Annotated in this window: 390 protein-coding genes, 1 tRNA gene and 19 pseudogenes (1 of these 410 only partly in view); 222 read left to right on the forward strand and 188 right to left on the reverse strand. The window is 58.7% G+C overall.

What is annotated here, in order from left to right; all coding sequences use genetic code 11:
* Positions 1-109 carry the 5' end (the start) of a DUF1289 domain-containing protein gene (locus KZH41_RS14230; RefSeq protein WP_094953836.1) on the reverse strand. Its footprint begins 380 nt before the window's first position, so 109 of the gene's 489 nt are visible here — the first part of the coding sequence; the start codon lies at positions 107-109; its stop codon lies beyond the left edge, outside the window.
* A 152-nt stretch (positions 110-261) separates the two neighbouring features.
* Positions 262-1,512: a ribonucleotide-diphosphate reductase subunit beta gene (locus tag KZH41_RS14235; protein WP_005788524.1), complete on the reverse strand. Its 1,251-nt coding sequence runs from the start codon at positions 1,510-1,512 to the stop codon at positions 262-264.
* Positions 1,513-1,783: 271 nt separating this feature from the next.
* Between KZH41_RS14235 and KZH41_RS14240 the strand changes: the two genes are divergently transcribed.
* Together KZH41_RS14240 and KZH41_RS14245 are read left to right on the forward strand one after the other, a co-directional pair.
* A complete protein-coding gene (locus KZH41_RS14240) occupies positions 1,784-1,969 on the forward strand; it encodes a hypothetical protein (protein ID WP_242155918.1) in 186 nt (61 codons plus the stop codon).
* A gap of 106 nt (positions 1,970-2,075) precedes the next feature.
* The gene (locus KZH41_RS14245) at positions 2,076-2,702 is read left to right on the forward strand and encodes a transcriptional regulator (RefSeq protein WP_263275037.1); all 627 of its coding nucleotides are present in this window, start codon (positions 2,076-2,078) and stop codon (positions 2,700-2,702) included.
* Between the two features lie 28 nt (positions 2,703-2,730).
* Here KZH41_RS14245 and KZH41_RS14250 read toward each other — a convergent pair whose 3' ends face one another.
* A complete protein-coding gene (locus KZH41_RS14250) occupies positions 2,731-3,696 on the reverse strand; it encodes a threo-3-hydroxy-L-aspartate ammonia-lyase (RefSeq protein WP_094953598.1) in 966 nt (321 codons plus the stop codon).
* A 113-nt stretch (positions 3,697-3,809) separates the two neighbouring features.
* On the opposite strand from KZH41_RS14250, the gene KZH41_RS14255 reads away from it, so the two are divergent.
* From KZH41_RS14255 to KZH41_RS14265, 3 genes are all read left to right on the forward strand, one after another.
* Positions 3,810-4,427: an LpxA family transferase gene (locus KZH41_RS14255; protein WP_263275038.1), complete on the forward strand. Its 618-nt coding sequence runs from the start codon at positions 3,810-3,812 to the stop codon at positions 4,425-4,427.
* Between the two features lie 92 nt (positions 4,428-4,519).
* Positions 4,520-5,038 carry a sigma-70 family RNA polymerase sigma factor gene (locus KZH41_RS14260; protein ID WP_094953596.1) on the forward strand — a complete coding sequence of 173 codons (519 nt, stop codon included), beginning with the start codon at positions 4,520-4,522 and terminating at the stop codon, positions 5,036-5,038.
* Positions 5,035-5,955 carry a FecR domain-containing protein gene (locus tag KZH41_RS14265; RefSeq protein WP_094953595.1) on the forward strand — a complete coding sequence of 307 codons (921 nt, stop codon included), beginning with the start codon at positions 5,035-5,037 and terminating at the stop codon, positions 5,953-5,955. Before KZH41_RS14260 ends, KZH41_RS14265 begins: the two co-directional genes overlap by 4 nt.
* Before the next feature lie 21 nt (positions 5,956-5,976).
* Here KZH41_RS14265 and KZH41_RS14270 read toward each other — a convergent pair whose 3' ends face one another.
* Genes KZH41_RS14270 through KZH41_RS14280 form a run of 3 tightly spaced genes read right to left on the reverse strand, consistent with a single transcriptional unit; the run spans position 5,977 to position 8,499 of the window.
* A complete protein-coding gene (locus tag KZH41_RS14270) occupies positions 5,977-6,693 on the reverse strand; it encodes an ABC transporter ATP-binding protein (RefSeq protein WP_094953594.1) in 717 nt (238 codons plus the stop codon).
* Positions 6,690-7,517 carry an ABC transporter permease gene (locus KZH41_RS14275; RefSeq protein ID WP_094953593.1) on the reverse strand — a complete coding sequence of 276 codons (828 nt, stop codon included), beginning with the start codon at positions 7,515-7,517 and terminating at the stop codon, positions 6,690-6,692. Before KZH41_RS14275 ends, KZH41_RS14270 begins: the two co-directional genes overlap by 4 nt.
* Before the next feature lie 10 nt (positions 7,518-7,527).
* Positions 7,528-8,499: an aliphatic sulfonate ABC transporter substrate-binding protein gene (locus KZH41_RS14280; protein WP_094953592.1), complete on the reverse strand. Its 972-nt coding sequence runs from the start codon at positions 8,497-8,499 to the stop codon at positions 7,528-7,530.
* A gap of 335 nt (positions 8,500-8,834) precedes the next feature.
* Between KZH41_RS14280 and KZH41_RS14285 the strand changes: the two genes are divergently transcribed.
* Positions 8,835-9,050: a TOBE domain-containing protein gene (locus KZH41_RS14285; RefSeq protein WP_003173733.1), complete on the forward strand. Its 216-nt coding sequence runs from the start codon at positions 8,835-8,837 to the stop codon at positions 9,048-9,050.
* Positions 9,051-9,243: 193 nt separating this feature from the next.
* Here the strand turns inward: KZH41_RS14285 and KZH41_RS14290 are convergent, their stop codons facing one another.
* Complete coding sequence (locus KZH41_RS14290; RefSeq protein WP_094953591.1) at positions 9,244-10,389, reverse strand: MalY/PatB family protein; 1,146 nt, start codon at positions 10,387-10,389, stop codon at positions 9,244-9,246.
* 593 nt (positions 10,390-10,982) lie between these two features.
* Here KZH41_RS14290 and KZH41_RS14295 point away from each other — a divergent pair.
* Positions 10,983-15,194 (forward strand): hypothetical protein, encoded by a 4,212-nt coding sequence (locus KZH41_RS14295; RefSeq protein WP_263275039.1) that lies wholly within the window; start codon positions 10,983-10,985, stop codon positions 15,192-15,194.
* 45 nt (positions 15,195-15,239) lie between these two features.
* On the opposite strand, the gene KZH41_RS14300 is transcribed toward KZH41_RS14295, so the two are convergent.
* Genes KZH41_RS14300 through KZH41_RS14310 form a run of 3 tightly spaced genes read right to left on the reverse strand, consistent with a single transcriptional unit; the run spans position 15,240 to position 16,739 of the window.
* A complete protein-coding gene (locus KZH41_RS14300; protein ID WP_094952480.1) occupies positions 15,240-15,833 on the reverse strand; it encodes an FMN-dependent NADH-azoreductase in 594 nt (197 codons plus the stop codon).
* Positions 15,830-16,270 (reverse strand): GNAT family N-acetyltransferase, encoded by a 441-nt coding sequence (locus KZH41_RS14305; protein ID WP_094952479.1) that lies wholly within the window; start codon positions 16,268-16,270, stop codon positions 15,830-15,832. The genes KZH41_RS14300 and KZH41_RS14305 overlap by 4 nt, the downstream gene beginning before the upstream one ends.
* Complete coding sequence (locus tag KZH41_RS14310) at positions 16,263-16,739, reverse strand: carboxymuconolactone decarboxylase family protein (protein ID WP_263275040.1); 477 nt, start codon at positions 16,737-16,739, stop codon at positions 16,263-16,265. Before KZH41_RS14310 ends, KZH41_RS14305 begins: the two co-directional genes overlap by 8 nt.
* Before the next feature lie 147 nt (positions 16,740-16,886).
* Here KZH41_RS14310 and KZH41_RS14315 point away from each other — a divergent pair.
* Positions 16,887-18,289 (forward strand): annotated as a pseudogene (locus KZH41_RS14315) (PLP-dependent aminotransferase family protein).
* 137 nt (positions 18,290-18,426) lie between these two features.
* Here KZH41_RS14315 and KZH41_RS14320 read toward each other — a convergent pair.
* Positions 18,427-18,798 (reverse strand): annotated as a pseudogene (locus KZH41_RS14320) (TetR family transcriptional regulator); the annotation flags it as partial.
* 113 nt (positions 18,799-18,911) lie between these two features.
* Here KZH41_RS14320 and ggt point away from each other — a divergent pair.
* A complete protein-coding gene (ggt, locus tag KZH41_RS14325) occupies positions 18,912-20,636 on the forward strand; it encodes a gamma-glutamyltransferase (RefSeq protein WP_094952477.1) in 1,725 nt (574 codons plus the stop codon).
* A 178-nt stretch (positions 20,637-20,814) separates the two neighbouring features.
* On the opposite strand, the gene KZH41_RS14330 is transcribed toward ggt, so the two are convergent.
* The 3 genes from KZH41_RS14330 to KZH41_RS14340 form a co-directional block, all read right to left on the reverse strand.
* A complete protein-coding gene (locus KZH41_RS14330; RefSeq protein ID WP_263275107.1) occupies positions 20,815-21,339 on the reverse strand; it encodes an AAA family ATPase in 525 nt (174 codons plus the stop codon).
* Positions 21,336-21,899 carry a nicotinamide riboside transporter PnuC gene (pnuC, locus tag KZH41_RS14335; protein WP_094952475.1) on the reverse strand — a complete coding sequence of 188 codons (564 nt, stop codon included), beginning with the start codon at positions 21,897-21,899 and terminating at the stop codon, positions 21,336-21,338. Before pnuC ends, KZH41_RS14330 begins: the two co-directional genes overlap by 4 nt.
* Before the next feature lie 659 nt (positions 21,900-22,558).
* A complete protein-coding gene (locus KZH41_RS14340; RefSeq protein ID WP_094952474.1) occupies positions 22,559-24,193 on the reverse strand; it encodes a methyl-accepting chemotaxis protein in 1,635 nt (544 codons plus the stop codon).
* A 225-nt stretch (positions 24,194-24,418) separates the two neighbouring features.
* Between KZH41_RS14340 and KZH41_RS14345 the strand changes: the two genes are divergently transcribed.
* The 3 genes from KZH41_RS14345 to KZH41_RS14355 all read left to right on the forward strand — a co-directional run bounded on the left by KZH41_RS14345 (position 24,419) and on the right by KZH41_RS14355 (position 27,043).
* Positions 24,419-25,249 (forward strand): undecaprenyl-diphosphate phosphatase, encoded by an 831-nt coding sequence (locus tag KZH41_RS14345; protein ID WP_094952484.1) that lies wholly within the window; start codon positions 24,419-24,421, stop codon positions 25,247-25,249.
* Entirely contained in the window at positions 25,246-25,629 is a 384-nt protein-coding gene (locus KZH41_RS14350; RefSeq protein WP_263275041.1) for a DUF1294 domain-containing protein, read from the forward strand. The genes KZH41_RS14345 and KZH41_RS14350 overlap by 4 nt, the downstream gene beginning before the upstream one ends.
* 121 nt (positions 25,630-25,750) lie before the next feature.
* On the forward strand, positions 25,751-27,043 hold the full coding sequence (locus KZH41_RS14355; RefSeq protein WP_263275042.1) for an amidase: 1,293 nt from the start codon (positions 25,751-25,753) through the stop codon (positions 27,041-27,043).
* Here KZH41_RS14355 and KZH41_RS14360 read toward each other — a convergent pair.
* Together KZH41_RS14360 and KZH41_RS14365 are read right to left on the reverse strand one after the other, a co-directional pair.
* Complete coding sequence (locus tag KZH41_RS14360; protein WP_094952471.1) at positions 27,030-27,383, reverse strand: MmcQ/YjbR family DNA-binding protein; 354 nt, start codon at positions 27,381-27,383, stop codon at positions 27,030-27,032. The two genes, KZH41_RS14355 and KZH41_RS14360, sit on opposite strands and share 14 nt — an antisense overlap.
* The gene (locus KZH41_RS14365; protein WP_094952470.1) at positions 27,380-28,288 is read right to left on the reverse strand and encodes a LysR substrate-binding domain-containing protein; all 909 of its coding nucleotides are present in this window, start codon (positions 28,286-28,288) and stop codon (positions 27,380-27,382) included. Before KZH41_RS14365 ends, KZH41_RS14360 begins: the two co-directional genes overlap by 4 nt.
* A gap of 138 nt (positions 28,289-28,426) precedes the next feature.
* Between KZH41_RS14365 and KZH41_RS14370 the strand changes: the two are divergent.
* Positions 28,427-28,723 (forward strand): annotated as a pseudogene (locus KZH41_RS14370) (helix-turn-helix domain-containing protein); the annotation flags it as partial.
* A 75-nt stretch (positions 28,724-28,798) separates the two neighbouring features.
* Here KZH41_RS14370 and KZH41_RS14375 read toward each other — a convergent pair.
* Entirely contained in the window at positions 28,799-29,971 is a 1,173-nt protein-coding gene (locus tag KZH41_RS14375; protein ID WP_094952469.1) for an MFS transporter, read from the reverse strand.
* A gap of 232 nt (positions 29,972-30,203) precedes the next feature.
* On the opposite strand from KZH41_RS14375, the gene KZH41_RS14380 reads away from it, so the two are divergent.
* Complete coding sequence (locus KZH41_RS14380) at positions 30,204-30,815, forward strand: FMN-dependent NADH-azoreductase (RefSeq protein ID WP_242155932.1); 612 nt, start codon at positions 30,204-30,206, stop codon at positions 30,813-30,815.
* Between the two features lie 241 nt (positions 30,816-31,056).
* Positions 31,057-32,094 carry an alpha/beta hydrolase family protein gene (locus KZH41_RS14385; RefSeq protein WP_242155933.1) on the forward strand — a complete coding sequence of 346 codons (1,038 nt, stop codon included), beginning with the start codon at positions 31,057-31,059 and terminating at the stop codon, positions 32,092-32,094.
* Here the strand turns inward: KZH41_RS14385 and KZH41_RS14390 are convergent.
* The 3 genes from KZH41_RS14390 to KZH41_RS14400 form a co-directional block, all read right to left on the reverse strand.
* Positions 32,088-33,263 (reverse strand): MFS transporter, encoded by a 1,176-nt coding sequence (locus KZH41_RS14390; protein ID WP_094952466.1) that lies wholly within the window; start codon positions 33,261-33,263, stop codon positions 32,088-32,090. The genes KZH41_RS14385 and KZH41_RS14390 overlap by 7 nt on opposite strands.
* 218 nt (positions 33,264-33,481) lie before the next feature.
* A complete protein-coding gene (locus KZH41_RS14395; protein ID WP_026140064.1) occupies positions 33,482-35,068 on the reverse strand; it encodes an ABC-F family ATPase in 1,587 nt (528 codons plus the stop codon).
* A gap of 142 nt (positions 35,069-35,210) precedes the next feature.
* Entirely contained in the window at positions 35,211-36,449 is a 1,239-nt protein-coding gene (locus tag KZH41_RS14400; protein WP_263275043.1) for an MFS transporter, read from the reverse strand.
* A 152-nt stretch (positions 36,450-36,601) separates the two neighbouring features.
* On the opposite strand from KZH41_RS14400, the gene KZH41_RS14405 reads away from it, so the two are divergent.
* Complete coding sequence (locus KZH41_RS14405) at positions 36,602-37,414, forward strand: class I SAM-dependent methyltransferase (protein WP_094952464.1); 813 nt, start codon at positions 36,602-36,604, stop codon at positions 37,412-37,414.
* A gap of 138 nt (positions 37,415-37,552) precedes the next feature.
* Here KZH41_RS14405 and KZH41_RS14410 read toward each other — a convergent pair whose 3' ends face one another.
* Positions 37,553-37,939 carry a TIGR03067 domain-containing protein gene (locus tag KZH41_RS14410; RefSeq protein WP_242155937.1) on the reverse strand — a complete coding sequence of 129 codons (387 nt, stop codon included), beginning with the start codon at positions 37,937-37,939 and terminating at the stop codon, positions 37,553-37,555.
* A 290-nt stretch (positions 37,940-38,229) separates the two neighbouring features.
* Here KZH41_RS14410 and lpxO point away from each other — a divergent pair, with 290 nt between their 5' ends.
* The gene (gene lpxO, locus KZH41_RS14415; protein WP_094952483.1) at positions 38,230-39,129 is read left to right on the forward strand and encodes a lipid A hydroxylase LpxO; all 900 of its coding nucleotides are present in this window, start codon (positions 38,230-38,232) and stop codon (positions 39,127-39,129) included.
* A 25-nt stretch (positions 39,130-39,154) separates the two neighbouring features.
* Here the strand turns inward: lpxO and KZH41_RS14420 are convergent.
* Both KZH41_RS14420 and KZH41_RS14425 read right to left on the reverse strand, forming a co-directional pair.
* Positions 39,155-39,563 (reverse strand): annotated as a pseudogene (locus tag KZH41_RS14420) (DNA polymerase ligase N-terminal domain-containing protein); the annotation flags it as partial.
* A gap of 47 nt (positions 39,564-39,610) precedes the next feature.
* A pseudogene (locus tag KZH41_RS14425) lies at positions 39,611-39,688 on the reverse strand (hypothetical protein); the annotation flags it as partial.
* A gap of 184 nt (positions 39,689-39,872) precedes the next feature.
* Here KZH41_RS14425 and KZH41_RS14430 point away from each other — a divergent pair.
* The gene (locus KZH41_RS14430; protein WP_263275044.1) at positions 39,873-40,187 is read left to right on the forward strand and encodes a hypothetical protein; all 315 of its coding nucleotides are present in this window, start codon (positions 39,873-39,875) and stop codon (positions 40,185-40,187) included.
* A gap of 12 nt (positions 40,188-40,199) precedes the next feature.
* Complete coding sequence (locus tag KZH41_RS14435; protein WP_094952461.1) at positions 40,200-41,357, forward strand: PQQ-dependent sugar dehydrogenase; 1,158 nt, start codon at positions 40,200-40,202, stop codon at positions 41,355-41,357.
* 989 nt (positions 41,358-42,346) lie between these two features.
* Here the strand turns inward: KZH41_RS14435 and KZH41_RS14440 are convergent.
* Both KZH41_RS14440 and KZH41_RS14445 read right to left on the reverse strand, forming a co-directional pair.
* Positions 42,347-42,826 (reverse strand): DUF1348 family protein, encoded by a 480-nt coding sequence (locus KZH41_RS14440; RefSeq protein WP_094951126.1) that lies wholly within the window; start codon positions 42,824-42,826, stop codon positions 42,347-42,349.
* A 55-nt stretch (positions 42,827-42,881) separates the two neighbouring features.
* Positions 42,882-43,445 (reverse strand): TetR/AcrR family transcriptional regulator, encoded by a 564-nt coding sequence (locus KZH41_RS14445; protein ID WP_094951127.1) that lies wholly within the window; start codon positions 43,443-43,445, stop codon positions 42,882-42,884.
* A gap of 124 nt (positions 43,446-43,569) precedes the next feature.
* Between KZH41_RS14445 and pssA the strand changes: the two genes are divergently transcribed.
* Together pssA and KZH41_RS14455 are read left to right on the forward strand one after the other, a co-directional pair.
* Positions 43,570-44,913, forward strand: a complete 1,344-nt coding sequence (gene pssA, locus KZH41_RS14450; protein WP_263275045.1) for a CDP-diacylglycerol--serine O-phosphatidyltransferase — start codon at positions 43,570-43,572, stop codon at positions 44,911-44,913.
* Positions 44,914-45,038: 125 nt separating this feature from the next.
* A complete protein-coding gene (locus KZH41_RS14455) occupies positions 45,039-49,709 on the forward strand; it encodes a hypothetical protein (protein WP_263275046.1) in 4,671 nt (1,556 codons plus the stop codon).
* Positions 49,710-49,761: 52 nt separating this feature from the next.
* Here KZH41_RS14455 and efeO (KZH41_RS14460) read toward each other — a convergent pair whose 3' ends face one another.
* Genes efeO (KZH41_RS14460) through efeU form a run of 4 tightly spaced genes read right to left on the reverse strand, consistent with a single transcriptional unit; the run spans position 49,762 to position 53,983 of the window.
* Positions 49,762-50,580, reverse strand: a complete 819-nt coding sequence (gene efeO / locus KZH41_RS14460) for an iron uptake system protein EfeO (RefSeq protein WP_094951130.1) — start codon at positions 50,578-50,580, stop codon at positions 49,762-49,764.
* 25 nt (positions 50,581-50,605) lie between these two features.
* On the reverse strand, positions 50,606-51,910 hold the full coding sequence (gene efeB / locus KZH41_RS14465; protein WP_094951152.1) for an iron uptake transporter deferrochelatase/peroxidase subunit: 1,305 nt from the start codon (positions 51,908-51,910) through the stop codon (positions 50,606-50,608).
* 14 nt (positions 51,911-51,924) lie between these two features.
* Positions 51,925-53,127, reverse strand: coding sequence for an iron uptake system protein EfeO (efeO, locus tag KZH41_RS14470; protein WP_094951131.1), 1,203 nt, complete (start codon positions 53,125-53,127; stop codon positions 51,925-51,927).
* Positions 53,128-53,137: 10 nt separating this feature from the next.
* The gene (gene efeU / locus KZH41_RS14475) at positions 53,138-53,983 is read right to left on the reverse strand and encodes an iron uptake transporter permease EfeU (protein WP_094951132.1); all 846 of its coding nucleotides are present in this window, start codon (positions 53,981-53,983) and stop codon (positions 53,138-53,140) included.
* A 166-nt stretch (positions 53,984-54,149) separates the two neighbouring features.
* On the opposite strand from efeU, the gene KZH41_RS14480 reads away from it, so the two are divergent.
* The 3 genes from KZH41_RS14480 (at position 54,150) to KZH41_RS14490 (ending at position 62,502) form a co-directional block, all read left to right on the forward strand.
* A complete protein-coding gene (locus KZH41_RS14480) occupies positions 54,150-55,169 on the forward strand; it encodes an AraC family transcriptional regulator (RefSeq protein WP_094951133.1) in 1,020 nt (339 codons plus the stop codon).
* 120 nt (positions 55,170-55,289) lie between these two features.
* Complete coding sequence (locus tag KZH41_RS14485) at positions 55,290-58,766, forward strand: hypothetical protein (RefSeq protein ID WP_263275047.1); 3,477 nt, start codon at positions 55,290-55,292, stop codon at positions 58,764-58,766.
* A 226-nt stretch (positions 58,767-58,992) separates the two neighbouring features.
* Positions 58,993-62,502 carry a hypothetical protein gene (locus tag KZH41_RS14490; protein WP_263275048.1) on the forward strand — a complete coding sequence of 1,170 codons (3,510 nt, stop codon included), beginning with the start codon at positions 58,993-58,995 and terminating at the stop codon, positions 62,500-62,502.
* A 220-nt stretch (positions 62,503-62,722) separates the two neighbouring features.
* Here KZH41_RS14490 and KZH41_RS14495 read toward each other — a convergent pair whose 3' ends face one another.
* The 7 genes from KZH41_RS14495 to KZH41_RS14525 form a co-directional block, all read right to left on the reverse strand.
* Entirely contained in the window at positions 62,723-64,138 is a 1,416-nt protein-coding gene (locus KZH41_RS14495; RefSeq protein WP_263275049.1) for an efflux transporter outer membrane subunit, read from the reverse strand.
* Positions 64,135-67,314: an efflux RND transporter permease subunit gene (locus KZH41_RS14500; RefSeq protein ID WP_094951137.1), complete on the reverse strand. Its 3,180-nt coding sequence runs from the start codon at positions 67,312-67,314 to the stop codon at positions 64,135-64,137. Before KZH41_RS14500 ends, KZH41_RS14495 begins: the two co-directional genes overlap by 4 nt.
* A 15-nt stretch (positions 67,315-67,329) precedes the next feature.
* Positions 67,330-68,571 (reverse strand): multidrug efflux RND transporter periplasmic adaptor subunit MexE, encoded by a 1,242-nt coding sequence (gene mexE / locus KZH41_RS14505; protein WP_094951153.1) that lies wholly within the window; start codon positions 68,569-68,571, stop codon positions 67,330-67,332.
* Between the two features lie 711 nt (positions 68,572-69,282).
* Complete coding sequence (locus tag KZH41_RS14510; RefSeq protein WP_094951138.1) at positions 69,283-70,680, reverse strand: isochorismate synthase; 1,398 nt, start codon at positions 70,678-70,680, stop codon at positions 69,283-69,285.
* Positions 70,677-70,982, reverse strand: coding sequence for an isochorismate lyase (locus KZH41_RS14515; RefSeq protein ID WP_263275050.1), 306 nt, complete (start codon positions 70,980-70,982; stop codon positions 70,677-70,679). Before KZH41_RS14515 ends, KZH41_RS14510 begins: the two co-directional genes overlap by 4 nt.
* Entirely contained in the window at positions 70,982-71,737 is a 756-nt protein-coding gene (locus KZH41_RS14520) for a thioesterase II family protein (RefSeq protein WP_406980052.1), read from the reverse strand. The genes KZH41_RS14515 and KZH41_RS14520 overlap by 1 nt, the downstream gene beginning before the upstream one ends.
* Complete coding sequence (locus tag KZH41_RS14525) at positions 71,734-73,389, reverse strand: (2,3-dihydroxybenzoyl)adenylate synthase (RefSeq protein WP_094951141.1); 1,656 nt, start codon at positions 73,387-73,389, stop codon at positions 71,734-71,736. Before KZH41_RS14525 ends, KZH41_RS14520 begins: the two co-directional genes overlap by 4 nt.
* Positions 73,390-73,611: 222 nt before the next feature.
* Here KZH41_RS14525 and KZH41_RS14530 point away from each other — a divergent pair, with 222 nt between their 5' ends.
* The 10 genes from KZH41_RS14530 (at position 73,612) to KZH41_RS14575 (ending at position 93,940) form a co-directional block, all read left to right on the forward strand.
* Entirely contained in the window at positions 73,612-74,505 is an 894-nt protein-coding gene (locus KZH41_RS14530; protein ID WP_094951142.1) for a helix-turn-helix transcriptional regulator, read from the forward strand.
* Between the two features lie 155 nt (positions 74,506-74,660).
* Positions 74,661-78,929: an amino acid adenylation domain-containing protein gene (locus KZH41_RS14535; protein ID WP_263275051.1), complete on the forward strand. Its 4,269-nt coding sequence runs from the start codon at positions 74,661-74,663 to the stop codon at positions 78,927-78,929.
* Positions 78,926-84,247, forward strand: a complete 5,322-nt coding sequence (locus KZH41_RS14540) for a non-ribosomal peptide synthetase (protein ID WP_263275052.1) — start codon at positions 78,926-78,928, stop codon at positions 84,245-84,247. The genes KZH41_RS14535 and KZH41_RS14540 overlap by 4 nt, the downstream gene beginning before the upstream one ends.
* The gene (locus KZH41_RS14545) at positions 84,244-85,308 is read left to right on the forward strand and encodes a Gfo/Idh/MocA family oxidoreductase (protein WP_263275053.1); all 1,065 of its coding nucleotides are present in this window, start codon (positions 84,244-84,246) and stop codon (positions 85,306-85,308) included. The genes KZH41_RS14540 and KZH41_RS14545 overlap by 4 nt, the downstream gene beginning before the upstream one ends.
* The gene (locus KZH41_RS14550) at positions 85,305-87,032 is read left to right on the forward strand and encodes an ABC transporter ATP-binding protein (protein ID WP_263275054.1); all 1,728 of its coding nucleotides are present in this window, start codon (positions 85,305-85,307) and stop codon (positions 87,030-87,032) included. Before KZH41_RS14545 ends, KZH41_RS14550 begins: the two co-directional genes overlap by 4 nt.
* Entirely contained in the window at positions 87,029-88,714 is a 1,686-nt protein-coding gene (locus KZH41_RS14555) for an ABC transporter ATP-binding protein (RefSeq protein WP_263275055.1), read from the forward strand. The genes KZH41_RS14550 and KZH41_RS14555 overlap by 4 nt, the downstream gene beginning before the upstream one ends.
* A gap of 137 nt (positions 88,715-88,851) precedes the next feature.
* On the forward strand, positions 88,852-90,954 hold the full coding sequence (locus tag KZH41_RS14560; protein ID WP_412548780.1) for a TonB-dependent siderophore receptor: 2,103 nt from the start codon (positions 88,852-88,854) through the stop codon (positions 90,952-90,954).
* Positions 90,954-91,223 carry a hypothetical protein gene (locus KZH41_RS14565; RefSeq protein ID WP_094951148.1) on the forward strand — a complete coding sequence of 90 codons (270 nt, stop codon included), beginning with the start codon at positions 90,954-90,956 and terminating at the stop codon, positions 91,221-91,223. The genes KZH41_RS14560 and KZH41_RS14565 overlap by 1 nt, the downstream gene beginning before the upstream one ends.
* On the forward strand, positions 91,220-92,701 hold the full coding sequence (locus tag KZH41_RS14570; RefSeq protein WP_263275057.1) for a PepSY-associated TM helix domain-containing protein: 1,482 nt from the start codon (positions 91,220-91,222) through the stop codon (positions 92,699-92,701). The genes KZH41_RS14565 and KZH41_RS14570 overlap by 4 nt, the downstream gene beginning before the upstream one ends.
* Before the next feature lie 12 nt (positions 92,702-92,713).
* Entirely contained in the window at positions 92,714-93,940 is a 1,227-nt protein-coding gene (locus KZH41_RS14575) for a RhtX/FptX family siderophore transporter (RefSeq protein WP_263275058.1), read from the forward strand.
* Positions 93,941-94,017: 77 nt separating this feature from the next.
* Here the strand turns inward: KZH41_RS14575 and KZH41_RS14580 are convergent, their stop codons facing one another.
* Complete coding sequence (locus KZH41_RS14580) at positions 94,018-94,200, reverse strand: hypothetical protein (RefSeq protein WP_263275059.1); 183 nt, start codon at positions 94,198-94,200, stop codon at positions 94,018-94,020.
* Between the two features lie 4 nt (positions 94,201-94,204).
* On the opposite strand from KZH41_RS14580, the gene KZH41_RS14585 reads away from it, so the two are divergent.
* Together KZH41_RS14585 and KZH41_RS14590 are read left to right on the forward strand one after the other, a co-directional pair.
* A complete protein-coding gene (locus KZH41_RS14585; protein ID WP_263275060.1) occupies positions 94,205-94,789 on the forward strand; it encodes a DUF6687 family protein in 585 nt (194 codons plus the stop codon).
* A 346-nt stretch (positions 94,790-95,135) separates the two neighbouring features.
* Positions 95,136-96,854 carry a hydrogenase maturation protein gene (locus KZH41_RS14590; RefSeq protein ID WP_094951151.1) on the forward strand — a complete coding sequence of 573 codons (1,719 nt, stop codon included), beginning with the start codon at positions 95,136-95,138 and terminating at the stop codon, positions 96,852-96,854.
* Between the two features lie 564 nt (positions 96,855-97,418).
* On the opposite strand, the gene KZH41_RS14595 is transcribed toward KZH41_RS14590, so the two are convergent.
* The 3 genes from KZH41_RS14595 to KZH41_RS14605 form a co-directional block, all read right to left on the reverse strand.
* Positions 97,419-97,658 carry a hypothetical protein gene (locus tag KZH41_RS14595; RefSeq protein ID WP_094953130.1) on the reverse strand — a complete coding sequence of 80 codons (240 nt, stop codon included), beginning with the start codon at positions 97,656-97,658 and terminating at the stop codon, positions 97,419-97,421.
* On the reverse strand, positions 97,655-97,912 hold the full coding sequence (locus tag KZH41_RS14600; protein WP_094953131.1) for a DUF6555 family protein: 258 nt from the start codon (positions 97,910-97,912) through the stop codon (positions 97,655-97,657). Before KZH41_RS14600 ends, KZH41_RS14595 begins: the two co-directional genes overlap by 4 nt.
* Positions 97,913-98,013: 101 nt before the next feature.
* A complete protein-coding gene (locus KZH41_RS14605) occupies positions 98,014-98,295 on the reverse strand; it encodes a hypothetical protein (protein ID WP_263275061.1) in 282 nt (93 codons plus the stop codon).
* Between the two features lie 515 nt (positions 98,296-98,810).
* Between KZH41_RS14605 and KZH41_RS14610 the strand changes: the two genes are divergently transcribed.
* The 7 genes from KZH41_RS14610 (at position 98,811) to KZH41_RS14640 (ending at position 106,206) form a co-directional block, all read left to right on the forward strand.
* Positions 98,811-99,758 carry an AraC family transcriptional regulator gene (locus KZH41_RS14610; protein ID WP_263275062.1) on the forward strand — a complete coding sequence of 316 codons (948 nt, stop codon included), beginning with the start codon at positions 98,811-98,813 and terminating at the stop codon, positions 99,756-99,758.
* Between the two features lie 107 nt (positions 99,759-99,865).
* On the forward strand, positions 99,866-101,242 hold the full coding sequence (locus KZH41_RS14615; RefSeq protein WP_263275063.1) for a Rieske 2Fe-2S domain-containing protein: 1,377 nt from the start codon (positions 99,866-99,868) through the stop codon (positions 101,240-101,242).
* A complete protein-coding gene (gene benB / locus KZH41_RS14620; RefSeq protein ID WP_094953135.1) occupies positions 101,239-101,727 on the forward strand; it encodes a benzoate 1,2-dioxygenase small subunit in 489 nt (162 codons plus the stop codon). The genes KZH41_RS14615 and benB overlap by 4 nt, the downstream gene beginning before the upstream one ends.
* A gap of 10 nt (positions 101,728-101,737) precedes the next feature.
* Positions 101,738-102,760, forward strand: coding sequence for a benzoate 1,2-dioxygenase electron transfer component BenC (gene benC / locus KZH41_RS14625; RefSeq protein ID WP_094953136.1), 1,023 nt, complete (start codon positions 101,738-101,740; stop codon positions 102,758-102,760).
* Positions 102,761-102,770: 10 nt separating this feature from the next.
* A complete protein-coding gene (locus KZH41_RS14630; protein WP_094953137.1) occupies positions 102,771-103,532 on the forward strand; it encodes a 1,6-dihydroxycyclohexa-2,4-diene-1-carboxylate dehydrogenase in 762 nt (253 codons plus the stop codon).
* 52 nt (positions 103,533-103,584) lie between these two features.
* Positions 103,585-104,919 carry an MFS transporter gene (locus tag KZH41_RS14635; RefSeq protein ID WP_094953148.1) on the forward strand — a complete coding sequence of 445 codons (1,335 nt, stop codon included), beginning with the start codon at positions 103,585-103,587 and terminating at the stop codon, positions 104,917-104,919.
* Between the two features lie 39 nt (positions 104,920-104,958).
* Positions 104,959-106,206, forward strand: a complete 1,248-nt coding sequence (locus KZH41_RS14640; RefSeq protein ID WP_094953138.1) for an OprD family porin — start codon at positions 104,959-104,961, stop codon at positions 106,204-106,206.
* On the opposite strand, the gene KZH41_RS14645 is transcribed toward KZH41_RS14640, so the two are convergent.
* On the reverse strand, positions 106,203-106,427 hold the full coding sequence (locus tag KZH41_RS14645) for a DUF2790 domain-containing protein (protein ID WP_094953140.1): 225 nt from the start codon (positions 106,425-106,427) through the stop codon (positions 106,203-106,205). The genes KZH41_RS14640 and KZH41_RS14645 overlap by 4 nt on opposite strands.
* A 111-nt stretch (positions 106,428-106,538) precedes the next feature.
* Between KZH41_RS14645 and KZH41_RS14650 the strand changes: the two genes are divergently transcribed.
* A complete protein-coding gene (locus KZH41_RS14650; protein ID WP_263275064.1) occupies positions 106,539-107,447 on the forward strand; it encodes a LysR family transcriptional regulator in 909 nt (302 codons plus the stop codon).
* Here KZH41_RS14650 and KZH41_RS14655 read toward each other — a convergent pair.
* Entirely contained in the window at positions 107,444-108,358 is a 915-nt protein-coding gene (locus KZH41_RS14655; RefSeq protein ID WP_094953142.1) for a LysR substrate-binding domain-containing protein, read from the reverse strand. The two genes, KZH41_RS14650 and KZH41_RS14655, sit on opposite strands and share 4 nt — an antisense overlap.
* Before the next feature lie 268 nt (positions 108,359-108,626).
* Between KZH41_RS14655 and KZH41_RS14660 the strand changes: the two genes are divergently transcribed.
* From KZH41_RS14660 to pgm, 4 genes are all read left to right on the forward strand, one after another.
* A complete protein-coding gene (locus KZH41_RS14660) occupies positions 108,627-109,649 on the forward strand; it encodes a zinc-dependent alcohol dehydrogenase family protein (protein ID WP_094953143.1) in 1,023 nt (340 codons plus the stop codon).
* Positions 109,650-110,366: 717 nt separating this feature from the next.
* Entirely contained in the window at positions 110,367-111,800 is a 1,434-nt protein-coding gene (locus KZH41_RS14665; RefSeq protein WP_263275065.1) for a hypothetical protein, read from the forward strand.
* Positions 111,797-113,203, forward strand: a complete 1,407-nt coding sequence (locus tag KZH41_RS14670; protein WP_242149231.1) for a PLP-dependent aminotransferase family protein — start codon at positions 111,797-111,799, stop codon at positions 113,201-113,203. The genes KZH41_RS14665 and KZH41_RS14670 overlap by 4 nt, the downstream gene beginning before the upstream one ends.
* Before the next feature lie 105 nt (positions 113,204-113,308).
* Complete coding sequence (gene pgm, locus KZH41_RS14675; protein WP_263275066.1) at positions 113,309-114,952, forward strand: phosphoglucomutase (alpha-D-glucose-1,6-bisphosphate-dependent); 1,644 nt, start codon at positions 113,309-113,311, stop codon at positions 114,950-114,952.
* A 531-nt stretch (positions 114,953-115,483) separates the two neighbouring features.
* Here the strand turns inward: pgm and KZH41_RS14680 are convergent.
* A pseudogene (locus KZH41_RS14680) lies at positions 115,484-116,178 on the reverse strand (pirin family protein).
* A gap of 217 nt (positions 116,179-116,395) precedes the next feature.
* Here KZH41_RS14680 and KZH41_RS14685 point away from each other — a divergent pair.
* A pseudogene (locus tag KZH41_RS14685) lies at positions 116,396-118,836 on the forward strand (UvrD-helicase domain-containing protein).
* Positions 118,837-119,980: 1,144 nt separating this feature from the next.
* Here the strand turns inward: KZH41_RS14685 and KZH41_RS14690 are convergent.
* Complete coding sequence (locus tag KZH41_RS14690) at positions 119,981-120,253, reverse strand: DUF1652 domain-containing protein (protein WP_026013572.1); 273 nt, start codon at positions 120,251-120,253, stop codon at positions 119,981-119,983.
* A 259-nt stretch (positions 120,254-120,512) separates the two neighbouring features.
* On the opposite strand from KZH41_RS14690, the gene KZH41_RS14695 reads away from it, so the two are divergent.
* Genes KZH41_RS14695 through KZH41_RS14710 form a run of 4 tightly spaced genes read left to right on the forward strand, consistent with a single transcriptional unit; the run spans position 120,513 to position 124,286 of the window.
* Entirely contained in the window at positions 120,513-121,322 is an 810-nt protein-coding gene (locus KZH41_RS14695) for a helix-turn-helix transcriptional regulator (protein WP_094953731.1), read from the forward strand.
* A 49-nt stretch (positions 121,323-121,371) separates the two neighbouring features.
* Positions 121,372-122,778, forward strand: coding sequence for an NAD(P)/FAD-dependent oxidoreductase (locus KZH41_RS14700; RefSeq protein WP_094953732.1), 1,407 nt, complete (start codon positions 121,372-121,374; stop codon positions 122,776-122,778).
* Between the two features lie 26 nt (positions 122,779-122,804).
* Positions 122,805-123,146 (forward strand): cupin domain-containing protein, encoded by a 342-nt coding sequence (locus KZH41_RS14705; RefSeq protein ID WP_263275067.1) that lies wholly within the window; start codon positions 122,805-122,807, stop codon positions 123,144-123,146.
* 60 nt (positions 123,147-123,206) lie between these two features.
* Positions 123,207-124,286, forward strand: coding sequence for a polyamine ABC transporter substrate-binding protein (locus KZH41_RS14710; protein ID WP_242149247.1), 1,080 nt, complete (start codon positions 123,207-123,209; stop codon positions 124,284-124,286).
* Between the two features lie 1,611 nt (positions 124,287-125,897).
* Here the strand turns inward: KZH41_RS14710 and KZH41_RS14715 are convergent.
* Positions 125,898-126,029, reverse strand: coding sequence for a hypothetical protein (locus tag KZH41_RS14715; protein WP_263275068.1), 132 nt, complete (start codon positions 126,027-126,029; stop codon positions 125,898-125,900).
* Positions 126,030-126,371: 342 nt separating this feature from the next.
* Positions 126,372-127,157 carry a helix-turn-helix transcriptional regulator gene (locus KZH41_RS14720; RefSeq protein ID WP_263275069.1) on the reverse strand — a complete coding sequence of 262 codons (786 nt, stop codon included), beginning with the start codon at positions 127,155-127,157 and terminating at the stop codon, positions 126,372-126,374.
* 199 nt (positions 127,158-127,356) lie between these two features.
* On the opposite strand from KZH41_RS14720, the gene KZH41_RS14725 reads away from it, so the two are divergent.
* The 10 genes from KZH41_RS14725 (at position 127,357) to KZH41_RS14770 (ending at position 144,495) form a co-directional block, all read left to right on the forward strand.
* The gene (locus KZH41_RS14725; RefSeq protein ID WP_263275070.1) at positions 127,357-128,721 is read left to right on the forward strand and encodes an APC family permease; all 1,365 of its coding nucleotides are present in this window, start codon (positions 127,357-127,359) and stop codon (positions 128,719-128,721) included.
* A gap of 9 nt (positions 128,722-128,730) precedes the next feature.
* Positions 128,731-129,834: a P1 family peptidase gene (locus KZH41_RS14730; RefSeq protein ID WP_242149252.1), complete on the forward strand. Its 1,104-nt coding sequence runs from the start codon at positions 128,731-128,733 to the stop codon at positions 129,832-129,834.
* 367 nt (positions 129,835-130,201) lie between these two features.
* Entirely contained in the window at positions 130,202-131,635 is a 1,434-nt protein-coding gene (locus KZH41_RS14735) for a serralysin family metalloprotease (RefSeq protein WP_242149255.1), read from the forward strand.
* Positions 131,636-131,685: 50 nt separating this feature from the next.
* The gene (locus tag KZH41_RS14740) at positions 131,686-132,054 is read left to right on the forward strand and encodes a protease inhibitor Inh/omp19 family protein (RefSeq protein WP_094950581.1); all 369 of its coding nucleotides are present in this window, start codon (positions 131,686-131,688) and stop codon (positions 132,052-132,054) included.
* A gap of 102 nt (positions 132,055-132,156) precedes the next feature.
* Positions 132,157-133,911 (forward strand): type I secretion system permease/ATPase, encoded by a 1,755-nt coding sequence (locus KZH41_RS14745; RefSeq protein WP_094950580.1) that lies wholly within the window; start codon positions 132,157-132,159, stop codon positions 133,909-133,911.
* Entirely contained in the window at positions 133,908-135,221 is a 1,314-nt protein-coding gene (locus tag KZH41_RS14750; RefSeq protein WP_094950579.1) for an HlyD family type I secretion periplasmic adaptor subunit, read from the forward strand. Before KZH41_RS14745 ends, KZH41_RS14750 begins: the two co-directional genes overlap by 4 nt.
* 2 nt (positions 135,222-135,223) lie before the next feature.
* Entirely contained in the window at positions 135,224-136,558 is a 1,335-nt protein-coding gene (locus tag KZH41_RS14755; protein WP_094950578.1) for a TolC family outer membrane protein, read from the forward strand.
* 30 nt (positions 136,559-136,588) lie between these two features.
* Positions 136,589-139,546 (forward strand): autotransporter serine protease, encoded by a 2,958-nt coding sequence (locus tag KZH41_RS14760; protein WP_263275071.1) that lies wholly within the window; start codon positions 136,589-136,591, stop codon positions 139,544-139,546.
* A gap of 166 nt (positions 139,547-139,712) precedes the next feature.
* Positions 139,713-142,820 carry an autotransporter domain-containing protein gene (locus tag KZH41_RS14765; protein WP_263275072.1) on the forward strand — a complete coding sequence of 1,036 codons (3,108 nt, stop codon included), beginning with the start codon at positions 139,713-139,715 and terminating at the stop codon, positions 142,818-142,820.
* A 244-nt stretch (positions 142,821-143,064) separates the two neighbouring features.
* Entirely contained in the window at positions 143,065-144,495 is a 1,431-nt protein-coding gene (locus KZH41_RS14770) for a lipase (RefSeq protein WP_263275073.1), read from the forward strand.
* Positions 144,496-144,551: 56 nt separating this feature from the next.
* Here the strand turns inward: KZH41_RS14770 and KZH41_RS14775 are convergent, their stop codons facing one another.
* Positions 144,552-144,776: a YgdI/YgdR family lipoprotein gene (locus KZH41_RS14775; protein ID WP_094950574.1), complete on the reverse strand. Its 225-nt coding sequence runs from the start codon at positions 144,774-144,776 to the stop codon at positions 144,552-144,554.
* 203 nt (positions 144,777-144,979) lie between these two features.
* Here KZH41_RS14775 and KZH41_RS14780 point away from each other — a divergent pair, with 203 nt between their 5' ends.
* Together KZH41_RS14780 and KZH41_RS14785 are read left to right on the forward strand one after the other, a co-directional pair.
* Positions 144,980-146,626, forward strand: a complete 1,647-nt coding sequence (locus KZH41_RS14780) for a VRR-NUC domain-containing protein (protein WP_263275074.1) — start codon at positions 144,980-144,982, stop codon at positions 146,624-146,626.
* Positions 146,623-148,887, forward strand: a complete 2,265-nt coding sequence (locus tag KZH41_RS14785; RefSeq protein WP_094950572.1) for an ATP-dependent DNA helicase — start codon at positions 146,623-146,625, stop codon at positions 148,885-148,887. Before KZH41_RS14780 ends, KZH41_RS14785 begins: the two co-directional genes overlap by 4 nt.
* On the opposite strand, the gene KZH41_RS14790 is transcribed toward KZH41_RS14785, so the two are convergent.
* Entirely contained in the window at positions 148,874-149,062 is a 189-nt protein-coding gene (locus KZH41_RS14790; protein ID WP_263275075.1) for a hypothetical protein, read from the reverse strand. The two genes, KZH41_RS14785 and KZH41_RS14790, sit on opposite strands and share 14 nt — an antisense overlap.
* 308 nt (positions 149,063-149,370) lie before the next feature.
* Here KZH41_RS14790 and KZH41_RS14795 point away from each other — a divergent pair.
* Positions 149,371-150,365 (forward strand): annotated as a pseudogene (locus tag KZH41_RS14795) (cupin domain-containing protein).
* The gene (locus KZH41_RS14800) at positions 150,322-151,263 is read left to right on the forward strand and encodes an alpha/beta fold hydrolase (RefSeq protein ID WP_094950569.1); all 942 of its coding nucleotides are present in this window, start codon (positions 150,322-150,324) and stop codon (positions 151,261-151,263) included. Before KZH41_RS14795 ends, KZH41_RS14800 begins: the two are co-directional and overlap by 44 nt.
* Here the strand turns inward: KZH41_RS14800 and KZH41_RS14805 are convergent.
* Both KZH41_RS14805 and KZH41_RS14810 read right to left on the reverse strand, forming a co-directional pair.
* Positions 151,226-152,692 (reverse strand): sensor histidine kinase, encoded by a 1,467-nt coding sequence (locus KZH41_RS14805; protein WP_094950568.1) that lies wholly within the window; start codon positions 152,690-152,692, stop codon positions 151,226-151,228. The genes KZH41_RS14800 and KZH41_RS14805 overlap by 38 nt on opposite strands.
* A complete protein-coding gene (locus KZH41_RS14810; RefSeq protein WP_263272700.1) occupies positions 152,689-153,399 on the reverse strand; it encodes a response regulator transcription factor in 711 nt (236 codons plus the stop codon). Before KZH41_RS14810 ends, KZH41_RS14805 begins: the two co-directional genes overlap by 4 nt.
* Positions 153,400-153,775: 376 nt before the next feature.
* On the opposite strand from KZH41_RS14810, the gene msrB reads away from it, so the two are divergent.
* From msrB to msrA, 3 genes are all read left to right on the forward strand, one after another.
* On the forward strand, positions 153,776-154,276 hold the full coding sequence (gene msrB, locus KZH41_RS14815) for a peptide-methionine (R)-S-oxide reductase MsrB (protein ID WP_263272701.1): 501 nt from the start codon (positions 153,776-153,778) through the stop codon (positions 154,274-154,276).
* A gap of 35 nt (positions 154,277-154,311) precedes the next feature.
* Positions 154,312-156,072: a cytochrome c biogenesis protein DipZ gene (locus KZH41_RS14820; protein WP_242149285.1), complete on the forward strand. Its 1,761-nt coding sequence runs from the start codon at positions 154,312-154,314 to the stop codon at positions 156,070-156,072.
* Positions 156,073-156,218: 146 nt separating this feature from the next.
* The gene (msrA, locus tag KZH41_RS14825; protein ID WP_263272702.1) at positions 156,219-156,914 is read left to right on the forward strand and encodes a peptide-methionine (S)-S-oxide reductase MsrA; all 696 of its coding nucleotides are present in this window, start codon (positions 156,219-156,221) and stop codon (positions 156,912-156,914) included.
* A gap of 233 nt (positions 156,915-157,147) precedes the next feature.
* On the opposite strand, the gene KZH41_RS14830 is transcribed toward msrA, so the two are convergent.
* From KZH41_RS14830 to KZH41_RS14840, 3 genes are all read right to left on the reverse strand, one after another.
* Positions 157,148-157,576 (reverse strand): nuclear transport factor 2 family protein, encoded by a 429-nt coding sequence (locus KZH41_RS14830; protein ID WP_263272703.1) that lies wholly within the window; start codon positions 157,574-157,576, stop codon positions 157,148-157,150.
* 108 nt (positions 157,577-157,684) lie between these two features.
* The gene (locus KZH41_RS14835; RefSeq protein WP_263272705.1) at positions 157,685-158,635 is read right to left on the reverse strand and encodes an alpha-E domain-containing protein; all 951 of its coding nucleotides are present in this window, start codon (positions 158,633-158,635) and stop codon (positions 157,685-157,687) included.
* Between the two features lie 2 nt (positions 158,636-158,637).
* Positions 158,638-160,047: a circularly permuted type 2 ATP-grasp protein gene (locus tag KZH41_RS14840; RefSeq protein WP_094950560.1), complete on the reverse strand. Its 1,410-nt coding sequence runs from the start codon at positions 160,045-160,047 to the stop codon at positions 158,638-158,640.
* 463 nt (positions 160,048-160,510) lie between these two features.
* Between KZH41_RS14840 and KZH41_RS14845 the strand changes: the two genes are divergently transcribed.
* The 3 genes from KZH41_RS14845 (at position 160,511) to KZH41_RS14855 (ending at position 161,497) form a co-directional block, all read left to right on the forward strand.
* Positions 160,511-161,056: a hypothetical protein gene (locus KZH41_RS14845; RefSeq protein ID WP_094950559.1), complete on the forward strand. Its 546-nt coding sequence runs from the start codon at positions 160,511-160,513 to the stop codon at positions 161,054-161,056.
* Positions 161,057-161,135: 79 nt separating this feature from the next.
* Entirely contained in the window at positions 161,136-161,348 is a 213-nt protein-coding gene (locus tag KZH41_RS14850) for a hypothetical protein (RefSeq protein WP_242149297.1), read from the forward strand.
* Positions 161,349-161,359: 11 nt separating this feature from the next.
* Positions 161,360-161,497: a hypothetical protein gene (locus KZH41_RS14855; protein ID WP_176462925.1), complete on the forward strand. Its 138-nt coding sequence runs from the start codon at positions 161,360-161,362 to the stop codon at positions 161,495-161,497.
* On the opposite strand, the gene KZH41_RS14860 is transcribed toward KZH41_RS14855, so the two are convergent.
* Both KZH41_RS14860 and KZH41_RS14865 read right to left on the reverse strand, forming a co-directional pair.
* Positions 161,488-162,840: a cation:proton antiporter gene (locus KZH41_RS14860; RefSeq protein WP_242149300.1), complete on the reverse strand. Its 1,353-nt coding sequence runs from the start codon at positions 162,838-162,840 to the stop codon at positions 161,488-161,490. The two genes, KZH41_RS14855 and KZH41_RS14860, sit on opposite strands and share 10 nt — an antisense overlap.
* A gap of 71 nt (positions 162,841-162,911) precedes the next feature.
* Positions 162,912-167,906, reverse strand: coding sequence for a glycosyltransferase family 32 protein (locus tag KZH41_RS14865; protein WP_263272710.1), 4,995 nt, complete (start codon positions 167,904-167,906; stop codon positions 162,912-162,914).
* 502 nt (positions 167,907-168,408) lie between these two features.
* On the opposite strand from KZH41_RS14865, the gene KZH41_RS30300 reads away from it, so the two are divergent.
* The 5 genes from KZH41_RS30300 to KZH41_RS14900 are packed head-to-tail and all read left to right on the forward strand — an operon-like array spanning position 168,409 to position 173,686.
* A complete protein-coding gene (locus KZH41_RS30300; RefSeq protein WP_318654884.1) occupies positions 168,409-170,403 on the forward strand; it encodes an aminotransferase class I/II-fold pyridoxal phosphate-dependent enzyme in 1,995 nt (664 codons plus the stop codon).
* A 24-nt stretch (positions 170,404-170,427) separates the two neighbouring features.
* A complete protein-coding gene (locus KZH41_RS14885; protein WP_176462924.1) occupies positions 170,428-171,282 on the forward strand; it encodes a transporter substrate-binding domain-containing protein in 855 nt (284 codons plus the stop codon).
* A complete protein-coding gene (locus KZH41_RS14890; protein ID WP_263272712.1) occupies positions 171,282-171,986 on the forward strand; it encodes an ABC transporter permease in 705 nt (234 codons plus the stop codon). Before KZH41_RS14885 ends, KZH41_RS14890 begins: the two co-directional genes overlap by 1 nt.
* 6 nt (positions 171,987-171,992) lie before the next feature.
* Positions 171,993-172,691 (forward strand): ABC transporter permease, encoded by a 699-nt coding sequence (locus KZH41_RS14895; protein ID WP_094950552.1) that lies wholly within the window; start codon positions 171,993-171,995, stop codon positions 172,689-172,691.
* Entirely contained in the window at positions 172,688-173,686 is a 999-nt protein-coding gene (locus KZH41_RS14900; RefSeq protein WP_242149307.1) for a DMT family transporter, read from the forward strand. The genes KZH41_RS14895 and KZH41_RS14900 overlap by 4 nt, the downstream gene beginning before the upstream one ends.
* Here the strand turns inward: KZH41_RS14900 and KZH41_RS14905 are convergent.
* A pseudogene (locus tag KZH41_RS14905) lies at positions 173,642-174,181 on the reverse strand (TetR/AcrR family transcriptional regulator); the annotation flags it as partial. The gene KZH41_RS14900 and the pseudogene KZH41_RS14905 overlap by 45 nt on opposite strands.
* A gap of 103 nt (positions 174,182-174,284) precedes the next feature.
* Here KZH41_RS14905 and KZH41_RS14910 point away from each other — a divergent pair.
* Positions 174,285-175,283, forward strand: a complete 999-nt coding sequence (locus KZH41_RS14910; RefSeq protein WP_242149310.1) for a succinylglutamate desuccinylase/aspartoacylase family protein — start codon at positions 174,285-174,287, stop codon at positions 175,281-175,283.
* A gap of 65 nt (positions 175,284-175,348) precedes the next feature.
* Here KZH41_RS14910 and KZH41_RS14915 read toward each other — a convergent pair whose 3' ends face one another.
* Genes KZH41_RS14915 through KZH41_RS14925 form a run of 3 tightly spaced genes read right to left on the reverse strand, consistent with a single transcriptional unit; the run spans position 175,349 to position 178,329 of the window.
* Positions 175,349-176,602: an EAL domain-containing response regulator gene (locus KZH41_RS14915; RefSeq protein WP_263272717.1), complete on the reverse strand. Its 1,254-nt coding sequence runs from the start codon at positions 176,600-176,602 to the stop codon at positions 175,349-175,351.
* A 9-nt stretch (positions 176,603-176,611) separates the two neighbouring features.
* Positions 176,612-176,995, reverse strand: coding sequence for a response regulator (locus KZH41_RS14920; RefSeq protein ID WP_242149316.1), 384 nt, complete (start codon positions 176,993-176,995; stop codon positions 176,612-176,614).
* Positions 176,980-178,329 (reverse strand): sensor histidine kinase, encoded by a 1,350-nt coding sequence (locus KZH41_RS14925; RefSeq protein WP_242149318.1) that lies wholly within the window; start codon positions 178,327-178,329, stop codon positions 176,980-176,982. Before KZH41_RS14925 ends, KZH41_RS14920 begins: the two co-directional genes overlap by 16 nt.
* Before the next feature lie 363 nt (positions 178,330-178,692).
* Here KZH41_RS14925 and KZH41_RS14930 point away from each other — a divergent pair, with 363 nt between their 5' ends.
* A complete protein-coding gene (locus KZH41_RS14930; RefSeq protein WP_094950545.1) occupies positions 178,693-179,766 on the forward strand; it encodes an NAD(P)-dependent alcohol dehydrogenase in 1,074 nt (357 codons plus the stop codon).
* A gap of 54 nt (positions 179,767-179,820) precedes the next feature.
* Here KZH41_RS14930 and KZH41_RS14935 read toward each other — a convergent pair whose 3' ends face one another.
* From KZH41_RS14935 to KZH41_RS14965, 7 genes are read right to left on the reverse strand one after another with little or no spacing between them, the layout of a single operon-like run.
* Positions 179,821-181,197, reverse strand: coding sequence for an ATP-binding protein (locus KZH41_RS14935; protein WP_263272719.1), 1,377 nt, complete (start codon positions 181,195-181,197; stop codon positions 179,821-179,823).
* The gene (locus tag KZH41_RS14940) at positions 181,194-181,856 is read right to left on the reverse strand and encodes a response regulator (RefSeq protein WP_242149321.1); all 663 of its coding nucleotides are present in this window, start codon (positions 181,854-181,856) and stop codon (positions 181,194-181,196) included. Before KZH41_RS14940 ends, KZH41_RS14935 begins: the two co-directional genes overlap by 4 nt.
* Positions 181,857-181,867: 11 nt before the next feature.
* On the reverse strand, positions 181,868-182,512 hold the full coding sequence (locus tag KZH41_RS14945; RefSeq protein ID WP_242149324.1) for a tetratricopeptide repeat protein: 645 nt from the start codon (positions 182,510-182,512) through the stop codon (positions 181,868-181,870).
* Positions 182,509-183,318, reverse strand: coding sequence for an SDR family oxidoreductase (locus tag KZH41_RS14950; protein ID WP_242149327.1), 810 nt, complete (start codon positions 183,316-183,318; stop codon positions 182,509-182,511). The genes KZH41_RS14945 and KZH41_RS14950 overlap by 4 nt, the downstream gene beginning before the upstream one ends.
* Entirely contained in the window at positions 183,305-183,979 is a 675-nt protein-coding gene (locus KZH41_RS14955; protein ID WP_094950540.1) for a TenA family transcriptional regulator, read from the reverse strand. Before KZH41_RS14955 ends, KZH41_RS14950 begins: the two co-directional genes overlap by 14 nt.
* Positions 183,976-185,454, reverse strand: a complete 1,479-nt coding sequence (locus tag KZH41_RS14960; RefSeq protein WP_263272722.1) for an AMP-binding protein — start codon at positions 185,452-185,454, stop codon at positions 183,976-183,978. The genes KZH41_RS14955 and KZH41_RS14960 overlap by 4 nt, the downstream gene beginning before the upstream one ends.
* Positions 185,444-186,121, reverse strand: coding sequence for a thermostable hemolysin (locus KZH41_RS14965; protein ID WP_094950538.1), 678 nt, complete (start codon positions 186,119-186,121; stop codon positions 185,444-185,446). The genes KZH41_RS14960 and KZH41_RS14965 overlap by 11 nt, the downstream gene beginning before the upstream one ends.
* Before the next feature lie 157 nt (positions 186,122-186,278).
* Here KZH41_RS14965 and KZH41_RS14970 point away from each other — a divergent pair, with 157 nt between their 5' ends.
* The 6 genes from KZH41_RS14970 (at position 186,279) to xylB (ending at position 192,988) form a co-directional block, all read left to right on the forward strand.
* Entirely contained in the window at positions 186,279-186,830 is a 552-nt protein-coding gene (locus KZH41_RS14970; protein WP_263272724.1) for a cytochrome b, read from the forward strand.
* 182 nt (positions 186,831-187,012) lie between these two features.
* Positions 187,013-188,545: a sugar ABC transporter ATP-binding protein gene (locus KZH41_RS14975; protein WP_263272726.1), complete on the forward strand. Its 1,533-nt coding sequence runs from the start codon at positions 187,013-187,015 to the stop codon at positions 188,543-188,545.
* Positions 188,538-189,530 carry an ABC transporter permease subunit gene (locus tag KZH41_RS14980; RefSeq protein WP_094950535.1) on the forward strand — a complete coding sequence of 331 codons (993 nt, stop codon included), beginning with the start codon at positions 188,538-188,540 and terminating at the stop codon, positions 189,528-189,530. The genes KZH41_RS14975 and KZH41_RS14980 overlap by 8 nt, the downstream gene beginning before the upstream one ends.
* Positions 189,531-189,564: 34 nt before the next feature.
* Positions 189,565-190,497, forward strand: a complete 933-nt coding sequence (locus tag KZH41_RS14985) for an ABC transporter substrate-binding protein (protein WP_094950534.1) — start codon at positions 189,565-189,567, stop codon at positions 190,495-190,497.
* Between the two features lie 21 nt (positions 190,498-190,518).
* Positions 190,519-191,511, forward strand: a complete 993-nt coding sequence (locus tag KZH41_RS14990; RefSeq protein ID WP_242149331.1) for a LacI family DNA-binding transcriptional regulator — start codon at positions 190,519-190,521, stop codon at positions 191,509-191,511.
* Between the two features lie 16 nt (positions 191,512-191,527).
* Complete coding sequence (gene xylB, locus KZH41_RS14995) at positions 191,528-192,988, forward strand: xylulokinase (protein ID WP_263272728.1); 1,461 nt, start codon at positions 191,528-191,530, stop codon at positions 192,986-192,988.
* 157 nt (positions 192,989-193,145) lie between these two features.
* Here the strand turns inward: xylB and KZH41_RS15000 are convergent, their stop codons facing one another.
* Entirely contained in the window at positions 193,146-193,589 is a 444-nt protein-coding gene (locus tag KZH41_RS15000) for an Lrp/AsnC family transcriptional regulator (RefSeq protein WP_094950531.1), read from the reverse strand.
* A 109-nt stretch (positions 193,590-193,698) separates the two neighbouring features.
* Here KZH41_RS15000 and KZH41_RS15005 point away from each other — a divergent pair, with 109 nt between their 5' ends.
* Positions 193,699-194,604 (forward strand): DMT family transporter, encoded by a 906-nt coding sequence (locus KZH41_RS15005; protein WP_242149336.1) that lies wholly within the window; start codon positions 193,699-193,701, stop codon positions 194,602-194,604.
* Here the strand turns inward: KZH41_RS15005 and KZH41_RS15010 are convergent.
* The 6 genes and pseudogenes from KZH41_RS15010 to KZH41_RS15035 form a co-directional block, all read right to left on the reverse strand.
* On the reverse strand, positions 194,582-196,561 hold the full coding sequence (locus tag KZH41_RS15010) for a peptidase U32 family protein (RefSeq protein ID WP_242149339.1): 1,980 nt from the start codon (positions 196,559-196,561) through the stop codon (positions 194,582-194,584). The two genes, KZH41_RS15005 and KZH41_RS15010, sit on opposite strands and share 23 nt — an antisense overlap.
* A 1,367-nt stretch (positions 196,562-197,928) precedes the next feature.
* The gene (locus KZH41_RS15015) at positions 197,929-198,309 is read right to left on the reverse strand and encodes a RidA family protein (protein WP_094953846.1); all 381 of its coding nucleotides are present in this window, start codon (positions 198,307-198,309) and stop codon (positions 197,929-197,931) included.
* Between the two features lie 71 nt (positions 198,310-198,380).
* Positions 198,381-198,539, reverse strand: a pseudogene (locus tag KZH41_RS15020) (beta-ketoacyl-ACP synthase II); the annotation flags it as partial.
* A gap of 94 nt (positions 198,540-198,633) precedes the next feature.
* Positions 198,634-199,917 (reverse strand): amidase, encoded by a 1,284-nt coding sequence (locus KZH41_RS15025; protein ID WP_263272731.1) that lies wholly within the window; start codon positions 199,915-199,917, stop codon positions 198,634-198,636.
* Positions 199,918-200,053: 136 nt separating this feature from the next.
* Positions 200,054-200,272, reverse strand: a pseudogene (locus KZH41_RS15030) (amino acid ABC transporter substrate-binding protein); the annotation flags it as partial.
* Positions 200,273-200,432: 160 nt separating this feature from the next.
* Entirely contained in the window at positions 200,433-200,846 is a 414-nt protein-coding gene (locus KZH41_RS15035) for a VOC family protein (protein ID WP_263272733.1), read from the reverse strand.
* 113 nt (positions 200,847-200,959) lie between these two features.
* Here KZH41_RS15035 and KZH41_RS15040 point away from each other — a divergent pair, with 113 nt between their 5' ends.
* Positions 200,960-201,820 carry a LysR family transcriptional regulator gene (locus tag KZH41_RS15040; protein WP_242149346.1) on the forward strand — a complete coding sequence of 287 codons (861 nt, stop codon included), beginning with the start codon at positions 200,960-200,962 and terminating at the stop codon, positions 201,818-201,820.
* A gap of 237 nt (positions 201,821-202,057) precedes the next feature.
* Here the strand turns inward: KZH41_RS15040 and KZH41_RS15045 are convergent.
* From KZH41_RS15045 to KZH41_RS15060, 4 genes and pseudogenes are all read right to left on the reverse strand, one after another.
* A pseudogene (locus tag KZH41_RS15045) lies at positions 202,058-202,168 on the reverse strand (OprD family outer membrane porin); the annotation flags it as partial.
* Positions 202,169-202,330: 162 nt separating this feature from the next.
* The gene (locus tag KZH41_RS15050; RefSeq protein ID WP_318654904.1) at positions 202,331-203,149 is read right to left on the reverse strand and encodes a terpene synthase family protein; all 819 of its coding nucleotides are present in this window, start codon (positions 203,147-203,149) and stop codon (positions 202,331-202,333) included.
* A gap of 12 nt (positions 203,150-203,161) precedes the next feature.
* Complete coding sequence (locus KZH41_RS15055) at positions 203,162-203,611, reverse strand: hypothetical protein (RefSeq protein WP_263272734.1); 450 nt, start codon at positions 203,609-203,611, stop codon at positions 203,162-203,164.
* 551 nt (positions 203,612-204,162) lie between these two features.
* Complete coding sequence (locus tag KZH41_RS15060; protein ID WP_263272736.1) at positions 204,163-205,032, reverse strand: isocitrate lyase/PEP mutase family protein; 870 nt, start codon at positions 205,030-205,032, stop codon at positions 204,163-204,165.
* Positions 205,033-205,311: 279 nt separating this feature from the next.
* Between KZH41_RS15060 and KZH41_RS15065 the strand changes: the two genes are divergently transcribed.
* Entirely contained in the window at positions 205,312-206,253 is a 942-nt protein-coding gene (locus KZH41_RS15065) for a cupin (RefSeq protein WP_242149353.1), read from the forward strand.
* 529 nt (positions 206,254-206,782) lie between these two features.
* Here the strand turns inward: KZH41_RS15065 and KZH41_RS15070 are convergent.
* From KZH41_RS15070 to KZH41_RS15085, 4 genes are read right to left on the reverse strand one after another with little or no spacing between them, the layout of a single operon-like run.
* Complete coding sequence (locus tag KZH41_RS15070) at positions 206,783-207,682, reverse strand: LysR family transcriptional regulator (RefSeq protein ID WP_094953654.1); 900 nt, start codon at positions 207,680-207,682, stop codon at positions 206,783-206,785.
* A gap of 22 nt (positions 207,683-207,704) precedes the next feature.
* A complete protein-coding gene (locus tag KZH41_RS15075; protein WP_263272739.1) occupies positions 207,705-210,770 on the reverse strand; it encodes an efflux RND transporter permease subunit in 3,066 nt (1,021 codons plus the stop codon).
* A 9-nt stretch (positions 210,771-210,779) separates the two neighbouring features.
* A complete protein-coding gene (locus KZH41_RS15080) occupies positions 210,780-211,967 on the reverse strand; it encodes an efflux RND transporter periplasmic adaptor subunit (RefSeq protein WP_094953652.1) in 1,188 nt (395 codons plus the stop codon).
* A 16-nt stretch (positions 211,968-211,983) separates the two neighbouring features.
* Positions 211,984-213,591, reverse strand: coding sequence for an efflux transporter outer membrane subunit (locus tag KZH41_RS15085; RefSeq protein ID WP_263272743.1), 1,608 nt, complete (start codon positions 213,589-213,591; stop codon positions 211,984-211,986).
* Between the two features lie 318 nt (positions 213,592-213,909).
* On the opposite strand from KZH41_RS15085, the gene KZH41_RS15090 reads away from it, so the two are divergent.
* The 3 genes from KZH41_RS15090 to KZH41_RS15100 all read left to right on the forward strand — a co-directional run bounded on the left by KZH41_RS15090 (position 213,910) and on the right by KZH41_RS15100 (position 216,667).
* The gene (locus tag KZH41_RS15090) at positions 213,910-214,875 is read left to right on the forward strand and encodes an ABC transporter substrate-binding protein (RefSeq protein ID WP_263272745.1); all 966 of its coding nucleotides are present in this window, start codon (positions 213,910-213,912) and stop codon (positions 214,873-214,875) included.
* A gap of 23 nt (positions 214,876-214,898) precedes the next feature.
* On the forward strand, positions 214,899-216,218 hold the full coding sequence (locus KZH41_RS15095; protein WP_263272747.1) for an LLM class flavin-dependent oxidoreductase: 1,320 nt from the start codon (positions 214,899-214,901) through the stop codon (positions 216,216-216,218).
* A 203-nt stretch (positions 216,219-216,421) separates the two neighbouring features.
* Positions 216,422-216,667: an Arc family DNA-binding protein gene (locus KZH41_RS15100; protein ID WP_263272748.1), complete on the forward strand. Its 246-nt coding sequence runs from the start codon at positions 216,422-216,424 to the stop codon at positions 216,665-216,667.
* A gap of 239 nt (positions 216,668-216,906) precedes the next feature.
* On the opposite strand, the gene KZH41_RS15105 is transcribed toward KZH41_RS15100, so the two are convergent.
* Positions 216,907-217,449, reverse strand: a complete 543-nt coding sequence (locus tag KZH41_RS15105; protein ID WP_263272750.1) for a hypothetical protein — start codon at positions 217,447-217,449, stop codon at positions 216,907-216,909.
* Positions 217,450-217,729: 280 nt separating this feature from the next.
* On the opposite strand from KZH41_RS15105, the gene KZH41_RS15110 reads away from it, so the two are divergent.
* From KZH41_RS15110 to KZH41_RS15125, 5 genes and pseudogenes are all read left to right on the forward strand, one after another.
* Positions 217,730-218,128 carry a cytidine deaminase gene (locus KZH41_RS15110; RefSeq protein WP_094951049.1) on the forward strand — a complete coding sequence of 133 codons (399 nt, stop codon included), beginning with the start codon at positions 217,730-217,732 and terminating at the stop codon, positions 218,126-218,128.
* 54 nt (positions 218,129-218,182) lie between these two features.
* Positions 218,183-219,433 (forward strand): annotated as a pseudogene (locus KZH41_RS30305) (NupC/NupG family nucleoside CNT transporter); the annotation flags it as partial.
* 39 nt (positions 219,434-219,472) lie between these two features.
* A pseudogene (gene deoA, locus KZH41_RS30310) lies at positions 219,473-220,765 on the forward strand (thymidine phosphorylase); the annotation flags it as partial.
* Entirely contained in the window at positions 220,762-221,994 is a 1,233-nt protein-coding gene (locus KZH41_RS15120; RefSeq protein ID WP_263272755.1) for a phosphopentomutase, read from the forward strand. The pseudogene deoA and the gene KZH41_RS15120, both read left to right, overlap by 4 nt.
* A 174-nt stretch (positions 221,995-222,168) precedes the next feature.
* Positions 222,169-222,804, forward strand: a complete 636-nt coding sequence (locus tag KZH41_RS15125; RefSeq protein WP_083358426.1) for a dTMP kinase — start codon at positions 222,169-222,171, stop codon at positions 222,802-222,804.
* 23 nt (positions 222,805-222,827) lie between these two features.
* Here KZH41_RS15125 and KZH41_RS15130 read toward each other — a convergent pair whose 3' ends face one another.
* The 19 genes from KZH41_RS15130 to tssA all read right to left on the reverse strand — a co-directional run bounded on the left by KZH41_RS15130 (position 222,828) and on the right by tssA (position 249,683).
* Positions 222,828-223,316, reverse strand: coding sequence for an Hcp family type VI secretion system effector (locus KZH41_RS15130; protein ID WP_083358425.1), 489 nt, complete (start codon positions 223,314-223,316; stop codon positions 222,828-222,830).
* A gap of 116 nt (positions 223,317-223,432) precedes the next feature.
* A complete protein-coding gene (locus KZH41_RS15135; RefSeq protein ID WP_094951054.1) occupies positions 223,433-224,077 on the reverse strand; it encodes a two component system response regulator in 645 nt (214 codons plus the stop codon).
* Between the two features lie 3 nt (positions 224,078-224,080).
* Positions 224,081-226,786: an ATP-binding protein gene (locus tag KZH41_RS15140; RefSeq protein ID WP_263272760.1), complete on the reverse strand. Its 2,706-nt coding sequence runs from the start codon at positions 226,784-226,786 to the stop codon at positions 224,081-224,083.
* Positions 226,783-230,460, reverse strand: a complete 3,678-nt coding sequence (locus KZH41_RS15145) for a type VI secretion protein IcmF/TssM N-terminal domain-containing protein (protein ID WP_263272762.1) — start codon at positions 230,458-230,460, stop codon at positions 226,783-226,785. Before KZH41_RS15145 ends, KZH41_RS15140 begins: the two co-directional genes overlap by 4 nt.
* Position 230,461: 1 nt before the next feature.
* Positions 230,462-231,130 carry a DotU family type IV/VI secretion system protein gene (locus KZH41_RS15150; RefSeq protein ID WP_094951057.1) on the reverse strand — a complete coding sequence of 223 codons (669 nt, stop codon included), beginning with the start codon at positions 231,128-231,130 and terminating at the stop codon, positions 230,462-230,464.
* Positions 231,127-232,512, reverse strand: a complete 1,386-nt coding sequence (tssK, locus tag KZH41_RS15155) for a type VI secretion system baseplate subunit TssK (RefSeq protein WP_263272765.1) — start codon at positions 232,510-232,512, stop codon at positions 231,127-231,129. Before tssK ends, KZH41_RS15150 begins: the two co-directional genes overlap by 4 nt.
* 40 nt (positions 232,513-232,552) lie before the next feature.
* Complete coding sequence (gene tssJ / locus KZH41_RS15160) at positions 232,553-233,200, reverse strand: type VI secretion system lipoprotein TssJ (protein ID WP_094951059.1); 648 nt, start codon at positions 233,198-233,200, stop codon at positions 232,553-232,555.
* A complete protein-coding gene (locus tag KZH41_RS15165) occupies positions 233,197-233,604 on the reverse strand; it encodes a DUF4150 domain-containing protein (RefSeq protein ID WP_242149397.1) in 408 nt (135 codons plus the stop codon). Before KZH41_RS15165 ends, tssJ begins: the two co-directional genes overlap by 4 nt.
* A 9-nt stretch (positions 233,605-233,613) precedes the next feature.
* Entirely contained in the window at positions 233,614-234,264 is a 651-nt protein-coding gene (locus KZH41_RS15170; RefSeq protein WP_263272767.1) for a DUF3540 domain-containing protein, read from the reverse strand.
* Between the two features lie 10 nt (positions 234,265-234,274).
* Positions 234,275-235,222 (reverse strand): pentapeptide repeat-containing protein, encoded by a 948-nt coding sequence (locus KZH41_RS15175; protein WP_263272769.1) that lies wholly within the window; start codon positions 235,220-235,222, stop codon positions 234,275-234,277.
* Complete coding sequence (locus KZH41_RS15180) at positions 235,215-237,617, reverse strand: DUF2169 domain-containing protein (RefSeq protein ID WP_263272771.1); 2,403 nt, start codon at positions 237,615-237,617, stop codon at positions 235,215-235,217. The genes KZH41_RS15175 and KZH41_RS15180 overlap by 8 nt, the downstream gene beginning before the upstream one ends.
* Before the next feature lie 14 nt (positions 237,618-237,631).
* On the reverse strand, positions 237,632-240,199 hold the full coding sequence (locus KZH41_RS15185; RefSeq protein WP_263272772.1) for a type VI secretion system Vgr family protein: 2,568 nt from the start codon (positions 240,197-240,199) through the stop codon (positions 237,632-237,634).
* A 91-nt stretch (positions 240,200-240,290) separates the two neighbouring features.
* Positions 240,291-242,912 carry a type VI secretion system ATPase TssH gene (gene tssH, locus KZH41_RS15190; RefSeq protein ID WP_263272774.1) on the reverse strand — a complete coding sequence of 874 codons (2,622 nt, stop codon included), beginning with the start codon at positions 242,910-242,912 and terminating at the stop codon, positions 240,291-240,293.
* The gene (gene tssG, locus KZH41_RS15195; protein ID WP_263272776.1) at positions 242,909-243,889 is read right to left on the reverse strand and encodes a type VI secretion system baseplate subunit TssG; all 981 of its coding nucleotides are present in this window, start codon (positions 243,887-243,889) and stop codon (positions 242,909-242,911) included. Before tssG ends, tssH begins: the two co-directional genes overlap by 4 nt.
* The gene (tssF, locus tag KZH41_RS15200; protein WP_263272778.1) at positions 243,886-245,598 is read right to left on the reverse strand and encodes a type VI secretion system baseplate subunit TssF; all 1,713 of its coding nucleotides are present in this window, start codon (positions 245,596-245,598) and stop codon (positions 243,886-243,888) included. Before tssF ends, tssG begins: the two co-directional genes overlap by 4 nt.
* 7 nt (positions 245,599-245,605) lie before the next feature.
* Entirely contained in the window at positions 245,606-246,025 is a 420-nt protein-coding gene (tssE, locus tag KZH41_RS15205; RefSeq protein ID WP_176462936.1) for a type VI secretion system baseplate subunit TssE, read from the reverse strand.
* Positions 246,026-246,107: 82 nt separating this feature from the next.
* Positions 246,108-247,559, reverse strand: a complete 1,452-nt coding sequence (gene tssC / locus KZH41_RS15210) for a type VI secretion system contractile sheath large subunit (protein ID WP_371917680.1) — start codon at positions 247,557-247,559, stop codon at positions 246,108-246,110.
* Between the two features lie 40 nt (positions 247,560-247,599).
* Positions 247,600-248,097 carry a type VI secretion system contractile sheath small subunit gene (tssB, locus tag KZH41_RS15215; protein ID WP_083358409.1) on the reverse strand — a complete coding sequence of 166 codons (498 nt, stop codon included), beginning with the start codon at positions 248,095-248,097 and terminating at the stop codon, positions 247,600-247,602.
* A gap of 53 nt (positions 248,098-248,150) precedes the next feature.
* Complete coding sequence (tssA, locus tag KZH41_RS15220) at positions 248,151-249,683, reverse strand: type VI secretion system protein TssA (protein WP_263272782.1); 1,533 nt, start codon at positions 249,681-249,683, stop codon at positions 248,151-248,153.
* Between the two features lie 213 nt (positions 249,684-249,896).
* On the opposite strand from tssA, the gene KZH41_RS15225 reads away from it, so the two are divergent.
* On the forward strand, positions 249,897-250,205 hold the full coding sequence (locus KZH41_RS15225; RefSeq protein ID WP_218193669.1) for a hypothetical protein: 309 nt from the start codon (positions 249,897-249,899) through the stop codon (positions 250,203-250,205).
* A 50-nt stretch (positions 250,206-250,255) separates the two neighbouring features.
* Here KZH41_RS15225 and KZH41_RS15230 read toward each other — a convergent pair whose 3' ends face one another.
* The 6 genes from KZH41_RS15230 to KZH41_RS15255 all read right to left on the reverse strand — a co-directional run bounded on the left by KZH41_RS15230 (position 250,256) and on the right by KZH41_RS15255 (position 254,024).
* Positions 250,256-250,714 carry a PAS domain-containing protein gene (locus tag KZH41_RS15230; protein WP_263275110.1) on the reverse strand — a complete coding sequence of 153 codons (459 nt, stop codon included), beginning with the start codon at positions 250,712-250,714 and terminating at the stop codon, positions 250,256-250,258.
* Between the two features lie 69 nt (positions 250,715-250,783).
* Complete coding sequence (locus KZH41_RS15235; protein WP_263272785.1) at positions 250,784-251,494, reverse strand: SDR family NAD(P)-dependent oxidoreductase; 711 nt, start codon at positions 251,492-251,494, stop codon at positions 250,784-250,786.
* Positions 251,495-251,530: 36 nt separating this feature from the next.
* Entirely contained in the window at positions 251,531-252,091 is a 561-nt protein-coding gene (gene folE / locus KZH41_RS15240; RefSeq protein WP_094951071.1) for a GTP cyclohydrolase I FolE, read from the reverse strand.
* Positions 252,092-252,245: 154 nt separating this feature from the next.
* On the reverse strand, positions 252,246-252,710 hold the full coding sequence (locus tag KZH41_RS15245; RefSeq protein ID WP_263272788.1) for a thiol-disulfide oxidoreductase DCC family protein: 465 nt from the start codon (positions 252,708-252,710) through the stop codon (positions 252,246-252,248).
* 389 nt (positions 252,711-253,099) lie between these two features.
* The gene (gene uraH, locus KZH41_RS15250) at positions 253,100-253,510 is read right to left on the reverse strand and encodes a hydroxyisourate hydrolase (protein WP_094951073.1); all 411 of its coding nucleotides are present in this window, start codon (positions 253,508-253,510) and stop codon (positions 253,100-253,102) included.
* Positions 253,511-253,520: 10 nt separating this feature from the next.
* Entirely contained in the window at positions 253,521-254,024 is a 504-nt protein-coding gene (locus tag KZH41_RS15255) for a GlcG/HbpS family heme-binding protein (protein WP_263272792.1), read from the reverse strand.
* 146 nt (positions 254,025-254,170) lie between these two features.
* Here KZH41_RS15255 and KZH41_RS15260 point away from each other — a divergent pair, with 146 nt between their 5' ends.
* The 6 genes and pseudogenes from KZH41_RS15260 to KZH41_RS15285 all read left to right on the forward strand — a co-directional run.
* On the forward strand, positions 254,171-254,842 hold the full coding sequence (locus tag KZH41_RS15260; RefSeq protein ID WP_242149427.1) for a heavy metal response regulator transcription factor: 672 nt from the start codon (positions 254,171-254,173) through the stop codon (positions 254,840-254,842).
* Entirely contained in the window at positions 254,839-256,209 is a 1,371-nt protein-coding gene (locus KZH41_RS15265; RefSeq protein ID WP_263275111.1) for a heavy metal sensor histidine kinase, read from the forward strand. Before KZH41_RS15260 ends, KZH41_RS15265 begins: the two co-directional genes overlap by 4 nt.
* Before the next feature lie 420 nt (positions 256,210-256,629).
* Positions 256,630-257,982 carry a hypothetical protein gene (locus KZH41_RS15270; RefSeq protein ID WP_094951077.1) on the forward strand — a complete coding sequence of 451 codons (1,353 nt, stop codon included), beginning with the start codon at positions 256,630-256,632 and terminating at the stop codon, positions 257,980-257,982.
* Between the two features lie 405 nt (positions 257,983-258,387).
* Entirely contained in the window at positions 258,388-261,972 is a 3,585-nt protein-coding gene (locus KZH41_RS15275) for a patatin-like phospholipase family protein (protein WP_263272795.1), read from the forward strand.
* Between the two features lie 508 nt (positions 261,973-262,480).
* On the forward strand, positions 262,481-263,029 hold the full coding sequence (locus KZH41_RS15280) for an MlrC C-terminal domain-containing protein (RefSeq protein WP_094951079.1): 549 nt from the start codon (positions 262,481-262,483) through the stop codon (positions 263,027-263,029).
* Between the two features lie 84 nt (positions 263,030-263,113).
* Positions 263,114-263,668 (forward strand): annotated as a pseudogene (locus KZH41_RS15285) (OprD family outer membrane porin); the annotation flags it as partial.
* A gap of 89 nt (positions 263,669-263,757) precedes the next feature.
* Here KZH41_RS15285 and KZH41_RS15290 read toward each other — a convergent pair.
* The 3 genes from KZH41_RS15290 to KZH41_RS15300 all read right to left on the reverse strand — a co-directional run bounded on the left by KZH41_RS15290 (position 263,758) and on the right by KZH41_RS15300 (position 265,530).
* Positions 263,758-264,039: a pentapeptide MXKDX repeat protein gene (locus KZH41_RS15290; protein ID WP_263272797.1), complete on the reverse strand. Its 282-nt coding sequence runs from the start codon at positions 264,037-264,039 to the stop codon at positions 263,758-263,760.
* Positions 264,040-264,109: 70 nt separating this feature from the next.
* The gene (locus tag KZH41_RS15295; RefSeq protein ID WP_263272799.1) at positions 264,110-264,895 is read right to left on the reverse strand and encodes a molybdopterin-dependent oxidoreductase; all 786 of its coding nucleotides are present in this window, start codon (positions 264,893-264,895) and stop codon (positions 264,110-264,112) included.
* Positions 264,892-265,530, reverse strand: coding sequence for a cytochrome b/b6 domain-containing protein (locus KZH41_RS15300; RefSeq protein WP_263272801.1), 639 nt, complete (start codon positions 265,528-265,530; stop codon positions 264,892-264,894). The genes KZH41_RS15295 and KZH41_RS15300 overlap by 4 nt, the downstream gene beginning before the upstream one ends.
* A 322-nt stretch (positions 265,531-265,852) precedes the next feature.
* Between KZH41_RS15300 and KZH41_RS15305 the strand changes: the two genes are divergently transcribed.
* The 3 genes from KZH41_RS15305 (at position 265,853) to KZH41_RS15315 (ending at position 268,212) form a co-directional block, all read left to right on the forward strand.
* The gene (locus tag KZH41_RS15305; RefSeq protein WP_263272803.1) at positions 265,853-266,725 is read left to right on the forward strand and encodes a patatin-like phospholipase family protein; all 873 of its coding nucleotides are present in this window, start codon (positions 265,853-265,855) and stop codon (positions 266,723-266,725) included.
* Positions 266,726-266,902: 177 nt separating this feature from the next.
* Complete coding sequence (locus tag KZH41_RS15310; protein WP_263272805.1) at positions 266,903-267,538, forward strand: TetR/AcrR family transcriptional regulator; 636 nt, start codon at positions 266,903-266,905, stop codon at positions 267,536-267,538.
* Positions 267,535-268,212, forward strand: a complete 678-nt coding sequence (locus KZH41_RS15315; protein WP_263272806.1) for a glutathione S-transferase family protein — start codon at positions 267,535-267,537, stop codon at positions 268,210-268,212. The genes KZH41_RS15310 and KZH41_RS15315 overlap by 4 nt, the downstream gene beginning before the upstream one ends.
* A 144-nt stretch (positions 268,213-268,356) precedes the next feature.
* Here the strand turns inward: KZH41_RS15315 and KZH41_RS15320 are convergent, their stop codons facing one another.
* A complete protein-coding gene (locus tag KZH41_RS15320; protein ID WP_263272807.1) occupies positions 268,357-269,418 on the reverse strand; it encodes an SDR family oxidoreductase in 1,062 nt (353 codons plus the stop codon).
* Between the two features lie 300 nt (positions 269,419-269,718).
* Between KZH41_RS15320 and KZH41_RS15325 the strand changes: the two genes are divergently transcribed.
* On the forward strand, positions 269,719-270,183 hold the full coding sequence (locus tag KZH41_RS15325; RefSeq protein WP_263272809.1) for a DUF3429 domain-containing protein: 465 nt from the start codon (positions 269,719-269,721) through the stop codon (positions 270,181-270,183).
* 348 nt (positions 270,184-270,531) lie between these two features.
* Here KZH41_RS15325 and KZH41_RS15330 read toward each other — a convergent pair whose 3' ends face one another.
* Positions 270,532-271,242, reverse strand: coding sequence for a response regulator transcription factor (locus KZH41_RS15330; protein WP_263272811.1), 711 nt, complete (start codon positions 271,240-271,242; stop codon positions 270,532-270,534).
* Between the two features lie 312 nt (positions 271,243-271,554).
* Between KZH41_RS15330 and KZH41_RS15335 the strand changes: the two genes are divergently transcribed.
* A complete protein-coding gene (locus KZH41_RS15335; RefSeq protein ID WP_263272812.1) occupies positions 271,555-272,229 on the forward strand; it encodes a response regulator transcription factor in 675 nt (224 codons plus the stop codon).
* 369 nt (positions 272,230-272,598) lie between these two features.
* Positions 272,599-276,219, forward strand: coding sequence for a transporter substrate-binding domain-containing protein (locus KZH41_RS15340; RefSeq protein ID WP_263272814.1), 3,621 nt, complete (start codon positions 272,599-272,601; stop codon positions 276,217-276,219).
* Positions 276,220-276,259: 40 nt separating this feature from the next.
* Here KZH41_RS15340 and KZH41_RS15345 read toward each other — a convergent pair whose 3' ends face one another.
* Positions 276,260-276,937, reverse strand: coding sequence for a response regulator transcription factor (locus tag KZH41_RS15345; RefSeq protein WP_263272816.1), 678 nt, complete (start codon positions 276,935-276,937; stop codon positions 276,260-276,262).
* Between the two features lie 280 nt (positions 276,938-277,217).
* On the opposite strand from KZH41_RS15345, the gene KZH41_RS15350 reads away from it, so the two are divergent.
* From KZH41_RS15350 to KZH41_RS15385, 8 genes are all read left to right on the forward strand, one after another.
* Positions 277,218-277,727, forward strand: a complete 510-nt coding sequence (locus tag KZH41_RS15350) for a fimbrial protein (RefSeq protein ID WP_318654885.1) — start codon at positions 277,218-277,220, stop codon at positions 277,725-277,727.
* 153 nt (positions 277,728-277,880) lie between these two features.
* Positions 277,881-278,651 (forward strand): molecular chaperone, encoded by a 771-nt coding sequence (locus KZH41_RS15355; RefSeq protein ID WP_263272817.1) that lies wholly within the window; start codon positions 277,881-277,883, stop codon positions 278,649-278,651.
* Between the two features lie 139 nt (positions 278,652-278,790).
* Entirely contained in the window at positions 278,791-279,468 is a 678-nt protein-coding gene (locus tag KZH41_RS15360; RefSeq protein WP_263272819.1) for a fimbria/pilus periplasmic chaperone, read from the forward strand.
* Between the two features lie 156 nt (positions 279,469-279,624).
* Positions 279,625-282,177: a fimbria/pilus outer membrane usher protein gene (locus KZH41_RS15365; RefSeq protein WP_263272821.1), complete on the forward strand. Its 2,553-nt coding sequence runs from the start codon at positions 279,625-279,627 to the stop codon at positions 282,175-282,177.
* A 93-nt stretch (positions 282,178-282,270) separates the two neighbouring features.
* A complete protein-coding gene (locus tag KZH41_RS15370; protein WP_263272823.1) occupies positions 282,271-283,374 on the forward strand; it encodes a fimbrial protein in 1,104 nt (367 codons plus the stop codon).
* A gap of 45 nt (positions 283,375-283,419) precedes the next feature.
* Positions 283,420-283,932: a fimbrial protein gene (locus KZH41_RS15375; RefSeq protein WP_263272825.1), complete on the forward strand. Its 513-nt coding sequence runs from the start codon at positions 283,420-283,422 to the stop codon at positions 283,930-283,932.
* 110 nt (positions 283,933-284,042) lie between these two features.
* Entirely contained in the window at positions 284,043-284,558 is a 516-nt protein-coding gene (locus KZH41_RS15380; protein ID WP_263272826.1) for a fimbrial protein, read from the forward strand.
* Positions 284,559-284,745: 187 nt separating this feature from the next.
* Positions 284,746-285,123, forward strand: coding sequence for a type 1 fimbrial protein (locus KZH41_RS15385; protein WP_263272827.1), 378 nt, complete (start codon positions 284,746-284,748; stop codon positions 285,121-285,123).
* A 61-nt stretch (positions 285,124-285,184) separates the two neighbouring features.
* On the opposite strand, the gene KZH41_RS15390 is transcribed toward KZH41_RS15385, so the two are convergent.
* Positions 285,185-285,634, reverse strand: coding sequence for a response regulator transcription factor (locus KZH41_RS15390; RefSeq protein ID WP_263272829.1), 450 nt, complete (start codon positions 285,632-285,634; stop codon positions 285,185-285,187).
* Between the two features lie 272 nt (positions 285,635-285,906).
* Between KZH41_RS15390 and KZH41_RS15395 the strand changes: the two genes are divergently transcribed.
* The 19 genes from KZH41_RS15395 (at position 285,907) to KZH41_RS15480 (ending at position 305,570) form a co-directional block, all read left to right on the forward strand.
* The gene (locus KZH41_RS15395; RefSeq protein WP_263272831.1) at positions 285,907-286,131 is read left to right on the forward strand and encodes a hypothetical protein; all 225 of its coding nucleotides are present in this window, start codon (positions 285,907-285,909) and stop codon (positions 286,129-286,131) included.
* Between the two features lie 436 nt (positions 286,132-286,567).
* A complete protein-coding gene (locus tag KZH41_RS15400) occupies positions 286,568-286,732 on the forward strand; it encodes a hypothetical protein (RefSeq protein WP_263272833.1) in 165 nt (54 codons plus the stop codon).
* A gap of 70 nt (positions 286,733-286,802) precedes the next feature.
* The gene (locus KZH41_RS15405) at positions 286,803-287,216 is read left to right on the forward strand and encodes a DUF4398 domain-containing protein (protein ID WP_263272834.1); all 414 of its coding nucleotides are present in this window, start codon (positions 286,803-286,805) and stop codon (positions 287,214-287,216) included.
* A 10-nt stretch (positions 287,217-287,226) separates the two neighbouring features.
* Positions 287,227-288,000, forward strand: a complete 774-nt coding sequence (locus KZH41_RS15410; protein ID WP_263272836.1) for an OmpA family protein — start codon at positions 287,227-287,229, stop codon at positions 287,998-288,000.
* Between the two features lie 571 nt (positions 288,001-288,571).
* Positions 288,572-289,198, forward strand: coding sequence for a response regulator transcription factor (locus tag KZH41_RS15415; protein WP_263272838.1), 627 nt, complete (start codon positions 288,572-288,574; stop codon positions 289,196-289,198).
* 289 nt (positions 289,199-289,487) lie between these two features.
* Positions 289,488-292,634: an autotransporter outer membrane beta-barrel domain-containing protein gene (locus KZH41_RS15420; RefSeq protein WP_263272839.1), complete on the forward strand. Its 3,147-nt coding sequence runs from the start codon at positions 289,488-289,490 to the stop codon at positions 292,632-292,634.
* Positions 292,635-292,948: 314 nt separating this feature from the next.
* Positions 292,949-293,104, forward strand: coding sequence for a DUF1120 domain-containing protein (locus tag KZH41_RS30470; RefSeq protein WP_412548771.1), 156 nt, complete (start codon positions 292,949-292,951; stop codon positions 293,102-293,104).
* A gap of 66 nt (positions 293,105-293,170) precedes the next feature.
* Complete coding sequence (locus KZH41_RS15425; protein WP_263272841.1) at positions 293,171-293,650, forward strand: hypothetical protein; 480 nt, start codon at positions 293,171-293,173, stop codon at positions 293,648-293,650.
* A gap of 111 nt (positions 293,651-293,761) precedes the next feature.
* Positions 293,762-294,460, forward strand: coding sequence for a fimbria/pilus chaperone family protein (locus tag KZH41_RS15430; RefSeq protein ID WP_263272843.1), 699 nt, complete (start codon positions 293,762-293,764; stop codon positions 294,458-294,460).
* Between the two features lie 11 nt (positions 294,461-294,471).
* Complete coding sequence (locus tag KZH41_RS15435; protein WP_263272845.1) at positions 294,472-296,907, forward strand: fimbria/pilus outer membrane usher protein; 2,436 nt, start codon at positions 294,472-294,474, stop codon at positions 296,905-296,907.
* 12 nt (positions 296,908-296,919) lie between these two features.
* On the forward strand, positions 296,920-297,513 hold the full coding sequence (locus KZH41_RS15440; RefSeq protein WP_263272847.1) for a fimbrial protein: 594 nt from the start codon (positions 296,920-296,922) through the stop codon (positions 297,511-297,513).
* A 474-nt stretch (positions 297,514-297,987) separates the two neighbouring features.
* A complete protein-coding gene (locus KZH41_RS15445) occupies positions 297,988-298,482 on the forward strand; it encodes a hypothetical protein (RefSeq protein ID WP_263272849.1) in 495 nt (164 codons plus the stop codon).
* 82 nt (positions 298,483-298,564) lie between these two features.
* Positions 298,565-299,077, forward strand: a complete 513-nt coding sequence (locus KZH41_RS15450; RefSeq protein WP_263272851.1) for a cupin domain-containing protein — start codon at positions 298,565-298,567, stop codon at positions 299,075-299,077.
* 309 nt (positions 299,078-299,386) lie between these two features.
* Positions 299,387-299,854 (forward strand): DUF3592 domain-containing protein, encoded by a 468-nt coding sequence (locus KZH41_RS15455; RefSeq protein ID WP_263272853.1) that lies wholly within the window; start codon positions 299,387-299,389, stop codon positions 299,852-299,854.
* A gap of 185 nt (positions 299,855-300,039) precedes the next feature.
* Positions 300,040-301,077 carry a hypothetical protein gene (locus KZH41_RS15460; RefSeq protein WP_263272855.1) on the forward strand — a complete coding sequence of 346 codons (1,038 nt, stop codon included), beginning with the start codon at positions 300,040-300,042 and terminating at the stop codon, positions 301,075-301,077.
* 517 nt (positions 301,078-301,594) lie between these two features.
* Positions 301,595-303,004: a circularly permuted type 2 ATP-grasp protein gene (locus tag KZH41_RS15465; protein ID WP_263272857.1), complete on the forward strand. Its 1,410-nt coding sequence runs from the start codon at positions 301,595-301,597 to the stop codon at positions 303,002-303,004.
* 3 nt (positions 303,005-303,007) lie between these two features.
* Positions 303,008-303,958, forward strand: coding sequence for an alpha-E domain-containing protein (locus KZH41_RS15470; RefSeq protein WP_263272859.1), 951 nt, complete (start codon positions 303,008-303,010; stop codon positions 303,956-303,958).
* Positions 303,955-304,752 (forward strand): transglutaminase family protein, encoded by a 798-nt coding sequence (locus KZH41_RS15475; RefSeq protein WP_263272886.1) that lies wholly within the window; start codon positions 303,955-303,957, stop codon positions 304,750-304,752. Before KZH41_RS15470 ends, KZH41_RS15475 begins: the two co-directional genes overlap by 4 nt.
* A gap of 80 nt (positions 304,753-304,832) precedes the next feature.
* Complete coding sequence (locus tag KZH41_RS15480; protein ID WP_263272888.1) at positions 304,833-305,570, forward strand: peptidase; 738 nt, start codon at positions 304,833-304,835, stop codon at positions 305,568-305,570.
* Here KZH41_RS15480 and KZH41_RS15485 read toward each other — a convergent pair.
* Positions 305,552-306,487, reverse strand: a complete 936-nt coding sequence (locus KZH41_RS15485) for a LysR family transcriptional regulator (protein ID WP_263272890.1) — start codon at positions 306,485-306,487, stop codon at positions 305,552-305,554. The two genes, KZH41_RS15480 and KZH41_RS15485, sit on opposite strands and share 19 nt — an antisense overlap.
* Positions 306,488-306,683: 196 nt before the next feature.
* Between KZH41_RS15485 and KZH41_RS15490 the strand changes: the two genes are divergently transcribed.
* The 3 genes from KZH41_RS15490 (at position 306,684) to KZH41_RS15500 (ending at position 308,938) form a co-directional block, all read left to right on the forward strand.
* A complete protein-coding gene (locus KZH41_RS15490; RefSeq protein ID WP_263272892.1) occupies positions 306,684-307,433 on the forward strand; it encodes a 3-oxoacyl-ACP reductase family protein in 750 nt (249 codons plus the stop codon).
* A 26-nt stretch (positions 307,434-307,459) separates the two neighbouring features.
* Positions 307,460-308,416: an alpha/beta fold hydrolase gene (locus tag KZH41_RS15495; protein WP_263272894.1), complete on the forward strand. Its 957-nt coding sequence runs from the start codon at positions 307,460-307,462 to the stop codon at positions 308,414-308,416.
* Between the two features lie 150 nt (positions 308,417-308,566).
* Positions 308,567-308,938, forward strand: coding sequence for a DUF3757 domain-containing protein (locus KZH41_RS15500; protein WP_263272896.1), 372 nt, complete (start codon positions 308,567-308,569; stop codon positions 308,936-308,938).
* A 57-nt stretch (positions 308,939-308,995) separates the two neighbouring features.
* Here the strand turns inward: KZH41_RS15500 and KZH41_RS15505 are convergent, their stop codons facing one another.
* The 10 genes from KZH41_RS15505 to KZH41_RS15550 all read right to left on the reverse strand — a co-directional run bounded on the left by KZH41_RS15505 (position 308,996) and on the right by KZH41_RS15550 (position 316,220).
* The gene (locus tag KZH41_RS15505; protein WP_263272898.1) at positions 308,996-309,322 is read right to left on the reverse strand and encodes a hypothetical protein; all 327 of its coding nucleotides are present in this window, start codon (positions 309,320-309,322) and stop codon (positions 308,996-308,998) included.
* 442 nt (positions 309,323-309,764) lie between these two features.
* Positions 309,765-311,021, reverse strand: a complete 1,257-nt coding sequence (locus tag KZH41_RS15510) for a hypothetical protein (protein WP_263272900.1) — start codon at positions 311,019-311,021, stop codon at positions 309,765-309,767.
* 53 nt (positions 311,022-311,074) lie between these two features.
* Positions 311,075-312,109, reverse strand: a complete 1,035-nt coding sequence (locus tag KZH41_RS15515; RefSeq protein WP_263272902.1) for a zonular occludens toxin domain-containing protein — start codon at positions 312,107-312,109, stop codon at positions 311,075-311,077.
* A gap of 3 nt (positions 312,110-312,112) precedes the next feature.
* Positions 312,113-312,397 (reverse strand): DUF2523 family protein, encoded by a 285-nt coding sequence (locus KZH41_RS15520; protein ID WP_052721929.1) that lies wholly within the window; start codon positions 312,395-312,397, stop codon positions 312,113-312,115.
* A 28-nt stretch (positions 312,398-312,425) separates the two neighbouring features.
* Entirely contained in the window at positions 312,426-313,463 is a 1,038-nt protein-coding gene (locus KZH41_RS15525) for a hypothetical protein (protein WP_263272905.1), read from the reverse strand.
* 144 nt (positions 313,464-313,607) lie between these two features.
* Positions 313,608-313,835, reverse strand: a complete 228-nt coding sequence (locus tag KZH41_RS15530; protein ID WP_263272907.1) for a major capsid protein — start codon at positions 313,833-313,835, stop codon at positions 313,608-313,610.
* A gap of 10 nt (positions 313,836-313,845) precedes the next feature.
* A complete protein-coding gene (locus tag KZH41_RS15535; RefSeq protein WP_263272909.1) occupies positions 313,846-314,070 on the reverse strand; it encodes a hypothetical protein in 225 nt (74 codons plus the stop codon).
* Positions 314,070-314,366 carry a hypothetical protein gene (locus tag KZH41_RS15540; RefSeq protein WP_046068130.1) on the reverse strand — a complete coding sequence of 99 codons (297 nt, stop codon included), beginning with the start codon at positions 314,364-314,366 and terminating at the stop codon, positions 314,070-314,072. The genes KZH41_RS15535 and KZH41_RS15540 overlap by 1 nt, the downstream gene beginning before the upstream one ends.
* A 233-nt stretch (positions 314,367-314,599) precedes the next feature.
* The gene (locus KZH41_RS15545) at positions 314,600-314,860 is read right to left on the reverse strand and encodes a hypothetical protein (protein WP_263272912.1); all 261 of its coding nucleotides are present in this window, start codon (positions 314,858-314,860) and stop codon (positions 314,600-314,602) included.
* 229 nt (positions 314,861-315,089) lie between these two features.
* Positions 315,090-316,220, reverse strand: a complete 1,131-nt coding sequence (locus KZH41_RS15550; RefSeq protein WP_263272914.1) for a phage/plasmid replication protein — start codon at positions 316,218-316,220, stop codon at positions 315,090-315,092.
* A gap of 157 nt (positions 316,221-316,377) precedes the next feature.
* Between KZH41_RS15550 and KZH41_RS15555 the strand changes: the two genes are divergently transcribed.
* The gene (locus KZH41_RS15555; protein ID WP_052721928.1) at positions 316,378-316,800 is read left to right on the forward strand and encodes a helix-turn-helix domain-containing protein; all 423 of its coding nucleotides are present in this window, start codon (positions 316,378-316,380) and stop codon (positions 316,798-316,800) included.
* Between the two features lie 322 nt (positions 316,801-317,122).
* Here KZH41_RS15555 and KZH41_RS15560 read toward each other — a convergent pair whose 3' ends face one another.
* From KZH41_RS15560 to KZH41_RS15600, 9 genes are all read right to left on the reverse strand, one after another.
* The gene (locus tag KZH41_RS15560; RefSeq protein WP_263272900.1) at positions 317,123-318,379 is read right to left on the reverse strand and encodes a hypothetical protein; all 1,257 of its coding nucleotides are present in this window, start codon (positions 318,377-318,379) and stop codon (positions 317,123-317,125) included.
* 53 nt (positions 318,380-318,432) lie between these two features.
* On the reverse strand, positions 318,433-319,467 hold the full coding sequence (locus KZH41_RS15565; RefSeq protein WP_263272902.1) for a zonular occludens toxin domain-containing protein: 1,035 nt from the start codon (positions 319,465-319,467) through the stop codon (positions 318,433-318,435).
* Between the two features lie 3 nt (positions 319,468-319,470).
* On the reverse strand, positions 319,471-319,755 hold the full coding sequence (locus KZH41_RS15570) for a DUF2523 family protein (RefSeq protein ID WP_052721929.1): 285 nt from the start codon (positions 319,753-319,755) through the stop codon (positions 319,471-319,473).
* Between the two features lie 28 nt (positions 319,756-319,783).
* The gene (locus KZH41_RS15575) at positions 319,784-320,821 is read right to left on the reverse strand and encodes a hypothetical protein (protein WP_263272905.1); all 1,038 of its coding nucleotides are present in this window, start codon (positions 320,819-320,821) and stop codon (positions 319,784-319,786) included.
* A 144-nt stretch (positions 320,822-320,965) separates the two neighbouring features.
* A complete protein-coding gene (locus KZH41_RS15580) occupies positions 320,966-321,193 on the reverse strand; it encodes a major capsid protein (protein ID WP_263272907.1) in 228 nt (75 codons plus the stop codon).
* 10 nt (positions 321,194-321,203) lie between these two features.
* Complete coding sequence (locus KZH41_RS15585) at positions 321,204-321,428, reverse strand: hypothetical protein (protein WP_263272909.1); 225 nt, start codon at positions 321,426-321,428, stop codon at positions 321,204-321,206.
* A complete protein-coding gene (locus tag KZH41_RS15590; RefSeq protein WP_046068130.1) occupies positions 321,428-321,724 on the reverse strand; it encodes a hypothetical protein in 297 nt (98 codons plus the stop codon). Before KZH41_RS15590 ends, KZH41_RS15585 begins: the two co-directional genes overlap by 1 nt.
* Positions 321,725-321,957: 233 nt before the next feature.
* Positions 321,958-322,218 carry a hypothetical protein gene (locus KZH41_RS15595; RefSeq protein ID WP_263272912.1) on the reverse strand — a complete coding sequence of 87 codons (261 nt, stop codon included), beginning with the start codon at positions 322,216-322,218 and terminating at the stop codon, positions 321,958-321,960.
* Between the two features lie 229 nt (positions 322,219-322,447).
* The gene (locus KZH41_RS15600; protein ID WP_263272914.1) at positions 322,448-323,578 is read right to left on the reverse strand and encodes a phage/plasmid replication protein; all 1,131 of its coding nucleotides are present in this window, start codon (positions 323,576-323,578) and stop codon (positions 322,448-322,450) included.
* A 157-nt stretch (positions 323,579-323,735) separates the two neighbouring features.
* Between KZH41_RS15600 and KZH41_RS15605 the strand changes: the two genes are divergently transcribed.
* Together KZH41_RS15605 and KZH41_RS15610 are read left to right on the forward strand one after the other, a co-directional pair.
* Positions 323,736-324,158, forward strand: a complete 423-nt coding sequence (locus KZH41_RS15605) for a helix-turn-helix domain-containing protein (protein WP_052721928.1) — start codon at positions 323,736-323,738, stop codon at positions 324,156-324,158.
* Between the two features lie 78 nt (positions 324,159-324,236).
* Positions 324,237-324,416, forward strand: a complete 180-nt coding sequence (locus KZH41_RS15610) for a hypothetical protein (protein WP_263272917.1) — start codon at positions 324,237-324,239, stop codon at positions 324,414-324,416.
* A 325-nt stretch (positions 324,417-324,741) separates the two neighbouring features.
* On the opposite strand, the gene KZH41_RS15615 is transcribed toward KZH41_RS15610, so the two are convergent.
* The 3 genes from KZH41_RS15615 to deoC all read right to left on the reverse strand — a co-directional run bounded on the left by KZH41_RS15615 (position 324,742) and on the right by deoC (position 327,130).
* A complete protein-coding gene (locus KZH41_RS15615) occupies positions 324,742-325,152 on the reverse strand; it encodes a hypothetical protein (RefSeq protein ID WP_263272919.1) in 411 nt (136 codons plus the stop codon).
* A gap of 674 nt (positions 325,153-325,826) precedes the next feature.
* A complete protein-coding gene (locus KZH41_RS15620; protein ID WP_094952618.1) occupies positions 325,827-326,255 on the reverse strand; it encodes a hypothetical protein in 429 nt (142 codons plus the stop codon).
* A 191-nt stretch (positions 326,256-326,446) separates the two neighbouring features.
* Entirely contained in the window at positions 326,447-327,130 is a 684-nt protein-coding gene (gene deoC / locus KZH41_RS15625) for a deoxyribose-phosphate aldolase (RefSeq protein ID WP_094952595.1), read from the reverse strand.
* Positions 327,131-327,258: 128 nt separating this feature from the next.
* Between deoC and deoR the strand changes: the two genes are divergently transcribed.
* Entirely contained in the window at positions 327,259-328,017 is a 759-nt protein-coding gene (gene deoR / locus KZH41_RS15630) for a DNA-binding transcriptional repressor DeoR (protein ID WP_094952596.1), read from the forward strand.
* Here deoR and KZH41_RS15635 read toward each other — a convergent pair.
* The 3 genes from KZH41_RS15635 to rbsK are packed head-to-tail and all read right to left on the reverse strand — an operon-like array spanning position 328,014 to position 331,337.
* Positions 328,014-329,060: an aldose 1-epimerase family protein gene (locus KZH41_RS15635; protein ID WP_094952597.1), complete on the reverse strand. Its 1,047-nt coding sequence runs from the start codon at positions 329,058-329,060 to the stop codon at positions 328,014-328,016. The genes deoR and KZH41_RS15635 overlap by 4 nt on opposite strands.
* A complete protein-coding gene (gene fucP / locus KZH41_RS15640; protein WP_263272922.1) occupies positions 329,057-330,388 on the reverse strand; it encodes an L-fucose:H+ symporter permease in 1,332 nt (443 codons plus the stop codon). The genes KZH41_RS15635 and fucP overlap by 4 nt, the downstream gene beginning before the upstream one ends.
* 28 nt (positions 330,389-330,416) lie before the next feature.
* Complete coding sequence (rbsK, locus tag KZH41_RS15645; protein ID WP_263272924.1) at positions 330,417-331,337, reverse strand: ribokinase; 921 nt, start codon at positions 331,335-331,337, stop codon at positions 330,417-330,419.
* A 260-nt stretch (positions 331,338-331,597) separates the two neighbouring features.
* On the opposite strand from rbsK, the gene KZH41_RS15650 reads away from it, so the two are divergent.
* Complete coding sequence (locus KZH41_RS15650; RefSeq protein ID WP_094952600.1) at positions 331,598-332,803, forward strand: multidrug effflux MFS transporter; 1,206 nt, start codon at positions 331,598-331,600, stop codon at positions 332,801-332,803.
* A 9-nt stretch (positions 332,804-332,812) separates the two neighbouring features.
* Here the strand turns inward: KZH41_RS15650 and KZH41_RS15655 are convergent, their stop codons facing one another.
* Positions 332,813-333,421 (reverse strand): LysE family translocator, encoded by a 609-nt coding sequence (locus KZH41_RS15655; protein WP_263272925.1) that lies wholly within the window; start codon positions 333,419-333,421, stop codon positions 332,813-332,815.
* A 115-nt stretch (positions 333,422-333,536) separates the two neighbouring features.
* On the opposite strand from KZH41_RS15655, the gene KZH41_RS15660 reads away from it, so the two are divergent.
* The gene (locus KZH41_RS15660) at positions 333,537-334,448 is read left to right on the forward strand and encodes a LysR substrate-binding domain-containing protein (protein WP_263272927.1); all 912 of its coding nucleotides are present in this window, start codon (positions 333,537-333,539) and stop codon (positions 334,446-334,448) included.
* 95 nt (positions 334,449-334,543) lie between these two features.
* Positions 334,544-335,401, forward strand: coding sequence for an SDR family oxidoreductase (locus tag KZH41_RS15665; protein ID WP_263272929.1), 858 nt, complete (start codon positions 334,544-334,546; stop codon positions 335,399-335,401).
* A 521-nt stretch (positions 335,402-335,922) separates the two neighbouring features.
* Here KZH41_RS15665 and xerC read toward each other — a convergent pair.
* Together xerC and KZH41_RS15675 are read right to left on the reverse strand one after the other, a co-directional pair.
* Positions 335,923-336,837, reverse strand: a complete 915-nt coding sequence (gene xerC / locus KZH41_RS15670) for a tyrosine recombinase XerC (protein ID WP_242149519.1) — start codon at positions 336,835-336,837, stop codon at positions 335,923-335,925.
* 108 nt (positions 336,838-336,945) lie between these two features.
* Positions 336,946-337,764, reverse strand: a complete 819-nt coding sequence (locus KZH41_RS15675; RefSeq protein ID WP_263272933.1) for a M949_RS01915 family surface polysaccharide biosynthesis protein — start codon at positions 337,762-337,764, stop codon at positions 336,946-336,948.
* 471 nt (positions 337,765-338,235) lie between these two features.
* On the opposite strand from KZH41_RS15675, the gene arnC reads away from it, so the two are divergent.
* The 12 genes from arnC (at position 338,236) to KZH41_RS15735 (ending at position 351,304) form a co-directional block, all read left to right on the forward strand.
* Positions 338,236-339,270, forward strand: a complete 1,035-nt coding sequence (gene arnC, locus KZH41_RS15680) for an undecaprenyl-phosphate 4-deoxy-4-formamido-L-arabinose transferase (RefSeq protein WP_263272934.1) — start codon at positions 338,236-338,238, stop codon at positions 339,268-339,270.
* Entirely contained in the window at positions 339,267-341,258 is a 1,992-nt protein-coding gene (arnA, locus tag KZH41_RS15685; RefSeq protein WP_094952607.1) for a bifunctional UDP-4-amino-4-deoxy-L-arabinose formyltransferase/UDP-glucuronic acid oxidase ArnA, read from the forward strand. The genes arnC and arnA overlap by 4 nt, the downstream gene beginning before the upstream one ends.
* Complete coding sequence (gene arnD, locus KZH41_RS15690) at positions 341,258-342,142, forward strand: 4-deoxy-4-formamido-L-arabinose-phosphoundecaprenol deformylase (RefSeq protein ID WP_242149522.1); 885 nt, start codon at positions 341,258-341,260, stop codon at positions 342,140-342,142. Before arnA ends, arnD begins: the two co-directional genes overlap by 1 nt.
* Positions 342,139-343,794, forward strand: a complete 1,656-nt coding sequence (gene arnT / locus KZH41_RS15695; protein WP_094952609.1) for a lipid IV(A) 4-amino-4-deoxy-L-arabinosyltransferase — start codon at positions 342,139-342,141, stop codon at positions 343,792-343,794. The genes arnD and arnT overlap by 4 nt, the downstream gene beginning before the upstream one ends.
* Positions 343,791-344,138, forward strand: a complete 348-nt coding sequence (arnE, locus tag KZH41_RS15700) for a 4-amino-4-deoxy-L-arabinose-phosphoundecaprenol flippase subunit ArnE (protein WP_094952610.1) — start codon at positions 343,791-343,793, stop codon at positions 344,136-344,138. Before arnT ends, arnE begins: the two co-directional genes overlap by 4 nt.
* Positions 344,135-344,548, forward strand: coding sequence for a 4-amino-4-deoxy-L-arabinose-phosphoundecaprenol flippase subunit ArnF (gene arnF / locus KZH41_RS15705; protein ID WP_094952611.1), 414 nt, complete (start codon positions 344,135-344,137; stop codon positions 344,546-344,548). Before arnE ends, arnF begins: the two co-directional genes overlap by 4 nt.
* Entirely contained in the window at positions 344,545-345,924 is a 1,380-nt protein-coding gene (locus KZH41_RS15710; protein WP_094952612.1) for a UDP-glucose dehydrogenase family protein, read from the forward strand. Before arnF ends, KZH41_RS15710 begins: the two co-directional genes overlap by 4 nt.
* A 3-nt stretch (positions 345,925-345,927) precedes the next feature.
* Positions 345,928-347,550 carry an ArnT family glycosyltransferase gene (locus KZH41_RS15715; protein WP_242149525.1) on the forward strand — a complete coding sequence of 541 codons (1,623 nt, stop codon included), beginning with the start codon at positions 345,928-345,930 and terminating at the stop codon, positions 347,548-347,550.
* A 312-nt stretch (positions 347,551-347,862) separates the two neighbouring features.
* A complete protein-coding gene (locus KZH41_RS15720) occupies positions 347,863-348,051 on the forward strand; it encodes a type VI secretion system contractile sheath small subunit (RefSeq protein ID WP_256589293.1) in 189 nt (62 codons plus the stop codon).
* Positions 348,052-348,214: 163 nt separating this feature from the next.
* Positions 348,215-348,928, forward strand: a complete 714-nt coding sequence (locus tag KZH41_RS15725; RefSeq protein ID WP_094952614.1) for an HPP family protein — start codon at positions 348,215-348,217, stop codon at positions 348,926-348,928.
* Between the two features lie 117 nt (positions 348,929-349,045).
* Positions 349,046-350,149 carry an enoyl-CoA hydratase/isomerase family protein gene (locus KZH41_RS15730; protein ID WP_263272938.1) on the forward strand — a complete coding sequence of 368 codons (1,104 nt, stop codon included), beginning with the start codon at positions 349,046-349,048 and terminating at the stop codon, positions 350,147-350,149.
* Between the two features lie 3 nt (positions 350,150-350,152).
* On the forward strand, positions 350,153-351,304 hold the full coding sequence (locus KZH41_RS15735; protein WP_094952616.1) for an acyl-CoA dehydrogenase family protein: 1,152 nt from the start codon (positions 350,153-350,155) through the stop codon (positions 351,302-351,304).
* Between the two features lie 955 nt (positions 351,305-352,259).
* Here the strand turns inward: KZH41_RS15735 and KZH41_RS15740 are convergent.
* From KZH41_RS15740 to KZH41_RS15760, 5 genes are read right to left on the reverse strand one after another with little or no spacing between them, the layout of a single operon-like run.
* Positions 352,260-353,033: an enoyl-CoA hydratase gene (locus KZH41_RS15740; protein WP_094951832.1), complete on the reverse strand. Its 774-nt coding sequence runs from the start codon at positions 353,031-353,033 to the stop codon at positions 352,260-352,262.
* A gap of 11 nt (positions 353,034-353,044) precedes the next feature.
* Positions 353,045-354,172 (reverse strand): acyl-CoA dehydrogenase, encoded by a 1,128-nt coding sequence (locus KZH41_RS15745; RefSeq protein ID WP_242149533.1) that lies wholly within the window; start codon positions 354,170-354,172, stop codon positions 353,045-353,047.
* Between the two features lie 9 nt (positions 354,173-354,181).
* On the reverse strand, positions 354,182-355,366 hold the full coding sequence (locus tag KZH41_RS15750) for an acetyl-CoA C-acyltransferase (protein WP_094951830.1): 1,185 nt from the start codon (positions 355,364-355,366) through the stop codon (positions 354,182-354,184).
* An 11-nt stretch (positions 355,367-355,377) separates the two neighbouring features.
* Positions 355,378-356,145 (reverse strand): SDR family NAD(P)-dependent oxidoreductase, encoded by a 768-nt coding sequence (locus KZH41_RS15755; RefSeq protein WP_242149536.1) that lies wholly within the window; start codon positions 356,143-356,145, stop codon positions 355,378-355,380.
* A gap of 21 nt (positions 356,146-356,166) precedes the next feature.
* Positions 356,167-357,816, reverse strand: a complete 1,650-nt coding sequence (locus KZH41_RS15760; RefSeq protein ID WP_263272942.1) for an AMP-binding protein — start codon at positions 357,814-357,816, stop codon at positions 356,167-356,169.
* 225 nt (positions 357,817-358,041) lie between these two features.
* On the opposite strand from KZH41_RS15760, the gene KZH41_RS15765 reads away from it, so the two are divergent.
* From KZH41_RS15765 to KZH41_RS15780, 4 genes are all read left to right on the forward strand, one after another.
* Positions 358,042-358,935, forward strand: a complete 894-nt coding sequence (locus KZH41_RS15765; protein ID WP_263272943.1) for a bestrophin family protein — start codon at positions 358,042-358,044, stop codon at positions 358,933-358,935.
* Positions 358,936-359,012: 77 nt separating this feature from the next.
* Entirely contained in the window at positions 359,013-360,071 is a 1,059-nt protein-coding gene (locus KZH41_RS15770; RefSeq protein WP_094951826.1) for a tetratricopeptide repeat protein, read from the forward strand.
* 803 nt (positions 360,072-360,874) lie between these two features.
* Positions 360,875-362,374 (forward strand): ATPase domain-containing protein, encoded by a 1,500-nt coding sequence (locus KZH41_RS15775; protein ID WP_094951825.1) that lies wholly within the window; start codon positions 360,875-360,877, stop codon positions 362,372-362,374.
* Positions 362,374-364,044, forward strand: coding sequence for a response regulator (locus tag KZH41_RS15780; RefSeq protein WP_263272946.1), 1,671 nt, complete (start codon positions 362,374-362,376; stop codon positions 364,042-364,044). Before KZH41_RS15775 ends, KZH41_RS15780 begins: the two co-directional genes overlap by 1 nt.
* 39 nt (positions 364,045-364,083) lie before the next feature.
* On the opposite strand, the gene KZH41_RS15785 is transcribed toward KZH41_RS15780, so the two are convergent.
* The 5 genes from KZH41_RS15785 to KZH41_RS15805 form a co-directional block, all read right to left on the reverse strand.
* The gene (locus KZH41_RS15785; protein WP_094951823.1) at positions 364,084-364,461 is read right to left on the reverse strand and encodes a response regulator; all 378 of its coding nucleotides are present in this window, start codon (positions 364,459-364,461) and stop codon (positions 364,084-364,086) included.
* Positions 364,462-364,539: 78 nt separating this feature from the next.
* Positions 364,540-365,733, reverse strand: coding sequence for a hybrid sensor histidine kinase/response regulator (locus KZH41_RS15790; RefSeq protein WP_242149548.1), 1,194 nt, complete (start codon positions 365,731-365,733; stop codon positions 364,540-364,542).
* A complete protein-coding gene (locus KZH41_RS15795; RefSeq protein WP_094951821.1) occupies positions 365,727-366,326 on the reverse strand; it encodes a chemotaxis protein CheB in 600 nt (199 codons plus the stop codon). Before KZH41_RS15795 ends, KZH41_RS15790 begins: the two co-directional genes overlap by 7 nt.
* On the reverse strand, positions 366,323-367,153 hold the full coding sequence (locus tag KZH41_RS15800; protein ID WP_371917694.1) for a CheR family methyltransferase: 831 nt from the start codon (positions 367,151-367,153) through the stop codon (positions 366,323-366,325). The genes KZH41_RS15795 and KZH41_RS15800 overlap by 4 nt, the downstream gene beginning before the upstream one ends.
* Entirely contained in the window at positions 367,154-370,651 is a 3,498-nt protein-coding gene (locus KZH41_RS15805) for a response regulator (protein ID WP_094951820.1), read from the reverse strand.
* A gap of 280 nt (positions 370,652-370,931) precedes the next feature.
* On the opposite strand from KZH41_RS15805, the gene KZH41_RS15810 reads away from it, so the two are divergent.
* The 6 genes from KZH41_RS15810 (at position 370,932) to KZH41_RS15835 (ending at position 379,500) form a co-directional block, all read left to right on the forward strand.
* The gene (locus KZH41_RS15810; RefSeq protein ID WP_263272950.1) at positions 370,932-374,486 is read left to right on the forward strand and encodes a hypothetical protein; all 3,555 of its coding nucleotides are present in this window, start codon (positions 370,932-370,934) and stop codon (positions 374,484-374,486) included.
* Between the two features lie 337 nt (positions 374,487-374,823).
* Positions 374,824-375,189 (forward strand): response regulator, encoded by a 366-nt coding sequence (locus KZH41_RS15815; protein ID WP_242149556.1) that lies wholly within the window; start codon positions 374,824-374,826, stop codon positions 375,187-375,189.
* Positions 375,190-375,404: 215 nt separating this feature from the next.
* Positions 375,405-376,799: a DUF1254 domain-containing protein gene (locus KZH41_RS15820; RefSeq protein WP_242149559.1), complete on the forward strand. Its 1,395-nt coding sequence runs from the start codon at positions 375,405-375,407 to the stop codon at positions 376,797-376,799.
* Positions 376,800-376,917: 118 nt separating this feature from the next.
* Positions 376,918-377,886 (forward strand): J domain-containing protein, encoded by a 969-nt coding sequence (locus KZH41_RS15825; protein WP_263272952.1) that lies wholly within the window; start codon positions 376,918-376,920, stop codon positions 377,884-377,886.
* A complete protein-coding gene (locus KZH41_RS15830) occupies positions 377,828-378,505 on the forward strand; it encodes a hypothetical protein (protein ID WP_263272954.1) in 678 nt (225 codons plus the stop codon). The genes KZH41_RS15825 and KZH41_RS15830 overlap by 59 nt, the downstream gene beginning before the upstream one ends.
* On the forward strand, positions 378,502-379,500 hold the full coding sequence (locus KZH41_RS15835; protein ID WP_263272955.1) for a YiiG family protein: 999 nt from the start codon (positions 378,502-378,504) through the stop codon (positions 379,498-379,500). Before KZH41_RS15830 ends, KZH41_RS15835 begins: the two co-directional genes overlap by 4 nt.
* Positions 379,501-379,504: 4 nt before the next feature.
* Here the strand turns inward: KZH41_RS15835 and KZH41_RS15840 are convergent, their stop codons facing one another.
* Positions 379,505-380,176: a DUF3313 domain-containing protein gene (locus KZH41_RS15840; protein ID WP_242149564.1), complete on the reverse strand. Its 672-nt coding sequence runs from the start codon at positions 380,174-380,176 to the stop codon at positions 379,505-379,507.
* Between the two features lie 84 nt (positions 380,177-380,260).
* Positions 380,261-380,755, reverse strand: a complete 495-nt coding sequence (locus KZH41_RS15845) for a hypothetical protein (protein WP_094951814.1) — start codon at positions 380,753-380,755, stop codon at positions 380,261-380,263.
* A gap of 253 nt (positions 380,756-381,008) precedes the next feature.
* Between KZH41_RS15845 and ccoN the strand changes: the two genes are divergently transcribed.
* From ccoN to KZH41_RS15860, 3 genes are all read left to right on the forward strand, one after another.
* Entirely contained in the window at positions 381,009-382,436 is a 1,428-nt protein-coding gene (gene ccoN, locus KZH41_RS15850; RefSeq protein ID WP_263272957.1) for a cytochrome-c oxidase, cbb3-type subunit I, read from the forward strand.
* Position 382,437: 1 nt separating this feature from the next.
* Positions 382,438-382,647, forward strand: a complete 210-nt coding sequence (locus KZH41_RS15855) for a cbb3-type cytochrome c oxidase subunit 3 (protein ID WP_094951812.1) — start codon at positions 382,438-382,440, stop codon at positions 382,645-382,647.
* 90 nt (positions 382,648-382,737) lie between these two features.
* On the forward strand, positions 382,738-383,430 hold the full coding sequence (locus KZH41_RS15860; protein ID WP_094951811.1) for an aspartate/glutamate racemase family protein: 693 nt from the start codon (positions 382,738-382,740) through the stop codon (positions 383,428-383,430).
* Here KZH41_RS15860 and KZH41_RS15865 read toward each other — a convergent pair.
* Positions 383,427-383,939, reverse strand: coding sequence for a GNAT family N-acetyltransferase (locus tag KZH41_RS15865; protein ID WP_094951810.1), 513 nt, complete (start codon positions 383,937-383,939; stop codon positions 383,427-383,429). The two genes, KZH41_RS15860 and KZH41_RS15865, sit on opposite strands and share 4 nt — an antisense overlap.
* Positions 383,940-384,118: 179 nt before the next feature.
* Between KZH41_RS15865 and KZH41_RS15870 the strand changes: the two genes are divergently transcribed.
* The gene (locus tag KZH41_RS15870; protein WP_242149572.1) at positions 384,119-385,711 is read left to right on the forward strand and encodes an alpha/beta fold hydrolase; all 1,593 of its coding nucleotides are present in this window, start codon (positions 384,119-384,121) and stop codon (positions 385,709-385,711) included.
* 17 nt (positions 385,712-385,728) lie between these two features.
* Here the strand turns inward: KZH41_RS15870 and KZH41_RS15875 are convergent, their stop codons facing one another.
* Positions 385,729-386,868 (reverse strand): glycerate kinase, encoded by a 1,140-nt coding sequence (locus KZH41_RS15875; protein WP_263272961.1) that lies wholly within the window; start codon positions 386,866-386,868, stop codon positions 385,729-385,731.
* Positions 386,869-386,959: 91 nt separating this feature from the next.
* Complete coding sequence (locus KZH41_RS15880) at positions 386,960-388,066, reverse strand: sugar diacid recognition domain-containing protein (protein WP_094951807.1); 1,107 nt, start codon at positions 388,064-388,066, stop codon at positions 386,960-386,962.
* Between the two features lie 161 nt (positions 388,067-388,227).
* Here KZH41_RS15880 and KZH41_RS15885 point away from each other — a divergent pair, with 161 nt between their 5' ends.
* The 3 genes and pseudogenes from KZH41_RS15885 to KZH41_RS15895 all read left to right on the forward strand — a co-directional run bounded on the left by KZH41_RS15885 (position 388,228) and on the right by KZH41_RS15895 (position 391,922).
* Positions 388,228-389,538, forward strand: a complete 1,311-nt coding sequence (locus tag KZH41_RS15885) for an MFS transporter (RefSeq protein WP_263272963.1) — start codon at positions 388,228-388,230, stop codon at positions 389,536-389,538.
* Between the two features lie 1,136 nt (positions 389,539-390,674).
* Positions 390,675-390,833 (forward strand): annotated as a pseudogene (locus KZH41_RS15890) (LysR family transcriptional regulator); the annotation flags it as partial.
* Positions 390,834-390,914: 81 nt separating this feature from the next.
* Positions 390,915-391,922, forward strand: a complete 1,008-nt coding sequence (locus tag KZH41_RS15895) for an aldo/keto reductase (protein ID WP_263272964.1) — start codon at positions 390,915-390,917, stop codon at positions 391,920-391,922.
* A gap of 48 nt (positions 391,923-391,970) precedes the next feature.
* Here KZH41_RS15895 and KZH41_RS15900 read toward each other — a convergent pair whose 3' ends face one another.
* Complete coding sequence (locus KZH41_RS15900; protein ID WP_263272965.1) at positions 391,971-393,248, reverse strand: dermonecrotic toxin domain-containing protein; 1,278 nt, start codon at positions 393,246-393,248, stop codon at positions 391,971-391,973.
* Between the two features lie 314 nt (positions 393,249-393,562).
* Here KZH41_RS15900 and rarD point away from each other — a divergent pair, with 314 nt between their 5' ends.
* The gene (gene rarD / locus KZH41_RS15905) at positions 393,563-394,444 is read left to right on the forward strand and encodes an EamA family transporter RarD (RefSeq protein WP_263272967.1); all 882 of its coding nucleotides are present in this window, start codon (positions 393,563-393,565) and stop codon (positions 394,442-394,444) included.
* A gap of 55 nt (positions 394,445-394,499) precedes the next feature.
* On the opposite strand, the gene hppD is transcribed toward rarD, so the two are convergent.
* Both hppD and KZH41_RS15915 read right to left on the reverse strand, forming a co-directional pair.
* Positions 394,500-395,576, reverse strand: a complete 1,077-nt coding sequence (hppD, locus tag KZH41_RS15910) for a 4-hydroxyphenylpyruvate dioxygenase (protein ID WP_094952196.1) — start codon at positions 395,574-395,576, stop codon at positions 394,500-394,502.
* A 245-nt stretch (positions 395,577-395,821) separates the two neighbouring features.
* On the reverse strand, positions 395,822-396,739 hold the full coding sequence (locus tag KZH41_RS15915) for a DMT family transporter (RefSeq protein ID WP_263272970.1): 918 nt from the start codon (positions 396,737-396,739) through the stop codon (positions 395,822-395,824).
* A 76-nt stretch (positions 396,740-396,815) separates the two neighbouring features.
* Here KZH41_RS15915 and KZH41_RS15920 point away from each other — a divergent pair, with 76 nt between their 5' ends.
* The 3 genes from KZH41_RS15920 (at position 396,816) to KZH41_RS15930 (ending at position 399,913) form a co-directional block, all read left to right on the forward strand.
* Positions 396,816-397,688 carry a LysR family transcriptional regulator gene (locus tag KZH41_RS15920; protein ID WP_094952198.1) on the forward strand — a complete coding sequence of 291 codons (873 nt, stop codon included), beginning with the start codon at positions 396,816-396,818 and terminating at the stop codon, positions 397,686-397,688.
* A gap of 117 nt (positions 397,689-397,805) precedes the next feature.
* The gene (locus KZH41_RS15925; RefSeq protein WP_263272972.1) at positions 397,806-399,347 is read left to right on the forward strand and encodes an EAL domain-containing protein; all 1,542 of its coding nucleotides are present in this window, start codon (positions 397,806-397,808) and stop codon (positions 399,345-399,347) included.
* Positions 399,348-399,547: 200 nt separating this feature from the next.
* Positions 399,548-399,913 (forward strand): histone-like nucleoid-structuring protein, MvaT/MvaU family, encoded by a 366-nt coding sequence (locus tag KZH41_RS15930; protein ID WP_094952200.1) that lies wholly within the window; start codon positions 399,548-399,550, stop codon positions 399,911-399,913.
* Between the two features lie 109 nt (positions 399,914-400,022).
* Here KZH41_RS15930 and KZH41_RS15935 read toward each other — a convergent pair whose 3' ends face one another.
* On the reverse strand, positions 400,023-400,559 hold the full coding sequence (locus KZH41_RS15935) for a DUF4946 domain-containing protein (RefSeq protein ID WP_318654886.1): 537 nt from the start codon (positions 400,557-400,559) through the stop codon (positions 400,023-400,025).
* A gap of 198 nt (positions 400,560-400,757) precedes the next feature.
* On the opposite strand from KZH41_RS15935, the gene gloA reads away from it, so the two are divergent.
* Entirely contained in the window at positions 400,758-401,279 is a 522-nt protein-coding gene (gloA, locus tag KZH41_RS15940) for a lactoylglutathione lyase (RefSeq protein WP_094952201.1), read from the forward strand.
* A gap of 106 nt (positions 401,280-401,385) precedes the next feature.
* Here gloA and ahpF read toward each other — a convergent pair whose 3' ends face one another.
* The 3 genes from ahpF to KZH41_RS15955 all read right to left on the reverse strand — a co-directional run bounded on the left by ahpF (position 401,386) and on the right by KZH41_RS15955 (position 404,708).
* Positions 401,386-402,951 (reverse strand): alkyl hydroperoxide reductase subunit F, encoded by a 1,566-nt coding sequence (gene ahpF / locus KZH41_RS15945; protein WP_242149590.1) that lies wholly within the window; start codon positions 402,949-402,951, stop codon positions 401,386-401,388.
* A 127-nt stretch (positions 402,952-403,078) separates the two neighbouring features.
* Positions 403,079-403,642: an alkyl hydroperoxide reductase subunit C gene (gene ahpC / locus KZH41_RS15950; protein ID WP_010210361.1), complete on the reverse strand. Its 564-nt coding sequence runs from the start codon at positions 403,640-403,642 to the stop codon at positions 403,079-403,081.
* Between the two features lie 133 nt (positions 403,643-403,775).
* A complete protein-coding gene (locus KZH41_RS15955) occupies positions 403,776-404,708 on the reverse strand; it encodes a site-specific integrase (protein ID WP_242149594.1) in 933 nt (310 codons plus the stop codon).
* A gap of 170 nt (positions 404,709-404,878) precedes the next feature.
* Here KZH41_RS15955 and KZH41_RS15960 point away from each other — a divergent pair, with 170 nt between their 5' ends.
* Positions 404,879-405,871 carry a DNA-binding protein gene (locus tag KZH41_RS15960; RefSeq protein ID WP_263272994.1) on the forward strand — a complete coding sequence of 331 codons (993 nt, stop codon included), beginning with the start codon at positions 404,879-404,881 and terminating at the stop codon, positions 405,869-405,871.
* Here KZH41_RS15960 and gorA read toward each other — a convergent pair whose 3' ends face one another.
* Both gorA and galU read right to left on the reverse strand, forming a co-directional pair.
* Positions 405,872-407,230 carry a glutathione-disulfide reductase gene (gorA, locus tag KZH41_RS15965; RefSeq protein WP_263272996.1) on the reverse strand — a complete coding sequence of 453 codons (1,359 nt, stop codon included), beginning with the start codon at positions 407,228-407,230 and terminating at the stop codon, positions 405,872-405,874.
* A gap of 102 nt (positions 407,231-407,332) precedes the next feature.
* Positions 407,333-408,172, reverse strand: a complete 840-nt coding sequence (galU, locus tag KZH41_RS15970; protein ID WP_003212579.1) for a UTP--glucose-1-phosphate uridylyltransferase GalU — start codon at positions 408,170-408,172, stop codon at positions 407,333-407,335.
* Positions 408,173-408,483: 311 nt separating this feature from the next.
* Here galU and KZH41_RS15975 point away from each other — a divergent pair, with 311 nt between their 5' ends.
* Together KZH41_RS15975 and KZH41_RS15980 are read left to right on the forward strand one after the other, a co-directional pair.
* The gene (locus tag KZH41_RS15975) at positions 408,484-408,669 is read left to right on the forward strand and encodes a hypothetical protein (RefSeq protein WP_094952206.1); all 186 of its coding nucleotides are present in this window, start codon (positions 408,484-408,486) and stop codon (positions 408,667-408,669) included.
* Between the two features lie 144 nt (positions 408,670-408,813).
* A complete protein-coding gene (locus KZH41_RS15980) occupies positions 408,814-409,098 on the forward strand; it encodes a hypothetical protein (protein ID WP_094952207.1) in 285 nt (94 codons plus the stop codon).
* A 9-nt stretch (positions 409,099-409,107) separates the two neighbouring features.
* Here KZH41_RS15980 and KZH41_RS15985 read toward each other — a convergent pair whose 3' ends face one another.
* The 4 genes from KZH41_RS15985 to KZH41_RS16000 all read right to left on the reverse strand — a co-directional run bounded on the left by KZH41_RS15985 (position 409,108) and on the right by KZH41_RS16000 (position 411,509).
* A complete protein-coding gene (locus KZH41_RS15985) occupies positions 409,108-409,338 on the reverse strand; it encodes a hypothetical protein (RefSeq protein WP_263273010.1) in 231 nt (76 codons plus the stop codon).
* 78 nt (positions 409,339-409,416) lie between these two features.
* Positions 409,417-410,268 carry a c-type cytochrome gene (locus tag KZH41_RS15990; RefSeq protein WP_371917699.1) on the reverse strand — a complete coding sequence of 284 codons (852 nt, stop codon included), beginning with the start codon at positions 410,266-410,268 and terminating at the stop codon, positions 409,417-409,419.
* Between the two features lie 68 nt (positions 410,269-410,336).
* A complete protein-coding gene (locus KZH41_RS15995; RefSeq protein ID WP_263273011.1) occupies positions 410,337-410,984 on the reverse strand; it encodes a c-type cytochrome in 648 nt (215 codons plus the stop codon).
* A gap of 174 nt (positions 410,985-411,158) precedes the next feature.
* Positions 411,159-411,509 carry a hypothetical protein gene (locus KZH41_RS16000; RefSeq protein ID WP_242149603.1) on the reverse strand — a complete coding sequence of 117 codons (351 nt, stop codon included), beginning with the start codon at positions 411,507-411,509 and terminating at the stop codon, positions 411,159-411,161.
* A 211-nt stretch (positions 411,510-411,720) separates the two neighbouring features.
* Between KZH41_RS16000 and KZH41_RS16005 the strand changes: the two genes are divergently transcribed.
* The 4 genes from KZH41_RS16005 (at position 411,721) to ada (ending at position 414,000) form a co-directional block, all read left to right on the forward strand.
* Positions 411,721-412,023, forward strand: coding sequence for a DUF1883 domain-containing protein (locus KZH41_RS16005; protein ID WP_034119651.1), 303 nt, complete (start codon positions 411,721-411,723; stop codon positions 412,021-412,023).
* 21 nt (positions 412,024-412,044) lie between these two features.
* Complete coding sequence (locus KZH41_RS16010; RefSeq protein ID WP_094952211.1) at positions 412,045-412,212, forward strand: hypothetical protein; 168 nt, start codon at positions 412,045-412,047, stop codon at positions 412,210-412,212.
* A 3-nt stretch (positions 412,213-412,215) separates the two neighbouring features.
* The gene (gene alkB, locus KZH41_RS16015) at positions 412,216-412,881 is read left to right on the forward strand and encodes a DNA oxidative demethylase AlkB (RefSeq protein WP_242149606.1); all 666 of its coding nucleotides are present in this window, start codon (positions 412,216-412,218) and stop codon (positions 412,879-412,881) included.
* Positions 412,882-412,956: 75 nt separating this feature from the next.
* The gene (gene ada, locus KZH41_RS16020) at positions 412,957-414,000 is read left to right on the forward strand and encodes a bifunctional DNA-binding transcriptional regulator/O6-methylguanine-DNA methyltransferase Ada (RefSeq protein ID WP_242149609.1); all 1,044 of its coding nucleotides are present in this window, start codon (positions 412,957-412,959) and stop codon (positions 413,998-414,000) included.
* A gap of 3 nt (positions 414,001-414,003) precedes the next feature.
* On the opposite strand, the gene KZH41_RS16025 is transcribed toward ada, so the two are convergent.
* Both KZH41_RS16025 and KZH41_RS16030 read right to left on the reverse strand, forming a co-directional pair.
* Complete coding sequence (locus KZH41_RS16025) at positions 414,004-414,465, reverse strand: GyrI-like domain-containing protein (protein ID WP_242149612.1); 462 nt, start codon at positions 414,463-414,465, stop codon at positions 414,004-414,006.
* A gap of 31 nt (positions 414,466-414,496) precedes the next feature.
* Positions 414,497-414,619 (reverse strand): annotated as a pseudogene (locus tag KZH41_RS16030) (CGNR zinc finger domain-containing protein); the annotation flags it as partial.
* Positions 414,620-414,823: 204 nt separating this feature from the next.
* Here KZH41_RS16030 and KZH41_RS16035 point away from each other — a divergent pair.
* From KZH41_RS16035 to KZH41_RS16065, 7 genes are all read left to right on the forward strand, one after another.
* Positions 414,824-415,882: an NAD(P)H-dependent flavin oxidoreductase gene (locus tag KZH41_RS16035; RefSeq protein WP_094952215.1), complete on the forward strand. Its 1,059-nt coding sequence runs from the start codon at positions 414,824-414,826 to the stop codon at positions 415,880-415,882.
* Positions 415,883-416,000: 118 nt separating this feature from the next.
* Positions 416,001-416,774: a molybdate ABC transporter substrate-binding protein gene (modA, locus tag KZH41_RS16040; protein ID WP_094952216.1), complete on the forward strand. Its 774-nt coding sequence runs from the start codon at positions 416,001-416,003 to the stop codon at positions 416,772-416,774.
* Positions 416,775-417,455 (forward strand): molybdate ABC transporter permease subunit, encoded by a 681-nt coding sequence (gene modB, locus KZH41_RS16045; protein ID WP_263273015.1) that lies wholly within the window; start codon positions 416,775-416,777, stop codon positions 417,453-417,455. It abuts the gene before it with no gap.
* Positions 417,456-417,458: 3 nt separating this feature from the next.
* On the forward strand, positions 417,459-418,538 hold the full coding sequence (gene modC, locus KZH41_RS16050) for a molybdenum ABC transporter ATP-binding protein (protein ID WP_263273017.1): 1,080 nt from the start codon (positions 417,459-417,461) through the stop codon (positions 418,536-418,538).
* A gap of 73 nt (positions 418,539-418,611) precedes the next feature.
* A complete protein-coding gene (locus KZH41_RS16055; RefSeq protein ID WP_263273019.1) occupies positions 418,612-419,661 on the forward strand; it encodes a DNA topoisomerase IB in 1,050 nt (349 codons plus the stop codon).
* A 124-nt stretch (positions 419,662-419,785) separates the two neighbouring features.
* The gene (locus KZH41_RS16060) at positions 419,786-421,420 is read left to right on the forward strand and encodes an ATP-binding cassette domain-containing protein (RefSeq protein ID WP_263273021.1); all 1,635 of its coding nucleotides are present in this window, start codon (positions 419,786-419,788) and stop codon (positions 421,418-421,420) included.
* 69 nt (positions 421,421-421,489) lie between these two features.
* Complete coding sequence (locus tag KZH41_RS16065; RefSeq protein WP_094952222.1) at positions 421,490-422,194, forward strand: YoaK family protein; 705 nt, start codon at positions 421,490-421,492, stop codon at positions 422,192-422,194.
* Positions 422,195-422,339: 145 nt separating this feature from the next.
* Here KZH41_RS16065 and KZH41_RS16070 read toward each other — a convergent pair whose 3' ends face one another.
* On the reverse strand, positions 422,340-422,693 hold the full coding sequence (locus tag KZH41_RS16070) for a hypothetical protein (protein ID WP_263273022.1): 354 nt from the start codon (positions 422,691-422,693) through the stop codon (positions 422,340-422,342).
* A 109-nt stretch (positions 422,694-422,802) separates the two neighbouring features.
* On the opposite strand from KZH41_RS16070, the gene KZH41_RS16075 reads away from it, so the two are divergent.
* Positions 422,803-423,060, forward strand: coding sequence for a hypothetical protein (locus tag KZH41_RS16075; protein ID WP_094952224.1), 258 nt, complete (start codon positions 422,803-422,805; stop codon positions 423,058-423,060).
* Between the two features lie 1,016 nt (positions 423,061-424,076).
* Here KZH41_RS16075 and KZH41_RS16080 read toward each other — a convergent pair.
* The 3 genes from KZH41_RS16080 to KZH41_RS16090 form a co-directional block, all read right to left on the reverse strand.
* Entirely contained in the window at positions 424,077-424,388 is a 312-nt protein-coding gene (locus KZH41_RS16080) for an AzlD domain-containing protein (RefSeq protein ID WP_094953649.1), read from the reverse strand.
* Complete coding sequence (locus tag KZH41_RS16085) at positions 424,385-425,080, reverse strand: AzlC family ABC transporter permease (RefSeq protein ID WP_094953648.1); 696 nt, start codon at positions 425,078-425,080, stop codon at positions 424,385-424,387. The genes KZH41_RS16080 and KZH41_RS16085 overlap by 4 nt, the downstream gene beginning before the upstream one ends.
* A gap of 71 nt (positions 425,081-425,151) precedes the next feature.
* Positions 425,152-425,367 carry a hypothetical protein gene (locus tag KZH41_RS16090; protein ID WP_017138831.1) on the reverse strand — a complete coding sequence of 72 codons (216 nt, stop codon included), beginning with the start codon at positions 425,365-425,367 and terminating at the stop codon, positions 425,152-425,154.
* 177 nt (positions 425,368-425,544) lie between these two features.
* On the opposite strand from KZH41_RS16090, the gene KZH41_RS16095 reads away from it, so the two are divergent.
* The 9 genes from KZH41_RS16095 to KZH41_RS16135 all read left to right on the forward strand — a co-directional run bounded on the left by KZH41_RS16095 (position 425,545) and on the right by KZH41_RS16135 (position 434,038).
* The gene (locus tag KZH41_RS16095; RefSeq protein WP_263273025.1) at positions 425,545-425,901 is read left to right on the forward strand and encodes a metalloregulator ArsR/SmtB family transcription factor; all 357 of its coding nucleotides are present in this window, start codon (positions 425,545-425,547) and stop codon (positions 425,899-425,901) included.
* A gap of 19 nt (positions 425,902-425,920) precedes the next feature.
* Positions 425,921-427,204: an arsenic transporter gene (locus KZH41_RS16100; RefSeq protein ID WP_263273026.1), complete on the forward strand. Its 1,284-nt coding sequence runs from the start codon at positions 425,921-425,923 to the stop codon at positions 427,202-427,204.
* Positions 427,205-427,217: 13 nt separating this feature from the next.
* Positions 427,218-427,688, forward strand: a complete 471-nt coding sequence (locus KZH41_RS16105; protein WP_263273028.1) for an arsenate reductase ArsC — start codon at positions 427,218-427,220, stop codon at positions 427,686-427,688.
* Between the two features lie 62 nt (positions 427,689-427,750).
* Entirely contained in the window at positions 427,751-428,542 is a 792-nt protein-coding gene (locus KZH41_RS16110) for an AraC family transcriptional regulator (protein ID WP_263273030.1), read from the forward strand.
* A 72-nt stretch (positions 428,543-428,614) separates the two neighbouring features.
* On the forward strand, positions 428,615-429,226 hold the full coding sequence (locus KZH41_RS16115) for a LysE family translocator (protein WP_263273032.1): 612 nt from the start codon (positions 428,615-428,617) through the stop codon (positions 429,224-429,226).
* Between the two features lie 317 nt (positions 429,227-429,543).
* Positions 429,544-429,837, forward strand: a complete 294-nt coding sequence (locus tag KZH41_RS16120) for a hypothetical protein (RefSeq protein ID WP_094953642.1) — start codon at positions 429,544-429,546, stop codon at positions 429,835-429,837.
* Between the two features lie 235 nt (positions 429,838-430,072).
* A complete protein-coding gene (gene mgtA, locus KZH41_RS16125) occupies positions 430,073-432,787 on the forward strand; it encodes a magnesium-translocating P-type ATPase (RefSeq protein WP_094953641.1) in 2,715 nt (904 codons plus the stop codon).
* Between the two features lie 63 nt (positions 432,788-432,850).
* A complete protein-coding gene (locus tag KZH41_RS16130; RefSeq protein WP_094953640.1) occupies positions 432,851-433,198 on the forward strand; it encodes a DUF2493 domain-containing protein in 348 nt (115 codons plus the stop codon).
* 18 nt (positions 433,199-433,216) lie between these two features.
* A complete protein-coding gene (locus KZH41_RS16135; RefSeq protein WP_242149622.1) occupies positions 433,217-434,038 on the forward strand; it encodes a hypothetical protein in 822 nt (273 codons plus the stop codon).
* A 656-nt stretch (positions 434,039-434,694) separates the two neighbouring features.
* On the opposite strand, the gene KZH41_RS16140 is transcribed toward KZH41_RS16135, so the two are convergent.
* Complete coding sequence (locus tag KZH41_RS16140) at positions 434,695-435,384, reverse strand: tellurite resistance TerB family protein (RefSeq protein ID WP_094953886.1); 690 nt, start codon at positions 435,382-435,384, stop codon at positions 434,695-434,697.
* 125 nt (positions 435,385-435,509) lie between these two features.
* On the opposite strand from KZH41_RS16140, the gene KZH41_RS16145 reads away from it, so the two are divergent.
* Complete coding sequence (locus KZH41_RS16145) at positions 435,510-436,037, forward strand: DinB family protein (RefSeq protein ID WP_263273038.1); 528 nt, start codon at positions 435,510-435,512, stop codon at positions 436,035-436,037.
* Between the two features lie 2 nt (positions 436,038-436,039).
* On the opposite strand, the gene KZH41_RS16150 is transcribed toward KZH41_RS16145, so the two are convergent.
* Positions 436,040-436,489 carry a GFA family protein gene (locus tag KZH41_RS16150; protein WP_242149631.1) on the reverse strand — a complete coding sequence of 150 codons (450 nt, stop codon included), beginning with the start codon at positions 436,487-436,489 and terminating at the stop codon, positions 436,040-436,042.
* Between the two features lie 182 nt (positions 436,490-436,671).
* On the opposite strand from KZH41_RS16150, the gene KZH41_RS16155 reads away from it, so the two are divergent.
* The 7 genes from KZH41_RS16155 to KZH41_RS16185 all read left to right on the forward strand — a co-directional run bounded on the left by KZH41_RS16155 (position 436,672) and on the right by KZH41_RS16185 (position 442,704).
* Positions 436,672-436,953, forward strand: a complete 282-nt coding sequence (locus KZH41_RS16155) for a hypothetical protein (RefSeq protein ID WP_094953889.1) — start codon at positions 436,672-436,674, stop codon at positions 436,951-436,953.
* A 198-nt stretch (positions 436,954-437,151) separates the two neighbouring features.
* Positions 437,152-437,238 (forward strand) — tRNA-Leu (locus KZH41_RS16160).
* A 165-nt stretch (positions 437,239-437,403) separates the two neighbouring features.
* Positions 437,404-438,708: a tyrosine-type recombinase/integrase gene (locus KZH41_RS16165; RefSeq protein ID WP_263273040.1), complete on the forward strand. Its 1,305-nt coding sequence runs from the start codon at positions 437,404-437,406 to the stop codon at positions 438,706-438,708.
* A 280-nt stretch (positions 438,709-438,988) separates the two neighbouring features.
* Positions 438,989-439,204: a helix-turn-helix transcriptional regulator gene (locus KZH41_RS16170; RefSeq protein ID WP_263273042.1), complete on the forward strand. Its 216-nt coding sequence runs from the start codon at positions 438,989-438,991 to the stop codon at positions 439,202-439,204.
* A gap of 281 nt (positions 439,205-439,485) precedes the next feature.
* Positions 439,486-439,659 (forward strand): hypothetical protein, encoded by a 174-nt coding sequence (locus KZH41_RS16175; protein ID WP_263275144.1) that lies wholly within the window; start codon positions 439,486-439,488, stop codon positions 439,657-439,659.
* The gene (locus KZH41_RS16180) at positions 439,656-440,684 is read left to right on the forward strand and encodes a toprim domain-containing protein (protein ID WP_263273044.1); all 1,029 of its coding nucleotides are present in this window, start codon (positions 439,656-439,658) and stop codon (positions 440,682-440,684) included. The genes KZH41_RS16175 and KZH41_RS16180 overlap by 4 nt, the downstream gene beginning before the upstream one ends.
* Positions 440,674-442,704 (forward strand): DUF927 domain-containing protein, encoded by a 2,031-nt coding sequence (locus tag KZH41_RS16185; RefSeq protein WP_263273045.1) that lies wholly within the window; start codon positions 440,674-440,676, stop codon positions 442,702-442,704. Before KZH41_RS16180 ends, KZH41_RS16185 begins: the two co-directional genes overlap by 11 nt.
* A 1,284-nt stretch (positions 442,705-443,988) precedes the next feature.
* Here the strand turns inward: KZH41_RS16185 and KZH41_RS16190 are convergent.
* Entirely contained in the window at positions 443,989-444,456 is a 468-nt protein-coding gene (locus KZH41_RS16190; RefSeq protein WP_263273046.1) for an ogr/Delta-like zinc finger family protein, read from the reverse strand.
* Between the two features lie 146 nt (positions 444,457-444,602).
* On the opposite strand from KZH41_RS16190, the pseudogene KZH41_RS16195 reads away from it, so the two are divergent.
* The 7 genes and pseudogenes from KZH41_RS16195 to KZH41_RS16225 form a co-directional block, all read left to right on the forward strand.
* Positions 444,603-445,055: pseudogene (locus KZH41_RS16195) on the forward strand (GPO family capsid scaffolding protein); the annotation flags it as partial.
* A 239-nt stretch (positions 445,056-445,294) separates the two neighbouring features.
* Complete coding sequence (locus KZH41_RS16200) at positions 445,295-446,314, forward strand: phage major capsid protein, P2 family (RefSeq protein WP_263273048.1); 1,020 nt, start codon at positions 445,295-445,297, stop codon at positions 446,312-446,314.
* A gap of 49 nt (positions 446,315-446,363) precedes the next feature.
* Positions 446,364-447,086 carry a hypothetical protein gene (locus tag KZH41_RS16205; RefSeq protein ID WP_263273050.1) on the forward strand — a complete coding sequence of 241 codons (723 nt, stop codon included), beginning with the start codon at positions 446,364-446,366 and terminating at the stop codon, positions 447,084-447,086.
* A 1,264-nt stretch (positions 447,087-448,350) separates the two neighbouring features.
* The gene (locus tag KZH41_RS16210) at positions 448,351-449,784 is read left to right on the forward strand and encodes a P-loop ATPase, Sll1717 family (RefSeq protein ID WP_263273052.1); all 1,434 of its coding nucleotides are present in this window, start codon (positions 448,351-448,353) and stop codon (positions 449,782-449,784) included.
* Positions 449,785-449,939: 155 nt separating this feature from the next.
* The gene (locus tag KZH41_RS16215) at positions 449,940-450,212 is read left to right on the forward strand and encodes a hypothetical protein (RefSeq protein ID WP_263273054.1); all 273 of its coding nucleotides are present in this window, start codon (positions 449,940-449,942) and stop codon (positions 450,210-450,212) included.
* Between the two features lie 141 nt (positions 450,213-450,353).
* Positions 450,354-450,548: pseudogene (locus tag KZH41_RS16220) on the forward strand (hypothetical protein); the annotation flags it as partial.
* 464 nt (positions 450,549-451,012) lie between these two features.
* Positions 451,013-451,312, forward strand: coding sequence for a hypothetical protein (locus KZH41_RS16225; protein ID WP_242149633.1), 300 nt, complete (start codon positions 451,013-451,015; stop codon positions 451,310-451,312).
* Between the two features lie 424 nt (positions 451,313-451,736).
* Here KZH41_RS16225 and rz1 read toward each other — a convergent pair whose 3' ends face one another.
* The gene (gene rz1 / locus KZH41_RS30475) at positions 451,737-451,874 is read right to left on the reverse strand and encodes a lysis system o-spanin lipoprotein Rz1 (RefSeq protein ID WP_406980157.1); all 138 of its coding nucleotides are present in this window, start codon (positions 451,872-451,874) and stop codon (positions 451,737-451,739) included.
* 80 nt (positions 451,875-451,954) lie between these two features.
* The gene (locus KZH41_RS16230; RefSeq protein ID WP_263273056.1) at positions 451,955-452,815 is read right to left on the reverse strand and encodes an alpha/beta hydrolase family protein; all 861 of its coding nucleotides are present in this window, start codon (positions 452,813-452,815) and stop codon (positions 451,955-451,957) included.
* A 135-nt stretch (positions 452,816-452,950) separates the two neighbouring features.
* Between KZH41_RS16230 and KZH41_RS16235 the strand changes: the two genes are divergently transcribed.
* Positions 452,951-453,556, forward strand: coding sequence for a cysteine hydrolase (locus tag KZH41_RS16235; RefSeq protein ID WP_263273058.1), 606 nt, complete (start codon positions 452,951-452,953; stop codon positions 453,554-453,556).
* A 47-nt stretch (positions 453,557-453,603) separates the two neighbouring features.
* Here the strand turns inward: KZH41_RS16235 and KZH41_RS16240 are convergent, their stop codons facing one another.
* Both KZH41_RS16240 and KZH41_RS16245 read right to left on the reverse strand, forming a co-directional pair.
* Positions 453,604-453,996, reverse strand: a complete 393-nt coding sequence (locus KZH41_RS16240; RefSeq protein ID WP_242149642.1) for a tautomerase family protein — start codon at positions 453,994-453,996, stop codon at positions 453,604-453,606.
* 128 nt (positions 453,997-454,124) lie between these two features.
* A complete protein-coding gene (locus KZH41_RS16245) occupies positions 454,125-454,499 on the reverse strand; it encodes a nitroreductase family protein (RefSeq protein ID WP_242149645.1) in 375 nt (124 codons plus the stop codon).
* A 33-nt stretch (positions 454,500-454,532) separates the two neighbouring features.
* Here KZH41_RS16245 and KZH41_RS16250 point away from each other — a divergent pair, with 33 nt between their 5' ends.
* Positions 454,533-454,766 carry a LysR substrate-binding domain-containing protein gene (locus KZH41_RS16250; RefSeq protein ID WP_242149648.1) on the forward strand — a complete coding sequence of 78 codons (234 nt, stop codon included), beginning with the start codon at positions 454,533-454,535 and terminating at the stop codon, positions 454,764-454,766.
* A 117-nt stretch (positions 454,767-454,883) separates the two neighbouring features.
* On the opposite strand, the gene KZH41_RS16255 is transcribed toward KZH41_RS16250, so the two are convergent.
* The 4 genes from KZH41_RS16255 to KZH41_RS16270 form a co-directional block, all read right to left on the reverse strand.
* Complete coding sequence (locus KZH41_RS16255; protein WP_242149651.1) at positions 454,884-456,200, reverse strand: McrC family protein; 1,317 nt, start codon at positions 456,198-456,200, stop codon at positions 454,884-454,886.
* On the reverse strand, positions 456,197-457,759 hold the full coding sequence (locus tag KZH41_RS16260; protein ID WP_242156058.1) for an AAA family ATPase: 1,563 nt from the start codon (positions 457,757-457,759) through the stop codon (positions 456,197-456,199). Before KZH41_RS16260 ends, KZH41_RS16255 begins: the two co-directional genes overlap by 4 nt.
* A 540-nt stretch (positions 457,760-458,299) precedes the next feature.
* Complete coding sequence (gene treS / locus KZH41_RS16265; RefSeq protein ID WP_263273060.1) at positions 458,300-460,366, reverse strand: maltose alpha-D-glucosyltransferase; 2,067 nt, start codon at positions 460,364-460,366, stop codon at positions 458,300-458,302.
* An 86-nt stretch (positions 460,367-460,452) separates the two neighbouring features.
* Positions 460,453-461,211 carry an AraC family transcriptional regulator gene (locus KZH41_RS16270; RefSeq protein ID WP_263273061.1) on the reverse strand — a complete coding sequence of 253 codons (759 nt, stop codon included), beginning with the start codon at positions 461,209-461,211 and terminating at the stop codon, positions 460,453-460,455.
* Positions 461,212-461,373 lie beyond the last annotated feature (162 nt).

Raw genomic sequence — 461,373 nt, forward strand, 5'->3', positions numbered from 1 at the left:
TCCACTGAATGACTTCATGGTGATAACGCTTGCAGCCCCGACAGACCAGATCACCGTAAACGGTAGAGCAGAGGCCGACGCAGGGGGTCTTGATGGTTTGATTGGGCATAAAAAGTAATGTGCAAAGTCTATAGAACACCACGGACCCAATGTGGGCGCGGGCTTGCTCGCGAATGCGGTGGGTCAGTCACTGGATGCATCGACTGACACACTGTATTCGCGAGCAAGCCCGCGCCCACATTTTTAGATCTATGCCGTGGACTAATCCCAGCTCAACGCGCCGCCAGTTTGATACTCGATCACGCGGGTTTCGAAGAAGTTTTTCTCTTTCTTCAAGTCCATGATCTCGCTCATCCACGGGAACGGGTTGGTGGTGCCCGGGTATTCTTCTTTCAAGCCGATCTGCGACAGACGACGGTTGGCGATGAACTTGAGGTAGTCCTCCATCATTGCCGCGTTCATGCCGAGAACACCGCGCGGCATGGTATCGCGCGCATATTCAATCTCCAGCTGAGTCCCTTGCAGGATCATCTGGGTCGCTTCTTCCTTCATTTCAGCATCCCACAAATGTGGGTTTTCGATTTTGATCTGGTTGATCACATCGATACCGAAGTTCAGGTGCATCGACTCGTCGCGCAGGATGTACTGGAACTGCTCGGCCACGCCGGTCATTTTGTTGCGACGGCCCATGGACAGGATCTGGGTGAAGCCGCAGTAGAAGAAGATGCCTTCCAGGACGCAGTAGTAAGCGACCAGGTTGCGCAGCAGTTCTTTGTCGGTTTCGACGGTGCCGGTTTCGAACTTCGGATCGGAGATCGAACGGGTGTACTTCAGGCCCCAGGCGGCTTTTTTAGCCACCGATGGGATCTCGTGGTACATGTTGAAGATCTCGCCTTCATCCATGGCCAGCGATTCGATGCAGTACTGATAAGCGTGGGTGTGGATCGCTTCTTCGAAGGCCTGGCGCAGGATGTACTGGCGGCACTCCGGGTTGGTGATCAGGCGGTACACGGCCAGCACCAGGTTGTTGGCGACCAACGAATCCGCAGTGGAGAAGAAGCCGAGGTTGCGCATGACGATGCGGCGTTCGTCGTCGGTCAGGCCTTCGGGGTTTTTCCACAGGGCGATGTCGGCGGTCATGTTGACCTCTTGCGGCATCCAGTGGTTGGCGCAGCCGTCGAGGTACTTCTGCCAGGCCCAGTCGTACTTGAACGGCACGAGTTGGTTGAGGTCGGCGCGGCAGTTGATCATGCGCTTTTCGTCAACGGCGACGCGGGCGGCGGAGCCTTCCAGCTCAGCGAGGCCTTCGGCGACGTCGAGTTTGTCCAGGGCGGCCTTGGCACGGATGATCGCGGCGGAGTCGTTGGCAGTCACGTTGCGCGCTTCCAGCGCGGCAGCGGCGCCGGCACCGTCGAGACGGTCCATGTTGGCTTCACTGGCGTGGCCGGCGTTGGCGCCCTTGATCACCGCTGCACCGGTGTCTTCGTTGTCGACTTCATCCCAACTCAGCATTGAAATACTCCTTCCTGATCTGTTCTGACGGCGTGTGAACCCGTCCAAAAATATGCGGTTTGCAGGCTACTAGGCATTGAAATACTGCGCGTAGTGTGGTCGGTAAATACCGATACTGCACACTATGTAGTGGTCTGTTCTGTTTGTGGGCACACTATATGGTGTGTAACAAAGTAGGTCAACGCACAAGGTAGGCGCTCATCGGTCGCTGCCAGGCGGTCATTCGGCTATAAAGCCTGGGTTCACTGGCCACACACGGAAACTCAAGGGGATGAAAAAAAATCTGATCCGCCCAGCCACTCAAGAAGACGCCGAAAGCCTCTTCGCGGTGCATCAAAACGCCGTCGAAAACCTGTGCAATGCCGACTACGGCTTTCGCAAGATCGGCGAGGGTAGGTTCAGCCGTGGCAACCGCCCGGTTTCCATCGAGATCATCAGGATGGAGCGGGCTTTTTAGGAAAGGAAACGCGCGCGGGCTCACGCTGGGTGCTGGGCCAGCGGATCAACAATGAGGGATGACGGCCAAATTGACGACTTGTCCACGACTGGATATGTTGTCTTGCATGAAAAACACCTCGCCCGAAGAAACCACCCTGATCAGCCAGCTCGAACAGATTGCCGAAGGCTTGAGCAAAACCTTCAGCCCATTCTGCGAAGTGGTGCTGCACGACTTGCGCGACCCGCAGCACGCGATCCTGGCCATTCATAACAACCTTTCGGGGCGCCAACCGGGCGACCCGGCGACCGAGCTGGGCCTGGCGCGGATTGCCGACCCGGACTACCCGCAAGTCATCGCCAACTACCAGAATCAATTCGCCGATGGCCGCCAGGTCAAGAGCACGTCGATCGGCATCAAGGACGCCAGCGGCAAGTACGTCGCCGCGTTGTGCATGAACGTCGATCTCTCGTTGTTCCGAGGCTTGCAGGGCATGTTGGAACAGTTTGGTTCAGTCAGTGGCGACACGCCCGGCGAGTCCCTCGAGCCGTCCGGTGCCGACGTGATTCGCGCGCGTATCGACCAGTTCGCCGCGCGCCTGGCGACCACCCCGCGCGCGCTCAAGACGGCGGATCGGCGGCTGCTCCTGCAAGAGCTGAAAGACTCAGGCTGCATGGACATTCGCCGGGCCATGGAGACGGTGGCCTCGCACCTGGGCGTGTCACGCGCAGCGGTCTACACCTACGCCAAGTAGCGCCCCACGGCTTCAACCTCCACCCGATTCATGGCGCCTCGCTGAGCAGCGCGGCATAGCGCTGGATATCGACGTTGCCACCGGTGACGATAATCCCCACGCGTTGGCCCTTGAACTGCTTGCCCAGTTGGCGCAACGCCGCGAGGCCCAGGCAGCCGGTGGGTTCCACCACCATCTTCATGCGCTGCATGAAAAACCGCATGGCATCCACCAACTGCGCGTCGGAGACGGTGAGGATGTCGCTCACCAGGTCCCGAATGATCGGGAAAGTGAAGTTGCCCAGGTGCTGGGTTTGCGCACCGTCGGCGATGGTCGCCGGGGTGTCGATGTGCACGATGCTGCCGGTGCGCAATGAGCGCTGGCCGTCGTTGCCGGCTTCGGGTTCGACACCAAACAGCTGGCAATCCGGTGACAGCGCGTGGGTCGAAAGCGCAGTGCCTGAAAGCATGCCGCCACCGCCCAGGCCGACGAACAGAGCGTCCAAGGGCCCGGTGAACGCCAGCAACTCCTTGGCGGCCGTGCCTTGGCCGGCGAGGATGTGCGGGTGGTCGTAGGGCGGGATCAGGGTCATCCCTTGCTCGTTGGCAAGGCGACGACCGATCGCTTCGCGGTCTTCAGTGAAGCGGTCATACAGCACCACACTGGCGCCATATTCGCGGGTGGCGGCGACCTTGGCGGCCGGCGCATCGGAGGGCATCACAATCGTCGCCGGCATGCCCAGCAAACGCGCCGCCAGGGCAATACCCTGGGCGTGGTTGCCGGAGGAGAACGCCACCACGCCAGCCTTGCGCTGCGGCGCGTCAAACTGCGAAAGGGCATTGAACGCGCCACGAAACTTGAACGAGCCGGTGCGTTGCAGGTTTTCACATTTGATGAAGACTTCAGCGCCGGTTTCGGCGTTGAGGGTGCGCGAGGTGAACACTGGCGTGGGATGCGCGAAGCCCTCCAGGCGCTGGGCGGCGGCGATGACGTCTGGGTAGGTAGGCAATTGCATGCGACGGACCTCGTTTGCGTGTTTGGATAAAATATCCATATCAAGACAAATAGTAAAGTTCCGTTGGGTCATGCTAGCGTTTCGAGCTTCTTTGACTGCTGGAGGGTTCGCCGTTGATCCGACTCACCGACTACATCGCCAACGTTGCCCAGTCACCGTTGGCGCCGTGGGCTGAACTGGCACCTTGGGCGCTGGTGACACAGGCGTCCGCCATTGTTCGTACGTTGCTGGCCGAACTGCCTGCCGATGAGTACATCATTCACGATGAAATCGCCGTGCACCGAACCGCCACCTTAGAACCCGGCGCTTTGCTCAAAGGCCCGCTGATCATCGGTGCCGAGTGTTTCATCGCCAGCGGCGCGCTGCTGCGTGGTGGCTGCTGGGTGGATGCGCACTGCATCATCGGCCCCGGCGCCGAGCTGAAAACGTCGTTTGTGTTCAGTGGCAGCAAGCTGGCGCACTTCAATTTTGTCGGCGATTCGGTGCTCGGCCATGGGATCAATCTGGAGGCCGGCAGCATCGTCGCCAACTACCGCAACGAACGAGAGGACAAGGACGTGCAGGTGCGCATCGACGGGCAATTGCAGCGCACCGGTTGCGACAAATTCGGCGCTTTGCTCGGCGATCAAAGCCGAATCGGCGCCAATGCGGTGCTGGCGCCGGGCGCGGTGTTGGCGCCTGCCAGCGTCATCGGGCGTGGGCAGGTGTTCGACGCGGAGGTGTCTGCATAAACGCAATGTTGAAAAGAGCATGGTGTGTCGGCACGATATTAAATAGAATGAATCTCATTTGAGACTCACTCGCGCCGCGCAGGTCGCTTGCCATGAATGATGCTGTTGTCCCGACCCACGCCGCCGAACACACGCTGTCGAGTTTGTACCGCGACCACCGCAGTTGGCTCGAAAGCTGGCTGCGGCGGCGCCTGGGCAATGCCTGGGATGCGGCGGACCTGAGCCAGGATACCTTCCTGCGGGTGCTGGCCAGTGCCCAGCCGATTGCGCAGATGCAGGAGCCGCGCGCGTACCTGGTGACGGTTGGCAAGCGCCTGCTGGTCAACTTTCATCAGCGGCGTAGCCTTGAGCAGGCTTACTTGAATGCCCTGGCAAACCTGCCGGAAACCTGTGTGCCGTCGCCGGAGCAACGCTGGTTGGTGCTGGAAACCCTGCAAGCGTTGGATGAGATGCTCGACGGTTTGCCGGTACTGGTGCGCCGTGCGTTTCTGTGGAGCCAGCTGGAAGGCCTGGGGTATCGCGAGATCGCCGAACGGCTCGACGTATCCGAGCGCACGGTGAAGCGCTACATGGCGCAGGCCTACGAACACTGTTTACTGGTGGAGTTGTGAGCCGCGATGTCGCGCGTGCCGCCGCCCAGTGGCTGGCCTTGCTGGAGTCGGGCGCGGCCACCGAGCGTGACCACGCAGCGTTGCAGCAGTGGCGCGACAGCCATCCCCACCACGAACAGACCTGGCAGAAAGCCCAATCCCTGCGCCAGCGTTTCAGCGACTTGCCACACGCATTGGCGATGGCCAGCCTCGACCGCTCGCAACCGGGGCGACGCGCAATCCTCAAGCGTGCCTTGGGGGTTGCCGCGTTGGTGCCGACGGCCTGGCTGATCAGCCGCCAGTTGCCCATCGACGCGTGGCGGGCCGATTTGCATACCGCCACGGGCGAGCGCAAACGCCTGCCGTTGGCCGATGGCAGCAGCTTGCAACTCAACACCGCCACGGCGGTGGATGTCGATCTTGCACAGCGGCGCGTCACCTTGGTGGACGGTGAACTGGCGGTGAATGTGCCGGGCGCAGCGTTGATGAGCGTGCAAACCCGCTACGGCGACGTTGAAGTCAGCCAGGCCGAGGTGTGTGTGCGGCAGCTGGCGGCCGGTTGCCTGGTGTCGGTGCTCAAAGGGGCGGTGCAAGTGCGTGACCTGCAAGGGCAAGTGGCGACGCTAAGCCGTGGTCAGCAAGCCCCCTTGGAGGCCCACGGGCTTGGCGCCTGGGCGCCGTTTGATGTGCTGCAACTGGGCTGGCGGGACGGTGTGTTGACCGCTCAGAACCAGCCGCTGGGGGATTTTCTGCGCGAATTGGAGCGTTATCGCCCAGGTGTGTTGCGCTGGGACCCGAGCCTGGAAACGTTGCGGGTTACGGGAAGCTTTCGCTTGGATGACACCGACCGCATCCTGACGCTGCTGTCCCAGACGCTGGGGTTTGAGGTGCGCGCGCGGACGCGGTATTGGGTGACGCTGAGCCGCACACTGGCTTAACGAGTTGTTGTGGCGGGCGGCCTAGATCACATGCGCCCGCTGCAACTCGGTCAGGCACAGCGCCTTGAGCCGAGCCAGTAACGGGTCGCGCCGGTCCCGTGGGTGAGGCAGGTCCACCGCCAGCTCTTGGCGGATGCTGCTCGGCCGATTATCCATCACCAGCACTCGGTCACTCAGGTACAGCGCCTCGTCCACGTCATGGGTCACCAGCAATAACGCAATGGCATGGTGCTCGGCCAGTTGCAGCAGCAAGTCCTGCAGTTTCATGCGGGTGAAGGCATCCACCGCGCTGAACGGCTCGTCCAGCAGTAACACCTGCGGGCGCGAATACAGGCCGCGTGCGATCGCCACCCGTTGCGCCATGCCGCCGGACAACGCCTTGGGCAGTGCCTGGGCGAAGCCCTTCAGACCGACTTCCTCGATCAACTGGGTAACCCAGGCTGGGTCATAGTGGTCGTCATCACTGAAGCCGATGTTTTGCTCCACCGTCAGCCAGGGCATCAGCCGCGGTTCCTGGAACACAAAGGCCACTTCGCCTTCGGGGCTGCGCAGCTGGCCTTGAAAGTCCTTTTCCAGCCCGGCGACGATGCGCAGCAATGTGCTTTTGCCGCAGCCGCTTGGCCCCAGCAGGCTCACGGTTTCGCGCGGCTGTAAGGCCAGGTGCACGTTGGTCAGCACGGTGGTGCTGGCGAAGCTTTTACGCTCCACGCGAATATCCAATAAAGGCTGCATGCTCATTGCTGCGCACCTTGGCCGTTGAACGTGTCACGCCAAGCCAGGCAGCGTTTCTCCAAGGCGGCGAGTACGCCATCACTGACTTTACCGAGCAGCGCCAACACGATGATTGCTGCCAGCACGATGTCCGGCCGCGAGGTTTCGCGCCCATCACTGAGCAAATAGCCCAAGCCCTTGGTGGCCGCGATCAATTCGGCCGCCACCAGGAACATCCACGCCAGGCTCAGGCCGCTGCGCAAACCGGTAAACAGGCCGGGCAGGGCGGCGGGCAACAGAATCCGCCGCACCAGACGGCGCCGGTTGAAGCCGTACATTTGCCCGACTTCCACCAGCTTGCGGTCGATATCGCGAATCGCCGCGACGCCATTGAGGTACACCGGGAAAAACGCACCTATCGCAATCAGCACAATTTTCGAGGTTTCATCGATGCCCAGCCATAGCAGCAACAGCGGCACCCAGGCCAGGCTCGGGATTGAGCGCAGCCCGGCAAATGTCGGTTCCAGATAGGCCTCGGCTTCACGGCTCAAACCCACCCAGGCGGCGAACACCAGGGCCAGGCCGGCGCCGATGGCGAAGCCCGCCAGCACCCGCAACGGGCTGGCGCTGATGTGTTTCCATAACGCGCCTTCAGCCAGGTCAGTGAGGGTTACGGCGATCTCGCTGGGCGCCGGCATCTGGTACGACGGCAGCCAGCCGATACGCACCACCACCTCCAGCACCAGCAGGATCAGCACCGGCAACGTCAGGCCTTTGAGCCGCCGTGGCCAGGCACTGCGGTGAATGACCACCGGCGCCACAAGCGGCACGGTTTGGGTTTTGCTGGTCATCACGCGCCCCTTACTGCTTCGCCAAGGTCTGGCCGAACGAGGTATCGATCAACTGGTCGATCACCTGGTCCACATTCACCCCGCGGCGGACCAACTCCTCGGACACCAGGATCGGCGCGGCGGCCTTGGATGACACTGCATCTTTGTCGGTCAGCAACGGTGCGCTGAGGTCGGTGCGCGACAGTTGCAGCTTGGCCACTTCCAGCGGCAGGCCGGATTCGTCGGCGAGCAGTTTGGCGAATTCATCCGGGTGTTTCACCGCCCAGTCGCGGGCTTTTTCATAGGCGCCGAGCACTTTGCTGATGGTCTGTGAGTGCGCCTTGGCGTACTGCTCGGTGACGCTGATCACGCCGTAGCTGTTGAAGTCTTTGTTGCGGTACAACAGGCGCGAACCCGCCTGGATTTCGCTGGCGGCCATGTGCGGGTCGAGGCCGGCCCAGGCGTCCACGTCACCTTTCTCCAGCGCGGTGCGGCCGTCCGGGTGTTGCAGGTGCACCAACTCGACATCGTCTTTTTTCAGCCCAGCGTGCTGCAGGCTGCGCAGGGTGAACAGGTACGGGTCGGTGCCTTTGGTGGCGGCGATTTTCTTGCCTTTGAGGTCTGTCACGCTTTTGAAGGGTGAGTCTTTGCGAACAACCAAAGCCGTCCACTCGGCCCGGCTGTAGACATACACCGATTTGATTGGGCTGCCATTTGCGCGGCTCAAAACGGCTGACAAACTGGCGGAGGAGGCGAAGTCGACGCCGCCGCTGTTGAGGTATTCCAGGGAACGGTTGCTGCCCTGGCTTAGGACCCAGCCGACTTTGGTGTGCGGTAAGGCTTGTTCCAGCCAGCCGAAATGCTTGAGCACCAGGCTGACCGGTGAGTAGTAGGCATAATCCAAGTTGACGTGCGCGGGATCGGTATCGGCAGCGAAGGCCTGTGGTTGCAGGCACAGGGTGAGGGCGCAGGCGCCCAGTAAGCGTTGGGTGAAGGGTTTCATGGAACAGCTCCGGGCAAGGCGATGAGAGAAGGCTTTTTTTATATTCAGAAAATTGAAATGGCATGTTCCATCATGCTTTGTCGGCTTTCTTTGATCGGAGCAGATGCAGTCTCTGTGCCATTGAGTTCGCAGGCGTATTTGCTAGGGGTTGAGCAGCGATTGCTGTGATGGGAGCGGGCAGTTTGTTGATCAGCTGTTGCCAGGTGAACAGTTGTCATATACCTATATCGAATAAATAAAGAGTTATTTATTCCTTTTAATGGTCGTTTGGATAGCGCATTTTGAGGGCCTGCGCATTCGTGCGGATTGACCCAACAGCCAAAAGGAAAGCCGACATGACTATTAAAGCGATCAACGTGCGCAATCAGTTCAAGGGCGTGATCAAGGAGATCCTGCTGGGCGAAGTGGTGTCCGAGATCGACGTGCAAACCGCGTCCGGCATTGTCACCTCAGTGATTACCACCCGCTCGGTGCGTGACCTGGAATTGAAAGTGGGCAGCGAAGTGATTGCCTTTGTGAAGTCGACCGAAGTGTCGATTGCCAAGCTGTAAACCCTGAATTCGTCTGGCAGCACCGCAATGTTCTGCTTTTCTGTGGGAGCTGGCTTGCCTGCGATGGCATCCACGCGTTATGCCTGATACACCGAGGTGTCTGCATCGCAGGCAAGCCAGCTCCCACATTGATAGATGCCAGCCTAATGGGCCTCAGTTGAGGCCGAACATTTTCGACGTTGTGAATTGAAGCCTAGCGGTGACGCAGTGCACGTTCCATGCGCTGCACACCTTCTTCGAGCATCGCCCGTGGGCAGCCAAAGTTCAGGCGTACGAACTGCTGGCTGTCATCGCCGAATTCAATCCCCGCACTCAAGCCGACCTTGGCCTGTTCCAGGAAGAATTGCTGTGGGTCATCCAGGCCCAGCGCGCTGCAATCGAGCCACGCCAGGTAGGTGCCTTGCGGCGCATGCATCACCACGCCGGGCAGACGGGTTTGCACGGCATTGTGCAAGTAGTCGCGGTTGCCTTGCAGGTACTGCACCAGCGCGTCCAGCCATTCCCCGCACTGGCTGTAGGCGGCGCGAGTGGCTTCCAGGCCCAAGGGGCTTACGCTGTCGACCATGCCGCAGCGCGCGTTGTTAAACCGCTCGCGCACCTCGGCGTTTTGCACCACCGCGAAGCAAGTCTTTAAACCCGCCACGTTGTAGGCTTTGCTCGCCGACATCAGGGTGATGGTGCGTTGGGCAATTTCCTCGCTGAGGCTGGCGGTGGGAATGTGGCGGCGGCCGTCGAAGCACAGTTCGGCGTGGATTTCGTCGCTGATGATCAGCGTGCCGTTTTCCAGGCAGGCGTTGGCCACAGCCAGTAGTTCTTCGCGCGGGAAGACCTTGCCGATAGGGTTGTGCGGGTTGCTCAATAGCAGCGCACCGGCACCGTTCAGCGCTTGGCGCATGGCTGGCAACGGCGTCGCGTACTCACCGTTGGCCCACTCAAACGGCACCTCGATACGCGGCAGGTTCCAGTGGCCCGGCGCCAGCCGAATCGGCCGATAGTTGGGGGTTTGCAGCACCACCGGCTGGCCCGGCTGCACGAACGCGTGCAGGGCCATGTTGAAGCCCGGCTCCACGCCCGGCAGGAACAACAGCGCTTCGGGCTGTACGCGCCAGGCGTATTTGTTCCAGAGGTCGGCAACGATGGCTTCGCGTACGTCCGGCCCGGCGACGCTGTAGCCCAGGATTTGTTGGTCGAGGCGATCATGCAGGGCTTGCAGTACGGCAGGTGGCGCGGCGATATCCATGTCGGCGATCCACATCGGCAAGACGTCTTGCGGGTAACGGTTCCACTTGGTGCTGCCGGTGCCGAAGCGAGGGTGGATCGTGTCGAAATCAAAGCTCATGGGGGGCTCGTGTCAGGAAAGCAGGCGCAAGAATGGCGCTGATTCTAGCGCCATTATTTTTATAGGCCAGAGCTGATTGTTGCAGACAGCTGCCGGTGTGCCTGTTCCATGGTTCGGCTGACCGTTTCTTCACCGCGCACCCTCGCGCCGAAGTAGACGAAACCCAGGCGGCGGACCTTGGGCCTCGAACTTTTGTGGGCGCTGTTTTTGTTTTAAAGAGGTCACCAGAAGAAGGCGCAGATAAATCCGATAGTTACCCGTGGAGTGAGTTTGTATGTTCGCCTGATCAGGACTCACGCTGACAAGGATGACGGGCCTATAGATGTATACACGGAACTACACACGGAACTATCCATGCAACTATTGTCTTCGCTTGCTAATCCGTTTTTACCGGCCATCGCACCTGACCAGAGCGTCGCCTCGGTGCCTGACCAGCCCGCTGTAACTGCTCACACTCGGTCACGCAGGGATACGGCTAATGTGACGGATACCGGCCAAACACCGAAGCCTAAAAAGATCAAGGACGCTGAAGTACCCAAGCACTTTATAAAAAAATCAGTGATACCAAAGTGGGGCCTGCGCACAGCGAATTTATGCAGGGCTTTAACCGGCCCTCTGCTGTAGTGATCCCCGGTTACTCTGACAAGATGAGCGCCTTGGCGCTGATGAGGTTGGCGCTGAGTCCGTCGATAACGCCAGAACAAGTCGGGGCATTAACCCGTCTCAATGAGCAACGTTTTATCAACACGTCTCATGACCACTCGCGCGTGTTCTCGAAGGAGTTGTCGGGCAGCGGCGTGAAGGTCACACCCATGCCTCAAGGTTATTACCTCTCTGTGATCAACCAATTAAGCGAGGGCGAATGTGCAGGGATTTCACATCTGTTGTCGCTGGCCGTGAGAGAGGGCAAACAGCATATTTTTCTGGGTAATATTTATCAGGCCCTTGCCTACCCCGACAAGCCTGAGTCACAAGTTTTTTTTCGTAGGCTTGCCGAGGTGCAGTTGTCGTTTGAACCGAATGGTGCGCATGACCCTACAACCTCGAAGGATGTCCCCTATACGGCAATTGCACCCGAACTGACTGATTCGCCTACGACAAAAACGATGTTGATCAGCAGTTCCGGGCATCGCATAACTGCCGGTGTCATCGTGGGGCCTGATAAAGAGCGAACGTATTACTTCAGTGATCCGAACGGTGCTTTTATCGAGTTTTCTTCCAAGGAGGCTTTTGACGAAGGGTTAAAGAAGGTATTTACCAGTGCCAGGCTGAAGGGGTTTAACAAGCCGATTAATGACAATTCTTTTCGGCCTCAGTATCAAATGAGTGTATTCAATCCCCATTATATTCGTCAGGGTGCCCCCACCTTGAGCGACATTAGATTTATGTATGACGCTCCTTTGGCCGGTCTCGATGACGTAAAGGTGATTGATGCCTCTGTCGTGCCGACGCCGAGGGAATTTGGCATCAGGGCGCCGGCCCCCGCAGGTGCGCCTTTGGCGGATTATCAAAAGGTGTCAAAGGGCCTGGAAAAACTGCATGAGTCCAAGGGAATGTCGCAGTTTCATGACACGGTAAGTGTCTTGGAGGCCGCCCGACAATTTACAGCTCACCATCCAGACTCTTCCCTCGTAAAGGATATGAAGATACTTGAGCAAACGTTGCTCAACGTGATCAATGAGGCGGCTGCGCCTGTTGGGTATCCCTATGCCTTCGAGCGTATGGAGAAACAGCGGGCCGATCTGCCCCAGCGTGAGTTAGGTGCAGTAACCAAGTCTCAGGTTAAGGTCTTGCAGGGTGTAGAAGTTGATCTGCACAGTCATATCAAGGCTGACCCCGACATGTTCAAAGTCGTGATTGATGCGGTGGATGCTGCGCTATTGAAACTTAGCCAACACGACCCGCAAACCTTCCAGGCGGTGGGGCGGGAGATCAAAGTGATCATTGCCAGCCCCGGTGATCAGGCGCAAACGCAGCTGCGCATAACCGACACAAAGCCCACCTTGATTATCGGTGACGATTTTTTCACCTACGGCGAGCGTGGCGACTCCGTTGCCGATCGAGTAGGCATTTTTGCCGGACACATGGGCGATCCGCCCTTAGCGAATAAGCAAGCTGCATCGCTCGCGGGCCTGTTTGGCACGCTGGGCTATTACAAAGCGGACCCCAAAGGTTTTCTCGAGGTCATTAACAATAAACAAACGTTCCAACCCGCTGGGCCCACGCTCAGTGCACGTGCCGGCAGAAACCAGCTGGAGTTTGTGACGCAAGCCTTCACCGCGCGGCTCTACGATGGGTCGCTTGATAAGCGTACCACGGCCGAACTTGACAGGATTTTCGCGCCAACTGGCAGCGCCGTAGGGCCTGAGCCAGTATTAACGCCGCCACCCGCATCAGGTACTGGGTCCACGCCTGTGCGCAGAGACGGCTCTTTGCGTCCCGGCACCGCCCCTAAGCCGAGAACCCCCGTCGCACCTTCCATTTACGCACCACCGCCGCTGACGCTTGCGCACGTCAATGAGGCAGTACTGCTGCGCCTGCAAAAACTCGATGATGCCAGGCCATTGATCAACGTGGGTGAAAAACAATTCAGTCGCGTCGAACTGTACAAAATGGGGTACAGCATCAATGGCAAGCCGGTGGAAAATCCATTGGTCGGCGATCCGGAGGGTCGCAAGTTAGCGGGCGCAATGCACCTGGATTATCCGAGCTTCCAGGCGTATCTCAAGTGGGGTGGTGACGATGTCAGAGCCTCTGATGTGTTTACTGAGATCGCCTCCCAGCGCAGTGTGAACGCGCCACCCATGATCAACAGTGGCGACGCAAGTGCCATGTTTGAGACCCTGCAAACATCCGCCCGTGACATGTCGAGACAGGCTGCTGAAATCCGCGAGATGCAGCGCAACAACAAGCCGCTCCCCGCGGATTTCTTTTCCCCGGGATCTCCCGATAAACCAGGCGCGGCGAACACCGCGGGTCTCGGGTTTCAGGCTTTCAGTACCTTTCAAGGGGTACGCAGTGCCATCGACAGTTTCAATCGTGGTGATACCACGGCGGGCGCCATAAGCCTCGGTGCCGTGGCGGCTGACTATGCCGGCATGGGGCTAGAGGCTGGCCTGAACAACGTGGCGCAGAAGGCGGTCAGCAAGGCTGCGCCCACCATACTCAGCTTCCAGACCGCCACTATCGGCAAAATGATCGGCAAAGTCGCGGGTACCGCCGGTACGGTGTTCAGCGCGCCTTTTGATGTGGTCAATGCTGTTGATTCGTTCAAAAAAGCCGGTCAAAGCACGGGCAAGGAAGCTCAGGATCACTACGTTAATGGCGCCTTTTCAGTCGCCAATGCTGCCACCTCGATTGCCTTGACCGCCGCTTATCTGGCGGGCTTTAGTGCAGCCGGGCCGGCAGGGCTGATTGTGGCGGGGGTCTTGATGAGCGCCCAGGCGATTTACTCGGCAGTGCGTACCGTAGAGAACATAAATGAACATACTCCGCTGACGGGGCAGCAGAAGTTTTCGCTCGGTACGAAGGCGTTCCTGGGCTTTGAACCGGGGTTTGACGTTATGAAGCCCTTTTTGGAAGCGAAGATACCCAAGGAGCACGAAGCAGCGGAGCGGGAGCGCTTTAAAAAATTTCTGGAGGGGCCAGGCAAGGACCTTTTTGAGCGTGTTGTATTCGGCTCTGTGAAGGTTGAGGTCACGCAGATTCCGGGGAGTGTTGGGCTTACAGGGCAGCATTGGTGGGCCCCCATTACCTATCTGCTGAACCTGATCAAAGTGGATGGCACCGTCACGAACGTCAAAACCCAGGGAGGAAACGATCGTATTAACGCGCCTCCGGAGTCCTGGAACGGCAAGTTGGTGCCTCCTGTGGAAGGCGTTGGCGGGGAGAAAAAAGCCACGCTCTGGGACTTGGGCGACGGTGATGACACGGTGTCAGGCGTGCAGACCAAACCCAATTATTTTTCGTTGGGCGGTGGCAAAAAACTGATGAGCGGAGGGGAGGCCGACGATACGGTCATCTTCACCGCCGATGCGCGCCAGACATTGGAGCAAGCCAGGCAAGTTCGGGAGGCCGGAGCGAACGGCGTCAGGGAAAAGGGTTCCGAGTTCTGGGGGGGTGACGGCAGAAACACACTGATCTTTTCCGGCGAACTGAACACTAAATACACGGTCGTTCGCGAGCCTCAGACAGCCACCTATCTGGGGCATGTCATTGACTTCAAAACCGGTACGATTGCGGTCAATACCCCTGACTCGAACACTCACGGCGCGGCGCCCGTTGCGCGCTTTCATTCATTTTCCAATGCTGCCACGGTTGAAAATGGGGAAAGTTTTGTCCAGGGCGATGATCAGAGCAATATGCTGACGCTCAATGGCAAGAACGACACGGTTTTAACCGGTAAAGGCGCGAACGTCATTGTGATCAATGGTGGCGCCAGCGTCGTCGGGCAGGGTGATGCCAATACCTACATCATTAACAAGGCCCCGCGGCCCGTGACCATCAATGACCCGGCCGACAGCGTCGTCAGGCTGGATTACAGCGCCGCTCAAGTCCGCGATTGGGGCGTTACGCGCGAAGGGGATCTGGTCGCAACATTGAACGGCGATGTACCCGGAAAGACTCGACTGTTGACGATCAAGAATGCCTATCCCGATGGCTCGACAGCGGATAACGTCCGGCTGAAATTCATCACTGACGACGGCGTGATGATGATGATCAATGCCCCGCGCAAAGCGGGCTCATCCAACCGTGTTGTACAAGTGAGCAGTATGAAGGTTGGGGGTGGCAAGCCTGAAGCTTAAGGTCGGGCGGGCGCAATAATGGCGCTGACCCCAGCGCTATTATTGTTATAGGCCAGAGCTGATGGTTTCGTGCAGCTGCCGGCGTGCCTGTTCCACGGCGCGACTGACCGCTTCTGCACCGCGCACCATCGCGCCCAGGTAGACAAAACCCACCGTGCGGATGCCCACCGTCGACAGGATGGCGGTCATGTAGGGCGTGAGAAAATCCGGCTCATGCCCTTTGCGTGCATTGCCCGAGCTGACCAGCACAAACGTACGCCGGTCCTTGAGCAGGCCAACCTTTTCGAACTGTGCATTCACCGTGAAACTGCGTTCAATGCGCACCACATGATCGATCCAGCCCTTGAGCGCCGCGGGTACGGTGAAATTGTGCACCGGGGTGCAGAGGACGAGCAGGTCGCAGGCTTCCAGCTCAACGATCAACTGTTCCGACAGCGCCGTGGCGCTGCCGCTCAAACCGCCTGGGGTGGTAAGTGCATTGGCGTATTCGCGGGTCAGCGGCGGCAGCGCCCGGGCGCCGTAGTCGCGCTCGGTGACGTGGGCATCGGGCACCTGCTCGTTGAGCAGGGCGCGTGCCAGCTTGAAGGTCTGCGCGGCCTTGCCGTGGGGGCTGAAACTGAGCAGCAGGGCGCGGGTCATTGGCTCAAATCCTGGGAAAAGTGCATCCCCAGCGGCAGCAAGCCCTGGCGGAAATAGAAACGCTGGGCCAAGGCCTTGTGCATGCCGGTATCCAGCACCAGGTAGCGGTAGCCGCGTGCGCGGGTTTCTTCACGGACCCGGTCAAGCAGTTGCTCGCCCAGGCGCCGACGCTGCAAGGCGGCGTCCACGACCAGGTCATCGACGTAGATAAAACGCCCGTACAGGGTGTTTTCCGTCAGGCGATAGCCGACCAAACCGATCACCTTGCCCTGTTCACGGGCGGCCAGCAGGTGATAGCCGTTTTGCTGTTGGCGCTGGATTTGTTCGGCGAACGCTGCTGCGTCAGTCAAGTGCGGGCGCAGTTGCTGCATCACCGCAAAGCTTTCGATGCATTCAGCCTGGGTTTGCATGGGCACGAATTCGACGTGTTCATTCATAGCTGAGGTTCTCCAGATGAGCCTTGATCGCGGCGGGTACTTTGCGAAAGCTGATGGCGACGCGGTTCAAGGCGTTCATCAGTGAAATCGCCAGGGTCAGGTCGGCGATTTCTTTTTCGTTGAAAACCGCCGCTGCCTCGGCGTAATCGGCATCCGGCACCTGGGTTTGCGCCACTTGAGTGACGATCTCGGCCCAGGCCAGTGCTGCGCTTTCACGTGGCGTGAACAGCGGTAATGCCTCGCGCCAGGCGGCCAGTAGCATGATTTTTTCCAGGCTCACGCCTTGCTTGAGCAAGTCGCGGGAGTGGGAGTCCAGGCAATAGGCGCAGCCGTTGAGTTGTGAGACCCGCAGGTACACCAGGTCGATCAATTCTTTCTCCAGGCCGCAGCCGTGGATGTAACTGTGCACCGAGCCCAGTGCTTTGTAGCCGGCAGGCGCGGCGAAGGCGTAATCGAGGCGGTGGTTCATGGGCGATCCTTGTTTGTTGAATAAGGTTTACTGATAAGGGATGCGCCATTTTCGGCGGCGGCACGGCTGCCCAACAGGGGCATGATTGGACAAGTGGGTTGGGACATGATCAGACTCGGCGTTGTCTATCTGCCGAGCCTGCCTGCGATGTCACCACTGCCCAAATACCAGGAAATCTACCGACGCTTTCGCCTGGCCATCGACCAGGGCCAACTTGGCCCGGGTGATCGGGTGCCGTCGGTGCGCAGCCTCGCCCTGGAACTCAACGTGGCGCGGGGGACGGTGGAGGCGGCGTATCAGTTGCTGGTCAGCGAGGGCTTTTTCGAGGCGCGTGGGCAGGCCGGCACCGTGATTGCTGGGGCTTTGCCGCAGGTGCCCGTGAAGCCGCAGCCTGTGGTGCCGTCGACTGCACCGGGGCCGAGGCCACTGCAAATGGGCCTGCCGGCGCTGGATGCGTTCCCGCGCAAGCTGTGGGCGCGGCTGGTCACTCAACAAGTGCGTCGCACTGATGCCGATAGCCTGGCGATGGGCGACGTACGTGGCGCCCTGGCCTTGCGCGTGGCGATTGCCAACTACCTTGCGCTGTACCGGGGCGTGGAGTGCACGCCGCAGCAGGTGTTCGTGTGCGCGGGGTATGCGGGGTGTTTGACGCTGTTGTGCGATGCGCTGCAGATGACGGGGCCGCGTTGCTGGTTTGAAGACCCGGGGTATTTGCATGCGCGGCGGTTGTTGGTTCATCAAGGCGTGGAACTGGTGCCGGTGCCGGTGGATGGTGAGGGGTTGGAGGTTGAGCGTGGGATGCAAAGGGATCGGCAGGCGCGGTTGGCAATTGTGACGCCGGCGCATCAGAGCCCGCTGGGTGTGGCGTTGAGTCCGGCGCGGCGCCAGGCTTTGCTGGGGTGGGCGCGGGAGCAGGGGAGTTGGGTGGTTGAGGATGATTACGACAGTGAGTTTCGCTACCGGGGGCAGCCGTTGGCGGCGCTCAAGAGTCAGGATGTAGGGGATCGGGTGATCTATGCCGGGAGCTTCAGCAAGATGCTGTTTCCGGGGTTGCGGTTGGGGTATTGGGTGGTGCCCGCTTCTTTGGTGGAGGCGTTTGGGCGTAGTGCTGAGAGGTTGCAGCAGCGTAGTGCGCAGTTGTTGCAACTGACGGCGGCGGATTTTTTGGAGCAGGGGCATTTTACTCGGCATCTGAAGACGATGCGGCAGTTGTATGCGCAGCGCCGGGGGTTGTTGGTGGAGGCGCTGGAGGTGCATTGCTCGGGGTTTTTGCGGGTGGATGAGCAGGCTGGGGGGGTTAACCTGCTGGCGCGGTTGTTGGTCTCGGTGCCGGATCATGTTGTTGCCGAGGCGGCTGATCGTGCGGGTTTGGCTGTTCATGCATTGTCGGGCTGGATGCTGGATGCTGGATGCTGGAGCCGGGGCGGGAGCAGGGGGTGGTGATGGGGTTTACGAATGTGGTGACGGCTCGAGATGCGGCGGATCTGGCGATGGTTTTGCACAGGGTTATTGCGCAGTGTCTATCCGTTGCTTCGATAACGACGGCTTAGGGTTCCACTCTTACGGCGGGTCACTTTTGGCCAACGCCCGGATCGCCGCACCGCTGCGATGCAGGCACCTCGGTCTATCAGGCATAACCAGTTGATGCCATCGCAGGCAAGCCAGCGCCCACAATTCGACCCGGTTTCTACCGTGGGATCGGTGTTACGCCACGCAACACCAAATCACGGATAAACCCCAGCCAATCCTGCTGCTGCCCCTTATCTGCCAGGTCCTCACCCGGAAACGAGCTGAGCGTATGGCGGTTGGAGCTATAGAAGTAGCACAGCGAAGCAATCATCAAGTACACGTGCTTGACGCAGTCGTTCTAGATAAACGCCACCAGATCGCGCAACACCTGCAGCGGTGCATCCAGGTCCAGCTTGGGTTTGCTTTTGGCCTTGTTGAACTGCTCGTAGACGTATTCCAGCACGCAGATGAACAGGTGTTCCTTGCTGCAGAAATAGTAATAAAGCATGCGGTGGTTGGAGTCGGCTGTCTTGGAAATACAGTCGACACGCTTTTCGCGCCCGTTCTATGACCGACAAGTTCTGTAATAAAAACGCCATTGCGCTGGGGATTAAATCCGGGAAGGGCTATTTTGGTGCGTCTCAATAACTAGAGTAGCCATGGATGAAATACCAACCTTTGAGCCGCACCTTAATCGCCACCGCCCTGGTGTTGACGGTCAGCGGTGTGCAAGCCGCTTCCCAGGCCCCGGTGGCCGGTGAAAACGGCATGGTAGTAACCGCTCAGCATTTGGCCACTCATGTGGGTGTGGATGTGCTCAAGGCTGGCGGCAATGCGGTTGATGCGGCCGTGGCTGTGGGCTATGCGTTGGCGGTGGTGTACCCGGCGGCGGGTAACCTCGGTGGCGGCGGCTTCATGACCGTGCAGTTGGCGGACGGGCGCAAGACCTTCCTCGACTTCCGCGAAAAAGCCCCGCTGGCGGCCACCGCCGACATGTACCTGGACAAAGACGGCAACGTCATTGATGGCCTCAGCGCCAAGGGCCACCTGGCGGTCGGCGTGCCCGGCACGGTGTCCGGCATGGAAGCCGCGCTGAGCAAGTACGGCACCCTCAAGCGCGCCCAGGTGATTGCGCCGGCGATCAAGCTGGCGGAAAACGGCTTCGAACTGGAGCAGGGTGATATCGACCTGCTGCACACCGCCACCGGCGAGTTTGAAAAAGACAAAGACCTGCGCGGGATCTTCCTGCACAACGGCCAACCGATGCAGGTCGGCCAGAAGTTGGTGCAGAAAGACTTGGCCAAGACCCTCAAGGAAATCTCCGCCAAGGGCACCGACGGCTTCTATAAAGGTTGGGTCGCCAAGGCGCTGGTGGATTCCAGCCAGGCCGGCAAAGGCATCATCACCCAGGCCGACCTCGACACATACAAAACCCGTGAACTGGCGCCCATCGAGTGCGATTACCGTGGCTACCACGTGGTCTCGGCACCGCCACCCAGCTCGGGCGGCGTGGTGATCTGCCAGATCATGAACATCCTCGAAGGCTACCCAATGGCCGACCTGGGCTATCACTCGGCCCAAGGCCTGCACTACCAGATCGAAGCGATGCGCCACGCCTACGTGGACCGTAACAGCTACCTCGGCGACCCGGATTTTGTGAAAAACCCGATTGCCCACCTGCTGGACAAGGACTACGCCGCCAAGCTGCGCGCTGCCATCGAGCCGCAAAAGGCCGGGGATTCCCAGGCGATCAAGCCGGGTGTGTCGCCCCATGAAGGCAACAACACCACGCACTATTCCATCGTCGACAAGTGGGGCAACGCAGTTTCGGTGACCTACACCCTCAACGACTGGTTCGGTGCCGGCGTGATGGCGAGCAAGACCGGGGTGATCCTCAACGATGAAATGGACGACTTCACCGTCAAGGTCGGCGTGCCGAACATGTACGGGCTGGTTCAGGGCGAAGCCAACGCCATCGCACCGGGCAAGGCACCGTTGTCGTCGATGAGCCCGACCATTGTGACCAAGGACGGCAAGGCGGTGATGGTGGTGGGTACGCCCGGTGGTAGCCGGATTATCACCGCCACCTTGCTGACCATCCTGAATGTCATCGACTACAAGATGAACATCCAGGAAGCCGTGGATGCGCCGCGTTTCCACCAGCAGTGGATGCCTGAGACCACTAACCTCGAAACCTTCGCGGTGAGCCCGGACACTCAGAAAATCCTCGAGAGCTGGGGCCACAAGTTTGCCGGCCCTCAGGATGCCAACCACTTGGCGGCGATCCTGGTGGGGGCGCCGTCCTTGGGCGGCAAGCCGGTGGGCAACAATCGCTTCTACGGGGCTAACGACCCGCGTCGTAACACGGGGTTGTCGCTCGGTTACTAAGGACTGATTGAGCATCTGCACACCTTCCGGGCTCTACCCCAAGAGCCCTGGAAGGACCCCGCCCCATGAGCGCGCTGAAAATCGCCACCTTCAATGATGCGCATGTTTATAGGCCAATCTCCTTTAGAAGATTGACTGGCGCGAAGGGAAAGGGACTGCGTTGATCCGGTGGTCGGTATTACGCGTTGAGCAGTTGCGTTACCGCTTCAAATGCCTGGGCACGGCGCTCTTCCCAGTTGCCGCGAATCACCACGGCGGGCTTATGGTGCTGCTCGATCCACTCCAGGCTACCCTGGAAAAACGCGCGGCGATCCGCCAGTTCCGGTTGGCAACGCTGGCCGTCGGCGGTCCACTCCACATCCTCGGGAGAGAGCAGCAGGTGCAGGTCGTAATGGCGGGCCAGCAGCTCACTGTCCAGCCACGCCGGGTAGTCACTGAAGAGGGTTTGGCTCCACAGCTTGTTGGTCAGCAGGTGGGTGTCGAGGACGAGTAGGTTGGGCTGTTCGGCGCGGGCGGCGTCTTCCCAGGCCAGTTGGCCACGGGCGATAGCGGGGATGTCCGCCAGGGTGGTGTCGCGTTGGTGGTGGTCGATGAAATGGCGCACGTATTCGCCCACCATAAGGCCGCCAAAGTGCGCGTGCAGTTGCGCCGCCAGCCAGCTTTTGCCGCTGGACTCGGGGCCGGCCAGTACCACTACCTTCATGCGTGCAGCGCCGGGTCGGCGCGCCATTCACGCCAGCCTTGCACGGCGATCACGGTGAACAGGGCGTAGAGCACGGCGGTGAGGTACAGGCCTTTGTAGAGGAACAGCCCGACGAAAATTACATCCACGGCAATCCACAGCGGCCAGCACTGCACGCGTTTTTGCGCCATCCACATTTGCGCCACCAGGCTGAAGCCGGTGAGGGCGGCGTCGAGCCACGGCTGGGCGGCGTCGGTCCAGTGGGCCATGGCGGCGCCGAGCAACAGGCTGAAGACGGCGCCGATGGCCAGGCTGGTGATGATCGCGGGTACGCCGAGGCTGGTGACCTGACGGCCTTGCTTGACTTGGCCGGCGCGGGTCCATTGCCACCAGCCGTAAAGTTGCAGGGCGGCGTAGACCACTTGCAGGAGCATGTCGGAATAGAGTTTTACGTCGAAGAATACCCAGGTGTAGAGCAACACCATGACCAGGCCGATGGGCCAACACCAAGGGTTCTGCTTGACCGTCAGCCAGACGGCAATCACTCCCAGGGCGGCGGCGAACAGTTCAAGCCCGGACATGGTGGTTCCTTGGGAGAGTGGGAGAGGGCGGTGATTGTAACCAGAGGTGAGTTTTCTTCAAACGTTGGTGTGAGTACATATCCGTTATTTGGGTAACGGCGGCTTAGGGTTCCGCTCTTACAGCGGGTCACTTTTGTAAAGACACAAAAGTAACCAAAAAGTCTTCGCCCCACCACTTGGCACCTCGCTGTGGCTCGGTGTGCCCGCACGCAGGCTTGAATCCGTGGGCCGCCGCCATGGGCCATCCTTGGCCCATCGCGGCTAACCCGGCGTCCTGCCGGGTTACCCACGGATTCAAGCCTGCGTGCGGCCAGCGTGGTTAACGGGGCGCCTCAGATCAAGATCAAGATCAAGATCAAAAGCAAGAGCACGGCGGCCTAGTAGCCGACCTGAGTGGTAGAAGCAGAAGCAGGGCAGAAGCACAGCAACACAGCTTCTGCCTGATGTAATGAGATCTAAATGTGGGAGCGGGCTTGCTCGCTCCCACATTTGATTGAGTTCGGCTTCCAGGATCAGGTCGGCTGTAAGGCCGCCTCGGCTTTGCTTTTGATTCAACCACTCAGGTCGGCTACTAGGCCGCCGTGCTGTTGATTTTGATCTTAGGCGCCCCGATAACCCCCTAGCCCCCCCCAGCTCCCATAGCAGCCCAGCAATGCGATCTAAACCTTAAACTGGCGCAACAACCCATCCAACTGTTCACTCAACCCACGCAAATGCGCACTCGCCACGCTGGACTGCTGCGCCGCCAGCGCGGTGCTGTGAGACAACCCGGCCGCCTGGGTAACGTTCTGGTTGATGTCTTCCACCACATGCGCCTGTTGCAACGTCGCGCTGGCAATCGAGGCATTCAACCCGTTGAGGTTATGCAAGGCCTGCCCGATGGCAGTAAGGCTGGCACCCGCCTGGCCGGCCTGTTCAATGGTCAGTTGCGAAGCGCTGTGGCTGTCGCTGATCACCTTCACTGCCGCTTCCGAATGACCTTGCAGGCGCTCGATCATCACCTGGATTTCAGCCGTGGATTTTTGCGTGCGCTGAGCCAGCAGCCGCACCTCATCCGCCACCACGGCAAAACCACGGCCCTGTTCCCCCGCGCGTGCAGCTTCAATCGCAGCATTAAGCGCCAGCAGGTTGGTCTGGTCAGCGATGGAACGAATCACCTCAAGCACGCCGCCAATCTGTGTGCTTTCGCTGGACAGCGTGCGGATCACCTCCACGGCCTGGCTGATGGTGCTGGAGAGCTGATCGATCTGCAGCAAGCTGCCGTCGATATTCACCTGGCCTTGCTGCGCCTGGGCCTGGGCGTCACGCATTTCGCTGGCGGCATGCTCGGCGTTTTTCGCCACGTCCTGCACGCCATAGGTCACTTCATTGATTGCCGTCGCCACCAGCTCCATCTGCTGCGACTGCTGCTGGCTGCGGTCATGGGCCTGGCTGGCGTTGGTGCCCAGCTCCGTGGACGACTGGCCCAAGGCGTTGGCGCACACCTGCAGTTGGCCGACCACCTGGCGCAGCTTGGCGGTAAAGCTGTTGAAGTGTTTGGACAGTTGGGTGACTTCGTCGCGCCCATGGGTATCGAGGCTGCGCGTCAGGTCGCTTTCGCCGCTGGCAATATTGGCCATAGCGTTCACCGCCGCCTGCAAGGGTTGCACGATGCTGCGGGCGATCAGCACCACCAGCAACGTCATCACCAGCGCGATGCCCAGGACAATCAGCGAGGTTTTCCACACCTGGCCATTGAATTCGGCTTGCACATCGTCCACGTAAACGCCGGAGCCGATAATCCAGCCCCAGGGTTCGAACAGTTGGATATACGAGGTTTTTTCCACCGGCGCTTCGGCACCCGGCTTGGGCCAGCGGTAGTTGACGATGCCGGCACCTTTGGCCTTGGCCAGGATCACGAACTCGTTGAACACTGCAAAACCGTCCGGGTCGCGGATCGCCGAGAGGTTCTTGCCGTCAAGCTTGGGGTTGGCCGGGTGCATGATCATCACCGGCGTCAGGTCGTTGATCCAGAAGTAATCGTCGTGGTCGTAGCGCAGGCCACGCACCGCGCTCAAGGCTTGCTGCTGCGCGGCTTCACGGGTCAGTACCCCGGTTTTTTCAAGGTTCTGGTAATACGCCAGCACGCCGCTGGCGGTCTGCACCACATGCTGGGTCTGCTGGCTTTTGGCCTGGTAGAGGTCGCCGTGGATCTGCTTGAGCATCAACAGCCCCAAGGTCAGCAGCATCAACACGGCGACTATCAGGATCAGCCAGAGGCGGCGGCTGATCGACATGCTGCGCAAACTGTTCATCGTCCTGTCACTCCATGCTTTTATATTTTTGGGCGCTGCATCGACATTTCCGGCTTGTCTGATAGGCTTTCGGCCTGTAATCGAAAAACCTGAGTACTCCCTGATTTTTCACGAAATTTTTGCAGATCGATGTTGAAAATCAGCACCGGAATTTGAGTGCGCTCGTCAGTGAACTATTAAAAAGACAGTCAAGGCATGCCGCTGAGCATGACCTTCGGGGGAAGCATGGATTTTTGGACCGCCATACAGGCATTGATTCTTGGCGTGGTGGAGGGGCTGACCGAGTTCCTGCCCATTTCCAGCACCGGCCACCAGATCATCGTCGCTGACTTGATCGGCTTCGGCGGCGAACGCTTTGAGGCGTTCAACATCATCATTCAATTGGGCGCGATCCTGGCCGTGGTCTGGGAGTTTCGCCGCAAGATCCTCGATGTGGTCACAGGCTTGCCGACCCAGCGCAATGCCCAGCGTTTCACGGTTAACCTGATCATCGCCGTACTGCCGGCGATCGTGCTGGGGGTGATTTTTGCCGACTTGATCAAGCATTACTTGTTCAACCCGATCACCGTGGCCACAGCCCTAGTAGTGGGTGGCGTGATCATGTTGTGGGCGGAACGCCGGCAGCACGCGGTTCACGCCGAAACCGTGGATCAGATCACCTGGAAAGACGCGCTCAAGGTCGGCATGGCCCAGTGCCTGGCGATGATTCCGGGCACGTCGCGCTCCGGCGCCACCATCATCGGCGGCCTGTTGTTTGGCCTGTCGCGCAAGACCGCCACCGAGTTTTCGTTCTTCCTCGCCATGCCGACCATGGTCGGTGCGGCGGTGTATTCGGGCTACAAGTACCGTCACCTGTTCCAGCCCGATGACCTGCCGGTGTTCGCGATTGGTTTTGTCACCTCGTTCATCTTCGCGATGATCGCGGTCAAGGCCTTGCTCAAGTTCATCGCCAGCCACAGCTATGCGGCCTTTGCCTGGTATCGGATCGCGTTTGGCCTGGTCATTCTGGCGACCTGGCAGTTCGGCTGGATCGACTGGTCTGCGGTCAAGCCATGAACATTCAGCACCCGCGCCTGAAGGCGTTGATCTTTGTGGTGCTGTGCGCCGCGCCGCTGATTGGCGCGGCGTTGGTGTGGTCTCGCGGTGAGACGGTGATCCCGCTGGCGGCGTATGGTGTGGTCAGCGTGGTGGCATTTTTTCTGTACTGGGGCGACAAGCGCAAGGCACAGACAGAGGGCCCGCGCGTTCGCGAAAACATCCTGCACGCCGTGGAGCTGGCGGGCGGCTGGCCTGGAGCATTGATCGCCCAGCAGGTGTTCCGGCACAAGACGCGCAAAGTGTCATATCAGGTGCTGTTCTGGGTGATTGTGTTGCTGCACCAGGTGTTCTGGCTTGACCAACTGTTCCTGGGCGGTACCTTGCTGTCGGTGTTGTAGGGCAGAGGCGCTAGGAATATTCCCTACAAAGCTGTGGGAAGCACCTTACCCAATCATTGATAGGAGCCCGCACCACACTGGCGTTATGCTCCAGGCACTTGAATGCACTGGGCCAACACGAATGTCTTTCTCGGATTCATTGCTACGCCATTCAGCGACTGAGCTTGGCGCACTGATTCAACAGCGCAAGCTAACCTCCACCGCCATTGTTTCCACCTACCTTGCCCGTATCGAGGCGCAAAACCCCGCAATCAACGCGCTGGTGCAAGTGTGCGCCGAGACGGCGTTGGCCGGCGCATGGGCGGCGGATCGGGCCGTCGCTCAAGGTGAGTATGGCGGCGTGCTGCAGGGCGTTCCCTTTACCGTCAAAGACGTTATCGATACCTGTGGGGTGGTGTCGGCGGCGGGTTTGGCTGAGCGCGCTGACTACCGACCGGCGCAGGATGCCGTGGTAGTGGCGCGTATGAAAGCTGCCGGCGCCATCCTGCTGGGCAAAAGTAACTGCCCGCTGGGCGGTGGCGGTGGGGTGACCGACAACCCCGTCTATGGCGCCACCCTTAACCCGCATGCGCTGTCCCATAGCCCAGGCGGCAGCAGCGGCGGCGAAGCGGCGGCCATTGCTGCGGGGCTTTCACCGGTGGGGTTGGGTAGTGATTCCGGCGGCAGTTTGCGCGTACCGGCGCATTTTTGCGGTGTTAGCACCTTAAAACCCACCACTGGCCGCGTGCCTAACACCGGGGTTTTCGATCACCCGGGCGGGTTGAGTGACTGTCGCAGCCAGATTGGTCCGATGGCCCGGCATGTGGAAGACCTGGCCTTGGCGCTCCAGGTGATTGCCGGCGAAGATGGGCAGGATGCCGGCGTAATTCCGATGCCCATACGCGCTGTAGAGGCTCAAGCGCTGAGCGGTTTGCGCGTGGCTTGGTATTGCGACGGCGGTATAGCGCCCGCTGACGAGATAACTCAAGCCACGCTGCAGGTAGCCGCCAATCTGTTGGAGCGCGCGGGCGCCGTCATCTATCCCGCGTTCCCATCGGTACTGAGGCACTCACGCGAGATTACCGAGCGCTACTGGGCGATGAGCAAAGGCACCGGTGCGCAGTCGATAAAACTGCTTGCCGACTGGGATCAGTTTCGCAGTGGGATGTTAGGTTTCATGGCGGACTACGACCTTATCCTGTGCCCGGTTGACGCCGCGCCCGCGCCACGGCTGGGCGCCGAACGGCCGGGGCTGTTCAGTCACACCTTGCCGTACAGCCTGGCGGGTTGGCCCTGTGTGGTCGTGCGAGCAGGCACTGATGCTGCGGGATTGCCGGTAGGCGTGCAGATCGTCGCGCGCCCGTGGCACGAGCATTTGGCGCTGGCGGCGGCGATGGCTATTGAGCGCGCCGTGCCTTTTGTCAATCCAACCTGAGCCCCACCTGCGTGCGCTTGGGCAGTTTGCTCACCACCAATTGGTGAGAACGCTGCAACAGCCCACGCAGTTCCTCGGCGCCGATCGGGTAGGGCGTGTTCATGATGACCCACTGGGCCCGCGCCAGGTAAGGCGCCGGATGGATGCCGGGGCGGTCCACGTGGCCGAGGAACAGTTCTTTGTCGACCTTGAACGCCAGCGACTCGCCGCGCAGGTTTTGCAGGGCGAACATCTTGTTGCCGGCAATCGAGAACACGCGCACGCCGCCCCATTTGTAGTCTTCCCGCGCGCCGGGCAGGCTCAGGCAGAAAGCGGCGACCTGCGCTTCAGTCATTTTCATAGCAAGCGATCTCCGCAGCCCTTGAAGGCTTCTTCCAGGTAGTCGATCCAGGCACGAATGGCCGGCAGTACGCCGCGACGGTGCGGGTACACCGCCTGCAACCAGCCTCCCGGCGAGGACCATTGCGGCAGCAGTTGCACCAATTGGCCGCTGGCCAATTCCTCTTCGCAATACATCATCGGCAGTACGGTAAAGCCCAAGCCTTTCAGGGCGCAGGCTTTGCGCACGATGAAGTCGTCGATGCCCAGGCGTGCTTCCAGCGCCAGGTCTTCGCTTTTGCCTTGTGGGTCGATCAGGCGCAGGTGCACCAGGCGGTCGGCTTCCAGGGCGCCCAGTACCGGCAGTTGCTTGAGGTCTTCGAGGCTGTCGATTTGCCGGCCTTGTATGAATTCAGGGCTGGCCACCAGGATGGCCTGGGCCTGGCGCAGGCGTTTGGTCACCAGTAGCGGGTCTTCATCGCCTGACTCGCGCACGCGCAGGGCCACGTCGATACCTTCGGCCACCAGATCAACGCGGCGGTTCACCAGCATCATTTCAAGCTGCACCAGCGGGTGGGCGGCGAGAAAACCGGCGACCATGTCCGGCAGCAGGTGCTGGGCCATGCCCACCGGGCAGCTGACCCGCAGGCGCCCGCGCGGTTCGCTGGACATGCTGGCCACCGCCTCGTCGGCCATTTCTGCTTCCAGCAGCATGGCCTGGCAATGGCGCAGGTAGCGCTCGCCGACGGCGGTGAGGGTCAGTTGGCGGGTGGTGCGTTGCAACAGGCGTGCGCCGAGACGTTCTTCCAGCTCGGCAATGCGCCGTGAAAGCCGCGACTTAGGGATGCCCAGCAGCCGTCCGGCCGCCGCAAAGCCGCCGGCTTCGACGACTTTGGCAAAATAGTAGAGGTCGTTGAGGTCTTGCATGGTCAACCTATTGTCCTGTCAGTGGGACGAACTATCCGCGTCTGGCGAGGGCAAATCCACTACAAATATTGGAGGCTGCTGTGGCGAGGAAGCTTGCTGCCGCTGGGGTGCACAGCGTCCCCGCTTTGGCCCGACGCTGTCATCACGGGCGAGCAGGGCGGCTCCCTGCGCGCCGCGCTCAAACGTCAGGGCCAGTTCGGCAAGGTGGCGCGGGCGATTCGCAAGATTCATGGGGGCTGCCACCAGCATTTGGACGCGGGGGAACTGGCCAGGGGGGCGATGATGAGCGTGCCGAGTTTTCATGCGCACTTTCGCACGGTCACCGACACCTCGCCGATGCAATACCTCAAGTCCGCGCGCCTGCACCAGGCGCGCTTATTGATGCTGCGCAACGACATCACCGCCGCTACGGCCTGCGCCAAGATCGGCGTCGATTTATGTGTCGTCGCATTGATTGCGATGAGCAGGCCTGGTGTTGTGGCGAGCAGGCTTGCCCCGCTCGCCACAGGGTTACTTGTGTGCTCTGAACGTCGTGATCAACAGGGCCAACCCGGCAAATGCCGCGCCGGTCAGCGCCTGGCCCTGCCAACTGTAATGCTCGGAGGCAAAGGCTCCAGCCGCCGAACCCAAGGCGCCGCCGATAAAGTAGACCACCATGAACACCGTGTTGAGTCGGCTAGTCGCGGACGGCTCCAGTGCCAACACGCGGGTCTGGTTGGCCAACTGGTTGATCCGGTTACCCAGGTCCAGACAGGTCGCCGCGATCAAGATCGGCCACCACCAGCCGCTTGGCCCGAGGGTATAGATCAGGATAAACGCCACCAGCACGGTGGTGATGCCCGCGCGCTCGAGCAGACGCCCATGGCGTCGGGTTTGTTGGCCGATGGTCGATGCGCAAAGAATACCGACGATGGCCGAGAGGCCCAGCAGGCCTGCCTGGGCACTCGAGAATCCATACGGCGGCAAGGCCAGCAGGGCCGCCATCGAGCCCCAGAACACATTCAAGGCGCCAAACACCAGGGCGCCTTTGAATGCTGATTGGCGCAGGGTCGGGTATTGCCTGGCCAGGCCCCACAGGGATTTGAGCAAGGCGCCATACGCGAGCTTGCTGGTTGAAATCGACACCGGCATACGCGTCAGAATCGCCATGAACAGCAGCACATCCAGCGCCGCTGCCAGCGCAAACATGCCGCGCCAGCCCAGCCATCCGCTGACCACGCCGCTGACGGTCCTGGCAAGCAACCCGCCGGCAGACAAGCCGCTGACCATCAAGCCCAGTACGGCGCCTTTTTGCTCAACGGTACTCAGGTCCGAAGCGGCGGGAATGATCACCTGCGCGCTGATACCCGACAGCCCCAGCAGCACGCTCGCCACCAGCAGCCAGGCATAGGTCGGCGCTGCGGCCGAGGCCAGCAGGCTGATGAAGTTGAGGCACAGCACGGCCAGGATCAGCGTGCGCCGGCTGATCCGGTCGCCCAGCGGCACGAACAGCAGCAGGCCGCTGGCGTAGCCCAATTGCGTGAGCATCGCGATTTGCCCGACGTGCGCGGTGGACACCTCGAAGGTGTTAGCAATCAGCGGCAGCATGGCCTGGTTGTAGTAAATCGTGGCAACCGAAAATCCGCAGCAGATGGCGAGGATCAAGGTCAGGCCCTTGGTCAGGGCGGGAGAAGGTGGGTGCATGGGATGGCCGGTGGCTGTCGGGTCAGCCGGCGAGAATGAAGTGAAGCACGGGTGAAATCCAGTGCCGCAGAGGTGTGGGCATCAAGCCGACTGGAATGGTTTTTTGCAAAAAAGCATTGTCCTGCTGGCAGGACGAACAATCATATTTTGCCCCTCTAATCGATCATTGGGTTCGTGTGTAGGATCAACCTCACTCGATCGCCTAGCCGCGATCCTCACTTGGAGATCCCACATGAAACTGTTGCATATCGATTCCAGCATCCTCGGCGACAACTCGGCTTCGCGTCAGCTCAGCGCTGCTGTGGTCAAGGCCTGGCAAGCGGCTGAGCCGGGTGTGGAAGTGACTTACCGTGACTTGGCGAGCGAAGGCATCAGCCACTTTTCCGGCCTGACCCTGGGCGCCCTGGGCACCGCTGCCGAGTTGCGTGACGCAGTACAAAAGCACGAGGCTGACCTCAGCGCTTCGTCGCTGGCTGAGTTCATCGCCGCCGACGCTGTGGTGATGGGTGCGCCCATGTACAACTTCTCGGTACCTTCTCAGCTCAAGGCCTGGATCGACCGCATCGCCGTCGCCGGCCAGACCTTCCGTTACACCGAAGCCGGCCCTGAAGGCCTGTGCGGTGGCAAGAAGCTGATCATCGTTTCCACCGCCGGCGGTTTGCATGCCGGTCAGGCGAGCAACGTCGGCCACGAAGACTACTTGAAACTGGTGTTTGGCTTCCTCGGCATCACCGACATCGAGTTCGTCCGTGCCCAAGGCCTGGCCTACGGTGAGGAAGTGCGCAGCAAGGCGTTGAGCGACGCTAACGTAGTCATCAACGAACAATTGTTCGCCGCCGCGTAAGGCTTGTGTAAAGTTCGCCTTTGTCCGGTTCCAATCTGAAACCGGGCGCCTAAACTCTGTATTCTGGTCGTCTCAAAACGACCGGAGTACGGAGTTTTTTCGTTTGCCCGCTGTCACTACTTTGGCCCAGGTTATGCAGGCATGGGTTTATCACCCGGTGTGAGCACCTTGAACCATGGACTTTTCATACAGATATGCCGCGGGTGTTGAACGTGGTCACGCAGCAAAGGTGGACATCCCCATGATGCGTCTTTGTGCTGTTTTGGTACTCTCCCTGCTCGGTAGCCTGATTTCAGTGCACGCCGCCCCGGCGCCGCACCCGCATTGGAGTGTGGGTTTCCATCGCATGACCTTTCTCGACCCGCTGGACCAGCAGCCGATGAAAGCCATCGCGTTTTACCCGTCCACCGACGATGAGCACAGTACGCAATTGGGCGCCTATCACGTCGCCGCCGCTGAAGACTCCAAGGTCGCCATTGGCCGCTTCCCGATGCTGATGCTGTCCCACGGCAACACGGGCACACCGCTGGCCCTGCACGACCTGGCCACCTCACTGGCGCGCAAGGGTTTTGTGGTGGTGGCGGTGTTGCACCCCGGCGACAACTACAAGGACCACAGCCGCCTGGGCACCGTGAGCAACCTGTATGGTCGGCCGATCCAGATTTCCGAAGCGATCACCGCCACCCTCAGCGACCCAATGCTGTCGCCATTCGTCAATATCGACCAGGTGGGCGTGATCGGTTATTCCGCCGGCGGTGAAACCGCGTTGATTCTGGCCGGCGCCAAGCCGGATTTTGATCGCCTGCGCCGCTATTGCCAGGAGCGCCCGGAAGACCGCGACGCCTGCACCACCAAAGGTGAGCTGGTGGTCGACCGCGACGATTTGCAACCACAGGCCGACCCGCGCATCCACGCGTTGATGCTGATGGCGCCGTTGAGCCTGATGTTTGGCCGCCACACCTTGGCCGACGTGCATGTGCCGGTGCTGCTCTACAGCGGCGATGGCGACAAGCTGGTGGCCGTGGACAAAAACGCCGCCGCACTGGCGCGCAAGCTGCCGGAACCGCCGGATTTCAAACTGTTGGCCGGAGCAGGGCACTTTGTGTTCATGGCGCCGTGTGACAGCGATCAGTTGGTGGCCATGCCGGCCATCTGCACAGACGCCGATGGCGTCGACCGCGAAGGTATTCACCGCGACCTGATTTCAGAGGCAGGGCGGTTCTTCTCCCACACCCTCGGGCAAATGACCCGCGCCGGTTTGCAGACCGCCGATCAGTAAGCGCGGCGCTTGAGCAGTACGGTCAAGGCCAGCGCCGTGACCGACAACAGCGCGGCGCAAAAGAAGATCCAGCCGTAGCCGAGGTTCAGTGCCACGGCGCCCATCAACGGCCCGGCAATCGCCAAGGCTAGATCAAAAAACACCGCATACGCACTCAGCCCGGCGCCACGGCTGCTATTGGGCACTTGCTTGATGGCTTCTACGCCCAGCGCTGGGTACACCAACGACAAGCCAAAACCGGTCAGCCCGGCGCCGATCAACGCCACCCCGGTGGAGGGCGCCAGCCACAGCAGCGTCAGGCCCAGGGCTTCGATGGTCATGCAGGCAATCGCTGCGCTGAAACCGCCGAAGCGGCTGATGGCCGAGATAAACACCAGCCGTGACAGGATAAAACACGCGCCAAACACCGTGAGGCAGTACGCCGCCCCGGCCCAGCCGCGACTGAGGTAATACAGGGTGATAAAGGTGGTCAGCGTGCCGTAGCCAATTGAGGCCAAGCACAGGCTGGCGCCAAACGGCGCGATACGCCCGAACACCGCCCAGAACGGCAGCCGCTCGCCGCGTACCACCGGCACCGAAGGTTTATTACGGATCAGCACCAGGCCCAACGCTGCCAGCACCGTCAACGCGATGCCGAGGCTGGTGTAGCCATACTCGGCCACCATCACCACGCCCAGCGGCGCGCCAATGGCGATAGCACCATAGGAGGCGATGCCATTCCAGGAAATCGAGCGCGCCGTGTGTTCGGCGCCAACCGCCCCCATGCACCAACTGATGGTGCCCACGCCGATCAGGCCCTGGGCTACGCCGAGCAGCAGCCGGCCGACGATCAGGATGCCCAGGCTCAGGGCGGGCAGGCTTTCGACCAGCGTGGCGAAAAACGTCAGCACACCGCTGACCAAAATACCGGCCAGGCCCAGCACAATCGCGCGCTTGGTGCCGACGTTGTCGGACATGCGCCCGGCCATGGGCCGGCTGAGCAGGGTGGCCAGGTATTGCGAGCCGATGGTGATCCCGGCCACTACCGCGCTGAAGCCCAGTTGCTCGTGCACATAGCCCGGGATGACCGCGATCGGCAGGCCGATGCAGATAAAGGCGATGAAGGTATAGAAGACGATGGAGACGATCTGCAAAGTGATCGACATTGAGCTGGGGGCGACGGCAGGCATGGTCACTCGTTCGCGGGCGGGCGGTGACGGCATGATGGCAAGGGCGTGGGGGGAAAGGAAGCAGGCTAACTAGTTTGTTTGATAGGCCACGTTGGGCTGCGCAGCAGCCCCAATAAAAAACACCGCGTTCTGCCTGACAGAACGCGGTGTTTGATTTTAGGGCCGCTTCGCAGCCCAACGCAGGGCAAGCCCGCTCGCCACAACTGCAGTGGCGTTGCTTAGAACACCACGCCTTGGCTGCGCAGGTAGTCATCATAGGTGCCGCTGAAGTCGATCACACCGTTGGCGCTCAACTCGATGATGCGGGTGGCCAGGGACGATACGAACTCGCGGTCGTGGCTGACGAAGATCAGCGTGCCCGGGTAGTTTTCCAGCGCCAGGTTCAGCGCTTCGATGGATTCCATGTCCAAGTGGTTGGTCGGTTCGTCCATGATCAGCACGTTCGGCTTTTGCAGGATCAGCTTGCCGAACAGCATGCGGCCTTGCTCACCACCGGAGATGACCTTGACCGACTTGAGGATCTCGTCGTTGGAGAACAGCATGCGGCCCAAAGTACCGCGAATCACTTGCTCGCCTTGGGTCCACTGGCCCATCCAGTCGAACAGGCTCATGTCGTCTTCGAAGTCGTGGGCGTGGTCCTGGGCGTAGTAGCCCAGTTCTGCGGCGTCGGTCCACTTGATGCTACCGGCATCCGGCGTCAGTTCGTTGACCAGGGTGCGCAGCAGGGTGGTCTTGCCGATACCGTTCGGGCCGATGATCGCTACGCGCTCGCCGGCTTCAACCTGGAAGCTGAAGTCCTTGAACAGTGGCTTGCCGTCGAAGCCTTTGGCCATACGATCGACGATGACCGCCTGGCGGTGCAGCTTTTTGGTTTGTTCGAAACGGATGAACGGGCTCACACGGCTCGAAGGCTTGACCTCGGCCAGCTGGATCTTGTCGATCGCCTTGGCGCGGGACGTGGCCTGCTTGGCTTTCGAGGCGTTGGCCGAGAAGCGGCTGACGAACGATTGCAGCTCGGAGATCTGTGCTTTCTTCTTGGCGTTGTCCGACAGCAGTTGCTCGCGGGACTGGGTCGCCACGGTCATGTACTCGTCGTAGTTGCCCGGGAACAGGCGCAGCTCGCCGTAGTCCAGGTCAGCCATGTGGGTGCACACGCTGTTCAGGAAGTGACGGTCGTGAGAGATGATGATCATCAGGCTCGAACGCTGGGTCAGGATGTTTTCCAGCCAGCGGATGGTGTTGATGTCCAAGTGGTTGGTCGGTTCGTCGAGCAACAGCACTTCAGGGTCGGAGAACAACGCCTGGGCCAGCAATACCCGCAGTTTCCAGCCTGGGGACACTTCGCTCATCGGGCCGAAGTGTTGTTCCAGGGGAATACCCAGGCCCAGCAGCAGCTCACCGGCACGTGATTCGGCGGTGTAGCCGTCCATTTCGGCGAACTCGGTTTCCAGCTCGGCCACGGCCATGCCGTCGTCTTCGCTCATTTCCGGCAGCGAGTAGATACGGTCGCGCTCAGCCTTGACCTTCCACAGCTCTTCGTGGCCCATGATCACGGTGTCGAGCACGGTGAATTCTTCGTAGGCGAACTGGTCCTGGCGCAGTTTACCCAGGCGTACGTTCGGCTCGAGCATGACCTGGCCGCCGGACGGATCAAGGTCGCCGCCGAGGATTTTCATGAAGGTCGACTTGCCGCAACCGTTGGCACCGATCAAACCATAACGGTTGCCGGCGCCGAATTTGACCGAGACATTCTCGAAGAGCGGCTTGGCGCCGAACTGCATGGTGATGTTAGCTGTGGAGATCAATTACTTTACCTATCAATGGGTTGCGAGCGTGGCGGCAGGAGCCTTCAGGCATGCGTCAACAGCGACATCAAGGCGCGAAACCCGGTCGCTGAGCAGAAAATTTTGGATGTGTGTTGGAATTTGGCGCGCATTGTCGCATATGTCAGGCGACAGTTGTAATGCGCGCGAACGATGGTTTCGTCAATGTCTCCGGCATCGCCAGCCATAACAGCGCCAGGGCCGCCGCCGCGACGCCCGCCAGGGTCAGGAACGCCGCGTTGTAGCCCGCTTGCTGCACCACGAAACCAGCCAGGCTGCTGCTCAGTGCCGCGCCCAGGCCAAACACCGTGGACAGTGCGCCCAGGCTGACGTTGAAGCGGCCGGTGCCTTGGGTCAGGTCCTTGACGATCACTGGGAACAGCGCGCCGAAAATCCCCGCGCCGATGCCATCGAGCATCTGCACGGCGACCAGCCAATAAGGGTCGCTGGACAAGGTATACAACACGCCACGCAGCGGCAAAATCATGAACCCGGCCAGCAACAACGGCTTGCGCCCCCACACGTCAGCTTTGCTGCCCACCAGCCAGGCCATCGGCACCATCACCACTTGCGCGGCGACGATGCAGGCCGAGGTCAGCGGCGTGGCCATGTGCAGGTTGATCTGCGCCAGCTTCTGGCTGACCAGCGGCAGCATCGCGGCATTCGCCAGGTGGAACAGCGCGCAGCAGATCGCGAACAGTAGCAACGGGCGATTGGCCAGCAGCACCTTCACGCCGGAGGGCTGTTCGTGTTCGTGGGCGTGAGCGGGGTCAAAGCCCCGCGCGGCATCGTGGTCAATCGCCGACGCTGATACACAACTGACCGCCACGACACTGGCGATCGCCATAAATGCCATCAGGTAAAACACCACCACTGGGCCGAACAGATATGCCAGGCCGCCCGCCAGCAGCGCCGCTACGGCGTTGCCGGCGTGGTTGAAGGTTTCGTTGCGCCCGGTGCGGCGGGTGAAGGCGCGTGGCCCGGTAATTCCCAAGGAAATGGCCGAAATCGCCGGAGCAAACACTGAAGCGGCGATGGCACTGGCCGCCTGGGTCAACGCCACCCAACTGAATGAGCTGACAAACGGCAGTACCAGGCAACTGACGGTGACAAGAACGGCCGCCACCGCGATCACCGCGCGTTTGCTGCGCGTGCGGTCGATCAGCGCCCCCGCCGGGCCTTGGGTGAGCAAGGCGGCGATGCCCGCCAGAGTCATGACCACGCCGATGCTGGCCGGGTCCCATTGGTGCACGGCCAGCAGGTAAATCGCCAAGTAGGGGCCGAGGCCGTCGCGGACATCCGCCAGGAAGAAATTCAAGCTGTCCAAGGACAAGGTATTGCGCAGGTCGGAGTGATTGGCCATAGCGCTGCCTTCGACAAGGGTGCTCAGGGCGAACACTCAATGGGCTAGTGACCTACAGGCTTGGATAGAAGTTTCGCCGCCACAGAGGGTTTCTTCTGACAGGCAATTGGCTTATTTTCCGAAGCCCGCTGTACTGACTCTCTGGAGAAGCAATGGACATGCCCTCAGCCCAACAGGCCATCGCCAGCAACAAAGACGCCTGGGACGCCTCCGCCAAGCTGCACAAAGACACCGCCACCTGGAACGCGCTGCTCGAATCGGTCGCCCAGCCAGGCTTTTCATGCCTTGACCCGACCATCACCGCGTTGCTGCAAGACGTCGGCGTGGCCGGCAAAGACGTGATTCAGCTGTGCTGTAACAATGGGCGTGAAAGCCTATCGTTGTTCGGCCTGGGCGCACGCAGCGTGGTGGGTGTCGACCAATCCCGCGCTTTTCTGCAGCAAGCGCAGGAACTGGCCGAGGTGTCGCCGCATAACCCTGAATTTGTTGAAGCCGATGTCCATCATCTGCCTGAACACTTGCACGGTCGGTTTGATGTCGCGCTGGTGACCATTGGCGTACTGAACTGGATGCCGGATGTGGCGCTGTTTATGCGCCATGTGGCGAGTGTGCTCAAGCCCGGCGGCACGCTGGTGATCTACGAAACTCATCCGTTTTTGGAAGTGTTTGATCCCAAGGCGGCAAACCCATTGTTGCCCGTCAGCTCGTATTTCCAGCGCGACCCCTTCGTGCTGCAGCAGTCGATTGTTTACGAAGGGCAGGCAGATATTGCCGGGCCGACGTCCTATTGGTACGTGCATACCCTGGGCAGCGTGGTGAGCGGGGCGATTGCGGCGCACTTGCAGATTGAGCACTTGCAGGAGTACCCGCATTCCAATCGCGAGGAATTGTATGACCAGTACGAGCATCAGCCGGCGCAACTGCCACTGTGCTTTACCTTGACCGCCACCCAGCGCCGCACCTGAGCGGCTTTCCCGCGCGCAAAAAAAAGGCCCGCCAAGAGAGGCGGGCCAAGTGATTCACTGGAGTAGGTAGGCTTCACCCCATAGGCCAAGAAGTGAAGGCCATGTGAAAACCTTGTCGCACGTTCGGAGGGGCGCGGATCAGCCTTTGCGCACAAAGCTGCGCATGGTTTGCCCTGGCCCGGTACTGAACACGGTCGGCCGGGGCATGCCTTCATCGGCGGCAATAAACACGAAATCATCCCCTTCCAGGCGATAGCTGGCGGGCAATTGCTTGCCGGCGTCTTCGCCGATTGAATCCACCCAGGTAATGCTTTTTGGCGTGGTGCTGCTGTCCAGGGAAAAGCGACCGGCCAGCAATACCTCGCCGTTCGTCGTGCGCACTTCGAAACAGTCACCGGTGATGGTAGTCAGGGCGCCCGGCGCGCTGTGGGCGTCGATGGGGTTGAGCACGCCACTGTCTTCGAGTGCGGTTTGTTCCCAGGTGCCTTGCAGGGCTTGATGATCGGTGTGTAACAGAGCTGACATACAAATTCCATTTTGTTGAAGGTGGTTTCTTACAGTGCACCACGCAGGCGGCGGCGAGACAAGCGCGTGTGTTGATCCAGCACAATGACTGGACAGCTTTTCACAATTCTTAGTTAACCTTTGGTTACAAACTGTGGCTAAATAACTGCCAATAGTCATGAACCGGTGAGCGCTTTGCCGGTCGTGTCGCTTATCTGTGAATTGTGATTTCAGGTGCTGCTTATCCAATCCTCGGCCGTTGTGGGCACGCAGGAGCAGCCTGTTCTCTCTACTGACTTGTGACGAATCCCTTGAAACTCATCATTGTTGCTCTCTACGTCGCCTCCATTGCGTATGTTCACCTGCGTGGTCGGGTGCGACACAAACTGGGCCGCCAGCTTAGTGATCACTCGACGTTCCTGGCGCCGATCAATTGCTTCCTGTATTTGTTCTCCAAGCAGCCGAGCCGTCCATTCCTGTCGCCTGCCGACTTCCCGGACCTGAGCCCGCTGCAGGAACACTGGGAAGAAATCCGCCAGGAAGGCCAGAACCTGATGCGTATGGGCGAGATCAAGCGCTCGGACCAGTACAACGATGTGGGTTTCAATTCGTTCTTCAAGTCCGGCTGGAAGCGTTTCTACCTCAAGTGGTACGGCGACAGCCACCCGTCGGCGATGAAGCTGTGCCCGCGCACCACTGAACTGGTGCAGAGCGTCGGCTCGATCAAGGCGGCGATGTTCGCCGAATTGCCCCCGGGCTCCAAGCTGGTGCGCCACCGCGACCCTTACGCCGGTTCCTACCGCTATCACTTGGGGTTGGATACGCCTAACGGTCCTGGCTGCTACATCAACGTGGATGGCGAAAGCTATTACTGGCGCGACGGCGAACCGGTGATGTTTGATGAGACCTACATTCATTACGCGGAAAACACCACGCAGCAGAACCGCATCATCCTGTTCTGCGACATTGAGCGCCCGATGAAGTACCGCTGGGCGGCGGCGTTCAACCGCTGGTTCAGCCGCAACGTAATGGCGGCGGCTGGCTCGCCCAATAATGACGGTGACAAGACCGGCGGCCTGAACCGTGCGTTTACCCGCCTGTACAAGATTCGCCTGCGCGGCAAAGAGCTGAAGAAGCGCAATCGTGCACGCTACTACTTGGAAAAGTGGGCGATTTTTGCAGGCTTGGCACTGATCTTCATCCTCATCTGAAACGCTAGGGCGCGAATCACTGTGCTGGCTTGCCGACCCAAGCGTCGCTGAGCACGCTTTTGGGCTGCTCCTCAACGATGTCGTCGTCGCGCGGGCCGCGCTTGCGGGTCCTTTTCCTTGATCAGTAACCATTGCTCCTTGTCGCCGCTGCCTTTGCGGCGGGTGCGCACCAAGGCCCAATCGCCGGCGAGTTTTTCGCCGACCAAGGTGAATTTGAGTTTGCCGGCGGCATAGGCCAAGTGCGGGTCGTCATGCGGTTGCCACACGCCACGGTCCCACACAATCACATCGCCTGCGCCGTATTGGCCTGCTGGGATGCTGCCCTCGAAATTGCCAGAGCTCAGCGGGTGTTCTTCCACGTGCACCGCCAGGCGTTTCTGGGTCGGGTCCAGGCTTGGGCCTTTAGGCACCGCCCAGTTTTTAAGCACGCCATCGGGTCCATGCTGCGTTTGTCCAGCCAATCAAAATCAACGCCTTGCTAGGACGTGGCTGAGACCAGTGATACCGGGATATGGACCAAGCCGAAACGGATGGCGCCTTTCCAGATTGCCTTTGGCATGCCTGCGTTTCCTTGAGAAGAGACTGTGTTCGGGCGACTCGCGGGCGCCGAAAAAAGTTTCGGCGGGCAGATGCGCGGACAGATTGTGTTACACCTGATGAGAAACTATTTAGTGTCGAAAGCCGAACCCAAGGCGTAGCGTGTTATCGAAAGCACGTACCACTCGCCCTAGAGAGGCTTTGTCATGAACAGTTGTGTGCGTCATCTCGCAGTACTGGCGTTGGGCCTGGCGCTCACGCCATTGGCCCAGGCGCAAAGCCTGCCCGGCAGAAGCGATGCCAACAACAGCCCAATTCACCGGGCCAACCCCAACAGCATGCAGGGCACGCAGCCCAATGCGCCGGCGGTTCGCGGTATCCAGACCGGCCCGACCAGCCCCGCACCGACCGTGGAAAACGGCGGCATCGGCAACCGCTATCCAACGCGCAATGCCGCCCCCAGCCGTCCCACCACCGAAACCAAAGCCCCCACCTATGATGCCAACGGCAATCGCCGGTAAGGATTCCGTCTTATGTTTCTACGCAAAACCCTGCTAGCCGCTATTTGCGCAACCACGCTGCTGCCACTGGCGGCGGTTTACGCCGCCGACGCCCAGCAATTCCCCAGTGAGCAAGGCAGCATCACCGCGACCCCGATCGTCAAAGGCCTGGACCATCCCTGGGCGGTGGCGTTTCTGCCGGATAAACAAGGCTTTTTGGTGACTGAGCGCCCAGGCCATCTGCGCTTTGTGAGCGCGGACGGCAAGTTGTCCGCACCCTTGACCGGCGTGCCGCAGGTATGGGCCAAAGGGCAGGGCGGCTTGCTCGATGTGGTGCTGTCGCCGGGCTTCAAGGAAGACCGTATGGTCTACCTGTCGTACGCCGAAGGTGGCGGCGAGGGTGGCAAAGCCGGCACCGCCGTGGGGCGTGGGCGGTTGGCCGATGATTTGAGCGGCTTGAAGGATTTTAAGGTGATCCTGCGCCAGGAGCCCAAGCTGTCCACCGGTAACCACTTCGGCTCGCGCCTGGCGTTTGACCGTGATGGCTACCTGTTCGTGACCCTCGGCGAGAATAATGATCGGCCGACGGCCCAGGACCTGGACAAGCTGCAAGGCAAGGTGGTGCGCATCTTCCCGGATGGCCGCGTGCCGGATGACAACCCTTTTGTCGGCCAGCAGGGCGTACGCCCGGAAATCTGGTCGTATGGCCAGCGCAACCCGCAGGGGCTGGCACTGAACCCGTGGAGCGGTACGATCTGGGAAAACGAACATGGGCCACGCGGCGGCGATGAAATCAACATCATCGAACGCGGTAAGAACTACGGTTGGCCGCTGGCGACCCATGGCATCAATTATTCCCTGACACCGATTCCCGAAGCCAAAGGCAAGACGGTGGAAGGCACGGTGGCACCGCATCACGTCTGGGAGAAATCACCGGCCATCAGTGGTATGGCGTTTTATGACGCCGACCGGTTCAAGGCGTGGCAGCACAATTTGTTTATAGGTGCGCTGGCCAGTCAGGAGTTGATTCGTTTGCAGTTCGATGGCGATAAAGTGATCCATGAAGAACGCTTGCTCGGCGGTTTGAAAGCACGGATCCGCGATGTGCGGCAGGGGCCGGATGGGTTTTTGTATGTACTGACGGATGAGGATGACGGTGTGTTGTACCGGGTAGGTCTGAACCAGGATTGAATGTGGAAATGGGCTCGTGTGGGCGCTGGCTTGCCTGCGATATAGACAGACTCGGTCTGTCAAGTTCACCGAGGCGATGCTATCGCAGCATAGGTATCTACACATCTTTTTATGGGTTGAGTTCTTTGGTTGTCGCGGGGCGCTGGGTACATATCCGTTATTTGGGTGATGGCTGATATGGGTTCCGCTCTTACAGCGGGTCACTTTTGGAAAGGAGCCCCAAAAGTAACCAAAGGGCTCTTGCCCCACCACTCGGCACCTCGCTTAGGCTCGGTGTGCCCTCACTCCGGCTTTGGACCGTGGGCCGCCGCCATGGGCCATCCTTGGCCCATCGCGGCTAAACCGGCGTCCTGCCGGTTTACCCCCGCTCCAAAGCCTGCGTTCGGCCAGCGTGGTTTAACGGGGCGCCTAAGATCAAGATCAAAAGCAAGATCAAAAGCAAGAGCACGGCGGCCTGGTAGCCGACCTGATCTTGGAGGCTGAACTCAATCTAATGTGGGAGCTCATTACATCAGCTAGATAGGGTGGTGCTCTGCTTCTGCTCTGCTTCTGCCTTGCTTTTGCTTCAACCACTCAGGTCGGCTACTAGGCCGCCGTGCTCTTGCTTTTGATCTTGATCTGAGGCGCCCCGTTAACCACGATGGCCGAACGCAGGCTTGAATCCGTGGGTAACCCGGCAGGACGCCGGGTTAGCCGCGATGGGCCAAGGATGGCCCATGGCGGCGGCCCACGGATTCAAGCCTTCGTTCTGGCATGCCGAGCCTAGGCGAGGCACCGAGTGGTGGGGCAAGAGCCCTTTGGTTACTTTTGGGGCTCTTTTTCCAAAAGTGACCCGCCGTAAGGGCGGAACCAATAGTCGCCGTTACCGCAGCAACGGATATGTACTCAATCTACCTAAACCATCGCAGGCTAAAAGCAACACAAAAAGTTGCGTAGATACCTATGACTATCGCAGGCAAGCCAGCTCCCACAGGGTGACCGGGCAGCGCTTAAAGCCCCAGCTCAGACAACCCAGGATGATCATCCGGGCGCCGACCCAGCGGCCAATGAAACGTGCGCTCGCTTTCCTTGATCGGCAGGTCATTGATGCAGGCAAAACGGTTGGCCATCAGGCCGTTCTCGTCGAATTCCCAGTTCTCATTGCCATAGGAGCGGAACCAGTTGCCGGAATCATCGTGCCACTCGTACGCATAACGCACGGCGATACGGTTACCGGTAAAGGCCCACAACTCCTTGATCAAGCGATAGTCCAGTTCCTTGGCCCATTTGCGGGTGAGGAACCCTTTGGCTTCTTCACGGTTATGCGCGAATTCCGCACGGTTACGCCACTGGGTGTCGAGGGTGTAGGCCAGGGACACCCGTTGCGGGTCGCGGGAGTTCCAGCCGTCTTCGGCCAGGCGAACTTTCTCAATAGCCGACTCACGGGTAAACGGCGGCAGCGGCGGGCGTACTTCTGCGTTAGATGACATGGGAACTGCTCCAGAGAACAATAAGGTTTTGGCCAACGTTGTGTGGCCTGTGCGTTCAAAGTGCCAATAACGTGCGCGCCATGCCTTGCGCATTATCAGCGGCGGTTGAATCGCCCATGACCAGGGCAACGGTAATGGCGCCATCGATCAGGATCAGCAGCTGCGCGGCCTGCCGTTCGGGGTCGGGGGTGCCATGTGCTTTGCACAGTTGGAGTGTGTACTCGAACAGTTTCTGTTTATGCGCCTTGGCCAGCAGGCGTACCGGGTTTTGCGGGTCGCCGGTTTCACCACTGGTGTTGATAAAGGCGCAACCGCGAAAGTCCGCCGAGCCAAACCAAGCCTTCAGGGCGCTGAACAGTGCCAGCAAACGCTCGCCACTGCCTTCGCTGCGCTCCACTTCGCCGCGCAACCACTGCATCCAACGCTCGTCACGGCGTTGCAAGGCGGCAATCACCAACTCGTCTTTGTTGGCGAAGTAACGGTAAATACTTTTGCGCGAGACCCCGGCGGTTTTTACCAGCAGGTCCATGCCGGTGGCGGCGATGCCATGGCGATAGATCAACTTCTCGGTGACGTCGAGGATAATGTCGCGGGTTTCATTGAGGGGCATGTCATTCATGCTGCCTACAGTAGAATGATCGTTCTCCTTGGTCAATTAACTTTTCCGCTCTTCGCCGACAAGACCTGAGCTGCCCCATGGTGTAAGCTCTGGTCCTCTTCGGATTCGACCCATTGCGAGCCCTATGCCGTCGTTCTTCAAACGCTCCCTGTTGCCCAAACTGCGCGGTTTTCCACTGACTCCCGAGGCCATCGAGGTGCTGTCCGGCGCTGCTGCGTTTCGTCGTTGCCTGCTGGAAAAAATCCCCCAGGCCACCCGGCGCATCTACATTGTCGCGCTGCACCTGCAGCAGGACGAAGCCGGCCAGGAGATCTATGACGCCTTGCACGCCGCCAAGGCCGCACGGCCCGAACTCGACATTGTGGTGGTGGTTGACTCGCTGCGCGCACAGCGCGGGTTGATCGGCGCCGGTAAGCAGCCGGGTAACAGCGCCTGGTATCAGGCCATGACTCAATCCCATGCCAGTGAAGTGCCGGTGTACGGTGTGCCGGTGCAGACCCGCGAGCTGTTCGGCGTGTTGCACCTCAAGGGCTTTGTGATTGACGACAGCGTGCTGTACAGCGGCGCCAGCCTGAACAACGTGTATCTGCACAAGTTCGACAAGTACCGCTATGACCGTTATCACCTGATCCATAGCCAACCGCTGGCTGATTCCATGCAGCACCTGGTGGAGCACGGCCTGATCACCTCCAATGCGGTGCATCGCCTGGACCTGCCGAACCCGCCCACCACCCGCAGCCTGCGCAATGATATCGGCGACCTGCGCAGCCGCCTCAAGCATGCGGCCTACGACACCACTACCGGGCTGCTGCCCAACGGGCACATGTCGGTGAGCCCATTGCTGGGTGTCGGCAAGAACAACCCGCTGAACCGGGTGATCCTCGAACTGATCGCCAGTGCCCAGCACCAGTTGACCATCTGCACGCCGTACTTCAACTTGCCGCTGCCGGTGACCCGGGAAATCAACCGCGCCCTCGCGCGCGGCGTGAAGGTTGACATCGTCGTCGGCGACAAGACCGCCAACGACTTCTACATCCCGCCCAGCGAGCCGTTCAAGGTGATCGCGGCGCTGCCCTATTTGTATGAAATCAGCCTGCGCCGCTTCGCCAAACGCCACCAGCCGATGATCGAAAGCGGCCAGTTGAACCTGCACCTGTGGCGTGATGGCGACAACACTTATCACCTCAAGGGTCTGTGGGTCGACCAGCGCTACACCTTGCTCACTGGCAACAACCTCAACCCGCGGGCGTTCCGCCTCGACCTGGAAAACGCCTTGCTGATCGATGACCCGCAAGGCCAGTGGCTGGGGCCACGGCGTACTGAGCTGGCGCAGATTTTCCAGCACACCACGCGCATCGAGCGTTACCAGCAACTGCAGACGCTGGTGGATTATCCGCAAGCGGTCGGCAAGTTTCTGCGACGGGTCAGCCGGGTGCGGATCGAGCGGTTGCTTTACCGCATCTTGTAACTCCCTGGTTTCGCCGACCCTGTTCAGAATCCTCCTACGTCCTTGATTGGGGCGCCTTTGTAATCTGCCGGTGGACGGTTCTTAGGGACAAGAACTCTTGCGATCAATCGTGAAGAGAACTTGAAATGTCGACAAATATTACAAATCGCTTGACCACGGCTGATTACTTTTCGACTGGTCGCGATGGCGACACGGTAACCCTTAAACCCGTCATTGATCCAAGCCCTTCGGGTCGGGTCGGCGAAGCTGAAAATTCAACGGTTACAGGCTCACCACGGCAGTGGGCAGGGCAGTTGGCGCAAGTCAGGCTTGGCCAGCCCTTTACACGCGAAAGGCGCGCAATTGCTTCAGCCAGCTTTCACAGTCCGGCTGAAGCAGAGCTAAAAAGTCCGGGTTTTCCAGCGTCAGAAGCCGCGAAAAAAGCTGATGAGCGACTGCAAAAAAACCTCGTTCGATGGCTAATTACCAGCGTCCCCACTCAGCGCACAATTCCTAACAACTCCTCGATCAAACCCTTCATTGATGCCTTCAACGACGCAGTGCGCGCGCCACAGGTGATGGCCTGGTTCAGTTCCAAAGGTTTGGATTTATCGACAGTGCGTGTTTTCAGCGATGCGGTTGAAGGCACGGTGATTGAAAACGGTGAGAAAATCACGCGAAGGTTCACCTTTACCGACGGATTCGGTTGGGGGGCCGTCGGCGCAAAAGTAGCCGAAGCTGTGAGCAGGCTAAGCCCTGATAATTATGGGGTTCTGCTGCCGGATATGAACACGGGGGAGTTTCGCTCCATCGACGCGATTCTTGATTTTTACGCTGTGGCACCACCGAGCAACCCAGAAGAGCGCGCCGCGCTTGGCAAACAGCTTAGAAAGCAGGGCTGGCCGCCGATAAGCGAAGCCAAACGTAACCTATGGCGCGGGAAGTTCAACGAACTTGTGCGGGCCAACAGTGATATCAATGACCGCATTCACACGACGTCACAACTGCAGACGCTGGTTCAAGGCAAGGGAGAGGGTGAAACGCTCGACCTGGGTGGTCAGCTCGCAGTCGTTAGTACAGGGTCGACGCTGACGTCGCTCAGTCAGGATATACGTGAGTTCTTTGTCAATTGGCTGGCGAGGCCAGCGTTCAAGACGTTCATTGATAAGTCCGGGCTTGGCCGTGAAGACAGCGTTTACAGGGTATCCGATGGCAACCTTGAAATACGCGACAGCGCTAACAAATGGCGACCTCTGCAACGCGCTCTTGAGGATGAGATCAGTAAGGTTCAGGTAGGCGGTAGTGCCGCTGATCAAACGGCTATCACGACCCTTAGTAACGATTTTCAGCGGCTCGTGGCGTTGAGCAAATCCACCGGTAACGCCCTATATTCGCGTCCCATGTACGATGTGCGTCAGGTCCTGGCGTATTCCGGGCTTGGGGCACCCAGTACGGTTGCGCAAGTGAAGTCGGCCATCGCCTCGCTTTCCGATACTGTGCCGCCCTCGTCGAACGCTGCAGAGCCTGTCTTTTTCGAGTCCTCTAAGGCCTCTTCAAACGCCGATCGATTACTCCAGTTATCGCTGGGTGGCTCAGCCTTGATGAGTGTGGCAGACAAGAACGTCCAGCTCCTGCCCGGCACCACTATTTTTCCCCTCTACGATGCCTACCGCGCGGCGTTTAATACGCTGGAACTCAAAGCTTGGTTCCTGAGCAAGGGCATGGCGTTGTCGTCGGTGGTTATCAAGCCTGACTCGGTCAGTGGCATGGTCACTCGTAACGGTGTAACGAGTATGAAAACCTTCACCACCAGTGATGGATCGGGCTGGTGGCAAGCCAGTACAACGTTGCGTATTGCTGCGCAGGGCCTTGACCCTCGGGGGAGGGGCATACCGTATGCCAGCGATGATAACGACGGCTTTTCCCGTGATGTGATTCTGCGGTGGTATGGCGTGCAGCCTCCGGCCAGCGATGGCAAATTGACGCGGGCCAAGCATGATCTATTGAAGGCCGATTGGTTCGCGTTGCCACCGGCTAAAAAAGCTGAGCGTGAGCGTCGCGTGGAAACGAGTCTGAAGGCTATTGACTCGCTGGATCAGCGCGCCCAGATGACAACCATCCTTACAACGCTTATCGCAGACAAGCCCGATGGCGAAGCGGTTGCACTGCGAGGTATCAAGGTGCCAATCAACAGCGCCTCGGCGCAGGCTCGGATCGGCGCCACTGAGGTGCAAATCGAAGACCTCCTGCGAGCCCACGGGATGGCGCCGCCAAAGACCGTGGGGGCATTGCGTAATATCGTGCAATGGCTCACCGCGACATTAGCGCCGCCTCCGCCCCAGGGAAACTACTCCCAGCTACTATCGAGCGATTGGGCGCCAGGGTACTTGTCTGCCGCTGACAAAACGTATTTGGCCCATTTGAGCGATGAAGATTCGCCGCGTAGTCCGAACACGTCCAGCCTCCTGCGTGTGCTGGATGTGGGCGGGATTCTTGAGAAAAAACCACTCGATGTTTTGCGTAATCAGGCGGATCGCTTCTTGGATAAGCTACTCGGCAGTCGCGTGGCGAGGCAGTGGGGCGACGAGATCGCCGGCAAGCGGAATTTTCGCGGGGCCTCGGGAACAACCCAACTGACAGCCCAGGAAAGCGCGCAATGGGTCATTGCCGCGGTAAAGCTGCAGATAGATCCTGACAGCCCTGGGCGCCCAGGAACAGTCGCCGGGTTTGATATCTATCAGGCAGGCAACAGCGGAAAAAGCATGGCCCAGCTGCGGGCGGATATCGAAGCCCACCTCATGAAAAACAAGCGGCTCGACCCCAAGGCTGCGGCGCTGGTTGCCCATCTATTCCTGGCAAGCGCGGCGCCTGAGCTTCTCGTAAGGGACATCCCAGCCACCCTGCGCGTGGGCTCCATGGAATGGTCCGACCTGCGCCTGGGCGTTGCAATGGCAGAGCGCCTGGGTGGTGCAGGGAGTTCGCGGGCCATGAGTTATAAGGAAATCATGAGCTTCAGCCGCCTGTCGCCTCGAACGGAGCAGGAAGCGGCTGTGTTGGATAACTATGGGGTCGACATATTGATGGAGTGGGGCCTGATGCAGGGGCTTTACACCAAGGCGGCGGACGGTCGATACACACCGCAGCAGCATGAGCTGGCTGCTAAAGCCTTCGATGACCAACGCAAGCAACTTGTACACGCTCTGAAGATGTTTGTTGTACCGGTGCCGAATCGAAAAGACTTGGCGATGACGCATTTGCAAAAGGAGTTTGCGAACCTCAGCGTTGAACAGTTGTTAGCTCTGAGGGTAGGCGTTGCAAGCCAGAAAGAGCGTCGCAACATGAAGGGGTCTGAACCGACGACTCGCTCTTTGGTGGAAACGTACATGACCGGCGATCTTAAAAAGGGTTGCTGGATGCTGCTGGCTCCAGGCGAGGAGGTGCCTCAACCGCCCAAGCAAACAAGCCCGTTTGACTTTAACCGAGGCCTGAGCAAGGACGACCAAGCGGCTGTTGATAAAAATGTTGTGGTCTTGAACGCCAAGATTGCCAACTTACCCAATATAGAGGACCTATTGCCCGGCGAAGTTGACACCTACTTGAACAACCTGAAGGAAGGTTTGAGCACTGTCACGAAGCGTATGATTGCGGACCTGAGTTTGCCTGACCGCCAGGCCCTGGAGTTTGGTGAAGTCAAGCTGTTTACCTTGCGCGAGCAAGTCGATCTTGTGCCTACGTTGGATCAGACAGCTGAGCAACGCGAGGAACGGCGAGGGCGAAAAGGGACATTGATAAGCAGCAAGTACGAGGGAACGACCCGCTATTTTGAAGTGTTCCCGGATAAGATGCTGATCGTCAAACGCGGCGATCTTCCAGAACATTTGACCCTGGACGGTAGCCTGGAAAATGTTCCCAAGACTTATGGGCCGTGGGCGCCCACCATCACTCAATTGCAAAACGGGGCTGTGGAATCGTTTGATTTCAAAGCCTACAGTTCCAGCGCGTCTCCTCGGCCTGGTGCGACGTCGCCCGGCATTATCATCGAACAACTGGGTGGCACGTTGCAGGCCCCACCTGAACACGCCGGCGCGCCAACCGTTGTGCCCGACAGTTTTGCATCAGCTCGAACCCAGTCGATTGTCGAACGGATAATGCAGGGCAATTTTGTTCATCACCGCGACACCGTCTTGAAGGCTGCCAAGGGTGAGTTACCGCTGGAGGAACAGCGCACGCTGTTGAGCAACAACAAGAGCATTCTGTTGAGCATGATCCCCTTTGTAGGCGCGATGATGGATTTCTCTAATGGCAAATTTGTCGAAGGTACGAAAGGGCTGATTGTCGATACAGCAGGCGCCTTAATAGGTGGCGCAGCGTCCAGCTTGAAACCTTTAATAAAGTCCACAAAAGTCATTGCTCCCTTCGGAGCCAAGGCTTTTCAAGTACTGGAAAAGGGTGTGGTCACCGTCAGTGCTTTTTTAAACCCGCTGGATGGTTCGGCGGATCTGTTGGTAGCCGGTACAAAAGGCATCTTGGCGTTGCCTAAATTGTTGGCCAAGAGCCCGCAGTTGGATGCGTTGGCCGCGCTGGGTGCCGTGGAGGAAAAGTTGCGCACCTACCTTGCGGTGAGTAGCGGCGTTAAAAAGGCGGGGAAGGCCTCAAAAACTGGCCTGCAGTCTGTCTCTTCCGAAGGAGAAAAAAAGAAGGGCGATGGTACGACGACGCAGGTCGATGGATTTTTGTACGTCATTAACCCGAGAACAGGTTTACCGATGGGCACGCCGCTGGATGTCTCTAATCCGCTGAGCATGATAAAAGCCTAAGGCAACGCCCCAAGTTCCCGGCCGCCTTAATGGCGGCACGGGAGCGGTTGGATCAGTTCAAACCCAACTTACCGCGCAGTGTCGACAGGTCTTCAGCCAAGGTATTGACCGGGCCCACCAGCGCCTTGCGGTCGTTTTCCTTCACCTTGTCGTAGGTCTCAAAGCCACCCTCCTTGGTTTTGTACTTGGCCAGGATCTTATCCACGGCGGCAAAATTCTTGTCGACCTTGGCCAGGAAGGCCTTGTCTTGCTTCTCGATCTGGCCACGGAACAGGTCGACGATTTTCTTCGCGCCATCGATGTTGCCCTGGAAGTCATACAGGTCGGTGTGGCTGTAGCGGTCTTCTTCACCAGAGATCTTGGTGGCGGCGACTTCTTCCAGCAACGCTGCGGCACCGCCGACCACTTTTTCTGGCGGGAAGGTCAGGCCATCCACACGGGTTTTCAGGTCATTGACGTCGGTGTTGAGTTTGGCGGTCAGGGTTTCCAGACCTTTGGTGCTGTTCTGGGAGAACAGCGCGTATTCGATGCGGTGGAAACCGGTGAAGTCTTCGGCGGTCACGCCTTTTTCGTGATCGTCGACACGCGAGTCGATCGAGGCATCAAGGTCGCTGAACAGCTCGGCGATCGGCTCGATGGACTCATAATGCACGCGGGTTGGCGCGTAGAGCTTCTTGGCGGTGGCCAGGTCGCCTTTGTCGATGGCGTCGGTGAACGCTTTGGTCTGGGTGACCAGCTCACCGATTTCTTCGGTGACGTAGATCTTGTAATCCGATACCGGGCCTACCAGGTCCAGCGGGGCGGTAGCGGCGAGCGCTGCCAGCGGCGAAAGGGTCATTAACAACGACAACGCGATAGTCGACTTCTTCATGGGACGTTTTCCGCTCGGGTTTGTTTTAGGTGTTGGCAGTGGTTTGAGGGTGCGTTGCGGCGAGCAGCGTGCGCCCAATGAAATCCTTGGGGCCGGTGACCCCCGGCAAGGTGAAGAAGTACCCACCGCCGACCGGCTTGAGGTATTCCTCCAGGGGCTCGCCGTTGAGCCGGGTTTGCACACTGATAAAGCCTTTCTCCAGGTCAGCCTGGTAGCAGATAAACAACAGCCCCATGTCCAGCTGACCGTTTTTGTTGACGCCGTTGGAGTAGTTGAACGGCCGACGCAGGATCAGGTTGGCCTGAGTCTGCGGGGTGCGCGGGTTGGCCAGGCGGATGTGGGCATCGAGCTTGGTCAATTTGCCTTCGGGGTCCTTGCTGTAATCAGGCACCTGGGCTTCTGTGTGGCCATCCATCGGCGCGCCCGTTGGCTTGATACGGCCGATGATGCCTTCCTGTTCTTGCAGCGGGGTACGGTCCCAGCGCTCAACGAAGTTGCGGATGATGCGCACGGCCTGGTAGCTGCCATTGGCGGCCCAGGCGGGTTCGTCGCTGCTGGGTTGCACCCAGACAATCTGGTCCATGGCCTTGGCGTCGTTGGAGTCCGGGTTGGCCGAACCATCACGAAAGCCGAGGAAATTACGTGCGCTCTGGGCCGGCGTGCCAGGCTTGGCAGGCGCCTGGGGCGGCACGCTGCCTTCCTGCTTCCAGCGCACCAACAGCAGGTCCGGCAGGTTCTTCACGATGTCGCGCAAGGCGTGGATATTGGTGTCCGGCGTGTTCGAGCTGAATTGCAGGCTCAGGTCGCCGTGACACTGCGCAGGTTCGAGCGCGTCGTTAGGGAAACCGACCATGCGGCTCAGGCGCTTGGGTTTTGCCGCGGTAAGGCCGAAGCGCTCGTCGAACAGTGACTCGCCAACGGACACGGTAATGGTCAGGTTGTCGGGGCTGACCACCGGGCCGAGAATGCCGGAATCGGTGGGCGGCAGTTTCGGGTCGACTTGTGGCACGGTGCCGCCTGTCATCAGGAACGCGATGCGCTCGTTCAGGGTGCGGAACAAACGCTCCAAGTCTTCACGGTCGCTGGCCAGTACGTCGAACGCCACCAGCATGCCGCAGGCCGGGCGTGGGGTGACGATGCCGCTCTGGTGCTTGCCGAAAAAGTCGTGGTGGTCCTGGGTCTTGTCACTGCGCGGTGCGGTGGTGACTTGCTCGGCCGCAGCGGCCATGGCCGGGCAGCTCAGGGTGCTGCCGGCAATCGCGGCGCCGGTGGCCGCCATGCCCAGCAGGACTCGGCGGCGTTGCGCGCAAAACTGTTCTGAATCACTCATGTAGTAGGTCGTCTTCACTGCAGGCCGGAAAGGCCAAGGGCGGGGTCGATTCCATCGAGTGCAACGGCCAGAGCCTTGGCCTTGTCGGCGATCTGCTTGCGCTGATCGGCGGTGACGCTGTCGTAGCGGCTAAACTGGCCGTCGACTTTCAAACCATTAAGCTGTGCATCGAAGTCGGCGAGGGCGCTGTCGATCTTGGGCAGCACGTCAGCTGCAGACTTGGTCAACAACGGGCGCATCAACTCCACCACCTTGTGGGCGGCTTCCAGGTTGGCGGCAAAACCGTTCACGTCGATATGGCTGTAGCGTTCCTCTTCACCGCTGGCGGCGCGCACGTCCGCCAGGCTGTTGAGGTTGCGCACCACAATGCTCACCAGTTGCTCCGGTGGCAGCGATTGGGCCAGCAGTTGTTGCTTGAGCGTGGTGACGTCGGTGACCAAGCGCTGGGCAATCGGCGCCAAGCCATCGAGGCTGCGTTGCTGGAACAGGCTGTATTCCAGGCGGTGGAAGCCACTGAACGCCGGGTCTTGCTCGCGTTTTTCAAAGTAGTCGGCGCGTGCGTTGATCGCGTTGTCCAGTTCGGCCAGGCGTTGCGATGCCGGTGCCAGGCGCTGGTAGGCCTCACGGGCCGGCACATACAGAGCCTGCGCCTGGGCCAGGTCGCCGGCCGCAATAGCCTGCTGCAGGGCGGTCACGGCCTTGACCAGTGCACTGCCTTGGCCACTCAGGTACACGCGGAACTCCGACAGCGGGCCGATAAAGGCCACCATCGACGGCTTGGCCTTGGCCTGGGCGTCGGACTCAGCCGTCGCGGTGACGTGCAACGTGCCGCGCGGGTTGCTCAGCAGGCCGCACGTGATCGCGTAGTCACCGGGCAACAGGTTGGCGTTGATCACCTGGCTCAAGCCCGGGGCGATGTTTTCGCGTTCCTCAACCACCAGCACACCGTCGAGGATTTCCCATTCCACCGCCCGGTCGGAGCGGTTGATGATGCGGAAACTGGCGCGGCCGGCAGGCACGCTCAACTCGTTGGGTTCGCAGGCGTGGCCATGGATGGTCACGGCGATTTCATTGTGGTTGGTCTGGCGCTTGGCCGCGGCCAATTGCGAGGCGTAATAGAACAACGCACCGGCGGCGATCATGACGACCACCGAGCCGGCCACCGCCCAGCGCAGGGCGCGGGAGGGCGGAGCCGTTTGAGGGGTTGGGTTGGACAAGAGGCGGTCCTTACTGACTGGAAACGGAAGAGGTTTTGACGAGGGGCTTGGGTGGGGCCGAGGGCAAAAAGAACATCACCAGGGCCACCACCAGGTAGATCAGATAGGCGCCCAGGGTGCTGACGGTCGGTGCATCCTGATAGCCGAACATCCCTGCCAGCACCGAGCCCAACGGGCCATCCATCGGCAGCGTCGCGCTGAAATCGAACAGCACGGTTTGCAGGTGGTTCCACACACCAGCCTCGTGCAGGGCCTGCACCGAGTTGGCCAGAATGCCGGCCGCCACCACCAGGATGAACAAGCCGGTCCAGCGAAAGAACGCGCCGAGGTTCAGGCGCATGCTGCCGGTGTAGATCAGGAAACCAACGATGATCGCCAGGATCAGGCCGAGCAGGGCGCCTATCGGCGCGCCTGGGCCTTCGCTCTGCTGGAACACGGCGAGCAGAAAGAACACCGTTTCCAGGCCTTCGCGGGCGACGGCGAAAAACACCATGGCGATCAGTGCGATCACCTGGTGCTTGGAGCCGGCCAACGCGTGGTCGAGGGACTCATGCAGGGAATGCTTGATCGAGCGTGCTACTTTGCGCATCCAGAACACCATGGAACTGAGGATGCCCACGGCCACCAGGCCCACCACACCTTCGAACAGTTCCTGTTGTTTTTGCGGGAACTCAGCGCTGACCAGTTCCAGGCCACCGCCTACCAGCAGGGCGAGGGCGGCGGCGAGAAACACGCCGATCCACACGGCGGGCATCCACTGGCCGCGGCCGGTCTGTTGCAGGTAGCTGGCGATGATGCCAACGATCAATGCTGCTTCAATGCCTTCGCGCAACATGATTAGAAAGGGAACGAGCATTCGGCACCGCATCAAGACGTGAGAGGATGCTAATTTGTAACATAATGATACTCATTACTAAACAGCCAATATTGACCTTTGCTGAACTGCGGCTGAACGGTGGTGGCGAATCGCAACCGCCCTTATGATGCACCCCATCTTATGCATAGCCGAACAGCCTTCTCCCATGGCGGAAAAAGACACCATCTCCATCCATCTCGTCCGTGAGGCCTTGCTGCAAAGCTGCGCGCCCGGCGCGGCCACGGTCGAAGCCTTGAGTAAAGTCGGGATTGCCCCGGCCTTGCTCGAGCAGCCCGACGCCCGCGTACCCGCCACTGCGTACGCGCGGCTGTGGCGTTTGTTGGCGCGGCGCAGGGATGATGAATTTTTTGGCATGGACCCGCGTAAGCTCAAGTCCGGCAGCCTGGCGTTCCTGTGCCGCGCCGCGATGGCGCAACCCACTCTGGGCGCGAGCCTGGAAACCGGCCTGGGTTTTCTATCCTTGATGCTGGAGCAGATGCCCGCTCAACTGGTGCGCCAACAAAGCCTGGCGGAAATCGTATTGCTCGAACCCGAGCCTAAACGCGCGTTTACCTATTTCACCTACTGGATGATCGTGCACGGCGTCGCCTGTTGGCTGGCGGGCCGGCGTATCCCGATCCTGGCCATTGAGCTGCGTTGCTCGCAACCGGGCTTCTATGACGATTACCGGGTGATGTTCTCCGACAACCTGCGTTTCAACCGGCCACGTACCCGCATGATCTTCTCCGCTGATTGCCTGGACCTGCCGATCAAGCGCAGCCCCGAAGAGCTCAAGCGTTTCCTCGCGCATGCGCCGGCCAACATATTGGTCAAGTATCGCGACCCCGACAGCCTCGCCAACCGCATCAAGCACGACCTGCGCCAACTGCCGCCAGACACGTGGCCGGAAACTGACGGCCTGGCGGCCAGCCTCTGCATTTCTGCCTCAACCCTGCGTCGTCGTTTGGCGGACGAGGGCCAGACTTATCAGGGGCTTAAAGACAGTGTCCGTAAAGAGCTGGCAATTGTCTGGCTGGCCGAGGCCGACATCAGTTTTGTTGAAATCGCTGCGCGATTGGGGTTTGCCGATGTCAGCTCATTCTACAAAGCCTTTCGCAAATGGTCCGGTTCCAACCCGGGGCACTACCGCAGTTTGATCCTGAGTGACGCGTTGCCGTCTGTGTGACACAAGGCTCAGGCGTGGTAATTCGTACATATACTTTGCTAAAGCAGCTTCGGAAGAAGCTGATCCTGTTGCGGCGAGCGGTTCTCAGACTATTAGGCTCCTTTCTCTGGAGTACTTTTAATGAGCCTATCCCGCATTGATTCAGGCAGCCTTGCGCTCTTGCCTCAATCAAATCCGCCAACTAATGAGCTGAACCTGGCGACGTCGATCGCTCAGTCGGACCTGCCGGCTGATGAGGTTAAGACAAACGCTGACGCAGAACTGGCCACATTGCTGGCTGACAAGCACCAGGACGATTGGCGGGGGCAAAAACTGTCGCCACAGACGTCGGTCGGCAAATGGCTGGACCTTTTTATTCAGTCGTGGAACACGCCGCCCGTGCAGGCTTGGGTAAAGGCGCACAATTTCGTGATGCCTAGGTTTCACATCGTCGGCTCCACCCTGACGGTTACATCGCTCGTAGGCGACAAAGAAACAACCACCACGTTTACCCCTTCTGACGGAACCGGTTGGTGGCCGATAGGGCAGCAGGTCATTGCCAGTGCTGCCATGCTTGATCCGCAAGGGAAGGGCCTGAGCGGTAACCCTGGAGCCCAGCTTCAGCCCTCAGAGATCGCGGCGTTCTACGGCCTGAATTGGCCGATCAGCCAGGCCGATGCCGAACAACTCAACGCCAACGGTTTTCCAGTCAAGCGCGTGAGAGAAGATCCCATGCGCTCACCTGAAATACGCAAGCTGGCAGCGCGTGAGTTTATGGATGTAGAAAATGAAACCGCACTGATAAAGACGCTGCTCGGTAAAGTCCAAGACAAACCAGACGATGAGCAGATCGACCTGAGTACGATTTTGCAGGGCATAAAACCAGGGTCGTCACTCGCCATCGCCAATCGGGCGGGGCTCAAACTACTACAGCCCCTGATGCGTGACCCCATGATGGCGTCTATCTTGCGCGCTTACCGGACCGACTCGAATGCTCAAGTTCGGCTAGTGGATGGGCAGCTGTTTATAAACGCCTACGGCAAACTTGACGCGTGGCGTAACGTGACGGCAACCGTTCTGACCCATCCAAATCTGGCGGAAATACTCAACAGGGCCATCCAACACTCGGAAAAAAGCGCAAAAATCATCAGCTCTCAATCAAGCACTGACGTATGGCAGCTGCTTCGGTTTGCAACCGAGAACGAATTGCCGGCCACCCTTTCTGTCAGCGAGTTGCGCAATGTTTTGAACTGGAAGCTCAACCCACTGGCGCCGCAACCGTCACTGGGCAGCCATGCCCGAAGTTATCTTGGGGATAAGCAATCACCTGATTCCCTGAGTGCCGAGCAACGCATCAGAGTACGCCGCACAGCGCCCGAAACCAGCATACCGCCGAAGTTGACGCTGCTCGATTGTTCACCCCAACCATGGGTAGGCAAGAGCCCGGCATACATACGCGAGAATGCCGATGAGCTGATTACCCAAGCATTGACTCAAGGCGCTGGATTGGGCCGTTGCGAACCCATTCTTACTGCGTTGAAAGACGATCCGTTATCTGCAACCGGCGATGCTTCGCCAAGCTATCGCAAACAGATGATCATCACCCGTGATCTGCTGGTGATTGATCCAACGCTGGGTACGCAACGTAATCATATTGCCGACTACAACCTGTATTCAGCCTCGAACACAGGAAAAACGCTGGTGCAGGTGCGTACTGAGCTTGAACAGTACATCGCCAAAGAAAAGCAGTTGCCCCTCGAGCAAGCAATAGTCGTCACACATGCTTTATTGGCGACTGCTGCTCCCGAGTTTTTGGTAAAGGGGGCGGATACAGTACGGGTGGGGACGTTGTCACTGGTAAACCTGCGCGTTCAAACAGCGCTGGTGGAAATGGCATCCCAAGGCAGTTCACGCCTGATGAGCGCACAACAGCTTGGCTCACGCGCCTTGCTGACACCGCTATCGCCTGAGCACAAGCAATTGCAAGCAATGGAAAGTGCAGGGCCTATTTACGACTGGGCCTTGGCCCAAGGGGTGGTGACCGACAGGGATGACTACTCACCCTCGGCACTCAACACCGCGCTGACTGCTTACACTCAACGCTTGGCCGACAGCCGTTTAATGGCGACTGATTTTGACAGGGCCAAGTCAGCCCTTAAAACCCGTGTTGAAGCGGGCGAGCAGGAGTTGGCGAGGGTGTGCCCTGGCTTTAGTAAGTTTCTCAATAAGCCAACGGTTTTGTTTGACCCAGCGTCGTCAATTGTCAGCAGCCGGATAGTTGATTTTGTTGCCAGCACGGCCAGTAACGCGTTGGGTGGGCCTCAAGGGACGGCATTCGAGCTTGCCGCCGGGCCTTGCTCCATCAGAGACCTCTATTTATCAGGCCAGTTGACGGCTGGAAATTTAAACTCAAAAAAATGGACATTTATTGATCCACTGGATAAAGCGGTATTTGAGATATTAAAAATCAAGCTCGCGCAGTTGAAGCCGGTGCACGAAGTGTTTCATCACCCCTTCATGCTCGCAACGTTCAGCCTTGCGAGCGCGAGCGTCACCGCGACGAAAATGCTGATGAGCGATATGCCTGTCGAAGATAGACGGCGGTTGGAATTTGGTGAGGTCACCGTCTATGGGGCTTCAATGTCTCAGCGGCCCGAGAAGGGTGAGCTTACTCAAGAGCAGGCCCAGCAAAAAATAGGACCTATTCTATTTGTCAAAGATGCATCGGGCGCCAAGTGTTATGAGTTGTTCCCGTTGACTAATCAATACGTAGAACGCCCAGCGTTGTGCGCGTCGATGAGCAGCCTGAGCGAGTTGTATAATAAAAACGCCTTAAAGGATTGGCCCATCCTGCGCAAAAGTGACCATCCTTCACTGCCGGTTGATATTCAAACCAGCTGGCACTTCGAACCTGCGCCACAGAATCAGGGCCTACCCGGCGATTTGCCTAATACTTATTCATCGAGTCGGACAAACGAAATCTTGAAGGTGCTGGCGGACGAGCATTTGCTTGTCAACCCCAGGTTCCTGCTGACGCAGGCCGCAGGCTTGACGTACAACGAGGCGTTTCAGCAGCGCTTGGATGCCATGGATGCCTTTGTCATCAATACCCTGATTCCGTTCAAAGGCAATATTGAAGAGCTCGCGTCGGGCAACCGTCGGCGCATGATCATCGGTGGTTTCGGGCTGGGCGTGGAAATTATAGGCGCTCTGTTCGTGGTCTACGGTGCTTTCAATGGCATAGCAAAGGGCGCCTCGGTAGCGACCAAACTTGCAGCGCTTGGTAACGCAGCGCTATCGATTTTCAATCTTCCGGGGGCGGTTACGGGCACCGCGAAGTCTTTATTTCGACTCACTTCAGCCGGCGTCACTGGCGTGGGCGCGGTAGTGCCTAAAGCATTGGGCAAAGGGCTGGTTAATCTTAGAAAGTTGGCGGGTGGCGGTGGTAAAAATACCCAGAGTTTAATCAGGCTATCGCCAAACGGGGCAGTACCCAAAGAGGCCATTGATCTACTCGGGAACACCGGCTTGATCAACACGACTTATGGCACGAACGATATTATCCAGCAATCACCGCCGACGGTGTCGTCGGGCAGTACTATTTCCCTGGCAACATAGATAATCACGACGATTGCTTCGAGCAGGGAGGCTCATCACTGGCCGGTATATTCAGAGACTGCGCGCAACACATAAGGCAAAAAATCGCCTGGATGCGCCCCACCAGAGGGTTGGGCAGCGAACTGAAATGTGTACACATGAATGCTTAGAAGCGTTCGGACAATTCCGATTTTGAGGGCGGAGGGCGGTTTTCAGAATGCGCTCACCTTCAAACTGGAGAATGTTCATGGGTTTAATTAACGTCGATGCAGGACAACGTTCGCACAGTGAATCGTTTTTCGGCACCCACGCCAACGTTTACGGGGACGAGCTCCCCAATCCGCAGTTGACCGTTCTGCCGGATTCATCCGCTCATAACCTCAATTTGCCGACGCCACCCTTTGGGTTGGATTCGTCGGTGAGTGTGCAAAAAAAAGCTGACGATGAACTGGCCAAATTTATGGCCGATGTGCACGCCGACAGCGGATTGTGGCGGCCGCTGTCGGCAGACACATCGGTCGGCAAGTGGCTGGGCCGTTTCAACCAGTCGTGGGGAACGCCTGCAATGCGGGCCTGGATGAAGGCGCAACATTTCGTGCCTCGCTCGCTTCGTCTACACGGCAGCACGCTGACAGCACAATCGATCGTGGACGGTAAAGTCACCCATCGCACGTTTACGCCGTCAGACGGGTCTGGTTGGTGGCCGCTAGGGCGCCAGGCCATTGCCAGCGCTGCCGTACTTGACCCGCAACAGTCAGGCTTGGTCGGCGGCTCCCGGGCTGTTCTCTGGCCGGAAAACGTCATGGCGTTCTACGGCGCAACCTGGCCTCTCAACAATGCGCAGGCGGGCCAACTCAGGATCAGCGGTTTCCCCGCAGTGGGGGTGACGGATGACCCCCTGCGCTCCCCAGACGTTCGGGAACTGGCATCGCGCGAGTTCATGGGCACAGAGCAAGAAGCCGCGCTGATAAAGCAATTGCTCGGCGTCATCAAGGACAAGCCTGGCGATGAGCAAATCGATTTAGGCATGATTGTTCAGGCCATTACGCCAGGGTCCTCATTCGCCTTTGCCAATAAGTCAAAACCCCAACTGTTGAAGAACCTGAGGGACCATCCCTACCTGCTGCCTATCTTGCGAACGTGCGAAGCGGATTGGAACGCTCAAGTTCGGCTGGTAGATGGGCAGTTGTTTATCAAGAGCCGTGGTCGCCTCGGGCAATGGAACAACGTGACCGCGCACGTAAGAGCCAAGGCGGATCTGGTCCCCCTTCTTGATAACGCTATCGAACAGGCGAAAACGACCGGTAATATCATCAATTCAGGCGCAAAAGCTGACGCGCAGCAGCTGCTGCGCTTTGCCGGGATGGACGAGTTGCCTGCCAAGGTCAGTGCCTTGGAGCTGCACAACGTGCTGAACTGGAAACTCAACCCGCTGCCGCCAGGGTCGGAATTGGGCAGCTATGCCCGAGACTTTCTGACGGACCCGCAATCCCCAGCGTCCCTGAGCGATGGGCAACGTATCAGAGTACGCCGGACAGCGCCCGACGCCAGCATACCGCCGAAGTTGACGGTGCTCGATTGTTCGCCCAAACCATGGGCAGGCAAGCGCTCGGAGTACATACGCGAGAATGCCGACGAGCTCATTACCCAGGCGCTGACTCAAGGCGCAGGACTGAGGCGTTGTGAACCCATTCTTACGGCATTAAAAGACGATCCATCCGATGCGACCGGGGAGGCTTCGCCAAGCTATCGCAAACAGATGATCATGACCCGTGATTTGCTCGTCATAGACCCCACGCTGGGTGCGCAACGTAATCATATTGCTGGCTACAACCTGTATTCAGCGTCCAATACCGGAAAAACACTCTTCGAGGTGCGTACTGAGCTTGAACAGCACCTGGTCAAAGAGAAGAAGCTGCCCCTTGAGCAAGCGATATTGGTCACACATGCTTTTTTGGCGACCGCAGCTCCCGAGTTTCTGGTAAAGGGGGCAGATAAAGTACGTGTGGGGACGTTGCCACTTGTCAGCCTTCGCGTTCAAACCGCACTGGTGGAAATGGCTTCCCAAGGCAGTTCGCGCCTGATGAGCGCTGAACAGCTCGGCTCACGCGCCCTCCTGACGCCTCTCTCAACTGAACACGAACAACTGCAAGCAATGGAAAATGCAGGGCCTATTTACGATTGGGCCCTGGCACAAGGGGTGGTGACCGACAGGGATGATTACTCGCCTGCGGCACTCAAGGCCGCGCTGACTGCTTACAGTGACCGCCTGGAAGACAGCAGCATAATGGCGACTAATATTGATACCGCCAAACCACTCCTTAAAACCCGTTTTGAAGCGGGCGAAAAAGAGCTGGAGAGGGTGGCGCCCGGCTTTAGTACGTTTCTGAATAAACCAACGGTTATAGTTGAGACGAGTTCGTTACTTTCTTCCGGGGTGATCGATTTGTTTGCGGACACGCTCAGTCAATGGTTAGGCGGGGCCGGAGGGACTGCACTCGCGCAAGCCGCAGGACCGGCTTCCCTCAAGGACTTATATCTGTCAGGCGCGTTGACGGCTGAAAATATAAACACCAAGGCGTGGAAATTTGTTGATCCTCTGGATAAACAGCTATTTGAGACGTTAAAAACAAAACTCATGGGCCTGAAGCCGATCCACGATGTGTTTCATCATCCCTTCAGTCGTGGGATGGTCAACTTTGCAAGTGCAAACTTCATTGCAACCAAGATGCTGATTAGCGAAATGCCTGTAGAAGACAGAAGGCGGTTGGCGTTTGGTGAGGTCACCGTCTATGGCGCCTCGACTCAAGACGGTGATCTCACTCAAGAACAGGCCCAGGAAAAAATAGGGCCTATTTTATTCCTCAAGGACGCGGCGGGCGCCAACGTGTATGAGTTGCTCCTCAGGACGCAAGAGTACGTGGAGCGCCCGGATCTGATTGACGCCATGAAGCACATGAGCGATTCAGGTACCAACGCCTTTGGGTACATCATGCGCCAGCGCAGTAACCCGACGCTGCCGGTTGATATTGACGTCAAAGGGCACTTTCCAGCCGTAAAGAATCGGGCCCTCTCAGGGGACTTGCCGAATACCTATTCGTCGAAACGGACAACTGACCTTCTTAAGGTGTTGCGAGAGGAGGACGTGCTTGTCAACCAGCAGTTTATGCTGAATCAAGCATTAGGCGTGACGTATAACGAGGCCATTCAGCAGCGTTTGGATGCCATCGATAGCTTTATTATCAATACCCTAATCCCGTTCAAAGGCAATATTGAAGAGATTTCGTCAGGCGACCGCCGTCGCGTTGCCATGGGCGCTATCGGGCTAGGCGTGGAGACTGTGGGCGCTCTGTTCGTGGTGTCCGGTGCTGTCAGCGGCGTCGCCAAGGGCGCCTCAATAGCGTCCAAACTTTCAACTATTGGTAAGACAGTGCTATCGATGCTTAATCTTCCTGGGGCCGTTGTCGGCACAACGAAATCGATCATTCGCCTCAGTGCAATGGGCGTCAGAAGTGTGGGGGTGGGGACGCCTAAAATAGTGGCGAAAGGACTCGCCACGCTCAAAAACGTGATGGGTGGTAGCCGTAAAGGTACCCAGGGTTTAATCAGGACGTCACCAACGTTGAGCGCCCTTAAAGAGGGTAAAACGTTATTGGAGAACACCAGTTTACTCAATACCATTAATGGCACGGTTGATTTTTTCCAGCAGTCGCCGCCAACGGTGTCAGTCGCCAGTGTTGTTCCGCTGACAACTTAAACAGTAAGGTTTTTTTGTTCGAGCAGGGATGCTCACCCTTAACCCGTTTAAACGGGGTACGCTGCGCCACACCGACAATCGTCGAACGTCTGCAACACCGAGCCCAAAGGGTTCATCTCATGACCTTCCAAGAAATCATCAGCAAAAAAAAGCCCCGCGACCGAATGGACCGCAGGGCTAAAAATTGGCTGGATGCGACCAACCAAAGGAGCTCTTTACATCACTTGCTGCTGGCGACGACCGTGTCCGGCTGCCAGCCGCCACCGAGGGCCTTGTAGATCGCGACAATCCCGCGATACAAGTCCACCTCGGCCTGGGCCTGGCTGTCTTCCGCCGCCAGACGCTCACGTTGCGCGTCGAGCAGCACCAGGAAGTCCACCGTGCCTTCGCGATAACGGATCGCCGCAAGGTCGGCAGCCGCGCGACTGGACTCACTTTGGCGGATCAGCGAGACCAGGCGCTGCTGGCGTTTGCCGTAATCACTGAAGGCATTTTCCGATTCTTCCAACGCCAGCAACACCTGCTGCTCATAGGTCGCCAGGGCGCCATCGGCTTCAGCGTTCGCGCCGCGCAAACGTGCGCGCACGCTGCCCAGGTCAAACGCCGCCCAGGTAATGCTCGGGCCCAGGGACCAGGCATTCGCTGCGGCCGAGCCGATCTGCGAACCGCGCCCGGCGGTAAAGCCGAGGAAACCGCTGAGGCTGACCCGTGGGAACAGGTCAGCCTTGGCCACGCCGATACGCGCGGTGGCGGCGGCCAGTTTGCGTTCAGCGCTGAGAATGTCCGGGCGCCGTTGCAGCAGTTGCCCCGGGTCACCGATCGGCAACGCCTTGGCAATCGCCGGCAGGTCTTTGGGGCTCAGGTCCACGGTGAGCTTGTCGGGGCGCTGGCCGAGGAGGGTGGCGATGCGGTTCCGCTCGCGCACTTGCTCGGCCTGCAGTTGCGGCACGCTGGCTTCAACGGCGGCCAGACGCGCATCGGCGCGTTCCACATCGAGCTGATCACCGACGCCGGCATCACGCAGGCTGACGGTAATAGTGCGCGATTCTTGCTGGTTCTTCAGGTTGTCCAGGGCAATGCGTTCACGCAACTGCGCACCGCGCAGCTGGCCGTAGGCGTCCACCAGTTCGGCAATCATGGTGACTTGCAGTTGGTACAGGTCGGCTTCGGCCACCTGCTGGTCAGCATCGCTGGCTTCCAGGTTGCGGCGAATGCGGCCGAACAAATCCACTTCCCAGGCCATGTCCAGGCCCAGGTCGTAGCGCTCGCTGTTCACGCGTTTGGTGGTCTGGCCCGGGATCTGGCCTTTGCCCACGTCGCTGCTGGCACGGCTGGTGACCACCGGCATGATGTCGTTGGCTGCGTCATCGCGAATGGAACGGGCCGCGCGCAGACGGGCAAACGCCACACGCAAGTCACGGTTACCGTTCAACGACTGGGTCACCAGTTGGTCGAGGGTCGGGTCGTCGAACTGCTGCCACCAGATGCCTTCGTACTTGGCGTGGTCATAACTTTTGGTGTCGGCGGCGGCCGTGATGTTGGCCGCCTCCAATTGCTCGGTTTTGTAGTCCGGGCCGACGGCACAGGCGCTCAGCGCCAGGACCAGCAAGCTCGGCAGAAAGACTTTCACACTCATTGCTGTGTCTCCAGCTTCAAGGCCTTGGCCGCTTTGCGCGCTTCGCCGCGCTCCACATAGCGACGGATCAATACGTAGAACACTGGCGTCAGCAGCAGACCGAAGAAGGTCACGCCGATCATCCCGGAGAACACCGCTACGCCCATGGCATGGCGCATCTCGGCACCGGCACCGCTGGACAACACCAGTGGCACCACACCCATGATGAAGGCGAACGAGGTCATCAAGATCGGCCGCAGACGCAGACGGCAGGCTTCCAGTACCGCAGCGAGCGGGTCGAGGCCTTCTTGCTGTTTGTCCTTGGCGAACTCGACGATCAGAATCGCGTTCTTACACGCCAGGCCTACCAGTACGATCAAGCCGATCTGCGTGAAGATGTTGTTGTCGCCGCCCGAGATAATCACCCCGGTAATGGCCGACAGCAGCGTCATCGGTACGATCAGGATCACCGCCAGTGGCAGGCTCCAGCTTTCGTATTGGGCGGCCAGTACCAGGAACGCCAGCAGTACGCAGAGCGGGAACACGAACAGCGCCGTGTTGCCCGAGAGGATTTGCTGATAGGTCAGGTCAGTCCACTCGTAGGTCATGCCGTTGGGCAGTTCCTCTTTCAACAGTTTTTCAATCGCAGCCTGGGCCTGGCCGGAGCTGTAGCCCGGTGCGGCGTTGCCGTTGATTTCAGCGGTGATAAAGCCGTTGTAGTGCATCACGCGGTCCGGCCCCGAGGTGTCGCTGACCTTGATAAAGGTCGCCAGCGGGATCATCTCGCCTTTGTTGTTACGCACTTTCAGCTGGCCGATCTGGTCTTCATCCTGGCGGAACTGTTGCTCAGCCTGCACGTTGACTTGATAGGTACGGCCGAAGCGGTTGAAGTCGTTGGCATACAACGAACCCAGGTAGATCTGCAGGGTGTCGAAGATGTCGCTGACCGCCACGCCGTGGGTCTTGGCTTTTTCGCGGTCGATGGCAGCATCGACCTGGGGCACGTTGACCGTGTAGCTGGTGAACAGGCCGAACAGCTCAGGTACGCCACGGCTCTTGGTGATGATGTTCTGCACTTCTTTGTACAGCTCGTCGTACCCCAGGTTGCCACGGTCTTCGACCTGCAGGCGGAAGCCGCCAATCGTCCCTAGGCCCTGTACCGGCGGCGGAGGGAAGATCGCCATGTAGGCTTCCTCGATGCTGCTGTACTTGCCGTTCAGTGCACCGGCAATCGCGCCTGCTGACAGGCTCGGGTCTTTACGCTCATCGAACGGCTTTAAGGTCACGAACACGATGCCGTTGTTCGGGCTATTGGTAAAACCGTTGATCGACAAGCCGGGGAAGGCGATAGCGCTTTCCACGCCGGGCTGTTTCATGGCGATGTCGGACATGCGCTTGATCACATCTTCGGTACGGTCCAGGCTCGCGGCGTCCGGCAATTGCGCGAAGGCCACCAGGTACTGCTTGTCCTGGGCCGGTACGAAACCGGTCGGCGTGTGAGCAAAGCCCAGCCAGGTCAAAACCATCAGGCCAGCGTAAAGGAACAGTGCAATGCCACTGCCGCGAATCACCCGGCGCACAGTACCGACGTAACCATGGCTGGCTTTGTCGAAGAAGCGGTTGAACGGTTTGAACAACCAGCCACCCAGCATCTTGTCGAGGAACCTGGAGAAGCCGTCCTTCGGTGCGTTGTGACCTTTAAGCAGTACCGCAGCCAGTGCGGGCGACAAGGTCAGCGAGTTGAACGCCGAAATTACCGTCGAGATCGCAATCGTCAAGGCGAACTGCTTATAGAACTGCCCGGTCAAGCCACTGATAAAGGCCGCCGGAATGAACACCGCGCACAGTACCAACGCGGTCGCGATGATCGGGCCGGTCACTTCGCTCATGGCCTTTTCAGTGGCCGGGAACGGCTCCAGTCCCAATTCAATGTTGCGCTCGACGTTCTCCACCACCACGATGGCGTCGTCCACCACGATGCCGATGGCCAATACCAAGCCGAACAGCGACAGCGCATTGAGTGAGAAGCCGAACAGGTGCATCACCGCAAACGTACCGATCAACGATACCGGCACCGCCACCAATGGAATGATCGAGGCGCGCCAGGTTTGCAGGAACAGGATCACCACCAGCACTACCAGGATCAGCGCTTCGAACAGGGTGTGAACCACGGCCTCGATGGAGCCGCGCACGAAGACGGTCGGGTCATAGGCGATGCGGTAATCCATGCCTTGCGGGAAGCTCTGTTTGAGCTCCGCCATCTTGGCGCGCACTTCATTGGAGATGTCGATGGCGTTGGAGCCAGGGCGCTGAAAGATCGGGATCGCCACGGCCGGCTGGTTATCGATCAACGAACGCAGGGCGTATTGGCTGGAACCCAACTCCACCCGCGCAATGTCCTTCAGGCGCGTGATTTCGCCGTTAGCGCCGGCACGAACCACGATATTTTCGAACTCTTCCTCAGTGACCAGGCGGCCCTGGGTATTGACCGACAGTTGGAAGCTGGTGTCACTGGGGGCAGGCTGCGCGCCCAATGCCCCAGCCGCCACCTGGCGGTTCTGTTCGCGGATGGCCGTCACCACATCGGTGGCGGTCAGGTTGCGCGAGGCCGTCTTGTTCGGGTCCAGCCACACACGCAGGGAGTAGTCGCCCATGCCGAACAACTGCACATCGCCCACACCGCCCAGGCGTGCCAACTCATCCTTGATATTGAGGATGGCGTAGTTGGACAGGTAGAGCATGTTGTAGCGCTGGTCGGGGGAGGTGATGTGCACCACCATGGTCAGGTCAGGGGAGGCCTTGTCCACGGTGATACCGATGCGGGTCACTTCCTCCGGCAGTTTCGGCTGAGTGCGCGTCACACGGTTCTGTACTTGCACCTGCGCGTTATCCAGGTCAGTGCCCAGGGCGAAGGTGATGGTCAGGGTCAGCTTGCCGTCGGCGGTCGACTGCGAGGACATGTACAGCATGTTCTCGACGCCGGTGATGGCTTGCTCCAACGGAGCGGCCACGGTTTCACCGATGACTTTAGGGTTGGCGCCCGGGAAGTTGGCACGTACCACGACCGTTGGCGGCACCACTTCCGGGTATTCGCTGATCGGCAGTTGGAACAGCGAGATTGCACCCGCGATCAGGATCAACAGCGACAGCACCGCTGCGAAGATCGGCCGCGAAATGAAGAACTTGGAAAAATTCATCTTGAGTTGTATCCCTTAACCGCGTGGAGTCGCGACGCTGGCAACTTTTGGCGCGGCTTTATCCGGCGCCACTTGCTCTAGGTTGCTGGCTTCAAGCGCTTGTCGTTGTTGTGCCAAGGCGGCGAGGGTTTCCTTGCTGGCCATCGGGATGGTTTCCGGTGTAACCGGCGACCCCGGACGAATGCGCTGCAGGCCCTTCACGACGATGGTGTCGTCCTTGTTCAAACCGCTGCGCACGATGCGCAAGCCTTCGATCTTCGGCCCCAGTTCCACCGAGCGGTACGCCGGCTTGTCGCCGTCCATCACCAGCACGAACTTCTTGCCAAGGTCAGTGCCGACGGCTTCGTCGTTGATCAGCACGGCGGAGTAGGTGCCGCTGCCGACCAGCTTCAAGCGCGCATACAGGCCTGGGGTGTATTCGCCTTTGCTGTTATCGAACACGGCGCGACCACGGATGGTGCCGGTGGCCGGGTTGACCTGGTTGTCGATGAAGTTCATCTGGCCCAAGTGCGGGTTGCCGGTTTCATTCGACAGGCCCAGGTACACGGGCGTGGTCGCGCCACGGCGGCCTTCGCGCGCCAGTTGGGTGTACTTGAGGTACACGCGCTCGTCGGCGTCGAAGTAGGCGTAGACCTTGTCGGTGGAGACCACGCTGGTCAGCGCGGTGACGTCGGCGGTGACCAAGTTGCCGGCGGTGATTTCGGCACGGCTGACGCGGCCACTGATCGGCGAGGTCACGCGGGTAAAGCTCAGGTTCAACTTGGCCAGGTCCAACTGCGCCTGAATCCCGGCGACAGCGGCGCGAGCTTCCTGGGCGGCGGTGGTGCGCGAGTCGGCCAGTTCGGCGGAAATCGCATTGCTCTGACGCAGGCGGTCGCCCCGTTGCGCTTCGTTATCGCTACGGGTGGCGGCGGCTTTGGTTTGGGCAAGCTGGGCTTCGAGGCGGCGCACTTCAGCCTGGAACGGACGCGGGTCGATCTGGAACAACACATCGCCTTTCTTCACCAAGGCGCCTTCGGTGAAGGCCACCTGGTCGATCTGGCCGGACACGCGCGGACGAATCTGCACGGTCTCCGGCGCTTCCAGGCGACCGGTGAATTCATCCCACTCGTTGACCGGTTGTTCGAGCACCTTGGCCACACTGATCTTCGCAGGGGGCATGGCGGCCGCTTGTTCCGGGCTCTTGCCGCACGCGCTCATCACCACTACGGCCAAGATCGCCAAGGGGAAGCGCAAATGTTTGAGTGACTGTTCCATGAGGTGCATCCGCCGATGTATTTGAGATGGGCGGATCATGCGCGGCGGGGTGCTATGTCACGAATCGAATGAAACAAAGGTAACTATCATTCGGAATGATATAAGCGTGGGATTAGCCCTCTAGAATGCGGGTTTCGTTAGGGTGCTATCAATGGGATTGATGACAAAAGACTGTTGCGCAGGGTGCAAGAAGCTAGCCTTGATCTTGGGTAGGCGCTTTTAGTGCACAGAGAACGGCGGGGCGTGGTGGGTAAACGCTCCGTTAATTCGCTTAGGCCGTCCTGTCGCGCGACAGAGTTTTCGTGAGTGCTTCACTGCGCGTGCTGGCAGGGTATTGGTCAAGGGCATCAATCAGTAGCAGGTCTGGCCTGAATTCGCAGGGTTGCTATTCGAGTGCCTTCGCCTCGTGGACCGGTCTTTATTAAGTTGTTCAAGCAGCCTGCTCTTACCCATCCCAGCCTCGCCCAGCACCACGATCGGGCCATCTTTGGGTTCCAGACTTGAATACGGTCGTTCAGTCGCCTTGCCTGTGGTGGTCTGGAGCAGCATTCTCGGGATGAAGGGGCGTTTCATTGCCAACTTTGCGCCGAAAGAAGTGATGTGAATGATCGAGCGGTTTTGGACGAACGAAGTCTGCCTGACTCAAGAGGTGAGTTTTTCCGTGTGCAGGGTAGGCCTGCACAGGTCTTGCTTCAAGCACTGGGCGTGCAGTCACCCCAGCAACGCCGCACGCATCCCCGCCAGTTTGATACAGGTTTCCTCGTATTCGCAGGCCGGGTCGGAATGCTCGACAATGCCGCACCCGGCGAACAGGCGGGCCTGGTTGCCGTGCAACAGGGCGCTGCGCAGGCCGACGATAAATTCACCATTGCCTTGGGCATCCAGCCACCCCAGTGGCGCGGCATACCAGCCGCGGTCAAAGCCCTCGAACTCGCGGATATGTTCCAGCGCCTGCTGGCGTTCGTGGCCGCCGACGGCGGGTGTCGGGTGCAGGATCGACACCATTTTCAGCAAACTGCACTGCGGTCGCAGCGGGCCTTCGATCAGCGTGGCCAGGTGCTGCACGCGGCTGAGGCGCTTGATGTGCGGCGCGGCAGGCAGGTGCAGCGGCTGCACCCAGGGCGCCAGGTCGCGTTGAATGATCTGCACCACCACCGCGTGTTCGTGCTGGTTCTTCTCGCAGTCGAGCAGCGCTTGCGCCAGGTGCGCATCCTGCTCGGGGTTGGGGTCGCGACGGGCGGTGCCCGCCAACGCCAGGGTTTGCAAGTGGCCGTCGTGCAGTTTCACCAGGCGTTCGGGCGAGGCGCCGATAAAGCACGCTTGCTTTCGCCGGAAGGCAAACAGGTAGGCGCTGGGGTCGTTGCTCGCCAAGGCGGCCAAGGTGCGCCCGGCACTGATCGGCTGGGAAAACTCGCTGAGCACTTCGCGCGCCAGCACCACTTTTTTCAACGGCGTGTCGCGTAGCACGTCCAGGGCCTGGGCGATTTTGCTTTCCCAGCAGGCGCGCGGCAGGCTGTGGTCGCGGGTGTGATGCAGCGCCGCCGTGGCGCGAGGGCCGGACACGTAGCGGTCCATCAGCACGTTCCATTCGTGCAACACGTGCTCGCAGCAGCGCTGCGCATCATCGTCGGGCTCGATCCGCTGTTGGCACAGCAGCCAGCAGGCATCGCCGTCGCGCACCAGCAGCAGCGTCATTAATAGCAGTGAGGCATCGCCGAAGCCGTGCCAGGCACTGCTGGCCGAGACTTGATGATCAAAGCGAAAGCCGCCGCACACTGCCGGCGCACGTGGGCCATGGCTCACCGCATGTTCCAGCCAGTGCCGCCATTGCGCGTCCACCGAGGCAAAACGCTGCTCGCCGCTGGCGCTGAGTTGCGCCGCCACGCCCCAGCCAAACAGGCTTTTGTCGTCTTCCGGTGCGCGCCAGAACAAGCATTGCGCGTCTGGCTGGTCGACGCTGGCGAACAGTTCCAGCAGGTCCAACGTCGGCACGTTCATCGAGTAACTGGCCAGCACCGCTTCGCCGTGTTCGATAGCTCGCTGGCGGGCGCACTCAAACACTTCGGTCAGCCCGGCGGCATGGCCCTCCAGCTGCGCAACGGCCTTCATGCTGGTGCTCTCGTTGCGCGCCAGTGCAACACTTGCTGGCCGATGTACCAATGGATGATTTGGGCGAACAGGGTTTCCATGAAGTGCGGGTCCAACCCGGCCTGTTCGGCCCATTCGCGGCGTTTCGCCAGCATCTGGGCCACGCGTTCGGGCGCGGCGATGCTGCTTTCGGTCGGTTTGAAGCGTGCAGCGGCTTTGACGTAAGCCATGCGTTGACGCATGAGTTCGATGATCTGGTGGTCCAGTGAATCGATGGCGTAACGGATGTCCGGCAGGCCATCACAGGCGTCGGGTGTTTTCATCAACAGGTTTCCTTCAGGGCGGGCGATAGGGTCAGCAGCGTCGCGGCGATGGCGTCGATGAGCGCCTGGCGCTGCTCGATCAGGTAAAAGTGTTCGCCGTGCCAGCGCTGCAGGTGCAGTGGCTGGCGGCTGGCGGCTTGCCAGGCCGTGGCTTCATCCAGTTCGATTTCCGGGTCTTGTTCGGGGTAGAACACCTCGATGCGGCTGTTAAGTGGCCGTGGTTGCGGGCAGCGGTAGGTTTCAACGATGCGGTAGTCATTGCGCAGGCCTGGCAGGAACAGTTCGCACAGGGCCGGGTCGTCGAGTAAAGGGTTAGGCTGCTCGGACAGGCGCCGTACATCGTCGAGCAACCCCGCGTCTGGCCCCAGGTGCAACTGCCCGCCGCGCTGGCGATGTGGCGCCGGGTGGGCGGACACGAACAGGTGGTCGACGGCGATTGCGCGTTGCTCCAGGCGCGTGGCCACTTCATACGCCACCACGGCGCCCAGGCTATGGCCGAACAACGCCAGCGGCCGGTCGGCGTAATCCTGCAATGCATGGGCGGCGCCGTCGGCCAGGCGTTGCATGTCGGTCAGGCAGGGCTCGCTGAAACGGTCTTCGCGGCCCGGGTACTGGATGGCCAACAGGTCGATATCGGCGGGCAGGGCGCTGACCCAGTCGCGAAAGAAACTCGCACTGCCGCCGGCATGCGCGAAACACACCAGGCGCCAGCGCGGCATCGGTGTAAGCCGGTAAGCCCGAACCCAGCGGTTCACGACGCGGCACTCTCTAGCCAGGCATCGCGCAGGCGTTCGCGCAGGTCCTTGCGGCTGATTTTGCCGACGCCGGTGTGCGGGAACTGCGCGACGAATTCAATCCGGTCCGGCACCTTGAACGCCGCCAGCCCCTGGCCGCGTAAATGTTGCTTGAGCGCGAAGGCCGACGGCGCCGGGTCGCGGGCGACAATAAAGGCGCAGGTGGATTCGCCGAGCACCGCATCGGGCATCGCCACCAACGCGGCGTCATGCACCTGAGGGTGGTTGATCAGCAGGTTTTCCACTTCTTCGGCGGCGACTTTTTCACCGCCGCGGTTGATCTGGTCCTTGTCGCGACCTTCGACCACCAGGTACCCCTCGGCGGTGCGCCGTACCCGGTCACCGCTGCGATAGAAACCGTCGGCGGTGAACGCCTTGGCGTTGTGCTCGGGCAGGCGGTAGTAGCCGCGAATGGTGTACGGCCCGCGCACGTGCAACTCGCCGACTTCACCCTCAGGCACCGGTTGGCCCTGTTCATCAACAATGCGTATTTCATCGTCGGCACTCAGTGGGCGGCCTTGGGTATGCAGCAGCTGGTCGGGGTGGTCATCCAGGCGGGTAAAACACAGCAAGCCCTCAGCCATGCCCAGCACTTGTTGCAAGGTGCAGCCCAGCGTCGGTGTGACGCGTGCGGCGGCGGTGCTGAGCAGTTTCGCGCCGCCGACTTGCAGCAGGCGCAGGCTCGACAGGTCGGCCTGACGCTGGGCTTGGGCGTCGAGCCACAGCATCGCCAGCGGCGGCACCAGCGCGGTGACGGTGACGCGCTGTTCGCTGATCAGTGCGAAACAACTTTCAGGGTCACTACGACGCGTGCACACCACGCGCCCACCAGCCAGCAACGTACCGATCACGCCCGGGCAGCACAGGGTGAAATTGTGCGCCATGGGCAGGGTGGTGAGGTACACCGTGTGCGCATCCAGGCCGCAGACCGCGCTGCTGGCGCGCACGTTATAGAGGTATTCGGCGTGGCGGCGCGGGATCAACTTGGGCGTGCCGGTGGTGCCGCCTGACAGCTGAAAACACGCCACCGCGTCGGCGCGACCGGCGTCCAGTTCCAGCGGTTCACGGTTATACAACGCGCTCAACGCGGTAAATTCCTGCGCGTCGCCATCAATCACCACCTGGCGCAAATGTGGGTTGGCCGCGACTAATTGGCGCGCCATCTGGCGGCAATCAAAACCGTCGAGTTGAGCACAGCCGATGTAGGTCGAGGCCTGGGCAAAGCTGCAAAAGCCGCCGATTTCGTGCTGGCGGTGGGCGGGCAGGGCGAGGATCGGCCGGGCGCCGAGGCGGAACAACGCAAAGCACACCTCGATAAACGCGCAGCCGTTGGGTAAGTGCACCACCACGTTGTCGCCCGCTTCAATACCCAGCCCACGCAAACCAGCGGCCAGCCGTCGGCAGCGCTCTACCAGGCTGCGGTAGTTGAGGTGCAAGGGGCCGTCGGTGATCGCGATGGCCGATGGGCTGCGTGCAGCCACGGCATCCAAGGCTTGGGCGAAGGTCTGGTCTTGCCAATAACCGGCCTGGCGGTAGCGTTCGGCGAATGCGGCGGGCCACTCGGGCGCGTCGCCAAAAGTGTCTGAATCGCGTGCGCAGGTGTGCAATGACATGGAATCCCCTATTTGTAGAAATAAATGGCTACAAATGCCTAAATGAGATCTATTATCATTGTCTTTTGCCGACAGCTTCTCAACGCCAAGGCTTTCGGCCCCGTGACTTTTTCATTAGATGAAATACACAGTGGCTTTAAACAGGGCGGTTTACGCTTTAAAAGCCTCCTCCTCATTCAGGTCAGGCCCGCGTAATGGCCTTAAGGATCAAGGGAAAACCCAATGACTATTACGATCATCGCCCCCAGCCACCAAGAGACGCAGGCCGAGCCCAAGGGCAACCAACCCGGCACGGTCTACCTGGAACCGCACATGACCTTGGTTACCGGCACGCTGTGGTCACAGAGCGAAAACTGGGTTGAAGACCCGCTGGAACGCGGCCTCAAGCTGATCCTGGTGCAGAGTGGCGAGCTGTCGTGCCGCATCCCCGGGCACAGCGAGCAATCGATCAAGGGCCCCAGCTTGTGCACCATCGTCAATGACGGCGAGTTCACCTCGTCGCAGATCTACGGCACTTCCACGCCGTTGCGCTACACCATCGTGCAACTGGACCTGGAATCCCTCGACCGCCACCTGGGCATGGCCCCGCGCAAGCTATTGACCAGCAGCGGCGGCGACCCGTACATGATGGTGCGCCCTGCGCCGCGGGCGATGCAGGCACTGGCCACGCAGATTGCAACGTGCCCGATGCAGGGCCCGAGCCGCTCGTTGTACCTGGGCGGCAAGGCGTTGGAATTGACCGCGTTGAGCGCGCAATTCCTGCTCGGTGAGCGCGGGCAGCCGGAACAAAAACTGCGTATCACCTCCTCGGACGTGGAGCGCGTGCATGCCGCACGCGACCGCTTGGTGCGCTCGCTGCTGGAACCGCCGAGCCTCAACGCCCTGGCCAGCCACGTGGGTATGAGCCCGCGCAAACTTACGGCAGGCTTTCGCAAAGTGTTCGGTACCAGTGTGTTCGGCTACCTGCACGAACATCGCCTCAGTGAAGCCCACCGGATGCTCAGTGACGAGGAGAGCAACGTTTCCACCGTCGCTTATGGCGTGGGCTTCAGCCCGGCACATTTTTCCATCGCCTTCCGTAAACGCTACGGCGTGTCGCCCAGCGAGATCCGTTAAACGCCGGCCGGTGTCTCTGAATCGAATGAAAAGGCCCGTGTATCTAAAGCCCTGAGCGCTTTCTGAAAACCCGCTTGCGATAGAGTTCCAATTGAGAATGGCTTCCATCTTGGAGGGCCAGGGATTTTATCTAGACGGGTCACAGGAAGCTTTTCATGAGCGAGCTGACAACAGCAGACACAAACTCATTGCGCGCATGGCTGATCGAACACCTCGCCCAGTTGCTGGGCGCCACGGTGGCAGAGATCGATAGCCTGGGCGATGAGGAAAACCTCCTGGGTTGCGGGTTGGATTCCATCCGCCTGATGTATTTGCAGGAGCGCCTGCGCAGCCACGGCGTGCACATCGACTTTGCCCAACTCAGCGCCGAACCCTGCCTGTCGGCCTGGCTCGGCTTGCTGCAGGGCCAGGTCCCGCAGGCCAGGGTGGCCGCCGCGGCGCCGTTGGCAGCGCCGGATGACAGCTTTGAACTCAGCGCCGTGCAACAGGCTTACTGGCTGGGGCGCGGGTCGGCCGAAGTGCTGGGAAATATCAGCTGCCATGCGTGGCTGGAGTTCGACTGCCAGGGCATCGACCCGCAACGCCTGCACACGGCGGTGCAGTGTGTGCAGGCGCGCCACCCGATGTTGCGCGCCAGCTTCAACGACGGTCGCCAGCGGATTCTCGCCGCGACCGAACTGCCGGTGTTCGACCAACAGAATTGGCGCCAGCTGTCAGAAGCCGCCGCACAACAGGCCTGGGGCGCATTGCGTGACTGGCGCTCGCATGAATGCCTGGCGGTGGAAGCGGGGCAGGTGATGCTGGTCGGCCTGGTGCAGTTTCCCGGTGGCCGTGACCGCGTTTGGTTGAGTGTCGACCTGCTGGCCGTCGATGTGGAAAGCCTGCGCCTGTTGATGGCGCAACTGGGCCAGGCCTATCAGGCACCGGCCATGCTGGCGCCGCCGCCCACGCTGCATTTTGCCGACTACCTGAGCCGTCGCCGCCAGCGCCGTGCCGACGCCTATGCGCGTGACCGTGAGCACTGGTGCCAGCGCCTGGGACAGTTGCCCGACGGCCCAGCATTGCCGTTGGCGTGCGCGCCGGAATCGGTCCGCGCGCCACGCTTCAGCCGCCAGGCCTTCGTGCTCAGCACGGCCGAAACCGAGCGCCTGCAACGCCAGGCGACCGCCCATGGGCTGACCTTGCCCTGCGTGTTCGCCACCGCCTTCAACGCCGTATTGGCGCGCTGGAGCGAACACCCGAACTTTTTGCTCAACGTGCCGCTGTTCGACCGTCATGATGACCAACACGCGATTGATCAGGTCATCGCGGACTTCACCACCTTGCTGCTGGTGGCCTGCGAAGACGCGCCGCACCTGCCGTTTGCCGACGGCGCCCGGCGTTTCCAGCGCGACCTGCACGCCACCATCGACCACGCGGCGTTTCCCGCGCTGGAGGTGCTGCGTGAAGCCCGTCGTCAAGGCCACCCACGTTCCGCGCCGGTGGTGTTTTCCTGCAACCTGAGCGATTCGGGCTTTGTACCGGCGAGCTTTCGCGACGTGTTCGGCGACTTGCACGACATGCTCTCGCAAACCCCCCAGGTGTGGCTCGATCACCAGCTGTATCGGGTCGAAGACGGCGTGCTGCTGGCCTGGGACAGCATCGCCCAATTGTTCCCGCAAGGCGTGCTGGAAGCCATGTTCAACGCCTACATCGAACTGGTGCAGCGCCTTGCCGACAGTGACTGGAACCAGCCGCAACCGGTGCTGTTGCCACTGGCGCAGCAAGCACGGCGTGACCGCCAGAACAGCGTGCCGTCGCTACAGCAGGGGCGTGGTTTGCTCGAAGACTTTTTCCGCCAAAGCGCCCAACAACCCGACGCGGTGGCGCTGATCTGTGGCACGCAACAATGGACGTATAAAGAACTGGCGGACCAATCCCTGCGCGTGGCAGCCGGTCTGCTCGACGCTGGGATGCGCCAGGGCGAAGCCGTGGAAGTGTGCCTGCCGCGCGGGCCTGAGCAGATTGCTGCGGTGTTCGGCGTGCTGGCGGCCGGCGGCTGCTACGTACCGGTGGACACCGCACAACCCCCCGCGCGGCGCAGCCTGATCGAGTCGGCGGCGGGTATCACCCGTGTGATTGCCGAGCACCCGTCAACGGGCAGCGCGTTGCAGTGGCTCGACCCGGCTCAACTGGCGCAATGCGCGCCATTGGCGGCAGCGCAAAAAACTTCGCCGCAAGCCAGCGCCTACGTGATCTACACCTCCGGCTCCACCGGCATTCCCAAAGGTGTGGAAGTCAGCCACGCGGCGGCGATCAACACGATTGACGCACTGCAGGCCGAACTGCACGTCACGCCACAGGACTGCCTGCTGGCCGTTTCGGCGCTGGATTTCGACCTGTCGGTGTACGACCTGTTTGGCGTGCTGGGGCAGGGCGCACGCCTGGTGCTGCTGCAACCGGAGGAAACTCGCGATGCCATGCGCTGGTCGCAGTTGATCAGCCAGCACCGCGTAAGTCTGTGGAATTCGGCCCCGGCCTTGCTGGAAATGGCTCTCGGTATCGGCATTGAACACTGTCAGTACCAAAGCCTGCGGGCGGTGTTGCTGTCGGGTGACTGGATCGCCCTGGACCTCGCCGCCCGCCTGCGTCGCCAGGCCACGCCGCGCTGTCGGGTGTATGGCCTGGGCGGCGCTACCGAGGCCGGTATCTGGTCCAACCTGCAACCCATCGATGAAGTGCCCGAGCACTGGCCGTCGATACCTTACGGCAAGCCCTTGGCCGGCCAGGCGTATCGAGTGGTGGACGCCAACGGGCGGGATGTGCCGGACCAGGTGGTCGGGCAACTGCTGATTGGCGGCGTGAGCCTAGCCCGTGGGTATCGCAATGACCCGGTGCTCAGCGCCCAGCGATTTCGCAGTGATGATCGCGGGCGCTGGTACCACACCGGCGATCGCGGGCGCTTCTGGAATGACGGCACTATTGAATTTCTCGGGCGCATGGACCAGCAGGTCAAGGTGGGTGGGCAACGTATCGAATTAGGCGAAATTGAAGCCGCGCTCACGGCTCATCCGCTGATCGATAGCGCTTGCGCCGCCGTATTGAACACCAGCCTTGGCGCCGCTGTGGTGATCAACCCAGGCTGTGTGCCTGTTCAAGCGCTACCCGCGCATTCGATGCTCGATGACAACCTGGCGGCAGAAAAACGAGTCACCGCTGAGCTGCTGCAACGACTGCTGCAAGATCCGCCACCCACGCCGTTGCTCGACACCTGGCGCGAGTGGCTCGGCCACTACGTCGAGTCCATCAGCCTGAGCGATGCATTGGCACAATTGGGCTGGCGCGACGCCGACCTGCACAGCATGGTCGGCGCATTGCAGGTGCTGCTGCGCACTGAAGGCGGTGCGGCGCAGGTGCTGTTCGATCCGCTGCTGGCGCCCCAGGCCATGGCCTTGAACCTGCCGGCAGGCCGCCAAGTACTGGACGCCATGAGCCGCGCACTCCAACAACGCGGCACACCGTTGAAGGTGGCCGTGCTGGATGTACGTGGCGGGCAGTTGCTGGACCAATGGCTGAACCCTGCCAGTTCGCGCGACCTGCAATTGACCTTGTTCGAGACCAGCCCGGGGCTGCTGGCCGCCAGTGCCGGCAAGCGCCAGCGCGTGGCGAGCCAGCTGCTGGTAGACGGTGTGTTGCCTGCCGAGCACTGGTCGCAGTACGACGTGGTGATCAGCTTCGCGGCGTTGCACAGTTATGCCCAGCCGGCTGACGGCTTGAACCTGGCGCAGGCACTGCTCAAACCGCACGGCCAACTGTTGTTGGCCGACCTGCTGCGTGACTCGCCATTACGGCTGGTCAGTGCGGCATTGCTGGATGAGCGTGAGCCGCTATTGCCGGGCACCGAGGCACTGACGCGGCTGCTCGGCCAGAGCGGCTTCACCCACCTGCAGAGCCTGTGGCAAAACCCCGCGATGCTGCTGGTGAGCGCCCAGGCAGCCGAAGAATCCTTGACCTGCGAAAGCCTCAACCACTGGCTGCAACAACGCCTGCCCAAGGCGATGCGCCCCGAACACCTGTGGTGCGTGCCGCGTTTTGCCCTGAATGCCAACGGCAAAATAGACCGTACGCGCCTGCAAGCCAGCCTCGGCGACGCTTTGCAACGCAGGCAACCCATCAACAATGAAGGCGCCGCACTGAGCTGCGAATTGCTGCCGCTGGCGACCTGCTGGGAAGCCATCCTGGGGCGGCCGGTGCACAGCGCCCAAGCCAGTTTCTTCAGCCTCGGCGGCGACAGCCTGCTGGCCACGCGGTTGCTCGCCAGCGTGCGCGAACGGCTGGGCGTGAGCCTGCGCATGAGCGATTTCTATCTGCAACCGACGCTCGCGGGCATGGCCGCGCTGCTGGTGCGTAGCAATGACGTGGCCATCGAGGAGGGCGTGTTATGAGCCTGGATGATCTGCTGCACATCTGCCGCGAACGCCAGATCGAACTCTGGGCCACCGAAGGCAAACTGCATTTTCGCGCGCCTGAAGGTGCCTTGGATTCAGCCTTGGCCGAGCGTATTCGCGCCCAGCGTGAGGCGTTGATGGTGCACCTCTCGCCGCAAGACTGGCGAGCGCTGCCGGAACACGCGCTGCAACCCTTCGCCTTGAGCGCAGTGCAGGGCGCTTATGTGCTGGGGCGCAACCCGGCGTTCGACTACGGCGGCAACGCCTGCCACTTGTACGTCGAATACCCGTGGCCGGCGAATGTCGACACTGAACAACTGACGCAGGCCTGGAACGCTCTGGTGCAGCGCCACCCGATGCTGCGCGCGGTCGTGCAGGACAGCAGCCGCCAATGCGTGCAGGCCCAGGTGGCGTGGCAACAATTGCCGGTGCATGACCTGCGTCAGGCCAGCACTGAAGCCTTCGACGCCCACTTGCACGCGGTGCGTACACGCCTGGACCATGCCTGCCATGCCCTCGATCAATGGCCGATCCTGCTGCCCGAAGTGACCCTGGGGCGTGAGCAGGCCGTGCTGCATTGCTCGGTGGATTTCACCTTGCTCGACTATGCCAGCCTGCAACTGTTGCTGGTGGAACTGCACCAGCGCTATCTGGAACCAACGCGCCATTGGCCGGTGCTGGAGGCGACGTTTCGCGACTACCTCGAGCACGAACAGCAAGCCCGCAACAGCGCTGCCTGGCACGCCGATAAAGCCTGGTGGCTGGCACGCCTGGACAAGTTGCCCGGGCGCCCCGACCTGCCGCTGAGTGAGCACGCGGGCCTGAACTCCACGCGTTTCGATCATCACCATGGCGCACTGAGCATCGAGCATTGGAACGCACTGTGTTCCCTCGCCAGCGCCCAAGGCCTGAGTGCGGCGGGCGTGACCCTGGCCGCGTTCGCCGAGGTGATCGGGCGCTGGAGCCAAAGCGCGGACTTTTGCCTGAACCTCACCGTGCTTAATCGGCCCAATTTGCACCCACAACTGGGCCAGGTGATCGGCGACTTTACCGCCCTGAGCCTGCTCGCCGTGCACGGCGCCGATGGCGCAAGTTTTGTGCAGCGCGCGCGGCGTATCGGCGCGCAGCTGTTCGATGACCTTGATCACAGCCGCTTCACCGGCGTTGACGTGTTGCGCGAACTGGCCCGGGTACAAGGGCGTGGCGCCGACCTGATGCCAGTGGTGTTCACCAGTGGCATTGGCAGCGTCGAGCGCTTGCTCGGCGATGCCGGGCGCCTGTTGCAGCCGCCCACCTACATGATCAGCCAAACCCCGCAGGTGTGGATCGATTGCCAAGTCAGCGACCAATACGGCGGTTTGCAGATTGGCTGGGACGTGCGCGTCGGCGTGCTGCCGCAGGGCATGGCTGCGCAGATGTTCGACGCCTACGTCGACCTGCTGCGCCGCCTGGCCGTTGACCCGCACGTGTGGCAGGCTCGTGGTGACATTGTGCTGCCTGCGCAACGGGCCAATCCGCAGGTCCGGGCCAGTGCCCCGGCGCGCAACATCGCCACAGGCTTCGCCCAACAGGCACTGCGCACACCGGATGCCCCGGTGATCAGCGACCGCGACGGCCGCTACAGCTATCGCCAAGTCGCTCAACACGCCGCGGTTGTGCGCGGAGCGCTTGAACAGCTCGGCGTTGCACGCGGTGCGCGTGTGGCGGTGATGCTGCCTAAAAGCGCTTGGCAACTGATGGCGGTGTTGGGCATTACCCAGATGGGCGCCGCCTATGTGCCGGTGGACATTCGCCAGCCGGCCCTGCGCCGTGAAGCGATCTTGCGCGATGCTGGTATTGCAGCGGTGATCACCCTGCAAGCGCAGGGTCTGCCGGACACGCTGGCGCTGCCACGCATTGCCATCGACAGCCTCTACGCCGATCAGCACTGGCCAACCCGCGAACCGTTAGAGGTCGCTGCCGAGGAGCTGGCCTACATCATCTACACCTCCGGCTCCACCGGCACACCCAAGGGCGTGATGCTCAGCCACGGCGCGGTGGTCAACACCCTCGACGACATCAACCAGCGTTACGCGGTGACGGCCGACGATTGCGTGCTGGGCCTGGCGGAGTTGAGTTTCGACCTGTCGGTGTACGACTTCTTCGGTGCCACAGCCGTCGGCGCGCAGGTTGTACTGCCCGATCCTGCGCGCGGCGCCGACCCGTCGCATTGGGCGCAATTGATGCGCGAACACGCCATCACCTTGTGGAACTCGGTACCGGCCCAGGGGCAGATGCTGGTGGATTACCTGGAGACCGAGCCGGCGGCAATTCCCGGGCCGCGCTGTGTGATGTGGTCGGGCGACTGGATTCCTACCACGCTGCCCACGCGCTGGTGGCAACGCTGGCCCGACAGCCAACTGTTCAGCCTGGGCGGCGCCACCGAAGCAGCGATCTGGTCGGTGGAACATCCCATCCGCCCGGCGGACACGACCTTGCCGAGCATTCCCTACGGCCGCGCCCTCAAGCACCAGACCCTGGAGGTGCTCGACAGCCTCGGCCGCCAATGCCCGGTGGGCGTACGCGGCGAGATTCATATCGGTGGCCTCGGCCTGGCCTTAGGTTACGCCGAAGACCCGCAGCGCAGCGCCGAACGCTTTATCACCCACGCCAGCGGGCGCCGTCTGTACCGCACCGGCGACCAAGGGCGTTACCTGAGTGATGACGGCCTGATCGAGTTTCTAGGGCGCCAGGATGACCAGGTGAAGATTCGCGGCCACCGTATCGAACTGGCGGAAGTCGATGCGGCGTGGCTGGCCCACCCGCAGATTGGCGCGAGTACCACGGTATTGCTGGGCGAGCGTCATGAACGGTCGTTGTGCAGTTTCGTCACCTTGCAGACCACTGCGCCTGCGGCCCATCTGCGCGATGAACTCAACGAGGTCATGCGCCAGCCGTGTCACACACTTGAACACGCCGATTTCGGCCCGCGTGCTGACATCGAGGCCGCACTGGCTGCTTTGGACCGGGCCGCAGACGCCTCGCTGCTGCAATGGCTGGCGAGCAGTGGCGTGCTGGTGCCCGGGCAACACGTGGCCTTTGCGTCGCTGTGTCAGGCGTTGAACATTACAGCTGCCCAGCAGCGCTTGTTGCGACACTGGCTGACGTTGCTGGTCGACAGCGGCTATCTGCACATCGTTGGTGACGGCTGGCACTGCCAGTCAGCCGACCTGGATCAAGACGAGGCCTGGGCGCAGTTCGCCCGACTGGCGCCGCCCCACCTGTGGCCGGTGGAACTGGTGGACTATCTGCGCGGCAGCGCGACCCGCCTGGCCGAGCAACTCGACGGGCGCCTGAGCCCGGCGAGCCTGATGTTCCCGCAGGGCTCGGCGCACATTGCCCAGGCCATGTACAGCCGTGGCCAGCATGCCCAGGTGTTGCACCGCGCAATGGCTGAGGCGGTGAACGCGATTGTCGCGCGCCAGCAACAACGCCGCTGGCGCATCCTGGAGGTGGGCGCCGGTACTGGCGCGGCCAGCGCGCTGATTATCCCTGCGCTGGCGCCCTTGGTAGCGACCGGGGTGCAGATCGACTATGTGTTTTCCGACGTGTCGAGCTACTTCCTTAACGCGGCGCGCGAGCGTTTTGCTGCGTATCCATGGGTGCGCTTCATGCCGTTCGACATGAACAAGCCCACCTGCGAACAGGGCTTGCCCGCCGGTTCCGTGGACCTGCTGCTGAGCTCGGGCGCACTCAACAATGCCTTGGACACACCCCGCCTGCTGGCCGGGCTACGCCAACTGTTGCAGGCCGACGCGTGGCTGGTGATCCAGGAGCTGACGCGCGAACACCGAGAAATCAGCATCAGCCAAAGCCTGATGATGGAGACGCCCGAGGATATACGCGCGACCAATGGGCAGCTGTTCGTGCACACCGGCCAGTGGCTGGCATGGCTGAACAGCGAGCCGGGCGATCAGGCGCAAGCGCTGGCGCCGGCGGGCAGTGTGTTGAACCTGCTGGGTTACGACGTGCTGGTCGCACGGGTAAAAACCGACCGGCCGTTACTCAGCCCAGAGACCTTGCTGGCGTTCATCGCCGAGCGGGTGCCGCGTTATATGGTGCCGGCGCAAGTGCGCGTACTCGACCGGTTGCCGGTCACCGCCAATGGCAAGATCGACCGGCGTGCCTTGACCACCCAGGCCGAACAACGCCAGTTGCAACCGGTGCGCCGCGCGAAAGCTGAAGTGGCGGATGAGCTGGTGCAGCAGCTGATCCTGCATTGGGAGCGGGTGCTTGATTGCAGCGGGTTGCCTGCGGATCAGGATTTCTTTGCGGCCGGCGGCGACTCGTTGCTCATCGCGCAGTTGATCGCGGGCCTGCGCGAACAGGAGCCGTTGGCCCAGGCGCAACCCTTCGACCGTCTGTTGCGCTGGGCGCTGAGCCAGCCGACCCCGGAAGGCTTGGCCCAGCGTTTGCGCAGTGAATCGAGCAGTGAAACGCCGACCGCGCCCGCGACGCTTGATACGCGCCGCGCACCGCTAGGCGGGCGTAGGCGCGTGGATGCTTTAACCGAACTGATCGGCGGCGAAGGCACCGCGCGCGTGCTGGTGCACGAAGGGCTCGGCACGCTGTTGCCGTATCGCGGGTTGATCGCCGAACTGGCCGATAGCGGCCCGTTGCTGGGGCTGGCGGTGCACGACAGCGACGACTACCTGAGCCTGCCACCGGAGCATATCAACGCGACCTTGGGCAAACGCTACGCCCAGGCCCTGTGGGACAGCGGCCGACGCAGCTTCGATGTGCTCGGCTATTGCTCCGGTGGTCTGGTGGCCCTGGAGCTGGCCAAGGCCTTGCTGCAACTGGGCGCCGAGGTGCGTCAGTTGGACATTGTTTCCAGCTACCGCATTCCCTACCTCGTGGGCGATGAATTACTGATGCTCCACAGCTTCGCGGCCACCTTGGGGCTGGACGCCGCGGCACTCGGTTTGCCGTCTGCTGAGCAACTGCAACAGTCGGCGCCTCTTAACCTGGACGTGGGCTTGCTCAAAGCCCGCGTGCTCGCGGCCGCCCAAGGCATCGCCGATGAGCAGTTGTATCGGGTGTTTGTGCATTCCGTTCATGCCAGTCACTACAGCGATGGCGCGCCTTACGTGGGCGCCATTCGCTTGTTTGTGCCGAGTGTTGCCAACCCGATGATCCCCGATCACCAGGCCAGTTTGCAGGCCTGGTGGCAGGCGGCGTCGCTGGGCCCGCTGACGGTAGCAACCCTGCGCGGCAATCATTTCGAGTGCTTGAACGCCAGCCTGAGTGCTTATTTGCTGGAGGAATACCCATGACGCCCCGTTTGAAAACCTTGGTGGTCGGCTCGCGCTTCGGCCAGGTTTACGCAGCGGGTGTCGCCGCCGCTGAACACCTGGAACTGGTCGGTGTGCTGGGGCAGGGCAGTCGTCGCTCCCAGGCGCTGGCGCGTCATTTGCAAGTGCCGAGTTTCGATGCGTTGGACCAAGTGCCTGCGGATACGCGCCTGGCGTGCGTTGCGGTGGGCGGTGCAGCGCGCGGCGAGCAGGGGCCGGCCCTGGCGCAGGCGCTGATGGAGCGGGGCATCGATGTGCTGATCGAACACCCGTTGCTGCCCCAAGAACTGCACGACGTGCTGCGCACCGCGAACCGCCTGCAACGGCGTTGCCTGCTCAACAGTTTCTACCCGCAGTTGCCGTGCGTGGCGCGGTTTATCGAGCTGGCGCGGCAGCTGCATCGCCAGCAAGGCATTCGCCATATCGACGCCAGCTGCGCGGTGCAGGTCAGCTACGCGACGCTGGACGTGCTGGCGGCGGTGTTGGAGTCGGTGGGACCGTGGTCGCTCGATTGCGTGGCGCCGCCGCTGTCGGCCTGGCGCGATATCAGCCTGGTGATGGCGCAGGTGCCGGTGTCGCTGCGCGTGCTCAATGAGCTGGCGGCCAATGATGACGGGCGCATGCAGCTGCTGCAGCGCCTCAGCATCGCCACCGACAGCGGCACCTTGCTGTTGGCATCGCCCCATGGGCCGTTGCTGTGGATACCCGCCGTACGTGCGCCGACGGAAGACGCCGACGGTCTGTTTGACCTGTTCGGGCCCCTGGCCAGTGAGCCGTTGCCCAGTGAGCCCTTGCCGTGCGCCGAAGTGCTGGAAGCCGCCGCGCCGGATTGGGCGCAGGTGTACCGCAGGATTTGGCCCGCGGCGGCGGCTCGTGCAGTGCAGCCGCTGATTACCGGCGCCGGGCTCGCGCGCCTGCAACAGCGCAGCGTGGAAGTGCTCGGGCTGTGGCAACAGCTCACGGCGGCGCTCGGCTTTCCGCAGCAGCCGCCACTGACGTTGCCTGCCGCCAGCCTGGCCCAGGCCTTGGAGCACGCTCGATGAGCCACTTGAGTGAACTGTTGCGCCCGTTTCGCGGGCGCTTATGCCTGGCAATTGCCTTGCAGGCGGTCGCCGGTATTTGCTCACTGCTGCCGCTGATTGCCTTGGCGCAATTGGCCGACAGCCTGCGCCAGGCACCGCCGCAGGCACCTTCGACAATGGCCTGGGTGGTGCTGGCGGTGGTCGCGTCTGCGCTGTGGTTGTGCGGCCAGACCCTGGCCCTGCACCTGACGCATCAGGTCGATGCTGACCTGTGCGACCGCCTGCGCGTGCGCCTGGCCGAGCACCTGCAACGGCTGCCGTTGGGCTGGTTTGCACGGCTGGGGCCCGAAGGCGTGACCCGTTATGCCGAGCAGGATGTGCGGGCGCTGCATCAGTTGGTTGGGCATGCGCCGACTGACTTGGTCAACCTGCTGCTGATTCCCCTGGCAACCTTCGCGTATTTGTTGTGGAGCAACAGCGCACTGGCGCTGTGGTGCCTGGTGCCGCTGGTGTTGGGTGTGCTGGGCTATTGGCGTCTGGGTTCGGCGCATTACCGTGAAGATGTCGCACAGCGCAATGGCGCGATCCAGCGCTTGTTCAGCGACTACAGCCAGTTCGCCGGCAACTTGGGCCTGGTGCGGCAATTTCCGGATGCGGGCATTCATCGCAGCGTGCAGGAGGCGGTGCAGCAATTTGACCAGCGCTTCAGCCATTGGGTGAGCCGTGCCGGGCACGTGGCGGCGCTGATTCAAGTGCTGCTCAGCGCGCCGTGGCTGTTGGCGTGGGTGGTGCTTGGCGCATTGCTGGTGGGGGTGGCTGACGTGGGCGCGGCGCAGGTCTGCGGTTTCGTGCTGTTGGTGCGCGCCATGGCCGCGCCGGTGCTGGCGATGGGGCATGGGTTCGATGCGCTGAACAATGCGCGCGAAAGTGCCCGGCGTTTACAGGCGGTATTGAGTACGCCGCCGCTGAGCGAACCCGACGCGCCGCAATCACCTCGCGACGCCAGTGTGGAGATGCTTGATGTGAGTTTTTCCCAGGGTGACGTGCCGATACTCCAGTCGATCAATCTGCGTCTGGAGCCCGGCACCACCACCGCGTTGGTGGGCCCGTCCGGTGCGGGTAAAAGCACCTTGGCCGGGTTGATCGCACGCTTTATGGACGTGAGCAGCGGGCAAGTCCGCGTGGGCGGGGTGGATGTTCGGCAGATTGCCAGCCGCCAATTGCAGCAGCAGTTGGCGCTGGTGTTCCAGCACGCGGGTGCGTTGCGCTTGTCGCTGGCGCAGAACATCGCGCTGTACCAACCAAACGCCAGTGAGGCGCAGATTCGTGCCGCCGCCCAGGCCGCCTGCCTGGACAGCTGGATCATGGGTTTGCCCAAGGGCTACACCAGCGTGGTGGACGAAGACGTGCGCTTGTCCGGCGGCGAATTGCAGCGCCTGGCGATTGCGCGGGCGCTGCTGTCGAGCGCGCCGGTCATGTTGCTCGACGAACCCACATCCGCTACCGACCCACACACCGAGCGCGCTTTACGTGCCGCGCTGCAAGACGAGGCGGCCGGGCGTACGCGGCTGATCGTCGCCCATCGCCTGGAAACGATCCGCCATGCCGAGCAGATTCTGGTGCTGTGTGAAGGCCGCATTGTGCAGCGCGGGCGCCATGCGCAGCTTTTAGCCTTGGACGGGCTGTACCGCCAGCTCTGGAACGAGCAAACCTTGAACGCTGATCAACTGGAGCCTGTGTCATGAGTTTTTTTACGCCGTTGCATCATTTGCCCGAACTGGCTCGGCGCGCACTGCGCGGGGCCTTGGGCTGGATGCTGCTGGCCGCCGTACTGGATGGCTTGGCCGGCCTGGCGCTGGTGCCGCTGATATTGGCTTGGTTTGAGGGCGCGGCTGTACAGCAAAGCGTGCTGTTGTTGCTGGGGCTGACGCTGCTTCAGGCGCTTGTCAGCTATGTCGCGCAACGGCGCGGTTACCTGGCGGGTGCAGGGTTGGCGGCGAGCCTGGTCTCGCAGTTGGTGCAGCATCTGCCGCGTTTGCCGTTGACCCGCCGTGGCCAGCTGGAAGGGTTGGTGCGCGGGCCGGTGTTCAACAGCATGGGCATTCCCGCGCACTTGCTGACGCCATTGGTGAGCGCATTGGTGACGCCCACGGTGGTGGTGCTCGGGCTGTTCTTTATTGAGCCGCGCCTGGCGCTGGTGTTGGCGTTGGCCTATCTGCCGCTGTTTGCATTGTTGCGTTGGGCCGGGCGGCGCAGCCTGGAGCTAGAGCAGCAGCGTCAGGCCGTGGATCGCCACACGGCGCAGCTGTTGCAAACCTTCGCCCAGCAGCAGGCGTTGATCCGCAGCGCCGGCGACGCCAGCCAGGGCCAGTTGGCCTTGCGCGCGGCTTTGCACGAGCAGCACCAGGCCACACGGCGACTCAACCGCCGCGCGTTACCCGCAGGCCTGGGCTTTACGACGGCGGTGCAACTGGTGTTTTCGCTGGTGCTGGCCGGTGGCGTGCTGGCTGTCGCGGCAGGGCATTTATCTGGCGTATTGCTGGTGGCCGTGCTGGTGTTGCTGGTGCGTTTTATCGAGCCGTTGTCGCAACTGGCTTACCTGGATCAGGCCTTGCGCATGGCCTGGCAGGCATTGTCCCAAGCGCTGGCGGTACTCGCGGCACCGACGCTGCACAGCCCGCAACCCGGCGAGCAACCCCAGGATGCGAGCCTGGAGGGGCAGTGCTTGAACAGCTTCGGCGAAGGCGGCGAGCACCTGCTAAAAGACCTCGACGTGCATTGCGCAGCGGGTACGTTCACCGCGATCGTCGGCCCGTCGGGGGCGGGCAAAAGTACATTGCTGGCGCTGCTCGGTCGGGGCATGGACCCACAGACCGGCGAAGTGCGCCTCGGCCAGGTGGACATTCGCAGCTTAAGCGAACACACCTTGGCCGAGCACATGACCCAAGTCTTCCAGGACAGCGGCCTGTTTGCCGGCAGCGTGCTGTGGAATGTGAGTATGGCACGGCCGCACGCCACGCCTGCGCAACTGCAGCAAGCCGCCACGGACGCGGCACTGGATGAGGTGCTGACCAGCCTGCCGGAGGGTTGGCACAGTGAAGTGGGGCCGGGCGGTGCGTTGCTGTCGGGTGGGCAGCGGCAACGGGTTGGCCTGGCACGGGCGTTGTTGTCGCAGGCGCCGATCCTGTTGCTTGACGAACCGACTGCCAGCCTCGATGCGCGCAGTGAGGCGCGGGTCAATCGCAGCCTGCAGGCGTTGCATGGCAGGCGCACGTTGGTGTTGGTGTCGCATAACCCGGTGTTGGTGCGCAATGCCGATCAGATTCTGGTGCTGGAGGGCGGTTGTGTGAGCGGTTGCGGCAGTCATGAGCATCTGCTGGCCACCCATCCGTGGTATGCACGGTTTGTTGAACAACATCGCGTGTGATGAAGCGCCGGGCATCAATTGAAAAAGTCCCTAAATCGAAAAGTCGCTTACTTCGTTTAAACGATACTAATGCGAATTATTATCGATAATGGGGCGGGGCAATGTCACACCGGGGAGCAGCAAAGGTTGGGCGGGGTTTGAAGCGTAACGGGGCACACTTGGGGATTGTGCTGGTATTGGGGTTGAGCCCATTGGCGCAGGCGATTGCCGCCGTGCAGTTGGGCAATGTCGAAATTGCCGGTGAGGACATCTCCGGCGATGTGACGTCGCCGGGCGTGACCAGCATCGGCAAGCTGCCGCTCAAGCTGCGTGAAACCCCGCAGTCAGTGAGTGTGATCGACCACGAGCGCATCGAGCAGCAAAACCTGTTCAGCCTCGACGAAGTGATGCAGCAGGCCACCGGCGTGACGGTGCAGCCGTTCCAGTTGCTGACCACCGCGTACTACGTGCGCGGCTTCAAGATCAACTCCTTCGAACTCGATGGCGTACCGGCGATGCTTGGTGAAACCGCCAGCTCGCCGCAGGATATGGCGGTGTACGAGCGCGTCGAGATCCTGCGTGGCTCCAACGGTTTGCTGCACGGCAGCGGCAACCCGGCGGCCACGGTCAACTTGGTGCGCAAGCGCCCGCAAAAGGAATTCGCCGCCAGCACCTTGCTCAGCGGCGGCAGTTGGGACCGCTACCGTGGCGAAGTGGATGTGGGCGGGCCGGTGACGCAAACCGGCAACGTGCGCGGGCGTGTGGTGGCGGCTTATGAGGACCGCGACTATTTTTACGACGTCGGCAAGCAAGACACGCAGTTGCTCTACGGCATCACCGAGTTCGACCTCAGCCCCGACACGCTGCTGACCTTGGGGGCGCAATACCAGACCATCGATTCGGTGACCAACATGGCCGGCGTGCCGATGGCCAAGGACGGTTCGAGCCTGAACCTGCCGCGCTCCACCTACCTGGATGTGGACTGGGACCGCTTCAAGTGGACCACGCGCCGGGTGTTCGGCTCCCTCGAGCAGCAACTCGATCACGACTGGAAAGCCAAGGTCGCGGCCGAATACCAGGACGCCGACTCCAGCCTGCGGTATGCCGGTGCCAATGGTGCCATCGACCCGCAAACCGGCGACGGTGCGAGCTTGATGAGCGGCGCGTACAAATTCAACAGCACCCAGAAGAGCGTGGATGCCTCGGTCAACGGCCCGTATTCGTTGTTCGGGCGCAGCCATGAGTTGCTGCTGGGCACCCATTACAGTCAGGGTGAGACCGAGCAGCACACCGCACCGTTCACCACGGCCCTGAATGTGCCGGTGAACGTGTATCGCTGGGACCCGAGCAGCGTGCCCAACCCCGGGATTGGCGCCTACACCTCGCCGGGTTCGACCACCACCACCTCCAAGGGCGTCTACGCGCTGACCCGCTACAAATTGTTCGACCCGTTGACGTTGGTGATCGGTGGCCGCGCCAGCTGGTGGGACCAGGACGCGCCGAAAAGCCACTTCACCCCTGGCCGCGAAATCACGCCGTATGGTGGCCTGATCTGGGACTTCGCGCAGAACTGGTCGTGGTACGCCAGCTACGCCGAGGTGTACCAGCCGCAGACCGGGCAAACCTGGAGCGGCGACCTGCTCAAGCCGGTCGAGGGCAAGACCTACGAAACCGGGATCAAGGGCGAGTTGGCCGATGGCCGCTTGAATGTGTCGCTGGCAGTCTTCCGTATCGACTTGGAAAACAACCCACAGGTGGACCCCGAGCACCCCGGTGCGGGGCCAAACACTTATTACATCAGTGGCGGCAAAGTGCGCAGCCAGGGCTTCGAGCTGGAAAGTACCGGCTATATCACCCCGCAGTGGAACGTCTCCGCCGGCTACACCTACACCACCACCGAGTACCTCAAGGACACCACCAACGCCTCGGGCGAACGCTATGCCGAGTTCACCCCGCGCCATATGGCGCGGATCTGGACCCAGTACGAATTGCCGTGGCAGGACCAGCGCTGGAGCGTCGGCGCCGGTGTGCAGGCGCAAAGTGATTACAGCGCACAATCCGGCGCGGTGACGCTGGAGCAGGGCGGTTATGCCTTGCTGAATGCGCGGGTCGCCTACCGTATCGATGACCATTGGACGGCCTCGGTCAATGGCAACAACCTGGCGGATCGCAAGTACTACCAGAGCCTGTCCAACGTGAATTGGAACAACCGCTACGGCGAGCCGCGCAGCCTCAACATGACCTTGCGAGGCACGTTCTGATGCTTGGCCCCTGGCCGCTACGCATCAGCCTGGCATTGGCCGGCAGTGTGCTCAGCAGCTTGCAACTGGCGGTGTTGCTGGCGCGGCATTACCCGTGGGGCGGCGGGTTGGAGCGCCTGTATGCCGGGGTGTTCCTGGGTTTGGGCTTTTTGGTGACGGTGCTGTTGTGGTCGCTGCTAGCACCGGATCGCAAGCGGCTGGTGTTGCGCTCCAGTGCCTGGCTGCTGCTGTTTACGCCCTGGCTGCTGTGGGATGGAACTTGGTCATGATGGGCGCACCGAGGGCGCTTGTGCAGCGCGTGCACGCCGGGGTGGGTGGCGTGTTTGGCGTGGTGCTGTTTGTGATCCTGCTGAGCGGCGCGTGGAGCATGGCCCATGAAGACCTGCGCGCTTGGTTTCGCGGCCCGGCGGCGCTGGCGCAAGGCCCGGCGTTGCCGCTGGCGCAATGGCTGGATATCGCCGGTGAGCGTGGCCTGGGATTGGGTGAATTGCGCATTCGCCTGCCGGATCGCAGCCACTCGGTGGTCGAGCTGTGCGGGTCGCCCAAGGATTGCAGTGTCGCGTTGGACCCGGCCAATGGTCGTGAACTGGCGTCGGGCAACGCAGCTGACATCCTGTTCAACCTGCACAAAAGCCTGTTCATCGGCTTCCCCGGAAGGATTCTGGTCAGCCTGCTGGGCGTGGTGCTGTTGCTGATGATCTGGGCGGGCAGCGCATTGCACAGTGGGCGTTTGCAAGACCTCAAACGCCTGCGTCGTGACCGTGGTGCGCGGGTGTTCGCCCATGACTTGCACAGCCTGATCGGCCGCTGGTGCGGGCCGTGGCTGCTGTTGTTCGGCGTGACCGGCGCGCTGTCCGGCCTCGGCGCGCTGGGCACGCTGGGCTTGGCGGGGCAGGCGTTTCCAGGCGCGCCGCAGCAAGCCTTTATGCAGTTGCTGGGCGCACCGCCGCAGGTCAGCCCACAGGCGGGGGCGGCACCGGTTGATCTCGATCAGTTGCTGCGCCGGGACGCCGTCGCCCATCCGGGTTTCTTTGCGCAAAACCTCGCCTTGCACCACTGGGGCGAGCCGGGCGCGTGGGTGGAAGTCAGCGGCATCCAACAAGGCGTGCCCAGCACCGCCGTATTTGAACGCCACACCTATCGCGGCGATGACGGCCTCGCCTTGGGCACCAGCAGTGCCAGCGGTCGCGGCCTGTGGTTGCAGGCGTTCATTGCGGTACAGCCGCTGCACTTTGCCGACTACCGCTGGGTGCCGTATGCCGGGCCGCTGCTGCGTGCGGTGCATTTCGCCATGGCCTTGGCAGCGGCGGTGCTGGTGCTCAGCGGCGTGTACCTGTGGCTGGAACGCCGCCGCCTGAAGGCTGGCGCCGGTTGGCAGGTGCTGTTGCGCCTGGTGGTCGGTGGTGGCGGCGGCTTGCTGACGGCCACTGCCGTGTTGCTGTGCGCCGGGGCGCTGGGTATCGGCAACTGGGCGTGGTGGTTCTGGGGCGGTTGGCTTGCCAGCGTGTTGCTCGCGTGTGTCGTCCCGCCAAACCGTCAACCGCTGCACTTGTTGTTGGCCGTGGCGGGTTTGGCCTTTGTCGCGGCGAGTGTGCTGCACCTGGCGGGGAGCTTGAAGCACGGCAGCCTGCCGCTATGGCCGATTGATCTTGTGTTGTTGCTGTGTGGCGCCAGTGCCTTGTTGGCACTGCGCCGTTTGATTGCTTTTACGCGTGCGGCACGGGTTGCCGCCGCTAACGTTGCCTGAGGGGAGACTCGTATGTTGGATCTGTTGAAACATTGGCGCATGGTGTTGACCTTCGCCCTGTTGTACCTGTCCCAGGGCATTTGCTTCGGCATCGCGATGGACGCCTTGCCGACCCTGCTGCGCCATGATGGCGCCGCGCTGCATGCGCTGGCATTCCTGCCGTTGGTGGGCCTGCCGTGGGTGATCAAGTTCATCTGGGCGCCCCAGGTCGATAACCATTGGAGTCCGCGCCTGGGACGGCGGCGCAGCTGGATCATACCGATGCAGATTCTGGTTCTGCTGTGCATCGCCACCCTGGCGAGCATCGGCCTGAGTGTGGAAACCGCAGGCATCGCCGTGGGCTTGCTGATTGTCGCCTCGCTGGCCAGCGCCACCCAGGACATCGCCACCGACGGCATGGCCGCCGAGTACTTCACCGGCAACATGCTCGCGCGCATCAACGCCATTCAGGTCGGCGGCACCATGGTCGGCTTTTTTGTCGGCGGCGCTGGCACCTTGCTGCTCAGTGGCTACCTGGGGCAAACCACGGCATTCAGTGTGCTGGCGCTGGTGCCGTTGCTGAGTCTGGTGTGCGTCGGTTGGCTGCACGTTGCACCGGCCAAGGACAAACAGCCGGACGTGGCCCACGCCTCGTTGTGGCGGTTTATCAAACGGCCCAAGGCAGTCTCGCTGGTAGTGCTGGCCTTGCTGTCGGCAATGACCTCGGTCTCGGGGTTCGGCTTGTCCAAACTGTTCCTGAATGACGCCGGTTGGTCCCTACAGGCCATCGGCCAATTGGGCATGAGCGGCGGCATGGTCACTGTCGTGCTCGGCTGCGGCGGCGGCGCTTGGCTGATTCGTGTGCTGGGCCTGTGGCCGACCTTCATCCTGGCGGTGGGCATGGCTGGCGTGGCCGCACTGATCTGGCTGTTGCAAGCCACCGGCCTGCTTGCCACGCAGACTGGCTTGATCTGGCTGGCGGTGGGTTTGGGCTCGTTTGCCACCGGCGCCACGTCGGTGGTGATCATGACCGCGTCCATGGCCTTTGCCGCCCAAAGCGATCAGGCGGGCACGGACATGACGGCTGTGCAAAGCACGCGGGATTTGGGCGAGATGTTGTCTTCGACGTTGCTCGTTGGGTTGACGGCTCAGGCGGGGTATAGCGGTGGGTTTCTTGCGGGGATTGTGATGGCGGTGTTGGCGTTGGGGGTGGCGTTGAATGTGTCGCGCCGAGGCCCGCGGGTGCAGGTGGCTGGCTGAACCGAACGTCTGCGACCCCTGTGCAGGTGGCATGAGCTAATGCCTTTGGGGGCAATGGTCGCTGGAGCCACCGAGGTTCACTGGCGGGGCTGAATGGTATAGACGCCGCGCCGATCCCCGGAGATCAGGTGCTCGCAGCGCTCGACCCTGGCGCTGTCGCCCATGGCGGCGCGCAATAGCTGCAGTTCTTGCTGCACAGCTGCTGAACCTTGAAACCAGAGTGCTGGGCGGGCGATCGGGATCATCAACAACCACTTCATTGATTTGCCCAGCGCCATCGGTATCGACCGTGACAGCCCGTTCCGGTATTTACCGCTGGGGCAAACCGCCCAGGTGCCGAATATCTCACTGGATTCGATTGATAACGCAGCGACATTACTGACCCTTTCACATTGGCCATCGAACCACGCACCAGCGCGTTATAAAGCCAACCTGTCAACGCAAAGTGCTTTCCACTGTCTGCGCGAAGGCGCTGGCGTGGACGGGGCGAGCGTTGTCACCAGCGATCACTTTGACTTGGATGGGCTGGCCTCCATTTATGCGTTTCTGGCGCCTGCCAGCGCGCTGCGGCACCAGGAGTTGTTGATCGATGTAGCCAGGCTCGGCGACTTCTCCAGGGGCACGTCACCCCAGGCGCGGAGGACGGCTTTTACCTTTAACGCGCTGGCGGCACAGGCGAAGCCGCCCGGCACGCTCGATGCCGATACGGCCCTGTTGCAGATCTACAAAGCCGTTTTGCCGAACGTGGAGCACGTGCTGGAGCACACCGAACATTACGCGCATTGCTATCTTGAAGGCATGGATCACCTGGCGCGCAGTGAGCGCCTGTTGAGCCCTTCAGCAGGATGAGTGTGAAGGCTGTACTTGGCAGTATGGCGGCGTCGAAAACATCATGCCGGCCTTGAAATGCGACCGTCCGGGCACTACGCGTTACTCAAGCACAACGGTACTGATGGAGTTGAGGCAGTTTTTAGCCGTAGCGCCCGTCGCCTGGCGCGGGTCGCGCCCTATTTCGTAAGCGGCTCATGTGAGGCCTTTACTTCGCCTGCTGGGTGTTAATGCGCAATTGGCTGACACAAGATTGATCCTGATCAGGTGACCTTCCCGGCAGGCCCTCTAACCTTGCGCTTCCATCAAAGGCCAGGGACGGCTCAAGGAGCGCCTCTGGCCGCGCATTCTCAAGGAAGAGTCAGCCATGCGGTCATTGAAGATCCTATTGTTATCCTCGGCGTTCAACGGTTTGACCCAGCGCGCCTGGCTGGATTTGCGCCAGTCGGGTCACGACCCCAGCGTTGTAGTGTTCACGGATGCAGCCACGGTATGCCGGCAGGTCGAGGATTCAGGCGCCGACCTGGTGATCTGCCCCTTTCTGAAAGACCGCGTGCCAGAGCAGCTATGGCGCAACCCGCAGCGCCCGGTGGTGATCATTCATCCGGGCATCGTCGGCGACCGTGGCGCCAGCGCGCTGGACTGGGCCATCACCCAGCAGGTCAGGCGCTGGGGCGTTACGGCGCTGCAGGCGGTGGAGGAAATGGACGCCGGGCCGATCTGGTCGACGTGTGAATTCGACATGCCTGGCGAGGTGCGCAAATCTGAGTTGTACAACGGCCCAGTGAGTGACGCCGCGATCGTTTGCATCCGCGACGTGGTGGAAAAGTTCACCCAGGGTTTCGTCCCGGTGCCGCTCGACTACACGCAAGCCCATGTGATCGGGCGTTTGCAGCCAAACATGACCCAGGCTGACCGCATCTTCAGTTGGTTCGATTGTGCACGCTTCATCAAACGCAGCATCGACGCCGCCGATGGCCAGCCCGGCGTGTTGGCAAGCCTCCAGGGCGGGCAGTATTACCTGTACGACGCGCATCTGGATTCACGCCACGGCACGCCGGGCGACATCCTCGCAGTACAGGACGACGCGGTGCTGGTTGCCGCCGGCGATCACAGCCTGTGGATCGGCTCGCTCAAACGCAAAGCCCAGCCAGGGGAGGAGACCTTCAAGCGGCCGGCACGTCATGTGCTGGCTGAGGGGTTGGCAGACGTCCCGGTGTTGGACAGCTCGATCGCCCACCAGACGTTCAATGCGCTGGCCTATCAACCGATTCGTTACCAAGCATTCGGTCACGTCGGCGAACTGACGTTTGAGTGCTACAACGGTGCTATGAGCACCGAACACTGCCAGCGGCTGGTGGCTGCGTTGCGTTGGGCTAAGGCGCGAGACACTCAGGTGCTGTTGATCAAGGGCGGGCGTGGGAGCTTTTCCAATGGGGTGCACCTCAATGTTATCCAGGCTGCCAAGGTGCCGGGGCTGGAAGCCTGGGCCAACATTCAGGCCATCGACGATGTTTGCCAGGAGTTGCTCACGGCCAGGCAACTGGTGGTCTGCGGTCTGACCGGCAGTGCCGGCGCGGGCGGCGTAATGCTGGCGTTGGCCGCCGACATTGTGTTGGCCCGCGAGGGTGTCGTCCTCAACCCTCATTACAAAACCATGGGGCTGTATGGCTCTGAATACTGGACCTACAGCCTGCCGCGGGCTGTCGGCAGTCAAATCGCGCATAAGCTCACCGAAGAGTGCCTGCCGATCAGTGCCCTCCAGGCCCAGCAATACGGGATGGTCCAGGCCATCGGCCCACGTTGCCCGCAGGCCTTCAGTCAGTGGCTTTTGCAACAGGCCAGCAGCGCGCTGAGCGATGAGGCATACGTTCTAGCCCGCACACGCAAAGCTACGATGGATCTGGCACAGATTGAACGTTGCCGAGAGCTCGAACTGGTACAGATGCAGTTAGACATGGTGCACAACCGCCAACAGTTCGCTGAGAAGTGCCGCAACTTTGTGTACAAGCGTAAAGCCTGCCAGAGCCCGCAGCGGTTGATGGCGGCATGGGCATTGGCGCGCGAGACGGCGTTGGTGGGTTGATGGCGGGGGTTAGGTAGATTGAGTACATATCCGTTGCTGCGGTAACGGCCACCTAGGGTTTCGCTCTTACAGCGAGTCACTTTTTTACAAACGCCTAAAAAAGTAACCAAAAAACGCTTTGCCCCACCACTCGGTGCCTCGCTTAGGCTCGGCATGCCCGCACGCAGGCTTGAATCCGTGGGCCGCCGCGATGGGCCATCCTTGGCCCAGCGCGGCTAACCCGGCGTCCTGCCGGGTTACCCACGGATTCAAGCCTGCGTGCGGCCATCGTGGTTAACGGGGCCTGTCAGATCAAGATCAAAATCTACAGCACGGCGGCCTAGTAGCCGACCTGAGTGGTTGAAGCAAAAGCAGAGCAAAAGCAAAGCAGCACACATCTACCTGAATGTACTGAGATCTAAATGTGGGAGCGGGCTTGCTCGCGAAGGCGGTGGGTCAGTCAGCACATGTGTAACTGATGCACCGCCTCCGCGAGCACGTCGCACCGCCGCTCCCACAATTTGACCGAGTTTAGCTGCCAAGATCAGGTCGGCGGTAAGGCCGCCTTGGCTTTGCTTTTGATCTTCAGCCCCGCGCGGCGCGCTTTATACGCATCCACTCATGGTAAGCGGCGGTGCGCTGCGCGTCTGCTATGCGCTTGGCTTGGGTGAAGCGCGACCAGGTCACCGCGTCGCCGCTGTAGGCTTCGATGAGCTTGTAGGCGTGTGCATCAAGCCGGTCCGCTTCGAAAAACATCTTGGTGTTTTGCGCTATTTCGTCTTCCAGTGCCTGCTTGGCCGTGTACTCAAAGGTCTGGCTGATCACGGTGTAAGTCCCTCCATCCATTGGATTGCCGCTGCGCCGCTCCAGCGCACCTCAGTGATTCCATATTTTTCTGCGATCGGTTTAGTCAGACGTTTTATCGTGTGCTGACCAAATCTGGGTATCACTGCCACACCCGCATCGCAACTGGCCCAGTGCCAAGCTTCCGTATTGTTCATCTGCGGTGCGCGGACGATAAAAGACTTCGTCACGCCGTGGAGTTGATATTCGATAGTAAACAGTTCGCTCGCGTTCATGAGGACTCCTGATGCTCATGAAGTACAGATATTTGGCGTCAAAAAAGATTCAAAAAATTGTCTGACAATGCGACGGTCGTTGCGATGCCAGGGAATCGGTGTCAGTCATCCACTGTAAACGTCACCCAGCCAGGGCCATCAGTCGAACGTTCAATTTCGGCGATCACACCACCGACAGTTGAACCGTCCGGCAAGTTGACCGCGACAAAGTTGGGGTGGCCAGGCCATTGCAGTGGCCTGTCGAAACTCAAGCGTGCAAGGGTGGGTTTGCCGCTGCTGGTCAGTTGAATTCTGACCGACTCATTAAGGTGCTCATCCGAGTGGGTGCCTATGTGCCGAGAGGCGGTGATGACATTGGCGATACCTTGAAAATCGTACGACATGGTGGCTGTCCTTTTTTAGTGGCTGGCGGATTCAACCGCGTTGATCTTTTGCGAGCGCAACCTCTGCGCTCCGCGCGTTGGCTTACCTAGTGGGTAGAGGCGGCGAGGCGACGTATCGTTCCATCGGAGTGACCGAAAAGCCTTGGTGTGCCAGACAGTTGGAGCGAGTACGGTGAGTCGGTGCGTTCGCGCTACCTTGCCCTGTACCCGTTCACCGAGAACCACCGCCATATCCACGGCGCCAACCTGGCGTTAAGTGCCGGTGCCTACCGCAACGAAGGTGGGTTTCAGCACCTGGTTGCGCACGATCTTTGCGTGGGTGCTGACCCTGATTGTATTGTTTCAAAGTATGAAATCGCCATCTTCACCTCAAACCTACCCCCGACGCACCCCGGAAACACGGCCGCAGCCCATCTGACGATACCTCCAGGGTATTCATTCAGACCTTATCCATATTGGACGCCCCATACCCCAGGCGTCAGCCTAAGCCCAATAACTATAAAAGAGGCGCAACCATGACCGTGCTATTGAGTGAGCGCAGCCAGATATTCCAGGGGGCCGATGCCTATGCGGTGTCGGACTACGTCAACCAGCATGTCGGCAGCCACTGCATTCGCCTGCCCCCCAAGGGGCGGCCGCAGGCGAGTATCAGCCATCGCACGTTTTCCAGCCTGGACTTGTGCCGCATCAGCTACGGCGCGCCGGTGCGGGTCACGTCGGTGGCGCTGGAAACCATCTATCACTTGCAGATTTTGCTGAGTGGCCACTGCCGCTCCAACTCCCGTGGCGAGGAACAGGTGTTGGGCGCGGGCGAGATCCTGCTGATCAACCCGGATGATCCGGTGGACCTGACCTATTCTGCCGACTGCGAAAAATTCATCATCAAATTGCCGGTGCGGCTGCTGGAAAACGCCTGCCTTGAGCAGCACTGGACGCTGCCGCAGTCGGGCATCCGCTTCGCGACGGCACGCCACGCACTCACTGAAATGAACGGTTTCCTGCAGTTACTGGGGCTGATCTGCCATGAGGCGGAAAACGCCGCTGAGCCGCAGATGCAGAGTCTGTATGAGCGCATCGTGGCGAATAAGCTGTTGGCGCTGCTCGCCAACAATGTGCTGCGAGTGGTCCCTCAGACGGCGCAAGGCGGTGGCTTTGAGGCGGTGCGCGAGTTCATCGAGCAGCACCTGGCCGACGACATCAGCGTCGAGCAACTGATGGCGGTTGCGAAGGTCAGCGAACGGTCGCTGTACAGCCTGTTTGAGCGCCAGGTTGGCCTGTCGCCGCGTGACTATGTGCGGCGGCGCAAGCTCGAACGAGTGCACACGCGCCTGCAACTGAGCACCGCGCGCAGTGTGACGGAGGTGGCGCTGGACCATGGTTTCATGCACCTGGGGCGCTTCAGTGAGGCCTATCGCAAACGCTTTGGCGAGCTGCCGTCGCAGACCTGGAAACGTCATCGATAAGTGGTATGCGCCAAGTGGACAGTGATGTGCAGAAACCGGATATCGAGGCGTAGGGCAAACAACTACGGTGGGGACGCCTGATACAAGAAAAACGGAGGGCCTGCCCCATGATCAGTAAACTCGACCGCCTCGCCAGCCAACTGCGCGAGTCCGTTCAGGAAGATCCCGCTACCGGGGTGTTCCGCTGCCGCCGCGACATTTTCACCGACCCCGACGTGTTCGCCCTGGAAATGCAGCACATTTTCGAAGGGGGTTGGCTCTACCTGGCCCACGAAAGCCAGGTGCCCGAGATCAACGACTACTTCACCACGTGGATCGGCCGTCAGCCGGTGGTCATCACCCGCGACAAACAGGGCGTCCTGCATGGCCTGGTCAACGCCTGCGCACATCGCGGCGCCGTGCTCTGCCGGCGCAAACAAGGCAACAAAGGGTCGTTCACCTGTCCCTTTCACGGCTGGACGTTCAGCAACGCCGGCAAGCTGCTCAAAGTCAAAGATGCGAAGACTGGGGCTTATCCGGACAGCTTCGACTGCGATGGCTCCCACGACCTCAAGCGCCTGGCGCGCTTTGAAAACTACCGTGGCTTTCTGTTCGGCAGCCTCGGCGAAGACGTGCCGGAACTGAGCGATTACCTGGGCGAAACCCGCGTGATCATCGACCAGATGATCGACCAGGCCCCGCTGGGCCTGGAGGTGCTGCGCGGCAGTTCGTCGTATGTATACGACGGCAACTGGAAGCTGCAGATCGAGAACGGCGCCGACGGTTATCACGTCAGCTCCGTGCACTGGAACTACTCGGCGACCATGGGCCGGCGCAATTACGAGGCCGAAGGCACGCGCACTGTCGACGCCAATGGCTGGTCGAAAAGCCTGGGCGGCGTCTATGCCTTCGATCACGGGCATATCCTGCTGTGGACGCGCCTGCTCAACCCTGAAGTGCGCCCGGTGCACGCCCACCGTGCCGAGTTGGCCGAGCGTCTGGGCCAGGCGCGTGCCGACTTTATTGTCGACCAGACCCGTAACCTGTGCCTCTATCCCAATGTGTACCTGATGGACCAGTTTTCGACGCAGATCCGCGTGGTGCGGCCCATTGCGGTCGACAAAACCGAAGTGACGATTTATTGCATGGCGCCCATCGGCGAAAGCGCCCAGGAGCGGGCGACGCGTATCCGCCAGTACGAAGATTTTTTCAACGTCAGCGGCATGGGCACCCCGGATGACCTGGAAGAGTTTCGGGCCTGCCAGACCGGTTACCAGGGCGCGAGCAGCTTGTGGAATGACCTCAGCCGTGGCGCCAAGCAGTGGGTGGAAGGGGCCGACGAGAACGCCCTGGCCATGGGCATGCACCCGCAACTGAGCGGGGTTAAAACCGAAGACGAGGGCTTGTTCGTGCGCCAGCATGCGCACTGGGCCCAGAGCCTGCAGCGTGCGATCCAGCGCGAGAGGCAAGGGCTGATAGCCAGCGACCGTGAGGTGCAGCCATGAGCCTGCGCCGTGACTGCCTGCTGGACTTTCTCTACCGCGAGGCGCGCCTGCTGGACGACCGTCAGTGGGATCAATGGCTGGCGTGCTACTCGCCCACGGTGGAGTTCTGGATGCCCGCCTGGGACGACCACGACACCCTCACCGAAGACCCGCAACGTGAAATCTCGCTGATCTACTACCCCAGCCGTGACGGCCTGGAAGACCGCATCTTCCGGATCAAGACTGAACGCTCTAGCGCCAGCACGCCCGAGCCACGCACCGTGCACATGATCACCAACTTGGAGGTGCTGGCCGACGACGGGGCGCAGGTGGAGTTGCGCTTTAACTGGCAAACCCTGAGCCATCGCTACAAGACCACGGACAGCTATTTCGGCACCTCGTTTTATTGCCTCGACATCGGCGCCGAACAGCCGCTGATCACGCGTAAGAAGGTGGTGTTGAAAAACGACTACATCCACCAGGTCATTGACATCTACCACATCTGAGGACACCGCCATGACCTATGCCATTGCCCTGAACTTCGAGGATGGCGTGACCCGTTTCATCGACTGCAAGGTGGGTGAAAAGGTGCTCGATGCCGCCTTTCGCCAACGCATCAACCTGCCGATGGACTGCTCGGACGGCGTATGCGGTACCTGCAAGTGCCGCTGCGAAACCGGCGCCTATGACTTGGGCGACGACTACATCGAAGACGCCTTGAGCGAAGATGAAGCCCAGGAACGCCAAGTGCTGACCTGCCAGATGGTGCCTCAGTCCGACTGCGTGATCGCTGTGCCAGTGCCGTCCAGCGTCTGCAAGACCGGCACCGCGCAGTTTGTCGCGACGCTGGCGAGCATTACCCGGCATGCCGATGCCGCGCTGCAGGTGAGTTTCGAGCTGGATCAGGTGCCGGTCTTTCTGCCTGGCCAGTACGTGAATATCGGCGTCCCCGACAGCGGGCAGACGCGCTCGTATTCGTTCAGCAGCCGCCCCGGCGATACGCGTGCAAGTTTTCTGATCAAGCACGTGCCTGGCGGTTTGATGAGCGGCTGGCTGGAGCGCGCCTGCCCGGGTGACAGCGTGCCCATGACCGGGCCTTTGGGCAGTTTCTACCTGCGTGAGGTCGTGCGGCCGTTGTTGTTGCTGGCCGGCGGCACCGGCCTGGCGCCGTTCCTGTCGATGCTTGAAGCACTTGCGCAGCGTGAGGAAAGCCGCCCGATCACGCTGATCTATGGCGTGACGCGAGATCAGGACCTGGTATTGATCCAGACGCTGGAGGCCTTCACGGCGCGGCTGCCCAATTTAAGCGTGGTGACCTGCGTGGCCGACCCGAAAACCGCCCACCTGCGCCAGGGGTATGTCACCCAGCACATGGCCCCTGAGGCACTCAACGGCGGTGACGTCGACGTGTACCTGTGTGGCCCGCCGCCGATGGTCGATGCGGTGCGCCAGCACTTCAAGCAGCAAGGCGTGAGCCCGGCCAGTTTCCATTACGAGAAGTTCACCGCTAACGCCATCGCCAGCAGCGATGCCGCCTGAGGACATGCCCATGAATCCACGTTTCAACAACAAGGTTGCGCTGGTCACCGGCGCAGCCCAGGGCATCGGCCGGCGTGTCGCCGAACGTTTGCTGGAGGAGGGCGCCTGGCTGGTCGCGGTCGATCGCTCCGAGCTTGTGCATGAATTGCAGCAGGAGCGGGCGCTGATCCTCACCGCCGACCTGGAACAACACGCCGAGTGCGCACGGGTGATGGCCGCCGCCCAGGCGCGGTTCGGGCGTATCGACATTCTGGTCAACAACGTCGGCGGCACTATCTGGGCCAAACCCTTTGAACACTACGCCGTCGGTGAGATTGAAGCCGAAGTGCGCCGCTCGCTGTTCCCCACGCTGTGGTGCTGCCATTGCGTGTTGCCCTACATGCAGGAACAGGGCCGCGGCGCCATCGTCAATGTCTCGTCGGTGGCCACACGCGGGGTCAACCGCGTGCCCTATGGCGCGGCCAAGGGCGGGGTGAATGCCCTGACCGCCTGCCTGGCCCTGGAAACCGCCGGCAGTGGCATCCGCGTCAACGCCACCGCGCCCGGTGGCACCGAGGCACCGCCGCGCCGCATCCCGCGCAACAGCCAGCCGCAAAGCGAGCAGGAACGCGTGTGGTACCAACAGATTGTCGACCAGACCCTCAACAGCAGCCCGATGAAGCGCTACGGCAGCATCGACGAACAAGCCTGCGCGATTCTGTTTCTGGCCTCTGACGAAGCCTCCTATATCACCGGCGTGACGTTGCCGGTAGGCGGTGGCGACCTCGGCTGACCCGCTGTTCCTGCAGACACTGACTCACAAAAACAAAAAAGAGAGCACTGCCATGCGTACCCATGATGTTCATTCAATTATTGATAATGCGCCGTTCAACCGCTTCCACTGGCTGGTCGTGAGCCTGTGTGCCTTGCTGTTGATCTTTGACGGTTATGACTTGTTTATCTACGGCGTGGTGCTGCCGTCGATCATGCGCGAGTGGGGGCTGACCCCCTTGCAGGCCGGCGCGCTGGGCAGCTATGCGCTGTTCGGCATGATGTTTGGGGCGCTGATCTTCGGCACCCTGGCGGACCGCTTCGGGCGCAAGAAAGGCATCGTATTTTGCTTCGCGTTGTTCAGCATCGCCACGGTGATCAATGGCTTTGCCACAAGCCCCACCGAGTTCGGAATCTGGCGGTTTATCGCCGGGCTCGGCTGCGGCGGGTTGATGCCCAATGCGGCGGCGCTGATCAACGAATATGCGCCAAAAAAAGTGCGCAGCACCTTGATGGCCGTCATGTTCAGCGGTTATTCCCTGGGCGGGATGCTTGCAGCCAGCGTGGGGATTTTCATGCTGCCGAGCTATGGCTGGCAGTCGATGTTTTTTGTCGCGGTCATCCCGCTGCTGCTGTTGCCGCTGATTGTGTACTGGCTGCCCGAGTCCATCGGCTTTCTGATCCGCCAGGGCCGTGTGGATCAGGCACGGGCGCTGCTTAATCGGCTGTCGCCGGGCACTGTAATCAATGCCGAAGATGAACTGGTCGTCACCGACAGCAAAGGCAAAGGCGCCTCGGTGGTGGAGCTGTTCCGCCATGGTTTGGCCTTACGCACGGCGATGATATGGACTGCGTTTTTCTGCTGCCTGCTGATGGTCTACGCCCTGAGTTCGTGGCTGCCCAAGCTGATGGCAGGCGCCGGTTACAGCCTGGGGTCGAGCCTGTCGTTCCTGATTGCCCTGAACCTGGGCGGTATGGCCGGGGCGCTTGTCGGCGGTCGTTTGGGCGATCGGCTGAACCTAGTGAAAGTCGTGATCGGCTTCTTTATCGCCGCGGTGGTATCCATCAGCCTGCTGGGCATTAACAGCCCGATGCCGGTCCTGTACCTGCTGATCTTCGTCGCGGGCGCTACCACTATCGGCACGCAAATCCTGCTGTATGCCGGGGCGGCGCAGCTCTATGGCTTGTCGATTCGCGCCACCGGCTTGGGTTGGGCCTCCGGCATCGGGCGTAATGGCGCGATTGTCGGTCCGCTGCTGGGCGGCGCACTGATGGCGATCGAGTTGCCCCTGCAATTGAACTTCATGGTGTTTGCCATACCCGGTGCCATTGCCGCACTGGCGATGAGCGTATTCGCCCTGAACGAACGGCGCTCCATCGCGGCCTTGCCGGCCGCCCAGACGCTGTGACCTCCCAAACCGTCGATAACAATAACTAAGAGCAACGACATGAACACACAACGTATCTGGCACGCCCTGTTGGGCGTGCCCCTTGCGGCGACGGCTGACGAGGGCGATTTTTTCAAGGATTCCACAGCCACCTTGCAGGCCCGTAACTACTACTTCAGCCGTGACTTCTCGGACATCGTCGGCGCCAACAAGCAATCCAGGGCCGAAGAGTGGGGCCAGGGTTTTATTCTGACCTACAAATCCGGCTATACCCCTGGGCCCGTGGGTTTTGGCCTGGACGCGCTGGGCACCCTGGGCCTCAAGCTCGACAGCAGCCCGGATCGGGCCAATACCGGCTTGCTGCCGGTCAAGGACGATGGCCGTGCCGCCGATGACTACAGCCGCCTCGGGCTGACCTTCAAGGCCCGCTTTTCTAAAACCGAATTGAAGGCCGGTGAATTACAGCCCAACCTGCCGGTGCTGGCCTTCAGTGACATCCGCCTGCTGCCGCCGAGTTACCAGGGGGTGAGTCTGAGCTCCAGTGAGATCAGCGGCCTCACGCTGCAGGCCGGGCACTTGACCACTACCAGCCTGCGCAATGAGGCCGGTGACGAGAAGATGATCGCCATGCTCGGCCATGTGCCGCAGCGCGGGGCCAAGAGTGACGCGTTCAACTATGTCGGCGGCGACTATGCCTTCAACGGCAATCGCACCAGCGTCAGCCTCTGGCATGGTCAGCTCAACGACATCTATGCCCAGAACTTTATCGGCCTCAAGCACAGCCAACCGGTAGGGGCTTGGGTGCTGGGCGCCAACCTGGGTTACTACGATGCGCAAGAGGAGGGCGACAAACTGCTCGGCAAAATCGACAACCAGGCGTTCTTCTCGTTGCTGTCGGCCAAGCGTGGCGGCCACACCTTCTATGTGGGTTATCAGGCGATGTACGGCGACAGCGCCTTCCCACGCGTGTTTGCCAATATCACGCCGCTGGGCAACGAGGTGCCCACCTACGAGTTCGCCTATACCGACGAGCGCTCCTGGCAGGTGCGCTACGACTACGACTTTGCGGCGCTGGGTATTGCGGGGTTGACGACCACGGTGCGCTATATCACCGGCGACAACGTGACCACCGGCGCGGGCTATGAGGGCAAGGACCGCGAGCGTGACCTCGAGATCGGTTATGCCGTGCAAAGTGGCGTATTGAGTGGCCTGGGTATTCGCGTACGCAATGTGATGGCGCGTTCCAACTACCGCAGCGACATCGATGAGAACCGGCTGATCCTCAGTTACACCTGGAAGCTGCTTTAAACGCCGCCCTGGCAAGTGCCCATCACCGTGTAGGTGACGGTGTGGCGGGCGCCCTGGCTATCGAGGTACACCAGGGTCGCCGGCTCCACTTGGCAACTGCCGGGTACCGCGGTGGTGGACACCACGTGCTGGATATCCAACGCCGGGCTGTCATTGCCGCCGGCGGCAAAAGCACCGGTGGCAGTGAAGAGCAAGATAAGGCTTAGAAATCTGATGTTCATGCTGTGGCCCTCTGTTCAGTAGGGTCCAGTGTAGTGGCTCCGGCGCGGGGTTAAAGCCGCGAACCGGTAAATGACTCGTACGTATTACGTAGCAATCAAGGTGCAACGCTGATGGATCTGCTCAATGGTATGCGGGTGTTTGCCCAGGTTGTCGACAGCGGCAGTTTTGCGTCGGCAGCAGAGGTGTTGGCGCTGTCCGGCGCGCAAGTGTCCCGCTTGATCTGCGACCTGGAACAGCATCTGCAAGCGCGCCTGCTGCAGCGCACAACCCGGCGCTTGCGCCTTACCGAGTCAGGCGAGCGTTTCCTACTGCGCTGCCGAGGCATTCTCGACGACATCAACGCCGCCACCGCCGAAGCCAGCGGCGCCCACCTCAACCCGCGCGGATGCTTGCGGGTGCACTGCATGAGCGGGCTGGGCGTACTGATCACGCCGTTGATCGCCCGTTACAGTGAGCACTACCCCGACGTGTCCATCGCGCTGACCCTTTCACAGCACAACCCGGACCCCCTTGAAGAAGGGCACGACGTGGTCATCTGCATCGCCCATGCGTTGCCGGATTCGGCCCTGGTCAGCCAGACGATCGGCCAGTTATTCAGCGTGACTTGCGCAGCCCCCGGCTACCTGGCCAAACACGGCGTGCCCGAGCATCCGCTTGAGCTGCTGCAGCACCGGCGCCTGCATTTAAGAGACTTTCAGGAGGACGAATGGCTGTTCCCGGGCGAAGCGGGCGACATTGCCATTGCGCCCGGCACCACCTTCAAAACCAACGTCGCCGACGCCATGGTCAAGGCGACACAAGAGGGCATGGGCATCAGCCTGTTACCGTTTTTCAGCGCCCACGCAGTCTTGCAGGACGGTTCGCTGGTGCGGTTGCTGCCGGCTTACAAACTGCGCGAACGGCGTATTTTCGCAGTGTACCCGTCGCGGCGGTTTCTGGATGCCAAGGTACGCACCTGGGTGGAGTGGTTACGCGAGCAACTGCCGGTGCTGTTGGGCGATTACGCCGAGGATTTTTAGAGGCTGTCGGGGTCTCCAAAAAACATCTGAATCCGCGACCGCAGCCAGCGTTCGCCTGGGTCATTATCCTGCGACCCACGCCAGGCCATATGCAGTTCGAACGTACGCACTGGCAATGGCGGGTCCTCTGCGCGCAAACCGCCTGCTGAGGTCAGCGCCTCGGCCGCATAGTCCGGCACGGTCGCCAGAATATCGGTGCCGGCGAGCAAGGTGCCCAACCCGTTGAACTGCGGCACGGCGAGGACCACGTGGCGTTTGCGATCGAGCTTTTCCAGCTCTTCATCGATAAACCCGCTCAGGTCGCCGGAGAACGACACCAGCGCGTGGGGGCGGGCGCAGAAGTCGTCCAGGCTCAGCGAGCCGGGCACGCTGTCGGCGCGCAGCAGTTTCGGCAAGCTGCGGCGCAGTACTTTGCGTTTAGCGTTGGCTGGTAGGTCGGCGGTGTAGCTGACGCCGATGGAAATCTCGCCAGAAGCCAAGAGGCCCGGCATCAGGATGTAGTTAACGCGGCGTACCACCAGCACGATGCCGGGGGCTTCGGCGCGCAGGCGCTTGAGCAACTGGGGGAGCAGGGCGAATTCAACGTCGTCGGACAAACCGATACGGAACACGGCCGTACTGGTGGCCGGGTCGAATTCGGCGGCGCGGCTCACGGCGGTGGAAATCGAGTCCAGCGCGGGAGAGAGCAGGGCGAAGATTTCCACGGCGCGGGCCGAGGGTTCCATGCTGCGCCCGGTACGTACAAACAGCGGGTCATCGAACAGACCACGCAGGCGCGACAAGGCCGCGCTGATGGCCGGCTGACCGAGAAACAGTTTCTCGGCGGCACGGGTCACGCTGCGCTCATGCATCAAGGTTTCGAATACGATCAAGAGGTTAAGGTCGACACGACGCAGGTCGTTACGGTTCATCTTGTGTCCTGGAAGAGTCAGCTTACTTGACGAGAGCGGCCACCTACAGAGCCCTTGGGTTCCATGTAGACGCATGACCGGCATGAATCTTACGGGGAAAGGCTGGTACTCTGCACAAGATAATTGAGTTTTCCTACGATAGCTGAGGTCAATACCTCAGTTGCGGAATCAATGACAAGCATGTCGACTATTAACGGCGACCGGTGGCCTTACCTGGAAAGCCCAGATAGAGTTCATGGCATTAGAGGTTACTTTGACGAGGTTTGCGATGTCCCGCACGATTCGTTTTCACAAGTTTGGTCCGGCCGAGGTGCTCAAGTGCGAAGAGCATGTAGCCGCGCAGCCCGCACCGGGCGAAGTGCAGGTGCGTGTCGAGGCGATTGGCATCAGCTGGTATGACATTCTATGGCGCCAGAACCTGGCGTCTTCCCATGCACGTCTGCCGTCCGGCCTTGGCCACGAGATGGCCGGGGTGGTTGTAGCCCTCGGCGACGGCGTGGATGACTTGGCAGTGGGCGATAAAGTGGCCAGTTTTCCGGCCGAGAGCCCCAATGATTATCCGGTGTATGGCGAACAGATCGTCCTGCCCCGTTCAGCCTTGACCCGCTATCCGGACGTCTTGAGCCCGATTGAAGCCAGCGTGCACTACACGCCGCTGCTGATTGCCTACTTTGCCTACGTGGACTTGGCGCGGGTCAAACCCGGCCAATTCGCCTTGGTCACCGACGCGAGTCACTGCTCTGGCCCCTCGTTCGTGCAACTGGGCAAAGCCCTGGGCGTGCGGGTGATTGCCGCGACCAAAGACAGTGCCGAGCGTGAGTACCTGCTGTCCCTGGGCGCGGAAAAGGTGATCGTCACTGAAGAACAGGATTTGCTCATGCAGATCAACAAGTTCACCGATAATCGCGGCGTAGACGTGGTGTTCGATGGCTTGGGCGGCCCGCAAATGTCGCTGCTCGGTGATGTACTGGCACCGCGTGGCAGCCTGGTGCTTTATGGCCTGCAAGGTGGCAACCAGACGCCATTCCCGGCCTGCGCCGCCTTCCAGAAGAACATTCAGTTCTTTGTTCACTGCATCGGCAACTTCACCGGCAAGCCGGAGCTGGGCATCATTCAAGACCAGGTTGCGTTGCAGCGTGCCTTGCGTGATATCAACCAACTGACGGCTGATCGCGTGCTGGTGCCGCTTAAAACCACGGTGTTTGCGTTCAACCAGTTCGTGGAAGCGCACCGTTATATGGACGAATGCCCGTGCCGCGAGCGAGTTGCATTGCAGGTTGAAGCTGTTTGAGGTGTAGGAATATTCGCAAAGGAGTATTCCAAACCCCGTCTGTATGGGGCAAATGCGCCATTTGACAGGGCTTAACTCGCACACTGTTTGAAGCGTGCCAATGCCGTTTGGTCCTGTAAACGATACCTTTCCCCCTGACGCCGCCCTGAAATTCAGCGCGGCGTTGTTGTGTCTGCGTTATCGGTGTATCGCTTGATTATTATCTGAACTGGTTTTCTGCCAAGTTCTGTATCTGTTAATCATAATTTCAGTCCTGATAATTGAGTCTTCACTTTCAACTCAAGGACTGAGTAATGATTGATTTGCTGATACAGCTGCAGGTACTTCCTCTAACTAATAGTTCAGTGCCTGCGCGTGCACGCGCAGGCGGGTACTCTCAAGGCGGATTTCAAGCGGTACACAAACGAGGATTAAAGTTTGGCGAGTTATATTTGTCGGATGAGTCTTTTAATACAGGGTGAAGGTGGCGTAGGAGGCTGTCGGAAGATTCCTAGGATCTCTGCCGTAAACGGCCTAGATGCTTGACGATAAGGCCATCGGGAGCAATGGATGCCCCATGGGGAGTCGAGTAACCAGCCTATGTCGATTTGTTGCGGGGTGCTAGTGTTTATACATCGCGAGCATTCGCCGCGGGCGACATTCTCACAGACGCAATAAGTCGAACAACTACGTTCTGTCGTTATTCGAAACTGATATTTCAACTCAGGTAGTACAGCTATGAGCGCTATTCACGACCAGGCTATGAATTATGTTTATCAACAAGTTCAGCAGCGTTTGATTGGGTACTTTACCCGCGCAGAACGCACAGCACTTCAATTATTGATCCAGCGTATTGTCGTGGCCGCAGGGGGCATGGAGCAGATAGGGGATTATAAGGTGTTGGTAGCCCATGGCGGCGGGGAGGTCAGCAGCTACACCCTGGCCATGCTGCGCGCCGCACAATTGAGTATTGCCGGGCGCGCGCCGAGGACGTTCCAGCTGCGGGTTGCCACGTTGCGCCACACCGGCATGACCCAAGACACCCTCGATACGATCCATCGCGGTTACAGCCGTTTGTTTTTCCACGATGACGAACGGGTTGAGCTGCTGATGGTGGAAAACCAACAGGTGCTGCCCTTTAACTACCAGCGCCCGTTGTCCAGCGTCGGCTGTGAAACCAGCCAGCGCAATAGGTTGATGATAGGGCATCTGACCTCCGGCGATATCTGCGCAACACTGTGCAATGACACCTACTTGGCCCTGGGGGATTTCTATCAGCGTGTCACCGCGTGGAACGGCGGGGTGCATGCCGTGGCCAGCGGCGATTCCGCGCGCAAACAGAGCCAGCTCCTCGCCTGGCTGAAAAAGACTGCCCAGGCCGCAGGCGCTACGCTGCCGACCGACAAGCCGGCATCGCTCAACGGGCTGTTCGCGCGGATGGACGAATGGAGCGAAGGCTTCTACCGTGACCTGTTCGGCGAGCACTGTGTGCCCAAGGCTAACGCCAGCCCCGGTGGGCATCGCAACCTGGCCTCCATCGGCATTGCCGACCTGCTTGAGGGCGTTGACCGCACGTGCGCGCCTTTGCTTACCGAGTTCATGGCCTATAACCCGGACCCGCTGGGCTTTCATTTCAGCCACCCTACGGTTGCCAACCCGTTGCTGATGGCGCACCTGCGCGGCCTGCAAGCGGAATGCCTGCGGGAGCTGGATTACGAAGAGGGTGTCGAAGGGTTCTTTCTACAGGCCGCGCAGTACCTGCGTGATCGTCAGATTCCCGATACGCTGATAACCCAAGCCATGAGCCGCGAAGGACGCGTGCTGGCGACCCAATGTGCCGAACAGTTCTTCGGCCTGGAAGAGGGCCAACTGATCTGTCTGTTGTTTTCGCCCTTCATCCATCATGGCGAACGGCTGGAAGGCTATTTGCGCCAGTGCCATCCGGGCATGCTGGTGGCCTTGCCTGAACTGCACAAGGTGTTGCAGGGCAAGCCTGCCGCCGAGATGTTGCAGCAGTGGCTCGCCGACACCAGCGGGGTACCGCTGCCGTTGCTCCAGCACTTGTACCGTAAACGGCCGACGACGCTGGTTCCCGGCGCAACTGCACGCAGCCCACGTCATGAACGGCCTATGGCTGACGGCGAACTGGCCTTCCAGCTGTCCGGGCGATGACGCTGCGTGGTGAGCGGCAGGCGGACTTCGCCTATCAGGCGGTCTATCGCTACATGATCAACCTGATCAACGAGGTCAGTACCGACTCCCGCGTGAAACTGCCGTCGCTGCGCCAGTTGTCCCAGCGCCTGAATGTCTCGATTTCCACCATTCAGTATGCGTACTCACTGCTGGAGAAAGAGGGCCGGGTGTATTCGGTGGCCAAGTCAGGCTATTACGCCTGGCCCCTCGCCGGCAGCCCTTCGACGTTGCCAAGTGGGGATTTGCTCGAGCGCCTCTACGTGGCCGCGCGGCGCCCTGGGATGGTGGTGCTCAGTAGCGATGAGCCTACGTTGCTGGTCTCCCTGGACGCGACGTTGCTACGGCTGGAGCGCGAGCTTGTGCGCCAGTACCCGCGCCACTTGCAGGCCTGGTCCCAGCCTTGCGGGGTGTGGGAGCTGCGAGCGGCATTGGCGGCGCGCTACACCTCGTCGCCCACTCGCTGCTGGCATGCCGATGACGTATATATCGGCGCCGACCTGCGTGGCGTGTTGGAGATTCTCATCGAAGTGCTGGACCTGCCGGGCTCCACGGTGATTGTGGAGTCGCCCTGTGACTGGCTGATTCTGCGCCTGCTGCAAGATGCCGGTGTGCGCATCATTGAGTTGCCTTGGGCGGTGGATGGCAGCCTGGACCTGGCGGCGCTCGAAGGGATGTTACGCGGGGAGACAGTGCAACTGGTGTTGCTGTCATCAGCGGTCAGCCTGCCGTCGGGGGTTGCCATGCAGCCACGCGAGCGCCTGGACGTGGCGCAGCTGCTTGATCATTACGGTTGCTGGCTGCTGGAAAACGACACCTATGGTGAGCTGAGTTTCAAGCCACCGCCTGTTGCCCTGCGCGATTTGGTCAACCCTGAGCGGCTGGTGGTGTTTTCCTCCTTCGAAAAAATACTCGGGCCAGAGGCGCCTTACGGTTATGTGCTGACCCGGCAGATGAGCAGCGAATTACAACGTCAGTTCCTGTTGCGCTCGTTCCGGCTGTCCTCGATTCGCCAGCGCGCCATTGCACGCGTTTATCACAGCGGGCGAATCGACCTGCACCTGCGCAGCTTGCGCCAGCTGCTGCGTGAGCAGGCCTTGGACATGAGCCAGCAGTTGGACCAGCAGTTGGGTGAACACGTGACCTACCAGATGCCCGCCGGTGGTGCGACCTTCTGGCTAGGCTCCACCCGTGCGGTGGACATGCGCGAGGTATTCCAGCAAATGCTGGCACAGCAGGTGGTCGTGGCGCCTGGGGAACTGTTCAGCGTCGGCGGCCTGCACCACCAACATGTGCGCTTGAGCCATACCTTCCACGGGCAGCCCAGCCTGGAAGTTGTGCTGGCGGCACTGGGCGAGGCACTGCGGCAGGCTCAAATCGATTAGCGAATGAAATTTCTCTTGTGAGCGTAGGATCGATAGCGTCGCGCAGTAGTCCAACTCCCAGTAAACTGTCGTTTTTCTCAAAATCCTTCTTTTCGAGGTTTATGCATGACAATCAGTCCTTTTGCGGGCAAACCGGCGCCAGCTCAGTTGCTGGTGGATATCCCGCGACTGGTCACGGCCTATTACACCGGCCAGCCTGATGCAGCGATCTCCACCCAGCGCGTGGCCTTTGGTACGTCCGGGCACCGTGGCAGCTCGTTCGAACTGAGCTTCAACGAATGGCACGTGCTTGCCATCAGCCAGGCCATCTGCCTGTACCGTGAAGCCCAAGGCATCAATGGGCCTTTGTTTGTCGGCCTGGACACCCACGCGCTGTCGACACCGGCCGGGGCCAGTGCCCTGGAAGTGCTGGCCGCCAATGGCGTGCACGTGATGCTGGCCGAAGGCGATGAATACACCCCAACCCCGGCGATTTCCCACGCCATCATCTGCTACAACCGTGGCCGCACCAGTGGCTTGGCCGACGGCATCGTCATTACGCCGTCGCACAACCCGCCACAAAGCGGCGGCTACAAGTACAACCCACCTAACGGCGGCCCGGCTGATACCCACGTCACCAAGTGGATCGAGGCTAAGGCCAACGAACTGCTGGCTAACAAACTCGCCGGGGTCAAGCGCATCACCCATGCCCAGGCGCTCAAGGCCGATACTACCCATCGCCATGACTACCTCAACAGTTACGTGGCCGACCTGGTCAATGTGATCGACATGGACGCCATCCGCAGCGCCGACCTGCGCCTGGGCGTGGACCCGTTGGGCGGAGCAGGGGTGCGCTACTGGTCGGCGATTGCCGAGCACTACCGTTTGAACCTGGATGTGGTGAACACCGAAGTCGACTCCACCTTCCGCTTCATGAGCGTCGACTGGGATGGGCAGATCCGTATGGACCCGTCTTCCAGCTATGCGATGCAAGGCTTGATCGGCCTCAAGGAGCGTTTCGACGTGGCCTTTGCCTGCGACCCGGACCACGACCGCCACGGCATCGTCACCCCGTCCGGCGGCCTGTTGGCGCCGAACAACTACCTGGCGGTGTCCATCGACTACCTGTTTCAGAACCGTCCCGACTGGCGCACTGATGCGGCCGTGGGCAAGACCGTGGTCAGCAGTGGCTTGATTGACCGTGTTGCTGCGCGTATTGGCCGTCGTTTGTACGAAGTGCCGGTGGGCTTCAAGTGGTTTGCCGATGGTCTGTTCGACGGTTCGCTGGGGTTTGGCGGGGAAGAGAGCGCTGGGGCTTCGTTCCTGCGCAAGGACGGAACTGTGTGGAGCACCGATAAGGACGGCTTGATCCCGGCCTTGCTGGCAGCGGAAATGACTTCGCGTAAAGGTCAGGACCCAAGCCAGATCTACCGTGGGCTGACTGACGCTTTGGGCGAGCCGTTCGCAATTCGCGTTGACGCCAAGGCGACTCCGACGCAGAAAGCCTTGCTGGGCAAGCTGTCGCCTGAGCAGGTGACGTCGACGCAGTTGGCTGGGGAGAGCATCCAGCAGATCCTCAGCCATGCGCCGGGCAATAACCAGGCGATTGGCGGCTTGAAAGTGATGACCGAAAACGGGTGGTTCGCTGCGCGGCCATCGGGGACCGAGGACATCTACAAGATCTATGCCGAGAGCTTTATTGGTGAAGATCACCTTAAGCAGTTGGTGGAAGAGGCGCAGGTGTTGGTGGACGGGGCCATTTCCGAGTAACTGACACCCAGCTGTAAATGTGGGAGCGGGCAAGTCGCACCGCTGCGATGCAGGCACCTCGGTGTATCAGGTACACCGAGTTGATGCCATCGCAGGCAAGCCAGCTCCCACATTTGATTGAGTTTCAGCCTCTAAGATCAGGTCGGCTGTCAGGCCGCCTCGACTTGCTTTTGATCTAACCACTCAGGTCGGCTACTAGGCCGCCGTGCTCTTGCTTTTGATCTTGATCTTAGGCGCCCCGTTAAACCACGATGGCCGAATGCAGGCTTGAATCCGTGGGTAACCCGGCAGGACGCCGGGTTAGCCGCGATGGGCCAAGGATGGCCCATGGCGGCGGCCCACGGATTCAAGCCGGAGTGAGGGCACACCGAAGCGTGAGCGAGGTGCCGAGTGGTGGGGCAAGAGCCCTTTTGGTTACTTTTGGGGCTCTTTTCCAAAAGTGACCCGCTGTAAGAGCGGAACCCATATCAGCCATCACCCAAATAACGGATATGCCCCCAGCGCCCCAGCGCCCCAGCCCCAGACCGAAGATCAAGCCAAATCGACCAACACGATCTCACTGTCCTCAATCGCCGTCACCCGCAACACCTGCTCATCCTCAACCGCCACACCATCCCGAGCCTGTGCACGCAAAGCCATTAACTTCAATCACCCCGTCGCCGGCACCAGATACGCGCGGCGCCCACTGTCCAGGTGATATTCAGCACTTTCCCCGCTTTCAGGTTGGCCGCCACCAAGCGCGCATCGGCACGAATGCGCAGGCTTTCGCTGTCACCCGCTTTGCCGCTGGCCAAGGTCACAAAACCCTCGCGGTCACCTTTGGGAAAAGGTTTGGCACCCCAGGAAGGCGGCAAGCCGGCTTCATTCGGAATGATCCAGATCTGGAAGATCTTGGTCGGCGTGGCTTCAAGGTTGTATTCGCTGTGGGCAATCCCAGTGCCTGCACTCATCACCTGCACGTCGCCGGCCTCAGTGCGGCCTTTGTTGCCCAGGTTATCGGCATGGCTGATGGCACCTTCACGCACATAAGTGATGATCTCCATGTCGCGGTGCGGGTGCTGTGGGAAGCCAGTGCCGGGCGCAATGATGTCGTCGTTCCATACCCGCAGGTTGCCCCAGTGCATGCGCTTGGGGTCGTGGTATTCGGCGAATGAAAAGTGGTGATGGGCGTCAAGCCAGCCATGATGGGCGCCGCCGAGGGTGTTGAAAGGTCGAAGTTCGAGCATGAGGGTCTCCTGTTGATGGTGCCCATGATCCAGCAGAGCATGATCGATAAAAGCGTAAAAATGCCTGATTCCAATCCATTAATTCGATGGGTTGCTGGCGTTTTGACTTTCACTTCATCGCCTAACTGCATGACGTCAAAGCAATTGGCTGGAACTGAGCGCCGATTCCGGCGACCATGGCACCTTCGCCAAAACCAACCTCATCGCTGGAGTCCGCGTGCCGCAACAAACGCCTGATCTGCCCCCGAACTTCGTCCATTAGCCGAGATGCCTCTGCTGAAACGGCTCGCTGCGCGTCTTTTCGGGCATGGCCTGACGCGTTTACGTGCCCAGCATCGGTTTTCCTGGCTGCACGGCCAGGCCGACGGTTTTCGCAGCGGGCACGAGGCCGGTGTGGAATATGGCTATCGCGAGGGCAAGGCCGACGGTATCGAGGAAGGTCGGCAGGTGTTGCTGATCCGCGACTTTCGCCCCGATGAACACCGAGCGCCGGGCGTGGATGACAGCCTGTTCGACGACTGGCGGCTGCCGCTCACCACAGACGTGAAGAAGCGCATGAAGGCCGACGTGGCGCGCTTGCTGCCGGCGCATGCGCAGCCGAGTGCGGCGCAATGGAAGATGATCTTCAGTGACACGCCCTCGACCTCGGTGATTGCGGGGGCGGGTGCCGGTAAATCCACCTCGCTGGTCCTGCGTATCCTGCTGCTCACCCATTACCTAGGCTTTGAACTGAGCTCGATGACTGTGGTGACCTTCACCCGAGAGTCGCGTAAGGACTTCATCAACAAGCTCATGGAGATTCTCAGCCTGTGGGGCCAACCCTTGGCGTTAAAGAGGCTCAGGCCGTGGTGCGGACCTTTCACTCGCGCATTTTGCCGATGGTACGCAGCTTGCCGGGCTTTGAGCGCCTGCAAGCCTTTGAAAACCTCAGCAGTGGCTTCGAAGACGCCGACAGCAACCCTTCGACCTGCGCATCAGCGACGCCCAGCGCCAACAAATGAATGCCTGCTACCACCGGCTGCATGGCCAACACGCGCGCTTTCGCGAGCTGATTACGCCGTTGGCGCGCCAGGGCCTGCAGCTCAGGGAGCTCGAGCGTGACCACCCGGATGTGCAAAAGCGCGTAGCCGTGACCGAACTGGCGGCCAAGCGCGATGAAGAACTCTGCGATGTGATCGAAGACCTGTGGTTTCGCGCCGGTGCCTGGCCGATCAAGGGTATCGAACCAAGCCGGCAGACCTTTGAAATCAATGGCGCGCAGTTTCATTGTCACGGTTACATACCGGAGCTGGATGCCTGGGTGGTGCTGGGCTTCGATTCGCGAGAGAACCCCAGATAAGCCGACCCAATTCGAAGCTGTCGGTACGTGCAGAATGGGCGGTAAAGCGCACGTTGTTTCAAGCTTTCTGTCGTAAGCCATTGATATGGATAGATAGTTACGAATCTTCAAAGCGTCTTTTAAGCAGTCTGGCCGGCGACGCCAGCGCCGGGCCTGGCTTTGACTACAAGGTCAAAGGCGAGCTGGCCTCGGCGCCGCTGCTGGACAGTTTTGTCATGGCGGCCGGCTTTATCGAGAACCTCGGGCTGGACGTAACCACCGCCGTCGGCCAGATGAGCTTCGCCAAGGACGACCCGGACCGGTTCTTCTTTGAAGCCCTGAGCATTTTCTGGAAAGCCCTGGAAGACCATCTGCTCGATCAGGTGCCGCCGGTGATGACCTACAACCGCATGTTCTCGCTGTTCGGCGAGAACACCCCGAAAATCTCAAGCTGCTCAGCGATCCACTGCTGCGGCCGATGTCGCACCTGATGATCGACGAGTTCCAGGACGTATCGCCGCAGATCGTCTCGTGGATTCGCGCCAGCCTGCGCGAAATTCGCAGCCGTGGCCCGGCGATGCACGGGCCGGGGCGCAACGTTCATCACTGCTGTGTGGGGCGATGACTGGCAGTCGATTTATGGCTGGCGCGGCAGTTCGCCCAAGTACTTTATGGCGTTCAACCAGGAATTCCCGTCACCCAGCACCACCCGTGTGATGCTGAGCGAGAACTACCGCAGCCACCAGCACGTCATTGATGCCGCCGAGCATATCGTGCGCGCCGCACCGGCAATCCCCGGCAAAAGGCCAAGGCCAGTGGTGAACCCAAGGCGTTAGTGCCGGTAACGGTATTGAAAGGGACGATGCTGCGTTAGGCCGGCAGTTGCTGGAGCATTACCAAAAGGGCGAATCGGTCTTAATGCTGTATCGAAAAAGCAGCGATAAGTTATTGATTAAAGAGCATATTCAGTCTGTTATTAATGTTGATTCTAGCTTGCCGCCCGCGGTGCGCCGATTGAAACAACTGACCTATCACAGCGCCAAAGGCCTGCAAGCGGACGCAGTATTTTTGCTTGGGGATTGCCAGCATGTGACCAGTTCGCCTTACAAGAACCAGGTCTACCGCATGGCGGGCCTGGGCAAGGACGGTGACAGCGAGCCGTATGACACTGCGCAAAAGACGAAGTGCTGCGCCTGGCTTATGTCGGCATTACCCGGGCGGCGAGCCATTGCTATTGGTATGTGGAAAAGCCGGAAGGCCAGGGCGTGAATGTGCCCAGGGCTTCGGAGCGAGTAGATGGGAAGAAAGCGTTTTCAACGATCAGCGCGGTCAGTGAGTGAAAGCAATTTCAATGTGAGAGCTGGCTTCTGTGGGAGCCGGGCTTGCCCGCGGTGGCCATAGGTATCTACACATCTTTTATGGGTTGAATTCTTTGGTTGTCTCGGGGGCTGGGTACATATCCGTTGCTGCGGTAACGGCTGATATGGGTTCCGCCCTTACGGCGGGTCACTTTTGAAAGAGCCCAAAAGTAACCAAAAGGCTCTTGCCCCACCACTCGGCACCTCGCTTAGGCTCGGTGTGCCCTCACGCAGGCTTTGGAGCGGGGCCGCCGCCATGGGCCATCCTTGGCCCATCGCGGCTAACCCGGCGTCCTGCCGGTTTACCCCCGCTCCAAAGCCTGCGTTCGGCCAGCGTGGTTTAACGGGGCGCCTCAGATCAAGATCAAAAGCAGATCAAGATCAAAAGCAAGAGCACGGCGGCCTAGTAGCCGACCTGAGTGGTTAAATCAAAAGCAAAACCGAGGCGGCCTGACAGCCGACCTGATATTTGAAACTGAACTCAATCTAATGTGGGAGCTGGCTTGCCTGCGATGGCATCAACTGGTTGTCACTGATACACCGAGGTGCCTGCATCGCAGCGGTGCGGCGATCCGACAAGCCCGCCCCACATTGGGATCTCGGTATATCAGGCAAAAGGTGTGCTGCCATGCTTTTGCCCTGCTTTTGCTTCTACCACTCAGGTCGGCTACTAGGCCGCCGTGCTCTTGCTTTTGATCTTGATCTGATGCGCCCCGTTAACCACGCTGGCCGAACGCAGGCTTTGAGCGGGGGTAAACCGGCAGGACGCCGGTTTAGCCGCGATGGGCCAAGATGGCCCATGGCGGCGGCCCACGGTCCAAAGCCTGCGTGAGGGCACACCGAGCCTAGGCGAGGTGCCGAGTGGTGGGGGCAAGAGCCTTTTGGTTACTTTTGGGCTCTTTCAAAAAGTGACCCGCCGTAAGGGCGGAACCCATATCAGCCGTTACCGCAGCAACAGATATGTACTCATATCTACCTAAAAAACTCGTCATCGGCCTAGCACGACACAAAAAGTTGCGTAGATACCTATGCTGCGATGGCAGCACCTCGGTTTATCAGTGATGCCGAGATGACGCCATCGCAAGCCCACTCCCACATTAGATAGACATCACCTGACAAATCAGCCTCAGGCGCGCAACGACAGCGGCGGTACAAAACACTCCAGCTCATCCTCTACCGCCTCGATGATGCGCTCCACATCGGCGGCATTCATCACGGTGGCGCAAGGGATGCCAGCAATGGCGATCAATGTCTCGCCGCTGGCCCGGTCGAACAGGCGGGCGACCATGCTGCCGGGGGCGTCCATGCTCCCCTCAAAGCCCATCGGATGAAAATGCCAGCGCATCAGCTGGCAGGCGTTCGGGAACGTCACTTTATTCATGTTGCCCACCTTGTTCATTGAGCGCTTCCTTTAGCTCGCTGCAGGGGGCCACGACCTTCACGGGTCTTGGCGTCGAAGAACATCAAAAATAGCACTCGTTCGCACGCTCAAGGTGACTTTTTTGAGTCCGTTCGGCAGTTGTTTTCGATTAATTTGATGTGCGTCATCTCCTACTACAAACTAGGCGAAACGCCACTACTCAGATGTGCCTTTTGACGCCTGCACACACTGGTAAAATCCGGCACTCTCAGCTGTTTTATCCGTCGTAGAGCCCTACATGCCCAGCATCGCCCCCGCCGATGATTGCCAGAACACCCAAGCCACCGGCGAGTTGGTCTTGCGTCACCACTTGTGCTGGCGCCATCGCGACCTGGATGGCGTGATGGCCTACTACCACCCTGAAATCCAGTACCACGACTTTTTCCAGAACCGCGTCATCGGTTACGCTGAACTGCGCGAGTATCTGCAAGCCAGCATGCCGCGTGGCGCCGACGAGGCGATCGAGCACACTGACCGCATCCGCGCCGACGGCGACACCGCGTTCATCCAGTACCGCATTACCTTGCGCGGCGGCCAGGGCCTGGTGTCGTTTCGCACCAGCGAAGCCATCACCGTGCGCGATGGGCTGATTTGGCGGGTCAATGAATACGCGTCCCTGGTGCACGAGCAGCCGACCCAGGCCATGCGCCCCACGGTCAGCCGCCTGGGCCTGTCGCCCCAGCAGTTGGGGCATATGGCCAAAGACCTGCAGCAATACTTCGAACTCAAGCAACCCTACCTGGACCCCGAGTTGGACCTGCAGCGGGTTGCCAAGGAGTGTGGCTACAGCCGCAATCAGATTTCCTACCTGTTGAACCAGGTGCTCGGGCAGAGCTTCTACCGTTACGTCAACCAGGCCCGGCTCCAGCATTTGCTGGCCGCGCTGGATAAAGCCCAGCCACCGATCAAGGTCGATGACCTGGCATTCTCCGCCGGTTTCAATTCGCTGTCGGCGTTCTACAGCGCGTTTCGCCAGCACACCGGCCAATCGCCCAAGGCTTACGTCAAACAAATTTCTCTGCGTGCACGCGCGCAAGACAGCCCATAACCCCGCGCTCTAGGATCCAGCCTATCGAAACGAGGTAGGGGAGCTTGGCATGCCGGCATGGCGCAATATCAGTTTATGGATGGACCAGTTGGATGACCCGCTGGTGGCCAGGCCGTCACTTACGCATGACCTTGACGTCAACGTGGCCATTATCGGCGCCGGTTACACCGGCCTGTGGACCGCCTATTACCTGAAACGCCAGGCGCCTGAGCTGAACATCGCGATTATCGAAGCACAGACCGCAGGTTTCGGCGCCTCTGGCCGTAACGGCGGCTGGCTGATGGGTAATTTGCTCGGCGAAGACCGGCTGTTGGCCGGCCTCTCGCCGCAACAGCGCCGCGCCTCCTTTGACCTGCTGCACGGCATTCCCGATGAAGTTGCGCAGGTGTTGGCCCGCGAGGGCATCGACTGCGATTACCGCAAGGGCGGCGCGTTGTATTGCGCTGCGCGCTACCCCGAGCAGGAAGGCAGCCTGCGCCGCTACCTCGACAAACTCCATGCCCAAGGCCTGACCGAAGACGATTACCGCTGGCTGAGCCCGCAACAGCTGGCCGAACAGATCCGCATCGCCAAGCCTTATGGCGGTATCTATGCACCCCACGTCGCGACCATCAACCCGGCCAAGTTGGTGCGCGGCCTGGCGCGCGTGGTGGAGAGCATGGGGGTCACGATCTACGAAAACAGCCCGGTCACCCACTGGCAGTCTGGCAGCCTGCGCACAGCCAAAGCCTGTGTGCGCGCCGCTTGGGTGGTGCCGGCGGTCGAGGGTTATGCCACGACGTTGCCGCCTTTGGGGCGCTACCAGTTGCCGGTACAAAGCCTGATTGTGGCCACCGAGCCGCTGCCGGCCAGCACCTGGGACGAAATCGGCCTGAGCCACGGTCAGGCGTTCGGCGAAAGCAGTCGCCAGGTCACCTACGGCCAGCGTTCAGCCGACAATCGCCTGGTGTTCGGCGCGCGTGGCGGCTATCAGTTCGCCGGAAAGCTGCGCCACAACTTCGACCTGACTGACAGCGAAGTGCAGCTGCGTCGCTACCTGTTCGGCGAACTCTTCCCACAGCTGAAAAACGTGAAGATTACCCACTCCTGGGGCGGCAACCTCGGCATGTCGCGCAACTTCCGCCCACACATGCTCTGCGACCACAAGACCGGCATCGCGTTGTCCGGCGGTTACGGCGGGGAGGGCGTAGGCGCCACCAACCTGGGTGGCCGCACCCTGGCCGATCTGATTTTGGGTCTCGACACGCCACTGACCACCCAGCCCTGGGTGATCCGCGAGCGTGGCCTGGACGCGCTCAAGGCCTGGGAGCCTGAGCCCTGCCGCTGGCTGGGCTACAACGCGATCATTCGCAGCTTTGTCCATGAAGACCAGGTGTTGGCCAACCCCAACACCGCGCCTTGGCGCCGCACGTTGGCGACCGGCGTGGCTGGGTTCATGGAAGGTTTCATGCACTAAGCCGTTTCACTCACACGGGAAAACCCATGAGCATCACTCAATTCAAAGACGCGCTGAACGCCCACTTGCCGGATTCGTCACCGGTGGCCGTGCCCTTGGGCGAGCCCATCGCCGTGGCCTCGACCCTGAGCGTGGAGCGCAACGACGGCGTCGAAACCGGCATCTGGGCATGCACCCCAGGCCGCTGGCGTCGGCAGATCAAATCCCAGGAGTTTTGCCACTTTATCCAGGGCCGCTGCACCTTCACCCCTGACAACGGTGAAATCGTCCACCTACAAGCCGGTGATGCACTGATGTTGCCGGCCAACAGCACTGGCATCTGGGACATCCAGGAGACCGTGCGCAAGACCTACGTATTGATTCTGTAACGCTTTGATCCTTGATCGCCTGCCATAAAAACAGCCCTAAAACCGCCAGGAAATCGAACCATGAAAGCCATTGCCCTGTTGCCCTTGATGTTGGTGGCCTCTATCAGCCAGGCCGCCGAGACGGTGAAGATCTACAACTGGTCGGACTACATCGCGCCGGATACCACCAAGAACTTCCAGAAAGAAACCGGCATCGGTTTCACCTACGACGTGTACGACAGCAACGAAACCCTCGACGGTAAGTTGATGACCGGCAAATCCGGCTACGACGTGGTGTTCCCGTCCAACCATTTCATGGCTCGGCAGATCCAGGGCGGCGCCCTGAAAAAACTCGACAAGAGCCAGTTGCCGAACTGGAAAAACCTCAACCCGGTGCTGCTCAAGGCCCTGGAAAACAACGACCCAGGCAACACGCACGGTTTCCCGTACCTGTGGGGCAGCACCGGCATCGGCTACAACATCGACAAGGTCAAGGCGGTGCTGGGCGACAACGCGCCGGTGGATTCCTGGGACCTGATCTTCAAGCCGGAAAACATGGCCAAGCTGCAAAAGTGCGGGGTGGCGATCCTCGACAACGGCCCGGAATTGCTGCCGGCAGCGCTGAACTACCTGGGCTTGCCGCACCACAGCAAGAAGGCCGAGGACTACAAAAAGGCTGAAGATTTGCTGATGAAAGTACGGCCATACGTGGCGTACTTCCATTCCTCGAAATACACCGCCGACCTGGCTAACGGCGACATCTGCGTAGCCGTCGGCTTCTCCGGCGACATCCTGCAGGCCGAGAGCCGCGCCAAGGAAGCCAAGAACGGTGTGAACATCGGCTACAACATTCCCAAGGAAGGCGCCGCGATCTGGTTCGACATGGTCGCCATGCCCGCCGATGCGCCTAACGAAAAAGCCGGCTATGCGTTCATGAACTACCTGCTGCGCCCGGACGTGATGGCCAGCATCACCAACTACGTGCACTACGCCAACGGCAACGCCGCGGCCGACAGCCTGGTGGACCCGGCGATCAAGTCCGACACCAAGGTGTACCCAACGCCTGCAATGATGGGCAAATTGTTTGCGCTGGAGGCGATGCCGCTGAACATCGACCGGATTCGTACGCGGGTGTGGAACACCATTCGTACCGGGCGATAGGTTTACCTGTGGTGGCGAGCGGGCTTGCCCTAATGCCGTTCAGTTAAGCGAACGCAATGCCCAAAGCAGCGAAGATTAAATGTGGGAGCGGGCTTGCCCGCGATGACCATGGTATCTACGCAACTTTTGTGTTGCGCTAAGTTTTTGACCGGGTTTTAGGTAGATATGAGTACATATCCGTTGCTGCGGTAACGGCTACCTAGGGTTCCGCTCTTACAGCGGGTCACTTTGAAGGACCCAAAAGTAACCAAAAGGCTCTTGCCCCACCACTCGGCACCTCGCTTAGGCTCGGTGTACGCCAGTTGGACGTGGGAAACACCATGGCCATGACTCTGCGTTTGTCGGAATTGATGTTTCCGAACAAAAGCTCGACTCACGGCGTCAGCACCACTGGCCAAGTCGAACACCTGAAGATATCCAGCGTTTAGCTAAAGCACATCTCAAGCAGCAGGAGCCGGTTTTGGTGGTGTTTCTGGGGATATGAGCGGCTTTGCGGCGGGACCCGCTGCACCGCTGCCAGTCGTTGTCGTCAACCCCTGCCAGGTGCGTGATTTCGCCAGGCACCGGTCGGTTGGCTAAAACCGATCGCTGCCCAGGTGATTGCGGAAAGGGCCCAGGCGGTCAAATCCGAGATTCAGTTTCAGATGAACACACTCGTGAGCTGGCAGATCTACTCACTCGACGCCGCCAACTCATCGACATGATCGCGGCGGAGAGTCCGGCTGCGCCCGGAGGCGGTATTCAAGGCACTTCGAAGAGACATCAAGGCACATATCACCTGGCTTCAAAAGCGGCTTAAAAAGCACAGACGATGACTTGCACGAAGCCATCAAAGGCTTCCCCGGTCTGGAAGGCCAATTATGATTTGCTACGCGAGGTCGCTGGTGTTGGCAACGTGCTCGCACTTTCGCTGCTGGCGATGGTTCCGTACCGGGCGATAGGTTAATCGCAAACAAGTGGCTGCCTTGGTTGGTGTGGCGCCGTTCACTGCGATAGCGGCCTCTACAAAGGGCGTAGACGGATATGGGAGCGGTCGAGCTGAGGTTCGACCATGGTTGCTACGCAACCGTCTTTGTCCTCGAAGAGTTTTTTGGTGATTTTAGGTTCTACAACCATCTCCTTGCTGCGGTAACGGCTACCTAGCTGGTTGCATGCATGAGAAAGCTGGTGACGATCTTAATGCGATGGTTGCGCGATCAAAGGCTCTTGCCCCAATGGCTTGAATTTCGACACGGTTGCCTCACCCGGCTTGAATCCGTGGGCCGCCGCCATGGGCCATCCTTGGCCCATCGCGGCTAACCTGGCGTCCTGCCGGGTTACCCACGGATTCAAGCCTGCGTTCGGCCATCGTGGTTAACGGGCGCCTCAGATCAAGATCAAGATCAAAAGCAAGAGCACGGCGGCCTGGTAGCCGACCTGAGTGGTTGAAGCAAAAGCACAGCAGAAGCACAGCAGAAGCAGATCTGCTTTTCTGTGGGAGCTGGCTTGTCGGACCGCCGCACCGCTGCGATGCAGACACCTCGGTGTATCAGGCATAACCAGTTGATGCCATCGCAGGCAAAGCCAGCTCCCACATTAGATTGAGTTCAGTTTCAGAGATCAGGTCGGCTGTCAGGCCGCCTTGGCTTCGCTTTTGATCTTGATCTGAGGCGCCCCGTTAACCACGATGGCCGAACGCAGGCTTTGGGCGTGGGTAAACCGGCAGGACGCCGGTTTAGCCGCGATGGGCCAAGGATGGCCCATGGCGGCGGCCCCGCCCAAAGCCTGCGTGAGGGCACACCGAGCCTAAGCGAGGTGCCGAGTGGTGGGGCAAGAGCCTTTTGGTTACTTTTGGGCTCTTTCAAAGTGACCCGCCGTAAGGGCGGAACCCATATCAGCCGTTACCGCAGAAACGGATATGTACCCCGCGCCCCCGCGAAAACCAAAGAATTCAACCCATAAAAAGATGTGTAGATACCTATGCCGCGATGACGTCGGCCCAGCAAACATGGATGTTGACTGACCCACCGCTTTCGCGGGCAAGCCCGCTCGCCAAAAGAAGCTCGCCAGCCAAAATCGGCCTGCTCATCACAAACGCGCGCGCAATCAGGGATTTTCCAAATCATGCCCCAACGACTGGATAAACAACGAAAACAGCTCCGGCTGTGACGAAATATCCAGCTTCGCGTACAGATGCCGCCGGTGCACCTTCACCGTGTCCGGCGAGATCTTCAGGCGTTCAGCCATGGCCTTGGACGAGAACCCGCGCAGCACCAGCCGTGCGACTTCCAGTTCGCGGTCCGAGAGCACGCCGCTGCCGAAATGGCTCAGCGCATCGCGGATCTGGCTGTCCATGGCCGGCACGCGCTGGGTGCTTTGCTGCCAATGCTGCTGCATCAACGGCAGCACCCACGCCGCCAGCGTGGTCATCAGCCCGGTGTGTTCACAGCTGAAGCGGCGCTGCATGCCCAGCGACAATGACAAGGTCCCCGTACCCGGCAATTGCAGAATGAACTGCACCTCGTCTTCCAGCACGTTGTCGTGGAAGTAGTTGAGGAAGTACTCACTTTGGCGAAAGTGGTCCGGCGCCACTTCCTCCAGGCGGTACACGCCACTGGCATAGCCCTCGCGGCAAGCCTGGTAAAACGGGTCGAGCAAATACAAGCCATTGAGGTACACCAGCATCGACGCTGGTTTGCTGCTGGGCTGGGCGTCGTATTCTTCCAAGGCCTGGGGCGGGCCATCCAGCGGGTAGAAAATCGCCAGGGCGTTATCGAACGGCAGGCATTGGTGCAGTAACAGCACCAACTGCTTCCAGAACCGTTCGGTGCCGATGTGCGCGACGGTGCGGCCCAGGCCTGCGTGCATGCTGACCTCTCTGAACAGGCTCATGTAACAGGCTCCCGCCAGCAAAAGATCGGCCAAGGGTTCGGCTTTTAACGCGTACCGTCAAGGGGAGTACGCCAATAGGGGAATTGGCCTGCGTAAACGCAGCGTTTACTTTTGCCGTCATCCAGTGGGAAACATATCCCGCAAAAGCCCGACCTTTCGTTTCTGCCTCCTACCAAAAACAACGACAGAGGATAACGATATGAGTGCTTCCCACGCGCCAAATGGCGTGCTCAAACCCACCCTAAGCGTTTTCGATGTAGTGGCCATCACCGTTTCCGCGGTCACGCCGGCCAGTTCCGTGTTCGTGATTGCGCCGTTTGCCATCCAGCAAGCGGGCAGCGGTGTATTCCTCGCGTTTGTGATGGCCGCCTTGCTCGCGCTGATGTTCGCTTTCTGTTACGCCGAACTGGGCCGCGCGCATAACAGCGCCGGCGGTGAGTATGTGTACGCCAAGCGGGTGTTTGGCGGCATGGCCGGTTATGCGACCTTTTTGACCGTGCTGGTGATGTTGCTGTTTATCCCACCGGTCTTGGCCACGGGCGCCGCGACCTATCTGAACACTGCCCTGGGGACCCAATTCGACTCACAAACCGTCGCCCTGGTGATCGTGGTGTGCAGCTACGCCTTGGGCATCCTCAATATCAAGCTCAATGCCTGGATCACCGGCACGTGCTTGCTGCTGGAAGTCGCGGCGTTGCTGGTAATCGTGTTTATCGGCTTCGGTAATCCGGTACAGCCGGCCAGCGTGCTGTTTGAGCCGCAAATCGTCGAAAACGGCGTGTTGCACCTGGCGCCGTGGGCGTTGGTGGTCGGTGCCGTCGGCATCGGCCTGTTCTCGTACAACGGTTACGGCCCGGCCGTATTGCTGGCCGAAGACATGAAGTGCGGCGGCAAAGGCGTGCACAAGGCCGTGCTGTGGTCACTGGGGTTGGTGGTGGTGATCGAGCTGGTACCGATCGCCGCACTGTTGATCGGCGCGCCCTCGCTGAGCGCGATGATCAGCAGCCCGGACCCTATCGGTTACCTGCTGACCAGCCATGGCAATGAAACCTTGTCGCGCTTGGTCAGCGCGGGGATCTTCCTCTCCGTGTTCAACGCGATTGTGGCTATCGTTATCCAGATTGGCCGCGTGGTGTTCAGCAGTGGCCGCGACGCGCTGTGGACGCCGCGCATCAACACACTGTTTACGCGGATCCACCCGCGCTGGGACTCGCCGTGGCTGGCGACACTGTTCCTGGCGGTTCCCTCTGCGCTGCTGAGTTTCAGCTCCAACCTGGCGGACCTGACCTCGTTCAGTGTGTTGCTGATCATGCTGGTGTACCTGGTGGTGGCGCTGAGCGCGCTGATGAGCCGGGTGTTGCTGCGTGATCGCGAGCATCCCTATCGCATGCCGTTGTGGCCGTTGCCGGCTTTGCTGGCCGTGCTGGGCGCGGGCTACCTGTTGGTGACCCTGATCGCTGCGGCGTCCATGCGCGACATCATGATCATCATCGGCTTGCTGGCGTTGTCGGTGATTTTGTATTGCATCAGTGGCCGGTCGAGTCCGGCGTATCAGAAATTGTAAGGAGTGGGTATGCGCGCACGTCAAATGGGCATCACGTTGGGGCTGGGCACGCCCGGCGAATTGAATGCCATCACCGATGTTCCCGGTGTCCGGGTCGGCCACAGTACGCTCAAGACGCGTATCGACGGCAAACAGGTGCGCACCGGCGTCACGCTAGTGCAGCCGCGCGCGGGTGAGGCGCGCCAGCAGCCGTGTTTTGCCGGCTACCACGTACTCAATGGCAACGGCGATGCCACCGGCCTTGAGTGGATCAGCGAGGCGGGGCTGCTGACCACGCCGGTGGCGATCACCAACACCCACAGCATCGGTATTGTGCGTGACACCTTGATCGCCCTGGAGCGCGAGCGCCTGGCGGACCCGGCGGTGTATTGGTGCATGCCGGTGGTGATGGAAACCTATGACGGCCTGCTCAACGATATCTGGGGTCAGCACGTCAAGCCTGAGCATGTGCGCCAGGCACTGGACAATGCCGAAAGCGGGCCGGTGCAGGAGGGCGCGGTGGGCGGTGGCACCGGGATGATCTGCCATGAGTTCAAGGGCGGCATCGGCACCGCGTCGCGGCGCTTGCCAGCCGCGCAGGGCGGCTGGACCGTCGGCGTGCTGGTGCAGGCCAACCATGGCAAGCGCCAGGAGCTGCGGGTCGATGGCTACCCAGTGGGCCGCCATTTGATGGAGATTCCTTCACCGTTTGCCGAGCGCGGTACGCCGGGCATGGGCTCGATTGTGGTGATCATCGCCACCGACGCACCGTTATTGCCGCACCAGTGCCAGCGCCTGGCGCAGCGCGCCGCCATTGGCATTGCGCGCACGGGTGGCGGCACCGAGGATTCCAGCGGCGATCTGTTCCTGGCGTTCGCCACCGGCAACCAGAACCTGCCACCGGCGGATTACGGGCGCAAAGGCTTGCCGTTGAGCACCGCGTTGCAGATGGTCAATAACGACCATATTTCGCCGCTGTTCAGCGCGGCGGCGGAGGCGGTGGAGGAGGCGATCATCAACGCCATACTGGCCGGCGAGGCCATGAGCACCGACGAAGGCGTCAAGGTGCCGGGGCTTGCGAGCGAGACATTATTAGCGGCATTACACAAGAGCGGCTGGAGTGTGGCCCGGTAATAGGGGACAACATTAATTAATAGTCTAAGTAGTGGCTCTTTAATGTTGCCAATGACACCGTGACAATATAGTGGATCCACTATTTAAGTGGGCCGCTCAATTAGAGCGGCTTTACCTGTATTTAATATTTAAATAACACCCAGTGCGCCGCCGATGGGCAAAAGCAATTGCCCCCAATAAACACTGCCCGGGTCTTCCTTAAGTTGAATCTGTGTCACATTTTCGCTGCGGAAATATGTGTAGACGAAAGATTTCAAGTTGTGTCAGTTTCGATACGCCTTCAAAAGAGGTGAGTGATGGGACGATCTCGTCCGCGAGGTTCCTATCGACCAAAGACTGATGCACTTGCAAACAAGGAAGTACGTTTATGTCAAAAGTAAAAGACAAAGCTATCGTGTCTGCCGCGCAAGCCAGCACTGCTTACTCGCAAATCGATAGTTTTAGCCATCAGTATGACCGTGGCGGCAACCTCACGGTGAATGGCAAACCCTCCTTTACCGTGGACCAGGCAGCGGACCACCTGCTGCGCGATGGCGCCGCTTACAAGGACGTGAACCACAACGGCAAGATTGATCTGACCTACACCTTCCTCACCTCGGCCAGCTCGGCGACCATGAACAAACATGGCATCTCCGGGTTCAGCCAGTTCAACACCCAGCAGAAAGCACAGGCCGTATTGGCCATGCAATCCTGGGCGGATGTCGCCAACGTGAGCTTTACCGAAAGCGCCTCGGGCGGTGACACACACATGACCTTCGGCAACTACAGCGGCGGCCAGGCCGGCGCTGCAGCCTTCGCTTACCTGCCCGGCACCGGCGCAGGCTACGACGGCACGTCGTGGTACCTGACCAACAGCAGCTACACGCCGAACAAGGCCCCGGACCTGAACAACTATGGCCGGCAGACCCTGACCCACGAAATCGGCCATACCCTGGGCCTGGCGCACCCTGGCGACTACAACGCCGGGACCGGCAACCCGACCTACAAAAACGCGGACTATGGACAGGACACGCGCGGCTACAGCGTCATGAGTTACTGGAGCGAGAGCAATACCAACCAGAACTTCACCAAAGGCGGCGTCGAAGCTTACGCCTCAGGCCCGCTGATCGACGACATCGCCGCGATCCAGAAGCTCTACGGTGCCAACTACAACACCCGCGCCGGTGACACCACTTACGGGTTCAACTCCAACACCGGGCGTGATTTCTACAGCGCCACATCCAATGCCGACAAGCTGGTGTTCTCGGTATGGGACGGTGGCGGCAACGACACCCTGGACTTCTCCGGTTTTACCCAGAACCAGAAGATCAACCTCAATGAGGCCTCGTTCTCCGACGTTGGCGGCCTGGTGGGCAACGTGTCCATCGCCAAGGGCGTCACCGTCGAGAACGCGTTCGGTGGTTCGGGCAACGACCTGATCATTGGTAACAACGCAGCCAACCTCATCAAAGGCGGTGCCGGCAACGACATCATCTACGGCGGTGGCGGTGCGGACCAACTGTGGGGCGGCGCCGGCAATGACACCTTCGTGTTCGGTGCCAGCTCCGACTCCAAGCCTGGTGCTGCCGACAAGATCTTTGACTTCACCTCGGGTTCGGACAAGATCGACCTGTCCGGCATCACCAAAGGTGCAGGCTTGACCTTCGTCAACGCGTTCACCGGCCACGCCGGCGACGCTGTGCTGAGCTATGCCTCGGGTACTAACCTGGGCACCTTGGCCGTGGACTTCTCCGGGCACGGCGTGGCGGATTTCCTCGTCACCACCGTTGGCCAGGCAGTTGCCAGCGACATCGTAGCGTGATGTAAAAAGCGCGCGGCGCTCCGGCGCCGCGCTCTAGGATGGAGCAGAAAATGCCGCGTTTTTCTCATTTGATCGCCTGTGCTTCGCAGGTGTTGTTCGTGTCGGCAGGAGCCCATGCAATGGCTAGCAGTCTTGTTTTACCCACCACCGCCCAGTTGGCCGGCCACTGGCAGTTGCACCAGCAGGATCAGGTGTGCGCGCTGGACCTGTTGGACCAGCCGAACGCGCTGGCCGGTGATGTCGTCTGCGCTGAACAATGGCTGGGGGATAAACCCCTGACTTGGTTGCCGACCCCGGACGGCATCTGGCTGATGAATGCCCAAGGCACCGGCATTATCCATTTAAATCGTGAAAAAGACGGTGAATATAAAGGCCACACGGCGTCGATACCGGAAGTTGTGCTGCAACGAACACCTTAATTAAAAGTTATAAGCATATAACTCGATTTTAATAGTTGGCCGCCCTTGTCCAGGGTTCGGGCAACTGTTGTGCGTAATTTGCTTCAGGGAAGATCAGAAGATATGGCGAAGTCCCATGCGGTTGCGCCCTTATTCAGGGCGTTGGGTGAATACAAGAGTATTTTGATCAGTATCGGCTTTTTCACCGCATTGATTAACCTGTTGATGCTGGTGCCGTCGATTTACATGCTGCAAGTGTATGACCGTGTGTTGTCCTCCCAGAATGAAACCACCCTGGTGATGTTGACGCTGATGGTCGTGGGCTTCTTCGCGTTTATCGGCACGCTGGAAGTCATTCGCAGTTTTATCGTGATCCGCATCGGCAGCCAGCTGGAGCGGCGTTTCAACTTGCGCGTCTACAAAGCCGCGTTTGAACGCAACCTGCAACGTGGCCAGGGGCACGCCGGGCAATCGCTGGGCGACCTCACCGCGATCCGCCAATTCATCACGGGACCTGCGCTGTTCGCGTTTTTTGATGCGCCGTGGTTTCCCATCTACCTGTTTGTGATTTTTCTTTTCAACGTGTGGCTCGGCGTGCTGGCCACGGCGGGTGCGGTGCTGCTGATCGCGCTGGCCTGCCTGAATGAATACCTGACCAAAAAGCCGTTGGGCGAGGCGAGCGGGTTTTCCCAGCAGTCGACCCAGTTGGCCACCAGCCATCTGCACAACGCCGAGACGATCCAGGCCATGGGCATGCTCGGCGCGTTGCGCAAGCGCTGGTTCGTGGTGCACTCGCAATTTCTCGGCTATCAGAACAAGGCCAGCGACACCGGCTCGGTGATCACCTCGCTGAGCAAATCCTTGCGCCTGTGCCTGCAATCGTTGGTGCTGGGCCTGGGTGCCTTCCTGGTGATCAAGGGCGAAATGACCGCCGGGATGATGATCGCCGGCTCCATCCTCATGGGCCGCGTGCTCAGCCCCATCGACCAGTTGATTGCGGTGTGGAAGCAGTGGAGTTCGGCCAAGTTGGCGTACCAGCGGCTCGACGAATTGCTGCGTGAATTCCCGCCGGAAGTCGAACACATGGCGCTGCCTGCGCCCAAGGGCCAGGTCAGTTTCGAACAGGTCAGCGCGGGCCCACCCGGGCGGCGCATGGCGACCTTGCATCAGGTCAGCTTCAGCCTCGGCGCGGGCGAAGTGCTTGGCGTGCTCGGCGCGTCGGGCTCGGGTAAATCCACTCTGGCCCGCGTGCTGGTAGGCGTGTGGCCAACCCTGGCCGGCACCGTGCGCCTGGACGGTGCGGACATTCACCGCTGGGACCGTGATGACCTCGGCCCGCATATCGGCTACTTGCCCCAGGACATCGAACTGTTCAGCGGCAGCATCGCCGACAACATTGCGCGGTTTCGCGACGCCGACCCGCAGCTTGTGGTGCAAGCGGCGCAACAGGCCGGTGTGCATGAACTGATCCTGCGCCTGCCGCAAGGCTACGACACTGTGCTGGGCGACAACGGCGGCGGCCTGTCCGGTGGCCAGAAGCAACGCGTGGCCCTGGCTCGCGCGCTGTACGGCGGCCCGCGCTTGATTGTGCTGGATGAGCCCAACTCCAACCTCGACACCGTCGGCGAAGCCGCATTGGCCAGCGCCATCGTGCAGATGAAAGCCCAGGGCAGCAGCGTGGTGCTGGTGACCCACCGTTCCTCGGCACTGGCCCAGGCCGACAAGTTGCTGGTGCTCAGCGAAGGCCACTTGCAGGCCTTCGGCCCAAGCCAAGAAGTGCTGCGCGCGTTGTCGGGCCAGCAGCAGGAAGCACCACGAGAAAAGGCCGGTGTGAGCCTTAGCCGTCAGTACCAAGCCGGAAGGAATCCAGGCGCATGAGCAGCCTTACTGTTGAGCCTCGTTTTGAACAACGCGACGCCGGTTTTTTCGTAAAAATGGGTTGGCTGCTGACCATTGTCGGCGCCGGCGGCTTCTTTCTCTGGGCCAGCCTGGCCCCGTTGGACCAAGGCATCCCGGTGCAGGGCACGGTGGTGGTGTCGGGCAAGCGCAAGGCCGTGCAAACCTTCAGCCCCGGCGTGGTCAGCCGGATCCTGGTGAAGGAGGGCGAGTGGGTCAAACAGGGCCAGCCGCTGTTTCGCCTCGACCAGACCCAGAACCAGGCCGATGTGCAATCGTTGCAAGCCCAGTACCGCATGGCCTGGGCCAGCGTGGCGCGCTGGCAGAGCGAGCGCGACAACCATTCCAGCATCACCTTTCCGGCCGAACTGAGCGCCAACCCCGAGCCGGCCCTGGCCCTGGTACTTGAAGGCCAGCGCCAACTGTTCAGCAGCCGCCGCGAGGCGTTTTCCCGTGAACAAGCCGGGATTCGCGCGAATATCGACGGCGCCACGTCGCAACTCAATGGCATGCGCCGCGCCCGCAGTGACTTGGCCGCCCAGGCCCAATCCCTGCGCGATCAGCTGGCCAACCTGCAGCCCTTGGCCGACAACGGCTATATCCCGCGCAATCGCTTGCTCGATTACCAGCGCCAACTGTCCCAGGTGCAACAGGACCTGGCGCAGAACGCCGGTGAAAGCGGCCGCGTGGAGCAGGGCATCCTTGAATCACGCCTCAAGCTGCAGCAGCACAGCGAGGAGTATCAGAAGGAAGTGCGCAGCCAACTGGCCGACGCGCAACTGCGTAGTTTGACCCTGGAGCAGCAACTGACTTCGGCCGGTTTCGACCTGCAGCACAGTGAAATCAACGCGCCGGCCGATGGCATTGCGGTCAACCTCAGCGTGCACACCGAAGGCGCCGTGGTGCGTGCGGGTGAAACCCTGCTGGAAATCGTGCCCCAGGGCACGCGCCTGGAAGTCGAAGGGCATTTGCCCGTGCACCTGGTGGACAAGGTCGGCACGCACCTGCCGGTGGATATCCTCTTCACCGCCTTCAACCAGAGCCGCACGCCGCGTGTACCAGGCGAGGTCAGCCTGATTTCCGCTGACCAGATGCTCGATGAAAAAACCGGCCAGCCGTACTACGTGCTGCGCACCACGGTCAGCGAGGCCGCACTGGAAAAACTCCACGGCCTGGTGATCAAGCCGGGCATGCCCGCCGAGATGTTCGTGCGCACCGGCGAGCGCTCGTTGCTCAATTACCTGTTCAAGCCGCTGCTCGATCGCGCCGGCTCCGCGTTGACTGAGGAATGAGCATGAAACCTGTGTTCATTTCACTGATGTTGATTTGCGGCTCTGCCCAAGCCGCCATGGGCCCGTTTGATGTGTATGAGCAAGCCTTGCGCAACGATCCGGTGTTTCTCGGCGCGATCAAAGAGCGCGACGCCGGCCTCGAAAACCGCACCATCGGCCGCGCCGGGCTCTTGCCCAGGCTGTCGTACAACTACAACAAAGGCCGCAACAACTCCGAGGCGCATTTGCCGGACGGGCGCGGCGGTACGTACCGCGATGACCGCAACTACAACAGCTACGGCTCGACTTTCAGCCTGCAACAGCCGTTGTTCGACTACGAAGCCTATGCCAACTACCGCAAGGGCGTGGCCCAGTCGCTGTTTGCCGATGAAAGCTTTCGCGACAAGAGCCAGGCGTTGCTGGTGCGAGTGCTGAGCTATTACACCCAGGCGTTGTTCGCCCAGGACCAGATCGACATCGCCCGCGCGAAAAAGAAGGCCTTCGAGCAACAGTTCCAGCAAAACCAGCACCTGTTCCAGCAGGGCGAGGGCACGCGCACCGATATTCTCGAAGCCGAATCGCGGTATGAACTGGCCACCGCCGAAGAGATCCAGGCGCTGGATGAGCAGGATGCGTCCTTGCGCGAACTGGGCGCGTTGATCGGTGTGCAGAGCGTCAACATCCAAGACCTGGCGCCGCTGAACCAAAGCTTCTCGGCCTTCACCCTGACCCCGGCCAACTACGACACCTGGCATGAACTGGCGATCAGCAATAACCCCACGCTCGCCTCCCAGCGTCAGGCCGTGGAAGTGGCGCGTTATGAAGTGGAACGCAACCGCGCCGGCCACCTGCCGAAGATCACCGCGTATGCCAGCGCGCGTCAGCAGGAGTCCGACAGCGGCAACACCTACAACCAGCGCTATGACACCAACACCATTGGCATTGAAGTCAGCATGCCGTTGTATGCCGGTGGCGGCATCTCGGCGTCCACCCGCCAGGCCAGCCGCGGCATGGAACAGGCCGAGTACGAGCTGGAAGGCAAGACCCGCGAAACCCTGATCGAGCTGCGCCGCCAATTCAGTGCGTGCCTGTCGGGGGTGAGCAAGTTGCGTGCGTATCAAAAAGCCCTGACCTCGGCCGAGGCGCTGGTGGTGTCGACCAAGCAAAGCATCCTCGGTGGCGAGCGGGTCAACCTCGATGCGCTGAACGCCGAGCAGCAGCTTTACAGCACCCGCCGCGACCTGGCCCAGGCGCGGTACGACTATTTGATGGCCTGGACCAAATTGCACTACTACGCGGGCAACTTGCGCGACACCGACCTAGCGAAAGTCGATGAGGCCTTCGGCCCGGTGAAATGAGCACGTATAAAAACAATAAGGAGGGTTTAGATGATCACCGACTCATCCCGCTTCAAACCGTTTACCGCAGGCTCCTTGCTGCTGTTGTCCGTTGCGGCACAGGCGCAATACACCGAGACCGGTTTACCGGGTAACCCCGCCAGCTGGCGGTCCACTGAGTTTCAGAGCGACTGGGGCCTGGGTCGCATGAAGGCCGATGAGGCCTACGCCGCCGGGATCAGCGGCAGCGGGGTGAAAATCGGCGCGCTGGATTCCGGGTTCGATGCTGATCACCCGGAAGCCGCCAAAGACCGCTTCCACCCAGTCACGGCCACTGGCACTTACGTCAATGGCAGCCCGTTCAGCACCACGGGTGCGCTTAACCCCAACAACGATTCCCACGGCACCCACGTCACCGGCACCATGGGCGCGGCGCGCGACGGCGTGGGCATGCACGGCGTGGCCTACAACGCGCAACTCTACGTGGGCAACACCAACGCCAATGACAGCTTCTTGTTCGGCCCAACCCCGGACCCCAAATACTTCAAGGCGGTGTACACCGCGCTGGTGGATTCCGGCGTGCGCGCCATCAACAACAGCTGGGGCAGCCAGCCTTCGGATGTCAGCTACCAGACCCTCGGCGGCCTGCATGCCGCCTACGCCCAGCATTACAACCAGGGCACCTGGCTGGACGCAGCGGCGGACGTGGCCAAGGCCGGCGTGATCAATGTGTTCAGCGCCGGCAACAGCGGCTACGCGAATGCCAGCGTGCGTTCGGCGCTGCCGTATTTCCAGCCGGAACTGGAAGGCCACTGGCTGGCCGTGTCGGGCCTGGACAAGGCGAATAACCAGAAATACAACAAGTGCGGCATTGCCAAGTACTGGTGTATTTCCACGCCCGGCGCGCTGATCAACAGCACGGTTCCTGGTGGCGGCTATGGCGTGAAGTCCGGCACTTCGATGTCGGCACCCCACGCCACGGGCGCCTTGGCGCTGGTGATGGAACGCTACCCGTACATGAACAACGAGCAGGCGTTGCAGGTGCTGTTGACCACCGCCACGCAACTCGACGGTTCGATCACCCAGGCCCCCAACACCACTGTGGGCTGGGGCGTGCCGGACCTCGGCCGGGCGATGCACGGGCCGGGGCAATTACTCGGCCCGATGAACGTCAGCCTGGCGGCCGGGCAGGGCGATGTGTGGAGCAATGGCATCTCCGACCAGGCGTTGCTCCAGCGCCAGGCCGAAGACCGCGCCGAGCACACGGCCTGGCAGCAAACCCTGATCGACAAGGGCTGGCAAAACGGCGTGGGCGCGACTGCCAGCCAACAGGACCAGACCGACTACGCGGTCGGCAGCGCCCGTGACCAAGCCGCCGCGAACCGCGTGTATGAAGGCAGCCTGATCAAATCCGGCGCCGGCAGTTTGCTGCTCAGCGGCGACAGCACCTACCGCGGCGCGACCAGCGTAAATGGCGGCCTGCTGGCGGTGAACGGCTCGCTGACCTCGGCGGTGACCGTGAACGACAGCGGCACCCTCGGCGGTTCCGGGCGTATCGGCGCCTTGTCGGTGAACAGCGGCGGCACCGTGGCACCGGGCAATTCCGTGGGTACCTTGAACGTGGCAGGCGATGTGAACCTGGGCGCGGGTTCCACCTATGCCGTGGAACTGACGCCCACCAGCAGCGACCGTATTGTCGCCGGTGGCAAAGCCGTACTGGGCGGCGGCACCGTCACCCTGGCGTTGGAAAACAGCCCTACGTTGCTGAGCCAGAGCCAGGCGCAAAGCCTGATCGGCCGCCAGTACACCATCCTCCAAGCGGCGGGTGGTATCCAGGGCCAGTTTGGTCAGGTGTTGCCCAACTACCTGTTCCTCGGCGGCACCCTCGACTATGCGGCCAACGGCGTGCAACTGGACGTGGGGCGCAACGATGCGACCTTTGCCAGCGTCGCCGCCAACCGTAACCAGCGCGCTGTCGGCGCCGCTGCCGAGCAACTGGGCGCGGGCAACCCGGTGTATGAAAGCCTGTTGCAGTCCGATTCCGTTGCCACCGCTCGGCAAGGCTTGCAGCAGTTGTCCGGCGAAATTTACCCGGCGATTGGCGCGATGCTGATCAACGACAGCCTGCAACTGCGCGATGCAGTCGGCGAGCGCTTGCGCCATGTGCCAGCGAACGGCGAAAGCAACCTGTGGCTCAAGGCGCTTGGGGCCTGGGGCAAGAGCGACAGCCGTAGCGAAACGGCAGGCTCGACCACGTCTATCGGCGGCCTGTTGGCTGGCGTTGATGGCGCGCTGGACGAGCAGACCCGCGTGGGTGTGGTCGCCGGTTACAGCGACAGCTCGTTGAACCTGGGCAGCGGCACGCATTCCTCGGCGTCCATCGACAGCTACCACTTCGGCGCGTATGCCGGGCGCGAGCTGGGCGACTGGCGCGTGAGCGTCGGTGGTGCTTACAGCTGGCATCGCGGCGATGTGAAACGTGACCTGCAATACGGTGAAGTCAGCGGCAAGCAAAAGACCAAGCTGGACGCACGCACGGCCCAGCTGTTCACTGAGGCGGCGTACCGCATTCACCTGCAACCGCTGGCGCTGGAGCCGTTCGCCAACCTTTCGTATGTGCACCTGGACAGTGATTCATTCCACGAAAAAGGCGACGCCGCTGCGCTGGAGCGTGGCCGTGATCGGCGCGATGCGGTGCTCAGCACCCTCGGTGCGCGCGCATTGAAAACCCTGCCATTGAATGACCATCAGCAGCTGGAACTGTCCGGCTCGCTGGGCTGGCAGCACAGCCTTACCGCGGTTGAATCGGAAGAACATTTGGCGTTTGTCGCTGGCGGGCCTTCATTTGCCGTGCGCAGTTCGCCGTTACTGCGTGATGCGGCGTTGGTTGGGGTGCAGGCCAGCTTGGCGCTGAGCAAGGCCACGCGGGTCAACCTCGATTACCACGGGCAGTTGGGTGGGCGCGAGACAACCCAAGGCGTGGGGTTGAGCCTGAACTGGCAGTTCTGAGTTCAAGACGATGATCGCTCCCACGCTCCGCGTGGGAATGCCTTATGTGACGCTCTGCGTCACGCTTTGGACGCAGAGCGCCCTGGGCTGCATTCCCACGCGGAGCATGGGAACGATCGGGTTGGATTTCCAAAAAAGTGCAATAAGAAAACTAAGGAAGGTCACCGTGAAAAAACGTACGTCAGGGTTAATCACCGCCACTCACACCGGCCCGGGCTACCCGCTCAAGGCTTTGAGCTGCGTGCCATACGGTGCGTTGCTGTGCTGCCTGGCAAGCTTGGGTACCGCCCAGGCCGCACCCTATGTGGAAACCGGCAAGTTGGGCGACGCTGCCAGTTGGCGCAGCAATGAGTTCAAGGCCGACTGGGGCCTGGGCGCGGTGCATGCAGACGCGGCCTATGCCGCCGGCTACACCGGCAAGGGCGTCAAACTGGGGATCTTCGACCAACCGGTGTACGCCCAGCACCCGGAATTCAACAGCCCCGGCAAGGTGGTGACGGTTGTCACCGAGGGCATTCGCCAATACACCGACCCGTATATTCCGGTAAAGGCCGGCGATGCGTTCCGCTACGACGGCACGCCGTCCAAGGACTCCAACGGCAAGCTGGGTAACCACGGCACCCACGTCGGCGGGATTGCCGCCGGTAACCGCGATGGCGGGCCGATGCATGGCGTAGCGTTCAATGCGCAAATCATCACGGCGGAAAACGGCGACCCGGGCCCGGAAGACGGGATCATCCTGGGCAACGACGGCGCGGTGTACAAAGCCGGTTGGGACGGGCTGGTGGCCAGCGGCGCACGGATTATCAACAACAGTTGGGGCATCGGCATCGGTGACCAGTACGCCAAGGGCGGCCGCGATCCGGCGTTTCCCAACTTCACGGTCAATGAAGCGCAGGCGCAGTTCAATAATATCCGGCCGATCCTCGGCACGATTGCCGGTGGCGCTTACCAGGGCGCAATCGACGCGGCTCGCAGCGGCGTGCTGACCATCTTTGCCGCCGGTAACGACTACAACCGCAACAACCCGGATGCGATATCGGGCCTTGCGTACTTTGTGCCGGAGATCGCGCCGAACTGGCTGTCGGTCGCGGCCTTGCAGCAAAACCCGGACACCGCTAGCGCCGATCCGTATGTGATCAGCACCTTCTCGACGCGTTGCGGTTATGCGGCCAGTTTCTGCGTGTCGGCGCCCGGCACCAAGATCTACAGCTCGATCATCAACGGCACCGATCTTTCAAACCTCACCACCGACTGGGCCAACAAAAATGGCACCTCCATGGCCGCGCCGCATGTGGCAGGCGCTGCGGCGGTGCTGATGGAACGCTTCCCGTACATGAGCGGCGAGCAGGTCTCCACCGTGCTGAAAACCACCGCCACCGACCTCGGCGCGCCGGGCATCGACTCGCTGTACGGTTGGGGCATGATCAACCTGGGCAAGGCGGTCAACGGCCCGGGCATGTTCATCACCGCCGAGGATATTCCGGCCGAGTTCCGCATCGACGGCGCGTATGGCAGTGGGCAATTCGTTGCGGATTTGCCAGGGATTGGCGCTGTGGTGGATGCCGGCAAACCGACCCAGCGCCTGTGCACCGACGTGCACTGCGGGCTGGACGTGTGGAGCAATAACATCGCCGGCCATGGCGGCCTGACCAAGCAGGGCATCGGCGCGCTGGTGCTCACCGGCAACAACACCTACAGCGGCCCGACCCTGGTCAATCAAGGCTTGCTGGCGATCAATGGCTCGGTCACCTCCGACGTGACGGTCAGCCAGCGCGGCGTACTCGGTGGCTCGGGGCGTATCGGCTCGCTGACTGCCAAAAGCGGCGGCACCGTGGCGCCGGGTAATTCCATCGGCACGCTGAACGTGGCGGGCAATGTGACCTTCGACGCCGGCTCGACCTACGCGGTGCAATTGTCGCCGACCAGCAGCGACCGCATCGTTGCCGGTGGCACGGCCACGCTCAACGGCGGCACCGTGACCCTGGCCCTGGAAAACAGCCCGACGCTGCTGACCAACGCGCAGGCCCAGAGCCTGGTGGGTCGCCAGTACAACATCCTGCAAGCCGCTGGCGGCATTACCGGTAGTTTTGGTGCGGTACTGCCCAATTACCTGTTCATTGGTGGCACGTTGAACTACGCGGCCAACGGTGTGCAGTTGGACGTGGCGCGTACCAACAGCTTCGCCAGTGTGGCGGCTACGCCGAACCAGCGCGCGGTCGCGGCGGCTGCCGAGCAGTTGGGCGCGGGCAATGCGGTGTACGAAAGCCTGCTGCTGGCGCCGAATGCGGCCTCGGCACAAGGCGCGTTCAAGCAACTGTCGGGTGAAGTTTACCCGGCGTTGCAGAGCGCATTGGTCAACGACAGCCGTTACGTGCGTGAAGCAGTGGGCGAGCGCCTGCGCAATGATGAGATGGGCGCAAGCAGCCAGACTGTCGACAGCCGTGGCAACGTATGGGTCAAGGCGCTGGGCGCGTGGGGCAAGACCGACAGCCGCAGCGACACAGCGGGCTACACCACATCACTGGGCGGCATGCTCGCCGGGGTTGATGGCGCGTTGGACGAAGCGACCCGTATCGGTTTAGTCGCCGGTTACAGCGACACCTCGTTGAACATGGGCGACGGCAGCCATAGCCGTGCTTCGGTGGACAGTTACCACTTCGGCGCGTACGCCGGGCATGAGATCGGCGCCTGGCGCTTGAGCGGCGGCGCGACCTACAGCTGGCACCGTGCAGATGTGAAGCGCGACCTGCAATACGGTGAAGTGGCCGGCAAGCAAAAAGTCAAAGTGGATGCGAGCAGCACCCAGGTGTTCGGTGAGGCGGCGTACCGCGTCAACCTGCAACCGCTGGCCCTGGAGCCGTTTGCCAACTTGGCGTACGTGCATCTCAATACCGATGGTTTTACCGAGAAGGGTGATGCTGCAGCGTTGAAAGGTCATGACGACACGCGCGATGTGGTGTTGAGCACCCTGGGTGTGCGCGCGTTGAAGACCTTCAATGTGAATGATCACCAGCAGTTGGAAGTGTCTGGCACCTTGGGTTGGCAGCACAATTTGAGCAGCACCGATTCGCAGCAGCACCTGGCGTTTGCCTCGGGTGGGCCTTCGTTTGCGGTGGAAAGTGCACCGATGGTGCGTGATGCGGCGCTGGTAGGCGCGCGCGTGAGCCTGGCGTTGAGCAAGGATGCGCGGTTGAACTTTGATTACAACGGGCTGCTGGCCAGTAAGGAGAAAGTGCACGGGGTGGGGTTGAGCCTGGACTGGGCGTTCTAAACAAGCACGACCTGCTGAATGTGGGGCCGGGTTTTATGTGGGGCGGGCTTGCTCGCGAAAGCGGTGTGTTAGTTGATGGATTCATTGGCTGGTTCACCGCATTCGCGAGCAAGCCCGCTTCCACAATTGGATTGAGAGGTAACAGGGAGATTTTCGTTGGCCTGGAGGCCGTCATTGCAGGCAAGCCCGCAGTTAAAAGGTGTTTTCGCTTTCTCTACAAATCCAACAACAGAGAGGCAGTACCATGGGAATTTTTGACTATAAAAACCTCGGAACCGAGGGCTCCAAAGCGTTGTTCGCCGATGCCATGGCGATCACGTTGTATGCCTATCACAACCTCGATAACGGCTTTGCCGTGGGTTATCAGCACTACGGCCTGGGGCTCGGGCTGCCGGCCACGTTGGTCGGTGCGTTGCTCGGCAGCACGGACTCACAAGGTTTGATTCCGGGCATTGCGTGGAACCCCGACTCGGAAAAAGCTGCGCTTGGGGCCGTGCAGAAAGCCGGGTGGACGCCGATCAGCGCCAGCGCCCTCGGGTACGGTGGCAAGGTTGATGCGCGGGGCACGTTCTTTGGCGAAAAGGCCGGCTACACCAGCGCGCAGGTCGAAGTGCTCGGCAAGTACGATGACGCCGGCAAATTGTTGGAAATCGGTATCGGTTTTCGTGGCACTTCGGGGCCGCGGGAAACCTTGATCAGCGACTCCATCGGCGACTTGATCAGCGACCTGCTTGCAGCGCTGGGCCCCAAGGATTACGCGAAAAACTACGCCGGTGAAGCCTTTAGTGGTTTGCTCAAGAACGTCGCCGACTTTGCCGGCGCCCATGGCTTGACCGGCAAGGACGTGGTGGTCAGCGGCCACAGCCTGGGCGGCCTGGCGGTCAACAGCATGGCGGATTTGAGCAGCAATAAATGGTCGGGGTTCTACAAGGACTCCAACTACGTGGCCTACGCCTCGCCAACCCAGAGCGCCAGCGACAAGGTGCTTAATATCGGCTATGAAAACGACCCGGTGTTCCGCGCGTTGAACGGCTCGTCGTTCAACCTGTCGTCCCTGGGCGTGCACGACAAACCCCACGAGTCGACGACCGACAACATCGTCAACTTCAACGACCACTACGCCTCGACCTTGTGGAATGTGCTGCCGTTTTCCATCGTCAACCTGCCGACCTGGGTCTCGCACTTACCCACGGCGTACGGCGACGGCATGACCCGCATCCTCGAGTCCGGCTTTTACGACCAGATGACCCGCGACTCCACGGTGATCGTCGCCAACCTGTCCGACCCGGCGCGGGCCAACACCTGGGTGCAGGACCTGAACCGCAATGCCGAACCACACAAGGGCAATACGTTCATCATCGGCAGTAACGGCAACGACCTGATCCAGGGCGGCAAGGGCGCCGATTTTATCGAGGGCGGTAAAGGCAATGACACGATCCGCGACAGCAGTGGGCATAACACCTTTCTGTTCAGTGGCCACTTTGGCAACGACCGCGTGATTGGCTACCAGCCCACCGACAAGCTGGTGTTCAAGGACGTGGAAGGGAGCACCGACCTGCGCGACCACGCCAAGGTGGTCGGCGCGGACACGGTGCTCACGTTTGGCGCCGACTCGGTGACATTGGTCGGCGTCGGGCATGGCGGCCTGTGGACGGATGGCGTAGTGATCGGCTGATCAACCGTTACTGAAGCCTGCAACAAAAAGCCCCGCATTTGCGGGGCTGTTTGTTATCACTTTCCGTTGCGTACCGTCGCCACGTCATCGGCCTTGACGCGCACGTGCTTGCCGGCGATATCGGTGAATTCGTAGAAGCCATCGGCTGTTTTGGTGTTTGGGGTGTCCTTGGTCAAATACTGCGTACCATTTTGCAATGTCACCACGGTTTGCGTTGAGCAACCGGTCAATAGCAGAAAAGTGAGTGCAACCAGTGGCAGACCCAAATTCTTCATGTTCATAACCCTTACCTTTAACCTTGGAAAGCTTTTACTCTAGAAAGTCCCGCTGCGTATGGGGCGGGCCGCAAATGTTACGCCATCAACAGAGCTATCTGATCACTTTTATAAGAAAAGTTGCGTGCGCCATTTATCTATTACCGATTGCAACAAGTGGTTTACGACGGCAATCTGTATGCATAACCAGTATTTGAACGGCGCGCGACATGGCCAACCCCCTCGACGACCCCTTGTATTACCTGCATAACTTCCGCCAAGTGCTGCACTGGCTGGGGCAGCGCTATGCCGATTTGCTCGACGCGGACGAAGCGCATTTCATTCAGCAATTTGACAGGTTGCCGCAAGCGTCCCAGGCGTTATTGGTGCGCATGGTGATGCGCAAGGGCGTGCATTTTCGTGCGAGCAAACTCAATTACCTCGAGATCGGCTGCACCCGCGCCGCCGTGTTGGCGCTGGTGGAGCAGGGTTGGGTCAGTGACCAGGGCACGCTGTGCTTTGAGGCGCTGTTTGCGCTGCTGCAAAAAGGCGAAGTCCTCGCGGCCTTCAAGCCATGGATTGACCAGCCCAAGGCCAAGAAGGCCGACTGGCTGGAGCCGCTGGCTGCGCAGTTCCCGCAGCAACGCAGCTTTGCCCAGTGGTGCCCGGACCTCGGCGATGCGCTCTATAGCCTCACCGTGATGGACCTGTGCGACCGCCTGCGCCTGATGTTCTTCGGCAACCTGCATCAGGACTGGTCGGAATTCGTGCTGGCGGACCTGGGCATCTACACCTATGAAAAAGTCGAGTTTTGCGCCGAGTCCCGTGGCCTGCGCACGCGTGACGACGTTGTGGGTTTTCTGTTTCTGCATCAATGCCAGCAGGCGTTTGAAACCGGTGAGGCGCTGGACGCTGTGCTGGCGCAAATCGCCACGCTGTCTACCGACAACCCGTGGCTGGAAAAACGCCGCGCCAAGTTGTTGTTTCAAATCGGCCAGTATTGCGAGCGCAGCGCCGAACTGGACATGGCGCAGCAGATCTACCGCCATTGCGCTTATCCCGGCGCGCGCTCGCGTCTGATTCGTGTGCTCGAGCGCCAGGAGGATTACGCCCAGGCCATGGCCCTGGCGTGCGCCGCGCAACAGGCGCCGGAAAGCGCCGCCGAGCAGCAACATCTGTTGCGAGTGCTGCCACGCCTGCGCCGTAAACTGGGGGCGCCGGCACTGCCCAAGGTCAAGCCGCGCGCCGTCACGCGCCTGGATTTGGCACTGCAAATTCCGCAGCCGCTGATGTCGGTGGAGTACTGCGTGCAGGCGCATCTGAGCGAGCCCGATGCACCGGTACATTACGTCGAGAATGGGCTGATTAACTCGCTGTTCGGGTTGTTGTGCTGGGAGGCGATATTTGCGCCATTGCCAGGCTCGTTTTTTCACCCGTTCCAGCGTGGGCCGGTGGACCTGCACAGCGAGGACTTTCATCAGCGCCGCGCTGTGTTGTTCGCCGCCTGCTTCGAGCAGTTGGGGGACGAGCGCTACAAGACCACCATCCGCCAGCGCTACGTGGACAAATGGGGCATTCAGTCGCCCTTCGTATTCTGGAACCTGCTCAGTGAAGAACTGTTGGAACAGGCCTTGGACTGCTTGCCCGCCGAACACCTGCGCTACTGGTTTGAGCGGCTGCTATTGGACATTCGCGCCAACCGTGCCGGCATGCCCGACCTGATCCAGTTCTGGCCCGCGCAAAAGACCTACCGCATGATCGAGGTCAAAGGCCCCGGCGATCGCCTGCAAGACAACCAACTGCGCTGGCTGGAGTTCTGTGGCGAATACCAGATGCCGGTCACTGTCTGTTATGTACGCTGGGCGCAGCCCGCTTGAGCTACAGCGTTGCGGTGCGAGCGCTGTGTGAGTTCACCGCCAAGGTCGGCGACCTCGACCTGCGCTTCACGCCGTCGCCCAGCGCCCAGGAAGGCATTGTCGGCCACCGCACCGTGGCCTCGCGGCGCAGCGCGCACTATCAGAACGAAGTGGCCCTGGAGGGTGAATACCAGCAGCTCAAGGTGCGGGGCAGGGCGGACGGCTACGACCCCGACAGCAATCGCCTGGAAGAGGTAAAAACCTATCGCGGCGACCTCGACGCCCAGCCGGCCAACCATCGGCAACTGCATTGGGCCCAAGTCAAGGTGTACGGCTGGCTGATGTGCCAAAAGCTCGGCCTTAGCGAAATCGACCTGGCGCTGGTGTACTTCGACATCGTCGGCGAAGGCGAAACCCTGCTCAACCAGCACTTTCAGGCGGCCGACCTCGAACGGTTTTTCAACCAGCAATGCGCGCTGTTCCTGGGGTGGGCGCACCAGGAAATGCAGCACCGCGACGCACGCAACAGCGCCGCGCAAACCCTGGCGTTTCCCCATGCCGACTTTCGCCCGGGCCAGCGCGCGCTGGCCGAGTCGGTTTACAAGGCTGTCAGCACCGGCCGCTGCCTGATGGCCCAGGCGCCCACTGGCATCGGCAAGACCGTGGGCACGATCTTCCCGCTGCTCAAGGCCCTGGCGCCGCAGCAACTGGACAAAGTGTTGTTCCTCACCGCCAAGACCCCGGGGCGCAAGTTGGCACTGGATGCCGCCCAAGTGCTGTACGACAGCAGCCCCGACTTGCCGCTGCGCGTGCTCGAATTGGTGGCGCGGGACAAAGCCTGTGAACACCTGGACAAAGCCTGCCACGGCGACTCCTGCCCGTTGGCCAAGGGCTTTTACGATCGCCTGCCGGCCGCGCGCACGGCGGCTTCCCAGGTGCGCCTGCTCGACCAGCGCAATCTGCGCGAGGTGGCCCTGGCCCATGACGTTTGCCCGTATTACCTGAGCCAGGAAATGGCGCGCTGGGTCGACCTGGTGGTCGCTGACTACAACTACTATTTCGACTTTGGTGCCATGCTGTTCGGCTTGGCCCAGCTGAACCAATGGCGCGCCGCCGTGCTGGTGGACGAAGCCCACAACCTGGTGGAGCGTGCGCGTTCGATGTACAGCGCCAGCCTCGACCAATACAGCCTCAAGACCCTGCGCGATATCGCACCTGAACCATTGAAGAAACCCTTGCAACGCCTCAACCGCGAATGGAACGCCCTGCACAAGGACCAGCTCGCGCCGTACCAGGCTTATGCCAACAAGCCCGACAAACTCCTCCAGGCCCTGAGCCTGTGTGCCAGCGCCATGGGCGACTACTTCAACGACCACCCCGAAGCCCTCAGTGGCGACCTGCAAGCGTTCTATTTCGAGGCGCTGCAATTTGCCAAGGTCGCCGAGCTGTTCAACGAACACTTCATCTTTGATATCAGCAAGCGCCAGTTCAGTGGCAAGCGCAGTGCTTCGACCCTGTGTCTGCGCAACGTAGTGCCCGCCGAATTTATCCGCCCCAGGCTGACCGCCGCGCGCAGCAGCGTGCTGTTCTCCGCGACCTTGAGCCCTCGGCACTATTACGCCGACTTGCTCGGCCTGCCGGCGGACACCGCGTGGGTCGATGTGGAATCGCCGTTCAAGGCCGAGCAATTGCAGGTGCGCATCATCGATGCGATTTCGACGCGGTTTGTGCATCGCCAAGCCTCGCTGGCGCCAATCGTCGAACTGATCGCCGCGCAATTCGCGCAACGGCCCGGCAATTACCTGGCGTTTTTTTCAAGTTTCGATTACCTGCAACAAGTGGCGCAGTTGATGGCCGAGCGACACCCGCACATTGCACTGTGGTTGCAGTCACGCGGGATGGCCGAGGCCGAACGGCAAGCATTCCTGGATCAGTTCACCCAGCACAGTCAGGGCATCGGCTTTGCCGTACTGGGCGGCGCGTTCGGCGAAGGCATTGATCTGCCGGGCGCGCGCTTGATCGGGGCGTTTATCGCCACACTCGGGTTGCCGCAACTGAACCCGATCAACGAACAGATGAAAGCGCGCATGGCCTCGATCTTCGGCTCCGGTTACGACTACACCTACCTGTACCCCGGCATTCAGAAAGTGGTGCAGGCGGCGGGTAGGGTGATTCGTAGCCAGCAGGACGAGGGTGTGGTGATGTTGATTGATGACCGCTTTGGCGAGGCGCGGGTGCGGCAGTTGTTGCCGCGCTGGTGGGCGCCCGTCACTCAAGCGTGACGCCGCTCAGTTGTTCGCTCAGCGCCCAGAGCTGTTCGGCTTGCTCCGGGTCGATGGCCCAGGCGTGAATGCCGCTGCGCTGGGTGTGATCTTCAGTAGGCGCGGCAACCTCACAATCCTCGCAATACAGGCCACCCATGCCCTCAAGTTGCGGGCTGACGCCACACCACACCATCGTCGCTGCGCCTTTTGCGCGTCACGCGCAGGAACGATCACCTGCGTTCCGGCACTTGCAAGTACACGAGTGGCTTCCAGGCCAATTCCGGAGTAACCGCTGGTGACGATGGTTGTCATACCGCGCAAGTCTTTAGCGGCCAACGCTTGCAGCGCGGTGGTGCTGGCACTGAAACCACTGTTGATGGGGGCTTGTTTACGCGTCATAACGCTTCTCCGTTTGGGGGAGGGTTACGTTCTTCTTTGGAGGCCGGACGCGGAATGCCCTAAAGTCTGTGTTTCTATCGCGATCGTCCGGAGGTTTTTATTGTGGATACCCTGTCCGAAGTGTTGGCCCTCTTGAAAAGCCACCGCACGTTATTTGCGGGCTTGAAGGCTGGCGGCACGTGGGCGGTGAATTTCCCGGCGCCGGAGGGCATCAAGTTCAATGCGGTGGTGGAAGGCAAGTGTTGGCTGGAAGTGGAGGGCGAGCCGGTGCCAATTGCCTTGAGTGAGGGCGATTGTTTTTTACTGACACACACAATCGCCCGTGGAGATTGTCGAGCAACCTTGCACGGCAGGGCATTGACGCGCGCGACGTATACAGAGAGGCGGTGGGCGGCATCGCCAGCTTGGGCGACACCGTGGATTTGTTTCTGATTGGCGGGCTGTTCACCTACGGTGATGACGCGCGTTTGTTGCTCGATGGGTTGCCGCCGGTGGTGCGTATCAGCGCCAGGTCCGAACAGGCCGGCGTATTGCGCTGGTGCCTGGAGCGGCTTGCCCTGGAATATGCCAGCCCAAGACTCGGCGCGGCATTGATGACCGAGCATTTGGCGCAAATGATGCTGGTGCAAATCCTGCGGCTCTATCAATCTTCCTTGGGTGCCAGCACTCAAGGCTGGTTGGCGGCGTTGACCGACCCACGGCTGGCACCGGTACTTGCGCAAGTGCACGCCGAACCGGCGCGGCGTTGGACGTTGAGCGAAATGGCCAGTATCGCCAATCAGTCCCGTTCGACGTTTGCCTTGCACTTCAAGCAGCACGTCGGGATGCCGCCTCAGGAGTACCTGACCCACTGGCGCATGCACTTGGCGATAAAGGCTTTGAACACCTCGAGCAGCAGTGTGTCCAGTATCGGCCAGGCGTTGGGGTATCAGTCGGACAGCGCTTTCAGCAGCGCATTTAAGCGCCAGATGAATTGCTCGCCACGTGAATACCGTGAGCGCGCCCTACATAACACCCACAACACCCACAGCATCAGTCACAAGGAAGCCAGTGATGAGCGATATCCAGCACGAGAGGATCCAGGTCAACGGTATTGAGTTAAGCGTTCACATCGCCGGCCCCGAGCATGGCCAGCCTATCTGGCTGCTGCACGGGTTTCCTGAGTGTTGGCATTCCTGGCGCGAGCAGATTCCCGCGCTGGTCGCTGCCGGGTATCGGGTGTTCGTGCCTGAAATGCGTGGCTACGGCGAATCGAGTGCGCCTGCCGGGATCGCCGATTACGACTTACTGACGCTGTGCGCCGATATTCAACAGGCCATGAACCATTTCGGCCATCAACCGGTGGTGATGGTCGGCCATGACTGGGGCGCCGTGGTGGCGTGGCACCTCGCATTGCTCGAACCCGCGCGGGTCAGCCGCTTGATTACGATGTCGGTGCCGTTTGCCGGACGTGCCCGGCGCCCGGTAATCGAAATCATGCGTGAGCTGTATGCCGACCGCTTCAACTACATCCTGTATTTCCAGGAACCGGGCGTAGCCGAGCGGGAACTGGATGCCGACATCGAACGCACGCTGCGGCTGTTCATGCAGGATCAGGATGTGTTCCTGCAGAAGAAGCCAGCTAACGCCACCTTGCTCGAAGGCGTCTCGGCCCCCGGCACACTGCCGCCGTGGTGTGCTCAAGCGGACTTGGACGTTTACGTGCAAACCTTCAGCAAGCACGGTTTTCGCGGCGCGCTGAACTGGTATCGCAACTTCGAGCGCAACTGGCAGCGCACCGAGTGCCTGGCGGGCCAGCAAGTGCTGCAACCCACGTTGTTCCTGATTGGCGACCGCGACCCGGTCGGTGTGTTCGAAGCCCACACCCTCAAGCGCATGCCCGACGCAGTGCCCAACCTGCAACAGCAGGTGTTGGCCAACTGCGGTCACTGGGTCCAGAACGAGCAGGCCCAGCGGGTCAACGCGCTGATGCTCGCGTTTCTAGCGAGAACCTGAAGGTCGCGCCATGCCCGGGGCGGTCCACCAGTTGGATGCTGCGCCCGTGTAATTGCAGGATACGGTGCACGATGCGCAGGCCCAGGCCGCCATCGCGGCGCGCACCGCCGATGGTGAACGCGCGCAGGAACAAGCCATCGCGCAGCTCGGCATCAATGCCTGGGCCACTGTCACTGACGGTGACCGCCACACTGTTGGCCTCGGGTGACAGGATCACTTCGACTTCACCGTTTAGCGGTGTGTGACGCAAAGCGTTATCAAGCAGGTTGGTCAGCACGCGTTCGATCAAGCCCAGGTCGGCCAGTACTGTCGGCACCTGGCGCGGCAGGGTGGCGATAAGCTTGATGGACCGGGCTTCGGCGGTGAGTTCGAATTTCTGGAAGATGTCCTGCACCAGGTCCGGCAGTGAAAAGCCTTCGATCACCGGCTGCACGAAACCATGTTCCAGGCGCACCAGCTCCAGCAATGACTGGGCCAGCCCGCCGACCTTACGGCTTTGGTCCAGGGCGATGCCCAGGTAACGCCGGCGCTCTTCGGGGCTGAGGCTGGCGTCCTTGAGGCTCAGGGTTTCCAGGTAACCGTGCAGTGACGCCAGCGGCGTGCGCAGGTCGTGGGAAATATTCGCGACCATTTCCCTGCGTTCCTGATCCTGTTGGGTGATGGCGCGCCATTGCTCGCCCAGGCGGTTTTCCATTTGTACGAAGGCGTGGTCGAGCACAGCGATTTCATCGCCGCTGTCGAGTTTGGGGCGGTTGATTTGCGCGGGTTCGGGCGCGCCGTTGATGTCGAACTGGCCGACCTTGTCGGTCAACTGGCGCAGCGGTCGGGTGATCCAGGCGAAGGCAATCAGGCCGGCCAACAGGCAGAGCAGGGCGACCAGGCCGATGGACCACAGGGCGATTTTCAACGCCATGCCCGTGGCATCTTTGGCGTCATACACGTCGTGGGCTTCGCCCAGCAGCACCACGTACAAGAATCCGGTTTGCTGGCCGTTGGCTTTGAGCGGCGCGGCGCTGAACACCTTGCGCCCATCGACGCTGCGCGGGTCGTCGCCGAGGATCGGCAGCATCGCGCCGCTCAAGAAGCGCCGAATCGGCGCCAGATCGACCTTATCGCGCAGCAAATGCCCTGCGGGTGCGGCATTCCCGACCACGCGCCCGTCGATATCGAGCAAGTACACCTCGACACTGGGGTTGACCAGCATCAACTGGCTGAACAGGTTGCGTACTGCGTCGGGCTTGAGGCCGTCGGCGTCCATCAGTTGCGTGTCGCGGGCGATGTGCGCCGCCAGGTCGCGGGACAGGCCTTGCACCACTTCCAGTTCGTGCATGTGGTTGGAGCGCACCTGCAGCCATGCCGAGGTGCCGCTGCAGATCACCAGCAACACGGCGAACACCACCGACAGGCGCTGGGTCAGGGTCAGTTTCATGGCGAACTCTCGGCAAACTTGTAGCCCCGACCCCACACCGTGAGGATGAGCACCGGGTTGGCCGGGTCGGCCTCGACCTTGGCGCGCAGGCGGTTGATGTGGGTGTTCACGGTGTGTTCATAACCTTCGTGGCTGTAGCCCCACACGGCGTTGAGCAGGTCCATGCGCGAGAAGACTTTGCCCGGCTGGCGCGCGAAGAAATACAGCAGGTCGAATTCCGGTGGCGTGAGGTCCAGGCGCTGGCCTTGCAGGGTGGCGTCGCGGGTCAGCGGGTTGATGAACAGCTGGCCGAGGTCGAGGCTGCCCGCGTCCATCTTCAAGTTGCGCGCCATGGCATCAACCCGGCGCAGCAGCGCCTTGACCCGCGCCACCAGCTCCGGCATCGAAAACGGCTTGGCCAGGTAGTCATCGGCGCCCAGTTCCAGGCCAAGAATGCGGTGCAATTCACTGGAGCGTGCGCTGGTGATGATGATCGGTGTGTAGCGCGTCATGGCGCGGGCACGGCGGCAGATTTCCAGGCCGTCGACGCCGGGCAGCATCAGGTCGAGGATCAGCGCGTCCCAGCCGCCTTGCTCGAGCAGGCGCAGGCCTTCGTTGCCATCGGCGCTGTGCACCACCTCAAACTGCTCGTCGCGCAGGTGCAGGCAGATCAAGTCGGCAATATGGGCATCGTCCTCGACCACGAGGACACGTTTGGGCTGATCCATGCTGAAAACCTTTAAAAACCTTGGCTTGTAGTCCGCGCATTGTGCGGGTTTTGCAACAGTGTAGTTATCACGAATTGTTTAACTCTGCGTGAGGATTTCGCGACCACCCAAGGCCCAGGATGACCCCATTGCAAGAGCGAGCGAGCTTTTGTGGCGAGCGGGCTTGCCCTAATGCCGTTCAGTTAAGCGAACGCAATGCCCAAAGCAGCGAAGATTAAATGTGGGAGCGGCGGTGCGACGATTCGACTTGCCCGCGATAACGTCGGCCCAGCAAACATGGATGTTGACTGACCCACCGCTTTCGCGGGCAAGCCTGCTCTTCAAATGAAGCCCGCTCACCACAGGTTCCGCGCCAGCCATCAATGAGGAAACCCCCATGTACTCACGCCGACAAATACTGCTAGCCACTGGCGGCCTGGGTGTCGCCGTCCTGGCCGGCGGCCTGCTCAAACACCTCAACATGGTCACCGAAGCCGAAGCCGCCGAAACCTTCGAAGTCACCCACACTGAGGCCCAATGGCGCAGCCTGCTAAGCGCCGAGGAATTCGCCGTGCTGCGCGAGGAGGGCACCGAACACCCTTACACCAGCCCACTCAACGATGAACACCGCACCGGCACCTTTGCCTGTGCCGGCTGCGCCTTACCGCTGTTTTCCTCAAGCACCAAGTTCGACAGCCACACCGGCTGGCCAAGCTTCTGGCAGCCGCTGGACAACGCCGTCGCCAGCCACGTCGACACTTCCTACGGCGTGGTGCGCAAGGAAATTCACTGCCGCCGGTGCGGCGGTCACCAAGGGCATGTATTTGACGACGGCCCGGCACCTACCGGCCTACGTTATTGCATGAATGGCGTGGCCATGACGTTCACGGCGGTTTAAGCCGATGTTTTCTTACACCTATAAGGGTCGATCCCATGTGGCTTCTGGTTCTCGCGTATCTGGGCGGCGTGCTGACAATTGTCAGCCCGTGCATCCTGCCTGTTCTGCCTTTTGTCTTCGCTCGCACCGGGCAGCCGTTTATGCGCAGTGGCTTGCCGCTGTTAGCGGGGATGGCGGTGACGTTCGCCCTGGTGGCCTCACTGGCGGCAGTGGGCGGCGGTTGGGTGGTGCAAGTCAATCAATACGGGCGCTGGCTCGCGTTACTGTGCGTTGCCCTGTTCGGGCTCACGCTGCTGCTGCCGCAACTGTCGGAACGCCTGACGCGGCCATTGGTAGCCGCCGGCAGTCGCCTGTCCGAAGCCGCTGGGGCCGATGCCAAACCGCGTCCGGGCGCCTCGTTCCTGATCGGCGTGGCCACCGGTTTGCTCTGGGCACCGTGCGCCGGGCCTATCCTGGGGCTGGTGCTCACCGGCGCGGCGCTACAGGGCGCCAGCATCGGTACGACCTTACTCTTGCTGGCCTACGCCGCCGGAGCTGCCACGTCCCTGGCCTTGGCACTGTTGGTCGGCGGTAAAGTCTTTGGCTTTATGAAGCGCTCCCTCGGTGCCGGTGAATGGCTGCGCCGTGGCCTTGGCGCGCTGATGTTGGCCGGTGTGGCCGCCATCGCCCTGGGCCTGGACACCGGCGTGCTGGCGCGCGTGTCGACGGCCTCCACCGGTGGCCTGGAGCAAAGCCTGGTGGACACACTCAGCGCCAAGCCTGAGCAGAAGGGCGGAGCGATGATGGCCGGCGGCGCAATGATGGCGGCCGCCAACCACAACGACGCGCTGCCGATCGAAGGCACGCTGCCGTCGCTGGATGGCGCTGTGCAATGGCTCAACAGCCCGCCACTGACCGCCCAAGCGCTGAAAGGCAAAGTGGTGCTGGTGGATTTCTGGACCTACTCCTGCATCAACTGCCTGCGAAGCTTGCCCTACGTCAAAGCTTGGGCCGAGAAATACCGCGACCAAGGCTTGGTGGTGATCGGTGTACACGCCCCGGAATTCGCCTTTGAGCGCGACGTGGGCAACGTCACCCAAGCCATGAAGGATTTGGGCATCACCTACCCGGTGGCGATCGACAACAACTACAAAGTCTGGCGCGCGTTCAACAACCAGTACTGGCCGGCGCATTACTTTGCCGATGCCAAGGGCCAGATCCGCTATCACCACTTTGGCGAAGGCGATTACGCCGAGTCGGAGCGGGTTATTCAGCAGCTGCTGCGTGAAGCCGGTGCAACAAACGTTGCCGGCGGCCTGATCGAGGCCGACGCCAAGGGCGTGCAGCAAGCGCCGGACATGAACGAAGTGCAGTCGCCGGAAACCTACCTGGGCTTCCAGCGTGCGGAAAACTTCGTCACCACCGCCACTTTGGGCACCGACAAGGTGGTGGATTACCCGGCCGCCAGCAACCTGGCCCTGAACAACTGGACCCTGCAAGGCCAATGGAACGTCGGCGGCCAACAAGCCGCCCTCGACCAGGCCGGCGGGCGCATCGTCTACCGCTTCCACGCCCGTGACCTGCACCTGGTGCTGGGCCCGGGTGCCGATGGCAAGCCGGTGCGTTTCAACGTGACGATTGACGGCCAGGCCCCAGGCGCCGCACACGGCACCGATGTGGCGCCGGATGGCAGCGGTACGGTGACCGAACAACGCCTGTACCAGCTGGTACGCCAGCCCGCCGGGGTCAAGGACCGCACTTTCAGTATCGAATTTCTCGACCCGCACGTGTCGGCGTATGCCTTCACCTTCGGCTAACCCATCAATCTTGACGTGAAAACCCAATAAATGTGGGCGCTGGCTTGCCTGCGATGGCGGCAAGTCAGCCAACGCATCTGACACAGTTACACCGCTATCGCAGGCAAGCCAGCGCCCACATTCAACCGTGTTCTGGAGTGAGTTTAATGAAACTGCTTAAGTTCTTACCGGCCCTTGCCTTCGCCGCCTTTGTCGGCCAAAGCTCAGCCTTCTCCTTTGGCGCCTCTGACGACGCGGTCATGCTCGCGCCACCGGCCCTGGACGTGCCCGCCAACGCCGGCAACCTGCAAACCGCGGTCTTCGCCGGTGGCTGCTTTTGGGGTGTCCAAGGCGTGTTCCAACACGTGCAAGGCGTGAAAAACGCGGTCTCCGGCTACGACGGCGGCGCAGCTAACACCGCCCAATACGAATCGGTCAGCAACGGCGACACCGGCCACGCTGAGTCGGTCTCGGTGACCTACGACCCGAGCAAAGTCAGCTACGGCAAGTTGCTGCAGATCTACTTTTCAGTGGCCCACAACCCCACCGAACTGAACCGCCAGGGCCCGGACAGCGGCACCCAATACCGTTCGGAAATTTTCGCGCAGAATGCCGAGCAACAAAAAGTCGCCCAGGCCTACATCGCACAGCTGGACGCAGCCAAAGCGTTCGATAAACCCATCGTGACCAAAGTGGAGATGGGCAAGGCGTTTTACCCGGCCGAGTCCTATCACCAGGACTTCCTCACCGAAAACCCGTCGTACCCCTACATCGTGATCAACGACCTGCCAAAAGTGGCGCAACTCAAAAAGCTGTTCCCGGACCAATACCGCGCAGAACCGGTGCTGGTCAAAAACCAATAACCACCCCAAAACCCAATGAGCGCTCGTTCCCACGCTCCGCGTGGGAATGCCGCAATGGACGCTCTGCGTCCGCTTTTAAAGACCTGACGCGGAGCGTCACAGGACGCATTCCCACGCAGAGCGTGGGAACAATCATCAACACCGCAAAGCGGGCTTGCCCGCGATGGCGTCCGTTCAGCCACAACCCATGCAACTGAGCCACCGCTATCGCGGGCAAGCCCGCTCCCACATGTTTAACCTTTGGCTTTTGCCAGATAAGGCGCCAACCGCCGCCCCATCTCTTCCCCCAACGCCTGCAACCCACTCAACGGCCGCACCATCACTTCAAACTCAACGATCTGCCCCTGCTCATTAAAGCGAATCAGATCAATCCCCTTGAGCTGCTTGTCACCCACCCGCGCGCTGAACTCCAGCACCACACTGAGCCCATCGCCGGTGGCCAACTCACGGTGATAGGTAAAGTCCTCAAACACCTTGATCACCGTATTGAGGATCATCGACACCACCGGCGCGCCAGGGTAGGGCGTGTGCGCCATGGGCGAGCGGAACACCGCCTCAGGCGCCAGCAGTTCAGGCAGGGAGGTTAGGTCGCGCGTTGCCAACAGGGCGTGCCAGCGTTGCAGGGTCTGGGCGGCGGCGGGGGTCAGTGTCAGTTCGGACATGTTCGGTACCTGTTCTTATGATGGGAAGGCATTTCACCTGCCCAACATAAGAGCGGTAACAAAGCAGGGTCAATCACCCGAATTGACAGTTAAGTGACTGCAATGCACTCACACCACTTCAAGGTATGAGCTGTGAATCGCCCGGGCCAGTTCGCGCACGGTGTCGATAAAGTCCGTGAGCCGGCTGTGCAAGCCGTCTTCCAGGATTTCGTCGATGCCCGTATAACGCAGCCGCGCCTCGAACTCGGCGGCCAAACGCTGCGCCGTTCGGCCATAACTGCCGGGCAGGTCGGTCAGGATATGGCTCAGCTCCTCGATACACGCGTGCAACGATCGCGGCACATCACTGCGCAACAGCAGCAACTCCGACACCGAGCGTGCATTCAACGCATTCGGGTACAGCTCGGTGTACGCCTCGAACGACGACAACGCGCGGAGCAGGGCGCTCCACTGGTAATAGCCGCGTGCCGACAAGTCGCTGACTTCTTCTGACTCTTCACCAAACATCTCATAGCGCGCATCCAGCAGGCGCAAGGTGTTGTCCGCGCGCTCGACAAAGGTGCCCAGGCGAATAAACCGATACGCGTCATTGCGCATGATGGTGCCCGAGGTCGCGCCCCGGAACAGGTGCGAGCGCTGCTTGACCCAGTCGCAGAAGTGGCTGATGCCATGGCGCGCCAGGCCGCCGGCGGCGATGCTGCGCATTTCCAGCCAGGTGGCGTTGAGGTTTTCCCACATGTCGGCGGTGATCCGCCCGCGTACCGCGTGGGCATTGCCACGGGCGGAGCGCAGGCAGTTGTAGATGCTGGCGGGGTTTTCTTCGTCGAGGGCGAAGAAGTGCAGCATGCGCATCGCGTCCAGTTGTTTGTGACGCTCCAGGTAACTCTCCAGGGTGCCGCTGCTGAGCAACGACATCGCCAGTTCGTCCAGCCCATCGCTGCGCCCGGCCTGGGGCATCAACGACAGCGAGTAACTGACTTCGAGCATGCGCGCTAGGTTCTCGGCACGCTCCAGGTAACGCGACATCCAGTACAGATCTGCGGCGGTTCTACTCAACATACTCAGCCCTCCACCACCCAGGTGTCCTTGGTTCCGCCGCCTTGCGACGAGTTGACGATCAACGAGCCTTCCTTCAACGCCACGCGCGTCAGGCCGCCAGGCACCAGGCGGGTTTCCTTGCCTGAGAGCACGAATGGGCGCAGGTCGATGTGCCGTGGCGCGATGCCGTTTTCGACAAAGGTGGGGCAGGTGGACAGGCTCAAGGTTGGTTGGGCGATGTAGGCGTGGGGGCGTGCCTTGATGCGTTGGCGGAAGTCCTCGATCTCGGCGGCGGTGGAGGCTGGGCCGACGAGCATGCCGTAGCCGCCCGAGCCTTGGGTTTCCTTGACCACCAGCTCCGGCAGATGCGCGAGCACATGGGACAGTTCATCCGGCTTGCGGCACTGGAAGGTCGGCACGTTTTGCAGGATCGGTTCTTCATCCAGGTAGAAGCGGATCATTTCCGGCACATACGGGTAGATCGACTTGTCATCGGCCACGCCAGTGCCAATCGCATTGGCCAGCACCACGTTGCCCGCGCAGTAAGCCGCCACCAGGCCGGGCACGCCGAGCATCGAATCGGGGTTGAAGGCTTTGGGGTCGAGGAAGGCGTCGTCGATGCGCCGGTAAATCACGTCCACCGGTTTGGGCCCGTCGGTGGTGCGCATGAACACCTTGAGGTTGTGCACGAACAGGTCGGCGCCTTCCACCAGCTCCACGCCCATTTCACGTGCAAGGAAGGCGTGTTCGAAGAAGGCGCTGTTGAAGCGGCCCGGGGTCAGCACCACCACGTTGGGGTTGTCCAGGCGGCTGGAACTTTTCAGGGTCTTGAGCAGCAGGTTGGGGTAGTGGTCCACCGGCGCGATGCGCTGCTTGGCGAACACCTCAGGGAACAGGCGCATCATCATCTTGCGGTCTTCGAGCATGTAGCTCACGCCGCTGGGCGTGCGCAGGTTGTCTTCGAGCACGTAGTAGGTGCCGTCGCCGTCGCGCACCAGGTCCACACCGGAGATATGCGAGTAGATGTCGCGGTGCAGGTCCAACCCGACCATGGCCTTCTGATAACCCTCGTTGCCCAGCACTTGGTCCGCTGGAATGATCCCGGCCTTGATGATGCGTTGGTCGTGGTAGATGTCGGCGAGGAACATGTTCAGCGCATTGACCCGCTGGATACAGCCGCGTTCGATGACGCTCCATTCACTGGCGGGGATGCTGCGGGGGATGATGTCGAAGGGGATCAGGCGCTCGGTGTCCTGCTCGTCGCCGTAGAGGGTGAAGGTGATACCGGCGCGGTGGAACAGCAAATCGGCTTCGCGGCGCCGTTGGGCCAGCAGTTCCGGCGGCGTGTTGGCCAGCCAGCGGGAGAAATCCTGATAATGCGCACGGCACACGCCATCTGCGTCATTCATTTCATCAAAGAAAGATCGAGCCATTCCAGTACCTTGTCAGTGCCTGCATTGCTTGGTTGGCAAGTTGCTTGGTTGGCACTGCCGCAAAAAAACGCATTTTTTTATGAGCCCGTGGCTGATGGTGCCAACAGGCCTGGTCCTTACTTTCTTATGGGGTCGGCTCTGGGTCGGGGGGTAACGAATGCTCCTGTATCCGGGCAGATGAATGGATAAAGCAATGCGTGTGCCGGAATGGGGGGCTGGGTTGATTTAATCCTGTGGCGAGCGGGCTTGCCCCGCGTTGGAGTGCGCAGCGCTCCCGCTTTTTCTTGGGGCCGCTACGCAGCCCAGCGCGGGGCAAGCTCGCTCGCCACAATGAGCCTGCTCGTCAAAACACCGGGTTCACTACAAGGGTGCAAGGGATGTTCCACAATGGTGCATGAACAAACTTGAACTTCGCCCAGGCCCGATTCTTCTAACGAGACTCGAAACCTTGCGGAGCACCGTCGTGCCCAGAATCATCTCTCCCAACACCCCCGAAGCGGCCCTGACCGATCACAGCGAACACAACGCCAAGATCTTTGGTTCACCCAAGGACCGTCTCGACTTCTACCGCCGCGAGATCCAGTACGAAACCACCATCCTGGCCAACCGCACCGACGCCTACCTCACCGCGCAGTCGTTCCTGGTCATCGCCTTTGTCTCCGGCATGGGTAACCTGAACCCGGAGTGGGGCAAGTTCTTCACCTTGATCGTGCCGGTATTCCTGGCCTCCCTTGGCGTGCTCAGCTCCCTGAATGCCTGGCCAGGTATCCGCGCCGCGTACGAAATCATTGATCACTGGCACTACAAGCAGAGTGAACTGCTACGCAGCGAGCCGGTAATGGGCCTGGCCTATGACGATTCGCCGCTGTTCTGCGAGACCGAGTCATCCCACAAGGGCTATCGCAAGTCGCTGCTGTTCTCCATGCGCGCGCCGTGGCTATTCATGGTGTTTTGGGTATTGCTCGGCGCCTATGCGTTTTATATCCAGGTCGATAACCCGGTGTCTTAAGCAATTTGAACTTCACGACTCTGCGCACGACCTTACCTATACGCAGCCTGTGTTTTCCAAAACTGCGAAGAGGTGACCCATGAATACCAGCAACGATCCCCAAGTCAGCAACCGCAATGACCCGGCCATCGACGGTGGCGAACCGGCACCCGGCACCGCCGTCGACGCGCCGAAAGACCCAAAGCCTGCCAGCGACCCCAAAGCCAAGGAAAACGACTACAGTCCAGACTTCAAGCCTACGCCTGAGGCCAAGCCTGAAACCGACGCTGATATCGACACCCAAGGCGGTTAGAGGAGACGCTCATGTCCCACGAACTCGACGACGAAGAACTCAACGACCCGGGCAACGAAGACCCGGGTTCATTGATGGACGATGCACAAGTGCCGCTGAACGATCTGGACGACGCCGCGGATGTAGGCCATACCGAGAATCAAGACTGAGTGTTCACCTTGGCACGTCGTTCATACCACGCCAGCATCGGCTGGGTACTCAGGCCATGAACGACGATGCTCAAGGCGATCACTGACACCGTAAGGTTCACCGCCACCGCGCTGCTGGTGCCGATCAGCCCGTGGTTGAGCGCGTAGAACAGGTAGTAAATACTGCCGATGCCGCGAATGCCGAACCAGCCGATCAAGCCGCGTTGCCGGTAATCGATCAGGTTGCCCCAGGGCATTGCCAGCACACTGACCGGGCGAATCACGCAGAACAGCAATGCCGCCACCGGCAGTGCGCGCCAATCCCAATGGCTGGCCAGTACAATCCCCAGCACGGTCACCAGAAACACTTCCATCGAGCGCTCTACCAGGCTGCCGAATGACAGCATGTCGCCCATCATCACGCCGGCGGCGATCTGCGTATCGGCAAGTTCGCTGACATCACCTTTCAAGGCGCGCGCAGGTTCCACCTCCAAATGGCCCACCACCGGCAGCGCCAAATGCTCTGACGGCGTCTGTGAGTTGCCGGTGGATTTGAACTCGGCCTGGCGCAAGCCCAGCCCGGCGGCGAACACCGACAGAAAGCCGTAGCCACCCACCGCTTCAGCCGCCACGTAGGCCAGCGCAATCAGCGCCAGGGTCAGGTAATCGTTGGGCGACAACGTGCTGTCTGCATGGGCGATGCGCATCCACAGCGTCACACGTCCGATGCCACGGCCCATCCAGTAGCCCATCAACAGCCCGGCCGGCACCGCCCACAACAGGTTCTTCAACACCCAGCCACCGAACCAGTCACCGTCAAACCCGCCGTGCTGCATAAACAGCAGCGCGAAGATAACAAAGGGAAAGGCCGTGCCATCGTTGAGGCCGGCTTCACCGGACAAGCCAAAGCGCAGCGCGTCATAGTCCTGGGCATTATTGACCTGCACCAGCCCGGCCAGCACCGGGTCGGTCGGCGCAAGAATGGCGCCCACCAGCAACGACACGCCCCAAGGCAACGCGAACATGTAATGCAGCGCCAGGCACACGCCGAGAATCGTCAACAGCATCACCGGCCCGGCCATGCCGAATGCGACGCGCCACGTGCGGTGCCTGAGCGGCAGGCGCAGTTTCAGGCCGCTGACGAATAGGGAAAACAGCACCGCGACTTCGGTCAGGTGCTCCATCCAGCGTGCGGAGCCTTTGATATCGAGGTGCAACAGGTCGACACCGAGTGGGCCGATTGCCACGCCCAGCAGCAGGCACACCGCCGAGGTGGTCACCGGCATCCAGCGCAGGTAGGAGGAGGTGAGGGCGAGTGTGAGCAACACGGCGCCCAAGACGGCCAACCATAAAATAAACGTCATCGAGCGTGCACCAGGCCGGGGTCTATCCACGTTGGAGGACCACGGCCGGGTGCAGGTTCAATGTACTTCTATCAGGTATCGATCCACGAGTGGTCGGAGCCTATTTTGACGTTGAACCGATGGTGAAGCGGGAAGTAATGTTCCTTCACCTTCTTTATTTTGTTATCCAGAAGGATCGGAGGCTCAATGCCATTTCTTGCGTACGCGTCAAGAACCTCTTTTTTGATGTCGACCGTCGGGCCCTTCGTCACGAGCGTGGCATCGATAACCTCGGCTTGTTTCGTCAGCCCATCAATACCTAGATCGTACATATCCGGTCTTTTCGACTTGAGCACGTCGTTAAACATAGTCGGTCCTACGGTTTCGAATATTTTTTGCTCATAATTGCGGAACTCGGGGGTGAAGTTAACCCGGCCATCTGCCCCTCGGGCAGCACTCGGTCGATTGGCCGCGAAGTAGGCTTTATTCGCAGTGAACCGTTGGTTCATCTCAGTGATCATGTTTTCAATCACGGGGTTACCCGGTCGAGTTGCAAAATTGCTGGTGTTGTAGAAGGTCTTGTAGTCGGTGAGCGAATGCACGTTCGGCGCACCGAGCAGAACATCGTTCGCACCTGCCACCAGCGGGTCGGCACTGATTTTGGCACTAATGACATCATCGGTGTCGAGATACACGCCGCCATGTTTATTCATGATCGGATAGCGGGCCACATCCGAAGCGGCGGCCAGGTTTTTCCCTTGGCCTTGCCGAAAATAGGTGTAGAGCTCGCTGTTGATGACCTGTTTGAACGCCTCATCCTCACGCAGATTCACGACGGTCAGGCCGGGAACCTTGCTCTGCAGGTTGGTCTTTATCTGCTGAAAAATAGCCGGGCTGTCGGCATCAACATGAAGAATGGATTTGAACCCCGGTGCTTGGGCAGCGTTTTGGGCCAGGGTGTCGATCCTGAGTTGAGGCATCTCCTGACCGGCCCAAAAATAGTGCAGTTGCTTGGGCAGCGGTTTTAAGTCTTTCGGGATGCTCACCACCACCGGTGCTGAAACATCAGCCAGTTTGTAGGTTTTAGAATCCTGTTTCTTGGCCTTCGAAAGTTCATCAAGTGTTCCACCTTTCCACTCGCCTTTTCCAGCTCTCCAGTAATAGATAGGCTGTACTTGATCGCTACCGTCGATGAGACGTTTTTCCATCCATGTGCCGGTAACACTGTTGAAGGTTACGTTACGATCGACGCCCTGATAGTTAAGCGAGAACGGCGCAGCTGAATTTTTCGCGATTTTAATATCATCCATCGGCACCGCAAAAATGCCGTTGCCAACATTCCAACGTACAGGGTCGCTACCCGCGCCTCCCAGCAGCCGGGCAGACCTTGTGGCGGGCTCCCATCCGCTAGCACCCAGATCTCTAACGGGTATATCAGGCCCCGCGCCTGTCGGATGCCGGATGACGCGGCGCCCAGCCTTCAATCGAGACTCATAAAGCAGCCCATCGACCTTCACGTATTCTTTTTTGCTACGACCTACAAACACATTGCCTTGTAAGCCCGTGGTCGCTAACTCGCCCGGCGCTACGTATTTGGATTCATAACCCAGAAGGTCGGCGTCCAGTGACCTGACCTCACCGTTGGCCGCTATCCGGCGGGGGGTGAAATTTGTCACCGGGGGGGAAATGGGTTGTTTCTTCAAGGCGTCGTATCGATGCCAGTTGCCCTGCGACATGACCACAGTATCCTCGACAGTTTCTTGCCCAACCTTGACCGTACCGGTGGCCGCCAGTCCGTGCTGCTGGCTGGCGGCCTTTACGGCGTCATGGCTGCCGATTGCGTGCAAACTATTAACGTCGTTTGAAGTGGGCAGGTCGGGGATAAAATTCGGCAGCGGGTCGCTATACATCTCCTGTGTGCGTGGATTAAAGCGAAACCACTGCTGGCTTTCCTCGTCGAATTTGGCCAGGAATTTACCGCTGTGCACGCCATTGGCCGCCCTGAGTGTGCCTTCAGCGATATCGGCTTGTTTTGCCAACTCAAGCAGATTGACACCCGAAGAGGCGGCGCGCAGTTGTTTGACAGTCTTATGGGTATCACTGATCACAAAGCGCCCGGCCTTGTAAATACCCCGTGCCAGGTCATCAATACCGCCCACGGGGTTAAGTGCGCCAACGGCAGCCCGGCCGACAATCTTGAACACCTGACCGGCTTTGGAAAGCGCGGACGCACCGGCAAAGGCTACTTTCGCGCCCTTGGCGGCGGCGCCGAGGCCGACCGCGAAACCAAAGATATCGAAGGCCAGGTCGACAGCACCTTCGAGAACCTTGCCCTCTTTGAAATTTACAATGGCGGACCTGAACGGGATCAGGTTCAGCGCAATCTCTTGAACGATCTTGTAGGTCGGAACTTCCGTGTCAAAGGTTGTTGCACCCTTGGCGTATTGGCGTACCGCAGGCAGCTCCATGTCCCCGAGTATGGAATCAACGAGGTATTGGGTTCTGGCGCTGGTGAAGCTCATGGGCACACTGTGGTCACCTTGGCGTTCATCCGTTATCCCCGGCGGGTGCTGGCCTGTAGGCTTTATCGAGTCGAATCTTTTATGCTTTTCGCCCCAAACATAGGTTTCTTTCACACCAAACGTCTGGTCTGGCCGCCGGGTGACGGTACCCTTCAGCCGATCGATTGCATACATCGTGACGTTGGGAACGCCATTGATCATGCGTTGCGTGCGAACCAGCACAACGCCTTCTTCAGTCCTCAAAACGTGACTAGGGTTGTAGTATTCACGTTCTTTGCGCACGGTTATTTCGCCGAACTCCAGGTTTAGCCTGTCTTCCAGCGGCAGTTTTGAGATCAGATGTTTGATTTGTGCCGACGTGGTCTTTTTGACAGCGTCGGCGTATTTCTGAAAGTCCTCATCAAACTGTTTCAGCGGGCTGGGCAGCTCTTTGAGCTTTGGCAGCAACTCGTTGATCTTGACCTCATTGGAGGATGAGACCCATGCCGCAGGTGTGCCGTCAGGTGGAGTACTAAGACCGCCAAACGTCAGGACGTCCAACACACCACGAGCTGGGCCCCAGTCACTGTTCGAGTCGGGTGGTGCGCCCACCAGCGCCCTGCCATTGATAACCAGATCCAATAGTGAATAAGGCCCCGGAAAGTGCCGGTTGGAGGGTTTGGAGGTGATACATTTTTTTTCGAAGAGCGCTGGGGCCATGCCCGGGCATTTTTCTTTCAACAGTTTGGTCGCTATGGCGACGGTAGTCGGCATGTCGATAGCGGGCGTGGTGGCGGCCTCGCTCAGCTCACGCAGCTGCGTATTGAACGCCTTGTGCACGTCGGCCAGTGCAGTATCGGTTGTCGGATAGTCCATGCCATTGGGCGCCGCCCATTCCTTGATCGCCTGGTTCTGAGCGGCATACTCAACCTGGCGCTCTTCATCGGTGATCGGTGCGATGCTGGCGGCGAGCATGACGTGCGCATAGCTCATACCGGCGGTCGCACCGGGCGCTTTCGCTTCTATGCGCGCGACCGCCGTGGTGAAGCTGACCCAGCTGTGGGTGCCTACCCCCAGGTCTTTGGGGATGTCCTTGACCAAAAACGCGGGGGCTCGGCTGGCGAGCATGAAGTGGGCTTGTGCCCGTGCGGTTTGCGGGGAGCTGGCTATGCCGCGAGCCTCCAGATGATTCGCCAGCGCCTCGACCACCGCCGACGCGGATTTGTTGTGGTTGGCCACTGACACCAGCCGATAGCCCTCGATTTCCGTTGCGCCACCGGTGTCACCCTTGCTCCCCACGCTTAATGCCGCGAGCAGCCAGTCGCTGGCGCTGCCTTTAACCGAGCGTGCCGCGAATGAACCCTCAAGGGCGTTGCCCAGTGCAATGCCTCTGGGCGAGTTGATCAAGTGTTCGATCAACAGTCGCGGATTGTTCTGCTCCTGCGTAGAGATTGGCCTGCCGTTGAGCAGGTAATCCAGCACGTTTTTGAAGGGGCTCAACGCGATACCGCCGAGCTTACCTGTGCGTATAGCCGCTCTCAGTTGGTCCTGGCTTGCCTGATCAAGCGGTATCGGCCAGCTCAATGCGCCACCCAGGTCGCCCTGGCGGGCAGGCTTGGGGGGCGCAGCGGTCAGGGCGTTGGCCAGGTTCACCACCTGTTCATGGGTGGTAGGGATGTCCCAGCCATGATCCAACAGCAGTTGCTGCAGGCTGACTTCGTTGGGTGCGCCGGTGCCCGTTGGCCGATAGGTACCGTCGGCGGATAAATGCACGGTTTGCTGCAGTTCAGCCTGGATGTGCCCCGCCTGTTTGCTGCCATTTTCCAGGGCCGTCGCCAGGCTCTGCAAGGCTTCGCCAGCCAGGTGCCGGTTGCGAATGTCGCCCAGAAGCGCTTTCTGGTTTTGGAGGGCATCCTCACTGCGCGACTTGATCACGTCCGCAAAGCGGGTTGGGTCGAGGGGTCTAAAGTTCTGATCCTGGTGAATTTCGTCCGCACGCCTGAGCATGCCGGATAACGTCAATCTTTGTGGCTCTTGATAAAACTGCCCGATTATCTGCCACGGAACCGGTTCGCTTGGGGTATTGACCGGTGGTGCGAACGAGAGCTGCGCGCTGATGATACGAGCAGCCTGAAGGATCGGACCGCTGACGGCGGCCCACTGGCTATCGTCTTGACCGACCGTGCGCAAGGTCTCCAACGGGTCGAGAGGGCGCTCGAGGGTGAAGGAGATTTGACCTGATTTGGGATCGAGTTTTATCGATGTTGTGTCGATACCCACACTGCGAATCCACTGTTGAACGTCGGGGGATTGGAAGGCGTCATGCAAATGCTGCCACCATTGGCCGAAGGTGGAATGGGGCGGAATGTGTTCGAGGTCGTTGACTTCTTTACGCGTGCCGGCCAGGGCCAGGGCAATCTGATATTGCACTGATAACTCAGCGTCTCCTCGGGTGCGAGTGGTGACCTCGGGCTCTTGTGGTGAAGGTGCGTCACGCTTTTGCCTGGACAGCGGCGGCGAGAGGGCGGTGAGCGGAGCAAGTAAGTGGGGAGCGCGCTCGGTAATGCGATTGGACACACTGCTCATAAGGTCTGATACCTGGCGTTAGGGAATACGGTCTCGGCGTGGATAGCTACCGAAGCTTTTCCCTTACGTAGCGCCAGCGTCGGATTAATTCCCTTGCCCGACTGATTATATCGTTGCCCTGTGTTTCAGCCCTGCCAGGAGAGGCTCCGGCCTCAAGTTCAGTGTGTTTCGATTAACGGCGAACCGATGGTTTTTATCCGAATCATGTCCATTAATTGACGCGGCCCTGGCGGCGACTGGCGGCGGCTGGGGTAGTAGATGCATAGCGGCTGGCCGATGCAGGCCCAGTCCGCGAGCACTTCCACCAATGGCTTTGGCTTGCCACGAAAAGACCGCTGAGCAATAGGCTCAAAAGTCACCACAACGACCTATTTGGACGATAAACGACACCCACCCAAATCTATCCATTGAACGACTGTTCAGTTTGAACTATGTTGACCGCATCCACCCTTTTGCATGCAAACGGGTTCGCGCTTTTTCTTCTGGAACGAGAGGCTCTGGCATGCGGTTTTCCCCCTTCGTTGAACGAATTGCAGGGCAGGGCGTAGCCGCCTGGGACATCCACCACGCGGCGTACCAAGCAGCCAGCCAGGGCGAAGACATCATCATCCTCAGCGTCGGTGACCCGGATTTCGCCACGCCGTCGTTTATCACCGACGCCGCCGTCAGTGCGTTGCGCGGCGGCGACACCCACTACACCGAAATCCCCGGCCGCCCGACATTGCGCGATGCCGTCGCCACGCGCTACAGCAAGACCCTGTCGCGGCCAGTAGCCGCCGAAAACGTCATCATCGTGCCCGGTGCGCAGAACGCGTTGTTCATCAGTTCGCTGTGCCTGCTGCAAGCCGGTGATGAAGTGCTGGTGCTCGACCCGATGTACGTCACCTACGAAGCCACGCTCAAGGCCAGTGGTGCGACGCTTGTGCGCGTGCCGTGTTCGCCGGAGTCCGGGTTTCGCCTGGACGCCCAGTTGCTCGCCACCGCCATCACGCCGCGCACCCGGGCGATTTTTTTCTCCAACCCGAACAACCCCACTGGCGTAGTCCTCAACCCGCAAGAACTGCAAGCGATTGCCGACCTGGCCATCGCCTATGACCTGTGGGTGGTGGTGGACGAAGTTTACGAAAGCCTGGTGTTCGACGGCCACTACCACAGCCTCGCCGCATTGCCGGGCATGGCTGAGCGCTGCATCGTGATCGGCAGTTTGTCCAAATCCCACGCCATGACCGGCTGGCGAATCGGCTGGATCATTGCCGCGCCGCAGATGGTCGTGCACGCAGAAACCCTGGTGCTGAGCATGCTGTACGGCTTGCCCGGCTTCGTGATGGAAGCCGCCACAGCGGCGGTATTGGCCCATGACGAGGTGACGCTGAGCATGCGCGAAATCTACCGGCGCCGCCGTGACCTGGTCGTCGCGGGCCTTAGTGCGTGCCCGGGGATCAAGGTGCAGGCACCGCAAGCGGGCATGTTTGTGCTGGTGGACGTGCGCGGCACTGGCCTGGGCTCATTGGATTTTGCCTGGCGCTTGTTCCGCGAAGCGGGCGTGTCGGTGCTGGACGCGGCCGCCTTTGGTGAGCCGGCGCAAGGTTTTGTGCGCTTGTCCTTCACCCTCGGTGAAGAACGCCTGGCGCAAGCCTGCCAACGCATTGCCGCGTTCGTCGCCAAGCTGGCCAGTGAGCCGCGTATCGCGGCGGCGCCGAAGGTCGAGGTGGTGCAACCGGCCCAAGCCAAGAAGATGATTGAAGTCATCGACCTGCATAAACGCTTTGGCAATATCGACGTGCTCAAAGGCATTTCGTTGACCGCCCACGAAGGCGAGGTGATCTCGCTGATCGGCGCCAGTGGCTCGGGCAAAAGCACCTTGCTGCGCTGCATCAACATGCTCGAAGTGCCGGACCAGGGCAGCATTCACGTCGATGGCGAAAGCATCAAGCTGAACTACGGCGCTCCCGGCGCGCCACTGGTGGCCGACGCCAAGCAACTGGTGCGCATCCGCTCGACCCTGGGCATGGTGTTCCAGAACTTCAACCTGTGGCCCCATCGCACCGTGCTTGAAAACCTCATCGAAGCGCCGACCCAAGTGCTGCGCGAAAGCCGTGCCGAGGCGATCGAGCGGGCCGAAGCCTTGCTTGACCGCGTGGGCCTGGCCGCCAAGCGCAACGAGTTCCCGGCGTTTCTCTCCGGCGGCCAGCAACAACGGGTGGCGATTGCCCGCGCGTTGGCCATGCGTCCCAAAGTCATGCTGTTCGACGAACCCACGTCAGCCCTCGACCCGGAACTGGTCGGCGAAGTGCTGCGCGTTATCCGCTCGCTGGCCGAAGAAGGCCGCACCATGATCCTGGTCACCCATGAAATGGCCTTCGCCCGGGATGTGTCCTCCAAAGTGGCTTTTCTGCACCAAGGCATGATCGAGGAAACCGGCTCGCCGGACTCGGTGTTTATCAACCCACGCAGTGAGCGTTGCCGGCAGTTCGTCAACGCGCATCAAACTCGCTAACACCAAAAAAAGACGAGGCAAATCATGAAATCCAGACGCATGGCAACGTGGTTGAGCAGTGCAGTGTTGATGGTGGCCGCAGGGTTTACCCAGGCCGCAGAGAAACCCATCGTGTTCGCAGTGGCGGCGGAACCCTATCCACCGTTTACCGTAAAGGGCGGCAATGGTCAGTGGTCCGGCTTTGAAGTGGACCTGATCCACAAGCTGTGCGAAGGCATGAAAGCCGAGTGCCAGATCAAGGAAGTCGCGTGGGACGGCATCATCCCGTCGCTGCTGGCGAAGAAGATCGACGTGATTTTTTCCTCGATGTCGGTCACCGATGAGCGTGAAAAACAGATCGCGTTCAGCCGTGCCTATTACGACTCTCTGCTCGGTGTGGCAGGGCCGAAAGGCAGTGAAGTCGAGGTTTCCCCAGCGGGGCTCAAGGGCAAGTTGATCGGCGTGCAGATCTCCACCGTCAGTGCTAATTACCTGAAAAAGTACTATGAGAACATCGCCGACCTTAAGTACTACGACACCCAGGAATCGGCCAACGCCGACCTGATTGCCGGGCGCATTGACTACATGATGGCCGACGACACCGCCATCGCCATGATGGTCAAAACCCCAGAGGCCAGCGCCTTGGCGCATATCGCCAGCGTGCCGTATGACCCGATTATCGGCCGTGGGGTCGGCGCCGGCCTGCGCAAGGAAGACACCGCGCTCAAGGCCCGCCTCGACAAGGCTATCGGTGAGTTGCTGGTGAGCAAGGCCTATGACGATTTGTCCCAGCATTACTTCGGCCTGTCGGTCAGCCCGTGCAAACGCAGCGACACCCCGGCGTTTGTCAGCAAGACCTGTGACAGCCCATATCAGCAAATCGCCCAGAAGACCGAATAATGCTGGATCTCCTCAGCTTTGGTGACCAGGGATGGGGCAACGCGCTGTTGAAAGGGTTATGGATGACCCTGCAAATCTCAGCAGGCTCCTTTGTCGTAGGGTTGCTGATTGGCTTGGTGGTGGCCTGCGCCAAGCTCAGCGCGCCGCGCCCGATTGCGTTGTTGATGCGCGGCTACACCACGGTGTTTCGCGCGGTGCCGGAACTGCTGCTGATCCTGCTGCTGTACTACGCAGGCTCCATGGGCCTTAACGCGCTGATGCTGTGGCTGGGGTTCGAGCAGGTGAATATCAGCGGCCCGTTGGTGGCGGTCCTGGTATTGGGGCTGGTGCAGGGCGCCTATGCCTCGGAGATTTTCCGTGCAGCGATCCTGGCGATTCCCCACGGCCAGATCGAAGCCGCACGGGCGTTTGGCCTCAGCGGCTTTGGCCTGTTTCGCCGGGTCACCTTGCGGATGATGGCGCCGTACGCCTTGGCGGGCATGTCCAACTTGTGGATCAACCTGATCAAGGACAGCGCCTTGATCAGCGTGGTCGGCACCAACGAACTGCTGTACACCGCCAAGCAGGCGGCGGGTTCCACACGCCAATACTTGCTGTTCTACCTCACGGCCGCCGCCTTGTACTACCTGGTGACGCTGGCTTCCAACTACCTGTCCGGGCGCCTGGAGCGACGTATTCGTCGCTGGATGCCGGTTGTCGAGTGAGTCGCCATGCCTGAGTGGATAAGTTACTACGCGGGGCTGATCGCCAAGGGGCTGCAGACCACCTTGTCGCTGCTAGCGATCTCGGCAGTGCTCGGTTTTACCCTGGCGGTGCTGGTGGCACTGGCGCGCTTGTCGCGGCGCAAGTGGCTGGCGCGGGGTGCGCTGGCCTACACCAGCGTGTTGCGGGGCACGCCGCTGTTGATCCAGATCTACATTTTCTACTACGGGTTGGGCAGCGTGTTTGCGCAGTTTCCAATGATACGTGGCAGCTTCCTCTGGCCGTTTTTGCGCGACGGTTACTGGTACATCGTGTTCGCCCTGGTGCTGTCGGTGGGTGCCTATGTGGGTGAAGTGATTCGCGGCGGCCTGCTGGCAGTGCCCAAGGGCGAGATGGAGGCGGCGTCTGCGTTTGGCATGACGCCGCGCCAGGCGTTGCTGCGGGTGCGCCTGCCACGGGCAATGCGGTTGCTGTTGCCGACCCTGGCCGGGGAGACGGTGATGTTGCTCAAGTCCACGGCACTGGCCTCGACGATTGCCGTGGTCGATCTTTTGGGCGCGGCTAACGTGGTACGGGCGCAGACCTTGCAAATCTATCAGCCGTTGCTGCTGGTGGCCGGGGTTTACCTGTGCCTGACCTTTCTCATCGAAGGCGTCTACGCAATCGCCGAACGGCGCGGCACACCGTTGCGCAGGTCGGTGGGATGAACCAGAACCGCGCATTGCAAGGGATTGCCCTGTGCTCACTGGCCTACGCGTTCCTGGCGTTGCAGGACGCGGTGATCAAGTGGCTGGTGGCCGATTATTCGGTGTTCAGCATTCTGTTCTGGCGCAGCCTGGTGGTAGTGGGTGCGTGTGTGATGGCCGGGCGCATGGGCTTGTTGCGGCGTGCGTGGACCTCGGTCAGCCGCAAGCTGCTGATCATCCGTGGCGTGCTGTCGCTGCTGGCGTGGTTGCTGTATTACACCGCCGCCAAGGACCTGACCCTGGCGGAAATGACCACGCTGTATTTCTCCGCGCCGATCATGGTCACGCTGCTCGCGGCGCTGATCCTCAAGGAGCGCGCCAGCCGGGGCCAATGGATCTCGCTGATCATCGGTTTTGTGGGCGTGGTGATCGCCTGTCGCCCCAGCCATATGGTTGATCCGTTGCCCATCGCGCTGACCCTGGCCGCCGCATTGTGTTGGGCGTTCACCTATATCCAGCTGCGCCAGGTCGACCCGACCACCTCAGTGCTGGAACAGATGCTGATCACCAATGGGGTGTTCGTCATCTGCATGGCAGTGACCTTGCCCTGGACCCATACCCCGGCGCCCACACCGGCATGGCTGGGCATGTTGGCGGCAGGTCTGGTCGGCGGTATCGGTCAATTCCTGCTGTTCGCCAGTTTCCGCCGCGCCACGGCGACCTTGCTCGCGCCGTTCGAGTACACCGGGTTGATCTGGGCCTTTGTGTTATCGAGCCTGATCTGGGGCACGTCGATGGATGTGTCGCTGATCCTCGGCGCGGTGCTGATTGCCGTCAGCGGCACCTTGGCGATGCTCAGTGCGCGCCACCCCGAATCACAAGACGTGGTCGGCGCCGAATGCGCCGTAACGCAACCCCTGTACCCAACACCGGCAGATGTGCAGGCCGTTGGCGGGGCTGAAGGTGCCGGGGTTGAGGCACCCCTCGAGCCAGAGCCCGTCAAGCATCGCCGATAGACCGATGGCGGCCAGATGGCTGTCGTGGATCACCAGGTTTTCGCTGCGGGCGAGGTCGTCCAGCAATTGCTGGATCAGCGCCAGGTAGGCGCGGTAACTGTTTTCATGCGCCTGGTTTACGTGGGGCGAGTGGCGGATCAGGCTCCAGAACACCACCCACACGCCGAGCAGGTCGGGGTCCATGACCCGTGGTGAAAAGGACGCGCTGAGAAACGCATCCAAACGTGCGGCGGCGCCTTCGGCCAGCTCGACTTGCGCCCATAGCGCGCTGGTCAGTTCATTGGCGAGTTTGTGGTAGGTCTCGGCAATGAGTGCATCGATGGTGCCGAAATGGTGGTTGAGCAAGCCTACGGAAACACCGGCTTGGGCGGCGATCTTGCGCACGGAAATCCCGGCATGCCCGTCGCGGGAAAGGCTGGTGAGGGTCGCGGCGATCAGCAAGTCCCGGCGTTCATCGGGGTCGGCACGGCGCAGTTTGGGAGGGTCGATGGTCACGGGAATGCCTTTGGTTGAAGACCAGCTTTGAAAAACAGTCTGCTCAGGTTAGTTGAACGTGTGTTCAATCTCTAGCGATTAAATGATGAGAGGAGGGCAAGGCATGGCAAAAGACCTTTCGTGGCAGGTAGCAGGCGATGCCGGTAACGTGCTGCACATCGGCGCCTGGCGTTTTGAGGGCGACGGCAGTGGGCCCACGGTCCACCTGCAAGCGGGCGTGCACGCCGATGAAATCGCCGGGATGCTGGTGCTGCACCAGTTGCTGCCGCGTTTGCAGGCTTGCCAGGAGCAGGGCCGCCTCAAAGGCAGCGTCACGCTGGTGCCACAGGCCAACCCGTTGGGTATCGGCCAGTTTCGCCAGGGCAAGTTGCTGGGGCGCTTTCATGAGGCTACCGGGCAGAATTTTAACCGTGCCTTCGATCAATCCCTGGCCATGCAGCGTCCGGCGAGCAACGTGGCGCAGTGGCAAAAAAGCCTGGTAGAACTGGCCGCCGATGCTGATCTGGTGCTGGATTTGCACACTGACGATGAGGCGCTGCCTTATCTGTATATCCATCGCAGCTTTTGGCCGGAGCAAGGGTTGGCGCTGGCGGCGGCGTTGCGGGTGGATGTGGTGATTGTCTGGGAGGACGGCGGCGATGGCTCCTTTGAAGAAACCATCCTTAACCACAGTTCGCCGCGCTTGGCGGCCACTATCGAGTTGCGTGGGCAAGCGGATGTCAGCGATGCCCTGGCGCAACAGGATGCCGATGGTTTGTGGGCGTGGCTGTGCATCAACGGGGTGATTGATGAGGTCGCGGCTATCAGCGAATGGCAAGGTGATGTGGTGGACATGGGCTGCATGGAGACCATCTTCGCGCCCTGCGCCGGGGTGCTGGTGTTTGAAATAGGCCTGGGTGATCAGGTCGAAGAGGGTCAGCGGTTTGCCCGGATCATTGGCCGCCCTGGCGATGCGGCATCAGAAGTGATTTTGCATGCGGCGCAAACTGGGCGGATGGTGACCGGGCACCGTGAGCGGTTGGTGGCGCAGGGGTCGGTGGTGGCGAAGTTCACGGGGACGCGGTTATCGGATAGTTACAGTGGCGGTGTGTTGGACCCGTAGCGGGTCAAACCGATTGTGGCAACCAGACCCGCTCGCCACAGTTGCCGGGGGCTGATCAAGGGCTCTCACTCCCTCGGCAGGCGCTCCAGTAGCAGGCGCTCCAGGGTTGCTGCAGGTAACGGCCGGCTGAACAGATAACCTTGAATCTGATCGCAGCCAGCGGCCTTCAAAAACGCCAGTTGTTCCTGGGTTTCCACGCCCTCGGCCACTACGCGCAGGTCCAGGCTGTGGGCCAGTTCGATAATGGTGCGGGTGATGGCCGCGTCCTGCGGGTTGGTGGTGACTTCGCGGATAAACGCGATTTCGATCTTCAAAGTGTCGATGGGAAAGCGGCGCAAATAGGCCAGGCTTGAATAACCGGTGCCGAAATCATCAATAGCAATCTTCACCCCCATGGCCCGCAGGCGCTGCAAGCTGGTGATGGTGTGATGGGTGTTTTCCATCAGCGAGCTTTCGGTCAGTTCAACTTCCAGCCAATGCGCTTCAACCCCGGTTCCGGCGAGGATCTGCACAATATCGGCAATCAGGTCGCCCTCGATCAATTGATGCCCGGAGACGTTGACCGAGACCTCGACGGCGCCAACGAGGTTGCGTTGCCACACGGCGATCTGTTGGCAGACAGTCTCGATCACCCAGCGCCCAACCGGCACGATCAAGCCCAGGCTTTCCAGCACGGGCACGAAGACCGCAGGGGAGACCGCGCCGTAGCCTGGGCGCTCCCAGCGCAGCAGCGCTTCGAGGGCGCAGATCTGGCCGCCGAGCAGCTCGACCTTGGGTTGGTAATGCACAGTGAACTGATGAGTTTGAACCGCCTCACGCAGGGCGTTTTCAAGGTCCTGGCGCGCCAGGTCGTGCACGCTCATGCCTGCCGGTTCCGGCGTTTGCCGTTGCAGTTGTTGCTCAAGCATCAGGTTATGGATCTTCAACTGATCGCCACGCGCTTTGAGCCGCAGCAGGTTGCGCACCCGCAGCCACAATTCGACACGCTCCACCGGTTTGCTGAGGAACTCCTCGGCGCCGCTTTCCAGCCCGCTGACGCGTGCGCTCGACTCACTGAGCGCCGACAGCATGATGATCGGAATACTCGCCGTGGTTTCGTTGCCCTTCAAGTGACTGGCCACCTCGTAGCCGTCCATGCCCGGCATCATGATGTCCAGCAGGATCAGGTCAGGCGGCTGTTGCGCCACCAACTGCAAGGCTTCCTCACCGCTGGCGGCACTCAGGGTCTGGTAGCCCTCGTGTTGCAGCAGGGTTTCCAACAGCTTGCGAACCTGGGGTTCGTCATCAACGATCAATAGCGTTGCGGGTTGGCTGGCCATGGAGAGGACTCATGTAAGAGGGCTGATGTGTTGTTGCAGCAGGCTGTCGATGATCTGGTAAAGCTCTTTGTAGCGCAGCGGCTTGATGATGTAGGCGTCGCACCCGGCCAACCGGGTTTTTTCGCGGTCTCCCTTCATGGCCATGGCGGTCAGGGCGATCACCGGAATGTGCGCGGTGTCGGGGTCTTGCTTGAGCAATTGGGTGGCGGCGAGGCCGTCCATTCCGGGCAGCTGGATATCCATCAGGATCAGCGCCGGCTGTTTTTCCCGCGCCAGGGTCAGGCCGGTCTCGGCATCCGCCGCCCACAACACCGTGTGACCGACATTGACCAGCAATAACCGCGCCAGGCGCATATTCGCCTGGTTGTCTTCGACGATCAGGATTTCGGCCATGTGGCCTCCGGCGCACGATGCAAGGGCAGCCACACCACAAAGCGGGTGCCCACGCCTTCGCGGCTGGCGACGGCGACGCTGCCGCCATGCAGGTCGGTGAGTTGCTTGACCATCGCCAGCCCGAGGCCCGTGCCTTCGAATTTGCGCGCCAGGCTGCTGTCGATCTGGCTGAACGCCTTGAACAGCTTGCTCATGTCGTTTTCGGCGATACCGATGCCGGTGTCGCTGACGCTCAATTCCAGAAAGCGCTCGTGGCTGCTGGGTTGCAGGGCGAAGCCGTGGGTCGGCCAATCGCCGGGAATCTGCCCAACCTGAGCGTGGCTGACCTCGCGTACCGCCAGGGTCACCGAGGCGCCGTGTTCGCTGAACTTCACCGCATTGGCCAGCAGGTTGTAGATGATCTGCTTAGTCTTGCGCAGGTCCAGTTCCAGGGTGCCGAAATCGCCCTCACATTCGAGCTTCAACTGGATGCGTTGCAGCGCGGCTTTCTCGCGCACGATCAATAAGCTGTTGGCCAGCAAGCCGGCGAGTTCAACCGCCTCCAGCTCCAGGTCCATCATCCCGGCCTCGACCTTGGACAGGTCGAGAATGTCGTTGATCAGCGACAACAGATGCTGGCCGCTGGTGAAGATGTCGCCGATGTACTCGCGCTGCACCTCGCTCATGTCGCCGACCAAGCCGTCCTTCAAGGCCTCGGAAAAACCGATCACCGCATTCAGTGGCGTTCGCAGCTCGTGGGACATGGTGGCGAGGAACTCGGACTTCATGTGGTTGGCGTGTTCCAGCTCCAGGTTCTTTTCTTCCAGCGCACGTTCGAAGCCTTTGCGTTCGGCTTCTTCCTGTTTGCGCGCAGTGTTGTCGGTGCCGATCAACAGGTAGCCGATGATCGTGTCGTGGCGATTGCGCAAGGCCGTCACCGAGACCATCGCCGACAGGCGGCTGCCGTCCTTGCGGATGTAGGTCAGCTCGTAAATGTCTTCGATGCCGCGTGAGGCTTTGAATACCAGGGCTTCAAAGCCTGGGTTGATGGGCGTGTCCAGCTCCAGGCTGAGAGCGGCGGCGCGGGTGATCAGCTCGGCGGGGTCGGAAATGTCAGCAGGGGTGACGCGGTTCAGCACGTCTTCGGCGGCGTAGCCGAGCATGCGCTCGGCGCCGACATTGAAGATTTGGATCACGCCTTTTTCGTCGGTGGCGATACTCGAAAAATAGGCGCTGTTGAAGATTGCGTCCTGCAGGGCGCCGGTCTTGAGCAGGGTTTTCTGGCGTTTGAACTCGACGATCTTTTCGGCCCGCGATTGCGGTTCCAGCGGTCGGTCGGTGGGGCTTTTATCCATCGCGGTGGCGTTCCGGGAACTTCAGGCCCGCCATCATCGAATGGTGATGGCGCAGAGCATGCTCACAGAAGATCGCGCCAAGGCGACGAGCAGGAGATGAGGTCTTTGGACAATAGCAGATGCTGCGCTCAGCGCCGTACGAATGCACTCATACGTTCCGCTATCGTCATGCTCAGAGCGCCACGCTACGGATGATCCGGGTACTGTCATCGGGGTCGGTAACGCTGTGGAACCCCAAGGAATGGGCCAGGCACCCAATGCCCGGTCAATTGCACAGGGCAATCGCGGGATTGTTGATCATGATCAACGTGCACGGCCCCATCACGGCGCAGTCTGGTATTCCCTGGAGCAGGAGATCACCCCATGGCTACCATGAGAGCCGCTGTTTTCGTTGAAAAAAACCGCATCGTTCTAGACGACAAACCGATTCCCGAAGTTGGTCCGCTGGACGCATTGGTACGTATCACCACCACGACTATTTGCGGCACCGACGTGCATATCCTGCGCGGCGAGTACCCGGTGGCCAAAGGGCTGACTATCGGCCATGAGCCGGTGGGCGTGATTGAACGCCTGGGCTCCCAGGTACGCGGTTTTGTCGAGGGCCAGCGGGTGATCGCCGGCGCCATCACCCCCAGCGGGCAAAGCTATGCCTGCCTGTGCGGCTGCGGCTCCCAAGACGGCCCCGACACACGCCATGGCTTTCGCGCCGCCGGCGGCTGGAAATTCGGCAATACCCTCGACGGCTGCCAGGCCGAATACGTGCTGGTTCCTGATGCGCTGGCCAACCTGTGCCCGATTCCCGATGGCCTGAGCGACGAACAGGTGCTGATGTGCCCGGACATTATGTCCACCGGTTTTTCCGGCGCCGAGCGCGGCGAGGTGAGCATTGGCGATACGGTGGCAGTCTTCGCCCTGGGGCCTATCGGCCTGTGCGCGGTGGCGGGCGCGCGGCTCAAGGGCGCGTCGATGATCATTGGCGTCGACGGCGTCACTGAACGCATGGGCGTGGCCCGAGGCCTGGGGGCCACCCATATCATCGACTTCAAGAAAGGCGATGTGGTCGAGCAGATCATGGCCTTGACGGACGGCCGTGGGGTGGATGTGGCCATCGAGGCCCTGGGCACCCAAGGCACGTTCGAGTCGGCATTGCGGGTGCTGCGTCCGGGCGGGCGCGTGTCCAGCCTGGGGGTGTACTCCAGTGACTTGCGTATTCCCTATGATGCGTTTGGGGCGGGGCTGGGGGATTACAGCATCGTGTCGACCCTGTGCCCCGGCGGCAAGGAACGCATGCGCCGGTTGATGGCCGTGGTGGCCAGCGGCGGGGTGGATCTGTCGCCGCTGGTGACGCACCGTTTCAAACTTGACGATATTGAGGCCGCCTATGAGCTGTTCGCCCACCAGCGCGACGGCGTCATGAAAGTCGCGATTACCCCCTGAAGACCTGCGCATAGGCGGCTAACGCTCGGGCAAGCCTTCGCGAAGTGGCTGGGGTTATTCGTCAAGTGATCGCGGGATCTGCAGGGAGGCTCTCAACCCGCCGTCAGCCAAATTATCCAGGCTGATATGCCCCCCAAGACGTTGGGCGATGGTCTGTACGATGGTCAGCCCCAAGCCTGCCCCTTCGGCATTGCCCCTGCTGTAGAACAGCTCGAAGAGCCGATCGCGCTCGTTCTCGTCAATGCCGGGGCCTTGGTCATCCACGTTCAGTTCGAAACCGCTGGTGTTTTGGCGCAGGCCCACCGTGATCACCCCGTGTTCCGGTGAGAAGTTTGCCGCGTTGGTCACCAGATTGGTCAGGGCGATATTGATGGCGGACGCCTCGGACCTCACGCTGTAGTGCGCATCATCTACGTCAAACACCAATTCCAGGCCCTTGCTCAGCAGCCAGGGCGTCAACTGAATCAGCGTGTCACGCACGGTGGTCGCCAGGTCGATGGCCTGCACCGGTGGTTGCCCGGCGCTGGGCTCCAGACGGGCCATGGTCAGCAATTGGTTGACCAGGCGGCTGGTGCGGTCGACGCCCGTGATCAGAAATGCGAGGGACTCGCGCCGTTCGGTTTCAGTGCCGGCTTCCAACAGGTTTTGCGCGTGCACGCGCAAAACCGCCAGGGGCGTGCGCATTTCGTGGGCGGCGTCGGCGATAAAGCGCCGCTCGCGGCCGAGCACTTCCTGGATCTGTGCCAGCATGCGGTTCAGCGCGGCTTGCATCGGTTCCAGTTCCATGGGCAGCGGGGTCAGTTGCATCGGTTCCAGGGAGCCGGAATGCCGTGCGCGCAAGGTGGCGGCCATATTGGCCAGCGGCTTGAGCCCCCAACCGATGGCCAGCCAGACCATCGCAGCCAGGATCAGGCTACCCAATACATTGGGCCACAAGGTGTGGCGCACGATGCGGCCTACCAGGTCGGAGCGCACGTCGTCGCGTTCTCCTACCCAGATCCGCAGCCCGGTGTCTTTGTCCTTGAGCACAAAGCCGCGCCACTCACGGCCATTGAGGTCGTTGACATTGCTGTACCCGGGTTGGGCGGGCGGCGTGGCAAATGAGGGGGCGCTGGCGGTAAACACCATCAGTTCACCCTGGGGGCTCCACACTTGAAAAGCGATTTTGCTTTCGTAAGGGTGCCCGTCCACCTTGGGTATGGCTTCGCCCAAGGCTTTGTTGAACGCCCGATACAGGTCAGCCTGATCTTTACTGGCCAGCGGCATGCTCATGACGCCCTGGAGCAGGCGCGCGTTCTGCGCCAGTTGGGCGTCGTAGACTTCGGCTATTTCGTGGTTGCTGTCATGCAGGTTAAGCGCGCTGATCACCAATAACCCGGAGAGCAGCAGGCCGATGATCAACGTCAGGGTGCGCCGCCGAATCGACGTCATCGACGCTCCTCCACCAGGTAGCCAACGCCGCGAACGGTGCGGATCAGCTCACTGGAGAACTTTTTGCGCAGGTGATGGATGTGCACCTCCAGGGTGTTGCTTTCAGCTTCTTCGTTCCAACCGTAGAGCAACTGCATCAACTGGTCGCGGGTCATGACGCGCCCGGGCGGCGAGAGCAGTTCGTGCAGCAGTTGATATTCTTTGGGCGTCAGCAGCACGGTTGCGCCGTTGTAGCTGACCTGTTGCGTGCTGGGGTTCAGGCAAATGCCCGCATGTTCGATCAGTACCTGCGCACGCCCGGCGCTACGGCGCAGTAGCGCCCGCAGGCGTGCCTTGAGTTCGGCCAGGTCGAAGGGTTTGATCAGGTAGTCATCGGCACCGGCGTCGAGCCCGGCGATGCGGTCTTCGGTGGCATCCCGCGCCGTGAGGATCAGCACCGGCACGTTGGCGCCGCTGTCACGCAGGCGACGCAATACTTCCAGCCCATCCATGCGCGGCAGGCCCAGATCGAGCACGACCACATCAAAGGTTTCGCTGAGCAGCGCATGCAAGGCGCTGCTGCCATCTTGCAGCCAGTCAACGGTGTAGCCCTCACGCACCAGCGCCTGGTGAATACCTTCGCCCAGCGCTACATCATCCTCGATCAGTAATAGCCGCACATGGACTCCTGTCAGTTGAGTTTCTTGTCGACGTCGGCCAGTAAGCCTTCGATCTCTTTGCGGCGTCCGGTATCGGCAGTTTCCCGACCTGGCCGTGGCGCGGCCAGCAAGGCTTTGCGCAGGGCGTCCCGGGCTTCGCCATAGCGTTTTTGCCGGTACAGGTGGTCGCCCCAGAAATACAGACTATCAATGCCCGCCGGGTTCAGTTGCAAGGCCTGTTTGAGTAACTGTTGCGCCTTGTCGGCGTCGCCAAAGCCGATCGGCCAGCCGGGTACACGGTCGTACAGCGCCGCCAGGCTGGTATAGGCCGAGCCTTGCAGGGCCTTGGGGTCTAGCGCGAGTGCTGTTTCCAGGTCGACCTTGGCTGCCTTGACCTTGCTCAATGCGCCGAGCCCACCTTGGGCGCCGCCCCAACTGCTGGAGACAATCCCGGCCCAGATCCACGCTTCGGCAGCCTGGGGGCGGGCTTGGGTGAAAGCGTTCGCCTGGGTGGCGAGCTGTTCAAAGGCCTGGGTACGCTGCTCCTCGGGCAGGTTGTATTGAATATGCGCCCAGCGCGTCTGGATGTCAGCCAGGCGCTGCTGATCGCCCGCATCCAGGGCCCAGGTGAAGGGGCTCAGGGCGGTGAGCAGCAGCGCAACGAAAAGACGTTTCATGGATTTAGATCCTTATTCACGGGTTTGTCGCTCAAGCGACGTACCAATGGCAATTGCTTGCGCAAGCCACGGTCGACCAGGTTCGGCAACAGGCTGTTGAGGCGCACAAAGAAGCGCTCCGGCCAGCCCAAGTACAGATCGCGACGATCCTTGGCGATTGCCTGGGTCACGGCCGACGCGACGATGCGCGGGTCATCGACGTTGGACTTAAGGGCCGTGTTCAAGGCCTGCGCCGCCTGGCTGTTCATGCGCGTATGGGTGGCGCGCGGCGCCACGTACAACACACCCACCCGCGTATCGGCCAACTCCCGGCGCAACGCCTCGGAAAACCCGCGCAAGGCAAACTTAGTGGCGCAGTAAGTGGCATAGCCGGGGTAGCCGATGGAACCGTAGGTGGAGCCGACGTTCACCACCATGGCGCTCTCGGCTTGCTTGAGCAGGGGCAACAGCAGCTTGGTCAGGCAGATCGGCGCGGTGATGTTCAACGCCAGCATGCCGTTGATTTCGTTGTCGTCCAGCTGTTCAAGCATGGCGAAGTGATTGATGCCGGCGGCGTTGATCAGCAGGTTGACACCGCCGATGGCCTCGGCCGCGGCCAGCACTTTGCGGCGGTCGGCGAGGAAGGTCAGGTCGGCACTCACCCAACACAGCTGCTGCGGGTATTGGTCGAGCAAGGGCTCCAGCGGTGCGCGATGGCGTGCCACGGCCAGCACTTGCGCCCCGCTGGCACACAGGGCGTCGGCAATCGCCAGGCCGATACCGCCACTGGCGCCGGTCAGCACGACGCGGGCATCAGACAGGCGCATGAGCAGCCTCCCCGATACGCGGCAGGTTGCGGAACATGTCGGTATAAAGGGCGTACACCACTTTTGACGCATGGATCACGGCAGCCTGGTCGTCCGGGTCTTGCAGGCTGTTCATCAAGCGGCGGTAGGTTTCCATATGGCCGATGTCCAGGGAACCGTGGGAGCTGAGGTAACTGAACGCCGTGGCAGGCAGTTGCAGGCGTTCGCGAATGCTGCCGGCGGCGTGAGTGGCCAGGGCGATGCTGGTGCCTTCGAGCACATTGACCATGCCGAACAGACCCACCGGGTTGCCGCGGGCGATCAGGTCATAGAGGTAACTGACCATCAGTTCGATAGGCAAACCCGGGCGCCCGTCACGTACCGCATCCTTGTCGCCGCCACAGGCGTGGATGTCATTGAGCACCCATTGCTCATGCCCATATTCATCCTCGATGTATTCGCAGACGGCCTTGCGCAGCCATTCCAGGTGCGAGGGCAGGCGCGCGCCACAGGCCATCATCAACGGCACGGTATGACGAACGTGGTAGTAGGCCTGGGCAAGAAACGCGCGATAGCTCTCCAGGCTGACTTTACCTTCCAGCGCATCCCGAATGATCGGCAGGCTGAACAGTGCCTGGCGTTCCTGTTGGGTGGCCTCTTGCAGCGTGTCGAAAAAATTCACGATGGGGTTTCCTCTTTTTGTGCGGTAGACAGTTGGGTTTGATAACGCGCGACGATGGCGTCGCGCCGTGGCCGGCCGTTGGCAGTGAGCAAACCGTTGGCGGCGCTGAAGGGTTCATCCAGGCGCGTCCATTGATGCACTTGGGCGTAGTCGGGCAAGGTGCTATTGACTGTGGCCACGATGGCGGCCAGTTGGGCGTCGGTGCAGGCGTTGCTATGGGGCCAGAGCAACGCGTGATTCTCGGGCAGGGCTTCGCCATAGACGAACGCCTGGGCGATGACGCCGCCTTGGGTCAATTCGGCCTCGACCCAGTCTGGGTTGACGTTGCGGCCGTAACTGGTCACGAACTGATGTTTCTTGCGGCCCTTGAGGTAGAGAAAGCCGTCTTCATCGAAGGCGCCCAGATCGCCGCTGGGCCACCACTGCTCGGGTTGTTCGCTGTGACCCAGGTAGCCGAGCAAGGTCGAGCCTTTGATCAGCACTTCATCGTCTTCGGCCAAGCGGATTTCCACGTGGGGCAGGGGCCGGCCGACGCTGCCCGGGCGCTGCGCATCGGGGCGATTGAGGCATACCACCGAGGCACATTCGGACAGCCCGTAACCTTCAAACACCGGCAGGCCCAACTGTTGTGCCCGGTGCAGCAAGGCTTTGGAAACGCGCGCACCACCCACCGCAGCAAAGCGCAGCCCTCGCGGGCTGAACGCCTTCTGTTCGGCGGCGATGACTAACATCAGCAGTAATTGTGGGACCAGAATCAGGCTGTGGGGCTGACGCTCCGCCAGGCAACCGAGCAATTGCGCGGCGTCCACCGCACTGGCGCCCTGGATACCCAGGCTTCTCTGGCTGGGCACACTCAAGGTGGCGCCGGCATACAGCGCGGCGTAGCAACCGAGGTTTTCGAGCAAAATCGCGATGGGCAGCAGCGCCAAGTGGTGACGTGGGTCGGTGGCGTGGCTGGCCTGGTGCAACTCGCGAGCAACCCGCAGCACGCTATCGGCACTCAGGCATACGCCCTTGGGCGCCCCGGTGGTGCCGGAGGTGAATGTCACCTTGGCCGTGCCCGACGGCATCGAAGGGCGGTCTGCAAAGATTTTGCACCAGAAGTCGCCGCCTTGGTGGTAACCGGCGGCCAACAGCTCAGCCTCAAGATACGGCTCGGCGATCACCCGTTCGGCGTGGCTTTGCTCAAGGCAATGGGCACGCTGAGCAGGGCTGAAAAACGGCGGCAGGGTCAGGCAGGTCAAGCCCTCGAACAGTATTGCCAAGTCCCACAGCATGGCCTCGACGCCGTTGTCCAAGGCCAAGGCGACCACGTTCACGCCTTCATCACGCAGGCGTTGCTGGCGATAGGCAACCTCGGCAAACAGTGAGGTGTAATCCATTTTCAACGTATCGCCCCACAGGGCGATGGCGCCGTCGTTACGTTCGGCATAGCCGCGCAGCACAGCGTGGAAGCGTCGGGTTTCAGGCGACATGGCTGGTGTCCTCAAAGGTAGTGGGCAACCCAAGGCGTGAGAACAGGCCCATGTTGCGCAAGTGGATGAACCCGGCGCGGATATTGCCGACATGCACCCAGGGTTGGCTTTCGTAGTAACTGCCCCAGTGATGGCGGTCATCGCCCAGGCGTTGCGGGTCGGCCGCGCACAGGGTGACCGGCTTCAACCCCAGGCGGTGGAAGCTGTTGACCAGGCCGATATTGCCGGTGAACGCCACCCACTCCAGGCCGCCCATGGCCAGTAACCAGGTCACCGCGATGATGCTCAGGCGCGCACTGCCGGTGTCGCTGGCGGCCAGGTTGCCGACTTCGGCGATGGCGTGGCGCTCTACCGTTTGCTCGGCGGCGGCACTGATCAGCGGGTCGATCGGATGGTCCAGGTAACGCTCCAGAAACAGCGGCTCGTCACCTGCCAGCCGTACCCCGGCGACCGCACACAGGTCGCCGTTAGCCTGGCTGACGCCAAACAGCTGAGGCATGAAGTGTCGGATGTCGGCGCCATGGGCAATGCGAAAACGCTGTTGGATAAACGCCTCGAATGCCGGGCGCTGTGGGTCGTGGGGCAGGGCGCGGGCTAGGCGCAGTTGTGCACTGTCGGCCTGGCCGAACAGCAGGGGCAAAGAAGTCTTCCAATCGATATCGGGCATTGGCGGTACGCCTCCCACGTGATGTTGGGAGGAGTATTAAGGGCATTTCTTAACGAAGTCTGAAGGTGGTGAAAATGATCGGTTTGCCGATCTTCAGACTGCCTTAAGACTGGGGCGGCAGGGTAGCGCCACCATTCACGCAGAAGGCTTGTACCCCATGACTCAAAATCCGCTGACACCGCGCTACGCGAGACTCTCGATGACCCTGCACTGGCTGATGCTGGCGCTGTTTGTCGGCGTGTACACCTGCATTGAAATCAAAGGCCTGCTACCGCGAGGCAACGCGCTCAAAGGACTGTTCCTGGGGGGGCACTCGCTCTTCGGGATCGCGATTTTTGTGCTGGTGTGGCTGCGCTTACTGGGGCGTCTGGCGCCCCGTCCGGCGATCCTGCCCCGTCCGCCTCTGTGGCAGACGGCCGCGTCGCACCTGATGCACTGTGCGCTGTATGGCTTGATGATTGTGACGCCGTTGTTGGCCTGGCTGATGCTCAACGCTGCCGGCAAGCCGGTGCCGTATTTTGAGTTTGCGTTGCCGACGTTAGTAGCGCCGGACCCGGACCTGGCCAAGCAATTCAAACACTGGCATGAGTGGCTGGGCAGCACCGGGTATTGGTTGATCGGCCTGCATGCGGCCGCTGGGTTGTTCCACCATTACTGGGTGCATGACAACACCCTGGTGCGCATGCTGCCCAAGCGTTACGGGCGCTGAAAACGTTGATGGCTGAAAGCTTGTGCGCGAGCTTTCAGCCAACAGAGATTTATCACTTCTGCGCTTGATGAAACGTTTAACCAAACGATAAACAGCACACGCAAGCGCTTGCGTAAGCAAATGTATCTGGCATAGAGTCGGCGGCACTCGCCTACAAAAATAATAATGCCAGGAGCTCATCCATGAGCCTTGAACCCTTGCTTGAGATGCAGGGCATCAGCAAAACCTTCAACGGTTTGCGCGTGCTCAAGAATGTCGGTCTGAAGGTCTACCCCGGTGAAATTCACGCGTTGATGGGGGAGAACGGCGCCGGCAAATCGACCCTGATGAAAATCCTCTCCGGCGCTTACCAGGCCGACCCCGGCGGTGAAATCCGCATCGACGGCCAGCCCGTCGCCACCTTCGACCCCGCCACCGCCAAGACCCTCGGCATCGCCGTGATCTACCAGGAACTGAGCCTGTGCCCGAACCTCAGCGTGGCCGAGAACATCTACCTGGGCCGCGAACTGCGGCGCGGCTGGACCATCGACCGCAAGGGCATGCAAGCCGGCTGCGTCGAGGTGCTGCAACGCCTGGGCGCCGAGTTCAAACCCACCACGCCGGTGAGCAGCCTGTCGATTGCCGAGCGCCAGTTGGTCGAAATCGCCCGCGCGCTGCATGCCCACGCCAGGATCCTGGTAATGGACGAGCCGACCACGCCACTGTCATCGCGTGAGACCGACCGCCTGTTTGCGTTGATCAAGCACCTGCGCAGCCAGGGCCTGGCGATTATCTACATCAGCCACCGCATGGCTGAGATCTATGAGTTGTCGGACCGGGTCTCGGTGCTGCGCGACGGCCAGTACATCGGCGAGCTGACCCGCGACGCGTTGTCGGCCGAAGTGCTGGTGAAAATGATGGTGGGCCGCGACCTCTCCGGTTTCTACAAGAAGGAACACGCCGCCTATAACCCCGGCAACGTGGTGATGCGCGTGCGTGACATGGCCGATGGCAAGCGCGTGCGCAATTGCAGCTTCGACCTGCACGCCGGTGAAGTATTGGGCATTGCCGGGTTGGTCGGGGCAGGGCGCACGGAGCTGGCGCGGCTGATCTTCGCCGCCGACCCGCGCACCTCCGGCACCCTTGAAGTGGTCGGCAAAACCGTCACCCAACTGCGTAACCCGGCGGACGCGATTCGTGCGGGCGTGGTTTACCTCACTGAAGACCGCAAGGCCCAGGGCCTGTTCCTGGACATGAGCGTGGCCGATAACATCAACGTGTGCGCCTGTGTGCCGGACGCGCATGCCGGTGGCGTGCTGGATCGCGGCCATGCCGCGCAGCGTTCAAATGACGCGATCAAGTCGCTGTCGATTCGGGTGGCATCGGGCAAGGTCAATGTCGGCGCCTTGAGCGGCGGCAACCAGCAGAAAGTGCTGTTAGCACGGCTGCTGGAGGTCAAGCCGCATGTGCTGATCCTCGACGAACCGACGCGGGGCGTGGACATCGGCTCCAAGTCCGAGATCTACCGCATCATCAACCAACTGGCGCTGGCGGGCGTTGGCATTGTGGTGATCTCCAGCGAGCTGCCGGAAATCATCGGCACGTGCGACCGCGTGCTGATCATGCGCGAAGGCCAGTTGGTGGCCGAAGTCGGCGGGGCTTCGGGCCACGCCATCTCCCAAGAACGCATTATTGACCTCGCCACTGGTGGCGATCAGGTGGCTGCCCATGGCTGATTCAAACAACAACACACTGACCCTCGCGCCCGTCGGCAAAGCGGAGCGCGTTCGTGAGCTGATGCGCACCGTTGGCATGTTGCCGGTGCTGGTGTTGCTGCTGGTGGGGTTTGCCCTGGCCAGTGAGAACTTTCTCACCGTGCAGAACCTGTCGATCATCACCCAGCAAGCCTCGGTGAATGTGGTGCTGGCGGCGGGCATGACCTTTGTGATTCTGACGGCGGGCATTGACCTGTCCGTCGGCGCGATTCTCGCGGCGTCCGCTGTGGTCGCGTTGCAGGCCTCGATGTCGCCACAGTTCGGCATGTTCGGGATTGCTGCCGGCATCGGTTTCGGCCTGTTGCTGGGCCTGGTCAATGGCGGGTTGATCGCCTTCATGCGCTTGCCACCGTTTATCGTCACCCTCGGTGCACTGACCGCCATGCGTGGCCTGGCGCGCTTGTTGGCGGATGACAAGACCGTGTTCAACCCCGACCTGCCGTTTGCGTTTATCGGCAATGACTCGGTGCTCGGCGTGCCGTGGCTGGTGATCATCGCGGTGGCGGTGGTGGTGCTGTCGTGGTTCATCCTGCGCCGTACCGTCATGGGCGTGCAGATCTACTCAGTGGGCGGCAACCCCGAGGCGGCGCGGCTGTCGGGAATCAAGGTGTGGAAAGTCTTGCTGTTCGTCTACGCCATGTCCGGTGCATTGGCCGGGCTTGGCGCGGTGATGAGCGCTTCGCGCCTGTTCGCGGCCAACGGCCTGCAACTGGGGCAATCCTATGAGCTGGATGCGATTGCCGCGGTGATCCTGGGCGGCACCAGTTTTACCGGCGGTGTCGGCACCATCGGCGGCACGCTGATCGGCGCGCTGATTATCGCGGTACTCACCAACGGCCTGGTGCTGCTGGGCGTGTCGGACATCTGGCAGTACATCATCAAGGGCATCGTGATCATCGGCGCGGTGGCGCTGGATCGCTATCGCCAGTCCGGTGCGCGCACCTGAGTTCACTCCTACAACAATCACAAGAGAGACCCGCATGAACCTTAAACGCCTGTTTCCCGTTATTGCCTTGGCTGCCTTGATGTCAAACGCCGTGCAAGCCCGTGAACTCAAAGCCCTGGGCATTAGCATGGGCTCGCTCGGCAACCCGTATTTCGTGACCCTGGCCGACGGCGCCACTGCACGAGCCAAAGAGCTGAACCCCAACGTCAAGGTGACCTCGGTGTCGGCCGACTATGACTTGAGCAAGCAATTTTCGCAGATCGACAATTTCATTTCGTCCAAGGTTGACCTGATCCTGCTCAACGCCGTCGACCCATCGGCCATGGCCTCGGCGATCAAGAAAGCCCGCAGTGCCGGCATCGTCGTGGTGGCCGTGGATGTGGACGCCAAAGGCGTGAATGCCACGGTGCAAACCGACAACGTTGAAGCCGGCAAGCTGGCCTGCCAGTTCCTGGTGGACAAGCTGGCGGGCAAGGGCAATGTGATCATTCAGAATGGCCCGCAAGTCACCGCCGTGACGGACCGCGTCAAAGGTTGCAAGGCTGCATTGGCTTCGGCGCCAGACATCAAGGTGCTGTCCGATGACCAGGACGGCAAAGGCTCGCGCGAAGGCGGCCTGAACGTGATGCAGGGCTACCTCACGCGCTTCCCGAAAATCGACGGCCTGTTTGCGATCAACGACCCGCAAGCGATTGGCAGTGATTTGGCGGCCAAGCAGCTCAAACGCAGCGCCATCCTCATCACCTCGGTGGACGGTGCGCCGGATATCGAGAATGCACTGAAGACTGACACGCAAATCCAGGCCTCTGCCAGCCAGGACCCGTGGGCCATGGCGCAGACAGCGGTGAATGTGGGCAATGACTTGCTCAATGACAAAGCCCCGGCCGAAGCGGTTATCCTGCTTACGCCAAAACTGATCACCCGCGACAACGTGGCTACTTACAGCGGCTGGTCGAGTAAACATTGATTCACTGAAGAGGAAAGCGTCGTGGTCACCATGGATGACGTGGCAAGCAGGGCGGGTGTGTCGACGTCGACTGTGTCCCACGTGTTGAACGGCACGCGCAAGGTCAGCCCGGCCACGGTGCAGGCGGTACAGCGCGCGATCGCCGAGTTGGGTTACATCCCCAATACCCTGGCGCGCTCGCTCGCCCGTTCGAGCACCAGCACGATAGGCGTGGCGATCTCGGCGCTGTCCAACCATTACTTCAGTGAAACCGTGCACGCGATTGAAACTGAATGCGCCAAGCACGGTTACATGATGCTGTTTGTCGAGCCCCACGACGACCCGGAGCAGGAGCTGCGGGTGGTCACAGCGCTGCATCATCGGCGCGTCGATGGGATTCTGCTGGCACCGTCCACCGGCACGAAGGCTCTGGAATATTTGCAGGCCAATCAAGTGCCGACGGTACTGGTGGACCGCATGATGAGCGCGCAGTTTGACCAGATCGGGGTGGAGAATACCCAGTCGACCCAGGCCCTGATCGCGCACTTGATTGAGCACGGGCACCGGCGTATTGGCTTTATTGCCGGGCGTGCGGGGCTTGGCACGACCGATGAACGCGTGGCGGGTTATAGGGCTGCCTTACAGGCGGCTGGTTTGGTGTTTGATCCGCAGTTGCTGGTCAACGGCGGCTCCAGCAGTGAACCGGCACGGGCCGCGACTGCGCAGTTGCTGGCCTTGGCAGCACCGCCGACGGCGATCATGGCAGGCAATAACCTGATGACGCTGGGCGCCATGCACGCCCTGCGTGACGCGCAGATTGAGGTGCCGAGGCAGATCGCCCTGGTGGGCTTTGATGATTTTGACTGGGCGGATTTTTTCGTGCCGCGCCTGACCTTGATTGCTCAACCGGTCAAGGAGCTGGGCGCGCGCGCGGTACAAATGCTGCTGCAACGCATGGCCACGCCAGCCGCGCCGGTACACAGCGTGCGCCTGGCGCCGAGCCTGCAATACCGTAATTCATGTGGCTGTATTTGATCGGAATGAACCACGTATGAGCAGTCCTGTTTCCCTCGGTATTGATCTGGGCACGTCGGAACTCAAGGCGATCCTGATGGACGCCAGCGGCGCCGTGTTGGCCCATACCGGTGTGCGCCTGAGTGTTTCCCGGCGCCATAGCGGCTGGTCTGAACAGGCGCCGCAAGATTGGTGGCAGGCTTGCTTGCAGGCGCTCGACCAGTTGCGCACACATGAGGCTTTCAGTCGTGTGGCATGCATTGGATTGTCTGGGCAGATGCACGGGGCGGTGTTGCTCGGGGATGACAACCGCGTGTTGTACCCGGCCATCCTGTGGGACGACTCGCGCGCTGTCGCCCAAGCGCAACAACTCGGCCCAGGCTTTGCCGAGGTCACCGGTAGCTTGCCGATGGCCGGGCTGACCGCGCCGAAACTGCTGTGGCTGCAACAGCATGAGCCCGAGGTGTTCCAGGCGATTGATTGCATTCTGTCGCCCAAGGATTACCTGCGCTTGCGCTTGAGTGGTGAGCGCATCAGCGACATGTCCGATGCCGCCGGCACACTGTGGCTGGATGTGGCGCACCGTCAATGGTTTACCCCGATGGTACGCGCCACCGGGCTTGCACCTGCGCAGATGCCCCAGCTAGTGGAAGGTGGCGCGGTGGCAGGGCGCGTGACGGCAGCCGGGCTGGGCCTGTCGCCCGCCGTGGTGATTGCCGGTGGCGGCGGCGATAACCCGGTCGCCGCCGTCGGCATCGGCGCGATCAATGCCGGTGACGGCTTCATCACCCTGGGCACCAGCGCGGCCATTGTTGCGATCACCGATCACGCCGCCGGCAACCCGGCCAGTGCGGTGCACAGTTTCTGTCACGCATTGCCCAACCGCTGGTACACCATGGGCGCGATGCTCGCCGGCGCCAGTTGCTTGCGTTGGGTGACGCGGCTGACCGGCATGCCGGATGAGCAAACGTTACTGGACCAAGTGCAGGTACAGTTGCCGATCGGCCAACCGGTGCCATTGGATACGCCATTGTTTCTACCGTACCTCGCCGGTGAACGCACGCCGCATAACGACCCTTTGCTGCGCGGCGGTTTTATGAGCCTGGGCCATGACTGCACACCGGCAATGCTCGGTTATGCGGTAATGGAAGGCGTAGGGTTTGGCTTACTGGATGCCTTGCGCGCCGTGCAATCTGCGGGTGCCAGCGTGGGCGCGTGTGCATTGGTGGGCGGCGGGGCGCGTAGCGAGTACTGGGCGCAGTTACTGGCGAACATTCTGCAGCGGGAGATTTTCACCTTGCAGGGCAGTGAACTGAGTGCGTGTATTGGCGCGGCGAAACTTGGGTTTCTGGCGATTGGCGAGGGCGCGCATCTGCTGGAGGCAGGGATGCCGGTCAAGGCCAGGTATTGGCCTGACCTGGCTCAGCAGCCGGTGTTGCAAGCCCGGTATCGCAAGTTCCAAGGGTTGTTGACGGCGGCGAAGACGCTGCAGGCTTGAGAAACTGCCGCTTCTACTGTGGCGAACGGGCTTGTTGTGGCAAGCCCGTTCGCTACAGTAGATCAAGCCGTATGACTGGCCAACCGGCGCAGTACGCGGTCCAGCGAGGTCGTCCCTGACACAATAGCGATCCGGTCATTACGTTAGTGACACAAGATCACTCATCAACCAGCGGCGGCAATCGGCGTTTAACCGGGGTTTTCTTGACGATAGCGGTGTTGGTTTCGGCATAGGCGTTGATCCGGTCGAGCAACGTGTCCAGATGGTCCATGGTGCGCACGTGCAGCCGCGCGATAAAACAGTCCTCGCCGGTGACCTTGTCGCACTCGGTGAATTCGGGAATCGCCTGGATCTGGCGCTCCACTTCCTGCAACTTGCCCGGCAAGGGGCGGATGCGCACGATGGCCTGCAGCAGGTAGCCGAAGTGCTTGGGGTCGATATCGACCGTGTAGTGCGTCAGCACGCCGCGTTCTTCCAGGCGGCGCAGGCGTTCGCCGACGCTGGGCGAAGACAGCCCGGTGATACCCGCCAGGGCCTTGAGCGACAGACGCGAGTCATCCATCAAAGCTGCGATCAGTTTCTGGTCGATAGTGTCAATCATGCCGTGTGCCTAATAAGAAAAGGTGATTTCGAGGTTTTGCCTTTTTTAGTCGCTGGAGCCGCTGACCAGCAGATTGCCATAATTGAGCCTCACTTGAGGAGCTTCCATCGTGGACACATCTATTCGTCGCGGGTCGTGGGAAATGGTCGCCGCCATGCTGATCTCGGGCACCATTGGTTGGTTTGTGCTGGTGTCGGGTGTGTCGGTGATCGAAGTGGTGTTCTGGCGCTGTGTGATCGGCGCGCTGACGCTGTTGCTGGTGTGTGCGCTGCTGGGCTACCTGCGGCTGGACCTGCTCAGCTGGGCCAAGCTTGGGCTGGCGATGCTCAGTGGCGTGGCCATTGTGGGCAACTGGTTGCTGCTGTTCGAATCCTATTCCCGTGCTTCCATCGCGATCAGTACGGCGGTGTACAACGTGCAGCCGTTCATGTTGGTGGTGCTGGCGGCGGTGTTTCTCGGGGAAAAGATCACGCTGCAAAAACTGGCCTGGTTGAGCGTGGCGTTCCTAGGCATGTTGGCGATTGTCACCGCCCATGGCGAGCAGCAGAGCGGTGGCGGGGATTATCTGGCGGGTATCGCCCTGGCGCTGGGCGCGGCGTTTTTGTATGCGATTGCGGCGCTGATCATCAAGCGCCTGAAGGCAGTGCCGCCGCACTTGATGGCGTTGATTCAAGTGATTACGGGCGCATTGTTGCTGGCGCCGTTAGTGCCTTGGAACAGCTTGCCTGCAGCGCCCCATGCCTGGGCTGCGCTGGTCACGTTGGGCGTGGTGCACACCGGTTTGATGTATGTGTTGTTGTACGGGGCGATCCAGAAACTGCCGACGGCCATTACCGGCGCGCTGTCGTTCATCTACCCGATTGCGGCGATTTTTGTCGACTGGATTGCCTTTGGGCATCGCCTGGGTTGGCTGCAATGGCTGGGGGTTGCGGCGATTCTGCTGGCGGCAGCGGGGTTGCAGCGGGGCTGGTGGTGGCCCCGCTCCCCAAGGGCTAGTGCGTGCCCTGAAAGATGATATTTTCTGGGTCAAAATGGCCCACGCCGCTGCCTGGCTGTGGCAAGCCCAGGATATGCCCCTTGATCTTGCCCACCACGTGCATTTCGCACGGTTTGCAGTCGAACTTCAGGGTCAGTACTTCATCGCCGTGAATCAGCTGCATCGGCGCCACCTTGGTCTTCACGCCGGTCACACCCTTGGCCTGTTTAGGGCACAGGTTGAACGAGAACCGCAGGCAGTGCTTGGTGATCATCACCGGCACTTCGCCGGTTTCTTCGTGGGCTTCGAAGGCCGCGTCGATCAGCTTCACGCCGTGACGGTAATAGAAGTCACGGGCTTTCTGGTTGTAGACGTTGGCGAGGAACGACAAGTGCGCTTCCGGGTACACCGGCGGCGGCGAGGTCTCGGCCTTGCGCCCACCGCGCGGGTGAGCCGCGACCCGCGCAGTGGTCAGCGCTTCGATCACTTCACGGCGCAATGCCTTGAGCTGCGAGTTGGGGATGAAGAACGCTTGCGGCGCGTCCAGCTCGATGTTCGTGGCGTGATACTCGGTGGTGCCGAGTTGGCCAAGCAGATCGCGCAAGGTGTCCAGCGCCTGTTCCGGCTTGTTGGCCACACCGAACGGGCCGGGCAGGGTGACGCTGGCGCTGATCCCTTCTTCGCTGATCGCGGTTACCACCAACTGATCTTCACGCAGGCGTGCCACCCAGGCCAGGCCGATACGGCGTTCGGCCGAGGTCTTGAGCAGGGCCTGTTGCCAGTTATGGTCCAGGTTGCGATTCAGCGGATGGTTCGGGCGCAGTTGATGCAGGCCGGCCGGCATCTCGTTCGGTTCGACGCGGTAGCGGTAACGCTTCTCGCCGTCTTCTTCGAACTCGCCTTTGGGTTCTGCAATGTTGGCGCGGAAACCCACCACTTCGCGTTTGACCAGCACATTGAGGCCGTCGCCGTTGGACAGCGGCTCATGAGTGACGACCTGCAAGTCGCGCTTGCCAGCTTTTTCCACCACACCCACCGGCAGGCCGGTGAAGGTTGGCGTGTCGAACGCGCCGATGTCGATCTTGCGGTCGCTGACAAAGTAGTCGGTGCTACCACGGTGGAAGGTTTTTTCCGGGTCGGGCAGGAAGAAATGCGCGGTACGGCCGCTCGAAGCGCGGGCCAGGTCCGGGCGGTCTTCGAGCACGTCGTCGAGGCGCTGGCGGTAATAGGCGGTGATGTTCTTCACATAGCCCATGTCCTTGTAGCGGCCTTCGATCTTGAACGAGCGCACACCGGCTTCGACCAGCGCGCGAATGTTGGCGCTCTGGTTGTTGTCTTTCATCGACAGCAGGTGTTTTTCAAAGGCCACGACGCGGCCTTGATCATCTTTCAAGGTGTACGGCAGGCGGCAGGCCTGGGAGCAGTCGCCACGGTTGGCGCTGCGGCCATTCTGCGCGTGGGAGATATTGCACTGCCCGGAGAACGCCACGCACAGGGCACCGTGGATAAAGAACTCGATGGCGGCATCGGTTTCATCAGCGATGGCGCGGATTTCTTGCAGGTTCAGCTCACGGGCCAAGACCAACTGCGAGAAACCGGCCTGGTCGAGAAACTTGGCACGGCCCAGGGTACGGATATCGGTCTGGGTACTGGCGTGCAGCTCGATCGGCGGAATATCCAGCTCCATCACGCCCAGGTCTTGCACGATCAACGCATCGACACCGGCGTCGTACAGCTGATGAATCAGCTTGCGTGCAGGTTCCAGCTCGTTGTCATGCAGGATGGTGTTGATGGTGGTGAACACACGGGCGTGGTAACGATGGGCGAATTCGACCAGTTGAGCGATATCGCTCACCTCGTTACACGCATTGTGGCGGGCGCCGAAGCTCGGGCCGCCGATGTAGATGGCGTCGGCGCCATGCAAGATAGCCTCGCGCGCGATGGCGACATCGCGGGCAGGGCTGAGCAATTCCAGGTGATGCTTGGGCAAGGACATAGTTTTTTTAGTCAGGCTTGTCACGGTCGAGGCGTGCATTGTAGCTCTGAAATGCCTGACCGGCATCTACCACAGGGCTATCAGGCCGAATGCGCGAAGGCGACGCCGATACAGTGTGGGAGCTGGCTTGTCGAATCGCCGCACTGCTGCGATGCAGGCACCTCGGTACGTCAGGGATAGCCGGTTGATGCTATCGCAGCATAGGTATCTGCACATCTTTTTATGGGCTGAATTCTTTGGTTGTCGCGGGGGGCGCTGGGTACATATCCGTTATTTGGGTAACGGCTGCTATGGGTTCCGCCCTTACGGCGGGTCACTTTTGGAAAAGAGCCCCAAAAGTAACCAAAGGGCTCTTGCCCCACCACTCGGCACTCGCGCCTAGGCTCGGTGTGCCCTCACTCCGGCTTTGGACCGTGGGCCGCCGCCATGGGCCATCCTTGGCCCATCGCGGCTAAACCGGCGTCCTGCCGGTTTACCCCGCTCAAAGCCTGCGTTCGGCCAGCGTGGTTTAACGGGGCGCCTCAGATCAAAAAGCAGATCAAGATCAAAAGCAAGAGCACGGCGGCCTAGTAGCCGACCTGAGTGGTTAAATCAAAAGCAAAGCCAAGGCGGCCTGCTAGCCGACCTGATCTTGATGGCTGAACTCAATCTAATGTGGGAGCTGGCTTGCCTGCGATGGCATCAACTCGGTGTACTTGATGGACCGAGGTGCCTGCATCGCAGGCAAGCCAGCTCCCACAGAAAAGCAGAGCACTGCAGTGCTGGCAGCCAAACTCGGTCAAAATTGTGGGAGCGGGCTTGCTCGCGAAGGCGGTGGGTCAGCCAGCTCATGTGTAACTGACCCACCGCCGCGAGCAAGCCCGCTCCCACATTGGGATCTCAGTAAATCAGGCAGAGAGTGTACTGCCGTGCTTTTGCTTTTGATCTTGCTTTTGATCTTGATCTTAGGCACCCCGTTAAACCACGATGGCCGAACGCAGGCTTGAATCCGTGGGTAACCCGGCAGGACGCCGGGTTAGCCGCGATGGGCCAAGGATGGCCCATGGCGGCGGCCCACGGATTCAAGCCGGAGTGAGGGCATGCCGAGCCTAGGCGAGGCACCGAGTGGTGGGGCAAGAGCCCTTTGGTTACTTTTGGGGCTCTTTTCCAAAGTGACCCGCCGTAAGGGCGGAACCAATAGCCGCCGTTACCGCAGCAACGGATATGTACTCAATCCACCTAACCCCTCACAGGCTAAGCTCAACTTAAAGAGTTGCGTAAATACCTATGCTGCGATGACTGATACATCGGTCAAAGCAGTATCGACTGACAGCCCGCCATAGCAGGCAAGCCAGCTCCCACATTTGATCTGTATTGCTGGTGAACACTCAGGCCTTGGCCGCCATCGCAGTGACTTCTACACGCATGCCTTCCACGGCCAGTGCAGCCACACCCAAGGCCGCACGAACCGGCCACGGTTTGGCGAAAAAGCGCTTGTAGACCTCGTTGAACGCGGCACGGTCAGCCATGTCGGTGAGGTAGATGGTCAGATGCATAACCCGGTCCATGGAACTGCCGGCTTTCTCCAGCGCGACTTTCAGCGCTTGCAGGGTGCATTCGCTTTGCACGGTGATGTCGCCCAGTTCCAGGCTGCCATCGGCGCGGGTAGGGATCTGGGTGGAGACCAGGATGCCGTTGAAGCCGACGACGTCGGAAGAAATCGAGTCGGCATCCGGATCGGGGGTGTAAGACAGGTCGTGGTTGGCCATGGGCGCCTCTGGTTAGCTGTAACAGAAAGGCGCCATGGTCCCCGAAAACTAAGGCAGGGGCAAACCTTGGGTTACACCCAACGGCGCAACAGCACGCCGGCATTCACGCCACCAAAGCCGAAGCCATTGGACGGAGCGTATTCCATCGGCATGGGCCGCGCTTCGCCGCGCACCCTGTCCAGGCCGTCGGCGAGGGCATCCGGGTTTTCCAGGTTGAGCGTCACCGGGGCGCAAGTACGGTGAAGATCGCTTTTACATTCACCCATCTGCTGGGCATCACGCTAATGCCGCGCATCCGCAACTGGCGCAACCTGCCTCAACCTATTAGCGGGTCGACCTCAGCACTGCATCAACCTGCTCAGCCGCGTGTAGCAGAGTGCTGTCGTTTCTAAATCCTCCGATCATTTGAAGCCCTGCGGGAAGCGCCCCGGTTTTCCGAGCGAAAGGGATATTGACTTGCGGCAATCCAAATGCCATCCAAAACTTGATGAAGTCGGAAGGTCCCGTGGCTTCGAGGCCCAACGGAGCGACGATGCCACAGCTCGCACCTAAGACTGCGTCAAAAGGCTTGAATATCTCTTCCAAAACGGGGGCCAACTTGGCTAAACGCCTTTTTGCCGCTGACTCTTGCTCCCAGGTTGTCAGACTAGCGCGCTCGAACATGGCTAGCAGTTCAATGCTCAGTTTGTCCGGATGCATTTGCAGTTCCGGGGAGAGTGATCGGGCTCCCTCGCAATCGTTTATCAGCAGATGGTCATCAAATACAGCGGAAAATTCCTCGGGCAGCAGTACCTCGCTTACTTGATGCCCTGCCGATCGCAGATCTTCTACAGCGGCCTCCAGTGATTTGGCTACGTCCTTGTCCACCTGATCCCAACGGGCCGTACGACAAAAGCCGAACGACCGTAAATGGCTTTCATGAGTGCGCTCCGGAAAACCAGGAATCAAGACTTGAGCCATCAGATCCAGGTCACGAACGGAGCGGCCATACCAACCCACGGTGTCGAAACTTGGCGCTAATGGTTTGATCCCCTCAAGAGAAACCAACCCATACGAAGGCTTGAAGGCATAAAGCCCACAATAGGATGCGGGTTTTATCAATGATCCGGCCGTCTGCGTCCCCAAAGCGACCGGGAAAAAACCAGCCGCCATCCCCGCTGCCGATCCGGCACTGGAACTTCCAGGGGTCCTGTCAAGATCATGTGGATTGTGGGTAGGGCCGGTATGCATGTAAGCAAATTCGGTGGTGTGGGTCTTGCCCATAATGACTGCTCCGGCCTGGCGCAGAAGTGAGACGACATGCGCGTCACGCGATGGACAGTTGTCATCATAGATAGAAGAGTAAAAACGGGTGGGATGATCCACGGTGTCATAGTTATCCTTGATCCCCACTGGAACGCCTGCCAGGAGACCTTTCTCTCTAGTCGTTGTTAATTGACCCGCTTGAGTGCGCACCCCGTCGGGGTCGAAAGAAACGAAAGCGTTTATGCTCGGCTCGCGCGACTCGACACGTTCAAGAAAATGGTCAGCTACCGTCTCTGCGATCACGACATCGGAACGTACCCATTCCGCAATGGCAGTGGCATCAGAATTACTAAAATTGTGCATATCGTTCCTTTGGGGCACTGATAACCCGACGGCTGATTAAATGGCTGTCTTACAACCAACTGATTGAGTTTCGCGTTACATCTCCAATGGGTGTTCGCCGAGTAGCACCCAACAGAACCCGCCTATGTATTCAGCTAACTGCTGCGGCTACGGCACGACAGACGTCGGCGTCTATACCAACAATCTTGCCCGTAGAATCCGGAACGGAGAAACCTGGCAACCCATCGGAGACGCCGCATTGAATGAAACCTTTCTTCTGAATGGCGTCCAGCGTGGAACCTGCGAGAGCTGCACTGCTGACGCCAATCATGGACGCTGCAGTTAGTGCAACCCAAGTGAGTTTGAAAACATTCATTCCAATACCTCAAGTTTGTAGAGCGTTATTGTTTTTATCAGACGCTTGAGTGTTGTCGAATGCGCGCAAGCGCTCGACGAATTAATCGTGTGAATGCATCTGAACTTCAGCCACCTCTTTAAGGTTGACCGTTACGGGTATTGCGCTGTCAGGAACACGTTCAAGTTGCGTAAACTGATTCCAAATCAGCGAATCCTTTTATCTCGATAGGATTCCCGGCAGGGTCGAGGAAGAACATTGTTGCCTGTTCACCGGGCTCTCTTGGGAAACGGATGTTAGGTGAGAGAACAAAGTTCACGTCGCCCTCGATCAGGCGGTCTTTTAAAGCACTCCAATCTGACATTTTCAATATCACGCCAAAATGGGGCATCGGCACTCTATGGTCGCCTACCTTTCCTGTATTACTCACAGAGAATGGTTCGCCCAAGTGCAACGATAATTGATGCCCGAAAAAATTGATGTCTACCCATGTTTCGGTGCTACGACCTTCTTCACAACCCAGCAAATCGCAGTAGAACTGGCGGGAAAGCTCCAAGTCGCGGACGTGATACGCAAAATGAAAAATCGACTGCATCGGTTGCTCCTAAAAATCACCGAAAGGTGTAAATGACTGGACCGGCCGAAGCTTGTGCTGGTTTTATGAAAAGAGATAGCATGTAATTTTTACTTCCATCAAAAGAATTTCTTATGGATACGCGTTATCTGAAAAGCCTCGTCACTGTCGTGGAATGCGGTTCCATCGCTCATGCCGCGCGCGTCGAAGGGCTGACGGCAGCAGCGGTGAGTCAGCGAATTCTCGCACTCGAACGGCAACTCGGCTTTGAACTACTGTCTCGCGTCGGACACGCAGCCAAGCCGAGTGAAGCCTGTCTTGGTCTATTGGCCAGAGCTAAACGCATCGTTCGCGAGGTAGCGCTACTGGCGGGAGACGCCGACGTGGAGGGGCTTACGGGACAGTTGAGAATAGGCGCAATTTCGACCGTTCTGACCGGCTTGCTACCCGGAGCATTGCGGGCCCTGACTGAGTTAGCGCCAGGCCTCAAGCCGGTCATCGTGCCGGGAACATCGCGTTCGTTGTATCAAGCACTTCTCTCAGGCGAACTGGACGCTGCCATATTGGTAGCTCCGCCCTTTGAATTGCCAAAAGCTTTGCATAGGGTGCCACTACGAAAGGAACCGCTGGTTTTCCTATCGAAGGAAAAGTCCTCGGACAGTATCCTTACTCAACTGCAAACCCACTCATACATTCGGTACGATCCAGATTCGTGGGGCGGACGACATGCTGAGCGTTACTTGGCTGACAATGGCTTGATGCCGACGCCCCTGGTGGATCTGGACGCATTAGAGACAATTGCCATGCTGGTAACCGAAGGTCTTGGCGTCAGCCTTGTGCCGTACTGGTCCGGCTTTGAACAGTGGGGCCATAAGTGCGCTGTGGACCGGGTAGGCATTGATCGGTATGACAGAGAGATTGTGCTGATCAGCCATGTTCAGACTGATCGGCCAAACATGTTAAGTGTTTTGTACAAAGTACTTTCAACAGACTAAAACTCATTATTGATCATGTTTTTTATTGAATAGCTGTTTGCGCATCATCCAAAGATTCGACAGGGCTCAGCAAGGTCCGCGGCACAGTATTTTTCGCCAATTCCATGAGGTTTCTTGAGTTCTAGCGGTTGATCAGTGTTATCGCTGGTCGGCTCTTCCAGGTTTATGCTGTATCGGTTGCTTTATAAGTAGGTGCAGCACTTTCAGCTAGCGTGCTTTCGCGGCGATGGCACCGCCTCGGGTGTCATTGATGTCGGCGCCGTTGACGTAGCGGGTCATGAAGCTCAAGCCGGGCATGCCGAAGCTGGCCATGTTGAGGTCATAACGCACGCCCCTGAACTGTTCGCCGCAGGCTCTACGGCGGATTTTTTCAGCGCTGAGCATCGGCAGCTCAAGCGGCTGGAAGGCAATAGCGCTGATGTTCGCCTCGTTGCGCGGTAGGCTCAAGATGAGGTTGGTGGCGGTGAGACGCAAAAATGCTTTGCTACTCCACGGCTGATTAAACGCCGCTTATAAAATAATATGGCAGTCCAAGGGTGGGACGTTATACCTGTTAATCAGCGTCATCCATTGCCACTGGGCAATCATCCAGCATCTTCCATAGGCGATGTACGTTGGCAGGCTGTCATCGTCAGGCCAGATTAACAATAGCCTTTTCGCAATTTCATTATAATCAACGACAAAGTTGTTTAAGTGACGGATCGCCTCATTAACGTGCTGCTGGGGGGTGCCGTGATCTCGATACAATAAGGCGAAATTTTCTGTTTCTCCATTTATCAGCTCTTTCTTCAAGGACACGACATCATTGACAAATGACGTGTACAGGCTTAGATGATGGTTTAAGTATAAAAACAGAGGGTTTTCTCGAATGTCAGTTGGCAGTGAAAAGCCCCGCAGCAGGCATATCAATTCAAAGTTGGGTACTATTCCAATTGTCATGCTGCGTTTGAAGAAATAGGCCCTCGTAGCAAACCCTGAATCTGTGTTGCCAAGCTCGATGTCACCTGCAGTAGTGTCCGCAGTCCCCCACACGACGCTGCGCATGTACACGACCCAGGAGTCAATGAAATGGTTCGCATCGCCCAAGGGCGCTGTGGCGTTTATTATTTCTTGCCTGTAGTCCAATAATGCATGGCACAGCGGTATAAAATAGGGGTAGCACGTATGATCTATGGTGACGTCTTCAACAGTTAAAATACTGCCTTTCATAATATTGCAAAATACTTCCGTGCATTCATAATTTTTTTTGATGGTGATCAGCTGCCCGTCATTGAAGTGGGCGAAGTTATCCATGATGTCATCGAATAGAAAAATGACAAACCAAAAAATAAGCTGGACTCGTTAGCGTTCAAGCGGAATGTCCGGAGCGCAAATAATACTGATTAGAGCATAATCGATAGCCGTGGCTTTGCTGAATATTGAATCGCTGGTGTTGAACCCCCACGCCGTCATCCAGGCGTAACATTTTTCCTGATACGCTTGGATTGTTTCCGTGCTTGCCGGTTCACGTTGCTGTATCAGTGCCTTCAAAGAAAGTGGGGTGATAATGCGCCCTGCAATCGTTACATGTTCACCCGAGGGCGAGGTGCATTCGCCAAAATCGAAGCTTAGTTCAAATTTATTTGTGCTGTAGGCCTCCCAACGCTCATTTAAATGATGGCCATTGCTGTCATAAAAGCGAAAGTCATACATCGAAAAGTAGACGCCTTGCAGTAATTCTGATGGTTGTCCTGGTCTGTTTTCATAGACGTTTCCAAACGGGGCCATCTTCTTATTGAGGTTGACTGTCATGTCTGCCACTCGCCGTTGTTCTCATGTAGGTAATGTTTCAAGGCTTTGAATATTTATGTCGAGCAGGTCAATGCTTTTTTAATTTGACCAGATGCAGTAAGCCCTCGATGTAACCATACATGCCAGGGCGCAGTGCTGTGCCCATGCCGTACTTCACCCAGACAGCGGGGGCACCCACGTGGTTGCCAGCTACTACATTTGGCAGCTCGCTTAGTTGTGGTTAAGCGAGGGGGAGAGGGGACGTTATGGTTTCGGGAGTATTGGTCCGTTCAAGAGCGAGTGCCAGTATTTGGCGAAAATAAATAGCAATAACGCCTAGGCTTAAAGAGTATATCGAAGGCAGGGGCGAGCCCGTCGCCTGGACGTCCAGCTGTACGCGAGGACGGTGGCCGAATGCAGGAAGTTATTGATGATCAGCGGGCGTATGGAATTCAGCTCGACGCGGCAGATGCAATGGCATGTTGTCGCCAATCACCTGGATCGAGATCATCACCCTGAGGGGAAAAGGAGGTGGAGAGTCTGGCGACTCTCCTACAGTTTGGGGCAGGGTTTTATTCTTTCACATCCATGAACTCTTTCGCCCACGCTACATAGCTTTCCGGCAGCGTGTAGGTATGCGTCAGTTCAGTCGCGCTGAGGTTCGAGGTGCTGCTGGTCAACTTGCGTTGCGCACGCAGGCTGTCGTAAGTCGCCTTGATCGACGCAAAGTAGGCGCCATGCCCGGCTACCACAATGCGCACACCCAACGCGGCCAGGCGTTCGCTGTCATTGAGCTGCGGGTTGCCGTAGGTCACCAGCATCAACGGCACCTTGAGGTTTTCTGCGATCTTTTCAAGGTGGTCGAAGTCTTTGACGCCGACCATGCAAATGCCGTCGGCGCCGGCTTTTTCATAGGCTTTGGTGCGGGCGATGACGTCTTCGGTCGGCAGCACGCCGGCGTTGGTGCGCGCGACGATCGACAGTTGCGGGTCGACCCGCGCCTCGAGGGCGGCCTTGACCTTACCGATGCCTTCCTCGACCGAAATCAGGTCGGTGGATTTACGCCCGAATTGCGCGGGCAACAGCGTATCTTCAATCGTCAGTGCCGCCACGCCGGCGCGCTCAAGCTCTTCGACGGTACGCATCACGTTCAGGGCATTGCCGTAGCCGTGGTCGGCGTCGGCGATGACAGGCAGTTGGGCCACACGGCCGATGCGGGTGGCCTGTTCGACGAACTCACTCAGCGTGATCAACGCAAAATCGGGTGCCGCGAGGACCTGCAACGATGCGACCGAACCGCCGAGAATACCGACTTCAAAACCCAGGTCGGCGGCGATACGCGCGGACATGGGGTCGAAGACGGAAGCGGTTTCAACGCAGATTTGTTTGGCAAGCAGTTCACGGAAGTTGCGGCGCAGTGCTGAGTGAGAAATCTTTGGCATGTTCTTTCCTGGCTCTGGTCATCGTCAAGTGACGATCAATGTCTATTCATGGTGACGCCAGATTACCACGCACACGAACGGGGGATTATGACGTTTGAGTATGAGGCAGGCGCCGAGGACAGGGTTCATCGGTTCACGCTTAGGCGATGGACGCGCCTGCTGCACCGTCAAAGGGCATAGCTGCCCCATCCTGCACAACTGCTGTGCCACCTGAGTGCTTAATCCCTGTGGGCGCAATGCCTATAGTGGGTTCAAACCAGCCGAAGACTGAGGTGAACCATGAACAGCGAATTCAAGCCTGACCTGACCCCTGATGTGCCGAGCACACAAGTGGACGCCGAATACTTTGAATACAGCAAGGCCGCCAACCCGATCAGTGCCAATCTGATTACGCGTATTCCTTACCACAGCTTTCCGGCCTCGCTGTATGACAGCGGCCCGTCGCGAGTCGTGGCGCTTGACCTCAGCGATGCGCTGGGCTGCGAGGGCCCGGCGACCGGGCCAGGGCTGTGCGCCAACTTTATTCGGCTGAACGCCGGTGAGTCTCTGGAGCTGCACCCGAATGCGACTTCGCAAGTGTTTTATGTGATCGCGGGGGAGGGCAACGTTGTGCAGGGCGAGCATGAAATTGCCTGGTCTACCGGCTGCTTTATCGCGCTGCCTGGTTTGCTGCAAGCGCGCTTCAGCGCCTTGCAGGATGCGCGTCTGTACTACGTGCACGATGAGCCGTTGTTGCGCTACCTGGGCGTGACGGGCAGCACCGACCGCTTTGTGCCGACCTTGTATCCTGCCGCTCTGGCCAACTTGAAATTGCGTGAAGCGGCGGATGATCCGCGTGCTCAGGACCGCAGCCGTATCAGCATTCTGCTGGGGAATCGCAACTTTCCACAGACCCGAACCGTGACCCATGTGTTGTGGGCCATGTACGGCATTCTGCCGGCCGGCTCGATTCAGAAGCCACACCGGCACCAGTCGATTGCACTGGATTTCATTATCGACTGTCCCACGGGCTGCTACTCGCTGGTAGGCACTGAACTGGATGCCGACGGGCAGATTCGCAACCCGGTACGTGTTGATTGGTCGCCGGGGTTGGCGTTTGTGACGCCGCCGGGGTACTGGCACGCTCACTTCAATGAGTCTGATACTGAAGCATTTCTGATTCCTATCCAGGATGCTGGGTTGCAGACTTACTTGCGCGCGTTGGATATTCGCTTTGGTTGATGGGGGGGGCGTTTCTTTGGGGCGATATGGGTGCATATCCGTTGCTGCGGTAACGGCTTCGTAGGGTTCCGCCCTTACGGCGGGTCACTTTTGAAAGAGCCCAAAAGTAACCAAAAGGCTCTTGCCCCACCACTCGGCACCTCGCTTAGGCTCGGTGTGCCCTCACGCAGGCTTTGGAGCGTGGGCCGCCGCCATGGGCCATCCTTGGCCCATCGCGGCTAAACCGGCGTCCTGCCGGTTTACCCACGCTCCAAAGCCTGCGTTCGGCCAGCGTGGTTTAACGGGGCGCCTAAGATCAAGATCAAAAGCAAGAGCACGGCGGCCTAGTAGCCGACCTGAGTGGTAGAAGCAAAAGCAGGGCAAAAGTACGGCAGTACACTCTCGGCCTGATGTACTGAGATCCCAATGTGGGAGCTGGCTTGCCTGCGATGCAGACACCTCGGTCTAGCAGTGACGATCGTTCCCACGCTCTGCGTGGGAATGCCGCCCTGGACGCTCCGCGTCCCGCTAGACCCGCAGACGGACAGATCTACCGTTGCCAATAAGGTGTTTCGCCCAACTGCTCAACGATGAAGTCGATAAAGCACCTGACCTTAGACGACACGATTCGCTTGGGCGGATAGACAAACCACACAGAAAATTCCTGCTCAGCACCGAGGATGTTCCATTGTGGCAGCCACACCTGTAGGGCTCCCGCTTCAATACTGGTAGCCACCAACCAGTCAGGCAGTAGGGCAAAACCCAGACCTTGGCGCACCGCGATCAGTTGCGCATCGAGGTCGTTGATACGGATACAGTCGTTATGTACCAGCGGCACTACTTCATCGGAGGAGGCAAACGCAAAATCATGCTTACTCAGTATGGCGGGCAGGCGGGCCAGCTCTGCCGGCATTGACGGGGCAGGGTGCGCAGTGCAAAAGGTCGGACTTGCCACCAACAGGTACTTGCCAGCGCAGATCTTGCGCGCTTTGAGCGTGGAATCAGCCAGCGCGCCAATCCGGATGGCCAAATCCACGCCCGAATGAATCAGGTTGACCTGCGCCTCCTCCAACATCAGCTCTACCTTGATCTGCGGGTAGCGAGTCAGAAACGCCTTCAACACGGGAAGGATATGGTGACGGGCAAACGCTGGCGGCAAGTTGAGCTTGAGCACCCCGCGCGGTTGCTGGTTCAGCGCCGACGTCGCCGCCTTCGCCTGTTCGAGCTCATCCAGCACCCTGTGCGCGTGCATCAAAAACGTCTGGCCGCCTTCGGTCAGGTGCAGCGTGCGTGTCGAGCGGTTGAACAAGGCGATGCCCAGGTCCTGTTCAAGGTCCTTCACGTAGCGGGAAACGGTTGAAGCCTTGATGCCGAGCCGCTCGGCTGCACGCGAGAAGTTGTTGCCTTCGGCGGCTTCGACAAAGGCGGTTAGCGCGGTGAAATAATCCAAAAGTGACCTGCCGGGCTTAGGTTTATGTTGTCCTCAAGTCTGAGCCTGGGAGTGTCTGCTGAGCTTCCTGACGATGCGTTTCCCCAATAAACATATACATCGCCGGCACCATAAACAACGTCAGCAGCGTACCAATCGACAGCCCGGCAAAGATCACCAGCCCCATATCATGTCGCCCCGCAGCCCCGGCGCCGGAGGCCCACACCAGTGGCACTACGCCCAGCACCATCGCCGCCGTGGTCATCAGGATTGGGCGCAGACGCACGGCCGCTGCCTCTTCAATCGCCTCACGCTTGCTGTGGCCGGCGCGCTGCAATTCGTTGGCGAACTGCACGATCAGAATCCCGTGTTTGGTGATCAAACCGAGTAGCGTCACCAGGCCGACCTGGGTGTAGACGTTGATCGAGGCGTAACCCATGGTGATGAAGGCGAGGGCACCAAACAGGGCGGGCGGCACCGAGAACAGGATTACCACCGGGTCGCGGAAGCTCTCGAATTGGAAGGCCAGGGCCAGGTAAACGATCAGGATCGAGAACATCAGCAACCCGAAAAAGCCGCCTGACTCTTGGATGAACTGGCGTGACTCGCCGGCAAAGTCTGAGGTGTAGCCCGAGGGCGCCACGTTGGCGAGGATCGTGTTGAGTTTGGCCAGCAGTTCGCCTTGGGCCACGCCACTGACGCCTGACAGCGTTGCCGAGTTGAGCTGCTGGAAGTGGTTGATCGATTCGGGCTGCGTCGAGGTCTCGATATGCGCCACCGTACGGGCCTGGATCATGGCACCTGCCGGTGTGCGAATGTAGTAGTCGAGAATCTGCTCCGGGTTCAGGCGGTTGACCTGTAGCACTTGGGGTATGACTTTGTACGAGCGCCCGGCGGTCGAGAAGTAGTTCACGTAGTTGCCGCCCAACGCCGCAGACAGCGCGGCGCCGACGTCTGCCTGAGTCATGCCCAACGCTGCGATTTTTTCCCGGTCGACTACCAGCCGTGCCTGGGGTTTATCCAGTTTCAAATCCATGTCAGCGAACCAGAACAGCTGTTGTTTTTGCGCTTCGGCCATCACCGCTTGCGCGACTTCATTGAGGTTTTCCACCGAATCGGTGGTGGTGATCACAAACTGCACCGGTAAACCCTGGGCGCCCGGCAACGACGGCAGCGGGAAGGCCGCAATGGTCACGCCCGGCACCTGGTTCCATTTTTGCTGCAGGTCGAGTATCAGCTGGGCCTGGGAGCGCGTGCGATCATCCCAGGTTTTCAGCAGCACGCCGCCCAGGCCTTGGTTGAGGATGGGCAAGCCGGTGAGTTGGAACATCTGCGCGTATTCAGGCTCTTTGTTGGCGATCTGGAAGGCCTGGTCGGCAATGCGCTCCATCTGCTGCGGCGAAGCCGTCGGCGCGCCTTTGATCTGCATGAACACCAGCCCTTGGTCTTCGGTGGGCGACAGTTCACTTTTGGCGGTCATGCCACTGGCGGCGACCAGCAGGAACAGCACAAAGCCAAAGGTCACCAGCACCGGCCAGATATCCAGCCCGCCGGACAGGACGCGGTGATAACGCCCACGCAGCCAGTCAAAGTACTGGTCGAGCTTGCGCGCGAAACGGCCTTCTTCCTTCCCGGTTTTGAACAGCTTGGAGGTCATCATAGGCGACAGCGTCAATGCCACCACGGCCGACACGGTCACGGCACCCGCCAACGAGAAACAGAACTCCTTGAACAGTGCCCCGGTGAGCCCGCTGCGCAGGCCGATGGGCACGTACGCGGCAATCAACACCACGGTCATCGCGATGATCGGGCCGCCCAGTTCCCGCGCCGCGATCAGCGCGGCTTCCAGTACGCCTTTGCCTTCTTCCTTGATATGCCGGTCGACGTTTTCCACCACGATAATCGCGTCGTCCACCACCAAGCCGATCGCCAACACCAGCGCGAGCAGGGTCAGCAGGTTAATTGAGTAACCCAGCAGGTACATGATGAAGAAGGTCCCGACCAGCGACAGCGGAATCGCCACCAGCGGCACGATCACCGCGCGGAACGAACCGAGGAACAGGTAGATGACCACCGAGACAATGAGCATCGCCTCGACCAAGGTCTTCACCACCTCGTAAATCGAGGTATTGATGAACGCCGTGGAGTCATACACGATCTCGCCGCGCACGCCGGCGGGCAGTTGCGATTGCAGCTCGGGGAAGGCTTCGCGCACGCTGTCGGCGACGGTCAGGATGTTCGCGGTGGGCGCCGCCTTGATGCCGATGAACACCGAACGCTTGCCGGAAAACGCCACGCTGCTGTCGTAGCTTTCGGCGCCGAGGGTGACGGTGGCCACATCCGCCAGGTACACCAGCGCGTCGCCTTTCTGTTTGATCACCAGCCGTTTGAATTCATCCACCGTGTGCAAATCGGTGCCGGCGGTCAGGTCCACTGTCACGGTTTGCCCGCGCGTCGAGCCGACGGCAGACAGGTAGTTGTTGTTGGCCAAGGCGGTGGACACGTCCTGCGCCGTGACGTTATGCGCGGCCAGTTTGTCCGGGTCCATCCAGGCGCGCAGGGCGAACTGGCGCCCGCCGAGGATTTCTGCGGTTTGCACGCCCTGGATCGAATCCAGCTTGGGCTTGACCACCCGCACCAGGTAATCGGTGATGTTGTTGGTGGCCAGCGTGTCGCTGTAGAAGCCCAGGTACATGGCGTCGGTGGTCTGCCCCACGGCAATTGTCAGCACCGGTTCCTGGGACTGGGCCGGCAGCTGGTTCTTGACCGAGTTGACCTGGGTGTTGATCTCGGTGAGTGCCTTGCTGGCGTCGTAGTTCAGCCGCAGTGTGGCGGTAATGGTCGAGACGCCGGTGATGCTGGTCGAGGATAAATAGTCGATGCCCTGGGCTTGGGCGATGGCCGACTCAAGTGGCTGGGTGATAAAGCCGGCGACCGTGGATGCATCGGCGCCGTAGTAGGCGGTGGTGATAGTGACCACGGTATTTTCGGTGCGCGGCCATTGGTTCACCGGCAGTTCGAAGATCGAGCGCAGCCCCAGGATCAGGATGAACAGCGAGACCACCACGGCCCAGACCGGCCGCTGAATAAAGGTATCGGTAAGCTTCATGGGCCACCTTTAGTGTTCTTGAGGAGTCGGCGCGGAGTCATTCAGCGGCGCGGCGCTGTTATCGACCTTTACCGGCGAGCCATTTTTGAGCTTCATCTGGCCGCTGGTAATCAACAGATCGCCTTCCTTCACGCCCGACAAAATCGCGACCTGATCACCACGGGTCGGCCCGGTCTTGATGAAGGTTTGCTGTGCGGTGAGTACTTCCTCGCCCTTGTCATTTTTGCTCGACGTGGCGATGAACACCGTGGTGCCGTAAGGGTTGTAAGTCACCGAGGTTTGCGGAACAGTGAGGTAGCGCTGGGTGGTGCCCGAGTTGACCACCGCGCGGGCGAACATGCCCGGTACCAGGCTTTGCTTGGGGTTCTCTACGGTGGCTTCGACGGTGACGTTGCGCGTGGTTGAGTCAAACTGGGTGTCGATGGTGCTGATCCGGCCGCTGAAAGTTTGGTTGGACAGGCCGTCAGCCGTCACCGCCACACCTTGGCCGATGGCGATGGCCGCCAGCTGAGTCTGTGGCACGCTGAAGTCGATGTAGATCGGGTCAAAGGTCTGCAGCGTAGCGATTTTGTCGCCGGGGTTGAGGTATTGCCCGGGGTTGACGCTGGTAATGCCGATGCGCCCGGCAAACGGTGCGCGAATGGTTTTTTTCGCCACCAGCGCGCGCTGTTGTTCGGCAGCGGCGAGTTTGGCTTTCAGGTCGGCGGTGTCGGTGTCGACTTGGGCTTGGGAGATGGCGTTTACCGCCAGTTGCGCCTTGTCGCGCTTGAGCACGATGCCGGCCAGGTCGGCAGTCGCCTCCAAGGCGTGCAATTGCGCGATATCCGAGTCGGCATTCAATTGAACCAGCAACGCCTGGGCTGCCACCTCTTGCCCGGGTTTGAAGCCAATCGTGCGCACGATGCCACCGACTTCAGTGGTCACGTCCACGCCGCGCACCGCCTTCATCGAGCCCACGGCGGAAACGCTCGGCTGCCAATCGCTGAACGGCACCTGCATGGCCGTCACCACGGCGGCAGGCAGCGGCGCTTTGGATTGGGCGATCAGCGCTGAAATCTGCACGAATTTCACCCCGGCAATGATCGCGACGATCACCAGTACCACCGCGACCATGATCAGCATCGGCCGCCACAGGCGACGCTTGCGCGGTACGCCGGGCTCGGGGGGCAGGGCAGAGGCAGTCTGAACGTCAGCCATGGGGGTTCTCACTGTTTCAATGATTCAATTCAGGTGCAGCCTTATTGCTGGCTGGCATGATCTCTTGCCACGACGGCAGGCCGAAGCGGTCCGGCTTGCCCTTAGTGGCGGGGTCCACATCCGTGCGATTCCACCAGCCGCCACCCAATGCCTGGAACAGCGCTGTGGTGTCGCTGTAGCGGGCGGCCTGGGCTTTGACGCGCGCGAGCACGGTGTTTTGGTAGGTTTGCTGGGCCGTGAGCAAGTTGATATACGCCACCGCGCCGAGGCGGAACTGGGCTTGCACCAGGTCCAGGTTGGCTTGCGCGGAGCGTTCGGCCACGACCTGTTGATTGAGCGCATCGGCATCCGCCTCCAGCGCCCGCAACGCGTTGGCCACATCTTGGAACGCAGTAATCACCGTGCCGCGATAGCGCGCGGCGGACTCGTCATAAGCGGCCACGGCCGCACGTTTGCGGTGTTCGAGTGCGCCGGCATCAAAGATCGGTTGGGTGATAGAACCGGCCAGGCTCCAGACGCCGCTGCCCGATGAAAACAATTTGGTCCCGCTCGCCACTGTAGAGCCCAACGCCCCGGTAATGCTGAACTGCGGCAACTGATTGGCGACGGCCACACCAATATTGGCGCTGGCCTGATGCAGTTGCGCCTGCGCTGAACGCACATCCGGGCGCTGGCCAACGATGGCCGAGGGCAGGCTGACCGGCAATTCTTCCGGCAAGTGCAAGGAAGCCAGGTTGAATCGCTCGCCTTGATCCTGGTTCGGAAAGCGCCCGAGGTACGCCATCAACTGGTTGCGGGTCTGTGCCAATTGCTTTTGCAGCGGCGGCAAGGTCGCACGGGTTTGCGCCAGAGCGGTTTGCTGCGTGAGCACGTCGCTATCGCCGATGGCGCCCAGTCGGCGCTGAGCTTGCAGCAGGTCGAGCTGACCGCCCTGCAGTTTGATGATTTCTTCAGTGGCGGCGACCTGATCACGTAACGACGCTAGGCTCACGGCGGTGTTGACCACATTGGAGGTCAAGGTGAGGTAAGTCGCCTCGAGTTGGAAGCGCTCGTACTCGGCTTGCGCCGTGGTGGATTCGATTTGCCGGCGCGTGCCGCCGAACACATCCGGGGCGTACGACACGCTCAGCGACGCAGAACTCACGGTGAGAATGGGTGATTCGGAGATGCCTGACGTGACGCCCGAGACCTTCTCACGGGCTTTCTGTACGTTGCCGCTCACCGAGGGAAACAGCGACGCCTGGTCGGCATACACCCGCTCGTTGGCCTGGCGTAACGCTGCTTGGGCGGCGCTCACATCCGGGTTCGCGCGCAGGGCCTCTTCGACCAGGGCGTTGAGTGTTGGGGAACGGAACAGCGTCCACCATTGCCCGGGAATATCCATCCCGGCGATCAGCCGCTGCGCAGCGCCACCGGGGTCGATATCCGCCTGGGCCGTGCGGGTGAGTTTTTCGCGTGAATAGTCGGCATTCGCTGGCACATCGGGCCGTGAGAAATCAGGCCCGACGGTACAGCCGGCGAGGGCGAGGCACAGCAGGCTCAGCGGAGCCAGAAGGTATGAATGTCGAGATGGGGTGCGGGCTTTTGCTGCCGCTGATGCACGCCGCCGAAGCTGATCTTTCATATTTACTCTGATTAATCAGTTGGTTAACTGCTTTTATGGTTGAGCAAAAACGTGCTGGTACATCCGGCGGAGCCACTGAAAAACAACGCGGGCTGCGTGGGTTTAAACCAGTGTAGGCGGCGCCAGGCACCGTGCAATGTGCAGGCGCATCGCCCATGCGCTGAAAATGCGTGAGCCGCATTATTTATGAATTACGTTATGCGTTATCAGTATTTTACACGCGCTATTTATAACCGCCTCGTATGAACCCCTACGAACACTGCCGAGACCGCACGCGCGGATCGACTTGCATGCCTGACCAGGCATCTGGAGACGAACGTGCGTTACCTGACAAAACTGGCGGCCGGGTTGGCTGCCACTGCGCTGTGCCTGACCGCGAACGCGCAAACGCTAGTGGTGGGTGACCAAAGCTACAACGCCCAAGCCGTGATGGAGGCGGCGGGCGTGCTTGAAAACCTGCCGTACACACTTGAATGGAAGCAGTTCACCGCAGGCTCGCCGGTTGCCGAAGCACTCAACGCCAACAGCCTGGATATCGGCCTGCTCGGTGATGCGCCGGTGCTGTTCCTGGGCGCATTGGGCGCATTGGGCGCGCCGATCAAGGTGATTGCCGTCAGCCGGCAAAACCTCGACGGCGTGGCCATCCTGGTCAGAAAGGACTCGTCGATTCACAGCCTGGCCGATCTTGCCGGCAAGCGTGCGGCGGTGTGGAAGGGTTCATGGAGCCAGCAATTGTTGCTCACTGCGCTGGACAAAGCCGGCGTCCCGCGCGACTCACTCGAACTGCGCTACCTCAGCGCACTGGACGCCTCCCATGCGCTGGAAGGTGGCTCGGTTGACGTCATCGCCACCTGGGAACCCTACGTCACGCAACAGGAACGCCAAGGGGCGCGGGTGCTTGCAACCGCTGAAGGTTTGATCCCGGCCCAGAGCTTTATTGCCGCTAACGCCAAGGCTGTCGATGCCAAGCGCGCGCAAATCAGCGACTTCCTCCAGCGCCTGAAAAAAGCCCGCGACTGGACGCGCCAAAACCCGGCCAACGCTGACGCCTATGCTGATGCCTGGGCCAAACGCACCCGCGCCGATGCGGCCATCGCCCGCGCCTGGTTTGCCCGCGCGCGCACCACGGTCGAACCGCTCACGGCGCAATCGCCGGTAGACGCGCAAAAGACCGTGGACTTCTTCGCAAACCAGGGCCTGGTCAAGTCTTACTCGGCAGCTAGCCTGTTCGACGACTCCTTCACGGCCTCCTTGCAGCCAGTCGTCGCCAAAACCCAGCCCTGAACGCTTCAAGGAATATTTCAGCCATGACCAAAAGACAGCTCAAACTCGGTGCCCTGACCATGGGTTGCGGCGGGCCGGGCCGCCACAACCTATGGCTAGACCCGCAATTGCCGGCCGACGCCAGCGTCAACGTCGACTGGTACATCGACATTGCCCGCCAGGCCGAGGCAGCCCTGTTCGACTTGATGTTTATCGTCGACAGCCAGTTCATCACACCGGGCTCGCCCTCCCATTACCTCAATCGCCTGGAGCCGCTGACGCTGCTGTCCGCGCTGGCCGTCACCACGCGGCATTTGGGGCTGGTCGGTACGCTGACGACCTCTTACAACTCGCCCTATAACGTCGCGCGACGCCTGGCCTCACTCGACCTGATCAGCAAAGGCCGCGCCGGCTGGAACGTGGTCACCAGCGGCGACGCCGGCACTGCGGGCAACTACAGCCGCGACGAGCACTACGACTACGACACCCGCTACGGCCGCGCCGCCGAACACGTCCAAGTGGTGCAAGGCCTGTGGAACTCCTACGAGGAAGACGCCTTCGTGCGTGACCGTGCGACCGGGCAGTTCCTCGACCCAAGCAAACTGCACAGCCTGAACCACAAGGGCGAACACTTTTCGGTGGTCGGCCCGCTGAACATCCAACGCTCACCGCAAGGCCAGCCGGTGATCTTCCAGGCCGGTGATTCAGAGCAAGGCCGCGACCTGGGCGCCGCCACGGCGGATGTGATCTTCACCCACGCGGCCAGCATCGAACAGGGCCAGGCGTTTTACCGGGATATAAAGGGCAGGGCGACGCAACACGGTCGCGACCCGGAGCAATTATTGGTCATGCCCGGCGCCGAGATTTATGTGGGCGACACCGATGAGCACGCACGTGAAATCGAGCAGCACTACCATCAGGCGGATCACAGTTTTGAACTGGCGCTCAAGGAGTTTGGGCGCAACTTCGGCTGGCATGATTTCAGCCAGTACGACCTCGATGCGCCGTTTCCGCAAGAGAGCCTGGAAGCGGCACGCAGCAGCTTTTTCACCAATGCCAAACGCATTGCTGACCAGGCACGGGAGAAAGGCTTCACGTTGCGCCAGGCGGTGGAGTTTGGACGGCAACTACGCCCGGGGGCGTTTGTGGGGACGGCGGATACGGTTGCGCGGAAGATGGAGGAGTGGCTCCAGGCGCGGGCGGTGGATGGGTTCAATATCTATATTGGGCATCCGCAGCAGTTCATGCGGTTTACGCAGGAAGTTGTACCGTTGCTGCAGGCGCGTGGGGTGTATCGCACGTCGTATGAGGGGACGACACTGCGCGAGAGTTTGGGGTTGGGGATTGCGAGGTTTCGCGGCTGAAACCGTCGGACGGGGTCATGTACACCGCGCCGAATGGGTCAAGGCGCTTGCGGATTTCTACCGATTGAGGCTGCTGTGTAGGGACGGGGAGAGCGACTCTGAGGATTGAGGAAAAATCAGCCGCATTTTTCAGAAAGTTCCTAAAGAAATCCGCCGAATGATATTCATATGCTATTTCTTCTTTACAGCAGCTAGAGCGCCACATGTCGAACAACCTTGAGGCTTTTATCGTCCGCCTTCCAAGTGAGCTTCACACAAAAATTAAGACCACTGCAAAGGCCGACAGACGAAGCATGAATAATGAGATTGTCGGGAGGCTTGAGGGATCCTTTTCAGCAACCCGACTAGTCGCCACTGACGATAAACTTAAAGCGGTATTATTTGAGCACATTGCTACGCTCGAGGAGGAAATTGAGCGTTTGCACAAACAATTGCCTGCCTCCCGGTAGAGCGCGGGGGCTATTGGATTTTAAGGGCGGTCCTAAACACACTGGGCCGATTGAGTTGCAAACTGAATTCGTGTTTGGCAACCAGGTTCTTTACCTCGCATGGATTGCGTGACCTGGTTGCCGAACACTCCCGCGCCACAAAACACCCGCTCAACCAAGGCGTTTAGCCAGGCCGCGGTCAGGCCCTTGCCGCGCCTGAGTGCGTGGGTGAAACCGAGTTCGGTTCGCTGACTTCCCGCTTACGGAACCAGGTTATCGTCGAAGTCTTCACGTTCGATGGTTGTGTATGCTTGCGCGCGAATGCCACCTTCGGAATAAGTGCAGAGTCGACTTGTCGCTTTCTTGCCCTGCGGACGCACGACTATTCCCTCGCTCATGTCAGGGTCGTTGGGTTCCCCAGGGGTAAAGTTAGTGCGCACCATACGGTCGAAAACGGCGTAGGTTACCCCACGATTGATGAAGCGCAGATGTGCCTCGCCACCCCCTGAGTAGCCCGTAGAACTGAACCAGAAATGACCATTCGGTGGACTCAGCTTCTCGGGATAGCTCAACTCAATGTTGCCGGGCGTACCAAATCGGTATTGCACATAGCCTGTTGTCGCTGAGAAACCCTGCGATGCGCACACCGAGATCATCTTCGGGCCGGAGTCGCATCCGAACAGTAGCGTTTCTTGCGCCTTACACAGATAGCTCTGTTCCGACGTCTCTGCGCGCGCGGCGAGTGCTATAGCCCCCATCGTCAGGATGCAAACGCCCTTTAGTACCGTGACTTGAATGCTCATGATGGCCCCCGAATTTTCCACTGTAAAATTTATCAGTATTTATGCTGTGCTGTCGGAAAACCAAGGGTTTTAGGCTTACATCCTTGCGAGCCAACAGAGCTACAACTCCTGTCTACGTCATATGCGCGTGCACTTGAGGCAGCCAAGGGCTTCGGCGCGTACCTTTGTTCACAAGCGCAAAAAAAGATTGAATATTCACATCAATTGTTATTTAAATAACAACACAATAGCGTCACGACCGCCCTGGACGTGCTCGCAATAAGATGGGATGACCCTGTGAATGACAATTGAACAGCGTTTGATGGAACAGGCCAAGCGTGCCGCCCAGAGCACGTACTCGCCTTACTCCCACTTTCCGGTCGGCGCGGCGTTGCTGACCGCCGACGGTGAGGTGGTACAGGGTTGCAACGTGGAGAACATCTCCTACGGGCTGACCAACTGTGCCGAGCGCAGCGCGTTGTTCAGCGCCATCAGCCAGGGCCATGCGCCAGGCAGTTTCAAGGCCATGGCGGTTTATGCACCCAACGTTTCACTGATAAGCCCTTGCGGTGCCTGCCGCCAGGTGATGCTGGAGTTGATGGCCAAGGATGCAGTGGTGATTTGTCAGGGCAGTGACCCGGCCGCCACGCGTACCTGGACCCTGGAGCAATTGCTGCCGGGCGCCTTCGACGCTTTCTAATCCTGGGCAGGCCTTCGGGTCTGCATCCGCGTGGTCCATTGTTGAGACGCCTGCATGATCAGTCTTGTCGGAATAGCGACCCTTATTCTCATTGCCATTGCTTTATCTCACCAGCGACGTTCGATCAACTGGCGCACGGTTTCGGTCGCGTTTTTGATCCAGGTCTTGATCGGTGCTTTTGCGCTGTACGTGCCGTGGGGCCAGACGGTGCTGGCCTCGCTGTCGGGGGCGGTGGCGTCGCTGCAGCTTTACGCGAACAAAGGCATCGAGTTTCTGTTCGGCGGCCTGAGTTCGCCGCACATGTTTGAAGTGTTCGGCAGTGGCGGGTTTGTGTTCGCCATCCGGGTTTTGCCGATGATCGTGTTCTTCGGCAGCTTTATCTCGGTGCTGTATTACATCGGCGTGATGGGCTGGATCATCCGGCTGGTGGGTGGCACCTTGCGCCTGTTGCTGGGTACCAGTCGCATCGAGTCGATGGTGGTGACCTCGGCGATTTTCATCGGCCAGTCGGAAGTGCCGCTGGTGGTTCGGCCATTCATTGCCAAGCTGACGCGCTCTGAGCTGTTCGCGGTGATGGTCGGTGGTTTCGCCGCAGTGGCCGGCTCGGTGCTGCTGGGCTATGCCGGGTTGGGCGTGGAGCTTAAGTACCTGATCGCGGCGTGTTTCATGTCGGCGCCGGGGGCCCTGTTGATGGCCAAGCTCATGGAGCCGGAAACCGAAGCGGCCTGCACCGAACAGGTGATTGAGGAACTGGGCAAGGCTGAGAATCGCCCCACCAATATCATCGACGCCGCCGCCGAGGGCGCCCAGGTCGGCTTGCGCCTGGCCTTGTCCGTCGGCGCCATGTTGCTGGCGTTTATCGCGTTGATTGCGCTGTTCAATGGGCTGTTGGGCTGGGCGGGCAACTGGTTTGGCTACCCGCAGCTGACCCTGCAACTGGTCCTCGGGCATGTGTTGGCGCCCCTCGCTTTTCTGCTCGGGGTGCCGTGGCATGAGGCGGTCCTGGCCGGCGGTTTTATCGGTGAAAAACTGGTGCTCAACGAGTTTGTCGCCTATGCCGACCTGGCTAACTACCTGACCCCGGCCAAGGCCACCGAAGCCGGTGTGCCGCTGTTGTCGGTCCACACCCAGGTGATCGTCACCTTCGCCCTGTGCGGCTTTGCCAATCTGTCTTCGATTGCGATTCAACTGGGCGGCCTCACGGGTATCGCCCCGCAACGTCGCCAGGAACTGGCGCGGCTGGGCTTGCGGGCGATGATCGGCGGCACGCTTTCTAACCTGATGAGTGCGGCGATTGTCGGCTTTTCATTTCGCTGTAAGGAGCACGGTATGTGGTTGCCACAAGAAGTGATTCGGCGTAAACGCGACGGGCATGCGCTTGGTGCGATGGACATTCAACGGTTTGTCGCCGGCATTGCCGACGGCAGCCTCAGCGATGGGCAGGTGGCCGCGTTCGCCATGGCGGTATTCATCAAGGGCATGGACGTGAGTGAACGTCTGGCCTTGACCGAGGCGATGCGCGACTCCGGCCAAGTGCTGAAGTGGGACCTGCCCGGGCCAATCGTGGACAAGCATTCCACCGGTGGCGTCGGCGACATGATCAGCCTGCTGCTGGCGCCGTTGCTGGCGGCCTGCGGCTGTTACGTGCCGATGATTTCCGGGCGAGGCCTGGGGCACACCGGCGGCACCCTGGACAAGCTTGAAAGCATCCCCGGCTACGACTGCCAACCCAGCCCTGAACGCCTGCGCGCGGTGGTGGCCGAGGTCGGTTGCGCCATTATCGGCCAGACCGCCAACCTGGCGCCCGCGGATAAGCGCCTGTATGTGATCCGCGATGTGACCGGGTCGGTGGAGTCGATTGATCTGATCACTGCGTCGATCCTCGGCAAGAAACTCGCCGCCGGCCTCGACGTCTTGATCATGGATGTGAAGACCGGCAACGGCGCCTTCATGGCCGAGCCGGAACAGGCGCGAGCGCTGGCCGCCAGCATCGTCGCAGTGGCCAACGGCGCTGGGGTCAACACCCGCGCGCTGATCACTGACATGAACCAGCCACTGGCCCGCAGTGCCGGCAACGCCCTGGAAGTTGCCGAAGCGGTCGCCTTGCTCAAGGGCGAGGTGCGCAGTGAACGCTTGTGGGCGGTGACCTTGGCGCTGGCTACTCAAGTGCTGACGATGGCCGGTATTGCGAGGGACGACGCTCACGCCCGTGATCAATTGCATCGGGCCTGGGAGAGCGGGGCAGCCTTGCAGCGATTCGAGCGCATGGTCAGTGCGCTGGGCGGCCCGCAGGGTTTTACTGGCAACCCCGAAGCGCATTTACCCAAGGCCGCCGTGTCGGTACCGGTGTGGCCTGAGGAGGAGGGCTGCGTCACCGAGATCGACACCCGCGCGGTGGGCTTGGCGGTGGTGGCATTGGGCGGCGGGCGCAGTCATCCCGACGACGTGCTGGACCTGTCCGTCGGCTTCAGCGAGTTGGCCTTTGTTGGTGAACAGGTGAGCGCGCAACGGCCTTTGGGTTGGGTACACGCACGCACTAAAGAGCAGGCCGGGCAGGGCGCATCCGCCTTGCGCGCAGCCTACCGGCTAGGCGGTGAACGCCTGGCCGCACGCGACTTGATCCAGGCAATGCTATGAGCAAGGCCATCGTGTTGGTGCTGGATTCGTTGGGCATCGGCGCCAGTGCCGACGCGGCCCAGTTTGGCGATGCAGGCGCCGACACCTTGCGCCATATCGCCCAGGCGTGTGCCCGTGGCGAAGCCAATGGCCCGTTGCGCCAGGGGCCGTTGTGCCTGCCGAATCTGGGGCGGCTGGGGTTGGGGGCCGCAGCGGCGGCCAGTGGTGACGGGCCGTTGCCGGGCTACTGGGGAGACGCGGCACCGGTGGGTGCCTACGGCCATGCGCGCGAGCAATCCTCAGGCAAGGACACTCCTTCCGGGCATTGGGAGATGATGGGCGTGCCGGTGTTGTTCGACTGGGGGTATTTCGAGCGGCCGGTCGACTCCTTCCCGCCACAGTTGCTGGCCGACCTGATTGAGCGGGCAGGGTTGCCGGGTATCCTGGGCAACTGCCACGCCTCAGGCACCACAGTGCTGGACGACTTGGGTGAGGCACACATCCGCAGCAAGCAGCCGATTTGCTACACCTCGGCCGACAGCGTGATGCAGATCGCCGCTCATGAACGCCATTTCGGGCTTGATGAGCTGTACCGGGTGTGTGAAATCGCACGCGATTTGTGTGATGAATACACCGTCGGCAGGGTCATTGCTCGACCGTTCACCGGCGAGCACGCGGGCGAGTTCCGCCGCACTGGCAATCGCCGCGACTACACGGTGCCACCGCCGTCGCCGACGCTGCTTGATCGCGTGTGCGAAGCCGGCGGCAGCGTGCATGCGGTGGGCAAAATCGGCGATATCTTCGCGCACCGCGGCATCAGCCGGTTGTACAAGGCCGACGGCAACGATGCGCTGTTCGATGCCACACTCAAGGCCTTCCGGGAGGCGCCAGACAACAGCCTGGTGTTTGCCAACTTCGTCGACTTCGACATGCTCTACGGCCACCGCCGCGACCTGGCCGGCTACGCTGCCGCGCTGGAAGCTTTCGACCGCAGGCTGCCGGCGTTATTGGCGTTGATGGACCCGCAAACGTTGCTGATCATCAGCGCCGACCACGGTTGCGACCCGTCTCGGCCTGGCAGCGATCACACCCGCGAGCATGTGCCCGTGTTGGCGTACGGTGCAGGCGTGGCAGCAGGCTGGTTGGGCGAGCGCGGCAGCTTTGCCGATATTGGCCAGACGCTGGCGGCGCATTTGGAGTTGGCGCCGCTGGCGTGGGGGACCTCGTTTTTGCTGAGGGATCATCCTTGAGTCCGCCTGCTTTGGAATCGGGCGGGGTAGCTTGATAGCGGGTTTGCCAATTGATGATCGACGCCTTCAGTAATGTCTGTTCATATGGGCGCTGCACTCGGTTCGCGTCATCACGCCCAGCGGTCGGGCGGACGAACAGGGTAACTAAACCCGCTATCAATCATTATGTGAAGTATGAGTCGTCCACTATTTGTTTCTCTCGATGGGCCCAAGGGAACGGGCAAAACCACGCTTTTGGAGGCCGTTACCCAAGCACTGAGGGCAGGCAACCAAAAGGTGATCCGACTCAGCGAGCAAAAAAGCGATCCCCATAGGGCTGAAACAATGGCTCTCGTAAACGCACTCGTCAGAAACCCCAACCGGGATTTGGAGTTGAGGGTGTGTGAGCGCTTTGCGGATAGCCGTGCCTGGATTTCCCAGCACGTACTGACTAAACAGCCACCCGGTAGCATCATCTTGATTGATCGCTGGTACCCCTCCGATGCAGCGTTTCGCCGAATCGTGCGGTTTGCAGACATTCTGCAGTTAAATATTGATCGAAATGTGCGAGTGCCTGACCTGCATGTCGGCGTTGTCACCGCCCCTGATATTTCATGGGCGAGGGCAGCCGGACGACGGCGCGGGCTGAGCAGTACGGTGATCCATACGCTGGAAGAACATGTCGCGTGTACGCAGGCGTTCGAGCGCGCGATGACCGATCAGGGCTGGGTTTTATGCCGTAATGAAACAACGATCGAGGACGCCACGGCTCAGGTGATTGCTGAGATCTACAGCGTCCTGCGAATGCGGGCGAAGGCTACGCGGAGCTAGTCGCCGTAGCCTTCGTTGTCTTCCTATACCTTAGGCGCCAACCACGAATCTTCGGCTTCGATACCGTCGGGCTCGTACGTCCAGGTGACTTTTTCGTAGGTAAACGCCAGGTCTTCCATGTGGCCCATTTGCTTGTTGTTCGGGTCCAGGCAGTTAGGCGTCCATGACTTCATAGACACCAGCACCGCATTCTCAAGCTTTACCGTGTAGTACTTCTCTTCAGTGCCTTTAGGCGAGATGCGATAGAACTCCAGGGACACAGTTTTCATTTGCTCCCCAGACGTCAGCGCTTGGAAAAGCTTGGGCGAGCCTTTGTCGATTTCCTTGGTGAGGGTCATTGCGCCATGCACGCGCTTGCCTGTCGGGAGCCCGGTTTGAGGGTTTTTCGGTATTTCGATGGTGTGGTCTATGGCCTGCACGAGAATCTTGCCTTCGTGGCCCTGGACTTTGGTCGAACCTTCGATTTTGCCTTGGTTCTGGCCTTCCAGTGTGAGATAGCAGGGCATTGGCATAACGAGTACTCCAGTTCATTCATTGAGGTGAACATACGCGATGGGCCTCGAGCCGCTTCGCGATGGAGTCAGATTACTGAGGGCTGGCAGCCGCCACCCTCCGGTGAATACCTGAATCACTCCTGGATGCACACGCCCAGCTTGAATGCCCATTGAGTAAGGTCCGCAGCATTGTGCGCATCGAGTTTTTTCATCAAGTTCAAACGATGGGTTTCGACGGTTTTCAAGCTGATACATAGCAGCTCGGCAACATCGCGGTTGCGCGCGCCCTCAGCCACCAATTTGAGCACCTGGCGTTCGCGATCGGTCAGAGTGATGCCTGATTGTGTGCTGCTGTTGGCGCGCAGTGCAGCGACCTGGTCGGTGTTTAAATGCGCATCCAGAAACGGCTTGCCCGTGAGCAAGGTGGCAATAGCCGTGACAAGCACGTCACTGGTACTGTTTTTGAGCACGTAACCATCAGCGCCGGCATCCAGCGCGAGGGCGGCGTTTTGCTCGCTGAGACGCGAGGTGAGGGCCAGGATGCGAATACTCGGCCAGCGCTGGCGTATAAGCGGTAATGCGGAAATGCCGTCCATCACCGGCATGTTCAGGTCCAGCAGCAGCAAATCCGGTTCCAGGGCGCGACAGACATCCAATGCCTGGCGGCCATTCTCGGCTTCGCCGACGATCCTGATTCCAGGTACATCAAGCAGCAGGGCACGCAAACCCTCACGCATCAATGGGTGGTCATCTACTACCACGATCCGATAGTCAGCCATAGGTCATCCTTTGAGGGCGTTATTGCAAAACAGCCGCGCGCACGCAGTTTCAAGACTGCGCAAAGCGGCTTCGCAGTTAGCGTATTGTTGTTCTGTACTGTCCTCAAGCAGGCGGGCGAGATGCTCCAGTTCCCGTTCGCCAAATTGCCCGCAGGTGCCTCTGAGCGTGTGTGCCAGATGCGCGAGCTCAGCATGATCAGCCGCATCGCAGGCCGTGCGCATCAAACCGAGTAAACGCTGGGTGTCGACACGAAACAGTTCGCGCAGGCGCGGCGTCATGAGCGGTGAGGTGGGTGAGACGTGAGCGGTATTACTCTGCTGGGGGTTGATGTTGCCCACGGGCATGGGCGCAAGCTCCATGTCGCGCTTGATCTGCCAGGCAATGGCGCTCTCCAGCGCCCTGAACAGTTGGCCTGGCAACACGGGTTTAGCCAGGTAGGCACTGGCGCCTTGGCGCAGGAACTCTTCGCGGTCACTCGTCATGGCATTCGCTGTCAGTGCAATCACCCACGTCTCTTCGTCGAGCACGCCGTACGCACCCGAGCGTAATTTGCGGATGGTTTCCACCCCACCCATTACCGGCATCTGGCTGTCCATCAAGACCACGTCGAAGATCACTTTGCCCAGCAGTTGCAAGGCTTGCTCTCCATTGCTCGCGCACTGATAGCGATGCCCGAACCGCTCAAGATACAGGCAGGCGATTTCACGGTTGGTCGGCACATCGTCAACCACCAGAACGTTGAGTTGGTAAGCGTGGCCACACAGGGTGTCCATGTCCTCGCGTACCGGCGCTACGATAGGTTCATCAGCGGCCAGGGGCGGCAGGGGTAGCACAAGGGTAAACGTCGAGCCGTTGCCCGGTGCGCTTTTGACCCTTAACTCGCCGCCCATGAGCTGCGCCAGGCGGTGACTGATTGAAAGGCCCAACCCAGTACCGCCGTACTCACGAGTGGTCGAGGCGTCGGCTTGGCGAAAAGCATCGAAAATCTGCGCCTGCTTATCCTCGGCAATACCAATACCTGTGTCTTCGACACTAAAACCCACGTTGCCCTCCGAACCCTTCCACACCAGCAATCGCACAGAACCGCTCGGGGTGAACTTGATGGCATTGCCGAGCAGGTTGAGCAGTATCTGGCGCAAGCGCAGCGGGTCGCCCTTGACGCCAGTCGGCACATCGCCGGCGACGTGAACGCTAAGGCGCAGGCGTTTCTCTTGAGCACGCGGCGTAAGCACGTTGACCGCCTCGGCAACCTGCGCCGCCAGGTCAAAGGGCGTGTGTTCCACGGTGAGGTTGCCCGACTCTATTTTGGAGAAATCAAGAATGTCGTTGATCAGTGCCAGCAGCGCATCACCGTTATCGCGGATAGAAGCCACGAAGCGCCGCTCTGGCGCGCCCGCAGACGTGTCAGCGAGCAGATGGCTCATGCCGATGATCGCGTTGAGCGGGGTGCGAATTTCGTGACTCATGTTCGCCAGGAACTCCCCCCTGAGCAGATTCGCCCGGTCGGCGCTCTGCCACGCTTCACGCAACTCGCAAGTGCGTGCTTGTACTTGGCTTTCAAGCCCCAGGCGCTCCCGGTGAACGGTGTCGAGCAGGTCGTTATAGGCGCGGGCAAAACGCCCCAGTTCATCGTCACGTACCACCGGCAAGCGGCGTGTCAGGTCATCGGAGTGGCGGGTTTCTTCAATGGCCTGGGCGAAGCCGGCCAGCGGGCGTGCCAGTTGTTGGCGCAGTACGGTCAGCAAGCCCAGCGTCAACAGCACCAGACCGATGATGGCAAACGGCGCTTCGTTCATGATCAGTTGCAAGGTGTTGGCGCGCAGACGCGCTCGTGGGTAAAGCGACACCAGGTACCAATCCAGTACGTCCAGGCGCGCGACCACCGCAGTGCCATGGCTGAGTTTAAGCTGTTGAGGAAAGGTGCCATGTATGTCCAGGCCCGGTAACGGCGTCGTCAGGTACTGGTAGTCTCTGGGTGCGCCTGCGGGCAGCGATGCGATGGGCAGCCCCGTGTGGTCGATGATGAAGCCGTTGTACCCGCGCAGTAACTGCGACATGCGCGCAAAACGGTCATTGAGTTGCAGGTCATAACCGGTAATGACTTCCACCTTACCGTTCTTGTCGCGGCCTATAGCGGCCACGGTGATCAGTTGCTGCCCGGTATGGGCATCATAGACAGGCCCATCCCAGACGATGTCGGCCTTTGCATCGGGCAGGCGTTTACTCAAGTCTCGCAGGTAGGTGGCACGGCTGGCGGTGAATCCTTTGATGGGGTAGGGGCCCGTGGAAAAGGCCGCGCCGACACCTGGAAAGTAGAAAAACGTATCAACAATCATCGACTGACCCGCAGCGCCATAGGCTTCCGCAGCCACAGCGGCACGGGGCAGTTTCGTCGACGGCTTGGCACCCGGGTCGGAAAGCCAGTAAAGCGTGCTGCGCGGTGACGGCATGTCGAGTTCTTCGCTCACCGGGCTGCGCCATAGTCGCAATAACCTGCGCGCGCCATCGGCGGCCTCTTGCAAATCATCGTTGTCGACGCGAGTGATCAGCTCCACGCGTTGACTGAGCTCCTGCAGTGACTCACGCTCCAGTTGATGGTAGACACGCCACGCACTCAGCCCGGTTGCTACACACCAACTGCCCGCCAGCACCACTACCAGCGCGCAGGTGATGCGCAACGCCAGGGACCTGCGCCATAACGATTTCATTCAGGCGGTGCCTTGAGGGTGGACGAAAATCCAGGCTCAGGGGCGTACGCCCGGCAGTAGGCAATCTGCGCCGGGGGGCGCTGCGCAGCCAACCGCCGTTCGGTAATGCTGCCCTGCGCGGCTTCGCCCATTGTCTCTGCCGCGTCCTGGGCATCCATGGCCGTCAGTTGGTCATTGATGGTCTTCAACTGTTCATCAATCGCCTTGGCCTGGCTACTCGCCGCCTGAGCTTGTTGTTCGGTACGTAACAAGCTGTCGGCGCCGGTGTAGCGGTAGGTGAGTGTCAGGTGGGTAATGTTATCGCTGGCCATCAGGTCACGCTGCTCGGGAAAGTCGTCAGGGGTGAGGGTGCGCTGACCGCTGGCAAACGTCTGCAAAAAGTCGATGAACCCCTGCGCACCGGGCCAATGTTTAGTCAGTGTGTAATGTGCAAACCGTACCTGCAGGCTGACATCGCCGCAAGCCCCGGGCGCCCACGTGAAGTCGGTACTGGTAGGGAAATTAAAGTTATCCAGCACGTTTGAGTGGCTGCTGCATTGCAATGTCAGTCGGGTTTGCTGGGGTAATTGCCTGGCGCCAAGGTTGATCGACACGGGCGTCGCCTGGATGCCGACCACGGCGGCATTGGCTGGCAGGTTGAGCTGCGGCTGCAATGTCGCTTGCTGTGCCTGCAACGCCTTTTGCGCAGCTTGCAGGTTTTGTCGTTGCGCCTGGCGTTCAGCCTGCTGCGCAGCGTTTTGGCGCTTGGCCACTGCCAGGTCCGACTGGGCATGTTGCAGGCGCCCGGCGTAGGTGAGAAACCCATCGTTGAAGGGCACTTTATGCCCCAATGCAGTAACCGCTTTGAAACCCTGTGCATCCTGCTGGATAAAGGTCTTGATCGGGCCTGTGAGAAACTTGGGCACTTGACCGCGCTCGCCATACAGCGTGTCAGTCAACACCACCGGGTCGTGCACACCCGCCACGGCGCTCAATACCTGGCTGTTCCAGTCTTGCTGCAACTGGCAAGCGGCAACCTGCCCGGCATAGTCCATCGCAAAGTCCAGGCCACCGAAAGCCAGTTTCCACACGACCGGCTCGCTCGCGTCACCTTGTGTCAGTTGTCGGCGCAATCCTTCGCGCAGGTCCTGTGCTTCCCACAGGCCCGCGGACTTGATCGACGGATCATTGCCATAGCCCCAATTATCGAGGGCCACCTGGAACGCTTGTGCATCACTCTTGCGCAGGTCGGTCGCCACCGCCTGCAGCTTTTGGTTGAACTGGCTGAGCGCTTTTGCCTGGCTCATATCGGTGTTCACGGCATCCACGCCCTTTGCGACGGAACCGCTGCTGACGCTGCCCTTGAGCACGTCGCTACCCAGGTCATTCGCGGTGCGTAAGTTGCCAAGCAGGCTGGCGTGACCCGACGCAGGCGCTGTTTGCGCCAGTTCAAGCAGACGGTTCACGTGCACGCTCAACTGTGCCCAGGGCCTGCGGTTGGCCACCGGGATCAGTGCGACACGCGCGGCGGCGCGTTGCAGCAGTTGGCGGGAGGGCTCACGCGCTGTGCCAACAGTGCTGAGGATGTCGCGCGATTGAGCTTGATTGTCCCGATCAGCTGGATTCATCGAGAGGTAACCTTCGATAAAGCGATACCAGGCATCCTGCGTGTCATTTTGATACTGAACAAGAAAATGCTCACGTTGATTTTTCCATTCGGCCTGATTGCCCATCGCACAGACCCACTCATCAATGAAGCCCAGAATCGCATTGCGTCCCTCAACGGTGAACGCCCGGGGCAGGGCCGCGTCGGCAGAGGGTGGCACCTGCATGAAGTCAGAATAACGCAGGCTGGGCAATTGGGACTGCTGGTCCGCCCAGGCCTCCAGCCAAGACAACGACCGAGTGGCCAGCCCCAGGCCGTTAAGCTGGCGCAGGGCGTTGGCACGCTCTTCAACCAAGGCTTGCTCGTCGGTTTGCCACCTCAGATAAGCTTTGAAACTGTGACTCAACGAGCGCGCCTGCGTTGCACTGGGCACCTGGTCGGGTAGCAATTGGCCCAGCAGCGGCAGCAATTGTTCTCCCGGCCCCGGCAAGGCATCCAGTGAACCACCGACGAGCCGCGCATTGATCAAGTTGATTTGCCGTACCAACAGCTCCGCGTAGCTGGCGATAAGTGTGTCGTTGTGACTGGTCGCAATCGCTTGCAACTGATCAGGCAGCAGTTTCATGAACAAAGGACGCTGCACGTTATTGTCGAACGCGGTGACGTACCGCGCGCGGTCGTAGCCGATCACTTGACTGACCCGGTGGTGAAACGGCAGCCAGCGCTTCCAGCTCGGGGCCAGTTCATGCTCAAGGTTCTCGATGAACTGGTGCTGCTGCTGGAAGGTTTGCAGATCCTGGTCCAGCCCGTTGCCAAAAGCGCGGGTGCGCGGCCATTCCTGAGTCATCAGGTCCAGTTCGTGACGCACATGGCTGCTGGAGTCAATCAGCAGCGTGGCCAGGGCGCCGCAAGCGACTAACCACAGCACGATGGCTGCATGCCCTGACCAACGACGCCAGTGCCGCCAACCGTCGATGGAGCGATACGCGAAGCGTTGCACAGGCAGCACTCGGTCAAACAGCTCACGGCTGAACCAGCCGACCGGGCTGCCATTTTCATCGACACCTTGGCCGGTTAAAAACAGGCCGGACAACAACGGCGGGGCGCAGTACGGGTTGCGGTCAAACGCGGGTAACAACAATTGCTCGAGGCCCGGACGCAGCGCACCAACGCGCTCAGGCACATGCAGCGCCTGGGCACTGGGTAACCCGCGCTGGCCAAGGTCGATACGCAGTTCGAAGAGACGACGATTGATTTCCCCCAGTACCTTGTCCAGAAACCCCTGGGCATCTGCATCGCCCGCGTCGGCCAGCAGACCGAGTGCCTGCTGGCGTTGATCCTGATTGAGACTGGCGGCCCATTCGTGCATGCCTTCGATGCGCTCAGCGCCTGTAAGCACCAGGTACACCGGCAGGCGTGCTCCGAACACCGTCACCAGGTCATCCACCTGCTGACGCAGGTTCTGCCCAAGCGTTTGCAGGTAAGCGTTATTCGTTTCTTGCAGACGCTCAATCGCAATCGCCAGAATTACGCCGTTCAACGGCTCGCGCCGCCGTGAACGTGCCAGGCGTACCATTAGGCGTTTCCAGGCACTGGCGCAGTCGAGCAAGGGTTTGGCGGGGTCGAGTACCACCGCATGTTCAAAGAACCACCAGTTGAGAACCTTATGCCGAGCTGAACGTAACGGCGTAGCCAAGCCGCTATGGGCCAGCAGTGTGCTTTTGTCGCTGCTGGTATCACCGAGCAGCATGAACCAGGGCAGGGCATGCAGTGCCGAGCCAAAATAGCCCGAGCGGCCCAAACGCGACTGGCGCAGCAAGCGCACACCGTCGTTCCAGCACTGATCGACATCGGGGCTGAGGGGCGCGACGCGGTCCGGCAGGTCGCGCTGCAGGTGCTTGCGCAGGCGCCAACCTTGCCACTGCCGCACGGTCCAGAACAGCAACCAGCCGCCAGACAACACACCAATGACCATCAACGGCAAACACCACAGTGGCCAGCCGCACAGCACCACGACTACCCAACAGGCGCACCCCAGCGTCATCAGCGCGACCATCCAGAACACCGCCACTAGCGCTTTTTTCAACATTTCAATGGGTCTCCATCAGCATCGCGGCAGCCGTTGCCAGCGGCCTGTCCAGGCCGATGTAAAGGGCTGCCAGGCCCAGTAGCGGAATCACGATCAACGCGACAAGCACCAACATGGGCACTCGCCGACGCGTCTGCGCGCGCGCGGCTGTGGCACCGAATGACGGCGGGGCAAATAACCTGCTGGACGCGTCCAGCGTGCGCATCTGGCCGTCACGGGCAATGCGTTGCAGGCATTTGCGGCGAAAGTCGGCCAGTTCATCGCCTGGGCGCGTTGCGTAGTGACCGGCGAAACCCGCGAGCAGGGCCAGGCCAAACACCTCGCGAACCGGCCCGGCATCCTCCGGTAGCGCCTGCAAGCGCTGGAAAAACTCGACCCCAGCCCGTGTGGTAGAAAAGTAGTGGCGCTGTAAGGGCGACCGACGCCAGTCGACGGCGCCGCACCACAGGGTGGTCATTGCCGTTTCATCCACCCAGGCCACGACCGAAAACAGTGATTCGCGCACCCACGTTTCGAGGTAACCGAGTTCACGGGCGCGATCGACCGCAAGGTCCAGCTGGTGGGTGAGGGTTGCTTTCGCGGTGGTCGCCGACGCAGCGGGATCGGCGATGACGCCATGAGTGGTTTCAAAGATGCCGACCCAGCAGTCGGCCAAGCGACTTTCGTTCATGCGCGTACCGCCACCAGCTCTACCAACAAGTCTGCCGGGGCATCAGGCATAAACAGCGCGGCGGCCTGCGCGCTGCAGATTTTTTCCCAGGCGTCACTCAGTGGTTCCAGTCGGTAATAGAGGGCTCCGGGCCGGCGGGGCATGCCTTGCGGCGGCACGTGCAGGAAAATCAGTTCAACCCCCGGTAATGCACGGCTGATCAGGTCAGGCATGTGCTGCGGGGCGCCCAGCTTGCCGTCCAGTTCCAGGTTCTGCGCGAGTCGCGTCGGATCACCCTCGCTGCGCACCACTAGATAGTAGCGGTGGCGCGGGCCAACAAAGGCGTCAGGCAGGGCGCTCTGGAACAACCCATCGCTGGGCAGCAACCGCACCAGCAGTTCTGCGCCGACGCTGATCTCGTTAAGCAATTGGCCTATTAACCCAGCCGCCAGAGTGATGGCCTGGCCGGACTCTTCATGGTGATAGGGCGCCAACAACGAACGGCCATCGGCGGTTTGCCCCAGCATGTCGCAGCGCTCGCTGAACACACTCAGTTCACCCACCAACTGGCGCAGCGTCCCATACACCTGCCACGGTGAAACTTGCGGTGTTTCCAGAAAATGCGTCAGCAGTGGGCCGTAACGGTTAAGGGTGACCAATGCGAGCAAATTTTGCGTGTGTGCGGCATCGAAGTCGCCATAACGCGCATCGCCTGATTGCTTGAAGACCTCCAACTGTCGGGCTCGGCTGACCAATTCGTCACGGGTATCGCGCAACGTTTGCATTAACGCTGGCGAGGCACCGATCATCACGCAAGGGGCGATGTAACGTTCGCACAAATGAATGCGGTCACCGTCGTGCTCCAACCGCGCGACAGGCAACAGCTCATAGGCGCCGAGGTTGTCCAGCTCCTCTTCCCAGAATAAGCGCAAGACGTAGCACATTTGCCGTACCAGCGCTTCGGGGGCTTCTGCGTGCCGATCATTCAGGGGTTGCGGGTCGGCCCTCACCGCGAAGCGCACGCTGGCTTTTTCGGCGTCTTGCAGGTCTTCGAATACCTGCGCGTCAGGTTCGCCCGGCTGGCTGCGCTTGAGGCCGACATACAGTGTGCGGCTGTCACGGGCAAAGTCTGCCTGCGCCAGTGGGCGGCACTCCAGCATGGCATTACCGGGGTACTCCACCAGGCTGCCGTCGGTAAACCGCACCGACAGCTGTTCAATTCGACATTGACGGGACGCCAGTGCCGCCTCACTCAAGCGCATCGATACCAGCCCCCAGGCATGCGGTTGCAGGCAGGCCAGGTGCCTGGTCATGAGGTTTTCCAGGCGTGCGTCATTGTGTTGAAAGTGCTGCGGTTGCAGGAACAGGCCTTGATGCCAGTAAAGCGGTTTGTCGATGTTCATAGGGCACCTCGACAGAGAGAGGAAACACGCGCAACAGCCATCATTGGCTCACGCCAGGCAAGCTGATTTCGCCTTCGACGGGCTGCTCGGTGGCAGGCTTCGCCAGCCGGCTTTGCTGGCTGCGCAATAGCGCGTCAGGCCCAAGCAGTAGATGGATGGCGAGGGGTTTGGGGCAGGCTGACCAGGTTTTGCTGAAGAACCCGGTAGAGGTCACGTCCACGCCAATGCGGTAGAGCTTGACGCTGCGCTGCGGGTCCAAGTGGGCGTAGCCGGCGCTGATACCGACCATTTTTGCGCCCTCCAGGCGTGGCAGGCGCACGGTACGGGTTTGGCCGGGCTCGATAAACAGGCGGGTCAGGCCAATCAGGTCCGGCGGTGCGCTGGGCATCAGCAACAGCTTGCTCAGTTGCTGACTGCTGCCGGCATAGGCACTGAAGGCGTTAGGTTGAGCGAACTGGGTCACGACCAACAGGAGCGAGTGTGGCTGGCCGTCGTATTGGTTGAGATCTTTGTCGGCGGTCAGCGTCAATTCAATGCTGTCATCGGCGTAATTCCATTTCAGCTCGCTCAGCGCCTGTTGCTGTGGTGTCAGGGCGTTACTGCTGCAGGCGCTGAGCAATAGGAATAGGACGAGCCACAGCACGCCAATCGTTTTCAGCGCAGCAGTTTTCAGCGCAACAGTGTTCATCGCAACACCAAGACCTTAGTCTGGCCGGGGGCGCTGACCATACCCACGGTATTCTGGGGCGCGCCGTTATGGCCGGTCAGGCAGGTCATCCGTACGGCAGGCTTGCCGCCGACCATCACGCAGGTGCTGGCGTTGAGGAAGGTCATTTCACCCATGATTCTGCCGCTGACCAGGCCGCCTGCGGCGCCCGCCTGATCGCCATTGCTGACTGTCACTTTGCTCATCACGTTCATCGCCGGCATGCCCATCACCAGCACTTTTGCAACCAAGCCACCGGGATCCGCCATGCTGGTGTCGGCAATGTTGGGATAAGGCATTGGTACAGGCCCGGCCGGGCTTGGTGTATTACACATGTCGGGTGCGGTGGCGGTTGCCACCGCGCCATCATTGGTCAGCATGTACATAGGGAGCTCCTAACCGAGTTTGATGCGCTGGCCATCCAGCGCGACAGTACTGTCGGCGAACAGGTCAAGGGTTTCGCCACGCAATTGCCAGTCGCTTTTCACCTGCTGGCTGACCGAGCCTGCGTACAGGTCTTCGTGCCCCTCCACGCGGCGCCGACTGTCGCCGAACTCCGCTGTGTGCACCTGCACGTATTGGTGCGCGTGCAGCGCAGTGTCATGGCGTTGCAGCCAATAGCTGTCGGCGCGTTCACCGCTGACCTGCAGCGTTTTAGTGGTCAGGCAGGCGTGGGTGCTGTGCAACAGGACGCTGGCGCTGTGCACGGCGAGTGCGGCGCCGGCGTCCAGGTTGATACCGTCCCGTGCCTGCACCTGCAACGCACCTGTTGGCAGTTGCAGGTGCAGGTCGCCGTCCACACTCAAGCGTGCGGGCGTGGTGCTGTCGCGCTCCAGCACGGTAAGGATGTAGCCGCTCGCACCCTCCACGCAGATCAGCACCGCATCGCCCAGTGCCGGGTGTAGCAGGCACCCGGCTGCGGGTTTGAGCCAGAAACGTCGCCCGTCGCTACTGACGACGCCGAAACGCTCACCCTCCAGGGCATTGATCCGGGCATGGTGCAAGGTGGCCGTGTATTGACTGTGCGGCTGGACGTGCGGTGGCATGATGTTCTCCTTACAGCGTCGGCTGCCAGCAATCAGCGGCCAGGCGTAGCGGGTCGGTAGGGTAGATGTCGCCGAGCCGTGCCCCTTGCCACTGGCAGTTGTCCAGTTCGGCGGCGTGCAGGTTGGCGCCAAACAGATCGGCATCCGTGAAATCGGCGCCACGGGCACGCAGACAGATGCATTGCGCGTAGCGCAGACGCGCGCGCAAGAAGCGTGCGCCGGGCAGCTGCGCACCGTTCAAGTTGGCCTGTATCAACCCACAGTCGGTGAAGTCGACAGCGTTCAACTGCGCGTCGGTAAAGATCGCCTGCAGCAGGTTAGTGGCGATGAAGCGCACCCGTGTCCCCTGGCATTGGTACAGCGACAGCGCGCGGGTTTCGGCATGGCTCAGGTCAATGTCGGTCAGGCTGCTGCGATCAAATGCACATTGCTCAAGGTGTGCGTCGATCATGTAGAGGTTGCGCAGCAGGCTGTCGGTCACGCGCACTTGATGCCATTGCACTGAGCTGGCATCGGCATCACACAGGCTCATATGGTCCAGTTGGCATTGACGCATGACGCTGCCGCGTAAGTTGGGCACTGAAAATGCGCAGTCAACAAAACTGAGGTTGCTGGCATTAGCTTCGCTGAGGCTCAATCCAACGGCCTCGCACCGTAACCAGCGGCCACCTTCGAGCGTAACCTTGGCAAAGTTTGCCCCATCGAATTGGCAATTCCTGAAGTCGACCTGACGCAAATGGCTGCCGCAAAAGTGGCTTCCCGCCAGTTGACAGTCGACCCAGGTACAGGCCTTGAGGTCGGCGCCATTGAAGCAAGCATTACGCGCATCGACTTGCTCAAAGCGCGCATCGCGCAAAGCAATCCCCCGGTAGTCACCGCCGGCCAGGCAGAGGTCGCGCAGTACGCCGCCTTCAGCGATGCGTGCGCGCAGCTGTTCGGCGGTCATTGGTTCAGACATTGTTGAGTTCCTCGGGTAAACGGCAATAGCTCAATACAGCACCCTGCAAGCGTGCTCCAAGACCTCGCGCGCCTTCGCTGGACACCGCATGCAGATTGCTGTCGCGCAAGTCGGCCTGCTCCAGCCGGACTTTGCGCAGGCGGGCCTGCTGCAAGTTGGCGCCCACCCACTGTATGTGGCTGAGGTTGCTGCCAGTGAAGTCGGCATTGCGGGCGCACAGGCGATAACCGTGGCTGCTGCGCAGGTCGCACTGGTGGAGTAGCGCGTTTTGCAGGTCGCAGCCACGCAGGCTCGCGCCCACCAGTGAGGCGCCTTGCAGGCTGGCATTGGCGAGGTCTGCGTGGTCCAGGCGAATGCCGGGCAGTTGGCAATCCAGGTCCAGTTGCAGGTCAGCGGCCTTGGCATTGGTCAGGTCAATGTCTTGGCCCTTGACCGCTGACCACGCCGCTGATTGCAGGCTGGCGCCGCCCAGCTGCGCATGGTCCAACAGGCAAGCGTTGAAGCGGCTTTTAGCTAACTGCGCGTCGCGTAGGTTGATATGGCGCAGGTCGCAATGTCGCAGGATGCTGCCGGTCAGGTCGGCGCCCAGCCATTGAGCGCCAGTCAGTACGCAGCGATCAAACACGCAGCGCTGCAACGTGGCGCCGGCCAAGTCGCTGGAAGACAGATCAAGGTCGACAAAATGCGCGCCTTCCAGGTGCTCGCCACGGGTGTGGGCAGCCTCCAGTAACGCGCGGGTCCATGGCTCGGCCTTGGGTATGATGTGGTCGCCGTGGGCAGTCGGTGGTGGTGCGTTTCTTAGCGGATTGGCGCCTGGAATGGCCCCCGGTAACTTTGCCCGCAGTGCGTGCATTGTCTGCTTGATGTGCTGTTCTGTCTCACGCATCTGTTGCAAGCCGGCGCTCAGTTGCGTGTGCAATGAGGCTTTGTGCTGCGGCGACAGCGACAGGTAGTCAAGACTGGACAATGGGTCAATCTTGAGGGCGGGCGAGGCGCTTTGCTCGGCGTGCTTGATCTGCTGGCGCAGCGCCTCGGGGTGCATGTTCAGGCGTCTCGCCGTCTGGTCCAGGAACTTCTCGGCCGCCGCGTGAGCGTGTTCAATAGCGGTATGAATGCGCGCCTTAAGCGCCACCGGGTCGAACGCCGGGGTCTTGGCCGCAGGGTGTGGCATCAGTGCCGCGAGGTCAGGGGCAGTGGCCGGGTAGTCGGCCCGGTTCAAGGTTTTACCGAAGCGTTTGCCGAGGTTGGCGGCGCATTCCAGTACCTTGCCTTGTTCGGCGGCGAAGGTCGCGTAACGGGCGTCAATCGAGGCTTGCATACGGCGGATAATCACCTCTTTGTCGACGGTTTCCCGTGCTGTTGGGATCGCTGCAGCCGTCGGTTTAACGCAAGGCCAGAGTTTTTCGCAGCAGGCGGCGACGGTTGCGCAGGGCGCGCCGGCGCACTCATACAGTGCGCCTAGCTGGGCAATATCGGCGCCGTCAAGATCGGCCACGCTGACCTCGGCCCGGTACAGCAGCAAAACCCGCTCAACGTCGGGGAACAGCCAAACCGTGTCGAGGTGCACAGTCGGCTCTTCGACCTCGTGCGCAAGCGCCGTTCGCTTCACAAATAGACGTACTCGCAACGCCGGCAACGTACCACTGACCTGCGGGTGCTGCGGGTGCATGCCCTCCACGCACCAGTCTTCGTTGCCGCTCCAGTAGCCAGGCGCACATTGGTCCTGGGGCACCGCATCAAACCAGCGGGCATCGCAATCCAGTGGTGGGTAGGGCGCACGGCGCGCGGTCCATTGCGCATCGCAGGTTCCCCACCACTCACGACGCTCCAGGCAATGCGGCGGCAGAGGGCCCAAGGTGGCGATTGGCAGGGTCTGCCCTGGCACTCTCATGGGCGAAAGTGCGTCTTCGATTTGTGGCAACGAGGTGCCCACACAGCTGTCAGGATCAGCCACATAACCGCTGCCGTCGGGATTGTCCGCCCAGCCGGCCCCTCCGAAGGCATGGTGCAGGTCCAATGGCAAAGGTAGGAGCGGGCCTGTGGTGCGTGGCGTAACACCGGCCACACCACGCTGCCAAGTCCGCGGCGGATGCAGGTGCAGAATCTTACTGATGCTTGCCACCCGCACGCGCACCGCCATGCTCTGTTGTTGCTGCTCGGACGTCAGCGGGTAGGCACTGCCGTGGACCGCGAAACTACCACGGGCCTTCTTCAAGCCACTGTCGAACGGTTGCTTGGCGAAGCGTTCGCTGAGCCAGGGCAGCGCGTGTTCAGCGGCGATGACTGGGTGGTCGCGGTCATAAAGCAACCCCACAGTGATCGTCAGGCTCGCCGGCTGCGGGCCTTGTTGGCGGGCCAGGGTCAACAGGCTGATATCGGGATAGGTCAGATGCATGGTCAGCTCCTTCGTCAGACTGGCAAGTCCAGCGGGCTGAATTTTTCCACCGGTTCGAGTGCCAGGTTGGCGACCATATTGAGACTTTCCGTCAAGCCCTTGACTGTTTGTGACAGCGCGTCGAACTCGGCTTGTTTTTCCGCGGCCCGGGCCTGCACTTCCAGAGGAACAGGTGGGATATAGGGCGTGCTGAACGTCGCTGCGTCAGCATTGAGGGTATTCACACTGGCAGTGTCTACGCTGAGTGTGCGCGAGACCGTTGCGGTTTCAGTCGTGGTCTTGCCGTGGACAGTCAGGTTGCCGTTGACGAAGGCATTTCCCTCGATGACCGTGTCACCTTTGAGGGTCAGGATGTGGCCAGCGACAATCCGAACACCCAAGGCATTCATCTCGATGGAGTTGTCCCCACAGACCAGGGTGATTGATTCGTTTGCGGCCATGTTATAGGTCTTGACTTCGACATCCCGCAGGTCCCCGCGCAGTTGGGTAACCGAGCTTTGCAGGCGGGTGATCAGCACGCTTTGATCGGATACTTTCGAGCAGTCTTTCTTGGTCGTCGAATAGGTGTAGTCAATCCCGTTAAACGACATTGAAGCGCTGACGCCTGACGTATTCATGGCCACAGAAGTTGCTTGTCCAGTGAGGCTGAGCTTGAGTGCGCCAAAGCTGGCGTCCGACTGCACGGTAGCGGTCTTGAGTGCGGCCGAGAATGTAGGGGCGTTGCTGTAGTCAGCCTTGGCCCCGAGGTTGAGCCAGCTCGGGCCACCCCAATGGCTACCTGTGTTGAGGTTGCCCAGCGGTTTTTTTGGCTCGGGTGGCTGCGCCGGCTCAGTGGCATCCGGTTCTGGGCCGCTGCCACTGGCTGGCGGTGGCTCACCGGTGCCCATGGACATTGAATATACGCCGGGCACCTCGTGGTGAAGCGAAGACGAAGTCAAGTGTAAATGCGCGTTGGTACGCAGTTGTGCGCCAGCGATTTCGCCATTGCCCAAGGTCAAGGTGGTGCTGCCGCCAGGCGCGCCCATTTGCATGTGAGCAGCGCCAGGTTGGTCGTCAATCGCCAGAAAGTGCCCGCCCGCCGTGGACAGCCCACTCTGGGTGGCGTTTTTTTCATTGACCCGGTTGGGGTTTTCCGAATTCGGCACGCTGCCGACAATAATCGGCCGGTCCGGGTCGCCGCCAAGGAATGACACCAGCACTTCGCTGCCTTTGAGCAGCGGAAAGTGCATGCCATGGCTGGAGCCGGCAGACATCGACGCCATGCGCAGCCACGCCGAGCCTCGCGTGCCAGGCTTTTGATGGCGAATAAAGGGGAAGCGGACTTTATAGCAACCGTGCTGGTTGAGCAGCGGCTTGCCGCAGTCGTCGCCATCCACCACGGCGCTGAGCACGCCGACGACGTTGGGCTTTTGGGTATCCAGGCGTGGTCGGAACTGCACCGCGGCGGGGATCACCACAAAGCGCACCAGGGTATCGCGGGGTGCTTTATCGTCGCTTGTCGCAGGCAGAGGTTGATGACCGCTGTGGTGCACCTCAAGCACTTGGTAGACCGCATTCATACCCGGGTGGGTATGGCCGGTGAGTGCCATGCAGCGACCCGATCGAAGGCCGACAACATGACCACTGCCCTGAAACAGCCGATGCCGGCAACCCAACGCCTGGGCGCGACGTTGCGCCAGCCAGAGACCCTGATCGTTATTGCCAAAATGCTCGCCATACACACCGTATTCACCGCTGAACGCGGGTGATGGGCCCGGTGCCTGGTCGTTGCCGGCGACGCAGCCGGCCGCCACGGGTGCGGTGCTGTGCAACGACCGTTGTGCGTTGCTGGCGGAGAAGTCTTGCAGCACCACGTGCGCCGGCTGCACCACGGTACGACGAATGAAGCTGTGGGCGACCGCTTGCAGATCATTGTTCAGCGCGGTGTCCAAGGGGCGGTAGCGCACCGGCAGCAAGGACCTGGGTTGGGCGCTGCGGTCACTGCAAATGATCAGGGCTTCCTGTTCAGCCTGTTGTTCGAAGAAGTAGTAGCAGCCGCTGTATTCCAACAGGCGAGAGAGAAAGTCGAAACTCGACTCTTCGTATTGGCAGGTAAAGCTGGCTTGGGTATGAGGAATGTCGTCGTCCCGCAAGCGCAGGTCGAAATCGAAGACCTGCGTGCTGGTGCTGTCCGAGCCCTGACCTTCATGCGTCAGGTCGGCATGCTTGAGAATGTCACGCACCAACTCCGGCAGATTTTTATCCAGCCAGATTTCGCTGAAGCGTTGCAGGCGCAAGCGGCTCATGCGTGGCTCCAGTACCACGCGGCAATAGTGGTAGAGCTCGTCGGCGTCCAGCACCTCCACCGACGTTACGATGCCATGGTACGGATGCGCCGCGCCCAAGGTGTCAAACAGCGTCAGGTGTGCGGGAACGCCGAGCATGGCGTCTTCGTTCAGCAACGGAGCCAGTGACGCCAGTACCACCTCGAAGCGATACGGCCGCGATAACAGATCTTCACCCTGCCAGCTGGCAACCAGCAGATGTTCGAGGGCGAGCGCGTCACTTTGGAACGTGCACAGTGGTAGCTCGGTCGATGTCATGGTCTGAACTCCTGGTTACCTGCGCAATCGAGTCACGGGGCCACTGTAGGGCGGGCTCGTTTTTTTAGCGCTCGGGTAAAGACCTGATTGTTCAGCTGGCCACGGACTCGATCAGCCACTCACCGTTGACGTTCACATCGACCGTGATGGCGGCGAGTACGCGCTGTTCGGCCAACGCCGCCAGCAGCACGTCCGACAGCCGCGGTGTAAGGCTGGTGCGCAGGATGAAGTCGATGTTGCGCGCGCCGTTTTGCCCACTCGTGCAGCGCTCGGCCAGGGTGCGGGCTACCGACGCGCTGAAGCTTAGGCGCACTTTGGCCGACGACAGCAGGCGCGCAGCCAGTCGCGCAAGTTTCAAGTCGACAATGCTCACTAGGTGCTCAGCTTGCAGGGTGAAGTAGGGGACGATGGTCATGCGGGCCAGCAACGCTGGTTTGAAATGCAACGACAGCGTGGGTCGGATGCGCTCCACAAGCGCGTCGGCACTCGGGCGATCGCCGGCGCACAACGCGCTGATTTCATCGCTCGCCAAGTTGCTGGTGAGAAATATCACGGTGTTGCTGAAGTCGATGTGCCGCCCTTCACCGTCGCACAGGCTGCCCTTGTCAAATACCTGATAAAACAGGTTGACAACCTCCAGATGAGCCTTTTCGACTTCGTCGAGCAGCACCACCGAGTAGGGGCGGCGGCGCACGGCTTCGGTCAGCACACCGCCTTCGCCATACCCCACATAGCCTGGCGGCGAGCCTACCAGGCGGCTCACGGTATGCTTTTCCTGAAACTCGCTCATGGCGAGGGTCGTCAGCGCATGCTCACCGCCAAACAAGTGATCGGCCACTGCGAGTGCGGTTTCAGTTTTGCCGACACCGGAAGGGCCCACAAGCAGGAACACGCCTAATGGTTGTTGCGGATCGCGAAGGCCCGACTGCGCCGCCTTCAATATGTCGCAAAGGCTCTGGACGGCAGCATCCTGGCCATGAATGCGGGTTTTTATGTTGTCCGCCAGCGCCATTACGCCGCCAGCGCTGTCACGTAGAACCTTGCCCAGGGGAATGCCGGTCCAGTCGGATACAACGTTGGCGATGGCGTCAGGGTTGACCTCTGTAAACAGCAGTGGGTCGTCACCTTGCAAGTGCTTGAGCCTGTCACTGGCCTCGGTCAATGCCGCGCCGGCGCCGTTAACGAGTGGCCCCTGTGCGCGCAGCTCAAGCACGCGATACGCCGCAGCACGCTCAGCGTGCCAGCGGACTTCCAGCGCTTGGTACGCCACAACCAGTTCAGTCAGTGTTTGTTCAATGGCCTGTACGCGCCCTGGGTCTACGGGATGGCCATGGTTTCGATCGCGTTCCAGGGCCTCGCGCTCACGCGACAAGGCCGCCTGCTGCCGCTCGAGGCGTTCCAGCTCGGCGGGCCGCGTGTCCAGGCCAATACGCACGCGCGCACTGGCCGTGTCTAACAAATCCACAGCTTTGTCGGGCAATAAGCGACCGGTGATATAACGGTCGGAGAGTTCGGCGGCGGCGATCATGGCATCATCGCGAACGCTTACGCCATGGACTGTTTCATAGTGCGATTTGAGGCCCCGCAGAATCAGCACAGCGGTGGCCACGCTCGGTTCGTCCAGCTTGACCACCTGGAAGCGGCGGGCGAGGGCAGGGTCTTTTTCGACGTACTTCTTGTACTCGCTCCAAGTGGTCGCGGCGATAGTGCGCAGCTCCCCCCGGGCCAGCGCAGGCTTGAGCAGGTTGGCGGCGTCAGAACCACCGCTGGCCCCACCGGCACCAATCAGCATGTGGGCTTCATCGATAAATAAAATGATCGGCACAGTGGACGCCTTAACCGCGTCGATAACGGCACGCAAGCGACGCTCAAACTCACCTTTGACACTGGCACCGGCCTCCAGCAAACCCATATCAAGACTCAGCAACCGAGTCGTGCGCAAAAAGTCCGGCACATCGCCTTGGTGGATCGCCAGTGCCAGGCCCTCGACCACGGCGGATTTACCGACGCCGGGCTCGCCGACCACAATGGGATTGTTCTTGCGGCGCCGGGCGAGGATATCGACCATCTGGCGAATTTCCTGGTCGCGCCCGAACACCGGGTCAATGCCACCACTGGCAGCCTTGGCGGTAAGGTCTTCGCAGAAGCGTGCAAGGGTGTCTTCGCGATTGACCCCGGCGCCGGCGTCAGACGCGCCGCCGGCCAGCGACGCACTTTGCAGCTGCGCTAATGGGCCTTCGCTGGAACCCGCGACGATATCGGCAAACGCATTACTCAGGCGCTCGCGTGAAATACCCTTGAGCAGTTCGCCGTAGCGGGTCCCCGCCGTGTAGTAGCCCAGGCGCGTAATCAGCGCGAGCAGCAACGTTCCGGTACGGATGCAAGGGCTGCCGACAATCAGCGATGCCGCGATCCAGGCGTCTTGCACCCATTCGGTCAGCAGCGGTGAAAACACCGGGCGTCCAGGGTTCCCCTGCTTGAACTGCGCCAGGCTATCGTCAATCTGAGCTGACAGGCGCAAGGCGTCCACCTCGAAATACGCCAGAATCAGCGCAACATCGGCCTGTGGGTCTTGCAGCAACGGGTGCAGGAAGTGTTCGAGGGTAATCTCGTAATGCCCGCGCGCCAGCGTCATGCCGGCGCCATTCTCCAGTGCTTGACTACTGAAGCTGTTGAGCCTTGCAAACAGCGGCTTGAGTTCTACCTGGATCATTTTTCGCTCCTCGGTTGGGCGCTCTGACTCTGCGTCCCGGCCAGCATGAATACCGCCTTGCCCTGATTGACCGTGTGGCCGAGCCAAGTGTTGGTACCCAGGCGGTGCCAGCCGTCCCCCAAACGGGTGCCACCCTGTTGTGCGGGCTTGAGACTCAATACCAGCCGACAGTTGACCGGGGTATGCAGGTACAACGCAGTTAATCGTTCGATACGTTTGTAGAGCGTGGCACCTGGCATCAGCAGGTGAAAACGCAAGGCATCCAGTGGGCCGATACGGATATCCAAGGTGCTGCTGCGGTCACTGACCTGTTGCCCCAGCAGGCTGTCTTGGCCCAGCACATTGCCCTGCATGCCCAACCGGCAGCGGGACTGGTCATCAATCGGCACATGGCTCAGTACACAGGGCACGACCTCTACGGGGTCGCCGTCCAGCGTGCTGCGCAGCAGTTGCTCCAAACCCAGTGCAGAGCGTGGGAACTGGTTGAAAATGCCGGCGTAGCGCAATAATTGCGGCGCCTGCTGGCGCCACTGCGGGTCGGCGTCTGCCAGGCCAATCAGCGAGCGCACCAGGTTCAGGCGCCCAAGGTCACGCCGCTCGCCAATCGCCATCCACAGGCGATGCTTTTCCCAGGCACGAAACAGCAGCGGGTACAGCGCGGCGTGCAATATGTCGAGAAAGTCGCGGCCGGCGCTATGGCCTTGTAACTGCTCGTCGATCAAGTCTTCGGTATAGAACGTCGGCAGCGGCGACGTCACGCCATACAGGCCAAAGAAGCTGGCTTGCAGGTGGTAGCGCCCACTGGGGTCTTGGTCGATGGCTAAAACGTCGCACTCGGGGAACCCCAAGCCCAAGTCTGGGCGTATTCGCACGCCGTCGCTGAAGGCCTCATCGTTTGGGAAGCGCAGGCGCAGCAAGCGCAATGCCTGGAAAAAAGCATAGTCGCGACCTTTGGCCAGCAGGGGATCCTGAGTCATAGCAGGCGTTGCCGACCGATTTTCGCCGGCCATGAGAGTGTCTCTTGGTTCACACTGTCATACAGCTTGAGTGCCACGAAGCTGTTGAGCGCCACACAGCCTGCGAAGAACTCATCAAGCACTACGCCAAACAGGTAGAGCCCGCCAGGCCCAAGGAAGTGGTCGCCGCGGCACTGCAAATGGACCACCGTACCTTCGATGGGCAGGCCATTGATGAAGCGCCGCTCCTGAGTGGCCAGGACTTTTTCGATGCCATTGATGCGCCGGTTATTGGCGTCTTGCCCACTTTCATCCGCACTTGGGAGGTAGAGTTTGAGCAGGCTCTTGAGGTAATCGGCATCCAGCAGCTTAAAGTGGTTGGCGTTCAACTGGGACAGCATGCGCCAGAGCAACGGGTCCTGATATTTGGGCGGATGGCTGGCGGTTATCCCGCGAATGTTGCGCAGGGTGACGCGTGCCGGTGTGTTATCCATCGGTTGGTTGAGGTCTCCGGGATGCAAGCTTTCCGGCGCTGGGCCGTCGGTGCACAGGAGCGAAATCGACAGGGTGAGGTCTTCCGGCGATTTGCGGTCGGCATACGGCAGGCTGATAAAGTGCTCGTAGTCACGTATGTCATTGCTGGCTTGGCGTATACGCAGGTTGAACGCATCGCGCTGGTAAATGGTGTGAAAGGGTTTCAAGGTTTTTTCGTTGCCGGTTCCCGAGTAAGCACTGACACTCAGCACCGAATGAATACGTAAGCGCTGGCGCTGGGGCTGGTTCGAAGGCTGGATGCGATATTCGGCTTGCCGATGATCGACCCGCAGCGGGTACGCGTCCTGGGTGAACAGGTTGACCGCCGGTGTTACCCCGAGCATGAAGCTGTTTTCGGTTATTGGCGGCGCCCAAGAAGGCACCTTGTCGAACACCAGTTTGATGCTCATGCGCGTGCGCTCGCCTCGGTTGCGCCAGCGCTGCAAACCGCTCAAGCGCACAAACAGGAACTTCTCCGGCAGCGCGAAGTATTCCTGCAAGCCACGGTAGGCAGGGTGCGCGGCGTCCGGATAGGGCAGCAGCGCGTGCTCGCGATCAAATCCACAGGGTTGGATGTAGCTTGCCGGCAGCAACGTCATCGGCAGGCCTTCACCCTGGATGCGTATTTCCCGCACATGCTGGTCCAGCAGGCGGAGGAGGGCGCAGGCTTCGCTGAAGGGGTCCCCCAGGTAGAAGGTCAGGCTGTCGGTGTTCAGGTCATTGGGCGCGACTGTCAGCGCGAGGTCCAGCACCAGGCTGCGGCTCTCTGCGGTACCGCCGTCCCAGCGCGCACCGGTGAGTGTGACGGGCTCAAGGTCGACCGGCATTGTGCTACGAAAGCGCACGCGATGGCCGTCAATGGGTACGGAAGCCACTTCGCATCCGCTGTCGATAGGCAGGGTCTGCGAGAGCGGCGTACGCGGCGCGAACTGCAACAGCGTCATGCACGGCAGTGGCTGCAAGTACTGCGGATAGAGCAACTGCGCCAACTCCTGGACAAATTCGGGAAACTCATCGTCCAGTCGCTGACGCACCATGCCCGTGAGAAAGGCCACACCCTCGAGCAGACGTTCTACATCTGGATCGCTGGCCGAGCCGTTGCCGAGCAAGGGCGCCAAGGCAGGGTTGCGCTGCGCAAACTCATCGGCCAGATGCCGCAGGTTATTCAGTTCACTCTGATAGTAGATGTTCTGCATGGTCCACCTAGCGCATCGACAGCGAGACACGCCCGTCGCAGGAGACGAGGGTCGACAGGTGAATGGGGATGTCGCGATTATCGATCGCCACCAGTCCATCGAGCATGAAGCGCAACGACAGTACCTCGCGACCGTGTTCGGCCAGCGTGATGCAGGGGGATTTCAGGCGGGGCTCGTAACGCGCAACCATACGTGTCATGTGCTCGATGATTTGCGTGGTTTCTCCAGTGGCGAAACTGCCGGCCAGGTTAGTGAAGTCGGGCACACCGAATTCCGGGTCTATCGGCACGCTGCCTTGGCGCGTGTTGAGGATTCGACTCAGATGCGCCATCAGTGAGTCCAGCAGCACTTGAGCCTGGGTCAGGTGGGAGCGTTCGCTGCCCAACTGCAGGGCGCCAATGCGTTCCAGCAGGCGTTTTTCTTTCATCACCGAGGCCTCATAAACTCATCATTCAAAGGGTGCGGCCATCGTCAGGGCGAATGACCGCAGCGTGCGCAACAGCGGGCCTTCAGCTCTTGTCTAGCTTGCCGACCAACGACAAGGTGAACGAGGCGCCCATGTACTTGAAATGCGGCCGGACCTTGAGGCTGACCCGGTACCAGCCCGGGTCGCCGTCGACGTCGTTGACGCTGATTTGCGCCTGACGCAATGGCCGGCGGCTACGCACGCCCACGGCTGGGTTGTCCATGTCGGCGACGTATTGACGGATCCAGCCGTTGAGTTCTGACTCCAAGTCGCCGCGCTCTTTCCAGGCACCAATGTTTTCGCGCTGGATCACCTTGATGTAGTGAGCCAGGCGGCTGACCACGAAGATGTAAGGCAGCTGCGTGCCGAGCTTGTAGTTCAACTCCGCATCCTTGCCTTCTTTGTCATTGCCGAAGTATTTGGGCTTCTGGCAAGAGTTGGCGGAGAAGAACGCGGCGTTGTCGGTGTTTTTGCGCATGGTCAGCGCAATAAAACCCTGCTCGGCCAGCTCGAATTCGCGTCGCTCGGAGATCAGCACATCGGTGGGGATCTTGGTCTGCACCTCACCCATCGCTTCGTAGTTGTAGATCGGTAAGTCGCTGACCGTACCGCCACCTTGCGGGCCGATGACGTTGGCACACCATCGATACTGCGCGAAGCTGTCGGACAATCGGCTGGCAAACGCGAAGGCCGCATTACCCCACAGGAAGTCGCGGTTGCTGGCCGTGACGTTTTCGTTGTACCGGAACTTGCGGACCGGCACCGTCTCTTCTCCGTAAGGCGTACGCAGCAAGAAGTGCGGCAAGGTCAAGCCTACGAATCGCGAGTCTTCACTCTCGCGAAACGCATTCCACTTAGTGAACTGCGGCCCCTCGAAAACCGCCTGCAGGTCTTTCAGGTTGGGCAGTTGGGAGAAGCTGTCGACACCAAAGAATTGCGGGCTTGCTGCTGCAATAAATGGCGCGTGCGACATGGCTGATACCGACGCGATGGACTGCAACAGCTTGATGTCCTGCGAGCCAGGGCTGAACTCGAAATTGCCGATAATGGCGCCGAACGGCTGGCCGCCGAACTGCCCGAACTCCGCGCTGTAGACCGCCTTGTACAGGCCCGAGCGGGTGATTTCCGGCGCATCTTCAAAGTCATCGAGGAGTTTTTGCTTGGCCACACTGAGCATTTCCAGGCGGTTGTTTTCACGAAAATCAGTGCGATCAACCAAGAATTTCAACGAGCGCCATGACGACTCAAGTTTTTGAAAACGCTCATCGTGCAAGATTGCGTCGACCTGACGGCACAGCTTGGCGTCCAGCGCAGCAATCATGTCGTCGATCAGGTTGGCGCTGACTTTTTCAACCGCGCGACTGGGCTCAAGCAGTTGTGCGACAAACGCCTCCAAACCTTGACGCGTCACGGAGTAGGCTTCGTCGCCGGGCTTTATGCGGGCTGTTTCGATCAATTGATCCAGCAGCGAGCCTGGCTGTTGCGTGGCTGGCATTTGCGCGGCCGGGGTCTGGGTGTCTTCTTGAGTCATTGCTCTACTCCTTTTCCTCAACGCCCAGCTCACCGAGCAAGCGGGCACGTGCACCTTCGTCCTCGATCAACGCCTGTAGCGCCTTGCGAAAGTCGGGCACATTGCCCAATGGGCCTTTTAAAGCTTTAAGTGCGTCGCGTAGGGCAATCAATTGGTTGAGTTCCGGTACCTGTTCCACCAGCGCATCCGGCTCAAAGTCACGAATCGACTCGAACGTCAGATTCACCGCCAGGCGTTCATCCGGCGCAGCGTCTTCCGAGAGGCAGTTGGCGATGGACATTTGCAGATGCAGGTTCTGGCCTTTGAGCACGTCGGTGAAGTTGTCCTTGTCGACCCGAATAGGCTTGAGTTCTTCGACAGGGGTGTCGTCTTCACGCAGGGTGAAGTCACCAATGACCAGTTGTTTGAGCGGCAGCTCGACCTGCTCCTGGGCATCGCCTGTCGCCGGTTTGTAGACAATATTGACGCGCTCTTTAGGCGCGACAGAACCGTCACTTGCCATGGTGTTTCTCCTCAGTGGGCGACTCGCACACGCGGTCGCGTCTTGTCACGGGTTCAGTCGTTGGCGCAATCCGCACGTTGCCCACAGCGCTTGCGCCAGAAGCCGTCGAGATCGAGGCGCGACAAGCGCCGGGACCATTCAAGCGAGGCGCTGTGCTCAAGCATCATTTGCAGCAGTGGCTTGATCAGTTCCGGCTCCCATTGCTCCAGGTTGAGCTCGTCGGCCTGCGCCAGCAGCCCCTCCAACGCAATGCACAGATCCGGGTGTGGGTCGTACCGATAAACCAGTACGCACTGCGAGGCGCGCAGCCTGTAACGGTCGCGCGCACTGGCGGTGTAGGTAATGCAGCGCTGAAGCTCGGCTAAGCCATCGTTAAGCCGCCCCTCATTGGCCATGTGTCGCGCGGCGTCTATACAGGCCTCAATGCGATCGTTTGCGGGCACCACGGGGGTAGACGGCGCCAGGCTTTCCAGCCACGCCCGGGTGGGGCCATCGGCAAACGGCGTACCGTCAGCGAAGGTCAACTCGACCACTCCCGGAAGTCGGGCCGCCAGCCCTTGCACCTCCAGCGCCAAGGCTCTGGCAGCAGCACTGGCCCCAGCCTTCACAAGCGCTGCGTGACTGACGCGATTCAGGTCGAGCCAAAACGGATAACTGCTGAGCCGAGCTTCGCAAAAGCGCACCACCTCCAACGGCTTCGCGCTGCTCTGCAAACGCAGGACACTGTCTCGCAGCGTGAGCGGCGGAGCTGGCAGGCGAGTTGCCTGCCCCTGGCTGGGAGGCAGCTCGTCGAGCGTGATCCACGCCGCCTGACGATTCAGCCGATAGGCCAACGGCAGTAGGGGAAACTGATCCATGCAGTGGGACTGCACCGGGCCCAGCAACTCGAACACCTTCTCGACACTGCTGTCGATGGTGTTGATAGCGTCACCGCTGTCCAATAAGGTTACGTCCGACGCGGCCAGTGCGGGGAGGGCACTGATTGGGACGTCAGCAACCTCGGGCTCTTGAGCTGGCTGCACTGTGACTTGTTGGGGCGCCTGCGCCTCAACACAGGGTATTTGTTCCAGGCGACGACGCAATTTGGCAAAGCTGGGCGCTTGGTCGTCCTTCATACGCCATAACGCATCGATTGCATCCCAATCGCTGATCAGGCGCTCAGCCGCCAGCCTGTCCAGCGGTTTGAAAGGTTCTACCAAGGTCTTGTCCAACCACTCGATCAGCCATTGGGCGTGATTACGCCGAGCGCGCAAACGCGAAGAGGGTGGCGTCACGGCGTCCCAATGCAGGCACACGATCTCCTTAAGCAGGTGCACACCCGCGCAGAGTCCTGCCATTGCACGCAACTTGGTCCATGCACACAACAGCCAAATGGCAACCCGCAGGTCCTTGCCTTCGTTGTTGAGAACAAGCTCACAGAGCGTCGACAACCGCTGCCAATCCACGGGTTCAACCGCGTGAATATTATTGAGCTTATCGATTTCGGCCTGTGCCGCTGCAAACATGGCGCTGTCGCGCAAACTGTCACTTTTCAGAGGTTGCCCGCTGCTAGGCGAAGAGCCGTTCTGTTGCTGATCACTGTGCATCGGTTCGTGTGCCTCCCACCGCCTGCTAGAAAGAGTCGCCCGAGGCTCCTGGCGCAAAGCGCCTGGAACTGGACGGCAAGGCAGTAAAATAGGGGGCGGGGTGGAGTTCTCCCATCAGGTAAAGACCTGAAAGTGCGGGAGAGCTTGGTGTACGTGCGGTGATGTCGAGTCGCCAGAATTTTGACTTAACGTCATTAGCGAGGAGTGGGCAAGATGTGCACACCCAGTGTTCTGGTTTTAGATGATCAATCGTTTCAGCGCGAAATCGAATCTCTCAAACAGCAGGCTTTGCCCGCGTTCCAGCGAGATGACGAACCTATCGTTTATCGTCTTGGGAAGGCGATCTATGAGTATCGTCGTGTTGATGATGCGCTGTACGCCGACGCCGTCAGTACGTTTGGCGAACCTGCTGTAGTCGAGTTGATAGGTGTCTACGGTTACTACGCATTTGTGGCGATGACACTCAATGTTTTTGCCGTGCCCCGTGATGGGGATGCGCCACTGCCATTCCCCGAGCAATAGCGGTTGCTGAGGTGAATTGAGTATTCATTCAGGCCGCCATTCAAGCGTGATCAGCGTCCGGGTTCGCATTGCGATTGAGCCAGTTGAGCTTTTAAGCTTGCGATTTCTGCTTCTAGTTCGCGCACGCGCTGGCCAGTCTGAAATTCGACGCTAACGTCCTTCTGGATGCCGATGTAGTAGGTAAGTTGATCCGCGTCGTTGAATACTGGAGTAATCGACAGCTCATTCCAGAAAGCACTACCGTCCTTACGATAGTTGCGGATGATTTGCCGGCAAGGCTGATGCATCTTTATTGCCTCGCGGATAACGGCCAAGCCCGCTTGGTCTCGGTCATCACCCTGCAGGAAGCGACAGTCCTGATACAGAATTTCGTCAATGCTGTAGCCCGTCAGGCGCTCGAAGGCGGGGTTAGCGTAGATCAGGATGTTCTCATCGCCTTCCTGCTCGGCAATTACGATACCGTCATCCGAGGTTTCAACCATCAGTTTTAGCAGTTCTGCGTCTATCATTTTCAGGGCCCCGGTGAGTTTCATATCATTCTAGGGCAACTTGGGCGTTTTGAGCGTTTTTCAGCCCGGCTACCAGGGAAGGCGCTCTCCGTTATAAGCGAAGAAATTACCGCTGTGGGCAGGCGCCAAGCGGTCAATCAGAGATAACAACTCATGGGCAGCAATGCTGGCCGGCCTGGCTGCAGAGGCACCACGAAAGGGGTGTGACAGGCCAGAAATGACGGTGCCGGGATGAAGACTCAACAAGCGGGTCTGAGGCCGCGTTCTTGCCAGTTCGATGGCAGCCGTTTTAATCAGCATGTTCAGTGCTGCCTTGGAGGCACGATAGGCGTACCAGCCGCCCAAGCGGTTATCGCCGATGCTGCCTACCTTGGCAGAAAGCATCGCCATTGCGCCATGAGCGTCCAGCAAGGGCAGGAAGTGACGCAAAACCAGAGCAGGCCCAAACGTGTTGACTTGAAATACCGACTGCAACGCATCGGCATCAATCGCGGAGTAACTTTTTTCAGGCTTTATTTCGTCGCGATGGAGCAGGCCTGCGGCATGTAAGATCAACTGATACGGTGCTTCTTCAGTCAATTCGGCTGCCGCTCTGGCGAGACTGTCGGCATCCTCCAGATCGAGGCATGGAACACTGTTGCGCCCCAACTCTCGCACAGACGCACACTGCGGGTCCTGATTGAGCAACTCACAAAAAGCCGAGCCGAGCGCCCCGCTGGCGCCTATCACGAGGGCACGGTAGCCCTCACCAAGGGAGTTCATTTTGAAGGGACTGTTCATCTAGGCTCTCCTGCGGTCTGATGCGATTTGTTGGTGTTAACCCAGTCGTCCTATCAGTTGCAGGAACTCGTGACGCGTAGCGGAGGACTCGCGAAAGGCGCCCAGCATTACCGATGAGGTCATCACCGAATTTTGTTTCTCCACGCCCCGCATCATCATGCACATGTGCTTCGCCTCAATGACCACCGCCACGCCGGCGGCATCGGTGATGTGCTGAATGGCGTCGGCAATTTGTTTGGTAAGGTTTTCCTGGATCTGTAGGCGACGGGCGAACATATCCACCACGCGGGCCACCTTTGACAGGCCCAGTACCCTTCCGGTGGGGATGTACGCTACATGAGCCTTGCCGATGAAGGGCAGCATGTGATGCTCACACAATGAATACAGTTCAATGTCGCGCACGATGACCATTTCATCGTTTTGCGATTCGAACAATGCGCCATTGATCACTTCCTCCAGATTCATTGTGTAGCCATTGCACAGGTACTGCATCGCTTTGGCTGCGCGCTTGGGTGTGTCCAGCAGTCCTTCACGCTCAGGGTTCTCGCCTACGCCGACGAGAATTTCACGGTAATGTTCGGCTAATGATGGGTTCATCTTTATTCCTCGCAGCCTTGCTGCGCTTGATGTGTCGGCAATCCTTGGCGGTGGGAGAGTATCTGCTGCGCACGATCTGACGCAGATAACACAGGGTTCGCCAGATCAGCCATGACCCAGGCTCTTCGTCGGGGCCATGACAAGGCGAGGCTTTCTAGGGCTGCTTTTTTTTCAACGTGGGCTGCCCGTCTGATGCGGGTTTGGGCGCCGGCACCGCGCAACGGTTATCGACACAACGACGGCCACTATCTGGGTGAGGTAACCACGCCAAATGGGGACGTAAGCGGCAGAAGAGGCGATAACCGAACTCAAACAACGGGCGCAATGCACGCCACGTCAGTGGCGTTGCCCAGAAACCCAAACCGGCAGCTCGCCAGCTCCAGAAGGTGGCGTCCAGGCCGGTTACCCAGCGCCCATCAGCAAAACGGGCGTGCAGCGAGGACTGCATGTGCTCGAACGTAAACCCGAGTGCCTTGGCGTCGAATGCACCGCTGCTGATGTCCACAAAAAGCAGTCGATCCTTTATGGCATGTCCGCGCAGGAGCTTGATTTCGCGCGCACACAGCGGGCATTCACCGTCAAAGTACAGCGTCAGCGGCCAATTCATTTTATTGTACATCGACCATGACCTTGTATAAGTTTTACACAAGATATGCCGAAATAAACAGACTGACAATGGGCACTGTTTTTTCACCGCGCTTCGGACGGTAATCCCAGTTTTGTGAAGGGATCGGCGGTGCCTTCGATATCAAGGTTCGTGGCGGCAAGCTATGCGAAGGTGTTCACGTTCAGGGGGCGCTCCCAACCGGCGATTATCAGCAAAGCGGGGCGTGATAGCGTTGGAAAGGCCCATTAAGGTTCGCGGCGAAGGGCTGAAATCATCAGCTACGACGTGAGTGGGTCCAACGGTGCGATGCAGGTCACGGTCAAGAGGGTGATGCAAAATAATTAAGCAGAAATGCCGCCCATGAAATCAGGGGCGGCCTTGTCTCTGTGTCTGGTAGAAACTCAATTCCCTCTGTAGGTAGAGAAACCGTAGGGGCTGAGCAGCAATGGGATGTGGTAGTGCGCAAGGGTACCGTCTACCTCAAAAATGACCGGTACCTCCGGAAAGAAACTTGAGATTTTGTGAGCTTTGAACCACTCACCGGTTTTGAAGGTGACACGGTAGGTACCTTTCTCCAGAGCCTGGCCATCGGGGTACAGCCCGGGAATACGACCTTGCTCGTTTGTCGCAGCGTTGTTGAGCATGTCCCAGCGCTTGCCGTCCTGTTTTTCCAACGTGACATTGACACCCGGCGACGGCAAACCATCTTGTAAGTTGAGTACATGCACGCTGAGCGGGTTTGCTGCCGCTGATGCCAGTGACGAGACGACACTCAATACAACGCCAGCGAAGAGCGCTTTTAATACAGTCATGATGATGTCCTTAGTTTTTAACAGCAGGTAAAATTTTGTTGATCGCGACTAATGCGCAACCTTCATCGAATGCTGCCCCGCCGGCACCGGCCACTCCGATAGCGCCAATGACTTGCCCTTCAAACAACAACGGCACTCCGCCGCCCAGCAGCAATAGCTCATCCAGGGTGTTGAGGTTTTCAGCATCGGGTGTACTGCGAGCACGCTCTGCCAATAGTCGTGTTGGCGTCTTGGTCGATAGGGCGGTATAGGCCTTACGTTGGGCGGCTAATGTGTTATGTGGGCCAACGTTATCGTCGCGCTGCAGGGCGACTAAATTGCCTCCACGGTCGACAATTGCAGCCACACCTGTACGCCCATCGGCATGACAAGCGGCCAGCGCGGCATTTAGCAAATCATTGGCCATTGCCAGTGACACGTCGTTGCGCTGCACAACTTGGTCCGGGGCTGCAACGGCGAGCGCAGAGCTCATTGCGAGTGACATCAGCAATGAGGTCGATAGGCTTATACGCATGCTTTTTCCTTTGTTTTGTCTGGCTGAGTCATCGCCAGACATGATGACCCGTGCATTCCGTCAGAATGATTGCCTCATGATTACCAAGATGTAATGTGCCAAATCGGTCGGGCGCGCTAGCCTATGCGCCTGTTTGGGAGGAAAAGATGCGTATCTTGGTCGTTGAAGATGAAGCGAAAACAGCGGATTACCTCCGTAAAGCCCTGACTGAATCGGGCTACGTGGTTGAGGTCGCCTTGGATGGCCTGGAGGGCCAGTATCTGGCGCAGGAAAGTGAGTTCGACTTGATCATTCTGGACGTCATGCTGCCGGGCCTGGACGGATGGCAATTGCTTCAAATTATTCGTCGCAAGTGGCAAACCCCGGTGCTTTTTCTTACCGCGAGGGACTCTGTGGAGGATCGGGTCAAGGGGCTTGAGTCAGGGGCCGATGATTACCTGGTCAAGCCTTTTTCCTATGCCGAGTTGTTGGCACGCGTACGTACCCTGCTGCGCAGGGGGCCGCCCCGTGAGGTCGAGCAGTTCTTGGTTGCAGACCTGAGCCTGGATCTGTTGCGACGTAAGGTTACGCGTCAGGGTGAACGCCTGACCCTGACCAACAAGGAATTTGCCCTGTTGCACCTGCTACTCAGTCGGGAAGGGGAGGTGCTATCGCGCTCGTTGATTGCCTCACAGATCTGGCAGATGAACTTCGACAGTGATACCAATGTGGTCGATGTCGCCATCCGACGACTGCGCGCCAAGGTTGACGATCCTTACCCGCTTAAATTGATACACACCGTGCGTGGCATCGGCTACATGCTTGAGGTGCAATCCTGAACCTGTTTCCGCGTGCCCTGAGCTTGCGCCTGGCGGTCATGTTCGCGTTAGTCAGTGCGCTGCTGCTGGGCTCCATTGGTTTCTATCTATATCAGTCGTTACAGCGAGAAATCGCATGGCGCGATGACCAGGCCCTGCTTGGGCGCCTGGAGCGCATGCAGGCGTTGATCAACGACAGTGTCAGCATCGAGCAACTCAGAAATCGGTCCAAGCTCTACGAAAACATGCTGGGCAATCGCGACAATCTGCTGTGGATTGTCGATGACACTGGCCAGGTGCTGATCGAGATCAACCCCGTAAGCATGAGCTTGCCCAAGTTACCTGCCGCAGCCCAGGCTCAGCTCGGTGACGGCCACTCTTCAGTGTCGGTGCGGTTTGCCTGGCAGCATGTCATGCAGGGTGGTCGCGGCTTGACCCTGATCGCTGGCAAGTTGTTGAGTGAGCGCGAGCAGATGCTGGGCGTTTACCGACTCAAGCTTTGGCTCGCGATGTCCCTCGGCGCGCTGCTGGCTTTTGTGCTCGGCGGGTGGGTCAGTCAGCGAGGCTTACGACCTGTGCGCCTGCTGGCAAAGCGCGCTGCCGCAATTGATGTACACCATCTGCATCTGCGGCTGGATGAGTTCAACGAACTGAGTGAACTGCAAGCGCTCAGCCAAGCGCTTAATAAAATGCTTGCACGCCTTGAAGACGGGTTCGCCCAGCTATCACGATTCTCAGAGGACCTCGCCCATGAGATGCGTACCCCGCTCACTAACCTGATGGGGCATACCCAACAATCCCTGAGGTATGGTCGTTCAATCGAGGACTATCAGAACCTGTTGGTTTCCAATCAGGAAGAGTATGAGCGTCTAGCGCGAATGATCGACAGCATGCTGTTTCTCGCGCGTACTGAGCAGTCGCATGCATCTGTAAGTGATGAGTTCATCAACCTGCACGATCTAGTAGGGCAACTGTGTGAGTATTTTGAAGGCGTGGCGCAAGAGCGTGATGTCACGCTAATCAATCAAGCCCATGATCAGTTGCGGGCTGACCCGGCCTTGATCCGTCGAGCATTGGCTAACCTGCTCGCCAACGCACTGCGTTATGGGGCTCGCGCTGCGCCCGTGACGATTAGCAGTGTGATGTGTGAGGACAGGATTGAAGTCACTGTGCACAACCAAGGCCAGCCGATTTCAGCGCAACATCTACCTCGACTGTTTGAACGCTTTTACCGGTGCGACCCGTCACGCAATCAGCCGGACGATTCTGGTGGCTTGGGGTTAGCGATCGTTCGCTCAATCATGCACCTGCATGGCGGCCGGGTGACCGTAGATAGCAGTCAATCAGGAACGCGCTTTCGCTTGGAGTTTCCTATTCGAAAAGATTGAGTGGTCTTGTAGTCACTGTCGCTAGACAACTGGCAGAACCTTAGGATCTATTCGAAAAGCTCATCTACCTGTAAAGGCATGGGATGCAACCCTGTTAAGTTCAGGTGATGAGTGTTGGAACGCGTAGGCGCGCCCCACGCTTAGACTCGAAAAAGTTCTGTACGTAGCTCATGTACGCGCTACAGATCGTGCTGATCTGGACTTATGTATATCGCAAAAAACACTAATCTTGGATATCCGTTGCTTCTATCGTTGAATCCAAAGCCAAGTAATGGAAGTGGCCAGTGCCTGAGAAAATGAGCGCTCTTGAATATAACCAAGTGAGTGACTTGTCGACTTTGGCAAGACTGCCCGAACACGACGGTACTTTCGGGAGCCTGTGCTTCTTCTACAGTATTACCGCCGATACAGGAGCTGCCAATGAAGCCTATCGCCGCTGCCGCCACTCTGTGCCTAGTCATGGTCCTTGGGGCCTGCGCACCGTATATGCCGTATCGAACTGAGAACACGTTATGTGCAACAAATAAGGCGGATTGCTCGAAGGCAACTCTGCAATGGCACGCCGGCACCAGCGCCTCTCCAGGTGACTATCTTCTAGGCTTTGTCGAATTTAACGATCAGGGCGATCTGTGGCAGCGTCAGGGGATGGAGGCCGTGATCAATCAACTGAATACTGAGGCCGCCGCCAAGGACTTACTGATAGTGGTTTTCGTCCATGGCTGGCACCACTCGTCAGAGGAGGGAGATGGCAATATCAACACGTTCCGTACCGTGTTGGCTAACCTAGCGGTGGCAGAGGCTGCCTCTGGACGACCTGCCAGGGAGGTCGCCGGCGTTTATGTCGGTTGGCGAGGTGACTCTCTGGCGCTAGGTCCGATTAATAACGTGACCTTCTGGGATCGCAAAAATACTGCAGAGAAGGTAGGCCACGGGGAAGTGACTGAACTGCTCAGCCGAATAGAACTAATCAAGCGTACCCAGGACAGCAAGGCCCGCGATGCTGCATTCGAAGCCAAGAGTAAAAGCGGCGCCGGGAATACCCAGTCCACTGAGGAAAACCGCTGCGGAAAACATATCGCCGCAGGACAGGATATAACCAGTCAAACCAAACTGGTTGTCATCGGGCACAGCTTTGGTGGGCTGGTGGTGCAGTCGTCCATTGGGCAGATCCTTGAGGACCGTGCCATACGCACAAAGGGGGGCGACTACGGCTGTCAGCTGGACGTAGAGGGATTCGGCAACCTAGTGGTGCTGATTAATCCGGCATTTGAAGCCCAGCGCTACTCAGGCTTGCACGATATCGTTTCCCGCCGCACTTGGTTCCCCGCGCAGCAGTTGCCAGTAGAAGTGATCCTCACCTCTAAGGCGGACGATGCCACCGGAGTATTATTTCCTTTGGGCCGACGCTTTAACACGGTGTTCGAGAGAGATGGTTGGGACAAGAAGAACCTCACGACTGTCGGGCATTACCAGCCCTACATCACCCATGAGTTGTATAAGGCAGCGCCTGGTCATCCCGATACACAACCCCTTATGAAAGCCTGGGCAGCCGGTGGACAACCGAGTACACGGTTAACGATTGCGGGCCTCACTCTAGAGCGCACTCAGTTGGGAGATAGAAATCCCTATATGAACGTGAGCGTGAGCGGTGACTTGATCAAGAACCACAACGATATCGGTGAGCCGCAAATCATAGAATTCCTCAAACAGATGATTCTTCTATCGACGCTCCCTGAAAGTGACCGGCATTTCATAAAGACCAATGGGCAATGAGAGGGTAGGCCAAAGGTTAAATCGGCCGGGCAATAAGGGGTAATTGCCCGGTCAAACAGGCTAATCAATACTGATGTAAGACGCTGTCGGCCCGTTCATCCCGCGCTCACAGCGTATCGAAATCCATGAGTAGTGTTGTTGTCGTGTCGCGCCTGTGTAACACAGCGTTTACACACAGTATTTTATGTCGTCCCCATCCAAACTATTGGCGCTAACGCTTTCTTCGAAAAACTATAAAAGCAGTATCGCGCTCACCTATAGTGAACTAATCAATAGTTTGGGGCGCGGCAGGGTAGTGTCGCGTTAAACAAGTAAGTTGAGTGTTAGAAGTCGATATCAGCGTGCTCGCCTATTACGCTTGGATAGGACTTCAATCATCTACGCCGCCTGACAAGGAGTGAAAATATGACGAATGACAATATCTCGTCGCACAAAGATGAAAAGGGAGTAGATCTACAAGCCCTGTATCAGATACGACGTGAAAATTTGCCTGAGGATGTTAAAAAAACACTGTCGGTTCGCCCTTGGGGGTTAGCGTTGTCAGGCGGGGGGATTCGTAGTGCGACTTTTTGTTTCGGCTTGATCAAAGCGTTGGCGGAGAAAGAACTGTTCCATCGTTTCGATCTGATGTCGACCGTATCCGGTGGCGGCTACATCGGTTCGACCATCGGCAAACTGTTCCACAACGAAGGGCAGTCCAGTACGCCCGACCCGTTAAGGCTGGAGCAAGAACTGGCACAGGCGCAGACGCGTTGGTTTGCAGTCTGGCTGCGTGCCAACGGACGTTACCTGATTCCCCGAGGTCTGAAGGACATTCTGTTCGCCGCGGCGAACTTCGGTCGAAACTTGTTGGGCGTGCATGTTGAACTGGCGTTTCTGGCAATCATCCTCGGTGGTTTTTTGGTCAGTCTGGACCTTGCTGTCTGGCAATGGGTCGATTGCCTTGCCCCGGGTGGCGGTTGCGCGCCTGTGCCATGGTTTGATCGGCATCTGATCGGTTTGTTATCCGGTTGGCCCACACTCTGGATCGGACTGGTGCCCTTGGCTTGGATCGGCGCAATTCTTTCCTGTACCTATTGGGCGCTGCCCACCCGCAAAGGGCAGAGCCTGGGCGTGCAGCGCCTGATAACGGCGCTAATGGCCGTTGTCGGCATTGTGATTCTGCTACGTCATTCAACCACCCTGCTGAACAACGCCATACCACTCTGGACCGGTAGCTTGGAGTTACCTGCGGAATTGGTCACGGTGGCGCTTGCGCTGATGGGCGCCTGGGTTCTGGGAATCCTCTTTGCTACAGGCTTGAGCATTAAGTCCGAAAAAGATCCAGACCGTACCCGCAATGGCCTGACTCAAGCGCTGGCGGTCACCTTGAAGATCGCCGTAGCATTTTTGGCTCTCGGCATGGTTGATTTTCTGGCCTGGTCTCTAACCAACTCAAACCCAACATCGCAAGGGCAGCTAGGGGGAATGTTGGCCTTGGTTACGGTCGCATTAAGGGCCGCCATGCCAATGATTTCTGACCTGCCCAAAAGCCTGGTCCCGGGAACTCGGCGAGTGGTCATCGAGGTGATCAATGTACTTGGGTTTGTTCTAACCGGTGCCTTGCTGGTGTTCTGGATCAGTGTGCTGCATCGGGCAACCACGAATGTGCTGTTCGACTCGTCCCTGGGGGGGCTGCATTTCTCATTGGCTTGGCAATACCTCGCCTGGCTGACCATTCCCCCGTTACTGATGGTTTTAGTTTCGGCTGCCAATCGTGACTTCCTCAACCGATCTTCGCTCTATGCGTTCTATCGTGCCCGCTTGATGCGTAGTTATCTGGGGGCCGCCAACCCCAACAGGTTTCAAGCGCAAAATACGTCGTCGATGTCCTGTGTCGCACCTGCTGACGGCCAGATTCTGCCACTGCGGGTTACTCAGGTGGATGACGGCGATGACTTGAGTATGGTTGCTTATCAACCTCACAAGGGCGGCGGGCCGGTGCACTTGATCAATGTATGCGTCAACCAGACCGAAGATCCGATGGGGGGGTTGTTCAATCAGGATAGAAAAGGCTCGCTACTGACCGTTGGCCCCGGCGGGTGCCTGATGCACGGGAGCGATCGCTGGCACCCCGGGAATCTGGCTCAGTCATTGAGCTTGGGGGCATGGATAGCAATCTCCGGTGCCGCCGTCGCTCCCGGGCTCGGTAAATCTACCCGTTCAGGTATCGCGGCGCTGTTGATGATGTCCGGCATTCGCTTGGGGTATTGGTGGGACAGTCACGGTATGGGCGGTCAACCAGCGGCTCCACGAGTTGGCAAGTATGGACAGCTGCTAAGCGAATTACTTGGGCGTTTTGACGGCGATCGGCGTCAGGATTGGTTTCTCAGCGATGGAGGGCACTTTGAAAACACGGCGGCCTATGCGTTGCTACGCGAAGAGTGCGAGGTCATTGTTGTAGCCGATTGTGGCGCCGATCCCCGCTACGCCTTTGGCGACCTGGAAAATCTGGTGCGCAAGGCACGAATTGATTTACAGGCCGAGATTACCTTTCTGCGTCCCCGGCAACCAGATCGAGACCTGCCTGCGGTATTCGGCTCGCTCAATGAACTGGCTTCGCCTGACAGTGAAGCGTGCCTGGCGTTGGCCCGCATCGACTACCGTCGTACCGGGCGTTCCGGGTACATGATCATCGTCAAGCCGAACATGAGCAATGGGGCACCGGTTGACCTGGTTAATTTCAAGTCTGATAACCCTTTGTTTCCTCAGGAACCGACCACCGACCAGTCTTTCAGCGAAGCGCAATGGGAGAGCTATTTCCAGCTTGGGCAAACCCTGGGGCGCAACCTTGATCTGGAGCAACTGCAGGACATGCCGGCGTTCGCCAGGAATTACTTTGTCAACGACGACGGGGCAATCCTGATCAAGGAAAGCGACGGAGCCATGGTGCTGCGATTTTCCTCCAAACGACTCTCATCGCGAATTGCTTCGACGGGTGCGGTGACGGCCTCTATCAGTCTCGGTGCGGTGGCCTCCATTGGATTTGCTGGCTGGCAGGCGATCAACTCTGAGCTGACACACAGGGTTGATCAGAGGGAAATCGAACCCGTTGCTCTCAAGGAACTCACCGATATTTTTGGCAAGCTGCCGCCCCCCGGCCGATCAGTTGTCTCTTCAGACAATGACCCGCTCGGGGAAATGGCGACCGCCTTGTTACGGGCTGGCGACAAGGCGTGTACGGCCTATAACCTCGATGCGTTTCGGCAGTCTCCATTGATGAAACTGATGGTCAGCCGTACCAAGCAAGCGTGCAAGCAGACGTTATCCCCGCACCCTTCCTGCACAGTGCTTCTGGATGACTTTTCGCTCTCGGCGTGCCTGCAAGAAGAGCCAAGGGTTAAGTGCGAGCCGCAGTACTGGATTCGTGATTACACGTCTACGGCCCTTACATCAGCGAACTGTTGGGCGCCTGGGCGTAGCGCTGTTGATCAAGGCGAATCCGAGCTGGCTTCTTCAGCCCCAGCCCCAGCCCCGGTACCAGAACCCGTACCAGAACCAGAACCAGTACCAGCACCCGCCGAGCTGGAGCCGTCTTCGCCTATGTCGGAGGAAGCTGCGCCTCAAGAGGGCAATACGACTACGACCGAGCCTTCCGTGCTGGCGAACACAACAAATATCTGCAAAGGCAATACGGTCTACTTGCAAATCTATGGCCCTCAATTGCGGGATTTTGCCAGATCGCTGCGCGAGCCTTGGAGAAGCTTTGGCGCTTCAGTCCCGCCTGTGGAAGATGTCGTGGATAGCGCACGGCGGGCGAACCGCCGAGCCCCCACGCCTTATTCAGTGCCCACAGTGATCTATCACGATCAAGCCTCACAGGACTGTGCCAACCAGCTGAAATCCATCGACGCTGCGAAGTCATGGATCGTCGCTCCCTTGGGCGATGGTTTGAAGGGCCAGAAAGGTGTGATTGAAGTCTGGCTACCTCCTTCGACCAAGGTGGACTGACGCAGGCGCTGTGTTATATCGGTGCGGGCATCAGAGAGTTGTACGCACCGTTCTCCAGGCTGGCCCAGACCGGGAGAGTGCGAAAAATCGCACATGGCTACCAACAACTCCTGGGCGCGCCACGGGATAGATGACCTCGGGGATCAGTCGGGTCGACGCCATGTTGGGCCCGTCACCTGGATGCGTTGCAACGTCTGCGGATTGTATGACCAGACTGAGGCAGCGTCGCTTCTCTGACACAGGATATTTGCCAGCCATAGTGATGGCTTTGAAGATTTTTATGTGACCTTGAAGAATATTATTGGTCTGATATTTTATAAATTTATCGTTGGCTTTTATTGCTTAAATATAAATATCCGTTCTTTAATCCATTTTATAAGTTCTTCTGCGCCCACGGATTGGGGTTTTCTTAGTTTGACTAGAAGGCGAGCATGTATATTTTGGAACAGTGGATGATCGATTGAACGGGTGACCAAATCTCCGCTGATCGTATCGTTAAAGGCAGAGAATTCGCTCATCATCGTTACGGCATCTCCGCTCATCACGTAGCGTCGTTGGGTTGCTTTATGACCCGGCAGCAGTTCAGTCCGCCATTGCCGCCGGGGTAGGTGGTTTCATTGAAATAGCGCTGGGGGGACAGTCGGGTGTACCCGGTGATAGCCCCCTGCAGGGGCGCTTTGAAGTAATGCATCTATCCGATGGCCGCTGTCGTTTTGCAGGCCCCATGATGAATGGTATGGAGGTTGATGTTGGGCCTGTTGCATGCTTGAAAATCGAGGGAGTGAGGGTTGCTGTCAGCTCTGGTAAATGTCAGATGCTGGACAGGAACTTGTATCGGATCGCAGGTATTGAACCCGAGCAAATGAGTGTACTGATCAACAAAAGCTCTGTTCATTTTCGGGCAGATTTCGCGCCGATTGCCGACCACGTACTCGTTGCCAAAGCGCCTGGGCCCATGACAGCTGATCCTGCGGACATTCCATGGAAAAGACTTCGTGAGGGAATCCGGTTAAAACCAAATGGGCCTTCATTCCACAGCCCTGCATACCGCGACTAATGACCGTAATCTAACGTTAGGTATTGAACGGCATTAACGTAAACGGCGTAAGGGGACGTTCGCCGGGATGAAAAATACTCCCCTTTGGTGTTTGGCAGCATTGCCCTGAGTAGCCAGGCGTTTGCTGACTTCCTAAGTGATAGCGGCGCAGCCTTGGGAGTGAGGAACTTCTACTTCAATAACGACAACCGTGATGGCACCGCAGCCCCTTCGAAAACCGAAGAGTGGACTCAGGGTTTAATATTGGAGTTCATGTCGGGATATACCGATGGTTTTGGTGTTGATACCCTGGGGTTGCTGGGTCTTACCCTGGCCCCTGGCAAGGGACGCCACGTCGGCAGCTCTATGATTCCTTCGGACAGTGACAACCACGCCGTCGACGAGTGGGGCCGGCTGGGACTGACCGGTAAAGTCAAAATCTCGAAGACTGAACTGCACTACGGCACCTTGATTCCGAAACTTCCGATTTTGGTCGCCAACGATGGACGGTTGCTTCCACAAACCTTCGAGGGTGGCCAAATCACCTCGAGCGAGTTCAAGGATCTGACCCTGACGGGTGGGCGAATTGAACACGCAACGGATCGCGGTTCAACGGATCAGACGGGGCTCGCCGCTATGGGCGGTACGCTTGAAAGCAACTCCCTGAAATTGCACCTTTAAGCGCCATCGAGAAAACCCGCCGAGGCGGGTTTTCCAGACGCAGTATAATTTTCCTGCGATGCCCCGCGTTACTGAGACATGTCATTCTTTTTCATGTCGTCTTTTTTCATGCCGTCATTGGACATGGAATCTTTCTTCATGGTGTCTTTGCCCATGGTGTCTTTTTTCATCGTGTCCTTACCCATGGAGTCTTTGTGCATTTCATCCTTTTTCATCGTGTCCTTTTTCATCGTATCTTGGGACATCGCGTCCTTCTTCATCGTGTCTTTGCTCATCGTATCTTCGGCGTGTACAACCGCGACGCCCGCTGCCAGGCAAATACCTAGGATTGCAGTAGTTAACCTTTTCATAGTGAAGCTCCTTGAGACTCAGGTTGCGAATAAGCGCAGCCGGGGCTGCGCAATGGGGTTGCCATAGGCATCAGCTACCACCGAACCAGTTGTAGCCCTGGTCTTCCCAGTAACCACCCGGATAGGTATTAGTGACGAAAATCGCTTGAATGTGTTTTGGGTTCTTGTAGCCAAGCTTGGTAGGCATGCGCAGCTTCATTGGGAAGCCATATTCACGCGGCAGTACGGCACCGTCGTAGGTCAGCGTCAGCAGCGTTTGCGCATGCAGCGCCGTGGCCATGTCGATACTGGTGTAGTAATCGTCAGCACATTTGAAGCCGACGTACTTTGCGTCGGTGTCGGCACCAACGCGCTTGAGGAAATCACTGAAGCGCACGCCTCCCCATCGGCCAATGGCGCTCCAGCCCTCGACACAGATGTGCCGGGTGATCTGATCGGTCTGGGCCATGGCACGCAGTTCTTCAAGCCTCCAACTGTGCTTGTCGGCGACCATGCCGGTTACTTCCAATCGGTAGGTGTCTTCATCGACGGCAGGCGCTTCGTCGACGCCGTAGAAGGCATTGAAGGGAAATGGCCGCGTAATCATCGACTCTGAGTAGGTGGGGGCCATGGCGTTCGGGTTGAACAGCCAGCCCTGCACCCTGTCATTGAAGCGCGACATGGAGGACAGCGCCGTTTCAACGTGATCGTCATCGGTGATATTGCAGCCGGACAGCATGGCGACACCGCCCAAGGTCAAGCTACGCAGCAGGAAGGAGCGCCGTGAGCGATCTTCGACCTGGAGCGAAATAATTTTCCGTGCATCCTTCAAAATGGACGACTCATCCAGCCCTGGGCGTTGCTCACGCTTGCTCATACGCGCTCCTTGCGGCCGGCAATCATGGCCAATAACGTCTTTGGAACCAGCGCGACCATCACCAAATGCACTGCGATGAATGCCACCAACAGAGACATCGCAATGAAGTGCACATGCCGAGCGCTGTCGTAGCCGCCCAGCAGTTCACGTAGTAGCGGAAACTGAACCGACTTCCACAGAACCAACCCGGAAACCACCAGAACTGTAATGTCGAGCATCACAAACAGATACGCCACACGCTGCACATGGTTGTAATGGCCAATATCGTCATGCCCCAATCGCCCATGGAGTGCAGACCACAGGTCATGAAAAAAGCCTTTAGGTGATACAGGAAAAAAACGTCGCGACAGGCGGCCGCTAAAAAGATTGAAAAGTAAGTAGAAAAGGCTGACGACGACCAACATCCACATTGCTGCGAAATGCCATTGCAACGCGCCCCCCAGCCAACCACCCAAGGTAATCGACTTGGGGAAATTAAAGTCATAAAGGGGAGAGGCGTTATAGATACGCCATCCGCTGGTGACCATTACCAACACCGCCAAAGCGTTTAGCCAATGGGCCAATCTCAACCAGACAGGGTGACTGCTTTGTGGGGCCACAGGAGCTGCACGGGTTGTTTCAGGTGCGGCTTGCATTGGAGGAGACTCCAAATAGGAATAACGTCATAACCGTTTGATCGAGTGTAGACGCTCATTCAAAACACGACGCTCCTTCGAGGAGGGCGAAGCGTTCCGTACGTCCAATATGCCTCTCAGGCAGGTAGCCTCCATCCGAAAAGCTTGAGTTGACCCCGACAAATTGACGCCTTGATGAAAAAGCCGAACACGTTGAAGGGCGGACTCAAAGCTCGAAGCAGCATTGAGTGGTTTACGTAGAGTCAAAATCATTCTCGTAGCCAATGTCGCCAGCCAGCTAGGCTTATAACCTCAGAAGGGCGTTATCGATGAGGGTACGTTTATGCCAACTGTAAAAACTGCTCTTGTACTTGCTGGTGGTGGGAGCCTTGGCGCGGTTCAGGTCGGGATGCTGCAGGCTCTGGTTGAGACTGACGTCTTATTCGACCTGGTGGTGGGAGCGTCGGTCGGCGCCATCAACGGTGCCTACTTCGCAGCGAGACCAAATGCCAAAGGCGTGAGCGAACTCGCTGACTTCTGGCGCAGCTTACGTAAGTCGGATGTGTTTCCGTTCTCGGCGTTCGATACCCTCAAGGGCATTCTTCATCGACGTGGGCACTTGCTGAGCGCATCCGCATTGCATCGTTTAGTGAGCAGATCACTGCCGGTCAAATTGATCGAAGACACCGAGTTACCGCTTTATATCGTCACCACCAATTTGCTCAGCGGTGCCGAAGAGCTTCTGTCCAGTGGCAGTGCTGAACAGGCTTTGCTCGCCAGCGCTGCGATTCCGCTTGTGTTTCCCAGCGTGCGAGTCGGAGAAAAGTTCCTGGTCGACGGCGGAGTCAGCAGCAATACGCCGATTGCCAGTGCGGTGGCATTGGGGGCAACACGGGTTCTGGTTCTTCCTACCGGATTCGGTTGTGCCTGCCCATGTCCGCCCAGTGGACTCGTTGCGCTGGCCTTGCACACGCTCAATTTGATGAGCATGCGTCAACTGGTGCGTGACATCGAGTTGTACCGCGCACGCGCAGCCATCCATGTCGTCCCGCCGTTGTGCCCACTGGACGCTTCAGTGTTCGACTTCAACCAGACAGACCAATTGCTGCAGCGTGCTTATCAGTCAACCCAAGCCTGGATAGAAGAGGGCGGATTGATTCGCGACGGGATACCCGATTCGTTACTCGCCCATACTCATCATTTTGGTAAAGAGTGATCTTCGCCTCTCAAAAGGCAGGTCTACCGAAATTGACCAGTTCGTGTTCTTCCATTCGAACACTCTTCCGTGCGCATCTCTGGTCAATGAAGCTCGGCGGTGTGGGATTTATTTTGTAGTGACCGATACAAAACCTGTGCTATGGTCAACGACAGTTCTCAAACGCGTGCGAAAACCATGGCCCGTCCCCGTACATTCGATGAGTCGACTGTTTTAACAGCAGTCGTTGAAGCGTTCTGGACGCAAGGCTACGAGGGCACCTCGACCCGAGACCTCGTCAATCGCACAGGGCTCAATCAGCCAAGCCTTTACAACGCGTTTGGCGACAAACGTAGTCTTTATCGTCGCGCCCTCGTGCACTATCTAGAGTGCAGTGTGCGTGATCGAATTCGGCGTCTTGAAGCTCTGCCAAACGCTGGAATGGCCATAACTGGGTTCTTTGCAGAGGTGTTGAGTCGCATACTGAACGATCCTTTTCAGCGTGGGTGTCTGCTGGTGAATTCTGCCCTCGAAGCAAATGCAGAAGACACGGATTTGCGACAGGCCGTCGCAGAAGAGTTCGAGTCCATTCGCAGTTTTTTTGAAGGCCGCCTGCAAACCTTCCTCATGCAATCTGTCGATTCTGTCGAGATTGATGCGAAGCAGGGCGCGCATCATTTGCTCAGTGTGTTACTTGGCATTCGAGTTTTGGCTCGGATTAATCCCGATCCTGCGTGTGTAACAGACGCCATTAGTATTGCAATCAAAAGCCTTGGTCTTCCTCCCTTGGCTTTAGCGATGTTCACTGAAAACCACTGCACGGAGTCACTATGATCAAGCTCTACTATCACCCGTCTCCTAACCCCGCCAAGGTTGCGCTTTTCTTGGAGGAGTCAGGCCTTGAGTACGAACTCATCCCTGTTGATACGCGCAAGGGTGAACAGCACGATCCGGCGTTTCTTAAGATCAATCCGAATGCCAAGACACCGGCTCTGGTTGATGGTGAAAGCGTGGTATTCGACAGCAACGCCATACTGCTCTATCTAGCCGAAAAGACCGGGATGTTCCTGCCTGCTGACAATCTCAAGGCGCGAGGTGAGATGTATTCCTGGCTCATGTTCGTCGCGACCGGCATCGGCCCTTACTCTGGACAGGCTGTCCACTTTAAGCACTTCGCACCCGAGCCAAAAGACTACGCCGTTACCCGCTACACCTTCGAAGCCTGGCGTCACTGGACGATTATCAACGAGCACCTGGCCAAACAGCCTTACATGCTCGGAAGTGAGTACACGCTGGTGGACATGGCCGTATGGGGGTGGGCGCGCGCGGTACCGTTCATCCTAGGTAATGACGCTTGGGTAAAACTTCCAAACGTAAAACGGCTCCTTGATGGCATCAATGCTCGACCGGCAGCACAACGAACCGAAGAACTGAAGACCCAGCACAGTTACAAGACCGAGATGGATGCTGACGCGCGTAAGGCAATGTTCCCTCAGATTACTCAGTAGACGCACCGCTTGCGCACGGCATTGCTCCAGTGCGCATTGGTAAAAGTTGAGCAATTTGCGCGGTTCAAGACTGCGGGCCCTTACAAGGGGCCCGCACCTTGCGGTCTTTACCTATTCTCAGTGCTTTGTCCGTTGCGGCACGACCTAGGGTATCAAGCGCATCTCGCGTAGTGTGTCGAACACATCGAAAAATGCTTGATCGCTCGCCTGGTAGGCGGTGAAGCCCATTACACGGCTTTTCGACATATCAGTGACGACTTCGATGGGTCGACCAAGGTCTGCATCGGTATGCCATGGGGATATCAGGCGACCAATATCGGCTTCTTTCAAACCGTGCTCCGCGGCTATCTGCGTCCACACGGCTTGGTCGTCAGCCATTTGCTTCCCAAGAGGTGAGAGTGAGGCCGGATAATCGGCAGCAGGCACGTCGAAGTATTCGGCAATTCGGCTCCACATCCATTTCCAGCGAAACACATCGCCATTAGTGACATTGAATGCCTGGTTGGCCGAAGCCGGCGTGGTGGCCGCCCACAATTGTTGTTTCGCCAACTGTCGTGCATCCGTCATATCGGTGAGGCTGTCCCACTGCACGCGTGATCCTGGAAATACAAAAGGGCGATGGGTTTGTTTGCAAATCGAGGCGTAGACGGCGAGGGTGGTTGCCATATTCATCGCGTTGCCTACGGCAACCCCGGTGACGGTATGCGGGCGATGAACGCTCCAGGTGAAGCCGTCCTTTTCAGCAGCGGCGAAAAGTTCGTCCTCTTGGGCGTAATAGAAATTCTCGACATTCAGACGACCCTGCTCTTCGCGGAACGGTGTTTGCGGAAGGCAGCCCTTACCATAGGCTTCGAATGGGCCGAGGTAGTGTTTCAGGCCAGTAACCAGTGCTACGTGCTCAACACTCTTGGCTGGTCGAATGGCGGCAAGCACGTTGCGTACCATGGCGGCATTAACGCGAATGTTCTCGGCCTCCGTGGCTTGCCGTGACCATGTGGTGATGAACACATGAGTAGGTTTCAGATCCGCGAGCGCCTGTTCCAGCGAAGCTGGATCTTGAAGGTCTGCAGCTACAGGTATCACGCCTTGCACTTGCGACGGGTGCCTCGAGAGCGCGGCGACCTGCCACGTGTTGTCGATGAGTAACTGAGTGATGGCGCTGCCGACGATGCCGCTGGCGCCCACAACCAAAGCTGTCTGGGTCATACGTTTCTCCTGGATTTAGATTTGGGAGTCCACCTAAGCAACAGAGGTTCAACCTAAACCGGATCCGTATGGGCGTCCGTCGTAAGCGGATGTCGAACACACCTACATCGCCAGGTTTTTCATGCGCCAACGGAGCTCTGATCTTAAATCGTTCAAAGCTCAGGTCGTCCAGGAGTGCCTGCAGCCCGGCGCGACAATTTCCAGCGCTGCAGTCATGTAGCCCACCTCGCCATCAATAGCTCGCCCAAGCGGGACTTTTGGGCCTACAGTCTTGAATGTCGCTCACTGCAAGGAATACAAATGAACGCGTTGCTTTCAACCTCTCTGCCAAAGCACGTCAGCCTGCTGGGTTATGGCGGCCTGTTGCCGTTTATTTTTCTGGCGCTGCTCATCCCTTTCTCTCTCGACTATCGGCCCTTGTTTGCGATTGCGCTTGTTAACTATGGCGCAGTCATCCTGAGCTTCGTCGGCGCTTTACACTGGGGCTTCGCCATGACCTTGCAAGACATGAGCGCCGAGCAGGGGAGAGACCGGTTCATCTGGAGTGTCATTCCTGCGCTTATTGCTTGGGTTGCAACGTTACTGCCAATGCCATTAGGTTGCTTGCTGTTGGTCATCGGCTTAGTTGTCCACCTCCGGCAGGACAGGCAGCTGTTGCGGGTTATGAGCTTACCCGCCTGGTACATGCCGATGCGATTACGGCTCACACTCGTGGCGAGCGTTTGCTTGCTACTTGCCGCGCTCGTTGAGGCGCTTCATTCATAAAGCCTCGCGTGCCCAGTTCGTTGCCCGTGCCTGGTAGCCGCTTATCGCGGTTGACGCGTTTTGGCAGTTTGGCCTCGGGCATCGCCGGCGGCATGCTAGCCGAAGGCGCTCGGCAGTGGGTTCAGGGTAAACGTCCTGTCTCCCAGGCTGATTTCTTGGGAAACGGCTTTTGTGGGGGAAGCGACTAGAGCACATGAACATCTATGACACATCGTTTAACTTATGGGCGATGTTTGTTGTTCATGAGCGATCGAAAACCCAATGACTAGCTGGTTTTCTCCTGGTGCATGGAGCCAGATGTTCACAGATTTATGTTCATGAGGAGCCTCTGGTTTATCTGCAGAGAACTCATTGGGATTGCCAAATCCTGGAACGACTGAGCTGCTTCGAAGAGCTGACCCCGCCTCCGATAGCGGGACAGGGAAAAGACTGGCAATCTGATCTCCCAGTTGTCAGCGAACTCTCACCTGTGAGCTTCCACTCGTTTTTTCGCTGCTTCGGGTCGATTTCCTTTAATTTGTCTGCCTTCGTTAGAGCGCTACAAATGACGGTTGCGTGCTGCGCTGGATGACGCGGGAGTCCTGGAGAAGGGCGTCGGTCGCTCTTAAGAGACTTAGGGTTCTGCAACGACACCCATTCGTCTGGGTGGCAAGCGTAATCAGATTGCGGGCCTTTCAGATCCGGAAAGAACTCGTCGTCCATGCGAACCGCCCTGATGGCATTCACCATTTCGCTAAGGTCGCTTTTCTTGCTGACAAACCCGTGCGCGCCCAGGCTCCTGCAGCGCGCTGCCAAATAATCAGGGGGCAAACCTGTCAACACGATAGTTTTTATCGGAAGCTTTTTCGCGACAATATTCGCAATAACCGCCAGGCCACCGATAACCGGAATTCCGATGTCCAAAATCATTATTGAGGGGCGAAGTTCTTCAGCCATTCTAAGCGCATCGGCGCCATTGTCTGCTTCAGCTATAACGTCGAATCCTTCGCTGGCAAGTAGCAGCTTGAGGGTCATGACAATAGCGGGGTGATCATCAACGATAAGAATACGATTATTCATTTGAAAGCCTTGCGTCAATATTCAATTCATTTGGGATAGGCCCCACTTAACGGCTCGCCGCCGATTTTGTGACCGAGCAGGGACCATCAACCGAATCGATTTTGATTAAACTAAGGTGTAGCGAAAATGAGACCTGTCCTAAAATCCGACTTCCTGGCGTAATCAGACACGTCTCAAAAGCGCTAGAATTCGCTGCATCCAGTGATTTCATTGAGAGTGAAGTTACGTTAATGTGGCGCGTTTTTTTTCAGAACGCGTAGGGCGCCTCCTACCGTTGCTTAAACAGGAGTCCCGACAATGAGATGGTCCGTGATGTCGCCCCTGCGAATCGCCCTGCTGGACGACCACGCATTGATTCGTGATGCGTTGAAAATTCGCTTATCCCTTGAGGTGGATTTCAAGGTAACCGGCATCTATAAAGCCAGTCGCGAACTAATTGAAGGGCTGGATGCCCAGCCGGCAGATGTATTGGTTCTTGATTACCAGTTGGCTGACGGCGAACTGGATGGCCTACGCTTGATACAGTCAGTGCGCGCCCGGCACCCTGATGTACGGATCGTGATTTTCTCTTCACTGGAGCGGCCCGCCACTGTCAACATGTGCATTCGCGCGGGCGCCAATGGCTTTGTAGGTAAAAGCCAGGAAACCGATGAACTGCTTAAGGCAATTCGAATGGCCGCACTGGACCGTGTGTACCTTTCGCCGGCAGTGGCGGCCGCGTTGGAGAAGTTGCCGTCAGCGAATTTGACCGAAGAAGACAGTGAGCTGAACGCCGACCAAGCCCTGGTGGATTACGCAGAGCTCTCTCCGAAGGAGCGAGAGGTGCTGCGTTGCTGCCTGGAAGGTTTGTCAGTTTCTCAGGTGGCCATCAAGTTTGCGCGCAGCCGCAAAACCATCAGCGGCCAGAAGCAAGCGGCGTTTCGCAAGCTGGGTATCACCACTGATACAGAGCTGTTCAAGCTGCAGGCCCACTTGAAAAACCTTTAGATCAACTGCTCGCAGCGTGTGTCATTTTTCCTGCGCTGCGGACAGATTTGAGACAAGTCTCGTTTTTGTGGGGCGGACAGGTCGGCATAATGGCTTGCGTTGCCGCCACGGCATTGAGAGTCATAACGGCCTGTTTCGCCCCCCCCAAAAAGCACTGTGATGTGTTGCGGGCTGACGGCCTGGACAATGTCAGCGATTCGCGCCCCATTCAAGCGTGTAGCCTCGCCATGACGCACATGCGTGATGCTCTCGATGCGCTACTGTCTTATTCTCAATGCATTGCATCGACGATATTTACTCACGCTACTGTGCATCGCACAAAGGTAGTGCTTCCCTTCAGCGTCCTGGGTATAGAAGAACTTGAACCGAATGCCTGTTATCCGCTGGTGCTTTGCCATCGGCTTGCTGCTGTTTTTTGCAACAGCCCAATCGGCCATCGCCGCGAGCGAGACACAGCTGATTATCCGCACCCCCGAGCTGGGGCCGCATGTTACGTTCGACGCCAAAACAAAGGCGTGGCTCAGCGGTAAACCTGTAATCCGGGCGGCTTACTGGGAGCGGACGCGACCACCCTTACAGATGGGCTACGAGGCCGGCGAATTTGAAGGCGTGACGGCGGATGTGTTGGGCCTGTTGCAGCAAATGCTTGGGGTCCCGATCAGCGTACTGCGTTATCAGGACCGAAATGATGCGCTGGTGGCCATGGCGAACGGGGAAGTCGATATGCTGGCCCTGAGTGATTTGTCGGATGAAGAAAATCCGCTTATCAAAGCGTCCAAGCCTTATATGTTGAACCGAAAGGTAATGGTGCGACGCCTCAGTGATAGCCGGCAATCCAGCGCCAACGTGGATGGGCAGCGTTTGGCCTACATCACGACCAGTGATGCAGATACCCGGCAATTGCACAAGCAGTACCCACAAAGCACGCTGGTGCCCTACAACTTTCATATCAATGCCATCGCCGGCTTGGCCTACAACCAATCCGATGCGTTCAGTACGGACCTGGTGACGGCAGAGTTTCTGACTTCGCGTTTTCACCGCAACGAGGTTTACATTGATGACAAAGCCGTTCCAGACAGTGAAGCGGATATAAACTTCGCGGTCAGTGCTCGCCAGCCCGAGCTATTGGACGCTATCAATGAGTCGTTAGCCGCTATCCCGGTCGCGAGCATGCTGCGTATTACCTCGCGCTGGGGGCTGAACGATAACGTTGTGGTGGCGCGTACGTCACTGAACCTGAGCCTGAAGCAAATAGCCTGGATCAACACGCACCCGACCGTAAGAGTGGGTGTGTCAAAGTCTTATGCACCGCTGACCTTCTTTGATGAAAATGACGAGTTCAAGGGGCTGACTGCCGAGCTGCTGAAAAAAATCGAGCAGTCCACAGGGCTGACTTTCAAGATTGTGCGCGTGAATAGCGTTAACGATATGACCAGCCAGCTCCAGGATCAGGACGTGGATCTGATCGCGGCATTGAGTACGGGTGATCATTCGCTGGACAAGTTCCAGATCACCCGGCCCTACTTGGTCAGCCCCTTTGTGGTGATCACGCGGCGCTCCGAGGCAGGTATCCGCAGCCTGGATGAGCTGCATGGTTTAAGTCTGGCCTTGCCTTGGGGCAACCCACTGCTTTCCTGGCTGCAACAGCAGTACCCCAAAATCAAAGAGGTCACCGTCCGCAACGCTACCCAAGGCATCGAGATGCTTTCCGACGGAGAAGTGGAGGGCGCAGTAAGCTCCGAATTTATCGCAGACTATTTCATCACCCATCACTTTCAGTCAGACCTGCAAATTGCCGCGGTCATCGGCCCGCGACCCGCAACAATCGCCATGGCCGTAGGCCCGCAAGATGAAATTCTTAGAGATATCCTTAACGCCGCCATCATTGCCATTCCTCCGGAAGAACTGAAAGAGATGACGGACCGCTGGCGTAACAATCCCGCGCCGGCGATGGCCAATCCATGGAATACCTACAAAGGTGTAATCGCCCAAGTGGTGGTTGGCGCCGCGCTGTTAATGCTGTTGTTTCTGATATGGAATTACTACCTGCGAAGCCAGATACAGAAGCGGCAGAAAGCTGAGCGAGACCTCGAAGACCAATTGCAATTTAGTCGCACCTTGATTGACGGTTCGCCAGTGGCGCTGTACGTGCGCGACCGCGAGGGGCGTTTGGCCCAATGTAACCAGGCCTACTTAACCTTTTTTAATGCATCCCGCGAAGAGCTCATCGGCAAGACATTGGTAGAAAGCCAAGTGTTCAGTGCCGAGTTCAATGCCCACTATCATCAGGTCTATCTGGACATGCTGGAGCATGGGGAGCCCACACTCAAAGATATGGACGTGGAAGTGCGGGGCGAGCAGTACCGTGTCTTTCATTGGATGTTGCCGTTCCATAACTTCAGTGGCCAATACATCGGTGTCATCGGCGGCTGGCTGGATATTACTGAGCGCGAGCATCTGATAGAGCAACTGAGTATTGCCAAAGAAAGCGCGATTGATGCGAGCCGCTCGAAGTCGGTGTTTCTCGCCAGCATGAGTCATGAAATTCGCACCCCGGTCAGCGCTTTGGTGGGGTTGATCGAACTGCTCAAAATGAAAGGGGGTAGCCAGGCTGAAATCGATGAGAGTTTGGAAGTAGCACACCAATCCGCTCAGACGCTGCTTTCATTAATTGGCGATATTCTCGACTTGTCGAAAATCGAAGCCGGTGAAATGACACCTGTGCCACGCCCGACTCATTTGGGAGACATGGCTCGGTCGATCTATCGTCTGTTTGAGACCAATGCGCTTAAAAAAGACCTGGAGTTTCGACTGGTCTGTGAGATTCAACACAACGGCGTCATGATTGATGCCTTGATGCTGAATCAAGTCGTCGCGAACCTTCTGAGCAACGCCATCAAGTTCACTGAGCAGGGGAGTGTTCATCTGTTGTTTAGAGAGCTTCCGGTGGAAGAGGCGTCCCCTGGGCGCGCCAAATTTGCGATTCAAGTCAGCGATACTGGGCAGGGTTTGAGCGAAACCCAACGCCAGGAAATTTTCGAACCGTTTGTGCAGGCCGATCCTCAGGCCAACCGCGCAACGGGCACTGGCCTTGGGCTGAGTATCTGTGCCAGTTTGGCGAAGCTGTTAGGTGCGCAACTTAATGTCGACAGCCAGTGCGGGTTAGGTTCGCGCTTTACCTTGATATTCGAGGCTGACCTGGCAGATGTGGATCAAAGCCCTGAGGCGGTGACGGCTGTTTCGCTATCAAGCCATAAACTCCGGATTCTGGTTGTTGAAGATCATGCGCCTAATCGGTTGCTGCTGTGTCGGCAATTGGAGTACCTGGGGCATGAGGCAGTGCCTTGCGATCACGGTGAGGCCGCACTCGCTGTCTGGAGGGGCGCAGAGCCACCCTTCGACCTGACCATTACTGACTGCAACATGCCACGCATGGACGGCTACCAACTGACTCGCTTGATGCGCGAGTTCGAACAGCAGAATGCCTTGCGCATGCATCCTATTTTTGGCCTGACAGCGAACGCGCAATCCGAAGTGACCGAGCGTTGCCTGGCCGCCGGGATGACACGCTGCCTGTTCAAACCAGTGGCCATCGAGGCGCTGGCACTGGTGGTTTCTGAAGTCGAACAAGTCAGTAAGCGGCGTGCTCAAGCCGCCGCTGCGACCGGAAGTGAGCTCGACAAGATCAAACTGCTCAGCCCGGAATCCTATGGCCCGTTGGTGCAGGAAATTGTGCTCACCCATCGCCAAGACAGCCTTGAACTGGAGCGCCTGGCACGCGACGGTGACCGCAGTGGTCTGGTAAGAGTTGCCCACAAAGTACGTGGTGGCGCGCAATTGGCCGGGGACCGTGCTCTCAGTGAAGCGTGCCATGCCCTTGAAGACCGCGTGGTGGAGGAGGGTGAGTCGATGCCGTATAGCGTGGAAGTCGAGGTCGTTGTGGCCTGCCTGCATGCGCTCGAAAAACGCTTGCTGCAAGACCTGCCGTGATCAAGTCCAGAGAGTGTTTGCGCTAGATTGTCAGTGCTTGTCAGATGCGCAGCGAGTTGGACAGTTTAAACAACTCGCCGTCGCTCTTGATGCCCAGCTTGCGGAAAGCTGATTTCTTCTGAGTGCTGATGGTATTGGCACTGCGTGAGAACTTGGCGGCGATGTCATTCACTGACATGCCGTCAAGGAAGCACCTCAACACTTCCTGCTCCTTGGGAGACAGCGCGCTGTTTTGCGCAAGGCTCTCCTTTGCTCCGGCTTCCGGGCTAACCGCTGGTTTTGCCTGGGCCTCCAACTCCGCAGCCATCGCCGGGTGCAAGTAAACCTGACCCACTGCCACTTTACGAATGGCGGTTCCCAGTTCTTCCAGTTCCTGGGATTTTCCATAAAAGCCCAGGCTTCCAGTCTGCATTGCCAACGCCACCGTGGCGGGCGAGTAGTGCGAGGACAGCACCAATATTTTGCACGCGGGATGGCGCAACTTGATCGTTCGAATCAAGTTGATGCCGTCGACTTCTTTATCGCCAAGCATGAAGTCGATCAGCACCACATCGACTTGCTGTTCAGTCAGCGCCGCCAAAAACTCCTTGCTGGTGGCATATGAGCCTACAACCTTTATATCGAGTTCGGTCGCCAGCCAGGCAGCAATGCCATACCGGATGATCCTGTGGTCATCCAGCAGCATAACGGTGTAGGGCCTCAGTCGCGGGCGGCTCATCAAAAACCTCAATACTTACGGCAAGTGCGGGGGGCGTGCTTGTGACACAAGAATAGGCGCGCCAGTCACGTTTAGCGCGGGCGACATTATCCCGACCTTAGACTTAGGCGCGCAACCGTTTAGAGAAATCTCGAATCTGAACGCATTCGAGATTTCTCGATATGGGGGCGGCCGTGAAGTAGTCAGAATTTGTGACAAGGCCAGGCAAATAATTGCCAGGCCTGTTCTTCCGCCACCTTTGCAGGCGGGAACTTCACTCCCACAGGGTCGTAGGTGTTCTATGAAAAAAAGTATGTTGTCTGCTGCTGTTGCGCTGGCGTTTTCGGCCATGGGTTCCATGCCTGCTTTCGCTGCTAATGACGGCGTTATTAACTTCACCGGGTCTGTTACCAGTGTGACCTGCAAGGTGGAAGGTCAGGCGCCGGGCGCTAACGGCGCTACCAAAGACGTAGAACTCGATGGTGTTCCAGCATCCAACCTCGCCGTTGCGAAGAAGGTTGCTAACCTGAAAGGCTTCTCAATTGTTGTCGGTGGCGCAGGCGATAGCGGCTGCACTAACGGGACCAATGCACTGGTCAGGTTCGACCCATCCAGCCCGGCGATTGACGTTGCCAGCGGTAATTTGAATGTTGATGGTTGGGACAAGCCGGAAGACACCACTACCGCCAAGAACGTACAAATTCAGCTGACCAAACAAGACGGCACGCCGATCAATGCCTATAACGAGCAATCCGACCCGGTTGTGATCGCCGACAACACCGCCGTGATCAACCTGGGCGCCCAGTACTAAGCAACAGGTGCTGCTTCGGCCGGTGCCGTCGCTACTCGCGTGGGTTACATGGTTGTGTACGCCGACTAAGGCTGCGTCGGGAGCGTCAGTGTTCCCGTATGCCGGCCCTGTGGCGACGTTGCAGGGCCGCCATTTTTTATGAGATTTATTTTTATGACCCCCTGGGCTCGTTTTGTTTTGGCTGCCGGTGCTACCGCGTTGGCGGCGCTGTATATGTCCACCTCCCATTCCTCTGTGATCATCCAGGGGACGCGGTTTGTTTACCCAGCCGAGGAAGAGGAAATCGTTGTAAGGATTCAAAACAAGGGAAGCCTTCCATCATTGGTTCAAACCTGGCTGGACGACGGTAACGTGCGTGCGACGCCCACTACGGCGAAAGCGCCTTTCAACGCGACGCCACCGATTTTTCGCATTGAGCCCAACGAGCAACAGGCGGTGCGTGTGCGTTACACCGGGGAGCCACTGCCACAGGACCGTGAGAGTCTGTACTGGCTGAATGTGTTGGAAGTGCAACCCAAGCCCGTTAATGCAGGTGGCCGCAACCTGATTGAGTTGTCGTTTCGAACTCGGCTTCGAGTGTTCTACAGACCTCAAGGGTTGCCTTTCGAGCGTGCAGCCGCGACCTCAAAGTTGACCTGGAAACTGATTCCTTATCAGGGCGGTTATGCGGTGGAAGTCGCCAACCCCACGCCTTACTACATCTCGCTGCCGTCGATTCAATTGGTTGTCAGTAAAACCGGCGAGCGTTTCGCGAAGGCCCCTAACCGGGAAGAAAACGACAGTTTGATGCTGCCCTCCGGCGACGTTAAGCGCTTCATGTTGCCGGGTTTACGAACCCTGCCGGCGGGTGAGAAGGAAATTGAATTCACTGAGATGACCGACTTCGGTGCGCGCGTGAAGCATTCAGTCGACCTCAAGAACTGATCCGGAGTAATGACCGATCATGATAAATAACTTCAGACACTGCCCTAAAGCCCTGACTTCGCGAATCGCCTCTATTGCTGGCGTTTTCACAATCGCTTGCCTGGCATTGGCGACCAGTAACCCTGCACAAGCAGGCGTGGTGATCAGCGGTACCCGGGTGATCTACCCAGCGGACCAGAAAGACGTATCGGTTTGGTTTCAAAGCAAAAACAAGCGGCCAGCGCTGGTACAGGTCTGGCTGGACGATGGCAATGAAAACGTTGCGCCGGAAAAAGCCAAAGTGCCGTTCATCGCAACCCCTCCGGTCTTTCGCCTGGAGCCTGAAAAACAACAGGTTGTACGCTTGGTGTATACCGGCGAAGCATTGCCCACCAACAAAGAAAGCCTGTTTTGGTTGAACATGCTGGAAGTGCCACCAAAAGTCAAAGATGAGGAGGCCGCGAACCAATTGCAGTTGGCTTTCCGTACTCGGCTAAAGGTGTTTTTCCGACCTAAGGACTTACCTTATGAGCCAACCCTGGCCCCGGAAAAACTGACCTGGGATGTGGTTGAAGACAAGCAGGGTTTTGCCCTGAAGGTGAGCAACCCGAGCCCCTACTATGTGAGCTTTGACTCGGTCAGTTTGAACGTCGCCGGCAAGCGCTATGAAAAACCGGTCGGGCAGACCAGTGCTGACAATATGGTCGGGCCGGGTGCTGATTCGACCTTCGCTCTGCCCAGCCTGAAATCGATGCCAGGCGCAGACGCGCAAGTGGAGTTTGAATCCATTGACGATATTGGCGCAAAGGTCTCGCACACCAGCAAGGTGTCCCACTGACGACTTGACCGTCCTTAGGGCCGATTCGTTCCTGTAGCACCGATAAGCACACCACTACAGCACGACGTTTGCGCGCTACCTGCATAGCTGCGTGGACCCCGGCTTGCCCGTTTTTGGCCGAGCAACAGATCTGGAATGCCAGTAATGAGGTCGAATATGCAGCACTCCTCAAGTTTTTCGCGCCGCCGCCTGGCTACGGTGATCCACAGCATCTTGCTGTTGGGAAGTGGCAGCGCTTTGGCTGCGTCTAACGTTGATCAGGTCGAGTTCAACCCGGCATTTTTTCCAAGCGATACGGGCTCAGGCAAATTCGACGTTACACGCTTCAACCGTGGCAACGTTGTATTGCCAGGCACCTATCGCTCAGAAGTCTACGTAAATGGAACCTGGGTCGGTCGCGAAGAGCTTGCGTTCGCCGCAGTGGATGGCGAAGACAGCGCTCAGCTGTGCATGGAGCGCAACCTGTTGATCAGATTTGGCATCGACATCGATGGCGTTGGACAGAAGGCCGCCCAAGCGGGTGAGGCGGTACCGCCTGCGTTTCCGCCAACACAGGTCTGCGGTGACATCGGTAAGTATGTTCCAGGCGCTGTCGCTGAGTTCAATTCGGGTGAGGGCAAATTAGAGCTGCAAGTCCCCCAAATCTATATGGCCCATAAGGCCCGAGGCTATGTGAGCCCCGAACACTGGGCCACCGGCATGAATGCCGGGTTCGTGCGCTATAACGCGAATGCGTACGCCAACAGCACCAATGGCCAAGCCTCGAATTCCGGCTACTTGGGGCTTAACGCCGGTCTCAATCTGGGCGATTGGAATTTCCGCCATAACGGTTCTTATAGCAGTAACTCATACAGCTCTGGTTATCAGAGCAGTGCAACCTACGTGCAACGTGGTTTTTCAGGCATCCAGTCGCAATTGATGGCAGGGCAGATCTACACCACCGGTGAGTTTTTTGACAGTATTCGCCTGCGCGGTGTGACCTTGGCCACTGATGACCGGATGATGCCCGACTCGCTCACAGGCTTTGCACCCATCGTGCGCGGGGTAGCCGAAACCAATGCCAAGGTTACCGTGCGCCAGCGCGGCATGTTAATTGATGAGGTGTCGGTGGCGCCTGGCCCGTTTGTGCTCGAGGATTTATTCCCCACCGGTTATGGCGGTGACTTGGAAGTTACCGTTACCGAAGCAGATGGGCGACAACGCAAATTTATTGTGCCATTTGCTTCCAATGCCAACTTGTTGCGCCCGGGCTACTCGCGCTATTCGTTCAGCGTCGGCTCAATGGAGGAGCTCGGAATTTCCAGCAATCCTTGGTTGATGCAGGGCACTTATCAGCGCGGCTTCAGCAATTTGTTGACGGGCTACACCGGTGCCACGGTAGCTGAGGGCTATTATTCACCCTTGATCGGTGTGGCATTTAACACCCCGGTGGGTGCGCTGTCATTTGACCTGACCGCTTCGCGCACGGACGTACCGGGCCTCGGCTCGCTGCAAGGCCAAAGTGTGCAGGTGCGCTATAACAAAAACTTTGCCGAAACCGGAACCAACTTTGCACTCGGTGCCTTCCGGTACTCTACCGATGGTTTCCTCGGCGCGCGGGATGCGGCACAACTGCGTGAGGTTGCAACAAACGGTGGTGACCTGACTGACGTAGGCCGCCTGCGCGAGCGCTTCGACATCAGTATTAGTCAAAGCCTGCCTTCCGGCTCGGTGTTCCTGACCGGTTCTTCTCAGCAGTACTGGAACCGACAAAGCAGCACCGTGGACTTTACCGCCGGCTACAGCGGCTCCTGGGGTCAGGTGAACTACACCATCACGGCACAGCGCAGTTTGGACCTGATCAGCGACCAAACGCGCAATCAAATTGATTTGACCTTTAGCTTACCGATCGGCGATAGCCCACGCTCTCCCACGCTGTCGACCACGCTTAGCCGCAATGATAAACAAGGCAGTGCGCGCGCGGGACTCAGCGGCATGGCAGGGGAGCGCAACCAGATCAACTATGGCGTTTCAACCAGCTACGCCCAGGCCACCGACACCGGCCCAAGCAATAGCAGCAGTGACGCTAACCTCACTTACCGTGGTCAGTACGCGCAAACCTCCGGCAGTTTCAGTCAGGGTAATGGTTACCGCTCTACGTCCCTTGGGGCCACAGGTGGCGTAGTCATCCATCCCGGCGGAGTGACGTTTGCACCAGAGATGGGCGACACCTTTGGACTTGTCCACGCCCCCGGCGCCGAGGGTGCATGGGTTGGCAGTGGCGGCAACTCACAAATTGGCAGCAATGGTTATGCGGTTATTCCTTACCTGACCCCGTACCGCAGTAACTCGGTGGAGCTGGACCCCAAGGGCATGTCCCACGACGTGGAACTGAAGACAGCGTCGCAGAACGTGGCACCTCCCGCCGGTTCGGTAGTGATGCTGAATTTTGACACTAGCACCGGCCGGGCATTGCTGATCAACGCCGTAAGGGCAGACGGCAACCCAGTACCGTATGGCGCTGATGTATTTGACGAGTTGGGCACCAGCGTAGGCGTAGCGGGGCAGGCCGGGAAAATGTTCGTGCGTGTAGCACAAACCAAGGGTGAATTGACGGTGCGTTGGAGCGAGGAGCGCGGTGGCATGTGCCGTATACCTTTTGATTTAGGCACTGCCGTGGCACCTGCACATACGACACTGCCGCAGGTGAGTGGCTTGTGTAAAGGCTGAGTATGACTCGAAGACGCTTATAACCGGCAGGAACGATTGCCTTGAAGTAGGCATGCGCACAACGACGGCGAGCCCTCCTACAGAGACCCAAAGATGATTTCGGATAAAAGCTTTTCTTCTCAATACTGTCCAGATGTTAGTTGGAGGGTGGCAAAAATAATGATTGCCCGACTGACGATTTGCTTCGTATGTATAACTTTAACTTTTTGGCTTTTTTCCATTGCGCTGCCTGAGCGTGCAATGGCAGCTGAAGCGTGTACGCCAACGGTAGTTGCAGTAAGCACTCAGACTATTAACATTGCTGCGCCAAGTGTTAATGGGCCTATATCAGCCGGGTCTGCAATAACTAATCTTAGTAGTGGGTCTTATTATAACCCGGTCTTCTCTGGTTGTCCGCCGAACACGTGGGCAAAGTCGTGGGTGCGCTCGGAAAACACATCGGTCAGCAAATGGAATGGATACTCAGTATATCCGACAGGCGTGCCGGGGATTGGTTATGCTTTAGATATCAGGGAGGCAAATTTTTGTTGCGATACCCCGACAAAGCTAACGGCAGATAAGGGAAGCGTAGGGCAAGTAATTAACTATGCGGGTTTCCCTGGTCAGATGGGATTTGTGGTCCGCGTAGCCTTTGTCGCTACAGCAAAGGTGAATCCAGGTGCATATAATATCCCAACTCAATATCTAGCAATTACGCGATCGAGAGATAGTAAGTCAGGTTCAATTGATGGTTCGCCGGGCGCTACAAGTGTGATATATCTGAGCGGCTTAAAAATTAGCGTCAAAGGCGCGACTTGTGACTTAGCAGCTGGCGATACTAACCGGGTGGTAAAACTCGATACTGTCAAGCCAGACTCATTTGTAAACAAAACCGCTGGCAGAATAGCGTTCGAGTTAACGGCGAATTGTCCCAGTGCCAGTAACGTGACATTCAAATTTACCGGCACACCCTCGCCAACGGATGCTTGGCGCTTTAAGAATACAGGCACATCCAGCGGCGTGGGTTTGTGGCTTTTTGATCGTGTTGGGGCTGATAAGACGATTACTGCCGACAGCAGCTCGAATACCCGAACTGTAGCAGTATCCGGGGGTAAAGCTGTACTGCCGGTCGGTGCCGCTTATTTCATTACCTCTGGCACCTCAGCGACCACAGGAACGTTGGCAACAGTGGTGACCGTCAATATCACTTATAATTAAATCCTCAATAATTAAAAGTCATATCTATATGAGGGAGTGGAATAAATGAAACCGGAATTAATTTTATTGGCGCTTTTTGTAATGAAGGGCAGTATCGGCACTGCCCTGGCGGCGACTACCGGAACGCTGACATTCCAAGGGCTGATCCAACCGGGTACGTGTAACTTAGCGGCGGGCGATGTAAACCGAACGATTATCCTTGATACCGTTAAGGTTTCTGATTTTGATGCTGTGCAATCGTTGGCACCGAAGTCGTTTGAGTTGACGGCAACCTGTGATTCAGATGTCAAAAATGTAACGTTTACTTTTTCTGGAACACCAGTGTCTGGGGATAGCTATCGCTTTGTTAACACTGGCAAGGCAACAGGCGTTTCTCTCTGGCTCCAGGACTCCACGCCAACCACTATTCGTGCCAATGGAACAGACAATAGAAGAACCGTAACGACTGTAAATGGTGTGGCGTTGATGGCGCTGCGGGCTTCTTATTTCAAGGCAGATACGGTTGTCACCGCTGGTACATTTATAAGTACTGTGACAGTGAATGTAACTTATAACTAAATGTCGCAAATGGCTGTTTTGAAAATTCGCCAAGTTTACGCTGGCTTCGTCATTATCCGATCTAAGGTGCGCGAGAGGGCGAAATCCGTGATTTTTCGTTGGGAGGCATGATGAACGTGCATCTACTTTTGCTTACAGCAGTATTATTCGGCTGCACAACCGTTACCGTCCAAGCGGCAACGACTGGAGCCTTTACGGTTGAGGGCTTGATTCAGAACAGTACCTGTGATCTGGCCGCTGGAGATGTTAATCGTACGGTGACCTTGGATCCGATTCCTGCTGCCTATTTCGATAAAGAGCAATCCTCCCCGAGAACATACTTTGATTTGACCGCTAACTGTGGCACTGGAATCAAAAACGTCGCCTTTGCCTTCTCTGGCGAGCCTGCCAAGGAAGATACATGGCGCTTCGCTAATACGGGGACCGCCAAGGGGATTGCCCTTCTTCTGATGTCAAACATTCAAGGTGAGTCGACTATCCGTGCAAACGGCTCGGACAGCGTTCGTACCATGCCGGTTGTAAACGGGATTGCCTTACTGCCGTTGGCTGCGGCCTATTGGAAGCTTTCCGCTGTTGGTCCTGGAGACCTGAAAAGCCGCGTTGTGGTCAACATAACGTATAACTGAATACCCGGCGCATTAAGGCTACGCGCCTTTCAGCCAGCATTGCTGGCAGCCGTGACAACAGAGCTGCTCCCTTCCTGTGAACTCATTCGGGCCAGATCGCCCGATTGAAAAAACCATGCGCCAACGAAAAAACTAAACTTTTCGGCCAGACTGACGATGCAATCCTTAAGAACTCAGGAGCGTCGTCATGAAAGTCATACGGTTTTTTGCAGGTGCGTTGGCATTTTCCTCAATGGTCGGCAATGTTTACTCAGCACCGGCTGCGCAAGGTGTGATCAGTATCACCGGGCGGGTGTTTGCAGCGGGTTGTGATGTTTCAGGAAGGCCGGGAGGCGTGATCGCGCTCGCAGACTGCCCATCAGCCAGCCGCGGCACCATTATTTCAGCGCGTAATGTTAAGCCAATTGCCAGCGTGGCTGCGCTGGAAGGAGCGGCGGCCGAAGTCAGGATCGTGCAGGACAGTGATCGGAACCAGCGCTATTACGATCAACAATATGTTTTGGTAAGCGAGGCAGGCACACCAATTGATTCGGGCACCTATCTGATTACGCTGGCGTCGCCATGAAAACGTAGTGAGGTCGTTACGCCGTTGCTGGCGAGCGCACATTCGCTAGCAACGCGAGGAGTCATTGCAAGAGCCTTGGGCTCATCACTTCATTGTCCTTAAAGGTATCTCGGGGAACCGCTCGCCAGAATTCCGGGAAGTATTCTTCACCGTCAACGACCGCCTTCACGGCGCTGATCAATTCTAAAAGTTCGCACTGCTTGCTGAGTACGCTCTGAACACCCATCTGCTGACAGTAACATGCCAGGTTGTAAGAGGGGTCGCCGGTATATACGACAACTTTAAGCGGAAGCTTTTTAGCATGGAGCTCGCTAATCAACGTCAAACCGTCAACCGTTGGGATATTAATGTCCATGATAATGACGGTTGGATGCAAAGAACGAATCAGCCTGAGCGCAACGGCTCCATCACCCACCTCCGCAACCACATCAAAATCGCTGTCGACAAGCATTAGTTTTATAGCCATTCGAACGGCGGGGTGATTGTCGACGATTAATACGCGCTCTTTCATCTGCTAACCAGTCTGGAGTTGTCTGTTCTGGAAGCATAATGCAACGGGAATGGATTGTGCGCGTGGTAGGTCGGCTAAAGCGAATTTTGGGACAAGTCTCAGGTCAAGTTGTATTCGGTAGCCTTATGTAGCGGCGATCTTGTTTCGACGGCATGCGCATCAACGTGCTTTTTGAGACAGGTCTTATAAGTATGCACAGCATTTTGATATATGGTTCCGGCCTGCCACAACGGCTTTCCCCAGCTCGCGCTCACTGTGTGAGGAGTATCACGATGCGTTATACAGAAGCCTCCTTTTGTAAAAACCGTGCAATGCGCAACGGGTTGGCAAGCCAGCTACAGGGTATGCCTCTGGGTACACCAGAGGAGCGTGACGCCCGCAGAACGGCCTACGAACATATGACGCCTGCGCAGCAGGCTTATGAAGACGCCTGTTGGGAGCAATCCAAGGCCCGCACCACCCGTGAAGTGAGCGCACCTTTAATGCACCAAAGGTAAATAGTCGTTGATTCCTTCGGCGGTAACTTTAGTAGTTTTCATTTTTTGAGACATGTCTTAACGCCTGCCATTGTTAAAACGCTTAGTGTGCATTCACTGGTTGCCGTTTAAACCTTGAGTGTTCTGAAGAGTGCGCATCATGCGCTAACCGAAACGTACGAATATTGATTGCCGATGACCAATGCGCACAGCGTAGCTCGTTGGAAAAGATACTGAATCGTTTAGGTTATTACCGTGTTGCCCCTGTGCAGTCGTTCAGTGAACTGATGACCCTGACGCATTACAGTTGCGAACCCCTTGAGCTATTTGATGTGCTGTTGATCAATATGGAATTGGTCCGGGCCGCGGGTGTCGATGTTGCCCGGTTCTGTCGCTGCAACCCTCAAGTTCGTAACGCTCTGGTGTATGGCGTTGCGGCTCGGGAAAGGAAGTGCTGTTGCTGATTATCGAAAAGTCATCGTCAACTCGCTTGGTGGCTGTCGCCGATGAGCAGTCGATAAGGCGCTTCATTGAGCACATCGATCCTGTTGGCGACTCGGCGCTTGCCGCGTTGGTGCCCTCCATTACCCCAAACCTTAAAGCAAAAAACCGTGGTGATTGAACGTTTTAAAGTCGAACTCAGAGATCAATAAAGACCGGGTTCACCTCATTTTTACTGTCTGGAATACCTTATGAATATTCAACGTGTGTCTTCCCGCGCGCGGGCATCCACCTGCCTGATTATCCTGGCTGGCGCTTTAAGTGCCTGCGCCAGTACGCCAATTCCCGATCAGCAGATATCGCTGTCCAAGGACGCGGTCAGCCGAGCGGTGTCCGCTGAGGCAACGCAATACGCACCACTTGAAATGAAAATCGCCCAGGACAAGATGTTTCTGATGGAGCGCGCCATTGGCGAGCGTGATTACGTCACGGCGAAAAGCTTGGCAGAACAGATTGAGGTGGACGCCAGTCTGGCAGAGCGCAAGGCCCAGACCGTAAAAGCGCAACGTCAACTGAGTGATGCGTACAACGGTATTCAGGTACTGAAGAAAGAAATGTTGCAGGCCCCAAACACTGGCTTTGCCCCACCGTCCGGCGCGGAATAAGGAATTGACTATGCGTACTTCGATTTTACTGCCTGCTGTTTGCGGGCTGAGCCTGATCCTTGCCGGTTGCGCCACGCCGCCGGAAAACCCCAATCTGGTCCAGGCTCGTCAGCAGTTCAGCGACCTGCAAAACAAGCCGGAGTCCAGCACCCTGGCGGCGATCGAAACCAAAGACGCGTTCCTAGCGCTGAATAAAGCGGATCAGGCCTCGCTCAAAGACCGTAAGGCACCGCAGATCAATCAATTGGCCTACCTGGCCAGCCAGAAAGTAGCTTTCGCCGAGCAGACAATCCTGGGTCGTGAGGCTGAGGCAGGCCTGAAGAAAATTGACACCGAGCGTACTCAGGTACAACTCGACGTGCGGACCCAGCAACTCCAGGCGTTGCAAGCGCTGAACGCCAAAAAAACCGATCGCGGCGAAGTGGTGACGTTTGGCGACGTGCTGTTCGACACCGGTAAGGCGGAGCTCAAGTACAACAGCCAAAACACTATCGGGCAATTGGCGCAATACCTGGCGGATAACCCGGAGCGCAAGGTGCGCATCGAAGGCTTTACCGACAACGTAGGCGGGGATGTATTGAACCAGCGCTTGTCTGAACAGCGCGCCGATGCGGTCGAGAATGCCCTGATAAAAATGGGTGTTGATGCCCGTCGTCTGACTACCCAAGGGTATGGCAAGCAGTTCCCGGTGGCCGACAACGCCAGTGCACAATCTCGACAGTTGAATCGTCGGGTGGAAGTGATTATTTCCTACGGTTCAGCGGCCGTTGGAACGCGTAACTAAATAAGCGTCGGGCCCGGTCACGGGCCCGACGTGTTACTGAAATTTTTGCTGCGAATAATTTTTACCCCAGGCCTTCTGTGTTCACCGGACTTCAAACCGCCCCTGTGGCAAGCCTGCGCGTGTCATCACCCTCCGGTGGTAAGCACATTATTGCCGAAGGCGACGAAGGTGTTGCCTCGCCTTAGGCGTTGAGCACGCAGAGCTCAGCGTGCCAGATTAAAAGTTTGCTGGGGGGCCGTTCTCGTTATGTTCTCGTCAACGTTGTTAGGCCAGGCTGGCAATGGATCCGCGAATCAGTCATGAGCTTGTTACAACCTATAAGACCTACCTTTTTGAATGCATAGACCCATCAGAACTTAGCTCAGAGATTTCAAATGCTTGATCTTCTCTAGCCGCCCTTACACTGGGTTTTCGGGCTGCTTTGGTTCAGTGGCTGCGTGCAACGAATGCAGTGCGAGCGTCAGGCTCTGTTCGAAAAAATTTGGGTGTTTTTTTCGAAGGTGCAAGAGCTGTTTTCTACAAGGAGGTGGTACCGAGAAAGGCTACAAATTTCAAGGGAGCGTAATACCCAATGAATAATCGAATAATAATCGTCGACGATCATCCCGCTATCTGTTTGGCCGTCAGATTGCTGCTGGCCAGTGAAGGCTATGACGTGGTGGCGGAGGTAAACAATGGAGCGGACGCACTACGATTGGTTGAAGAGTTGAACCCCGCAATCATGGTTCTGGATATCGGTATCCCGGTCGTCGATGGGTTTACCGTTATTCGCAGAGTCGTGGCCAAAGACCTCCCCGTAAAAATCGTCGTATTGACAGGCTTACCCTCCGGCCACTTGGTGACGCGTTGCCGGCAATTAGGTGCGCACGGCTTTGTAAATAAACAAAATGAGCTGGGCGAATTGGTACATGCCATCCGGGCTGTTCGCAGCCAACACAAATACTTTCCGGATTTACGCATTCCCCCGCGGGGACAACGCCACGAGCTAGGTGAGCATGGTTTGATTGAGCTTTTATCGAACCGCGAGTTTGGCATCATGCAACAACTGCTACAGGACATGAGCAACAAAGAAATAGCGGGGCATTTGCTATTGAGTCAAAAGACAGTGAGTACCTACAAGGCCCGTCTTTTGCGCAAGCTTAATCTGCGATCGGTCGTCGATTTATTCGAGTTTGCAAAACGTAACGGCCTGGGTTGATCGCCGTATGACGCGCCGGCTTGAGCGTTTGTAGGTGGTTACCTGAAGCCGACCTCTGCACATCTTTGTCTCATTATAGCTGCCGCGTCGGTTAGGAACGCCATCAGCGAAATCCTCCCCGTTTTGATGGATACCAGTCGATTTTGCGTCAATACGCCGGTGCCGGCCTAATGGCTACAAGGCAATCGCTGACACCTCCTGATCGGCAATTTGAGACGGTTCTCATAGTGTCGCTAAACGCATAGCTCGACCATTCAAGCCTCTCTGCTCACGCAAAGGCTTGCAAATTATGGTTCTGGTTAAAAAAGCGATGGCGGTAGCTATCAGTTCCGCATTGTCAGTGATGACACTCTCCGTGCCGGCTGCTCGGGCTGATGATTATGAAAAAATCGATATCAGCTCAGAGCACCGCGAATCCCGCACGATTGATAACGCGCACGTTGTGATGACGGGCAGCGGCGCCGCTGTGCATGTCAGCGGCGCGCAGAACCAACTGCAGGGCGACGGCTACGACGTGCATGCCACTGCGGCCAGCAAGAAAGACGCGGTGATAGGGCTGCACGTTGAGGCGGGAGGCAGTGCCGTGTTGAGTAATGTCAACATCGCCACAGCAGGGTCGGACCGGGCCGATGCCGTGGTGGTGACCGGTGCGAATAGCAGAATTTCGCTGAACAATCTACAGATCGTCACCGAGGGGGCCACGAGCCGTGGCGTGGTGGCTACGAAGGGCGGGCAGGCGATATTGTCCGGTGGTTCGATCAGCACCTCGGGCTATGCAGCAGAAGCGCTTTCGGCCAGTGGTGCAGGCTCGCGTATCGATGCCTCGAACATGACACTCACCAACAGCTCGACCAGCAATGGCACCGTGGTTCGCGCCGCCGACGGCGCCTCTATCGCGCTCGACAAGGTGGCGGTCAACGCACAGGGCAACATGGAGGCCATTGCCGTCGAAGGCAGCGGTTCGTCCCTCACTGCCAAGGGCGTCAACCTTACGGCAGCCGGCGGGGTGGGTGTGCGAGTCAGCAGCGCAGCGTTCACGTTCAGTGATGGCAGCATCACTGCCGAGGGCGATGGCGTCTTGCTCAGCCGTGTGTCGAAGGACCCTGGCGGCATGGCTAAAATCAGCAACAGCGACATCCTTTCCAAGGATGGCTACGGCGTTAACGTCAATGCCGATGCTGCAACCGCCAGCCTGGATACCGTACGCATCACGACCCTGGGCAACTATGGCTCAGGCATCTGGCTGCCAGGCAAGGGCAGCCAGGCACATCTTAAAAACACGCAGATCGAGACGTTCGGCAGTCAAGCCACAGGCATCGATAACCGCGCGGGTCAGGCAACCATCAACGGTGGGAGCACCATCACCCATGGCAGCAGTTCCCACGCCCTGTATGCCTCGGCCGATACCAGCGGTAGCCCAGGCGCAGCGTTCGATGTGAAGGGGGCTCAGGTAGAAACCTTCGGCCGCAGCGCGATGGGCGCCGTGGCGCGATTGTCCGGGGCAGAGATCACCATCCGTGACAGCCAAGTGGTCACTCATGGCGCATCATCCACTGGCTTGTTCGCTTCCGGACGTGGGGCCAGTGTGACGTTTATCGACTCCGACTTGCTGACTGAAGGTGAGTCGGCCCATGGCTTGGCCGTCAGCAACAATGGCACGGGCCAGCTTCAGGGGGCGAACGTTAAAACCCTCGGCGACAATGCGCATGGCGTCAACAGCTATGCCACCAGTGCCGATGTGGTCAACAACATCGAGGTCAACTCCAGCCAGATCGAAACGCAGAACGGCGTGGGCATTCTGGTCAGTGGCGGGGGCCTGAATACACGTTTGACCGACAGCCACCTGCTGGCCCGCACGGCCGGCGAGCCAGGCATCGCGCTGCGGGTCACCGATAACGAGAACGGGGTACTCGCGCAGAACGTGCAAGTGGATTCCGTACGCTCGCAGATTGCAGGCGACGTCGTGGTCGACGCCGGTACCTTGCACCTGAACCTGAACGATCATTCGGCACTGGAGGGCGCGATCAAGGACAACGCGCAGAGTGCCCAACTGGCCATCGACAAAACCAGTGCCTGGACGCTCACTGCGGACTCAACCGTCAGCCACTTGGCTAATGCCGGCGTAGTGGAATTCGCAGATCCAGGCCTTGCGGGGGCCTTTAAACAATTGAGCGTTGCCGGCGACCTTACCGGCAACGGGCGATACATCATGAACACCAACCTGGGCTTGCAAGCAGGTGATCGACTGCTGGTGGGCGGGCAGATCATGGGGCAAAACCAGATTCTGGTGCGTAACTCTGGCGGTGAGCCCGACGCCGCTGGCCGAAGCCTCAGACTGGTAGAAAGTGCAGGGGGGCCGGGCTCCTTTAGCCTGGCCAACACTGGAGCCGTGGTGGACGCCGGCACCTTTCGTTATGCGCTTCAAGCCGGTGTCAAGCCTGGCAGCTGGGATCTGGTCAACGTCGGGCAGACGCCTGGCCCCGGTCCCGGTCCTGGCCCAGTGCCCGGTCCTGAAAACCTGTCCACCGGCGCCAACGCAGCCATCAATAGCAGCGCCATCGCCACCTTGCGTGGCACTTGGGACGCCGAGCGCGCGACGCTGGTGCAGCGCGTCGGAGAACTGCGCGAGGGCTCGGGCGGTGAAGGTGTCTGGGTTCGCGGGTTCGGTCAGCAGCAGTCCCTGGACAACGGCGTGGGCCGTGATTTTTCGCAACAGGTCCAGGGCACGCAAGTGGGCATCGACATGCGCATATCCAAAGGCGAAGGCGTACTCGTGGTTGGCGGTCTTGCCGGCTATAGCCAGACCAACCGGAACTTCAAGGGGGAGGGCAACGGCACGCTCGACAGTTACCATGTGGGCGCGTATGCCACCTACCTGGATGATACGGGCTGGTACGTCGACAACGTGCTCACGCTCAACCGGTGGGACACTCGGCTTGATGTGATTGGCACCGATGGCATCAAAGTCTCCGGTCATTCGCGCAGCCAGGGTGCCGGTGGCTCGGTCGAGCTCGGCAAGCAGATCCGCCTGCAGGAGGGCTGGTTTGTCGAACCTCAGGTGCAGGTCTCTCTGCTCTACGTGGCAGCAGACAGTTACCGCCTCGACAACGGCCTGAAGGTTGACGCGGGGGACGGTGTATCGACGCAGATGCGAGCCGGTGCGCGCACCGGGCGCAAGCTGGTGCTGGACAACGGCATGCACCTGCAACCTTACCTCAAGGCAGGCTGGGTCGAAGACTTCTCGGCCCAGAACACCATCAAGACCAACGGCATCAGTAGCCATCCCGATGGCAGCGGCGGCGGCTGGTACGCCGGTGCAGGCCTGACCGGCGAGCTGGATCGCCGGCAGCAAGTGTTTGCCGACGTGGAAACCAGCCAAGGCTCGAGTATTGATCGGCCATGGGCGGTGAACGTGGGTTATCGATTTAGTTGGTGATACCGCTTTTGGGACAAGTCTCATTATTCTGTGGCTTGCGTTGATTCATAATTTTTCACGTTAGAGCACTAAGCGTTAAGCGGGTCGAAAAGCTAGTTTGCACTCAACACGCGTGAAGAAATAACGATCTGCCATTGATTTTTTTGTCATGACACAAATAAAACACACGCTATGCGCCGGTGGGCACTTTTCACTTGAAAAGAGAATTTCCGTCTTGCGTATACCTGTGCGCGGTGCACTAGAGCTGTATCAGATGTACCAGTCAGGGGCTTCCTGAATAAACTTGAATATACTTGAATAAAGGGAATATATAGATGAAGAAACTTAACGCATTGTCAGCTTGCGCCTTGGCTGTGCTCGCAACCACCTCCCTTAGCGCGCTGGCAGACTCGGTAGATGTAAAAGTAATCGGTACTATCACCCCTGCTTCGTGCAAACCAACTTTAGCGGGTGGCGGTGTCGTTGACTAGGGCAGTATCAGTCCGGACTCGCTGTCGGATACTGCTTACACCGTACTACCGGTAAAAACAGTCGCATTGAGCATTATCTGCGATGCGCCTGCGAAAGTAGCGCTGAAGCCGGTGAACGGACGCCCGAACTCGCTGGCAGGTGCAACAGAAGGTGTTTCTGGTGCCGGGTATTCACCGGTAGCACTTTTGGGTTTCCCTCTTGTAAGCGCTGTAGGCTTGGGACTTGATGGCACGAGTAAAATTGGGGGCTATGCACTGGGTACTGAAACAGCAACCACGACTGCAGATGGCGTTGCTGTGGATGCTATTCAAAAATGGGATGCGGGTGGAAGCGATACTTGGGGTCTGCGACAGAAGGCCAGCCTCATTGCTTCTGATTATATGAATACTTCGTGGGCCAAGACAGGAACGCTGGTACCTATAGCCTTCAAAACCCTGAATGCCCAAATTAGTGTTCAGGCTTATATCAATAAGAAGACAGAGTTGGACACCAGCAAGCCAATCGCGCTGGACGGTTTGACTACGTTGGAACTGGTTTATTTGTAATCTCGTTATTAAGCCGGGGTTGTAAACCCGGCTTTTCCTGAATGTAATTCTGACTAGGTTCTTCGACGCCGTTCAATCTTATTGAGCAGCGCTGTCGTATCGGTAACCCCTATGAAACGTTCCTTCTTACTCAATGCAGGAGCCGCAGCCCTTTGGTTGGCTTCTGCTGGTGCTTACGCTACCGGCATGATTCCCGAAACATCCGTGGTTATTGTTGAGCAAGGTGACGGTGAAGGCGCCATCAATGTTGAAAACTCCGATGCTTTCCCGGTGTTGATGCTGACTACGTTAATTAACACCTCGGATGATCCGGAAAATCTTCTGATTGTGACCCCGCCAGCAGCGCGCGTAGAGCCGGGTAAAACTCAGCGCGTGCGTTTCATCATGGCTACAAAGGAGCCACTAAAGACTGAACGCCTTAAACGCGTGACGTTCGACGGTTTGCCTCCTCAGCAAATGGGCAAGAATGAAGTGCGGACTACCCTTCGCCAGAACTTGCCAGTGATCATTCGCCCGGCTGGACTGGAGAAAGACCTTGCTCCTTGGAAACACTTGGTGTGGAAAGCCAGCGGCAGCACTCTTACGGTCAGCAACCCATCACCTTATGTTGTGCGTCTGGGGGCAGGTGTACAGACACTGCCTGACAACACTCAATGGCTCCTGCCCAATACTTATGTTCTGCCGGGGCAAACCATAAACGTCACGCTGAGTGGCGACAAAAAACCGGGCGTAGCCCAGCAAGTGCGTATTTCCCCGGCCACTACGTGGGGTTATTCGGTCGACACCTACGACGCGACATTAAGTCGATAAGGAAGGTACCGGTGTCACAGTTGTACGGCCAGACGATCCCAAAGTATTTTTCCCGCTCTGTGCTTTCCCTTGCGTTGTTCTCAAGCGCTTTGGGCATGCCAAAAGCGCTGGCGGCGCAAGACCCTGTCAACTCACTTGAAACCGAGTTTGATACTCAAGCAATCAAGTCCCGAGGCGTCGACCCTTCGCTTGCCGCGCTATTTCGTAACGCACCACGCTTCTTGTCGGGCAAGAACTCAGTGGTGTTAACGGTCAACGGTAGAGGGCGAGGGAAGATCGACGCCCGGTTTAATGAAAACGGACAGTTGTGTGCCGACCAGGCATTTCAAAGGAAGGCCGGGCTCAGATCACCGCCGGGCTTTAGTGAAGCGATTGACTGTTTTGATCTGAAAACGGCGTGGCCACAAACGGAACTCAGTCTTGACCCGGGAGCCGGTCGGGTCGACCTGGTATTGCCGATGCAGGCCGTTGCCAGCCCTGGCTCGGAAGCAGAAAGCTGGAATCACGGCGGCGTTGCCGGGATGTTTAACTATGACGCCCAATATATGGACTCTGCCGGTACCGATGCAGATTTGAACTTCATGCAGTTGGGCAGCGAGGCCGGGGTGAATATCAATGACTGGATCATTCGCAGCCGCCAGACTTTCACGCGCTTTGAGGGCGAGTCCAGGTTGCAACATCAGGCGGCTTACGCGCAGCGCAGTTTTGCCGGGTCGAAGCAGGTGCTGCAGGCGGGACAGGTGAGCCTTTCCAACTCGATGTTTGGTACTGGCCAGGTCTTGGGGTTTCAAGTGTTTCCCGAAGATGCCTTGCAGGGCAATCTTGGTGGCCCTGCGTTGGTGGAGGGGATTGCCGATACCCAGTCGGTGGTAGAGGTACGCCAATCTGGCGTGTTAGTGCACAGTACGACGGTGCCGGCAGGTCCCTTTCGCCTGCAAGGGTTCTCGCTGCTCAACACCCGCTCGGATCTGGAGGTCACCCTTACCGGCAGCAATGGTGAGAAACGCCGTTTTATCGTTCCGGCGTCCACCTTGCTACTTAATGGTAATGCCGTGGCGCCGGGCCTTTCTTTCGGAGTAGGCAAGCTTGATCAGGAAGGCACCAGCGAGTCCCCGTTGCTCGGCACCATCGCCAATGGTTGGGTGCTTAACCCCAAGACCACTATCAATGCCGGCGTGCTGGGCTCCAGCCCTTATCGTGCAGGAGCCATCGGCTTGGATACGCAGCCTTGGGACTCCACGTTGTTGTCACTTCGGGGCACTCTGTCCAACGATGTCAGGCACGGTTTCCAGGGAACGTCATTTACTGCCTCGTTGAGCCACACTCTGAGCGAGCGGGTGAGTGTCAGCGCTAACGCCAGCCAGCAAACCGATGGGTATCGTGAGCTAAGCTATGCCCTGCTCGATGACGACTATGAGACTACCGTGCAGCGCAGTTTGAAACAGATTGGCGTGGGTATTAACTGGTCGACACAGTCCCTCGGGACGCTTTCGCTTTCGATGGCACGTAGCACCGATTTTAATGGCGAAAACACGAACTACGTGCGTGGCGGTTGGAGCAAGCAGTTTGGCCAGGTCTACCTGGGCGCCAGCCTGGAGCATGACACTGGCACCTCAACCACCGATGCAGACAGCCGTTTTTACCTGACCGTCAATATTCCGTTTGGCAGCCGCAGCGTCAGCAGCTATGTCAATACGGCCAAAAGCAGTAGCCGGGCGGGGGTACGTTACACCGATCGCTCCAGTCAGGACCGCGGATGGAGCTTGGCGAGCGAACAGGATTTTCTTAATCACCGCACCTCAACCAGTGCGAGCATGGACATGGTTACGCCAGCCAGCCAGCTTAGCGGTAGCCTGAGCCACGACTCTGATGACTACACCACTTGGTCGGCGCGAGCGGCGGGAGCCGTAGTGGCGCACGACCATGGATTTACCCTTTCGCCTTATCGTGTAGGTGAGACATTCGGAGTTGCCAAAGTGGGTGAGGAGGGCGGCGTGAAACTTGACACCCCGTCGGGTCCAACGTGGACCGATGATAGCGGCTACGCCGTGGTACCGACGCTCAGCGGTTACAAACGCTCCTCCGTTCAAGTGGACACGCGCAGCCTGGCAAAAAATGTCGATATTGCTAACGCCTATCAGGAAACGGAAGCTGCTCGCGGATCGGTGAACTACGTCAACTTTGAGGTGGTGCGCACTCGCCGTGTACTGGTGGATGTAAAGGATGCTCAAGGTAATGCTCTACCGCGCGGAGCCAGCGTATTTGACGGCGCCGGTAACTTTGTCACCGTGGTGGGTGAAAACGGCAGCGTGTTTGTTCCCGATGCCGGCCAAGGCAAACTTATCGTTCAAAATTCCGGCAAGACCCTTTGCACCTTTATGCTCACGTTACCGAAAAAGGCCGATGCAAACGAGCTGTACGAAACCGCCAATGCACAATGTCGTTAACCGGAGTCGCTGATGAATAGGTTCTTGCCCCTTTTGTTCCTACTGGTGATGCCCCTCGCCCAAGCGGCTGCGCCAGCCAACGGCGGTACCAGCAAATTGCAGTTCAATCTACCTGTGGATGCCCGGTGCAAACTCTCATTGGGCAGCCACGTTATTGACTACGGGACAATGTCGCGCGGGCAATTGCAGGATACGACGCAGGGACGCAACACGCTCACTCCCGGCAAGCGCACGATGATCTTAAGCGCGGTTTGCCCTTACTCCCAAAGTATGCGTTTCGCCCTGCGTGGCGACCGCTCGGCCACCGGTAATTTGCGCTATGGCGATCAGGGCAGCATGACGGTACGAATATCGGAGGCGCAGTTGGACGGGCAAAGCGTTCAGGTGGTTTCTACCAGTCTAGAAGGTATTGTCAGCGGGGCCGCAAGCGACACACGGCTGCTGCAACCAGGGCAAATCTTCGCGCCAATTGCGAACGGCCGTTTGGCCAAAGGTAAGGCATTTACCGCACGCCTAGAGATCGAGCCAGTGCTGCCGGAAGCGGAGACACGTGTCTCCGCACGCCAAAGCAGTGAAGCAACGCTGACGCTTGAGCTAATGAATTGACTCACCAGTTGTACGAGATATTGACGGTTACTGTACTTATCAGGGTGCCACTGGGAACCGGCCCCAAAGATTGTTGAAGTAAGCGGCGCCCAGGGGCAGAACGGCTGTGCCATTGGAGGCGGCAACCGTCCGAGTATCGTTGTCGCCGTTGGCCGTGATGGTCTGTTCCTGGCCAGCGATTCGCGAGTAGAGCGATAGGGTGATCGCCTTGACTGTGCCTGTGTTGGCAAAGCGCCACATTGACACCTTCATCAACGGCACTTATTTACGTCTACGCAAAGACGCGTCAGCTAGGCAGGACTACGACCCACACTGATAGGTGGTGTCGCTAGCCACGGTCAAGACAGTGGACTTTATCGTGCTCGGCCCAAAAGCTGACCAGCAGTTTGTGCTGTCCCATCAATAACTGCTGAGCATGGAAAAGTTTGTCACCGATGCCGTCGCGTAAGATTTGTTTTTTGAGACGGGTCTTATATGGCGCGCACGGCGACTTCGGATACTTTGCCGAACACATTAAGCCCTGAGTGTTCAGCCATGACACCTCAATTCCTGTCCGGTAAGCCATTGCGAATTCTCATCGCCGATCAGTATTGCGCGCAGCGCGAAGCGATTGAGAGAGACCTCAGTAAACTGGGCTATTGGCGGGTTGCGCCGGTGGATTGCTTCGAGGATCTGATCACACTGACTCATTACAGCCCCAACGCATTCGAACGTTTTGACTTGGTGGTCATCAGTGCAGAATTGCTGTTGAATGCCGGGATCAACGCCCTTGATTTTTGCCGGGATAATCCGCGTTTGCGCCATGTACTGATCTATGATCCCTCGCGTGAGGAGCGAATTCCCAAGACCTTCAGTGAGCGTTCGGCGCAGCGGGTACGGGTGATCCGCATGATCGACCGCAGGCAGTTGATGGACTTTCTTTCGCTGATTGATCCCGCTTTCGATTTGCTGCCGGCAAAGGTAGGCTGACGAGAGGTGAAGGGATTTCGGGAACCGTTTCGATCCGTATATGTTTGGGTTTGAGCAAGATAAGACAAATAGAGAGAATGGGATGAAACACAACCTGCAAACTGCTCGGGACCTTATCTCGGCTCTCGAGTTGGAAGCGCATGAAGAAGGCGGTTACTACCGCAGAACCTTTGAGTCCGGGCGCTACGTCACGGCCGAGACAGAGGAGGGGGGTCAACGTCATTTGATGACTTCTATTTATTACTTGCTGACTCAGGAGTCACCGGTTGGTTTCTTTCACCTGAACCACTCCGACATTGTGCATTACTACCATCTAGGCGATGCCATTGAATACAGCCTTATCTATCCAGACGGCACATTGCAGACGCGGGTGATGGGCAGTGATGTGGCTAGCGGCCAACTTTTACAGCTGCGTGTGCCGGGCGGCATCTGGAAGGCTTCGAAAATCAGCAAGGGGGCCGCAGGTTACGGGCTGATCAGTGAGGCGGTTTCACCTGGATTCGATTATGCCGATATGAAAATGAGTGATCGGCAGAAGCTCACTGCGCAGTTTCCTCAGCACTCGGCCTTGATTGAAAAGATGACGCAAGCATAGGGCTCAGACTCGTGCAGGGAGGTCGTTCAAATAGCGCACTGCTGCACGAATTCCCTTTACCCCCGCCGCCCTTATTCCTCTCAATCGCATTGCTCTCCAGTGGAATGCTGCGAGCGCTTTTTGAGAAATTCCCTGCATCTGGCACCGCAACAGCCTGGCGGGTTTATTGTTATCGGCAGGCGTGCTGCTAACAGACGTTTCAATGTCCGCCTGGTACCGAAAGTTAGTGCATGCCCCCCTGAAACCGAATAGCACGCCATACGAAATAAGCTTGCTAACGTCAGTAAAAACGGTTTGGAGGTATGGGCAATGAAAGTGTTTTTTGTTTTGAAATACCTGTTCCTGGCAGTCGGCATCGCTCTGTTGATCGGTGCAGTATTTTTCTATAAAAGCTCCAGCGACTTTCTACTGAGTGCTGTTGCAACGCGAGGCACGATCATTGGCTTGATGCAACACAAGCATGACGATTCAGTCAGTTATCACCCCGTTGTGAGCTTCACCACAGAGGGCGGCCGGTCAGTCGAATTCACTTCCTCCCAGCAAGGTAATGCGTCCGCGTATCTCATTGGGAGCTCGGTCGGCGTGCTGTATTCGCCGGCCAATGCAGACGAGGCAAGAATCAAGGGCTTTTTTGCTATTTGGGGTCTAACCCTGCTGCTGGCGTCGCTGGGGGCGTTGTTCGTGTCTGTGGGTACTGCGGCTATTTTAACGGCTGTAGGGGACGCTCGTAAAAAACCATGGCCGGTACAATCCAGCGTTTTAAAACCCATGAAATAAGGGTGTTGGGATCACGTATTTCGCACCTATGTGCGTGTCGACATGCCGCACGCGTCGAATGCGCCGGAGCATGACGAGTAGGTCGTAGCCACCTTGATTCGCGTCCAGGTGTGTCGATGCGTCGCCCGTCATGCCGTTCTGCGTTAGGGTGTCTTGCAGCATAAACTCTCAATGGAAGTCATCCTATGGCCCCAATAAAGACATGCATTTTTGCTCTGGCTATGTTCATAACCTGCACGGCTTTTGCAGCAGGCCAGCCTGCGAAAAATTACATTTACTTCCCCAGCCGCGAAGCAGGTGGTTCAAATATCAGGTCGGACAAGGCTTTGTCCGACCCGCGTTTTAGCGGGGCGCAAATTGTCTATACCTGGCGCAGCCTGGAGCCGGTCAAAGACGAATACGATTTTTCCGCGATCAAGCAGGACATCGCCTATTTAGGGACTCTTAATAAGAAACTCTGGATACAACTGCAGGAAAAGTCCTTCCAGCCTAATTTAAAAAACGTGCCGGATTATCTTTTACTCGATCCAACCTACAAGGGTGGCGTACTGAAACAGAGCATGCTTTCGGCTCCGGAGCGCGACCCTGACAAAGCAGTGACGGATGACGAATATGGTTGGTCAGCAAAGATGTGGGAGAAACCAGTGCGTGATCGTTTCCAAAAGTTGATTGCTGCATTAGGGAAGGAACTGGATGGGCAAATCGAAGGGATAAATCTAAGCGAGAGTTCAATCGAAATCGGCGTCGAACAGCCAGACGGCACCACCGTCTTTCCAAAGGATTTTGACCCCAAGGCCTATGTAGGTGCGATTAACTCGAATATGCAAGCACTGAGCCGCGCGTTCAAGAAATCGACGCCAATGGTTTACCTGAATTTCCTGCCCGGCGAGTGGCTTCCCTGGCAGGACAAGGGCTACATGCAAAGCTTATTCGCCGAAGCGAAGAGACTGAAAATGGGAGTGGGGGGGCCAGATTTGATGCCTTACCGCAAAAGCCACATGGCACAGACCTACGGATTCTTTAAGGCGTATCCGGATACTTTAGTGAAAGGGATGGCAGTCCAAGAGGGGAACCTGCGCCAAATCAACCCTAAGACAGGAAAGAAAAACACGGTTACCGACATTATCGATTTTTCCCAAAATTATCTCGGGTTGGATTACATATTCTGGGTTGAGGATGAACCGTACTTTACTAACGAGGTGCTGCAGCAATTGCCGCACTAAGTGTGGAGGCTCGCGTTTGAAATGCTGCCCTTAAAGCCAGCGTAAGGATGATACGCATGATCGTGGGGAGGCTCGCGCCGCGAGCGCTTCCCGAACGCAAGAGCGCCCAGCTGCTTATGCATTGGCAGCAAGAGGTTTTCAAGTGATACAGGACTTTCCGGTTTCCCAGTTTATTGTTTTTTTTTTGAGACAGGTCTTACATAGAACACCGGTTTGCTTCGGATAACTTGCTAAACATATCGATCCCGCTGAGTCTGGTTAAACCACTTCTGCTCTGTGTTGCTCCTCTGCCAGACAACAACCAGATACCGCCCATTTCGCCCCTACGCTTGGCGCGATCTCGCGCTAATAGATTGCCGTGTCATGAGTTATTCGCTCACGCCGGCAGCAGGACGATAACGACGCACACTGAGGTGCTATCCAGAACCAGTACTCACTCAAACACGGTAAGGCCCAATCGTATTGAAATAGCAAAGCCGTAGAGAAATGCCGGCTGTGTGGCGGCAAGGAGTGGTCTATGTCCCGAGTCTTTTTTAACGAAATGTATGATGCGAGTGGCGGTTGCCGGCCGCATTACCAAGCCTTCGAGCATTGGTTGGCAGACACACCTCTGGAGTTGTTGGATCAGCGTCGCCGCGAAGCTGACCTGTTGTTTCACCGCGCAGGCATCACCTTCACTTTATATGGGGACGAGCAGGGCACCGAGCGTCTGATTCCGTTCGACATCATTCCCCGGAGTATCAAGGCCAGCGAATGGAAGATGGTTGAACGTGGCTGCATTCAGCGGGTTCAGGCCTTGAACATGTTCCTGGCCGACATCTATCACGAACAACGGATTCTCAAGGAAGGCATCATTCCCGCCGAGCAGGTCCTGGCGAACGAAGGGTATCAGATGGCCATGCAGGGCCTGAATTTGCACCGGGGTATCTATGCCCATATTGCCGGCGTGGACCTGGTCCGTGATGGTGATGGCAGTTACTACGTGCTGGAGGACAACCTGCGTACCCCGAGCGGTGTCAGCTACATGCTGGAAAACCGCAAGATGATGATGCGTCTGTTCCCCGAACTCTTTGCTGCCCAGCGCGTGGCGGCCATTGATCATTACTCGAACGTGCTGCTCGACACCCTGAAAAGTTCATGTCCACTGGACAACCCCACGACGGTGGTACTCACGCCCGGTCGTTTCAACAGTGCGTACTTTGAACATGCGTTTCTGGCGCGTGAAATGGGTGTAGAGCTGGTGGAAGGTGCAGATCTGTTCGTGCGCGATGACCATGTTTACATGCGCACCACCTTCGGCCCCAGGAAGGTGGATGTCATCTATCGCCGCCTGGACGATGAGTATCTTGATCCGCTGACGTTCAACCCCGATTCGATGCTCGGCGTGCCCGGTCTGATTGCCGCCTACCGCTCAGGCAACGTGGTACTGGCGAACGCGGTAGGCACCGGCGTGGCGGACGACAAGTCGATCTACCCGTATGTGGGCGACATGATTCGCTTCTACCTCAGTGAAGAGCCGATCCTCAAAAATGTGCCGACCTGGCAGTGCCGCAAACCCGCAGAGTTGTCCCACGTATTGGCCCATCTGCCGGAGTTGGTGGTCAAGGAAACCCAGGGCTCCGGCGGCTACGGCATGTTGGTAGGGCCGGCGGCCACTGCAGAACAAATCGAAGACTTCCGTGCGCGCCTCAAGGCGAGACCCGAGGCTTATATCGCTCAACCGACGCTGTGCCTGTCCACGTGCCCGACCTTTGTCGAAAGTGGTATCGCCCCCCTTCATATCGACCTGCGCCCCTATGTATTGTCGGGTAAGGAAACTCGGCTGGTGCCCGGCGGCCTTACGCGGGTTGCGCTGCGCGAAGGCTCATTGGTGGTGAATTCGTCCCAGGGCGGTGGCACCAAAGATACTTGGGTCGTGGAGGATTAAGGGATGCTCTCAAGAACCGCTGCAGATCTCTACTGGATGTCCCGTTACCTGGAGCGTGCCGAAAACCTGGCCCGCATGCTTGAAGTCAGTTATTCACTGTCACTGATGCCCCAGGGCGGGCGCGCCGATGGCCGCACCGAATTGGCGATGTCGCTGTTGGCTGCCGGCACGCTGGATGATTACAACGAACGCCATGGCGAGCTCAACAATGCGCGCATGTTGCATTTTTTCGCCTTGGACGAAACCAACCCCGGCAGCATCTATTGCTGTTTGCAGGCGGCGCGAGCTAATGCTCACGCGGTGCGCGGACGTATAACCGCCGACATGTGGGAAAACATCAACGCCACATGGCTGGAGATGCGCAAGATCGCCAACAATGGCTTGGCGCGGTATGGCATCAGCCATTTCTGTGAGTGGGTCCGGGAACGCTCGCATCTGTTTCGCGGCGCGACTTCCGGCACCATCATGCGTAACGATGCCTACAGTTTCATTCGGCTTGGAACGTTCCTTGAGCGCGCCGACAACACCCTGCGCCTGCTGGATGCGCGCTATGAAATGTTCGGTGAGGCGTCGGAGGAGGTCAGCGACAACTCGGCCCGTGGCTACTACCAATGGAGTGCGCTGCTGCGTGCTTTGTCGTCCTTCGAAGCGTTCAACGAGATCTACCGCAATGCCCCGGGCGCCGAGCAAGTCTCCGGGATGTTGCTGCTGCGTGCCGACGTCCCTCGGTCGCTGCGAGCGTGCATTGAGGAGTTGGATCAAATCCTTGCAAGCCTGCCGGGCAGTAATGGCCGTGCGGCCCAGCGCTTGGCCGCCGAGCTGAATGCGCGACTGCGCTACACCGGGATCGAAGAAATACTGGACCCAGGCATACACCTGTGGCTGACCGATTTCATTGCCCAAATGAGTCATTTGGGCCAGACCGTTCACGAGTCCTACCTGGAGGTCGTATGAAACTTTCTATCCGCCACGACACCACTTACAGCTACGCCGATGAAGTGTGCACCAGCATCCAGTTCCTGCGTTTAACCCCCAAGAACAGCAAACGCCAACGCATTCTGCAATGGCATCTGGAGCTACCTCGGCTGGTGCGCGCCCAACTTGACCCTTACGGCAATATCCTGCACGTGATGACGATGGACGAACCTCACGGTGCCTTGGTGCTGAGCGCGTTTGGCCAGGTGGAAATCGACCAGACGCTGGACGTGGAGTATGACGATAAATCTGCATTGCCGTTTCTGCGCACCAGTCACTTGACCACCGCTGACAGTCCCCTGATCAATTTTGCGGAGTTGCACTGCGGTGCTCACCGTGATCGTGCGGCTTTGATCGGTTTGATGAACGCCTTGGCCGATCACATGCCTTACACCCCCGGCGCAACGGCCGTCGATAGCACAGCAGCGCAGGCGTTTGCCGGTCGCGTGGGCGTCTGCCAGGACCACACGCACGCGTTCCTGGCCTGTGCCCGCAGCTTGGGAGTTCCGGCGCGTTATGTATCGGGCTACCTGTGTACAGAAGATGAAAGCCACCTGGCCAGCCACGCCTGGGCCGAGGCGTGGGTGGACGGCGGTTGGTATAGCTTCGATGTGACCAACCGCTTGGCGCGGCCCGAACGCCATCTGAAACTCGCCGTGGGGCTGGACTACCTCGACGCTTGCCCGGTACGCGGAATGCGTCGAGGCGGCGGTGCCGAATCAATGCTGGCGCGGGTCCAGGTGAGTTCGATGTTCCAGGTTCAACACGCGTAGTACCGCTGCTGTCGCAATAACCGGCCATATCGTGGTTGAGACGATAGGGCCGCGTATTTCAATTTCACGAGTTAACACACATGACTTACTGCATCGCTATGCACCTGGCTGACGGGCTGGTGTTCATCTCTGACTCACGAACCAATGCGGGCATCGACCAGATTTCAACGTTCCGTAAGTTGTTTATTTTCAACACCCCCGGAGACCGGATGATCGTTCTGCAGACCGCGGGGAATTTGGCTACCTCACAATCGGTGGTTAACCTGCTCAGGCAGCGTTCTACGGGGGAGGGCGTGCACCTATTAAATGTCCGCAGTGTGTATGACGCTACGGTGCTGGTAGCCGAGACGATTCACGAAGTGGTCACCCGAGATCAGGCGAAGCTGGCTGGTAGTACCGACTTGAGCTGCTCTTTCCTGGTCGGTGGACAAGTGGCGGGGGAGGCGATGAATGTATTCAGCATTTACCCGCAAGGTAACTTTATTCAAGCGACTGAAGACACGCCTTTTCTGCAGTTGGGCGAAAGCAAATACGGCAGGCCCGTGCTTGACCGTAATCTGACGTATCAGACGTCGATAGGAACGGCGCTGCGCTGTGGGCTGATTTCTTTCGACTCGACCATGCACAGTAATCTGTCGGTGGGCATGCCACTGGATTTGTTGGTGTACAGGAAAGACAGCTTTAGTGATGCGAAGAGCTATCGCATTACTCACGACGACCCTTACTTTGTGCGCCTGCGCACACAGTGGGCTGCGAGGCAGTACGACATGCTGACCGACCTTCCGGAGGCACCGGGAGCTTATATGATGCCGGGCTGATTCACTTGAAATCTACTGCCTGGCACCTGAGCCAACTGGAGTAACTCTTCAATAACCACCCGCATCTTGGGTTGGATGTAGGGTGTCTTGATCCAAATGGCGTGAACAGGCATAGCGTCTGCGGCTTGATCGTCGAGCACGGACACGAGCGAGCCTGAGCGCAGGTGATCCTCTACCAGCCATGTGGGGACTTGGGCCAAGCCGCATCCCGCCACCGTAGCAGCCAGGATGGCTTCGCAATCGCCTATTTCATGGCGTACCGGGATTTCATACGCTTCAGTCTCACCTTCGGAATTTTTGAGTAACCAACTGGGGCGTTGGCCCAAAGGCCACCCTACGACGCAGTCGTGTTGCCTCAGGTCCTCGGCAACCTGGGGCACACCGCGCCGTTCGAGATAGGAGGGCGCGCCACAGATTACACGGCGATGCTCGCCCAATCGACGAGCGACAAGATCCAGATTATTACCCAGCGGTCCCACGCGCACTGCAAGGTCTATCCCGTCGTCCATCAAATCTGTGGTTCGGTCGCTGAAGGTTATCGACAGTTCCAACTGGTCGTAACGTGTGGAAAGGTCTATCAGCGAAGGCAAGATATACCTGCGCCCAAACGCTGTAGGCAAATCAATGCGTACGCGACCGGCAGGTAACTGCTGCGCGCTGCCCAATCGGCTTTCGGCTTCATCCAGGATTGCCATGGCGTTCTGGCAATCGCTGAGATAAGAGTCTCCGTCATTGGTCAGCGTCACCCTGCGTGTGGTCCTGTGAAACAGCTTGGTTCCCAGTCGATTTTCCAACCTCAGGATGCTTTTGCTAAGGGCTGACCCCGTCATTCCCAACGCCTGGGCAGCAGAGGTGAAGCTGCCTGATTGAGCGACGGCGACGAAATTTCGAATCTCAAAAAATTGGTTCTTTAGCATGCTGATTGATTCCGCAGGGGACCGAGACTCGTGAATTTTGGAGACTTAATCATCTTCTGCGAACAGCATAGACTAATTCAACTGTAGGGAAACAGCATTTTAAATAGCGCTGAAATTTATCAATGGCGTTGGTTGATTAATGATTAAAAACAGACGGCGTGAAAGTGCCGTATGCCCCTAACTAAGAGTTAGCAATATGAATATTATGAAAGACTTTCACGGAAAAGTTGCATTCATTCAAGGCGGCTCCCGCGGTATAGGGGCGGCCATTGTTAAACGTCTGGCCCAAGAGGGCGCAGCCGTTGCATTCACTTATCGATCTTCCCCAAATGAAGCACAAGCGCTGGCGGATGAGTTGAACGTTGCAGGATGCAACGTTATCGCCATACATGCAGACAGTGCTGACCCGCGAGCGTTACAGCAGGCCGTGCGCCAAGCAGCGAAGCACTTTGGCGGGCTGGACATACTTGTAAACAACGCCGGTATCCTTCCGTGGGGAGCACTGGAAGAAATGACCTTGGCGGAAATTGACCTGGCACTGGCGGTCAACGTGAGGGCCGTGATTATTGCCAGCCAGGAAGCGATTCTCCACATGGGGGTTGGGGGGCGGATTATTAATATTGGCAGCGTAAATGCCGACCGAATTCCGATTGCTGGTGGTGCGGTCTATGCGATGACCAAAGCATCGCTCGTGGGTTTTACAAAAGGCTTGGCGCGAGACCTTGGGCCCAGCAAGATCACGGTCAACACCGTTCAGCCAGGCCCCATTGATACTGACATGAACCCCGCCGATGGTGAGGTCGCTAGCCAACTTAAACAACTAATGGCACTCCGGCGATATGGAAAAAGTGAAGAGGTTGCCAGCTTTGTTGCTTACCTTGCCGGCCCTGAAGCCGGATTTATCACCGGCGCCAGTCTGAACATTGACGGTGGCTTTGCAGCTTGATCCTCTAAAACAACACAGTGAAACTTATGAATAATGTTCTCAGAAGTTTGGTGATTGCAGCTTGCAGCTTGATGTTTCCCCTTGCCGTGCAAGCGACTGAGGAGTTTCCGGTCCCCGCGGGATTTGAGCGAGGGTTTGAAGACGTTAACGGTCTGAAACTTCACTATGTTGCAGGGGGAAGGGGGCCTTTGATGTTGATGGTCCATGGCTTTGGCCAGTCGTGGTACGAGTGGCATCAGCTCATGCCGGAGCTGGCGAAAAAGTACAGGGTTATCGCCGTCGACTTACCTGGCCTCGGGATGTCTGAGCCGCTTAAGACATCTTATAGCGGGCAGGAAGTCTCACCCTATATCTACGCGTTTGCCAAGCGCTTCAGCCCCGACGCACCGTTCAATTTGATGGCGCACGACATCGGTATTTGGGCGACGTACCCAATGTTGGCGCAACATCCGAAAGATATTGCCAAGGTTGCTTATCTTGAGTCAGTCATCCCGGATGAACTGATGTATAACTTTCCCGCGTTTACCCCACAAGGTGAGTCAACCGCTTGGCACTTCAGTTTCTTTTCAGCGGACGACAAACTGGCGGAAACCCTAATCGCCGGCAAAGAAAAGCTTTTTCTCTCTCACTTCATCAAAAAACATGCCGAAAAGCAGTCAGTGTTTACCGATGAGCTGCTAGGGCTTTACGCAAAATCGTATGCAAAACCACAAACCTTGCACGCTGCATTCGAGTATTACCGCGCACTGCCACAATCGGTACAGCAGAACAAAGCGCTGTTGGCGCAAGGAAAGCTGAGCATGCCGCTACTGGCAGTGGCAGGGGACGGGCGTGGCAGCCTTGGCCAAGCTCAAATCGATCAGATGAACAGGTACGCTTCGAATGTACAAGGCCATGTGTTGCGGGGCTGTGGGCATTGGTTGATGGAAGAGTGCCCTTCGCTGGTCGAACCGCTCGTGGTCGGTTTCTTTGACGGGAAGTAATTTAAAGGTGACCAACGATACCCGCATTGGCGGGTATCTTGATGATGCGTTAAGAAAAAAGTGGAATAGCGAAAAATGAGACAGGTCTTAAATGAAGCACATCGGACATCAGATAAAAATTAGACTTTAAAGCTAATAGGATGTTCTCTTGTGCGTTTATTTATCGGTCGGGCGCTACTATTTTTTCAGCTATTTACGGTTGCGACTGCTCAGGCGCGCTCCAATTATTTTGATATCCCCGTTTGGCCAGGCGATGAAGAGTCGTGCCCAGCACCCAATAACATAGAAAATAACAATGGGATTTTCAGTTCATCAGCCAAGACGAATGGAGTCAACTGGACTGGTGTAATAATCGATGATGCCGACGATCAAGTAATTAAATTTGAAAAAGGCGTGTTCGTACTGGCTGAAGATAACTCTCTCACTCGTGGCTTTATAAATGGCTGTATTTACGTTACTCAGCAGGGACGCTATCTGAATATGCGAATCGACGTTGGCGAAAATTACGAAGAGCTTATGTGAGTTGTGAAATCTACAGCATGGAGGCCATCGCGGGCGCTTTCATCTAACGAAGTTCGGTTAAGGACCGAGATGCCACATTTTGAGTATTTCGCTGCTTATAGACAGACGACCTTCATCCATCGAGTGCTGAAAAAAGCTCCCGCAAACAGCAAAGACCTGAGCGACAGATCCTTGGGCCATATGGTAAATTCCTGAGCAATGATCTCCCATCGTCTCAGCTGCTAAACTGCGCTCACGCTTTGAGACTGTATAGCTAAATGGACGCCATTCAGCATTTACCACGTACTCATCTGATTCAAGCCGCTTGCGTCCACCGATGCGTTTAAAGCGAGATTTGACCACGGGACCGACCCAGCCCAGGGGCGGGTTGAGACAGAACTTCATAAATTGCTCAGCATCAGTGCGACGTAGGTCCAAGATCGGTTTTCGAGCAACGAGCAGAGTCCAGAGCAGCAAGCGCTCAACTTCTAGGAACGATGACAGCTTTTGTGGGGGAAGCGACTAGAGCACCTGAACATCTATGACACATAATTTAACATAATATACATTATGCGTACCCATGGATACGAAGCCTGGGTGTCTCTGCTGCTGCTTTTGATTAAGGCTCAATCGTCTAGGCCTAGATCTTTCCTGGCGTCCGCCGATGAAAGAAAAAGGCGCCGAAGCGCCTTTAAATAAGAGGTCTCACCCTACGCCAATTCTGCAGAGTTGCCGGGGTTCCTACATCAGCTTTGGCCCTGCAGGACAGCTGATTTCGCGCTCTTATTGGCATATTCGCGCCGGTGTGTCGCCAAGTCAAACCGGATCGTACCTTGGCCTGACGGTTCTACCTGGCTTGGTCAACCAACACAGGCGTGAGAAACAGAACCAGCTCAGTGCTGGTCGATACCGTCGAGCTGCTGGTGAACAACCATTTGAAGCCAGGGATTTTGCCCAGAAACGGCACGCTTCTAACGACGGTTGTATCCAGATCCGAATAAACACCACCCACAGCAATGGTCTGGCCAAACGGTGAAAAAACCCGGGACGTCAGCGAGGTTGTGTTGATCGGCGGCACGCCATTCATGGCATTGGAATAATCAGGCTCGTCCTTTGAAAGGATGACATCCAGCAGCACGCCCTTATCGTTAACGATCGGAGTCACGTCGAGCGACAAAGCAGCCTGTTTGAAAGATGTCGACGTCGCACCATCGCCGGCCGATTGCTGATAAGGAACCTGAGAGCCTTTAACAATTTTGGCTTGATGACGGTCAGAGGTATAAACACGAGGACTGGAAATCACCCTGCCCTTACCTTCCTGCTCCATAGCTGAAAGCCTGGCATCGAGCGTCAAAGCGCTTGAGACAATGCCAACAGCACCGATGGCACCAGAGGCAAAGCCAAGCGGCACAGAGCCTGAAACAGTCCCAGCACCGCTACCTACAGTGCCACCCCATTGAACGCCCAGATTCTTGGAATACGAGCGGTCCACCTCGACAATACGAGCCTGGATCATCACTTGCTTCCTGGAGTAATCAACGGCAGCAATCAGGATTTTGAGCTGCTCTAAACGCGGCTTGCTCATCCTGGCAACGATGATTGAAGAACCGTCCTCGAAATTCAAAGTCTCTCCAGAATCGAGAGGGAACGCTTTAATTGCATCAGACGCCAAAATATTGTGGACCTTGAAAATCGAAACATCAAAAGCTGGATTAACGCCAGAAGAAAGGCTGTTTTGTAATGGGGGATATTGTTCAGCCGAATACGAATTCACTGAATATGAATCACCTGGACGCGGGTAAGCACTGACACGCAAAAACTTACCTTCGACTGTGTATAAAAGACCTTTTGCCGATGTTACATATTCAATGGCTTCATCCCAGGTCACATCCTTCATTCGCATAGAAAGTGAACCACGGACGTTTACGTCTAAAACAAGATTCAAGCCACGGTAATCAGCTAAAAGCTGTAGTGCGGACGAAACCTGAATGGTCTGAAAATCAAAAGTCAGTTGTTGAGAAACGGTTTCTGCCTGGGCAAAAGAAACAAAGAAAAAGAAAAATGCAGCAACGTAGAGACGGCGCAAAGACTTAAAGGTATTCATGGCATGAGTTCCAGAGAGCTGGTTGATTAATTGGGAGCGGTCTTAGCGCTACGCTAAAGACCTCCCCCAATTAACCCACCTGTAATTGGGTTAGGCTTCTTTAATGACCAATTAGTAACTTTGAAGCCGTCAACTAAGCAATAAGCCTCGGTAAAATCCGGAAAATATCGGCAATGAAAGAAAGAAATGTACCGAGTATTCCCGTTGTTATCGGCTACAAGGGCAAGAGCCTCAGAAACTGCCTTTGAAGATGGATCGGGCTTTGAAGGATGCACAAAGCCAACAAGCCGCCACGTCGTTGAAATTGGAGGTTCAGCAGGTGCGCTGGGTTGTTTAGGAACAGAGGCGGAAACCGCATGCTTTACACCAGGTTGATCGGTAGTAAAAAACCTTTTGACAAAATAAACACCCAGGACGATACAAACGATAAAAGAACCTAGCGCAGCCCATAAGCCAAAGGAACGCAGAATACTTGAACGGCCATCTGCTGAAGACTCATCACCCACGGCACCAGAGTTTGATTGAGTAGCTGACTTGTAAAATGAATACACGGACGCCTTAAAAGTGCCTGCTGTAGTCCTTATTAACTTTGTTTTTGAAGGTGCATCACCAGTAACAGCACCATTATAAATATCAACCTTAAAGGTCTTTTTGGTAATTTTCCTAATCCGATAAGTAGTCTCGATTAAAAGACGCACCCATGACGAGATTTGAGCAAGGTCTTGAGTTACAAGAACAACGCGCATTGAATTGTTCTTATCATCGACACGATGCCTATGCTCAGCAAGCAGTGACTTATCAGCAAGATTAGCTTGGTTAACATTTTTACCGGCAGGCCACCTCCTCCAACATTCGTCAATGATAGCGACAGATCCAGCCGGAATAATCTCGGAAAGGTCATCAAGCTCAAACCAATCATCAGGCAATTGAGTAATATTTCCCCCGTAGGTAGACAGAAGATCATCAATGGACAAAGGGATATTTGTGACCACATGCCTATCTTGTTTCAACGAAGGAATTATAACGTGCTCGACAACGCCATAACTTTTTCCGTGCCCAGGTTTACCGACATAAGCATGAATAGCCATAAATCACCCAATAAACGGAATGCGACGAACAAGAAAACGCAAAAGATAAGCGCTGCTAACAACAGTGATCCCAAAAGGGATTTGCATAATATTAAGGAAATACCAGACCGAAGGATCTATAGCCGTAAATAACTCACCAGCGCTAGAAATAAGCCCAACAATAAAGCTAGTGCTAATAAGGTCAAGAAGCGCTTGATAAAGCCAATCAGCGATAGCAACAACGGCATCAACAAAGAATTGCAAAATCTCTTGCAAGATGGATAACAGCCAATCACCAAAACCAGTCATATATCACTCCATTTTTTAGCCGCTAAAATCACGCAGACAGAAACACACGCAAAGCAAGTAATGACCAAGCTGCTAAAAAAACAGCACTAAGTATCGGAGAGATTCCGGCAAACAATACGCAGTGAGCATCAAACGAAATGATAGTTCCTAAAATGGCAATGTCAGCAGTTGGGCAGGTTCCACCAGAATTAGCAGATGAGATTTTCTGTTGGAATTCCTCCATCGCAACACCAAAACCAGAATGATTTAGATCAACTTGCATGCCATGAACAAAAGCCTGGTAGTGAACAGCATTAACCTCACTGTCTAAAACAGAATCCGCATTCAACGATCCGGGATTAGTGAAAGAGAGCTCACCGTCAAAACCGGAATCGCCATCCCCACCGTTATTACCATCGCCTGGATTTCCTCCATCCCCAGGGCCAGGGTCGGTGCCATCGTCGCCGCCGTCGCCAGGATCAACAACGGGGGTGAGAGGATCCCCAACGGCTGGACTGGTGTAGCCGGACTCAGCACCGCACGAAGGAGACGCGGTATTAAGACCCACAACGAAGTTACAGTAACCAGTGCTAGTAGAACCGGTAGTGAGATAGCAGTTGGAACTAGAGGCAGACTCGCCCAAGTAAGAACATGAACTGTGACAAATGTCAGAAGTAACAGAGCTACTTTGCCATGCGACATAATATTTATCACCCGACTTGATGGCGGCAGAATCAGGGCCGCGAACCTCAATAGTTGCAGGACAAACAACAGCCTCTTTGATTGCACCGATACTGTTGTTCATGACTGTGCCGAACGACGTATAAGAATAGCCGCAAATGGCATTCTGTGAGCCGTTCATGGTGCAAGCACCGGCCTTATAATCCTTTCGATTGACGTTTGTATTTAGAGCAACAACAGCATCAACAAAAGTGGAGATCAGTGCTTCAGGGGAATCTTGAACGCCTGCCCTGGAACACTGACTTGGAAATCCAGCGGTGGTCGTGGTGTTGCATTTCCATCCCGCAAAAGCAGATGATGAAAAGAACGCTAAAAACAAAAGAGGCAGTAGGCAAAGATTTTTCATTTCACCACCCTGAGAAGACAGCAAATGAACAACCAGAACCAATGACGAACATGGCAAAATAATAAAGTTGGTCCATGTAACGGCCTCAAATTTTGATTAAAAAAAGGGCGCCCGAAGACGCCCAGGTCACGCAGGTGGAAGCGATTAACCGCGCAGGAAACCCAAGACGATTTTTGCGCCTTTAATACCGGCATAAACACCGGCGAGAATACCGGCGACAGCCAGAACACCTACGGAAATGGTGCTGAAATCGATCGAGGAAGTCAGACCAGTGTAATCCCAGGCTGCTGCGCCTTCAGCAGCGAAAACAGACGGAGCAGCAACAGTAACGGCGACAGCGGAAACAGCTACAGCAAACGATTTTTTGAACATGGGTAAATCCTCAGGATTGTTTGATGAAGTTTAAAACCGTCCGAATTCCCATAGACCCGACCATGAAGAACGCGACTAAGGTAAATCCGGCCCCAAATGCTTGAGCCAAGACAGTTGGATCAAGCTGAGACGGATCAAAAGGAGGCAAGTTATTGACGACCTCCCATGAAGAAGAACAAATTGGAATGCCACCCTCAGTTGAAATGTCGGATGGACAATAGAGGGTGCCAGACATTACGCAGGCTTCTGAGTTGCAGAAGAAGCAGGAGCGCTAGAACTAACACGGCGACCTTGACGAGGATCAACTTCAAAAATCAGTCGATCATCACGAACTTGAGCAATGACATCACACTCATACTTTCCTGGCTGAGGAACTTGCTGAGGAGTTTCCGCATAAAAAGTACATTTTTGCGGATACGGAATATTTGGCAAGTGCGCATATGCTTCAAACATGCAGTAAGGCTTACCGCTCTTTGCCGCAGTACCACTACGGTGGTTGCCAGTTACTTCGACTACTATAACGTTAGACATGATATTGCCCTTTTCACAATGTTGGGGGTCAAGAACAGCGCTTGACCCACGTTAGGCCCAACTGAGCGCTATTAATAAATGAAATCAGATTTATCGTAAGCCCTTACGTATCGTATAGGGAGGCTCCGATGAGATGACCAGTCGATGAACATTCCATCCTGTGCATTGGGAAACATTCGACCAAGCACAGTAATCACAAAGCCAGCAGCATATGGTTGAGTCATTCAAGAAACCTATCTAAATACCGGCAGATTAGGAAGTGTGCCGGGCTTACGGTATGCCCAACTGGGCGCAATGGCTTCAGGATTACGCCTGAAGGTTTTGAATTTTCTTACAGAGCGTTGACGAGCTACCTCTTGCTGAGCCAGTGCAGATAAAAACAACCGCATAAGACTATTAATCCCAGCACGTTCATCACACTGAGGATTGTTGAGAGCATTTAGGAACTCCATTTCTACTGCAAAGCGTAGATTTTGATAAGCAACCTTATCCATCAGAACCCCATCCATTCGGCAACACACGTTGTTCCTGTTTCTTGTCTCTCAACAAACCAAAGCCGCTCTGGTTTAACGCCCTGCTCTTTTCGGGCCTCGACGGCTATAAGAGCCTGATGGACCTGCTGAGCAAGAATAGGATTAATGAAAGAATCTCGTACTTGCTGTTGTTCAGTTAAACGCCGTTGCTGGCCGCTAGTAAGCTGAACACCCTGAAAACTTACCGTTCTCACGCTGCTACCTGATGCAGGTGATTAGGCCGCTGATACCAGGCTGGAACAACCAAAGTGCTTTTAGTCACTTCGCGACACTGGCGTACGAACACAGGTGCAAAACGACTGGTATCGCAAGCATTACGAATATTTATACCGATCTTATTAAGGCGAGCCGCATGCGTTTCAAAAGCACGCTGAGATAAACCGTGATGATGACCACTCATCCAGAGAATGGCATAAGAGGAAGTAGCATTTGCGGACGCCCTGCCCTTACAAATACCTTCTTCAATCAGTTTGTCAGCAATACTCTGAAGGTCCATTGCAGTCACCTTTAACTTTTCATCTATTTTGAGAAACTCACTGTGGAGTTCGGCCAGACGCCTTTCATCAAATAAGCCCCAGTAGCAAAGGGCCTCACGCTGTAAATATTCACTTTTAAGTTCTTGTTCCATGCGAACTACGCCTTCTTGTGCGCAGTAATCTTTGACTCGCTGAACATATTTGTACTCTTCCGAGTTCTCACCAAATACACGCTTGATCTTTGGAAGACAGTTCTGATCCATTTCAAAGGCTTTGTCATACGCCTTTCGGTATTGAAGGCGACCGCCTTTGCCATTACCTTTCGAGGTCCAAGCAACAGTGCGTCCATTGGGATATAGAAAACCGATGGAATGCCCAATGCGCTGACTAGAAACACCACGCAAATAAGCCAAAACATTGCCCTCCCCCAATGAAACATTGGTGGTCAAATCTATTCGTTCAATCTTTGCGCCGTCGGCAATACGGTCACCGGATTTGGCTCCAGACTGCCCCTGACGAATATCAACGTGAGTACAGCGAGTAAAGCCAGGAAGGCCGTACTCACGTAAAAGCGCGTTGTAAACAGAAACGCATTGTTCGATAGAGGCAAAACCGAACAAGTTATCAAGCCGCCCTACCCGGCTAGGATTTCCTTCAACGCGGATCTTACGACCCTGAACGTGAATCGTGACGGAAGTCGAAAAGCTAGCCTCATGCTTGAAACGAGGCTGACGAGTACTAAGGAGTTCGTTTGTATTGGCGTCTATCGTCAGGGTAAGCACGTCGCACACGACAGGTAGGTCATGGTCATGCTCCTGAGAAATGGTTAGCCAATCTATGAACATCCGAACGCCTTACTGAAAGGTCTAAAGCGGTTAACTGCATCCGAAAGGACGGTATACCGCCATGATAGGCAGTCCTCCGTGTGAGTCAAGAGAAAAAGAACGGTTTTTAGCTGATACTTGTGCGATAGAAACGGCAAACCGCATTCGGAGACGCAAAATGGGCATCGGCACCAGGATCAGGCAAGAGCGACTCAAGCAAGGTCTTGAGTTGAAGGAGCTGGCAAAATTGAGTGGTATCCCGGAGCGGACGCTTGCAGACATCGAGCGGGAGGTTTCAAGTCCTCGAGCAGAAAACCTAAAGAAAGTAATCATCTCGTTGGGCTGCTCAGCTGATCAAATCATGTTCGACGACGACGAACTGACTGAGGACGGCGACCTGGCCCTACTGGTGCGCGAATTAGGAAAAACAGAAGAAGACACGCGGCAGACAGTAAAGCGAGTGATCAGAGCAATGCTGGTCCAGGAGCGAGTTTTTGAGCTGGAGAAAATTAGAAATTTCGACGACGCTCACAAGGAAGAAAACAGGCAGCGGCAGATGCTGGCAATGCCATTGAAGCGTTACGAAAAAACGAGCAAGTGAAGTCAGAAACCGAAGAAGTCTTCGGTAAAGTGGGGGTGTAACATTATGCGTACCCATGGATACGAAGCCTGGGTGTCTCTGCTGCTGCTTTTGATTAAGGCTCAATCGTCTAGGCCTAGATCTTTCCTGGCGTCCGCCGATGAAAGAAAAAGGCGCCGAAGCGCCTTTAAATAAGAGGTCTCACCCTACGCCAATTCTGCAGAGTTGCCGGGGTTCCTACATCAGCTTTGGCCCTGCAGGACAGCTGATTTCGCGCTCTTATTGGCATATTCGCGCCGGTGTGTCGCCAAGTCAAACCGGATCGTACCTTGGCCTGACGGTTCTACCTGGCTTGGTCAACCAACACAGGCGTGAGAAACAGAACCAGCTCAGTGCTGGTCGATACCGTCGAGCTGCTGGTGAACAACCATTTGAAGCCAGGGATTTTGCCCAGAAACGGCACGCTTCTAACGACGGTTGTATCCAGATCCGAATAAACACCACCCACAGCAATGGTCTGGCCAAACGGTGAAAAAACCCGGGACGTCAGCGAGGTTGTGTTGATCGGCGGCACGCCATTCATGGCATTGGAATAATCAGGCTCGTCCTTTGAAAGGATGACATCCAGCAGCACGCCCTTATCGTTAACGATCGGAGTCACGTCGAGCGACAAAGCAGCCTGTTTGAAAGATGTCGACGTCGCACCATCGCCGGCCGATTGCTGATAAGGAACCTGAGAGCCTTTAACAATTTTGGCTTGATGACGGTCAGAGGTATAAACACGAGGACTGGAAATCACCCTGCCCTTACCTTCCTGCTCCATAGCTGAAAGCCTGGCATCGAGCGTCAAAGCGCTTGAGACAATGCCAACAGCACCGATGGCACCAGAGGCAAAGCCAAGCGGCACAGAGCCTGAAACAGTCCCAGCACCGCTACCTACAGTGCCACCCCATTGAACGCCCAGATTCTTGGAATACGAGCGGTCCACCTCGACAATACGAGCCTGGATCATCACTTGCTTCCTGGAGTAATCAACGGCAGCAATCAGGATTTTGAGCTGCTCTAAACGCGGCTTGCTCATCCTGGCAACGATGATTGAAGAACCGTCCTCGAAATTCAAAGTCTCTCCAGAATCGAGAGGGAACGCTTTAATTGCATCAGACGCCAAAATATTGTGGACCTTGAAAATCGAAACATCAAAAGCTGGATTAACGCCAGAAGAAAGGCTGTTTTGTAATGGGGGATATTGTTCAGCCGAATACGAATTCACTGAATATGAATCACCTGGACGCGGGTAAGCACTGACACGCAAAAACTTACCTTCGACTGTGTATAAAAGACCTTTTGCCGATGTTACATATTCAATGGCTTCATCCCAGGTCACATCCTTCATTCGCATAGAAAGTGAACCACGGACGTTTACGTCTAAAACAAGATTCAAGCCACGGTAATCAGCTAAAAGCTGTAGTGCGGACGAAACCTGAATGGTCTGAAAATCAAAAGTCAGTTGTTGAGAAACGGTTTCTGCCTGGGCAAAAGAAACAAAGAAAAAGAAAAATGCAGCAACGTAGAGACGGCGCAAAGACTTAAAGGTATTCATGGCATGAGTTCCAGAGAGCTGGTTGATTAATTGGGAGCGGTCTTAGCGCTACGCTAAAGACCTCCCCCAATTAACCCACCTGTAATTGGGTTAGGCTTCTTTAATGACCAATTAGTAACTTTGAAGCCGTCAACTAAGCAATAAGCCTCGGTAAAATCCGGAAAATATCGGCAATGAAAGAAAGAAATGTACCGAGTATTCCCGTTGTTATCGGCTACAAGGGCAAGAGCCTCAGAAACTGCCTTTGAAGATGGATCGGGCTTTGAAGGATGCACAAAGCCAACAAGCCGCCACGTCGTTGAAATTGGAGGTTCAGCAGGTGCGCTGGGTTGTTTAGGAACAGAGGCGGAAACCGCATGCTTTACACCAGGTTGATCGGTAGTAAAAAACCTTTTGACAAAATAAACACCCAGGACGATACAAACGATAAAAGAACCTAGCGCAGCCCATAAGCCAAAGGAACGCAGAATACTTGAACGGCCATCTGCTGAAGACTCATCACCCACGGCACCAGAGTTTGATTGAGTAGCTGACTTGTAAAATGAATACACGGACGCCTTAAAAGTGCCTGCTGTAGTCCTTATTAACTTTGTTTTTGAAGGTGCATCACCAGTAACAGCACCATTATAAATATCAACCTTAAAGGTCTTTTTGGTAATTTTCCTAATCCGATAAGTAGTCTCGATTAAAAGACGCACCCATGACGAGATTTGAGCAAGGTCTTGAGTTACAAGAACAACGCGCATTGAATTGTTCTTATCATCGACACGATGCCTATGCTCAGCAAGCAGTGACTTATCAGCAAGATTAGCTTGGTTAACATTTTTACCGGCAGGCCACCTCCTCCAACATTCGTCAATGATAGCGACAGATCCAGCCGGAATAATCTCGGAAAGGTCATCAAGCTCAAACCAATCATCAGGCAATTGAGTAATATTTCCCCCGTAGGTAGACAGAAGATCATCAATGGACAAAGGGATATTTGTGACCACATGCCTATCTTGTTTCAACGAAGGAATTATAACGTGCTCGACAACGCCATAACTTTTTCCGTGCCCAGGTTTACCGACATAAGCATGAATAGCCATAAATCACCCAATAAACGGAATGCGACGAACAAGAAAACGCAAAAGATAAGCGCTGCTAACAACAGTGATCCCAAAAGGGATTTGCATAATATTAAGGAAATACCAGACCGAAGGATCTATAGCCGTAAATAACTCACCAGCGCTAGAAATAAGCCCAACAATAAAGCTAGTGCTAATAAGGTCAAGAAGCGCTTGATAAAGCCAATCAGCGATAGCAACAACGGCATCAACAAAGAATTGCAAAATCTCTTGCAAGATGGATAACAGCCAATCACCAAAACCAGTCATATATCACTCCATTTTTTAGCCGCTAAAATCACGCAGACAGAAACACACGCAAAGCAAGTAATGACCAAGCTGCTAAAAAAACAGCACTAAGTATCGGAGAGATTCCGGCAAACAATACGCAGTGAGCATCAAACGAAATGATAGTTCCTAAAATGGCAATGTCAGCAGTTGGGCAGGTTCCACCAGAATTAGCAGATGAGATTTTCTGTTGGAATTCCTCCATCGCAACACCAAAACCAGAATGATTTAGATCAACTTGCATGCCATGAACAAAAGCCTGGTAGTGAACAGCATTAACCTCACTGTCTAAAACAGAATCCGCATTCAACGATCCGGGATTAGTGAAAGAGAGCTCACCGTCAAAACCGGAATCGCCATCCCCACCGTTATTACCATCGCCTGGATTTCCTCCATCCCCAGGGCCAGGGTCGGTGCCATCGTCGCCGCCGTCGCCAGGATCAACAACGGGGGTGAGAGGATCCCCAACGGCTGGACTGGTGTAGCCGGACTCAGCACCGCACGAAGGAGACGCGGTATTAAGACCCACAACGAAGTTACAGTAACCAGTGCTAGTAGAACCGGTAGTGAGATAGCAGTTGGAACTAGAGGCAGACTCGCCCAAGTAAGAACATGAACTGTGACAAATGTCAGAAGTAACAGAGCTACTTTGCCATGCGACATAATATTTATCACCCGACTTGATGGCGGCAGAATCAGGGCCGCGAACCTCAATAGTTGCAGGACAAACAACAGCCTCTTTGATTGCACCGATACTGTTGTTCATGACTGTGCCGAACGACGTATAAGAATAGCCGCAAATGGCATTCTGTGAGCCGTTCATGGTGCAAGCACCGGCCTTATAATCCTTTCGATTGACGTTTGTATTTAGAGCAACAACAGCATCAACAAAAGTGGAGATCAGTGCTTCAGGGGAATCTTGAACGCCTGCCCTGGAACACTGACTTGGAAATCCAGCGGTGGTCGTGGTGTTGCATTTCCATCCCGCAAAAGCAGATGATGAAAAGAACGCTAAAAACAAAAGAGGCAGTAGGCAAAGATTTTTCATTTCACCACCCTGAGAAGACAGCAAATGAACAACCAGAACCAATGACGAACATGGCAAAATAATAAAGTTGGTCCATGTAACGGCCTCAAATTTTGATTAAAAAAAGGGCGCCCGAAGACGCCCAGGTCACGCAGGTGGAAGCGATTAACCGCGCAGGAAACCCAAGACGATTTTTGCGCCTTTAATACCGGCATAAACACCGGCGAGAATACCGGCGACAGCCAGAACACCTACGGAAATGGTGCTGAAATCGATCGAGGAAGTCAGACCAGTGTAATCCCAGGCTGCTGCGCCTTCAGCAGCGAAAACAGACGGAGCAGCAACAGTAACGGCGACAGCGGAAACAGCTACAGCAAACGATTTTTTGAACATGGGTAAATCCTCAGGATTGTTTGATGAAGTTTAAAACCGTCCGAATTCCCATAGACCCGACCATGAAGAACGCGACTAAGGTAAATCCGGCCCCAAATGCTTGAGCCAAGACAGTTGGATCAAGCTGAGACGGATCAAAAGGAGGCAAGTTATTGACGACCTCCCATGAAGAAGAACAAATTGGAATGCCACCCTCAGTTGAAATGTCGGATGGACAATAGAGGGTGCCAGACATTACGCAGGCTTCTGAGTTGCAGAAGAAGCAGGAGCGCTAGAACTAACACGGCGACCTTGACGAGGATCAACTTCAAAAATCAGTCGATCATCACGAACTTGAGCAATGACATCACACTCATACTTTCCTGGCTGAGGAACTTGCTGAGGAGTTTCCGCATAAAAAGTACATTTTTGCGGATACGGAATATTTGGCAAGTGCGCATATGCTTCAAACATGCAGTAAGGCTTACCGCTCTTTGCCGCAGTACCACTACGGTGGTTGCCAGTTACTTCGACTACTATAACGTTAGACATGATATTGCCCTTTTCACAATGTTGGGGGTCAAGAACAGCGCTTGACCCACGTTAGGCCCAACTGAGCGCTATTAATAAATGAAATCAGATTTATCGTAAGCCCTTACGTATCGTATAGGGAGGCTCCGATGAGATGACCAGTCGATGAACATTCCATCCTGTGCATTGGGAAACATTCGACCAAGCACAGTAATCACAAAGCCAGCAGCATATGGTTGAGTCATTCAAGAAACCTATCTAAATACCGGCAGATTAGGAAGTGTGCCGGGCTTACGGTATGCCCAACTGGGCGCAATGGCTTCAGGATTACGCCTGAAGGTTTTGAATTTTCTTACAGAGCGTTGACGAGCTACCTCTTGCTGAGCCAGTGCAGATAAAAACAACCGCATAAGACTATTAATCCCAGCACGTTCATCACACTGAGGATTGTTGAGAGCATTTAGGAACTCCATTTCTACTGCAAAGCGTAGATTTTGATAAGCAACCTTATCCATCAGAACCCCATCCATTCGGCAACACACGTTGTTCCTGTTTCTTGTCTCTCAACAAACCAAAGCCGCTCTGGTTTAACGCCCTGCTCTTTTCGGGCCTCGACGGCTATAAGAGCCTGATGGACCTGCTGAGCAAGAATAGGATTAATGAAAGAATCTCGTACTTGCTGTTGTTCAGTTAAACGCCGTTGCTGGCCGCTAGTAAGCTGAACACCCTGAAAACTTACCGTTCTCACGCTGCTACCTGATGCAGGTGATTAGGCCGCTGATACCAGGCTGGAACAACCAAAGTGCTTTTAGTCACTTCGCGACACTGGCGTACGAACACAGGTGCAAAACGACTGGTATCGCAAGCATTACGAATATTTATACCGATCTTATTAAGGCGAGCCGCATGCGTTTCAAAAGCACGCTGAGATAAACCGTGATGATGACCACTCATCCAGAGAATGGCATAAGAGGAAGTAGCATTTGCGGACGCCCTGCCCTTACAAATACCTTCTTCAATCAGTTTGTCAGCAATACTCTGAAGGTCCATTGCAGTCACCTTTAACTTTTCATCTATTTTGAGAAACTCACTGTGGAGTTCGGCCAGACGCCTTTCATCAAATAAGCCCCAGTAGCAAAGGGCCTCACGCTGTAAATATTCACTTTTAAGTTCTTGTTCCATGCGAACTACGCCTTCTTGTGCGCAGTAATCTTTGACTCGCTGAACATATTTGTACTCTTCCGAGTTCTCACCAAATACACGCTTGATCTTTGGAAGACAGTTCTGATCCATTTCAAAGGCTTTGTCATACGCCTTTCGGTATTGAAGGCGACCGCCTTTGCCATTACCTTTCGAGGTCCAAGCAACAGTGCGTCCATTGGGATATAGAAAACCGATGGAATGCCCAATGCGCTGACTAGAAACACCACGCAAATAAGCCAAAACATTGCCCTCCCCCAATGAAACATTGGTGGTCAAATCTATTCGTTCAATCTTTGCGCCGTCGGCAATACGGTCACCGGATTTGGCTCCAGACTGCCCCTGACGAATATCAACGTGAGTACAGCGAGTAAAGCCAGGAAGGCCGTACTCACGTAAAAGCGCGTTGTAAACAGAAACGCATTGTTCGATAGAGGCAAAACCGAACAAGTTATCAAGCCGCCCTACCCGGCTAGGATTTCCTTCAACGCGGATCTTACGACCCTGAACGTGAATCGTGACGGAAGTCGAAAAGCTAGCCTCATGCTTGAAACGAGGCTGACGAGTACTAAGGAGTTCGTTTGTATTGGCGTCTATCGTCAGGGTAAGCACGTCGCACACGACAGGTAGGTCATGGTCATGCTCCTGAGAAATGGTTAGCCAATCTATGAACATCCGAACGCCTTACTGAAAGGTCTAAAGCGGTTAACTGCATCCGAAAGGACGGTATACCGCCATGATAGGCAGTCCTCCGTGTGAGTCAAGAGAAAAAGAACGGTTTTTAGCTGATACTTGTGCGATAGAAACGGCAAACCGCATTCGGAGACGCAAAATGGGCATCGGCACCAGGATCAGGCAAGAGCGACTCAAGCAAGGTCTTGAGTTGAAGGAGCTGGCAAAATTGAGTGGTATCCCGGAGCGGACGCTTGCAGACATCGAGCGGGAGGTTTCAAGTCCTCGAGCAGAAAACCTAAAGAAAGTAATCATCTCGTTGGGCTGCTCAGCTGATCAAATCATGTTCGACGACGACGAACTGACTGAGGACGGCGACCTGGCCCTACTGGTGCGCGAATTAGGAAAAACAGAAGAAGACACGCGGCAGACAGTAAAGCGAGTGATCAGAGCAATGCTGGTCCAGGAGCGAGTTTTTGAGCTGGAGAAAATTAGAAATTTCGACGACGCTCACAAGGAAGAAAACAGGCAGCGGCAGATGCTGGCAATGCCATTGAAGCGTTACGAAAAAACGAGCAAGTGAAGTCAGAAACCGAAGAAGTCTTCGGTAAAGTGGGGGTGTAACAGCACCCCCACCCCTAAACCGCATCAGGAGATGAAAATGAGTCTCAACGACACATACAAGGTCAAGGAAGTCGCCGGAGAAATTGAAGCCAATAAACACATAGATGCAGGCTGGGAATTATTAGCTGTCGCTGGTGGCGTGGACGTCGATAAAATTCCGGTGTTCCTCTATTCGCTCGGGTGGACCAGTGAGGAAAACCCTCCTCATATAAGGTAAAACTCGCGCTGGTGAATCGGACCTACCGGGACCTAACCGGCGATAGCGCTACACGTCACGGGACCGCGCTGGCTACGCTCAAATCCCGACGCGATATCTTGGAGTGATCAGGGCGCGAAGTGACACCAGGGCGACTACGGGCGATTTGAACGCGATAAAAACCCCAGGGTTCTTACGGACGCTGGGGTTTTTCTTTGGGCGATAGACCGGCCCGCGTTGCGGGGTATCGGCGCACCAGGTGCAATGCACTAGCAAGGACCTGCGAGGCGCCTAATGCCCTTCGGGCAGGTCGAGGTAAGCAGGATCAAATGACATGATACTAAGATCACTGTTCTGGTCGTGAAAATAAGGACAGACCTGCTTCAAAGGTCCAATCACGAATGGTATCAAGGCACTCACCAGCGGAATATTTCCACCGCTCAGCCTGATCAAGCCGTGAGTTTACCGCACTCAAAACCTCAGCATTTTCAGTGACCACGAGCTGCGATTTTTTGGAAAGAACGTAATGGTATTGGCAGAGCTTAAGGTAGTGCTCCTGCAGCTCAGATATCCTGACGAACGAAATCTCAAGATCACTAGCCATGACCCGTTGAAATTGCAAATAGCTTTCCTCAGCATTTTTGGATTTGTGAATCCAGAAAATACGGAAATCGTCGATTTTACTGCCTTTTGCGTTCTTAAACGCTTCAGCGACAGAGAGGTTTTCCAGAGATGCTACTAGATCATCTTCAGTCATAAGTGCTCTTGGAGGATTGGTGATAGCTACGGCTTTCGAATATAGAAGGCGTTGCAAAGTCAGGTCAACACCTGGAATTCTAGTTTCTGGATAAAGGAAAATCTGATAGCAAACTATGGAGAACAGACCATGACCTGGTTGGCTTTTGCAATCATTTAGCATGGGATTTGGCAGAGAAACGGAAACTCGGTAATATCGGTCGCGTAGCCCTTGAGGCACTTGCAGAGCCCGGTCATTAGTGACTGGGCTTTTGCCTTTCTGAAGTCCAAAAATGATGGCATTTTTGCTACCTCAGCTCAATCACCAGGTCAGATTTTGCTATCAAAAAAAGGCCACGCATAATGCACGCTATGTGTAAATCAGTCGCCGGGGCTGCGCGATTTTCCCGGCGCCTGATTCGTCCTGCAGGACGGCTTCGCTAACATAACGTATGTCGAATTATGCGTAATATCATGTTACGTAATCAGGGCCAGTCCTCGTCAGATTTCAATAGGCAAACCCCTGTTGGCTTAACTCCTCGGTGATACCGACCTGGGCAAATCAGGTCGCGAAATGGCACCGCGTGGATTGCGCGTTATGAACGCGAAGAAAAACCCCAGGGCTCTCACGAACGTTGGGGTTTTCTTTTGCGTAAATAACCAGCCACTGGCCCTTAGGTCATACGACTTTTACGGCTAGTCAGCACACCGCTCACCAACACTATGGTGAACGCGATAACGTTGCCCGTCGTAACGCATTACTGGAAAACAAAAGCCCGGGCCGCCAACCTCGACATCAGGCCAACCATCACTGCCTTTGCTGGCGAGAAACTCAGCAAAGCCGCTTTCGTTGAGCATGAGTTTCCAGTCGCCGTCAGGCTGCTGACTGACCAGATAAAATCCAGTACCTGTCTGCCCATAACAGGAACCGCTGCCTTCGGTAATCAACGCATCCGGCCGGCCGTCACCGTTCAGGTCCTTAACCTGCTCGATGGTTGCCGGCGTGTAGCTACCGGTTTCCTCGATTTCGCACTCCGACGCCTCTTGGTTAAATCCAGCAGCGCGCAATGCCTTTATCTGCTCGCTACGCGGTAGTTCATCCGCCAGCGCCGTAGTACTGATCACGAAACACGCCACCCAAAGACCTAACGTAAACCTTCTCAGCATAGAGACCGTCCCTTTATGGCGCCCGCCGGTTTTAAGTATCGCGCATGTACCCAGATAAGGGTCAAAGATGAGTGAGCCCTGCCCTTGCAATATATCTGTATATTATAACTAAACTAAATGTCTATTTAGTTTAGTTATAATTAGGCGCATCAATAACCACTGGCCGTCGTCATCACTCCACCCACAATCGCAATCCCCGAGCTGCTGCCCAAGCGCGTCGCCCCGGCCTCAATCATCTTCATCGCCGTCGGATAATCACGCACGCCACCGGACGCCTTGACCCCAACGCCCGCGCCCACTGTTTTGCGCATCAGTGCAACGTCCTCAACGGTAGCGCCACTTTTGCTGAACCCTGTGGAGGTCTTGACGAATGCCACGCCCAAATCCCGGCAGATTTCACACGCCTGGACTTTCTGCTCGTCGCTCAGCAGGCAGGTTTCCAGGATGACCTTCAACGGCACTGCGCCGCAGGCTTTGTGGACCCAGTTGATGTCTTCGCGTACCGCGTCTAGCAAGCCCTCCTTCAGCCAGCCGATGTTGAGCACCATGTCGATCTCCCCTGCCCCGGCGGCAATCGCCCGCTCGGCTTCAAACGCCTTGGTGTCGCTCAAGCCGGCGCCGAGTGGGAAGCCCACTACCGCACAAATCACCACGGTCTTGTCGCTCAGGCACGAAGCGGCGTAAGGCACTTGCCCGGAGTTCAGGCACACCGAATAAAAACCGTGCTGCATGGCTTCCTCGCACAAGGTGCGAATCTGCTCACGGGAGGCGTCGGGCGCCAGCAAGGTGTGATCGATGTACTTGGCCAATGCTGCGGGTTGAAGTGTATTCATTTAACGTGCCCTTGCCTGTATGTTGCCAATGATTGTGGTGCGCTTGTCACAGCGCTCACATTAATACGTTACAATAATATCAGTAAATGTTACTTATCTAACACAAACAATCAAGCCCTGGAATACGCGTGGACAGTAAAAAAGCCGAGCGACTCAAGCTAATCCAACAAGCTTTGCAGGACCAGAACGCCATTCACCTGCGGGAAATGGCGGCACTGCTGGACGTTTCCGAGATGACCCTGCGCCGCGACCTCAACCACTTCACCGAGCATGTGCGTCTGCTAGGCGGCTACATCACCCGCGTCGGCACTGAGGCCAGCGATTACCGCGTAGCCGACCAGGACACGCGTCACGTCGAGGAAAAACGCCGCATCGGCAAACTCGCCGCCCGGCTGGTACAACCCGGTGACACGGTGTTTTTCGACTGCGGCACCACCTCGCCCTTTGTGATTGATTTCATCCCTGATGAGCTGGAGTTCACCGCCGTGTGCAGCTCGTTGAACGTGCTGCTCAGGCTGCAGAACAAGCCCAACTGTCACATCGTGTTGTGCGGCGGCACCTTTCACCGCAAGAACCAGGTGTTTGAAAGCAGCGCCGAAAGCAGCATCCTCGACAGCGTGCGCCTGACGTGGGCTTTTGTGACCGCCGCCGGCGTCAGCCAGGAATTCGGCGTGACGTGCTTCAACTTCAATGAAGTCGAGGTCAAGCAAAAGGTCCTGCGCCAGGCCCAGCAGCGTGTGTTGCTCGCCGACTTCAGCAAGTTCGACACTGTGCGCACCGCGCATTTCGCTGCCCTGGAAGACTTTCACTACGTGGTCAGCGACAAGAAAATCCCCCGCGGCTACAAAGACCTCATCGAGGCCAGCGGCGCGCAACTGCTGGTTTAACCCAGCAACTTGTGCCGCTCTTGGGCGTTCAAGTAACCGGTGGTCACGCTGAACGAGGCGCTGGCCCCGGCCGCCAGCGAACGCACGTGACCTTTGGCTTTTTCCGCGTTATAGCCTTCGGGTTCGCAGGTTGATGGCAGCACGAACGCGGCCACTTGCTGATCCGCTGAGTGCAGGATCCAGCGTGCGGCGTGCTCGAATTGCTCGGGGCGATAACGGGTGTAGAACGCAGCACCATCGGGGTGATCGAGCAAGAAGTGCGCGTGGCCGGTGGCGTCAGTGCCAACCTCGTCGAAGAAAAACACGATTTCTGGATCGTACAGCGCCGGCCGCTCCAGGCACGCCAGCTGAGCGGGATGCTCAGCGAGTTGCGCCATGTAGGCGCTCCAGTCCGGCGTCGGCTTGACGTGGCCCGGCACACTGGTGCGCAGGCGCAGGCGCTGCATGCCCAGCGGCTCGACAAACCGGGCACCGGCCACATAGGCGTAGTTCATGTGAGCCATGTACATCAGGTCCATGGGTTTGCCAGCCAGGTTCGTCACGTCCATGTCGATATCGAATAACGCCGAATCGGCGCGCAGCGTGACGCTCGGGCACGCCCGGTAGCGATCGCCGAAGCCCTTGGCGTATTGGTACGAGCCGCCCAGGCGCACAAAGCCCTCGCCGATTTCCAGCCAGGCGGTGTCCGTTGGCGCGCAAGGCATCTCGCCGTGCAACGCATGAGTGTCATCCGGCGCCGGGCAGCCGTTGCGCAGCAGGCCACTGTGAAACATGAAGCAGCCGTAGGTATCGATCACCGTCGGGCTGGGCCTTGGCTGCTCGAACAGGTTCGTCATGGTCAGGTCGCAGCCGTCGAACACGGCCGACCAGATCATCTGCCCTTGATACGGCAGCACGACCAAACGTCCACGGCAGTTCTCCAGGCTCACGGCCAGCACGCCGGACGGATAGGTCCAGGCACTGACCTTGAAATCCTCAGACTGCAACAGGATCTTTTCCTGTTCGGCAAACACGGCGCGATACAGCGGGATGCACGTGTTCATGAGACCACCGCCGCGGCCACACTGGAGGGTGATGTGTCTGACTGGCGCAGGCATTTGACCGCATACATCACAATCACGATAAAGCACAGCAACGGCACGCTGTAGGCCAACTGCATGTTGCCACCGCTGGCGTCGGACAACAGGCCTTGGAAGATCGGAATCACCCCGCCACCGACGATACTCATCACCAGCAAGGAACCACCGACACCGGTGTCTTCACCCAAGCCATCGATGGTCAGGCCGTAAATGGTCGGCCAGCACGGGCCGAGAAAAATACTCACACCCACCGCTGCATATACCGCCGAAATGTTCGGCACCAGAATGGTGTAGGCCAGCAGCACAATGCACAGCACACCGTAGATCGCCAAGACCTTGGCCGGGTGCAGGCGGCGCATCAGCAGGTTGGCGATCAACTTGCCGACAAAGTACGCGGCAAAGGTGGTCATCAGGAACCATGATGCACTGCGCTCATTCATGCCGCCCATTTGCATGGCCAACCGAATGGTGAAACTCCATACGCCGACCTGCGCGCCCACATACAGAAACTGCGCGAGTACGCCGAAAGTAAAACGCGGGTTGCGCCACAACCGCCCCAGGCTTTTACGCAAGCTACCGGACTTGTTGTCGACGGGCTTGTTGCCCTTGCAGGCGGGGAAACGGGTGATCGCGATCAGGATAAACATCAGCACCAGCACCGCGATCATCCACTTATAAGGCAGCAGCGTGGACTGGATCATTTGCAACTGCTGCACCGCCGCATCCGTGGCGCTCATCTGTGTCAGTTGCTCGGTGGTGGCATCGGTCTCCTTGAACATCACGAAGCTGCCCACGTAAACCCCAGCCATGGCGCCGAACGGGTGAAAGGTCTGCGAGATGTTCAAGCGCCGCGTCCCGGTTTCCCGTGGGCCCATCAGCGTCGAGTAGGTGTTGCAGGCGGTTTCGAGGAACGACAGGCCGGCGGCAATCACAAACAGCGCGAGCAAAAACATGCCGTACTTGGCCGTAGACGCTGCGGGGAAAAACAGCAGGCAACCGAACATGTACAGCAACAGGCCAATCAGAATCGTGCTTTTGTAGCTCAAGCGGCGCACCACCATGGCGGCCGGGATCGCCACAAAAAAGTAGCCCAGGTAAAACGCCGACTGCACAAAGGCGGTCTGGAAATCGCTGAGCAAAAACGCTTTCTTGAAATGGGCGATCAGCACGTCATTCATGCTCGCCGCCGCGGCCCACAACGCGAAGATGCTGCACAGCAGGATAAAGGCGAACCACGGCGTGCGGTTCAGGTAAAAACCATCGGGTGTCTGTTGCAGCGCAGGTTTGTTCATTATTGTTCTCCGGGCTGAATTGATGGGTTTAGCGCTGTTGCTGGAAGCGCGCGAACGCTTCGCTGTCGGGATAGGAGGTTTGCGTACCCAGCGCCGTTACCGAGCACGCGGAATACGCCACGGCCTGCTCCATGGCCTGGCGAATGCTGCCGTCGCGGTTCCAGTGCTGAATGAAGCAACCGATAAAGGCGTCACCGGCGCCGGTGGTGTCACGGGCCACAACGCGCTGGCCCGGCACCTGGAACTCGCCCTCCTCGCCCACATATAACGCGCCCTGCTCGCCAAGGGTGACGATCACATGGCGGATGCCGCTGGCCACCAGCGTGCGTGCGGCAGCGCGAGCCGAGTCCGGCGAGTCCACGGTAAGGCCGGTGATCAACGCCAGTTCCGATTCGTTGGGGATCAGGAAATCCAGCTTCGCCAAGTGCTCAGCGTTTAAGCCCGCCAGGGCCGGTGCCGGATTCAGCAGCACGGCGATGCCATGCCGGTGCGCAAACTCGATGGCGTAGTAGACTGTCTCCAGGTTGATCTCCAGCTGCAGCACAATCAGCGTGCAGCCACGCAGGTCGGCTGCTGCGGCATCGATGTCCGCCGTCGACAAATGCGCATTGGCGCCTTTGACGATCAAAATGCTGTTGTGGGAATCGGCACGCACAAAAATCGGCGCTACGCCGCTGGAGACGCCAGGCACCCGCTGCACATAACGGGTGTCGATGCCAAAGCGCTGGAAGTTGGCCAGGGTGTTGTCGGCAAACATGTCGTCGCCGACCTTGCTCAGCATCAATACATCCGCCCCAAGCTTGGCTGCCGCCACCGCCTGGTTGGCGCCTTTGCCGCCGCATCCCAGGGCAAATCCCGGTGCTTCCAGGGTTTCGCCCTGGGCTGGCATGCGGTCAATGTAGGTAATCAAATCCACCATATTGCTGCCGATGACTGCGATCTTGCTCATTGCTATTCCACCTTGTTGCGTCACGGCCAGGCAGGTCGTGATGCTCTTATTTTGTTATTTAAATAACATTGAGTGTGAATATTCAATCTTTTTCTGCGCAGAGAGATCGACGGACGACGTAGGACGCTTTCGCTGCCAAGCAAAACCTCAGCCGCCAGCTTTCAAGCGCTAAAAATGTAGCGGCTGTGTAAACGCCACCTTGTAACCCCACGGGCCGCTCTCTAAGCTGGCCGGTCTTTCGCCGTAACCCGGAACACCCCATGTCTCGAAGCATCGCCCACCTCGCCTTATTGCTGGGGTTGATCACCGCCATCGGCCCTTTCGCCATCGACAGCTACCTGCCCGCCCTGCCCACCTTGGGTGCCAGCCTGCACGCCTCGCCGGCGGCGGTGCAGATGAGCCTCACGGTGTTCTTCATGATCATCGGCGTGTGCCAGCTGTTCTACGGCCCGATCAGCGATGTGTACGGTCGCAAGCCGCCGATCTATCTCGGCCTGGTGATATTCGCCGTGGCCAGCGTCGGCTGTGCACTGGCCCCCACTATTGAAGTGCTGATTGGGTTTCGGGCCCTGCAAGCGTTCGGCGCCTGTGCCGGCATGGTCATTCCGCGGGCGATCGTTCGCGACCTGTACACCGGCCATGAGGCCGCGCGCCTGATGGCCCTGCTGATGCTGGTGATGAGTGTGTCGCCGATCCTGGCGCCCTTGGCCGGCAGCGTGGTGATTTCACTCTGGAGCTGGCGCGAAGTGTTCGCGGCACTGGCGGTCGTGTCCGTGCTGTGCCTGGTGATGACCATTGTGCAATTGCCGGAAACCCACCCGGCCGAGCGCCGCTTGGGCAAGACCCTGGGCAACGCCATCGGCAGTTACGGCGCGCTGTTGCGCGACCCGGTATTTATCGGTTTAGCGGTGGTCAGCGGCTTCGGCCTGGCCACCTTCTTCGTGTTTATTGGCAGCGCGCCGTTCGTGTACATCGAATACTTCGGCCTGACACCCACACAATTCAGCCTGTGCTTTGCGCTGAATGCCGCCTCGTTTTTCGCTATGAGCCAAATGACCGCACGCCTGAGCGCGCGCTTTGGCCTGGCGCCGGTGATTCGTTGGTCGGTGATGGCTGTCGCGGCCGTCATGGTCTTGCTGGCAGCCACCACGCTGTGGGGCAACCACTTGGCGGTGATGATGACGATGCTGTTTATCGGCTTCGGTTTCCTCGGCCTGCTGTTGCCGGCGGCCGGCGTGTTGTCCCTGGAAGACCACGGCGCCGTGGCCGGTGCTGCCTCGGCACTGCTGGGTGCGATCCAGATGATTACCGCCGCCGTGTCGATGACATTGGTTGGGCTGTACGCCGACCATACGCCCGCACCAATGCTGGTTGGCATTGCCCTGTGTGCAGTCGCCGCGATGCTGACCGCCTTCTGGACACTGCGCCGTTTGCCGGCGCATCTGCAACCTGCGCCGCGCACCTGATACGCAGCATCAACCCAGCAACGCCGGCCCTGAATGCACAAGGCCAATCAGGGCCACGGCCAGCAGCACCAGGCACGCCACGCGATTGATACCGACGCGGTATTTCAGCGCGAACGCCTGGTGCGCGACAGCGATGTAGCCTGCCAGCACCACAAAGTCGATCAGCACCCACAGCCCGGTCAACCACGCCACGCTGGCACTGAATGAGTCAGCCACGTGGATGAATTGGGGGAAGAAGGCGACAAAGAAAATGATGTCCTTGGGGTTGGAAATGCCCACCAGGAAACCGGTGCCGACCCCGCTGCGCGATCGTCCGGCCTGGATGCCCTGCCCAGGTGGGCTACGCAGCCCCTGGATCGCCAAGTGCAGGATAAACAGGCAGCCGAAGAAGCTGATCCCACTGAGCAACCTTGGGCTCACGGAAAAACTCCCCGACAAAATCAGCACCGCCAGCAGCGCCAAGATCAACGATGCCAGGTTGGTGCCTGCGGCTGTCCACAACGCGCGCCGGCTGCCGGCTTGCAGGCTGGTGTTGATGATCAGCGCCACCACCGGGCCGGGCGTGACGATCAACGCCACTACGCTGAAGACATAAATTAGAAGTAACGAGGTATTCATCGAGCCAGTGCGCCTTATTGGGTTCAGGGGCTGGCAGCGTGCGCCAGGCGACGCGCGTTGAAAAACGTAAAAGCCTGTGCCCTACTATGAGTATTAATCACAATGACAAGCCCCCATGGCCGAACGACTCCCCCCGCTGTATGCCCTGCGCGCCTTTGAAATAGCGGCTCGCACGTCCTCGTTTACACGTGCGGCGCAAGAACTGTCATTGACTCAAAGTGCGATTAGCCGCCACATCAAAACCCTGGAAGGCATCCTCGATTGCCGTTTGTTCGAGCGCCACGGGCCACGGCTGGAATTGACCGTCGCCGGCGAACGGCTTGCGCAGGAACTCAAGGTTGGCTTTCGCATCATCGAGCAAGCGTGCGCACCCTTCCGGGCCGGCACCGGCGATCTGCGCTTGAAGGCGCCGTCGACGCTGACCATGCGCTGGCTGCTGCACGCCCTGGACGAACTCAAGCTCAGCACGCCTGAACTGGCTATCCAACTGGCGAGTGTCTGGATGGATTTTGACAGCGTGGACTTCTACGCCGAGCCTTACGACTGCGCAATTTTGCTTGGCAACGGTCAGTTCGGCTCGGAGGTGCAGACGCACAAACTGTTCGATGAATGGCTGATCCCGATCTGCGCGCCCGGTTGGGTGGGTACTGAGCTGGCCGATACCGAACTGGTCCACCCTACCCCTGACCGCCGCGACTGGCGACGCTGGTTGGCGGCCCAGCCACTTGATGCATGCGTCAACCTCGACCGCGGCAAAGTTTTTGACACGCTCGATCAGGCGATCTCGGCCGCCATGCGCGGCCACGGCGTTTCAATTGGCGACCTGCACCTGGTGGCCAACGATGTACGCGACGGCCTGATCAAGCTGCCCTACGCCACCGCCGTGGCCTCCGGCGACGCTTACTACCTGGTGTGGCCCAAATCGAGCCGGCACGGCCCCAAACTGCGTGAACTGTGCGAGTGCCTGACACGACTAGTCCCAGCGCTAGACTTGCCAGGCCTTGAGTTCCTGCCTGCGGGCCACTGACACCATTCGTCGGGCGTGCCGCACATTCGCTACAACTATCGCCGCCGGCAAAACTACTAACTCCATAGCACCCTTGAACCGTTATGGAGACTCAGATGACTGACTACCCTCGCCCACCTTTCGCCCCTCAAGCCCAGTCGGTGCCCGGTTCGCAGAAGAAAATGGACCCCTACCCCGACTGCGGCGAAAAGAGCTACAAAGGTTCCGGTCGGTTGGCCAACAAGATCGCCCTGATCACCGGCGCCGACAGCGGCATTGGCCGCGCGGTCGCCATTGCGTTTGCCCGTGAAGGTGCCGACGTGGCCATCGCCTACCTGGACGAGCACGACGACGCCAAGGAAACCGCGCGCTGGGTCGAAGAAGCCGGCCGCCAATGCCTGCTGCTGCCGGGCGATATTGCGCAAAAAACCACTTGCCAGGCGCTGGTGGACAAGACCGTCGAACAGTTCGGCCGCATTGACGTGCTGGTCAACAACGCCGCGTTCCAGATGACCCACGAAACCCTCGAAGAGATCGAAGATGAAGAATGGGTGAAAACCTTCGATATCAACATTACGGCGATGTTTCGCCTCTGCAAAGCCGCCCTGCCCCATATGAAAGCCGGCAGCTCGATCATCAACACCAGTTCGGTCAATTCGGACATGCCCAAGCCCACGCTGCTGGCGTATGCCGCCACCAAGGGCGCCATCGCCAACTTCACCGGCGGCCTGGCGCAGTTGCTTGGCAGCAAGGGCATCCGCGTCAACAGCGTCGCGCCGGGCCCGATCTGGACGCCGCTGATCGTAGCGACCATGACCGACGAAGACGTCAAGAGTTTCGGCAGCGAAACCCCGCTGGGGCGTCCCGGCCAACCGGTGGAAGTGGCGCCGATCTATGTTCTGCTGGCCTCGGATGAAGCCAGCTACATTTCGGGTTCGCGCTATGGGGTAACTGGCGGCAAACCGATCCTATAAGCCTCACACACAGTCGAATGTGGGTGCTGGCGTGCCGGTGATGGCAGTTATGCCTGATAAACCGAGGTGTTTGCATCTCAGCGGTGCGGCGATCCGACAAGCCAGCTCCCACAGAAAAGCAGCTCTTCTTCTGCTCTGTTGTTGCCCTGCTTTTGCTTCTACCACTCAGGTCGGCTACTAGGCCGCCGTGCTCTGCTTTTGATCTTGATCTGAGGCGCCCCGTTAACCACGATGGCCGAACGCAGGCTTGAATCCGTGGGTAACCCGGCAGGACGCCGGGTTAGCCGCGCTGGGCCAAGGATGGCCCATCGCGGCGGCCCACGGATTCAAGCCTGCGTGCGGGCATGCCGAGCCTAAGCGAGGCACCGAGTGGTGGGGCAAAGCGTTTTTGGTTACTTTTTAGGCGTTTGTAAAAGTGACTCGCTGTAAGAGCGAAACCCTAGGTGGCCGTTACCGCAGCAATGGATATGCACTCAATCCGCCTAAACCCGTCAAAGGCTCGGCGCAAGTGCTACCCGACACTACAAATCAAACCGATCCACCGCCCGCCGCCGCTCATTGTCGTCGCGCACGTCATAACTGGCAGTGGTCTGGATATTGGTGTGGTGCGCCAGTTTCTGCGCAATCGACAGGTCATGTTCTTCAATCACCCGAGTGATGAAGGACCGCCGAAAGTCATGCGGCATGATCTTCACGCCTACCTGTTCGCCGCGCTGGCGGGCGATGTAGTAAATCGCGTGCTTGGTGATGCGTTCACGGGTGATATGGCTGCCACGGCGAATGCGGTTGAACAGGAACGTATCGTCCTGCTCGCCGTCCTTGAGCTGTTCGCGACGAAACTCCAGCCACGCCGTGAGCTTTTCAAAGGCCCAAGCCGGCGCATACTTGATCAGCTCCTTATTGCCCTTGCCGGTCACGCGCAAACTGCGCTCTTGGAAGTCGACCTGCGCCAGGTCAAGGTTTACCGACTCCGACTTGCGCATACCCGACCCATACAGAATGCCGATGACCGCCGCATCACGCAGGCCCTGCGGGCGCGGGTCGGCGGCGCAGACTTCCATCATTTCGCGGATCAGCGTGCGGCGCAGGTTACGGCCCTGCCCCAGGCGTGTACCGGGCGCGGCCTTGACCGAGCGCATCTTGAGCAAGTGGTCCTGGCTGATCAGGCTCATGCGCCAAGCTTCGTTCATCACCCCACGCACCGCATTCACATACAGCGATGAAGTGTTCGGCGCATAACCGTCCTCGCGCAAGGCGGCGACCAAGGCAATCACGTGTTCGGGCTGGAGCAAATGCCAGTCGATCTCTTCGAGGTTGATGTCTTCGAAGCCCAGGCGGTCGGCAGCGTCTTGCAGCACGTAGCGCATGGTCAACTGGCTGGAGGGCGCCAGGCGGGTGAGGTAGAGGGTCAGCGGGTTACGGATAGACTCAGTCAAAGTAGATCAGCCTTTGGATTAAATACCTCAAGCAAGCTGTTGTTTAATCGAAGTATTTAGTGAATTGGCGAGGGCCAAGTCTAACGCAGTAGCGGCCCTCACACAAAATCACGGAGCCGACTCGTCATCCTCGGTCGGGTCCTCGGGCTGCGGCTGGGTCTGGGACTGGCTCCACTCGGTGTCTTGCTTGTGCATCAGCGCAAACCAATGCTGGCGCATAAACGCCAGGTAGCTGTCCGGCGCCTTGGCAAAGTCCTTTTCATCGCCATAGCAGCCTGGCAACGGCAACTCAGTGCCCTGCTCCTTGTACTGGCTGACCAGCGCCTGTTGCGCCGCAACGCTGCAATCCTTTGGCAGCGGCATGCCACGCAACGCACCGGCCTCCTCATCCCACCAACTCGCGCCGATGCGATCGACACCGCGCAGGCGGTACTTCTGGGACTTGCCCACGTGCATGATCAACTTGAATTCGTTGGGGCTGACATCGCTGGTGCAGGTGCGCGAATAGCCCACGGTGGCCTGGGTGATGCCATCGCCGGCAAGGTCGGTAACCTTGGTCGCCGCCATGTCAAAGCGCAGTGCCGCATCGAATTGGCAATGCTGCACATCGTCATAGAGCATCCACACCCGCTTGGGATGATCGCCGCCCAGCAAATACTGGGCCGCGTAGACAGATGACGACTGGGTGCCGTCATCGTCACGCTCGCTGACCTGTTCGGCGAGTACCAGCAGATTCTTGCCTTGGTGGTCGTCCCAGCTGTAGGCCGCGACTTGTTTACCGCGCACTTCAACGCCTTCCGGCACCTGCTCGACCGTGGTGAGCGCCACCCCATCATCCGCGCGAACGGTCGTGACACAGGCCACAGCCATCAACAATCCCATCAACGCCGGCCGCAACTGGCCGCGTAAAAGCTGCACGCTATTCATCCGAGTACCCTGGCAAGAGATGGCTTACTTTACCGGCACTTGAGGGCCAATGCAGAGAAGATTGTTGAATAAGACCAAGGACCGACGGCACCGCCGAAAAAACCATCGAAATTTACCCGTCAATGGCGGCCAAGGCGGCTTTGCGGTTTAGCTGAACCCTAGCTGTCTACCTGTCAAATAAACGAGTTTTTCATCCGCCTTTCATATTCGTTCAACAATTTTGCGCTTAATCTTGGCCGCAGGACTTGAGAACAAGCCGCGCGTTCTATGACTAACGTGTTGATTCGGCTTTATCTTTCACAAATTTGGTCTTTACTCTGCTAGCCCATGGAAGAAAACATTGCCCTTCCCAGGAATGTCGAATGAACACTGCATACCCACGCTACGTTTAATCAGTTTTCTGAATCTCCAGCCGCTGATGACTGCTGTTTTCAACGCTCCAACCTGCTCTTGCCCCGAGGTCATGAATCTTTGAAACCCTACCCTATTCATTGCGTGTCGATCGTTATCCCGGTCTACAACGAACAAGAGAGCCTGCCTGAATTGCTGCGTCGCACGACGGCAGCCTGCAAGCAACTGGCCTACGAATACGAAATCATCCTGGTGGATGATGGTAGTCGCGACAATTCCGCCCAATTACTGGAAGACGCCGCCGCGCAAGACGGCAGCAACGTAGTGGCGGTGATCCTCAACCGTAACTACGGCCAGCATGCGGCGATCATGGCCGGCTTTGAGCAGTGCCGGGGCGAGGTGGTAATTACCCTCGACGCCGACCTGCAGAACCCGCCGGAAGAAATCCCGCGCCTGGTCGAACAAGCCGCCTTGGGCTACGACGTGGTTGCCACCGTACGCAACAACCGCCAGGACTCGGCTTTCCGCCGCTGGCCTTCGCGCCTGATCAACTTGGCCGTGCAGCGTTCCACCGGCGTGGCCATGACCGACTACGGTTGCATGCTGCGCGCTTACCGGCGCACCATCGTCGACGCCATGCTCGCCTGCCGCGAGCGCAGCACCTTTATCCCGATCCTGGCCAACGGCTTTGCCCGCCACACCACCGAGATCCTGGTGCACCACGCCGAGCGTGAACATGGCGAGTCCAAATACAGCCCGATGCGCCTGATCAGCCTGATGTTCGACCTGCTGACCTGCATGACCACCACGCCATTGCGCCTGCTGAGCATTGTCGGCTTCAGCATGGCGGCGTTGGGCGTGCTGTTCGCTTTTGCCTTGATCGTCATGCGACTGGCCTTCGGTGCCACTTGGGCGGGCGACGGTACTTTTGTGCTGTTCGCCGTATTGTTCGTGTTTACCGGCGGCCAATTCATCGGCATGGGCCTCTTGGGTGAATACATGGGCCGCATGTACAGTGACGTTCGTGCCCGTCCACGGTTCTTTATTGAAAAAGTGCTGCGCAACCAACCGGCAGCACCGGCTCCAGTCGTCGTCGTTGATGGCCTGGTGTCCTCCCATACCTCTACTTCTCCTTCCGATCAGGTTTCGTCATGAATTCAAAAGCTGTTGTCTTCGCTTACCACGATATTGGCTGTGCAGGCATTGAAGCCTTGCTCACCGCCGGCTACGACATTGCTGCCGTGTTCACCCATGCCGACGACCCCAAGGAAAACAATTTCTACGGCTCCGTCGCCCAACTCTGCGCCCGCAACGGCATCCCGGTGCATGCGCCGGAAGACGCCAACCACCCACTGTGGATCGAGCGTATTGCCAAGCTGAACCCGGACTACATCTTCTCCTTCTACTACCGCAACCTGCTGAGCGAGCCTTTGCTGGCCACCGCCAGCAAAGGCGCGTTCAACCTGCACGGTTCGTTGCTGCCTAAATACCGTGGCCGCGCGCCGGCCAACTGGGTGCTGGTCAACGGCGAAACCGAAACCGGCGTGACCCTGCACCGTATGGTCAAGCGTGCTGACGCTGGCGCGATCCTGGCCCAACAGAAAGTCATCATTGACCGCACTGACACCGGCCTGACCCTGCACGCCAAACTGCGTGACGCCGCCGCCAACCTGCTGCGCGATGCGCTGCCGCAACTGGCCCAAGGCAAGCTGGCTGAAACCGCCCAGGACGAAAGCCAAGCCACCTACTTCGGCCGCCGCACCGCCGCCGATGGCAAGCTGGACTGGAAAAAACCGGCTGAAGAACTGTTCAACCTGGTTCGCGCCGTGACCCAGCCGTACCCGGGCGCTTTTTGCGCGGTCGGCGAGCACAAACTGATCGTTTGGCAAGCTGAAGTGGTCAAGGGCAACGAAGGCCTGGCGCCAGGTCGCGTGATCAGCGTCAACCCACTGCGCATTGCCTGCGGTCAAGACTCGCTGGTGGTCAAGTTCGGCCAACGCAACGCCAACGGCCTGTACCTGGCGGGCCCTTCCCTGGCTGACGAGCTCGGCCTGGTCGACGGCTCCGTGCTGCGCGGCGCCGAGTCCGGCCGCAAGCCACGTCGTACCCGCGTGCTGATCCTGGGTGTGAACGGCTTTATCGGTAACCACCTGTCCGAGCGCCTGCTGCGTGACGACCGTTACGAAATCTACGGCCTGGATATTGGCTCCGACGCCATCGAGCGCCTGCGCAACCACCCTAACTTCCACTACGTGGAAGGCGATATCAGCATTCACTCCGAGTGGATCGAGTACCACATCAAGAAGTGCGACGTGGTCCTGCCGCTGGTGGCCATCGCCACGCCAATCGAATACACCCGTAACCCGCTGCGCGTGTTCGAGCTCGACTTCGAAGAGAACCTGAAACTGGTTCGCTACTGCGTCAAGTACAACAAGCGCGTGATCTTCCCGTCGACTTCCGAAGTCTATGGCATGTGCCAGGACCAGTATTTCGACGAAGACACCTCCAACCTGGTGGTGGGCCCGGTCAACAAGCAGCGCTGGATCTACTCGGTCTCCAAGCAACTGCTGGACCGCGTGATCTGGGCTTACGGCGACAAAGGCCTGAACTTCACCCTGTTCCGTCCATTCAACTGGATGGGCCCACGCCTTGACCGCCTGGACTCGGCCCGTATCGGCAGCTCCCGTGCGATCACCCAGCTGATCCTGAACCTGGTGGAAGGCACGCCGATCCGCCTGTTCGACGGTGGCGAGCAGAAGCGCTGCTTCACCGACATCGCCGACGGCATCGAAGCCCTGGCGCGCATCATCGATAACGACAACGATGTGTGTAACGGCCAGATCATCAACATCGGCAACCCGGAAAACGAAGCCAGCATCCGTCAGTTGGGCGAAGAGCTGCTGCGTCAGTTCGAAGCTCACCCGCTGCGCAGCAACTTCCCGCCGTTCGCTGGTTTCCGCGACGTCGAAAGCAAGGCGTTCTACGGCACCGGTTACCAGGACGTGGCACACCGCAAGCCAAGCATCGAAAACGCCAAGCGCCTGCTGAACTGGGAGCCTACCGTTGAGATGAGCGAAACCATCGGCAACACCCTGGATTTCTTCCTGCGCGAAGCCATGCTTGAAATCGCGGACAAGAAATAATGAAGGCAGGCTTGCGCATCGACGTCGACACCTACCGTGGCACCCGTGAAGGTGTGCCGCGGTTGCTCGAATCCCTGGATGAAGCCTCGGTAAAAGCGACGTTCTTCTTCAGCGTCGGGCCGGACAACATGGGGCGCCACTTGTGGCGCCTGATCCGTCCGCAATTCCTGTGGAAGATGCTGCGTTCCAATGCCGCCGGGCTGTACGGCTGGGATATCTTGCTGGCCGGCACCGCCTGGCCGGGCAAGCCGATTGGCCGTGACCTGGGGCATTTGATGCGCCAGGCCAAGGCTGCTGGGCATGAAGTCGGCCTGCACGCGTGGGACCACCACGGCTGGCAGGCCAACACCGGGCGCTGGAGCGATGCACAGCTGGTCGAGCAGATCCGCCGTGGCGTCGACACCTTGAGCGACATCCTCGGTGAACGCATCGACTGTTCAGCGGCTGCCGGTTGGCGTGCCGATGAGCGCGTGGTGCAAGCCAAGCAAGGTTTCAACTTTCGCTACAACAGCGATTGCCGGGGCACCAGCCTGTTTCGTCCAACCCTGGCCGATGGCAGCGCGGGCACCCCACAAATTCCGGTAGACCTGCCGACCTTCGACGAAGTCGTCGGGCCGGTAGTGGCTGCCAAAGACTTCAACAGCTTCATTCTTGACCGCTTTACCGAATCGAAGCTGAACGTCTACACGATCCACGCAGAAGTAGAAGGGATTCTGATGGCTGATGATTTTCGCCAGCTGCTCGCCCAGGCCGGGCAGCGCGGCATCGACTTCAACCCCCTGGGCGACCTGTTGCCTGCGGATGTGAGCACCCTGCCCCAGCAACAGCTGGTGCGCGGTGCACTCAGTGGCCGCGAGGGTTGGCTCGGAGTGCAACAGGCATGATCCGGCGCTGGGCATTGCCCCTGCTCCTGCTGGCGTTTGGCGCGTTTTACCTGTTACCGCTGGCCACCCACGGCCTGTGGATCCCGGATGAAACCCGTTACGCGCAGATCAGTCAGGAAATGCTGCTGACCGGCAAGTGGGCCTCGCCGCACTTCATGGGCATTCGCTACTTCGAAAAACCGGCTGCCGGCTACTGGATGATCGCGCTGGGCCAGGCGATCTTCGGGCAAAACCTGTTCGGCGTGCGGTTTGCCTCAGCCTTGAGCACCGGGCTGAGCATCCTGCTGGTGTACCTGGTGTCGCGCAGGCTGTGGAACGACCCGCAAAAAAGCCTGGTCAGCACCGTGCTGTACATGAGCTTTGTCAGCGTGGCGTTGCTCGGCGGCTACGCCAACCTGGACCCGCAATTCACCTTCTGGGTCAACCTGACCGGCGTTGCGCTGTGGTTCTGCTTCGACAGCACCACGCGCCGTGGCCGTTTATGGTCTTGGGCCTTGCTCGGCTTTGCCTGCGGCATGGGCTTTATGACCAAGGGTTTTCTCGCCTGGCTGCTGCCGGTGCTGATCGCCCTGCCCTACGCCATCTGGCAGAAACGCTTTGGTGAACTGCTCGGTTACGGCGTGGTGGCGGTAGTCGTCGCCATTGTTGTCAGCTTGCCCTGGGCGCTGGCCGTGCACCTGCAAGAGCCGGACTACTGGAACTTCTTCTTCTGGCACGAGCATATCCAACGCTTTGCCGGTGACGATGCCCAGCACGCCGAACCGTTCTGGTACTACCTGCCGCTGATGGTCGCGTTCTCGTTGCCCTGGGTTGCCTTGCTGCCGTCCACGGTCAAACAGGCATGGTTGGACAAACGCCTGCCCAAAACCGCGTTCCTGCTGCTGTGGCTGTTGATGCCCCTGGCGTTCTTCAGCCTGGCCAAAGGCAAGTTGCCGTCCTACATCATGCCGTGCCTGCTGCCGCTGGCTTTGCTGATGGGTTCAACCCTAAGCAACAAGCTCGCCCAGGGCCATGGCCGCGCCTTGCGCATCAACGGTTGGCTGAACTTGAGTGTCGGTGTGCTGGCCGTGTTGGCGCTCAGTTGGTTCCAATTGAAGAAGCCGGTGTACGAACACGGTGAGGAAACCCTCAGCTTGGTGCTGGTGTTTGCCTGCTTGTTCGGCTGGATCCTGGTCAACCTGCTGCAAGCCGCTCGCCCTTTGAAACTGTGGGCCGCGCCGCTGATCGGCAGTGGTTTGCTAGTGCTGCTCGTACCGGCCGCACTGCCCCACTCGGTGGTTTACAACAAGATCCCGGATCAGTTCATCATCGACCACCAGCAGGAATTGCAATCGACCACCGCCTTGCTCAGCAATGACTTGGGCGCGGCGTCGGCCTTGTCCTGGCGCCTGGGGCGTCCGGATGTCGCGCTCTACAACACCGTCGGCGAAGTGAAATACGGCATTGCCTACGCAGACACTGCCCACCGCAAGATCGGCACCACTCAGGTCCAGCAATGGATGAGTGATGCGCGTAAGCAAGGGTCGGTCGGTGTGGTCATGCGGGTCAAGGGCGACGATGAAGTCGCTGAAGTGAACCTGCTGCCCCAAGACGGCAAGCGTTACGAGCAAGGCAATCTGGTCATCCTGATATTCCCACAGGCCGCGCCATGATCACGCTGGTTCTTTTATTAAGCGCGTGCCTGCTTACGTGCATGGGCCAGGTTTCGCAGAAGTTTGCCGTGGAAAGCTGGCGCGACCAGCCGGACGGTTGGGCGCCGAAGCTGCGTTCGCCTTGGCTGTGGTCGGCGCTGGTGTGCCTGGGCCTGGGTTTGCTGGTATGGCTTTTGGTGTTGCAGCGCCTGGAAGTGGGCATCGCCTACCCCATGCTCAGCCTGAATTTTGTACTGGTCACGCTGATGGCGCGGTTTGTCTTTCATGAACACATCGATGGCCGTCACTGGCTGGGTGTGGCACTGGTCATCGGCGGTGTGGTGTTGCTGGGGCGTCACGTATGAGCCGGGTTCAAGGCTTTGCCCTGGCATTGGGCAGCGTAGGCCTGGTCAGCGCCGCCCAACTGGGCATGCGCTGGAGCATGACGCGCCTGCCGCTGCCTGCCGAATGGCTGAACGCGTTCAACAGCAATGCCATCGACCTCGGCGCCTTGGGCGTGGTGATCCTGGCGATCATCGCCTATGCGCTGTCGATGCTTTGCTGGCTTGGCGCACTCAAGCACCTGCCGCTGGGCCGCGCCTATTCGCTGCTCAGCATCAGCTACGCGTTGGTCTACCTGCTGGCTGCCAGCCTGCCGGTGTTCAACGAAGATTTCTCGCTTTCGAAAACACTCGGGGTGGCGCTGGTCATCCTCGGTGTTCTGGTCATTAACTCTCGTCGTGCTAGCGTTGCAAGCCCCAGGAATGCCCCATGAAAATCAGTGTATTTGGTAGCGGTTACGTTGGTCTGGTGCAGGCCACCGTATTGGCCGAAGTCGGTCACGATGTGATCTGCATGGACGTGGACAAGAGCAAGGTCGAGTCGCTGCAGAAAGGCCACGTGACCATCTTCGAGCCGGGTCTGGCAGCCATGGTCAAGGAAAACCTGGAAAGCGGACGCCTGCACTTTACCTTTGATGAAAAACTCGCGGTTGAACACGGTGAAGTGCTGTTCATCGCCGTGGGCACACCGTCGGACGAAGACGGTTCGGCCGACCTCAAATACGTGCTGTCGGTGGGCGACGCCGTGTCCCGCCACCGCGTGGAGCCGGTGATCCTGGTCGAGAAATCCACCGTTCCCGTCGGCACCGGTGACACCTTGCGCGCACACATTGAAAAGAGCCTGCGCGTGGCCGGCCGCCACTTGGAGTTCGATATCGTCTCCAACCCGGAATTCCTCAAGGAAGGCTCGGCCGTGGCCGACTGCCGTCGCCCGGACCGCATCATCATCGGCTGCGAGCGTGAAGAAGTGCGTGAAGTGATGCGCGATCTGTACGCGCCGTTCAACCGCAACCACGACCGCATCATCTTCATGGACCTGCGCAGCGCCGAACTGACTAAGTACGCCGCCAACTGCATGCTGGCCACCAAGATCAGCTTTATCAACCAGATCGCCGAACTGGCCGAGCACCTGGGCGCCGACATCGAAGCCGTGCGCCTGGGCATCGGCGCCGACTCGCGCATCGGCTACCACTTTATCTACCCCGGTTGCGGCTATGGCGGCTCGTGCTTCCCAAAAGACATGCGCGCCCTGATCCACAGCGCCAAGCAAGCCAACTGCTCCAGCGACCTGCTCGAAGCCGTTGAGGCCATCAACCAGCGCCAGAAGAGCAAGCTGTTCGAACGCGTCAACGCCTACTTCAAGGGCAACTTGCAGGGTAAAACCTTTGCCTTGTGGGGCCTGGCGTTCAAGCCCAACACCGATGACATGCGCGATGCGCCAAGCCGTGTGCTGATGGAAGCCCTGTGGGCAGCGGGCGCCCATGTGCGCGCGTTTGACCCTGAAGCCATGCAGGAAACCCAGCGCATCTACGGCGACGAGTCGCGCCTGACCCTGCTGGGCACGCCGGAATCGGCGTTGAGCGGCGCTGATGCGCTGATCGTCTGCACCGAATGGCAGCAGTTCAAGGCACCGGATTTCGACCTGATCCACACTCGCCTGAAAAACCCGGTGATCTTCGACGGCCGTAACCTGTACGACGGCGAGCGCCTGGCACGCAAAGGCTTCAAATACTTCCCAATAGGGCGAGGTGACTCCTGCGAACTGCCGATCCCTCAGCAAAACTGGGTGCCGCAGGTCAAGGAAGCCTGAGACGTGAATAGAGCTCAACCGCCCCTGCTCACCGCAACGATCCGCCACCAGTCGCTGGGGCTTGGGCTCCTGGCCCTGGTGCTGTTTATAGTGGGTAACTGGCACCAGGCGATTATCGGGTTTGACTCGCGCTTTGTGCTGTTTGCCCAGGAAATGCTGCGCCATGGGCCGAGCTTCTTCCCCACGACCTATGGCCAGCCCTACGCCGACTACCTGGCGACCTCGACGTTGCTGACGTGGGTCTTGTCGTTGCCGTTCGGCCAAGTCACCAGCTTGACCGCGTGGTTGCCCACCTCCATCGCTTCGGCGCTGATCGTCACGCTGGTGTATCGCCTGACAGCGCCCTACTCCACGCGCTGGGGCCTGCTGAGCATCGCGATGTTGCTGCTCAGCAGCACCTTCATCAGCGAAACTCGTGCGGTGTCGCTGGACCAGATGCTCGCCGCAGTCGCTTTGGCGGTGTTCTACCTAGGTTATGCGCATGATCACTTCGGCGCGGCTAAACGCCTGCATTGGCTGTTCCTGCTGCTGATTATCGGCTTTGCGGTGCGTGGGCCGATTGGCCTCGTGATCCCCACTGGCGTGCTGTGCAGCTATTACCTGCTCAACCGGCAATGGCGCCAACTGTTCACCTTCGGCTTGATTGCCTTGGCGTTGCTGGCGGCGTGTGTCGGTTTGTTGCTGCTGCTGGCCAAGCTCAGTGGTGGCGAGGACTTCATGCAGGACGTGATCCGCATGCAGTTCCTGGGGCGTATGGACGGCACCGAAGGCTCCAGCGGCGTGCTGTATTACTTCACCAGTTCCATGGGCAATTATGCCTTGGCTTACCCGCTGGCCTTGTTGGTGCTGCTGGCCGTGGCAGTCGGTGGGCGACGGGCGCCAGATCCGGCATTGCAGCTGGTGCTGTACTGCGCGGCCGCCGGTTTACTGGTGATGCTCGGTTTGTCGGTACCCCAGGCGAAAAAGGCCCGTTACATCCTGCCGATGCTCCCCATGGCGGCGATCATCGCGGCCTACCCGTTCCAGGTCAGCCAGGGGCGATTGTTCGCCGGGTTGCGCGGCTTGATGCTGGGCATCTGGACGCTGTTGCCGGCATTGTTGGTGATCGGGCTGGTGGTGGCGCGCAAGCGTTACCCGGAACAGTTGAGCAGCCTTGGGCTGATGTTCACGCTATTGGGCGTGCTTCAGGTACTGGCGCTGCTGGCCGTGTTGAAACCGCGCTTGCGACCATTGGCCCCGGCATTCGCGGCGGTACTGGCGTTATGGTCGACCTACATTGTGGTGGTCGAACCGTTGGAGCGCACGCTCTACGACACCCGCACGTTCAGCCTCGCGGTCAAGGCTCAGATCCGCCAACAGCCGGCACCGGTGATACTGCATGGCTTGGGTAAAGATGCCAAAGCCATCAAGTTCATGGTCAACTTCGGATGCGATAAGGTGCCGTTGTTTACCCAAACGTCCGCTGACCTGACGCCGCTGCAAGGGCCTGCCTGGCTGGTGATGAGTGCAGCAGACTTTGAGCGCTTACAAGACCCGCGCTTGCGCACGCTCACCCCGACGCTCACTGGGGAGTTCGACAAAGACCCCTATGTGTTGCTGCATCTGGCGAGGGCGCCCGCGCCTTGATCGCGTTTATAGCGGCGGTTTAACAAACAACGCCCACTCTTTCAGGAGTGGGCGTTTTTCGTCATAACCACCAAGAAACCCCCTACATAGCTATGCGTAACGGCTGTCGCGCGTTGTCTTCCGACGCTTGGAACCCAAATGTAGACTCGTTGCCCAGTGCATTAACTATCTACTGCTCCGATCTAGGGAGGCTGGGGTAAGTGCACATTGGATAACAACAAGGACGCATTAGGCCATGCGACACACAGTGACTTACTTCATTAAGAGGGCAATGCCGTGCCGGAAGATCTCTTGCTTATTCCTCTGCCGAGACTGGATCGGTTGATGGAACTGCGTGACGCCCTGGTGGCGTTGAAGGGGCCGCTGGCCGACGACCCCGCGCTGCTGGAAAACCTGCAACGACACCTGTTCAACGAAGAGGCGGATACACGTGTATTGGGACGCCTGAGTACTGCACGGGCAGAGAAGGAATGCCCTGCTCCATTCGACGAAGCCACTTGACTGCATTATCTTTGTATTCAACCCTCATTAATATGCATTGGCGCGCTGGCATTCGGGGCGGCACACTGTGCGAGTTCCTCCCCCAACCGTTGGAACTTTCAAAGGGCTTTTCCGGGTGACCTGATCAGCCTTTTTTTTCGCCTGCTGTTTATGGACCCCTTCGATGCTCGCTCGCTGGTTACCCGCTGCAATCAACACCCGCCCCGCCGAATGGAGCCGCGCCGCAATCGGCATGGCCCTGGGCACGCTGTTCAGTGTCTGGGTGTGCGCCCAGCTGTTTGGCCTGGAGGTGGCCTTGCACTTGCTCGGGCCGCTGGGGGCGTCAGCCGTGCTGCTGTTTGCAGTGTCATCCGGCGCGCTGGCCCAACCGTGGTCGATCATCGGCAGCTATTTATGCGCCGCTGTCGTGGCGCTGCTGATCGCGCGGGTACTGGGGCGCACCTTGGGCAGTGCCTGCCTGGCAGCGGGCATGACCGTTATCCTGATGTGCTGGCTGCGTTGCCTGCACCCACCTGCCGGTGGCCTGGCCATGACCCTGGTGCTCGCCGACCCGGCGTCGATTGCCCTGGGTTGGCAGGAACTCGCACCGGTCATGCTCGGCGCGGGTGCGCTGCTGGCGTGTGCGTTGGCGTATAACAACGTCACCCGCACGCGTTATCCCAAAGGTACAGTCGACTCGCCGGCCGTCGTCCTGGGCAATGCCACGCAGGTCGCTGACCCCTCGATAACGGCGGCCGACTTGAAGCAGGCGTTGGCCGAGATGGAGCAGTTCTACGATGTCGCACCGTCCGAACTCGAACAGCTGATCCACGCGGCGCAAGGCCATGCGCGACGCCGCAGCATTGGCGAAGTGCTGGCCAGTCGACCTGCTGCATAAATGCAAAAACGACCTGCATGATTCACGGTTGTACTGGGCAAATTTGCACTGGTAGGATCACGAGAGGGTTCGCCCGCGAATATCTTGATAAAGAACAATAAAAGCAGGGAGTTACAGATGACTGCTCAGGTTTCATCCGAAGCAAGCCGCGCCGATACTCTTCAGGAAGAAGTGCTGGCCGAGGTGCGCAACCATATCGGCCACCTTACCCTCAACCGCCCCGCTGGCTTGAATGCCATTACCCTGCACATGGTCCGCAGCCTCGCCTCGCAACTGCAGGCCTGGGCGGATGATCCGCAAGTCTATGCCGTGGTCCTGCGCGGCGCTGGCGAAAAAGCCTTCTGTGCCGGGGGTGACATCCGTTCCCTTTACGACAGCTTCAAGAACGGCGACAGCCTGCACGCCGATTTTTTCGTCGAAGAATACGCCCTCGACTTGGCCATTCATCATTACCGCAAGCCCGTACTCGCCTTGATGGACGGGTTCGTCCTCGGCGGCGGCATGGGCCTGGTGCAAGGCGCCGACCTGCGCGTGGTCACCGAGCGCAGCCGCCTGGCGATGCCGGAAGTGGCCATCGGGTATTTCCCGGACGTGGGCGGCAGCTACTTCCTGCCCCGCATTCCTGGCGAACTGGGGATTTACTTAGGCGTGACCGGTGTACAGATTCGCGCCGCCGACGCTCTGTATTGCGGGTTGGCGGACTGGTACTTGGACAGCGCCAAGTTCGCCGACCTCGACCAGAAGCTCGACCGCCTGCAATGGCAGGGCTCGCCGCTCAAGGACCTGCAAGGTGTACTCGCCAAGTTGGCCGTGCAGCAATTGCCCGATGCACCGTTGGCAGCCCTGCGCCCGGCCATCGACCACTTCTTCGCCCTGCCGGACGTGCCCAGCATTGTCGAGCAGTTGCAGCAAGTCACCGTCGCCGACAGCCATGAATGGGCGTTGACCACCGCCAACCTGATGCAAACCCGCTCACCGCTGGCAATGGCCGTCACCCTGGAAATGCTCCGTCGTGGCCGCCGCCTGCCGCTGGAGCAGTGCTTTGCGCTGGAGTTGCACCTGGACCGCCAATGGTTCGAGCGCGGTGACCTGATCGAAGGCGTTCGGGCCTTGATCATCGACAAAGACAAAAGCCCGCGCTGGAACCCGCCCTCGATTCACGGGTTGGACGCAACCCATGTGGAAAGCTTCTTCCACAACTTCAAGCAGGTTGGGAGATAAGCCGTGCAAGACATTGAATATACTGAAGAACAAGTAATGATTCGCGACATGGCGCGCGACTTTGCCCGTGGCGAGATCGCCCCGCACGCCCAAGCCTGGGAAAAGGCCGGCTGGATCGATGACGCCTTGGTCGCCAAGATGGGCGAACTGGGCCTGCTGGGCATGGTGGTGCCTGAAGAATGGGGCGGCACTTACGTTGATTACGTCGCCTACGCCTTGGCGGTCGAAGAAATCTCTGCCGGTGACGGCGCCACCGGCGCGCTGATGAGTATCCATAATTCAGTCGGTTGCGGGCCAATTCTCAACTACGGCACACAAGAGCAGAAGCAAACCTGGTTGCCCGACCTTGCCAGTGGCCAGGCCATCGGCTGCTTCTGCCTGACTGAACCCCAGGCCGGTTCCGAAGCCCATAACCTGCGTACCCGTGCCGAACTGCGCGATGGCCAGTGGGTGATCAACGGCGCCAAGCAGTTTGTCAGCAATGGCAAGCGCGCCAAGTTGGCTATTGTGTTTGCGGTGACGGACCCGGAGTTGGGCAAGAAAGGTATTTCTGCTTTCCTGGTGCCCACCGAGACGCCGGGGTTTGTGGTCGACCGCACCGAACACAAGATGGGCATTCGTGCGTCGGATACCTGCGCGGTTACCCTCAACCAGTGCACGGTGCCCGAGGCCAATTTGCTCGGTGAGCGTGGCAAAGGCCTGGCCATTGCCCTGTCCAACCTCGAGGGCGGGCGCATCGGTATTGCCGCCCAGGCCTTGGGCATCGCCCGTGCGGCGTTTGAAGCGGCGCTGGCGTATGCGCGGGATCGGGTGCAATTCGACAAGGCGATCATTGAGCACCAGAGCGTTGCTAACTTGCTGGCTGATATGCAGACGCGCTTGAATGCTGCACGTCTGTTGATCCTGCACGCCGCTCGGTTGCGCAGTGCTGGCAAGCCGTGTTTGTCGGAAGCGTCACAAGCCAAGCTGTTTGCCTCGGAAATGGCTGAGAAGGTTTGCTCCTCGGCGATGCAGATTCATGGCGGGTATGGGTATCTGGAGGATTACCCGGTGGAGCGGTATTACCGGGATGCGCGCATTACGCAGATTTATGAGGGGACGAGTGAGATTCAGCGGATGGTGATTGCGCGGGAGTTGAAGAATTATCAGCTTTGAGGGGATTGGTGTTGTCGAGGGTCTGCTGGGTACATATCCGTTATTGGGGTGATGGCTGATATTGGTTCCGCTCTTACAGCGGGTCACTTTTTGGAAAAAGAGCCCCAAAAGTAACCAAAGGGCTCTTGCCCCACCACTCGGTGCCTCGCCTGGGCTCGGCATGCCCTCACTCCGGTTTGAATCCGTGGGCCGCCGCCATGGGCCATCCTTGGCCCATCGCGGCTAACCCGGCGTCCTGCCGGGTTACCCACGGATTCAAACCTGCGTTCGGCCATCGTGGTTTAACGGGGCGCCTAAGATCAAGATCAAAAGCAAGAGCACGGCGGCCTAGTAGCCGACCTGAGTGGTTGAAGCAAAAGCAAGGCAGAAGCAGAGCAGAAGCAGAGCACCACCCTATCTAGCTGATGTAATGAGATTCCAATGTGGGAGCTGGCTTGTCGGATCGCCGCACCGCTGCGATGCAGACACCTCGGTCCATCAGGTACACCGAGTTGATGCCATCGCAGGCAAGCCAGCTCCCACATTAGATTGAGTTCAGTTTCAAATATCAGGTCGGCTGTCAGGCCGCCTCGGTTTTGCTTTTGCTTCTACCACTCAGGTCGGCTACTAGGCCGCCGTGCTCTTGCTTTTGATCTTGATCTGCTTTTGATCTTGATCTTAGGCGCCCCGTTAAACCACGATGGCCGAACGCAGGCTTGAATCCGTGGGTAACCCGGCAGGACGCCGGTTTAGCCGCGATGGGCCAAGGATGGCCCATGGCGGCGCCCACGGTCCAAAGCCGGAGTGAGGGCACACCGAGCCTAGGCGAGGTGCCGAGTGGTGGGGCAAGAGCCCTTTGGTTACTTTTGGGGCTCTTTTTCCAAAAGTGACCCGCTGTAAGAGCGGAACCCTACGAAGCCGTTACCGCAGCAACGGATATGCCCCCAACCGCAACCGCAACCCCACCCCTACCCCCCTACCGATCCTTAAACTCAGGCGCCCGCTTACCCACAAACGCCGCCATCCCTTCCTTCTGATCCAGCGTCGCAAACGCCGCATGAAACACCCTGCGCTCAAAACGCACACCTTCAGAAAGACTCACCTCAAACGCACGATTAACGCTTTCCTTGACCATCATACTAATCGGCACAGATTTACCGGCAATCAAGGTCGCAACCTTCAACGCTTCCTCCAGCAATTCATCCGCCGGAACGATACGCGCCACAATCCCACAACGCTCAGCCTCCACCGCATCGATAAAGCGCCCAGTCAGGCACATCTCCATGGCCTTGGCCTTACCCACCGCACGGGTCAGGCGCTGAGTGCCCCCCATACCCGGCAGCACACCAAGGTTAATTTCCGGCTGACCAAACTTAGCCCCATCACCCGCCAGGATAAAGTCGCACATCAACGCCAGTTCACACCCGCCACCCAGCGCGAAGCCGTTAACCGCAGCAATGATCGGCTTACGCCGGTTAGCCACCCGATCACTGTCGCTAAACAGGTCATCCAGATAGATCTGCGGATACGTCAGCTCCGCCATCTCCTTGATGTCAGCCCCGGCAGCAAAGGCTTTTTTCGAGCCAGTCAGCACGATGCACCCAATCTCAGGATTGGCCTCCAGCCCATCCAACGCCTGGTTCAACTCGCTGACCAGTTGCGCATTCAAGGCGTTCAACGCTTGCGGGCGATTAAGGGTAATCAGCCCTACGCGGCCCTGGACTTCGACCAAAATGGTGTCGTAACTCATGTATCGGCTCCTTAAAGATTGCGTGAGATGACCATGCGCTGGATATCGCTGGTGCCTTCGTAAATCTGGCAGACCCGCACATCGCGGTAGATCCGCTCCAAGGGGAAGTCGCTCAGGTAACCGTAACCGCCCAAGGTTTGCAAGGCGGCCGAGCAGACTTTTTCGGCCATTTCCGAGGCAAACAACTTGGCCATCGAGGCTTCGACCAAGGCCGGCTTGCCGCTGTCGCGCAGGGCGGCGGCGTAATGCACCATCTGCCGAGCGACGGCGATTTGCGTGGCCATGTCCGCCAGGCGAAATGCCACAGCCTGGTGTTCGATCAGCGCTTTGCCAAAACTTTCGCGCTCGCGCGCATAGTCACGGGCGGCCTCAAAGGCGGCACGGGCCATGCCCACCGATTGCGAGGCGATGCCGACGCGGCCACCTTCAAGGTTGGCCAGGGCGATCTTGTAGCCTTCGCCCTCCTCCCCAAGCCGATTGGCGACCGGCACCTTCACGTCCTCAAACAGGATCTGGCAGGTGTCGGAGGCATGCTGGCCAAGCTTGTCTTCAACCCGCGCGACCGTGTAGCCCGGCGAATCGGTGGGCACGATGAACGCGCTGATCCCACGTTTGCCGGCGGCCGGGTCGGTGACCGCAAACACAATCACAACGCCGGCGTTTTGCCCGGAGGTGATGAACTGTTTGCAGCCATTGAGCACGTAGTGATCGCCTTCCAGGCGTGCACGGGTTTTCAGGCTGCTGGCATCGGAACCGGCTTGCGGTTCGGTCAGCGCGAAGGCGCCCAGCATGGCGCCGCTGGCCAAGGGCTTGAGGAATTGCTCTTTCTGCTGATCGTTGCCGAATTTCAGAATCGGCACGCAGCCCACTGAGTTGTGCACGCTCATGATGGTCGAGCAAGCGCCGTCACCGGCGGCGATTTCTTCCAGGGCCATGGCGTAGGCCAGGTAGCCGGTGTCGCAACCGCCCCACTGTTCCGGCACCAACATGCCGAAAAAGCCCAGCTCGGCCATTTCGCCGATGGCTTGCGTTGGAAAACGGTGCTCGCGGTCCCACTCGGCGGCGAACGGTTTCAAACGCTCCTGGGCAAATTGCCGGGCCGCGTCGCTGATTTGCAGTTGTTCGTCATTGGGCAGCATAAAAAGTCCTTAATACACGCATTCGACGGCCATGGCCGTGGCTTCACCGCCGCCGATGCAAATCGCAGCAACGCCGCGCTTGAGGCCTTTCTGGCGCAGGGCCGAGAGCAACGTCACCAGGATGCGCGCACCCGAGGCACCAATCGGGTGGCCCAGGGCGCAGGCGCCGCCGTGAATGTTGACCTTGCTGTGCGGGATTTCCAGTTTGCTCATAGTCACCAGGCTGACCACCGCGAAGGCCTCGTTGATCTCGAACAGATCTACTTCGTCGAGGTTCCAGCCGGTCTTACTCATCAGCTTGCGAATCGCGCCCACCGGCGCCACCGGGAACAGCCCCGGTTCATCGGCAAATGCGGCGTGCCCATGGATCACCGCCAGTGGCTTGAGGCCGCGCTTGTGCGCTTCGGACTGACGCATCAACAGCAACGCCGCCGCGCCGTCAGAAATCGAACTGGCGTTGGCCGCCGTCACCGTACCGCCTTCGCGGAACGCGGGTTTGAGGCTGGCAATCTTGTCCAGCTTGGCTTTCGGTGGTTGTTCATCATGCAAGATGGTTTTTTGCTCTTTGCCGACGGTGACCTGCACCGGGACGATCTCGGCGGCGAAGCTACCGTGGGTGATCGCCTGTTGGGCACGGGTCAGCGAGGCGATGGCAAAAGCGTCCTGGGCTTCACGGGTGAAGCCATTGTGCTCGGCGCAGTCCTCGGCAAAGCTGCCCATCAGTCGACCCTTGTCGTAGGCGTCTTCGAGGCCGTCGAGGAACATATGGTCGAGCACCTTGCCGTGGCCCATGCGGTAGCCGCTGCGTGCGCGGTCGAGCAGGTACGGTGCATTGGACATGCTTTCCATGCCGCCAGCCACCACCACATCGACACTGCCGGCCAACAATGAATCGTGGGCCAGGATGGTCGCTTCCATGCCCGAGCCGCACATTTTGTTGAGCGTGGTGCAGCGGGTGCCCTTGTCCAACCCGGCGCCCAACGCCGCCTGCCGTGCAGGTGCCTGGCCGAGGCCTGCCGGCAGGACGCAGCCGAACAGCACTTCATCCACGGCGTCCGGCGCAATGCCGGCTCGTTCGACGGCGGCGCGAATCGCGGCGGCGCCCAATTGCGGCGCGGTCAGCCCTTTAAGGTCGCCCTGGAACCCGCCCATGGGCGTGCGCACGGCGCTGACGATAACGATCGGATCGTTCATAAAAATCCTCCTTACTTGGCTGCCATGCGCAAGGCGCCGTCGAGACGGATCACCTCGCCGTTGAGCATGCTGTTTTCAATGATGTGCCGCACCAGTGCGGCGTACTCGGTCGGTTTGCCCAAACGTGGCGGGAATGGCACGCCAGCGGCCAGGGAATCACGGACTTCCGGGGTCATGCCGGCCATCATCGGTGTTTCAAAAATGCCCGGGGCGATGGTCATGACCCGAATGCCGAAGCGCGCCAGCTCGCGGGCGGCGGGCAGCGTCAGGCTGGCGATGGCACCTTTGGAGGCGGAATACGCCGCCTGGCCGATCTGCCCATCAAAGGCGGCCACCGACGCGGTATTGATGATCACGCCGCGTTCGCCATCGGCATTCGCCTCGGTTTCGGCGATGGCGGCGGCGGCCAGGCGCAGCAGGTTGAAGCTGCCGATCAGGTTGACGTTGATCACCTGGGCAAAGCTGGCCAAGGCGTGAGGGCCGTTCTTACCGAGGATTTTCTCGCCACGCACCACACCGGCGCAGTTGATCAGCCCGTGCAAGCCACCAAACGCGGCGACGGCCGCTTGCACGGCGGCTTCGGCGGCAGCTTCCTGGCTGATATCCGCCACGGCGCTGCGGGCATTATCACCGAGCTGTTGGGCCTTGGCGGCGACGGCCTCGGCGTTCAGGTCCACCAGCATTACCTTGGCACCGGCGGCCACCAGCATTTCAGCGGTGGCCGCGCCGAGGCCCGAAGCGCCGCCGCTGACCAGGAATACCTTGTTTTCAATCTGCATCTTTATTTCCTTTGAAAGGGATCACGCCAGTGCTGCTTGAGCCTTGGCGATTTCCTGATTACGCAAAATAAAACGTTGCAGCTTGCCGCTCGGGGTCTTGGGCAAGTCGCTGACAAATTCGATTTCTCGCGGGTAAGCATGCGCGGCGAGACGCTTGCGCACGTGCAGGCGCAGCTCTTCGGCGAGTTCCGGGGTGGCACGGTATTGTGCGTTGAGCACCACGAAGGCTTTCACCCGCTCAGTGCGCTCCGGGTCAGGCTTGCCGACCACTGCCGCTTCGACCACGGCCGGGTGTTCAACCAAGGCGCTTTCCACGTCGAACGGGCCAACGCGGTAGCCAGAGGTGGTGATCACATCGTCACTGCGCCCGACAAAGCTGATGCTGCCGTCGGGGTTCAACTCCACCGTGTCGCCGCTGAGGTAGTACTTGCCGACAAAGGCTTTGGTCTTCACACCGTCGTAGCCGGCGAACCAGCACATCGGCGACTGTTCGCGGTCGATGGCCAGGATTCCCGGCTGGCCCGCGGGCAATTCCTGGTGATCGTCATCCAGCACCACAATGCGATGCCCTGGCGAGGCAAACCCCGCCGAGCCGACGTGCACCGGGTGCGCCAGGCCGTGGTGGTTGCACAGCACCATACCCAGTTCGGTCTGGCCGTAGTGGTCGTGGATGGTCACACCCAGGTTATCCGCGAACCAGCGGATCACTTCCGGGTTCAGCGGCTCGCCGGCACTGCTGACAATGCGCAGCGTGCCCTTGATCGATCGCGCGAATTGCTCGCCACCAGCTATCAACAGGCGATACGCGGTCGGCGAGCCCGTCAGGTTGGTGATCCCGTATTTATTGATCACCCGGCAGGTGCTTTCCAGGGTGAACGGCCCATCGTAGAAGGTGATCGGGTGGCCCAAGGATAACGGCCCGGTCACGCCAAAATAGATGCCGTAGGCCCAACCCGGGTCGGCCACGTTCCAGAATGCATCTTCGGGGCGCAGGTCTACCGCGTCGCGGGTATAGCTCTGGAACGCGACGATGGCCTTGAGCGGTACCGACAGGGCTTTGGACGGGCCGGTGGTGCCTGAGGTGAACATCAGCAGGAACGGATCGTCTGCGCCCAACAATACCGGCTCGCAGAGGTTTGAATAGTTGGGCAATTCAGCCCAGAAGCTGTAATCGCCGCGCACAATGCCTTCGCCCTTGGCGCCGGCGACCGTCACGATGGTCGGGCAGCCCTCGACTTCCGCCAGTTTGGGGCGGTTCACCGCGTCGGTGACCACCAGCGCCGCGTCGGAGCTGTTCAGGCGGTGTTCGATAGCCTTGGGGCCGAAGGCAGTAAACAGCGGCTGATAGACCGCGCCGATGCGCCAGGTGGCAAGCACTACCACCAGCAGTTCCGCCGTGCGTGGCAGCAGGCCCGCCAACTTGTCACCGCGTTTGACGCCCTGGGCCAGAAGGAAATTGGCGAAGCGCGCTGCCTGGTCCTGCAAGTCAGTAAAGGTCGACGTGGCGCTGCGCCCGTCCTTACCTTCCCAGAACAGCGCGATGCGGCCCGGCAGTGCGTGCCGGTCGCAGCATTCCACGCAGGCATTGAGGGCCTGCAGGTTGCCGGCCAGTGCGGCGTCGACGGTGTGCTGGTAATCAAACTCGGTGGTGGCAGCCAAATACTCACGCATCGCTTCAATCCTTGTGTTTTTTATTTTCAGGACGTTTTGGAGCCGTTAAAGCGTGGAAATAGTCGCTCTAGAGCGCTGTAGCGGCAATGGTCAAAGCCTTCAACTTGGCTGACTGGTTTGGCCAATCATTGATCGCGCTGATCAGCCAGTCAGTTCTAGTGATTGGACGCTCTTGATTCAAGCTTCTAACCTGAAAGACTGCGCCACCGAAGAAGCCTCCCCGCGATGATCGTTCGTCCCAAACCCAACCTCCTGGGTATCCTGTTCTCCCTCAAGGGCTCGATTGCCAAGCGTATTGCCCTGCGTAGCCTGCTGGTGACCTTGCTGGCCTCGGTGATCGTGCTGGTTGAAACCCTGCACCCGGCGTATTTGTCCACGGTCAACGCCACGCCCTTCACGTTGTTGGGGTTGTCGTTGTCGATCTTCATGAGCTTTCGCAACAACGCCTGTTATGACCGCTGGTGGGAAGGCCGCAAGCAGTTGGGGCAAATGATCATTGAGGTGCGTTCGCTGATTCGCCAGACCCAGGTGCTGAGTGATCCGGTTGAGCGTGCCGGGCTGTTGCGCGGTCTGTGCGGCTTTGCCCATGGCTTGATCGCGCGCCTGCGGCATGAGGACGAAGCGGCGGCGATAAAGCCCTGGATCGGCATTGATCGCACGCACCCCAACCTCCCCGACCATGTGCTGCAACAGCTCGGCGCGCGGTTTTCGGGGCTGGCCGAGCAAGGCGTGATCAGCGAATGGCGCTACACCCAGCTGGAAACCCGACTGGTCAGCCTGAGCCAGGTACAGGCCTCCTGCGAGCGGATCAAACACACGCCGCTGCCCTTCCCTTACACCTTGTTGCTGCACCGCACCATCTACCTGTTCTGCATTCTGCTGCCGTTTGCGATGGCCGAGCCGCTGGGCTGGCTGACACCGGTGATCACCGCCATCGTCAGCTACACCTTCTTTGGCCTGGATGAAATTGGCGATGACCTGGAAGACCCGTTCGGCTTCGACGAAAACGACCTGCCATGCAATGCGCTGGTGCGCACCCTGGAGCGCGAGATTCTTGCAGCTCTCGGCGAAAGCGACTTGCCGCCTGCCTTGGAGCCGGTTGAATACGTGCTGACCTGATGCGGGTTTGACACCCGCGGTGGTCTGACCGAAGCTGATGGCTTTGCGATAGCTGCCCCCAGCTTTTGGACGCCTGCATGTCAAAGTCACGCCGTTATTCCATCGTCGGCCTGTGCGCCCTGTTGTTGATTGTGTTGCTTACCTGGTTTTTCTCCCACTCCAGCCCGGTGGCCGTGCCGAAGGCCATCGCCCATGGTTACGGCAAAGCCTTAAAGCAGGCGCATAACGGTGAACCGGGCGCGGCGCGTGTGCTGTATCAACAGCTTGGTCGGCCGGACCTGTCACCTGAACGTCGCGCGGCGTTGCACGCTGAACTGCCCAACTACCCAAGCCCGCAGGCACTGAAGCTTGCCGATAAAGACCTGGCCAATGATTCGCCACTGGTGCGCGAGGCGGCGATTCACAGCATCGTCGGCCTGGTGCCCAGCGGCCAACGCGTGTTGCTGCTGGGGCCAGTGCTGGAGGATCCCGAACAAGCCGTGCGCTTTGCCGCCGCCAATGCCCTGCTCGGCCTCTCTGCGGATACGTTGGGCCTGTACTTCGGGCCCTTGCAGCAAGTACTCGATGAGTTCGTGAAAACGCTCAAGGACCAGCCGGAAACGGCTGAAGGCTGGATTCAGCTGGCGCGCCTGTACATCCACAGCGTGCTGCTGCCGGACGCGCAAAATGCCTTGGCGCAGGCCATGCGTTTGCAGCCGGACAACCTTCAAGCCGGGGTGGCGCAGATCGAGTTATTGGATAAACAAGGCAAGACCGACGAGTCGCGCCAACTGCTGGCACGGCAACTGGCGGCCCACCCGGAGTCGGCCTACCTGCAACATGCCTTGGGCATGTGGTTGCTGCACCACGGCGAGCGCCCTTATGCGCTGCTCGGCCTGTCCAAAGCGGTGGAGCTGGAGCCGGACAATCAGGATTACCGCTACGACTTGGCGACCACCTTGCATGCCCAAGAGGAATTGGAAGCGGCCCAGCGTCAACTGGAAGAAATTGTGCAGCGCCATCCCGCCAACCGCAAAGCTCGCGTGTTGCTGATCAACTACTGGAAAGAGACTGGCCAGTTGCAAAACGTCCAGGTGTTACTGGCGCAACTTGAGCAACAAAACCCGGACGATCCTGCACTGCAACAAGGCCTGTAAGAGCCAACCCTTTAGTTAAGGGCGGACAACCACCTCTGGCGGGGGTGCTGGGTACATATCCGTTTTCGTACCGAGGTGCCTGCATCGCAGCGGTGCGACGATTCGACTTGCTCGCGAATGCGGTGGGCCAGTCAGCTTATTTGTAACTGAACCACCGCATTCGCGAGCAAGCCCGCTCCCACATTTGGAGCTCAGTACATCAGAAAGAGAGTGCGCTGCTGTGCTTCTGCCCTGCTTTTGCTTCAACCACTCAGGTCGGCTACTAGGCCGCCGTGCTCTTGCTTTTGATCTTGATCTTAGGCGCCCCGTTAACCACGATGGCCGAACGCAGGCTTGAATCCGTGGGTAACCCGGCAGGACGCCGGGTTAGCCGCGATGGGCCAAGGATGGCCCATGGCGGCGGCCCACGGATTCAAGCCTTCGTTCTGGCATGCCGAGCCTAGGCGAGGCACCGAGTGGTGGGGCAAGAGCCCTTTTGGTTACTTTTGGGGCTCTTTTCCAAAAGTGACCCGCCGTAAGGGCGGAACCCTAAGCCGCCGTTACCGCAGCAATGGATATGTACTCAATCCAACTAAAGAAGCACCACCAAACCAGGCTAACGCACCACAGGTTACCGACTCCCAGATCTCTCTTAATCACCATAGAAGTCACCTAACCAAAAAGCCCCCCAAAGGCTGCCTATAAGCGCAACGAGGCTACAAATATCACGAAGTGTTGAACCGCTACGGACCACTACGGTCAAGTAAATATGGCGCGCCCAGGGCGGCGCGCTCCTCTACTTGTACGTGACCTGAGGGCACTTCTTGTCTACATCCAAAGAGCTGTTCAGTGAAAAGGCGGCCACCGGCATCGAAGGTCTTGATGACATTCTTTCCGGGGGGCTATCGCGCAGCCACCTGTTCCTGCTGGAAGGCGAACCCGGCACCGGTAAAACCACCGTAGCGCTGCACTTTCTGCAAGCCGGCGCGAAAAACGGTGAACGATCCCTGTACATCACCCTGTCCGAAACCGAGCGCGAATTGCGCCATGGCGCAAAGTCCCACGGCTGGGACCTGGATGACAATATCCACATCTTCGAACTGACCCCACCCGAGAGCCTGCTCGACGCCGACCACCAGCAGAGCCTGCTGTATTCGTCGGACCTGGAATTGGGCGAAGCCACCCGGCAAATCTTTGAAGTGGTCGAAGCGGTCAAGCCGACCCGCGTGGTCATCGACAGCCTGTCGGAGATCCGCCTGCTGGCGCAAAGCTCGCTGCGCTACCGCCGCCAGATCCTGGCGATCAAGCACTACTTCGTGCGCTACGACGCCACCGTGCTGCTGCTCGACGACCTGACTACCGAATCCCTGGATAAAACCGTGCACAGCGTGGCCCACGGCGTGATTCGCCTGGAAGAACTGACCCCCAACTACGGCGCCGAACGCCGCCGCGTGCGGGTGGTGAAATACCGTGGGCAGAAATACCGTGGCGGTTTCCACGACTTCACCATCATGGCCGACGGTATCCATGTATTCCCGCGCTTGGTCGCCGCCGAGCATCGCGGTGGTTACACGCGCCAGACCCTGAGCAGCGGCATAGCCGAATTGGATGCCCTGATGGGCGGCGGCGTCGAGACCGGTTCGAGCAGCTTGATCCTGGGCCCGGCCGGTACCGGCAAGTCGCTGATCTCGATGATCTTTGCCGCAGCCGCCGTGGCCCGTGGCGAAAAAGCCGCGTTGTTTATCTTTGATGAAGAGCTGGGCTTGTTGTTCGAACGCATGCGAAACATGGGCATCGACCTCGAGGCCCTGCAAGCCACCGGCAACTTGCTGATCGAACAGGTCGACGCTGCCGAGCTGTCGCCGGGCGAATTCTCACACCGGGTGCGGCGTTGCGTGGATGAACGCGGGATCAAAACCGTGGTGATCGACAGCATCAACGGCTACCAGGCCGCCATGCCCGAAGAAAATGCCCTGATCCTGCACATGCACGAACTGCTGCTGTACCTCAACCGCCGTGGCGCCGCGACCTTCATGACAGTTGCCCAGCACGGGCTCGTGGGCGATATGCAGGCCCCGGTAGACATCACTTACCTGGCCGATACGGTCATTCTGCTGCGCTACTTCGAAGCGCTGGGCAAGGTGCGTCGGGCCATTTCGATCATCAAGAAACGCACCGGCTCGCATGAATCGACTATCCGCGAATACCGCATCGGCGGTCGCGGCATGACGGTTGGCGAACCCCTGGATAACTTCCAAGGCGTGTTACGCGGCATTCCTACCTACATGGGCGCGGGCTCACCTTTGCTCAAGGAAGAGGGCTAGTGACTGGCCTATCTCCCGTCTCCGAGCGTGCAATCATCCTGGCGCCCATGGGCCGTGACGGCTCATTGGCGCTGATGATGCTGAACCAGGCCGGCTACAGCGGCATCATCGCCACGCACCTGGCGAACCTGTGCGAAGCGTTAGAGCACGGCGCCGGCCTGCTGGTGATCGCCGACGAAGCCCTGCGCGGCGTCGATTTGGAGCCGCTGCTGGAATACCTGCATCAGCAGCCGGCCTGGTCGGACCTGCCCATCGTGCTGATGACCCACCATGGCGGCAGCGAGCAGAACGGTTCCTCGCACTTGAGCGGGCTGTTGGGCAACGTGACCTTCCTCGAGCGCCCCTTCCATCCAGTGACCTTGATCAGTCTGGTGAGCGCCGCCCTGCGCGGCCGACGGCGGCAATACGAAGCCCGCGACCGGCTGATTGATTTGAGCGAGAGCGAGCTGCGCCTGCAACGCACGCTGGAAACCCTCGAGCAGCAAGTCGAGGAGCGCACGACGCAACTGCGCACCAATGAAGAGGCGCTGCGCCAGTCGCAGAAAATGGAAGCCGTCGGCCAGTTGACCGGCGGTATCGCCCATGACTTCAACAATATGCTCACCGGGATTATCGGCAGCCTGGAGCTGCTGCGCAGGCGCATATCGCGCGGCAAGCTGGACGACCTCGATGGCCTGATCGACCTAGGCGTGACCTCGGCCAACCGCGCCGCCGGCCTGACCCACCGCCTGCTGGCGTTTTCCCGTCGTCAGTCGCTGGATTCCAAGCCCGTGGAGATCAACCAATTGGTCGCCTCCATGGGCGAATTGCTGCAACGCAGCATCAATGAAAGCATCGCCTTGGATATGCGCCTGAGCGACACGCTCTGGACCGCCGAAGCCGACCCCAACCAGCTCGAAAGCGCCCTGCTCAACTTGGTCATCAACGCACGGGACGCCATGCCTGGCGGCGGCAAGCTGGTGGTCGAAACCACCAACCGCCACCTGGACAGCGTGTTCACCGCCGCCTACGGCACGTTGAAACCCGGTGATTACGTTGAGCTGAGCGTCAGCGACACCGGCTGCGGTATCCCCGAACACCTGATCGGCCGGGTGTTCGATCCGTTTTTCACCACCAAACCCATCGGCCAGGGCACCGGCCTTGGGTTGTCGATGATCTACGGCTTTGCCCGCCAGTCCCACGGCCACGTCACGATCCATAGCGAAATCGATAAAGGCACCACCGTCAGCCTGTTCCTGCCGCGCTTTGTCGGCGAGATGAAGACGCTGGAGCTGCTCAACCCAACGCTGCTGCCCTTCGCCAATGCGGGTGAAACCGTGTTGATCGTCGAGGATGATCCGGCAGTGCGGGTATTAGTCAGTGCAGTGCTCAAAGAACTGGGTTATGCCTTCGTCGAGGCGTGTGATGCCGATACGGCGCTGCCCATCATTGAATCCGACCAGCGTATTGACCTGCTGATCAGCGATGTGGGCCTGCCCGGCATGAACGGCCGGCAGATGGCGGAAATCGGTCGGCAGATGCGCCCGCAGCTCAAGGTGCTGTTTATCACCGGCTACGCCGAACACGCGGCGGTACGCGGCGGCTTCCTGGACCCGGGGATGCAGTTGATCACCAAACCGTTCACGTTTGATCTGTTAACGGCAAAAGTGCGGGAAATGATTCAGGGTTGAGGCGCTACAACAAGGGCTGCATGGCAGCCCTGTCACCCTTCACGCCAGCAGGCGCTGGATATGCTCTTGCAGCGTATCCAAGTCAAACGGCTTGGCCAGGATCGGCGCGTTGCGCGTGATCGGGCTATTGCAGTCGAGAATTTCCTGCGGGTAGCCGCTGATAAAGATCACTTTTAATTCCGGTCGCAACTTGATCGCAGGCTCAGCGATCTGCACCCCGGAAATCCCACCCGGCAGGCGGTAGTCCGTGACCATCAGGTCCAGGTGCGGCTTGGACGCGAGGATTTCGAAGGCCTGCTCCCCGTCGATCGCCTTCAACACCCGATAGCCCAGGCCTGCCAGGTATTCACCCAGCACAAACATAATGGATTCGTCGTCCTCGACGATCAGAACGACATCTTGTGCATCTTCACTCATGGGAAGCCTTTGTCCGGTCAATTGCTGCAGTTACGACCATGGGGTCACGCAGAGGTTGCGTCGAGGTGACGATTGATTTCACGCGGCCGCCTCAAGCGGCAGGCACACCCGGAACAGGGCGCCCTCGCCTATCTGGCTTTGGACCTCGATGGTACCGCCGTGGGCCGCCACGATCTGTTCGGAGATAAACAGCCCCAGGCCCAGGCCCGCCGAGACATGGCTGGCCGACACCCGCTCGAACTGCTGGAATATGCGCTTCTGGTTGTCTTCACTGATGCCGATGCCATGGTCACGCACTTCCACCCGCGCTTCGCCATGCTCGGTGTAGACCCGCACTTCCACCGGGCTCTTGGCCCCGTAGCGCAGCGCGTTGGTCAGCAGGTTGGAGACCACCTGCTCGATGCGGAACTCATCCCAATTGCCCTCCACGGGGCCTTCGGTTTCCAGGTGCATCGATGAGTCGGCGGCCGCGACTTGCGGTGCAAAGTTTTCCACCAGGTTACGCACCAACAGGGCCAGGTCAAAGCGCGCCGGGCGGATCGACAGCTTGCCGGTGCGGATGCGCGACACGTCGAGCATGTCTTCAATCAGGCGAATCAGGCTTTTGATCTGCCGCTCGTCGCGGTCAACCATGGCGTGCATCTTGTCCAGGGTGAATGCGGCGGCGTTATCCCGGGCCAGGTGCATCTTGCGCAGCTGGGTCTCCAGGATCAGGCCGTTAAGCGGCGTACGCACTTCGTGGGCGACGATCGACATGAAGTCGTCACGCATGCGCACCGCCTGCTCCAATTCAGCCTGGGTAGCCTGCAGGCGCGTCAGCAGCAGTTCCTGCTCGCGGCGACTGCGCTCCAGGGCTTCCACTTGCAGTTTCATCGCCTTGCTCTGGCGGTACAGGTCGACGAACACGTTGACCTTGCTCTTGACCGCGTGGATATCCAGCGGCTTGTGCAGGAAGTCCACGGCGCCGCTTTCATAGCCTTTGAAGGCGTAATTGAGTTCTCGGCCAGCAGCGCTGACGAACACAATCGGGATGTTCTTGGTCTTTTCGGTGCCGCGCATCAGCTCGGCCAGCTCGAAACCGTTCATGCCGGGCATCTGCACATCGAGAATCGCCATGGCGAACTCGTGCTCCAGCAACAGTGACAAGGCCTCGTCGGCGCTCAAGGCCTTGAAGACCTGGCGATCCTCGCGCTTGATCAGCGCTTCGAGGGCCAGCAGGTTTTCCGGCAGATCGTCGACGATCAGCAATTTGGCCTGGATATTACTTAACATGGGGAAGATTCCAGGGAAGCCAGCAATGAGGCAATGCGGCTCAAGGTCAGAATATGGTCAGGTGTGTGCAGTGCCAAGGCCGCCAACGGCATCACGGCAATGTGTGCTTCCTTGGGGTCTTGTACCACGGTGGTGCCGCCCGATTGTTTGACGTGGGCCAGCCCACGCGCGCCGTCCTGGTTGGCGCCGGTCAGCAGGATCGCCAGCAAACCCTTGCCGTAGGCATCAGCGGCTGAGGCGAACAGGTAATCAATGGCCGGACGGGAATAGTGCACGCGGTCTTCCTGGCTCAGGGACAGGCTGTGGTCATGTTCTACCGAGAGGTGGTAGCCGGGCCCGGCGAAGTACACAGTGCCGGCCTCGATCACTTCCTTGTCCCGCGCTTCCTTCACCGGGATACGCAGGCGCCGCGCGAACACTTGCGCCAACTGGCTTCGGCGTTCGTCCGGCAGGTGCAACACGGCAATAATCGGCAAGGCAAACCCTTCAGGCAGGTCGCCAAAAATCTTCAGCAACGCCTCGACGCCGCCGGCTGAGGCGCCGACGACAATGGCTTCAATCCCGAAAAACGGGTTGGCTTGCGCCTCGTTCATGATTTTCGGTAGATCCGTTCCTGCTTGACCAAGGGTTCGAATTGTTTGCTGTAGGCGGAAAAATCCAAGGTTTCCTTACTGCCCAGCACCAGGAAGCCGCGATGACACAGCGACTCATGAAACAATCCAAACGCTCGATCCTGCAATTTTTTATTGAAATAAATCAGTACGTTGCGGCATGAAATTAATTGAGTTTCTGAGAACACACTGTCGGTCGCCAGGCTGTGGTCGGCAAAGGTGACGTTCTCGCGCAGGGTCTTGTCGAAGATCGCGTAATCGTAGGCCGCCGTGTAGTAGTCGGCGAATGAACGTTGGCCGCCAGCCTGCTGATAATTAGCAGTGTAGGCGCGTACATTCTCCAGGGAGAAAATCCCTTGTTTGGCTTTATCCAGCGATGCCGGGTTGATGTCCGTGGCGTAGATGATGGTGCGCTCGAGTACCCCCTCTTCGCGCAGCAGGATCGCCATGGAGTACACCTCCTCGCCTGTGCTGCAGCCGGCGATCCAGATCTTGATCGACGGATAGGTCTTGAGCAACGGCACCACTTCCTGACGAATCGCCAGAAAGTGCGACGGGTCGCGAAACATCTCGCTCACGGGGATCGTCAGAAATTGCAGCAACTGCATGAACGCGCCAGGGTCGTGCAACACCCGCTCCTGCAGCGCCGAAATGGTTGCACAGTCAAACTGGCGCAGGGCATGGGCCACACGCCGCTTGACCGACGCACCGGAATAGTCGCGAAAGTCGTAGCTGTACTTGAGGTAAATCGCCTCGATTAACAGGCGCAGCTCAATGTCGCTGCTTTTGTCCAAAAAACGCTGCTCCACTTAAATACGTTCCATCTTCGGTAGCCATACGCGAATCAGCGAGAACAGGCGATCCAGGTCAATCGGCTTGGCCAGGTAATCGTTGGAGCCTGCCGCGAGGCAGCGCTCCTGATCGTCCTTCATGGCCTTGGCCGTGACCGCAATGATCGGCAACTTCTTCCAGCGCGGGTCCTGACGGATCAAGGCCGTGGCCTCGTAACCGTCCATCTCCGGCATCATCACGTCCATCAGCACCAGGTCGATGTCGTCCACTTCATTGAGTTTGTCGATGGCCTCGCGGCCGTTACGGCCGATCACCACCACCGCACCTTTGTGCTCCAGGGCGCTGGTCAGGGCAAAGATGTTGCGCACATCGTCGTCCACCAACAGGATCTTGCGCCCCTCAAAGACCTTGTCACGGCTGCGCGCGGTCTTGAGCATCTTCTGGCGGTCATGGGACAGCTGGGACTCGACTTTGTGCAGAAAGAGTGTCACTTCATCCAGCAAACGTTCAGGTGAGCGCGCCCCCTTGATGATGATCGAGCGCGAGTATTTGCGCAGTTCAGCCTCTTCATCACGGGTCAGGTTACGCCCGGTGTAGACGATGACTGGCGGGAACGAGCAGATATCCTCGGTGGCCATGCGCTTGAGCAACTCGTTGCCGAGCATGTCCGGCAGCTTGAGGTCGATGATCATGCAGTCGTAGATATTGGTGCGCAGCAGGTCCAGGGCGGCCTGGGCGTAGCCGACGTCGGTGATCTCAATGTCATCGTCGCCGATCAGGCGGGCAATGCTGTCGCGCTGCAGGTCATCGTCTTCCACCAGCAGTACGCGCTTGACCTTCTGTGTCAGCTTGGCTTCCAGGCGCGCAAACACGTCCTTGAGCTCCTCGCGCGTGGTCGGCTTGACCGCATAGCCGATGGCGCCCATGTGCATGGCGGCTTCGACGCGGTCTTCCACGGAAATCACGTGCACAGGGATGTGGCGGGTGTTGGCGTGTTCTTTCAGGCGTTGCAGCACCGTCAGCCCGGAATGGTCCGGCAGGCGCATGTCCAGCAGGATCGCGTCCGGCACGAATTCCTCAGCCAGGCTGTAGCCTTCGTCCGCGCCATGGGCGACCAGGCAGTTGTAGCCCAGCTCGTGGGCCAAATCGAACAGGATGCGCGCAAAGTTCGGCTCGTCTTCCACGACCAGGATGCAACGGGTGGTGAACGGTGCCTTGTCACGGTCATCGGCAAAACGTGGGATCTGTTGCGCATCGGCCACCGGCAGCGGCGAGATGGCGATCGGTGCAGGTGCAGGCGCCGCCACAGCGTGACGCGGCTGCTCGATGGGCGCCGCGCCCTCCTCGCGCTCGATGTACTGCTCCGGCAATACCAGGGTAAACACACTGCCCTTGCCCGGTTCGCTGGTCACGCTGATATAGCCGCCGAGCAACGTGGCCAGGTCGCGCGAGATCGACAAGCCCAGGCCGGTGCCGCCGTAGCGGCGGTTGGTGGTGCCGTCCGCCTGGCGGAAGGCTTCGAAGATGCTTTCCTGCTGGTCCGGGGCGATGCCGATGCCGGAGTCGCGCACCGTAAAGGCAATGCTCTCGTTCGGCGCACGGGACACCGACAGGCTGACCTCGCCCTGCTCGGTGAACTTGATCGCGTTGGACAGCAGGTTCTTGAGGATCTGCTCCAGACGCTGGCGGTCGGTAAACAGCAGGGTCGGCGCATCGCTTTGCACCTCCACCTGGAAGGCCAGCTTGCGGTCGGCGGCCAACGGTTCGAACATGCCGCGCAGGCCGTCCACCAGACGCACGACACTGGAGTTTTCCGGGCGCACCTCGAGCTTGCCGGCTTCGACCTTGGAAATATCCAGAATGTCGTTGATCAGGTTGAGCAAGTCATTGCCCGCCGAATAAATCGACTCGGCAAACTTGACCTGTTCGGCGCTGAGGTTTTCCTGGGGGTTTTCCGCCAGCAGCTTGGCCAGGATCAACGAGCTGTTCAGCGGGGTGCGCAGCTCGTGGGACATGTTGGCGAGGAACTCGGACTTGTACTTGCTGGAGCGCTGCAATTCGTCGGCGCGGTCTTCGAGTTCAAGCTGTGCCTTGTTGAGCTCGACGTTCTTGCGGTCCATGGCGTCGCGCTGCTCGGCCAGGGTCTGGGTCTGTTCGGCCAACTGCTCGTTGGTCTGCTCAAGCTCGGCCTGCTGGGTTTCCAGGTGGGTCTGGGACTCCTTGAGGATGCGTGACTGTTCTTCGAGTTCTTCGTTGGCGGTCTTGAGTTCTTCCTGCTGCACTTGCAGCTCTTCGTTGAGCTGCTGGGTCTCGGCCAGTACTTCCTGCAGGCGCTGGCGATAACGCGCGGCTTCGATAGAGGTGCCGATATTGCCGGCAATCAGCTCCAGCAGTTCGACGTCACGTTCTTCCAGTGAGCGCAGGAAACCCAGTTCGATCACGCCGTTGACACGGTCGTCCTCGCTGGTCGGCATCACCAGCACGCTGCGAGTAGCGCCTTCGCCCAGGCCGGAACTGACCTTGAAGTAGTCCACCGGCACATCGTCCAAGCGAATCAGGCGATCAAGCTGGGCGGCCTGCCCGACGATACCTTCGTCGCTGTAGATCGACTGTTCCTGCTGCTCCTGTTCGCGGGAGAAACCATAGGTCGCCACACGCTTGAGGCCGCCGTGCTCTTCGCGCACATACAGCGCGGCGACTGCCGAGCCCATGTATTGGGCAAAGAACTGCAGGATGTTACGGCCCAACATGTTCAGGGTCAGTTGGCCGAGCACTTGTTCGGCCAGTTCGGTCTGACCACTGCGCAGCCAGGCTTGCTGTTCAAGGCGTCGCGCAATCTTCTGTTGTGACGCGAGGTTATCGCTGTAACTCCTTGATAGTGAGAGCAAATTCTTACGACCGACATACGCCAGGAACCCACTCAGGCCGAGTACGAACGCCAGGTACAGGGTGACGCTGACCACCGTGGTCTTGGTGACTTCTTCATTGCGGGTGATGCGGAACTGCTGCTCCATCGCCACCGCATCGTCGTACTCCTTGCGGATCTCGTCCGTGAGGCGCTTGCCCCGACCGGCCTTGACCGCGCTGCGGTAATCACCGCTCTGGCGCTGCATATCAATCATCGACTGCGCGTACTTGTTCCACTCGGCCTGCATCGCCTCCAGGCGCTTGAGGCGGTCTACCTGCTGGGGGTTGTCCGCCACCAGTTCCTGCAGGTTACGCAAGTCGGCAATGATCCGCGGTTTGGCCACTTCGTAGGGGTCGAGGAAATGCTCATCGCCAGTGATCAAGAAGCCGCGCATGCCGGTTTCCAGGTCCACTGTCAGTTTTGATGACTCATTGAGGTTATTGATGACCCGGTCGGTGTGCTCCACCCACTGGATCACCGACAACAAATAAGTAATCAGCACGACGAAAAACACTGCGCTGAGCACGCCCACACCCAACGGCAGGGCCACGTTACGGCTCAGGAGTTTACGAAAGCTCTTTTCATCGACGGACGACGCGGGAGTCATGGGCATGCCTTGGCCAAAGTACGGAAAAAGGAGGAGTTTGCCCGAACATCAGGGGTCAGGGCTATGTTTCTGCGCTGGTTTGAGGCGAAAACCTACAAGGCGCGGGTGGATTTCGCGCTGATTTTGGCCAGCTTTCTTGAGTACGTCGCACACAACTTATAACAACTTCCTACAGCAAAAGAGGAACGAACTTTCATTGGCTTCGCACTCAGAAGCACGCCTCAGGAACACGGAAGATCTTTTGGACGGCGTCTTCTTATGACTTGCCAAGGTACGCTAAATGAGCATTTCAAGTGTTACGCAACAAACAGTGAACGTCTCCACCACAGAAGCTCAACTGCCTGCGCAAAACATCTCCAACACTTCATCAATAACGCCGGCCCCCGCAAGCAATCCCGCAGCAGCGCAGCCACCAACCAAAACGGTGGGACAGCTCCAAGCAGACAACCAGAACCTTTTCAATTTGGTCGACCAACTCCGCCAAATGGGTACCCAAAATGAGGGCAAGCCCCTCACTCCACTCCAAATTTCAAGCGCGTTAAAAAGTCAAATTGACGTGCCTTACGTAGGGTCCACCTACGCCTTGGCAGGCTCCACGCCCCCGACATTGGCGGCCGTCATTACCGACCTCGGTTATGAACTGCCAGTTACCGCCGAACAAGTCGCTACGTTGGCCAAACAAATTGGGCAAAAGGCTTCAATCCCGGTGCTGGGGAATTTGGGCGGCGGCCTTTCCTGGCCAATTGCGATGTCACAAGAGGACCGAAGGAGCATTCGCGCGTTCCTCTTCTCCCGTAACAGCGGCTTGCCTGGCTTGCCGTTGCCGACACATGGCAACGGCACGCTGCATTACTTGTTGCACGGCAGTTCGCTCACGCACCGTGATTTGCAGAGTGACCCTCAACAGACGCTACAAAAACTGTTCGATTCCCCCAGGGCCCAGGCGCTGGGGCAGGCGTTACAGGCGCACCTGAAGGGTGTGGCCACACCCACCAGTATTTATGACTATCTGTTGACCGCGATGATCGATGGGCTTGACCTGGGTGGCCTTTGGCACCCCGAACCCAACAAAATCGGTGATATTTATCTGGACTCCCCCATGTATTGGGGTCAATCACCCTCGCTGGTTGCCGAGCACCTGAGCAAGTATCTGATCAAGGAAGGCCTGGCGACAGACTCGGCCGCTAAACTTGCGACCCACGTTCTGTTGGCGAGTCACGCCCCGCAGTTTCTGATCAAAGATATTCCCTCGATTGTGAAAGTCGGCGGTGTTCTCTGGGGGCAATTGACAACCGCAGCAGCCAAGATCGAAGCCCAGACGCCTGGCCGGGTGCCTAACATGACCTATGTCGAGGTTATGGCCCTAGCGGAGTCGCTGCCGACCAGCGATATCGACGTTCAACTAGCTCAGCGCGAAACTCTAAAAGAGTGGGGGTTAGCCAATGGTTTGCTGCCCATCTTGCAAACCAGTTGGACCCCGGTAAATGGCGCACTGGTTCCCTCAACTCCCGAACCGACAGCGTCACAAATGGAACAGACCAAAGCGGCCTACGACAGTCGCTTGGATGCGCTGGTGGAGACTTCTACTTCTTTATACACGCCACTGGCCAGTCGAAAAAAAATTGCGCTTGACGCCCTCAAAGCTGAGTTCCCAAAGCTTGATCCAACGGTTTTTGAAGCACGATTCCTCGCAAAGGCCTACACAGGCCGCCCCGGAGCCGGCGATCCAAGGTTGCGTTCCATGCTTGATATTGTGATGGAAGGGGAAATGCTGGGGGAAAAATACAAATGGGTCACCAACGAGCGCAGGGTGCCAATCGATGCGTTCAACAACTTTACACGTTCCGAAAGGTTTCCAGCGCCCGAGGTGTTCACGACCCAATTCGAGGCGTCGATAGCGGCGCAAAAAAAGGGCCATCACGGAATGGTCAAGCACCTGATATCCCAATTGCCATTAGCCGACCGCAAAAATTTTGAATTCGGCGAGATCGAGTTCTCTTACGAAAAACACTACAAAGATGCGGCGGGTAACGCACTCGTGACGGTGCGTCGCGAACATACATTGTTTGTGAAAACTACGTACGAGGGTGAGAGCAATCTTTATGAGATCGACACCACCAAAGGGACAATCACTAAACAAAACGAGCGCATGACAGAAAACCTGAAACAGGTAATTAAAATAGACGGAGGCTATCAGCCCGTTACTTCGATCATTACGCCTTATCCCAGCGACTCCAGCATTGCCAAGACTGATAAGCCAGGCAGTACTGAGATCCCCAAAAGTTTCGACTCGAACCGAACCAATAAGATTGCCAATTTCTACGTTAAATCCTTAGGCCTGGATGATGAAAGTGTGCTGGATCACGCCAGAGGCGTGACGTCCTACGATCATGATCGTTCGCTTGACAAGGGGGTTGGTGAATTCTTCCTCAACCTCATCCCGTTCCGGTCTGCCATCGTCAACCTGGCGAAAGGCAGCGTCGTCGAGGGGATAGCCGACCTAACGATGGATGTCATTGGACTGCTGACGTTTGGCGCAGGCAAGACTGCCCAGGCCGCCAAAGTCTTTGGCAATGGCGCCAAGGCTGCAAAAGCTATCAGGTTCCTGGGGGCGTCCGCCTTTGAGGTGCTCAACCCACTCAGTGGGGCGGGCGACATAATATGGGGAGCCGGGCATTTGCTCCTCAAGGGCTACACGAAGAGTACTGGGTGGCTTAAAAAGCTCAGGGCCTCCAATGGCGGTTACCAAAAACTTCAGCAGATAAGCAAGCAGCACGGGACAGCGTTAATCGGCTCTGTGAACGTTGGAGATCGCACCATCGACACGGTCGCGGTACGCAAGAACGATCAATGGTATAACTATGACCCCTTAAAAAATAGTGTGTATGGCTCGCCAATCGACCACTTCACTCCCCTGCGTGGCGGCACGCTTAGCAGCAGCTTGGGAGTTGCGTTTGGGAATTTCTACAAGAAGCTCGTTGAGGCACGAAAGCCCAATAGCCTCGCGCGGTTTAATCAGGGTTATAAAAATGGGGTGCTTCAGGCGCTGCCGGATTACACAGGCCAAACACGCTTGAAGGACTTACTGAAGTTGGCCGCAAACCCCAATCGGACGCCGGAAGAAATAGGGCTTTTGGCGAGGACAATAAAGGAGGAAAGAATTAGAGATGGGGAGTATTTCACCAATATTTTTGCCGCCGACGTTGCCGGCCCAGGCGTTTCTTTCGAGCGCTTTGCCCAAGCACAATACCTCGCGCGCGTTGATTTAACTTCAAAGGGCTACTGTGCTGGGATGACAAATGCCATGGCGCTGGCACTGCATCGAGGAGACGAAAAAATATTTCTGGAGAACCTTCGCAAGGCCTCTACTACCGCAACGCCAATGGCCCAACATACAAAATTCAACCATGATATGAAATCACTCCAAAATGTTTTAGACCAAACGGGGGATTTTCATATAGGACGCATGCCTTCATTGATCGATTCTCAGCGCATTATTAACGACCTCAGTACTGCCACCACCTCAAAATACCTGAGAATCAGCACTGAAGATCACGCCATGCTGGCTGCCGTCAGGATCCGAAATGGTAAAAAAGAATGGTTCTTCTTCGATCCCGATAGCGGACTCGCCAAGTTTGATAATTTGCAGTCTATGCGCAACGCTATGGAGAAGTTATTAGACCGCGGGGCCATGGCCGCCACGTTAAAACCGTTCATGTCTGCGCAAGGAACGCGTCAGTTCTACGTCAGCCCGTTCCAGCCGAATGACGTTCTTGATAGTAAGGTTGATAGTTTTGCTGTTTCAATAATGGTGTCCAATCCGTTAGCACCTTGACTCGTGTGAATGGCTCCAGCCCTGATTACGGCCGAACATGCTCAAGGTCAGTTGGCCCTGCACTTGTTCGGCCAGTTCGGTCTGACCATTAGCAGCCAGGCCTGCTGTTCAAGGTGTCTCGCAGTCTTTTGTTGTGATGCGAGGGTCGGCTGTAGCTATCCGAGCGCTCATTCGGCTTTGCGCTGCTGAACCCGCTCACCGGGCGGGACATTGCAGCGCATTAGCGTCACAATGTTTTGATCTCTGGGGAACTTACCTGGATCGACAGGACTCAGGGATGAGAATGGTCGTTAAATGACTAAAGGCCAGCACTTACAACTCCTCAGGAATTTTCCCTATGTCCGTTGCCCCCTCCACCATCCTTGTAGTCGAAGACGACGCCATCGTGCGCATGCTGATCGTCGATGTACTCGAAGAGTTGGAGTTCAGCGTGCTTGAAGCGGCGGACGCTCAAGAGGCCTTGCAGCTGGTCGAAAACACTGACCAGGTGATCGACCTGATGATGACCGATGTCGGCCTGCCCGACATGGACGGTAAGGAGTTAGCGACCAAGGTTCGCGAGTTGCGCCCTGCCCTGCCTATTCTGTTCGCCAGCGGCTATGCCGAAAGTATTGACGTGCCGGCGGGCATGCAAGTGATCGGCAAACCGTTCTCCATCGACCAGCTGCGTGACAAGGTCAAGTCGATGTTGCCTGTCGGCTGAAGCCCCGCCACGGCACTACGCGCCTCATTTCGTTGCACCACCGCATATCTTCGGGCTATTTCAGCTGCTGGGGGGCTACTCTGTGCCTGCGCGCCTGCCCTTATCACTTCACGGCTAAGTCTTGCAGGGATTAACGTGACGTTCGGCCAATAAAACGGTTAACTCAGCGCCTTGATCCCACGCCTTTATAAAGAACTCAGGAAGGACGCAACAACATGATTGGAAAACCGACGCGCCTGCTGTTGGCGAGCCTCTCGATTCTGATGAGTACCGGTGCCTTGGCCGACTTCACGGCAACCCCGGCCGAAGCCCGGGCCATTGCCAAGGAAGCCTACCTGTATGGCTACCCGGTAGTGGCGATGTACAAGACGCTCTACACCCAGGCCGTGGATAAGGGCGGTGCCAACTTCAAGGCACCGTTCAACCACATCGGTAACACCGCCCAGGTCTTCACCCCCAAGGACACCGCGTTCGCCACCCCGAATTCGGACACGCCTTACTCCTTCATGTGGATGGACTTGCGCAAAGAGCCGTTGGTGCTGACCTTGCCCAAGATCGAAGACAACCGTTACTACTCGGTGCAGTTGATCGACCTCTATACGCAAAATATCGCCTACTTAGGTACGCGCAGTACCGGCAACAATGGCGGCCACTACATGATCGCGGGCCCTGACTGGAAAGGTCAGCAGCCGGTCGACATCGACCGTGTGGTGTACAGCGAAAGCAATATCGCCTATGCCCTGTACCGCACGCAGTTGTTTGACGAGAAGGACCTGAACAAGGTCAAGCAGATCCAGAACGGCTACAAAGTGCAGCCGCTGAGCGGCTATGTAAAACAGCCCGCTCCGGCCCCGGTGTCTAAAATCGTCTGGCCAAAGCCGATGGCCACCATGACCGAGGGGCCGCAGCTGTTCCGCTACCTGAACTTCATGCTCGCGTTTGCCGCACCACAGGACAGCGAAACAGACCTGCTGGCGCGCTTTGCCAAAATCGGTATCGCCCCTGGTGCGCCCTTTAAGGTCAAAGAGTTGACCGCTGAACAACGCAAAGCCCTGGAAGATGGGATTGCCGACGCTCGGGCTGAGTTTGCCGCGTTCAAGAAAGACAAGATCGACACGCACCAAGTGTCCAGCGGTGACCTGTTCGGTAGCCGTGACCGTCTGAAAAACAACTACCTCTACCGCTACGCTGGTGCCGACTTAGGCATTTTTGGTAACTCTGCCGATGAAGCCGTTTACTTGAGCTACCACGTCGACAGCGAAGGTAAACCGGCCAATGGTGCGCGCCACAGCTACACCGTGCATTTTGACAAAGACAATTTGCCGCCCGCCGAGGCGTTCTGGTCGCTGACCATGTACGACGCCAAGACCAAGCTGCTGGCGCCTAACCTGAAGAAACGCTACCAGATCAACTCAGGGATGCTGCCCAACCTTAAGCGCGACGCCGACGGCGGCCTGACCCTGGCGTTACAGCACCACGAGCCGCCGAAAGCCGAACAGAGCAACTGGCTGCCCGCCCCGCCCGGTCCGTTTTACGCCGTACTGCGCATCTACCTGCCCAAGCCTGACGTGGGCCAATGGAAGCTGCCACCGTTGACGCCGCTCAAGTAACACCGCGTGCCCGGCCGCAAACGCAGTCGGCCGGGCAGCGCCTTCCCTGACTACCACTGGTTTATCGAGCAATAAAACGAGTAAGGTGCGCGCGGTTCTTTATGGAGTTGTACCGCACATGACTTGCTGGGATGTCCTTGGCCTGCCGCCGGATGCCGATAGCCGCACGATCAAGCGCCAATACGCCACGTTGTTGAAGAAAACCCGGCCGGATGATGACGCTGAGGGCTTTCAACGCCTGCGCGAGGCTTACGAAGAGGCCTTGAATTGGCAGCAATGGGCGCAGCAGGAACAGGCTGCGTGCGCGGTGGCGGTAGAGGCATTGGTTGTGGAGGCAACGCCGGCGGCTATCACCGCCGTGAGCTTGCAGCAGCACTATGAGCAGGCGATGGCTGCCGGCGCCGGGCTGGAATTCGAAGTGGCGCTGCTCAAGCGCTGTGTCTCGCACGACGACGTCAGCGATGAAGACCGACACTGGGCGTTCGATACGTTTCAGTGGCTCAGCGCCTGGCAGCGCCTTGAACTGCCACAGGCGCTGATCGACGCGCTGGCAGACCGGTGCAAGGACGCCCTGCAATACCGCTTGGCGCTGGCCATGGCTCAGCGCAACGAAGTGGACTTTCTCAGCGCCTACGCAGCACGCGTTGATTACCCTTGGCTCAAGCAGCCCGCGCATACCCAATGGTTTAACCAGATGCTGGCGACGATGTTGGCCGAGAGCCATTTCTGGTCGCCTGCAGTATTTGAGGCAGTGCGCGCTGGCCAAAATTGGCATGGCGGTAACAACCACGCGTGCCCCGAGGACGAATGGCAGCACTTGTTACGGCGCCAGCAAGGCCCGGTATTCATGGCCCACCAGCGTGCGTTGGCGGCCGCCGCACCGGCCACCGCTCAGCAACGCGCTGCGCGATTGCTGCTGGCGCCGATGTCCCTGGGCCAGCGGCGTGCGTTCGCACAGCGGTTAAGCGAAGCAGACTGGGAAGCGTGTCGTAAGCTGGCCGCCGCCCTTAAGGCTGACCATCCCGACGTTGCGTTCGCCCTGCCGGGAGACGCCCTATTTCTGGCAGGATTGGGAAACCGCCGTTGACACCTGGCCACTGCTGGTGGCGATTGTGCTGGGTTGCCTGGCCGGTGCGCTCTGCAAGGCGCCCTGGCATGCGGGCGCGCTAGTGGACAGCGCGGGTGAAGCGTTGGCGTGGTCAATGGCCTACATGGCTGCGGGCGCGCTGGCCTGGCAGGTATGGCGCCCGTTGGCACATCGGCTGCGCGTGCTGGATGAAAGTCTCGGCGCAAAACTGCCGCGCAGGTTAAGCCCTACCCATCTGCCGCTGTTGCCCGTGCGCGACCTGATCCCTGGAGCGGCCATGAGCATTGCCGTCAGCATTCAGTTCGGCCCTATCGCCGGCCTGACGCTGGTGGCGATATTGGCCGCCATTGGCGTGGGCAAACGCCGAGCGAGCATGAGCTACAAGGAATGGGCGGCGCTTTATCCACGCAAGGTAATCGGCGCAGTAGGCCTGGGTGCCATCGCCTTCGCGTTGGTCTTCGCTGGGTTGAAATACCTCGATAGCCGCCATCAAGTCAGTCGCAATCAAGGCCTGCAACAATGGACCGAGCGCGTGTGCAGCCGCATGCCGCAAACCGCCGAGCACTGCCAGGCCCCGCCTACACCCGCGCAATGGTACGGCCAGGAGGCCAAGCGATGAACCCAGGCCTATTAATACCCGTTGGCGTGGTCTTTATGCTGATGCTGTTCGGCCTTGCCGGCGCGGGCAAACAAACCCAGGTGCTCGCATTGTGGGTGGACAGGCTGGACAGCCCGCAAACCGCCTCTGCCAGCGCCCTGGCGCCGATCATCGATTGCATGAACCGCGTCGACCGGGACACGCGGCTGGCCTACCAACGCTTGGCTCATCCACCACAGGCCGATGCAGAACCTGAGTTACAAACGTCGTTGCCGGTCGGCCGCTACGCCAGGGCACGCGAGGAGTTTGGCGACAACAGCGAGCCGCAGGCGCGGCTGATCCAGAATGATGTGTGCGGGCCAACCATCACCACTAAGTTGGAACATCAGCAACCTGGCAGCCCCTTGATCGGGATGACCGCCGAGTACGTATCGCGCCTGCAAAAAATCACCTCGACGTTGGGCACTTCGTATCAACAACGGCTGTTTGGCGATGTCATGTTGCAACGCTTTCAGGACGAACTCAGCAGAAATGGAGAAACCTACACGGCAATCTCCACCCAGTTGCGCCACGACCTGGCGCAGGAAGATCAACGCCTGCGCCCTGCCCAACTGGCTTTGCTGGAGGCGCGCTTGGGTCGCGACCTGCACTGGCACCTGCTCAACTACATGATCGCGGCACGGCACGCGGTGGACCAGATAGACGAGGGTGTGCGCAACGCCAACCTCACACCCAAGGCCTTGGCGGCGTTAACGGCTGCAGTGCAGCGCGCCAACGAAAACAGCGCCGGGTTCGTGGATCAAATCCCGGACAAAAACCTCAACGATGAAACCCTGCACCTTTGGTACACCATCAGAGCGCCCGCCGATGCCTACCTCAAAGCATTGCAGAGCCTGCTGCAAGATTGGCTTGACCACGCCCCACCGCAGCAACTGAGTGACGATTACTACCTCGTCACCCGCCGCTACGACGCCCTGCTCAGCTATTACAACCGGCCTGCAAGGAACGCGTTTTAAGCCCTCAGCGCTTTTTCAGCTTCACAAACGACTGATGCAGGTCCGATGCCCAGCCATCGATAACGCCTTTGACGTCATCGGCCTTCATCACCTGCGAGTCGTTGGACAGCGACTTGCCGGTGCCTTTGCGCACCACCTGGGCGATCACCTTGCCATTGGCGCCATCGAGAAACTGCGCCTCGGTGCCCAGGGTTGTTTGCTGGTCACGAATACCTGCGCCGGTGCTCACAGCAGCCACCACCAAGGCCACAGGTATGTATTCGTAGGGTTTCAGGCTTTCAGTCTTGCTGCTGACAGCGGTGATGGCAGCGCGCACCACGATCACCCCCGGGCCTGGGGCGTTGGCCAGTGGCAGTGATTTAGCCAGTTCACGCTTGAGCGCCTGGTTGAAGTAGAGGTTGATACCGTTCAGGGTGCTGTCCGGGATTTTCGCGGTGGCATGCGGCTTGGGATAGAACTGGGTGGGTTCGACATACACCGCGTTGTAACGGCTCACGTCCAAATTCGGGTCGACCCAACGCATCACCTCGGCCCCCGAGGGTGACTTGGCTTCCTTGAGTTGGCTGTAATCGGAGAGAAAGCCGGAATACTCGTCCGGCTGGGTGACCTTACTGGCACACCCTGCCATTGCGATTGAAGCGATGCACAGCGCGCTGACCATTGGCCTTAGTTTCATCATTGCACTCCTCATTATTGAGCTCCCTGGAGGTGATCATCGAGACACGGAGCCTTATGTATAGCCAACGCAGTGATAAATTGCTCAGCCGCGTTCGCGCGGGATCAGGCTCTGCAGCTGCGACGCCAGGAAGTTCGCGTCGAAGGCAAAGGTGTCCGGGTCTTTGAGGCCGTTGGTTTTCTTCCACAACCAGTCGTTTTTGTCGGCCGCCAGCACCAGCGAGACACTTCCGTGCCGTGCGGCGGTCAGGCCCATGACCGACACGGAAATCGAGCCGCCCGCGCCCATTACGTCAGGCACGAACTCCACCGGCTTGCCGGTGATCTGCACGGTCAGCTTCTCGGTCTTGAAGGTTGATGTTTCTACCGGCAGGCTCGGGCCACTGGCCACGTAGGCTTCACGCTGGACCTCCAGCAAACCCACGGTTTTGACCGGCTCCAGCCACTGCTCAATCTGCCCGAACAGCTCGCCGAGCTTTTGCGCCCAGCGGGCCGACTGCACGTCGAATTGCTGCTTTTTATGCGCTTCGCTGTCGGCGTAATGACGAAGCATCTCGCCCAGTTGCTGTACATCGTCCATTGCGGCGTTCCTTGGATAAGCCAGGTTGCGAACACTGATCATGGCAGATGCGGCGGCGGGCCGTACGATTATGCGATGCCAGCGCAGTGCGTTGAAGATTCAGGCGAGAAGTTAAAAAGCGGATCAGAACCGCTGTAACCAGCGCTTTCACGCCTTAACAACTGATCCGTAGTAATCGGCTTTTTCTGAGTCTGTTTTGTTTTGCCCATGCTTCCTACAGTGCCCGCCACTTGGAACCGTGGGAGGACTGAGCATGAGTAACGCAACAACCGGACAGGCCTATAACTACAAAGTCGTGCGCCAATTCGTCATCGCAACCATCGTATGGGGCGTGGTCGGCATGGCCATGGGCGTGTGGATCGCCTCACAACTGGTGTGGCCCGAGATGAACCTGGATCTGCCCTGGACCACCTTTGGCCGCCTGCGGCCATTGCACACCAGCCTGGTGATTTTCGGCTTTGCTGGCAGCGCGCAATTCGCTGCGAGCTACTACGCGGTGCAGCGCACCTGCCAGGTACGGCTGTTTTCCGACACGCTGGCGGCCTTTACCTTCTGGGGCTGGCAGTCGGTGATCGTGATCATGTTGATCAGCTTGCCGCTGGGTTACACCACCACCAAGGAATACGCCGAGATTGAATTCTCCGGCGCGGTGTGGATGACCGTGGTGTGGGTGGCCTACGCGGTGGTGTTTTTCACCACCGTGGTGCGGCGCAAGACCCGGCATATCTACGTGGGCAACTGGTTTTTCGGCGCATTTATTCTGGTGATCGCCATGTTGCATGTGGTCAATCACCTGTCGATCCCGGTGGGCTGGTTCAAGTCTTACCCGGTGTATTCCGGGGCCACCGATGCGATGGTGCAATGGTGGTACGGGCACAACGCCGTGGGCTTTTTCCTCACCACCGGCTTTTTGGGGATGATGTACTACTTTGTGCCCAAGCAAGTCGGACGCCCGGTTTACTCGTATCGCTTGTCGATCGTGCACTTCTGGGCATTGATCACCCTGTACATCTGGGCCGGCCCGCACCATTTGCACTACACCGCCCTGCCGGACTGGGCGCAGTCCCTGGGCATGGCGATGTCGCTGATCCTGCTGGCGCCGAGCTGGGGCGGCATGATCAACGGCATGATGACCTTGTCCGGCGCCTGGCATCAGTTGCGCACCGACCCGATCCTGCGCTTTCTGGTGTTATCGTTGGCGTTCTACGGCATGTCGACCTTCGAAGGCCCGATGATGGCGATCAAGACCGTCAACGCCCTCTCCCACTACACCGACTGGACCATCGGCCACGTCCACGCCGGGGCGCTGGGTTGGGTGGCGATGATTACCTTCGGCTCGCTGTACCACATGATTCCCAAAGTGTTCGGCCGCGAGCAGATGCACAGCGTGGGGCTGATCAACCTGCACTTCTGGCTGGCCACCATCGGTACGGTGCTCTATATCGCCTCGATGTGGGTCAACGGCATCACTCAGGGCCTGATGTGGCGGGCGGTGAACGACGACGGCACCCTCACCTATTCGTTTGTCGAAGCCTTGCAGGCAAGCCATCCGGGGTTTGTGGTGCGTTTTGCCGGCGGCGTGTTTTTCCTGACGGGCATGTTGCTGATGGCCTACAACAACTGGCGTACAGTGCGGATCGCCGACTTGCGCGTCGCGCAGCTTGACGCGCGGATCGCCTGAGATGTGGAGCCTGTTGATGCTGGTGTGCCTGTACGGCGCGGTGGAATATTGCCTGCGCGGGGAATCTGAAAAGAGCCTGGATGACGCCAGCTTGCTGCCGTTCGCTGATGACCCTGACGTGGCGCGGCGAGTCGAACAGGCCACCGGCAAGCCAATCAACGCGGTGGCCCCGGAGCAGCCCAAGCCGGGCTGGGTCAACCTGGACATGTGAAACTGCTCCGGTCATTTGGCCGGTAACTGCGTATGACTAAAGCGCGCTGGATGGGTAAGGTGAGGCGACATCCCCTGTCCGGAGCATCGCATGCGCACTATCGGCCTTATCGGCGGCATGAGCTGGGAGTCCAGCGCCGAGTATTACCGCATCATCAACCAGCGCGTGCGCGACCAGCTGGGCCCGCTGCGCTCGGCGCAACTGCTGATGTACAGCGTGGACTTCGGCCCGGTGGAGCAAGCCCAGCATGCCGGCCGGTGGGATGACACCGCGCTGATCCTCGAAGATGCCGCGCGCCGCCTGCAGGCCGGTGGTGCCGAGTGTGTGGTGCTGTGTACCAACACCATGCACTTAGTGGCGCCGCGTATCGAGGCGGCGGTGTCGATTCCGTTCCTGCACATTGCCGATGCGGCAGGTAAAGCCGCTGTTGAGGCTGGCACGCTGACGGTTGGCCTGCTCGGCACCGCATTCACCATGGAACAGGACTTTCTCAAAGCGCGCCTGGCCGCCCAAGGTTTGACCGTGCTGGTGCCCGACGCGGACGAGCGCCAGGCCGTGCACCGGATCATCTATGAGGAGTTGTGTGTCGGGGTGATCAGTGATGCATCGCGCCAAGTTTATCAACGCGTGATCGACTCGCTGGCCGCGCGTGGCGCCCAGGCGATCATCCTCGGCTGTACGGAAATCGGCCTGCTGATCAAGCCGCAGCACAGCGACTTGCCGCTGCTGGACACCACCGAGCTGCATGCGCAGGCTGCGGTGGCGTTTGCTCTAGGGGGTTAAGCCGACTTGCGCAGGCGCGCCATGCTCAGGGTGTCGACGAACACGCCGTCACGCAGGGCGTAATCGCGCAGCCGCCCTTCGACTTCGAAGCCGAACTTGCGGTACAGGTTATGCGCGGCTTCGTTATCGGCGTACACCGTGAGCTCCACGCGGCGCAGGTTCATCCAGTTGTCGGCCACGTCCAGGGCAGCGGTCAACAGCTTGGAACCTACGCCTTTGCCCTGCCAGGCTGTCGCCACGCCCATGCCGAACGAACCGACATGGGCCTGGCGTACGCGCAGGTACTGTTCCAAACCGAGTTGGCCGATTACCTCACCGCCATGCACGGCCACCAGTTGTAGCCGCCGCTCGTTATCGCTGACCAGCTTGTTGCGCCAGGCCTCGACTGACTGGAAAGGCATTTGCAGCACCTGACGGCATACAGCCGGTTCGTTATAGAGCGCGGCCACGCCTTCGAGGTGGGCTTCAGTAAAGCGCTGGATCACGATATGGGGTTCAGGTGTGTGCATTGTGTTTCATCCTTTGAAAGACAAGAGGCAGGCCAGTGTAGGACGCCTCCCTGCACAATGGAAAGCGGCGTGCGCTCTAAGAGGTTGCCTGGCCAACACGTAGCATTTTCCTACAGGTCTGCTCAGCCGGCTTTGCGATACTTTGAACCTTCCAAGCGTGAACAGGATGTGTCGGCAAAATGGTGAAACAACAGGCAATCGTCGCCAGCATTGGTGCGGCCGTCTTACTGGTGGTGAGTGCTTGTGCAACAAGACCGCAACCCGAGCAGGCTATCAGATGGCTACCGGACTGCGAGGGGCGCCCCATCAGCGGGCTGGACCCTGAGGTGGTCTCCAGGACACAGTGCGGCATCGCGACAGTGCCGCTGGATCACTTGAAACCCAGGCTCGGCAACCTCAAGCTGGACATCACCCGCGTTGCAGCCCTAGAGCCGCAAAAGCGCGCAGGCGCATTGTTTACCAACCCTGGCGGCCCAGGGGCCGATGGCAGCGGGTTTGCGGTTGTCTTGGCTTCGCTCTGGAAAAGTTACGCGGATATGCCGGACGGTGAGGCCTATCAGCACCTGACGAATACGTATGACATCATCGGCATAACGCCACGTGGGTTGGGCAGTACGCCGGACGCGCAATTGGTGTGCCAATCCGATGAGATAGTTGTCGCGCAAAACGATATTGCCGAAGACCGCAGCGCAGCCAATATCGAGGCGATCCGGCATAACGCCGGGGTACTGGCTCGAGGTTGCGCCAGCCAGCGCATGGCGCCTTACATTAATACCGAGCAAACCGCGCGGGACATGGAGTTCGTGCGCATCGCGCTCAAAGAACCCACCCTCAACTATTTCGGCAACTCCTACGGCACGTGGCTGGGCGCCTGGTACGCGGGTCTGTTTCCCGAGCACGTCGGGCGAATGGTGCTGGACTCCAACACCGACTGGACCTCGACCTTCCAGAACGCGTCGTTGATCCAGGCGCCAGAGAAGGAGCGGATCTTCACGCGTTTTGTGGCGCAGCGCGCTGCTGAAAACCCGAAGGCTTACCAAATGGGCAACGATCCCAGGGCCATCGGCGAGATTTTTACCGGCTTGCTCCCCCAGGTGCGCGTCGCCCTGCGTTCTGACAGCGAGTTCTATAGCTCAATCGAATACCTGATGGCGGCGCGCGCGCTCAGCGACTGGTTGCGTCGATCGCCTGAATTGAAAGACGCGCAACTACACAAAAAAGCCAGCGCTTATCGGTTCAGCCCCGACCCCGACATTAACCAACAGGTACAACGTGCATTTACGCATCTGCTTAGCGTCACTCGAAACCCAGCGCCCTGGAATGACATCGCACCGGGCCCGCTGAAGCTCAGCCCTGCGGTGTCTGTACGCAGTACCGTGCTATGCAACGACTCGCCTGCGGCGAATGACGCATTCTGGACCGAGAAGGAAAACCAGTATGCCGCCCGCTACCCGGTCGGGGGCAGTTTCTTCCAGGCTAGGCATTGCGCGGGCTGGCGCGCCAAGCCGCTGGCCGGTGTGCCACTGGGCAAACTGGCACAGGCTGACAGCATCGTGATGGTCCAGGCCGAGTACGACGGCCAAACACCTACATCGGGCGCCTTCAACGCCTTTCGGAGCTTGCCCAATACCCGCCTGGTGTTGCTCAAGGGGGTCCATCAGCACGGTGTGTCCTTTGCTGATCTGAGCGCCTGCGTGAACCGTAATGTGGGTGAGTACCTGGCGTATGGTCGTAAACCCGACCGCATTGCGACCTGCTTCGCCTCAGACTGAGCCCACGCGAACCGCGTTCACCCTCGCGTCGCCGCACGCCACAACCGCGCGGCGTCTGCCGCACGCTCGCGCAGCAAGCGCGGTGCGTCATGGCAGGCCTGTTCCAGGCTCATCGGCCCGGACGGCAAGGCAAAAGCAGCGTCCACACCGTGTGCGTACATTTGTTCGTAGCCGTCGCCCAAGGTGCCGGCGATCACGATGACTGGCACGCCGTGCTGCAGGGCAATGCGGGCGACCCCAAACGGAGTTTTACCGCGCAGGGTCTGGGCGTCGAAGCGGCCCTCGCCGGTGATCACCAGGTCCGCGCCACGCACGGCTGCGTCCAGGCTAACCAGCTCGGCGACAACCTCCACGCCCGCACGGAACTGCGCGCTGAGAAAGGCCTTGGCGGCAAACCCCAAACCGCCCGCTGCACCGCTACCGGGTTCATTACGCACGTCTTTGGGCAACACCTTGGCACAATGATCAGCAAAGTGCCCAAGGGCCGCGTCCAGTTGCTCAACCTGCTGCTCACTGGCGCCTTTTTGCGGACCAAAAATGGCCGAAGCACCGTGCGGGCCACACAGCGGGTTATTCACGTCAGCGGCGATTTCAACGCGCACCTGGGCCAGGCGTGGATCCAGTTGCTCAAGGCTGATGCGCGCCAGACGTGCCAAGGCCAGGCCGCCCGGTGCCAGTGCTTGGTCCTGAGCATCTAACAATTGCACACCGAGTGCCTGCATTGCACCGGCACCGCCATCGTTGGTGGCACTGCCCCCAATCGCCAGAATGATGCGCTGCGCGCCGGCATCAAGGGCCGCGCGGATCAATTCGCCAGTGCCGTAAGTGCTGCTGGTGCAGGCATCGCGCTGCCCCGGCGGCACAAGCTGCAAGCCGCTGGCTTCGGCCATCTCAATGATTGCAGTGTGACTCTCAGCCAACCACCCCCAGCGCGCGTCAACGGCGTGACCCAAGGGGCCTCGCACCACCTGGCGGCGCAACTGCCCGTTGCACGCAGCGAGTACCGAATCCACCGTGCCTTCACCGCCATCGGCCATCGGGCACTGGATCAAGTGTGCATCCGGCCAAACCTGCGCCAACCCCTCGGCAATGGCCTGGGCGACGCCTTCGGCACTGAGGCTGTCCTTGAACGAGTCGGGGGCGATGATGATTTTCATGGGCTTTCTCCGGTTTTTATAACGCCCATGCTGCCAGTTGGCTGCGGCAATGACGCCGGTCCGATGCACAAGTGTGGGTGAGGTTTGTTGTTCATTCCGACAAAACCTGAGGAAACAGCTGTACGCCGAGGTAGAGGGCGAGCATGCCGTCGAGGGTCAGCGGGTCGACGCCGCTGAGCTCGGCGATGCGCTCCATGCGGTAGCGCAGGCTGTTGCGGTGAATGCCCAAGGCATCCGCACACGCTTGGCTTTGGCCGTCATGCGCGCACCAACTGCGCAAGGTGGCGAGGAGTTGGCCGTTACTGTCCTTGGCCAACACCTTGCGCAAGGGGTTGAGCAGTTCATCCAGAGCATCGTCGTTGCGATGGCGCCACAGCATCACCGGCAGGCGGTAGCGGTTGAGCGTCAACAAACGCGATTGGGGCAAGATATCCCGACCATAGGCCAGTAAGTCGCCAACCCGCCGATAGCAACGGCGCAAACCTGCCAGGCCATCCGCTTGCCCGCCGACAGCCACACGCAGGATGTTCCAACCCAGGCCCTGGAGTTTTTCCAGCAGCCGTGGGTTGTCGACTTGCACCGCAGCCGGCCGACACCACAACAGCGAAAACTGCGCCGAGCTGACACACCAACTGTCTGGGTAACGGCTGGTAAGCCAGGCGCTGAGTGCCTCCGCCGATTGGCCCACGCCGAGTTCAAACAGGTACGGCGTACGTGCCATTTGCGGTTTGAGCCCCAGTTGCTGGGCCTCGTCGATGAGGCGCGGCGAGTCGCCACTTTCAGCCAGCAGCAACGCCAGCAAGTCATCGCAACGCTGGCGTCGCCACTGCTGTTCGGCTTGCTGATGGCGATGGCTGACCAACATTTCGGCGGTCATGCGCACCAGTTCAGCGTAAGTGCGCAACAGCTCGGGTTCGCCGGTAATGCCCAGCACGCCGATCAAACGTTGATCGTGCATCAGCGGCAGGTTGATGCCCGGCTGCACGCCCTTGAGGTGCTTGGCGGTCTGGCCGTCGATTTCCACCACGCGCCCATTGGCCAGCACCAGTTGCGCGCCTTCATGGCGGGTGTTGATGCGCTCCGGCTCGCCGCTGCCGAGAATCAGCCCCTGACTGTCCATGACGTTGACGTTATAGGGCAGGATCGCCATGGTGCGATCGACAATATCCTGCGCCAAGTCATGATCCAACTCGAACATGGGGCTAAGTTCCTTGAAAGGGTGGGTTGTTCATCGGCACAGCGCAAAGCATGCTTGACTGTGCGCGAGCACAAAGACAGCACCCTGCCAGGTGGCCGAGACTCGTTGGGCGATCAACGTTACCTGCGCATCGCAAAAAATCATAATAAAGAGAGACTCCCATGTCACAGAGCGCCGCTGCCACACTGGCCACCGATGACGATAAAAACGCCATCTACAAGCGCATTACCCTGCGCCTGATCCCCTTCATTTTCATCTGCTACCTGTTCAACTACCTCGACCGGGTGAACGTTGGCTTTGCCAAGTTGCAGATGCTCGATGCGCTGAAATTCAGTGAAACCGTCTACGGCCTCGGTGCCGGGATTTTCTTTATCGGCTACGTGCTGTGCGGCGTGCCGAGCAACCTGGCGCTGACCAAGTTCGGCCCGCGGCGCTGGATTGCGCTGATGATGATCGTGTGGGGCACGCTCTCCACCTGCTTGCTGTTTGTGACCACACCGACGCACTTCTATGGCTTGCGCCTGTTGACCGGTGCCGCCGAAGCCGGCTTCTTCCCGGGTGTGGTGCTGTACCTCTCGCAGTGGTTCCCGACCTTCCGCCGTGGGCGGATCATGGCGTTGTTCATGTCGGCGATCCCGGTGTCCGGCTTGCTTGGCAGCCCGTTTTCCGGGTGGATTCTCAACCACTTCGCCGCCGGCCAAGATGGCCTCGCGGGCTGGCAGTGGATGTTCCTGCTGCAAGGCATCCCGACCGTCATCCTCGGCGCCCTCGCCTACTTCCTGCTCAGCGACAGCTTTGCCAATGCCAAGTGGCTGACGCCCCATGAGCGTGCGGTGCTGGAGGCCGATCAAGCGACAGTCCTGGCGAACAAGCCGAAAACCACCACGGACTCGCTCGGCGAAGTGTTCAAGAACCCGGCGATCTGGGCGTTCGGCCTGATCTACTTCTGCATCCAGAGCGGCGTGTACGCCATCAACTTCTGGCTGCCGTCGATCATCAAGAGCCTGGGTTTCAGCGATAACTTGGTGATTGGCTGGCTCAGTGCGATTCCGTATCTGCTGGCGGCCGTGTTCATGCTGCTGGTGGGCCGCTCTGCCGACTTACGCAAAGAACGGCGCTGGCATTTGGTGGTGCCCATGTTGATGGGCGCTATTGGCCTGGTGATCGCGGTGAATTTCGCCACCACCCCGGCGATTGCGATTCTCGGCCTGACCATCGCCACCATGGGCGCCCTCACCGGCTTGCCGATGTTCTGGCCGGTGCCAACCGCCATGCTCAGCGCGGGCGCGGCCGCAGGTGGTTTGGCGCTGATCAATTCCATGGGCCAGATGGCGGGCTTTCTCAGCCCGTATATCGTAGGGTTTGTGAAGGATGCCACCGGGTCCACGGATGTGGCGTTGTACCTGCTAGCGGCAGTGATTGTTGCCGGCAGTGTGTTGGCGTTGCGCATGACCCGGACCTTGAAGGTATAACGCAGCCAGGTGGGTTGGCTTGCCTGCGATAGTGGTACTGGGGTTGTCGCGGGTTTGATGGGGTACATATCCGTTGTTTGGGTTACGGCTGCTATTGGTTCCGCCCTTACGGCGGGTCACTTTTGGAAAAAGAGCCCCAAAAGTAACCAAAGGGCTCTTGCCCCACCACTCGGTGCCTCGCCTAGGCTCGGCATGCCCTCACTCCGGCTTGAATCCGTGGGCCGCCGCCATGGGCCATCCTTGGCCCATCGCGGCTAACCCGGCGTCCTGCCGGGTTACCCACGGATTCAAGCCTGCGTTCGGCCATCGTGGTTAACGGGGCGCCTCAGATCAAGATCAAAAGCAAGAGCACGGCGGCCTGGTAGCCGACCTGAGTGGTAGAAGCAAAACAGGGCAAAAGCACAGCAAAAGCACAGGAGTACACTCTCTGCCTGATGTACTGAGATCCCAATGTGGGAGCCGGCTTGCTCGCGAAGGCGGTGTGTCAGTTACACATCAGCTGGCTGACCCACCGCCTTCGCGAGCAAGCCCGCTCCCACAATTTTGACCGAGTTCGGTTGCTGGCACCGCAGTGCTCTGCTTTTCTGTGGAGCTGGCTTGCCTGCGATGCAGACACCTCGGTGTATCAGGCATAACCAATTGATGCTATCGCAGGCAAGCCAGCTCCCACATTAGATTGAGTTCTGCCATCAAGATCAGGTCGGCTGTCAGGCCGCCTCGGTTTAACTTTGATCTAACCACTCAGGTCGGCTACTAGGCCGCCGTGCTCTTGCTTTTGATCTTGATCTTGATCTTAGGCGCCCCGTTAAACCACGCTGGCCGAACGCAGGCTTTGGAGCAGGGGGTAACCCGGCAGGACGCCGGGTTAGCCGCGATGGGCCAAGGATGGCCCATGGCGGCGGCCCCGCTCCCAAAGCCTGCGTGAGGGCACACCGAGCCTAGGCGAGGTGCCGAGTGGTGGGGCAAGAGCCCTTTGGTTACTTTTGGGGCTCTTTTCCAAAAGTGACCCGCTGTAAGAGCGGAACCCTAAGCAGCCGTTACCGCAGCAACGGATATGTACTCATATCTAACTAAAGAAACGCCCCGCAGGCAAACCAGCGCCCCCATCACCGTGCTTACACCAATCCCCCACCGTCGATATTAAGGCCGGCCGTCTGGTGGCGCGGTTGCCCGACTGGCAAGGCGAACCAACCCCTTTCAACCTGATGTGCCCTCATCGCCTGCAAGTGTCGGAACGGGTGAACGTGCTGCACCGCTTTCTCCAGCAACGCGGTGAGAACCTGCTGAGCGCATGAAGAAACGCGTGCAGGGCTTGTTCCAGAGCGCTCGAGTCTGGTATTGCATGACTCACGTTTCCCTGCCATGAGGAGCTTTGCATGATTTACCGCACATTGGGCCAGTCCGGGTTGAAGGTCAGCGCACTGACCCTGGGCACCATGATGTTTGGCGAACAGACCCACACCGAAGACTCGCTGCGCATCATCGACAAGGCCTGGGACCAAGGCATCAACTTCATCGACACCGCCGACGTCTACACCGGCGGGCGCTCCGAGGAAATCGTTGGCGAGGCGATCGCCCGTCATCGCCAGGATTGGGTGGTGGCGTCCAAGGTCGGCATCGGCCCGGCGGACGGGGTGCCCAACCGCAACGGCTTGAGCCGCAAGCGTATTTTCAACGCGCTGGAAGCCAGCCTCACGCGTCTGGACACCGACTATCTGGACATCTACTACCTGCACCGTGAAGACCACGACACACCGCTGGAAGTGACGGTGTCGGCGATTGGCGACTTGATCCGCCAAGGCAAGATTCGCTACTGGGGCCTGTCTAATTATCGTGGCTGGCGCATTGCCGAAGTCATCCGTGTGGCCGAGCGGTTGGGCGTTGACCTGCCGATCATCAGCCAGCCGCTGTACAACATCGTCAACCGTCAGGCCGAGGTCGAGCAGATCACCGCCGCAGCCGCCTACGGCCTGGGTGTGGTGCCTTACAGCCCGTTGGCTCGTGGTGTACTCAGCGGCAAATACGCACCTGACGTCACCCCCCAAGCCGGCAGCCGTGCAGCGCGCCAGGACAAGCGCATCCTGGAAACCGAGTGGCGTGTGGAATCATTACGCATCGCCCAGCAGATTCAGCAGTACACCCAAGGGCGTGGGGTAGGCATTGTCGAATTTGCGATTGCCTGGGTGCTGAACAGCTCGGCAGTGAGTTCGGCCATTGTCGGGCCGCGCACTGAAGCGCAGTGGGATGCGTACACCGGCGCGCTGGAGGTGAAGATCAGCGCTGAAGATGAAGCATTTATTGATTCACTGGTGACGCCGGGGCATTCGTCTACGCCGGGGTTTAATGATGTGGGCCATTTTGTGTCGGGGCGTAGTTGCCGATAGTCAAATCGCCCACACCGATCGGTGTGGGCGCTCTTGCTCGTTACTTGCTTAAGTTCTGGCGTGTAACGCGTCGGCCGTCTCCCGAATTTCCTTGTCTGTCAGGGGCTCGCCTCTAATTGCCTTTCCAATCACCGCGGCAACCGCTCTGACAGCGCCATAATGCGGAACAACACTCTGCGCGGCATCGCCATACAGGCTGAGCAGCGCGTCCATCTCCTTCTTTTCCATACCGAACGGCCTGCCAATATCATTGTGCTTATTTAAGAATAGAAGCAATGCCGTGACGGGGTTATCCAAGACGTTCTCTACAAAGCCTGCGTCTTCCTTGTTGACGCCAAAGGCTTCCAAAAAGTCTGAAGCCCAGAAGAAAGGATGTTCTAAAGCGTCGCCAATCGCGTTTAAGATTGCGTCAGTCGTCCACACCACGCCCGCTTTATTCAGGCGATCCAACATGTCCTTATCAACGACCGCATTGAACTGTGCAGGTGTCAGTGAACTCAGTGGCTTTTTACTCCCCCAGCCATGCTCCAGAAAGTAATAATTACCTTTGTCGCCCACGCCCAGCAGGTTGCCGTTGGCGGCGTACTGATAATTAACGTTCTCACCATCCGGTCGCACTCCGCTGTAAATGGCCCCCCCTTGAGGACTTACCGCTTTGCGATGTATGCCGGCGAGGCCATTGACGGGCACAAGCGATACCGGCTGCTGGCTCAACCTGTCCAAGTGCTCGAACACATTGCCAAAGAGGGTGCCCATCGCCCCTGCGCCCGTTGGGGGCTTGCTATTCTCCGGTGCGCTCGCCCACTCGTTCATTGTGCGCTTGACGCTGACGACAGGTTCGGAGCGTGGGCCGCTACCAAAATGGGACAGAAACAGCTTGAAGTCGTGAGGCCTGTTTGGAAGGTCCTTCAAAAACGCACTCATTTGCTGGGTGTTCTTAAACTCATGGAATGACGTGTAATTATATTCCGGCATGTTCCATACAATATTGGTTTTGCCCTCTACCGGAGGATTACGTATTAGCACAAACATATCATTGGACCGAACACCGCCTACGCCAAAACTGAAGACTTTAACCTTCGGGCCGTTTGACTCGTTTGGAGACAGCATCGCATCAATGAGTGCTTTACCTTCTGGCGAGAGGGCGTGACTTTGGGTGTCTCTGGCCAATGACTCAGAGAACCTTACATAAATGTCAGAGGTCTTCCACGCGGGCTGCGTCTCTCGAGATACTCTGGTATTTTCGCTCAAGCCATTCAGGACACCGGGCGAATAACTGAATGCAAGCGTCGCCAGCGAGGTAACCTTTCCAGAACTGTTTTGCATAGAGCAACCTTTTTATCCACTGCATGAGTTATGCAACTTCCTGAACGGCCTCGCCAGAATCGCTGCTATTAATAACTTCCTTCCAATCGGTGAGGTTTTCATATGGCCCACATACCCCTGCAAAACTTCCCGTGGAAGACAACACTTGGCCATACAAACCAAATGTCGTCAGCCTTATGTGATGTCGACGGGGAAATATGTTCCATTCAAATGGCTTAAAACGTGTAATAGACGTGACAAACAATGTCACGACCAATATATTCCTACGCGAAGTTTTTCCTTTTTTTGTATGAATCGTCTTTCGCGAGGACAGTGTGTCTAAAGGTGTTGTGGTATCGGTCTTAGCCTCGGTGTTATTTGCCGTGATGTATTACTTCACCTCGCTGCTCACGCCATTGAGCGGCCTGGAGATTTTCGGCTGGCGCATGCTGCTGACGGTGCCGTGCATGACGGTATTCATGATCGTCAGCGGCGAATGGCGACGGGTGCTGGAACTGGTGCGAGTGTTGGCGGCAAAGCCACGGTTGATCGGCGGTGTGTTGTTGTCATCGGCCTTGCTCGGCGTGCAGCTGTGGCTGTTTATGTGGGCACCGCTGAATGGGCGCAGCCTGGATGTCTCGGTGGGCTATTTCCTGCTGCCACTGACCATGGTGCTCACCGGGCGCCTGGTGTACGGCGAGCGTTTGTCGCGCCTGCAGCAGATCGCGGTGGTGTTTGCTGCGCTCGGCGTACTTAACGAGCTGTATCAGTCCGGTGGTTTTTCCTGGGCGACACTGGTGGTGATCATCGGTTACCCGATCTACTTCGTGGTGCGCAAATACCTGAGCACCGATCACTTGGGCGGCCTGTGGCTGGATATGGCGCTGATGCTGCCGGTGGCCTGGTGGTTTGTGCAGCACGGCGAACAAGGCTTTGCCGTGATGGATCTGCATCCGAAGTTGTATGCGTTGATTCCGATGCTGGGGGTCATCAGTGCCTCGGCGCTGGTGAGCTATATCCTTGCCAGCCGCTTGCTGCCCTTCAGCCTGTTCGGGCTGCTCAGCTATGTGGAACCGGTCCTGCTGCTCGCGGTGGCGTTGATATTGGGAGAAGGCATCAAGGGCGGCCAATGGCTGACCTACATCCCGATCTGGCTGGCGGTGATAGTGCTGGTGTTTGAGGGCTTCAAGCACTTGGTGCGCCAGCGCAAAGCTTGATTCGCAGGCAATAAAAAGCCCGGCCGGGGTTAACCTCGGCCGGGCTTTTTTACGCTTAGTCGGCGGTCAATACACCACGACGCACCTGGTCACGCTCGATCGATTCGAACAGTGCCTTAAAGTTGCCCTCACCAAAGCCATCATCGCCTTTGCGCTGGATGAATTCGAAGAACACCGGGCCCATCAGGGTTTCCGAGAAGATCTGTAGCAGCAGGCGCTTGTCGCCTTCAATCGACGAACCGTCGAGCAGAATGCCGCGTGCTTGCAGTTGGTCCACCGGTTCGCCGTGGTTCGGCAGGCGGCCTTCGAGCATTTCGTAGTAGGTTTCCGGCGGCGCGGTCATGAAGCGCATGCCGATCTTCTTCAGCGCGTCCCAGGTCTTGACCAGGTCTTCGGTGAGGAAAGCCACGTGCTGGATGCCCTCGCCGTTGAATTGCATCAAGAACTCTTCGATCTGGCCTGCGCCTTTCGACGACTCTTCGTTCAGCGGGATGCGGATCATGCCGTCCGGAGCGCTCATGGCCTTGGAGGTCAGGCCGGTGTATTCACCCTTGATATCGAAGTAGCGCGCTTCACGGAAGTTGAACAGCTTCTCGTAGAAGTTCGCCCAGTAGACCATGCGCCCGCGATACACGTTGTGGGTCAGGTGGTCGATGACTTTGAGGCCGGCGCCGACGGGGTTGCGGTCTACGCCTTCGAGGTAGACGAAGTCGATGTCATAGATCGAGCTGCCTTCACCGAAACGGTCGATCAAGTACAGCGGCGCACCGCCGATGCCTTTAATGGCCGGCAGGTTCAGCTCCATCGGGCCGGTTTCGATATGGATCGGCTGTGCGCCCAGTTCCAGGGCGCGGCTGTAGGCCTGCTGCGAGTCTTTGACGCGGAATGCCATGCCACAGACCGACGGGCCGTGTTCGGCCGCAAAGTACGACGCGAGGCTGTCGGGCTGGTTGTTGAGGATCAGGTTGATCTCGCCCTGGCGATACAGGTGCACGTTTTTGGAGCGGTGGGACGCAACTTTGGTAAAGCCCATGATCTCGAAGATCGGCTCCAGGGTGCCTGGGGTTGGCGATGCGAATTCGATAAATTCAAAGCCCATCAGGCCCATTGGGTTTTCGTATTGGTCTGCCATGGTGGCACCTCATCATTCTTGTAATTAACAAATGGTTATTTGCGAGCAAGGATGAGATTTGAGGGTGGCGCACAGGAGAGGCCTCGCACGCTGCGGGCGAGGAAGTCACCAAAGATGAGGGGGGAGCCGAGTAGCTTCATGGTTACATCAGTCTCTGACGGCAGAGGCTTGCGTGAGCGCAAGTCCATATTCTTGTATGCGTAAATCGATTCTACACAGCGTAACAGTAATTGTCCGCACTCTTATCAAATCCCCAATGGCTTGGCCGGCGCAAGGGGTTTGTTGCACAGGCAGATGCCCAGCAGGATCACCGCACCGCCCAGCAGCATCGGCGCGCTGAGTTGCTCGCCCAGCAGCACAGCGCCGCAGATGACCGCCGTCAGTGGGTTGAGTGCGATGAACACGCCGGCACGGGTCGCGCCGATACGGCGGATGCCGTCGTACCAAACGATGTAGGTCAGTGCTGAGCCGAGGATGCCCAGATACAGCAGGCTTAGCAGTTGCGGCAGATGGATTGTACTCAAGGCACTTAGTGTGAACTTGCCGCCAACGAGCGTGGTGATCGTGAGCATCGCCGTGCCCAGCAAGATCGACCACGTTACCGTCTGCAATGGCCCCAGGCTCTGATTAAGGCTGCGGGAAAACACCGAGTAAGCACCCCACCCCACCACACAGCCGAAAATCAGCAGGTCACCGCGCCAGGCACTCTCGGCGCCCTGCAGGAGCAGCGGGTTACGGCTGATGATGACCGCACCGGCGCCGCCCAGGCATAAGGCAATGCCCAGACACCGGGTCGCGCTCAGGCGCTCCTTGTACAGCAACCATGAAGCCAGGGCGATCACCGCCGGGTTCAAAGCAACGATCAGGGACGCCCGCGATGCGTTGATGTAGCGCAGGCCGTAGAAAAAGCACAGGTTGTAGAAAAAGATGCCGAAAAAACCCAGCATTGCCAACTGCGCGAGCTGCCGGGTGCTGGGCCGGGCCAGGCGTACGCGTGTAAGGGCCATGAACCCCAGCAGCGCGGCACTTGCCAGGATAAAACGCAGCGTGGCAGCCAGCAGCGGGTCAACGTCGGCGGCCAGGTAGCAGCCTGCCACGAAGGTCGCGCCCCAGATCATCGTGACGGCGGCAAGTTTGAGGTAGGTTAGGCGGTCGGACGTCATCAGCGGTGCTCGGCAAGTGTCAGGATTGGGGTATCCTCAAACTAATGATCAATCATCGTAAAATGAGTTATTACTCATGACCCTCACCCAACTGCACCTCTTCTCTCAGGTGGCCGAGCTGCAAAGCTTCACCCAGGCCGCGCACCGCCTGGGTATCAGCCAGTCAGCCGTGTCCCATGCCATCAAGGCCCTCGAGCAGGAGTTGGGCATCGAGCTGTTTCGCCGCCATCAGTCCCAGGTCGAACTCAGCGATATCGGCCAGCAACTGCTGATGCGCGCGCGTACGCTGCTCGGCGTGGCCGACACCCTGCAACAGGAAGCCTCGGATGCGCGCGGCATGAAGCGCGGCACGCTGCGTATCGGCTCGTTTGGCCCGACCTCGTCCAACCGCCTGCTACCGCGAATTCTCGAGCAATACAGGCTGGCGCATCCAGGTATTGAGGTGCACGTGGACGAAGGCCCCGATCGCCAGGTGATCCAATGGCTGGACGAGCGGCGTATCGACGTGGGCTTTGTGGTGCTGGAGCAAGAGCGTTTCGATACGTTTGTGCTGTTCCAGGACCAACTGGTTGCCCTGCTCCCCGTTGGGCATTCGCTGGCCGCGCAGCCCTGTGTGGAACTGAAGGCGCTGTGTGACGATCCGTTCATTCTTACCGATGCCGGCTCGCAGGAGCTGGTCACGCGGCTGTTCAGTGCTGCGCGGCTGACGCCGAAGGTACGTTACCGCTGCTCACAACTGCTCAGTACCCTGGAAGCCGTGGGCCGAGGTGACGGCGTGAGCGTGGTGGCGCAGGCGTCGCTGCCCGAGGCACCGGACGCGCGTTACCACGTGCGTCCGTTGTCGCCACGCGTCAGCCGTGACATCGGCCTGGCGGTGTTGGATCAACGTCAGTCGACACCGGCGACCCTAGCGTTTATTGACGTGGCGCAACGCCTGGACTTCCAGTGATGGAGACTATCCAAATGGCCAGGTACAGCGAGCTTATTTCCCGCGCGCCATCTATCATCTGAATAACCTGATTAGCCCTTCGGCGCTTTCCCCACCCTGCGACAGGCCGTCCCCTCCATGCCTCTGACCGTTAACGGCCCGCGCAAACGCGCCACCCGCTACTTGATCACCGCCCTGAGTGTTCTGCTGCCTATCGCATTGGGCGTGGTGATCCTGCACTGGCAAGCCGAACGCACCCTTCAAGAAAGCACCGCGCAAACCGCCAGCGAGGCCGTGCGCCAGTTTGACCTGATGCTCGACAACACCGCCCTCGCCGCCCAGGCACTGCTGCCACTGGCAGGCCAGCCTTGTGACAACGGTGCGCAACTGGCGCTGCGTGAACAGGTCACGCGTCGGCCTTTTGTGCGCGCAACGACCCTGTCCTGGCAGAAGAACATCTATTGCACCTCGCTGTTCGGGGGTGATTACCAGTCGGCGGTCAACCCGGATGATTATGTCGATGGCACGTTATGGTTGATGAACGGCAACCCGGTGACGCCGGATACGGCGTTGCTGGTTTACCGCTTGGTGGACGGCGACAAAGCGGCGTTTGCCTCGATTGACGGTTACCACCTGACCAACGCCTTGCGCCTGATCAGCCGCTACGCGCACCTGATCCTGCAAGCAGGGCCTAACTGGCTGGATGCCGACGGCAAGGTGCACACCAGCCCCGTACCGGTGTTTGCCGTGGCCCATCACTATTTGGTCTCAGAACGCTTTCCCTACAGTGTCGATGTCGGCATGCCGGCCGGTGAAGTGTGGCGGTACATGGAAGCACGCTACCCGGCGCTGTTCAGCCTTCTGGTGTTCTTTGGCGGGCTGGCGGGCGTGCTCGCGCATTGGCTGCAAAAGCGCTCGTCTGCGCCTACGCATGAATTGCAGCGGGCCTTGGGCGCCAACGAGTTCATCCCGTATTTCCAGCCAGTGGTACGCGGCGATACCCGTGAATGGGCCGGCTGTGAAGTGCTGATGCGCTGGCAGCACCCCAAGGAAGGCCTGGTGCGTCCTGACTTGTTTATCCCGCTGGCAGAGCATTCTGGCCTGATCGTGCCGATGACCCGCGCCTTGTTGCGCCAGACCGCCGCGCAACTTGCCCCGCATGCCGCGCGCTTCAGTCCAGGCTTTCATATTGGCGTGAATATCACCGCGCGCCACTGTCAGGATCTGGACTTGGTTGAGGACTGTGGGGAGTTTCTCGCTGCCTTCGCGCCCGGCCAGGTGACACTGGTGCTGGAGCTGACTGAGCGCGAGCTGATCACGCCAACCGACATCACTCGTCGGCTGTTCGACGCCCTGCATCAACTGGGGGTGATGATTGCGATTGATGACTTCGGTACCGGGCATTCCAGCCTGGGTTACTTGCGCAACTTCAATGTCGATTACTTGAAAATCGATCAAAGCTTTGTCGCCATGATTGGCGCGGATGCACTCTCACGGCATATTCTCGACAGTATCATCGAACTCTCCGGCAAGCTGGATCTGGGCATCGTTGCCGAGGGCGTGGAAACAGCTGAGCAGTGCGACTATCTTGCTGCACAAGGTGTGGATTTCCTGCAGGGTTACCTGTTTGGTAGGCCGTTACCCTGTGACGAGTTCATTAAGTCGCTGGCCAGCCATTGAATAGCCAGCCCGTGCGCTTGATGAAATAATCTTGTTTAGGCAAAAGACATGATTTACTCGTGGGGCATTAACTACTACAATTTTTCCTGCCTGTGCTGAACTCGCAGAAAGGCCTCTTTCTTTGAGTCACCTTATAAGCGCTTGGCTTATAGCTTTGTCTGCAGTTGATATCAGCAAACACCATTATTGGAGTACAGATTTTGTCCAGACTCGCCGAATTTCGCGCAGCAGAAAAAGCCCTTCAAGAGCAGCTTGCCCAGCTCGAATCCTTGAAGAACGACGCCGGCTTGAAGAAAGAAATCGAATTTGAAGAAAAGCTGCAAGGCCTGATGAAGCACTACGGTAAAGGCCTGCGCGACATCATCTCGATCCTTGACCCAAACCCTGGCAAGGCCGGCGCTACGCTCGCCGCCGCACCAAAACAGCGCCGCGCGCGCGTGGTCAAGGTGTACAGCAACCCGCACACCGGTGAGCTGATCGAGACCAAAGGCGGCAACCACCGCGGCCTGAAAGCCTGGAAAGAACAGTATGGCGCTGCCACTGTCGATTCCTGGCTGCGCGGCTGATCACACGGCACGCACAAAAAAGCCCCGCATCTGCGGGGTTTTTTTTGAGGCGTCGAAAACGAACTTAACTAACACTTCACTGTGTTCATTATCGTTCGAGATAACGCGCTCAAAGTTTGAGGCTGTCACGTACCGAACCCACTTCGTCTTTGCTTGCCTCGTAGGCTTCGGCCTGCCCTGCATACGAAAATACATAGGCTTTATCGCTATCAACCGCGCCGACTAATGTTTGCGACAAAACGTGTCGGCCATTTTCAGTAATCACACAAGTAGTTTCCAGCGCCTCAAGACGGCTCAATGTGGTTGGGTGCATCTTGGTGCACACGCTTTGATAACCGCTACCGGCGAAATCTTTCTGGATGGATTTACGCATTTCCAGCAATACACCTTGAAGATTAACTTTATGCCCGGCCTCAATCGGGGTGCCGGTCAACTCCATGACCATCAAGGTATTGCCATTTTCATCGTTCTTGATTGCGCGCTGGCGCGACACTGCCTGGGGTTTTACCGGCGCCTCGCCGTCAACGTCCACTTCCTCGACCTGCCAGCCGCTGGGCCAGTGAATTTCCGGGTCGGCCGCCAGCACAAGCGGGCTGGCCAACAGAAAACACATGGCGCTCAACAGCGATTTACGAAATTCAATCATTACGAAAAACACCCAAGGTTCAAGCGCCAAAGTTTGAGCCCCGGCGCCCGCTGGTCGCAAGCGCTACGTGAACTTTTTCATTTGGCGCAGCGGCTGGGCCTTGCGTATCATGGTTCGGCTGCAGGGATGCTTGCCGCAAGCCAACGGACCGCGCCTATCATTTCAAGTCGCGTTTGCCCCATTTTTTCTGGAGGGCCCATGAGCCTGCACGATCTGAACACTTTCCCGGGCGTCACCGCCCAGCCCGACACCGCCACCTCGAACTTTGTGTTCAACCACACCATGTTGCGGGTCAAGGACATCACCCAGTCGCTGGATTTCTACACCCGCATCCTGGGTTTTTCCCTGGTGGAAAAGCGCGACTTCCCGGAAGCCGAATTCAGCCTGTACTTCCTGGCCCTGGTGGACAAGGCCCAGATTCCAGCTGACGCCGCCGCGCGCACCCAGTGGATGAAGTCGATCCCGGGCATCCTGGAACTGACCCACAACCACGGCACCGAAAACGATGCCGATTTTGCCTACCATAACGGCAACACCGACCCGCGTGGCTTTGGCCATATCTGCATCTCAGTGCCGGATATCGTCGCCGCCTGCGAGCGTTTCGAAGCCCTGGGCTGTGATTTCCAGAAGCGCCTGACCGATGGCCGCATGAAAAGCCTGGCCTTCATCAAGGACCCGGATGCGTACTGGGTTGAGATTATTCAGCCAGCGCCTATGTAAGCGGACAGGGTGACGCAGAGCGTCATCGGAGGCATTCCCACGCGGAGCGTGGGAACGAGAAAAACCCCATGATCACTCATGGGGTTTTTCATTTCCGGGCCCGGATTTACGCCGGTGCGGACGTGCGGATCAGGTGATCGAAAGCACTCAGCGAAGCCTTGGCGCCCTCGCCTACCGCGATCACGATCTGCTTGTACGGCACGGTTGTCACGTCACCGGCGGCAAATATACCTGGCAGCGAAGTCTCGCCACGTGCATCGACAATGATCTCGCCACGCGGGGTCAGCTCCACTGTGCCTTTGAGCCAGTCAGTGTTGGGCAGCAAGCCGATCTGAACGAAGATGCCTTCCAGGTCGATGGTCTTGAACTCGCCACTGTCGCGATCTTTGTACGCCAGGCCGGTGACTTTCTGGCCGTCGCCTTTGACTTCACTGGTCAGCGCACTGGTGATCACGTCCACGTTCGGCAGGCTGTAGAGCTTGCGCTGCAACACGGCGTCGGCGCGCAGTTTGCTGTCGAACTCGAGCAAGGTCACGTGGCTGACAATACCGGCCAGGTCGATGGCTGCTTCAACGCCGGAGTTACCGCCGCCGATCACTGCCACGCGCTTGCCTTTGAACAGCGGGCCGTCGCAGTGCGGGCAGAAGCACACGCCCTTGGCTTTGTATTCCTGCTCGCCCGGCACACCCATTTCGCGCCAGCGGGCGCCAGTGGCCAGGATTACGGTCTTGGACTTGAGGGTCGCACCGCTTTCGAAGCGAATTTCGTGCAAGTCACCGGCGTGTTTCGCAGGGATCAAGCTGCTGGCACGCTGCAGGTTCATGATGTCCACGTCGTACTGACGCACGTGGGCTTCCAGCGCGCTGGCCAGTTTCGGCCCTTCGGTTTCCTGCACCGAGATGAAGTTCTCGATCGACATGGTATCCAGCACCTGGCCACCAAAGCGTTCAGCCGCCACACCGGTGCGGATGCCTTTACGTGCTGCGTAGATGGCAGCGGCAGAACCGGCTGGGCCGCCGCCGACGACCAACACATCAAACGCGTCTTTGGCGCTGATTTTCTCGGCGGCTTTTTCAATGCCGCTGGTGTCGAGCTTGGCAAGGATTTCTTCCAGGCCCATGCGGCCCTGACCAAAGTTCACGCCGTTGAGGTAGACACTTGGCACCGCCATAATCTGGCGCTCATCGACTTCCGCCTGGAACAGCGCACCGTCGATAGCGACGTGGCGGATGTTGGGGTTGAGCACGGCCATCAGGTTCAGCGCCTGGACCACGTCCGGGCAGTTCTGGCACGACAGCGAGAAGTAGGTCTCGAAGCTGAACTCGCCTTTGAGCGCGCGGATCTGTTCAATCACTTCGACACTGGCCTTCGACGGGTGGCCGCCGACTTGCAGCAGGGCCAGCACCAGCGAAGTAAATTCATGGCCCATGGGGATGCCGGCGAAACGCAGGCTGATGTCGGCACCCGGGCGGTTGATGGCGAACGAGGGCTTGCGCGCATCATCGCCATCGGTTTTCAGGGTGATCAGCGTGGTGAGGCCGGTTACGTCCTGCAAAAGGCCAAGCATTTCCTCGGATTTCGCACCGTCGTCGAGGGAGGCGACGATCTCGATCGGCTGGGTGACCCGTTCCAGGTATGACTTCAACTGAGCTTTAAGATTGGCGTCCAACATACGGGCGATTTCCTATTAATTCGGTTTATTGCAGACAAAAAAACGCCCGAGCGAATCTCGCCCGGGCGTTTTGAGGGCGGATGCAGCTTACTGAGGTGCGGAGTTCCGCCCTGGATATTTCACAGACTTAGATCTTGCCGACCAGGTCCAGGGACGGAGCCAGAGTAGCCTCGCCTTCTTTCCACTTGGCTGGGCACACTTCGCCTGGGTGGGCAGCGACGTACTGAGCGGCCTTGATTTTGCGCAGCAGCTCGGAAGCGTCACGGCCAACACCGCCATCGTTCAGTTCAACGATCTTGATCTGACCTTCTGGGTTGATCACGAAAGTACCGCGGTCTGCCAGGCCAGCTTCTTCGATCAGTACGTCGAAGTTGCGCGAGATGGTGAGGGTCGGGTCACCGATCATGGTGTACTGGATTTTGCCGATGGCTGGCGAAGTGTTGTGCCAGGCAGCGTGGGCAAAGTGGGTGTCGGTGGAAACGCTGTAGATCTCGACGCCCAGTTTCTGGAATTCGGCGTAGTTGTCAGCCAGGTCTTCCAGCTCGGTTGGGCAAACGAAGGTGAAGTCGGCTGGGTAAAAGAATACTACGGACCATTTGCCTTTCAGGTCAGCGTCCGACACGTCTACGAAGTTGCCGTTTTTGTATGCGGTAGCTTTGAACGGTTTTACTTGGCTGTTGATGATAGGCATCGTTGACTCTCCGTCAGGGGTTAAGAAGTTGATGAGATGAATGCTACCCACTCTTTCGGCCGATGACTCATTGGCAAACCTCATGCTGACGATTGGTTTTCCCTATCAGGTAACTGTATTAATAGAAGAAATCTCAAATCAGCGGTTGGGTCGCCAGGGTCATGCCCAGAAAGGGCGTCGCTTCAACATAGCGCATGGCGGATTTCATGTCGCTCCAACCGACGTAACTCATCAGCGACTTGATGTCCCAGCCACTGCGATGCGCCCAGGTGGCAAAGCCTCGGCGCAGCGAGTGGCTGGTGTATAGGTCGGCTGGGATGCCCGCGCGCTCCAGCGCTTGGCGCAGCAGCGGGATCACACTGTTGGGGTGCAGCCCCTCCTCGCCCAGGTTGCCCCAGCGATCAATCCCGCGAAACACAGGGCCGCGCACGAGGGCCGAGGCGCTGAGCCATTCGCTGTACGCCTGCACCGGGCACAGGCGCAGCAACGCCGGGGTCTGGTAGGTCTTGCCGAGGTTGTCGCGGTCACTTTTGCTGCGCGGCAGGTACAGGCTGATTCCCGCTCCTGGCACCGCCTGCACGTGCTCGATGTTCAGGCGGCACAACTCATCACTGCGAAAGCCCCGCCAGAAGCCAAGCAGGATCAGAGCGGTGTCGCGCTTGGCGCGCAGCAATCGGGGTGAGTCCTGATCGTTGCTCGCCTGCAGCGCTTCTGCCTGCAGCGAAGCCACCACCTGCTCAAGGTGTTTAAGTTGCAGCGGCTCGGCCTGTTTCTCCTGTGCCGGGTGTACGGCACGAATGCCCTTGAGCACCTTGCGCACCACCGGCGCCTTGGTCGGGTCGGGAAACCCCTGGCTGGTGTGCCACTGCGCCAACGCCGAAAGCCGCAGCTTCAAGGTGTTGACCGCCAGCACGCCGGCATGCGCCACCAAGTAGCGCGCCACGCTGTCGCTGGTCGCGGGCAGGAAGCCGCCCCAATTCACTTCGAAGTGCTCGATGGCCGCGCGGTAGCTGCGGCGGGTGTTATCGCGGGTGGCGGCGTTGAGGTACCGGTCCAGATCGCTCATGAAAGGCCTATTCGTACTGCGACAGGGTGAGTTTGCGCTTAAAACGGCTATGACACGGGATAATACGCCAATATCCCATCTGTTAAATCATGAATTTAAACGGTTTTTTATTCGTGATACAGTACGTATATACATACTACATACCACAGTACTAAATCGACGGAGACCCCATGGCTCGCGGCGGCATAAACAAAGCAGTAGTTCAAACGGCACGCCTGGCGATCCTTGCCCGCGGCGAAAACCCCAGCATCGACGCGGTACGCATCGAGATGGGTAATACCGGCTCAAAAACCACGATTCATCGCTATTTGAAGGAACTGGACGACAGCGAAACCCGGGTGACCATCACCGAAGCGCCTATTGATGACGAGCTGGGTGAGCTGGTCGCACGGCTGGCCCAGCGCCTAAAAGAGAAGGCCCAGGAGCCGATCGACCTGGCCCTGGCGCAGTTCGAACAGCACAAAGCTGCCCTGCTCGCCCAGGTGCAGACGCTTGAGCAGGCGCACGCCGAGCTCAAGCAGCAATTTGATATCCAGGGCGCCGCCCTGGCAGAAGAAAGCGCCGCCCTGCAAACCACCAGCACTAGCCTTCAGACCGAGCAAACCCGCAACGCCGGGCTCAGTCAGGCGTGCAGCGATTACGAGCTACGCATCAACGACAAGGACGAGCAGATTCGCTCGCTGGAAGAAAAGCACCTGCACGCCCGCGACGCCCTTGAGCATTACCGCAATGCAATCAAGGAACAGCGCGAGCAAGAACAGCGCCGCCACGAAGGCCAGCTGCAACAGGTGCAGGCGGAACTGCGCCAGGCCCAGCAAAGCGCAATGGTGCGTCAGGACGAGATCACACAGTTGCACCGCGACAATGAGCGGCTGTTGATCGAACACCGCGTAACCGCGAAGGAATTGGCCGCGCTGCAGGAGCAAACCCGCAAAGACCAGGCCTTGCAGCAAAAGCTCAGTGAACAGGTCAGCCTGATTGAAAGCGAACGCACCCTGCTTCAGGAGCGCCTGCGGGTGGCCGTGCTGGAAAGCCAGTCACGCCAGGACGCGCTGAGCGAACAGCAGCAGACCAACAAAAGCCTGGAACTGGACCTTAGTATCGAGGCGTTGCGCCTGGCGGCCGCCGTTGCAGCGGCGCCAGAGGCAACATCGCCCACCTGATCAGTCGGCCACAGGCGTGCGCATGGTGACAAATTCTTCCGCCGCCGTAGGATGCACGCCGATGGTTTCATCGAAATGCTGCTTGGTCGCGCCCGCCTTGAGCGCGATCGCCAAGCCCTGCACGATTTCGCCGGCGTCCGGCCCCACCATGTGGCAACCCAGCACCTTGTCGGTGTCGGCGTCGACCACCAGTTTCATCAAGGTCTTTTCCTGGCAATCCGTCAGCGTCAGCTTCATGGGTCGGAAGCGGCTTTCGAAGATCTGCACCTTGTGGCCGTTCTTCTTCGCCTCTTCTTCACTCAGGCCGACAGTGCCGATGTTCGGCAGGCTGAACACCGCCGTCGGAATCATCGCGTAGTCCACTGGGCGATACTGCTCAGGCTTGAACAAGCGACGTGCCACCGCCATGCCTTCAGCCAGGGCAACCGGCGTCAATTGCACACGACCAATCACATCACCGATCGCCAGGATCGACGACTCGGCGGTCTGGTACAGGTCATCCACCTCAACGAAGCCGCGCTCGTCCAATTTGACGCCAGTATTCTCCAGGCCCAGATTGTCCAACATCGGGCGGCGGCCGGTGGCATAAAACACACAATCGGCCTCCAGCACACGACCGTCTTTCAGCGTGGCCTTGAGGCTGCCATCGGCTTGCTTGTCGATGCGCTCGATATCAGCGTTAAATTGCAGGTCCAGGCCGCGCTTGGTCAGCTCTTCTTTCAGGTGGGTGCGCACTGCACCGTCAAAACCGCGCAGGAACAGGTCGCCGCGATACAGCAGCGAAGTCTGCGCGCCCAAGCCATGGAAAATGCCGGCAAACTCAACGGCGATGTAACCGCCACCCACCACCAATACACGCTTAGGCAGCGCCTTAAGGAAGAATGCCTCGTTGGAGCCAATGGCGTGTTCGTGCCCCGGAATCTGCGGGATTTGCGGCCAGCCGCCCGTGGCGATCAGGATGTGCTTGGCGGTAAAGCGCTCACCATTGATTTCCACCTGATGCGGGTCCACCAAGCGCGCGTGACCTTCATGCAGGGTGACGCCACTGTTGACCAGCAGGTTGCGGTAGATACCATTGAGACGATTGATTTCGCGGTCTTTGTTGGCGATCAGCGTCGCCCAATCAAAGTTCGCCTCACCCAGCGACCAGCCGAAACCGCTGGCCTGCTCGAAGTCTTCGGCGAAATGCGCGCCGTACACCAGGAGTTTTTTCGGCACGCAGCCGACGTTAACGCAGGTACCGCCCAGGTAGCGGCTTTCCGCCACGGCCACCTTGGCACCAAAGCCAGCGGCAAAACGCGCCGCGCGAACACCGCCGGAACCGGCGCCAATTACATACAGATCAAAATCGTAGGCCATTTCACTCTCCTTGGCAGGACACCAGCATACCGACTTACATGGGGCTGAAAAACGAAAAAGCCACCTAAGGTGGCTTTTTTAGAACAGTCGGGCAGGCGTGAATCAGTAAGCCTTGCCAGTCTTGTAGAAGTGCTCGTAGCAGAAGTTGGTTGCCTCGATGTAGCCTTCAGCGCCACCGCAGTCGAAACGACGACCCTTGAACTTGTACGCGATCACACAACCGTCTTTTGCCTGCTTCAACAGGGCGTCAGTGATCTGGATCTCGCCACCCTTGCCTGGCTCGGTTTCTTCGATCAGCTTGAAGATGTCCGGGGTCAGAATGTAACGGCCGATGATCGCTAGGTTCGACGGAGCATCTTCCGGCGCTGGTTTTTCGACCATGTCGCGTACGCGGATCAGGCCATCACCAATGTCGTCACCGGCAATCACGCCATACTTGTTGGTCTCTTGAGGATCAACCTCTTGAACCGCAACGATGGTGCAACGGTACTTCTGGTACAGCTTGACCATCTGGGTCAGCACGCCGTCGCCTTCCAGGTTGACGCACAGGTCGTCCGCCAGGACCACGGCGAACGGTTCGTCACCGATCAGCGGGCGGCCGGTCAGGATCGCGTGGCCAAGGCCTTTCATCTGGGTTTGACGGGTGTAGGAGAACGAGCACTCGTCGAGCAATTTACGGATACCGACCAGGTACTTTTCCTTGTCGGTGCCCTTGATCTGGTTTTCCAGCTCGTAGCTGATATCGAAATGGTCTTCCAGCGCGCGCTTACCACGGCCGGTGACGATGGAGATTTCGTTCAGGCCAGCATCCAGTGCCTCTTCGACGCCGTACTGAATCAGTGGCTTGTTCACCACCGGCAGCATCTCTTTGGGCATGGCTTTGGTCGCTGGCAAGAAGCGAGTGCCGTAACCGGCTGCTGGGAACAAGCATTTCTTGATCATATGAGTCCTTACAAAGGGCTGTGCGTACGGAATTCGGCGCAGTCTAATCAGGCCGCAGTCACCTTACAATGGGTCCTGCTGGCGTTGCGATGTCAACATAGAGAAAAAATGTCGGCGTAAGTTCCACTTATCTTCCGACAAGTACCTTCACCCTCGACCGGCAAACAACCTACAAGCCAATGTTTCTGAGGGCTACATCCCTTTTAGCATGCTTTCAAGCTGAGGGCACTGATGTGGAATAACTTCGGCGGGCGCAGTGCATTTGTGCGCTATCATTGCGCCCTTGAACCAGACCACGAGATTGTTAATAGATGTCAGAACCAAAAGGTGTAAACGGCTACCTGATCACGCAGCGCGCAGACGGCTGGCACTTGATCAACTTCCACGGTGACAGCGTCGCTGGGGTATTCCCGACCGAAGCCATGGCTACTGCAGTCGCCGAAGTGTTTGTGGATGAAGCCGGTCACGCATCGAGCAAGCGACCGAAGGGCAAGTAAGCCTCTATGCCCCGCGCCAAAAGCCCCGTTAAGCGGGGCTTTTTTGTGTTTGTCTGTACCTACATGGCAGTTCGCTATAATCTGCTGCGAACGCCCCACGACAGTGTCAGCGCCCCTCCAACACCCTCGACGACGAACCAACACATGAACAAGATTCTGGCATTGACTGCGGCCCTTGCGCTGATGACCGGCTGCACCACTACATCCGACACTTACCTTAAAAATGGCGAACAAGGCCTGACCATCGACTGCTCGGGCGAGGCCAATTCGTGGGCCAGTTGCTACGAAAAAGCCGACGCGTCCTGCGCGGGCACCGGTTATCGTATCGTCGGTACCGACGGCACGCCGTCACTCAAAGAAAGCGACAAGACCCTGGGCAAAGACGTCGGCAACTTCAAAAGCCGCAGCGTCGTTGTGGTCTGCAAGTAAGCCGTATGGCTACAGGTGAATTTCGGCGAACTTGATGCCCAGCTCGCGTAACAGCTCGATCAGGTCATCCAGGCGCGGGAACGACTCGACTTCATCCTGCTCATCCACTAGGAAGTAACTGCGCCCGCCGCTTTTCTTGAAAAAGACGATCCATTCACCCAGGTCGGCGGGGTTCTGGATGACATGGGTGGCCGATATCTGACCCTCGGAATTGCGGGTTTTAACGTGTTCACGTTTCATGGCGGGTTTCCGAATAAAGACAAATGCCGCGCAAACTCAAGGCTTACGCGGCATTTTTTGCATTGAATACCCGACAGTTTAACGGATGCCTTGGCCGATCAACACGCCATCAACGGTTTGCCCGTAGAGATTGACGCCATCATTGGCGTGAAACTTGATTCGGGTTTTCTCCACTGAGCCGTCCACCAAGCGTGGATCCTGCGGCCGCTCATGGCTGTTGACGTAAGCGGCGACGTCCCAGGCCTGCTGGTCGCTCAAGCTGCCGCCCTTACCCAGCGGCATGTTGTGCTTGATGAAAGACGCCGCGGTGTTGATGCGGTGCATGCCGGCGCCCCAGTTGTAGGAGTCTTTACCCCAGAGCGGCGGCATGACGAAACTATCACCGGCCTTTTGCCCCAGCCCTTCAGCACCATGGCACACCGCGCATTGGCCTTTATAGACCTCAGCGCCTTGGGCCAGGTTGTAGCCTTTGGCCGGTTGCGCCACATCAGGATAGCCACGCCCCGCCAGCTCCACGCCCAGCGGCGCCTTGCTCGCCAACCAATAGGCGTACACCGAGAGTGCCGTAATTTCGGGGCTGTCAGCCGCAGGCGGCGTACCGCCGTTCATGCTGAACTGGAAGCAACCCTGCAAACGCTCGGCAAAGGTGTTGACCTTGTCGTTCTTCTTTCGATAGGCCGGGTACATTGGGTACGCACCCCACAGCGGCGCCGAGTTGGCGAGGCGGCCCTGGTCCAGGTGGCAGTTGCTGCAGTTGAGCCCGTTGCCAACAAATTGTGGCGCCAGGCGCTTAGTGTCGACGAACAGTGCGTAACCCTGCTTGACCAACTTGCCGTAGGCATTGTCAGGCAATTCACTTTCCTGCGGCGGCTGAAATTGATTGGCTACCAGGTGCGCAGGCGCTGGCTGCAGTTGTGACTGGTCTTCCATGGCAATCGTGGCAGCAGCGGATGGCAGTGCAATCATCAGCCCCAGCGCGGGGACAAGCATGCGCGACTTCATGGCTTGGCCTCCGGGCTCAGCGACGCAAAGTACTGGGCGACTCCCTGCACTTCCTCAGGGGTCAGAGACTTGGCAATGTGCCCCATCAGGTCATTAGGATCATTGTGACGAGTGCCGTTACGCCACGCGGCCAACTGTGCCGCCAGGTAAGCGGCAGGCTGGCCGGCCAGAGGCGGAAACGCCGCGCCCACACCGACACCGGCGGGACCATGGCAACTGACGCAGGCGGGAATCTGCCGCTCCCAGGCGCCTTGCAGCGCGAGTTTCTGCGCCGCGCTGGTGGGCATTTCACTGCGGTGCAGCGTGGCAGGCGCCGGGTGAGGCATCGCCGCCACGGCTTGGCTGACTGCAACGACCTCGGCTTCGGTCAAGGCCTTGGCCAGCGGCTGCATCACCGGATTGCTGCGTGCCCCGCTGCTGAAGTCCGCCAGCTGTTTACGCACATACTCCGCCGACAAACCCGCCAAGCGCGGGAACCCAGCCGCTGCAAGCCCCAGCCCATCGGCGCCATGGCAGGCTACACACGGCATCGCCCCAGGCTGTGAGCCACCTTCGGTAAAAATCTTTTTCCCGTCCATCGCGTGGGCATTGCCTAGCAGCAATAACAGCGCGCTCCCCATCAACACTCGTTCCAGAGACATCATCACGGCTCCATTTTTATAGTTATATGCTTAGGCTTCAATCGCATAAGCTTACAAATGGTAGGGTAATGATCCTGTCGAGACAACACCCAAAAGCAGCGCAAAAAAAAGCCTGGCCCCGCAACAGCAGGGCCAGGCTTTTTTATCGGATTAAGTGTGCGGGTTGAACCTTAGGGCTCAGCCGGAAATACATTCCTCCGCGGCTTTCTTCACGTCGCCCGGGCGAATCGGTACATTGGACATGCTTTCATAGAGCTTGATGCTGCTGCCGCTGGAGCGCTCTTCAATCTCGAAGATCGCCGAAGGGTCAGCCGAGAATTTCTGCGGCACAATCACCTGTACACCGTCCTTATGCGGCTCGATCTGCGGTGGACGCCGGGTTTCAGCCAACTTGCGAACCACACACGCGGCGTATTCCTGCGGCTTCTTCCCTGAAATGACCACCAATGTTGGCGGGGTCTGCTTGATATCTGCAACCGAAGCACATCCACCCAACGCCAAGGCCAGAACCAACACACTCCACTTCATACTAAAACCTCCGATAAAGACCCTACGACAGCGCTGAGAGTAATTTTCTCCCGCTAATGTAGGATTTATCTCTGAAAACTCGGTAAATAACTGTTTTAAATTGTCGAAGTCGTCGACGACGACCCGATAATAAACACGCTGGGGCTGATAAACTCTATCTTAACCTACGTATCATTCTGATTTTTCAGAAAAAGCCCTTCTGGAGACACCCATGAAATTCATCCACCAGCGCGAGCACCTCAACGAGGGCGACATCGTTGTCATCGAATGCTCGCAGACCTGCAACATTCGCCTGATGAGCGATGCCAACTTTCGCAGCTTCAAGAACGGTGGCCGCCACACCTACCACGGCGGCGCGTTCGACCAGTTCCCGGCGAAAATCACCGCACCCAGCACCGGTTTCTGGAACATTACCCTGGACGTGGTGACGCGCCGCGCGATCAGCGTTACGCGCAAACCGGCGCTGTCCCACAAGATTCGCATTGTTCGTCGCACCAGCACCAAGCTGAGCTGAACCCTGAACAGGAAAACCGCTGTGACCCCTACGACCAAATACGTCATCAAGTACAAGCTCAACGGCGAACGCCGCTTTGAGTTCGCCCAGTTGCAAACCAACGACGTCGACGAAGCCAAGCAAGCACTGGCGAAAATCCACGATGCAACCGACGAAATCACCGACATCACCGTGAGCAAGGCGCTGTAAGCCATGCCCGGCCCGACTGCCGATCTGTTTGCCGACGACGCCCTGCAACAACCCGCAGGGCGTGAACAGATTGGCGAAGAGTCTTACGTGTTAAGGGGCTATGCCCTGCCCCGGGTCGAGCGTCTGTTACCTGAACTACGGCGCATATTGGCCCAATCACCGTTTCGGCAAATGGTCACACCCGGCGGCTTTACCATGTCGGCGGCGCTGAGCAGTTGCGGCGAGCTGGGTTGGACCACCGACAGCAGCGGCTATCGTTACAGCCCGCTTGACCCGCGCAGCCAGCAACCGTGGCCTGCCATGCCTCACACGTTGCGCGAACTGGCTGTGCAGGCGGCCGCAGAAGCCGGCTTCAGCGACTTCACTCCGGATGCCTGCCTGATCAACCGCTATGTGCCCGGCGCCAAGATGTCCCTGCACCAAGACAAGAACGAACGGCGCTACAACGCGCCCGTGGTCTCCGTGTCACTGGGCCTGCCGGCGATTTTCCTGTTTGGCGGGCATGAACGCGGCAACCGCACGCAAAAGGTCTCGCTGTTTCATGGCGATGTGGTGGTCTGGGGCGGCGTCGATCGCTTGCGCTTTCATGGGGTGATGCCAATCAAGGACGGCGTGCATCCGGTCATGGGCCCGCAACGCATCAACCTGACCTTTCGCACCGCCGGTTAATTTGACCGCAAGCTTGTGAGTGCCGAGCGTGGCCAGCACGGCTAATCTGCCCGTGAGCCGCCAAGAGTGCAGACCATGACCAACGAACAAGACCCGCGCTGGGCCGCCATCGTCACCCGCGACGCCAAGGCAGACGCACTGTTTGTGTACGGGGTTAAAACCACCGGCGTGTACTGCCGCCCCAGCAGCGCCTCGCGCTTGCCACGGCCGGAAAACATCGAATTCTTCGACACGCCGCTGCAAGCCGAAGCCGCAGGTTATCGCCCCAGCAAACGCGCCGCGGGTGACCAGACTCAATTAGCCGCGCACCATGGGCAGCTGGTTGCCGATGCGTGCCGCCGCATCGAACAGGCCGAAACGCCGCCCAGCCTGGACGCTCTCGCACGCCCGGCCGGGTTAAGCGCGTTCCATTTCCACCGCGTATTCAAAGCCATCACTGGCCTGACGCCCAAGGGTTACGCCAATGCCCTGCGCTCGCGCAAAGTACGCGATGGCCTCAAGGGGCAGCACTCGGTTACCGACGCGCTGTATGACGCAGGCTTCAACTCCAACAGCCGCTTTTATGAGGCGGCTGACCAGCTACTCGGCATGAAGCCCAGCGATTACAAGGCCGGCGGCACCAACAGTGAAATTCGCTTTGCCGTGGGCCAATGCTCATTGGGGGCGATTCTGGTGGCGCAGAGTCAACGCGGTGTCTGTGCGATTTTGCTGGGGGATGACCCGGACCAACTGGTGCGCGACCTGCAGGACCAGTTCCCCAAGGCCGAGTTGGTCGGTGCGGACCGGGACTTCGAACAATTGATTGCGCAGGTAGTGGGCTTTGTCGAAGCGCCTGCCTTGGGCCTGGATTTACCCCTGGATTTGCGCGGCACCGCCTTTCAGGAACGGGTGTGGCAGGCGCTGCGCGAAATCCCGGTGGGCAGCACTGCCAGCTACGCGCAAATTGCCCAGCGGATCGGCGCGCCCACATCCTTTAGAGCGGTGGCCCAGGCCTGCGGAGCCAACCACTTGGCGGTGGCAATTCCCTGCCACCGCGTGGTGCGCAGCAACGGCGAGCTTTCGGGCTACCGCTGGGGCGTGGAGCGCAAGCGCCAGCTGCTGGAGCGCGAAAGTCAGTAACGGCTAGCGGATACCGATATAGATCAGCGCCACGTCGTCCGCGGGGTACACCTCAAAATCGGTGACAAACGCACGCGACTCCACACCCGGCTGCTCAAAGTAGTCCCAGACGTGCTGCCAAGCCGTGATGATCGCAGCCGGCATCGGCCCACGCGCCTCAAACACCAAATAACGCCCCGGCTCAATCACCAGGCTGTCAAACCCGGCAGCCGGTGCCTGGGTCGCCACGCCCGCAGTGACATCAAACAGCCCTTGCGCATCGGACTCATAGCCGCTGTAAACCCCGTACATCGGTGACTCCGGCTGCTTGCCGGGTATTTTCTGGTAAAGCTCTTCAGCGAAAAACCGTTGCCACATCGGGCCGATCTTCGCGCTCGAAGGCTGGGCTTCATCCGCATTACGCGTGCGAACTTTCAGCCCGGACACACGAACGGCCGCTACCTGTTGTTCCTTGATTGTTTGCACCGCGCTCTCCTTTTAAAACGTCAATTTACGCTTACTTAGCGTTCCGTTTACGAAGCTTTGCGTTTAGGACACTTGCAACCTTATACCGGTTACCGCACAGCGCCATACTGCACCTGCGACGTTTGTGCGCCTTGGTCCGATCATAAAACCACAGACTTGCCAGAAGTCCCATGGCACGCCGTCGATAGTCGCCAGGGTGTTGAGCATGCCCAGCACCGGGTCATCAGCCAGCACCATGCCATCAATTGATGGCGCCGCACGAAAACCCACTTTCGTCCAGTGAATAAAACAGACTGGCCGGGTGCCAATCGCCCTGCTAAAACAGCGCAAAGTCTTACTCACGCTGGAGACGCATCCCATGAGCAGCTGGCCAGACACTCGAATTCTTGACCTGCTGGGCATTGAAGTGCCCATCATCCAGGCCCCTATGGCCGGGGCAACGACCACCGCCATGGTCATCGCCACCAATGCGGCCGGCGGGCTGGGCTCAATGCCCGCCGCAGCGCTGACCATCGAGCAACTGCGTGAAGCCTTGGCCACGATCCGCCAGGCAAGCTCGCGGCCGATCAATGTGAATTTCTTCTGTCATCAACCGCCCGCCGCCGATGAAGCCGGTGACCGCCGCTGGAAGGACTTGCTGGAACCTTACTACCATGAACTCGGCGCCGATTTTGACGCGCCAACGCCCGCGTCCAACCGCGCACCCTTTAATGACGCTGCCTGCAAAGTGGTCGAAGAGTTCCGCCCCGAAGTGGTGAGCTTTCACTTTGGCCTGCCGGAAAAAGCCTTGCTCGACCGGGTCAAAGCCACGGGCGCCAAGGTACTGTCATCGGCCACCACCGTGGAAGAAGCCCTCTGGCTGGAACAGCATGGCTGCGACGCCATCATTGCAATGGGGTTTGAGGCTGGCGGGCATCGCGGGTTGTTTCTCAGCGACGACCTCAACACCCAGATCGGCCTGATGGCACTGCTGCCGCAGATTGTCGACGCGGTCAGCGTGCCGGTGATCGCCGCCGGTGGTATCGGTGATGCGCGCGGCATTGTCGCGGCATTCGCCCTGGGCGCTTCGGCCGTGCAAGTGGGTACCGCGTACCTCTTCACTCCCGAAGCCAACGTCAGCGCTTCCCATCACCATGCACTGCGCCACGCCCAAGCCAGCGAGACCGCACTGACCAACCTGTTCACCGGCCGCCCGGCGCGAGGCATCGTTAACCGCGTGATGCGCGAACTCGGCGCGATCAACCCGCAAGCGCCCGCCTTCCCCACTTCCGGCGGCGCCTTGATGCCGCTCAAAGCCAAGGATGAAGCGGGTTTCAGCAACCTGTGGTCAGGCCAGGCATTGCGCCTGGGCAAAGACATTTCCACGTATGACCTGACCCGCGAATTGGCCGAGCAGGCACGGGCCAAGCTCCAATAGAACTGACACCAGCGGCAACGTTGCACTGTACCGGCAATGGCTAACCGCTATATATTCCTATACATAGCGGTAACGCCTTCTACCTGTAACAAGCCGTACACCTCAAAGGAGCTGCTTCATGATGATCCGCGCCTCACGCCTGGCCCCCACGGCCATCGCCACCCTGATTGCGGCCTTTGCCTTTGGCGCGGCCCAAGCCGATGAAGTGCAGGTTGCCGTTGCCGCCAACTTCACCGCACCGATCCAGGCGATTGCTGCCGATTTCGAAAAAGACACCGGCCACAAACTGGTTGCAGCCTACGGCGCCACCGGCCAGTTCTATACGCAGATCAAAAACGGCGCGCCATTCGAAGTGTTCCTCAGCGCTGACGACACCACCCCGCAAAAACTCGAAACCGAAGGCGACACCGTCAAAGGTTCGCGCTTCACCTACGCGGTCGGCACCCTGGCGCTGTGGTCGGCCAAGGAAGGTTATGTCGATGCCAAAGGTGAGGTGCTCAAGAAGAACGAATTCAAGCACCTGTCCATCGCCAACCCTAAAGCCGCGCCCTACGGCCTGGCCGCCACCCAAGTGCTGGCTAAAGAAGGCTTGACCGACAAGGTCAAGGGCAAGCTCGTTGAAGGCCAGAACATCACCCAAGCCTTCCAGTTCGTGTCCACCGGCAACGCAGAACTGGGCTTCGTCGCCCTGTCGCAAATCTACAAGGACGGCAAAGTCACCAGCGGTTCGGCGTGGATCGTTCCCGCGTCCATGCACGACCCGATCAAGCAAGACGCTGTCATTCTCACCAAAGGCAAAGACAGCGCCGCGGCCAAAGCGCTGGTCGAGTACCTCAAAGGCCCCAAAGCCGCCGCGGTGATCAAGTCTTACGGTTACGAGTTGGCCAACTAAATGCCGCTGTCGAGTGCCGATTTTTCCGCGATCTGGCTGACCATTAAACTGGCATCACTGACCACCGTGATCCTGCTGATCATCGGCACTCCGATTGCCCTGTGGCTGTCGCGCACCCGCTCCTGGTGGCGCGGCCCCATCGGTGCCATCGTCGCCCTGCCGTTGGTGTTGCCACCCACGGTCATTGGGTTTTACCTGCTGTTGACCATGGGGCCCAATGGCTACTTCGGCCAGTTCACCCAATGGCTGGGCCTGGGCACCCTGACTTTCAGCTTCACCGGGCTGGTGATTGGCTCGGTGATCTATTCCATGCCGTTTGTGGTGCAGCCGTTGCAAAACGCCTTTTCCGCCGTCGGTACTCGCCCACTGGAAGTAGCCGCCACCTTGCGCGCCAATCCCTGGGACACGTTTTTCACCGTGATCCTGCCCCTGGCCCGCCCGGGTTTTATCACCGCGTCGATACTCGGCTTCGCCCACACCGTCGGTGAGTTTGGCGTGGTGCTGATGATCGGCGGCAATATTCCCGACAAAACCCGCGTGGTGTCGGTGCAGATCTACGACCACGTCGAGGCCATGGAATATGCCCAGGCCCATTGGTTGGCCGGCTCCATGGTGGTGTTCGCCTTCCTCGTATTACTGGCGCTCTATTCCAGCCGTAAAACCAAAATGGGCTGGAGCTGATCGATGATTGATGTACGCCTGCACCTCACCTATTCCGGCTTCGCCCTGAATGTGGACTTGCATTTGCCCGGCCGTGGCGTGACCGCCTTGTACGGGCATTCTGGCTCCGGCAAGACCACTTGCCTGCGCTGTATCGCGGGGCTTGAGCGCGCCGCAGACGGCTTTGTGCAGGTCAATGATGACGTCTGGCAAGACAGCCGCAACGGCGTATTTATGCCGCCGCATAAGCGCGCCTTGGGGTATGTGTTTCAGGAAGCGAGCCTGTTTCCACATCTGTCAGTGCGGGCCAATCTTGAGTTCGGCCTCAAGCGTATTGCGCCTCAGCAACGTCGGGTGGACATGGCCCAGGCCACCGAACTGCTGGGCATCGGCCACCTGCTCGACCGGCACCCGCAGCACCTGTCCGGCGGCGAGCGCCAACGCATCGGCATCGCCCGCGCGCTGCTCACCAGCCCGCAATTGCTGTTGATGGATGAACCGCTGGCAGCCCTGGACAGCCAACGCAAAAGCGAAATTTTGCCGTACCTCGAACGCCTGCACGACGAACTGGATATTCCGGTGCTGTACGTCAGCCATGCCCAGGATGAAGTGGCGCGGCTGGCCGATCACATTGTATTGCTCAGCGACGGCAAGGCCCTGGCCAGCGGCCCCATCAGTGAAACCCTGGCACGGCTCGACTTACCCATCGCCTTGGGCGACGACGCCGGCGTGGTCATCAACGGCACGGTCAGTGCCTACGATGAGCACTATCAGTTGCTCACCCTGCAATTGCCCGACAGCCCATTGCAGGTACGCGTGGCGCACGCGCCGTTGGCAGTGGGCAAGCCACTGCGCATCAAGGTACAGGCCCGAGATGTCAGCCTCAGCTTGTATGGGCAAGAACCCAGCAGCATCCTTAACCGTCTGCCGGTGACGGTGACCCAGGAGATTTCTGCGGATAACAACGCCCATGTGCTGGTGCGCCTGGATGCTGGCGGCACGCCGCTGCTGGCGCGCATCACGCGGTTCTCCCGTGATCAATTGCAACTGCAGCCCGGTCTGAGGCTGTGGGCGCAAATCAAGGCGGTAGCCGTGCTCGCATAACTATTTGGCACCCGTGCAAAACCCTGCGGTCAATCAGACATACCGGCCTGATTACCGCCAAGGAATTTGCACCATGCCCGACTCCGCGCTGCTTGCCGACCTGCCCCGCGACCTGCATTACGTTGACGACACCCAACCGGGTATCCGCCGCAAGAAGCTGCGCGGCAAGTTCCAGTATGTCGATGCCAACGGTGTGCGCATCACCGATGCTGACGAAATCAAACGCCTGAACGCACTGGCCGTGCCGCCCGCCTACACCGATGTGTGGATCTGCGCCGACCCGCGTGGCCATCTGCAAGCCACGGGGCGTGACGCCCGCGGCCGCAAGCAATACCGTTACCACTCGCGCTGGCGTGAAGTGCGTGACAGCGACAAGTATTCGCGCCTGCAAGCGTTCGGGAAAGCTTTGCCAACACTGCGCGCGAAATTGGAAGCCCAAATCGCCGAACCCGGTTTCACCCGCGAGAAAGTATTGGCCACGGTGGTGATGCTGCTGGATGCCACGCTGATCCGCGTGGGCAATACCCAGTACGCGCGGGACAACAAATCCTACGGGCTGACCACCTTGCGCACCCGCCATGTGGACATCAAGGGCAGCGAAATCCAGTTCCAGTTTCGCGGCAAGAGTGGCGTGGAGCATCAGGTCAGCGTCAAGGACCGGCGCCTGGCCACGGTGGTCAAGCGCTGCCTCGAACTGCCTGGGCAAAATCTGTTTCAGTACCTGGATGAAGACGGTGAGCGGCATACCGTCAGCTCCCACGACGTCAACGCCTACCTGCACAGCCTGACGGGCGCCGATTTCACCGCCAAGGATTACCGCACCTGGGCCGGCACCGCTCTTGCCTTGGCCGTGTTGCGCGAGCTGCAATGGCAGCCGGAATCCGATGCCAAGCGGCACGTGGTGGCAACCGTCAAAGACGTCGCCAAGCAGCTCGGCAATACTCCGGCGGTGTGCCGCAAGTGCTATATCCACCCGGCCGTTCTGGAGCATTTCAGCCTGGGCGAACTGTCCAAGCTGCCCAAGCCACGGGTGCGCAAGGGCTTGAAAGCCGAAGAAGTCGCACTGGCGATGTTCCTCGAGCAATTGGCCGCCGACTTGCCGAAGAGCGCCAAGGTGAGTTAGCCTCTGCAGCCCTTCTGACGCCCGGGATGACCGCCGACGTGAACAACTAAGCCTTCCAAAATGTATCTGCAACGAGCCGCCTGGCGCGCTTGTTGGCCTGTTCGACATTTTTTTGGAGGTGCCTATGACTGACGTCAACCGGCTGCCCGTACTCGTTTCCTTGCAACACGTGTCTTTCCAGTTCGCCAATGGCGAAACCTTGCTGGAAGGTCTCAACCTGTCGATTGATCACACACCCACCGGGATTGTCGGGCGTAATGGCCGTGGCAAAAGCATTCTCGCGAAGATGCTGGCCGGGTTGCTTGCGCCCTCGTCCGGCACGCTGAAGCGTTCGGCCAGCGTCGCATACGTCGCCCAAGCAGTGGCGGTTCAACCGGGCGCAACCATCGCCGATGTCACCGGCACCGCCGAGGTGTTGGCTGCACTTGCACGCATGGCTCGCGGCGAAGCACACGTGGACGACCTGGCGCTGATCGACGATCGCTGGGACCTGGCCGAACGCCTGCGCACCGCATTGGGCGCCGCAGGCTTGGCACACCTCAATGCGCACACACCGGCCGAGCAGCTCAGCGGCGGCCAATTGGCCAGGGTCACGGTGCTCGGTGCGGTGCTGGCCGAGCCACAGTTGCTGATTCTCGATGAGCCCACCAACCACCTCGACAGCGACGGCCGTGATTGGCTGTTGCATGTGCTGGCGGGCTGGCACGGCGGCCTGGTGGTGGTCAGCCATGACCGGCAATTGCTCAACGCCATGGGCCGCATCCTCGAACTGTCGCCCCTCGGGGCGCGCGCGTATGGCGGCAATTACCAGGCCTACCGCCTGCAACGCGACACCGAGCAGCACGCTGCCGTTGCAGCCCTTGAACACGCGCGCCTGGAGCGCAGCCGCGAGCGCAAGCGCCTGCAAAAAGACCACGACAGCTTGCAACGCAATGCCGCCCGCTCACGCAAGCATGCCGAAACCGCCAACGTCGACCGGTTCACTAAAGCCCGCTGGAAAGGTGCCGCCACCGAAATCGTCAGCACTGTGCGCAGTGCACACCGCGAGTACAAAAACGAGCTGGATGTGCAGGTGCGCCAGGCCTACGAACGCGTCGTCGACGAAACGCCCACCCTGCTCGCCTTGCCCGGCTCGGCAGTGCCCAACGGTCGACACGTCCTGGCCTTGGAGCATGCGCAACTGCCGTGGCTGGATCCGCAGTCGCCTGCAACTTACCTCACACTCAACCTGACGGGCCCGGTGCGCGTTGCCGTGCACGGGCCGAACGGCTGCGGCAAATCCACCTTGCTCAAGCTGCTTGCCGGCCTATGGAAGGCCGTCAGCGGGGAATGCGCCGTGCAAGTGCCCAGCGCTTATATTGATCAACACCTGGCGCTATTGGAGAACGATCGCAGCATCGTCGAACAGCTCAACCTGCTCGACACACCGTTGGCCGAAGGCGAACTGCGCACGCGCCTGGCCTTGCTGCAACTGGATGCGTTGCGGGTGACTCAACCCACTGGCCAGTTGAGTGGCGGCGAGCGTTTAAAGGCCGCAATGGCAATTGCCTTGTGGCGCAAAGTCCCGGCACAACTGCTATTGCTGGACGAGCCTACCAACCACTTGGACCTGGAATCGGTGCTGGCCTTTGAACAGGCGTTGCAGGGTTTTACCGGGGCGATGGTGGTGGTGTCCCATGACGAGGCGTTCGTGCAAGCGATCAGGCCGACGCACGTTTTAACCTGGCAAAGTCGGGGTTGGTGGCTGAAGTGTGTCTGAGGTCATTGCGCACACACTCAAAGCGCCCTACGGTAGTGGCCGAATAATCTCACCGAGGAGCCCGGCACAATGCTGCCTGCATCGCGCAAACCTTACGTCAATGCCGCACTGGCCCATCGGCAACGCTGGCGCGGCCGGGTCGGTTTGATGTTGGTGGCCAGTCTTTCCGTACTGGCCGGCATGACCGATGCCATCGGTTTTATGGCCAGTGGCGATTTTGTCTCGTTCATGAGCGGCAATACCACGCGGCTGGCGGTAGCGATTGGCGCCGGGGACCTGGGCCTTACGGGGCGGTTGTTGTTGCTGATCGCGATGTTCGTGGTCGGCAACGCGTTGGGTGTGGTAGTCAGCCGCGTCGCCAAGCGGCATGCGCTGCCCTTGCTGTTGTGCATTGCGGCCTTGTTGTGTGGCGCAGCCTTGTGGCCGTTTGCCGATACATTGCCGGCGTTGCTCGCGGCGATTATTGCCATGGGCATGCTGAATGCGGCGGTGGAAGAGGTCAACGGTTTGCCGGTGGGCCTGACCTATGTAACCGGGGCGCTGTCACGCTTTGGTCGCGGGCTGGGCCGCTGGATACTCGGAGAGCGGCGCAATGGTTGGCGCGTGCAACTGATTCCGTGGGCGGGAATGTTTGTCGGCGCGGTGATTGGCGCGCTGCTGGAACATCAACTCGGCCTCAAGGCGCTGCTGGTCAGTGGCGCATTGGCGGCGTTGCTGGGGGTAGTGTCGCTGAAGATTCCCCGGCGCTGGCACTTGGGTTACATGCCGCGATAAGGAGGAAAAGAGGCCCGCCCGACGTTTCGGCCTCGACGTCCGTGTACTGGTAAAGAGCTACCACGTCGAGCGAGCGAAAAGAATAATAAGCGAATGTCCGGCGGCTGTCCCGCCGGGCATTTCCGAAAAATACCTAGGCGACAGCCTACAGACAGGTTGCGAGTGCGGCCAGGCGACGTTTTGTCGGCATCGAGTCTTGGCCCGCAAAGTAATTCACGGTAGAACCGGCACCCGCGCTGCGCACGTCGACGAAATAGTCGCCACCGGTGGTGTACACCGTGTAACCGCCGGCTTCCATCGGCTCCTTGAAGCCGCCGGCGTCAACGCCAAATACCGCCTCGTCCTGCCAACCGAACTGGATGCATTGGGCAACCACCAGAGGGGCCTTCTGCGATGCCAGGGTTTTGTAAGGCGTGCCGGTGCGCGCTTCTTTCATTTTCGAACCTGCACAACCGGACAGTGCTGCCACCACCATTGCGCCAATTACCAGCTTTCGCATGCCATCGCCTCCTTGGAAAAACCGCGACTCTATCATTAGCAGGCGACACCCGAGGACTATTACGTCACCCTGTCGCCTACTTACGACCTCGCTGTCACCTGGAAAACCGATGACCCCCAACGCCGAACGCTACAACCCTTCCACCGACTACGCCGACAAGCTGATCAGTCGTATCGGCCAGACGCCCACGTGGATCGCCAAGCGCATCGGCGTCACTGACAAGCGCATCCGCTACATCCTCGATGGCGAGCGCACCGTGAAGGGCGAAAGCACGCCCATCCAGATGACCTACACCGAGCAGTTCGCGCTGGAATGCCTGGCGGCTGAGGCCAAAGCCAAGAAGAAGGCGTCATCTGCTGCCGAATGAATTTAGTTTCACTGTGAAGGGTAGTTGTGCTGGCTATAGTTGGCAGGCTCATTTTTAAGAAGTCTCCCTTCTGCCCGCCCTCCCGCGGGCTTTTTTTTGCCTGGGGGTTGGGGGCTGCTGAGTACATATCCGTTATTTGGGGGATGGTTGAGATGGGTTCCGCCCTTACGGCGGCTCACTTTTGAACAGCGCAAAAGTAAGCAAAACGCTCTTGCCCCACCACTCGGTGCCTCGCCTAGGCTCGGCATGCCAGAACGAAGGCTTGAATCCGTGGGCCGCCGCCATGGGCCATCCTTGGCCCATCGCGGCTAACCCGGCGTCCTGCCGGGTTACCCACGGATTCAAGCCTGCGTTCGGCCATCGTGGTTAACGGGGCGCCTCAGATCAAGATCAAGATCAAAAGCAAGAGCACGGCGGCCTGGTAGCCGACCTGAGTGGTAGAAGCAAAAGCAGAGCAGAAGCAGAGCACCACCCTATCTAGCTGATGTAATGAGATTCCAATGTGGGAGCGGGCTTGTCGGATCGCCGCACCGCTACGATGCAGACACCTCGGTGTATCAGGCATAACCAGTTGATGCCATCGCAGGCAAACCAGCTCCCACATTAGATTGAGTTCAGTTTCAAATATCAGGTCGGCTGTCAGGCCGCCTCGGTTTTGCTTTTGATCTAACCACTCAGGTCGGCTACTAGGCCGCCGTGCTCTTGCTTTTGATCTTGATCTTGATCTTAGGCGCCCCGTTAAACCACGCTGGCCGAACGCAGGCTTTGGAGCGGGGTAAACCGGCAGGACGCCGGTTTAGCCGCGATGGGCCAAGGATGGCCCATGGCGGCGGCCCCCGCTCCAAAGCCTGCGTGAGGGCACACCGAGCCTAGGCGAGGTGCCGAGTGGTGGGGCAAGAGCCCTTTTGGTTACTTTTGGGGCTCTTTTCCAAAAGTGACCCGCCGTAAGGGCGGAACCATACGAAGCCGTTACCGCAGCAACGGATATACACCCAAAACCCAACACCGCCGCCCCCTCAAACCCACCAACGAAACAAATAAAACAACCCCATACTCAGCAGCACAGTCACCAACACACTGCGCGTCCAAAACATCAACGCCACCGCACAAACACCCGCTAACAAATAAGGATTTGCCAGACTCAAATTCAATTTATGGTCCGCGAGAAAAATAATCGGCCCACAGATCGCCGTCAGCATCCCCGGCACCGCAAACCCAAGAAACTCCCGCGCCCCGCGATTAAGCCGCACCGGCAACCGCGGCTCAATAAACACGTAGCGGTTAAAAAACACCACCAGCCCCATGCCCACAATCATCAGGTAAATCATCGCTGCCCTACCCCAAGCCGCTTACAGGCGAACCCCGCGCTCATCCCCAGCACCCCCGAGACCACCACCGCCGACTCCCAGTGCAAGTAACTCAACCACACCGAGCACAACAGCGAAACCGCCACGCACACCACCGTGGGCACATCCCGCACCACCGGCGTAATCAACGCGATAAATGTCGCCGCAATCGAAAACTCCAACCCCAGCTGATCAAGGCCGGGAATGCTCTTGCCAAGCACAATGCCCGCCAAGGTAAACAGGTTCCAAATGATATAAAACGTCAGGCCAACACCCAGTGCATACCAGCGATTGAAAGTCTCACGGTCATAGTGGTTGACCAGCGCAAAAAACTCATCGGTCAACAAAAAACCCAAGCTCATACGCCAGCGCGTATTGAGCGACGACAGCGTGGGGCGCATATGCATGCCGTAGAGCAAATGCTGGGAAGTCAGCAGCAACGTGGTCAGCACAATCGAAATCAGGCTGGCGCCACTCTTAACCATACCGATGGCCACCAACTGCGCGGCACCGGCGAAGACGATGGCAGACAATCCCTGGGCTTGCAGCGGGGTAAATTGCGCATCAATGGCCATGGAACCGGCGAGCAGCCCCCAGGGCGCACAGGCCAGGGACAAGGGGATGACGGCGATGGCGCCGCGACCGAAGGCGTAATGAGGTAAGGCTGTAGGCATGGAGACGGCTCATCGACAGACAGTCTACAAGCATGCCAGCGTCATGCGGGGCTTGTCTTGAACGATCGTGCTCAGGCGAGCTTGACCGACACCTGCTCCACCGAGTCACGCGCCTCGCGCAGCTCATGAGCATCCTGGTTGAGCCGGTGGATGGTATTGAGCAGGCGTTGGCGCAGCACTTCATCGCCGAGTTTTTCGACGGCGCGCATCAAATCAAACGCAGCGGTTTCGTTGTTGTCCGCGACGGAATCGAGGGTCTTGCGCAGGTTGCGAGTGGCACGGGTCACGCGGGTTCTTCCTTCATCAGCAATGGGCAGGCACTTTAGGACATTCGTGTTTCATTTTAATTTCAGTCACTTGTGGTTGATTTAGCGGCATTTGATCCACGTCAAACGAAATCAGGATTTGACCTACATATATGTTTATCCATATATTCGGATAGCCATATATACGAAGGCCTCAAAATGCCGGACCTCCTCTCCCCACCCACCCTGTTCAAATGCCTGGCGGATGCTACCCGCGCGCGGTTGACGTTATTGATCCTGCGCGAGGGCGAACTTTGCGTGTGCGAACTGATCCATGCTCTGGACGACAGTCAACCGAAAATCTCCCGCCACCTGGCGCATCTGCGCAGTAGCGGGCTGTTGCTGGACCGCCGTCAGGGCCAATGGGTCTATTACCGCATCAATCCGGCACTGCCCGCCTGGGTCACACAGGTGCTGGACACCACCTTGCAAGCCAACCAGCCATGGTTGCAAAACGACGCGCTGCGTCTTGATGCAATGGGCGACAGACCACAACGGGCCAGCACCTGCTGCTGAGCCATCGGAGCGTTTATTCATGCTTGTCGCGATTGCGATTTTTATCTTCACCATCGTGTTGGTCATCTGGCAGCCCAAAGGCTTGGGCGTTGGCTGGAGCGCAACCCTGGGCGCGATCCTCGCCCTGGCCTGTGGCGTGATCAGCCTGGCGGACATCCCGGTGGTGTGGCACATCATCTGGAACGCCACCGGCACCTTTGTCGCGCTGATTATCATCAGCCTGTTGCTCGATGAAGCCGGGTTCTTTGCCTGGACCGCGCTGCACGTGGCGCGCTGGGGCCGTGGGCGTGGCCGGCGCTTGTTTGCGTACATGGTGCTGCTCGGGGCGCTGGTTTCAGCGCTGTTTGCCAACGACGGCGCCGCGTTGATCCTCACGCCCATCGTGATGTCGATGCTGCTGGCCTTGCGCTTTTCCCCGGCGGCGACCCTGGCCTTCGTGATGGGCGCCGGGTTTATCGCGGACACGGCGAGCTTGCCGTTAGTGGTGTCAAACCTGGTGAACATCGTCTCGGCAGATTATTTCAAGATCGGCTTCAACGAATATGCCGCCGTGATGGTGCCGGTCAACTTCGTCAGCGTCGCAGCAACCCTGGCGGTGTTGCTGTGGTTTTTCCGCCGCGATATTCCGCAGACCTACGACCCCGCCGACCTGGAAGAGCCGTCCAGCGCCATTCACGACCGTGCGACCTTTCGCGCCGGTTGGTGGGTGCTCGGTATCTTGCTGGTCGGCTGTTTCGCCTTGGAACCGCTGGGCATTCCCATCAGTGCTATTTCGGCCGCGTGCGCCGTATTACTGCTGGTGATCGCCGCCAAGGGCCACACGATCTCAACGCGCAAAGTACTGAAAGAAGCCCCTTGGCAAATCGTGATCTTTTCCTTGGGCATGTACCTGGTGGTTTACGGCCTGCGTAACGCCGGCCTGACCACCTACCTCGCCACCTGGCTCGACACCTTCGCCACCTATGGCGTGTGGGGCGCAGCCATGGGCACCGGCGTGCTGACGGCGCTGCTGTCGTCGGCGATGAACAACCTGCCGACCGTGCTGATCGGCGCGCTGTCCATCGAGTCCAGCCATGCCGTGGGTGTGGTCAAGGACGCGATGATCTACGCCAATGTCATCGGCAGCGACCTGGGCCCGAAAATCACCCCTATCGGCAGCCTGGCCACCTTGTTGTGGCTGCATATCCTGGCGCGCAAAGGCATCACCATCACCTGGGGTTACTACTTCAAAGTCGGGATTGTGCTGACCTTGCCGGTGTTGTTGATCACCCTGGCCGCCCTCGCCTTGCGTCTGAGCCTCTAAAGGAGCTAACGCCATGAAAGTCCTGTTCATGTGTACCGCCAACAGCTGCCGCAGCATCTTGTCCGAAGCGCTGTTCAACCACCTGGCGCCGCCAGGCTTCGAGGCGATCAGCTCCGGCAGCTTCCCCAAGGGCCAGGTGCTACCGCGCAGCTTGAGTACGTTACAGGCGGCGGGTATCAACACCGACGGCTTATACAGCAAGGGCAATGATGCGTTTGAAGACAGCCCGCCGGACGTGGTCATCACCGTTTGCGACAAGGCTGCCGGCGAAGCATGCCCGGTGTATTTCGGGCCAGCGCTGAAGGCGCATTGGGGGTTGGCAGACCCGTCGGAGGTTAAACGTGACGAGGCCAGTATCGAGGCGGCGTTCCAGCTCACCCTGAGCACTATCGCCACCCGCTGCCAAGCATTCTTCGCACTGCCTTTTGCACAGCTCTCCCCCGCGCAATTGAAGGCTGAGCTGGACCGCATCGCACTGCTGTAGTCGTTCCGTCAGGCCGACAACCCCCGTATGCTGGCCGCAGTCCGATTCCACGAGCCTTCCCGATGAGCACCCTTCAACACGCCTGGCTAGGCAACTACGAAGTCAGTAGCACCCACTGCACCGGCCTGACCTTTGCCCGCCACAGCCATGATGAATGCGTGATCGGCGTGAACCTGATCGGTGAAGAAAAGGTCTGGCTCGACCGCCGCGAGTTCGAGGCCGGGCCCGGCAGCATAACCTTGTACAACCCCGGGCAGATTCAGGGCGGCGGCGCGGCGCACGGCGCGCCTTGGCACTTTGTCAGCCTGTACGCCACGGCGGAGCAGTTAGCGGCTGACCTTGGGCTCTCCCACGTGGAGTTTGATCACGCGTGTTGCTTTCAGCCTGACTTGGCGCAGCGCCTGGCGGCGGCAATCAAAGGTGCCTTGAGCGCCGATGCATGGCTACGCGAACGCAATGAAGAAGCCTTGGTGCTGCTGCTGGGTGAGGTGGTCGGCGTCAGCGGTGTGCGCCTGGCAGGCAGCCCGAAAACCAGCAAAAGCCTGATCAGCCGCGCCCAGGAATTACTCGCCTCGCAGCTACACCAGTCGCCACCGCTGGACCAACTGGGTGATGAACTGGGCCTGTCCAAATTCCACCTGTTGCGCGCCTTCCAGAAAGAAACCGGGCTAAGCCCCAGGCAATGGGCCATGCAACTGCGCACCTGTCGCGCCAAGGGGCTTTTGCGCAGCGGTGTCTCGGCCAGCGACGTCGCGCATGACCTGGGCTTTGCCGACCAGAGCCACCTCAACCGGCACTTCCGCGCCGCCTATGGCATCACCCCTGGCCGCTATCAAAGCGTATTGAAACGTTGAAAGCGCAATCTGGTTCAAGACGCCTACTCCACACGCCCGCACACTGCCCGCTTCTCTTGAAGGAACGCGGGCATGTTGACGATCTTTTTTTACGCGCTGGTATTCGGTTTTGTATTTTGCCTCTCGCCCGGCGCAGTGCTGGCCGAGACGTTGCGCCGAGGCTTGCTCCAGGGCTTTACCCCGGCCTTGCTGGTGCAGATCGGCTCGCTGGTGGGCGACGCCGTGTGGGCGGTGATCGGCCTCACCGGCATTGCCCTGCTGATTGCGCATGATGCCGTGCGCGTACCACTTGCCATCGTGTGCGCGCTGTACCTGGCCTGGCTGGGCGTGCGCAGCCTGATCGACGCCTGGCACTTGCCCGTAGCGGACACCGCGCCGGCCCGCTGCGGGCAAAACGCGCTGGCGGTAGGCGCGGCCATTTCCCTGGCCAACCCGAAGAACATCGTTTATTGGGGCGCACTGGGCAGCGCGTTGTCGGGCATCGTCGGCGCCACGCCCAGCCATGCGCAAACGTTGATGTTTTTTGCAGGCTTTATGCTGGCGTCGGTGCTGTCATGTTTTCTGATTGCCGCACTGGTCAACCTGCTACGCAAGAACGCCTCACCGCTGTGGCAGCGCATCAGTTATGGCGTGTGTGGTCTGGTATTGATGTATCTGGCTGTTCTGGCAGCACAGGGTGTATGAAGTTATATATCCAGTAACTTTCCGAGCGGCTTATCTGAATGAACTCTGAACACGGGTTAATTTAATTAATCATGCGTTGACATTTTGTAACCATCTGAGTAGATTGCCCCTGCCCACAACTGGGGCCTTTTTTAAACCTCACAAAAGAAGCCAATGGACACAGTATCTAGTCGCTGTCCGAGCACCGCTAATGCGGGCATCGGGCGCCAAACCCAGAATATGACAGGACTCGCCTTCCAGGTCCGGTAAGCTGCGCTAGAGCTTGATGCTCCACCGTAACTGCCTCACCGGTCGCCCGTCCGGTCCCGAGGTGTGTTATGACCTTCCAACTCTTAGTTTTGCCTGATGTACGTACGCTAGCCGCAGCCCTGCGCGCCAAGCTGTGCCGCGAGCCCGTAGGTTTTTCGCCTACTCGTTCCGCCTTTGCTGCACCTTCCCCCCAAGTGCGTCCGGCTCCCCCGCTGGCGCACTGGCGTATCTGCCCTGCCAGCGGCCAACTGCTGCAGCACTGGGACCACGCCGACCCTCAAGACCCGCAGAGACCTAAGGTTTCCACACTGGCTCAAGCGAGCCTGTTGCTCGGTTTTTACCTGAGCACTCGCGCCGCTTAAACCGGCTGGAAACAGCAACTTTCTGATTAATAGTCTGGAGTTCTTTATGAACAAGTCCAGTAGTAGCCCGCTGCGCGTTAGTTAACTAACGTGCGTCTGGCGGGCGCTGTAGAAGTTATGTGAACACCTTATTTAAACCGATCGCGAAGTCCGCGGCTCGGCATGCTTTCGCTCGCCTGTATTCAGGTAAGTACCGGGTATGTTTTGTCGAGAATTGGCGACAGGAGTACAGACAATGAGCGCCGTAAAAAACACGCCTCTGCACAAGAAAAATGGCACCGACGCCGACACCAAACTGTCGATGCGTGCCGCCCGTGAAGCCCAGAACGGCCTACAGGCCACCCTCGCCAATGTGCGAGCCACCCAGGACGGTTTGACCGAGCTGGACGCCTCGGCACGTCTGCAGCGCGAAGGCTACAACGAGGTGGCCCATGACAAGCCGCCTCACGCCATCGTCCAGTTCCTGCAGGCACTGAACAACCCCTTCATCTACGTACTGCTGACCCTGGCCGGCATCAGCTTTATCACGGACTACTGGCTGCCCTTGCAGGCTGGTGAAGAAGTCGACCTGACCAAAGTCATCATCATCATGACCATGGTGCTGCTCAGCAGCCTGCTGCGCTTCTGGCAGGAGCACCGCTCGGCCAAATCCGCCGAAGCGCTGAAAGCCATGGTGCGCACCACCGCCACGGTGCTGCGCCGTGAGCAAGTCGGCGCCCAGCCAACGCTGCGCGAAGTACCGATGCGCGACCTGGTCGCCGGCGACATCGTGCAACTGTCGGCCGGCGACATGATCCCGGCCGATATCCGCCTGATCGAGTCGCGCGACCTGTTTATCAGCCAGGCCGTGCTGACTGGTGAAGCCTTGCCGGTCGAGAAATATGACACCCTCGGTGACGTCACACAAAAGTCTGCCTCTTCGCTGGCAGCCGACCAAGGCAACCTGCTCGACCTGCCGAACATCTGCTTCATGGGCACCAACGTGGTCAGCGGCCGCGCCAAGGCCGTAGTGGTCGCCACCGGGCCACGCACTTACTTTGGCTCGCTGGCCAAGGCCATTGTCGGCTCGCGGGTGCAGACCGCGTTCGACCGTGGGGTGAACAGCGTCAGCTGGCTGTTGATTCGCTTCATGCTGGTGATGGTGCCGATCGTGTTCCTGCTCAATGGCTTCTCCAAAGGCGACTGGGGCGATGCGTTCCTGTTTGCCCTGGCGGTGGCCGTGGGCCTGACCCCGGAAATGCTGCCAATGATCGTCAGCGCCAACCTGGCCAAGGGCGCCACCGCCATGGCCAAGCGCAAAGTGGTGGTCAAACGCCTGAATGCGATCCAGAACTTCGGCTCAATGGACGTGCTGTGCACCGACAAGACCGGCACCCTGACCCAAGACAAAATCATCCTCGAACACCACGTCAACGCCTTTGGCCAACGTGATGATGCGGTGCTGTCCCTGGCCTGGCTGAACAGCTACCACCAGAGCGGCATGAAGAACCTGATGGACCAGGCCGTGGTGCAGTTCTCGGAACACAACCCCAAGTTCCAGCTGCCATTTGCCTACAGCAAGGTCGATGAATTGCCGTTCGACTTTGTACGCCGTCGCCTGTCGATCGTGGTCAAGGATGCTTCCGGCGACCAGTTGCTGGTGTGCAAGGGCGCCGTGGAAGAGATGCTCAGCATTTCCACCCACGTGATAGAGGATGGCGCTGCAGTGCCGCTGGATGATCGTCGCCGTGACGAGTTGTTGGCACTGGCGAACGACTACAACGAAGATGGTTTCCGTGTACTGGTGGTCGCCACCCGCAACATCCCTAAATCCCTGGCTCGCCAGCAATACACCACCGCCGATGAGCGCAACCTGGTCATCCAGGGCTTCCTGACTTTCCTTGATCCACCAAAGGAAACCGCAGGCCCGGCGATTGCTGCACTGCAACAAATCGGCGTGGCGGTGAAAGTGTTGACCGGCGACAACGCCGTGGTCACCAGCAAGATCTGTCGCCAAGTCGGCCTTGAACCTGGCCAGCCACTGTTGGGCGTAGAAATCGAAGCGATGGACGACGCCACCCTGATGCGCCGCGTGGAAGAGCGCACGGTGTTTGCCAAGCTCACGCCGCTGCAGAAATCCCGGGTGCTCAAGGCGCTGCAAGCCAACGGCCACACCGTGGGCTTCCTGGGTGACGGCATCAACGATGCGCCGGCGCTGCGCGATGCCGACGTGGGTATCTCGGTGGACAGCGGCACCGACATCGCCAAGGAGTCGGCCGACATCATCCTCTTGGAAAAGAGCCTGATGGTGCTGGAAGAAGGCGTGCTCAAAGGCCGCGAAACCTTCGGCAATATCATGAAGTACCTGAACATGACCGCCAGTTCCAACTTCGGCAACGTGTTCTCGGTGCTGGTGGCCAGTGCGTTCATTCCGTTTATGCCGATGCTGGCGATCCACCTGCTGCTGCAAAACCTGATGTACGACATCTCCCAGCTGGCCTTGCCGTGGGACAAGATGGACAAGGAATACCTGGCCAAACCGCGTAAGTGGGATGCGAAAAACATTGGCCGCTTCATGATCTGGATCGGGCCAACCTCGTCGATCTTCGACATCACCACCTTTGCACTGATGTGGTACGTGTTCAGCGCCAACAGCGTGGAAATGCAGACCCTGTTCCAGTCCGGCTGGTTTATCGAAGGGCTGTTGTCGCAAACCTTAGTGGTGCACATGTTGCGCACTCGCAAGATCCCGTTCTTCCAGAGCACGGCCGCCTGGCCGGTGCTGATGATGACCGCCATCGTCATCGGGCTGGGGATCTACGTACCGTTCTCGCCGCTGGGCACCCTGGTCGGCCTGGAGCCGCTGCCGCTGGCGTACTTCCCATGGCTGGTCGGCACCCTGCTCGCCTACTGCTGCGTGGCCCAACTGATGAAAACGATCTACATCCGCCGCTTCAAGCAGTGGTACTGATCACCCGCCTCTGAAAACGGTGGCCGTCGCCCGGCGGCCACCGTGCAACACAAGGATTCAACTATGCGCGTCTTGATCTGTGCAGGTCGTCATTACGCCGACACCAAAAAGTCCCGCCAAGTGCTGGACGCTTACCACCGCCTGCGCCCGGTGCAGGTATTGATTCACGGCGGCAACCAGTTCCTGGGCAGTGACGTTGAGGAGTGGGCGCGGGAAATCGGCATCGACGTGGTGCGCTACCCGCCCAATTGGCAACGCCACGGCAAGCAGGCGGAACGCCAGCGCAACCATTTCATGCTGACCGACAGCCGCCCCGACGTAATCATCGCCCTGCCGGGTGGTGACGACACCTCGGAGCTGGTCTGCCAGGCCAAAGCCAGCGGCATTTCGGTGCTGATTGTAGAAAGCTGAATTCAAGCGAGGTGCATCATGCACAAAAAACACACCCCTGCCCGTCTAGACGGGTTTGCCAAATACCGCGCACGTCACTATCGCGACGCTCGCCACACCTTGTTGCTGTTACCGCCGGCCAAGCGGCGCGCGCTGCAACGTAACTTGACCTTTATCGGCGTGACCCTGGGCCTTGTGTTGCTCATCGCGCTGCTTTCCAAGGCCCATGCAGCCGGTGGTGCTTATGTGGTCGACGACGGCGCCGTCAACGCCCCGGGAGAATGCAATGTGGACGCCTGGTACAGCGCCAATCGGCATCAAGGCAACGTCCATAACCAAACCTTGAACCCGGCCTGCACCTTCAGCGCACTGCCTTCGGTGCAATGGAGCGCCGCACTGTCGCGCGCCAGCAACGCCGGCGAGACCGAGACCCAAGTCAGCCCGCAAGTGAAGGCGCAAGTGTGGTCGCGGGATGACTTGGGGCTGCAGATGGCGGTGGCAGCGACTTCGCATTTTGCGCTGGATCGCCAACACGCGTTTGACGGCGCGGACCTGAACATTCCGTTGACCTGGCAACCCCTCGAAGCGCTGCGCCTGAACGTGAATGCTGGCTGGACACACGCCTACAACGGCGGTGAGCAAAATCACCGCCTGACCTGGGGAACCGGGTTCGAATACCAGGTTGCGGATGCGCTGACACTGATTGGCGAGCGCTACGGCCAGGAAGGCGGCGACCAGGCATGGCAGGCCGGGCCGCGATTGCATGTGGGCCAGTTGGTTGATGTCGACTTGGTAGTTGGGCAAAGCCTGAATGGGGACCGTAACCGGTGGTTGACTACGGGGGCTACGGTGCGTTTCTAAGGCAGCGGCCTGATAGTGGAGACTGGACTCAATTCAATGTGGGAGCGGGCTTGCTCGCGAAGGCGGTGGAACAGTTACACATGAGCTGACTGACCCACCGCCTTCGCGAGCAAGCCCGCTCCCACAATTTTGACCGAGTTTAGCTGCCAGCACCGCAGTGCTCTGCTTTTCTGTGGGAGCTGGCTTGCCTGCGATGCAAGCACCTCGGTGTGTCAGGCATAACCAGCCGATGCCATCGCAGGCAAGCCAGCTCCCACATTTGATTGAGTTTCATCTTCCAAGATCAGGTCGGCTGTCAGGCCGCCTCGGCTTGCTTTTGATCTAACCACTCAGGTCGGCTACTAGGCCGCCGTGCTCTTTGCTTTGATATTGATCTTGATCTGAGGCGCCCCGTTAAACCACGCTGGCCGAACGCAGGCTTTGGAGCGGGGTAAACCGGCAGGACGCCGGTTTAGCCGCGATGGGCCAAGGATGGCCCATGGCGGCGGCCCACGGTCCAAAGCCTGCGTGAGGGCACACCGAGCCTAGGCGAGGTGCCGAGTGGTGGGGCAAGAGCCTTTGGTTACTTTTGGGCTCTTTCAAAAGTGACCCGCCGTAAGGGCGGAACCCATATCAGCCGTTACCGCAGCAACGGATATGTACTCAAAAAACAGCCTCTAAGCCTTAGCCTGCTGCTCCAGATGCACCTGCAACCCCGGATCAATCCGCAACTGCCCCGCCAACTCATCCAGATAACCCCGTTCCCCTGCCTGCTCAACATTCACCAGCATCACACTGGCCAAATAAACCTCCGAAGCCACCGCCGGATCTTTCGCATATTCAGCAAAATCCGCAGCATTCAGCGGCTTGGCCACCTCGGCATCGAGCCATTGCTGCAATTGCGGGTCATCAGTATGGCGCCCAATCTCGGCTGAGATCATCTCCTGCTCCTGCTCATCAATCTCGCCATCCGCCTTAGCCGCCGCAATCAGCGCACGCAACAGCGCATGGCTATGAGCCTCAGCCTGCGGCCCATCAAGCTGGTCAACCGTTTGGATCGCTTGCTGCGGCGCAGACGCCTGCTGACGCTGCCACGCCTGATACGCCTGAAACGCCGCCATTCCCAACGAAGCCAGCGCCGCGTAATTCATCCCGCCTGAGCGCGTCGGCGTCGAACCACTGGCGGGCGCACCGCCCAACAACCCACCCAGGCCACCCAATAACCCACCCAAACCGCCGCCAGCCGAGGCATTCCCGGTACTGGTGCCTTTCAGTAAACCGCCCAGCAGCCCACCCAGGCCACCGCCCGAGGCGCCGCCGCCTTGCTGCCCGCGCAGCAATTGTTCCAATAGATCGCTGGTGTTCATGCTCTCACCCTCCCGGGGCGCAGTAATGGCGTTCAACAACCATAGCCCGCCCAGGCTGGAACACCATGACCGCCGGGCGGGCACGCCTTATGATGGCGCCACTACGCCGCTAAGAGAGAACCCACGTGAACCGCATCGAGCACATCGCGTTGATGGCCCACTACAACCAGTGGATGAACCGCAAAGTCTACGAAGCCGCCGGCACGCTGACGGACGCAGAGCTGAGCGCGGACCGACAGGCGTTTTTCGGCTCGATTCTCGGCACCCTCAATCACCTGGCGCTGGGCGACACCGTCTGGCTCAAGCGCTTTGCCCAGCACCCGGCAAACTTTGCGGCCCTGGCCTCCTTAAGTGCGATTGCCACACCCAGCGACCTCAAGCAGTTGGCCTTTGCCGATATCCGCGAGCTGGCAAACCATCGCGCCTGGCTGGACCAACTCATCCTCGAGTGGGCCCACAGCCTGCGCGAAACCGACCTGGATCAGCGCCTGAGTTACCACAACATGCGCGGCGTGGCGAACAGCAAACCGTTCTTCGGCTTGCTGGTGCATTTTTTCAACCACCAGACCCACCACCGGGGCCAGGCAACCACGTTGCTGACCCAGGCGGGCGTGGACGTGGGCGACACCGACCTGCTGGCACTGGTCGACTGAACTCAGCGCTGCGCGTAGGCCTGCATCAAGCGCGGGAATTCTTGCAGCTCAGGCAATTGCGCAAAGCTTTCGACCGCGGGGGTCGTGGCCCAAGGCAGCTTTTCGCTGGTCCAGGTTTCCATGAAAGGCACGTAATCACTGGCGTTATCCAGCAAGGTCGCACGCACATTGACGAACTCATCGATGCCATGCGGGCGGGTAAACAGCCAGCTCATGCAATGCGGGCAGCAATAGTGGCGGTCCACACCGTGCAAGCCGCCAATCACCGGGCAGCCCTGAGTCACGGTAAAGCCGCTGGCGGGAAACAGCGCGCTGAGGGAGAACGCACTGGAGGTCATTTTCTGGCAGCCGCTGCAATGGCACGCCATGGTAATCACCGGTGGCAAGCTCACACTGAAACGCACCCGATTGCAGCGGCAGCTGCCTTCCAGCGGCAGTTTTTCGACGCTCATCATTCACTCCTTTTTATGATTGTTGGCGGCACAGATTAGCCTGAACACCCTTAAGCGCAAAACCGAACGCTGCGCTGCGTCTGGGGTCGTAACTTCAGGTGTCGGGATTTTCCGCAGCCCGCCCTCCTCGCGCACATCAGCGTATTACCGATGCGCGCACCCCATAAGAAGGAGACGCTTACATGGTCACTCACTTCAAGGTCGCCGGGCATTTAGCCTGCGGCCACCACGGCAGCAACCTCACGTCCAGCACTGAGCTGAACCGAGTCAAATGCCGTACCTGCCGCAATACCGATGCCTACAAGGAAGCGCGCCGCACCCAACGCAACGCCGCCCGCCGCTCCGCACGCAAAGCCAAAACCCACACCGCCAGCGATTGGCGCAGCGCGTGGACACAACGCCTCACCGACCTGCCCGGCTTGCAGCGTTTGCCACGCGGTTTCAGCGGGCAGCCATTTGTCTGAGTCATTCAGGCCCGTGTCAGTTGTTGACTGGAACGTTTCGCGAGGTGTCCAACACCTCGCTTCAGCCCCAGCTTTCCTGTGTAGATCACTGATCTGACAAGCTTTTTCAGCTTTGGATTAAAGCGATAAACAGCGTTTTCGACCTTGCATCCAAACGCTCGGGTCTATATATTCCCAACCCTGCTGCACCGCGCTACCGCCCGAATGGCGAAACTGGTAGACGCATGGGACTTAAAATCCCCCGCTCGTAAGGGCGTGCCGGTTCGATTCCGGCTTCGGGCACCATTTAGCAGTTCCAGGGAGTGCCAAGCAGTCCCAAAAGAGCCAAACAAACCCCGCCTAGTGCGGGGTTTGTCGTTCCAGGGGGTGCCATCCAGTGCTATGCAAACCCATCCATCAGGGGATACATTTCGGGATATCCCCGGTTCGACTTATGGAGTATCCCGAAAAATGCCAAAAATCATTGCCCCCCTAACAGATATTCGATGCTCGACAGCGAAGCCACGAGAGCGCGAATACAAGCTGTTTGACGGCCAAGGGTTGTATCTATTGGTCAAAACTTCTGGCGGCAAATACTGGCGGATGAAATACAACAAACCAGATGGACGGGCTGGGCTTGCCTCATTTGGTGTTTACCCGGAAATTTCACTCAAGGCGGCACGCGACCGTCGCGCCGAGACGCGCGCACTACTCACAAAGGGAATTGACCCGATTGAGTCTGCGCGTGAGAAAAAGGCAGACAGGTCAGCGGCAAGCCTGAACAATTTTGAGGCTGTCGCCAGGGCCTGGCACGCTAGCATGCTCAAGTGGTCGCCTGGGCATTCAGCCCGCGTACTGTCAGAACTAGAGGCCGACTTATTTCCGGCCATTGGAAGGCGATCAGTTGCCGACTTAAAAACCCGCGACCTACTTGCACCGCTTCGGTTAGTTGAAAAGCGCGGAGCGCTCGACACTGCGTCAAGGCTGAAACAGCGAACGGTCTGCATCATGCGTTACGCCGCGCAGAATGGCGTGATTGATTACAACCCAGCGCTAGACCTGGCCGGGGCTATTGCCACCAAGAAAACTGTTCACCGTCCCGCGCTCCAGTTTGAGCGCCTTCCTGAACTACTGGGCCGAATTGACAGCTACGGCGGGCGACCGCTCACGGTCCTAGCTGTTCACCTGACCCTTGCCGTGTTCATTCGCTCAAGTGAACTTCGGTTCGCCAGGTGGGGAGAGATTGACGCGGGCCGCGCGTTGTGGACGATCCCAGGCAGCAGGGAGGCAATCGAAGGGGTCAAGCATTCTCAGCGGGGAGCCAAAATGGGGACGTCCCATCTGGTGCCATTATCGCGCCAGGCTACAGGCATCCTTGAGCAGATCCGGGGCCTGTCTTCTGGTTTTGAGCTGGTATTCCCTGGCGACCATTACCACTACAAACCAATGAGCGAAAACACGATCAACAAAGCATTGCGCGGTATGGGGTATTGCACCAAAACCGAAGTGTGTGGGCATGGGTTCCGTGCCATGGCGTGTAGCGCACTGGTGGAGTCGGGATTGTGGTCGCGTGATGCGGTTGAACGGCAAATGAGCCACCAAGAGCGCAACGGGGTACGGGCGGCGTACATCCACAAGGCTGAACACTTGGAAGAACGGCGGCTGATGGTGCAATGGTGGGCTGACTACCTTGACGCGAATCGGGAGAAGCACGTATCCCCATTTGAGTTTGCTAACCCGACAGGTAGAAACGTTGTAAGCCTTCGCAGTGCGTGACTGTTGAAACACCCGGCAGCACCCAATACAAAGCCCGTCCAAGACAAGGGTAAGACGGGCTCCCCTCTCACATGGTCATTGCTCGCACCCTAGGACCTGTCGAGGTGGCGGCATGACGACCTTCCCGTGTTCGCCAAGGCACTTCGCGCTTACGGGCAATGAGCCAACAACTAATCGTTCAGTAATGTTCTGTAACGCACTGAATACATTGGATTTTTATTCGTCACACCAAACCAGTCACATTCGGTCATTCAATCATTTGCTCAAGGACGCAATACGAATGACCACGCAAAAAACTCAATCCCAAGCCACGGCTTTGCTGCGACTTCCTGCCGTACTCCAGCTTGTTGGACTGAGCAAAACCCAAGTCTATCGACTGGCCCGCGCCGGAGAGTTTCCAGCCCCGGTGCGCCTTGGTGCGAACTCGGTAGCCTGGCCCGCGACACACATTCAGGCATGGATTGACGACAAGGTTTCGGGGAGTGCTGACGAATGAGCCCTATTGCCAATCGCAAAAACTGCCGTTACAGTGCCGCCGTCGCTGCAAATTCAGCGACCGGGTTTGACCGCCCGACCAACAATAGACGCACAAGCGTCCATGTCCCGAAAGCAGGCGCTTTTTTTTCGTCTGCACTTTCGTTTTATGGTGGCTGTGCGTGGGATACCTTCGGGTATGCCGGGTTCCTATTGTCCCGGTCGGTCAACCCGCGTACAGCTACCACCCTAATTCGTTTGACCGCGAACGGTGGTAGTTCCTCAACAATAGGAGCTACACCCATGACCAAGCGTCGTATCCTCAGCCTCAATCCGTCCAAATCTCGCGCCGCTGCACACCGTGCAATGGCTCTCGCCGCTCTACACGCAAACTCATCCCTGTCCGTCCGCCTCAAACGCTACAACGCCCATATGCAAATCGTCCGCGCCTTGGAGTCCGGGGAGGTGGCCGCGTGACTACTCAACGAGCCATCGACGCAATACGCACCGTATCCATGGTGGCATTGCAGTACTCCAACAGTCTTGTGCCTGATCTTTTACCGGATGGCACGCTCAAGAACACCACCAAGGGCGGCGAATGGTGGGCACGCAATCCGACGCGGGCAGACCGTGACGCGGGGAGCTTTTCAGTGTCTCTCGCTGATGGCCGGTGGCACGACTTCGCGTGCGGTGACGGGGGCTGTGATCTGGTTTCACTTGCCGCGTACATTTGGGGTGTGCGGCAGACCGAAGCTGCACGCGACCTGGCCCGCCGTTTTGGTTTTCACCTTGAGGCCCTGGAGGGTTGCCCCGTCGATCCTGGACGCGCAGAAGCGCAACGCAAACGCTTGGCCGCTGCAACACTTGCGGCAGAGCAACGCACGGCCATGGAAGCCATGGTGAAGCGACAAAAGCAGGAAGCCGCCGCCATTTATGCAAGGCGTTTATGGCAATCCGGTGACCCGGCAGACCCACGGCACCCCTACCTTGAGCGAAAGCGCATTCAGCCCCACGGCATTCGCCAAACTGGTACAGAGCTGCTGATCCCCTTGCGCAACGTGACCGGCGAACTGGTCAATATTCAGCGCGTCACGGCGGGCGGTACGAAACTGTTTTTGTCCGGTGGTCAGGTGCGTAGCGCGTTTTGCCTCCTTGGGGGTATCCAGGCTGGCAAGCGGGTGCATCTATGCGAAGGCTTCGCCACTGGAGCAACTTTGCTTGAGCAATATGGCGACGTTGATAGCGTGGCGTGTGCCATGAATGCAGGCAATTTGCGCTCCGTAGCACTGGCATTGCGTGGGCACTACGGCCTCAACCTGGGCATGGTGATTGCCGGTGACGATGACCGCCGTACAGATGGCAATCCAGGGCGCACAGCCGCCAATGCGGCAGCCCTGGCGAGCGGGTCCATGTTGATCTTTCCAGAGTGGCCGAGTGACGCGCCGGTCGAGCTTTCGGACTTCAACGACCTGCATTGCTGGGAGGCTTCCAATGGATTCTAAGCAGCCAATCGGGGAGCCGCAGAGTCTCACAGCAAAGTTTGAAGCACCGACTACAAATAAGCCGCAGGCTATCGCAAAGGCCAGGAAAAATAAGCCGACGGTTAATTCATCAGAAGAATCAACACCGCAGGTTAACGGAACCATCGACCTTGGTGGTGCAGCAGGGTCAACCGATGGCACCGAACAACCCCGCAAGCCACGGACACGTAAGACGAAATACGTTGAGCCACAGCCCCCAAGAATTGATCCAGAGCGCCCGTGCTGGGGTGTGTACGAACAGTGGGTCACGAATGAGCGTGGCCGAAAGCTGCGACCTGGGGTTTATTGGCACGGCCTCAAGAGTTCGGTGGGAGACGACGATAGTGACAACGGCGACAGCGAGGGAGCGAGCCACATTTTTGACAACTGGATAGCCACTCCCGTCACGGTGACGGCTCGCACCGTCAACAGCGACGACGACACTTGCGGCAGGCTGTTGCGGCTGGTGACACCACGGGGAATTCGGGAATGGATCGTCCCTATGGAAGTCTTCGGCGGCAGCGGTGAAGACGCGCGCCGGTCCCTGTTCAACATGGGCGCGGTGATCGGGTTGAAGAAGCGCGGCGCGTTTATGGAATATCTATTGGACCAGGCCCCCGACGCTGAAATCACCACCACCCGGCGCACTGGCTGGCATGAGTCAGGGGCCTTTGTTTTGCCGTCCCGGACCATCGGCAGCGACAGCGTTAGATTCCAGGCGGCAGGCGGTGGGCAGGTGCTGTTTTGCGTGAAGGGTGATTTGGCCGGATGGCAAGCCAACATTGCCGAGCGCTGCGCAGGTAATCCGGTGCTGACCTTGGCTATCGGGTGCGCCTTGGCAGGGCCTTTGTTGAGTCTGGTGGGTGTGCTGGGCGGCGGCGTTCATCTGGTGGGAGATAGCTCCAGCGGCAAGTCCCTGGCCCAACTTATCGCTGCGTCCGTATGGGGTGATCCTGGCGTGTTTTCGGCCAGTTGGGACGTGAGTAAAGGCGGCTTGGAAATCGAAGCGTCGAGTCGCAATGACACGGTGCTGACCCTTGACGAAATCAAACGAGCAGACCCCAAGCGCGTGCAGGAAATGGCCTATTCACTGGCGAACGGCCAGGGTAAAGGCACCATGACGCGGGAGCGTGAAGGACGGGCCAAGCTCAGTTGGCGGCTGCTGACCCTCTCCAGCGGCGAGCGCTCACTGTCAGAGCATGCGGCTATATCGGGGAACTCAGCGCATGCCGGGGCCGAACTGCGCATGGTTGATGTAAATGCGGGCACCCGACCACACCGGGCTTTCGACAACCTGCACGGGTTTGAAGGGGCCAACTTCCATCGGCTGCTGTCCGTCGCGGCCAACACTCACCACGGTCATTTGGGGCCGGTATTTGTCGAGCGTTTGATCGCCGGTGACGACATGCCGGGTCTGCTCGAGGACTTTGCACGGGTGCGAACATTGTTCGTTGCTGACAGCGCCCAAGCTGGCCGGGTGGCTGACCGATTCGCGGTGATAGCACTGGCCGGAGAAATGGCAATCGCTTATGGGCTACTGCCCTGGGCCGAAGGCAGCGCCTTGCAGGACTGCCAACTGCTTTACGGCGAATGGCTGGATAAAGTCGGGGGTGGCAACGCCGAGGACCGCCAAATATTGACGGGTATTTTGGACTTTATCGACCGGCACGGCAGTAGCCGTTTTTCGGACATTCACGGCAGCAGCGAAGACATTAAAGTCTTCAACCGCGCCGGATATTGGGAGGTTCTAGATTGCGGGAAACGACTGTACTTGTTCAGCCGAACCGGATTGGCCGAAGCGACTCACGGGCATGGATTGGCCCGGGTGGTTCTCGCGCTGGACGGGGTGAAGGCAATAACAAAGCGCGACCATGAAAAGGACAGGATCAGGAACACTAAGCGGTGTCGCTTGCCCGGTGGTGGAAGTACTGGTCTGTACGTTCTGGACCCGGAAGCCATGGAAATTGATGGCGTTCGCAGTTATAGCGCTATCGAGCAATAAGCGCCTATATCTGCCAATAAACCCCTATTTCTACAGGAACCTAAAACCTTGGGGAACGTGGGGAACAAGGGGAACAAAGGCTCTAAACCGGACTTCTTAGGCCAATTATTCAGAAAAATGATTGGGGAACACCTGGGGAACATGGGGAACATAAGGCGCAACGGCTCTAGAACGGTGCTTTCGGGCACTCACCCTCTATAAAAAAAGTGGGAACATGGGGAACACACACCACTTTGTGAATATAAGAGCGCCAGAGCCAACCAAGGAAAGTCCCGCATTCCCTGGACCTTAGCGCCGGGGTCTACATTTTCAGGCCTCGGCTTTTTCAACCCGAACAGAGCGAGGTGACGCAATGGGCGTACTTGCTGGCTTGTTTGAGCGCATGGCCTCTACTGCCGATAAGGAACACAACGTGAGGTGCTGGCTATGGCTGGTGGCTCTCAGGGGTGGGCACACGGTGCAAATGACCTTTGCCCCTGATGCAAGCCTAGAACATGTCCGAACGATTGCCAGAGAGCGCTATGGGCCGATGCTTGATCGAGTGGTGCCGGTGCCGTGCGCAGACCGCTTATTAACCGCTGGGGAGGCTGGCCGGGTTCTGATGGGCCTGGCCGCGAGCGGCGTACCGTTTGCAGCGATGCAGCCGGAACGATGGATTGACCGCGTGGCCTGGCTGCTGGGGTGTTCGCCTGAACATCTGGTGTCTTCGGGCCGGGTCACAACCGGGGACGCGACGGAATGCTCAGAGGTCGCGCCTCACCTGGCCGCTGAGCTGATCCGTGCAAGCGGCTGGACGCCGCCAGAGCCTGCATGTGATGCCCCGTTGGCTGTGCTGGAGTCTGGTCCGGCTGATGGTCCGATGCCTGATTGGGTTGCAGCCCATGACGAATACCTGGCCCATCTGCGAACGTGTCATACGTGCATTGCCCATCGACTGCGCAGCCCGGTTCATTGCAATGCTGGGTCAGTCATTCGCGATCGATACGAAGCGCTGTATGAACAATTCCAACCGCCGAAATCGTGACGGCGCTACGGCCAACCGGCATGACACTTTTTTACCAAAAAGCAGCCCAACTGGGCCGCTTTTGGGGAACTTGGGGAACAGTTCCCCACCTTTGTAAATCTCTGTAAGTGCCGCGCTAGAGCCTTTGTTCCCCAGGTTCCCCATGTTCCCCAGCTTTTTGAAACCACAGGAACATATTCTGTTTTGTAGTGCATTGATCTCTCACCTCGACATGGCGAGTTGGGCGAGTATTTCGCGCACCTGTTGTTTGAGCTATCCCCTTATGCCGAGGACATTCCAAGCTGTTCGAACATTTCCCGCCGCTGTTGACGTGGGAGCCCGCGTAGGTGATCAAACAGCATACGATCCATCGGTGTTGATACCGACACTAGGGCATGGGAGAAAGCCAGAGTGGTTACGAAGCGGTGGCCGCAATCCTTGTTCAGACACGAACAGTAGAGTTTTGCGAACTCGGCGGACACCCCATCTCGCGAGGTTATTACCGCCTTCGACCCGCATTTATTGCAATAAACCCTTGGCGGCAGCTCTCGCGGCTGCTCAAGCAAAATCGGCTCAACTGTTGCGGCAGCCGGTGTCAGCGTGTGGGAAAACACCAGGCTCATGACAAAGCGGTGGCCGCACTCTTTGACGTTGAGGCACTGGCAATAAAACTTGCTCGACCCAAGCGACACCTCCTCATGCTCAGAGGCGACCGCTTTTGAGTTGCATTTGCTGCAATAGATCCGCACTCACCACTCCTTCATTCTTTTCTTGAAGCACTACATATCGTGTCATAATTTCCTTTATAGCACTACATGTAGTGTTTTAGGCGGTTTTAGATAGGCGCGCCAAACGCAATCGTTACCCACACCACCAACGCCCAGGGATGCACCTAATGCCCCGATCACTTGTTTCTTCTTGGAAGCGTGTCGCCACCAGCGGCCCGACTGCCGATGGCCGAGAAATCACACCGCAGGAACTGCGCGACTGCGCAGAAACCTACAAACCATCGACGTACACGGCTGTGATTTGGGTTGAACACCAGCGCTGCAATGGTGCCCACGGGACCATCTTTGCGACGCGACTGATTGACGACGATCCCGCATTTGCAAAGGGCCAGGTGGCATTAGAAGTACAGATGAAACCCAACGCCCGATTGCTCCAGTTAAACAGCGCTGGGGAAAGGCTGTTTTCCAGTGTGGAAATCACGCCGAACTTTGCGAATTCGGGTCGAGCGTATATGACCGGCCTGGCCGTCACTGACGAGCCTGCCAGCCTTGGCACGCAGGAACTGTACTTTTCCAAACGGACCCACAAGACGTCCTATCGCACCGCGTCAATGCCGCTTCGCTCAACGATTCGCAGCAAGCAATTGGCAGCCAGCCTCAAGCGTGTGACTAGGGAGTTAAGCCTCCACGTAAACGCCATTAGAGAGCGGCGAAGCATGGCCCAAAAACCCAAGCCAGGCCGACATGTGCTTTAGCCTGGCCCCGCATCTTTGAATCCTCTGCCCGCTAAACGCCATTGGCTTTCGGCAGAAACACCACCCAATCAATCGACCGTCCACCACGACGAAAGGAAGCATTTGTGAGCAGAAGCCTCAGTTCTAGCGCCCATGCCAAGTACCTGCACTTGCAAGACGATATTGCCGAAACCTACAACACCGACACTGTCACCCGTACCTTTGCGGTCGATCCGTCTGTTGCTCAGGAACTCAATGAAAAAATTGCCGCGAAGGCCGATTTTCTAGAGCGCATCAACTTGGTGCCGGTCAGCGAAATCAAAGGCGACAAGGTTTTTCTTGGCGTATCTAGCCCAGTCACAAGCCGCACCAACACCAAGACTACAGAGCGTGAGGCCAAGGACTTTTCCAGCCTGGAAAACGCATCCTACGAACTGGCGTCAACTGAGTCAGACGTTGCATTGCCGTATGCCAAAATCGACGCATGGGCCAAGTTCCCGGACTTCCAAGACCGATACACAGGTTCGGTGCAAAAACAGATTGCCCTCGACCGTATGTTGGTCGGATTCCATGGCACTCACGCGGCACCGCAAACTGATATCACGGCCTATCCAATGCTCCAGGACGTGAACAAAGGGTGGCTCCAGCAGGCCCGTGAGCAGATACCCGCGCAGGTACTCAAAGAAGGCACCACCGCCGGAAAAATCAGGCTTGGCGTGGGAGGCGACTATGCCAACCTCGACGCCTTGGTTCATGATGTTAAGCAGATGATCGACCTAGTGTTTCGTGACGCGGGTGATCTGATTGCAATCATCGGCGGTGACCTGCTGGCCGCTGACAAGGCGAAGCTGTACGCCAAACAAGGCGATACCCCAACCGAGAAAGAGCGGATCGAGAGCGCTCAGGTCATCGCCACCTATGGAGGGCTGCCCGCCTTTAGCGTGCCGTTCTTCCCTGACAACGCCGTGCTGGTCACCAGTTGGGAAAACCTGTCGATTTACTACCAGGCTTCAAGCTGGCGGCGTCACATGATCGAGAACCCGAAACGCTCACGGGTCGAGGATTACAACAGCCGCAATGAAGGCTATGTGATTGAGCAGCTTGAGAAACTTGCCATGGCGGAAAACATCGAGTTGGAAGGGTAAGCCTCACCGATCCGCGAACATCGACACATGAATTTTCAAAGGGAACACCATGCTGCTCACCACCATTGACCGCGACGATTTAGGCCCGGAACTTCTGGAACAGTTGACCCGTTTCGAGCAAGACCTTGGCGTTTACACGGGTTTACAGGATCGGCTCACCGATCTAATGCAAGAAGAACAGCGGCTCAAGCAGCAGGCATCAACCCTTGAGGGACGGGCCGACCGCACAGACGCCTCTTGGAAGGCTATGGCGCAATCCGCCACCATTGACCAAGGCAAGATCAATGAGGAAATCGAGCGTAGCGCACAGCTCAGAAAGGAAGCCCAGGCATTGCGCCTCACCGCCGAAGCGCGAAGCGGCGTCCAAGGGGCGGTAGTGATTCAACTGGCAGAAGCCCGAATGAAACTGGTGCATGTCCCTGGCACGATCAACAAAGCGTATCAACAGACCCTGCTGTCAAATGCACTTGCACGCGAAGGCGTCCGTGAGACTCTTTTAGAGTTGTTTGCCTTGTCTCGGGCGCTGTTCCTCAAGAGCATTGATGAACATGATGGAGTGTTGTCGAGCTGCAACGGTCAACGCGAAAGGCAGGCGAAAACCCAGGAACTCACCTGGCGAACGTTCGGCCTGGAGGTCCAAAAGCTGTTTGACGGCGCCGAACATGACATACAGGCCCCCGCCTTGGCTGTGATGCCGAGTACCGTCCAGAGAGAGGTGTTGGTAGACACACCCGGCGACCTGATGAGGCTCAGGCAGGCACGCAAGGCATAAGCCCCGCAAGCCAGTGGCAGTTGCCGTACTTTTTAGAAGCCGCCACCGTGCGGCTTTCTTCTGTCTGGCTGTTTTTGACCCGCGCACCGAGTGGCGGAAGCGCGACAAATAATGAAATTGCAAAAAACCTATGAAATGGACTGCAAGCCACGTCGCGTATGGCCTCCAGGGTTTTCAATGGCTGTGAGTCATTTGCCAGTGTGCACAAAAGACGCGAGCGATTCACTTTTTAAAAATCCGGCCAACCCCCTATGTGCGCTGGCTTTGCCGGTTTGAAACACCCCGCCAGGCCCGCCGCAGTCGTTGCAATTTCCTTGCACTTTTTTTCAAAACCTTGCACAAAATGAAATGGGCCATTGTCTGCGAAGCCCCACGGCCCGCCTGGGCTGGAGTATTGATTGCGCAACCAAAAGTTTTTCACAAAAAAAACACGCAAGGTGCGTCGGCGGGAGGGGGATAAGTGCTTTTTCATGAGGTTTTTTATTCTCCACCAGTTTTTTGCTGGGCAAGGGCTTCCAGGGCGCGGCATTGTGTGGTTATTGGCGTTTGCCCCATGCTGGCACCCTAATGAGGGATGTGCGCTATGAGGGGCTTCTCTGTTGGGGGTTGCTCTTGGTCGGTAGCGTTTAAACCTGTGAGCGTCTGGCCCGGCAAGTGCGCGACCGGGCGTTTTTGCATTGGCCCTAGGGTGTTTTTCCTATCCGGTCCTATCGGTCATAATGGCAGGTGTATTTGGCCGTGCCCGGTGCTACCGTTCGGTTGCTGACGTAATCAGCCTCTGTTGATACTGCTATCGACCTGCTTGGTTCTGTGTATCCCTCCCTGACGCACCGTTCTGAAAGCCCGCAAACGACAAACCCCGCCAAGAGCGGGGTTTGTCGTTTTTCGTGGCCTATAAAAAAAGCCGCCTTAGTAGGGGCGGCTTTTCCGAAAGCGCAATCAGTGACTGACTTGCTTCCCTCACGGGAGCGTCAACGTCAATTCAGTTTTTGGCCTGGAGCCCTGATTTGTGCATATTTGCATTCCACATGACCACACGTTTGCATTGCCGCTGAGTAGACGTTCGCATCGGATTTGACCAGCACGCTGTGTGTCTTTGACCGGCAGAAGTCGACTCGAAACTGCCGTTCACAAAGGGCAGAAGTCGGCGCAGAAGCGGACTAACGTATCTGTCTGATAAGTCAACCACGAATCCCTAGCTGAAATAGTTTGTGAAGATGAGAGCGTGTGCTAGCATTTTGACCAAATTCAGGGAGAGATGAAGATGAGTGTAGAGTTATTAAAAGAAGTATCTAAATGGAAGTTGGAAGCGAAGCTGGAAGACACGACTAGATACTTTTTTCATATCGATATTGTTGATAAAATCACATCTGGTGAAAAATCTTTCGTGATTGGTAGGAAAGGAACAGGTAAGACTGCAATCACCGAGCATATCGTAAAAGAAAATAAACACTCTCGATTTGCAAAGAAACTATCGTTTAAAAATTTTCCTTTCCAAGATCTTTACACTTTAAGCAATGACAGCTTCACCACGCCAAACCAATATATTACTCTTTGGAAATATTTGATTTATAGCTCAGTTGCAAAGCTGATGATTACCAACGAGGCTATAGATTATTCCGTGCGAGAGAAATTAAAGGCTGTATATGAGGGCGACATTGAGCAATCACTGCCTCGTAGCATCAAGCGCTGGGTGAGTGGCGGTTTCAAAATATCAATATTGGGTACTGGTATCGAGGCAGTCGGGGCAAGTAATCTCCAGAAAAATGAGACGTCTTGGATAGAGCGCGTTGAGACTCTGGAAGATCTGCTATTGAAGCACTTGGATACCTCTGAATATTTGATTGTCTTCGATGAGCTTGACGAAGATTATAGAAATATAATGGATACTGAAAAATCAAAAAGCTATACGGATCTATTGACAAGCTTATTCAAGGCCGCCCAGGATGTACGCTCCGTATTTGGGGGGGGGCACAAACTTTTTCCTGTGGTATTTTTACGGGATGATATATATGAAATATTAACTGACAATGATAGAAACAAATGGAGGGACCTTAAGGTAACACTAACGTGGGATGAGCGATCAATTAAAGACTTAATAGCCTTTCGGATATCGAAAGCTGACTCTCAGACAAAAAATATTTTGTCTTTTAACCACGCTTGGCGAATGCTGTTTTTAACTTCACCTGTTAAATACGGGCATCAGCAAGAAAAGAAAATGAGCATCTTTGAATATATTACTCGAAGTACGCAGCTCAGGCCTCGTGACTATATTCACTTTATTCAAGCTTGTGCCGAGCAAGCCATGCTGGAGAGAATCCCGAGGATAACTCCAGCGATAGTTACTCGTGTAGATAAGTATTTCTCTAACTATCTGCGTAGCGAGCTTGAAGATGAAATAGGTGGAATTTTACCTCAAATCAAGGCCATCCTTAATCTCTTTTCAATAGTTAGAAAGCAAACTCTTCAGATTTCTGAGTTTGAGTTGGCACATGAGGAAGCCTTAAAGAGTGGAGATATCCAAGATAGAAATGCCGATTTCATACTCAGCATTCTTTTCAATTTCTCAGTGATTGGAAACCAGCCAAAGCAGAAAAACACTCACGTATTCAGATACGTAACGCCAGAAGCAAACTTTAACAGGAAAGAGCCATTGGTATTACACAGGGGGTTGTTCAAGTCTCTGCAAATAATCTAGCTATCACGCGCCGCCCCTGGCTCGCGACACTTTAGCTAAATGAATCGCCCCTGACTTTCTAAACAAAATCCGACTGTCTGCTTTTGGCCGACTTCTGCCAGTCAAGGACACACAGCGTGCTGGCCAAGTCCGATGTGAACAACTGGTCAAACTGAATGCAAGTCGGCGGTCAAGTCGGTGCAAATGCCCGATTTGCAAACCCTGGTGAAGCAGACGGTCGAGTGGTGCTTCAATTAGGGGCGAAAAGCGTGGATGAAAAAATGCTTGGGGATACCCTACAGGATACTTTCAATTATTTTTTTATAGCGAATCCTTCATTTACGTGGCCTGTAGATGGCATGTTCGACCCCGGCTTCGGCACCATAGATATCAAGGGCTTGCATGATGAATTTCATGCAGGCCCTTATCTTTTGTGCTCCGCAATTTAATACACTGCACCGCAATTCCACTCCACCGGCGTCCTGCCGACCGAACACCAACCCAAAATCCGCTACAGCTCGTCGCCTCAAATCGCATCATGCCTAAACCTCGATTACTGTACGAACATACAGCAATCGGATTACCTCACCATGCACCCTATCGACGAAGACACCTCTGCGTGGCTTGGATGCCCTACGCCCCTGGAAATGTACCGCCAGCACGGCAGACTTTTGGAGAACGAGATCCAGGAGCTGAACCTGCAACTGCGCAAAGCGCGGGCTGACGTTTTCGGCATCAGCCAAATGCTGCTAGAGACCCAGGCGAAGAGCGCAGAGTTTGCCGGGTAGCCGCAAACGCACCACCTCTTCTGTGGAGATTAGAGAATTTCGCACTCCTGTTAGTTAGTCAAGGCAGTATAGGACGCGTCGCACACAGTACCAGTTGTGCCAATTTGATCGACAGCCCGGGATAGGGAATCGCGGAACTTTATAGAAGCTCATAAGAAGTAGCGTCATCCTTAAATTTAGCGCGAAAGACAGAAGCGTCCCACGGCGCACGACCTCATTAAAGTGCAAAGCGAAACTTCCTCACTCTCCCAAACAAGAAACAAATTGCAACAAAGACCTCTTGAAATATTCTAAACACCAAGAAACCAATATTCACTAACCGAAAACGAGAGGCCTTGCCTTTTATAGCTGGATGGAAACCCAGTTCAATAAAACCCCGCCTAGTGGTAACGTATGTTTTCGCATTGCTCAGTATAAGAAAAAACATGAGCAAATTTGTTGGTTGAATAAAGGATTAACGAATGACTATCGAGCGAGAGATTTTCTCGGCCCTTATCGCGAAGAACGCATTTCAAGGTGAAAAGCCGAGCGTACAAAGCTACGCCAAGCTAGCCGTAGACAAGGGTTTTAGAGCGCTTTCGTCAAAGCAGCAGGCGGTGGTAAGCCCCTTCCTGAAAAAACGATGCGAGGGGGTGAAAGAACCAAATGAAAAACATAACAACTGCCAAAACAGTATAGGCGGTCGTGATTTTATTACAGTGCTTGAGAAATCCGAAAGTTATAAGGGATGGCGCTGCGAGAGCTGCCGAAGCGCACCTTAAAAACAATAAAAAAACACAAAAAGAGCAGCAATCTAAAAACCTGTAAAAACAAAAAAACACTACAGTTCTCGCTACTCCTGAATGTTACTGCAGCAGGCCACCATGGCCTGCTCGCAGGTCTTTCTTTCTTTAAGCCCTGATCAGCCCACCATCAAATCGCCGTTCACTCGTCACACACCTGAGTGCTTCGGAAAAATATTGCACGATGCAGCCAAACCCTTCTGCGTATCTAATTTTTTCAGGGAGAAAAGAGTGCCCATATATCAGATAGCACTACTGGTTGTTTTCGGTATCACCACACTCTGGTTGGGCTACCAATTGGATAAGAAGAACCGTCAAAAAGAGTTGGCCGCAAAAAGGCAAAGCGAAACCCGGGCCTCCTAGGGGCGCTGGCAGACATCCCTGATATACGTCTGCGCCGCCCTCAAGGCTGCTTGGTCGGCGATGAGGTCTCTCCGTAAATCGAAAACAGCTTGTCCAGTTTCTCGACTGATTTCGACGGTTCCTGCATCACCCAGGCTGGCGGTGCTGGTGGAACTGGACACGTTGCCGCTATCGGCACGACTGAGCCGCCTTCATCGCGGTGAGCGCAGAACCCTCGGCATCATTTTTCACGATGCCAAATGAATTGTGGCGAGCGCCTCAACGAGCAACCGTGACTGCCTTGATCCATTGCACCGCGTTTTCAACCGACTGGCCGGCGCCGCCGGGTGAGACGTTGTGCCCCAACTCGGGATAGAGCCGATATTCAAATGCCTTGCCCTTGGCATTCATCGCGTCCAAGCGCTCGATGGCCATGAACGCAGGAGTTTGCAGGTCTTTACCGCCCAACAACCACAGCCCCGGGGTCGACACCTTGGCCAACGCAGCGCGCGGGTCAGTGTCGACAAACGGGTAACGGTCGGGGTCTTGCGCGATATGTTGACGCACATCCGCTTGGCTGTGAGTGCGCCAGAAGTCAGCCTTGCCCTGGGTCAGAAACTGAAACCGCAATTGCTCCCGTGTGGTGAGGACAGGCCCGCTGAACAGCACCATGAAATTGACGCTGCGATTGTGTTCTGCGGCGATGGGAATGACCCAGCCGGCCTGGCTGAAACCCACCAACCCGATGGGCACCGCAGCCTGTGCTGACAGGGCCGTAACCGCTGCATTTGCATCACCCGCCAGGGCCACCAGGTTGGACGCATCGAGGTTGTTGGTACCCACCTCGGGGCCGACGTATACACCAGCGGATTGCCCGACGCCGCGCTTGTCGTAGGTCAGCACGGCAATGCCACGCCCGGCCAGCAGCGTTGCGAAACGAACCATGCGCGGTTCCTGACCGGAGCCGTGCACAAGTACCACGCCCACCTGCGGATGCTCGGGCAGGAAGACGGTGCCGGCCAGTGCAACACCGGCGCTTTGGAAGGTAATGTCCTGGGTGGCAAAACTTACAGGCTCCGCCAGGGTCAGCCGAGGCAGCAGCACGAGCAGGCCCAGCCAAAAAACCAAGTGTCGAAACATGATTCAATTCCAGGGAGGGTACGTCCGAGTACCGAAAGCGCCACTGTGCCTGCGCCCCGTTGCTATCTCATGACGGGGCACGCTAAACAGCCTATAACTGCACGAGTGAAACAATCACCTCATCGGAGCATCAACATGAACCCGACTACCACCGCGTTGGTTTTGATTGAATTTCAGAACGACTTCACCACCCCGGGCGGGGTGTTTCACGACGCCGTCAAAGACGTCATGCACACCACCAACATGTTGGCCAATACCGCCACCACGGTTGAGCAGGCACGCAAGCTCGGCGTGAAGATCATCCATATGCCGATCCAGTTTGCCGACGGCTACCCCGAACTGACCACCCGCACCTACGGAATTCTCAAAGGTGTGGCAGACGCGAATGCCTTTCGCGCCGGCAGTTGGGGCGCCGAGATCACCGAGGCGCTGACACGCGAGGCCGCCGACATCCTGGTCGAGGGCAAGCGCGGCCTGGATGCGTTCGCCACAACCGGCCTGGACCTGGTGCTGCGTAACAATGGCATCAAGAACCTGGTGGTCGCGGGTTTCCTGACTAACTGCTGTGTCGAAGGCACAGTGCGGTCCGGTTATGAGAAAGGCTACGACGTGGTGACCTTGACCGATTGCACCGCAACGTTCAGCGATGAGCAACAGCACGCCGCCGAAAACTTTACGCTGCCGATGTTTTCGCAAACGCTGAAACACGACCAGTTTCTGCAGGCGTTGGACACCCAATAAGCAAAAGGGGCGACGCATAAATGAGTCGCCCCTTTTTTGGCTTTAAGTCACTCGGTCGGTGCGTACTGCATTTCACCGTTACCAAACGACCAGTCTTCACGCTTCACGTCCACCAGGCTGGCCCACACGTTCTCCTTACGCAGCCCGGTTTTGGCGTGAATGCCCTCGGCGATGAATGTATAGAAAGCCTTTTTCACGTCGATACTGCGCCCAGCGCTCCAAGTGACCTGTATTAACACGATGTTCGGTGTATAGCCGACCCCCAAGTAACCCGCCGCCGGGTACACAAGGTCATCCTTGGCGTGGCGATTGATGATCTGGAACTTATCGTGCTCAGGCACATTGGCGACGCTGGTCATCGCGGCGTAGATCACATCACCAATCGCGGCAGCGGTTTCAGTAGAGGTATCGGCGGCGAGATCAATTCGAACTAAAGGCATGGGAAAAATCCTCAACAGGTCGGTGGCAGTCCACATCGGCAGCCAATAACCCCAAGCTAAACTCGAGCATAAAATGCTTAGAACGCATAATTAGTAAAGTTATAATGTGTGAAGCACACACATAAGGCTTAACGATGCCTCACCACACTCTCCTCCAACGCCACCCAGCTCACTTCAACACCATTGGACGCTGAATGCGGGTCGGCCTGCCCGAAGGAAATATCGAACATCAGCTTCAAGTCCGCACTGACCCCTAGCACTTCGCGCACCGTGTCGGTGTACATCCCCAACAACGTCTGGGAAATCCCGCCCAGGCCGTGTGCCTGCAACGACAGCAGAAAGGTCTGCGCATACATGCCGATATCGCCCGCCGCGCGTACGTAGTCGCTGATTTTTGGCATGAACAAAAAGGCCACGTAGGGCGCGTCAAAAAACTTCAGGTTGTGGCGCAAGCAGGCCTGGCGCGCGGTGTGGTCATCAAAGAATGGGGGTTCACTCGCCACGCAAAACCCTATCCGGTGCAGGTCGGCAGCCTTTTGCGCGTCAACAGTGCCGAGGCGCAGCTCCAGGCCGCCATCGCCGGGTTCGGCATGGTGACGGCGGCGCTCGACCTGCTCGCCCCCGCACTGGCCTGCGGCCAACTGGTGCGGGTGCTGCCTAATTATGAAGGCCCGTCCAAACCGATGAGCCTGATCTACCCGGCCGACCGCCAGCGCACTGCAAAGTTGCGGCATTTCATCGATGCGTCGATCAGCGCCTTTGGCCCCTGAATCGAGCGCGGGAAGCAATGAATCCACAGTACCTTTCTGTGGCCCAGGAAAAGCTTTTTTCAACTCATTTCATATTCGTCTGACGCCTGACTAAAAGGTATCAATGGGACCACCGTCTCAACCACTGACTGACGCCTCAGCGGCGAACGACTCAGAAAGGCCCTCCCACCACAAAGGGAGCGGGATGGGCTGTCTATCAACCAGCACCCCTAACTCTAAGTCAAAGGGCACCACCCAGAGCCGTAGATCCGACGAGAAACGGAACTCCGGAAGAGGTTGATTAAAGCTGGCTTTGCATGGATAGATCAGCAGCATTTCTCCTTGCTGCTGATCCTTCAAATACCGCTGGCCATAGGCTAACAATTGATAAAAGTCCGATTGGCTCAAACCGTACTTGCTTGTGCTGTGATCCAGACGCTTCCATTTAGTATCCAACACCCAGCGTCGATCCTTCAGCGCGATGAGCATGTCGGGCTTGAGTTGGAACATACCTTCTTCGTTGTGCCAGCACAGGAACTCTTGCTTGACCTGTCGCTGTAATGTCGCAGAGGCAGGCAAAGTCGTTCGAAGGCAGGCTTCCACATAGCGTTCAAATAATCTTTCCATAGGGAACAACAAGCTGATCCCATGCCAACCACCCGACACGGCGATTGGCATGTTCTCCCCTAAAACCAGCTCACACCAAGGTTTTACATGTTGGTAATGAGCCATCAAACGATCATCGCGCCATAGTTTCAGGTCCGCCTTTACATCACGGCTGGCCGGCAACTCGTGCAACAGGCCCCGAAGCTCATGGGCTAAACGCCAACTGTCCGGTTGCTGCGTCGATTTGCAGACTTTCTGTAAAGCCAGCATTAGCAGTCGATTTTCCGGGCGATCAGGCAGGAAAATATCATGGCGTAGCTGAAACTGGTGCTGACGCCCCGGGGGCTGGCGCATTTGCCTGACAATATCCAGTTGGCCACGTAGGTAACGCTGTTCTTCCTCTACACGCTGGTAGTCAAAGCGCACGCCTCGTTTGAATAGATGATCAAGCTCCAGTAAGAACTGCTGCATCACCCACTCACTCAGTGGCGCATCGAACAACATCAGATCCGCGGGGCCTACTCGACGGGTTTTCAGGTTGAATGCGGTCTGAATCATCTTGCAGAGCAATCTACGGCTCTGCTCAATGCAATCGTCTTGTTCAAAATGCTTGGGGAGTATCTCCAATTGCGTGCCGCAAGGGCTCTCAAGGACGCCGACGAAGTTATCCAGTTTCAACCAGCATCGACCCGCTATCTGCGCCAATGCCGTTCCCCCTTTGGTGAAGGAGTCGTTCAGGTCACAGAGCCACTTAAAGGCTGAATGAGGAATTTGCGCCTGATCCAGATCCGACTCAATGTCATCGGTGGTCAGCCAGGCAAATTCGCGGACCGTGACGGGAGGACTCAACGGGCGACCTCACCGATAGCCAGGTAAGCTTGGAGACGGCCGAATGCACGTTCATTCAACTGCCATCGCTGGGTTCGCGAATCAACAGGCCCCTTTTTGCCGAACAATTGCAGGAAGTCTATCGTTACTTCCTGAACAAACTTTTCGTCGTCTTCCTCTTTGTTGTGGTCATTCAGCACCCAATGGATACGCTGCCAGTCCTCGAAGAAATACTCTTGTAGTAGCGGCAAAATTTGTTGGCGAAAGATAGATGCCAGTAGCCCCAGACTCGGCTCGTTCCGTAACGGGAGAAAGTAAGCATGCCCCAGACAATGGTCGCGATCGAGTAGCACCTCAATGCGTTTGTTCAATGTGATCAACAGTTGCTTGATGTCGAGCCCGGTCTCCAACGTTGCATCAGCGCCTTCGTTGACGAAAATGCCTTCCAGCAGGTCGGGTTCAGGCGGCATTTCAATGAAATTGAAACGCCGGCGCAGAGCAATATCCATTGAGGCGAGGGAACGATCCGCCGTATTCATCGTACCGATGAGGTACACGTTGTCTGGCACACTGAAGGGCTTCTTCGAGTACGGAAGCTGAACACTCAATGCTTCGCTCGACTCGGCATCCAGACGCTCGCGCTTACTCGGTTCAATCAAGCTAATGAGCTCGCCGAAAATACGTGAAATGTTACCCCGGTTAATTTCATCGATAACAAGGACGTGGGGTTTGCGTACTTCGTTTGTTTGCTCGAAAGGACTGATTGGCTTGGCATCCGATTTATTCAGGTAACCAAGGAGATCACTCCAGTTGAAGCGATCGAGTGGGTAAACGGTTTTCTGGGTAAAGGATTTTTCGCCATTAAGCGGTAAGACTGACAGTTTGAGGTCGCGATACAGCCAATTCACCGGCAACACGTGCGGGTATTCGCGCACAATGCTGGGCGGACTAGCCTCATATCGATAGTTACCGGTGACGACACCGACTGCCGAGATTAGCTCCGCTGAATGAATACACACCAAAATATCGCCAGGCTGAATCTCTTTGGCAAAAGCCGTCAGGGTGCTTTTGTTATTACTCCCCAACTGGTCGTAATAAGGCGTCATTTTTTCAGCGCTCATATCGCCCGCCTCCACCCAGCCGATACGGGCTTCGCCGTGCGCAAGGCAGTAGGTCAACTCAGGACTACCCCAACTGCCATTGATGGAAATTTTCCAGATACGCGGATTGCTGCTGGTACCCGCATTGGCCGAACTGGTCCGCGCCTGGTCACAAAGACGCTTAAATACCCCCGGTTCTACTGCGTACTCGAGTTGCCCGTCTTCATTGCTGGATGCGCGTAGCCCTTCGATAAAGTCTTCGTAGCTAAAGCTTTGGTGGAAGGTCACGAAGCGGATACGACCTTCACGGTCCAATTCATCGACACGGGTTTTCAGCGCAAGGCGCAGATCATCATCCGCCGAACTGTTCAGCCGCTGCTCCGTAAGGAAATCCGGGTCCAGCACTTCCAGCGCCGCCTCAATCGTCGCGTAGGTTTTACCCGTGCCCGGCGGACCGAACAGAATCCGATTCAGCGCCACTTTCCCACTGGTTACCGCCGAAGAAACCTGAGCGTTTTTAGAAGGCACGGGCTGTGTATTATCCCAATAGAGGCGACGGGGGTTTTCCCCTTCAGATTGCACCTCCGGATAGCTACCCTGCCAGCGGATGCGAGACCCGTAAATTTCACGGGCTATTTGCGATACCAGTGCATCGTTGGTATCGATGGCCTTGCTGCGCGCTTTCTTTTCCTGGCAATCGGCAGGATATAGCCGAAAGAGTTCCCAGGCTAAATCACTGGGTGTCCGCCGCTTTCCGGGCGTTTGCTGCAACAACTCGAACACCCGATTACGCAACTTCAATGTCATGTGAAACGTCCTGAGAAAGATGAGTGCCGCCGAAGCTAGCCATTTGGCATCATCCTGTCCACCCGAAAAACGCTCCCGTGTTGAACGGGCCAAAAAACTCAATAAGGTCGCTGCCGTTTGAAGTAGTCTTACCGATCATTAGGCGCCTGACTCTGATCTGCCCGACCGCCAGCGCACTGCGAAGCTGCGGCACTTCATCGATGCCTTCCGCCCTTAAAGCATCGGCGAATGGCTGACCACCCGCAGCGCCAGGCCTTCATACGCATCCAGGGTGATGGTGAACTCCCCCTCAGCGGTAAGATCGCCCTCCACCCGTTCATTAATGATGTCGACCACCGGCCCCGGCGCGATATTGGGCAGGTGCAGGGTTTCAGTGATCGGCGTAGCGCCAAAGTTAAGCGCGGTGATCTGCGTGCCCTTCCCGGCCGGCAATTCGTGAACCATGATCAGCAAGCCCGGGTGCTCAACCTCCGGCACCAGAATCTGGCGGCTGGCGGCGATCCCGTAGGCACTGCGCACCGCGAGAATTTTTTGCAACTGCGAGGCAAACGACTCCGGGTCCTGCAATTGACTGTTGAGGCTGCCGTACAAGGTTTTCGAGCGCGGCATCTGCCCCGCCGAGAGCTCGGCATCCGGGTTCAAGTCCACCAGGTCGTAGGCGCCGCGATGAACCCAGCGGGTATCGCCATCGCCCATCAAATGCGCCACCTCATCGGCCGCCAATGGCAACGCGCCGACCAAGTCCCAGCCCGACGACGCAAACACGCCCGGCTGCATGGCGTTGTACATCACCAACAGTAAATGGATCTGGCGGATCTGCTGGATATCGGCCGGCGTAATTGCTTCAAGGTCACGAATACCCAGGGCTGCCGTGATGATGCTGGCGGTGGTGCAGGACACGCCGTTGGTGACGAACTTGAGGTTATACGGCGCATGCTCGCCCGCCAGGCGCTCATACATCTGCTCGCGGATATGCTCGCGCAGGATGTTGCCGGGGAACGTCTGGCCTTGGTAGAGGTAGCTGTCGTGGGCGTGCAAGGTCCAGAAGTGCACCAGTTCCAGGGTCAGTTCGTCGTGGTTCTGCAACGCATGGATCAGCGAGCCTGGGTCGATGCCCTGGCTGTGCATTTCGCGCAGCATCAGGCGCAGGAACTCGGTGTCGCCCATCAGCAACGCATGCTGGTACGCCGGGCGCGTAATGAAGTCATAAGAAAGGTCGGCGCCGCCGTGGGACATGGCGGCGATGTCGTCGACGGTAAGGTTCAACTCTTGAAAGCTGAACCCACCGGCCTTGCGAATCGCGCCGCCGAGCAGCTGGTTGCCGGTGATCGACAGCGGATGGCTTTCCGACCAGGCACCGCCCTCCAGCTTGCGCTCCACGCCGAGGAAGCCGTTGGCGTCCAGGCGCAGGATCTTGGCGCCCATCACGTCAATCGCGTGCAAGGCGTCGCCGATGATCATCTGCTGCGCCGCGAACGAAGGGTCCAGCCAGTTCAGCGACGGCTGGCCTTCCTTGAAATAGTGCAGGTACACCCAGCGCCGCGGCTTGCCATCCACACCGATGACTACCGGCGTCGCGCTCCAGTCGGTTTCCTTCACGCCGGGCTCGAAAAAGATCACCCGCTGCAACTGGCCGACGATGTAATGCTTGTCACGCAGCGCATCCACCTGCAATGGGCTGAGGTTCTGCGCATCACGGCCTTCGGCGACGTCGGGCAGCATCGGCCAGTCTTCCTCGCGGATTTCCACCATGTGGTAGAGGCCGGGATAGTCCTCGTACGCCATCTCGGCCAGGCGAAAATCCGCGCCCTTGCCGGTGTGCGACGGGATCACATCGTCGATGATCACCGCATTGTGCGCGGCCGCCATGCGCGTCAGCGCCTGCAACTGCGCCTCGGTGCCGAGCTGCGGGTCAATTTCAAAACTGATGCGGTCGAAATTGCCGTCGATGGTCGGCGTATGCCGCGTACCGGACAGCCCGCCGGACTTCTTCAATGAGCCGTTGTGAATGCCCTGGATGCCGATTTTCGACAGCGCGTGCCACAGGCTTTCATCCCCCAGCGCCTCCAATACCGTGCCGTTTTCACGGGTCACGATCGAGGCTGGGTAGGCGGTAAACCACACAGAAGACAAGGCGGTAGCATCGCGCGGCCGGGTATGCGCATACGGCTGTTGCCACAAGCGCCCTTGCCCCGAATACAGCTTGGCCCGCTGGCGCGCCGCGTGCAGCATCGATTGCTCAACCAGCCAGTTCACATGATCGTTGTCCGCCGCCGTCATAAGCCTATTACCTGTGTGCGTGAAAAGGTTACTCGTAAGCATAGGAGCGACGACGGGAGTGATTCGTTGCATTGCAATGCCGGCAACTACGCCAACTGCCGATACTGCCTCGGCGTAAACCCGGTCAATGCCTTGAACTGGCGGGTAAACGCGCTGTGGTCGGTGTAGCCGCATTGCAGCGCCACTTCGGTGATCGGCAGGTCGGTGTGCAGCAACCGATGCGCATGTTCCAGGCGCACTTTCTGGATCATCTGCCGGGGTGTGAGGTGGAACACGCGCTTGCAGTAGCGCTCCAGTTGCGCCACGGAAATTCCGGCGATGCGCGTCAGTTCGCCAAGGGTGACGCGCCGGTTGAAATGCGTGCGGATGTACTCGTCCACGGCGGCCAGGCGCTGGTACGCCGGGTGGGTTTCGCTGGCCGATTGCAGGTCGACCGAGATACCCGCCAGGCCAATAATCTGGCCTGCAGCGCTGTACAGCGGCCATTTGTGCGTCAGGCACCAGCCGGGTTCGCGGGTGCCGTACAGGTGCAATTCAAGCTGGTCCTCCAGCACAAACCCCTGCTCCAGCACGCGCCGATCCTGTTCGGTATAACCCGGCCCCAGTTGCGCTGGGAACACCTCGGCGCTGGTCTTGCCCAGCAGCGGTTGCAGCTGTTTTAGGCCGCAACGTTGCACCAGCGTGTGGTTGGCGAGCAGGTAGCGGGCGTGGATGTCCTTGATGAAGATCGCGGCGTTGGGGATCACGTCGAGCATCGGCAACAGCTGTGTCACCCCGGCCAGGAGCTGTTCAATGTTGTGGGGGCGATTGGCCTGAAAAAGGCTCGCAAATGCGCTCGGCAACATGACCTGGACTCCCGGTTTTTTTGAGCAGATTGCCGCATGCCGGCATGGCTGTCGAGCCTGGCGAACTGTGCCGAATTCGTCATCCACACACGCGCAAAACATCAATCACCACGCCATTGATGGGTTCAGGATAGCGCCACTGCATGCCTATCCAATAACTCA

It is taken from the genome of Pseudomonas sp. YeP6b, from assembly GCF_025642995.1.
Lineage (GTDB): Bacteria > Pseudomonadota > Gammaproteobacteria > Pseudomonadales > Pseudomonadaceae > Aquipseudomonas.

Excerpts from the sequence above, each read along its gene's own strand:
- KZH41_RS14235 (WP_005788524.1), bottom strand. The coding sequence starts at position 1,512 with ATGCTGAGTTGGGATGAAGTCGACAACGAAGACACCGGTGCAGCGGTG.
- KZH41_RS14240 (WP_242155918.1), top strand. The coding sequence starts at position 1,784 with ATGAAAAAAAATCTGATCCGCCCAGCCACTCAAGAAGACGCCGAAAGC.
- KZH41_RS14245 (WP_263275037.1), top strand. The coding sequence starts at position 2,076 with ATGAAAAACACCTCGCCCGAAGAAACCACCCTGATCAGCCAGCTCGAA.
- KZH41_RS14250 (WP_094953598.1), bottom strand. The coding sequence starts at position 3,696 with ATGCAATTGCCTACCTACCCAGACGTCATCGCCGCCGCCCAGCGCCTG.
- KZH41_RS14260 (WP_094953596.1), top strand. The coding sequence starts at position 4,520 with ATGAATGATGCTGTTGTCCCGACCCACGCCGCCGAACACACGCTGTCG.
- KZH41_RS14270 (WP_094953594.1), bottom strand. The coding sequence starts at position 6,693 with ATGAGCATGCAGCCTTTATTGGATATTCGCGTGGAGCGTAAAAGCTTC.
- KZH41_RS14275 (WP_094953593.1), bottom strand. The coding sequence starts at position 7,517 with ATGACCAGCAAAACCCAAACCGTGCCGCTTGTGGCGCCGGTGGTCATT.
- KZH41_RS14280 (WP_094953592.1), bottom strand. The coding sequence starts at position 8,499 with ATGAAACCCTTCACCCAACGCTTACTGGGCGCCTGCGCCCTCACCCTG.
- KZH41_RS14285 (WP_003173733.1), top strand. The coding sequence starts at position 8,835 with ATGACTATTAAAGCGATCAACGTGCGCAATCAGTTCAAGGGCGTGATC.
- KZH41_RS14290 (WP_094953591.1), bottom strand. The coding sequence starts at position 10,389 with ATGAGCTTTGATTTCGACACGATCCACCCTCGCTTCGGCACCGGCAGC.
- KZH41_RS14295 (WP_263275039.1), top strand. The coding sequence starts at position 10,983 with ATGCAGGGCTTTAACCGGCCCTCTGCTGTAGTGATCCCCGGTTACTCT.
- KZH41_RS14300 (WP_094952480.1), bottom strand. The coding sequence starts at position 15,833 with ATGACCCGCGCCCTGCTGCTCAGTTTCAGCCCCCACGGCAAGGCCGCG.
- KZH41_RS14305 (WP_094952479.1), bottom strand. The coding sequence starts at position 16,270 with ATGAATGAACACGTCGAATTCGTGCCCATGCAAACCCAGGCTGAATGC.
- KZH41_RS14310 (WP_263275040.1), bottom strand. The coding sequence starts at position 16,739 with ATGAACCACCGCCTCGATTACGCCTTCGCCGCGCCTGCCGGCTACAAA.
- ggt (WP_094952477.1), top strand. The coding sequence starts at position 18,912 with ATGAAATACCAACCTTTGAGCCGCACCTTAATCGCCACCGCCCTGGTG.
- KZH41_RS14330 (WP_263275107.1), bottom strand. The coding sequence starts at position 21,339 with ATGAAGGTAGTGGTACTGGCCGGCCCCGAGTCCAGCGGCAAAAGCTGG.
- pnuC (WP_094952475.1), bottom strand. The coding sequence starts at position 21,899 with ATGTCCGGGCTTGAACTGTTCGCCGCCGCCCTGGGAGTGATTGCCGTC.
- KZH41_RS14340 (WP_094952474.1), bottom strand. The coding sequence starts at position 24,193 with ATGAACAGTTTGCGCAGCATGTCGATCAGCCGCCGCCTCTGGCTGATC.
- KZH41_RS14345 (WP_094952484.1), top strand. The coding sequence starts at position 24,419 with ATGGATTTTTGGACCGCCATACAGGCATTGATTCTTGGCGTGGTGGAG.
- KZH41_RS14350 (WP_263275041.1), top strand. The coding sequence starts at position 25,246 with ATGAACATTCAGCACCCGCGCCTGAAGGCGTTGATCTTTGTGGTGCTG.
- KZH41_RS14355 (WP_263275042.1), top strand. The coding sequence starts at position 25,751 with ATGTCTTTCTCGGATTCATTGCTACGCCATTCAGCGACTGAGCTTGGC.
- KZH41_RS14360 (WP_094952471.1), bottom strand. The coding sequence starts at position 27,383 with ATGAAAATGACTGAAGCGCAGGTCGCCGCTTTCTGCCTGAGCCTGCCC.
- KZH41_RS14365 (WP_094952470.1), bottom strand. The coding sequence starts at position 28,288 with ATGCAAGACCTCAACGACCTCTACTATTTTGCCAAAGTCGTCGAAGCC.
- KZH41_RS14375 (WP_094952469.1), bottom strand. The coding sequence starts at position 29,971 with ATGCACCCACCTTCTCCCGCCCTGACCAAGGGCCTGACCTTGATCCTC.
- KZH41_RS14380 (WP_242155932.1), top strand. The coding sequence starts at position 30,204 with ATGAAACTGTTGCATATCGATTCCAGCATCCTCGGCGACAACTCGGCT.
- KZH41_RS14385 (WP_242155933.1), top strand. The coding sequence starts at position 31,057 with ATGATGCGTCTTTGTGCTGTTTTGGTACTCTCCCTGCTCGGTAGCCTG.
- KZH41_RS14390 (WP_094952466.1), bottom strand. The coding sequence starts at position 33,263 with ATGCCTGCCGTCGCCCCCAGCTCAATGTCGATCACTTTGCAGATCGTC.
- KZH41_RS14400 (WP_263275043.1), bottom strand. The coding sequence starts at position 36,449 with ATGGCCAATCACTCCGACCTGCGCAATACCTTGTCCTTGGACAGCTTG.
- KZH41_RS14405 (WP_094952464.1), top strand. The coding sequence starts at position 36,602 with ATGGACATGCCCTCAGCCCAACAGGCCATCGCCAGCAACAAAGACGCC.
- KZH41_RS14410 (WP_242155937.1), bottom strand. The coding sequence starts at position 37,939 with ATGTCAGCTCTGTTACACACCGATCATCAAGCCCTGCAAGGCACCTGG.
- KZH41_RS14430 (WP_263275044.1), top strand. The coding sequence starts at position 39,873 with ATGAACAGTTGTGTGCGTCATCTCGCAGTACTGGCGTTGGGCCTGGCG.
- KZH41_RS14435 (WP_094952461.1), top strand. The coding sequence starts at position 40,200 with ATGTTTCTACGCAAAACCCTGCTAGCCGCTATTTGCGCAACCACGCTG.
- KZH41_RS14440 (WP_094951126.1), bottom strand. The coding sequence starts at position 42,826 with ATGTCATCTAACGCAGAAGTACGCCCGCCGCTGCCGCCGTTTACCCGT.
- KZH41_RS14445 (WP_094951127.1), bottom strand. The coding sequence starts at position 43,445 with ATGAATGACATGCCCCTCAATGAAACCCGCGACATTATCCTCGACGTC.
- pssA (WP_263275045.1), top strand. The coding sequence starts at position 43,570 with ATGCCGTCGTTCTTCAAACGCTCCCTGTTGCCCAAACTGCGCGGTTTT.
- KZH41_RS14455 (WP_263275046.1), top strand. The coding sequence starts at position 45,039 with ATGTCGACAAATATTACAAATCGCTTGACCACGGCTGATTACTTTTCG.
- efeO (WP_094951130.1), bottom strand. The coding sequence starts at position 50,580 with ATGAAGAAGTCGACTATCGCGTTGTCGTTGTTAATGACCCTTTCGCCG.
- efeB (WP_094951152.1), bottom strand. The coding sequence starts at position 51,910 with ATGAGTGATTCAGAACAGTTTTGCGCGCAACGCCGCCGAGTCCTGCTG.
- efeU (WP_094951132.1), bottom strand. The coding sequence starts at position 53,983 with ATGCTCGTTCCCTTTCTAATCATGTTGCGCGAAGGCATTGAAGCAGCA.
- KZH41_RS14480 (WP_094951133.1), top strand. The coding sequence starts at position 54,150 with ATGGCGGAAAAAGACACCATCTCCATCCATCTCGTCCGTGAGGCCTTG.
- KZH41_RS14485 (WP_263275047.1), top strand. The coding sequence starts at position 55,290 with ATGAGCCTATCCCGCATTGATTCAGGCAGCCTTGCGCTCTTGCCTCAA.
- KZH41_RS14490 (WP_263275048.1), top strand. The coding sequence starts at position 58,993 with ATGGGTTTAATTAACGTCGATGCAGGACAACGTTCGCACAGTGAATCG.
- KZH41_RS14495 (WP_263275049.1), bottom strand. The coding sequence starts at position 64,138 with ATGAGTGTGAAAGTCTTTCTGCCGAGCTTGCTGGTCCTGGCGCTGAGC.
- KZH41_RS14500 (WP_094951137.1), bottom strand. The coding sequence starts at position 67,314 with ATGAATTTTTCCAAGTTCTTCATTTCGCGGCCGATCTTCGCAGCGGTG.
- mexE (WP_094951153.1), bottom strand. The coding sequence starts at position 68,571 with ATGGAACAGTCACTCAAACATTTGCGCTTCCCCTTGGCGATCTTGGCC.
- KZH41_RS14510 (WP_094951138.1), bottom strand. The coding sequence starts at position 70,680 with ATGAAGGCCGTTGCGCAGCTGGAGGGCCATGCCGCCGGGCTGACCGAA.
- KZH41_RS14515 (WP_263275050.1), bottom strand. The coding sequence starts at position 70,982 with ATGAAAACACCCGACGCCTGTGATGGCCTGCCGGACATCCGTTACGCC.
- KZH41_RS14525 (WP_094951141.1), bottom strand. The coding sequence starts at position 73,389 with ATGTCATTGCACACCTGCGCACGCGATTCAGACACTTTTGGCGACGCG.
- KZH41_RS14530 (WP_094951142.1), top strand. The coding sequence starts at position 73,612 with ATGACTATTACGATCATCGCCCCCAGCCACCAAGAGACGCAGGCCGAG.
- KZH41_RS14535 (WP_263275051.1), top strand. The coding sequence starts at position 74,661 with ATGAGCGAGCTGACAACAGCAGACACAAACTCATTGCGCGCATGGCTG.
- KZH41_RS14540 (WP_263275052.1), top strand. The coding sequence starts at position 78,926 with ATGAGCCTGGATGATCTGCTGCACATCTGCCGCGAACGCCAGATCGAA.
- KZH41_RS14545 (WP_263275053.1), top strand. The coding sequence starts at position 84,244 with ATGACGCCCCGTTTGAAAACCTTGGTGGTCGGCTCGCGCTTCGGCCAG.
- KZH41_RS14550 (WP_263275054.1), top strand. The coding sequence starts at position 85,305 with ATGAGCCACTTGAGTGAACTGTTGCGCCCGTTTCGCGGGCGCTTATGC.
- KZH41_RS14555 (WP_263275055.1), top strand. The coding sequence starts at position 87,029 with ATGAGTTTTTTTACGCCGTTGCATCATTTGCCCGAACTGGCTCGGCGC.
- KZH41_RS14565 (WP_094951148.1), top strand. The coding sequence starts at position 90,954 with ATGCTTGGCCCCTGGCCGCTACGCATCAGCCTGGCATTGGCCGGCAGT.
- KZH41_RS14570 (WP_263275057.1), top strand. The coding sequence starts at position 91,220 with ATGATGGGCGCACCGAGGGCGCTTGTGCAGCGCGTGCACGCCGGGGTG.
- KZH41_RS14575 (WP_263275058.1), top strand. The coding sequence starts at position 92,714 with ATGTTGGATCTGTTGAAACATTGGCGCATGGTGTTGACCTTCGCCCTG.
- KZH41_RS14580 (WP_263275059.1), bottom strand. The coding sequence starts at position 94,200 with ATGAAGTGGTTGTTGATGATCCCGATCGCCCGCCCAGCACTCTGGTTT.
- KZH41_RS14590 (WP_094951151.1), top strand. The coding sequence starts at position 95,136 with ATGCGGTCATTGAAGATCCTATTGTTATCCTCGGCGTTCAACGGTTTG.
- KZH41_RS14600 (WP_094953131.1), bottom strand. The coding sequence starts at position 97,912 with ATGAACGCGAGCGAACTGTTTACTATCGAATATCAACTCCACGGCGTG.
- KZH41_RS14605 (WP_263275061.1), bottom strand. The coding sequence starts at position 98,295 with ATGTCGTACGATTTTCAAGGTATCGCCAATGTCATCACCGCCTCTCGG.
- KZH41_RS14610 (WP_263275062.1), top strand. The coding sequence starts at position 98,811 with ATGACCGTGCTATTGAGTGAGCGCAGCCAGATATTCCAGGGGGCCGAT.
- KZH41_RS14615 (WP_263275063.1), top strand. The coding sequence starts at position 99,866 with ATGATCAGTAAACTCGACCGCCTCGCCAGCCAACTGCGCGAGTCCGTT.
- benB (WP_094953135.1), top strand. The coding sequence starts at position 101,239 with ATGAGCCTGCGCCGTGACTGCCTGCTGGACTTTCTCTACCGCGAGGCG.
- benC (WP_094953136.1), top strand. The coding sequence starts at position 101,738 with ATGACCTATGCCATTGCCCTGAACTTCGAGGATGGCGTGACCCGTTTC.
- KZH41_RS14630 (WP_094953137.1), top strand. The coding sequence starts at position 102,771 with ATGAATCCACGTTTCAACAACAAGGTTGCGCTGGTCACCGGCGCAGCC.
- KZH41_RS14635 (WP_094953148.1), top strand. The coding sequence starts at position 103,585 with ATGCGTACCCATGATGTTCATTCAATTATTGATAATGCGCCGTTCAAC.
- KZH41_RS14640 (WP_094953138.1), top strand. The coding sequence starts at position 104,959 with ATGAACACACAACGTATCTGGCACGCCCTGTTGGGCGTGCCCCTTGCG.
- KZH41_RS14645 (WP_094953140.1), bottom strand. The coding sequence starts at position 106,427 with ATGAACATCAGATTTCTAAGCCTTATCTTGCTCTTCACTGCCACCGGT.
- KZH41_RS14650 (WP_263275064.1), top strand. The coding sequence starts at position 106,539 with ATGGATCTGCTCAATGGTATGCGGGTGTTTGCCCAGGTTGTCGACAGC.
- KZH41_RS14655 (WP_094953142.1), bottom strand. The coding sequence starts at position 108,358 with ATGAACCGTAACGACCTGCGTCGTGTCGACCTTAACCTCTTGATCGTA.
- KZH41_RS14660 (WP_094953143.1), top strand. The coding sequence starts at position 108,627 with ATGTCCCGCACGATTCGTTTTCACAAGTTTGGTCCGGCCGAGGTGCTC.
- KZH41_RS14665 (WP_263275065.1), top strand. The coding sequence starts at position 110,367 with ATGAGCGCTATTCACGACCAGGCTATGAATTATGTTTATCAACAAGTT.
- KZH41_RS14670 (WP_242149231.1), top strand. The coding sequence starts at position 111,797 with ATGACGCTGCGTGGTGAGCGGCAGGCGGACTTCGCCTATCAGGCGGTC.
- pgm (WP_263275066.1), top strand. The coding sequence starts at position 113,309 with ATGACAATCAGTCCTTTTGCGGGCAAACCGGCGCCAGCTCAGTTGCTG.
- KZH41_RS14690 (WP_026013572.1), bottom strand. The coding sequence starts at position 120,253 with ATGAACAAGGTGGGCAACATGAATAAAGTGACGTTCCCGAACGCCTGC.
- KZH41_RS14695 (WP_094953731.1), top strand. The coding sequence starts at position 120,513 with ATGCCCAGCATCGCCCCCGCCGATGATTGCCAGAACACCCAAGCCACC.
- KZH41_RS14700 (WP_094953732.1), top strand. The coding sequence starts at position 121,372 with ATGCCGGCATGGCGCAATATCAGTTTATGGATGGACCAGTTGGATGAC.
- KZH41_RS14705 (WP_263275067.1), top strand. The coding sequence starts at position 122,805 with ATGAGCATCACTCAATTCAAAGACGCGCTGAACGCCCACTTGCCGGAT.
- KZH41_RS14710 (WP_242149247.1), top strand. The coding sequence starts at position 123,207 with ATGAAAGCCATTGCCCTGTTGCCCTTGATGTTGGTGGCCTCTATCAGC.
- KZH41_RS14715 (WP_263275068.1), bottom strand. The coding sequence starts at position 126,029 with ATGGGCCATCCTTGGCCCATCGCGGCTAAACCGGCGTCCTGCCGGTTT.
- KZH41_RS14720 (WP_263275069.1), bottom strand. The coding sequence starts at position 127,157 with ATGAGCCTGTTCAGAGAGGTCAGCATGCACGCAGGCCTGGGCCGCACC.
- KZH41_RS14725 (WP_263275070.1), top strand. The coding sequence starts at position 127,357 with ATGAGTGCTTCCCACGCGCCAAATGGCGTGCTCAAACCCACCCTAAGC.
- KZH41_RS14730 (WP_242149252.1), top strand. The coding sequence starts at position 128,731 with ATGCGCGCACGTCAAATGGGCATCACGTTGGGGCTGGGCACGCCCGGC.
- KZH41_RS14735 (WP_242149255.1), top strand. The coding sequence starts at position 130,202 with ATGTCAAAAGTAAAAGACAAAGCTATCGTGTCTGCCGCGCAAGCCAGC.
- KZH41_RS14740 (WP_094950581.1), top strand. The coding sequence starts at position 131,686 with ATGCCGCGTTTTTCTCATTTGATCGCCTGTGCTTCGCAGGTGTTGTTC.
- KZH41_RS14745 (WP_094950580.1), top strand. The coding sequence starts at position 132,157 with ATGGCGAAGTCCCATGCGGTTGCGCCCTTATTCAGGGCGTTGGGTGAA.
- KZH41_RS14750 (WP_094950579.1), top strand. The coding sequence starts at position 133,908 with ATGAGCAGCCTTACTGTTGAGCCTCGTTTTGAACAACGCGACGCCGGT.
- KZH41_RS14755 (WP_094950578.1), top strand. The coding sequence starts at position 135,224 with ATGAAACCTGTGTTCATTTCACTGATGTTGATTTGCGGCTCTGCCCAA.
- KZH41_RS14760 (WP_263275071.1), top strand. The coding sequence starts at position 136,589 with ATGATCACCGACTCATCCCGCTTCAAACCGTTTACCGCAGGCTCCTTG.
- KZH41_RS14770 (WP_263275073.1), top strand. The coding sequence starts at position 143,065 with ATGGGAATTTTTGACTATAAAAACCTCGGAACCGAGGGCTCCAAAGCG.
- KZH41_RS14775 (WP_094950574.1), bottom strand. The coding sequence starts at position 144,776 with ATGAACATGAAGAATTTGGGTCTGCCACTGGTTGCACTCACTTTTCTG.
- KZH41_RS14780 (WP_263275074.1), top strand. The coding sequence starts at position 144,980 with ATGGCCAACCCCCTCGACGACCCCTTGTATTACCTGCATAACTTCCGC.
- KZH41_RS14790 (WP_263275075.1), bottom strand. The coding sequence starts at position 149,062 with ATGGTGTGGTGTGGCGTCAGCCCGCAACTTGAGGGCATGGGTGGCCTG.
- KZH41_RS14800 (WP_094950569.1), top strand. The coding sequence starts at position 150,322 with ATGAGCGATATCCAGCACGAGAGGATCCAGGTCAACGGTATTGAGTTA.
- KZH41_RS14805 (WP_094950568.1), bottom strand. The coding sequence starts at position 152,692 with ATGAAACTGACCCTGACCCAGCGCCTGTCGGTGGTGTTCGCCGTGTTG.
- KZH41_RS14810 (WP_263272700.1), bottom strand. The coding sequence starts at position 153,399 with ATGGATCAGCCCAAACGTGTCCTCGTGGTCGAGGACGATGCCCATATT.
- msrB (WP_263272701.1), top strand. The coding sequence starts at position 153,776 with ATGTACTCACGCCGACAAATACTGCTAGCCACTGGCGGCCTGGGTGTC.
- KZH41_RS14820 (WP_242149285.1), top strand. The coding sequence starts at position 154,312 with ATGTGGCTTCTGGTTCTCGCGTATCTGGGCGGCGTGCTGACAATTGTC.
- msrA (WP_263272702.1), top strand. The coding sequence starts at position 156,219 with ATGAAACTGCTTAAGTTCTTACCGGCCCTTGCCTTCGCCGCCTTTGTC.
- KZH41_RS14830 (WP_263272703.1), bottom strand. The coding sequence starts at position 157,576 with ATGTCCGAACTGACACTGACCCCCGCCGCCGCCCAGACCCTGCAACGC.
- KZH41_RS14835 (WP_263272705.1), bottom strand. The coding sequence starts at position 158,635 with ATGTTGAGTAGAACCGCCGCAGATCTGTACTGGATGTCGCGTTACCTG.
- KZH41_RS14840 (WP_094950560.1), bottom strand. The coding sequence starts at position 160,047 with ATGGCTCGATCTTTCTTTGATGAAATGAATGACGCAGATGGCGTGTGC.
- KZH41_RS14850 (WP_242149297.1), top strand. The coding sequence starts at position 161,136 with ATGAATACCAGCAACGATCCCCAAGTCAGCAACCGCAATGACCCGGCC.
- KZH41_RS14855 (WP_176462925.1), top strand. The coding sequence starts at position 161,360 with ATGTCCCACGAACTCGACGACGAAGAACTCAACGACCCGGGCAACGAA.
- KZH41_RS14860 (WP_242149300.1), bottom strand. The coding sequence starts at position 162,840 with ATGACGTTTATTTTATGGTTGGCCGTCTTGGGCGCCGTGTTGCTCACA.
- KZH41_RS14865 (WP_263272710.1), bottom strand. The coding sequence starts at position 167,906 with ATGAGCAGTGTGTCCAATCGCATTACCGAGCGCGCTCCCCACTTACTT.
- KZH41_RS30300 (WP_318654884.1), top strand. The coding sequence starts at position 168,409 with ATGCGGTTTTCCCCCTTCGTTGAACGAATTGCAGGGCAGGGCGTAGCC.
- KZH41_RS14885 (WP_176462924.1), top strand. The coding sequence starts at position 170,428 with ATGAAATCCAGACGCATGGCAACGTGGTTGAGCAGTGCAGTGTTGATG.
- KZH41_RS14890 (WP_263272712.1), top strand. The coding sequence starts at position 171,282 with ATGCTGGATCTCCTCAGCTTTGGTGACCAGGGATGGGGCAACGCGCTG.
- KZH41_RS14895 (WP_094950552.1), top strand. The coding sequence starts at position 171,993 with ATGCCTGAGTGGATAAGTTACTACGCGGGGCTGATCGCCAAGGGGCTG.
- KZH41_RS14900 (WP_242149307.1), top strand. The coding sequence starts at position 172,688 with ATGAACCAGAACCGCGCATTGCAAGGGATTGCCCTGTGCTCACTGGCC.
- KZH41_RS14910 (WP_242149310.1), top strand. The coding sequence starts at position 174,285 with ATGGCAAAAGACCTTTCGTGGCAGGTAGCAGGCGATGCCGGTAACGTG.
- KZH41_RS14915 (WP_263272717.1), bottom strand. The coding sequence starts at position 176,602 with ATGGCCAGCCAACCCGCAACGCTATTGATCGTTGATGACGAACCCCAG.
- KZH41_RS14920 (WP_242149316.1), bottom strand. The coding sequence starts at position 176,995 with ATGGCCGAAATCCTGATCGTCGAAGACAACCAGGCGAATATGCGCCTG.
- KZH41_RS14925 (WP_242149318.1), bottom strand. The coding sequence starts at position 178,329 with ATGGATAAAAGCCCCACCGACCGACCGCTGGAACCGCAATCGCGGGCC.
- KZH41_RS14930 (WP_094950545.1), top strand. The coding sequence starts at position 178,693 with ATGGCTACCATGAGAGCCGCTGTTTTCGTTGAAAAAAACCGCATCGTT.
- KZH41_RS14935 (WP_263272719.1), bottom strand. The coding sequence starts at position 181,197 with ATGACGTCGATTCGGCGGCGCACCCTGACGTTGATCATCGGCCTGCTG.
- KZH41_RS14945 (WP_242149324.1), bottom strand. The coding sequence starts at position 182,512 with ATGAAACGTCTTTTCGTTGCGCTGCTGCTCACCGCCCTGAGCCCCTTC.
- KZH41_RS14950 (WP_242149327.1), bottom strand. The coding sequence starts at position 183,318 with ATGCGCCTGTCTGATGCCCGCGTCGTGCTGACCGGCGCCAGTGGCGGT.
- KZH41_RS14960 (WP_263272722.1), bottom strand. The coding sequence starts at position 185,454 with ATGTCGCCTGAAACCCGACGCTTCCACGCTGTGCTGCGCGGCTATGCC.
- KZH41_RS14965 (WP_094950538.1), bottom strand. The coding sequence starts at position 186,121 with ATGCCCGATATCGATTGGAAGACTTCTTTGCCCCTGCTGTTCGGCCAG.
- KZH41_RS14970 (WP_263272724.1), top strand. The coding sequence starts at position 186,279 with ATGACTCAAAATCCGCTGACACCGCGCTACGCGAGACTCTCGATGACC.
- KZH41_RS14975 (WP_263272726.1), top strand. The coding sequence starts at position 187,013 with ATGAGCCTTGAACCCTTGCTTGAGATGCAGGGCATCAGCAAAACCTTC.
- KZH41_RS14980 (WP_094950535.1), top strand. The coding sequence starts at position 188,538 with ATGGCTGATTCAAACAACAACACACTGACCCTCGCGCCCGTCGGCAAA.
- KZH41_RS14985 (WP_094950534.1), top strand. The coding sequence starts at position 189,565 with ATGAACCTTAAACGCCTGTTTCCCGTTATTGCCTTGGCTGCCTTGATG.
- xylB (WP_263272728.1), top strand. The coding sequence starts at position 191,528 with ATGAGCAGTCCTGTTTCCCTCGGTATTGATCTGGGCACGTCGGAACTC.
- KZH41_RS15000 (WP_094950531.1), bottom strand. The coding sequence starts at position 193,589 with ATGATTGACACTATCGACCAGAAACTGATCGCAGCTTTGATGGATGAC.
- KZH41_RS15010 (WP_242149339.1), bottom strand. The coding sequence starts at position 196,561 with ATGTCCTTGCCCAAGCATCACCTGGAATTGCTCAGCCCTGCCCGCGAT.
- KZH41_RS15015 (WP_094953846.1), bottom strand. The coding sequence starts at position 198,309 with ATGGCCAACCACGACCTGTCTTACACCCCCGATCCGGATGCCGACTCG.
- KZH41_RS15025 (WP_263272731.1), bottom strand. The coding sequence starts at position 199,917 with ATGCACAATTTTAGTAATTCTGATGCCACTGCCATTGCGGAATGGGTA.
- KZH41_RS15035 (WP_263272733.1), bottom strand. The coding sequence starts at position 200,846 with ATGCAGTCGATTTTTCATTTTGCGTATCACGTCCGCGACTTGGAGCTT.
- KZH41_RS15040 (WP_242149346.1), top strand. The coding sequence starts at position 200,960 with ATGGATACGCGTTATCTGAAAAGCCTCGTCACTGTCGTGGAATGCGGT.
- KZH41_RS15055 (WP_263272734.1), bottom strand. The coding sequence starts at position 203,611 with ATGACAGTCAACCTCAATAAGAAGATGGCCCCGTTTGGAAACGTCTAT.
- KZH41_RS15060 (WP_263272736.1), bottom strand. The coding sequence starts at position 205,032 with ATGCCAAAGATTTCTCACTCAGCACTGCGCCGCAACTTCCGTGAACTG.
- KZH41_RS15065 (WP_242149353.1), top strand. The coding sequence starts at position 205,312 with ATGAACAGCGAATTCAAGCCTGACCTGACCCCTGATGTGCCGAGCACA.
- KZH41_RS15075 (WP_263272739.1), bottom strand. The coding sequence starts at position 210,770 with ATGAAGCTTACCGATACCTTTATTCAGCGGCCGGTCTGGGCCGTGGTG.
- KZH41_RS15080 (WP_094953652.1), bottom strand. The coding sequence starts at position 211,967 with ATGGCTGACGTTCAGACTGCCTCTGCCCTGCCCCCCGAGCCCGGCGTA.
- KZH41_RS15085 (WP_263272743.1), bottom strand. The coding sequence starts at position 213,591 with ATGAAAGATCAGCTTCGGCGGCGTGCATCAGCGGCAGCAAAAGCCCGC.
- KZH41_RS15095 (WP_263272747.1), top strand. The coding sequence starts at position 214,899 with ATGACCAAAAGACAGCTCAAACTCGGTGCCCTGACCATGGGTTGCGGC.
- KZH41_RS15100 (WP_263272748.1), top strand. The coding sequence starts at position 216,422 with ATGTCGAACAACCTTGAGGCTTTTATCGTCCGCCTTCCAAGTGAGCTT.
- KZH41_RS15105 (WP_263272750.1), bottom strand. The coding sequence starts at position 217,449 with ATGAGCATTCAAGTCACGGTACTAAAGGGCGTTTGCATCCTGACGATG.
- KZH41_RS15110 (WP_094951049.1), top strand. The coding sequence starts at position 217,730 with ATGACAATTGAACAGCGTTTGATGGAACAGGCCAAGCGTGCCGCCCAG.
- KZH41_RS15120 (WP_263272755.1), top strand. The coding sequence starts at position 220,762 with ATGAGCAAGGCCATCGTGTTGGTGCTGGATTCGTTGGGCATCGGCGCC.
- KZH41_RS15125 (WP_083358426.1), top strand. The coding sequence starts at position 222,169 with ATGAGTCGTCCACTATTTGTTTCTCTCGATGGGCCCAAGGGAACGGGC.
- KZH41_RS15130 (WP_083358425.1), bottom strand. The coding sequence starts at position 223,316 with ATGCCAATGCCCTGCTATCTCACACTGGAAGGCCAGAACCAAGGCAAA.
- KZH41_RS15135 (WP_094951054.1), bottom strand. The coding sequence starts at position 224,077 with ATGGCTGACTATCGGATCGTGGTAGTAGATGACCACCCATTGATGCGT.
- KZH41_RS15140 (WP_263272760.1), bottom strand. The coding sequence starts at position 226,786 with ATGAAATCGTTATGGCGCAGGTCCCTGGCGTTGCGCATCACCTGCGCG.
- KZH41_RS15145 (WP_263272762.1), bottom strand. The coding sequence starts at position 230,460 with ATGTTGAAAAAAGCGCTAGTGGCGGTGTTCTGGATGGTCGCGCTGATG.
- KZH41_RS15150 (WP_094951057.1), bottom strand. The coding sequence starts at position 231,130 with ATGAACGAAAGTCGCTTGGCCGACTGCTGGGTCGGCATCTTTGAAACC.
- tssK (WP_263272765.1), bottom strand. The coding sequence starts at position 232,512 with ATGAACATCGACAAACCGCTTTACTGGCATCAAGGCCTGTTCCTGCAA.
- tssJ (WP_094951059.1), bottom strand. The coding sequence starts at position 233,200 with ATGAACACTGTTGCGCTGAAAACTGCTGCGCTGAAAACGATTGGCGTG.
- KZH41_RS15165 (WP_242149397.1), bottom strand. The coding sequence starts at position 233,604 with ATGTACATGCTGACCAATGATGGCGCGGTGGCAACCGCCACCGCACCC.
- KZH41_RS15170 (WP_263272767.1), bottom strand. The coding sequence starts at position 234,264 with ATGCCACCGCACGTCCAGCCGCACAGTCAATACACGGCCACCTTGCAC.
- KZH41_RS15175 (WP_263272769.1), bottom strand. The coding sequence starts at position 235,222 with ATGTCTGAACCAATGACCGCCGAACAGCTGCGCGCACGCATCGCTGAA.
- KZH41_RS15180 (WP_263272771.1), bottom strand. The coding sequence starts at position 237,617 with ATGCATCTGACCTATCCCGATATCAGCCTGTTGACCCTGGCCCGCCAA.
- KZH41_RS15185 (WP_263272772.1), bottom strand. The coding sequence starts at position 240,199 with ATGACATCGACCGAGCTACCACTGTGCACGTTCCAAAGTGACGCGCTC.
- tssH (WP_263272774.1), bottom strand. The coding sequence starts at position 242,912 with ATGATCCAGGTAGAACTCAAGCCGCTGTTTGCAAGGCTCAACAGCTTC.
- tssG (WP_263272776.1), bottom strand. The coding sequence starts at position 243,889 with ATGACTCAGGATCCCCTGCTGGCCAAAGGTCGCGACTATGCTTTTTTC.
- tssF (WP_263272778.1), bottom strand. The coding sequence starts at position 245,598 with ATGCAGAACATCTACTATCAGAGTGAACTGAATAACCTGCGGCATCTG.
- tssE (WP_176462936.1), bottom strand. The coding sequence starts at position 246,025 with ATGAAAGAAAAACGCCTGCTGGAACGCATTGGCGCCCTGCAGTTGGGC.
- tssC (WP_371917680.1), bottom strand. The coding sequence starts at position 247,559 with ATGCCAGCCACGCAACAGCCAGGCTCGCTGCTGGATCAATTGATCGAA.
- tssB (WP_083358409.1), bottom strand. The coding sequence starts at position 248,097 with ATGGCAAGTGACGGTTCTGTCGCGCCTAAAGAGCGCGTCAATATTGTC.
- tssA (WP_263272782.1), bottom strand. The coding sequence starts at position 249,683 with ATGCACAGTGATCAGCAACAGAACGGCTCTTCGCCTAGCAGCGGGCAA.
- KZH41_RS15225 (WP_218193669.1), top strand. The coding sequence starts at position 249,897 with ATGTGCACACCCAGTGTTCTGGTTTTAGATGATCAATCGTTTCAGCGC.
- KZH41_RS15230 (WP_263275110.1), bottom strand. The coding sequence starts at position 250,714 with ATGATAGACGCAGAACTGCTAAAACTGATGGTTGAAACCTCGGATGAC.
- KZH41_RS15235 (WP_263272785.1), bottom strand. The coding sequence starts at position 251,494 with ATGAACAGTCCCTTCAAAATGAACTCCCTTGGTGAGGGCTACCGTGCC.
- folE (WP_094951071.1), bottom strand. The coding sequence starts at position 252,091 with ATGAACCCATCATTAGCCGAACATTACCGTGAAATTCTCGTCGGCGTA.
- KZH41_RS15245 (WP_263272788.1), bottom strand. The coding sequence starts at position 252,710 with ATGTACAATAAAATGAATTGGCCGCTGACGCTGTACTTTGACGGTGAA.
- uraH (WP_094951073.1), bottom strand. The coding sequence starts at position 253,510 with ATGACTGTATTAAAAGCGCTCTTCGCTGGCGTTGTATTGAGTGTCGTC.
- KZH41_RS15255 (WP_263272792.1), bottom strand. The coding sequence starts at position 254,024 with ATGCGTATAAGCCTATCGACCTCATTGCTGATGTCACTCGCAATGAGC.
- KZH41_RS15260 (WP_242149427.1), top strand. The coding sequence starts at position 254,171 with ATGCGTATCTTGGTCGTTGAAGATGAAGCGAAAACAGCGGATTACCTC.
- KZH41_RS15270 (WP_094951077.1), top strand. The coding sequence starts at position 256,630 with ATGAAGCCTATCGCCGCTGCCGCCACTCTGTGCCTAGTCATGGTCCTT.
- KZH41_RS15275 (WP_263272795.1), top strand. The coding sequence starts at position 258,388 with ATGACGAATGACAATATCTCGTCGCACAAAGATGAAAAGGGAGTAGAT.
- KZH41_RS15290 (WP_263272797.1), bottom strand. The coding sequence starts at position 264,039 with ATGAAAAGGTTAACTACTGCAATCCTAGGTATTTGCCTGGCAGCGGGC.
- KZH41_RS15295 (WP_263272799.1), bottom strand. The coding sequence starts at position 264,895 with ATGAGCAAGCGTGAGCAACGCCCAGGGCTGGATGAGTCGTCCATTTTG.
- KZH41_RS15300 (WP_263272801.1), bottom strand. The coding sequence starts at position 265,530 with ATGCAAGCCGCACCTGAAACAACCCGTGCAGCTCCTGTGGCCCCACAA.
- KZH41_RS15305 (WP_263272803.1), top strand. The coding sequence starts at position 265,853 with ATGCCAACTGTAAAAACTGCTCTTGTACTTGCTGGTGGTGGGAGCCTT.
- KZH41_RS15310 (WP_263272805.1), top strand. The coding sequence starts at position 266,903 with ATGGCCCGTCCCCGTACATTCGATGAGTCGACTGTTTTAACAGCAGTC.
- KZH41_RS15315 (WP_263272806.1), top strand. The coding sequence starts at position 267,535 with ATGATCAAGCTCTACTATCACCCGTCTCCTAACCCCGCCAAGGTTGCG.
- KZH41_RS15320 (WP_263272807.1), bottom strand. The coding sequence starts at position 269,418 with ATGACCCAGACAGCTTTGGTTGTGGGCGCCAGCGGCATCGTCGGCAGC.
- KZH41_RS15325 (WP_263272809.1), top strand. The coding sequence starts at position 269,719 with ATGAACGCGTTGCTTTCAACCTCTCTGCCAAAGCACGTCAGCCTGCTG.
- KZH41_RS15330 (WP_263272811.1), bottom strand. The coding sequence starts at position 271,242 with ATGAATAATCGTATTCTTATCGTTGATGATCACCCCGCTATTGTCATG.
- KZH41_RS15335 (WP_263272812.1), top strand. The coding sequence starts at position 271,555 with ATGTCGCCCCTGCGAATCGCCCTGCTGGACGACCACGCATTGATTCGT.
- KZH41_RS15340 (WP_263272814.1), top strand. The coding sequence starts at position 272,599 with ATGCCTGTTATCCGCTGGTGCTTTGCCATCGGCTTGCTGCTGTTTTTT.
- KZH41_RS15345 (WP_263272816.1), bottom strand. The coding sequence starts at position 276,937 with ATGAGCCGCCCGCGACTGAGGCCCTACACCGTTATGCTGCTGGATGAC.
- KZH41_RS15350 (WP_318654885.1), top strand. The coding sequence starts at position 277,218 with ATGAAAAAAAGTATGTTGTCTGCTGCTGTTGCGCTGGCGTTTTCGGCC.
- KZH41_RS15355 (WP_263272817.1), top strand. The coding sequence starts at position 277,881 with ATGACCCCCTGGGCTCGTTTTGTTTTGGCTGCCGGTGCTACCGCGTTG.
- KZH41_RS15365 (WP_263272821.1), top strand. The coding sequence starts at position 279,625 with ATGCAGCACTCCTCAAGTTTTTCGCGCCGCCGCCTGGCTACGGTGATC.
- KZH41_RS15370 (WP_263272823.1), top strand. The coding sequence starts at position 282,271 with ATGATTTCGGATAAAAGCTTTTCTTCTCAATACTGTCCAGATGTTAGT.
- KZH41_RS15375 (WP_263272825.1), top strand. The coding sequence starts at position 283,420 with ATGAAACCGGAATTAATTTTATTGGCGCTTTTTGTAATGAAGGGCAGT.
- KZH41_RS15380 (WP_263272826.1), top strand. The coding sequence starts at position 284,043 with ATGAACGTGCATCTACTTTTGCTTACAGCAGTATTATTCGGCTGCACA.
- KZH41_RS15385 (WP_263272827.1), top strand. The coding sequence starts at position 284,746 with ATGAAAGTCATACGGTTTTTTGCAGGTGCGTTGGCATTTTCCTCAATG.
- KZH41_RS15390 (WP_263272829.1), bottom strand. The coding sequence starts at position 285,634 with ATGAAAGAGCGCGTATTAATCGTCGACAATCACCCCGCCGTTCGAATG.
- KZH41_RS15395 (WP_263272831.1), top strand. The coding sequence starts at position 285,907 with ATGCGTTATACAGAAGCCTCCTTTTGTAAAAACCGTGCAATGCGCAAC.
- KZH41_RS15405 (WP_263272834.1), top strand. The coding sequence starts at position 286,803 with ATGAATATTCAACGTGTGTCTTCCCGCGCGCGGGCATCCACCTGCCTG.
- KZH41_RS15410 (WP_263272836.1), top strand. The coding sequence starts at position 287,227 with ATGCGTACTTCGATTTTACTGCCTGCTGTTTGCGGGCTGAGCCTGATC.
- KZH41_RS15415 (WP_263272838.1), top strand. The coding sequence starts at position 288,572 with ATGAATAATCGAATAATAATCGTCGACGATCATCCCGCTATCTGTTTG.
- KZH41_RS15420 (WP_263272839.1), top strand. The coding sequence starts at position 289,488 with ATGGTTCTGGTTAAAAAAGCGATGGCGGTAGCTATCAGTTCCGCATTG.
- KZH41_RS30470 (WP_412548771.1), top strand. The coding sequence starts at position 292,949 with ATGAAGAAACTTAACGCATTGTCAGCTTGCGCCTTGGCTGTGCTCGCA.
- KZH41_RS15430 (WP_263272843.1), top strand. The coding sequence starts at position 293,762 with ATGAAACGTTCCTTCTTACTCAATGCAGGAGCCGCAGCCCTTTGGTTG.
- KZH41_RS15440 (WP_263272847.1), top strand. The coding sequence starts at position 296,920 with ATGAATAGGTTCTTGCCCCTTTTGTTCCTACTGGTGATGCCCCTCGCC.
- KZH41_RS15445 (WP_263272849.1), top strand. The coding sequence starts at position 297,988 with ATGGCGCGCACGGCGACTTCGGATACTTTGCCGAACACATTAAGCCCT.
- KZH41_RS15450 (WP_263272851.1), top strand. The coding sequence starts at position 298,565 with ATGAAACACAACCTGCAAACTGCTCGGGACCTTATCTCGGCTCTCGAG.
- KZH41_RS15455 (WP_263272853.1), top strand. The coding sequence starts at position 299,387 with ATGAAAGTGTTTTTTGTTTTGAAATACCTGTTCCTGGCAGTCGGCATC.
- KZH41_RS15460 (WP_263272855.1), top strand. The coding sequence starts at position 300,040 with ATGGCCCCAATAAAGACATGCATTTTTGCTCTGGCTATGTTCATAACC.
- KZH41_RS15465 (WP_263272857.1), top strand. The coding sequence starts at position 301,595 with ATGTCCCGAGTCTTTTTTAACGAAATGTATGATGCGAGTGGCGGTTGC.
- KZH41_RS15470 (WP_263272859.1), top strand. The coding sequence starts at position 303,008 with ATGCTCTCAAGAACCGCTGCAGATCTCTACTGGATGTCCCGTTACCTG.
- KZH41_RS15475 (WP_263272886.1), top strand. The coding sequence starts at position 303,955 with ATGAAACTTTCTATCCGCCACGACACCACTTACAGCTACGCCGATGAA.
- KZH41_RS15480 (WP_263272888.1), top strand. The coding sequence starts at position 304,833 with ATGACTTACTGCATCGCTATGCACCTGGCTGACGGGCTGGTGTTCATC.
- KZH41_RS15485 (WP_263272890.1), bottom strand. The coding sequence starts at position 306,487 with ATGCTAAAGAACCAATTTTTTGAGATTCGAAATTTCGTCGCCGTCGCT.
- KZH41_RS15490 (WP_263272892.1), top strand. The coding sequence starts at position 306,684 with ATGAATATTATGAAAGACTTTCACGGAAAAGTTGCATTCATTCAAGGC.
- KZH41_RS15495 (WP_263272894.1), top strand. The coding sequence starts at position 307,460 with ATGAATAATGTTCTCAGAAGTTTGGTGATTGCAGCTTGCAGCTTGATG.
- KZH41_RS15505 (WP_263272898.1), bottom strand. The coding sequence starts at position 309,322 with ATGAAGTTCTGTCTCAACCCGCCCCTGGGCTGGGTCGGTCCCGTGGTC.
- KZH41_RS15510 (WP_263272900.1), bottom strand. The coding sequence starts at position 311,021 with ATGAATACCTTTAAGTCTTTGCGCCGTCTCTACGTTGCTGCATTTTTC.
- KZH41_RS15515 (WP_263272902.1), bottom strand. The coding sequence starts at position 312,109 with ATGGCTATTCATGCTTATGTCGGTAAACCTGGGCACGGAAAAAGTTAT.
- KZH41_RS15520 (WP_052721929.1), bottom strand. The coding sequence starts at position 312,397 with ATGACTGGTTTTGGTGATTGGCTGTTATCCATCTTGCAAGAGATTTTG.
- KZH41_RS15525 (WP_263272905.1), bottom strand. The coding sequence starts at position 313,463 with ATGAAAAATCTTTGCCTACTGCCTCTTTTGTTTTTAGCGTTCTTTTCA.
- KZH41_RS15530 (WP_263272907.1), bottom strand. The coding sequence starts at position 313,835 with ATGTTCAAAAAATCGTTTGCTGTAGCTGTTTCCGCTGTCGCCGTTACT.
- KZH41_RS15535 (WP_263272909.1), bottom strand. The coding sequence starts at position 314,070 with ATGTCTGGCACCCTCTATTGTCCATCCGACATTTCAACTGAGGGTGGC.
- KZH41_RS15540 (WP_046068130.1), bottom strand. The coding sequence starts at position 314,366 with ATGTCTAACGTTATAGTAGTCGAAGTAACTGGCAACCACCGTAGTGGT.
- KZH41_RS15545 (WP_263272912.1), bottom strand. The coding sequence starts at position 314,860 with ATGGATAAGGTTGCTTATCAAAATCTACGCTTTGCAGTAGAAATGGAG.
- KZH41_RS15550 (WP_263272914.1), bottom strand. The coding sequence starts at position 316,220 with ATGTTCATAGATTGGCTAACCATTTCTCAGGAGCATGACCATGACCTA.
- KZH41_RS15555 (WP_052721928.1), top strand. The coding sequence starts at position 316,378 with ATGGGCATCGGCACCAGGATCAGGCAAGAGCGACTCAAGCAAGGTCTT.
- KZH41_RS15560 (WP_263272900.1), bottom strand. The coding sequence starts at position 318,379 with ATGAATACCTTTAAGTCTTTGCGCCGTCTCTACGTTGCTGCATTTTTC.
- KZH41_RS15565 (WP_263272902.1), bottom strand. The coding sequence starts at position 319,467 with ATGGCTATTCATGCTTATGTCGGTAAACCTGGGCACGGAAAAAGTTAT.
- KZH41_RS15570 (WP_052721929.1), bottom strand. The coding sequence starts at position 319,755 with ATGACTGGTTTTGGTGATTGGCTGTTATCCATCTTGCAAGAGATTTTG.
- KZH41_RS15575 (WP_263272905.1), bottom strand. The coding sequence starts at position 320,821 with ATGAAAAATCTTTGCCTACTGCCTCTTTTGTTTTTAGCGTTCTTTTCA.
- KZH41_RS15580 (WP_263272907.1), bottom strand. The coding sequence starts at position 321,193 with ATGTTCAAAAAATCGTTTGCTGTAGCTGTTTCCGCTGTCGCCGTTACT.
- KZH41_RS15585 (WP_263272909.1), bottom strand. The coding sequence starts at position 321,428 with ATGTCTGGCACCCTCTATTGTCCATCCGACATTTCAACTGAGGGTGGC.
- KZH41_RS15590 (WP_046068130.1), bottom strand. The coding sequence starts at position 321,724 with ATGTCTAACGTTATAGTAGTCGAAGTAACTGGCAACCACCGTAGTGGT.
- KZH41_RS15595 (WP_263272912.1), bottom strand. The coding sequence starts at position 322,218 with ATGGATAAGGTTGCTTATCAAAATCTACGCTTTGCAGTAGAAATGGAG.
- KZH41_RS15600 (WP_263272914.1), bottom strand. The coding sequence starts at position 323,578 with ATGTTCATAGATTGGCTAACCATTTCTCAGGAGCATGACCATGACCTA.
- KZH41_RS15605 (WP_052721928.1), top strand. The coding sequence starts at position 323,736 with ATGGGCATCGGCACCAGGATCAGGCAAGAGCGACTCAAGCAAGGTCTT.
- KZH41_RS15610 (WP_263272917.1), top strand. The coding sequence starts at position 324,237 with ATGAGTCTCAACGACACATACAAGGTCAAGGAAGTCGCCGGAGAAATT.
- KZH41_RS15615 (WP_263272919.1), bottom strand. The coding sequence starts at position 325,152 with ATGACTGAAGATGATCTAGTAGCATCTCTGGAAAACCTCTCTGTCGCT.
- deoC (WP_094952595.1), bottom strand. The coding sequence starts at position 327,130 with ATGAATACACTTCAACCCGCAGCATTGGCCAAGTACATCGATCACACC.
- KZH41_RS15635 (WP_094952597.1), bottom strand. The coding sequence starts at position 329,060 with ATGAACACGTGCATCCCGCTGTATCGCGCCGTGTTTGCCGAACAGGAA.
- fucP (WP_263272922.1), bottom strand. The coding sequence starts at position 330,388 with ATGAACAAACCTGCGCTGCAACAGACACCCGATGGTTTTTACCTGAAC.
- rbsK (WP_263272924.1), bottom strand. The coding sequence starts at position 331,337 with ATGAGCAAGATCGCAGTCATCGGCAGCAATATGGTGGATTTGATTACC.
- KZH41_RS15650 (WP_094952600.1), top strand. The coding sequence starts at position 331,598 with ATGTCTCGAAGCATCGCCCACCTCGCCTTATTGCTGGGGTTGATCACC.
- KZH41_RS15655 (WP_263272925.1), bottom strand. The coding sequence starts at position 333,421 with ATGAATACCTCGTTACTTCTAATTTATGTCTTCAGCGTAGTGGCGTTG.
- KZH41_RS15660 (WP_263272927.1), top strand. The coding sequence starts at position 333,537 with ATGGCCGAACGACTCCCCCCGCTGTATGCCCTGCGCGCCTTTGAAATA.
- KZH41_RS15665 (WP_263272929.1), top strand. The coding sequence starts at position 334,544 with ATGACTGACTACCCTCGCCCACCTTTCGCCCCTCAAGCCCAGTCGGTG.
- KZH41_RS15675 (WP_263272933.1), bottom strand. The coding sequence starts at position 337,764 with ATGAATAGCGTGCAGCTTTTACGCGGCCAGTTGCGGCCGGCGTTGATG.
- arnA (WP_094952607.1), top strand. The coding sequence starts at position 339,267 with ATGAATTCAAAAGCTGTTGTCTTCGCTTACCACGATATTGGCTGTGCA.
- arnD (WP_242149522.1), top strand. The coding sequence starts at position 341,258 with ATGAAGGCAGGCTTGCGCATCGACGTCGACACCTACCGTGGCACCCGT.
- arnT (WP_094952609.1), top strand. The coding sequence starts at position 342,139 with ATGATCCGGCGCTGGGCATTGCCCCTGCTCCTGCTGGCGTTTGGCGCG.
- arnE (WP_094952610.1), top strand. The coding sequence starts at position 343,791 with ATGATCACGCTGGTTCTTTTATTAAGCGCGTGCCTGCTTACGTGCATG.
- arnF (WP_094952611.1), top strand. The coding sequence starts at position 344,135 with ATGAGCCGGGTTCAAGGCTTTGCCCTGGCATTGGGCAGCGTAGGCCTG.
- KZH41_RS15710 (WP_094952612.1), top strand. The coding sequence starts at position 344,545 with ATGAAAATCAGTGTATTTGGTAGCGGTTACGTTGGTCTGGTGCAGGCC.
- KZH41_RS15725 (WP_094952614.1), top strand. The coding sequence starts at position 348,215 with ATGCTCGCTCGCTGGTTACCCGCTGCAATCAACACCCGCCCCGCCGAA.
- KZH41_RS15730 (WP_263272938.1), top strand. The coding sequence starts at position 349,046 with ATGACTGCTCAGGTTTCATCCGAAGCAAGCCGCGCCGATACTCTTCAG.
- KZH41_RS15740 (WP_094951832.1), bottom strand. The coding sequence starts at position 353,033 with ATGAGTTACGACACCATTTTGGTCGAAGTCCAGGGCCGCGTAGGGCTG.
- KZH41_RS15745 (WP_242149533.1), bottom strand. The coding sequence starts at position 354,172 with ATGCTGCCCAATGACGAACAACTGCAAATCAGCGACGCGGCCCGGCAA.
- KZH41_RS15750 (WP_094951830.1), bottom strand. The coding sequence starts at position 355,366 with ATGAACGATCCGATCGTTATCGTCAGCGCCGTGCGCACGCCCATGGGC.
- KZH41_RS15755 (WP_242149536.1), bottom strand. The coding sequence starts at position 356,145 with ATGCAGATTGAAAACAAGGTATTCCTGGTCAGCGGCGGCGCTTCGGGC.
- KZH41_RS15760 (WP_263272942.1), bottom strand. The coding sequence starts at position 357,816 with ATGCGTGAGTATTTGGCTGCCACCACCGAGTTTGATTACCAGCACACC.
- KZH41_RS15765 (WP_263272943.1), top strand. The coding sequence starts at position 358,042 with ATGATCGTTCGTCCCAAACCCAACCTCCTGGGTATCCTGTTCTCCCTC.
- KZH41_RS15770 (WP_094951826.1), top strand. The coding sequence starts at position 359,013 with ATGTCAAAGTCACGCCGTTATTCCATCGTCGGCCTGTGCGCCCTGTTG.
- KZH41_RS15785 (WP_094951823.1), bottom strand. The coding sequence starts at position 364,461 with ATGAGTGAAGATGCACAAGATGTCGTTCTGATCGTCGAGGACGACGAA.
- KZH41_RS15790 (WP_242149548.1), bottom strand. The coding sequence starts at position 365,733 with ATGTTAAGTAATATCCAGGCCAAATTGCTGATCGTCGACGATCTGCCG.
- KZH41_RS15795 (WP_094951821.1), bottom strand. The coding sequence starts at position 366,326 with ATGAACGAGGCGCAAGCCAACCCGTTTTTCGGGATTGAAGCCATTGTC.
- KZH41_RS15805 (WP_094951820.1), bottom strand. The coding sequence starts at position 370,651 with ATGACTCCCGCGTCGTCCGTCGATGAAAAGAGCTTTCGTAAACTCCTG.
- KZH41_RS15810 (WP_263272950.1), top strand. The coding sequence starts at position 370,932 with ATGAGCATTTCAAGTGTTACGCAACAAACAGTGAACGTCTCCACCACA.
- KZH41_RS15815 (WP_242149556.1), top strand. The coding sequence starts at position 374,824 with ATGTCCGTTGCCCCCTCCACCATCCTTGTAGTCGAAGACGACGCCATC.
- KZH41_RS15820 (WP_242149559.1), top strand. The coding sequence starts at position 375,405 with ATGATTGGAAAACCGACGCGCCTGCTGTTGGCGAGCCTCTCGATTCTG.
- KZH41_RS15825 (WP_263272952.1), top strand. The coding sequence starts at position 376,918 with ATGACTTGCTGGGATGTCCTTGGCCTGCCGCCGGATGCCGATAGCCGC.
- KZH41_RS15835 (WP_263272955.1), top strand. The coding sequence starts at position 378,502 with ATGAACCCAGGCCTATTAATACCCGTTGGCGTGGTCTTTATGCTGATG.
- KZH41_RS15840 (WP_242149564.1), bottom strand. The coding sequence starts at position 380,176 with ATGAAACTAAGGCCAATGGTCAGCGCGCTGTGCATCGCTTCAATCGCA.
- KZH41_RS15845 (WP_094951814.1), bottom strand. The coding sequence starts at position 380,755 with ATGGACGATGTACAGCAACTGGGCGAGATGCTTCGTCATTACGCCGAC.
- ccoN (WP_263272957.1), top strand. The coding sequence starts at position 381,009 with ATGAGTAACGCAACAACCGGACAGGCCTATAACTACAAAGTCGTGCGC.
- KZH41_RS15855 (WP_094951812.1), top strand. The coding sequence starts at position 382,438 with ATGTGGAGCCTGTTGATGCTGGTGTGCCTGTACGGCGCGGTGGAATAT.
- KZH41_RS15860 (WP_094951811.1), top strand. The coding sequence starts at position 382,738 with ATGCGCACTATCGGCCTTATCGGCGGCATGAGCTGGGAGTCCAGCGCC.
- KZH41_RS15865 (WP_094951810.1), bottom strand. The coding sequence starts at position 383,939 with ATGCACACACCTGAACCCCATATCGTGATCCAGCGCTTTACTGAAGCC.
- KZH41_RS15870 (WP_242149572.1), top strand. The coding sequence starts at position 384,119 with ATGGTGAAACAACAGGCAATCGTCGCCAGCATTGGTGCGGCCGTCTTA.
- KZH41_RS15875 (WP_263272961.1), bottom strand. The coding sequence starts at position 386,868 with ATGAAAATCATCATCGCCCCCGACTCGTTCAAGGACAGCCTCAGTGCC.
- KZH41_RS15880 (WP_094951807.1), bottom strand. The coding sequence starts at position 388,066 with ATGTTCGAGTTGGATCATGACTTGGCGCAGGATATTGTCGATCGCACC.
- KZH41_RS15885 (WP_263272963.1), top strand. The coding sequence starts at position 388,228 with ATGTCACAGAGCGCCGCTGCCACACTGGCCACCGATGACGATAAAAAC.
- KZH41_RS15895 (WP_263272964.1), top strand. The coding sequence starts at position 390,915 with ATGATTTACCGCACATTGGGCCAGTCCGGGTTGAAGGTCAGCGCACTG.
- KZH41_RS15900 (WP_263272965.1), bottom strand. The coding sequence starts at position 393,248 with ATGCAAAACAGTTCTGGAAAGGTTACCTCGCTGGCGACGCTTGCATTC.
- hppD (WP_094952196.1), bottom strand. The coding sequence starts at position 395,576 with ATGGCAGACCAATACGAAAACCCAATGGGCCTGATGGGCTTTGAATTT.
- KZH41_RS15915 (WP_263272970.1), bottom strand. The coding sequence starts at position 396,739 with ATGACGTCCGACCGCCTAACCTACCTCAAACTTGCCGCCGTCACGATG.
- KZH41_RS15920 (WP_094952198.1), top strand. The coding sequence starts at position 396,816 with ATGACCCTCACCCAACTGCACCTCTTCTCTCAGGTGGCCGAGCTGCAA.
- KZH41_RS15925 (WP_263272972.1), top strand. The coding sequence starts at position 397,806 with ATGCCTCTGACCGTTAACGGCCCGCGCAAACGCGCCACCCGCTACTTG.
- KZH41_RS15935 (WP_318654886.1), bottom strand. The coding sequence starts at position 400,559 with ATGATTGAATTTCGTAAATCGCTGTTGAGCGCCATGTGTTTTCTGTTG.
- gloA (WP_094952201.1), top strand. The coding sequence starts at position 400,758 with ATGAGCCTGCACGATCTGAACACTTTCCCGGGCGTCACCGCCCAGCCC.
- ahpF (WP_242149590.1), bottom strand. The coding sequence starts at position 402,951 with ATGTTGGACGCCAATCTTAAAGCTCAGTTGAAGTCATACCTGGAACGG.
- ahpC (WP_010210361.1), bottom strand. The coding sequence starts at position 403,642 with ATGCCTATCATCAACAGCCAAGTAAAACCGTTCAAAGCTACCGCATAC.
- KZH41_RS15955 (WP_242149594.1), bottom strand. The coding sequence starts at position 404,708 with ATGAGCGATCTGGACCGGTACCTCAACGCCGCCACCCGCGATAACACC.
- KZH41_RS15960 (WP_263272994.1), top strand. The coding sequence starts at position 404,879 with ATGGCTCGCGGCGGCATAAACAAAGCAGTAGTTCAAACGGCACGCCTG.
- gorA (WP_263272996.1), bottom strand. The coding sequence starts at position 407,230 with ATGGCCTACGATTTTGATCTGTATGTAATTGGCGCCGGTTCCGGCGGT.
- galU (WP_003212579.1), bottom strand. The coding sequence starts at position 408,172 with ATGATCAAGAAATGCTTGTTCCCAGCAGCCGGTTACGGCACTCGCTTC.
- KZH41_RS15975 (WP_094952206.1), top strand. The coding sequence starts at position 408,484 with ATGTCAGAACCAAAAGGTGTAAACGGCTACCTGATCACGCAGCGCGCA.
- KZH41_RS15980 (WP_094952207.1), top strand. The coding sequence starts at position 408,814 with ATGAACAAGATTCTGGCATTGACTGCGGCCCTTGCGCTGATGACCGGC.
- KZH41_RS15985 (WP_263273010.1), bottom strand. The coding sequence starts at position 409,338 with ATGAAACGTGAACACGTTAAAACCCGCAATTCCGAGGGTCAGATATCG.
- KZH41_RS15990 (WP_371917699.1), bottom strand. The coding sequence starts at position 410,268 with ATGGAAGACCAGTCACAACTGCAGCCAGCGCCTGCGCACCTGGTAGCC.
- KZH41_RS15995 (WP_263273011.1), bottom strand. The coding sequence starts at position 410,984 with ATGATGTCTCTGGAACGAGTGTTGATGGGGAGCGCGCTGTTATTGCTG.
- KZH41_RS16000 (WP_242149603.1), bottom strand. The coding sequence starts at position 411,509 with ATGAAGTGGAGTGTGTTGGTTCTGGCCTTGGCGTTGGGTGGATGTGCT.
- KZH41_RS16005 (WP_034119651.1), top strand. The coding sequence starts at position 411,721 with ATGAAATTCATCCACCAGCGCGAGCACCTCAACGAGGGCGACATCGTT.
- alkB (WP_242149606.1), top strand. The coding sequence starts at position 412,216 with ATGCCCGGCCCGACTGCCGATCTGTTTGCCGACGACGCCCTGCAACAA.
- ada (WP_242149609.1), top strand. The coding sequence starts at position 412,957 with ATGACCAACGAACAAGACCCGCGCTGGGCCGCCATCGTCACCCGCGAC.
- KZH41_RS16035 (WP_094952215.1), top strand. The coding sequence starts at position 414,824 with ATGAGCAGCTGGCCAGACACTCGAATTCTTGACCTGCTGGGCATTGAA.
- modA (WP_094952216.1), top strand. The coding sequence starts at position 416,001 with ATGATGATCCGCGCCTCACGCCTGGCCCCCACGGCCATCGCCACCCTG.
- modB (WP_263273015.1), top strand. The coding sequence starts at position 416,775 with ATGCCGCTGTCGAGTGCCGATTTTTCCGCGATCTGGCTGACCATTAAA.
- modC (WP_263273017.1), top strand. The coding sequence starts at position 417,459 with ATGATTGATGTACGCCTGCACCTCACCTATTCCGGCTTCGCCCTGAAT.
- KZH41_RS16055 (WP_263273019.1), top strand. The coding sequence starts at position 418,612 with ATGCCCGACTCCGCGCTGCTTGCCGACCTGCCCCGCGACCTGCATTAC.
- KZH41_RS16060 (WP_263273021.1), top strand. The coding sequence starts at position 419,786 with ATGACTGACGTCAACCGGCTGCCCGTACTCGTTTCCTTGCAACACGTG.
- KZH41_RS16065 (WP_094952222.1), top strand. The coding sequence starts at position 421,490 with ATGCTGCCTGCATCGCGCAAACCTTACGTCAATGCCGCACTGGCCCAT.
- KZH41_RS16070 (WP_263273022.1), bottom strand. The coding sequence starts at position 422,693 with ATGCGAAAGCTGGTAATTGGCGCAATGGTGGTGGCAGCACTGTCCGGT.
- KZH41_RS16075 (WP_094952224.1), top strand. The coding sequence starts at position 422,803 with ATGACCCCCAACGCCGAACGCTACAACCCTTCCACCGACTACGCCGAC.
- KZH41_RS16080 (WP_094953649.1), bottom strand. The coding sequence starts at position 424,388 with ATGATTTACCTGATGATTGTGGGCATGGGGCTGGTGGTGTTTTTTAAC.
- KZH41_RS16085 (WP_094953648.1), bottom strand. The coding sequence starts at position 425,080 with ATGCCTACAGCCTTACCTCATTACGCCTTCGGTCGCGGCGCCATCGCC.
- KZH41_RS16095 (WP_263273025.1), top strand. The coding sequence starts at position 425,545 with ATGCCGGACCTCCTCTCCCCACCCACCCTGTTCAAATGCCTGGCGGAT.
- KZH41_RS16100 (WP_263273026.1), top strand. The coding sequence starts at position 425,921 with ATGCTTGTCGCGATTGCGATTTTTATCTTCACCATCGTGTTGGTCATC.
- KZH41_RS16105 (WP_263273028.1), top strand. The coding sequence starts at position 427,218 with ATGAAAGTCCTGTTCATGTGTACCGCCAACAGCTGCCGCAGCATCTTG.
- KZH41_RS16110 (WP_263273030.1), top strand. The coding sequence starts at position 427,751 with ATGAGCACCCTTCAACACGCCTGGCTAGGCAACTACGAAGTCAGTAGC.
- KZH41_RS16115 (WP_263273032.1), top strand. The coding sequence starts at position 428,615 with ATGTTGACGATCTTTTTTTACGCGCTGGTATTCGGTTTTGTATTTTGC.
- KZH41_RS16120 (WP_094953642.1), top strand. The coding sequence starts at position 429,544 with ATGACCTTCCAACTCTTAGTTTTGCCTGATGTACGTACGCTAGCCGCA.
- mgtA (WP_094953641.1), top strand. The coding sequence starts at position 430,073 with ATGAGCGCCGTAAAAAACACGCCTCTGCACAAGAAAAATGGCACCGAC.
- KZH41_RS16130 (WP_094953640.1), top strand. The coding sequence starts at position 432,851 with ATGCGCGTCTTGATCTGTGCAGGTCGTCATTACGCCGACACCAAAAAG.
- KZH41_RS16135 (WP_242149622.1), top strand. The coding sequence starts at position 433,217 with ATGCACAAAAAACACACCCCTGCCCGTCTAGACGGGTTTGCCAAATAC.
- KZH41_RS16140 (WP_094953886.1), bottom strand. The coding sequence starts at position 435,384 with ATGAACACCAGCGATCTATTGGAACAATTGCTGCGCGGGCAGCAAGGC.
- KZH41_RS16150 (WP_242149631.1), bottom strand. The coding sequence starts at position 436,489 with ATGAGCGTCGAAAAACTGCCGCTGGAAGGCAGCTGCCGCTGCAATCGG.
- KZH41_RS16155 (WP_094953889.1), top strand. The coding sequence starts at position 436,672 with ATGGTCACTCACTTCAAGGTCGCCGGGCATTTAGCCTGCGGCCACCAC.
- KZH41_RS16165 (WP_263273040.1), top strand. The coding sequence starts at position 437,404 with ATGCCAAAAATCATTGCCCCCCTAACAGATATTCGATGCTCGACAGCG.
- KZH41_RS16170 (WP_263273042.1), top strand. The coding sequence starts at position 438,989 with ATGACCACGCAAAAAACTCAATCCCAAGCCACGGCTTTGCTGCGACTT.
- KZH41_RS16175 (WP_263275144.1), top strand. The coding sequence starts at position 439,486 with ATGACCAAGCGTCGTATCCTCAGCCTCAATCCGTCCAAATCTCGCGCC.
- KZH41_RS16185 (WP_263273045.1), top strand. The coding sequence starts at position 440,674 with ATGGATTCTAAGCAGCCAATCGGGGAGCCGCAGAGTCTCACAGCAAAG.
- KZH41_RS16205 (WP_263273050.1), top strand. The coding sequence starts at position 446,364 with ATGCTGCTCACCACCATTGACCGCGACGATTTAGGCCCGGAACTTCTG.
- KZH41_RS16210 (WP_263273052.1), top strand. The coding sequence starts at position 448,351 with ATGAGTGTAGAGTTATTAAAAGAAGTATCTAAATGGAAGTTGGAAGCG.
- KZH41_RS16215 (WP_263273054.1), top strand. The coding sequence starts at position 449,940 with ATGCAAGTCGGCGGTCAAGTCGGTGCAAATGCCCGATTTGCAAACCCT.
- KZH41_RS16225 (WP_242149633.1), top strand. The coding sequence starts at position 451,013 with ATGACTATCGAGCGAGAGATTTTCTCGGCCCTTATCGCGAAGAACGCA.
- KZH41_RS16230 (WP_263273056.1), bottom strand. The coding sequence starts at position 452,815 with ATGTTTCGACACTTGGTTTTTTGGCTGGGCCTGCTCGTGCTGCTGCCT.
- KZH41_RS16235 (WP_263273058.1), top strand. The coding sequence starts at position 452,951 with ATGAACCCGACTACCACCGCGTTGGTTTTGATTGAATTTCAGAACGAC.
- KZH41_RS16240 (WP_242149642.1), bottom strand. The coding sequence starts at position 453,996 with ATGCCTTTAGTTCGAATTGATCTCGCCGCCGATACCTCTACTGAAACC.
- treS (WP_263273060.1), bottom strand. The coding sequence starts at position 460,366 with ATGACGGCGGCGGACAACGATCATGTGAACTGGCTGGTTGAGCAATCG.
- KZH41_RS16270 (WP_263273061.1), bottom strand. The coding sequence starts at position 461,211 with ATGTTGCCGAGCGCATTTGCGAGCCTTTTTCAGGCCAATCGCCCCCAC.